The 448762-nt window shown below is 70.1% G+C and carries 438 protein-coding genes, 2 tRNA genes and 1 pseudogene (2 of these 441 running past the window's edge); 235 read left to right on the top strand and 206 right to left on the bottom strand.

Translation table 11 applies throughout. From position 1 onward, the window contains the following. The 5 genes from ACQ860_RS18260 to ACQ860_RS18240 all read left to right on the top strand — a co-directional run. On the top strand, window positions 1-169 hold the 3' end of the coding sequence (locus tag ACQ860_RS18260) for a glycosyl hydrolase family 28-related protein (RefSeq protein WP_431304762.1). It extends 2240 nt beyond the left edge of the window; only the last 169 of its 2409 coding nucleotides appear in the window; the start codon falls outside the window, past its left edge; it ends in the stop codon at window positions 167-169. 15 nt (window positions 170-184) lie between these two features. Beyond that, window positions 185-484 (top strand): hypothetical protein, encoded by a 300-nt coding sequence (locus tag ACQ860_RS18255; protein ID WP_431304761.1) that lies wholly within the window; start codon window positions 185-187, stop codon window positions 482-484. Between the two features lie 24 nt (window positions 485-508). Further along, window positions 509-883, top strand: a complete 375-nt coding sequence (locus ACQ860_RS18250; protein WP_431304760.1) for a phage tail fiber protein — start codon at window positions 509-511, stop codon at window positions 881-883. Window positions 884-974: 91 nt separating this feature from the next. Next, window positions 975-1721 carry a Crp/Fnr family transcriptional regulator gene (locus ACQ860_RS18245; RefSeq protein ID WP_431304759.1) on the top strand — a complete coding sequence of 249 codons (747 nt, stop codon included), beginning with the start codon at window positions 975-977 and terminating at the stop codon, window positions 1719-1721. Between the two features lie 75 nt (window positions 1722-1796). Beyond that, entirely contained in the window at window positions 1797-2774 is a 978-nt protein-coding gene (locus ACQ860_RS18240) for a Bug family tripartite tricarboxylate transporter substrate binding protein (RefSeq protein ID WP_431304758.1), read from the top strand. Window positions 2775-2917: 143 nt separating this feature from the next. Here the strand turns inward: ACQ860_RS18240 and ACQ860_RS18235 are convergent, their stop codons facing one another. Next, window positions 2918-3112, bottom strand: a complete 195-nt coding sequence (locus tag ACQ860_RS18235; RefSeq protein ID WP_431304757.1) for a DUF2842 domain-containing protein — start codon at window positions 3110-3112, stop codon at window positions 2918-2920. 168 nt (window positions 3113-3280) lie between these two features. On the opposite strand from ACQ860_RS18235, the gene ACQ860_RS18230 reads away from it, so the two are divergent. Next, window positions 3281-3805 carry an adenine phosphoribosyltransferase gene (locus ACQ860_RS18230; protein WP_431304756.1) on the top strand — a complete coding sequence of 175 codons (525 nt, stop codon included), beginning with the start codon at window positions 3281-3283 and terminating at the stop codon, window positions 3803-3805. Further along, window positions 3795-5840: an ATP-binding protein gene (locus ACQ860_RS18225; protein WP_431304755.1), complete on the top strand. Its 2046-nt coding sequence runs from the start codon at window positions 3795-3797 to the stop codon at window positions 5838-5840. Before ACQ860_RS18230 ends, ACQ860_RS18225 begins: the two co-directional genes overlap by 11 nt. Window positions 5841-5843: 3 nt before the next feature. Here ACQ860_RS18225 and ACQ860_RS18220 read toward each other — a convergent pair whose 3' ends face one another. Beyond that, window positions 5844-6218, bottom strand: a complete 375-nt coding sequence (locus ACQ860_RS18220; RefSeq protein WP_431304754.1) for a MerR family transcriptional regulator — start codon at window positions 6216-6218, stop codon at window positions 5844-5846. Beyond that, window positions 6215-6526 carry an integration host factor subunit alpha gene (locus tag ACQ860_RS18215; RefSeq protein ID WP_431304753.1) on the bottom strand — a complete coding sequence of 104 codons (312 nt, stop codon included), beginning with the start codon at window positions 6524-6526 and terminating at the stop codon, window positions 6215-6217. Before ACQ860_RS18215 ends, ACQ860_RS18220 begins: the two co-directional genes overlap by 4 nt. 190 nt (window positions 6527-6716) lie before the next feature. On the opposite strand from ACQ860_RS18215, the gene ACQ860_RS18210 reads away from it, so the two are divergent. Further along, complete coding sequence (locus tag ACQ860_RS18210; RefSeq protein ID WP_431304752.1) at window positions 6717-7334, top strand: hypothetical protein; 618 nt, start codon at window positions 6717-6719, stop codon at window positions 7332-7334. Between the two features lie 30 nt (window positions 7335-7364). On the opposite strand, the gene ACQ860_RS18205 is transcribed toward ACQ860_RS18210, so the two are convergent. The 3 genes from ACQ860_RS18205 to ACQ860_RS18195 are packed head-to-tail and all read right to left on the bottom strand — an operon-like array spanning window position 7365 to window position 10372. Then, on the bottom strand, window positions 7365-7667 hold the full coding sequence (locus tag ACQ860_RS18205; RefSeq protein ID WP_431304751.1) for a hypothetical protein: 303 nt from the start codon (window positions 7665-7667) through the stop codon (window positions 7365-7367). Window positions 7668-7678: 11 nt separating this feature from the next. Next, window positions 7679-9067, bottom strand: coding sequence for an MBOAT family O-acyltransferase (locus ACQ860_RS18200; RefSeq protein ID WP_431304750.1), 1389 nt, complete (start codon window positions 9065-9067; stop codon window positions 7679-7681). Next, a complete protein-coding gene (locus ACQ860_RS18195) occupies window positions 9068-10372 on the bottom strand; it encodes a GDSL-type esterase/lipase family protein (protein ID WP_431304749.1) in 1305 nt (434 codons plus the stop codon). A 136-nt stretch (window positions 10373-10508) separates the two neighbouring features. On the opposite strand from ACQ860_RS18195, the gene ACQ860_RS18190 reads away from it, so the two are divergent. After that, entirely contained in the window at window positions 10509-11249 is a 741-nt protein-coding gene (locus tag ACQ860_RS18190; RefSeq protein WP_431304748.1) for a GDSL-type esterase/lipase family protein, read from the top strand. A gap of 120 nt (window positions 11250-11369) precedes the next feature. Here the strand turns inward: ACQ860_RS18190 and ACQ860_RS18185 are convergent, their stop codons facing one another. Genes ACQ860_RS18185 through ACQ860_RS18170 form a run of 4 tightly spaced genes read right to left on the bottom strand, consistent with a single transcriptional unit; the run spans window position 11370 to window position 15768 of the window. After that, window positions 11370-12341 (bottom strand): Bug family tripartite tricarboxylate transporter substrate binding protein, encoded by a 972-nt coding sequence (locus tag ACQ860_RS18185; RefSeq protein ID WP_431304747.1) that lies wholly within the window; start codon window positions 12339-12341, stop codon window positions 11370-11372. Further along, window positions 12338-12988, bottom strand: a complete 651-nt coding sequence (locus tag ACQ860_RS18180) for a polysaccharide deacetylase family protein (protein ID WP_431304746.1) — start codon at window positions 12986-12988, stop codon at window positions 12338-12340. Before ACQ860_RS18180 ends, ACQ860_RS18185 begins: the two co-directional genes overlap by 4 nt. A 3-nt stretch (window positions 12989-12991) precedes the next feature. After that, window positions 12992-14728: a gamma-glutamyltransferase family protein gene (locus tag ACQ860_RS18175; protein ID WP_431304745.1), complete on the bottom strand. Its 1737-nt coding sequence runs from the start codon at window positions 14726-14728 to the stop codon at window positions 12992-12994. 59 nt (window positions 14729-14787) lie between these two features. After that, entirely contained in the window at window positions 14788-15768 is a 981-nt protein-coding gene (locus tag ACQ860_RS18170) for an NAD-dependent epimerase/dehydratase family protein (protein ID WP_431304744.1), read from the bottom strand. Between the two features lie 531 nt (window positions 15769-16299). Between ACQ860_RS18170 and ACQ860_RS18165 the strand changes: the two genes are divergently transcribed. Further along, entirely contained in the window at window positions 16300-17271 is a 972-nt protein-coding gene (locus ACQ860_RS18165) for an FkbM family methyltransferase (RefSeq protein WP_431304743.1), read from the top strand. A 31-nt stretch (window positions 17272-17302) separates the two neighbouring features. Here ACQ860_RS18165 and ACQ860_RS18160 read toward each other — a convergent pair whose 3' ends face one another. Together ACQ860_RS18160 and ACQ860_RS18155 are read right to left on the bottom strand one after the other, a co-directional pair. After that, a complete protein-coding gene (locus tag ACQ860_RS18160; protein WP_431304742.1) occupies window positions 17303-19354 on the bottom strand; it encodes a glycosyltransferase family 2 protein in 2052 nt (683 codons plus the stop codon). Between the two features lie 2 nt (window positions 19355-19356). Further along, a complete protein-coding gene (locus ACQ860_RS18155; RefSeq protein ID WP_431304741.1) occupies window positions 19357-20304 on the bottom strand; it encodes a DUF6492 family protein in 948 nt (315 codons plus the stop codon). Window positions 20305-20989: 685 nt separating this feature from the next. Here ACQ860_RS18155 and ACQ860_RS18150 point away from each other — a divergent pair. From ACQ860_RS18150 to ACQ860_RS18130, 5 genes are all read left to right on the top strand, one after another. Continuing rightward, window positions 20990-22087, top strand: a complete 1098-nt coding sequence (locus ACQ860_RS18150) for a GSCFA domain-containing protein (RefSeq protein ID WP_431304740.1) — start codon at window positions 20990-20992, stop codon at window positions 22085-22087. Then, entirely contained in the window at window positions 22084-22638 is a 555-nt protein-coding gene (locus tag ACQ860_RS18145) for a hypothetical protein (RefSeq protein WP_431304739.1), read from the top strand. Before ACQ860_RS18150 ends, ACQ860_RS18145 begins: the two co-directional genes overlap by 4 nt. Before the next feature lie 735 nt (window positions 22639-23373). Then, window positions 23374-24081 (top strand): O-methyltransferase, encoded by a 708-nt coding sequence (locus ACQ860_RS18140; RefSeq protein WP_431304738.1) that lies wholly within the window; start codon window positions 23374-23376, stop codon window positions 24079-24081. Window positions 24082-24117: 36 nt separating this feature from the next. Further along, on the top strand, window positions 24118-25329 hold the full coding sequence (locus ACQ860_RS18135) for a polysaccharide pyruvyl transferase family protein (RefSeq protein WP_431304737.1): 1212 nt from the start codon (window positions 24118-24120) through the stop codon (window positions 25327-25329). A gap of 19 nt (window positions 25330-25348) precedes the next feature. Next, the gene (locus tag ACQ860_RS18130; protein WP_431304736.1) at window positions 25349-26119 is read left to right on the top strand and encodes a hypothetical protein; all 771 of its coding nucleotides are present in this window, start codon (window positions 25349-25351) and stop codon (window positions 26117-26119) included. Window positions 26120-26202: 83 nt separating this feature from the next. Here ACQ860_RS18130 and ACQ860_RS18125 read toward each other — a convergent pair whose 3' ends face one another. The 4 genes from ACQ860_RS18125 to ACQ860_RS18110 all read right to left on the bottom strand — a co-directional run bounded on the left by ACQ860_RS18125 (window position 26203) and on the right by ACQ860_RS18110 (window position 29991). After that, entirely contained in the window at window positions 26203-27039 is an 837-nt protein-coding gene (locus ACQ860_RS18125; protein WP_431304735.1) for an SDR family NAD(P)-dependent oxidoreductase, read from the bottom strand. Beyond that, a complete protein-coding gene (locus tag ACQ860_RS18120; protein WP_431304734.1) occupies window positions 27036-27986 on the bottom strand; it encodes a tripartite tricarboxylate transporter substrate binding protein in 951 nt (316 codons plus the stop codon). The genes ACQ860_RS18125 and ACQ860_RS18120 overlap by 4 nt, the downstream gene beginning before the upstream one ends. After that, the gene (locus ACQ860_RS18115; protein ID WP_431304733.1) at window positions 27986-28987 is read right to left on the bottom strand and encodes an NAD-dependent epimerase/dehydratase family protein; all 1002 of its coding nucleotides are present in this window, start codon (window positions 28985-28987) and stop codon (window positions 27986-27988) included. The genes ACQ860_RS18120 and ACQ860_RS18115 overlap by 1 nt, the downstream gene beginning before the upstream one ends. Window positions 28988-29052: 65 nt before the next feature. Next, window positions 29053-29991, bottom strand: a complete 939-nt coding sequence (locus tag ACQ860_RS18110) for a DUF2125 domain-containing protein (RefSeq protein ID WP_431304732.1) — start codon at window positions 29989-29991, stop codon at window positions 29053-29055. Window positions 29992-30039: 48 nt separating this feature from the next. Here ACQ860_RS18110 and ACQ860_RS18105 point away from each other — a divergent pair, with 48 nt between their 5' ends. The 4 genes from ACQ860_RS18105 (at window position 30040) to ACQ860_RS18090 (ending at window position 33649) form a co-directional block, all read left to right on the top strand. Further along, the gene (locus ACQ860_RS18105; RefSeq protein WP_431304731.1) at window positions 30040-30594 is read left to right on the top strand and encodes a gamma-glutamylcyclotransferase; all 555 of its coding nucleotides are present in this window, start codon (window positions 30040-30042) and stop codon (window positions 30592-30594) included. A 39-nt stretch (window positions 30595-30633) separates the two neighbouring features. Then, window positions 30634-31002, top strand: coding sequence for a hypothetical protein (locus ACQ860_RS18100; RefSeq protein WP_431304730.1), 369 nt, complete (start codon window positions 30634-30636; stop codon window positions 31000-31002). 61 nt (window positions 31003-31063) lie between these two features. Further along, window positions 31064-32683 carry a benzoylformate decarboxylase gene (mdlC, locus tag ACQ860_RS18095; RefSeq protein ID WP_431304729.1) on the top strand — a complete coding sequence of 540 codons (1620 nt, stop codon included), beginning with the start codon at window positions 31064-31066 and terminating at the stop codon, window positions 32681-32683. Beyond that, window positions 32684-33649, top strand: a complete 966-nt coding sequence (locus ACQ860_RS18090; RefSeq protein ID WP_431304728.1) for a Bug family tripartite tricarboxylate transporter substrate binding protein — start codon at window positions 32684-32686, stop codon at window positions 33647-33649. Between the two features lie 225 nt (window positions 33650-33874). Here ACQ860_RS18090 and lpdA read toward each other — a convergent pair whose 3' ends face one another. Further along, the gene (lpdA, locus tag ACQ860_RS18085; RefSeq protein WP_431304727.1) at window positions 33875-35266 is read right to left on the bottom strand and encodes a dihydrolipoyl dehydrogenase; all 1392 of its coding nucleotides are present in this window, start codon (window positions 35264-35266) and stop codon (window positions 33875-33877) included. 121 nt (window positions 35267-35387) lie between these two features. Here lpdA and ACQ860_RS18080 point away from each other — a divergent pair, with 121 nt between their 5' ends. The 5 genes from ACQ860_RS18080 (at window position 35388) to ACQ860_RS18060 (ending at window position 39827) form a co-directional block, all read left to right on the top strand. Further along, window positions 35388-35729 (top strand): hypothetical protein, encoded by a 342-nt coding sequence (locus ACQ860_RS18080; RefSeq protein WP_431304726.1) that lies wholly within the window; start codon window positions 35388-35390, stop codon window positions 35727-35729. 53 nt (window positions 35730-35782) lie between these two features. Further along, window positions 35783-36142: a hypothetical protein gene (locus ACQ860_RS18075; protein ID WP_431304725.1), complete on the top strand. Its 360-nt coding sequence runs from the start codon at window positions 35783-35785 to the stop codon at window positions 36140-36142. A 138-nt stretch (window positions 36143-36280) separates the two neighbouring features. Further along, a complete protein-coding gene (locus ACQ860_RS18070; protein WP_431304724.1) occupies window positions 36281-37258 on the top strand; it encodes a Bug family tripartite tricarboxylate transporter substrate binding protein in 978 nt (325 codons plus the stop codon). A gap of 33 nt (window positions 37259-37291) precedes the next feature. Then, window positions 37292-38260 carry a Bug family tripartite tricarboxylate transporter substrate binding protein gene (locus tag ACQ860_RS18065; protein WP_431304723.1) on the top strand — a complete coding sequence of 323 codons (969 nt, stop codon included), beginning with the start codon at window positions 37292-37294 and terminating at the stop codon, window positions 38258-38260. Window positions 38261-38288: 28 nt separating this feature from the next. Next, window positions 38289-39827, top strand: coding sequence for a D-aminopeptidase (locus ACQ860_RS18060; protein ID WP_431304722.1), 1539 nt, complete (start codon window positions 38289-38291; stop codon window positions 39825-39827). 6 nt (window positions 39828-39833) lie between these two features. Here ACQ860_RS18060 and argF read toward each other — a convergent pair whose 3' ends face one another. The 3 genes from argF to ACQ860_RS18045 all read right to left on the bottom strand — a co-directional run bounded on the left by argF (window position 39834) and on the right by ACQ860_RS18045 (window position 42638). After that, window positions 39834-40784, bottom strand: a complete 951-nt coding sequence (gene argF, locus ACQ860_RS18055; protein WP_431304721.1) for an ornithine carbamoyltransferase — start codon at window positions 40782-40784, stop codon at window positions 39834-39836. Continuing rightward, window positions 40781-41983, bottom strand: coding sequence for an aspartate aminotransferase family protein (locus ACQ860_RS18050; protein WP_431304720.1), 1203 nt, complete (start codon window positions 41981-41983; stop codon window positions 40781-40783). The genes argF and ACQ860_RS18050 overlap by 4 nt, the downstream gene beginning before the upstream one ends. Window positions 41984-42086: 103 nt before the next feature. Beyond that, window positions 42087-42638 carry an outer membrane protein assembly factor BamE gene (locus tag ACQ860_RS18045; protein ID WP_431304719.1) on the bottom strand — a complete coding sequence of 184 codons (552 nt, stop codon included), beginning with the start codon at window positions 42636-42638 and terminating at the stop codon, window positions 42087-42089. A gap of 89 nt (window positions 42639-42727) precedes the next feature. Here ACQ860_RS18045 and ACQ860_RS18040 point away from each other — a divergent pair, with 89 nt between their 5' ends. The 5 genes from ACQ860_RS18040 (at window position 42728) to ACQ860_RS18020 (ending at window position 46191) form a co-directional block, all read left to right on the top strand. Beyond that, window positions 42728-43258 carry a ubiquinol-cytochrome C chaperone family protein gene (locus tag ACQ860_RS18040; RefSeq protein ID WP_431304718.1) on the top strand — a complete coding sequence of 177 codons (531 nt, stop codon included), beginning with the start codon at window positions 42728-42730 and terminating at the stop codon, window positions 43256-43258. Then, window positions 43255-43749: a YceD family protein gene (locus ACQ860_RS18035; RefSeq protein WP_431304717.1), complete on the top strand. Its 495-nt coding sequence runs from the start codon at window positions 43255-43257 to the stop codon at window positions 43747-43749. The genes ACQ860_RS18040 and ACQ860_RS18035 overlap by 4 nt, the downstream gene beginning before the upstream one ends. Before the next feature lie 156 nt (window positions 43750-43905). Continuing rightward, entirely contained in the window at window positions 43906-44106 is a 201-nt protein-coding gene (gene rpmF / locus ACQ860_RS18030) for a 50S ribosomal protein L32 (protein ID WP_318648728.1), read from the top strand. Between the two features lie 33 nt (window positions 44107-44139). Further along, complete coding sequence (gene plsX, locus ACQ860_RS18025) at window positions 44140-45237, top strand: phosphate acyltransferase PlsX (RefSeq protein WP_431304716.1); 1098 nt, start codon at window positions 44140-44142, stop codon at window positions 45235-45237. A 12-nt stretch (window positions 45238-45249) separates the two neighbouring features. Then, the gene (locus ACQ860_RS18020; protein ID WP_431305778.1) at window positions 45250-46191 is read left to right on the top strand and encodes a beta-ketoacyl-ACP synthase III; all 942 of its coding nucleotides are present in this window, start codon (window positions 45250-45252) and stop codon (window positions 46189-46191) included. Window positions 46192-46623: 432 nt separating this feature from the next. Here ACQ860_RS18020 and ACQ860_RS18015 read toward each other — a convergent pair whose 3' ends face one another. The 3 genes from ACQ860_RS18015 to tcuA are packed head-to-tail and all read right to left on the bottom strand — an operon-like array spanning window position 46624 to window position 50097. Beyond that, window positions 46624-47577: a Bug family tripartite tricarboxylate transporter substrate binding protein gene (locus ACQ860_RS18015; RefSeq protein WP_431304715.1), complete on the bottom strand. Its 954-nt coding sequence runs from the start codon at window positions 47575-47577 to the stop codon at window positions 46624-46626. Beyond that, complete coding sequence (gene tcuB, locus ACQ860_RS18010; RefSeq protein ID WP_431304714.1) at window positions 47574-48713, bottom strand: tricarballylate utilization 4Fe-4S protein TcuB; 1140 nt, start codon at window positions 48711-48713, stop codon at window positions 47574-47576. Before tcuB ends, ACQ860_RS18015 begins: the two co-directional genes overlap by 4 nt. Beyond that, on the bottom strand, window positions 48700-50097 hold the full coding sequence (gene tcuA, locus ACQ860_RS18005; RefSeq protein WP_431304713.1) for an FAD-dependent tricarballylate dehydrogenase TcuA: 1398 nt from the start codon (window positions 50095-50097) through the stop codon (window positions 48700-48702). Before tcuA ends, tcuB begins: the two co-directional genes overlap by 14 nt. 159 nt (window positions 50098-50256) lie before the next feature. Between tcuA and ACQ860_RS18000 the strand changes: the two genes are divergently transcribed. The 4 genes from ACQ860_RS18000 (at window position 50257) to ACQ860_RS17985 (ending at window position 55324) form a co-directional block, all read left to right on the top strand. Further along, window positions 50257-51858 (top strand): sensor domain-containing phosphodiesterase, encoded by a 1602-nt coding sequence (locus ACQ860_RS18000; protein ID WP_431304712.1) that lies wholly within the window; start codon window positions 50257-50259, stop codon window positions 51856-51858. Window positions 51859-51900: 42 nt separating this feature from the next. Beyond that, window positions 51901-53097 (top strand): FAD-dependent oxidoreductase, encoded by a 1197-nt coding sequence (locus tag ACQ860_RS17995; RefSeq protein ID WP_431304711.1) that lies wholly within the window; start codon window positions 51901-51903, stop codon window positions 53095-53097. Next, on the top strand, window positions 53094-53711 hold the full coding sequence (locus tag ACQ860_RS17990; RefSeq protein WP_431304710.1) for an isochorismatase family protein: 618 nt from the start codon (window positions 53094-53096) through the stop codon (window positions 53709-53711). The genes ACQ860_RS17995 and ACQ860_RS17990 overlap by 4 nt, the downstream gene beginning before the upstream one ends. 188 nt (window positions 53712-53899) lie before the next feature. Beyond that, on the top strand, window positions 53900-55324 hold the full coding sequence (locus tag ACQ860_RS17985; protein WP_431304709.1) for a mannose-1-phosphate guanylyltransferase/mannose-6-phosphate isomerase: 1425 nt from the start codon (window positions 53900-53902) through the stop codon (window positions 55322-55324). Between the two features lie 92 nt (window positions 55325-55416). On the opposite strand, the gene ACQ860_RS17980 is transcribed toward ACQ860_RS17985, so the two are convergent. Together ACQ860_RS17980 and ACQ860_RS17975 are read right to left on the bottom strand one after the other, a co-directional pair. Next, entirely contained in the window at window positions 55417-55632 is a 216-nt protein-coding gene (locus ACQ860_RS17980; protein ID WP_431304708.1) for a hypothetical protein, read from the bottom strand. Window positions 55633-55655: 23 nt separating this feature from the next. After that, window positions 55656-56969, bottom strand: a complete 1314-nt coding sequence (locus tag ACQ860_RS17975; protein ID WP_431304707.1) for an NAD(P)/FAD-dependent oxidoreductase — start codon at window positions 56967-56969, stop codon at window positions 55656-55658. Between the two features lie 142 nt (window positions 56970-57111). On the opposite strand from ACQ860_RS17975, the gene ACQ860_RS17970 reads away from it, so the two are divergent. Genes ACQ860_RS17970 through ACQ860_RS17960 form a run of 3 tightly spaced genes read left to right on the top strand, consistent with a single transcriptional unit; the run spans window position 57112 to window position 58083 of the window. Continuing rightward, complete coding sequence (locus ACQ860_RS17970) at window positions 57112-57276, top strand: DUF3309 family protein (RefSeq protein ID WP_431304706.1); 165 nt, start codon at window positions 57112-57114, stop codon at window positions 57274-57276. Window positions 57277-57287: 11 nt separating this feature from the next. Further along, on the top strand, window positions 57288-57608 hold the full coding sequence (locus ACQ860_RS17965) for a DUF167 domain-containing protein (RefSeq protein WP_431304705.1): 321 nt from the start codon (window positions 57288-57290) through the stop codon (window positions 57606-57608). 49 nt (window positions 57609-57657) lie between these two features. Continuing rightward, on the top strand, window positions 57658-58083 hold the full coding sequence (locus ACQ860_RS17960; protein WP_431304704.1) for a DUF3830 family protein: 426 nt from the start codon (window positions 57658-57660) through the stop codon (window positions 58081-58083). Here the strand turns inward: ACQ860_RS17960 and ACQ860_RS17955 are convergent. The 3 genes from ACQ860_RS17955 to ACQ860_RS17945 are packed head-to-tail and all read right to left on the bottom strand — an operon-like array spanning window position 58070 to window position 61792. Then, window positions 58070-59386, bottom strand: a complete 1317-nt coding sequence (locus ACQ860_RS17955) for a hypothetical protein (protein ID WP_431304703.1) — start codon at window positions 59384-59386, stop codon at window positions 58070-58072. The two genes, ACQ860_RS17960 and ACQ860_RS17955, sit on opposite strands and share 14 nt — an antisense overlap. After that, window positions 59379-61043: a M3 family oligoendopeptidase gene (locus ACQ860_RS17950; RefSeq protein WP_431304702.1), complete on the bottom strand. Its 1665-nt coding sequence runs from the start codon at window positions 61041-61043 to the stop codon at window positions 59379-59381. The genes ACQ860_RS17955 and ACQ860_RS17950 overlap by 8 nt, the downstream gene beginning before the upstream one ends. A gap of 2 nt (window positions 61044-61045) precedes the next feature. Further along, window positions 61046-61792 (bottom strand): maleate cis-trans isomerase family protein, encoded by a 747-nt coding sequence (locus ACQ860_RS17945; protein WP_431304701.1) that lies wholly within the window; start codon window positions 61790-61792, stop codon window positions 61046-61048. Between the two features lie 118 nt (window positions 61793-61910). On the opposite strand from ACQ860_RS17945, the gene ACQ860_RS17940 reads away from it, so the two are divergent. Both ACQ860_RS17940 and ACQ860_RS17935 read left to right on the top strand, forming a co-directional pair. After that, complete coding sequence (locus ACQ860_RS17940; RefSeq protein ID WP_431304700.1) at window positions 61911-62879, top strand: Bug family tripartite tricarboxylate transporter substrate binding protein; 969 nt, start codon at window positions 61911-61913, stop codon at window positions 62877-62879. 52 nt (window positions 62880-62931) lie between these two features. Beyond that, window positions 62932-63474: a carboxymuconolactone decarboxylase family protein gene (locus tag ACQ860_RS17935; RefSeq protein ID WP_431304699.1), complete on the top strand. Its 543-nt coding sequence runs from the start codon at window positions 62932-62934 to the stop codon at window positions 63472-63474. On the opposite strand, the gene ACQ860_RS17930 is transcribed toward ACQ860_RS17935, so the two are convergent. Then, window positions 63475-64341: a substrate-binding domain-containing protein gene (locus ACQ860_RS17930; RefSeq protein ID WP_431304698.1), complete on the bottom strand. Its 867-nt coding sequence runs from the start codon at window positions 64339-64341 to the stop codon at window positions 63475-63477. It lies immediately after the preceding gene. Between the two features lie 82 nt (window positions 64342-64423). Here ACQ860_RS17930 and ACQ860_RS17925 point away from each other — a divergent pair, with 82 nt between their 5' ends. The 7 genes from ACQ860_RS17925 to ACQ860_RS17895 are packed head-to-tail and all read left to right on the top strand — an operon-like array spanning window position 64424 to window position 70170. Then, window positions 64424-65128 carry an ABC transporter permease gene (locus ACQ860_RS17925; RefSeq protein WP_431304697.1) on the top strand — a complete coding sequence of 235 codons (705 nt, stop codon included), beginning with the start codon at window positions 64424-64426 and terminating at the stop codon, window positions 65126-65128. Window positions 65129-65136: 8 nt separating this feature from the next. Beyond that, window positions 65137-65811: an ATP-binding cassette domain-containing protein gene (locus ACQ860_RS17920; RefSeq protein ID WP_431304696.1), complete on the top strand. Its 675-nt coding sequence runs from the start codon at window positions 65137-65139 to the stop codon at window positions 65809-65811. Next, window positions 65811-66620 carry a substrate-binding domain-containing protein gene (locus ACQ860_RS17915; RefSeq protein ID WP_431304695.1) on the top strand — a complete coding sequence of 270 codons (810 nt, stop codon included), beginning with the start codon at window positions 65811-65813 and terminating at the stop codon, window positions 66618-66620. The genes ACQ860_RS17920 and ACQ860_RS17915 overlap by 1 nt, the downstream gene beginning before the upstream one ends. Beyond that, window positions 66617-67411: a molybdate ABC transporter substrate-binding protein gene (locus ACQ860_RS17910; RefSeq protein WP_431304694.1), complete on the top strand. Its 795-nt coding sequence runs from the start codon at window positions 66617-66619 to the stop codon at window positions 67409-67411. Before ACQ860_RS17915 ends, ACQ860_RS17910 begins: the two co-directional genes overlap by 4 nt. Continuing rightward, window positions 67408-68430 (top strand): ABC transporter substrate-binding protein, encoded by a 1023-nt coding sequence (locus tag ACQ860_RS17905; RefSeq protein WP_431304693.1) that lies wholly within the window; start codon window positions 67408-67410, stop codon window positions 68428-68430. Before ACQ860_RS17910 ends, ACQ860_RS17905 begins: the two co-directional genes overlap by 4 nt. Beyond that, on the top strand, window positions 68430-69413 hold the full coding sequence (locus tag ACQ860_RS17900) for a FecCD family ABC transporter permease (RefSeq protein WP_431304692.1): 984 nt from the start codon (window positions 68430-68432) through the stop codon (window positions 69411-69413). Before ACQ860_RS17905 ends, ACQ860_RS17900 begins: the two co-directional genes overlap by 1 nt. Beyond that, window positions 69406-70170, top strand: a complete 765-nt coding sequence (locus ACQ860_RS17895; RefSeq protein WP_431304691.1) for an ABC transporter ATP-binding protein — start codon at window positions 69406-69408, stop codon at window positions 70168-70170. The genes ACQ860_RS17900 and ACQ860_RS17895 overlap by 8 nt, the downstream gene beginning before the upstream one ends. A gap of 50 nt (window positions 70171-70220) precedes the next feature. On the opposite strand, the gene ACQ860_RS17890 is transcribed toward ACQ860_RS17895, so the two are convergent. Then, window positions 70221-71801: an ABC transporter substrate-binding protein gene (locus ACQ860_RS17890; protein WP_431304690.1), complete on the bottom strand. Its 1581-nt coding sequence runs from the start codon at window positions 71799-71801 to the stop codon at window positions 70221-70223. A 123-nt stretch (window positions 71802-71924) separates the two neighbouring features. On the opposite strand from ACQ860_RS17890, the gene ACQ860_RS17885 reads away from it, so the two are divergent. The 3 genes from ACQ860_RS17885 to ACQ860_RS17875 all read left to right on the top strand — a co-directional run bounded on the left by ACQ860_RS17885 (window position 71925) and on the right by ACQ860_RS17875 (window position 73130). After that, window positions 71925-72404 carry a hypothetical protein gene (locus ACQ860_RS17885; RefSeq protein WP_431304689.1) on the top strand — a complete coding sequence of 160 codons (480 nt, stop codon included), beginning with the start codon at window positions 71925-71927 and terminating at the stop codon, window positions 72402-72404. A 192-nt stretch (window positions 72405-72596) separates the two neighbouring features. Next, on the top strand, window positions 72597-72887 hold the full coding sequence (locus ACQ860_RS17880) for a hypothetical protein (protein WP_431304688.1): 291 nt from the start codon (window positions 72597-72599) through the stop codon (window positions 72885-72887). A 69-nt stretch (window positions 72888-72956) separates the two neighbouring features. Beyond that, complete coding sequence (locus ACQ860_RS17875; RefSeq protein ID WP_431304687.1) at window positions 72957-73130, top strand: hypothetical protein; 174 nt, start codon at window positions 72957-72959, stop codon at window positions 73128-73130. Window positions 73131-73132: 2 nt separating this feature from the next. On the opposite strand, the gene ACQ860_RS17870 is transcribed toward ACQ860_RS17875, so the two are convergent. Then, entirely contained in the window at window positions 73133-74338 is a 1206-nt protein-coding gene (locus tag ACQ860_RS17870) for a CaiB/BaiF CoA transferase family protein (RefSeq protein WP_431304686.1), read from the bottom strand. 83 nt (window positions 74339-74421) lie between these two features. Here ACQ860_RS17870 and ACQ860_RS17865 point away from each other — a divergent pair, with 83 nt between their 5' ends. Continuing rightward, window positions 74422-75468, top strand: coding sequence for an NAD(P)-dependent oxidoreductase (locus tag ACQ860_RS17865; protein WP_431304685.1), 1047 nt, complete (start codon window positions 74422-74424; stop codon window positions 75466-75468). On the opposite strand, the gene ACQ860_RS17860 is transcribed toward ACQ860_RS17865, so the two are convergent. The 4 genes from ACQ860_RS17860 to ACQ860_RS17845 form a co-directional block, all read right to left on the bottom strand. Continuing rightward, window positions 75469-76542 carry a mandelate racemase/muconate lactonizing enzyme family protein gene (locus ACQ860_RS17860; protein ID WP_431304684.1) on the bottom strand — a complete coding sequence of 358 codons (1074 nt, stop codon included), beginning with the start codon at window positions 76540-76542 and terminating at the stop codon, window positions 75469-75471. 61 nt (window positions 76543-76603) lie between these two features. Further along, window positions 76604-78106: a tripartite tricarboxylate transporter permease gene (locus ACQ860_RS17855; protein WP_431304683.1), complete on the bottom strand. Its 1503-nt coding sequence runs from the start codon at window positions 78104-78106 to the stop codon at window positions 76604-76606. A 205-nt stretch (window positions 78107-78311) separates the two neighbouring features. After that, the gene (locus ACQ860_RS17850) at window positions 78312-78842 is read right to left on the bottom strand and encodes a tripartite tricarboxylate transporter TctB family protein (RefSeq protein ID WP_431304682.1); all 531 of its coding nucleotides are present in this window, start codon (window positions 78840-78842) and stop codon (window positions 78312-78314) included. A gap of 4 nt (window positions 78843-78846) precedes the next feature. Further along, on the bottom strand, window positions 78847-79851 hold the full coding sequence (locus tag ACQ860_RS17845; RefSeq protein WP_431304681.1) for a Bug family tripartite tricarboxylate transporter substrate binding protein: 1005 nt from the start codon (window positions 79849-79851) through the stop codon (window positions 78847-78849). A gap of 191 nt (window positions 79852-80042) precedes the next feature. Between ACQ860_RS17845 and ACQ860_RS17840 the strand changes: the two genes are divergently transcribed. Beyond that, window positions 80043-81557 carry an acyl--CoA ligase gene (locus ACQ860_RS17840; RefSeq protein ID WP_431304680.1) on the top strand — a complete coding sequence of 505 codons (1515 nt, stop codon included), beginning with the start codon at window positions 80043-80045 and terminating at the stop codon, window positions 81555-81557. After that, window positions 81557-82531, top strand: coding sequence for a 2-dehydropantoate 2-reductase (locus ACQ860_RS17835; protein WP_431304679.1), 975 nt, complete (start codon window positions 81557-81559; stop codon window positions 82529-82531). The genes ACQ860_RS17840 and ACQ860_RS17835 overlap by 1 nt, the downstream gene beginning before the upstream one ends. 60 nt (window positions 82532-82591) lie before the next feature. On the opposite strand, the gene dnaJ is transcribed toward ACQ860_RS17835, so the two are convergent. Together dnaJ and dnaK are read right to left on the bottom strand one after the other, a co-directional pair. Continuing rightward, a complete protein-coding gene (gene dnaJ, locus ACQ860_RS17830; RefSeq protein WP_431304678.1) occupies window positions 82592-83725 on the bottom strand; it encodes a molecular chaperone DnaJ in 1134 nt (377 codons plus the stop codon). Window positions 83726-83805: 80 nt separating this feature from the next. Then, entirely contained in the window at window positions 83806-85713 is a 1908-nt protein-coding gene (dnaK, locus tag ACQ860_RS17825; RefSeq protein WP_431304677.1) for a molecular chaperone DnaK, read from the bottom strand. A 259-nt stretch (window positions 85714-85972) separates the two neighbouring features. On the opposite strand from dnaK, the gene ACQ860_RS17820 reads away from it, so the two are divergent. Genes ACQ860_RS17820 through ACQ860_RS17810 form a run of 3 tightly spaced genes read left to right on the top strand, consistent with a single transcriptional unit; the run spans window position 85973 to window position 88293 of the window. After that, window positions 85973-86446, top strand: coding sequence for an Lrp/AsnC family transcriptional regulator (locus ACQ860_RS17820; protein ID WP_431304676.1), 474 nt, complete (start codon window positions 85973-85975; stop codon window positions 86444-86446). Beyond that, window positions 86443-87381 carry a TAXI family TRAP transporter solute-binding subunit gene (locus tag ACQ860_RS17815; protein ID WP_431304675.1) on the top strand — a complete coding sequence of 313 codons (939 nt, stop codon included), beginning with the start codon at window positions 86443-86445 and terminating at the stop codon, window positions 87379-87381. The genes ACQ860_RS17820 and ACQ860_RS17815 overlap by 4 nt, the downstream gene beginning before the upstream one ends. A gap of 27 nt (window positions 87382-87408) precedes the next feature. After that, window positions 87409-88293, top strand: coding sequence for an amidohydrolase family protein (locus tag ACQ860_RS17810; protein ID WP_431304674.1), 885 nt, complete (start codon window positions 87409-87411; stop codon window positions 88291-88293). Window positions 88294-88305: 12 nt separating this feature from the next. Here the strand turns inward: ACQ860_RS17810 and ACQ860_RS17805 are convergent, their stop codons facing one another. Next, window positions 88306-88659 (bottom strand): hypothetical protein, encoded by a 354-nt coding sequence (locus ACQ860_RS17805; RefSeq protein WP_431304673.1) that lies wholly within the window; start codon window positions 88657-88659, stop codon window positions 88306-88308. 183 nt (window positions 88660-88842) lie between these two features. On the opposite strand from ACQ860_RS17805, the gene ACQ860_RS17800 reads away from it, so the two are divergent. Continuing rightward, entirely contained in the window at window positions 88843-89817 is a 975-nt protein-coding gene (locus ACQ860_RS17800) for a Bug family tripartite tricarboxylate transporter substrate binding protein (protein ID WP_431304672.1), read from the top strand. A 4-nt stretch (window positions 89818-89821) separates the two neighbouring features. Further along, window positions 89822-90850: an amidohydrolase family protein gene (locus tag ACQ860_RS17795; protein ID WP_431304671.1), complete on the top strand. Its 1029-nt coding sequence runs from the start codon at window positions 89822-89824 to the stop codon at window positions 90848-90850. Between the two features lie 42 nt (window positions 90851-90892). Here the strand turns inward: ACQ860_RS17795 and ACQ860_RS17790 are convergent, their stop codons facing one another. Continuing rightward, window positions 90893-91585: a DJ-1/PfpI family protein gene (locus tag ACQ860_RS17790; RefSeq protein ID WP_431304670.1), complete on the bottom strand. Its 693-nt coding sequence runs from the start codon at window positions 91583-91585 to the stop codon at window positions 90893-90895. A gap of 179 nt (window positions 91586-91764) precedes the next feature. Here ACQ860_RS17790 and ACQ860_RS17785 point away from each other — a divergent pair, with 179 nt between their 5' ends. Together ACQ860_RS17785 and ACQ860_RS17780 are read left to right on the top strand one after the other, a co-directional pair. Then, on the top strand, window positions 91765-92724 hold the full coding sequence (locus ACQ860_RS17785; RefSeq protein ID WP_431304669.1) for a Bug family tripartite tricarboxylate transporter substrate binding protein: 960 nt from the start codon (window positions 91765-91767) through the stop codon (window positions 92722-92724). Window positions 92725-92739: 15 nt separating this feature from the next. Continuing rightward, a complete protein-coding gene (locus tag ACQ860_RS17780) occupies window positions 92740-94188 on the top strand; it encodes an amidohydrolase family protein (RefSeq protein WP_431304668.1) in 1449 nt (482 codons plus the stop codon). Between the two features lie 13 nt (window positions 94189-94201). Here ACQ860_RS17780 and ACQ860_RS17775 read toward each other — a convergent pair whose 3' ends face one another. Continuing rightward, window positions 94202-97507 (bottom strand): autotransporter outer membrane beta-barrel domain-containing protein, encoded by a 3306-nt coding sequence (locus tag ACQ860_RS17775; RefSeq protein WP_431304667.1) that lies wholly within the window; start codon window positions 97505-97507, stop codon window positions 94202-94204. A 266-nt stretch (window positions 97508-97773) separates the two neighbouring features. Between ACQ860_RS17775 and ACQ860_RS17770 the strand changes: the two genes are divergently transcribed. Together ACQ860_RS17770 and acs are read left to right on the top strand one after the other, a co-directional pair. Further along, window positions 97774-98082, top strand: coding sequence for a hypothetical protein (locus tag ACQ860_RS17770; RefSeq protein ID WP_431304666.1), 309 nt, complete (start codon window positions 97774-97776; stop codon window positions 98080-98082). 186 nt (window positions 98083-98268) lie between these two features. Beyond that, complete coding sequence (gene acs / locus ACQ860_RS17765; RefSeq protein ID WP_431304665.1) at window positions 98269-100206, top strand: acetate--CoA ligase; 1938 nt, start codon at window positions 98269-98271, stop codon at window positions 100204-100206. Between the two features lie 63 nt (window positions 100207-100269). Here acs and ACQ860_RS17760 read toward each other — a convergent pair whose 3' ends face one another. Next, entirely contained in the window at window positions 100270-101031 is a 762-nt protein-coding gene (locus tag ACQ860_RS17760) for a hypothetical protein (protein ID WP_431304664.1), read from the bottom strand. A 136-nt stretch (window positions 101032-101167) separates the two neighbouring features. Between ACQ860_RS17760 and ACQ860_RS17755 the strand changes: the two genes are divergently transcribed. Both ACQ860_RS17755 and ACQ860_RS17750 read left to right on the top strand, forming a co-directional pair. Then, the gene (locus tag ACQ860_RS17755; RefSeq protein WP_431304663.1) at window positions 101168-102325 is read left to right on the top strand and encodes an MFS transporter; all 1158 of its coding nucleotides are present in this window, start codon (window positions 101168-101170) and stop codon (window positions 102323-102325) included. 334 nt (window positions 102326-102659) lie between these two features. Continuing rightward, window positions 102660-103622, top strand: coding sequence for a Bug family tripartite tricarboxylate transporter substrate binding protein (locus tag ACQ860_RS17750; RefSeq protein WP_431304662.1), 963 nt, complete (start codon window positions 102660-102662; stop codon window positions 103620-103622). Here the strand turns inward: ACQ860_RS17750 and ACQ860_RS17745 are convergent, their stop codons facing one another. Then, window positions 103623-104516, bottom strand: coding sequence for a LysR family transcriptional regulator (locus ACQ860_RS17745; protein ID WP_431304661.1), 894 nt, complete (start codon window positions 104514-104516; stop codon window positions 103623-103625). 123 nt (window positions 104517-104639) lie between these two features. Here ACQ860_RS17745 and ACQ860_RS17740 point away from each other — a divergent pair, with 123 nt between their 5' ends. The 7 genes from ACQ860_RS17740 to ACQ860_RS17710 all read left to right on the top strand — a co-directional run bounded on the left by ACQ860_RS17740 (window position 104640) and on the right by ACQ860_RS17710 (window position 109719). Beyond that, complete coding sequence (locus ACQ860_RS17740; RefSeq protein ID WP_431304660.1) at window positions 104640-105191, top strand: carboxymuconolactone decarboxylase family protein; 552 nt, start codon at window positions 104640-104642, stop codon at window positions 105189-105191. A gap of 51 nt (window positions 105192-105242) precedes the next feature. Beyond that, a complete protein-coding gene (locus tag ACQ860_RS17735) occupies window positions 105243-105707 on the top strand; it encodes a DUF1348 family protein (RefSeq protein WP_431304659.1) in 465 nt (154 codons plus the stop codon). Then, complete coding sequence (locus tag ACQ860_RS17730; protein ID WP_431304658.1) at window positions 105704-106276, top strand: pyridoxamine 5'-phosphate oxidase family protein; 573 nt, start codon at window positions 105704-105706, stop codon at window positions 106274-106276. Before ACQ860_RS17735 ends, ACQ860_RS17730 begins: the two co-directional genes overlap by 4 nt. A 38-nt stretch (window positions 106277-106314) precedes the next feature. Then, the gene (locus ACQ860_RS17725) at window positions 106315-106596 is read left to right on the top strand and encodes a hypothetical protein (protein ID WP_431304657.1); all 282 of its coding nucleotides are present in this window, start codon (window positions 106315-106317) and stop codon (window positions 106594-106596) included. Window positions 106597-106786: 190 nt separating this feature from the next. Beyond that, window positions 106787-107902: a Re/Si-specific NAD(P)(+) transhydrogenase subunit alpha gene (locus tag ACQ860_RS17720; RefSeq protein WP_431304656.1), complete on the top strand. Its 1116-nt coding sequence runs from the start codon at window positions 106787-106789 to the stop codon at window positions 107900-107902. A 13-nt stretch (window positions 107903-107915) separates the two neighbouring features. After that, window positions 107916-108314 (top strand): proton-translocating transhydrogenase family protein, encoded by a 399-nt coding sequence (locus ACQ860_RS17715; RefSeq protein ID WP_318648783.1) that lies wholly within the window; start codon window positions 107916-107918, stop codon window positions 108312-108314. 4 nt (window positions 108315-108318) lie between these two features. Further along, entirely contained in the window at window positions 108319-109719 is a 1401-nt protein-coding gene (locus ACQ860_RS17710) for an NAD(P)(+) transhydrogenase (Re/Si-specific) subunit beta (RefSeq protein WP_431304655.1), read from the top strand. Window positions 109720-109937: 218 nt separating this feature from the next. On the opposite strand, the gene rpsU is transcribed toward ACQ860_RS17710, so the two are convergent. After that, window positions 109938-110141, bottom strand: coding sequence for a 30S ribosomal protein S21 (rpsU, locus tag ACQ860_RS17705; protein WP_027286066.1), 204 nt, complete (start codon window positions 110139-110141; stop codon window positions 109938-109940). Window positions 110142-110296: 155 nt separating this feature from the next. Between rpsU and def the strand changes: the two genes are divergently transcribed. The 3 genes from def to ACQ860_RS17690 all read left to right on the top strand — a co-directional run bounded on the left by def (window position 110297) and on the right by ACQ860_RS17690 (window position 112124). Then, a complete protein-coding gene (def, locus tag ACQ860_RS17700) occupies window positions 110297-110797 on the top strand; it encodes a peptide deformylase (protein WP_431304654.1) in 501 nt (166 codons plus the stop codon). Further along, on the top strand, window positions 110794-111351 hold the full coding sequence (locus tag ACQ860_RS17695; RefSeq protein ID WP_431304653.1) for a COQ9 family protein: 558 nt from the start codon (window positions 110794-110796) through the stop codon (window positions 111349-111351). Before def ends, ACQ860_RS17695 begins: the two co-directional genes overlap by 4 nt. A 404-nt stretch (window positions 111352-111755) precedes the next feature. Continuing rightward, a complete protein-coding gene (locus ACQ860_RS17690; RefSeq protein WP_431304652.1) occupies window positions 111756-112124 on the top strand; it encodes a hypothetical protein in 369 nt (122 codons plus the stop codon). A gap of 144 nt (window positions 112125-112268) precedes the next feature. Here ACQ860_RS17690 and ACQ860_RS17685 read toward each other — a convergent pair whose 3' ends face one another. From ACQ860_RS17685 to ACQ860_RS17665, 5 genes are all read right to left on the bottom strand, one after another. Continuing rightward, complete coding sequence (locus tag ACQ860_RS17685; protein WP_431304651.1) at window positions 112269-113348, bottom strand: OmpA family protein; 1080 nt, start codon at window positions 113346-113348, stop codon at window positions 112269-112271. Window positions 113349-113579: 231 nt separating this feature from the next. After that, entirely contained in the window at window positions 113580-114686 is a 1107-nt protein-coding gene (locus ACQ860_RS17680; RefSeq protein ID WP_431304650.1) for an OmpA family protein, read from the bottom strand. Window positions 114687-114868: 182 nt separating this feature from the next. After that, window positions 114869-115999, bottom strand: a complete 1131-nt coding sequence (locus tag ACQ860_RS17675) for a 5-(carboxyamino)imidazole ribonucleotide synthase (RefSeq protein WP_431304649.1) — start codon at window positions 115997-115999, stop codon at window positions 114869-114871. Next, on the bottom strand, window positions 115986-116474 hold the full coding sequence (gene purE, locus ACQ860_RS17670) for a 5-(carboxyamino)imidazole ribonucleotide mutase (protein WP_431304648.1): 489 nt from the start codon (window positions 116472-116474) through the stop codon (window positions 115986-115988). The genes ACQ860_RS17675 and purE overlap by 14 nt, the downstream gene beginning before the upstream one ends. 15 nt (window positions 116475-116489) lie before the next feature. After that, window positions 116490-116690, bottom strand: a complete 201-nt coding sequence (locus tag ACQ860_RS17665; protein ID WP_213610501.1) for a YdcH family protein — start codon at window positions 116688-116690, stop codon at window positions 116490-116492. Window positions 116691-116874: 184 nt separating this feature from the next. On the opposite strand from ACQ860_RS17665, the gene ACQ860_RS17660 reads away from it, so the two are divergent. Beyond that, entirely contained in the window at window positions 116875-117045 is a 171-nt protein-coding gene (locus ACQ860_RS17660; protein ID WP_213610503.1) for a YdcH family protein, read from the top strand. 47 nt (window positions 117046-117092) lie between these two features. On the opposite strand, the gene ACQ860_RS17655 is transcribed toward ACQ860_RS17660, so the two are convergent. Then, window positions 117093-117665 carry a DUF1013 domain-containing protein gene (locus ACQ860_RS17655; RefSeq protein ID WP_431304647.1) on the bottom strand — a complete coding sequence of 191 codons (573 nt, stop codon included), beginning with the start codon at window positions 117663-117665 and terminating at the stop codon, window positions 117093-117095. A 151-nt stretch (window positions 117666-117816) separates the two neighbouring features. On the opposite strand from ACQ860_RS17655, the gene ACQ860_RS17650 reads away from it, so the two are divergent. Then, window positions 117817-118014, top strand: a complete 198-nt coding sequence (locus tag ACQ860_RS17650; RefSeq protein ID WP_431304646.1) for a DUF1192 family protein — start codon at window positions 117817-117819, stop codon at window positions 118012-118014. Window positions 118015-118082: 68 nt separating this feature from the next. Here the strand turns inward: ACQ860_RS17650 and ACQ860_RS17645 are convergent, their stop codons facing one another. Continuing rightward, window positions 118083-118565, bottom strand: coding sequence for an Hsp20 family protein (locus ACQ860_RS17645; protein ID WP_431304645.1), 483 nt, complete (start codon window positions 118563-118565; stop codon window positions 118083-118085). 219 nt (window positions 118566-118784) lie between these two features. Beyond that, a complete protein-coding gene (gene rpmE, locus ACQ860_RS17640; protein ID WP_213610511.1) occupies window positions 118785-119012 on the bottom strand; it encodes a 50S ribosomal protein L31 in 228 nt (75 codons plus the stop codon). Window positions 119013-119173: 161 nt separating this feature from the next. Between rpmE and ACQ860_RS17635 the strand changes: the two genes are divergently transcribed. Both ACQ860_RS17635 and ACQ860_RS17630 read left to right on the top strand, forming a co-directional pair. Continuing rightward, on the top strand, window positions 119174-119758 hold the full coding sequence (locus tag ACQ860_RS17635) for a LemA family protein (protein WP_431304644.1): 585 nt from the start codon (window positions 119174-119176) through the stop codon (window positions 119756-119758). A gap of 62 nt (window positions 119759-119820) precedes the next feature. After that, a complete protein-coding gene (locus tag ACQ860_RS17630; protein WP_431304643.1) occupies window positions 119821-120822 on the top strand; it encodes a hypothetical protein in 1002 nt (333 codons plus the stop codon). Between the two features lie 6 nt (window positions 120823-120828). Here the strand turns inward: ACQ860_RS17630 and ACQ860_RS17625 are convergent, their stop codons facing one another. Next, complete coding sequence (locus tag ACQ860_RS17625) at window positions 120829-121515, bottom strand: SDR family NAD(P)-dependent oxidoreductase (protein WP_431304642.1); 687 nt, start codon at window positions 121513-121515, stop codon at window positions 120829-120831. Window positions 121516-121591: 76 nt separating this feature from the next. Here ACQ860_RS17625 and ACQ860_RS17620 point away from each other — a divergent pair, with 76 nt between their 5' ends. After that, window positions 121592-122440 (top strand): oxygenase MpaB family protein, encoded by an 849-nt coding sequence (locus ACQ860_RS17620; RefSeq protein ID WP_431304641.1) that lies wholly within the window; start codon window positions 121592-121594, stop codon window positions 122438-122440. 10 nt (window positions 122441-122450) lie between these two features. On the opposite strand, the gene ACQ860_RS17615 is transcribed toward ACQ860_RS17620, so the two are convergent. Beyond that, window positions 122451-123458 carry a hypothetical protein gene (locus ACQ860_RS17615; RefSeq protein ID WP_431304640.1) on the bottom strand — a complete coding sequence of 336 codons (1008 nt, stop codon included), beginning with the start codon at window positions 123456-123458 and terminating at the stop codon, window positions 122451-122453. A gap of 94 nt (window positions 123459-123552) precedes the next feature. After that, a tRNA-Val gene (locus tag ACQ860_RS17610) sits at window positions 123553-123627 on the bottom strand. A gap of 82 nt (window positions 123628-123709) precedes the next feature. Between ACQ860_RS17610 and ACQ860_RS17605 the strand changes: the two genes are divergently transcribed. Continuing rightward, complete coding sequence (locus tag ACQ860_RS17605; protein WP_431304639.1) at window positions 123710-124477, top strand: DUF3108 domain-containing protein; 768 nt, start codon at window positions 123710-123712, stop codon at window positions 124475-124477. On the opposite strand, the gene ACQ860_RS17600 is transcribed toward ACQ860_RS17605, so the two are convergent. Then, entirely contained in the window at window positions 124451-125077 is a 627-nt protein-coding gene (locus ACQ860_RS17600; RefSeq protein WP_431304638.1) for an HAD-IA family hydrolase, read from the bottom strand. The genes ACQ860_RS17605 and ACQ860_RS17600 overlap by 27 nt on opposite strands. 121 nt (window positions 125078-125198) lie before the next feature. Here ACQ860_RS17600 and glmU point away from each other — a divergent pair, with 121 nt between their 5' ends. Together glmU and glmS are read left to right on the top strand one after the other, a co-directional pair. Next, the gene (glmU, locus tag ACQ860_RS17595) at window positions 125199-126494 is read left to right on the top strand and encodes a bifunctional UDP-N-acetylglucosamine diphosphorylase/glucosamine-1-phosphate N-acetyltransferase GlmU (RefSeq protein ID WP_431304637.1); all 1296 of its coding nucleotides are present in this window, start codon (window positions 125199-125201) and stop codon (window positions 126492-126494) included. 25 nt (window positions 126495-126519) lie between these two features. After that, window positions 126520-128343 (top strand): glutamine--fructose-6-phosphate transaminase (isomerizing), encoded by a 1824-nt coding sequence (gene glmS / locus ACQ860_RS17590; RefSeq protein ID WP_431304636.1) that lies wholly within the window; start codon window positions 126520-126522, stop codon window positions 128341-128343. Between the two features lie 18 nt (window positions 128344-128361). Here the strand turns inward: glmS and ACQ860_RS17585 are convergent, their stop codons facing one another. The 5 genes from ACQ860_RS17585 to ACQ860_RS17565 all read right to left on the bottom strand — a co-directional run bounded on the left by ACQ860_RS17585 (window position 128362) and on the right by ACQ860_RS17565 (window position 131704). Continuing rightward, complete coding sequence (locus tag ACQ860_RS17585; RefSeq protein ID WP_431304635.1) at window positions 128362-128676, bottom strand: cupin domain-containing protein; 315 nt, start codon at window positions 128674-128676, stop codon at window positions 128362-128364. A 5-nt stretch (window positions 128677-128681) separates the two neighbouring features. Further along, on the bottom strand, window positions 128682-129623 hold the full coding sequence (locus ACQ860_RS17580) for a dihydrodipicolinate synthase family protein (protein ID WP_431304634.1): 942 nt from the start codon (window positions 129621-129623) through the stop codon (window positions 128682-128684). Further along, on the bottom strand, window positions 129620-130120 hold the full coding sequence (locus ACQ860_RS17575) for a YcgN family cysteine cluster protein (RefSeq protein ID WP_431304633.1): 501 nt from the start codon (window positions 130118-130120) through the stop codon (window positions 129620-129622). Before ACQ860_RS17575 ends, ACQ860_RS17580 begins: the two co-directional genes overlap by 4 nt. 56 nt (window positions 130121-130176) lie before the next feature. Next, entirely contained in the window at window positions 130177-130971 is a 795-nt protein-coding gene (locus ACQ860_RS17570) for a lipid-binding SYLF domain-containing protein (RefSeq protein ID WP_431304632.1), read from the bottom strand. Between the two features lie 91 nt (window positions 130972-131062). Next, window positions 131063-131704 carry a histidine phosphatase family protein gene (locus ACQ860_RS17565; protein WP_431304631.1) on the bottom strand — a complete coding sequence of 214 codons (642 nt, stop codon included), beginning with the start codon at window positions 131702-131704 and terminating at the stop codon, window positions 131063-131065. An 85-nt stretch (window positions 131705-131789) separates the two neighbouring features. On the opposite strand from ACQ860_RS17565, the gene ACQ860_RS17560 reads away from it, so the two are divergent. The 4 genes from ACQ860_RS17560 (at window position 131790) to ACQ860_RS17545 (ending at window position 134680) form a co-directional block, all read left to right on the top strand. Beyond that, on the top strand, window positions 131790-133061 hold the full coding sequence (locus ACQ860_RS17560) for an AmpG family muropeptide MFS transporter (protein WP_431304630.1): 1272 nt from the start codon (window positions 131790-131792) through the stop codon (window positions 133059-133061). Then, window positions 133058-133408, top strand: a complete 351-nt coding sequence (locus tag ACQ860_RS17555) for a DMT family protein (protein WP_431304629.1) — start codon at window positions 133058-133060, stop codon at window positions 133406-133408. Before ACQ860_RS17560 ends, ACQ860_RS17555 begins: the two co-directional genes overlap by 4 nt. Before the next feature lie 232 nt (window positions 133409-133640). Then, window positions 133641-134147: a YbjN domain-containing protein gene (locus ACQ860_RS17550; RefSeq protein ID WP_431304628.1), complete on the top strand. Its 507-nt coding sequence runs from the start codon at window positions 133641-133643 to the stop codon at window positions 134145-134147. 14 nt (window positions 134148-134161) lie between these two features. Beyond that, complete coding sequence (locus ACQ860_RS17545) at window positions 134162-134680, top strand: DinB family protein (RefSeq protein WP_431304627.1); 519 nt, start codon at window positions 134162-134164, stop codon at window positions 134678-134680. 52 nt (window positions 134681-134732) lie between these two features. Here ACQ860_RS17545 and ACQ860_RS17540 read toward each other — a convergent pair whose 3' ends face one another. Further along, entirely contained in the window at window positions 134733-135257 is a 525-nt protein-coding gene (locus ACQ860_RS17540) for a hypothetical protein (RefSeq protein ID WP_431304626.1), read from the bottom strand. A 78-nt stretch (window positions 135258-135335) separates the two neighbouring features. Between ACQ860_RS17540 and ACQ860_RS17535 the strand changes: the two genes are divergently transcribed. The 11 genes from ACQ860_RS17535 (at window position 135336) to ACQ860_RS17485 (ending at window position 146865) form a co-directional block, all read left to right on the top strand. Continuing rightward, window positions 135336-136493: an ATP phosphoribosyltransferase regulatory subunit gene (locus ACQ860_RS17535; protein WP_431304625.1), complete on the top strand. Its 1158-nt coding sequence runs from the start codon at window positions 135336-135338 to the stop codon at window positions 136491-136493. 5 nt (window positions 136494-136498) lie between these two features. After that, a complete protein-coding gene (locus ACQ860_RS17530) occupies window positions 136499-137788 on the top strand; it encodes an adenylosuccinate synthase (protein WP_431304624.1) in 1290 nt (429 codons plus the stop codon). A gap of 59 nt (window positions 137789-137847) precedes the next feature. Beyond that, window positions 137848-139530 (top strand): AMP-binding protein, encoded by a 1683-nt coding sequence (locus tag ACQ860_RS17525; RefSeq protein WP_431304623.1) that lies wholly within the window; start codon window positions 137848-137850, stop codon window positions 139528-139530. Further along, window positions 139530-140825, top strand: a complete 1296-nt coding sequence (locus tag ACQ860_RS17520) for a hypothetical protein (RefSeq protein WP_431304622.1) — start codon at window positions 139530-139532, stop codon at window positions 140823-140825. The genes ACQ860_RS17525 and ACQ860_RS17520 overlap by 1 nt, the downstream gene beginning before the upstream one ends. Before the next feature lie 107 nt (window positions 140826-140932). Continuing rightward, a complete protein-coding gene (locus ACQ860_RS17515) occupies window positions 140933-141361 on the top strand; it encodes a hypothetical protein (RefSeq protein WP_431304621.1) in 429 nt (142 codons plus the stop codon). Window positions 141362-141377: 16 nt separating this feature from the next. Beyond that, entirely contained in the window at window positions 141378-141785 is a 408-nt protein-coding gene (locus ACQ860_RS17510; RefSeq protein ID WP_431304620.1) for a hypothetical protein, read from the top strand. Between the two features lie 34 nt (window positions 141786-141819). Continuing rightward, window positions 141820-143214 (top strand): amidase, encoded by a 1395-nt coding sequence (locus tag ACQ860_RS17505; RefSeq protein ID WP_431304619.1) that lies wholly within the window; start codon window positions 141820-141822, stop codon window positions 143212-143214. 54 nt (window positions 143215-143268) lie between these two features. Next, window positions 143269-144126: a fumarylacetoacetate hydrolase family protein gene (locus ACQ860_RS17500; RefSeq protein WP_431304618.1), complete on the top strand. Its 858-nt coding sequence runs from the start codon at window positions 143269-143271 to the stop codon at window positions 144124-144126. 73 nt (window positions 144127-144199) lie between these two features. Further along, window positions 144200-144352 (top strand): hypothetical protein, encoded by a 153-nt coding sequence (locus ACQ860_RS17495; protein ID WP_431304617.1) that lies wholly within the window; start codon window positions 144200-144202, stop codon window positions 144350-144352. After that, the gene (locus ACQ860_RS17490; RefSeq protein ID WP_431304616.1) at window positions 144349-145314 is read left to right on the top strand and encodes a tripartite tricarboxylate transporter substrate binding protein; all 966 of its coding nucleotides are present in this window, start codon (window positions 144349-144351) and stop codon (window positions 145312-145314) included. The genes ACQ860_RS17495 and ACQ860_RS17490 overlap by 4 nt, the downstream gene beginning before the upstream one ends. Window positions 145315-145410: 96 nt before the next feature. After that, the gene (locus ACQ860_RS17485; RefSeq protein WP_431304615.1) at window positions 145411-146865 is read left to right on the top strand and encodes a methyl-accepting chemotaxis protein; all 1455 of its coding nucleotides are present in this window, start codon (window positions 145411-145413) and stop codon (window positions 146863-146865) included. Window positions 146866-146867: 2 nt separating this feature from the next. On the opposite strand, the gene ACQ860_RS17480 is transcribed toward ACQ860_RS17485, so the two are convergent. The 4 genes from ACQ860_RS17480 to ACQ860_RS17465 form a co-directional block, all read right to left on the bottom strand. Continuing rightward, the gene (locus ACQ860_RS17480) at window positions 146868-148193 is read right to left on the bottom strand and encodes an LLM class flavin-dependent oxidoreductase (RefSeq protein ID WP_431304614.1); all 1326 of its coding nucleotides are present in this window, start codon (window positions 148191-148193) and stop codon (window positions 146868-146870) included. An 83-nt stretch (window positions 148194-148276) separates the two neighbouring features. Beyond that, window positions 148277-149653, bottom strand: a complete 1377-nt coding sequence (locus ACQ860_RS17475; protein WP_431304613.1) for an ATP-binding protein — start codon at window positions 149651-149653, stop codon at window positions 148277-148279. A gap of 11 nt (window positions 149654-149664) precedes the next feature. Continuing rightward, window positions 149665-150369, bottom strand: coding sequence for a response regulator (locus ACQ860_RS17470; protein ID WP_431304612.1), 705 nt, complete (start codon window positions 150367-150369; stop codon window positions 149665-149667). A 3-nt stretch (window positions 150370-150372) separates the two neighbouring features. After that, window positions 150373-151017, bottom strand: a complete 645-nt coding sequence (locus ACQ860_RS17465) for a MarR family winged helix-turn-helix transcriptional regulator (protein ID WP_431304611.1) — start codon at window positions 151015-151017, stop codon at window positions 150373-150375. Between the two features lie 112 nt (window positions 151018-151129). Here ACQ860_RS17465 and ACQ860_RS17460 point away from each other — a divergent pair, with 112 nt between their 5' ends. The 3 genes from ACQ860_RS17460 (at window position 151130) to ACQ860_RS17450 (ending at window position 157841) form a co-directional block, all read left to right on the top strand. Further along, window positions 151130-152008 (top strand): branched-chain amino acid aminotransferase, encoded by an 879-nt coding sequence (locus tag ACQ860_RS17460; protein ID WP_431304610.1) that lies wholly within the window; start codon window positions 151130-151132, stop codon window positions 152006-152008. A 65-nt stretch (window positions 152009-152073) separates the two neighbouring features. Then, the gene (locus ACQ860_RS17455) at window positions 152074-154992 is read left to right on the top strand and encodes a glycosyltransferase (protein ID WP_431304609.1); all 2919 of its coding nucleotides are present in this window, start codon (window positions 152074-152076) and stop codon (window positions 154990-154992) included. Then, window positions 154992-157841, top strand: a complete 2850-nt coding sequence (locus tag ACQ860_RS17450; protein ID WP_431304608.1) for a glycosyltransferase — start codon at window positions 154992-154994, stop codon at window positions 157839-157841. Before ACQ860_RS17455 ends, ACQ860_RS17450 begins: the two co-directional genes overlap by 1 nt. A 15-nt stretch (window positions 157842-157856) precedes the next feature. Here ACQ860_RS17450 and ACQ860_RS17445 read toward each other — a convergent pair whose 3' ends face one another. After that, window positions 157857-162917, bottom strand: a complete 5061-nt coding sequence (locus ACQ860_RS17445; RefSeq protein ID WP_431304607.1) for an alpha-2-macroglobulin family protein — start codon at window positions 162915-162917, stop codon at window positions 157857-157859. Window positions 162918-163109: 192 nt separating this feature from the next. Here ACQ860_RS17445 and ACQ860_RS17440 point away from each other — a divergent pair, with 192 nt between their 5' ends. The 3 genes from ACQ860_RS17440 (at window position 163110) to ACQ860_RS17430 (ending at window position 167749) form a co-directional block, all read left to right on the top strand. Beyond that, a complete protein-coding gene (locus ACQ860_RS17440; RefSeq protein ID WP_431304606.1) occupies window positions 163110-164222 on the top strand; it encodes an efflux RND transporter periplasmic adaptor subunit in 1113 nt (370 codons plus the stop codon). A 12-nt stretch (window positions 164223-164234) separates the two neighbouring features. Further along, window positions 164235-167333 (top strand): efflux RND transporter permease subunit, encoded by a 3099-nt coding sequence (locus tag ACQ860_RS17435; RefSeq protein ID WP_431304605.1) that lies wholly within the window; start codon window positions 164235-164237, stop codon window positions 167331-167333. Window positions 167334-167395: 62 nt separating this feature from the next. Then, on the top strand, window positions 167396-167749 hold the full coding sequence (locus ACQ860_RS17430) for a hypothetical protein (protein WP_431304604.1): 354 nt from the start codon (window positions 167396-167398) through the stop codon (window positions 167747-167749). 6 nt (window positions 167750-167755) lie between these two features. On the opposite strand, the gene ACQ860_RS17425 is transcribed toward ACQ860_RS17430, so the two are convergent. After that, window positions 167756-169138 carry an MDR family MFS transporter gene (locus ACQ860_RS17425; protein WP_431304603.1) on the bottom strand — a complete coding sequence of 461 codons (1383 nt, stop codon included), beginning with the start codon at window positions 169136-169138 and terminating at the stop codon, window positions 167756-167758. A gap of 102 nt (window positions 169139-169240) precedes the next feature. On the opposite strand from ACQ860_RS17425, the gene ACQ860_RS17420 reads away from it, so the two are divergent. From ACQ860_RS17420 to ACQ860_RS17405, 4 genes are read left to right on the top strand one after another with little or no spacing between them, the layout of a single operon-like run. Further along, window positions 169241-170344, top strand: a complete 1104-nt coding sequence (locus tag ACQ860_RS17420; protein WP_431304602.1) for a 2-aminoethylphosphonate--pyruvate transaminase — start codon at window positions 169241-169243, stop codon at window positions 170342-170344. A gap of 47 nt (window positions 170345-170391) precedes the next feature. Then, window positions 170392-171096: an ATP12 family chaperone protein gene (locus ACQ860_RS17415; RefSeq protein WP_431304601.1), complete on the top strand. Its 705-nt coding sequence runs from the start codon at window positions 170392-170394 to the stop codon at window positions 171094-171096. After that, a complete protein-coding gene (locus ACQ860_RS17410) occupies window positions 171093-171368 on the top strand; it encodes an acylphosphatase (protein WP_431304600.1) in 276 nt (91 codons plus the stop codon). Before ACQ860_RS17415 ends, ACQ860_RS17410 begins: the two co-directional genes overlap by 4 nt. Before the next feature lie 58 nt (window positions 171369-171426). Further along, window positions 171427-172176 carry a DUF4410 domain-containing protein gene (locus tag ACQ860_RS17405; RefSeq protein ID WP_431304599.1) on the top strand — a complete coding sequence of 250 codons (750 nt, stop codon included), beginning with the start codon at window positions 171427-171429 and terminating at the stop codon, window positions 172174-172176. A gap of 6 nt (window positions 172177-172182) precedes the next feature. On the opposite strand, the gene ACQ860_RS17400 is transcribed toward ACQ860_RS17405, so the two are convergent. Together ACQ860_RS17400 and ACQ860_RS17395 are read right to left on the bottom strand one after the other, a co-directional pair. Further along, window positions 172183-172551 (bottom strand): DUF3597 domain-containing protein, encoded by a 369-nt coding sequence (locus ACQ860_RS17400; protein ID WP_431304598.1) that lies wholly within the window; start codon window positions 172549-172551, stop codon window positions 172183-172185. A gap of 59 nt (window positions 172552-172610) precedes the next feature. Next, window positions 172611-172793 carry a CsbD family protein gene (locus tag ACQ860_RS17395; protein ID WP_431304597.1) on the bottom strand — a complete coding sequence of 61 codons (183 nt, stop codon included), beginning with the start codon at window positions 172791-172793 and terminating at the stop codon, window positions 172611-172613. Window positions 172794-173036: 243 nt separating this feature from the next. On the opposite strand from ACQ860_RS17395, the gene ACQ860_RS17390 reads away from it, so the two are divergent. From ACQ860_RS17390 to ACQ860_RS17375, 4 genes are all read left to right on the top strand, one after another. Further along, window positions 173037-174080, top strand: coding sequence for a TRAP transporter substrate-binding protein (locus ACQ860_RS17390; protein ID WP_431304596.1), 1044 nt, complete (start codon window positions 173037-173039; stop codon window positions 174078-174080). After that, window positions 174077-174625, top strand: a complete 549-nt coding sequence (locus ACQ860_RS17385) for a TRAP transporter small permease (protein WP_431304595.1) — start codon at window positions 174077-174079, stop codon at window positions 174623-174625. The genes ACQ860_RS17390 and ACQ860_RS17385 overlap by 4 nt, the downstream gene beginning before the upstream one ends. Continuing rightward, window positions 174622-175938, top strand: coding sequence for a TRAP transporter large permease (locus ACQ860_RS17380; protein ID WP_431304594.1), 1317 nt, complete (start codon window positions 174622-174624; stop codon window positions 175936-175938). The genes ACQ860_RS17385 and ACQ860_RS17380 overlap by 4 nt, the downstream gene beginning before the upstream one ends. A 263-nt stretch (window positions 175939-176201) precedes the next feature. Further along, window positions 176202-177593 (top strand): DEAD/DEAH box helicase, encoded by a 1392-nt coding sequence (locus ACQ860_RS17375; RefSeq protein ID WP_431304593.1) that lies wholly within the window; start codon window positions 176202-176204, stop codon window positions 177591-177593. Between the two features lie 66 nt (window positions 177594-177659). Here ACQ860_RS17375 and ACQ860_RS17370 read toward each other — a convergent pair whose 3' ends face one another. From ACQ860_RS17370 to lipB, 4 genes are all read right to left on the bottom strand, one after another. After that, window positions 177660-179054, bottom strand: coding sequence for a PucC family protein (locus tag ACQ860_RS17370; protein ID WP_431304592.1), 1395 nt, complete (start codon window positions 179052-179054; stop codon window positions 177660-177662). 101 nt (window positions 179055-179155) lie between these two features. Then, complete coding sequence (locus tag ACQ860_RS17365) at window positions 179156-179398, bottom strand: light-harvesting protein (protein WP_431304591.1); 243 nt, start codon at window positions 179396-179398, stop codon at window positions 179156-179158. Between the two features lie 12 nt (window positions 179399-179410). Further along, window positions 179411-179563, bottom strand: coding sequence for a light-harvesting antenna LH1, beta subunit (gene pufB / locus ACQ860_RS17360; protein WP_431304590.1), 153 nt, complete (start codon window positions 179561-179563; stop codon window positions 179411-179413). Between the two features lie 333 nt (window positions 179564-179896). After that, window positions 179897-180580: a lipoyl(octanoyl) transferase LipB gene (gene lipB, locus ACQ860_RS17355; RefSeq protein WP_431304589.1), complete on the bottom strand. Its 684-nt coding sequence runs from the start codon at window positions 180578-180580 to the stop codon at window positions 179897-179899. A 20-nt stretch (window positions 180581-180600) separates the two neighbouring features. Between lipB and ACQ860_RS17350 the strand changes: the two genes are divergently transcribed. Both ACQ860_RS17350 and ACQ860_RS17345 read left to right on the top strand, forming a co-directional pair. After that, window positions 180601-180686: transfer RNA gene (locus ACQ860_RS17350), tRNA-Leu, on the top strand. Between the two features lie 228 nt (window positions 180687-180914). Next, entirely contained in the window at window positions 180915-183182 is a 2268-nt protein-coding gene (locus ACQ860_RS17345) for an NADP-dependent malic enzyme (protein WP_431304588.1), read from the top strand. 111 nt (window positions 183183-183293) lie between these two features. Here the strand turns inward: ACQ860_RS17345 and ACQ860_RS17340 are convergent, their stop codons facing one another. The 10 genes from ACQ860_RS17340 to ACQ860_RS17295 form a co-directional block, all read right to left on the bottom strand. After that, window positions 183294-184706 carry a DUF1254 domain-containing protein gene (locus ACQ860_RS17340; RefSeq protein WP_431304587.1) on the bottom strand — a complete coding sequence of 471 codons (1413 nt, stop codon included), beginning with the start codon at window positions 184704-184706 and terminating at the stop codon, window positions 183294-183296. Between the two features lie 153 nt (window positions 184707-184859). Next, on the bottom strand, window positions 184860-185681 hold the full coding sequence (locus tag ACQ860_RS17335; protein WP_431304586.1) for a hypothetical protein: 822 nt from the start codon (window positions 185679-185681) through the stop codon (window positions 184860-184862). Window positions 185682-185771: 90 nt separating this feature from the next. Continuing rightward, window positions 185772-186596, bottom strand: coding sequence for a hypothetical protein (locus tag ACQ860_RS17330; RefSeq protein WP_431304585.1), 825 nt, complete (start codon window positions 186594-186596; stop codon window positions 185772-185774). An 8-nt stretch (window positions 186597-186604) separates the two neighbouring features. Beyond that, a complete protein-coding gene (locus ACQ860_RS17325) occupies window positions 186605-188164 on the bottom strand; it encodes a hydantoinase B/oxoprolinase family protein (protein WP_431304584.1) in 1560 nt (519 codons plus the stop codon). Beyond that, complete coding sequence (locus tag ACQ860_RS17320; RefSeq protein WP_431304583.1) at window positions 188161-190200, bottom strand: hydantoinase/oxoprolinase family protein; 2040 nt, start codon at window positions 190198-190200, stop codon at window positions 188161-188163. The genes ACQ860_RS17325 and ACQ860_RS17320 overlap by 4 nt, the downstream gene beginning before the upstream one ends. A 2-nt stretch (window positions 190201-190202) precedes the next feature. Continuing rightward, window positions 190203-191156 carry a Bug family tripartite tricarboxylate transporter substrate binding protein gene (locus ACQ860_RS17315; protein ID WP_431304582.1) on the bottom strand — a complete coding sequence of 318 codons (954 nt, stop codon included), beginning with the start codon at window positions 191154-191156 and terminating at the stop codon, window positions 190203-190205. Between the two features lie 3 nt (window positions 191157-191159). After that, entirely contained in the window at window positions 191160-191804 is a 645-nt protein-coding gene (locus tag ACQ860_RS17310; protein WP_431304581.1) for a hypothetical protein, read from the bottom strand. An 88-nt stretch (window positions 191805-191892) separates the two neighbouring features. Then, on the bottom strand, window positions 191893-192663 hold the full coding sequence (locus ACQ860_RS17305; RefSeq protein WP_431304580.1) for a TorF family putative porin: 771 nt from the start codon (window positions 192661-192663) through the stop codon (window positions 191893-191895). Between the two features lie 156 nt (window positions 192664-192819). Continuing rightward, window positions 192820-193041, bottom strand: coding sequence for a hypothetical protein (locus tag ACQ860_RS17300; RefSeq protein WP_431304579.1), 222 nt, complete (start codon window positions 193039-193041; stop codon window positions 192820-192822). Between the two features lie 152 nt (window positions 193042-193193). After that, entirely contained in the window at window positions 193194-194186 is a 993-nt protein-coding gene (locus ACQ860_RS17295) for a Bug family tripartite tricarboxylate transporter substrate binding protein (RefSeq protein WP_431304578.1), read from the bottom strand. Between the two features lie 113 nt (window positions 194187-194299). Between ACQ860_RS17295 and ACQ860_RS17290 the strand changes: the two genes are divergently transcribed. Genes ACQ860_RS17290 through ACQ860_RS17280 form a run of 3 tightly spaced genes read left to right on the top strand, consistent with a single transcriptional unit; the run spans window position 194300 to window position 196534 of the window. Then, window positions 194300-194926, top strand: a complete 627-nt coding sequence (locus ACQ860_RS17290; RefSeq protein ID WP_431304577.1) for a ribonuclease HII — start codon at window positions 194300-194302, stop codon at window positions 194924-194926. Window positions 194927-194984: 58 nt separating this feature from the next. Then, window positions 194985-196064, top strand: a complete 1080-nt coding sequence (locus ACQ860_RS17285) for a site-specific DNA-methyltransferase (protein ID WP_431304576.1) — start codon at window positions 194985-194987, stop codon at window positions 196062-196064. Beyond that, a complete protein-coding gene (locus ACQ860_RS17280) occupies window positions 196061-196534 on the top strand; it encodes a GNAT family N-acetyltransferase (protein WP_431304575.1) in 474 nt (157 codons plus the stop codon). The genes ACQ860_RS17285 and ACQ860_RS17280 overlap by 4 nt, the downstream gene beginning before the upstream one ends. A gap of 3 nt (window positions 196535-196537) precedes the next feature. On the opposite strand, the gene dnaN is transcribed toward ACQ860_RS17280, so the two are convergent. The 5 genes from dnaN to mutM form a co-directional block, all read right to left on the bottom strand. After that, window positions 196538-197665, bottom strand: coding sequence for a DNA polymerase III subunit beta (dnaN, locus tag ACQ860_RS17275; RefSeq protein ID WP_431304574.1), 1128 nt, complete (start codon window positions 197663-197665; stop codon window positions 196538-196540). Between the two features lie 134 nt (window positions 197666-197799). Next, on the bottom strand, window positions 197800-199209 hold the full coding sequence (gene dnaA / locus ACQ860_RS17270) for a chromosomal replication initiator protein DnaA (RefSeq protein ID WP_431304573.1): 1410 nt from the start codon (window positions 199207-199209) through the stop codon (window positions 197800-197802). 338 nt (window positions 199210-199547) lie between these two features. Then, on the bottom strand, window positions 199548-199823 hold the full coding sequence (gene rpsT / locus ACQ860_RS17265; protein WP_431304572.1) for a 30S ribosomal protein S20: 276 nt from the start codon (window positions 199821-199823) through the stop codon (window positions 199548-199550). Window positions 199824-199942: 119 nt separating this feature from the next. Next, window positions 199943-200719 (bottom strand): enoyl-CoA hydratase, encoded by a 777-nt coding sequence (locus ACQ860_RS17260; RefSeq protein ID WP_431304571.1) that lies wholly within the window; start codon window positions 200717-200719, stop codon window positions 199943-199945. Window positions 200720-200793: 74 nt separating this feature from the next. Continuing rightward, window positions 200794-201690, bottom strand: coding sequence for a bifunctional DNA-formamidopyrimidine glycosylase/DNA-(apurinic or apyrimidinic site) lyase (mutM, locus tag ACQ860_RS17255; protein ID WP_431305777.1), 897 nt, complete (start codon window positions 201688-201690; stop codon window positions 200794-200796). A 65-nt stretch (window positions 201691-201755) separates the two neighbouring features. Between mutM and ACQ860_RS17250 the strand changes: the two genes are divergently transcribed. The 5 genes from ACQ860_RS17250 to dnaQ are packed head-to-tail and all read left to right on the top strand — an operon-like array spanning window position 201756 to window position 205042. Beyond that, window positions 201756-202505: a class I SAM-dependent methyltransferase gene (locus ACQ860_RS17250; RefSeq protein WP_431304570.1), complete on the top strand. Its 750-nt coding sequence runs from the start codon at window positions 201756-201758 to the stop codon at window positions 202503-202505. A gap of 30 nt (window positions 202506-202535) precedes the next feature. After that, complete coding sequence (locus ACQ860_RS17245; protein WP_431304569.1) at window positions 202536-202970, top strand: PaaI family thioesterase; 435 nt, start codon at window positions 202536-202538, stop codon at window positions 202968-202970. Then, the gene (locus tag ACQ860_RS17240; protein ID WP_431304568.1) at window positions 202970-203791 is read left to right on the top strand and encodes a shikimate dehydrogenase; all 822 of its coding nucleotides are present in this window, start codon (window positions 202970-202972) and stop codon (window positions 203789-203791) included. Before ACQ860_RS17245 ends, ACQ860_RS17240 begins: the two co-directional genes overlap by 1 nt. After that, window positions 203788-204381, top strand: coding sequence for a dephospho-CoA kinase (coaE, locus tag ACQ860_RS17235; protein WP_431304567.1), 594 nt, complete (start codon window positions 203788-203790; stop codon window positions 204379-204381). Before ACQ860_RS17240 ends, coaE begins: the two co-directional genes overlap by 4 nt. Further along, a complete protein-coding gene (gene dnaQ, locus ACQ860_RS17230) occupies window positions 204374-205042 on the top strand; it encodes a DNA polymerase III subunit epsilon (protein ID WP_431304566.1) in 669 nt (222 codons plus the stop codon). Before coaE ends, dnaQ begins: the two co-directional genes overlap by 8 nt. Here the strand turns inward: dnaQ and ACQ860_RS17225 are convergent. From ACQ860_RS17225 to ACQ860_RS17210, 4 genes are all read right to left on the bottom strand, one after another. Then, window positions 205008-205628, bottom strand: coding sequence for a sugar transferase (locus tag ACQ860_RS17225; protein ID WP_431304565.1), 621 nt, complete (start codon window positions 205626-205628; stop codon window positions 205008-205010). The genes dnaQ and ACQ860_RS17225 overlap by 35 nt on opposite strands. After that, the gene (locus tag ACQ860_RS17220) at window positions 205621-206826 is read right to left on the bottom strand and encodes an O-antigen ligase family protein (protein WP_431304564.1); all 1206 of its coding nucleotides are present in this window, start codon (window positions 206824-206826) and stop codon (window positions 205621-205623) included. Before ACQ860_RS17220 ends, ACQ860_RS17225 begins: the two co-directional genes overlap by 8 nt. Next, the gene (locus ACQ860_RS17215) at window positions 206823-207707 is read right to left on the bottom strand and encodes a hypothetical protein (RefSeq protein ID WP_431304563.1); all 885 of its coding nucleotides are present in this window, start codon (window positions 207705-207707) and stop codon (window positions 206823-206825) included. Before ACQ860_RS17215 ends, ACQ860_RS17220 begins: the two co-directional genes overlap by 4 nt. A 103-nt stretch (window positions 207708-207810) precedes the next feature. Continuing rightward, window positions 207811-209313, bottom strand: a complete 1503-nt coding sequence (locus tag ACQ860_RS17210; protein WP_431304562.1) for a heparinase II/III domain-containing protein — start codon at window positions 209311-209313, stop codon at window positions 207811-207813. A gap of 157 nt (window positions 209314-209470) precedes the next feature. On the opposite strand from ACQ860_RS17210, the gene ACQ860_RS17205 reads away from it, so the two are divergent. Next, a complete protein-coding gene (locus ACQ860_RS17205) occupies window positions 209471-212344 on the top strand; it encodes an SLBB domain-containing protein (RefSeq protein ID WP_431304561.1) in 2874 nt (957 codons plus the stop codon). 91 nt (window positions 212345-212435) lie between these two features. Further along, window positions 212436-214730: a YjbH domain-containing protein gene (locus ACQ860_RS17200; RefSeq protein WP_431304560.1), complete on the top strand. Its 2295-nt coding sequence runs from the start codon at window positions 212436-212438 to the stop codon at window positions 214728-214730. Here the strand turns inward: ACQ860_RS17200 and ACQ860_RS17195 are convergent. Next, window positions 214727-215515, bottom strand: a complete 789-nt coding sequence (locus ACQ860_RS17195; protein WP_431304559.1) for a cyclase family protein — start codon at window positions 215513-215515, stop codon at window positions 214727-214729. The genes ACQ860_RS17200 and ACQ860_RS17195 overlap by 4 nt on opposite strands. A gap of 100 nt (window positions 215516-215615) precedes the next feature. Between ACQ860_RS17195 and ACQ860_RS17190 the strand changes: the two genes are divergently transcribed. From ACQ860_RS17190 to ACQ860_RS17135, 12 genes are all read left to right on the top strand, one after another. Beyond that, entirely contained in the window at window positions 215616-216449 is an 834-nt protein-coding gene (locus tag ACQ860_RS17190; protein WP_431304558.1) for a MaoC/PaaZ C-terminal domain-containing protein, read from the top strand. 46 nt (window positions 216450-216495) lie between these two features. Next, window positions 216496-217875, top strand: a complete 1380-nt coding sequence (gene gorA, locus ACQ860_RS17185) for a glutathione-disulfide reductase (RefSeq protein ID WP_431304557.1) — start codon at window positions 216496-216498, stop codon at window positions 217873-217875. A gap of 107 nt (window positions 217876-217982) precedes the next feature. Continuing rightward, complete coding sequence (locus tag ACQ860_RS17180) at window positions 217983-219329, top strand: class II 3-deoxy-7-phosphoheptulonate synthase (protein ID WP_431304556.1); 1347 nt, start codon at window positions 217983-217985, stop codon at window positions 219327-219329. Further along, the gene (locus tag ACQ860_RS17175) at window positions 219326-220480 is read left to right on the top strand and encodes a nicotinate phosphoribosyltransferase (RefSeq protein WP_431304555.1); all 1155 of its coding nucleotides are present in this window, start codon (window positions 219326-219328) and stop codon (window positions 220478-220480) included. Before ACQ860_RS17180 ends, ACQ860_RS17175 begins: the two co-directional genes overlap by 4 nt. Next, complete coding sequence (locus tag ACQ860_RS17170) at window positions 220477-221373, top strand: DMT family transporter (protein WP_431304554.1); 897 nt, start codon at window positions 220477-220479, stop codon at window positions 221371-221373. The genes ACQ860_RS17175 and ACQ860_RS17170 overlap by 4 nt, the downstream gene beginning before the upstream one ends. After that, the gene (locus tag ACQ860_RS17165; RefSeq protein ID WP_431304553.1) at window positions 221370-223034 is read left to right on the top strand and encodes an NAD+ synthase; all 1665 of its coding nucleotides are present in this window, start codon (window positions 221370-221372) and stop codon (window positions 223032-223034) included. The genes ACQ860_RS17170 and ACQ860_RS17165 overlap by 4 nt, the downstream gene beginning before the upstream one ends. After that, on the top strand, window positions 223031-223429 hold the full coding sequence (locus ACQ860_RS17160; protein ID WP_431304552.1) for a hypothetical protein: 399 nt from the start codon (window positions 223031-223033) through the stop codon (window positions 223427-223429). The genes ACQ860_RS17165 and ACQ860_RS17160 overlap by 4 nt, the downstream gene beginning before the upstream one ends. Window positions 223430-223602: 173 nt before the next feature. Beyond that, window positions 223603-224931 carry a glutamate--tRNA ligase gene (gene gltX / locus ACQ860_RS17155; RefSeq protein WP_431304551.1) on the top strand — a complete coding sequence of 443 codons (1329 nt, stop codon included), beginning with the start codon at window positions 223603-223605 and terminating at the stop codon, window positions 224929-224931. A gap of 413 nt (window positions 224932-225344) precedes the next feature. Further along, window positions 225345-226766, top strand: coding sequence for a cysteine--tRNA ligase (gene cysS, locus ACQ860_RS17150; protein WP_431304550.1), 1422 nt, complete (start codon window positions 225345-225347; stop codon window positions 226764-226766). A 52-nt stretch (window positions 226767-226818) separates the two neighbouring features. Beyond that, a complete protein-coding gene (gene copM, locus ACQ860_RS17145; RefSeq protein ID WP_431304549.1) occupies window positions 226819-227187 on the top strand; it encodes a CopM family metallochaperone in 369 nt (122 codons plus the stop codon). Continuing rightward, entirely contained in the window at window positions 227184-228020 is an 837-nt protein-coding gene (locus tag ACQ860_RS17140) for an RNA methyltransferase (protein WP_431304548.1), read from the top strand. The genes copM and ACQ860_RS17140 overlap by 4 nt, the downstream gene beginning before the upstream one ends. A gap of 182 nt (window positions 228021-228202) precedes the next feature. Next, entirely contained in the window at window positions 228203-233035 is a 4833-nt protein-coding gene (locus ACQ860_RS17135; RefSeq protein WP_431304547.1) for a Calx-beta domain-containing protein, read from the top strand. A gap of 28 nt (window positions 233036-233063) precedes the next feature. Here ACQ860_RS17135 and ACQ860_RS17130 read toward each other — a convergent pair whose 3' ends face one another. After that, window positions 233064-234017 (bottom strand): Bug family tripartite tricarboxylate transporter substrate binding protein, encoded by a 954-nt coding sequence (locus tag ACQ860_RS17130; protein WP_431304546.1) that lies wholly within the window; start codon window positions 234015-234017, stop codon window positions 233064-233066. Then, window positions 234017-234766, bottom strand: coding sequence for an SDR family oxidoreductase (locus ACQ860_RS17125; protein ID WP_431304545.1), 750 nt, complete (start codon window positions 234764-234766; stop codon window positions 234017-234019). Before ACQ860_RS17125 ends, ACQ860_RS17130 begins: the two co-directional genes overlap by 1 nt. A 100-nt stretch (window positions 234767-234866) precedes the next feature. On the opposite strand from ACQ860_RS17125, the gene ACQ860_RS17120 reads away from it, so the two are divergent. Next, entirely contained in the window at window positions 234867-235781 is a 915-nt protein-coding gene (locus ACQ860_RS17120) for an alpha/beta fold hydrolase (protein WP_431304544.1), read from the top strand. Window positions 235782-235831: 50 nt separating this feature from the next. Next, window positions 235832-237274: a lipase/acyltransferase domain-containing protein gene (locus tag ACQ860_RS17115; RefSeq protein WP_431304543.1), complete on the top strand. Its 1443-nt coding sequence runs from the start codon at window positions 235832-235834 to the stop codon at window positions 237272-237274. Between the two features lie 91 nt (window positions 237275-237365). Here the strand turns inward: ACQ860_RS17115 and ACQ860_RS17110 are convergent, their stop codons facing one another. After that, entirely contained in the window at window positions 237366-238211 is an 846-nt protein-coding gene (locus ACQ860_RS17110) for a universal stress protein (protein WP_431304542.1), read from the bottom strand. 159 nt (window positions 238212-238370) lie between these two features. Here ACQ860_RS17110 and ACQ860_RS17105 point away from each other — a divergent pair, with 159 nt between their 5' ends. Next, complete coding sequence (locus tag ACQ860_RS17105; protein WP_431304541.1) at window positions 238371-239624, top strand: MFS transporter; 1254 nt, start codon at window positions 238371-238373, stop codon at window positions 239622-239624. A 116-nt stretch (window positions 239625-239740) separates the two neighbouring features. Continuing rightward, a complete protein-coding gene (locus tag ACQ860_RS17100; RefSeq protein WP_431304540.1) occupies window positions 239741-240400 on the top strand; it encodes an MORN repeat-containing protein in 660 nt (219 codons plus the stop codon). A gap of 133 nt (window positions 240401-240533) precedes the next feature. On the opposite strand, the gene ACQ860_RS17095 is transcribed toward ACQ860_RS17100, so the two are convergent. The 5 genes from ACQ860_RS17095 to ACQ860_RS17075 are packed head-to-tail and all read right to left on the bottom strand — an operon-like array spanning window position 240534 to window position 244981. After that, on the bottom strand, window positions 240534-242201 hold the full coding sequence (locus ACQ860_RS17095) for a stimulus-sensing domain-containing protein (protein ID WP_431304539.1): 1668 nt from the start codon (window positions 242199-242201) through the stop codon (window positions 240534-240536). A 2-nt stretch (window positions 242202-242203) separates the two neighbouring features. Then, a complete protein-coding gene (locus tag ACQ860_RS17090; protein ID WP_431304538.1) occupies window positions 242204-242503 on the bottom strand; it encodes a CcdB family protein in 300 nt (99 codons plus the stop codon). Between the two features lies 1 nt (window position 242504). Then, on the bottom strand, window positions 242505-242918 hold the full coding sequence (locus ACQ860_RS17085; protein WP_431304537.1) for a type II toxin-antitoxin system CcdA family antitoxin: 414 nt from the start codon (window positions 242916-242918) through the stop codon (window positions 242505-242507). 54 nt (window positions 242919-242972) lie between these two features. Beyond that, window positions 242973-244472, bottom strand: a complete 1500-nt coding sequence (locus ACQ860_RS17080) for a tripartite tricarboxylate transporter permease (RefSeq protein WP_431304536.1) — start codon at window positions 244470-244472, stop codon at window positions 242973-242975. Next, window positions 244472-244981, bottom strand: coding sequence for a tripartite tricarboxylate transporter TctB family protein (locus ACQ860_RS17075; protein WP_431304535.1), 510 nt, complete (start codon window positions 244979-244981; stop codon window positions 244472-244474). The genes ACQ860_RS17080 and ACQ860_RS17075 overlap by 1 nt, the downstream gene beginning before the upstream one ends. A gap of 126 nt (window positions 244982-245107) precedes the next feature. On the opposite strand from ACQ860_RS17075, the gene ACQ860_RS17070 reads away from it, so the two are divergent. Next, window positions 245108-245728, top strand: coding sequence for a class I SAM-dependent DNA methyltransferase (locus ACQ860_RS17070; RefSeq protein ID WP_431304534.1), 621 nt, complete (start codon window positions 245108-245110; stop codon window positions 245726-245728). Here the strand turns inward: ACQ860_RS17070 and ACQ860_RS17065 are convergent. The 3 genes from ACQ860_RS17065 to ACQ860_RS17055 form a co-directional block, all read right to left on the bottom strand. Further along, entirely contained in the window at window positions 245707-246756 is a 1050-nt protein-coding gene (locus ACQ860_RS17065) for an alkene reductase (RefSeq protein WP_431304533.1), read from the bottom strand. The genes ACQ860_RS17070 and ACQ860_RS17065 overlap by 22 nt on opposite strands. A 118-nt stretch (window positions 246757-246874) precedes the next feature. Next, the gene (locus ACQ860_RS17060; protein WP_431304532.1) at window positions 246875-247834 is read right to left on the bottom strand and encodes a Bug family tripartite tricarboxylate transporter substrate binding protein; all 960 of its coding nucleotides are present in this window, start codon (window positions 247832-247834) and stop codon (window positions 246875-246877) included. Between the two features lie 4 nt (window positions 247835-247838). Continuing rightward, window positions 247839-248555 (bottom strand): SapC family protein, encoded by a 717-nt coding sequence (locus ACQ860_RS17055; protein ID WP_431304531.1) that lies wholly within the window; start codon window positions 248553-248555, stop codon window positions 247839-247841. A 175-nt stretch (window positions 248556-248730) separates the two neighbouring features. On the opposite strand from ACQ860_RS17055, the gene ACQ860_RS17050 reads away from it, so the two are divergent. The 3 genes from ACQ860_RS17050 (at window position 248731) to ACQ860_RS17040 (ending at window position 250839) form a co-directional block, all read left to right on the top strand. Continuing rightward, window positions 248731-249078 carry a hypothetical protein gene (locus ACQ860_RS17050; RefSeq protein WP_431304530.1) on the top strand — a complete coding sequence of 116 codons (348 nt, stop codon included), beginning with the start codon at window positions 248731-248733 and terminating at the stop codon, window positions 249076-249078. Window positions 249079-249190: 112 nt separating this feature from the next. Beyond that, on the top strand, window positions 249191-249673 hold the full coding sequence (locus tag ACQ860_RS17045) for a hypothetical protein (protein ID WP_431304529.1): 483 nt from the start codon (window positions 249191-249193) through the stop codon (window positions 249671-249673). Between the two features lie 26 nt (window positions 249674-249699). Continuing rightward, complete coding sequence (locus ACQ860_RS17040) at window positions 249700-250839, top strand: cupin domain-containing protein (RefSeq protein ID WP_431304528.1); 1140 nt, start codon at window positions 249700-249702, stop codon at window positions 250837-250839. Between the two features lie 15 nt (window positions 250840-250854). On the opposite strand, the gene ACQ860_RS17035 is transcribed toward ACQ860_RS17040, so the two are convergent. The 8 genes from ACQ860_RS17035 to ACQ860_RS17000 all read right to left on the bottom strand — a co-directional run bounded on the left by ACQ860_RS17035 (window position 250855) and on the right by ACQ860_RS17000 (window position 265926). After that, window positions 250855-251607, bottom strand: coding sequence for a GDSL-type esterase/lipase family protein (locus ACQ860_RS17035; protein WP_431304527.1), 753 nt, complete (start codon window positions 251605-251607; stop codon window positions 250855-250857). 1 nt (window position 251608) lies between these two features. After that, entirely contained in the window at window positions 251609-255691 is a 4083-nt protein-coding gene (locus ACQ860_RS17030) for a cellulose synthase subunit BcsC-related outer membrane protein (protein ID WP_431304526.1), read from the bottom strand. Window positions 255692-255716: 25 nt separating this feature from the next. Further along, window positions 255717-256403, bottom strand: coding sequence for an ABC transporter permease (locus tag ACQ860_RS17025; protein WP_431304525.1), 687 nt, complete (start codon window positions 256401-256403; stop codon window positions 255717-255719). After that, window positions 256400-257392: an alginate O-acetyltransferase AlgX-related protein gene (locus tag ACQ860_RS17020; protein WP_431304524.1), complete on the bottom strand. Its 993-nt coding sequence runs from the start codon at window positions 257390-257392 to the stop codon at window positions 256400-256402. Before ACQ860_RS17020 ends, ACQ860_RS17025 begins: the two co-directional genes overlap by 4 nt. A 42-nt stretch (window positions 257393-257434) precedes the next feature. Then, window positions 257435-262066 (bottom strand): UDP-forming cellulose synthase catalytic subunit, encoded by a 4632-nt coding sequence (gene bcsA / locus ACQ860_RS17015; protein WP_431304523.1) that lies wholly within the window; start codon window positions 262064-262066, stop codon window positions 257435-257437. Next, complete coding sequence (locus tag ACQ860_RS17010; RefSeq protein WP_431304522.1) at window positions 262063-262863, bottom strand: cellulose synthase operon protein YhjQ/BcsQ; 801 nt, start codon at window positions 262861-262863, stop codon at window positions 262063-262065. Before ACQ860_RS17010 ends, bcsA begins: the two co-directional genes overlap by 4 nt. A 15-nt stretch (window positions 262864-262878) precedes the next feature. Then, window positions 262879-264657, bottom strand: coding sequence for a hypothetical protein (locus ACQ860_RS17005; RefSeq protein ID WP_431304521.1), 1779 nt, complete (start codon window positions 264655-264657; stop codon window positions 262879-262881). Window positions 264658-264816: 159 nt separating this feature from the next. Then, the gene (locus ACQ860_RS17000; protein ID WP_431304520.1) at window positions 264817-265926 is read right to left on the bottom strand and encodes a glycosyl hydrolase family 8; all 1110 of its coding nucleotides are present in this window, start codon (window positions 265924-265926) and stop codon (window positions 264817-264819) included. A gap of 266 nt (window positions 265927-266192) precedes the next feature. On the opposite strand from ACQ860_RS17000, the gene ACQ860_RS16995 reads away from it, so the two are divergent. Both ACQ860_RS16995 and ACQ860_RS16990 read left to right on the top strand, forming a co-directional pair. Next, window positions 266193-267083 (top strand): fumarylacetoacetate hydrolase family protein, encoded by an 891-nt coding sequence (locus tag ACQ860_RS16995; protein ID WP_431304519.1) that lies wholly within the window; start codon window positions 266193-266195, stop codon window positions 267081-267083. After that, window positions 267083-268120 (top strand): 5-methyltetrahydropteroyltriglutamate--homocysteine methyltransferase, encoded by a 1038-nt coding sequence (locus tag ACQ860_RS16990; protein ID WP_431304518.1) that lies wholly within the window; start codon window positions 267083-267085, stop codon window positions 268118-268120. Before ACQ860_RS16995 ends, ACQ860_RS16990 begins: the two co-directional genes overlap by 1 nt. A gap of 171 nt (window positions 268121-268291) precedes the next feature. On the opposite strand, the gene ACQ860_RS16985 is transcribed toward ACQ860_RS16990, so the two are convergent. Then, window positions 268292-269074, bottom strand: coding sequence for an N-acyl homoserine lactonase family protein (locus ACQ860_RS16985; protein ID WP_431304517.1), 783 nt, complete (start codon window positions 269072-269074; stop codon window positions 268292-268294). A gap of 77 nt (window positions 269075-269151) precedes the next feature. Here ACQ860_RS16985 and ACQ860_RS16980 point away from each other — a divergent pair, with 77 nt between their 5' ends. Next, window positions 269152-270285, top strand: coding sequence for a zinc-dependent alcohol dehydrogenase family protein (locus ACQ860_RS16980; RefSeq protein WP_431304516.1), 1134 nt, complete (start codon window positions 269152-269154; stop codon window positions 270283-270285). Window positions 270286-270398: 113 nt separating this feature from the next. Here the strand turns inward: ACQ860_RS16980 and ACQ860_RS16975 are convergent, their stop codons facing one another. Next, window positions 270399-271586, bottom strand: coding sequence for a vWA domain-containing protein (locus ACQ860_RS16975; RefSeq protein ID WP_431304515.1), 1188 nt, complete (start codon window positions 271584-271586; stop codon window positions 270399-270401). Window positions 271587-271684: 98 nt separating this feature from the next. Further along, window positions 271685-272563, bottom strand: a complete 879-nt coding sequence (locus tag ACQ860_RS16970) for an AAA family ATPase (RefSeq protein ID WP_431304514.1) — start codon at window positions 272561-272563, stop codon at window positions 271685-271687. Between the two features lie 53 nt (window positions 272564-272616). On the opposite strand from ACQ860_RS16970, the gene ACQ860_RS16965 reads away from it, so the two are divergent. Beyond that, window positions 272617-272949 carry a hypothetical protein gene (locus tag ACQ860_RS16965; protein WP_431304513.1) on the top strand — a complete coding sequence of 111 codons (333 nt, stop codon included), beginning with the start codon at window positions 272617-272619 and terminating at the stop codon, window positions 272947-272949. Between the two features lie 9 nt (window positions 272950-272958). Then, entirely contained in the window at window positions 272959-273501 is a 543-nt protein-coding gene (locus ACQ860_RS16960) for a Spy/CpxP family protein refolding chaperone (protein WP_431304512.1), read from the top strand. Window positions 273502-273504: 3 nt separating this feature from the next. On the opposite strand, the gene ACQ860_RS16955 is transcribed toward ACQ860_RS16960, so the two are convergent. The 4 genes from ACQ860_RS16955 to ACQ860_RS16940 form a co-directional block, all read right to left on the bottom strand. Continuing rightward, window positions 273505-273984: an RNA pyrophosphohydrolase gene (locus tag ACQ860_RS16955; RefSeq protein WP_431304511.1), complete on the bottom strand. Its 480-nt coding sequence runs from the start codon at window positions 273982-273984 to the stop codon at window positions 273505-273507. Beyond that, on the bottom strand, window positions 273981-274997 hold the full coding sequence (locus tag ACQ860_RS16950; RefSeq protein WP_431304510.1) for a divergent polysaccharide deacetylase family protein: 1017 nt from the start codon (window positions 274995-274997) through the stop codon (window positions 273981-273983). The genes ACQ860_RS16955 and ACQ860_RS16950 overlap by 4 nt, the downstream gene beginning before the upstream one ends. A 19-nt stretch (window positions 274998-275016) precedes the next feature. Next, entirely contained in the window at window positions 275017-276411 is a 1395-nt protein-coding gene (locus ACQ860_RS16945) for a S41 family peptidase (RefSeq protein ID WP_431304509.1), read from the bottom strand. Window positions 276412-276648: 237 nt separating this feature from the next. Beyond that, window positions 276649-277251, bottom strand: a complete 603-nt coding sequence (locus ACQ860_RS16940; RefSeq protein ID WP_431304508.1) for a NeuD/PglB/VioB family sugar acetyltransferase — start codon at window positions 277249-277251, stop codon at window positions 276649-276651. Between the two features lie 54 nt (window positions 277252-277305). On the opposite strand from ACQ860_RS16940, the gene ACQ860_RS16935 reads away from it, so the two are divergent. Further along, window positions 277306-278853, top strand: a complete 1548-nt coding sequence (locus ACQ860_RS16935; protein WP_431304507.1) for a serine hydrolase domain-containing protein — start codon at window positions 277306-277308, stop codon at window positions 278851-278853. A gap of 4 nt (window positions 278854-278857) precedes the next feature. Here the strand turns inward: ACQ860_RS16935 and ACQ860_RS16930 are convergent, their stop codons facing one another. After that, complete coding sequence (locus ACQ860_RS16930) at window positions 278858-279094, bottom strand: DUF2171 domain-containing protein (protein WP_431304506.1); 237 nt, start codon at window positions 279092-279094, stop codon at window positions 278858-278860. A gap of 247 nt (window positions 279095-279341) precedes the next feature. Between ACQ860_RS16930 and ACQ860_RS16925 the strand changes: the two genes are divergently transcribed. Genes ACQ860_RS16925 through ACQ860_RS16910 form a run of 4 tightly spaced genes read left to right on the top strand, consistent with a single transcriptional unit; the run spans window position 279342 to window position 283446 of the window. Beyond that, window positions 279342-280847: a replicative DNA helicase gene (locus tag ACQ860_RS16925; RefSeq protein ID WP_431304505.1), complete on the top strand. Its 1506-nt coding sequence runs from the start codon at window positions 279342-279344 to the stop codon at window positions 280845-280847. Next, entirely contained in the window at window positions 280848-281888 is a 1041-nt protein-coding gene (gene alr / locus ACQ860_RS16920; RefSeq protein WP_431304504.1) for an alanine racemase, read from the top strand. After that, window positions 281885-282670, top strand: a complete 786-nt coding sequence (locus tag ACQ860_RS16915) for an MlaE family ABC transporter permease (RefSeq protein WP_431304503.1) — start codon at window positions 281885-281887, stop codon at window positions 282668-282670. The genes alr and ACQ860_RS16915 overlap by 4 nt, the downstream gene beginning before the upstream one ends. Beyond that, the gene (locus tag ACQ860_RS16910; protein ID WP_431304502.1) at window positions 282667-283446 is read left to right on the top strand and encodes an ABC transporter ATP-binding protein; all 780 of its coding nucleotides are present in this window, start codon (window positions 282667-282669) and stop codon (window positions 283444-283446) included. The genes ACQ860_RS16915 and ACQ860_RS16910 overlap by 4 nt, the downstream gene beginning before the upstream one ends. Before the next feature lie 56 nt (window positions 283447-283502). On the opposite strand, the gene ACQ860_RS16905 is transcribed toward ACQ860_RS16910, so the two are convergent. From ACQ860_RS16905 to ACQ860_RS16895, 3 genes are all read right to left on the bottom strand, one after another. Next, window positions 283503-283739 carry a hypothetical protein gene (locus ACQ860_RS16905; RefSeq protein WP_431304501.1) on the bottom strand — a complete coding sequence of 79 codons (237 nt, stop codon included), beginning with the start codon at window positions 283737-283739 and terminating at the stop codon, window positions 283503-283505. A gap of 2 nt (window positions 283740-283741) precedes the next feature. Beyond that, window positions 283742-283945 carry a hypothetical protein gene (locus ACQ860_RS16900; RefSeq protein WP_431304500.1) on the bottom strand — a complete coding sequence of 68 codons (204 nt, stop codon included), beginning with the start codon at window positions 283943-283945 and terminating at the stop codon, window positions 283742-283744. Between the two features lie 64 nt (window positions 283946-284009). Beyond that, window positions 284010-285899: a transglycosylase domain-containing protein gene (locus ACQ860_RS16895; protein WP_431304499.1), complete on the bottom strand. Its 1890-nt coding sequence runs from the start codon at window positions 285897-285899 to the stop codon at window positions 284010-284012. A 229-nt stretch (window positions 285900-286128) separates the two neighbouring features. Between ACQ860_RS16895 and accD the strand changes: the two genes are divergently transcribed. Further along, complete coding sequence (accD, locus tag ACQ860_RS16890; RefSeq protein ID WP_318648946.1) at window positions 286129-286998, top strand: acetyl-CoA carboxylase, carboxyltransferase subunit beta; 870 nt, start codon at window positions 286129-286131, stop codon at window positions 286996-286998. After that, on the top strand, window positions 286995-288269 hold the full coding sequence (locus tag ACQ860_RS16885) for a bifunctional folylpolyglutamate synthase/dihydrofolate synthase (protein ID WP_431304498.1): 1275 nt from the start codon (window positions 286995-286997) through the stop codon (window positions 288267-288269). Before accD ends, ACQ860_RS16885 begins: the two co-directional genes overlap by 4 nt. Window positions 288270-288273: 4 nt before the next feature. On the opposite strand, the gene ACQ860_RS16880 is transcribed toward ACQ860_RS16885, so the two are convergent. The 11 genes from ACQ860_RS16880 to ACQ860_RS16830 all read right to left on the bottom strand — a co-directional run bounded on the left by ACQ860_RS16880 (window position 288274) and on the right by ACQ860_RS16830 (window position 299188). After that, on the bottom strand, window positions 288274-290553 hold the full coding sequence (locus tag ACQ860_RS16880; RefSeq protein ID WP_431304497.1) for a DUF2235 domain-containing protein: 2280 nt from the start codon (window positions 290551-290553) through the stop codon (window positions 288274-288276). A 105-nt stretch (window positions 290554-290658) separates the two neighbouring features. Continuing rightward, window positions 290659-291078 (bottom strand): SH3 domain-containing protein, encoded by a 420-nt coding sequence (locus tag ACQ860_RS16875; RefSeq protein ID WP_431304496.1) that lies wholly within the window; start codon window positions 291076-291078, stop codon window positions 290659-290661. Continuing rightward, window positions 291047-291517, bottom strand: coding sequence for a hypothetical protein (locus ACQ860_RS16870; RefSeq protein WP_431304495.1), 471 nt, complete (start codon window positions 291515-291517; stop codon window positions 291047-291049). The genes ACQ860_RS16875 and ACQ860_RS16870 overlap by 32 nt, the downstream gene beginning before the upstream one ends. Window positions 291518-291558: 41 nt before the next feature. Continuing rightward, window positions 291559-291930: a DsrE/DsrF/DrsH-like family protein gene (locus ACQ860_RS16865; RefSeq protein WP_431304494.1), complete on the bottom strand. Its 372-nt coding sequence runs from the start codon at window positions 291928-291930 to the stop codon at window positions 291559-291561. Then, window positions 291927-292727, bottom strand: a complete 801-nt coding sequence (locus tag ACQ860_RS16860) for a HesA/MoeB/ThiF family protein (protein ID WP_431304493.1) — start codon at window positions 292725-292727, stop codon at window positions 291927-291929. Before ACQ860_RS16860 ends, ACQ860_RS16865 begins: the two co-directional genes overlap by 4 nt. Before the next feature lie 70 nt (window positions 292728-292797). Then, window positions 292798-293448, bottom strand: coding sequence for a class I SAM-dependent methyltransferase (locus ACQ860_RS16855; protein ID WP_431304492.1), 651 nt, complete (start codon window positions 293446-293448; stop codon window positions 292798-292800). Window positions 293449-293458: 10 nt separating this feature from the next. Then, window positions 293459-293935: a glutathione peroxidase gene (locus tag ACQ860_RS16850; RefSeq protein WP_431304491.1), complete on the bottom strand. Its 477-nt coding sequence runs from the start codon at window positions 293933-293935 to the stop codon at window positions 293459-293461. A gap of 16 nt (window positions 293936-293951) precedes the next feature. Continuing rightward, window positions 293952-295127, bottom strand: a complete 1176-nt coding sequence (locus ACQ860_RS16845) for a M20 aminoacylase family protein (RefSeq protein ID WP_431304490.1) — start codon at window positions 295125-295127, stop codon at window positions 293952-293954. A gap of 12 nt (window positions 295128-295139) precedes the next feature. Then, window positions 295140-295994: a MaoC/PaaZ C-terminal domain-containing protein gene (locus tag ACQ860_RS16840; protein ID WP_431304489.1), complete on the bottom strand. Its 855-nt coding sequence runs from the start codon at window positions 295992-295994 to the stop codon at window positions 295140-295142. Then, on the bottom strand, window positions 295991-298081 hold the full coding sequence (locus tag ACQ860_RS16835; protein WP_431304488.1) for an acetate--CoA ligase family protein: 2091 nt from the start codon (window positions 298079-298081) through the stop codon (window positions 295991-295993). Before ACQ860_RS16835 ends, ACQ860_RS16840 begins: the two co-directional genes overlap by 4 nt. Before the next feature lie 27 nt (window positions 298082-298108). Further along, entirely contained in the window at window positions 298109-299188 is a 1080-nt protein-coding gene (locus ACQ860_RS16830) for a M20/M25/M40 family metallo-hydrolase (protein ID WP_431304487.1), read from the bottom strand. Between the two features lie 48 nt (window positions 299189-299236). Here ACQ860_RS16830 and ACQ860_RS16825 point away from each other — a divergent pair, with 48 nt between their 5' ends. The 5 genes from ACQ860_RS16825 (at window position 299237) to ACQ860_RS16805 (ending at window position 304386) form a co-directional block, all read left to right on the top strand. Next, the gene (locus ACQ860_RS16825; protein WP_431304486.1) at window positions 299237-300355 is read left to right on the top strand and encodes a threonine synthase; all 1119 of its coding nucleotides are present in this window, start codon (window positions 299237-299239) and stop codon (window positions 300353-300355) included. 230 nt (window positions 300356-300585) lie between these two features. Then, entirely contained in the window at window positions 300586-302082 is a 1497-nt protein-coding gene (locus ACQ860_RS16820; protein WP_431304485.1) for a M81 family metallopeptidase, read from the top strand. Next, entirely contained in the window at window positions 302079-303164 is a 1086-nt protein-coding gene (locus ACQ860_RS16815) for an alanine racemase (RefSeq protein ID WP_431304484.1), read from the top strand. Before ACQ860_RS16820 ends, ACQ860_RS16815 begins: the two co-directional genes overlap by 4 nt. Then, entirely contained in the window at window positions 303158-303565 is a 408-nt protein-coding gene (locus ACQ860_RS16810; RefSeq protein ID WP_431304483.1) for a 4Fe-4S dicluster domain-containing protein, read from the top strand. The genes ACQ860_RS16815 and ACQ860_RS16810 overlap by 7 nt, the downstream gene beginning before the upstream one ends. Beyond that, on the top strand, window positions 303556-304386 hold the full coding sequence (locus ACQ860_RS16805) for a heterodisulfide reductase-related iron-sulfur binding cluster (protein WP_431304482.1): 831 nt from the start codon (window positions 303556-303558) through the stop codon (window positions 304384-304386). Before ACQ860_RS16810 ends, ACQ860_RS16805 begins: the two co-directional genes overlap by 10 nt. 56 nt (window positions 304387-304442) lie before the next feature. On the opposite strand, the gene ACQ860_RS16800 is transcribed toward ACQ860_RS16805, so the two are convergent. Next, entirely contained in the window at window positions 304443-304895 is a 453-nt protein-coding gene (locus ACQ860_RS16800; RefSeq protein WP_431304481.1) for a GatB/YqeY domain-containing protein, read from the bottom strand. 94 nt (window positions 304896-304989) lie between these two features. Here ACQ860_RS16800 and carA point away from each other — a divergent pair, with 94 nt between their 5' ends. The 10 genes from carA to ACQ860_RS16750 all read left to right on the top strand — a co-directional run bounded on the left by carA (window position 304990) and on the right by ACQ860_RS16750 (window position 314031). Then, window positions 304990-306348, top strand: a complete 1359-nt coding sequence (gene carA, locus ACQ860_RS16795) for a glutamine-hydrolyzing carbamoyl-phosphate synthase small subunit (protein WP_431304480.1) — start codon at window positions 304990-304992, stop codon at window positions 306346-306348. Between the two features lie 19 nt (window positions 306349-306367). Beyond that, window positions 306368-307126, top strand: a complete 759-nt coding sequence (locus ACQ860_RS16790) for an SDR family NAD(P)-dependent oxidoreductase (RefSeq protein ID WP_431304479.1) — start codon at window positions 306368-306370, stop codon at window positions 307124-307126. A gap of 4 nt (window positions 307127-307130) precedes the next feature. Next, entirely contained in the window at window positions 307131-307505 is a 375-nt protein-coding gene (locus ACQ860_RS16785; protein ID WP_431304478.1) for a hypothetical protein, read from the top strand. Beyond that, complete coding sequence (locus tag ACQ860_RS16780) at window positions 307506-308159, top strand: LysE family translocator (RefSeq protein ID WP_431304477.1); 654 nt, start codon at window positions 307506-307508, stop codon at window positions 308157-308159. Then, window positions 308152-308415: a hypothetical protein gene (locus tag ACQ860_RS16775; RefSeq protein WP_431304476.1), complete on the top strand. Its 264-nt coding sequence runs from the start codon at window positions 308152-308154 to the stop codon at window positions 308413-308415. The genes ACQ860_RS16780 and ACQ860_RS16775 overlap by 8 nt, the downstream gene beginning before the upstream one ends. Beyond that, window positions 308412-308681: a hypothetical protein gene (locus tag ACQ860_RS16770; protein ID WP_431304475.1), complete on the top strand. Its 270-nt coding sequence runs from the start codon at window positions 308412-308414 to the stop codon at window positions 308679-308681. Before ACQ860_RS16775 ends, ACQ860_RS16770 begins: the two co-directional genes overlap by 4 nt. Further along, on the top strand, window positions 308681-308938 hold the full coding sequence (locus ACQ860_RS16765) for a hypothetical protein (RefSeq protein WP_431304474.1): 258 nt from the start codon (window positions 308681-308683) through the stop codon (window positions 308936-308938). Before ACQ860_RS16770 ends, ACQ860_RS16765 begins: the two co-directional genes overlap by 1 nt. A gap of 51 nt (window positions 308939-308989) precedes the next feature. Further along, a complete protein-coding gene (carB, locus tag ACQ860_RS16760; protein ID WP_431304473.1) occupies window positions 308990-312235 on the top strand; it encodes a carbamoyl-phosphate synthase large subunit in 3246 nt (1081 codons plus the stop codon). Window positions 312236-312350: 115 nt separating this feature from the next. Further along, window positions 312351-312824 (top strand): transcription elongation factor GreA, encoded by a 474-nt coding sequence (gene greA / locus ACQ860_RS16755; protein ID WP_431304472.1) that lies wholly within the window; start codon window positions 312351-312353, stop codon window positions 312822-312824. 4 nt (window positions 312825-312828) lie between these two features. Beyond that, the gene (locus ACQ860_RS16750; protein ID WP_431304471.1) at window positions 312829-314031 is read left to right on the top strand and encodes a threonine ammonia-lyase; all 1203 of its coding nucleotides are present in this window, start codon (window positions 312829-312831) and stop codon (window positions 314029-314031) included. A gap of 57 nt (window positions 314032-314088) precedes the next feature. Here the strand turns inward: ACQ860_RS16750 and ACQ860_RS16745 are convergent, their stop codons facing one another. The 4 genes from ACQ860_RS16745 to ACQ860_RS16730 form a co-directional block, all read right to left on the bottom strand. Then, entirely contained in the window at window positions 314089-315408 is a 1320-nt protein-coding gene (locus tag ACQ860_RS16745; RefSeq protein WP_431304470.1) for a TRAP transporter large permease, read from the bottom strand. Continuing rightward, the gene (locus ACQ860_RS16740) at window positions 315408-315911 is read right to left on the bottom strand and encodes a TRAP transporter small permease (RefSeq protein WP_431304469.1); all 504 of its coding nucleotides are present in this window, start codon (window positions 315909-315911) and stop codon (window positions 315408-315410) included. The genes ACQ860_RS16745 and ACQ860_RS16740 overlap by 1 nt, the downstream gene beginning before the upstream one ends. 4 nt (window positions 315912-315915) lie before the next feature. Next, a complete protein-coding gene (locus ACQ860_RS16735) occupies window positions 315916-316908 on the bottom strand; it encodes a TRAP transporter substrate-binding protein (RefSeq protein ID WP_431304468.1) in 993 nt (330 codons plus the stop codon). A gap of 109 nt (window positions 316909-317017) precedes the next feature. Next, window positions 317018-317512: an Lrp/AsnC family transcriptional regulator gene (locus ACQ860_RS16730; RefSeq protein WP_431304467.1), complete on the bottom strand. Its 495-nt coding sequence runs from the start codon at window positions 317510-317512 to the stop codon at window positions 317018-317020. A 107-nt stretch (window positions 317513-317619) separates the two neighbouring features. Here ACQ860_RS16730 and trxB point away from each other — a divergent pair, with 107 nt between their 5' ends. Both trxB and ACQ860_RS16720 read left to right on the top strand, forming a co-directional pair. Continuing rightward, a complete protein-coding gene (gene trxB / locus ACQ860_RS16725) occupies window positions 317620-318591 on the top strand; it encodes a thioredoxin-disulfide reductase (protein WP_431304466.1) in 972 nt (323 codons plus the stop codon). Further along, window positions 318591-319484 (top strand): LysR family transcriptional regulator, encoded by an 894-nt coding sequence (locus ACQ860_RS16720; protein WP_431304465.1) that lies wholly within the window; start codon window positions 318591-318593, stop codon window positions 319482-319484. Before trxB ends, ACQ860_RS16720 begins: the two co-directional genes overlap by 1 nt. A gap of 26 nt (window positions 319485-319510) precedes the next feature. Here the strand turns inward: ACQ860_RS16720 and ACQ860_RS16715 are convergent, their stop codons facing one another. Next, window positions 319511-320029, bottom strand: a complete 519-nt coding sequence (locus ACQ860_RS16715) for a transposase (RefSeq protein ID WP_431304464.1) — start codon at window positions 320027-320029, stop codon at window positions 319511-319513. 452 nt (window positions 320030-320481) lie between these two features. On the opposite strand from ACQ860_RS16715, the gene ACQ860_RS16710 reads away from it, so the two are divergent. Beyond that, window positions 320482-321477, top strand: a complete 996-nt coding sequence (locus ACQ860_RS16710; RefSeq protein ID WP_431304463.1) for a RelA/SpoT domain-containing protein — start codon at window positions 320482-320484, stop codon at window positions 321475-321477. Window positions 321478-321610: 133 nt separating this feature from the next. On the opposite strand, the gene ACQ860_RS16705 is transcribed toward ACQ860_RS16710, so the two are convergent. Beyond that, window positions 321611-322606 (bottom strand): aspartate-semialdehyde dehydrogenase, encoded by a 996-nt coding sequence (locus ACQ860_RS16705; protein WP_431305776.1) that lies wholly within the window; start codon window positions 322604-322606, stop codon window positions 321611-321613. Window positions 322607-322775: 169 nt separating this feature from the next. On the opposite strand from ACQ860_RS16705, the gene ACQ860_RS16700 reads away from it, so the two are divergent. Further along, window positions 322776-323006 (top strand): hypothetical protein, encoded by a 231-nt coding sequence (locus ACQ860_RS16700; RefSeq protein ID WP_431304462.1) that lies wholly within the window; start codon window positions 322776-322778, stop codon window positions 323004-323006. Here ACQ860_RS16700 and ACQ860_RS16695 read toward each other — a convergent pair. Continuing rightward, complete coding sequence (locus ACQ860_RS16695) at window positions 323003-323449, bottom strand: hypothetical protein (protein WP_431304461.1); 447 nt, start codon at window positions 323447-323449, stop codon at window positions 323003-323005. The genes ACQ860_RS16700 and ACQ860_RS16695 overlap by 4 nt on opposite strands. After that, complete coding sequence (locus ACQ860_RS16690) at window positions 323427-323840, bottom strand: hypothetical protein (RefSeq protein ID WP_431304460.1); 414 nt, start codon at window positions 323838-323840, stop codon at window positions 323427-323429. The genes ACQ860_RS16695 and ACQ860_RS16690 overlap by 23 nt, the downstream gene beginning before the upstream one ends. 49 nt (window positions 323841-323889) lie before the next feature. On the opposite strand from ACQ860_RS16690, the gene ACQ860_RS16685 reads away from it, so the two are divergent. From ACQ860_RS16685 to ureG, 7 genes are all read left to right on the top strand, one after another. After that, on the top strand, window positions 323890-324681 hold the full coding sequence (locus ACQ860_RS16685; RefSeq protein WP_431304459.1) for an urease accessory protein UreD: 792 nt from the start codon (window positions 323890-323892) through the stop codon (window positions 324679-324681). Window positions 324682-324705: 24 nt separating this feature from the next. Beyond that, complete coding sequence (locus ACQ860_RS16680) at window positions 324706-325008, top strand: urease subunit gamma (protein WP_431304458.1); 303 nt, start codon at window positions 324706-324708, stop codon at window positions 325006-325008. A gap of 64 nt (window positions 325009-325072) precedes the next feature. Continuing rightward, on the top strand, window positions 325073-325378 hold the full coding sequence (locus ACQ860_RS16675) for an urease subunit beta (protein WP_431304457.1): 306 nt from the start codon (window positions 325073-325075) through the stop codon (window positions 325376-325378). A gap of 55 nt (window positions 325379-325433) precedes the next feature. After that, window positions 325434-327143 (top strand): urease subunit alpha, encoded by a 1710-nt coding sequence (ureC, locus tag ACQ860_RS16670; RefSeq protein ID WP_431304456.1) that lies wholly within the window; start codon window positions 325434-325436, stop codon window positions 327141-327143. Between the two features lie 11 nt (window positions 327144-327154). Continuing rightward, entirely contained in the window at window positions 327155-327715 is a 561-nt protein-coding gene (locus ACQ860_RS16665; protein ID WP_431304455.1) for an urease accessory protein UreE, read from the top strand. Further along, window positions 327678-328430, top strand: coding sequence for an urease accessory protein UreF (locus ACQ860_RS16660; protein WP_431305775.1), 753 nt, complete (start codon window positions 327678-327680; stop codon window positions 328428-328430). The genes ACQ860_RS16665 and ACQ860_RS16660 overlap by 38 nt, the downstream gene beginning before the upstream one ends. Further along, entirely contained in the window at window positions 328427-329131 is a 705-nt protein-coding gene (ureG, locus tag ACQ860_RS16655; protein ID WP_431304454.1) for an urease accessory protein UreG, read from the top strand. The genes ACQ860_RS16660 and ureG overlap by 4 nt, the downstream gene beginning before the upstream one ends. A 29-nt stretch (window positions 329132-329160) precedes the next feature. Here the strand turns inward: ureG and ACQ860_RS16650 are convergent, their stop codons facing one another. Genes ACQ860_RS16650 through ACQ860_RS16635 form a run of 4 tightly spaced genes read right to left on the bottom strand, consistent with a single transcriptional unit; the run spans window position 329161 to window position 331692 of the window. Further along, window positions 329161-330483: an MFS transporter gene (locus ACQ860_RS16650; protein ID WP_431304453.1), complete on the bottom strand. Its 1323-nt coding sequence runs from the start codon at window positions 330481-330483 to the stop codon at window positions 329161-329163. After that, window positions 330480-331088 carry a nitrile hydratase subunit alpha gene (locus ACQ860_RS16645; protein WP_431304452.1) on the bottom strand — a complete coding sequence of 203 codons (609 nt, stop codon included), beginning with the start codon at window positions 331086-331088 and terminating at the stop codon, window positions 330480-330482. The genes ACQ860_RS16650 and ACQ860_RS16645 overlap by 4 nt, the downstream gene beginning before the upstream one ends. Then, entirely contained in the window at window positions 331088-331387 is a 300-nt protein-coding gene (locus ACQ860_RS16640; RefSeq protein ID WP_431304451.1) for an SH3-like domain-containing protein, read from the bottom strand. The genes ACQ860_RS16645 and ACQ860_RS16640 overlap by 1 nt, the downstream gene beginning before the upstream one ends. 8 nt (window positions 331388-331395) lie before the next feature. Further along, window positions 331396-331692: a nitrile hydratase gene (locus ACQ860_RS16635; RefSeq protein WP_431304450.1), complete on the bottom strand. Its 297-nt coding sequence runs from the start codon at window positions 331690-331692 to the stop codon at window positions 331396-331398. A 91-nt stretch (window positions 331693-331783) separates the two neighbouring features. Here ACQ860_RS16635 and ACQ860_RS16630 point away from each other — a divergent pair, with 91 nt between their 5' ends. The 7 genes from ACQ860_RS16630 to phoB all read left to right on the top strand — a co-directional run bounded on the left by ACQ860_RS16630 (window position 331784) and on the right by phoB (window position 337831). Continuing rightward, the gene (locus tag ACQ860_RS16630; protein WP_431304449.1) at window positions 331784-332434 is read left to right on the top strand and encodes a DUF2336 domain-containing protein; all 651 of its coding nucleotides are present in this window, start codon (window positions 331784-331786) and stop codon (window positions 332432-332434) included. A gap of 86 nt (window positions 332435-332520) precedes the next feature. Continuing rightward, complete coding sequence (gene pstS / locus ACQ860_RS16625) at window positions 332521-333564, top strand: phosphate ABC transporter substrate-binding protein PstS (protein ID WP_431304448.1); 1044 nt, start codon at window positions 332521-332523, stop codon at window positions 333562-333564. A 60-nt stretch (window positions 333565-333624) separates the two neighbouring features. Beyond that, window positions 333625-334590, top strand: a complete 966-nt coding sequence (gene pstC / locus ACQ860_RS16620; RefSeq protein WP_431304447.1) for a phosphate ABC transporter permease subunit PstC — start codon at window positions 333625-333627, stop codon at window positions 334588-334590. A 10-nt stretch (window positions 334591-334600) separates the two neighbouring features. Beyond that, window positions 334601-335509, top strand: a complete 909-nt coding sequence (gene pstA / locus ACQ860_RS16615; protein ID WP_431304446.1) for a phosphate ABC transporter permease PstA — start codon at window positions 334601-334603, stop codon at window positions 335507-335509. Window positions 335510-335575: 66 nt separating this feature from the next. Continuing rightward, window positions 335576-336367 carry a phosphate ABC transporter ATP-binding protein PstB gene (gene pstB / locus ACQ860_RS16610; protein ID WP_431305774.1) on the top strand — a complete coding sequence of 264 codons (792 nt, stop codon included), beginning with the start codon at window positions 335576-335578 and terminating at the stop codon, window positions 336365-336367. Window positions 336368-336378: 11 nt separating this feature from the next. After that, complete coding sequence (gene phoU, locus ACQ860_RS16605; protein WP_431304445.1) at window positions 336379-337101, top strand: phosphate signaling complex protein PhoU; 723 nt, start codon at window positions 336379-336381, stop codon at window positions 337099-337101. 13 nt (window positions 337102-337114) lie between these two features. Then, window positions 337115-337831 carry a phosphate regulon transcriptional regulator PhoB gene (gene phoB / locus ACQ860_RS16600; RefSeq protein ID WP_431304444.1) on the top strand — a complete coding sequence of 239 codons (717 nt, stop codon included), beginning with the start codon at window positions 337115-337117 and terminating at the stop codon, window positions 337829-337831. Between the two features lie 102 nt (window positions 337832-337933). Here phoB and ACQ860_RS16595 read toward each other — a convergent pair whose 3' ends face one another. The 5 genes from ACQ860_RS16595 to ACQ860_RS16575 all read right to left on the bottom strand — a co-directional run bounded on the left by ACQ860_RS16595 (window position 337934) and on the right by ACQ860_RS16575 (window position 343103). Further along, the gene (locus tag ACQ860_RS16595) at window positions 337934-338836 is read right to left on the bottom strand and encodes a hydroxymethylglutaryl-CoA lyase (protein ID WP_431304443.1); all 903 of its coding nucleotides are present in this window, start codon (window positions 338834-338836) and stop codon (window positions 337934-337936) included. Continuing rightward, window positions 338836-340059: a CaiB/BaiF CoA transferase family protein gene (locus ACQ860_RS16590; protein ID WP_431304442.1), complete on the bottom strand. Its 1224-nt coding sequence runs from the start codon at window positions 340057-340059 to the stop codon at window positions 338836-338838. Before ACQ860_RS16590 ends, ACQ860_RS16595 begins: the two co-directional genes overlap by 1 nt. Further along, on the bottom strand, window positions 340052-340432 hold the full coding sequence (locus tag ACQ860_RS16585) for a VOC family protein (protein WP_431304441.1): 381 nt from the start codon (window positions 340430-340432) through the stop codon (window positions 340052-340054). The genes ACQ860_RS16590 and ACQ860_RS16585 overlap by 8 nt, the downstream gene beginning before the upstream one ends. Before the next feature lie 198 nt (window positions 340433-340630). Then, entirely contained in the window at window positions 340631-341542 is a 912-nt protein-coding gene (locus ACQ860_RS16580; RefSeq protein WP_431304440.1) for a LysR family transcriptional regulator, read from the bottom strand. A gap of 19 nt (window positions 341543-341561) precedes the next feature. After that, complete coding sequence (locus ACQ860_RS16575; RefSeq protein ID WP_431304439.1) at window positions 341562-343103, bottom strand: acetolactate synthase large subunit; 1542 nt, start codon at window positions 343101-343103, stop codon at window positions 341562-341564. 74 nt (window positions 343104-343177) lie between these two features. On the opposite strand from ACQ860_RS16575, the gene ACQ860_RS16570 reads away from it, so the two are divergent. The 6 genes from ACQ860_RS16570 to ACQ860_RS16545 all read left to right on the top strand — a co-directional run bounded on the left by ACQ860_RS16570 (window position 343178) and on the right by ACQ860_RS16545 (window position 347822). Continuing rightward, on the top strand, window positions 343178-343645 hold the full coding sequence (locus ACQ860_RS16570) for a hypothetical protein (RefSeq protein ID WP_431304438.1): 468 nt from the start codon (window positions 343178-343180) through the stop codon (window positions 343643-343645). A 17-nt stretch (window positions 343646-343662) separates the two neighbouring features. Further along, window positions 343663-344544: a formate dehydrogenase accessory sulfurtransferase FdhD gene (fdhD, locus tag ACQ860_RS16565; protein WP_431304437.1), complete on the top strand. Its 882-nt coding sequence runs from the start codon at window positions 343663-343665 to the stop codon at window positions 344542-344544. 100 nt (window positions 344545-344644) lie between these two features. Further along, entirely contained in the window at window positions 344645-345985 is a 1341-nt protein-coding gene (locus ACQ860_RS16560) for an LLM class flavin-dependent oxidoreductase (RefSeq protein WP_431304436.1), read from the top strand. Next, window positions 345982-346962, top strand: a complete 981-nt coding sequence (locus tag ACQ860_RS16555; RefSeq protein WP_431304435.1) for a Bug family tripartite tricarboxylate transporter substrate binding protein — start codon at window positions 345982-345984, stop codon at window positions 346960-346962. Before ACQ860_RS16560 ends, ACQ860_RS16555 begins: the two co-directional genes overlap by 4 nt. Window positions 346963-347058: 96 nt before the next feature. Continuing rightward, window positions 347059-347664 (top strand): molybdenum cofactor guanylyltransferase MobA, encoded by a 606-nt coding sequence (gene mobA, locus ACQ860_RS16550; protein ID WP_431304434.1) that lies wholly within the window; start codon window positions 347059-347061, stop codon window positions 347662-347664. 32 nt (window positions 347665-347696) lie between these two features. Then, a complete protein-coding gene (locus ACQ860_RS16545) occupies window positions 347697-347822 on the top strand; it encodes a hypothetical protein (RefSeq protein WP_431304433.1) in 126 nt (41 codons plus the stop codon). 140 nt (window positions 347823-347962) lie between these two features. On the opposite strand, the gene ACQ860_RS16540 is transcribed toward ACQ860_RS16545, so the two are convergent. Together ACQ860_RS16540 and ACQ860_RS16535 are read right to left on the bottom strand one after the other, a co-directional pair. Then, window positions 347963-348943 (bottom strand): NADPH:quinone oxidoreductase family protein, encoded by a 981-nt coding sequence (locus ACQ860_RS16540; protein ID WP_431305773.1) that lies wholly within the window; start codon window positions 348941-348943, stop codon window positions 347963-347965. A gap of 1 nt (window position 348944) precedes the next feature. Next, window positions 348945-349883, bottom strand: coding sequence for a Bug family tripartite tricarboxylate transporter substrate binding protein (locus ACQ860_RS16535; protein ID WP_431304432.1), 939 nt, complete (start codon window positions 349881-349883; stop codon window positions 348945-348947). A 60-nt stretch (window positions 349884-349943) separates the two neighbouring features. Between ACQ860_RS16535 and ACQ860_RS16530 the strand changes: the two genes are divergently transcribed. The 9 genes from ACQ860_RS16530 (at window position 349944) to ACQ860_RS16490 (ending at window position 362127) form a co-directional block, all read left to right on the top strand. After that, window positions 349944-351071: a CaiB/BaiF CoA transferase family protein gene (locus ACQ860_RS16530; protein WP_431304431.1), complete on the top strand. Its 1128-nt coding sequence runs from the start codon at window positions 349944-349946 to the stop codon at window positions 351069-351071. Between the two features lie 3 nt (window positions 351072-351074). Then, a complete protein-coding gene (locus tag ACQ860_RS16525) occupies window positions 351075-352421 on the top strand; it encodes a tetratricopeptide repeat protein (RefSeq protein ID WP_431304430.1) in 1347 nt (448 codons plus the stop codon). A gap of 244 nt (window positions 352422-352665) precedes the next feature. Then, on the top strand, window positions 352666-353004 hold the full coding sequence (locus ACQ860_RS16520) for a hypothetical protein (protein WP_431304429.1): 339 nt from the start codon (window positions 352666-352668) through the stop codon (window positions 353002-353004). A gap of 7 nt (window positions 353005-353011) precedes the next feature. Further along, window positions 353012-353815 carry an ABC transporter permease gene (locus ACQ860_RS16515; RefSeq protein ID WP_431304428.1) on the top strand — a complete coding sequence of 268 codons (804 nt, stop codon included), beginning with the start codon at window positions 353012-353014 and terminating at the stop codon, window positions 353813-353815. Between the two features lie 7 nt (window positions 353816-353822). Beyond that, on the top strand, window positions 353823-354470 hold the full coding sequence (locus tag ACQ860_RS16510) for an ABC transporter ATP-binding protein (protein ID WP_431304427.1): 648 nt from the start codon (window positions 353823-353825) through the stop codon (window positions 354468-354470). Further along, window positions 354427-355806: a capsule biosynthesis protein gene (locus ACQ860_RS16505; RefSeq protein WP_431304426.1), complete on the top strand. Its 1380-nt coding sequence runs from the start codon at window positions 354427-354429 to the stop codon at window positions 355804-355806. The genes ACQ860_RS16510 and ACQ860_RS16505 overlap by 44 nt, the downstream gene beginning before the upstream one ends. After that, on the top strand, window positions 355796-357583 hold the full coding sequence (locus ACQ860_RS16500; RefSeq protein ID WP_431304425.1) for a polysaccharide biosynthesis/export family protein: 1788 nt from the start codon (window positions 355796-355798) through the stop codon (window positions 357581-357583). Before ACQ860_RS16505 ends, ACQ860_RS16500 begins: the two co-directional genes overlap by 11 nt. A gap of 221 nt (window positions 357584-357804) precedes the next feature. Then, on the top strand, window positions 357805-358977 hold the full coding sequence (locus ACQ860_RS16495) for an efflux RND transporter periplasmic adaptor subunit (RefSeq protein ID WP_431304424.1): 1173 nt from the start codon (window positions 357805-357807) through the stop codon (window positions 358975-358977). Between the two features lie 6 nt (window positions 358978-358983). Then, complete coding sequence (locus tag ACQ860_RS16490) at window positions 358984-362127, top strand: efflux RND transporter permease subunit (protein WP_431304423.1); 3144 nt, start codon at window positions 358984-358986, stop codon at window positions 362125-362127. A gap of 150 nt (window positions 362128-362277) precedes the next feature. On the opposite strand, the gene ACQ860_RS16485 is transcribed toward ACQ860_RS16490, so the two are convergent. Further along, the gene (locus ACQ860_RS16485; RefSeq protein ID WP_431304422.1) at window positions 362278-362871 is read right to left on the bottom strand and encodes a DUF2889 domain-containing protein; all 594 of its coding nucleotides are present in this window, start codon (window positions 362869-362871) and stop codon (window positions 362278-362280) included. Between the two features lie 108 nt (window positions 362872-362979). On the opposite strand from ACQ860_RS16485, the gene secB reads away from it, so the two are divergent. The 4 genes from secB to ACQ860_RS16465 all read left to right on the top strand — a co-directional run bounded on the left by secB (window position 362980) and on the right by ACQ860_RS16465 (window position 367224). Further along, window positions 362980-363474 (top strand): protein-export chaperone SecB, encoded by a 495-nt coding sequence (secB, locus tag ACQ860_RS16480; protein ID WP_431304421.1) that lies wholly within the window; start codon window positions 362980-362982, stop codon window positions 363472-363474. Between the two features lie 260 nt (window positions 363475-363734). Beyond that, window positions 363735-364856: a DegT/DnrJ/EryC1/StrS family aminotransferase gene (locus tag ACQ860_RS16475; protein ID WP_431304420.1), complete on the top strand. Its 1122-nt coding sequence runs from the start codon at window positions 363735-363737 to the stop codon at window positions 364854-364856. 9 nt (window positions 364857-364865) lie between these two features. Further along, window positions 364866-366095, top strand: coding sequence for a glycosyltransferase family 4 protein (locus ACQ860_RS16470; protein ID WP_431304419.1), 1230 nt, complete (start codon window positions 364866-364868; stop codon window positions 366093-366095). A gap of 22 nt (window positions 366096-366117) precedes the next feature. Continuing rightward, on the top strand, window positions 366118-367224 hold the full coding sequence (locus ACQ860_RS16465; RefSeq protein ID WP_431304418.1) for a glycosyltransferase: 1107 nt from the start codon (window positions 366118-366120) through the stop codon (window positions 367222-367224). 50 nt (window positions 367225-367274) lie between these two features. On the opposite strand, the gene ACQ860_RS16460 is transcribed toward ACQ860_RS16465, so the two are convergent. Both ACQ860_RS16460 and ACQ860_RS16455 read right to left on the bottom strand, forming a co-directional pair. Then, on the bottom strand, window positions 367275-367772 hold the full coding sequence (locus ACQ860_RS16460; protein ID WP_431304417.1) for a thioesterase family protein: 498 nt from the start codon (window positions 367770-367772) through the stop codon (window positions 367275-367277). A 231-nt stretch (window positions 367773-368003) separates the two neighbouring features. Continuing rightward, complete coding sequence (locus ACQ860_RS16455) at window positions 368004-368708, bottom strand: RraA family protein (protein WP_431304416.1); 705 nt, start codon at window positions 368706-368708, stop codon at window positions 368004-368006. A gap of 116 nt (window positions 368709-368824) precedes the next feature. Between ACQ860_RS16455 and ACQ860_RS16450 the strand changes: the two genes are divergently transcribed. Genes ACQ860_RS16450 through ACQ860_RS16440 form a run of 3 tightly spaced genes read left to right on the top strand, consistent with a single transcriptional unit; the run spans window position 368825 to window position 371956 of the window. Then, window positions 368825-370198, top strand: coding sequence for a carbohydrate porin (locus tag ACQ860_RS16450; protein ID WP_431304415.1), 1374 nt, complete (start codon window positions 368825-368827; stop codon window positions 370196-370198). A 10-nt stretch (window positions 370199-370208) separates the two neighbouring features. Next, window positions 370209-370808, top strand: a complete 600-nt coding sequence (locus ACQ860_RS16445; RefSeq protein ID WP_431304414.1) for a DNA-3-methyladenine glycosylase family protein — start codon at window positions 370209-370211, stop codon at window positions 370806-370808. Beyond that, window positions 370808-371956 (top strand): aminotransferase, encoded by a 1149-nt coding sequence (locus ACQ860_RS16440; RefSeq protein ID WP_431304413.1) that lies wholly within the window; start codon window positions 370808-370810, stop codon window positions 371954-371956. Before ACQ860_RS16445 ends, ACQ860_RS16440 begins: the two co-directional genes overlap by 1 nt. Window positions 371957-371963: 7 nt before the next feature. Here ACQ860_RS16440 and hydA read toward each other — a convergent pair whose 3' ends face one another. Then, a complete protein-coding gene (gene hydA / locus ACQ860_RS16435; RefSeq protein WP_431304412.1) occupies window positions 371964-373409 on the bottom strand; it encodes a dihydropyrimidinase in 1446 nt (481 codons plus the stop codon). A gap of 90 nt (window positions 373410-373499) precedes the next feature. On the opposite strand from hydA, the gene hemN reads away from it, so the two are divergent. Then, the gene (gene hemN, locus ACQ860_RS16430) at window positions 373500-374840 is read left to right on the top strand and encodes an oxygen-independent coproporphyrinogen III oxidase (protein ID WP_431304411.1); all 1341 of its coding nucleotides are present in this window, start codon (window positions 373500-373502) and stop codon (window positions 374838-374840) included. Here the strand turns inward: hemN and ACQ860_RS16425 are convergent. From ACQ860_RS16425 to ACQ860_RS16395, 7 genes are all read right to left on the bottom strand, one after another. Next, window positions 374837-375475 (bottom strand): MBL fold metallo-hydrolase, encoded by a 639-nt coding sequence (locus ACQ860_RS16425; protein ID WP_431304410.1) that lies wholly within the window; start codon window positions 375473-375475, stop codon window positions 374837-374839. The genes hemN and ACQ860_RS16425 overlap by 4 nt on opposite strands. Window positions 375476-375504: 29 nt before the next feature. Continuing rightward, a complete protein-coding gene (locus ACQ860_RS16420; RefSeq protein WP_431304409.1) occupies window positions 375505-376929 on the bottom strand; it encodes an ATP-binding protein in 1425 nt (474 codons plus the stop codon). Next, window positions 376926-377678, bottom strand: coding sequence for a response regulator (locus ACQ860_RS16415; RefSeq protein ID WP_431304408.1), 753 nt, complete (start codon window positions 377676-377678; stop codon window positions 376926-376928). The genes ACQ860_RS16420 and ACQ860_RS16415 overlap by 4 nt, the downstream gene beginning before the upstream one ends. 139 nt (window positions 377679-377817) lie before the next feature. Further along, on the bottom strand, window positions 377818-378570 hold the full coding sequence (locus ACQ860_RS16410) for an SDR family NAD(P)-dependent oxidoreductase (RefSeq protein WP_431304407.1): 753 nt from the start codon (window positions 378568-378570) through the stop codon (window positions 377818-377820). Window positions 378571-378641: 71 nt separating this feature from the next. Continuing rightward, a complete protein-coding gene (locus tag ACQ860_RS16405) occupies window positions 378642-380144 on the bottom strand; it encodes a tripartite tricarboxylate transporter permease (RefSeq protein ID WP_431304406.1) in 1503 nt (500 codons plus the stop codon). A 23-nt stretch (window positions 380145-380167) separates the two neighbouring features. Continuing rightward, window positions 380168-380764, bottom strand: a complete 597-nt coding sequence (locus ACQ860_RS16400; RefSeq protein ID WP_431304405.1) for a hypothetical protein — start codon at window positions 380762-380764, stop codon at window positions 380168-380170. A 95-nt stretch (window positions 380765-380859) separates the two neighbouring features. Further along, a complete protein-coding gene (locus tag ACQ860_RS16395; protein WP_431304404.1) occupies window positions 380860-381795 on the bottom strand; it encodes a Bug family tripartite tricarboxylate transporter substrate binding protein in 936 nt (311 codons plus the stop codon). Between the two features lie 146 nt (window positions 381796-381941). Between ACQ860_RS16395 and ACQ860_RS16390 the strand changes: the two genes are divergently transcribed. The 3 genes from ACQ860_RS16390 to ACQ860_RS16380 are packed head-to-tail and all read left to right on the top strand — an operon-like array spanning window position 381942 to window position 384846. Further along, window positions 381942-383144, top strand: coding sequence for a M20 metallopeptidase family protein (locus ACQ860_RS16390; RefSeq protein ID WP_431304403.1), 1203 nt, complete (start codon window positions 381942-381944; stop codon window positions 383142-383144). Next, window positions 383141-383908, top strand: a complete 768-nt coding sequence (locus ACQ860_RS16385; RefSeq protein WP_431304402.1) for a creatininase family protein — start codon at window positions 383141-383143, stop codon at window positions 383906-383908. Before ACQ860_RS16390 ends, ACQ860_RS16385 begins: the two co-directional genes overlap by 4 nt. Continuing rightward, window positions 383905-384846, top strand: a complete 942-nt coding sequence (locus ACQ860_RS16380; protein WP_431304401.1) for a ketopantoate reductase family protein — start codon at window positions 383905-383907, stop codon at window positions 384844-384846. Before ACQ860_RS16385 ends, ACQ860_RS16380 begins: the two co-directional genes overlap by 4 nt. A 58-nt stretch (window positions 384847-384904) precedes the next feature. On the opposite strand, the gene ACQ860_RS16375 is transcribed toward ACQ860_RS16380, so the two are convergent. From ACQ860_RS16375 to ACQ860_RS16365, 3 genes are read right to left on the bottom strand one after another with little or no spacing between them, the layout of a single operon-like run. Further along, on the bottom strand, window positions 384905-385372 hold the full coding sequence (locus ACQ860_RS16375; protein ID WP_431304400.1) for a YybH family protein: 468 nt from the start codon (window positions 385370-385372) through the stop codon (window positions 384905-384907). After that, window positions 385369-385860: a hypothetical protein gene (locus ACQ860_RS16370; protein ID WP_431304399.1), complete on the bottom strand. Its 492-nt coding sequence runs from the start codon at window positions 385858-385860 to the stop codon at window positions 385369-385371. Before ACQ860_RS16370 ends, ACQ860_RS16375 begins: the two co-directional genes overlap by 4 nt. Before the next feature lie 11 nt (window positions 385861-385871). After that, window positions 385872-386849, bottom strand: a complete 978-nt coding sequence (locus ACQ860_RS16365) for an adenosine kinase (protein WP_431304398.1) — start codon at window positions 386847-386849, stop codon at window positions 385872-385874. 155 nt (window positions 386850-387004) lie between these two features. Between ACQ860_RS16365 and ACQ860_RS16360 the strand changes: the two genes are divergently transcribed. From ACQ860_RS16360 to ACQ860_RS16340, 5 genes are all read left to right on the top strand, one after another. Continuing rightward, on the top strand, window positions 387005-387562 hold the full coding sequence (locus tag ACQ860_RS16360) for a bactofilin family protein (protein WP_431304397.1): 558 nt from the start codon (window positions 387005-387007) through the stop codon (window positions 387560-387562). 69 nt (window positions 387563-387631) lie between these two features. Continuing rightward, a complete protein-coding gene (locus tag ACQ860_RS16355; protein ID WP_431304396.1) occupies window positions 387632-388132 on the top strand; it encodes a hypothetical protein in 501 nt (166 codons plus the stop codon). A gap of 15 nt (window positions 388133-388147) precedes the next feature. Then, window positions 388148-389074: an AEC family transporter gene (locus tag ACQ860_RS16350; RefSeq protein WP_431304395.1), complete on the top strand. Its 927-nt coding sequence runs from the start codon at window positions 388148-388150 to the stop codon at window positions 389072-389074. 75 nt (window positions 389075-389149) lie between these two features. After that, the gene (locus ACQ860_RS16345) at window positions 389150-390220 is read left to right on the top strand and encodes a GGDEF domain-containing protein (RefSeq protein WP_431304394.1); all 1071 of its coding nucleotides are present in this window, start codon (window positions 389150-389152) and stop codon (window positions 390218-390220) included. A 74-nt stretch (window positions 390221-390294) separates the two neighbouring features. Continuing rightward, entirely contained in the window at window positions 390295-391266 is a 972-nt protein-coding gene (locus ACQ860_RS16340) for a Bug family tripartite tricarboxylate transporter substrate binding protein (protein ID WP_431304393.1), read from the top strand. 96 nt (window positions 391267-391362) lie between these two features. Here ACQ860_RS16340 and phbB read toward each other — a convergent pair whose 3' ends face one another. The 4 genes from phbB to metX form a co-directional block, all read right to left on the bottom strand. Further along, on the bottom strand, window positions 391363-392085 hold the full coding sequence (gene phbB, locus ACQ860_RS16335) for an acetoacetyl-CoA reductase (protein WP_431304392.1): 723 nt from the start codon (window positions 392083-392085) through the stop codon (window positions 391363-391365). Window positions 392086-392199: 114 nt separating this feature from the next. Further along, entirely contained in the window at window positions 392200-392799 is a 600-nt protein-coding gene (gene metW / locus ACQ860_RS16330; protein WP_431305772.1) for a methionine biosynthesis protein MetW, read from the bottom strand. A 35-nt stretch (window positions 392800-392834) separates the two neighbouring features. Further along, complete coding sequence (locus tag ACQ860_RS16325; RefSeq protein ID WP_431304391.1) at window positions 392835-393389, bottom strand: DinB family protein; 555 nt, start codon at window positions 393387-393389, stop codon at window positions 392835-392837. 13 nt (window positions 393390-393402) lie between these two features. Continuing rightward, complete coding sequence (gene metX / locus ACQ860_RS16320) at window positions 393403-394551, bottom strand: homoserine O-acetyltransferase MetX (RefSeq protein ID WP_431304390.1); 1149 nt, start codon at window positions 394549-394551, stop codon at window positions 393403-393405. Window positions 394552-394629: 78 nt separating this feature from the next. Between metX and ACQ860_RS16315 the strand changes: the two genes are divergently transcribed. The 3 genes from ACQ860_RS16315 (at window position 394630) to ACQ860_RS16305 (ending at window position 397513) form a co-directional block, all read left to right on the top strand. Continuing rightward, on the top strand, window positions 394630-395409 hold the full coding sequence (locus tag ACQ860_RS16315; RefSeq protein WP_431304389.1) for a chorismate mutase: 780 nt from the start codon (window positions 394630-394632) through the stop codon (window positions 395407-395409). Between the two features lie 4 nt (window positions 395410-395413). Further along, window positions 395414-396502, top strand: coding sequence for a histidinol-phosphate transaminase (gene hisC, locus ACQ860_RS16310; RefSeq protein ID WP_431304388.1), 1089 nt, complete (start codon window positions 395414-395416; stop codon window positions 396500-396502). 123 nt (window positions 396503-396625) lie between these two features. Continuing rightward, window positions 396626-397513, top strand: a complete 888-nt coding sequence (locus ACQ860_RS16305; protein ID WP_431304387.1) for a prephenate/arogenate dehydrogenase family protein — start codon at window positions 396626-396628, stop codon at window positions 397511-397513. Window positions 397514-397662: 149 nt separating this feature from the next. Here ACQ860_RS16305 and ACQ860_RS16300 read toward each other — a convergent pair whose 3' ends face one another. The 5 genes from ACQ860_RS16300 to groES all read right to left on the bottom strand — a co-directional run bounded on the left by ACQ860_RS16300 (window position 397663) and on the right by groES (window position 403309). After that, window positions 397663-399837: a putative bifunctional diguanylate cyclase/phosphodiesterase gene (locus tag ACQ860_RS16300; RefSeq protein ID WP_431304386.1), complete on the bottom strand. Its 2175-nt coding sequence runs from the start codon at window positions 399835-399837 to the stop codon at window positions 397663-397665. A 73-nt stretch (window positions 399838-399910) separates the two neighbouring features. Further along, the gene (locus tag ACQ860_RS16295) at window positions 399911-400645 is read right to left on the bottom strand and encodes a VIT1/CCC1 transporter family protein (RefSeq protein ID WP_431304385.1); all 735 of its coding nucleotides are present in this window, start codon (window positions 400643-400645) and stop codon (window positions 399911-399913) included. A 129-nt stretch (window positions 400646-400774) separates the two neighbouring features. Then, window positions 400775-400978 (bottom strand): cold-shock protein, encoded by a 204-nt coding sequence (locus ACQ860_RS16290; RefSeq protein ID WP_213612872.1) that lies wholly within the window; start codon window positions 400976-400978, stop codon window positions 400775-400777. Between the two features lie 348 nt (window positions 400979-401326). Continuing rightward, window positions 401327-402973: a chaperonin GroEL gene (gene groL / locus ACQ860_RS16285; protein WP_431304384.1), complete on the bottom strand. Its 1647-nt coding sequence runs from the start codon at window positions 402971-402973 to the stop codon at window positions 401327-401329. A 45-nt stretch (window positions 402974-403018) separates the two neighbouring features. After that, window positions 403019-403309 carry a co-chaperone GroES gene (gene groES / locus ACQ860_RS16280; RefSeq protein WP_318649063.1) on the bottom strand — a complete coding sequence of 97 codons (291 nt, stop codon included), beginning with the start codon at window positions 403307-403309 and terminating at the stop codon, window positions 403019-403021. Between the two features lie 291 nt (window positions 403310-403600). On the opposite strand from groES, the gene ACQ860_RS16275 reads away from it, so the two are divergent. The 4 genes and pseudogenes from ACQ860_RS16275 to ACQ860_RS16260 all read left to right on the top strand — a co-directional run bounded on the left by ACQ860_RS16275 (window position 403601) and on the right by ACQ860_RS16260 (window position 405797). After that, complete coding sequence (locus tag ACQ860_RS16275; RefSeq protein WP_431304383.1) at window positions 403601-403873, top strand: usg protein; 273 nt, start codon at window positions 403601-403603, stop codon at window positions 403871-403873. A gap of 75 nt (window positions 403874-403948) precedes the next feature. Next, window positions 403949-404119: pseudogene (locus ACQ860_RS16270) on the top strand (transposase); the annotation flags it as partial. After that, window positions 404098-404700, top strand: a complete 603-nt coding sequence (locus tag ACQ860_RS16265; RefSeq protein WP_431303342.1) for an IS5 family transposase — start codon at window positions 404098-404100, stop codon at window positions 404698-404700. The pseudogene ACQ860_RS16270 and the gene ACQ860_RS16265, both read left to right, overlap by 22 nt. Before the next feature lie 314 nt (window positions 404701-405014). Then, window positions 405015-405797, top strand: coding sequence for a DUF4239 domain-containing protein (locus tag ACQ860_RS16260; protein ID WP_431304382.1), 783 nt, complete (start codon window positions 405015-405017; stop codon window positions 405795-405797). A gap of 36 nt (window positions 405798-405833) precedes the next feature. Here the strand turns inward: ACQ860_RS16260 and ACQ860_RS16255 are convergent, their stop codons facing one another. From ACQ860_RS16255 to hemC, 4 genes are read right to left on the bottom strand one after another with little or no spacing between them, the layout of a single operon-like run. Next, on the bottom strand, window positions 405834-407084 hold the full coding sequence (locus tag ACQ860_RS16255; protein ID WP_431304381.1) for a heme biosynthesis HemY N-terminal domain-containing protein: 1251 nt from the start codon (window positions 407082-407084) through the stop codon (window positions 405834-405836). Then, the gene (locus ACQ860_RS16250; protein ID WP_431304380.1) at window positions 407084-408217 is read right to left on the bottom strand and encodes a hypothetical protein; all 1134 of its coding nucleotides are present in this window, start codon (window positions 408215-408217) and stop codon (window positions 407084-407086) included. Before ACQ860_RS16250 ends, ACQ860_RS16255 begins: the two co-directional genes overlap by 1 nt. Then, on the bottom strand, window positions 408214-408903 hold the full coding sequence (locus ACQ860_RS16245; RefSeq protein WP_431304379.1) for a uroporphyrinogen-III synthase: 690 nt from the start codon (window positions 408901-408903) through the stop codon (window positions 408214-408216). The genes ACQ860_RS16250 and ACQ860_RS16245 overlap by 4 nt, the downstream gene beginning before the upstream one ends. Window position 408904: 1 nt before the next feature. Continuing rightward, window positions 408905-409912: a hydroxymethylbilane synthase gene (hemC, locus tag ACQ860_RS16240; RefSeq protein ID WP_431304378.1), complete on the bottom strand. Its 1008-nt coding sequence runs from the start codon at window positions 409910-409912 to the stop codon at window positions 408905-408907. Between the two features lie 25 nt (window positions 409913-409937). Here hemC and tsaD point away from each other — a divergent pair, with 25 nt between their 5' ends. The 4 genes from tsaD to ACQ860_RS16220 all read left to right on the top strand — a co-directional run bounded on the left by tsaD (window position 409938) and on the right by ACQ860_RS16220 (window position 413931). After that, the gene (gene tsaD, locus ACQ860_RS16235) at window positions 409938-410984 is read left to right on the top strand and encodes a tRNA (adenosine(37)-N6)-threonylcarbamoyltransferase complex transferase subunit TsaD (protein WP_431304377.1); all 1047 of its coding nucleotides are present in this window, start codon (window positions 409938-409940) and stop codon (window positions 410982-410984) included. 63 nt (window positions 410985-411047) lie between these two features. Further along, window positions 411048-412265: an MFS transporter gene (locus ACQ860_RS16230; protein WP_431304376.1), complete on the top strand. Its 1218-nt coding sequence runs from the start codon at window positions 411048-411050 to the stop codon at window positions 412263-412265. Then, window positions 412265-412915, top strand: coding sequence for a trimeric intracellular cation channel family protein (locus ACQ860_RS16225; RefSeq protein WP_431304375.1), 651 nt, complete (start codon window positions 412265-412267; stop codon window positions 412913-412915). The genes ACQ860_RS16230 and ACQ860_RS16225 overlap by 1 nt, the downstream gene beginning before the upstream one ends. Window positions 412916-412926: 11 nt before the next feature. Further along, window positions 412927-413931: an aldo/keto reductase gene (locus tag ACQ860_RS16220; protein WP_431304374.1), complete on the top strand. Its 1005-nt coding sequence runs from the start codon at window positions 412927-412929 to the stop codon at window positions 413929-413931. Window positions 413932-413950: 19 nt separating this feature from the next. Here ACQ860_RS16220 and ACQ860_RS16215 read toward each other — a convergent pair whose 3' ends face one another. From ACQ860_RS16215 to ACQ860_RS16155, 13 genes are all read right to left on the bottom strand, one after another. Further along, window positions 413951-414478 (bottom strand): carboxymuconolactone decarboxylase family protein, encoded by a 528-nt coding sequence (locus tag ACQ860_RS16215; protein WP_431304373.1) that lies wholly within the window; start codon window positions 414476-414478, stop codon window positions 413951-413953. 144 nt (window positions 414479-414622) lie between these two features. Then, window positions 414623-415198, bottom strand: a complete 576-nt coding sequence (locus ACQ860_RS16210; RefSeq protein ID WP_431304372.1) for a peroxiredoxin — start codon at window positions 415196-415198, stop codon at window positions 414623-414625. A 121-nt stretch (window positions 415199-415319) separates the two neighbouring features. Continuing rightward, window positions 415320-419594: a DUF4011 domain-containing protein gene (locus tag ACQ860_RS16205; RefSeq protein WP_431304371.1), complete on the bottom strand. Its 4275-nt coding sequence runs from the start codon at window positions 419592-419594 to the stop codon at window positions 415320-415322. Continuing rightward, window positions 419591-421159: a Na+/H+ antiporter gene (locus ACQ860_RS16200; protein ID WP_431304370.1), complete on the bottom strand. Its 1569-nt coding sequence runs from the start codon at window positions 421157-421159 to the stop codon at window positions 419591-419593. The genes ACQ860_RS16205 and ACQ860_RS16200 overlap by 4 nt, the downstream gene beginning before the upstream one ends. Next, the gene (locus tag ACQ860_RS16195) at window positions 421159-421317 is read right to left on the bottom strand and encodes a hypothetical protein (RefSeq protein ID WP_431304369.1); all 159 of its coding nucleotides are present in this window, start codon (window positions 421315-421317) and stop codon (window positions 421159-421161) included. The genes ACQ860_RS16200 and ACQ860_RS16195 overlap by 1 nt, the downstream gene beginning before the upstream one ends. Before the next feature lie 55 nt (window positions 421318-421372). Beyond that, window positions 421373-421897 (bottom strand): GlcG/HbpS family heme-binding protein, encoded by a 525-nt coding sequence (locus ACQ860_RS16190; protein ID WP_431304368.1) that lies wholly within the window; start codon window positions 421895-421897, stop codon window positions 421373-421375. A 19-nt stretch (window positions 421898-421916) separates the two neighbouring features. Next, window positions 421917-422870 (bottom strand): Bug family tripartite tricarboxylate transporter substrate binding protein, encoded by a 954-nt coding sequence (locus tag ACQ860_RS16185; protein WP_431304367.1) that lies wholly within the window; start codon window positions 422868-422870, stop codon window positions 421917-421919. A 76-nt stretch (window positions 422871-422946) separates the two neighbouring features. Next, window positions 422947-423207: a hypothetical protein gene (locus tag ACQ860_RS16180; RefSeq protein ID WP_431304366.1), complete on the bottom strand. Its 261-nt coding sequence runs from the start codon at window positions 423205-423207 to the stop codon at window positions 422947-422949. A 141-nt stretch (window positions 423208-423348) separates the two neighbouring features. Further along, a complete protein-coding gene (gene hemW, locus ACQ860_RS16175; protein ID WP_431304365.1) occupies window positions 423349-424503 on the bottom strand; it encodes a radical SAM family heme chaperone HemW in 1155 nt (384 codons plus the stop codon). 16 nt (window positions 424504-424519) lie between these two features. Then, entirely contained in the window at window positions 424520-425095 is a 576-nt protein-coding gene (locus ACQ860_RS16170) for a glycine zipper family protein (RefSeq protein WP_431304364.1), read from the bottom strand. A gap of 90 nt (window positions 425096-425185) precedes the next feature. Next, complete coding sequence (hpxZ, locus tag ACQ860_RS16165; protein WP_431304363.1) at window positions 425186-425575, bottom strand: oxalurate catabolism protein HpxZ; 390 nt, start codon at window positions 425573-425575, stop codon at window positions 425186-425188. A gap of 2 nt (window positions 425576-425577) precedes the next feature. Beyond that, the gene (locus ACQ860_RS16160) at window positions 425578-426969 is read right to left on the bottom strand and encodes an AtzE family amidohydrolase (RefSeq protein ID WP_431304362.1); all 1392 of its coding nucleotides are present in this window, start codon (window positions 426967-426969) and stop codon (window positions 425578-425580) included. After that, entirely contained in the window at window positions 426966-427160 is a 195-nt protein-coding gene (locus ACQ860_RS16155) for a DUF4089 domain-containing protein (RefSeq protein ID WP_431304361.1), read from the bottom strand. The genes ACQ860_RS16160 and ACQ860_RS16155 overlap by 4 nt, the downstream gene beginning before the upstream one ends. Before the next feature lie 171 nt (window positions 427161-427331). Here ACQ860_RS16155 and ACQ860_RS16150 point away from each other — a divergent pair, with 171 nt between their 5' ends. Then, window positions 427332-428954 carry a lysine--tRNA ligase gene (locus ACQ860_RS16150; protein ID WP_431304360.1) on the top strand — a complete coding sequence of 541 codons (1623 nt, stop codon included), beginning with the start codon at window positions 427332-427334 and terminating at the stop codon, window positions 428952-428954. Beyond that, window positions 428951-430867: a phosphatidylglycerol lysyltransferase domain-containing protein gene (locus tag ACQ860_RS16145; protein WP_431304359.1), complete on the top strand. Its 1917-nt coding sequence runs from the start codon at window positions 428951-428953 to the stop codon at window positions 430865-430867. The genes ACQ860_RS16150 and ACQ860_RS16145 overlap by 4 nt, the downstream gene beginning before the upstream one ends. Before the next feature lie 162 nt (window positions 430868-431029). On the opposite strand, the gene ACQ860_RS16140 is transcribed toward ACQ860_RS16145, so the two are convergent. After that, entirely contained in the window at window positions 431030-431551 is a 522-nt protein-coding gene (locus ACQ860_RS16140) for a cytochrome b (protein ID WP_431304358.1), read from the bottom strand. A 39-nt stretch (window positions 431552-431590) separates the two neighbouring features. Here ACQ860_RS16140 and ACQ860_RS16135 point away from each other — a divergent pair, with 39 nt between their 5' ends. Next, entirely contained in the window at window positions 431591-432532 is a 942-nt protein-coding gene (locus ACQ860_RS16135) for a hypothetical protein (protein ID WP_431304357.1), read from the top strand. On the opposite strand, the gene ACQ860_RS16130 is transcribed toward ACQ860_RS16135, so the two are convergent. Continuing rightward, window positions 432522-432863, bottom strand: coding sequence for a hypothetical protein (locus ACQ860_RS16130; RefSeq protein WP_431304356.1), 342 nt, complete (start codon window positions 432861-432863; stop codon window positions 432522-432524). The two genes, ACQ860_RS16135 and ACQ860_RS16130, sit on opposite strands and share 11 nt — an antisense overlap. Window positions 432864-433100: 237 nt before the next feature. On the opposite strand from ACQ860_RS16130, the gene typA reads away from it, so the two are divergent. Further along, window positions 433101-434945, top strand: a complete 1845-nt coding sequence (gene typA, locus ACQ860_RS16125) for a translational GTPase TypA (protein WP_431304355.1) — start codon at window positions 433101-433103, stop codon at window positions 434943-434945. 45 nt (window positions 434946-434990) lie between these two features. On the opposite strand, the gene ACQ860_RS16120 is transcribed toward typA, so the two are convergent. The 9 genes from ACQ860_RS16120 to ACQ860_RS16080 form a co-directional block, all read right to left on the bottom strand. Next, window positions 434991-435449, bottom strand: coding sequence for a hypothetical protein (locus ACQ860_RS16120; protein WP_431304354.1), 459 nt, complete (start codon window positions 435447-435449; stop codon window positions 434991-434993). 220 nt (window positions 435450-435669) lie between these two features. Beyond that, the gene (locus ACQ860_RS16115) at window positions 435670-436623 is read right to left on the bottom strand and encodes an acetamidase/formamidase family protein (protein WP_431304353.1); all 954 of its coding nucleotides are present in this window, start codon (window positions 436621-436623) and stop codon (window positions 435670-435672) included. A gap of 119 nt (window positions 436624-436742) precedes the next feature. Continuing rightward, the gene (locus ACQ860_RS16110) at window positions 436743-438710 is read right to left on the bottom strand and encodes a glycosyltransferase (protein ID WP_431304352.1); all 1968 of its coding nucleotides are present in this window, start codon (window positions 438708-438710) and stop codon (window positions 436743-436745) included. Between the two features lie 2 nt (window positions 438711-438712). Further along, window positions 438713-439915, bottom strand: coding sequence for an HlyD family secretion protein (locus ACQ860_RS16105; protein WP_431304351.1), 1203 nt, complete (start codon window positions 439913-439915; stop codon window positions 438713-438715). Window positions 439916-440047: 132 nt separating this feature from the next. Then, entirely contained in the window at window positions 440048-441028 is a 981-nt protein-coding gene (locus ACQ860_RS16100; RefSeq protein ID WP_431304350.1) for a magnesium transporter CorA family protein, read from the bottom strand. A 58-nt stretch (window positions 441029-441086) separates the two neighbouring features. Then, window positions 441087-441749, bottom strand: a complete 663-nt coding sequence (gene mtnC, locus ACQ860_RS16095; protein ID WP_431304349.1) for an acireductone synthase — start codon at window positions 441747-441749, stop codon at window positions 441087-441089. Between the two features lie 169 nt (window positions 441750-441918). Then, the gene (locus tag ACQ860_RS16090) at window positions 441919-442458 is read right to left on the bottom strand and encodes a 1,2-dihydroxy-3-keto-5-methylthiopentene dioxygenase (RefSeq protein WP_431304348.1); all 540 of its coding nucleotides are present in this window, start codon (window positions 442456-442458) and stop codon (window positions 441919-441921) included. Continuing rightward, a complete protein-coding gene (locus ACQ860_RS16085) occupies window positions 442455-443066 on the bottom strand; it encodes a methylthioribulose 1-phosphate dehydratase (protein ID WP_431304347.1) in 612 nt (203 codons plus the stop codon). The genes ACQ860_RS16090 and ACQ860_RS16085 overlap by 4 nt, the downstream gene beginning before the upstream one ends. Window positions 443067-443100: 34 nt before the next feature. Further along, entirely contained in the window at window positions 443101-443382 is a 282-nt protein-coding gene (locus ACQ860_RS16080) for a twin-arginine translocase TatA/TatE family subunit (protein WP_431304346.1), read from the bottom strand. Between the two features lie 300 nt (window positions 443383-443682). Here ACQ860_RS16080 and ACQ860_RS16075 point away from each other — a divergent pair, with 300 nt between their 5' ends. Continuing rightward, window positions 443683-444687 carry a TerC family protein gene (locus ACQ860_RS16075; RefSeq protein ID WP_431304345.1) on the top strand — a complete coding sequence of 335 codons (1005 nt, stop codon included), beginning with the start codon at window positions 443683-443685 and terminating at the stop codon, window positions 444685-444687. A gap of 271 nt (window positions 444688-444958) precedes the next feature. Here ACQ860_RS16075 and ACQ860_RS16070 read toward each other — a convergent pair whose 3' ends face one another. Continuing rightward, complete coding sequence (locus ACQ860_RS16070; RefSeq protein WP_431304344.1) at window positions 444959-445924, bottom strand: Bug family tripartite tricarboxylate transporter substrate binding protein; 966 nt, start codon at window positions 445922-445924, stop codon at window positions 444959-444961. A 106-nt stretch (window positions 445925-446030) separates the two neighbouring features. Here ACQ860_RS16070 and ACQ860_RS16065 point away from each other — a divergent pair, with 106 nt between their 5' ends. Both ACQ860_RS16065 and ACQ860_RS16060 read left to right on the top strand, forming a co-directional pair. Beyond that, on the top strand, window positions 446031-446987 hold the full coding sequence (locus ACQ860_RS16065) for a Bug family tripartite tricarboxylate transporter substrate binding protein (protein WP_431304343.1): 957 nt from the start codon (window positions 446031-446033) through the stop codon (window positions 446985-446987). A gap of 5 nt (window positions 446988-446992) precedes the next feature. After that, a protein-coding gene (locus ACQ860_RS16060) for a hydantoinase/oxoprolinase family protein (RefSeq protein WP_431304342.1) crosses the window boundary here: on the top strand, window positions 446993-448762 show its 5' portion. Its footprint extends 156 nt past the window's final position; the window shows 1770 of its 1926 coding nt (coding positions 1-1770); the start codon lies at window positions 446993-446995; the stop codon falls past the right edge of the window.

Raw genomic sequence — 448762 nt, 5'->3', positions numbered from 1 at the left:
CACTGCCATCCTCCCCACGGCCAGCAGCGGCACCGGGAGCGCCTGGCGCCTCGACGTCGCGGCGGACACGACCAACGGCGCCATCGCCGTCAACGTCACCGGCGCCGCCGCCTCCACCATCAACCACTCGGCCCGCTTCGCGAATGTCGAAGCGGTGACCGCGAGCTGAGCCCAGGAGAATCCCATGGCCTTCCTCATTCCCATCGAGATCAACGACACGGGCGCCTTCGCCGACTACTGGCGCCTGACCCATGTGCAGGTGGACCGCGTGGCCGGAATCGTCGAAGCGCAGCTGCACGGCTACCGCGACGAGGCGGCGCGGCGGACCGGCAAGGCGCCGCTGCAGCGCCTGAGCTTCTGCTTCGACCAGGCCGCCATGGATGACCCCTACACCCTCGCGGTCGAGGACCTCTACCGCGCCATCCGCGAGCAGCCCGAGCCGGGCGGCGCACCCTCGCGCTTCGCCACCGCCACCGACATCTGACCCCGAGCCGGAAGGAACGATCCCATGAGCTCCCTCACCGATTACGCCAAGAACGTCCTCACGCGCGCGCTGTGCGGCCGCTCGCCCGTGCTGCCCACCGCCGTCTTCCTTGGCCTGGGCACCGGCGGCAGCGACCCCGTGGGCATCAGCGGCGAGGCCGTGGGCAATGGCTATGCCCGGCAGCGGGTGGTCTTCACCGGCACCGGCGTTCAGCAGAACGCGGAGGCGGTGCGCTTCACCTTCACCGCGGCCGCCGGCAGCTTCTCGCATGTCGGGCTGTTCGATGCGGCGAGCGGCGGCAACGCGCTCACCTGGTCGCCGCTCACCTCGCCCGTCGCCATCGCGGGGCCGGGCACCGTCACGATCAATCCAGGCGCCTTCACCATGACCGGGGACTGACAAGATCGGTTGACATCAATGGTGTCACCAAGCTTGCAACTCGGAGAATGTCAGGCTTATTCTCTGCCTCTGTTGAGGGAGAGAATAAGCCGTGAACCCGCTCGACGCCACCCACACCCTGGTCCGCGATGCGCAGCCGGCGGAGCCCTGCTCGACCTGCGGCAGCCGGGTGGCCGGCCTGTGCCACAAGCTCGACGCCGCGGCGCTGGACGACATCTCGGCCGATTCGCAGCGCTTCCAGCTGGCGGCGAAGAGCGTCCTTTTCCGCGAGGGCGATCCGGCGCAGCGCGCCTATTCCATCGTGGAGGGTGTGGTGAAGCTCTCCCGCCTGCTGCCCGACGGGAAGCAGCAGGTGGTGGGCTTCCGCTTCGCCGGCGACATCCTGGGCTACGGTGCCGGCCAGACCTATCCCTTCGATGCCGAGACCCTGACGGGCGGGCATTTCTGCCGCATCGAGCGCTCGCGCCTGGATTCGCTGCTGCGCCTCTACCCCCAGATGGAGCGCCGCATGCTCGACCTCTGCCTGCGGGAATTGTCCAACACGCAGGACCAGCTCGTATCGGTCGGCCGCCGTTCGGCCGAGGCGCGGGTGGCGAGCTTCCTGCTGGGCCTGGTCGAGGCCTATCGCCAGCGCGGGCCGCTCCCGGCCGACCTGCCCATGCCGATGACGCGCAGCGACATCGGCGACTTCCTGGGTCTCACTCTGGAAACGGTGAGCCGCAGCTTTGCCTCCTTCAAGCGCCAGAAGCTGATCACCGAACCAGGCCACCAGACGGTGCGCATCCTCAACATGGACGCGCTCCTGCGGCTGACCGAGGGCGAGACGACCGGGATGTGAGGCGAAGGCGTCGGGCGCTTGCCCTGGGCACACGGTTTGCATTGAGATGGGCGTATCTTTGCAAGGAACTTGCCCGTGAATGTGCTGAACCGCCGCCAATTGCTCGCCGCCGCCCCGCTCCTGGCCGCCCCCGCCGTCGTGCAGGCGCAGCCGGCCTGGCCCAACCGCTCTGTGCGGGTCATCATCCCCTTCACGCCCGGCGGCGCCTCGGACCTGATGATGCGGCCCGTGGCCGAGCGGCTGGAGCGGATGCTCGGCCAGTCCTTCGTCATCGACAACCGCCCAGGCGGCGGCGGCGCGGTGGGCGTGGGCGCGGCGGCCAATGAGCGGCCGGATGGCTATACCCTGCTGATGTCCACCGCCGGGCCGCTCGTGCTGCTGCCTTCGATGATGGCAAACCTGCCTTACAACCCGGCACGCAGCTTCACCTACATCTCGCTGATGGGCGGCGCGCCCATCGTCTGCGCGGTGAAAGGCGACAGCCCGATCCGCACGCTGGCCGACTACGCCACGGCCGCGAAGCGTTCCCCGGATGCGGTCAGCTTCGGCTCCTCGGGCATCGGCTCCATGGGGCACCTGACCGGCGTGCTCTTCGGCATGGAGGCCGGCGCGCAGCTGCTGCACGCCCCCTTCCGCGGCGCGCCCGAGGCGCAGACGGCCGTGCTGGGCGGCACCACCACCTCGCTCTGGGACACGGCGGCGGCCAATGTGCAGGCCATCCGCAGCGGCACCATGCGCGGCCTCTGCGTCTCCTCCGCCCAGCGCGCCGCCATCCTGCCGGACGTGCCGACCGCGCGGGAGGCGGGCTTCGGCAATGTGGTGAGCCTCAACTGGTTCATGCTCTGCGCGCCGGCCGGCCTGCCGCCCGCCATCGCCGAGCGCCTCAGCGCCGCCGTGCGCGAGATCCTGGCCGAGCCCGCGATCCGGGAGCGGATGGATTCCATCGCCTTCGTGCCCGGCGAGAATGTCCCGCAGGCCGGCCTGGCCGCCTGGGTCCAGGGCGAGCAGCAGCGCTGGGCGCCGGTCGTGCAGGCCTCGGGCGCCAGCATGTGAGGCACGGCGGTGGCCGGGCAAGACCCGGCCATCGCCCCCGCGGCGTACTCACAAGGTATTGAACCGGGCCGTCCCCAGGCCGGACGCGCGGCCGCGCAAGCATCCGCCACTAATGGTGGCCAAGAACGGCGGGGCGGGGGCCTTCAGGGCGGCGCTTTCGCGCTCCATTCGATCAGACGTTTCGCCGGGATCACCCAGATTATCCCGCAGGTGACATAATACACCAACTGTATTGCCCAATGACGATGGACAACAAAATCCCCTAACGCGACCACAACGGCGATATAAACGATAAATCCGACCACGCCGATCAGGAACGCAACCTTACCTCGTGACATAGGAACGACATGGCCTCCTCTGGCGATCTCGCCCGATGAGCGGGAGAGAAGCTTGCTAAATATTGGCCAAAGGGACTAGGCTTCAAGCTGTTCGAGCGGAGTCCGGCTCCAACCCAGGCACCCCTCCACCCGAATCATCCCATCGGCCAGATCGCAGCAAAGAAACCCGTGACGCAAAACGACCTCAAGCGCCACATCCGTGGCATTCCCGATTTTCCGAAGCCGGGGATCCTCTTCTACGACATCTCGACCCTGCTCCGGCACGGGCCGGCCTGGAAGGCCGCCATGGCGGAGATGGCCGCGCGTGTCACGCCCTACCAGCCCCAGCTCCTCGCCGGCATCGAGAGCCGCGGCTTCCTGCTCGCTGCCCCCCTGGCGCTGGAGCTCGGCCTCGGCTTCATCATGCTGCGCAAGCCGCGCAAGCTGCCCGGCGCCACCGTCGGCCTCGACTACGCGCTCGAATACGGCACCGACCGCATCGAGATGCAGGCCGACGCGGTCGAGCCCGGCCAGCGCGTCATCCTGCTCGACGACCTGCTCGCCACCGGCGGCACCATGAAGGCGGGCCTCGACCTGCTGCGCCAGGCAGGCGCCGTGGTGCCGGCCGTGGCCACGATGATCGAGCTCACATTCCTCGGCGGAAGGAAACGCCTCGATGTCCCCGTCGAAACTCTCCTCACCTATGACGAGTAGGGCTCCGCCCGTCGAAAAGGCCCGCATCATTCGGGATGCGGGCGGCAATGCCTATCTGGAAGGCGGGGATGGCGCGGTCTCCGCCGCCGGTCTGAATGGCGTGCTGGCGCTTGCCATCGCCTCGGCCCCCACCGGCATCACCGTGGCCGATCCCGCCCTGCCCGACTGCCCGCTCGTCTTCATCAACCCGGCCTTCACGCAGCTCACCGGCTACCCGCCGGAGGAAGTGCTCGGCCGCAATTGCCGCTTCCTGCAAGGCCGCGGCACCGAGAAGGAATCCGTCCGCGCGCTGCGCCTCGCCATCGCCGCCGGCAAGCCCATCACCCTCGAATTCACCAACCATCGCCGCGACGGCCGCCGCTTCGTGAACGAGCTGCGCATGGCCCCGGTGCTGGACGAGAAGGGGCAGCTCGTCGCCTATATCGGCATCCAGCATGACGTCACGGCGCGCAAGCGCGCGGAGCGCGAGGCTCTCAAGGCCCGCCGCGCGGCCGAGCGCGCCAACAAGGAAAAGAGCGACTTCCTCGCCTTCATGTCGCATGAGGTGCGCACGCCGCTGCACGGCGTCATGGGCACGCTGGCCCTGCTGCTCGACACGGCGCTCGACGCCGAGCAGCGCGCCTATGCCGAGACCGCGCAGCGCTGCGGAGCGACCTTGCTGCACACCGTGAACGAGCTGCTGGATCTCAGCCGCATCGAGGCCGGCAAGCTCGATGTCCATTCCGATCCCTTCTCCCTCGCCGACATCGTGAAGGACGTGCTGGACCTGCTGGCGCCGGCCGCGGCCGAGAAGGGCATCGAGCTCTCCGCCAGTCTCGACCACCTGCTGCCCGGCCAGCTGGTGGGCGATCCGAGCCGCATCCGGCAGGTGCTGATCAACCTGACCGACAATGCGGTGAAGTTCACCCATCGCGGCAGCGTGGAGCTGCGCATTGCCGCCCTGCCCGACGGGCATGTGGGCTTCGCCGTGACCGACACCGGCATCGGCATCCCCCCCAAGCTGCGGCAGAGCCTGTTCACCCGCTTCGCCCAGGCCGACCAGTCGGGCGAGCCGGTCGGCTCCGGCCTCGGGCTCGCCATCTGCAAGCGCCTCGTGGCGCTCATGGGCGGGCAGATCGCGGTGGACAGCACGCCAGGGCGCGGCAGCACCTTCTTCTTCGACCTGCCCCTGGCGCATGTGCCCGAATCCGGCACGCCGCCGCCGCGCATCGCGCCGCAGCCCGTGATGGTGCAACCGCTGGCCGGGGCGCATGGCCGCATCCTGCTGGCCGAGGACGGCAAGGCGAACCAGCTCGTCGCCGCCGCGATCCTGCGCAAGGCCGGCTACACGGTCGAGCTGGCGCGGGACGGTGCCGAGGCCGCCGCCGCCGCCGAATCCTCCGACTACGACCTCATCCTGATGGATGTCCGCATGCCGCTGATGGATGGCTACGCCGCCACACGCGCCATCCGCGCCGTGCCCGGCCCGCGCGGCCGGGTGCCCATCATCGCGATGACAGCGAGCGTCATGCCCGGCGACACCGAGCGCTGCACCGCCGCCGGCATGGACGGGCACCTGCCCAAACCCCTCGGCAAGACGGAGCTCCTCGCCGCCGTCCAGCGCGTGCTCGATGCCCGCCCGCGCCGCCCGCGCGTGCCCATCCCCGAAGCCGAGCCGGGGGCCACCGTCCCCCTGCTCGACCGCGAGACGCTGGAGGAACTCCGCGCCGCCGTCGGCCCAGGCCGCCTGCCACGGCTGATCAGCGTCTTCACCGCCGAGACGAAGGAGCGCGTGCGCCGGATGCACGCGATGACCGATCCGGTCCGCATCGAGGACGAGGCGCACAGCCTGAAGGCCGCCGCCGCCACCTTCGGCGCGATCGCGTTGCGTGACGCCGCCCGTGCGCTGGAAGATGCGTGTCAGAGTGGCCAGCCGGAGGAGTGGCGGCGCATCCTGGACCTGCTGCCCGGCCTCGCCGATCGTAGCATCGCCGCCTTTCCGCTGGCCCGTGCCGAGGCACGCGCGAAGCAGGATCGCGAGCAGAAGGGCCGCTGAGGGTCAGAGCCGCCGCAACGCCACCGCGATTGCGTCAAGTTCCGCCAGGATCTGCGCCAGCGCGCTCTCCTCCGGCGCGGGCTCGCCCAACGGCAATTCGGGCTCGCCCTCGTCCAGCAGGCGCTGCACGCCCTTGATCGTGTAGCCCTGCGTGTAGAGCAGGTCGGAGATGCGCTTGAGCAGCGCGAGGTCCTCCGGCCGGTAGTAGCGGCGGCCACCGGCGCGCTTCAAAGGCTTGAGCTGCGGGAATTTCGTCTCCCAGAAGCGGAGCACGTGCTGCGGCACGTTCAACTGCTCCGCCGCCTCGCTGATGGTCCGGAAAGCCTGGGCGGATTTGCGCAGCCGCGGGCGTTCCTCTAGATCGGCCTGCTCACTCACTCCTTGCCGCCCTTGGCCAGGGGGATGCCATTGATCCGTGCCTTCAGCACTTGGCTCGGCCGGAAGGTCAGCACGCGGCGCGGCAGGATCGGAACTTCAACGCCCGTCTTGGGATTGCGCCCGATGCGCTGCCCCTTCTGACGAATGAGAAAGGTGCCAAAGCCAGAAATCTTCACGGATTCCCCGGTCTCCAGCACGCTGGAGACGCATTCGAGCACAGCCTCCAGAAGGGCGGCTGATTCGTTGCGGGAGAGCCCGACCTCCGCATAGATGGCCTCCGCGAGGCCGGACCGCGTCAGCGTATCCATCGTCGACTCTCCGTCATGGCCAGCCCCGCATTTCATGCGCGGCCCGCAAGTCTCTGAACCGGCAGGAAAGCCGGGAAGAGCAGGCCACGTCAACCATGTTTCGCAGCGCTCCCCCCAAAACCGCGTTTACCGCGCTTTCACCCCGGGTCTGGCACCTCGCGCGCCGACCCCAGGACGGAGTCCCTTGCCCATGCCGCTTCGCCGCTGGCCTTTCCTGGCCCTTCTGGCCGCCCTCGCCCTGCCCTTCGCCCCGGCGCGCGCCGAGACCACCTGCCCCGACATCCTGCTGGGCGACAGCCTGGCCATGGGCATGGCCCCGCATGCGCGCGCGCTGGGCTTCACCGTCATCGCGCAATCAGGCGCCGGCATCGCCTGGCTCCGCCAGCAGGAGCCGCGCTGCGCCCGGCGCCTGATCCTCGTCTTCGGCACGAATGACCTGCGCGGCATGACGGCGGCCGAGGCCGAGGCCTATCCGCTGCGCATCGCCGCCGTGATGGAAGGGTGGGAGGCGCAACAGGCCATCTGGGCCACGCCCGGCTGCTTCCAGGATGCGGCGCTGGAGCGCGGCAGCGCGGCGCTGGATGCCGCCCTCACCCGCCACCTGCGCCGCGCCAGCGACCGCCTGCGCGACCTGCCGGCGATCCATAGCGGGCGCGCGGCCCGCTGCGTCTATCCCTCGCATGATGGCATCCATCCGACCGGCCTCGGCTATCAGGCCTGGTGGGCGGGGCTCTCGCAATGGATGGAGCGCGCGGCCGTTGCTGGGGTGCAGCCGGCCAGCACGCAGCGCCAGGGCGTGATCCGCTGAGGCCGGGTGGGCCGAAGCGGCAGGCCGCCGTCAGGCACGGCCCCAGGAGAGGATCGCGCGCAGCCCCTGCGTGAGTGCCGGGATGCCCAGCGCCTCCATCGCCGCGTGCCAGGCCTCGGCAAGCGCGATGAGTTCCTCCGTGCCCGGCAGGAGGGGCAGGCCATAGGCGGCGTCCAGGATGGCGCCCGAGCGGCCCATCAGCAGCAGCAGCCAGGCCACCGCCAGCACCACGAGCGCACGACCGGCCGGCATCACCGCCGTGGCGCGCGAGAAATCATCGGGCACGCCGCGGGGTGGCGGCGGGGCATCGGGCATCCAGGGTTGCTGCCGCATTGCGCGCTTCCTCAGAACTGGAAGTAGATGAAGGGGGCCACGCCCTCGGGCCCGGCCAGCAGGATCAGCAGCAGCGCCACGCCGCCAAGCACGCCCAGGACGACCGGCGGAACCCGGCGCAGCGCTCCCTCGATCCGCTCGCGCAGATCGGCTGGCCAGAAATGGAAGGAGAGGCCGAGCAGCGTCAGCGCCAGCAGCCGCCAGGTCACGCTCTCATTCGGCAGGTCGAACTGCACGAGGCCCGCCAGCATCGCCCAGAACCCCGCCATGTCATGCGCGCGGAAGAGCACGAAGGCGAAGACGACGATGTGGAAGGTGATGAACCAGCGCAGCACGCGCCCGCCCGTCGTCACCGGCACGGCCTTGCCGCCCAGCGCGCGCTCGACGCCCAGGGCCGCGCCATGGATCACGCCCCAGAGGACGAAGGTCCAGGCCGCGCCGTGCCAGATGCCGCCCAGCACCATCGTCGCCATCAGCGCCACGCCGACATGCCGGCGATTGCCGCCGAAGCAGCGGATATAGACGTAGTCGCGCAGCCAGGTGGAGAGCGAGATGTGCCAGCGCCGCCAGAACTCCGAGAGGGTGACGGCGCGGAAGGGCTGGTCGAAATTCTTCGGGAAGTGATAGCCGAGCAGGGCCGCGAAGCCGATCGCCATGTCCGAATAGGCGGAGAAGTCGCAGAAGATCTGGATGGTGTAGCCGTAGCTCGCGAGCCAGATGTCCAGCGCGCCATGCGCGGACGGATCGCGGAACACAGGGTCCACGATGCCGGTCGCGAGTTCGCTCGCGATCACCACCTTCTTGAATAGCCCGCCCAGGATGAGGATGCAGGCCATCACGACTGGAATGCGAAAGCGATCGGGCGGTGTGTGGAGCTGCGGCAGGAAATGCGCGGCGCGCACGATGGGCCCGGCCGCGAGATGCGGGAAGAAGGTCAGATAGGCCAGAACATTGAGCGGCGAGGGCTCCGGCTCGGCGGCGCCTTCATAGGCATCCACCATGTAGGAGATGGCCTGGAAGACGTAGAAGGAGATGCCGACCGGCAGCACGATTTCGAGCAGCGGCATGGCGCCCACGCCCAGCCAGTCCAGCCGCGCCACCACCTCCTGCAAGAAGAAGTTCGTGTACTTGAAGTAGAAGAGCCAACCCAACGTGCCGGCGATGCCGAGCCAGAGCCAGGCGCGCGAGCGCCCGCGCCCGGCCAGCAGCCCGATGCCCCAGGTCCAGAAGCCGACGAGCAGGAGGGCCGCGCAGAACTCCACGCTCCAGAAGGCGTAGAAGGCGAGATTGGCGGCCAGCAGGAAGGGCTTGTGCCAGGCGGGACGGAAGCGGACGAGCGTCCAGTGGCCCAGGAAGACCACCGCGAAGAAGATCGCGAAGATGCCCGTGGGAAAGAGCATTCAGGTGGCGGTGGTGCGCGCGGAGAGACCCATGCCGCGCAGCAGGTGCGCCTGCAGCCGCTCCGCCGTCAGGCGATAGCCGTCGGGCGTGAAATGCACGAGGTCGGGCCGCATGAGCGGCGCATCGCCGCGCGCGAGCTCAGGCAGGCGGCAGGGGCTGCGCGTCACCTCGGCGCTCCAGTCGAAGAAGGCGACGCGCTGCGCCTGCGCCACGCTGCGCTGCGCCGCGCGCACCCGCAGCAGCGCCGGCAGGGGCGCGACGGCGGCGCAGCCCTGCGGCGGCCGGCCGCGGCGGGTGGCGCGCACCGGACGGCCGGCATCGGGCACGCCCATGATCATGATCCCGCTGCGCGGCAGCGCTTGGCGCAGGCGCTGGATCTGCCGCGTGAGCTGGGCGGCGTAGGCCGCCTCGTCGAAGTCGGAATCCACCGCCTCATTTGTCCCGAAGGCCAGGATGACGAGCGCGGGCGGCTGGTTGGCCAATTCGCGCGTGAAGATCGCCGGATCGCGGTTGTCGAGCGAGGCCAGCGTCGCGCCATTGATGCCGAAGCCCTCGACCAGCACGCCGCGCCCGGCGCGGTCCATGCCCCAGCCCAGCAGTTCCACCGGACCATCCCCCACCACCTCGATGGCGAGTTCCCGGCTGCGGGCGGGCGCATCCAGCGTGAAGGGGCGGAATTCCGGGCTGGCGCCGCGCAGAGTGACCGGCTCCACCGCCAGCTCATCCACGCGCAGGCGGAAGCTGCCCGCATCCGGGCCGGCCATCATGCTGAGATGCACGCGATCGAAGCCCAGGGCCTCGGTGGAGCGCAGCGTGATGACATCGCCCGCGCGGCTTCCGGTCAGGCGGAAGCCCGTGAGGCCGAAGGGGCCGGGATTGCTGGCGCGCAGCGCGCTGCGCACGGTCCATTCGCCGCTTTGCGAGGCCTCCACGATCTGGTTCGCGTTGATCGGGCGCTGTGCGCGGCCAGGCGGCAGGCGGCCCGGCCCGAGGGCGCCGAAGCGCGCTTGCATCAACTCGCGCAGATGGCCCACCATGACGGGGCCGGCCGTGTGGCTGTCGCCCAGGACGAGAATGAGCGCGCGCGAGGCCTGGCCCCGGCCGCCGCCGCGCAGCGCGGCGGCCAGCGGTTCATACGGATTGTCGCCGGCGCGTGCGGGCAGGACGGATTCGAGGCCGGAATCGGGCCGCGCCTGGGCCAGCACGAGCGGCCCGCCGGCTTCGCCGGTGAGCGGCTCCGGCCGCGCGCCACAGCCGCCGAAGAGGGCGGCGGAGCCCAGGAAAAAGGCGCGGCGGTTCAGCATTTCGTGCAGGCCGGGGACTTCATTGTTACAAAGTGCATGATATAAATCCTCACACACCCGCTGTCTCGGAGAAAACCGCGTGGCGTTCCGCGCCCAACCCGCATCTCCCTCGCGGCGACGCCTTCTCTATGGCGCAATGGCGCTGCTTTCGTCGGGCGGGATCGCGCTGGCCCAGCCCGCCATCCTGCCCACCCCCCTGCCCGAACGCCCCGCGCCGGAACGCGTCAATCTGCTCTTCTGCGGGGATTCGCTGGCGCAGGGCATGTTCCTGGCACTGAACGGCCAGCTCCGCCGGCGGGACACGGTGCGCGTGACCAACGGCACCCTGCACGCCACGGGCGTGACCCGCAGCGACGAACATGACTGGCCCACCGTCTCGCGCGATCTGGTCGCGAGGCACCGGCCCAACCTGACCCTCTTCTGGGTGGGCGCCAATGATTTCCGCCCGCTGGTGGTGCGCGAGACGCGCTCGCGCTTCGCCTTCGGGACGCAGGCCTTCGCGGATGGCTATGGCCGCCGCGTGGGCGAGATGGTGTCCGCCGCGGTGCAGTCAGGCTCCCGCGCCGTCTGGTTCGGCCTGCCCAATGTGCGGGACGCGCAATTCGCCAATGCCGTGCGCCAGTTGAACGAGATCCAGCAGAATGCGGCGCTGGCCGCCGGCGCGGTCTGGATCCCCACCTGGGAGGCGACGAGCGACCCGCAGGGCCGATTCAAGTCCAGCGTCGCCCTCGAGCGAGGCCCGCGCGGCTTCCGCGCGGAGGACGGCGTCCACTTCACCGAATGGGGCTACCGGCGGATCGCGGCGCTCTTCTTCGACGAGGTGGAGAACATCTTCCCCGAACTCGCCGAAGGGCTGGGGCGTCTCAACGATACTTGATGCGCGAGGGCTTCGCCCTCGCACCCTCGGACAATGGCGCGCCGCATTCGCGGCGCTCGGCTTCGCCGCACTGGCGGGGGCGCATATTCTGTCGCCCGGCCCTCCGGAGCGCGCGTCGCGTCAGGAATCCGCAGTGATGTTCGCCCGCCGGATCACCTCGCGCCAGCGGTCCAGCTCGGCGCGCTGGAAATTCGCCAGATCCTCCGGGCTGCCGCCCATGCCCTCCACGCCGTTGCGCGCGAAGGCGGTGCGGGTCTCCGGCTCGACCAGGGCGGCGTTGAAGATGGCGTTCAGCCGCTGCGTCAGGGCCGCGGGCAGGCGGGGCGGTGCGTAGATCGCCCACCAGGCCTCGATGTTGATGACCGGCAGCCCGCCCTCGGCGAAGGTAGGCACGCCGGGCAGCACGTCGCTGCGCGTGTTCCCCGTGATGCCGAGCCCCAGCATCGTGCCGGACTCGATATGCGAGCGGACGAATTGCGTGTGGTAGAACATGGAATCGATCTGCCCGCTCAGCAGGTCCGTCACGGCGCGGGCGCCGTCACGGTAGGGCACATGCGTGGTGGTGATGCCGGTCGCCTCGCCCAGCAGCGCCTGGGCCAGGTGCCCCGTGGTGCCTGTGCCGGAAGACGCGACCGAAAGCGGCCGGGTGCGGGCCAGGGCCACGAATTCCGCCATGCTCCGTACGCCGAGCTGCGGCCGCACCACCAGGAGGATCTTGGTCTTGGAATGCGCGATGATCGGCGTGAAGTCGCGCATCGGATCATAGGGCAGGTTCGGCATCAGGTGGGGGTTCACCGAATGCGTGCCGATCGTGCCGAGCAGCAGCGTCAGCCCGTCCGGCGCCGCCTGGGCCACGTATTGCGAGCCGATGGTGCCGCCGGCGCCCGCGCGATTGTCCACAATCACCGTCGCGCCATTCAGCCCGCGCGAGACTTGCTGCGCCGCGATGCGGCCCAGGATGTCCGTGCTCGACCCGCCCGGGAAGGGCACGACGAGGCGAATCGGCCGGTCGGGCCAGGCCTGGGCCTGAGCGCGGCTGGGGGCGATGGCCGGGGCTGCGAGCCCCAGGGCCAGCAATGGGCGACGCTTCATGGCGCGATGTCCTCCCGTGAGATGCGCTGCATGTCGCACATCGGGCGGCCCTCCTGCAATGCGAGGCAGGGCTCGGGAAACGCGGCGCTGAACCGCGCCCCCTCCCCTGCGAGCCGCTCCAGGAAGGCGTCGATATGGCGCATGGCGCCATTGGGCAGGTCATGCAGCACGAGCAACACAGGGCCGGCGGCGGCGCGGCACTGCGCGAGCGCCGTGGTGGGCCAGCCCTCCGGATCGCGGAAATCTCCAGGGACGGCGTTCCACAGCACCACCGTGTAGCCCCCGGCGCGCAGATGCCGGAGCGCGCTGGCATTGAGCAGGTGGTCCCCCAGCGCGCCGCCGCCGCCATTGGGGCGGAACAGGCGATGCGCGTTGAGCGGCCCGAGCAGCGCCTCGGCCTCCGTGATCTCGGCCACCGCCTCGGCGCCGCCGCGCAGGCCAAGGGGCAGGCCATGGGTCAGCGTGTGGTTGCCGATGCGGTGGCCATCGGCCAGGGCGCGCTCGGCCAGCGCCCGCCGCGCCGGGTCGCGCAGCTTCTGCGCGATGGGGAAGAAGGTCGCCGTCAGGCCGTGCCGCGCCAAGGCGGCCAGCACCAGGGGCGTGGCCTCCGGCTCAGGGCCGTTGTCGAAGGTGAGGCAGACCTCCAAGCCTCACCACCCCACGGCATAGCTGGCGCGGCGCGGATCGGCGCCGGCGGTCAGGATGCCGCTGCGCTGATCCGCCTGGACCAGGCAGACCGCGCCGGCGCGCCAGATGCGGTCGGGCCACCAGCTCACCTGATGGCCGCGCGCCGCCAGCGCCTCGCCCGTCGCGCGATCGATGCGGCCCTCCAGGCAGAGGCGGCCGGGATAGGTGACATGCGGCTCGAAGCTGTCGGGGAAGCTGTAGGTGGCCGCACGCGGGTGCTCCACCGCATCCTGCGGATCCATCCCGAAGAGGAGCATGTTCAGCATCACCTGGAGCATCGCCTGGGACTGCACGTCGCCGCCCGGCGTGCCGAGCGGCATGACGAATTCGCCGGGCCGCTCGATCATGATGGGGTTGGGCGTGAGCCGCGGCCGCTTGCACGGCGCCACGCGGCTCGGGTGCCCTGGCGCGGTGAAGGATTGCGAGCCCCGAGAGGAGGGACACAGGCCCGTGCCCGGAATGACGGGCGTGTCGCTCGAGACATCGCTCGGCGTGGCGGAGACCGCATTGCCCCAGCGATCCACGACCGAGATGTAGGAGGTGTCGCGCGGTGGGCCGGAGGGTGCGCCCGGCATGGGCAAGGGCGCGCCTGGCGAAGCAGCGGCGGTGCCAAGCGGATCGCCGGGGGGCGGCATGTCGGGCAAGGCGCGGGCGGGGTCGATCATCGCGGCGCGGGCGGCGGCATAGGCGGGATCGAGCAGTGCTTCGAGCGGCACGTCCACGAACTCCGGATCACCATAGAAGCCCTCGCGGTCGGCGAAGGCGAGCTTCAGCGCCTCGATGATCGCGTGCAGGTAGTCGGGGCTGTTATGCCCGGCGGCCCGCAGGGCCTCGGGGTCGAGCAGGGCGAGCGCCTGGTGCAGCACCGGCCCCTGGCACCAGGCGCCGCAGGTATGGACATCCACGCCCGCGAAGCGCCGTGTGATCGCGCGCTCGACCGGCGAGCGGTATGCGGCGAGGTCCTCGGCGGCGAGCCAGCCACCTTCCTCGCGGTGATAGCGCAGGATGGCTTGCGCGATGTCCCCCACGTAGAAGGCGGCCCGCGCCGCCTCGAGCCCGGCCGCGCGGTCCCCGCCGCGGGCGAGCGCCGCACGTTCCTCATCGGCCATGTAGCGGAGCGAGCGTGCGAGGTCGGCCTGGACGAAGAGTTCGCCGACGCGGGGCGGGCGGCCGCCGGGGAGGAAGATCGCGGCATTGGACGGCCAGCGCGCGTATTTCTCGGCATAGCCCGCGATGGTGTCCGCCATCAGGGGATGCACGGGGAAGCCCTCGGCGAAGCGGATCGCGGCCTGCACCACCTCCGAGAAGCGCATGGTGCCGAAGCGGGCGAGCGCGGTGATCCAGGCATCGGGCGCGGCCGGCACCACGGTGCGCAGCAGGCCCTCGGGGATGGTACCGCCGCAGGCGCTGAGGAAATGCTCGGGGTCCGCCGCGCGCGGCCAGGGGCCGAGGCCCGCGATGGTCCAGACCGCGCCATCGGCCATGCGGATCATGATGGGGGCGACACCCGCGACATTCACGATGTCCGGCTGCACGACGCCGAGCGCGATGCCGCCCGCCACCGCCGCATCCACCGCATTGCCGCCCGCTTCCAATACGGCGAAGGCAGCATGGGCCGCGCCGTAATGCCCGGCGGAGACCATGTGCCGCGTGCCGCGCAGGGCGGGGCGCTGTGCGTAGGGCTCGGCGGGGTCGGGCATGGGCACTCTCCAGCGGTCAGGGCGGCGGGCATGGTGATCCCGCGAAAGCGCGCCGCGGTCTAGCCGTGATAGCTGCGCCACCATTCCACGAAGCGCGTCAGCCCCGTGCGGAGGTCGGTCGTGGGCTTCCAGCCGAAATCGCGCTCCATGGCGGAGACATCGGCGAAGGTCGTCGGCACGTCGCCGGGCTGCATCGGCTTCAGCTCGCGGATCGCCTTCACGCCCAGCAGTTCCTCGAGCAACGCCACCAGGCCGAGCAGCGGCTCGGGCTTGCTGTTGCCGATGTTGTAGAGCCGGTGCCCGCCATCCGTCGGCGGATGGTCCAGCGCGGCGATGATGCCCTCGACGATGTCGTCCACGAAGGTGAAGTCGCGCATCATGCGGCCTTCGTTGAACAGCGCGATCGGCCGGCCCTTCAGCATGGCGTCGGTGAAGAGCCAATAGGCCATGTCGGGCCGGCCCCAAGGGCCATAGACGGTGAAGAACCGCAGCCCCGTGAGAGGCAGCCCGTAGAGGCTGCTATAGGCCGCGCTCATCGCCTCGCCCGCCACCTTGGTCGCGGCGTAGAGCGAGGCCGGATGGTCCACCCTGTCGGTCTCCCGGAAGGCGCCGGCGGTGCGCGAGCCATAGACCGAACTGGTCGAGGCATAGACCGTATGGCGGATGCGCCCCTCCGACCGGCGGACCGCCTCCAGCACCGAAAGATGGCCGGTGACATTCGCGGAGGTATAGGCGAAGGGCGCCTCGAGCGACCAGCGAACGCCCGCCTGCGCGCCCAGATGGACGATCCGGTCGATCCCGGGGTGGGCCTGCACCAGCGCCAGCACCGCCTCATGCTGGACGAGGTCCAGCTTCTCAAACCGGAACTGCCCCGCCGTACCTCCGCCCGTCAGTGCGGCGAGGCGCGCGCGCTTGAGCGCCGGATCATAATAGCCATTGAGGTTGTCGAGGCCGATGACACGCTCGCCACGCGCCAGCAGCGCCTGGCAGAGATGCGCGCCGATGAAGCCGGCCGCGCCGGTGACGAGGATGCTAGACATCGAAGCGCCGCATCATGACCCGGTGTGGCCCGAGCCGCCGCCGTTCACGAGCGACCACGGCCTGTGGGGCAATCCGAAACAGCTTGCGCCACGGCATCCTCCCCTCCCGAATTCGGCCGGGAGAAGTCCGGAACCGACCTTGCCTTGGCTTACGATCATGAAAAGGCGACGCCCATCCCCAGGAGCGGCTCCGCCCCTTGTCCAGCGGCATGAGATATTTGCATGCGATGCGCAAGTGTCATTTCGGGTCTGGTTCTCCTGGCATGCGAAAACCGCATGGGGTGCGACGGTTGCCGTTCCGCTCCGAGGATTTTTCAATCGAAGCACATGTGTTCGCATGTCTCCGAGCTCGACCGGCGGCACCAGGCCTGCCGCGCCTCAGCCACCCGGGCGAGGAGCGTGCCGCACGGCCGCGGTTCGTGATGTCTTTGGGCCGGCATCCCGGCAAGGACCGCGTCGCTTCGGCGGCGCCGAACATTGCGCCCTCCAGGCGTTGCCGCTATTCTAAAGTGCCATCAGCGGGAGATTGCGATGCCTTCGGATCTGGAAGCCGCCGAAGCCAAGAAGGACATCAAGTCGCTCGAGGCCGACGAAAAGATCCTGAAGCATTTCGGCACGATCAACCCGCCCTACGCCTTCATTTCCGGCGGCAACCGGCGGATCAGCGTGGATCCGCTCGACAAGCGCGCGCGCATGCAGCTTCTGCGGCACGGCGAGAAGTACTACTCCAAGATGCAGACTGTGGTGTACGCGCTGCATGCCTATCTGAAGCCGGATTTCTTCCTCGACATCGGCGTGAATTACGGCGAGTGCCTGTTCACCGCGCCGGAAGGTGCGGCCACGCGCATCATCGGCTTCGAGGCCAACCCCAATCTCACCGCCTTCCTGGATCGCAGCCTGGCCGAGAACCCGGATCTCGATATCCGGATCATCCAGAGCGCCGTCTCCGACCGGCCGGAAGGCAGCCTCGCCTTCTTCATCAACAAGGCATGGTCCGGCAAATCCACGGCTGTCGCGCCCAGCGATGCGGAGGCGGCGCATATCGAGCGGATCGAGGTGCCGACCACCACCATTGACCACGAACTCCGCGAGCTCATTCCCGATGGCAGCGTCGTCGTCGCGAAGGTGGATGTGGAAGGACTGGAACCGAAGGTGCTCGCCGGGGCGCAGGATTTGATCCAGCGTTGCCGGACGATCGTCTTCTGCATCGAGTTCGACAGCAAGTTCCTCTCGGGTTCCGGTGCCGCGGAGGCCTTCTTCGAGGAACTGACCCGTAGCTTCCGCGTCTACACGATCCGGCGCGAGGGCATCGAGGTCGTGCGCGACTACAAGACGCTCGTCGAGCAGGCAGGCGCCAAGCGCCACGTGCATTGCGATCTGATGCTGTACAGGACCCGTGACATGGACGGGCTGAACGCGTTCGAGAGTCAGTTCTGCACCAAGGCGGTGGTGCGCATGGCGCATGATTTCTGGCCGGTGCTGGCCACGCGCCGCGGCTCCTGAACCGAGACCGGGCTGCCGCGCCGGGCGGTGGTCAGACCTTGATTGCCGCCGGCACCTCGAAGGGCCGCTCGTGCTCGGCGCGCAGCTCGATCGACTTGCCCGCTTCCATGCGGGTGAGATGCCAGTCCACCCAGGATTCGGTGTAGGCGAGACGGACCGGCGAATACCGGTTCTCATCGAAGGCCGTGGCCCCGGACTGGGTGAGTGAGCCCTCGTGATGCAGCCCGAGCGCCAGGCAATCCGGCAGGCCGCTCACCGCGGCCCAGCCGTAGCGCAGCCGGATCCGCGTGAGATATTCGGCGTCGGCACCTGTCCGGACGTAGTCGAAGGGCCCGATCTCGTGGATCACTTCCCGACGGAAGAGGGTCGATGCCGGGTTCAGGTGGGTGTAGCCGCCGCCGCGCCGCTGCACCACGCGTCCGTCATCGCGCATGCGCAGCCATTGCGAGGTGGTGCAGACGAACCCCTTCATCAGCTCATGAATCTGCCGGTTCACCTTGAGCGGATGCATCCAGTCATCCGAATCATGGAAGCCCAGGATTTCGCCCTTCGCGACCGTCATCCCGTAATTCTTCGATGCGTAGGTACCCATGTTCGCGATGTTGAAGATGGGCGTGACCCGCCGGTCGGCCGCGGCGAGGGCGCCGATGATCTCGCGCGAGTTGTCCGAACTCACATCGTCCACGATCACCAGCTCGATATTCGCGCCCACCTGTCCCAGCACGCTGCGCACGGCGCGCTCTATCGTCGCGGAGCTGTTGAACGATGTCATGACGATCGAGACCAGCTCGTCGCGCGGCTCCACGCCCGCGGCATTGCCGGTCAGTGCGAAGCTGCGCATGGGCTCCGCCGTGTCGAAGGAGACGAGCGGCATGCCCCCCGTCTCGCCGAAGCGGTGGACGCAGTCGTACCAGAGCTGATGATCCTCCTGCGCCAGGGCGATGTTCGCCAGCGTCAGGACATGCTCCCGCCGCTCCGCCGCCTTCTTCTCGGCGCGCTGGACGAAGCTCAGCGCCTCGGCGAGGGAATTGCGCTGGAGAAAGAATTCCGCCAGCGCGAGGCAGCCGAAATAATCCACATCAACATGGTTGAAGAGCGCGGCGCGCGCGGTGGCCTCGGCCTCGCGCTCATCCGTGGCGAAGATCGCATTGAAGTGCTCGATCAAGGCGCCGGCGTTGGTGAGGTTCTGGAAGAACAGGTTGCGGTAGAGCCGCTTCGCCTCGGGCATGCGGCCGCTGCGCATGCAGGCGCGCGCGTGCAGCCCAAGGAAGCGAGCGACCTCGCGCGGGGGGAGGCCATCGGCCGCGCCACCCGGGGCGCAGTATTCCGCGACCAGCTGGCTCGATGCGCGGTGGGCCGATTCATTGGCGTTGAAGGCCGTGTAGACTCGCACGACCTCAGCCAGGAAATAGGGGCGGAGGGCCTCCGCCACCCGCACTTCGCCACGTTGCCACGCCCGATAGTGCAGAAGCAGGCGGAAGCGATGCTCGGAGGAGGCGGTGGCGCGCAGCGAGGCGACAAGCGGATTGATGTCCGTCGTCTCGCCCGCCAGATTCTCGAGCAAGGCATCCACCGAGAGGGCGGGCACGGGCGGGCGGGCGCCCGGTTGGGGCCGGGATGCAGCGATGCGTGGCGCGGCCTGGCCTGCCGGGCTGCCGCCGCCCGCGGCGAGGACGGGGGAGGCAAAGCGGGGACGGTCCACCCTGACGATCGGCTGGCGCGCCGCCTCGCCGAGATCGGCCGCCAGTGAAATGAGCCGCTGCGCCGCATCCGGCGCCCCGGACGCGGCGGCATAGGCCCGAAGTTCATTCTTGAACAGCTTGTCGCCGATCAGCAGCTTAAGGACCGGGAAGGCTTCCCGCAAAGCGGCAATCCGCTGCGCCGCGCCCGGCGTGATGGGAAGCGCCTCGCCCACCATCGCCACCACGCGGCCGGGCAGCGGGACATTGGCAGCAAAGGGGGGGAGCCCGCCGCTGCTCGCCTGCAGGCAGCAGGCGAGGAACTCAGCCCGGAAATCCTCACGGGAAGGCCCAGCCTCTTCCCCGGCCCGTGTGGTCGCGAGGAATTCGATCAGCGGCTGCATGGTCAACTGACCTTGGATCTGGCCTCTTGCGTGAGCTCGGAGAGGAACTGCTTCGCCGCGCCGGCATCATCAAAGAGTTCGGCCTTCAGCCAGACCGGGATGATCTTGTCCCACTCGGCCTCGCTGAGCGTGGCGACGCGCGAGCGATGGATGCCAAAGGTCATGACAGGATTGGCTTCCAGCCCTTCGATGAATTCGTTGAAGGCATCCCCTTCGGCGGGCGCCCTGCGGGCGATCAGGGCGGCGTTGCGCGAAGCGAAGCGGTAGAGTTCAGCCGGCCCCGTCTCCTTCGTCAGCAGGTAGGCGAAGTAGAGGGAGTATTCGGTGAAACCCCAACCGCGATCGAGCATGAAATCATCGAAATGCGCGCCCTCGCGCGTCTCGATCTCATCGATCATCTGCCGCACGCTGGCGGCATGGAAGGTGAACGGGGCGGTGGAGGGAAGCTCGAAATCGGTCGGCGTCGCCTGGAAATACTCAAGCGCCTCCATGAGCGTCTTGTCGGGGGCGCGGTTGCGGCGGTTCTTGTGGGTGCGGGCCTTCTTGCTCTTGAGATCCACGACGCTTTCGAGAGCGGACGGCTGGATGAGGTGGTTCTTGGCGTCTAGCGCCGTGTAGAACCGAGAACCGACCAGACGGCTCGCCAGCAGCTTCAGCGCCTGCTGCGACTTGAGGCCGGAAATCCGGACATGCGGACGCATCATCCGCGTCATGGGGATGATCTCGACCTTGGAGATCAGCCTGCCGTATTCCGGAAGAACGTGCCTCTGCAACAGACTATAGCAATACTCGGGCGCAAGTTCGTTGACGATGATGAAGATACGACCAATGTCATCGCCACGGAAGTTGCGGGCGACCGACCTCGCCTGCAGCTTCATCGAGAAGATATCGTGCTCATACACGACCGTGACGAAGTCGATCGTCTCGATCGCGCCGTTGGTTTCGCTCATCTCGCTACCTCAGATCCTTTGGCTTGCCGCCGCCGTCCCTACCCGCTTCACTTCTTCTTTTCAGACGGCACCCGCCCGTCGATCGAGGGCGGCGACGCATCATGCGTCTTGCCACGTGATGAATTCCGCCGGCGGGACGCACAGGACCGACGCCGAATGACAAACGGCAGCATGTGAGAGCCGCGCGCCATTACTGCGGTTTTATCACTTTTGGTCTTCAAATATAATTTTAACATGCCCTGCCTCTTCACGGCCTGCAAGAGGGGCGCGCCATCATCCGCTTGAATTTAACCAAAGCGTCAGCGGCGCCTCGATCGAGCGGCGACCCCGCCAGATCGCCCGGAGACTGGCCGAGGCCCCGGGGCGTGGCCACACATGCGGCCCGCACCCTGCAAGGCGCACACCTCACGCAAATCTCTGACCAGCCGGTGAGACCGATGGGCACCCGAGAGTCTGAATCCACAAAATGATCTGACTTATATTCAATATTTGCTATAAAATTTACTATAAACGTTTTTGCAGATCGTCCGCCCCCCCCTCTCGTAAAGTGTCCAAAACTCATCTTCTGCGTGATTTCTTGGAGCAAAATCCAGCAAGATCGGGGCATTGAATCCTTCTGTCGATTGACATTCCTTGCATCATCGCGTGATGTCGGCACATCACAAGCGGTTCAGGGAATGACGGCATGAGCTCCTCGCCGACCGACATGGCTTCCCCTTATGCCGGATTGGAATCCCGCGCTTACTGGCGCACCGGCGTGGCGACGCAGGACCCCAGGACGATCACGGGCCTCTATCGTCGCAAATTCCCCATCGCCCGCACGGACAACATCGTCACCGCCGGGAGTTGCTTCGCACAGCATGTGTCGCGGCAGCTGAAGCAGCGCGGTTGCGCCATTCTCGACGCCGAGCCGCCACCAGCCGGGCTTTCGGGCGAAGCGGCGCACCGCTTCGGCTATGACCTCTATTCCGGGCGCTACGGCAACGTCTATACGGTCCGGCAGCTGCTGCAGCTGCTGCGCGAGGTGCGCGGCCGCTTCCAGCCGGAAGGCTGGATCTGGGAACGGGACGGGCGCTTCTATGACGCGCTGCGACCGTCGGTGGAGCCCGACGGCCTCGCCTCGCGCGAGGAGGTGATGGCGCACCGGGCCTCGCATCTCGCCCGTTTGCGCTGGTTGTTCGGCCGGGGCGACCTTCTGGTCTTCACCATGGGGCTGACGGAAGCCTGGCAGCATCGCGCGTCGGGCACGATCTTCCCGACCGCCCCCGGAACCATCGCGGGCTCCTTCGACCCGGCCGAGTACGAGTTCGTGAACTTCTCCTACCAGGAGGTCTATGCGGACTTCCTGCTGGTACGGAAAATCCTGAAGGCACGGCGGAAGGAGATGCGCTTCCTGCTCACCGTCTCCCCCGTGCCGCTGACCGCGACCGCGAGCGGCGACCACGTGCTCGCGGCGACGCTCTACTCCAAGTCTGTCCTCCGCGCGGTGGCCGGACGCTTGGCGCAAGAGCTGGAGGATGTGGACTACTTCCCCTCCTATGACCTGATCGGCTCGCACTTCTCGAAGGGGGCCTTCTACGACCGCAACCTCCGCTCGGTGACGAATGAGGGCGTTCAATCCGCGATGCGCATGTTCTTCTCGGAACACGTCTTCGAGGACGCTCCGGCCGTTCCGGCAGCCGCGCCCGCTGTCGCGGCCCCCGTCTCCGCCGCGCTGGACGCTGATGAGGAGGCCGACGACGTGGTCTGCGAGGAGATGCTGCTGGAGGCTTTTGCGCGATGAACATCATTCTCATCGGCAACTCCCACGTGGTTGCCTTGAAAGAGGCGGCGGCATTCCCCGGATGCGTTTCGTATTTTTATGCGCCTGGCGGAAACCTGCGCGAAGTGGTTGTCGAGGACGGGCGATTAATGGGTGCCAATGAAAGGGTTCAAGCCCTTCTGAGTGCACGAAGCGCCATTCCTGGTCGTGAAGTTCAGGATCATGTTGTGCTGGCCGATTACGACGCGTTTGTAGTTGTCGGTCTGGGGCTCTCGGCGAAAGTCGTGGCCGATGCATATGCGACTGTCAGGCTATGGCCTCACATCGAGCGAGGCAAAACGTTGGTGTCCGAACCCTGCCTTGAGGAAATTCTTATAGGAAGAATCAGGAGAACAGGCGCATTTCAATTGGCCAAATCATTACGACTTAATGTAGAGAAGCCAATATTTGTAGTACCTCAACCATCGCCCCTGGAAGGATTTAAGACCATTATACCAAAAGGTGGCCTCCAAAGGTCAGCTGTCAAATTATGGCGCCCATGTCAAATTATGGCGCCCACTCATCGACAATGAATTGGCTGATATGCTCATACCTCTATACAATAATGCACTTAAGAAAGCAGCTAAGCTGGAAAGCATATGTACCGTCTCACAACCGCTCGAAACGATGGTTGGCGCTTTTACACAGGGTCAGTATCGTCGAACTGATACAGATTATCGCCATGGCAATTCGTCGTATGGAGCGATAATAACCCATCACATCACCGCGGCCATGAATCAACTTATGCATTAAAATTACATTTCCTTTGAAAGTGCCAACAGTTCTTCTACGTTGATTTTGTTTTTAGAGTTATATTTCTAAAATGCTTATATTTGAATAAGAAAATTCACGGCATCAATGATTCACAGAATATATATGAAGATGAGATTGAATTTCTGGAAATTATTTATATTATTTCATAGACAGCAATGATGCGTCAGATGATCGAATACAGGCAGTTGATCAAATGGCCCGTCTACGAGGCAGTGTGTTACGTGCCCATCCTAAGTGAGGAAGTGCCAAGGTTATGGTCAGTAGTGTCGGGTCATTCTGGATTGACGCCCCCGAACATGAGATGCCACCCCAAAGATGCCACGCTTGCTAGACTGGATTAAGAGCAGACCCTGCTGCCCCCCTAACTGGAACGTGATGGTCGGCGGGTTTCACCCTGGCCAACGAGCGAACTGTCTGCTATTCTCAACAAGAATCCAGGCGCGATCTGCCGTAGGCGGCAGATCGCGCCCGTTAGATGGCGGGAGAGCTACGCAGTGCGAAAAAAGATCACCTTCATTCGCCAACAGCCAGGCTGGCTCGCCGCCAATCTCGACAGGGCTGAATTCGACCCGGATAGCTTGGACGATATACAGCTAATCGAACAACGGGCCACGATAACCGCGGAAACCGGCAAACACCCACTTTGGCAAGGCTACGCACAGCTGGAGGAGTATGCGCGCGACAAAGCTGGAATGCGGAGCGCCAATCAAGTACGGACATCCACACCAGTTGGCGTATTTTATAGCTGGCTTGTGCGGCAAAGAAATTCTAGGAATGTCCTCGAATTTGGAACCGCATTTGGCCAGTCGGGAATGTTTTGGCTCTCAGGGCTGAAGAAAACACAAGGACACCTTTATACTTTTGAACCAAACGAGGGATGGGCCGCTTTGGCTCGCGCAAATCTGGAAGCTGTTGCCACCCAGTTCACACTAACAGTCGGAACATTTGAAGAAAATGCCGCGAATGTGATTGGAAACGATAAAATAGATATTGCGCTGATTGACGCGATTCACACAAAAGAGTTCGTCGATGCGCAATTTTCTATCGTAATGAAGTATATGAGACCTGGCGGCATCGTCATATTTGATGACATCAATTTTTCGGGTGGCATGAAAGACTGCTGGAGGCGGATCGCCAATAGTGCCGACGTGTTATCATCTGCTTCAATTGGCGGGCGGTGCGGAATTGTTGAACTGTATTAAAGTTGAGGAGGCATCGACGAGGTTGAAATAGCCATCATGATAGCAAAGTATCGATATTGGCAAAAAATACGCAACTGCGGGGACGCGATCACCTCTTTTATTCTTCGTGACGTAGTTGGCGTAACACCGAAAGTCTCTACCAGTGACGAAGTTCACTTACTCGCCACAGGCAGCATTTTCTTTATGGCGACTGAGCGCTCATTTATTTGGGGTTCTGGTATTTTGGACCCTAACGTGGAACTCAGGCCTATTCCTTCGCCGCATATTCGAGCAGTCCGCGGCAAGCTCTCGTGGGGAGCCTTGAAGCAACGACTTCCCGATTTGCCAGTCTTGCCACTTGGCGATCCTGGCAGCCTCGTCGGGTATCTACTACAGGACCACGAATTTTCTACACTTCCAATCACACATAAAATTGGATTGATTCCTCACCATAAGTCGTTTGATAAAATTTCTAATTTTTATAGAAATTCAGACGCTCATTTTATAGACATGCGAGATGCAGGACTTGGTCCGATCCGCGCCATCCAGCAGTCGGAGATTATAGTATCACAAAGTCTCCACGGCTTAATTTTCGCATCTGCGCTTGGCAAGCCTCATGTATGGTTGTCAGAGAAGGATGATCCGCGCTGGAATTTCAAGTTTAATGACTGGTTTTCAACAACCGATAATGGGCAAACTTCGCCGATTTTGGTCGGAAAGTCTTTACAGGACATTTCTGCAGCGGCAGACCTGCGACCTAGTCTTGTCAATCAGGAAGCTCTTCTTGGTGCGTTTCCGTACGATGATGTCTGCACAAAAGAGAATGGAGCTCTATTGGATTTTGAAACATGCCGCACGCAACCAGTTGCTGTCTTACGGACAAATTGGATCGATGATCTGACGCACCTTGCCACAGCAGATGGTCTAGAGAAAGAGCGAACAAGATTTTGCAAATTACTACGCAACAACTTACGTGATTTTTTTGCGTCATGGTCGGAGACACCTTACGTGCTTATCGTTCCACCAACTGCTCGAGGACCCATTCCTGATCTAGAATCTCTTGCCAGTATTATGGATCGATACGCATCAATTGACTCCATGCTCGTCTCCCTAAACTCGAGTGCGGCGTTTGCAGGCCGCGCACCGAAAATGGTTGATTGCAACCTTCGGATTGACGAAGCAGAATACTCGTCTGAAGCGTGTTTATTATTGCGTCCAACTGTCCCATTCAATTTTAAATCACGAATTTGTTCGCTCAGTCGTGCATAGAGCGAGCTAGGAGCACTTCATGTCTGCCGATCTTGTGACTTTTTGTATCCCTCTTTTGCCCAAGGCTGTTGCTAAGGATTGGATTACTGTAGTTTCTCTACTCAACGATACATTGAGCTCGCTCCGAAACCAGCGCGACTCAAGGTTTAGGATTTTTTTGGCGGGCCACGAAATGCCTGAACTGAATGTATCATCGGACTTGGATATTAACTTCCTCAAAGCGGGCTGGGATCCCAAGTCTGACTTATCTCACAAACTTCGTGATAAGCGCTTAAAGCGCAAGCTGCTGTATCGCGCGCTCCGCGAACACGGGGGTGGCTATGCAATGTTTTTAGACGCCGACGATTTGGTTAGCAATCGAGTTGTCGAATATGTATTAAAGACACGTCATCCACACGGTTATTTGATTTCCAAGGGCTATGGATTTGACCGAATTAATAAAAAACTTGCTCCCATTCCGGGCGTTTGGACTGGAAACTTTGACGCCGTTTGTGGAAGCTGTATGATTTTTAACTTCCATGAGAATGATCTACCAAAAGGCAATGATTCAGATCCGGCTATTTTTTCCAATCGGTTACGCCGGCATTCGGACTGGAAGAGTATTGCTGCTGAAGCTGGCCGTTCGCTTATGGACTTGCCGTTTCCAGGAGCCGTATATGTCTTGAATCATTCTCAAAATATGCACTCAGAGATCGCAACCGATCGCGAGGAGCAGGTACCAAGGCGCATCGCAGCAAAAGCAATTCCAATAACAAAAGAACTGATCGCTGAGTTTTCTCTCCCAGTATAGATTAGGAACGAAGCCGCTTGTCCCTATCACGCGTCCGGGTTTCCATTATGTCCATCGTCTGTTTTTGATCGTGCGGCGACCACTTACGGCGTCTTCAGTGTCAGTCCGCCATCCACCACGATCTCGGCGCCCGTCACGTATTTCGCTTCGTCCGAGGCGAGGTAGAGCGCCGCATAGGCCACGTCCCACGCATCGCCCATGCGGCCCATCGGCGGCTGCGCGTTGCGCCGGGCCACGATCGCGGCGACATCCCCGCCGCTGCGCTGGCCCGCGAGGCGCGCTTCCACCAGCGGCGTGTGCATCAGTCCGGGGATGACCACATTGCAGCGGATGCCGGCGGGAGCGTAGCGCACCGCGATCATCCGCGAGAGCGCCATCACGCCCGATTTGGACGCCGCATAGGCCATCAGGTCGGGTCCGATGTTGCGCAGCGCGGCCACGGAGGAGAGGTTCACGATCGCGCCCCCGCCCTGCTTCGCCATGATCGGCAGCACGGCGCGCGTGCTGAGATGCACATAGTGCAGGTTGTGGTGGAACTGCTTGTGCCAGACCTCCGACGACATCTCCTCCGGCCCGCCGGGCACGCTGCCGCCCACATTGTTCACCAGGATGTCGATGCGGCCGAAGGCTGCCATCGTCGCGGCCACGATGCGCGCGATCTCGCTCTCCTGCGTCACATCCGCGCTGAGCGCCAGGGCCTGGCCGCCCTCGGCCGCGATCATCGCGGTGGTTTCCTCGGCCGCGGCCTGATGGAGGTCAACGCAGGCCACCTGCGCGCCCTCGCGGGCGAAGAGGATGGCCATGGCGCGGCCATTGCCGATCCCCTCGCCGACCGAGCCCGCGCCCAGCAACAGCACGCGCTTGCCGGCCAGGCGCGGCGCGCCCCGCGGCGGCAGCGCCGCAAGCGAGGCGACGCTCATCGCTGCGCCCAGGGCGTGGTCTGCCACAGCGTGCGGTAGCGGCGCTCATCCTGCCGGAGGCGCGCGAACCAGGCTTCGCCCGATTCGTGCCGCACGAGCAGCGAGCGCGCCTCGATGGCGCGGATGAACTCCGGGTCCTTCGCGATGTCGTCCGTGGCTTCGCGGAAGCGCGAGACGATGTGCGCGGGCGTGCCGACGGGCATGACCAGGCCGCGCTCGGAGGCCATGGTCACGTCAATGCCCTTCTCCTTCAGCGTCGGCAGCTCGGGCGCGAAGCGACTGCGCTCGTTGGCGGCCAAGGCCAGCAGGCGCATGCCCTCGTTGTTGGTCAGCACATAGCCGAGGTTCAGGCCCGTGGAGACGATCTGCTTGCCGAGGATGGCGGTGCGGATCTGCGGGTCGCCCTGGAAGGCCACGTGGTTGAAGCGCAGCCCCGTCGCCTGCTGGAGCAGCACCATCAGCAGGTGGTCATCCGTCCCGATGCCGGGCGAGCCGAAGGTGATGCCGCCCGGGTCGCGCCGCGCGGCGGCGAACAGATCCTCGATGCTGCGATAGGGGCTGTCGGCCGCGACCGAGATGGCCGAGGGGTCGCCCACCAGATTGCCGATGGGCGCGAAGTCGTCGAGCTTGAATTGCGCCGTCCGCTCGATGGGGATGGTCAGCAGGCCGGGCATGTTGGTGGTGCCGATCACGGTACCATCGGTGCGGCCGCGTGCGATGGCGGCCAGCGCCACCTCGCCGCCCGCGCCGGGGCGGTTCACGACGACGACATTGCCGCCGATGCGCGGCTCGAGGAAGCGCGCATAGAGCCGCGCATCCACATCCGTGGCGCCGCCGGCGACGAAGCCCACGATGATTTCGATCGGCCGGTCCGGCCGCCAGCCCTGCGCGAGGGCGGGGGCGGCGAGCAGCGCCGGGGCGGCGCCGAGAAGCGTGCGACGAAGCATCACGAATTTCCTTCCTTGAGCCACTTGATGAGGCGCGAGAGGCCCTCGCGCATCTCCACCTCCGGCTTCCAGCCGATGGCGTCGAAAGCCTTCTCATGCGCGATGCGGAAGGCGCCGCCGGAGGTGAGACGCACCTTGCCCGCGGTCTCGCCCACGAAGGTGGGCGCCGGGCCGCCACCGGCCAGTTCCGTCACCAGCTTCACCAGCTCCAGCGTGGTGATCGGCGCGGGGCCGGAGGTGTTCACGGCCACGTTGCTCGCCGCACTCTCGAAGGCCATGCGGTTGGCGCGCGCGAGGTCTCCCACATAGACGAAATGCTTCGTCTCGCTGCCATCGCCGAAGATCTCGGGCGGCTCGCCGCGCGCGAGCTTCTCGAGCGTCTCGATGATGTAGAGTGCGTTGGCCGCGCGGTGGTGCTGCCGCTCGCCATAGACGGTGGAATAGCGCAGCACGACATGCGGCAGGCCGCGCTTGGCCGTGTAGGTGCGGCAGAGCTGCTCGCCGATGATCTTGGTCGCGCCATAGATGATGGCAGCCGGCGGCGCGCCCTCACTGTAGAAGGGCGTGCCCTCCACCAGGTCGCCCTTGATGCCGGGGCCATAGCCATAGACCGCGTTGGAGGAGGCGAAGACCACCTTCTTCACGCCACGCGCGACGCTCGCTTCCAGTGCGTTCTGCACGCCGCGGATGTTCACATCCAGGCCGCCCCAGGCGTCGCGGTCCATGTTCAGCGTCATGTAGGCGGCGAGCAGCAGCGCGCCATCGGCGCCCTCCAGCGCGGCCAGCAGGTCGCTCATGCGCATCACGTCGCCGCGGATGATCTTCAGGCGCGGATGGTCCTTCAGATGCGCGACCGCGCTTTCCGCGCCCATCGAGAAATTATCGAAGAGGCGGACCTCGGCCGCGCCCGCATCGAGCAATTCGCCCGCCGTCGCGGAGCCGACGAGGCTGCCGCCGCCGATGATGACAAAACGCGACCCGGCGATGGGGACGGACGCCATGCTGTTCCTCCAAGGTGATTTCTTGGCGGGCAGCATGCGGCCGTGTTCGGCTCAGGACAACCCGGTCAGCGGCGCGGTGCGCCTGGCCATTCGATGGGCGGAAGTGTCGTGAGCGGAATGCGCGCCATGGTCAGGCGGCGGTTGCGCAGATCCAGCGGCAATTCGACGCGCGGCGGCCCGCCCTCCGGCGGCACGCGCGCGCTGAGCAGCAGGCCCGCACGCAAGGCGCCCACCATGTTCGGCGCGACCAGCCCGGCCGCCACCACGGCGTTCAGCCCCTCCTGCACGCCCACCAGCGTCAGCGTGCCGCGCCCCTCGGGTTGGAGCTGGGCGTCGAGGGTGATGGTGGCGCGGAGCTGCATCACCGCCTCGCCCGCGCGGGCCTCGGCAAGGCCGATGCTGAGCGCGCCGCCCGCCGCGCGCCAGGCGGAGGGGCTGATGCCGGGCGGGATGTTGAGCTTGCCGGAGATCTGGACGCTGTCGAGCCGCGGCAGCCGCGCCGGCGCCAGCCCCGCCGCGCGGATGTCGAAATCCGTGCCGAACAGGTTCACGGCGAGGCTCTGCACCGCAAGCTCCTCGCCCAGGCGCAGGCCATCGCCCTCCAGCGTGCCGCCCTGGCCGTCGAGCCGTAGCCGCGCGACCAGCGAGCGGCTCTGCACCGGCAGCACGCCGCCGGGCAGCAGGAGGAGCTGCGCGCCGGTCAGTTCCAGCCGCAACTGCCGGTGGTCCTGCGGGAAGAGGCCGAGCGTCGCCTCCGCCGATTGCCAGCCCACGCCATTGGGCGCCCGCATCGAGAGGCCCGAGAGGTTCAGCACGGCGCCGAGCGGAAAGCCCGCGCGCACCGGCGGCGCATGGGCCAGTTGCCAGCCCTCGGCCCGGCGGGCCTCGCTCCAGCGGGCCAGTTCCACCTCCAGGCGGCGCGTCGCCTCCTGCCAGGTCCAGTACAGGCCGCCGCCGGCCAGGATCAGGGCGAGGAGGAGGAACGCCCACCATTTTCTTGCCATGTGGGCAGGGTTAAACATCCCCACCGGTTTCGCAAAGGCTCGCGCGGCGTGCAGGAACTCCCTCTCGATGCCGATGGGCATCTCTATGTCTTCGCCTATGGCTCGCTCATCTGGCGGCCGGGCTTTCCGCATCTGGGGCATCAGCCGGCGCTGTTGCGCGGCTATCACCGGCGCTTCTGCCTCTGGTCCCGGCATTATCGCGGCACGCCGGAGCGGCCGGGCCTGGTGCTGGGGCTGGATCGCGGGGGCGCCTGCCGTGGCGTGGCCTTCCGCGTGGCGCGGGATGAGGCGCCCGCCGTGCTCGACTACCTGGAATCACGCGAGAACCCGAATGGCGAGAACGTCTATCACCGCCGCCTGCTGAAGCTCAGCCTCGCCTCCGGCCATGGGGTGCGCGGCATCGCCTATGTGGCGGACCGCAGCCACCCCGCCTATTGCCGCCCCTGCGAGCAGAGCACAGCCGCCACCATCGCGCGCGGCGCCGGCAAGACCGGCACCAATCGGGAATACCTGGAGAACACGGCGCGGCAGCTCGCCTCCCTTGGCCTGGCCGATCCACGGCTGGAGCGGCTGGTCCGGCTGGTGATGGCAAGCTCCGGTTAACCTCTCGGCGTGATCCTCCTCCCGGCAGGAGGAATCATCATGACGGCCGACATGCAGGAGGAGATCCGGGAGGCACGCATCCGCTGCGCGCGGCATCTCGCCGATCTGCATCGGTTGCACCTGGCGCTCCTCGCCGAAGGGCGCGGCCTGAAGCGCTTCACCGCCAATGGCCGCCCAAGCGCCGAGATCGAAGTCACCGCCGAATTGCTGGAGCAGTATCTCTCCGCCACCGACGCCTTCCTGGAGAACATGCGCGGCCGGATGGAGGCCCGCCTCGGCCTGCTGCGGCGGGGGGAGCCGCAGGTGAATGGCAGGCCGGAGGACGCGCCCGGCCATGGCGGCTTCTGGCTCGGCTTTTCCCGGCTTTGCGCCGTGCTCCGGCGTGTCTCCCGCCGGGCGGAGATGTAGCGCTTGCGGCCCAGGCCCGGGACGCCGTAACCCTGGCGCAAAGCGCGTGGGGGAAATGGACATGCCGCATGGCCCGATGGAAGCCGGCCTCGTCACGGTGCGCGAGGCGACCTACGCGCTGATGCGCCAGCTCGGCATGACGACCGTCTTCGGCAATCCGGGCTCGACGGAGCTGCCCTTCCTCGACCGCTGGCCGGAGGATTTCACCTATGTGCTGGGGCTGCAGGAATCGGTCGTGGTCGGCATGGCGGACGGCTATGCGCGCGCCACGGGCCGCGCCGCCTTCTGCAACCTGCATTCGGCGGTCGGCGTGGGGCATGCGGCGGGCAACATCTTCACCGCCTTCCGCAACCAGGCGCCGCTGGTGATCACGGTCGGCCAGCAGGCGCGCTCACTGCTGCCGGGCAACCCCTTCCTGGGCGCCACCGAGGCCGCGAACTTCCCGCGCCCCTATGTGAAATGGAGCATCGAACCAGCGCGGGCCGAGGATGTGCCGGCGGCCATCGCCCATGCCCACCGCATCGCCATGCAGCGCCCCTGGGGGCCGACGCTGGTGAGCATCCCGATGGATGACTGGGGCGCGCCGACCCGCCCCCTGCCCGCCCGCACCGTCAGCGTGGACATGGCGCCCGACCCGGCCCTGCTGGATCGCCTGGCCCAGGCGCTGGCACGCGCCGAGCGCCCGGTCTTCGTCGTCGGCCCCGAGGTGGACCAGGAGGCCGCCGGCCCGGCCCTGCTGGCGCTGGCCGAGCACGCCCGCGCGCCGATCCTGACCAGCCCCTTCGCCAGCCGCGTCGCCTGCCTGGAGGACCATCCGCTCTTCCAGGGCTTTCTTGCCGCCGCGCCCAATGCGGTGGCGGCGGGGCTGGCGGGCTACGACCTCATCGTCGTCATCGGCGCGCCGGCCTTCACCTTCCATGTGGCGGGCGAATGCGCGGTGTTCCATGACGGGACGCCGATCTTCCAGCTCACCTCGGATGGCGAGGCCGCGGCCGCAGCCGCCTCGGGCACGGCCATCCTGGGCAGCATGCGGCTTGCCTTGCCCGCGCTGCTGGAGCGGCTCGCGCCCACGTCGCGCGCCGCTCCAGCGCCGCGCGCCCCCGCGCCGGAGCCCGCGGCGGCCATCCCGCTCCCGGCCGAATACCTCTTCGCCGCGCTGCGCGCCGCCATGCCGAAGGACGCAATCCTGGTGGAGGAAGCGCCCTCGCACCGGCCGGCGCTGCAACGCCACCTGCCCGTCACGCGCTGGGGCGGCTTCTACACCATGGCCTCGGGCGGCCTCGGCTATTCGCTGCCTGCCGCCGTGGGTGTGGCGATGGCCCACCCCGGCACGCGGGTGGTGGCCGTCATCGGGGACGGCTCGATGATGTATTCCATCCAGGCGATCTGGAACGCGGTGCAGGCGCGGCTGCCGCTCACCATCATCGTCGTGAACAACGCCGGCTATGGCGCGATGCGCAGCTTCTCGCGCGTGCTGGGCGTGGAGGGCGCGCCGGGGATCGAGCTGCCGGGCCTGGATTTCGTGAGCCTCGCGGCCGGCCAGGGGTGCCCGGGTCGACGCGTCGAGACGGCCGAGGCGCTGCATGCGGGACTGTCGGAGGCCTTCGCCGGCGATGGGCCCATGCTGCTCGACGTCGTCGTGGACCACGCCATTCCCCACCTCTACCACAAGGCCAAGTAGATGATGGATCGCCGCTCGCTCCTCGCCGCCGCCACGCTGCTGCCGGCGGCCGCTTCAGCGCAAGGCGCATGGCCCAGCCGGCCGATGCGAATCATCGTCCCCTTCCCGCCCGGCGGTCTGGCCGACCTGCTGGCGCGCCCGCTCGCCGCCCGGCTGCAGGTCACGCTGGGCCAGCCGGTGGTGGTGGAGAACCGGCCGGGCGCGGGCGGGAATATCGGCGCCGACCTCGTCGCGAAGGCGGCGCCCGATGGGTACACCTGGCTACTCGGCTCGATCGGACCGCTGGCGGCCAACCAGTTCCTGTTTGCCTCGATGCCCTATGACACGCGCACGGCCTTCGCCCCCACGGCGCTGCTGGTGAACACGCCCAAGGTCATCGTCGTCGCGCGCAACCGGCCCTGGCAGAACCTGCAGCAGATGCTGGAGGCGGCGCGGGCCCGGCCCGATGCGGTGCGCGCGGGCTCGGCCGGCAATGGCTCCTCACTGCACATCGCCCTCGAATTGCTGAAGCAACAGGGCGGCGCGCAGATCCTGCACATCCCCTATCGCGGCGCGGCGCCGGCGGTGACGGACCTCGTCTCCGGGCAGATCGACCTGATGGTGGACAACCTCCCCAACATCCTGCCGCAGATCCGCGAGGGCACGGTGCGCGCGCTGGCGGTGGCGACACCGCAGCGCCTGCCACAACTGCCTGACGTGCCGACCACGGCGGAGGCGGGGCTGCCCACCTTCGTCTTCGGCACCTGGTTCGGCCTGGCCGCCCCGGCCCGCACCCCGCCCGAGATCGTTGGCCGCATGGCGGCAGCGGTGGATGCCGCGCTACGCGAGCCCGAGATCGGCGGCCGCCTGGCGGAACAAGGCGCCGTGCTGGGCGGCGGCACGCCCGAGGCCTTCGCAAGCTTCATCGCCGCGCAGACCGCGGCGCTGGAGGCCGTGATCCGGACGGCCAACATCCGGGCGGAATAGCGAGCGCAAACAGCGGCCCGCCCGCAAGCCCATCACCACCCTCCGAGAATCCGGGCCGAATCGGCCCGGCGGCATGCTTCAGCATCCCGAAGCCAAGGCCGCGGATGCGGCCGCCCGGCGTCGAGGGCACAACAAAAGCGAATCCGGCCGCACGTGCGGCCGGCGGACCGCTTCAGCGGTCCGAAGCCAAGGCGGCGGAGCCGCCGCCCGGCGTCTGAGGGCGGTTTAGATATGCAAAGCCCGGCCGTCCACGGCCAGCGCGGCTTCCTTCACCGCCTCGCTCAGCGTGGGATGGGCGTGGCAGGTGCGGGCCACGTCCTCGGCGCTCGCGCCGAACTCGATCGCCATGGCGATCTCGGCGATCAGCGTGCCGGCGTCGGGGCCCATGATGTGGGCGCCCAGCACGGCGTCGGTCTTGGCATCGGCGAGAATCTTCACGAAGCCGTCCATGTCGCCCATCGCGCGCGCGCGGCCATTGGCCGTGAAGGGGAACTTGCCCACCTTGTAGGCCTGCCCCCGCGCCTTGAGCTGCTCCTCCGTCTCGCCGACGGACGCGAGCTCGGGCCATGTATAGACCACGCTCGGAATGGCGTTGTAGTTGATGTGCGGCTTCTGCCCGGCGAGCTGCTCGGCGAGCGCGACGCCCTCATCCTCGGCCTTGTGCGCCAGCATCGCACCCGCGATGGCGTCGCCGATGGCATAGATGCCGGGCACGTTGGTGGCGTAATGCGCGTCGGTCTTCACGCGGCCGCGCTCATCCAGCGCCACACCGACCTCGGCGAGGCCGAGGCCCTCCAGATGCGGGCGGCGGCCGATGGCGAGCAGCACGACATCGGCGCGGATCTTCTCCGCCTCGCCCCCCGCGGCCGGCTCGATCGTCACATCCACGCCCGTGGCATCCGCGACGGCGGCGGTCACCTTGCTCTTCAGCTTGAACTTGAAGCCCTGCTTGGTCAGCACGCGCTCGAAGGCCTTGGAGAGCTCATTGTCCATGCCGGGCGTGATACGGTCGAGATATTCGATCACCGTCACCTTGGCGCCGAGGCGCCCCCAGACGCTGCCGAGTTCCAGCCCGATCACGCCGCCGCCGATCACCACCAGGTGTTCCGGCACCTGCGTCAGCTCCAGCGCGCCGGTGGAGGTGACGATGCGCGTCTCGTCCACCTCGATGCCCTTGAGCGGGATGCTCTCGCTGCCCGTCGCGATCACGATGTTCTTCGTGGTGTAGGCTTGGCCCGCGACCTCGACCGTGGTCGGGTTCACGATGCGCCCGGCGCCCTTCAGCCAGGTCACCTTGTTCTTCTTGAAGAGGAACTCCACGCCCTTGGTGTTGGCGCCCACCACCTCTGCCTTGCGGGCCTGCATGCGGGCGAGGTCGAAGGAGACGCCGGTGACGTTCACGCCATGGTCGGCCAGCTTGTGCTTCGCCTCCTCGAAATGCTCGGAGGATTGCAGCAGCGCCTTGGAAGGGATGCAGCCGACATTGAGGCAGGTGCCGCCCAGCGTCGCGCGCTTCTCCACGCAGGCGACCTTCATGCCGAGCTGGGCCGCGCGGATGGCGCAGACATAGCCGCCGGGGCCGGCGCCGATGACGATGACGTCGAAGCTTTCAGACATGGGTGATCCTCAACCGTATTTGGCCGCAAACTGGCGCGGGCAGGGGCGCGGCGCAAGGGCGTGGCCCTCGCCAAGGGGACGGGGGCATGGCAGTGCTGCGCCCGGGTCGCGGGAGGCGGGGATGCGGGGATGGATCGGGCTGGCAGGGGCGGTGGTGGCGGTGGCGCCGGCCTGGGCGCAGCCGGCCCCCACGCCCGGGGATTGCGCAGGCCAGGTGATCATCCTGGGCGCCGGCAGCCAGGCGGAGGGCACCGGCTTCGCCTATTGGGCCACGCTCTCGAACCCGGGGATGCGCGCGGTGCAGGTGGAGCCGCGCTGGGGCGAGGCCGCCCTGCCGCCCCTCCGGATCGAGGCGGGGCGCATGCAGCGGCTGCGGCTCGGCACGGGCGCGGTACGTCTCCCGACCGAGGAGGTCGAGGCGGCGACGCGCCTGCGCTGCCAGCCGATCCCGCGCCAACCGTGATGGACGCCGCCCCACGGAGCATCGCATTCTCTGGCAACCGCATCGAGGTTCCCATGATCCGCACTTGCTTCCTCGCCCTGCCACTGCTGCTGGGCCTGACCCCGGCCGCGCTGGCGCAACCGCCGGGCACAGAGCGCGACTGTGCCGCGCTGGGGCTGGCGGCGCCCCGCTTCGCGAGCATTCCGCTGGGGGATGGCAGCTTCATCTACCGCCTGGACCTCGCCAATCCTGGCCGGGAGGGGGTGCGCTACAGCTACGGCTTCACCCTCCCAGGCGGCGCCCGGCCGGCCGAGGCGCTGAACGGCTATCTGCCGCCCGGCGGCCGGATCGAGCACGCGCTCGGCACCAGCGACCGCAACCTCGACGCAAGGGCGCTGCAGGCCGCCACCACGCTGCGCTGCTTCGCCCCTTAGATCAGGCTCAGAAGCGCCCCGGCCTCGGCGCCCGCTGCTCCCGCCCTGGCAAGAAGGGGCTTGGCAAGCCGCCCCCTTCCATGTCCCAATCCTGCATGACGGTGCCGTAAGATGCACCGAATCCTTTGGGAGAACGCCATGGCCCTCGCCCTTTCACGCCGGCATGCCCTTGTGGCCGGCGGCGCCGTGCTCGCCGCACCTCGCGTCGCCAGCGGCCAGGGGCGTTACCCGGAGCGGCCGATCCGGCTCATCATTCCCTGGGCGCCGGGCGGCAGCGCGGATGCGCAGCTCCGCAGCCTGGGCGAGCAGGCCGGGCGCCTGCTGGGCCAGCCTGTCGTGGCCGAGAACCGTGGTGGCGCGGGCGGCACGCTGCACGCCGTGCATCTCGCGCGCGAGGCGCGGCCGGATGGCTATACGCTGGGCCAGATGCATCTCTCGGTGATCCGCCGCCCCTTCCTGGTGCGCAACCCGCAATGGGACGCGACGACGGACTTCACCAACTTCATCGGCCTGAGCGGCTGGCTCTTCGGCGTGGCGGTGGCCGCCAACAGCCGCTTCCAGACCTGGCAGGACATGATCACCTATGCCCGCGCCAATCCGGGGCGGTTGAGCTTCGCGACCTCGGGCATCGCCACGACGAACCATCTGACCATGGAAGACATCATGGCGCGCGAGCGAATCGAGATGACGCATGTCACCTTCCGCGGCGCCTCCGAGGCGGTGCCCCAGGTGCTGGGCGGCCAGATCGACATGATCGCCGACAGCAGCGTCTGGGCCGGACCGGTCGAGGCCGGGCAGATGCGCCTCCTCTGCGTCTGGACGGCCGAGCGCGTGCCGCGCTTTCCGAACGCGCCCACGCTGCGCGAGCTGGGCTATGATCTGGTGGTGACTTCCAACTACGGCCTCTGCGCCCCGCCGCGGATGGACCCGGGCATCGTGAAGCTGCTGCACGACGCCTTCCACACCGCCTTGATGGGCCCGGAGAACACCCGGGTGCGGAACCAGTTCGACATGCCGCTCGTGTACTACAACACCCCGGACTACCAGCAATTCGTCGTCCAGCGCGCCGCCTATGAGCGCGAGATGGTCACAAGGCTCGGCATCCGCATGGAATAGCGTCGCTTCGCGTTCAGGGAGGAAAGGAAAACGATGACCATCCAACGCCGCGCGCTGCTCGGCGCGCTCGCCGCGACACCGCTGGCCACACCGGCCTTCGCACAGGCGCGCTATCCCAATCGTACCATCCGCTTCCTCATCCCCTGGCCGCCCGGCGGCAGCCTGGACGCGCTGCACCGGCAGATGTTCGAGATCTTCCAGCGCGACACCGGGCAGAGCATCGTCATCGAGAACATGCCCGGCGCGCGCGGCACCCGCGCCGCCTTCTTCCTGACGCAGCAGGCACGGCCGGATGGCTACACGCTGGCGCATCATCACCTCTCGATCCTGCGCCACCCCTTCCTGACGCGGCAGCCGACCTGGGATCCGATCACGGATTTCAGCTACATCATGCAGATCACCGGCTTCGTCTTCGGCACCGCCGTGCGCGCCGACCGTGGGTGGAACACCTTCGACGACATGATCGCCGAGGCGCGCCGCCGCCCGGGGCAGCTGACCTATTCCACCTCCGGCATCGCCACCACCAACCACCTGGCGATGGAGGACATCCTCGCCAAGCGCGGCGTGCGGATGGAGCACATCCCGACGCGCGGCGCCCAGGAGGGGGTGACCATGCTGCTCGGCCGGCAGATCGACATCGTGGCCGACGCGCAATCCTGGCGGCCGCAGGTCGAGAGCGGCGAGTTCAAGCTGCTGAGCGCCTGGACGCCAACGCGCCTCGCCTCCGCGCCCAATGCGCCGACGCTGACCGAATTGGGCCTCGGTTCCAGCGTGACGTCGCCCTATGGCGTCGTCGGGCCCAAGGGGCTGGACCCCGAGATCGTGGACATCGTCCATCGCAGCCTGAAGAAGGCCTTCGAGGATGACGCGTCCCAGGCGATCATGCGGCGCTGGGAGAATCCCAACGAGTATCTCGGCCCGCAGGCCTATCTCGAATTCGCGCGCGAGCGCGTGGCCTATGAGCGGGACACGGTGCGCAGGCTGAACCTGAGCATCGACTGAAGCCGGCATCGGGGCGAGACTGCGCCCCATGACCGATCGCCTCGACTCCCTGCTCGCAACGCTGCCCCGGGCCTATCCCGGCCCGGGTGGCGCCATCGCCGTGCTGCGCGCGGGCGAGGTGCTGGCCCGCCACGCCTGGGGCTATGCGAATGCCGAGCGGCGCATCCCCTTCACGCCGGCCAGCCTGTTCCGGATGTGCTCCATCACCAAGCAGTTCACCTGCGGGGCGATGCTGGCCTCGGGCCGGGCGCTGGATGCGGCGGTCAGGGCGCGGCTGCCGCGACTGGAAGGCGCAGTACCCGGTGCGCTGCACCTCGCGCACAACCAGTCCGGCCTGCGCGACTACTGGGCCGTCGCCATGCTGCTCGGCTCGCCGGTCGAGGCGGCCTTCGGCGATGCGGAGGCCACGCGGCTGATCGGCGCCACACGCAGCCTCCAATTCGCGCCGGGCACGCGCTTCTCCTACTGCAACCAGAATTTCCGCCTTCTCTCCGATGCGCTGGAGGCGGAGACCGGCCGTTCCTTCGCGGAACTCCTCGCGCGCCACCTGTTCCAGCCAGCCGGCATGGCGACGGCCTTCCTGGCCGCCGATACACGCGCCATGCCCGATGGCACTGAGGGCTATGAGGGCAACCCCGCCACCGGCTTCCGCGCGGCGGAGAACCGCATCCTCTGGACCGGCGATGCCGGGCTCGGCGCCAGCCTGGACGACATGATCGCCTGGGAGCGCCATGTGGACGCGACCCGGAACGATCCCGATGCGCTCTACCACCGCCTCTCGGCGCCTGTGATCTTCGCCGATGGCGCGCCCGCCCCCTACGGCTTCGGCCTGGCGCGCGGGCGGGAATTCGGCCGCGACGTCACCGGCCATGGCGGTGCCCTGCGCGGCTGGCGAAGCCATCGCCTGCATGTGGCGGCGGAGCGGATTTCGGTCGTCGTCCTCTTCAACCACATGGGCGATGCCGCCGGCGCCGCGCTCGATGCCCTGGCCGCCGTGCTGGAAGAGGAGCGGCCCCAGCCCGACGCCTCCCTGCCCGAGCCGCCTTGGCTGGGCAGCTATCGCGAGCCGGAGACAGGGCTTTCCGCGCGCCTGGACGTCTTCGCACCGGGGCAGTTGCGCCTGCGCTTCGGCCATTCGGCGGAGGTCCTGAACCTGCAGCCCGACGGCTCGGCCGGCAGCACGCGCACCAGGCTGCATGCCGGCCCCGACGGGCTCCGGATGGAGCGCCCGCAGGACAACCACCGCGCGCGGCTGGTCCCATGCGAGGGCAAGGCCAGCCTCGACATCGAAGGCCGCTACCACTGCGCGGAACTGGGCGCAGCGCTGCACGTCACCACCGCGGGCGGCGTCGCCTATGGCGGATTCTCAGGCCCGCTCGGCCAGGGGCGGATGGAGATGCTGGAGCCGATCGGGCCCGACCTCTGGGCCCTGCCCTGCCCGCGCGCGCTGGATCACGCGCCGCCGGGCGACTGGACGCTGGCCTTCCGCCGCGAGGACGGTGCGATCACCGGGGTACAGGTGGGGTGCTGGCTGGCGCGGGGGCTCGATTACGCCCGCCGCGCCTGACCGGCTTCAATCCAGGCCCATGGCCCAGAGCAGCACGCCCTTCTGCGCGTGCAGCCGGTTCTCCGCCTCGTCGAAGACGACGCTTTGCGGGCCGTCCATCACCTCGTCGGTGATCTCCTCGCCCCGATGCGCGGGCAGGCAATGCATGACGATGGCGTCCGGCGCGGCCTGCTTCAGCAGCGCGCCGTTGAGCTGATACGGCGCGAGGAGGTTGTGGCGGCTCAGCGTCTCGCCATCCTTCTCGTCGCTCATCGAGACCCAGCAATCGGTGACGACGCAGCGGGCTCCCTGCACGGCAGCGACCGGGTCGGTCGTCAGCTCGATCTGCGCGCCCTCGCGCCGCGCCCAGGCGATCAGCTCCGCCGGCGGCGCCAGCTCGGGCGGCGTCGCGATCCGCAGCGTGAAGCCGAAGCGCGCGGCGGCCTGGATGAAGCTCTGCGCCACGTTGTTGCCATCGCCCGTCCAGGCGACGACCTGGCCGGCGATCGCGCCGCGATGCTCCTCGAAGGTCATCACATCGGCCATGAGCTGGCAGGGATGGCTGATGTTGGTCAGCCCGTTGATGACCGGGATGGTCGCATGCGCGGCGAGCTCACGGATGTTCGAGACATCCGCGGTGCGCAGCATGATCGCATCCACATAGCGCGAGAGCACGCGGGCCGTGTCCTTCACGCTCTCGCCGCGGTTGAGCTGGATCTCACGCGCCGTCAGCACCAGCGGCGTGCCGCCGAGCTGGCGGATGCCCACCTCGAAGCTCACGCGCGTGCGGGTCGAGGGCAGCTCGAAGATCAGCGCCACCGTCTTGCCGGCGAGCGGCTGGCCCTGCACCTCGCCGCGCTTCGCCTTCTTGCCCAGCTCCAGCATGTGCCGGAGGGTGGGCGCGTCCAGATCCATCAATTCCAGGAAATGCCGGGGGCCATCGCCGCCCCCGGCCGTCGGCTTCAGAAGCGCACTCACTTGGCGGGCGCCAGCGCTTCGGCAGGCGTGAGCGCGGCGCAGGCGCGGTCGAGCATGGCCAGCGCCTCATCCACCTCGGCCTCGGTGATGATGAGCGGCGGCGCCACGCGCAGCACGTTCATCCCCGCCGCGACCGTGAGCAGGCCTTCCTCCACGCATTGGGCCTGCATGGCGCCGTTGCTCACATCGGGCGCGAGGCGCAGGCCGAGCAGCAGCCCCGCGCCCTGCACGCCCAGGACCACGCGCGGATGGCGCTCGGCCAGCGCGAGCATGCCGTGCCACAGATGGCGCGCCACGCGGTCGACCTGATCCAGGAAGCCGGGCGCCAGCACCACGTCCAGCACCGCATTGCCGGCGGCGCAGGCGAGCGGCCCGCCGCCATAGGTGGTGCCATGCGTGCCGGGCTTCAGGTGCTTGGCCACCGCTTCCTTGGCCATGACGGCGCCGAGCGGGAAGCCGCCGCCGATCCCCTTGGCCGAGGACATCACGTCAGGCTCGATGCCGGCCCATTGATGCGCCCAGAGCTTGCCTGAACGGCCCATGCCGGTCTGGACTTCGTCGAGCGCGAGCAGCAGGCCGAATTCGTCACAGACGGCGCGCAGCTCGCGCAGGAAGCGCAGGTCGGCGGGGCGGACGCCGCCCTCGCCCTGCACCGGCTCGATCATGATGCCGGCGGTGGCGGGCGTGATGGCATCCCGCACGGCGTTCATGTTGCCGAAGGGCACGTGGTCGAAGCCCTCGACCGCCGGGCCGAAGCCCGCCAGGTACTTCTCATTGCCGGTGGCGCTGAGCATGGCCAGCGTGCGGCCGTGGAAGGCGCCCTCGAAGCAGATCATCCGGAACTTCTCCGGGTGCCCGTTCTCGGCGTGGTACTTCCGCACCGCCTTGACCATGCCCTCATTGGCTTCCGCGCCCGAATTGCAGAAGAACACGCTGTCGGCGAAGGAGGCCGCGACGTGGCGCGCGGCCAGCTTCTCGGCCTGGGGCACGCGGTAGAGGTTGCTGACATGCATCACCCGCGCCGCCTGCTCGGCGATGGCCTTGACCAGATGCGGGTGGCCGTGGCCGAGCGAGGAGGTGGCGATGCCGGAGCCGAAATCCAGGAATCGTCGCCCCGAATCCGTCCACACATAGGCGCCTTCGCCCCGCTCGAAAGCGAGGTCGGCACGGTTGTAGGTCGGCATCAGGGCGGGGATCACGCTTCAGCGCTCCTCTGGAATGTTCCACCCACGCCATGCGGGCGGAAACCGCCAGTGTGACGGAAAACCGCCGGGAATCAAGCCTTGGCTGGCGAAAGCGGCCTCAGCGGCCGCCGCCGGGCGTGGGTCCGCCACTGGGCAGGATGCCCGCATTGCCGGCTGGGTTGGGGCCGATCCGGCCCACATTGCCGAACAGCGCCTGCATCAGCGTGCGCTCATTGCCCGGGCTCGGCGTCTCACGCTCGACGAAGTTCACGCGCGGCATGTCGCCCTGCGTGTAGTCGAGCTGACGGATCTCGGCGACGGTGCCGGCCGGGCTGAAATCAATGGCGACGACGCGCTGCGAACGCAGCGCCATGCTGCGGGCGGGGCGCATCTGCGTGACGCCGCTGATGTAGTACCAGCTGTTGTCCGAGAAGGTGCTCGTCTGGCTCGGGCTGCCCAGCAGGGCCTGGACATCGGCGCGGGTGGAGACGCCGGTCGTGATCTGCGCGATCTGGTCGTCCGTCACCGGATGGCCGCGGTTGACGATAGGCGTGGTGAACACGTCGCGCGGGCGTTCGGGCAATGGCGGCAGATAGGAGCAGCCGGCCAGCGCCGGCAGCGCCAGCAGCGCCAGGATTCGGATGTTGACCAAGGCGGGGTGACGGGCCATGTCCCGGGCTTAACGCCACCCTGCCCCCGTGGTCAATGCGCCTCGACGGCGCGCCCCGCCCGGGGGCTCTTGTCAGGATTTTCCGCATCATGGGCCTTTTCGGCCTGTTCCGGCGCCGCCCGCATGAGCGGACCGGCTTCGAACTCTACACGGCCGCCGTCGGCGCCGCCCGGACGCCCCGCTTCTACGCCGAGCTCGGCGTGCCCGACACTACCGCCGGCCGCTTCGAGCTGGTCTGCCTGCATGTGGGCCTGCTCATCCGCCGCCTGCGCGCCGCCACCGACAAGACGGCCGATGCGCTGGGCCAGGCCGTGTTCGACGCGATGTTCGCCGACATGGACGTGAACCTGCGCGAAATGGGCATCGGCGACCTCAGCGTCGGCAAGCGGGTGAAGATGCTGTGGGAGGGCTTCCATGGCCGGGCCACCGCCTATTCCGAGGCGCTGGACCAGGGCGACACCGAGGCCCTGGCCGCGGCGCTCGCGCGCAACATCTGGGTGAAGGAGCCCGCCCCCGAAGGCGCCGGTCTTGAACTGGCCCGCCATGCCGAGCGGCTTTCCGCCCTGCTGGCCGGGCAAGAGCTGGAGGCCTTGCTGCGGGGCCAGGTGCACTTCGCATGAACCCCGAGTTCAGCCACCGCCTGCCGCTGGCCCATGTGCCCGCCGCCGGCCAGCGCCTGCGCCTTGAGGCCGGCCCTGCCGAACGCGAGGCGCTGGCCCGCCGCTTCGACCTGTTGAGCCTGGGCAGCCTGGTGGCCGATCTGCAGCTCACCCCGGCGGAGGAAGGCGCCGTGCTCGTGACGGGCGAACTGACCGCCGAGCTGGAACAGGCCTGCGGCATCACCCTCGTCCCCATCCGGCAATCCGTGCGCGAGCCCATCGCCTGGCGCCTGCTGCCCGAGGGCCTGGACCCTTCCGACGGCGAGGACGACCCCGACGACATCGAGACCGAACAGGGCGCCGCGGATCTGGGCGAAGCGTTGGCGCAGCAGCTCTCCCTGGCGCTCGACCCCTATCCGCGCGCCCTGGGCGCGACCATGCCCGAGGAGGCGGGCGATGACGCCGCGCATAGCCCCTTTGCAAAGCTGTCGCGTCTGAAGCCTCAGGGGTAGGTTGCGCGAGGGGAAGAATGGGTGCTAATCGCCCACCCTCCCTGCTGCCGCTTGCCCGCAGCGGCCGTTTTCCCGTGGGCGCACCCCGCCCCATCTCCTGCCAGGGCTGACCGGCACTTGTCCGGGCGGCCCCCTACCCGTTGAAAGGCTGGCTCCATGGCCGTCCCGAAGAAGAAAGTCTCCCCCTCCCGGCGCGGCATGCGCCGCAGCCATCTCGCGCTGGCGAAGGAAGGGCATGTGGAGTGCTCCAACTGCGGCGAGCTGAAGCGCCCGCACCATGTCTGCTCCTCCTGCGGCCACTACGACGGCCGTGAGGTCGCGGCGGCCGACGCGCTGAAGGGCGTGGTTCGCGGCTAAGCCGATGACGGGTGGGGCGATCCGCGCGTGAACATGGCGGTACCCTCCGAGGGGGCGTTGCGGCGATTTTCCCTCGCCGTGGACGCCATGGGCGGTGACCACGCCCCCGACAGCGTCCTGGACGGCCTGGATCTCGCGGCGGAACGGCACCCGAAGGCGCAGTTCCTGCTCGTGGGCGATGAGGCGCGGCTGCGCGAGGGGCTGAAAACCCGCCCGCGCGCGGCGAAGCTCTGCGTCATCCGCCACGCGCCCGACGCCATCCCGGGCGACATGAAGCCGACCATGGCGCTGCGCCAGGGCCGCAACTCCTCCATGCGCCTCGCCATTGACGCGGTGGCCAAGGGCGAGGCGGCGGGCGTTGTCTCCGCCGGCAACACCGGCGCGCTCATGGCGCTCGCCAAGATCGTCATCAAGACGATGCCCGAGATCGGCCGCCCGGCGCTGGCCGCCATCACGCCTTCGGCCCGCGGCGACGTGGTCATGCTCGACCTCGGCGCCAACATCCAGTGCGATGCGCGCAACCTCGTCGAATTCGCCATCATGGGCGATGCCTTCGCGCGCGCCGTGCTCGGCCTGCCCAACCCCACCATCGGCCTGCTCAATGTCGGCTCCGAGGAGCTGAAGGGGGATGACCGCGTGCGCCAGGCGGCCGAGGTGCTGCGCGAGGGGCATGCGGGCATCAACTTCCACGGCTTCGTCGAGGGGCATGACATCGCCGCCGGCACGGTGGACGTGGTCGTGACCGACGGCTTCACCGGCAATGTCGCGCTCAAGACCGGCGAGGGCGCGCTGAAGCTGATGCGCGACCTGCTGCGCCAGGTCTTCACCTCCTCCATCCCGGCCCGCGCCGGCTACCTGCTGGCGCGCCCCGCGCTGGAGCGGCTGCGCGAATGGATGGACCCGCGCCGCTACAACGGCGCCATCCTGCTTGGCCTGAACGGCGTCGTCGTCAAGTCGCATGGCGGGACGGACGCGACCGGCTTCGCCCATGCCATGGATGTGGCGATGGACATGGTGACGCACGGCTTCACCCAAAACATCCGCGAGGGTCTCTCACGCCTTGCGACCCATGCGCCCCCGATGACCGATTCCGACGTCGCCCCGCCGACGGTCATCGCCCAGCAGGACTGATCCGCCTTGACGATTCGTTCCGTGATCGCCGGCTGCGGCGGCCATCTGCCCCCGACCGTGCTCGACAACGAGGCGCTGGCGGCGCGCTACGGCCTCGACACCAGCGATGAATGGATACGCGAGCGCAGCGGCATCACCCAGCGCCATCTGGCCGGCCCGGACGAGACCTGCGCCTCGCTCGGCGCGGCCGCGGCCCGCCAGGCGCTGGCCCATGCCGGAGCCGATGTGGCGGAGGTGGACGGCATCATCGTCGCAACCGCTACGCCCGACCACGCCTTCCCCTCGACCGCCGTGCGCATCCAGGCGCTGCTGGGCATGACGCGCGGCTTCGGCTTCGACGTCTCGGCCGCCTGCACCGGCTTCGTCTATGCCCTCTCCATCGCCGATGCGATGATCCGCGCGGGTCAGGCGAAATCCCTGCTGGTCATCGGCAGCGAGGTCTATTCCCGCATCCTCGACTGGACGGATCGCGGCACCTGCGTGCTGTTCGGAGACGGCGCGGGCGCCGTGCTTCTGCGGGCTGAAGAGGGCGAGCGCGGCGTGCTCTCGACCCACCTGCACGCCGATGGCCGGCATGGCGACATCCTGCTCGTCGAGGGCACGGCCGGCCCGCTCCGCATGGCGGGGCGCGAGGTGTTCAAGCACGCGGTGAACAAGCTCTCGAGCGTGGTGGATGAGGCGCTGGCCGCGAATTCAATTACCCGCGAGGATGTACAGTGGCTGGTGCCGCACCAGGCCAACATCCGCATCATCGAGGCGATGGGCAAGAAGCTCGGCCTGCCGCGCGAGCGCGTGGTGGTGACGGTGGACCGCCACGCCAACACCTCCGCCGCCTCCGTACCGCTCGCGCTCGCCGAGGCGGTGCATGATGGGCGTATCCAGCGCGGCGACCTGGTGCTGCTGGAGGCCATCGGCGGCGGCCTCACCTGGGGCGGGGCCTTGATTCGCTTCTAGCGGATCATTTTTACGCCCTCAGACGCCGGGCGGCGGCTCCACCGCCTTGGCTTCGGATCGCTGAAGCGTTCCGGCTCGGCTATTCGCCTCGCATCCGTCGTTGTTCCGCCCTCAAGCGCCGGGCGGCCGCATCCGCCGCCTTGGCTTCGGATCGCTGAAGCGTTCCGCCGCGCCGATTTGGCGCGGATGAGTCTTTGCTGCGCCCTCAAGCGCCGCGCGGCCGCGTCCGCGGCCTTGGCTTCGGAACGCTGAAGCGTTCCGCCGCGCCTATTTGGCACGGATGAGTCTTTGCTGCGCCCTCAAGCGCCGGGCGGCCGCGTCCGCGGCCTTGGCTTCGGAACGCTGAAGCGTTCCGCCGCGCCTATTTGGCGCGGATACTCTGAGGGCGGTCGCAGTTCTCCTGGGCAGTTCTTCGGCTGGCCCGTCCGCCCGCTACTCCGCGCGCAGGTTCGCCTGCTGCACGATCACGGCCCAACGCTCGCGCTCGGCCGTCAGGAATCGACCGAAATCGGCGGGCGTCGGGCTCGTCTCCAGTTCCACGCCGTTCTCGATCAGGCGTGAGCGCACCGCCGGGTCGGCCAGCGTCGCGTTCATCGCAGCATGCAGGCGCGCCGTCGCCTCGGCCGGCGTGCCGGCCGGCGCCACCAGCCCATACCAGGTCGCGCTGTCGATCTGCGGGAAGCCCTGCTCGAAGGAAGTACTGAGCTCCGGCAGGATGGAGGCGCGCTGGCGACCGGCGATGGCAATCGCCCGCAGCGTGCCGGCCGAGAGGAAGGGCAGGAAGGGCGCCGCCGCATTGGTGATCATCTGCACCCGGCCCGCCACCACGTCGGTCAGGGCGGGCGCCGTGCCACGGTAATGAATCGCATCGAGCTCGAAGCCCAGCGTCAGCGCGATCATCGCCCCCAGCGCATGCGCCGTCGTGCCCGCGCCGGGCGTACCGAAGGTCAGCGGTGGGTTCTTGCCGCGCGCATAGGCGCCGAGTTCCGTGAGGTTGCGGGCCGGAACGGAGGGATGCACCGCAATCACATTGGGCGCGGCACCCAGCAGGCCGATCGGCGCGAAGCCGTTCGCCACGTCATAGGGCACGCGCGGATGAACCAGGCTCGAAATCACGAAGGAGCCGCTGCCGGCGAGCAGGATGGTCAGCCCGTCCGGTGCCGCCTTGGCGACGATGTCATTGCCCAGGATGCCGCCCGCGCCGCCCCGGTTCTCGATCACGATGGGCTGGCCCAGCCGGGCCGACATGCCCTCCGCCAGGATACGGCCCACGATGTCATTGCTGCCGCCGGCGGTGAAGGGAATGATCAACCGGATGGGCCGCGATTGAGCCTGTGCCACCGCCGGCAGCGCCAGCAGGCCAAGCGCGGCGCGGCGCGCGATCATTTCCGCTTCTCCTGCGCGTTCCGCAGCAAAGCGAGGCCGCGATACACGCCATGCACCATCTTCGAGTAGGGCATCACCAGGAAGAAGGCGAGGACCAGACCAAGATGGATGGCCAGCATCACGCCCATCGCGCCGGTGTGGCGGATCGCCAGCAGCAGCAGGCCCGTGGCCGAAATCAGGAAGAGCAGCGCCAGCATGGCGTATTCGCCGCCCAGCAGGCGCTTCGCCACCGGCCCCGGGTCCGTCACCGTCTTCACCCAGAGCAGGCCGGCCGTGCCGATGCAAAGCAGCACGCCGCCCCAGGTGCCGAGCTGGACCGGCAGGCTCAGGAAGGCATGCGGCGACTTCCACCCCATGAAGTGGTGATAGAAGGCGCCGACGGTGGTCGCCGCGAAGCACATCATGAAGCCATAGAACATGGCGTGATGCAGGTGGCGCCGCGCCTGGGCGAAGCTGTCATCCAGGTCATTGCAGCCATGCCCGCCGCCGCCCAGGTTGCGCAGGGTCAGGATGTCCACCGCGGCCTCGGCCACCGGGGCGAGCGTCACGGGCTTCTGGCCCGCCCCGGGCGCCGTGCCGCGCCAGTAGCGCACCGCCCCCATCCCCATGGCGAAGAGCGCATAGCCGAAGCTGAGCGAGGCCATGCCCACCATCAGCCAATAGGGAATCACGCGAAAGAAGGCGCCGGTGCCGGTCTGCGCCGTGTAGAGGATGGCGGGGTCCTGCAATGCCATGGTCAGCAGCAGCACCAGCGTCACCGAGAAGAAGGCGGCCAGCGAGACCAGCGTGCCGTTGCGCTCGAAGGCGCGGCCCATGCCCTGCGGCCAGGCGTATTCAGCGTAAGATTCGGCGCGGATCGTCGCGAAGGTTTCGGGCACGTTGATGCCGAAGGGGTGCGGCGGCGCATACTGGCAGGCGTGGTAGCAGCCCTTGCAGGAATGGCAGAGGTTCGCGAGATGCGTGAGGTCGCCCGTCGTGAACTCGCGGCGCAGCGTCATGGCGGGGAAGACGGCGCAATAGCCCTCGCAGTAGCGGCAGGCATTGCAGATCTCCATCTGCCGCCGCGCTTCGATGGTGGCGTCGCTCTCCGTGCCCGTCGCGCTGCCCGGCGTGGGCGGGCGGTTAATTCCTTCCAATTTTCGCGGCCTCCTCGCCTGCGATGCGGCCAAACACGGTGCCGATGGTCATGCCGAAGCCGGCCAGGTAGCCCTGGCCCAGGATATTGCCGGCCATGATTTCGCCACTGGCGAAGATGTTTCCGGAGGGCTTGCCGTCGGCCATCATCACCCGCGCCCGGTCATTCACCTTCACGCCCAGGAAGGTGAAGGTGATGCCCGGCGCCAGCGGGTGCCCGTAGAAGGGCGGCTGGTCGATCCGCCGCGCCCAGTGGCTTTTCGGGATCGCCAGGCCCTCGGTGCGGCAGTCATCCAGCTTGTTGCCGTGGAAGGTGCCGGGCCGCACCGCCGCGTTGTACTCCGCCACCACGCGTTCGAGCTTCGCGGGGTCGAGGTTGAGCATGACCGCGAGCTCGGCGATGCTGTCCGCCTTCATCGGCGGGAAGACGCTGGGCAGGTAGTTGTGCAGCGCCTGGCTGTCGGTGATGGCAAACGCCCGCTGGTCGCGCTGCTGGGCGATCAGCCGGCCCCAGATGGCGTAGCGCTTGGGCCAGACATCCTCGCCCTCGTCATAGAAGCGCTCGACGTCCTTGTTCACGACGATGGAGAAGGGCACGCAGTCGAGTCGCATGGCGAGGCCGCCATCGGCCATCGGCGCGCGCGCATCATTCGCAACGGCGTGGAACTGCGTGGGGTCGCCCACCTCCTGCACGCCGCTCGCCAGCATGTCGCGCAACACGCGGCCCTGGGCATAGGGCGTACCGCGGATCTGGAAATTGTCCGCCGCATCGCCCCAGTACTCACGCAGCCATTCGCGATTGGCCTGGAAACCGCCGGCGGAGGCGATGACGGCCTTGGCGCGGATGCGCTCCGGGAAGCCCCGCCAGGAGACGATGGCCTCCCGCGCGAAGCCTTCCTCGATCGCGATGTGCTGCACCTCGGTGTCGTAGAGGATGGTGATGCCGAGCTTCTCCGCCGTGCGATACAGCGCATTCACCAAAGCCTTGCCGCCGCCCAGGAAGAAGGCATTGGTGCGGGAGAGACTGAGCGTGCCCGAGAGGCTCGGCTGGAAGACCACGCCGCAATCGCGCAGGAAGCCCGGCGCATGCTCGCTCGCGCGGATGCACATGCGGGCCAGCGCCTCATCGGTGCGGCCGCCGGTCACGCGCAGCAGGTCATCCCAGTATTCCTCCTCGAGGTAGCTCTCGGTGAGCACGTCGGTCGGCTTGGGATGCAGGGCGCGCAGGTTGCGTGTGTGGCGGGAATTGCCGCCGCGCATGGCCTTTGGCGCGTGCTCGGCCACGATGACGCTGGCGCCCGCCCGGGCAGCGGTGATGGCGGCCGAGAGCGCGGCATTGCCGCCGCCCACCACCAGAACATCCCAGAGGCGTGTGAAATCAACCATATGACTGCATATGCGCGGCGGGCCGCGCCTGTCCAGACGGGGGCCGGCTCGCCTTAAGCGTGGATTCACCCCGCGCCCGCATACATCTGGTCGCGGCCGGCGGAGCCGCGAGGCGCAACAGGGGAATGACATCGTGCCGGACCACAGGGAAACCAGCGCATGAACATCGCCGCCAGCCGCCCCCTGGGCGATCGCGAGCGCTTCGTCGCCTTCGCCTTCGCAGGGGCGGACATGCTGGTCGAGACCAATCTGGAGGGCCAGATCGCCTTTACGGCGGGCGCCTTCCGCCACCGCTTCGGCGCGGCGCCCGAGAGCTTCATGGGCCAGGACCTGGCCGCCCTCATCGCCCCTCCGGATCGCGGCCCTTTCGCAGCCGCACTGGCCCTGATGCCGGAGCGCGGCCGGCTTTCCCCCACCGTGGTCCGCCTCGCCAATGCCGAGCAGACACCCTTTGTCGTCTCCGGACTGCACCTGGCCCTGCCCGGCGAGCCGGCGCGGCTTTGCCTCTCCATGGGCCCCGTGCCCATTCCGCTTGACCCGACGGCCGATGCCAAACCCACCGCCGTGACCCTCCTGCGCGAGGCGGAGACGCGGCTGCGCCGGCCTGGTGCAGGGGGTGGCGAGCTCAGCCTGATCGAAGTCTCGGGCCCGATGACGGAAGAGATGCGCGCCGCCTTGACGGGCCAGGCGGGCAACATGGCGGCCGAGCTGGCGCCCGGGCGCTACGGGCTACTGTCCACCGCCGGCGCCAGCGCAACCGAGATGGCCGCCGTGACCGAGCGGCTGGAAGCCTTGCTGCGGCAGAAAGGGAAGGGCGGTAGCGTGAGCGGCGGCATGCTGCAACTGGAGGCGGGCGCGCTCTCGCCGCTCCAGGCGGTGCGGGCGCTGCGGCATGCCCTGACCACCTTCACGCGCGCCGGCGCCGAGGGTCTGCGCGAGGAGGGCTTCTGCAACGGGCTCTCGGGCTTCGTCGAGCAGATCACGGCGCGTGCCGGCACCATCCGCCGTGCCATCGCCCAACGGCGCTTCCACCTGGACTATCAGCCCATCATCGGCCTCGGTGATCGCGGCCTGCATCACTACGAGGCCTTGCTCCGCCCCGAACGCGGTCTGCTGGGGGCGGAGGCCGGCCCTCAGGACTTCGTGACCCTGGCCGAGACGGTCGGCCTGACCGAGGAACTCGACCTCGCCGTGACCGAGGTCGCGCTGCAGGCGGCCAATGCATTGAGCGGGGGGCAACGCATCGCGGTGAACATCTCCGGCCTCTCGCTGCAGAGCGCGGCCTTCCGCAAGCATCTGGATGCGCTGCTCGGCGCGCATCCGGCCGGCGGCCAGCGCCTGATGGTAGAGTTGACCGAGAGCGCCGAGATCGACGAGGAGGCAGCCGCGGCGGCCACGCTGGAAAGCCTGCGGGGGCGGGGTATTCCGGTCTGCCTCGATGATTTCGGCGCGGGGGCGGCGGCCTTCCGCTACCTCAAGGCCTTCCCCGTGGACTACGTGAAGGTGGATGGCAGCTTCGTCGAAGCCGCGATGCGCGGCGAAAGGGACCGCAGCTTCGTGGCCTCCATGGTGGACCTCTCGGTCGCCGTCGGGGCCCGCGTGGTGGCAGAGCGGATCGAAACCGAGGAGATGGCGTTGATGATGCGCGGCCTGGGCGTGCATTTCGGCCAGGGCTGGCATTTCGGCAGGCCCGGCCCGCTGCCCAAGCCCCAGCCGGCCGCGGTGGCGCGGCGCAACGGCGCGCAGGAAAGCTGGGGCTGACGGGCTTCCCAGTCTCCGGGCCCCCGCCCTAGGCTCGGCCGCATGAATCGTGATCGAGTTCTCATCGTGGGCGCGGGGCCGGTCGGCCTGGTGGCCGCCGCCGCCCTTGCCGCCGAGGGCATTCCCGTCGCCGTCATCGAGGCCGAGCGCGACCTGCCGGACGGCATGCGCGCCAGCACCTTCCATCCGCCCACGCTCGACATGCTGGAGCGCTTCGGGGTGGTGGAGAGCCTGATCGCGGATGGGCTGATCTGCCCCACCTGGCAGTTCCGCGACCGCTCGGCCGGCCCCATCGCCACCTTCGACCACGCGATGATCGCGGGCGACACGCGCCACCCCTACCGCCTGCAATGCGAGCAATGGCGGCTGACGCGCCTGCTGCGCGAGAGGCTGGCCGGCAATGCCGCGGTGGAGTTCGTGTATGACGCGCGCGCGCTGGGCGTGGGCCAGGACGACGCGGGCGTTCGCCTGACCGTCGAACGTCCGGACGGCCACCGGGAGGAGATCCACGGGCGCCACCTGATCGGCGCCGATGGCGCGCGCAGCGCCATCCGGAAAAGCCTCGGCATCGGTTTCGAGGGGCAGACCATCCCCGAGATCTACCTGACGCTTTCCACGCCCTTCGCCTATCATGAGGCGATCGAGGACCTCACCGACATCGCCTATATCAGCGACCCGGACGAGTGGTTCGTGCTTCTGCGCAACCGCAACCTCTGGCGCCTGCTGCTGCCCACCGACCCGAACGAACCGGAGGAGGTGATGCTCTCCGATGCGCGGATCCAAAGCCGCATGCAGGAGGTGCTGCCCCAGGGCAGCCCCTACGAGATCACCCACCGCACCGCCTATCGCGTGCATGAGCGCGTGGCGGAGCGCTACGTCGAGGGCCGTGTCTTCCTGGCGGGCGACGCCGCGCATGTGAACAACCCGCTGGGCGGCATGGGCATGAATGGCGGCATCCATGACGCATTGAACCTGGCCGAGAAGCTCGCGGCCGTATGGCGGGGCGCGCCACCCGCGACGATGGGGCGTTACGAGCGGCAGCGCCGCAAGGTGGCGCTGGACGTCGTGCAGCAGCAGGCATTGCGCAACCGCAGCATCCTGAACCAGCGGGACCCGGCGGTCCGGCAGGCCTTCCTGGATGACTTGCGCGCGACGGTGGCCGACCCCGCACGGCATCGCGCCCATCTGCTGCGCACCAGCATGATTCAAAGCCTGCGAGACCTGGAGAGCGTGCAATGACGGAAACGGATGAGGAAATCTACGCGCGCCAGGGGCTGGGCCGCCGCGCCGGCTTCGGCGTGGCGCCGGCGCTGGTCATCGTGGACTACGTCGTGGGCTTCGCCGACCCGTCGCAATTCGGCGGCGGCAATATCGGCCCGGCCATCGAGCAGACCGTCCATCTGCTGGCCCATGCGCGGCGCAAAGGATGGCCCGTCGCGCATACCCGCGTCGTCTATGCCGAGGATGGCTCGGATGCGGGCGTCTTCACGCTGAAGGCCCCCTCGCTGCTGAAGCTGACCGAGACCTCGCCGCTCTCGCAGATCATCCCCGAACTCACGCCTGTCCCGGGCGAACTCGTGGTGCGCAAGCGCGGGGCGTCCGCCTTCTTCGACACGAACCTCGCGGGTTTCCTGACCATGCGGCGTGTGGACACGCTGGTCGTGACGGGCTGCACCACCTCCGGCTGCGTGCGGGCGACCGTGGTGGACGCGTTGCAGCATGATTTCCGCAGCATCGTCGCGACGGATTGCGTGGGCGACCGCGCCATCGCGCCGCATGAGGCGAACCTCTTCGACATGGGCCAGAAATACGCGGACCTGATGACGCGTGCCGAGATCGAGGCGCTGGGCTGAGGAGCAGGGCGCGGGCGCCGTAGAGCGGCGCTGCCGCCGCGATGCGACGACTTGCCCGTGGCCGCAGGCCGGGCGACCAGCCGGTCGCCTTTCGCGGCTTGTCGGGACAAGGGTGATTGGGCCTTGGTGTGCCATGAAATCACCGGGATTGTGAGGGAAAGCGTTGGGGAGGTTCTGAGAGGTCGGTGATGAGCGTTCCTGACATTGTTCCCGTGATCCTTTCCGGCGGCACGGGCAGCCGCTTGTGGCCGCTGTCGCGCGAGTCCAACCCCAAGCAGTTCTGGCCGCTGCTCTCCGATCAGAGCATGGTGCAGGAGACGGCGCGCCGCGCGGCCGGCCCGGGCTTCGCGCCGCCGGTGGTGGTGGTGGGCGAGGCACATCGCTTCCTGGTGGCGGAGCAGCTGCGCGACGCGGGCATCGCCAACCCGCAGATCGTGCTGGAGCCCGAGGGGCGCAACAGCGCGCCCGCCATCGCGGTCGCCGCGCTGCTGGTGGCCGAGGCGCAGCCTGACGCGGTGCTCTGGATCATGGCGGCCGATGCCGCGATCGGCGATGTGGCGGCGCTGCATGCGGCGTTGGAGCGCGCGGCCGTGGCGGCGCGCGGCGGGCGCATCGTCACCTTCGGCATGCGCCCGACCGAGGCGCATACCGGCTTCGGCTACATCGAGCTGGGCGAGGCGCTGGCCGAGGTGCCGGGCGTGCAGGCGGTGCAGAGCTTCACCGAGAAGCCCGAGCGCGCGACGGCCGAGCGGCTGGTGGCGGGCGGGCGGCATGTCTGGAACAGCGGCATGTTCGTGGCGACGGCGGGCACCCTGATCGCCGAGCTGCGCGAGCATGCGCCGGCCGTGCTGGCGGCGGCGCGCGCGGCGCTGGACGGCGCGATGCGGGACCTGGACTTCATCCGGCTGGGCGCGGAGGCGTTCCGCGAGGCGCCGGCGATCTCGATCGACTATGCGGTGATGGAGCGCACGCGGCACGCCGCGGTGGTTCCGGCGGATCTGGGCTGGAGCGATGTGGGCAGCTGGGACGCGCTGTGGGAGGCGACGGCGAAGGATGCGGCGGGCAATGCGGCCAAGGGCCCGGTGGAGCTGCTGGACGCGGAGGGCTGCTACGTGCGCTCGGAGGGCATCCTGACGGCGGTGCTGGGCTTGAAGGATGTGGTGGTTGTCACGACAGACGACGCGGTGCTGGCCTTGCCGCGTTCGCGCGCGCAGGATGTGAAGCGGATGGTGGAGCGCCTGAAGGCGCGCGGCCTGAAGCAGGCGAGCGAGCACCGGCGGATGTACCGCCCCTGGGGCCATTACGAGGGGCTGATCATGGGCGACCGCTTCCAGGTGAAGCAGATCGTGGTGCGCCCGGGCGGGCGGCTTTCGCTGCAGAAGCACCATCACCGGGCCGAGCACTGGGTGGTGGTGAAGGGCACGGCGCGGGTGCATCGGGATGCGGAGAGCCTGCTGCTGTCGGAGAACCAGTCGGTCTACCTGCCGCTGGGCTGCGTGCACCGGCTGGAGAACCCGGGGATGATCCCGCTGGCGCTCATCGAGGTGCAGGTCGGGTCCTATCTCGGCGAGGACGATATCGTCCGGCTCGAAGACAATTACGGGCGAAGCTGACGCGCGTCGGCGGGTCCTGCGACGGCAAACGCATGCGCGGCCTGCGCAGGACTGCCCGTGGCGCTTGCCGCGCCGGGACGGGCGCCGCCTGTTCAGTCCTGACGCGCCTTGCGCTTGCCCAGCACCATGCTGAGCACGAAGACGCCCATGCCGCCCAGCAGCGCCATCAGGATGAAGCCCCATTTCAGCCCGGCGGTGCGGGCCTTGGGGTCATCCATCACCTGCATCAGCAGCACGCCGAAGATGATGACGCCAACGCTCCCGATGGCCGTGCCCCAGATGCCGAACAGGCGCATCCTGCGATCCATGCTCTTCCTCCCCTGCTGATGGTTCAGTGGAGTTTGACACCAGGCTCCGCCCTTTGCGAGACGAGGCTCGCGAGGCTGCGCCAGGCGGTGGGCGCGCCGCCATGCAACGCCGTCTGGTGCATCTTGTAGAGCGAGCGGTACATCAACCGCGCGAAGTAGCCCTCGATGAACATGGACTTGCCGACCAGGAAGCCCATCAGGCTGCCCACGGTGCTGTACTTGCCGAGCGAGACGAGCGAGCCGAAGTCGCGATAGACGAAAGGCTCGAGCGGCTTGCCGTCCAGGATGCGCTCGATCTGGGTGTACATGTGGCTCGCCTGCTGATGCGCCGCCTGCGCGCGGGGCGGGATGGGCTGCTCCGACCCCTCCCGCGGGCAGGAGGCGCAGTCGCCCAGCGCGAAGATGCTCTCGTCCCGCGTGGTCTGCAGCGTGGGCAGCACCTTGAGCTGGTTGATGCGGTTGGTCTCGAGGCCGCCGATCTCCTTCAGGAAATCCGCGCCCTTCACGCCGGCGGCCCAGACCGTCAGCTCGGCCGGCAGGAAGCCGCCATCGGCCAGCACGACGCCATCGGCCCGCACCTCCGCCACGCGCGTGCCGGCATGCACTTCCACGCCCATCTTCGCCAGCAATTCGCTGGTCGCGGCCGAGATGCGCTCCGGCAGCGCGGGCAGGATGCGCGGGGCCGCCTCCACCAGCATGATCCGGATGTCGCGCTCGGGCTCGATGCGGTCCAGCCCGTAGGCCACCACGGCACGCACCGTGCGGTGCAGTTCGGCCGCGAGTTCGGTGCCTGTCGCACCCGCGCCGATGATCGCCACGTGCAACTGCCCCGGCCGCACCGGCTCGGGCTGGGCATTGGCGCGCAGGCAGGCATTGACGAGGCGGCGGTTGAAGCGGCTTGCCTGGTCCAGCGTCTCGAGCGGGATGGCGTGCTGTGCCGCGCCCGGCGTGCCGAAATCATTGGTGACGGAGCCCACCGAAATGATCAGCGTGTCGTAGCCAAGGCGGCTCGCCGGCGTGATCTCGCGCCCCTCCTCGTCCAGCATGGCGCCGAGCAGGACCTCCTTCGCGTCACGGTCGAGGCCCACCATCTCGCCATAGCGGTAGGTGAAGTGGTGCCAATGCGCCTGGGCCAGGTAGTTCAGCTCATGCTGCGCGCGATCGAGGCTGCCGGCCGCCACCGCATGCAGCAGCGGCTTCCAGAGATGGGTGCGGCTGCGCTCGACCAGCGTCACCTGCGCGCGCTTCCCCTTGCCGTAGCGGTTGCCGAGGCGGGTGGCGAGCTCCAGGCCCCCGGCGCCCCCTCCGACGATGACGATGCGATGCGGATCAGCCATGCCAAATCCCCTTCTGCCCCGATGAGCCTAACGCCCGGCATCGTTGCACGCAAAAAACATACCGCGGGCAACGGCATCCTGTGGGAAGGCGTTTGCGGGAGGCGCTCGGTTTCTCGCGCGCCAAACCCGGGAGACCGCCCCCATGCCGCTCGGCACCATCCTCATCATCCTGCTCATCCTCGCGCTGCTGGGCGGGTTCAGCGGCCGCCTCGGCGGCTATGGCTACGGCTACGGCCATGGCAGCATCGGCGTGTTGGGCGTGGCCCTGATCATCGTCATCGTCCTGATGGCGACGGGGCGGCTCTGACGGAGGATTGATTGGCGGAGCCTTACCAGGTCACGCCCCAGGGGCTGCGCCTCATGGTCCGCCTGACGCCGCGGGCGGGGCGTGACGAGCTGGACGGTGTCGCCACCACGCCCGATGCGGGCACGCATCTGCGCCTGCGGCTCTCGGCGCCCCCAGTGGAGGGGGCCGCCAATGCCGCCCTCATCGCCTTCCTGGCCCGGGCGCTGGGCCTTCGCAAATCCGACATCCATCTGCTGGCGGGCGAGCGCTCCCGCGTGAAGCGCCTGCTGCTGGCGGGCGATGGCCCGGCGCTCGCCCGGCGCGTGGCCGACTGGATCACCCCCTCGACCTGAGGCGCGGGCCGTGCTTTTTCCGCCCGCAACTCCAGCAAAGGGCAGGATCGTGAGCGACATCACCATCAATATCGGCGGCGAGATCTTCCAGGCGCGCTTCGAGACCGAGGCGGCACCGCAGACCGTGGGCCGCTTCCGCCACCTGCTGCCCTACAAGGACCGCATCATCCATGTCCGCTGGAGCGGCGAGGCCTGCTGGATCCCGATGGGCGAGCGCGACCTCTCCATCGGCTATGAGAACGCCACCAGCTATCCCGCGCCGGGGCAGATCATCGTCTATCCGGGCGGCATGCCGACCTCGGTGAGCGAGACGGAGATCCTGGTGGCCTATGGCCCCTGCTGCTTCGCCAGCAAGGCCGGGCAGCTGGCCGGCAACCATTTCCTGACCATCACGGCCGATCTCGACCGGCTGGCGAAGGTCTGCCGCTCCGTGCTCTGGGACGGCGCCAAGGACATCACCTTCAGCGCCGCCTGAGGGGCAGGAAGGCCAGGCCGACCGCCGCCGGCAGCAGCCAGATGATCCGCGCCTCGTAGCGGTTCAGCGGCTTGGAAAGCGCGCCCGTCGCCGCGGCATTGCCGCCGATGGCGACGAGCGCGAAGAGGATGAGGGCGGCGCAGGGCAGGTTCCGCGCCTTGGCCGCCCGCCAGAGCAGCCAGGGCGCCAGCAGCAGCGCCGCCAACACCACCGGCAGATGTGGCAGCAGGAAGGGCGCGGCGGCGGCCGGCAGCAGCCCGCGCGCCTGCAGCCCTGCATCGAAGCGTGCCAGCTCCTCGGCCGGGAAGCCGTGCTCGATCACTTCGCGCGTGCTGAAGAGCGAGGTGGGCACCAGCGTGTCGCCCACGCGGAAGAGGGTAAGCTGCCGCAGCGCATTGCCGGTCATCGCCAGCGCCACCTCGCGCGGATAGGCGGCGAGCGTCTCGGCCACGATCTCCCGCGCCTCGGGCACCGCGCGCAGGCCGCCCAGCTTGCGGAGGCTGCCATCGGCCTCGCTGTTGATCGGGCTGATGCCCCAGAGGAAATCCTCCGCATCCATCGGCAGCCGGTCGAGGAAGGCGCAGAGCCGCCAGCCGGGCTCCTCCGGGCAGCGCGCCTGCATGAGGCGCAGCGCCGGCCCGTCATCCTGCAGGCGCGCCAGCAGGAAGATCGCGCCATGCGGCGAAGGGGTGAAGCGGCCGAAGGCGGCGGCGTTGGCGCTGGCCAGCACCAGAAGCGCGAGCAGCGGGGGTGCAGCGACCCGCAGCACGGGCGCGAGGCGTCGCGTGAGGAGCGCGGTCAGCGCCACCAGCGCGAGCGCGGCCGGCAGATGCGCCATGTGGCCCGAGATGGCAAGCGCCCCGAAGACGCCCACGGCCAAGGCCTCGACGCGCGACAGCCGGCCGAATCCCAGCAGGAAGAGGCAGAGCGGGCCCAACGCCGTCAGCGCATCCGGCATCACGGTGGCGAGGAACCAGGGGGCCGAGGTCAGCGCCGCCAGCCCGGCGCAGACCAGCAGATGCGCGCCAGCCGTCGGCGCCTCCCGGAGCGCCCGCTGCGTGAGCCAGAGCAGCCAGGAGGCGAGCAGCCCCTGCGCCACCGGCACCGGCCAGAGAGACCAGGCGAGATGCAACGCATGGATCGCCGCCCCGTAGGTGAGCGACTTGTCCCAGGGCGGCACGCCCATCGTCGTCTGGCGGATATAGGTGAAGCTATCCACGAAGACGAGCGGATAGAGATTCAGCGCGGCGGGCCAGACCAGCAGCAGCCCGCCGCCCAGGATGGCGAGAAATGCCCTAGCCAAGCGCCGCTTCCGCCTCCCGCACCACCTCCGCCAGCGCGCCCGCGGCGAAAGGCGAAACCAGCCCCGCACCATGCGCAAGTTCCTGGAAGGGCGCCGAGCCGCCGCGCGCGCAGAGCGCCACATAGTCATCCAGCGCGGCCTTCGCATCGTGCCGCGACTTCACCCAGAACTGCATCGCGCAGCACAGGGCGAGCGTGTAGTCGATGTAGTAGAAGGGGCTGTTGTAGATGTGCTGCTTCGCCTGCCAGCGCCCGCCTTTGGCGGGGTAGGCCAGGTCCCCGTAGTCGGTCCAGGGCATGTAGAGCCGCTCCAGCCGCTGCCAGATCGCGTGGCGTTCGGCCGGCGTGGCGTTGGGGTTCGCGTGCACCTCATGCTGGAAGTGGTCCACGCAGACGCCATAGGGCAGGAAGGCGAGCGAGGAGATCAGGTGCATCCGGCGGAAGCGGTCGGCGGCCTCCTCTCCTACCAGCAGCCCCATCTCGGGATGCGTCAGGAATTCGAGGCCCATGGAGTGGATCTCCGCCGCCTCCATGGTGGGCCAGAGCTGATCGATGCCCGGCAGGTTGCGGCTTTCCCAGCACTGGAAAGCGTGCCCCATCTCGTGCGTGAAGACGCCGATATCATGATGCGTGCCGTTGAAGTTGGCGAAGATGAAGGGCACGCCGACCGTGGGGAAGGAGGTACAGAAGCCGCCCCCCGCCTTGCCCGGACGGTTCTTCAGGTCAAGGAAGCCGCCGGCCTGCATCAGGTGATAGAATTCGGCGAGCCGCGGGTCCATCCGGTCGAACATGGTCTGGGCCGCGGTCACCAGCGTGTCGTGATCGCCGATCGGCGCGGGGTTGCCGGCGGGGTCGATCAGCGCCTCGTCCCAGTGGCGCAGGCGGTCCCAGCCGAAATGCGCGCGCCGCGCTTCCAGCAGCTTCGCCACCAGTGGCACGACATGGCGCAACACCTCCTCGCGATAGCGCGCGACGTCCGCCGCGTCGTAATCCACGCGCCGCATGCGGCGATAGGCGAGCGGGATGAAATTCGTATCGCCCAGCTTCACCGCCATGCCGTGGCGCAGCTTCACCAGCGCGTCATAGATCTCGTCCAGCTCAGCCCCGTTCTTGGCAAAGAACTCCCAGCGTGCCGCCTCGGCCGCATGGCGCATGGCGCGGTCGGCGTGCTCGGCGTAGGGGGCAAGGCCGGAGAGGTTCAGAACCTTGCCGTCCAGCTCGATCTTCGCGGAGGCCAACAGCGCTGTGTAGCGCGCGGAGAGCTTCGCCTCCTCCTCCAGGTCCGCCGCGATGACGGGATCGAAGGTGGTGATGTCCGTCTCCCAGAGGCGCAGCACATGGGGGCCCACCAGCGCCTCGATGGTCGCAGGGTCGGGGTCGGCCAGCAGGCGGCGCTTGATCGCCACCTCATGCCCGGTGGCGACGGGCGAGAGCTTGTCGGCGTATTCGCGCGCCGCCTTGGCTTCCTCGTTCGCCGTGTCCTGCGCGAAGCGCAGATGCACGAGCGCGGACCATGTGTCGTAGCTGCGGCGCGCAGCATCCCATTGCTTGATCGCCGCGGCGCGGTCCCCCGCATCCAGGAGCGCGTCGATGGCGGCGGCCTCGGCCGCCAGGCTTTCTTCGGTCGGCGTGGGCGCCGTGATCTCGTCGAAACGCATGCTCAGAACTCCGCCATGAGACGGCCGAAGCCGTCCATCCTGTCGGTGATGCCATTGGCGCGCAGCGCATGCCACCAGGTGGCGGTGTTGATGGCGATGACGGGTTTCCCCAGCCACATCTCGGCCGCGGCGGCGAGGCGCACCATGGAGAGGTTGGTGCCGACCTGTACGATCGCGTCCACATCATCGCCATCCAGCTCGCGCAGTACGGGAACGAGCTCGGCCGGCGTCACCTCGGCGATGGCGGTCCAGCGGGGGCATTGCAGGGCGCGGTCGCGCACCGTGGTGTAGCCCATGTCGCCGAAATAGCGGATCACCTCGGCATTCATGCTGGGCCAATAGGGCGAGAGGATGGCCAGCCGCCTCACCCCGCCATAGGCCTGGAGTGCGGCGTGGCAGGAATGCGAGCCGACGCTGACCTTGAGGCCGCTCACCTCCTCCACGCTCGCGACGAAACGGTCCGCCCCCTTCACGCCATCGAAGAAGGTGACGGCGCTCATCCCCATCACCAGGTAGTCCGGCTCGCAGGTCATCACGCTGCGCACGGCGTCCAGCGTGTTCTTGCCGATCAGCTCGGCGCCGGCACGGAAGGTCTCGTTGCTGACCGCATGCGCGTTGGGCGTGAAGATGCGGCTGTAATGCGATGTGACACCGGGCGGGCGCATCATGTCGAAATCCGGCTGCACCACCGTGTTGGTGGAAGGCCCCATCACCCCGAACTTCTTCCGCCAGCCCAGCACATCCCGCATCGGATCATCCCCTTGCCTGTCGGCCGCGAGTCTCGCCCCGCCCGCGCGCGCGCACAAGCGGCGCTTGCGGGCGCGGGGGGCGCCGCCTATTGCCGGGGCGGAATCGGAGTTGCCTGCCATGCCCCTCTCGCGCCGCCTCCTCCTGGCCACCCCGCTGCTGCCCCTCGCCGCCCAGGCGCAGGACGCCTGGCCCATGCGCGGGCCGATCCGCTTCATCGTGCCGGGCCCCGCGGGCGGCGCGGGCGACGTGACCGCGAGGCTGGTGATGGAGCGCGTCTCTGGCCGGATCGGCCAGCAGATCGTGATCGAGAACCGGCCTGGCGCGGGCACCAATATCGGCATGACGGTCGTGGCGCGCGCCGCGCCGGATGGCTATGTGCTGGGCCTCGCCAGCATCGCCAGCAACGCGGTGAACCGCACCCTGTACCGCAGCCTGCCCTTCGATCCGGTGGCGGACTTCGCGCCGGTCAGCCTGATGGCGGTGGTGCCCAACCTCATGGTCATCCCGCCCGCCTTGCCGGTGACGAATCTGGCGGAGTTCGTGGCCTATGCGCGGGCACGGCCGGGGCAGATCAATTTCGGCTCGGTCGGCGCCGGCTCCTCGCAGCATCTGGCCGGCGCGCAATTCGCCCAGGCCACGGGGATCGAGCTGACTCACATCCCATACAACGCGGGTGGGCAGATGAACACGGACCTGATCGAAAACCGCATCCAGGTGCTGTTCCAGTCGGTCAGCGCGGTGGCGGAACTGGCGCGCTCGGGCCGGGTGCGCGCCATCGCCGCCACGGGCACCGAGCGCATCCCCGCCTTCCCTGATGTGCCGACGCTGCGCGAGGGCGGCGTGGACATCGTCTCCACCGGCTGGTTCGGCGTGGTGGCGCCGGCGCAGACGCCCGAGCCCATCCTGGAGCGCCTGCATCGCGAAACCGTCGCTGCCCTGGCCGAGCCGGATCTGCAGGCCCGGCTCTCGGCCGGCGGCAGCCTGCCCCGCCCCTCGCCGAGCCGCGCCGACTTCGCGCGCTTCATGGCGGAGGAAACGGCGCGCTGGGCGCCGGTGGTCCGCGCATCGGGCGCGAGTGTGGATTGAACACCGCACCGGAGCGGTCCAGGCTCCCTGCACCCCCGACAGGAGCAGAGCCATGGCCCGCGTGCGTTCCATCCCCTCCCACGAATTGCCCCCCGACCTCGCGGCGATCTATGAGGATTTCGCGGGGCAATATGGCCCCTTCCGCAACCAGGTGGCGGTCTTTGCGCATGTGCCGGCGGCGCTGCGCCACCTCATGCCGATGCTGATGGAGCTGCGCGCGGCGGCGACGCTGCCCAAGCGCTACCTCGAGATCGCCATCGTCGTCGTCTCCCGCCTCAACGAGTGCCATTACTGCGTGGCGCACCACAAGCCCTTCCTGGTGGTGGCCGGCGTCTCGCCCGAGGCGGTGGACAGCATCATGGATGCGGACCTTCCCGCGGAATTCGACGCTGTGGACCGGCTGGTGATCCGCTACGCCAAGGTCGCCTGGGAGACGCCGAACCGCGTCACGCCGAAGCTGCATGCCGAGTTGCTGGAGCACTTCACCGAGGCGCAGATCGTGGAGCTGACCCTGCGGATCACGCTCTGTGGCTTCTTCAACCGCTTCAACGACGCGCTGCAGATCGAGGAGGAAGAGGAAGTCCTCCACGCGTAGTCAGAGGTTGAACGCGACGCGCCCCGCCTCCGTCACGTCGTAGCCGCCCATCCGCGTGGCGCGCTCTGCGAAGAGCGGTGTGCGCGCGAAAGCCAGCAGCGCCTGCATCGGCGCCTCGAAGGCGTCGCGCCGGTGCAGCACCAGGTCGAAACGCTCGCGCAGCAAGGGGACGAAGCCGAGGCCGGCGCGGGCCGCTTCGGCCCGGATTCCGAACCCCACATCGGCCGCTCCACGCAGCACGGCGGCGGCCACCTCATCCTCGGCCAAAGCGGGTTCGGGCAGGAAGGCCACGTCGCGCAACGGCACGCCGGCATCACTCAGCAATCCCACCAGCGCCACATGGCTGCCGGCGCGCGGCTGGCGGCCGATCACGCGCAATCCAGGCCGCGCGAGGTCGGCGATGGCGGCCAGCCCGGCCGGGTTGCCGGGCGGCGTGATGAGCCCCTGCTCGCGCCAGGCCCAGGTGAGGCCCACCAGCGGCGCACCCGGCAGGGCGGCCCGCACCGCGGCCTCGTTGAAGCCGCCCTCCTCGTCTCGCAGATGGAGGGCGGCCGCAACCGCGCTGCCCGCCACCAGCGCGTCCAGCCCCTCCAGGCTGCCGCCCGCGCGCAGCGCCAGACCGCAGCCTGATTGCCGCACCGCCCAATCCAGCAGTGGGTCATGGCTGCCGGCCAGGATGGGCGGCGGGGCGGCGCGGCCCCCCGCCTCGGCCTGGTCCACGAGCCAGCGACGCAGCGCCTCGGCCGGGAAGACCCATTTGCCACCGATCAGCGCCGCCGGCAGGCGGCGGGCGCGGGCCAGATCGTAGAGCGCACGTTCAGAGAGGCGGAGGAAGCCCGCCGCCTCCTTCAGGGTCCAAATCTCCATCCGGCAGATATCGGCAATATTCGGCAAATCATCAACACGCATGGCCGTGGACGCCACCGGGCGCCGGCCTTACAGCCGCGTCATGCAAGACCTCGGGGCCGCATTCCAGCAGGCGCTCGGCCTCGTCGCCGCGGGCGATGCGGGGCTCTGGGCGATCATCGCCCTCAGCCTGCGCGTCTCGCTGACCGCCACGCTGATCGCGGCCTGCATCGGCCTGCCGCTGGGCGCGCTGCTGGCGGTGGCGCGCTTCCCCGGGCGGCAGGGCCTGCTGGTGCTGCTGAACGCGCTGATGGGCCTGCCGCCGGTCGTCGCCGGGCTTGTCATCTACATCCTGCTCTCGCGCTCCGGTCCGCTCGGCGGCTTTGGCCTGCTCTTCACGCCGACGGCCATGGTCATCGCCCAGGCGGTGCTCATCACCCCCATCCTCGCCGCCCTCACGCGGCAGGTGCTGGAGGGCATGTGGGAGGAATATGCCGAGCAGTTGCGCTCGCTCGGCTCAGGCCCCGGCCGCGCCGTCCGCACCCTGCTGTGGGATGGCCGCTTCGCCCTGCTCACGGTGCTGCTGGCGGGCTTCGGCCGCGCCTCGGCCGAGGTCGGCGCCGTCATGGTGGTGGGCGGCAATATCGAGGGCTTCACACGGGTGATGACCACCGCCATCGCGCTGGAGACCAGCAAGGGTGACCTGCCGCTGGCGCTGGGCCTCGGGATCGTGCTGATGGCGATCGTGCTCGGCGTGAACGCCGCGGCGCAGCTGCTGCGCGAGGCCTCCGCCCGGTGGTCGGGATGAGCGGGCCCGTGCTGCGCGCCGAAGGGCTCGGCTATAGCGTGGGCGGCCTGCCCCTGCTGGAGGACCTCGACTTCACCATCGGACCGGGCGCGCCCAGCCTCCTGATCGGCCCAAATGGCGCGGGCAAGTCCACGCTGCTGCGCCTGCTGCACAGGCTGCTGCCACCCAGCGCGGGCATGGTGGTGAGCAAGGGCATCGGCCGCCAGGCCATGCTCTTCCAGAAGCCCGTGCTGCTCCGCCGCAGCGTGGCGCAGAACATCGCGCACGCGCTGTCGCTCGCCGGCATCGACGACGCTCGCCGCATCCCCGTGGCACTTGAGGAGGTGGGCCTGCCGCACTTGGCCCATCGCCCCGCCCGCCTGCTCTCGGGCGGCGAGCAGCAGCGCGTGGCGCTGGCCCGCGCGCTGGCGCTGGAGCCCGACATCCTCTTCCTCGACGAACCGACCGCGAGCCTGGACCCCGCCGCCACGCGCGCGGTGGAAGGGATCCTCGCCCGCGCCGCCGCGCGCGGCGTGAAGGTCGTGATGACGACGCATGACCTGCATCAGGCCCGCCGCCTGGCCGGCGAGATCCTGCTGCTGCATCGCGGCCGCCTGGTCGAGCAGGCGCCCGCCGAGACCTTCTTTTCGCAACCCCAGAGCGCGGAGGCCCGGGCCTTCCTGCGCGGAGACATCCTGGAATGATGCGCCGAACCCTTCTTGCCCTCCTGCTGCTCGCCACCCCCGCCGTGGCGCAGGAGCGCCTGATCACCATCAGCAGCACCACCAGCACCGAGCAATCGGGCCTCTTCGGCCATATCCTGCCGCTCTTCCGCGAGCAGACCGGCATCACCGCGCGCGTCGTGGCGCTGGGCACCGGCCAGGCGCTGGATGTGGGCCGGCGCGGCGACGCGGATGTGGTGTTCGTGCATGACCGCGCGGCGGAGGAGCGCTTCGTGGCCGAGGGCTTCGCCACGCGCCGCCAGCACGTGATGTTCAACGATTTCGTCATCATCGGCCCGGCCAGCGACCCCGCGCGCATCGCCGGCTCGCGCGATGCGGTGGCCGCCCTGCGCCGCATCGCCGAGGCGCGCGCGCCCTTCGTCAGCCGCGGAGACCGCAGCGGCACCCATGCGGCGGAGCTGCGCCTCTGGCAGCAGGCGGGCGTGGAGCCGTCCGGCAGCTGGTATCGCGCCGTGGGCCAGGGCATGGGCCCGGCGCTGAACACGGCGGCCGCACAGAACGCCTATATCCTGGCGGACCGCGGCACCTGGCTCTCCTTCCGCAACCGGCAGGATCTGCGCGTGCTGACCGAGGGCGACCCGCGCCTGTTCAACCAGTACGGCGTGATGCTGGTGAACCCGGCGCGCCACCCCCATGTGAAGGCGGCGGACGGCCAGGCCTTCGTGGATTGGATCGTCTCGCCCGCCGGCCAGGCCGCGATCGCCGGCTACAAGATCAGTGGCGAGCAGCTCTTCTTCCCGAACGCCGCGCAGCCCGAGCCCACCTCGTGAAGCGCCTGGTCCTCGCCGCTTTGCTGATGGCCGCCCCCGTCCAGGCCGAGCCGCTGCGCCTCGCCGCGGCCGGCAGCCTGCGGGCGGCGCTCTCCGAGGTCGCCACCGCCTTCGCCGCCAGCCCGGGCGGCGTGCCGGTGACGGAGACCTACGCGCCCTCCGGCCTGCTGCGGCAACGCATCGCGAGCGGCGAGGGCTTCGACCTCTTCGCCAGCGCGAACATGGCGCATCCCCAGGCGCTGGCCGAGACGCGGCGCATGCCGGTGGTGCTCTTCGCCCGCAACCGGCTCTGCGCCCTGGCACGGCCGGAGCTGGAGGTGACGCCACAGACGCTGCTGGCCCGCATGCTTGATCCGGCGATCCGCCTGGGCACCTCCACGCCGCGCGCCGACCCGGCGGGCGACTACGCCTTCGCCCTCTTCGCCCGGGCCGAGGCGGTGCGGCCCGGCGCGCGCGCGGCCCTGGAAGCCAAGGCGCTGACGCTGACCGGTGGCCCTGACTCCGCCCGCCCACCGGCGGGGCGTGACCTCTACGCCTGGCAGTTCGAGCGCGGGGCCGCCGACCTCTTCCTCACCTATTGCACGAATGCGGTGCTGGCGCTGCGGGCCGATCCACGGCTGCAGCGTGTCGAGGTGCCCGAGGCGCTCGCCGTCTTCGCCGATTACGGCATGCTGCTGCTGGAGCCCCGCGCGGAGGCGGCGCGGCTGGCCCTGTTCATTCTCTCGCCCCAGGGCCAGATGATCCTTGACCGGCACGGCTTCGACGCGCCGGGCCTGCCCAAGGAAAGATGATGTTCCGCCGCGCGCTGCTCGCGACACCCCTCGCTTCGCCCGCTTTGGCACGGGATGTCAGGGATTCGGTGGGGCGCGCGGCGCGGTTGCCGGAGAAGGTGAGCCGTGTCCTGGCCGCCGGCCCGCCTGCCGCCATCCTGCTCTACACGCTGGCGCCCGAGCTGCTCGCCGGCTGGCCCGCCCGCCCGCCAAGCCGGCTGGAAGCGAGCTTCCTCACCGAGGCAGCGGCCGCCCTGCCTGAGACCGGGCGCCTCACTGGCCGCGACAACACCGCCAATATCGAGGCCGTGCTGCGCCATCGCCCCGACCTCGTGCTCGACTATGGCAGCGTGGGGCCGAGCTTCGTCAGCCTCGCGAACCGCGTGCAGGAGCAGACCGGCATCCCGACGCTGCTGCTGGACGGCGCGCTGGCGCGCATTCCCGAAACCTATCGCCAACTGGGCGACATTCTGGGCCGCCGCAAGGACGCCGATCTGCGCGCCGAGGCGGCCCAGCGCATCCTGACCGAGGCGGAGGCGCATGCCGCGCGCCTCGGCCAGCGCGGGCGGCCGCGCGTGCTCTATGTGCGAGGGCCGCGCGGGCTGGAGACGGGCCTTGCGGGTTCCATCAACACCGAGATCATCGAATTCGCCGGCGCGCTGAACGTGGCGGGCCGCGCGCTGGGGCCGGGCGGGCTGACGCAGATCAGCCTGGAGCAGGTGCTGGCCTGGAACCCCGACTGTATCATCGCCATCCATCCCGATTTTCCGGCCCATGCGCGGCAGGACCCGCTCTGGCGCGCGCTGCCGGCGGTGCGGGCGAACAGGCTGGTGCTGGCGCCCGGCCTGCCCTTCGGCTGGGTGGACTTCCCGCCCGCTGTGAACCGGCTGCTGGGGCTGATCTGGATGCCGGTGCTCTTCGGCTTGGCACCGACGGAAACGCTGGCCGAGCGCGTCGCGGAGTTCCACACGCTCTTCTACCATCGCCGGCCCGAGCCCTCGCAGATCGCGGCGCTGCTGCGGCCGGCCCTGCCGGGCTGATGCACGGCGCGTTTGCCTGGGGCCTGGCGCTGGCCGCGCTGGCCGGCGCCGTGCTGCTGGCGCTGGCCTTCGGGCGCTTCCCGATCCCGCCCGGCCAATTGCTGGACATCCTGCTGGGGCGGGAGGAGGGGCCGGCGGCCATCGTCTTCTGGAACATCCGCGCGCCGCGCGTGGCAGCCGCCATCCTCGTCGGCGCGGCGCTGGCCGGAGCGGGTGCCGCCTTCCAGGGGATGTTCCGCAACCCGCTGGCCTCGCCCGACCTGCTGGGCGTCTCGGCCGGCGCCTCGCTGGGGGCGGTGCTGGGCATCTTCCTCGGGTTGCCGGTGGCGGCGATCCAGGGCCTGGCCTTCGCGGGCGGCGTGGCCGCGGTGGCGGGGGTGGCCGGCCTCGCCGCCCTGGTGCGTGGGCGAGGCGATCCGACGCTGTTGCTGATTCTCGCCGGCATCGCGCTGGGCGCCCTGATGGGGGCCGCCATCAGCCTGCTGAAGATCCTGGCCGACCCCTATAACCAGTTGCCCGCCATCACCTTCTGGCTGCTCGGCTCGCTGAACGCGGTGACGCGCGGCGACGTGCTGGCGGCGGCGATCCCGGCCGCCCTCGGCCTCGCGGTGCTCGTGCTCCTCCGCTGGCGGCTGAACCTGCTGACGCTGGGCGAGGACGAGGCCCGGGCGCTCGGCGCCAACACCACGCTGTTGCGGGGCGCGGCCGTGGCGGGGGCGACGCTGGCCACCGCCGCCGTCACCGCGCTGGCCGGCGCGGTGGGCTGGATCGGCCTCGTCGTGCCCCATATGGCGCGGATGCTGGGAGGGCCGGATCTCAGGCGGCTCATCCCGCTCTCCATGCTGCTGGGGGCGGCCTTCCTGCTGGCGGTGGACACGGCCGCGCGCAATCTGGGCCGCACCGAACTGCCGCTGGGCGTGCTGACGGCGCTGCTCGGCACGCCGCTGTTTCTCTGGCTGCTGGCGCGGGGGCGGCATGCTTGAGGCGCGCGCCCTTGCCGTGGGCCATGGCCGCAGATCGGTGCTTGCCGGGCTGAACCTGACGCTGCGCGCGGGCCAGGTGCTCTGCCTCCTCGGCCCCAATGGCGGCGGCAAGACGACGCTGCTGCGCACGCTGCTGGGCCTGCTGCCGGCGCTGGCCGGCGATGTGACGCTGGAGGGGCGGCCGCTGGCGAAGCTCTCGCGGCGCGAGGTTGCGCAGCGCCTCGCCTATGTGCCTCAGGCGGCGCAGGGCGGCTTCGCCTATTCGGCACGCGCGGTGGTGGCGATGGGCCGGGCGGCGCGGCTCGGCCTGTTTGCCGCGCCGGGTGCGGCCGACCATGCGGCGGCCGAGGCGGCGCTCGATCGCCTTTCCATCGCGCATCTGGCCGATCGCCCGGTGACGGAGCTCTCCGGCGGCGAGCGGCAACTGGTGCTGATCGCCCGTGCGCTGGCCCAGGGCGGCTCCGCGATCATCCTGGACGAGCCCACCGCGAGCCTCGACTTCGGCAACCAGGCGCTGGTCCTGCGCGAGGTGCGCGCGCTCGCGCAACGCGACGGCCTCGCCGTGCTGATGACGACGCACCAGCCCGACCACGCCCTGCTGCTGGCCGATGCGGTGATGCTGGTGAGCGCGGGCGGCGCGCAGGGGCCGGCCGCGCCCGACGCGCTCATCACGCCCGAGACGCTGCGCTCCGCCTATGGCGTGGAGGCCGCGATCGGCATGCTCGGTGCGCGGCGTGTCGTGGCGCCGCTGATCTGAGCAGGATCCGCCTCGGTGCATGCATCGAAGCGGTGAAGCGTCCTCACAGCTCAGCTCTTCCGGACATTCCAGAACAACGGCGCGCCCTGCACGATCCCCGAGACGTTGCGGCGATGCGCGGTGGCCAGGAAATACTGGCCGAGCGGGATCATCGGCACATCCTGCATGGCCTGCGCCTGGATGCGCCGCGCGATGGCCTGCTGCGCCGCGAGGTCGGGCGCGTCGAACCAGGCGTTGCGGAGGTTCTCCAGCTCCGGGCTGTCGGGCCAGCCGATCCAGCCATTCGTGCCATTGCCGCGCAGGCCCAGATGCCCGGCCGGCGAGGCGAAATCCTGCCCGCCACCGAAGGTGAAGAAGGCGGACCAGCCGCCGCGCTCCACCGGCTCGCGCGAGGTGCGGCGGGAGAGCACCGTGCCCCAGTCCAGCGCCTGGTAGTCGAGGTTGATGCCGATGCGGCGGAACAGGTCGCCACCCACCTCGGACATTGCTCTTAGGAAGGGTAAGTCCGTGGGCACGATCAGCACCATGCGCTGCCCGCTATAGCCCGCCGCCGTCAATTCGCGCCGCACGCGGTCGAGATCGCGCGGCGAGGTGAGTGCCGCCATCGCCTCGTCATTGGCCAGCGGCGTGCCCGGCGTGAAGACGCCGACATTGCCGCGCCAGAGATCGGGGTTGTTGCCGACGATGGCCTGCATGAAGTCCGGCTGGTTGATGGCGCCCAGGATGGCGCGGCGGATGGCCGGATTGTTGAAGGGCGGCTGCAGATGGTTGAAGCGCAGGAAGCCCACCCAGCCCGAGGTTTCGAGCGTGGAGATCTCGATGTTGCGATTGCGGCGCAGCGTGGGCAGCAGGTCCGTCACCGCCTGTTCCCACCAATCCACCTCGCCCGCCTGGAGCGCGGCGGAAGCCGTCGCTGCATCTGGCATCACCACCCATTCGACGCGATCCAAGTTCGGCACCTTGCCGCCGGCGGTGAAGCTCGGCGCGCCCTCGCGGGGCACATAGTTCTCGAAGCGCGCATAGACGGTGCGCGCGCCGGCCACGCGTTCGCCGGGGACGAAGCGATAGGGGCCCGAGCCTACGATCTCGCTCACCTGCGTGCCGGGATCTGTGCGGGCCAGGCGCTCGGGCATGATGAAGGGGACGGTGACCGTCGTTTTGCCGAGCGCCGCGGGCAATAGAGGAAAGGGCTTCTTCAGGCGGAAGCGCAGGCGGCGGTCATCGAGGGCGGTGAGTTCGTCCGTCGCGGCGAAGAGCGCCTGGCCGAAGGCGTCGCGCGCGCCCCAGCGGCGCAGGCTCGCCACCGCATCCGCCGCGCGCCCCGGCTCGCCATCATGGAAGCGCAGGCCGGGGCGCAGCGTGATGGTCCAGGTGCGGCCGTCATCCTCGACGACATGGCCCTCGGCCATCTGCGGCTGGGGCGCGAAATTGGCGTCGGTGCCGTAGAGCGTGTCGTAGACCAGGTAGGCGTGGTTGCGGCTGACGAAGGCGGTGGACCAGAGCGGATCCAGCACCGTCACATCGGATTGCGGCACGAAGCGTAGCGTGCGGGCACCCTGGGCCGCGACCATGGAAGGGGCGGCGAGAGCCATGGGGGCGGCGAGCAGGCTGCGGCGGGGAAGTATCGTCATGCGGCGGGCTCCGGTGGGCAGTCTCACATCCTGGGTAAGCCGCGTGGCGGGAGCAAGAAATCCTTGAGGGGCGGATCATCGCGCACGCGGCAGGATTCTGCGCGAGAGCGACTTTTCCTTGACATGGCATATATGTTCTTCTTGTGTTCCACTCATCCAGGGAGACATGCGTCGTTTGGTCCCGCGTCGGCCTCTCGTCTGCTCCTCGTTGCTGGTCTGCTCTGCGCGGGGCTGCTCGGCCTTCGCGAAGCGCTCCGCCCGCCGACGCGATGGAGCGGGCAAGATGCGGAGTTTCGGCTCCGGCTTGATGCCCTCGAACTGCAAGGAGCTCGGGTTATCGCGATCACGCTCAACGGCGAGGAGTTCTCGCCAGAAGCACTGAAGGCCAGGCTCGGGCGGAACAAAACGTTGCGCTTCAGCTACCGCGGCCAGACCTTCATGGTCATGGCCCTCCGACTTCGTCTTGAGGCCGGCGATACCTTCGAGGCGGAGCGAATGATCACGCCATTCCTGGACCATGTCTGCGATCTGGACGTCCGGCTTGATGGCCGCGTGCTGACCCTCTCCGCTTGCCGACTCGCCAGCGATTCCGAATGGGATTGAGCATCAGGCAACTCCTGCTCCCCGTTTCCAGTCCCCCTCCACAACGAACAAGGAGACTTGCGTCATGTCATCCACGGCAGGACGAGCGAATGCTGAGCAGTTGATCCGTGAGGTCTACGATTTCGCCCGTGCCGCAACGGTGGCATCGGGATACCGGGACGCGATTCCGGACCTGCCGACGCATTTCGGCACATGGTCGGTGCCGGTGAATTGGCGCGTCGTGTCGGCGCGCTGCCAGCCTATGCGGCCGTCGAGGGCAATGAGACGATCAGTTGGTTCATGGAGCGCTACAATGCGCTTCTCGGGCGTGAGCCGGGCCCAGGGCGCAACGAAGAAGACCGTGCGATGGATCGGATCAATAACGCGATTGGCATCCGCATCGGCCTTCGGGCGAGCAATCCCGCGGAAGTGCTCAAGGCCGCTCGTTTCGAGATCGAGCGTGCCTATGAGCGCGGCCCCGGGGTCGGGGGCGGCGCGGCCTGACTCCGTACACGACGCTGGGCGGAGTCCATCCGTTCAGACAGCAACTGGCCACCACGCAACTGGCCCGACATGGAGGCAGACCCGCAGCTGCGCGACTATCCCGGCCACGCCATCCCCTCGATCTACCGCCGCCCCACCTTGCAACCCTTGGGCGCGATGGGCGGCGGCCCCGTTCAGGTCCGCCCCCACAGCCGGGATGGCCACCCGGTGCAGGGATATTCCCGCGCCGGCCCGACGCGCTGATCTCACCCCGGCAGAATCAGCGCCCGCGCTTGCACCAGCGCCGCGATGGCGGCCTCATCCAGCCCCGCCTCGCGCAGCACCTCCCGCCCATGTTCGCCGAGGCGCGGCGTCGGCAGGCGCGGGATTTCGCCATGCGCGGAGAAGCGCACGGGTGCGGCCATGCGCGTCAGCGCGCCCTCGCTCGGGTGCTGCTCGGCCTGGAAGAAGCCGCGCGCGTTGAGATGCGGATCGGCGCGCAGGCTCGGCAGGTCATGCACCGGCGCGCAGGGCAGGTCGGCCGCTTCCAGCAGCGCCAGCCACTCCGCCGTGCCGCGCGTGGCGAAGATGGCGGCAAGTTCGGCATAGAGTTCGTCAATGTGGCGCAGGCGGGTGGTGTGGTTCAGCAGGCGCGGGTCCGTCGTCATCCGCTCCGGCGTGCCGATGGCGGCGAAGAAGCGCTCCCATTGCGCCTGGTTGTAGATCATCACGCCGATGAAGCCGTCCCGCGTCGCATAGGGCTTGCGGTCGGGGCTGATGAGGCGGGCATAGCCGCCCTGGTCGGTCGGCGGTTCGAAGCCGAGGCCGCCCATATGGTCGCCCAGCACCATGCTGGCCATCACCTCGAACATCGGCACCTCCACCTCCTGGCCGAGGCCGGTGCGGCTGCGCTCCAGGAGTGCCGCGAGGATACCGGAGAGCGCATGCATGCCGCCCACGCGGTCGGCCAGCGCGAAGGGGGCGTAGCGCGGGGCGGTGGCACCCTGCGCCAGCGCCAGATGCGCGAGGCCGCCAATGCCCTGGATCAGGTCGTCATAGGCGGGTTTTTCCGCGTAAGGCCCGTCCTGCCCGAAGCCGACCAGCGCGCAGAAGACGAGGCGCGGATCGGCCGCGCGCAGCGTGGCCGAATCGAGACCGAGGCGCTTCAGCGCGCGCGGGCGGACATTGCTGATCACCACGTCGCAGGTCTTGGCCACCGCCAGTGCCGCATCGCGCGCGGCGGGCTGCTTCAGGTCCAGGCAGAGGCCACGCTTGCCGCGGTTGAGCGTGAGGAAGATGGCGCCCATGCCGGGGTTGCGCGCGGGCTCGGTGTGGCGCGTCACATCGCCCTCGGGCGCTTCCAGCTTGATGACCTCGGCCCCCATCTCGGCCAGGAGTTGGGTGGCATAGGGGCCGAAGAGCACGGTCGTCATGTCGAGCACGCGGATGCCCGCGAGTGGTCCGGCGCCCATCTGGTTCCCTCCCTGTGAATGGGGGGCAGGCTAGCCAAGCCGCGCGGCTTGCGCGAGCCTGCCGGCCAAATGGGAGACCCAAGTTGCAAAGATTCCGCATCGGCTATGTCGGCTTCGTGCCGCACCCCAATTTCCTCGCGACCGCGGCGCAGGACCCGGCGCTGGAGATCGTCCATATCCCGCTGGAGGCCAGCACCGGCGAGCAGATCCAAGCGCTCTCCTCCTGCCATGGCTACTACGTCATGGCGGCGCGCGATGAGCTGCCGCAGCCGCTGCACGTCCATGCCGAGCTGCTGGGCAAGCTGCCGAACCTGCTGATGGCGGCGAGCTACGGCGCGGGCTACGACCCCTGCAACCCCGAGGCCTGCACCGATGCGGGCGTGCTGCTGGTGAACCAGGCCGGCGGCAATGCAGAAGGTGTCGCGGAGCACGCCGTCGGCATGATGCTGGCCTGCCTGAAGCGCATGCCGGAGGCCCAGGCCTCGATGATCGCGGGCACGGCGCGCAACCGCGCCACGCTGCTAGGGCGCGAGCTGCGGGGCAAGGTGGTGGGCCTGGTCGGCTTCGGCCATGTGGGACGGCGCGTCGCCGAGATCGTGAAGGCCGCCTTCGGCAACCGCGTCCTGGTCTGCGATCCCTATCTGGACGCCGCCACCATCGCCGCCCATGGCGGCGAGAAGGTGGATTTCGCGACGCTGCTGCGCGAGTCCGACGTGGTCAGCATCCATTGCCCGCTGACGCCCGAGACGCGCGGCATGATCAACGCCGCCGCCTATGCCGCGATGAAGAAGGGCGTGATCTTCGTCACCACCGCGCGCGGCTCCATCCATGACGAGGCCGCGCTGTTCGAGGCGCTGGAATCCGGCCAGGTGGCGAGTGCCGGCCTCGATGTCTGGGAGGTGGAGCCGCCGCCGACCGACCACCCGTTGCTGCACCACCGCGCCGTGATCGCGAGCCAGCACACGGCGGGCGTGACCGAGGAAAGCCGGGCGAACATCACGAAGATCGCGGCGCTGGCCTTCTCCGAACTGGCCGCGGGCCGAATGCCGCCGCGCATCGTGAACCCGGAGGTGAAGCCGCGCTTCGTGGAGCGCTACACCGCTGCCTTCGGCAAGCCGCCGATTGGTTGATCAGAAGGCGGGCGTGAGGCCGAGGCCGGGCCCTTCGGGCACGGTCAGGAAACCCTCGCACACCGCCAGCGCCTGGCCATAGGGGGGCGTTGCGAGGTCGGCGTAATAGACCTCGATCGGTGCCTCCTGCTCCTGCGCGGCCAGCACATGCAGCGTCGCCAGCAGGCCTGGGCCGAAATAGGGCGAGTGCGGCACCAGCGCCACGCCCGCCGCCCGCGCCAGCCGCGCCACCTCCATGAGCCCGGTGACGCCGCCGATCTTGGTGACGCTGGGCTGCGCCACATCCAGCGCGCCAGCCGCAAACAGAGCCGCGAAATCCGTGGGGCTGCCGGCATTCTCGCCGCCCGCGATGGCCACGCCCGCCGCGGCGCGCACGCGGGCGATGACGGGCGCATCCTCGGGCGGCCAGATCGGCTCCTCCACCCAGCGCACATTCATCCCCCGGACGGCCTGGCAGAAGGCGATGGCCTCGGCCTCGGTCGTCCAGGCGCAGTTGATGTCGAGCATGAGCGGGATCTCGGCCGGCGCCGCGTCGCGCGCCGCGCGGATGCAGGCGAGCTCCACCTCATGCAGCTTGATCTGGCGATAGCCCTCCGCCACCGCGGCCGCCGTGTTGCGGGCGACATCCTCGGGCACGCCATAGCGCAACAGGCTGGCATAGGCGGGCACGCGCGCACGTCCCGCGCTGCCCAGCAGCGCATGTAAAGGCTGGCCGGCCCGCTGCGCCGCCAGGTCCCAAAGCGCGATGTCGAGACCCGAGATGGCGAAGGTCACAGGCCCATTGCGCCCGAAATTGTGGAAGCGCCGCGCCAGCATGCGCGTCAGCCCCGCAATGTCCGTCGCGTCCTGGCCCAGGCAGGCGGGGGCGAGCAGGCGGTCCAGCGCGTCCTTCGTGGTCTCGACCAGGTTGAAGCCGAAGCCCTCGCCCCAGCCCACACGGCCATCCTCCGTCTCCACGCGGAGGATCAGCGTGTCCATGTCCTTGAGATGCAGATTGCCGCCCACCCCCGCGCGGCCCGCGCCATAGGTGAAGCTGCTGCGCTGGATGCGGCTTTCGATGCCGGTGATCTTCATGGCGTGTCCCCTCCCCCCGCGCCAATGCTGACACCGGCGCGGGCGGGGGGCTACCCCACCATCAGGCGGGCTTCGGACTGCGGAAGCTGCCCATCAGCTTGCTGATGGCGGGGTAGAACATCAGCGTCAGACCCGCCACCATGATGGTGCCGACCAGCCAGTTGGAGAAGAAGACGGCGAGCGAACCCTCGCTGATCAGCAGAGCCTGGCGGAAGCTCTCCTCCGTGCGGTCGCCCAGCACGAGGGCGAGCACGAGCGGCGCCAGCGGGTAGTCGAGCTTCTTCATCACATAGCCGATGACGCCGAAGATCAGCATCAGCACCACATCGAACTCGGCGCTGTTCACGGTGTAGGCGCCGATGGCGCAGACCATCAGGATGATGGCGGCGATGATCGAGAAGGGCACGCGCAGGATCATCGCGAACCAGGGCACGGCGGCCAGCACGATGATGAGGCCCACGATATTGCCGAGATACATCGAGGCGATCAGGCCCCAGACGAAATCCTTCTGCTCGACGAAGAGCATGGGCCCGGGCTGCAGCCCCCACATGATCAGGCCGCCCAGCAGCACCGCCGCCGTGGGCGAGCCGGGGACACCGAGCGAGAGCATGGGCAGCAGGGCCGAGGTGCCGGCCGCATGCGCCGCTGTCTCGGGCGCGATCACGCCCTCCACGCGGCCCTTGCCGAAGCTGTCCTTGTCGGCCGCCATGCGGCGGGCGACGCCATAGCTCATGAAGCTGGCGGGCGTGGCACCGGCGGGGGTGACACCCATCCAGCAGCCGATGACGGAGGAGCGGATGAAGAGCCACCAATGGCGCGGCAGCTCGGCCCAGGTCTTCAACATGGTGCGGAGCGTGATCTTCGCAGACTGACCCTTGAAGCGCAGCCCTTCCTCGATGGACTGGAAGATCTCGGAGAGGCCGAAGAGGCCGATGACGACGACGAGGAAATCAATGCCGCGCATCAGCTCCATGGAGCCGAAGGTCATGCGGAGCTGGCCCGTCACGCCATCCAGGCCGACGCCGGCCAGGAGGAAGCCGAACATCATCGCGGCCAGCGCCTTGAAGGGCGAACCCTTGGAGAGGCCGATGAAGCAGGCGAAGGAGAGGAACATCACCGCGAAGAATTCGGGCGGGCCGAATTGCAGCGCGAATTGCGCGACGAGCGGTGCGACGAAGGTGATCATCAGCACGGCGATGAAGGCGCCGACGAAGCTCGAGGTGAAGGCCGCCACCAGCGCCTCGCCCGCGCGGCCCTGCTGCGCCATGGGATAACCGTCGAAGGTGGTGGCGACAGACCAGGGCTCGCCCGGGATGTTGAAGAGGATGGAGGTGATGGCGCCGCCAAACAGCGCGCCCCAGTAGATGCAGGAGAGCAGGATGATGGCGCTGACCGGCGGCAGAGCGAAGGTGAGCGGCAGCAGAATGGCGATACCGTTCGCACCCCCCAGCCCCGGCAGCACCCCGATGAGCACGCCGAGCACGATGCCCGCCACCATGAGGATGATGTTCTCCGGCTGCAGGGCGATCGAGAAGCCCTGCATCAGGAGGCCGATTTCTTCCATGGCAGCAATCCTTCAGCGCCACCGGGCGCGCACGTGGAGTCTCAAGCGCCACCGCAACGGCGCGCCCGGGGATGCCCCGATGCGGCTTTGCCGCATCGGGATGAGTTAAGTTTCGGAGAAGCAGGCCAGCGGGGCCCTCACGAAGGTTTCGCTGGCGGACATGCCGCAACGCGGCATTCCGGCTGCGAAAACTTCGTGGGGAACGTCAGTAGCCCAGGTAAGTTTCGAGCGGGCCCTTGGGCAGCGCGACGAGGAACCACAGCTCGAAGATCGCGAAGGCGACACCCGCCGCCAGCGCGCCCGAGGGGAAGGAGACGACGGAGCGGAACTCACCGAAGCGGATCATGAAGAAGGCGATCAGCAAGGCGGAGCTGACATAGATCCCGGCGAAGGGGATCACGGCGACGTAGATCGCGGTCGGGATCAGCACGGAGGCGACCATGCGCAGCTGCGGCCAGGTGGCGAAGAGCGCGCCCTCGGACTTGGCATTGGGCTTCAGCGCCATGGCGAGGTTCACCAGGCTGGCGCCGACCAGGATGAGGCCGAGCCAGAAGGGGAAATAGCCAGACTGCGGCCCATCGCTGCCCCAGCCTGCGCCGATGCGCAGGCTGTCCATGATGGCGATGCCGCCCATCGCCATCAGGACGACGGCGGTGCCGATCTCCATCCCCTTCATGCTGGGGCCGCGCTCGGCGCCCGCTTCGACCAGGGTGTCGTTTCCAGTGGTGACGCTCATGGGTTCAGCCTCCAGCGGCCAGGAATCCGGCCTCCTGCATCAGGGAACGGTGACGCGCCTCCTCGCGCGTCAGCCACTCGACGAAGGGCGCGCCCGTCATCGTCGTGGTGTTGAAGGCGCCGTTGGCCATCAGCTCGCGCCATTCGGGCGTCTGCGTCACGCGGTTCAGCAGATCGGTGTAGAAGGCGATCTGCGGCGCGGTGATGCCGGGGGCGGCGAAGACGCCGCGCAGCATCAGGTATTCGACGTCGAGGCCCGCTTCCTTGCAGGTCGGGATGTCCTGCCAGCCCATCGTGTCGGTCACGCGGCCCTCGCCCGGAAGGCGGCGCGTGTCGAAGACGCAGAGCGGGCGCAGCGTACCGGCGCGCCAATGCGTCACCGCCTCGATCGGGTTGTTCACCGTGGCCTGGATGTGGCCGCCGACGAGCTGCGTCGCCACCTCGCCGCCGCCGCGGAAGGGGACGTAGATGAACTCCGTACCCATGGCGCGCTGCATGGCGACGGTGATGATCTGGTCTTCCTGCTTGGAACCGGTGCCGCCGATGCGAATGCGCCCGGCGCGCGCCGCCTCCACGAATTGCGGCAGCGTCTGCCAGGGCGAGGAGGCGTTGACCCAGAGCACGAACTCATCCAGCGCCATCATCTTCACCGGCGTCAGGTCGCGCCAGGAGAAGGGGATGCCGGTGGACATCGGCGTGGTGAAGAGGTTGGAGAGGCTGATGATCAGCACATGCGGATTGCCGCGCGCGTTGCGGGCCTCAAGGAAGCCCTCCGCACCGGCGCCGCCCGCCTTGTTCACCACCATCATCGGCTGACGCATCAGGCTGTGCTTGGTGATGATGCCCTGGATGATCCGGGCCATCTGATCCGCGCCGCCGCCGGTGCCGGCGGGGACGATGAACTGCACGGGGCGCTGCGGCTCCCAGGCGCGCTGGGCCTGGGCCTGCGTGCTGCCGGCGACGGCAAGACCGGCCCCGATCATCGGCAATTGACGACGACTGAGCATCATGGACGGCGGCCTCCTGTGGCGTGAACCGGGCTTGTAAATGCCCTTTACAAACGCGCTTGGAACCCCTCTCGTTCCGTAAAGGAGTCAATCGGATGTGAAGCGATGAAAAGCTTGCAAAGCCGCTTGGCAGCCTTCCCCATCCGCGCGATGCCGCGGTTCATCGGGTCCGTGTTCCAGGAGAAGTGCGTTTCATGAGTGCGATCAGCAACCTCAGTGAATTGTTGCAACGCGGTGCCGCAACGGCGCCGGCGCTCCGCGCGCCCGGCCGCCCGGCGCTGACGCATAAGGGGCTGCGCCAGCTCGCCGCCAGCACCGTCGCCACGCTGAACGCGAAGGGAATCGGCCGGGGCGACCGCGTCGCCATCGTGCTGCCGAACGGTCCCGAGATGGCGGCGGCCTTCCTCTGCGTCGCGGCCGGCGCTTCCACCGCGCCGCTCAACCCCTCCTACAAGGGCGATGAGTTCACCTTCTACCTCGATGACCTGAAGCCCAAGGCGATCATCGTGCAGCAGGGCGATGCGACGCCCGCGCGCGCCTCGGCCGAGGCGCTCGGCATTCCCGTGCTGGAGCTAATTCCCGGAGAAGCCGCCGGCAGCTTCACGCTTGCCGGCGGCGCGCCAGGCGCGGCAAAGACGCCCGGCATGGCGCAGGCGGATGACGAGGCGCTGGTGCTGCACACCTCCGGCACCACGGCGCGGCCCAAGATCGTGCCGCTCAGCCAGCGCAACATCACCGCCTCCGCGCAGCATATCGGCACGGCGCTGGAGCTCTCGGCGGGCGATTGCTGCCTGAACATCATGCCGCTGTTCCACATCCATGGGCTGATCGCGGCGGTGCTGTCCTCTGTCGCGGCCGGTGGTGCCGTCTGCTGCACGGGCGGCTTCGACGCGCTGAAATTCTTCCGCCTGCTCGATGAGGAACGCCCCACCTGGTACACGGCGGTGCCGACGATGCACCAGACGATCCTGAGCCGCGCGGATCGCAATGCCGAGATCATCCAGCGCGCGAAGCTGCGGCTGATCCGCTCCTCCTCCGCCTCGTTGCCCGGGCCGGTGATGGAGGCGATGGAAGCGACCTTCGGCTGCCCGCTGGTCGAGAGCTACGGCATGACGGAAGCCGCGCACCAGATGGCGTCCAACCCGCTGCGCGGCAAGCGCAAGCCCGGCGCCGTGGGCCTGCCCGCCGGCCCCGAGGTGCGCATCATGTCCGACGAAGGCGAGTTCCTGCCGCAGGGCGAGGTGGGCGAGGTGGTGATCCGCGGCCCGAATGTCACGGCCGGCTACGAGGCGAATCCGGAAGCCAATGCCAAGGCCTTCACGAATGGCTGGTTCCGCACGGGCGACCAGGGGATGCTGGATGTCGATGGCTACCTCCAGCTCACCGGCCGCCTGAAGGAACTCATCAACCGCGGCGGCGAAAAGGTGAGCCCGCTGGAGGTGGATGGCGTGCTCTCGGCCCATGCCGCCGTCGCGCAGGCGCTGACCTTCGCCATCCCGCACAGCAAGCTGGGCGAGGAAGTCGGTGCCGCCGTCGTCCTGCGCGAAGGGGCCGAGCTTTCCGAGCGCGAGCTGCGTGACTTCGCGGCGAAGTACCTGGCCGACTTCAAGGTGCCGCGGAAGGTCGTCTTCCTGCCGGAGATTCCGAAGGGTGCGACAGGCAAGCTGATGCGCATCGGGCTGGCCGAGAAGCTGGGGATTTCGCTCTGATGAAGATCTGCGTTTTTGGTGCCGGCGCCATCGGCGGGCTGATGGCGGCGAAGATGGCGGCGGCGCAGTCGGCCGAGGTCACGATCATCGCGCGCGGGCCGCATCTGGCGGCGATGCAGAAGAACGGCCTGAAGCTGATCAGCGATGGGCAGGAGACCATCGTGCATCCGCGCTGCGTCGCCACCGCCGAGGAAGCGGGCGTGCAGGATGCCGTGATCGTCACGCTGAAGGCCCATTCGCTGGCGGAGGCTGCCAAGCAGATGCAGCCACTGCTGGGGCCGGAGACCTCCATCGTCTCGGCGGTGAACGGCATTCCCTGGTGGTACTTCCACAAGATCGGCGGCCCCTACGAAGGCCGGCGCGTGGAGAGCGTGGATGCGGGGGGCGAGGTGTCGGCCTTGCTGGCGCCGGAGCGGGCCATCGGCTGCATCGTCTATCCGGCGGCGGATGTGCCGGAGCCTGGCGTGATCGAGCACACCTATGGCGATCGCTTCACGCTCGGCGAACCGAGCGGCGAGCGCACGCCGCGCGTGGAGGCGGTGGCCAAGGCGCTGGTGGCGGCGGGGTTCAAGGCGCCGGTGCGGCCCAAGATCCGCGATGAGATCTGGGTGAAGCTCTGGGGCAATCTCGCCTTCAACCCGATCTCGGCGCTGACGGTGAACACGCTGGATCAGCTGACGGGCGATCCGGGCCAGCGCGAGGTGGCGCGGAACATGATGCTGGAGGCGCAGGCCATCGGCGAGGCGCTGGGCGTGCGCTTCGCGATCGATGTGGACAAGCGCATCGCGGGCGCGGCGGAGGTCGGCGCGCATCGCACGTCCATGCTGCAGGATCTGGAGCGTGGCCGCCCGATGGAGATCGAGGCGTTGCTCGGCGTGGTCGTGGAGTTCGCGGAGTTGACCGGGTTGCCGGCCCCCACCTGCCGCACCGTCCTGGCCCTGGTCCGCGCGCGCGCGCGAGCCGCGGGACTCTGATTCTTGGGGTCCGGGGCCTTTCGGCCCCGGCGGGTCCAGGGCAGCGCCCTGGACTTTCCTTTACCGCCCCAGCCCGTCCCAGAACTCCTTCACCTTCGCGAAGAAGCCCTCGCTTTCCGGGCTGCTCTTGCCGCCCTGCACCGCCTCGGCCTCGAAGGCCTCCAGCAGCTCGCGCTGCTTGGGTGTCAGGTTCTGCGGCGTCTCGACGACGACCTGCACGTACATGTCGCCGCGCGCGGGGTTGCGCAGCACCGAGAAGCCCTTGCCGCGCAGGCGGAAATTGTCGCCCGTCTGGGTGCCGGCCGGGATCTTCACGGCGGAGCGGCCGCCATCGATGGAGGGCACCTCCACACTGGCGCCGAGGGCCGCCTGCGTCATGCGCAGCGGCACGCGCACCATGATGTTGGGCCCCTCGCGCTGGAAGATCGGGTGGGGCTTCACGCCGATATCCACATAGAGGTCGCCCGCGGGCGCGCCGCGCAGCCCGGCCTCGCCCTCGCCGGTGAGGCGGATGCGGGTGCCGTCCTCGACGCCGGCCGGGATGGTCACGTTCAGCGTGCGGTCGCGCTGGACGCGGCCGGAGCCGGTGCAGACCTTGCAGGGGTTCTTGATGATCTTGCCCGAGCCCGAGCAGGTCGGGCAGGTGCGCTCGATCAGGAAGAAGCCCTGCTGCGCGCGCACCTTGCCCGAACCGCGGCAGGTGCCGCAGGTGGTGGCCGAGGCCGTGCCGCCCTCGGCGCCGGAGCCGCTGCACGCCTCGCAGGAGACGCTGCTGGGCACGCGGATGGTCTTCTTGGTGCCGGCGAAGGCCTCCTCGAGCGTGATCTGCACCTCCTGGCGGAGGTCGGCGCCGCGGCCGGTGGCCTGGCGACCGCCGCGGCCACCGAAGCGGCCGAACATCTCCTCGAAGATGTCCTCGAAGCCACCGCCGCCGAAGGGGTTGCCGCCGCCGCCACCACCGCCGCCGCCTTCGAAGGCGGCATGGCCGAAGCGGTCATAGGCGGCGCGCTTGTCGCCGTCCTTGAGCACTTCATAGGCCTCATTGACCTCCTTGAAGCGCCCCTCCGCCTTCGCATCCCCCTGGTTTCGGTCGGGATGGAACTGCATCGCGAGCTTGCGATAGGCCTTCTTGAGCTCGTCCTCGGAGGCGTCCCGGCTGACGCCGAGCACTTCATAATAATCGCGCTTGGCCATGGTCACTCCTGGGCGGAATTACAGAGACGCCCGGATCATTGCTGATCCGGGCGCTGGAAGCCGTCAGACTGAGCGGGCGCTCAGCCCTTCTTCTTCTTCGGGTCCACTTCCTCGAACTCGGCGTCGACCACCTTGTCATTCGGCTTGGCGGCCTCCGGGCCGGCCTCGCCCTGCGGCGCCGCCTGCTCGGCCTTGTACATCGCCTCGCCGATCTTCATCGCGGCCTGGCTGAGCTTCTCGGCCGCCGCGTTGATGGCGTCGGCGTCGCCGCTCTCCATGGCCCCGCGGGCCTCGGTGATCAGCGCCTCGGCGGCGGCACGCTCATCGGCCGGCACCTTGTCGCCATTCTCGCGGATGGTCTTCTCGGTGGAGTGCACCAGCGTGTCGAGCTGGTTGCGCGCCTCGACCGCCTCGCGGCGCTTCTTGTCCGCTTCGGCATTGGCCTCGGCGTCGCGCACCATCTTCTCGATGTCGGCGTCGGAGAGGCCCGACTTCGCCTGAATCTTGATCTGGGTCTCCTTGCCCGTGGCCTTGTCCTTCGCCGAGACGCTGACGATGCCGTTCGCGTCGATGTCGAAGGTCACTTCCACCTGAGGCACGCCGCGCGGTGCCGGGGGGATGCCCTGCAGGTCGAAATTGCCGAGCAGCTTGTTGTCCGCCGCCATCTCGCGCTCGCCCTGGAAGACCTTGATGGTGACAGCCGTCTGGTTGTCATCCGCGGTCGAGAAGGTCTGCGACTTCTTGGTGGGGATCGTCGTGTTGCGGTCGATCAGGCGCGTGAACACGCCGCCCAGCGTCTCGATGCCGAGCGAGAGCGGCGTCACGTCCAGCAGCAGCACATCCTTCACGTCGCCCTTCAGGACGCCGCCCTGGATGGCGGCGCCGATGGCGACGACCTCATCCGGGTTCACGTTGCGCGCCGGCTCCTTGCCGAACTTCTGCTTCACCGCCTCGATGACCTTGGGCATGCGGGTCATGCCGCCGACCAGGATCACCTCGTCGATCTCACCGGCGGAGAGGCCGGCATCCTTCAGCGCCTGGTCCACCGGGGCCATGGTTCGGGCAACGAGGTCCTCCACCAGCGACTCCAGCTTGGCGCGGGTCAGCTGCATGACAAGGTGCTTCGGGCCGCTCGCATCGGCGGTGATGAAGGGCAGGTTGATCTCGGTCTGCTTCGAGCTGGAGAGCTCGATCTTGGCCTTCTCGCCGGCTTCCTTCAGGCGCTGCAGCGCGAGCTTGTCGCCGCGCAGGTCGATGCCGTTCTCCTTCTTGAACTCATCGGCGAGGTAGTCGATCACGCGCTGGTCGAAATCCTCGCCGCCCAGGAAGGTGTCGCCGTTCGTGGACTTCACCTCGAAGACGCCGTCGCCGATCTCGAGGATCGAGACGTCGAAGGTGCCGCCGCCGAGGTCATAGACCGCGATGGTGCCGGCGGTCTTCTTGTCCATGCCGTAGGCGAGGGCGGCCGCCGTCGGCTCGTTGATGATGCGCAGCACCTCGAGGCCCGCGATCGCGCCGGCTTCCTTCGTCGCCTGGCGCTGGGCGTCGTTGAAATAGGCGGGCACGGTGATGACGGCCTGCGTCACCTTCTCGCCGAGATAGGCCTCGGCCGTGTCCTTCATCTTGGTCAGGACGTTCGCGCTGATCTGCTGCGGAGCGTATTTCTTGCCTTCGACCTCGACCCAGGCGTCGCCATTGTCGGCCTTCACGATGCTGAAGGGGGCGAGGCCCTTCTCCTTCTGCACCATGGCGTCGTCGAACTTGCGGCCGATCAGGCGCTTGACGGCGTAGAGGGTGTTGTTCGGGTTGGTCACGGCCTGGCGCTTGGCGCTCTGGCCCACCAGACGCTCGCCATTCTTGGCAAACGCGACCATGGAGGGGGTGGTGCGCGCGCCCTCCGCGTTCTCCAGCACCTTCACCTCGCCGCCTTCCATGATGGCAACGCAGGAATTGGTGGTCCCGAGGTCAATACCGATGACTTTGCTCATCCGAGCATGCTCCTGTGCGGCGGCTCCCGTCCGGCCCCTGTCAGGCACCGGGCTGAGCCCCTGTTGCTGCCGCGTGGTCACGCGGCTTCCGCGCCCCATGCGCGGCTCCTGATGCCCATGTATTGAGCAGCGGGCGCGCGGACAAGAGGCCGCGGCCAAGTCTTTGCCGGGCATTTTCCTATGCCGCAAAGCCTTGCCTTTACGGCCGGAACGCCGCATTTTCGTTTACAAATCCCGATTATCCGAATAGCCTCCCGCCATGGACGAAATTGACCGGAAAATTGTCATCGCGGTGCAGCAGGACGGCGCCGCGGGCCTGGCCGACCTCGCCAAGGTTTCCGGCCTGTCGGTCTCGGCCACCGCCGAGCGGCTGAAGCGGCTGGAGGAGCGGGGCGTGGTCCGCGGCTGGCATGCCGAGCTGGACCCCGCAGAGGTGGGCTGCCCGCTGCTGGCCTTCCTGCGCGTCGCCATCCGCCCGGGCAAGGAGGACATCGCCTTCCGCAAGCTGGTCCGCAAGCTGGAGACGGTGCTGGAGTGCCACCAGCTCACCGGCGAATGGTCCTACCTCGTGAAGCTGCGCCTGCCCGACATCGCCGCGCTGGAAACCCTGATGGCCGAGGAGATCCGCCCGCTCGCCGGGATGGAGCGCGTCTCGGTCGAGATCGCCATGGCGACGGTGAAGGAGACGGCGCTGCTGCCGGTGATCCGGGCGCCCGAGGAAGAGGAGGCGTGATCGCCCGGCGCCCGCTTCTGGGCGCGCCTGCCATGGTCCTGGCCGGGGGCGCGCGGGCCCAGGCGCCGGTCACGCTCTCGCTCGCCACCGCGACCCCGGGTGGCGGCTTCCCGGCCTATGGCGCGGCCTTCGCCGCCGCCGTGCATGCGGCTGACCCGGGCCTGACCATCGAACCGCGCAACACGGCAGGCAGCCTGGAGAATGTGAACCTGCTGGCAGAGGGCCGGGTGGATCTCGGCCTCGTCGCCGGCGAGACCGCGACGGCCGCACTCGCCGCCGGGCGGGGCGTGACGCTGCTCTTCGCCATGTATGCCCAGCCAGGCCTGTTCGGCCTGAGGGGCGACAGCCCGGTCCGTTCCATCGCCGAGTTGCGCGGCCAGCGCATCGCCTGGGGGGCGCGGGGCTCGGGCTTCGTGGTGCTGGCCCGGCAGGTGACGACGGCGCTCGGCCTGGACATGGAGCGTGATTTCCAGGGCGTCCTGCTCGATCGCGCCGGCGATGGGCCGACCATGGTGATGGAGGGGCGTGTGGCCGCCCTCTGGGGCGGGGGCGCCGGCTGGCCGGGCTTCGTGACGCTGGCGCGCGGGCCACAGGGGCTGCGCTTCGTGGCGCCGGACGCGGTGGAGCGCGCGCGCATCCTGGCGGCCGACCCGACGCTCAGGCCCATGTCGCTGCCCGCCGGCAGCTACCAGGGCCAGACGGAGGCGGTGGATTCCGTCGGCACCTGGAGCCTCATCCTCGCCCGGCCCGGGCTGGAGGAGGAGGTTGGCTACCGCCTCGCCGCCGCGCTGCACAAGGCGCGCGGTGACCTGGGCCAGCGCCTGGCCCAGGCGAGCGAGACGACAGCCGAGAACACGGTCAGCGCCGTGACCGACCCGGCGCTGATCCAGCCCGGCGTGCGGCGCTTCCTGCGCGGGCTCGGCCTGCTGGGCTGAGGCGCCTCACGGCCCTAAGCTCGCCCCATGACCGAGATTCGCGACTGCCCCGGCCCGGACCCTGATCCCCGCCCCCCCGCCATGGCGATGCCGCCCTTGGCCTGCGACACGCATTTCCATGTCTTCGACGCCGCGCGTTACCCGTATCAGGCCGTGCGCGGCTACACGCCCCCGGACAATGACGTGAACCGGCTGCTTGCGTTCCATGACGCGCTCGGCATCGCGCGCGGCGTGGTGGTGCAGGCCAGCGTGCACGGCACCGACAACCGCGCCGTGCTGGACGCCGCCAGCGCCCATCCGGACCGCCTGCGCGCGATCGTCGCCGTGAGCGAGGGCGTGACCGAGGCCGAGATCGCCGCGATGCACGCCAGGGGCGCGCGCGGCATCCGCGTGAACCTGGTGGACAAGGGCGGCATGCCCTTCCGCTCGCTCGACGCGCTGGCGGATGTGGCGGAGGTGATCCGCCCCTTCGGCTGGCATGTGGAGCTGCTCGTGCATGTGGAGGAGAAGCCAGCGCAGCTCCGCACGCTCGCCGAGGCGATGCGGCTGCCCGTCTCGGTCGGCCATATCGGCTACACCAAGGTGGCGCGCGGCGGCATCGCTCATCCCGGTTACCAGGACTTCCTTGCCATGCTTCGCGACGGGCTGTTCTGGGTGAAGCTGACCGGCCTCTACCGCATCTCGGCCGAGGCGGCCTTTCCCTATTCGGACACGGCGAGCTTCGCCCGCGCGGTGATCGCCGCGGCACCCGAGCGCGTGATCTGGGGCAGCGACTGGCCGCATGTGGCACATTTCGACAAGCCCATGCCCAATGACGGCGACATGCTGGGGCTGCTCGCCGATTGGGAGCCGGATGCGGCGATGCGGGCCATGATCCTGTGCTCGAACCCGGCGCGGCTCTATGGGTTCTGAGGCCAGCGCCCCTCAGAAGCACGAGAGGCGGAGATAGCTTCGGATGACGTCATCCGGGAGGGTGTTGCCTCCGACGTCCATGGTCGCCACCCACTGCGTGCGCTGCTGCCGCGCACTCAACTGGGCCGGCGCGTTGTTCGCCGCATAGCGGGCCGGGCCGGTGTAGTAGACGCTGAAGTTCTGCGTCGTGGACTGGGTGTTCTGCAGCAGGACATTGATCGAGACGGCGCCACCCTGGCTGACCTGCTGCCGCTGCACGGAGAGCAGACTGATGCGTCCGCTGGCCAGGCAGTCCACCCCCTGGGCGGAGGCAGAAGCGGAAAAGATCCCTGCGACAAGGCCGGCGACCAGGGCTGCGCGAAGCATGTACGATCCCTCCTGGAGTTGACGGAAGTCTCGCCAAGCGGATGCTTTCCGACCAATCCGCATCGGCGATGAAGGCCATGGGAAGCGCCGATCTTCCGCTCCGGATGGCCAAGGCACCATCTCAGGATCAAGATGCCGCAAGGGCAGGACTGCCCGCTTCACAGGCTTTGAGGAAACGCCGCAATGACCCATTCCCGCCTGGGGCGCCGCGCGCTGCTGGCCGCCCCCCTTGCGCTCGCCACACCTGCCCTGGCGCAGGCGCCCTGGCCCAATCGCCCGGTGCGGATGATCGTGCCCTGGCCGGCGGGTGGCGCGGCGGACCTGGTCGGCCGGCTCTATGCGCAGGCGCTCGCCGCGCGCACCGGCCAGACCTTCGTCGTGGAGAATCGCGGCGGCGCCACAGGCACCATCGGCGAGCAGGCGATGATCCAGGCGGCCCCTGATGGCTACACCATCATGAACCAGGCGACGCCGATCTCGGTGACGCCCGCCCTCTTCGCCGGGCAGCGGCACAATCCGGAGCGCGAATTCATCCCGGTCTTCCAGACCATGGCGGTGCCGCAGCTCGTCCTCGTCGAACGCAACTCGCCGATCAATTCCGTGCCGGAGCTGATCGCGGCGATGCGGCGCGCCAATGGTGATTTCGCGGCCGGTTCCTCCGGCATCGGCTCGCAGCAGCATCTGGTGCTGGAGCTCTTCCTGCGCGATGCGGGCGTGAAGGCGAACCACATCCCCTATCGCGGTGGCGCACCGGCGCTGATGGACCTGGTCGGCGGGCAGATCCGCCTGTTCTTCGGCAATGTGAACAGCGCCATCCAGCAGGTGCGGGAGGGCCAGGTGAAGGCGCTGGCGCACACGTCTTCGCGGCCGCGCATCAACGCGCTGCCCAACCTGCCCGCACTCTCGGAGACGCTGCCCGGCTTCGCGACCGTCGAATGGAACGGGATCTTCCTGCGCACCGGCACGCCGCAGCCCGTGGTGGACCGCCTCTCGGCGCTGCTCAACGAGATCGTGGTGGACCCCGCCTTCCAGCAAACCTTGCAGGCGAGCGACCTGACCGCCGAGCCCAATACCCCCGCGCAATTCGCCGCCTTCTTCCGCGCCGAGAGCGCCAAGTGGCAGGGCTTCGTGCGCGAAGCCGGCATCCGGCTGGAGTAGCGCCATGATCCCGCCCGCCAGCATGACCGCCTCGCGCCACATCGCCATCCGCGAGGCCTGGCTCGATCAGGTCCGGGAACCGATCCTCGACCCTGTGCTGCCGATCATCGATCCGCACCACCACATCTGGGACCAGGCGGACCAGCGCTACCTGCTGCCAGAATTGTTCGCCGATACGGGCACGGGACATGACATCCGTGCCACCGTCTTCATCCAGTGTTCCTCGCAATACGACATGACCGAGCCTCCGGAGCGCCGGCCGCTCGGCGAGACGCGCTTCATGACGCGCATCGCCGAGGCGGCGGAGGGCGGGAAGACGCGCGCCTGCGCGGGCATCGTCGGCATCGTGGACCTGACGCTGGGCGACCGCGTGACGCCGCTGCTGGAGGAGCATGTCGCGATCGCGGGCGGGCGTTTCCGCGGCGTGCGCAACCGCACGGCGTGGGATGCCTCGCCGCTCGTGCGCAGTAACCTGGAATCACCGCCGCCGGGGCCGCTGCCGCTGCCGGCCTTCCGCGAGGGGGCGAAGCGGCTGGCGGCGATGGGCCTCACGCTCGACGTCTGGGCCTATCACCCGCAATTGCCGCAGGTGCTGGAAGTGGCGCGCGCGGTGCCCGAGCTCACCATCATCGTGGATCATTGCGGCGGGCCGATCGGCGTCGGGCCTTACAAGGACGCGGAGGTCCGGGCGCCTTGGCATGCGGCGATCAAGGCGCTGGCCGCCTGCCCCAACGTGATGATGAAGCTGGGCGGGCTCGCCATGGAGGTGGGCGGCTACACCTTCCATGAGCAACCGCTGCCGCCAAGTTCCGAGACGTTGGCGAAGGCTTGGCGCCCCACCATCGAGGCCTGCATCGAGGCCTTCGGCGCGGAGCGCTGCATGTTCGAGAGCAACTTCCCCGTGGACAAGGGCATGTGCAGCTACCCGGTGCTGTGGAATGCCTTCAAGCGCCTCGCCGCTGGTGCGAGCGCGAGCGAGCGGACGGCGCTGTTCTCCGGCACCGCCGCGCGCGTCTATCGGCTCACGGTCTGAGTCGGATCGCCTTTGGTGGCATCGCCGAAGGCGTGAACAGCCTCAAGGCCTGAGGCGAGCGGCCGCCGTCTCCACCGCAGCCGCGCGGATCGCGCGGCGCTGGGCGCCGGCGGTGCGCGCGCGCTCGACGATATCGGGCGGCGCCATGAAGGGCGTGCCGGCGCGGAAGGGCGGCTCGGGGTCGTACTCGATCTGCAGTTGGATCCCCATGGCCACATCCTCGCCCGCCAGATCCGCCACCACCTGCAGCGCCATGTCGATGCCGGAGGTCACACCGCCCGCCGTGTAGATCTTGCCGTCCTTCGTCATGCGCGCATCGCTCACCTCGGCGCCGAAATGCGTGAGCAGATCGCGCGCCGCCCAATGGCCGCCGGCGCGCTTGCCCTTAAGCAGTCCGGCGGCGCCGAGCAGCAGGCTGCCAGTGCAGATGCCGAAGACATGCCGCGCGCCCTCGCCCTGGCGGCGGACGAATTCCACGGTCTCGGCATCGAGGATCGCGTCATCCGTGCCGGGGCCGCCGGGGACCACCAGCAGGTCGAATTGCGGGGCCTCGGCGAAGGCGATGGAGGGCGTGATGACGAGGCCGCGATCGGTCTTCACCGGCGCGGTGGTCCTAGCGACGATCTCGGTGCGCCAGCCGGGCAGGCGCGCCAGCACCTCATAGGGGCCGGTGAGATCGAGCTGCGTGAGCCCGGGAAAGAGCAGCAGGCCGGCGACGGGCTGGGGGGTGGACATGTTCTTCTCCCTGCGGGTGTTGCGGCCGAGCATGCACCGCATCGCGAGCATACCAAAGGGGCCCCGCCCAAGGCTTGGGCAGTCGCGCGGGCGATGCCCCGCAAGGTCATGGAATTTCCCGCTTCCCCCTGCCCTCGCGACGCGCGAGGCTGCTCCGTCCGTTGTGGAGAATGTCCCCAATGCTCGCCACCCGCCGCGCCCTGCTGCTCTCCCCGCTCGCCACGCCCGCGCTCGCACAGGCCCTCTTCCCCGACAGGCCGATCCGCCTGGTCATCGGCTATCCGGCGGGCGGCGGTGTGGACACGGTGGGGCGGCCCATCATGCAGAAGCTCTCCGAACGCCTGGGCCAGCCGGTCGTGGTGGAAAATCGCGGCGGTGCCAATGGCAACATCGCCATGGAATTCATGGCCCGCGTGGAGCCCGACGGCTATACGCTCTTCATGGGCGATGCCGGCAATCTCGGCATCACGCACGCGCTCTATCCGAACCTGCCCTTCGACACGCAGCGTGATTTCGTGGGGGTCGCGCAGCTCACCGCCGGGCCCTCGGTGCTGGTCATCTCCTCCGCCGTGCCGGCACGGACGATGCAGGAATTCGTGGCCCTTCTGAAGGCGCGGCCCGATGCGCTGCATTTCGGCTCGGCCGGCATCGGCTCGGGGCCGCATCTCTTCTATGAATCCTGGCGCCGCGCGGCGGGCGTCTCGATGACGCATGTGCCCTATCGCGGCACCGGCCCCGCGCTGCAGGGCCTGCTTGCGGGCGATGTGCAGCTCATGGTCGGCAATTACGGCGTCTTCCGCGGCGCCCATGAGGGCGGGCGCGTGCGCGTGCTGGCCATCTCCTCGCCCGAGCGGCATCCGGCGCTGCCCGATGTGCCCACGGTGCGCGAGACGGGCACGGATTGGACGCTGATGGGCTTCAACGGCGTCATCGCCCCCGCGCGCATCCCGCCCGCGCGGCGGCAATTGCTGGAGGATGGCTTCCGCGCCGTGATGCAGCAGCCGGAGATGGTGGCGCAGATGATCAGCCTCGGTTCCGTCGCCGCCTTCACGCCAGGTGCCGCGCTAGACGCCCATATGCGCGAGCAGCGCGCCTTCTGGACGCGGCTGGTGCGCGAGGCCAACATCCAGGCGGAATAGGGAAGGACGCGGCCAATGATGCTGATCACCAACGCCACCATCGTGACCGGCGACGAGGCCGGGACCATCCACCACAACGGCGCCATCGCCATCGAGGGCAACCGCATCGCGGCCATCGGCCCCAGCGCCGAAATCGCGGCGAAATACCCCGGCGCCGAGGTGGTGGATGCCACGGGCCGCGCGATCTTCCCGGGCTTCGCCAATATCCACACGCATCTGGTGATGACGCTGGCGCGCGGCGTCTTCGAGGATCTCTCGCCGCCGCATGAGCCGCCCTTCACGGGCGGCCTCTCGCCCATTCCGCTGCCACCGCTCACCCCCGACGAGCAGCGCGTGATGTGCGAACTTGGCGCGCTGGAAGCGCTGCGCTCCGGCACCACCGCCGTGCTGGAGGATGCGACGCAGATCGAGAACTACGCCGCCGCGATGGAAGCAACCGGCCTGCGCATGCTGCTGGCCGAGCGCAGCTGGGACCGTGTGGGCACCTCGATCGGCGACCCCGCCGAGTTCAAGCGCGACGCGAAGCTGGGCGAGGCCGGCATCGCCCGCATCCGCGCGCTGCACGCGAAGTGGAATGGCGCGGCCGGCGGGCGCATCCGCGTCGGCGTCTCCGCCTGGGCGCCGGACATGTGCTCGCCCGAATTGCTCAAGAACCTGCGCGAATTGCAGCAGGAGCTGGACACGATCTGCACCATCCATCTCAACCAGATTTGGGGCGAAGTCGCGGCGGTGCAGGCGCATCACAACATGCTGCCGACCGAGTTCCTGGATTCCATCGGCTTCATCCATGACCGGATGATCGGCGCGCATTGCCGCTGCATGGCGCCGCTGGAGGAAAAGATCCTGGGCAAGCGCGGCGCGCATGTCGCCTTCAACTCCGCCATCGCCGCGCGGCGTGGCCTGTCCCCCCGCGTCTGCGAGATGGCGGAGGCCGGCTGCAATATCGCCATGGGCAGCGACAACATGGCGGAGGACATGGTGGAGGTGATGCGCACCGGCCTCTTCATGGAGCGCGTGCGCCGCAAGGACGGCCGCAACCCGACGCCGGAGGAGGCGCTGCGCTGGGCGACGCGCAACGGCTACAAGGCGATGGGCGTGCCCGATGGCGGCTGGCTGGCGCCGGGGAACCTCGCCGACCTGATCATGCTGCGCACCGACCGCGCGCATCTCGTGCCCTTCCTGCGCCCCGTCTCGGTCTTCGTGCACCAGGGCCAGGCGCGCGACGTGGACGACGTGATGGTGGACGGCCGCTGGCTGATGCGCGACGGCGCGATCCTGACGATGGACGAGGCGCGCATCCTGCGCGAGGCGGATGAGGTCTCGAACCGCGCCTGGGCGCGACTCTTCGCCGAGCGGCCCGACATCGAGGTGCCAGAGGGCTTCCGCCCGCTGCCCGCCCTGACGGCGCCGGGGGCCAAGCCCGTGGCGATGCAGCCCGTGGGGCCGCAGCGCATCGAGGGATGAACACGCGCGCGCGTCAGAACAGGTAGCGCAGCCGCGCCATGCCCGCGAGCTGAACGAGGTGGGAGGAGAACTCGCCATCCAGCCGCGCGCCCAGCGTCAGCCTCGGTGCCACCGGCACCTCCAGCCCGGCCGAGAGGAGGGCCGCATTCGCATCCTGCCGCGCGCCCTGCAGGATGAAGCCGGAATTGGGCAGGCCGGCGAAACCCACCGACATCGCGGCATCCCGCCACGCATCATGCGCCCAGGCGGCGCGCAGCTGCACCTGCGCCGCGCGCCCGCCGATCGGCACGACGCCCTCGATCTGCGCCCCCGCCTCGACCCGCAGGCTGGACTGACTCTGCGCGCCCACGGCGACGCCCAGCAGGCGGCCGGTCAGCGGGCTGCTCTCGGCATAGGCCTGGTTGTTCATCTGCTGCCATTGCAGCGCCACCAGCGGCTGAAGGCGGAAGCCGCCCAGCGCTAAGCCATCCTGCCGCACTTCGCCCCGCAGCGCCTGGGCGCGCACGCCGAAATCCGCGCTTTGGGGATCCCCGCCGAAAATGGCCAGGCTGCGCCGGCTTTCCACCTGGAGCCAGGTGAGGGCGGCGGCGCCCGACAACGTGAAGCTGCCCAGCCGCGTCATGCCATAGGCGCCGATCTGGCCGAAATTGGCCTGGGAGTTGCCCAGGCCCCCGGCCAGCGATGTGCGGCTCTCGCCCACCGAAAGGGCGAGGCCCGCCATGCTCCGCGGGCTGATATTGTAATCCAGCCCGATGGCGAATCCCGCCATTCGCGCCGTTCGCGCGGCCACGCCCTCCGCCGCGTCGCCGCCCGCGCGGCCATAGGCCCCCATCGCCATGCCCCAGGCGGCGAAGGCGGGGCGCGCCGGGCCCTCGCCCTGGTCATCGCCGTCGCCGCCCAGCCAGAGCCGGCCGCCCATTCCCTCCCGCCCCTGTCCCTGGGGGTCGAGCATGGTGGCCAGGAATTGCGTGCCGGAGGTGAAGCCCATGGCCGCCGTGCCCGTGGCGACCTCGCCCGAGAGCTGGTTCACCGCCGCGCCGATGCTGCCGGCCGGCTGGTTGTAGACGTTGAAGAAGGGGCTGAGGTCGGCGCCCGCCCGGTTCGCGCGATCCAGCGCGGCCGCGGCGGCGCGCAGATTGGTGGGCAGGGGACCCGGCAGGCCCAGTCCGGGCGAGACGACGACCCGCGGCGCTTCGGGGGTCGGGGGCGCGGCCTCGGGCGGCAGGGGGGAGGGGGCCGCGGCGGGCTCCTCCGCGGCGGGCGGCGCCACCAGGATGGCCGGCGTGAGCACCATCTGCATCGTCGTGGCGCCGAGGTTGAGCGCGACGGTGATGCCGGCGCCGAAACCGCCCTGCGTCACCAGGCTCGGGCTGCCGGTCACGCGGGCCGCCTGCAGCAGCGTGTAGGGGGCGTTGAAGCGGTAGGCGCCACCCAGCGGCACCAGCCGCACATCGCCCGCAAGCTGCGCCGCGCCCGTGACATTCACGCGGTCGGCCGCCTCGCCCCGCACCTCCAGGACCATCGTCGAGCCCGGCTGCATCGTGAGGTCGCCCCGCACGATGAGCGTGCCGATGGAATTGCCCGGCGAAAGCCGCCCCTGCGCGCCGAAACTGGCCCCCGGCAGGGTGCCGGTGCCGCCCACCGTGCCCGAGGCCACCTCCAGCGCGCGTGAACTCGCGATCGAGCCATTCACCCGCAGCGTCGCGTCCTGCTCCACACGCGTCACGCCGGTGTAGCTGTTGACGCCCGAGAGCTCGACCGTGGCGCCCTGGGTGACGGCCAGTTCCGCGCCGCCGGAGATCACGCCGGAGAAGGTGCCGCTGCCGCCCAGCGAAAGGCGCCGCGCCGTGGCCGCCGTCACGAGGCTGCCCGCGCCGGTCAGCGCGCCCATCGCCAGCGCGCCACTCCCCGCCACGCCGCTGAGATCGAGCGTGGCACCCGCCGCCACGTGAAACGGCGCGGCGCCGGAGGTGAGAAGGTCGGCCTGGGTCAGGGCCAGGGTTCCGCCCTCGACCCGCGTCTCGCCCGTATAGGTCAGCGCACCCTGGAGGGTCAGCCGCCCGGGGCCCGACTGCACCAGCGCCCCGGTGCCCGAGATCGCGTTGGCGAGGGCGATGTCGTCGCTGCGGTGGAAGGCCAGGGTCGCGTTGTTGGCGATGGCACCGGCCAGGCTGCCGGTTGCCCCGCCATTACCGACCCGCAGCGTGCCCGCGCTGATGGTGGTGCCGCCCGTATGGGTGCTGGCGCCGGTCAGCGTCAGCGTGCCCTGGCCGGCCTTGATCAGCGTGCCATCGCCGATCAGCGGCGCGCTCAGCGTCGAGCCGCCCGCCTCGGGCGTGATGGCGAGCGTGCTGGCATTGCGGAGGTTGATGTTGCCGGTGATGACCGAGCCCGCCATCAGGGTCAGGCTGTTCGCCCCGCCCTCGAAGCGCAGCGCGTCCGTGCCTGTGATGGTGCCCGCATTGCTGACGTGCATGCCGCTACCGACGATGCCGTGGCCCCGCGCGACACGGACCGACCCGGTCACGAAGCCGCCCAGCCCGCCCGTGACCGAGACGCCGGTCTCGATGACGAGCGTCATGCCGGAGGTACTAACAAGGGCGTCGCCGCCCACGGTGGGGTGGCGGGCCCCGCCCTCCCCGCCGGTGATGTTCGCGCCGAGGGTCAGGCTGGGTGCCACCCCGGACAGGTACAGCCCGACACCGGCGGAGCCTGCGGCACCATTGTCGGCCTCGGTGCCGAGGTTGGCGAGGCCCCCGGCGCCGCCCCCGCCGCCGCGGATGCGGAAGCTCAATCTTCCAAGCGCGCCATCGCCGGTGACCACCGCGCCGAAGCCACCCGCGCCGCCCCCGCCGCCGCGGACGGTGGAGCCGCTTCCCCCCGACCCGCCGCCTCCGCCATTCGCCACGGCGGTGGGCAGGCCCGCGCCGACAAAGCCATGCGCCCCGCCACCCCCGCCGCCGCTGCCCGCGATGTTCCGGATGCCGCTTCCTCCCGACGCGCCTGCGGTCGTGCCCCCCGCGCCGCCAGCGCCGCCGCCGACCACGGAGCCGCCCGTGCCGCCGCGCACGCCCGCGCCACCGCCGCTGCCGCCGGTGGACGAAGCAGAACTGCCGGCGGCCCCGGCACCGCCGAAGCCCTCCAGGGAATTCGCGCCGCCCGACCCGGCGGCGGCACCGCCGCCCACGCCGCCGGTAGGCCGGGCCTCGCCAGGGAAAAGGGCGGCCAGCGCCACCAGCGCCGAGCCGAGAAGCTTCCCCCTCCGGCCCATGATGGCGGGGAGGCAGGCGCGCGGGGCGCCGGAGGGGGCTGTTCGCATCAATTCTTGACTTCGCTCGGGCCAGCCGCCGGGCGGTTTTTGCCCAGGGAGAACGAGCTTGGCAGGCGATGATGAACATTCCCTTGCAAGGAACAGGGGCGGCCGGCGGGCGATCATGGCAGCCCGCCGCAATCGCCCTCAATCCGCCGCGCCTGCCCTCAACTTACCTTGGCGCCGCCCAAGGCCCGGCACAGGCGGCGCGCAAATTCCTCCTCACACGAAAGCCCCACCCCGGGGATCGTGGTTCCCCAAGGAGGAACATTCAGATGGTCAAGACTTTCCGCCCCGCCTTCCTGACCCTCGCGCTGCTGATCGGCGCGGCCCCCGCCTTCGCCCAGGGGACCAGCACGGGCACGCCGGCCCCCGCCGCGGGCAGCACGCAGCGCCCCGTGGCTGCCGCCCCCGCCTCGCCGACCAACCCCGGCGGCCAGGTGACGGCCCGCCCGGCGACGCCGGCCCAAGGGACGGTCCAGGGCAGCGCGGTGCAGGGCACGGCGCAGGCGCCCGCGCGGCCGGCCCAGCCCTCCGGCACCGCGGCCACCACGCCGGCGCCGACCGCGCCGCGCACCAACTGAGGCCCTGACCACCCCGGCCGACACATCCGGGTCGGCCGGGTCCATCCCTCCCAGACCCCGACTGAACCCTCCCCGGCCCCGCCTGGGAGGGTCTTTTCTTTCCGGACGGATCGAGCGATTGACGCGGCGCAAGGCGGCATGCGGTTATCTTTCGCAAAGACGCCCGGTTCGAGGAAGGAAACGCCCATGTCGGATGACGCGCTCATCGCCATCAAGCCCAGCATCGCCAGCACGGCGAAGGTCAATGCAGAGACGCGCGCCGCCATGGTCGCCCGGGCCAAGTCCGACCCGGACGGCTTCTGGCGTGAGGAAGCCAGGCGCATCGCCTGGATGAAGCAGCCCACGAAGATCAAGAACACCAGCTTCACGGGCGACGTCTCGATCAAGTGGTTCGAGGATGGCGAGCTGAACGCCTCCGTCTCCTGCCTGGACCGCCACCTCGAAGCCGGGCGCGGCGACCAGGTCGCGATCATCTGGGAGGGGGACGACCCGAACAGCGACAGCAAGGTCACCTATGCCGAGCTGCACGAGCAGGTCTGCCGCATCGCCAACGCGATGCGCGCACTCGGCGTGAAGAAGGGCGACCGCGTCTGCATCTATTTGCCGATGATCGTGGAAGCGGCCGTCGCCATGCTGGCCTGCGCGCGCATCGGCGCGGTGCATTCCATCGTCTTCGGCGGCTTCAGCCCGGACAGCCTCTCCTCGCGCATCCAGGATTCCGAGTGCAAGATCCTGCTGACCGCCGATGAAGGCCGGCGCGGCGGGCGCAAGGTGCCGCTGAAGGTCAATGCCGATGAGGCGCTGAAGGTCTGCCCCTCGATCGAGCATGTGCTGGTGGTCCGCAACACGGGCGCCGACGTCGCCATGCAGGCCGGCCGCGACATCTGGTGGCACGAGGCCGCGGCCGCGCAGCCGGCAACCTGCGAACCCGAGCGGATGAACGCGGAAGACCCGCTCTTCATCCTCTACACCTCCGGCTCCACCGGGAAGCCCAAGGGCGTGCTGCACACGACCGGCGGCTACATGGTCTGGGCCAGCTTCACCCATGAGCTGGTCTTCGACTATCGCCCGGGCGAGATCTACTGGTGCACCGCGGATGTGGGCTGGGTGACGGGCCACACCTACATCGTCTACGGCCCGCTCGCGAACGGGGCCACCACGCTGATGTTCGAGGGCGTGCCGAACTACCCCGATTTCGGCCGCATGTGGCAGGTGGTGGACAAGCACCAGGTCAACATCTTCTACACCGCGCCGACCGCCATCCGCGCCCTGATGCGTGAGGGCGAGGCGCCGGTGAAGAAGCATTCCCGCAAGTCCCTGCGCGTGATGGGCAGCGTGGGTGAGCCGATCAATCCGGAAGCCTGGCTCTGGTACTACCGCGTGGTGGGCGAGGAGCGCTGCCCGATCGTGGACACCTGGTGGCAGACCGAGACTGGCGGCATCCTGATCTCGCCCCTGCCCGGCGCCGTGGCCCAGAAGCCCGGCTCCGCCACGCTCCCGCTGCCCGGCGTGCAGCCGGCGCTGGTGGATGGCGAAGGCAAGTTCCTGGAGGGCGCGACGGAGGGCAACCTCGTCATCACCGACAGCTGGCCCGGCCAGATGCGCACCGTCTATGGCGACCATCCGCGCTTCATCCAGACCTATTTCTCCACCTTCCCCGGCCTCTACTTCACGGGCGACGGCGCGCGGCGGGACGCGGATGGCTACTACTGGATCACCGGCCGCGTGGATGACGTGATCAACGTCGCCGGCCACCGCATGGGCACGGCCGAGGTGGAGAGCGCGCTGGTCGCGCACCCCAAGGTGGCCGAGGCCGCCGTGGTGGGCATGCCGCATGACCTGAAGGGCCAGGGCATCTACTGCTACGTGACGCTGAACGCCGGCGAGGAGCCCTCGGAGGCGCTCAAGAAGGAGCTGGTGGCCTGGGTCCGCAAGGAGATCGGCCCCATCGCGACGCCGGACGCCATCCAATGGGCCCCCGGCCTGCCCAAGACGCGCTCGGGCAAGATCATGCGCCGCATCCTGCGCAAGATCGCCGCGAACGAGACGGACCAGCTGGGCGACACGTCGACGCTCGCCGACCCGGCGGTGGTGACGGACCTGGTGGAGAACCGGGTGCAGTAGGCCCCGCATCGCGCCGGTGGAGTCGCTCAGTCGGCGATTTCACCGGGCGGCGAGGCCAGGCCATCACTCGTAGGTATGGGCCACGCGCGGGTCGTCGAAGCGACGCAGGAAGTCCAGGAACCAGCGATAGCGTCCGGTCAGGATGCGGATGGTCTCGGGCTGCAGCTCGTGGCGGTGGCGGCCCGGGGCGATGTCCGTCCCGGCCCATTTCTGGCCGATCCAGGCCGGGTTTTCCGCGAGGTTCTCCACCCGCTCCCGGGCGATGTGCCGGCGCTGCTTGCGCGTCCAGGCCTCGGGCGGCACGCCCATGAACTCGGAGACCCGGCCGACGATCTCGTCGAAATGCAGGCAGTACATCGCGTAGCCGACGAAGATCCGGTCGGGCGGCGCGATGCGGCGGACGGCGTCGAACCAGCCCTTGATGTAGAGGTTGTTGTCCACGCGCAGCGCATAGGCATCAATCCCCTCGCGCGCCACGCGCGCGCGCCGGGCGGCGGTCTGCTCGGGCGTCTCCAGCGGGGCCTCGTGCACCAGCTCCCAGTGATACTGGTTGCAGATGGTGTCACGCGGGTCGCGCGCGTTCAGGATGTAGCGGTAGTCGAGCAGGCGCATGCCGTGGTTGAAGTGCTGCGGCACGTTGTAGAGGATCAGGCTGTCCTCGGGCGGCGGGGCTTCCCGCTCGGCGTCCTGGATGCGCCGCGCGTCATAGAAGGCTTCGATCCATCGCACCGGCTCGTACCGGCCGGTCGCGATCGTCCGGATGACGCGGTACATGGAACCCGTGGCACTGGTGGGCGTCGTCAGGAAGATGATGCTGCGTGCCATGCCGTTCGTTCGAAGCTTCCGCCCAACTACCCCATGGCGCCCAGGCCGGGCAATCGGACGGGCGGTGGCCTGACGTGACACAAACGTCACCAAACCCGCCTTGCCGCCCGGCCAGACTGTGCCAGTTCTGGAAGCCATGCCCCGGTCCCCGCACAGCGCCCTGATCCTCACCTTCGCGCTCGCGGGCTTCGCCTCCGCCTTCGCGACCCGCCTGACCGACCCGCTGGTGGCGGTGATCTCGCTCGACTTCGCGGCCGATCCGGCGCGGGTCGCGCTGCTCGCCACCTGCTTCGCCCTGCCCTATGCGCTGGTCCAACCGGTGCTGGGGCCGGTCGCGGATGCGCTGGGCAAGCGGCGCATCATCACCTTCGCCCTGGCCTTCCAGGCGCTGTTCCTGATGGCCTCGGCCCTGGCCCCCACGCTGCTCCTGCTGATGGTGCTGCGGGTGCTGACCGGGGCGGCGGGCGGCGGCATCTTCCCGACCACGCTGGCCCTCTTCGGCGACCGCGTGCCGCTGGCCGAGCGCCAGGTGGCGATCAGCCGCTTCCTCGCCTGCGCCATCGTGGGCCAGATGGCGGGCGGCGCGGTGGCGGGTCTGCTGGAGCCGGTGCTGGGCTGGCGCGGCCTGATGCTGCTTTGCGGCGCGCTGACGCTGGCGGCCATGCTCACCATCCTGCGCGACCGCACGCCCGAGCCGACCGGGCGGCTCGATTTCGGACAGGCCATTGCGCGTTACCGCTTCCTGCTGACCCACAAGCCCGCCCTGGTGCTGTTCTGGGCGGTGGGGATCGAGGGGCTCCTGGTCTTCGGCGGCTTTCCCTACTTCGCCAATCATCTGGCCGAAGCGGGCCTCGGCGGCACGCGGGAGGCGGGGCTGACGGTCGCGGCCTTCGGCGCCGGGGGCCTCGGCTATGCCGCGCTCGCGCCGCTGCTGGTGGCGCGCCTCGGGTCGCGGCGGATGATGCGGCTGGGCGGCGGCCTCGCCGGCGCGGGGGTGGCGGGCCTCGCCCTGGCACCCGCGGCCGGGGTGTTCATGGCGGCGGGAGGGCTTCTCGGACTCGGCTTCTTCATGCTGCACAATTCCCTGCAGACGCGCGTGACGGAGGTGGCGCCGCAATCCCGCGCCTCGGCCGTCGCGATGCACGCCTTCCACTTCTTCCTGGGCCAGGCGGCCGGGCCGGTGGTGATGGGGCTGGCGCGGGAGGGGGTTGGCTTCACGCCGGCGATGCTGGTCGCCGCCCTCGGATTGGTGGGGCTGGGCGTCGTGATGGGTCACGAAAAGAACAAGACCTGAACATTTTCCATTTCGTGAGAGCAAAATCCTTTTAAATCAAGGGTGAATTCCGATTCGCGCGAACGAATCGGGATCGCCCGATTCGCAGGGTCCCACCACAACCCCTGGTGGGCGCACCGTGCGCTGGACCACCACCGCGTTCCCTCTTTGTGCAAAATCCGGCCCGCGTTTCGCGCCGCACCTTGCTGACAGGCAGACATCATCAATCGTCCGGAGGGACGATGGGGCAGGCTGTGGGCCAGTCCCCAAGGTGGCCCGCAGGAGGGGGCGGTGGGCTTTCGCGGCGCCGCGCGCTTCGCGTAGCCTCGGCGGAAACGAGATTTGAGGAACCGCCATGATCCCCCGCCGCCCGCTGCTGCTCGGTGCGCTCGCGCTGCCGAGCCTCGCGCATGCCCAGGCCTACCCCACGCGCAGCATCAACTTCCTCATCCCCTTCGCGCCGGGCGGCGGCACCGACATCATCGCCCGCGCGCTGCAGCCCACCCTGCAGGAGGAGCTGGGCCAGGCGCTGGCCATGGAGAACCGCCCTGGCGCCTCGGGCACGCTGGCCGTGGGTCAGCTCGCCCGCGCCCGGCCGGATGGCTACACCATGCTGATGACGACGGTGAGCGCCTCGGCCGTCGTGCCGCCCTTGCTCAACCCGCCGCCCTTCGACATCCATCGTGACCAGACGCCCGTCGTGCTGGCGGGCACGGTGCCACTGGTGGGCGTGGTGCCGGCCTCCTCGCCCGTGCGGGATTTCGAGGGATTCTTGGCGCATGCGCGGGCCAATCCCGGGGTGCTGAACTATTCTTCCTCGGGTGTCGCCACGCAGCAGCATCTGGCGGCGGAACTCCTTTCGGCCCAGGCGGGGCTGCGCATGACCCATGTGCCCTTCCGCGGCACGGGGCAGGCGGTGACGGAGATCCTGGCCGGGCGCATTGATATCGCCTTCGACACCCTGCCCACCTACCTGCCGCATATCCGTGCGGGCCGCGTGCGCGCCATCGCCGTGACCATGCCGCAGCGGGTGGAATGGCTGCCCGATGTGCCCACCGTGGCGGAGAAGGGCTTCCCCGGCTTTGATGCCAATGTCTGGTACATGGTGATGGGCCCGCCCGGGCTGCCGGAGGCCATCGCGGCCCGCTGGGTGGCGGGCGTGAATCGCGGGCTGAACGACCGCGGCGTGCGCGCGCGCATCAGCGAGGCGGGCTTCATCCCCGGCGGCGGCACCCAGGCCGATGCGGCGGCGCTGCTGCGGCGCGATGCCGACCGCTACGCCCAGGTGATCCGGCAGGCGGCGATCAAACTCGACTGATCAGGCGAAGCGCCAGTCGCCGCTTTCCGCCGCCAGGGCGATGAAGGCATGGAGCTTGGCGGGCGCCAGCCGCGCCGCGGGCCAGGCGAGCTGGATGGGCATGGGCGGCGGCTCAAAGGCGCGGAGCACCCGCGTCAGGCGCCCGGCCGCGATCGCCTCCCGCGCCTGGTAGGCCAGCACCATGGTCAGGCCGCCGCCGCGCTCAGCGGCGCAGAGGGCGGCGTCGGCGCTGTTGGTGACGAGGCGGGGCGCGATGGGCACGCGCTCTTCCACGCCGTCCCGGTAGAGACGCCATTCCTCGGCGTCCTCGAAGGCGGAGAAGCGGATGATGCGGTGCTTCGTCACCTGACGCGGGTCGTCCGGCGTGCCATGCGCGGCGAGATAGAGGGGCGCGGCCACGATGATCCGCCGCGTCTCTCCCACGCGGCGCGCGACCAGGCCGGAATCCGGCATGTGGCCGATCCGGATGGCGCAATCCACCCCCTCCTCCACCATGTCCACCCAGCGGTCGGAGAGGCGCAGATCCGCCTGCACGCCCTCATGCCGGGCGAGGAATTCCGCCAGCAAGGGCGCCACATGCAGCCGCCCGAAGACGGCGGGGGCGGTGACGACAAGGCGACCCACCGGCGTGAGGCGCTCCGACTGCGCGAATTCCTCGGCCTCGGCCAGCTCGGCCATGATGCGGCGCGCGCGTTCCAGGTAATGGGCGCCCGCCTCGGTCAGCGTGACCGAGCGCGTGGTGCGTGCCAGGAGCCGCACGCCCAGATGCGCCTCCAAGGCGGCCACATGCCGCGTCACGGCGGAGGGGACGAGCCCCAGATGGCGCGCGGCGGGCGCGAAGCCATGCCGGTCCACCACGGCGATGAAGGCGGAGATGGCGGCGAAGCGGTCCATGCATCATTGCATCACAGGCAATGATGAAGTGCCAAGAACGGAAATTATCGCCATACGGGCAATGGCGCATGGTTCCTCCCATCGCGGCGGGATCCTCCCGGCCGCCCGGCAAGGACCGAAATGATGCCCCGTCTCGTCACCCATGCCTCGATCGACGCCGCCCCGGAGGCCTCCCGCCCCTTCCTCAGCGCCGTGCAGAAGCAGTTGGGCTCCGTGCCCAACCTGTTCCGCACCGTGGCCAGCAGCCCGGCCGCGCTGGAGGGCTATCTCAGCCTTAGCGGCGCCCTGGCCAAGGGCAGCCTGCCGGCGGCCACGCGCGAGCGGATCGCGCTGGCGGTGGCCGAGATCAATGGCTGCGGCTACTGCCTGGCCGCGCACAGCTATCTGGGCGCCCATCGCGCCAGGCTGGACGCCGCCGAGATCGCCGCCAGCCGCGGCGGCTTCTCCAACGACCCGAAAGCCGATGCCGCGGTGCGCTTCGCGGCCCAGGTCGCGCGCCAGCGGGGCCATGTCGAGGATGACGCGCTGCGTCTGGTGAAGCTGGCCGGTTATGGGGACGCGGAGATCGTGGAGATCATCCTGCATGTCGCGCTCAACACCTGGACCAACTACCTGAACGAGGTGGCGGGCACCGAGGTGGATTTTCCGGCCGTGACGCCGGCTCGCGCCGCGTGAAAGATGCCGGCGGGGGTGCGCCCTCCCCCGCCGCCCGCAGGAGATCCGCCCATGTCCCGCCCGCCCTTCCCGCCCTTCACCGCCGAGACCGCCGCCCAGAAGGCCCGCATGGCCGAGGATGCCTGGAACGGGCGCGACCCGGCGCGCGTGGCGCTCGCCTATACCGAGGACAGCCACTGGCGGAATCGCGCCGAATTCCTTGAGGGCCGCGCCGCCATCGAGGCCTTCCTCACGCGCAAATGGGCGCGGGAGCTGGATTACCGCCTGATCAAGGAGGTCTGGGCCTGGCAGGCCGACCGCATCGCCGTGCGCTTCGCCTATGAATGGCGCGATGACAGCGGCCATTGGTTCCGCAGCTACGGCAATGAGAACTGGGAATTCGACCAGCACGGCCTGATGCGCACCCGCTTCACCTCGATCAACGACCTGCCGATCCGGGCGGATCAGCGCCTGTTTCACTGGCCGCTGGGCCGTCGGCCGGATGACCACCCGGGTCTCTCGGAGCTGGGATTGTGAACCAGCTCCCCTTCACCCCCAGCATCCGCGCCGTGCAGGACCGCAAGACAGCGCGGCCCCGCCATGCCGAGATGGCGTTCCGCGGCCGCATCACGCCCGAGCTCGCGACCTTCATCGCGGCGCAGACCAGCGTCTTCCTGGCGACGGCCAGCGCCGAAGGGCAGCCCTATATCCAGCACCGGGGCGGGCCGGCCGGGTTCCTGCATGTGCTCTCGCCCACGCAGATCGGCTTCGCCGACTTCAAGGGCAACCGCCAATACATCAGCCTCGGCAACCTGGCGGAAAACCCGCGCGCCTTCCTCTTCCTGATGGATTACGCGAACCGCCGCCGCATCAAGCTCTGGGGCCGGGCGCGGGTGGTGGAGGATGACCCGGCGCTGCTGCAAGCGCTGCGGCCCGAGGGTTATGCCGGCGTGCCCGAGCAGGCGATCCTCTTCGACCTCGAGGCATGGGACGCGAATTGCCCGCAGCACATCCCGCAGCGCTTCGAGGCGGCGGATGTGGCGGCGGCACTCGCCAGGCGGGATGCGCGCATCGCCGAGCTGGAGGCGGAATTGGCGCGGCGCTGAGCCTGGCCTAGCGTGAGGCCAACCTCAGGAGAGAGTTGATGAAAGCCTGGACCCTTGCCGCCGCCCTGATGCTTGCCGCCGGCCCCGCGCTCGCCGATCGCGCGGGGGCCGAGCGCTGCGCGGCGGGGCTGCAGCCGCTCGGCCAGCAATTGTTCACCCGCGCCCTGCCGGGCGTGCTGGGCGGCGCCGCCATCCCCGACGCGCTGCGCAATGCCGCCATATCCATGGTCATGTCGGGCGCGGTCAGCCGCGACGCGGCGCGGCAGGCGGCGGAATCCGCCGGGCCCTGCCTCGCCATGGCGCGCACCCCGGCCGGCTGAGGAGCCCCCCCCGACCGGTTGTCCGCACCCTTCGCCGATCCCGGCCTGCCACGCGGTTGGGCAGGCGATGCGGGGATTCCGGGCTGTCCGGATCATTTCCGAATATTCCACTCGGGAAATCACCCGCCCCCGCTTGCACTTCCCGGCCCGGCGTGACTATGGAGCGCGGATTATCCTTCTGGAGCACGGTATGCGCCTCGCGGTTCTCAAGGAAAGGCGGGCCGGCGAAAGCCGCGTCGCCGCCACGCCGGAAACGGTGAAGAAGCTGAAGGCCATGGGCCTCGGCGTTGCGGTGGAGGCGGGCGCCGGCCTGGCCTCCGGCATTCCCGACGCGGAATACGTGGCCGCCGGCGCCGAGATGGCCGCCGATGCCGCCGCCGCGCTCGCCGGGGCGAACATCGTCTTCGCCGTGCGCGCGCCGGAAGCCGCCCTGCCATCCGGCACGCTGCTGATCGGCACGCTGGGCGCGGATGCCGCCGCTGCCAGCGCCTTCGCGGCGGCCGGCATCGAGGCCTGCTCGATGGAGCTGCTGCCCCGCATCACCCGCGCGCAGAGCATGGACGTGCTCTCCAGCCAAGCGAACCTCGCGGGCTATCGTGCCGTGATCGAGGCCGCGGAGGCCTTCGACCGCGGCTTCCCCATGCTGATGACGGCCGCCGGCACCATCCCCGCCGCCAATGCCTTCATCATGGGCGCGGGCGTGGCCGGCCTCCAGGCCATCGCGACCGCCCGCCGCCTCGGCGGCCGCGTCTCCGCGACCGACGTCCGCCCGGCCGCCAAGGAGGAGATCAAGTCCCTCGGCGCCAGCTTCGTCGGCTACGAGGATGAGGAGAGCAAGGCGGCCCAGACGGCTGGCGGCTATGCCAAGCAGCTCTCGGCCGAGTTCTACGCGAAGCAGGCCGAGGTGGTGGCCGCGCACATCGCCAAGCAGGACATCGTGATCTGCACGGCGCTGGTGCAGGGCCGCAAGGCGCCGACGCTGGTGACGGCCGAGATGGTGGCCAGCATGAAGCCGGGCTCGGTCATCGTGGACATCGCGGCCGATGCCGGCGGCAACTGCGCCGCGACCGTGCCGGGCGAGATGATCGTGACGCCGAACGGCGTGAAGGTGCTGGGCTTCACCAACTGGCCGGGTCGCATCCCCGCCGCCGCCAGCGCGCTCTATGCCCGCAACCTGCTGACCTTCCTGACCACCTTCTGGGACAAGGAAGCGAAGGCGCCCAAGCTGCCGCCCGAGGACGACATCGTGGCCGGCGTCACGCTCACGCGCGGCGGTGCCGTCGTGCACAAGAACTTCGCGGCCTGAGGAGAAAGCCCAGATGAGCACCCAGTCCGAACTGGCCGAAAAGGCCGCCGAACTCGCGGCCCGCGCGACGGAGCTGGCGGAATTCGCCCGCCGCGCCGCCGAGGCCGCCGCCCCCGTGGCGCAGGTGGTCGAGCCCTTCCTGCTGATGCTGACCATCTTCCTGATGGCCTGCTTCGTCGGCTACTACGTCGTGTGGAACGTGACGCCGGCGCTGCATTCGCCGCTGATGGGCGTCACCAACGCGATCTCCTCCGTCATCATCGTGGGCGCCATCCTGGCGGCGGCCGCCGCGCAGAGCGATGCCGCGCGCCTCTTCGGCTTCCTGGCCGTGACGCTCGCCGCCGTGAACATCTTCGGCGGCTTCATGGTGACGCGCCGGATGCTCGCCATGTTCCAGAAGAAGAAGGGCTGAACCCATGGCGACGATCTCGACCCTCGCCTACCTGGCGGCCTCTGTCCTCTTCATCCTCGCGCTGCGCGGCCTGTCTCACCCCGAGACATCCCGCCAGGGCAACCAGTACGGCATGATCGGCATGGCGGTGGCGATCGTCGCCACCATCCTGAACTCCGGCATGGATTTCGGCGGCTTCGTGCTGATCATCTCGGGCCTCGCCATCGGCGGCTCGATCGGCGCCGTGCTGGCCAACCGCATCCAGATGACCTCGCTGCCGCAGCTGGTCGCGGCCTTCCACTCGCTGGTCGGCCTCGCCGCCGTCTTCGTGGCGGGTGCGGCCTTCTACAGCCCCGAGAGCTTCGGCATCGGCACCGTCGGCAACATCAAGACGGCCTCGCTGCTCGAGATGTCGCTTGGCCTCGCCATCGGCGCCATCACCTTCTCGGGCTCGGTCATCGCCTTCCTGAAGCTGGACGGCCGCATGTCCGGCGCGCCCATCACCTTCGCGGGCCAGCACAAGCTGAACGCGATCCTGGGCGGCGTGCTGGTCCTGCTGATCTTCCTGTTCATGCTGACCGGCTCGCCCTTCCTCTTCTGGGTGATCGCGATCCTCTCCTTCGCGCTGGGCTTCCTGCTGATCATCCCGATCGGCGGCGCCGACATGCCGGTGGTTGTCTCCATGCTGAACAGCTACTCGGGCTGGGCGGCGGCGGGCATCGGCTTCACCATCGGCAACCTGCTGCTGATCGTGACCGGCGCGCTGGTGGGCGCCTCGGGCGCCATCCTCTCCTACATCATGTGCAAGGGGATGAACCGCTCGATCATCAACGTGCTGCTGGGCGGCTTCGGCTCCGAGAGCGGCGCAGCCGCGGCCGGTGGCGGTGGTGAGCGCGCTCCGGTGAAGGCCGGTTCGCCGGAAGACGCCGCCTTCATCATGAAGAACGCGCAGAAGATCATCGTGGTGCCCGGCTACGGCATGGCGGTGGCCCAGGCGCAGCAGGTGGTGCGCGAGATGGCGGACCTGCTGAAGAAGGAAGGCGTGGAGATCTCCTACGCCATCCACCCCGTCGCGGGCCGCATGCCCGGCCACATGAACGTGCTGCTGGCCGAGGCGAACGTCCCCTACGAGGAAGTCCACGAGCTTGAGGAGATCAACCCCGAGTTCGCCGAGGCCGACGTGGCCTACGTCATCGGGGCGAACGACGTGACGAACCCGGCCGCCAAGACGGACAAGAGCTCGGCCATCTACGGCATGCCGATCCTCGACGTGGAGAAGGCCAAGACGGTGTTCTTCGTGAAGCGCGGCATGGCGAGTGGCTATGCCGGCGTGGAGAACGAGCTGTTCTTCCGCCCGAACACCATGATGCTCTTCGGCGACGCCAAGAAGGTGACGCAGGAGATCGTGCAGGCCCTGCAGCGCTAAGCCGCAGGCCTCACCCAGGGAAAAGGCGCCGCAGCGATGCGGCGCCTTTTTTGTTGGGCTGACGCCAGGCGCCTCGCCGCCCGGGCTGGGTCGTGCCCTCTCCGCCGGTGCGGGGCTGGATCAGCAGCGGCCACAACGCAGAAAGCCGCGGCAGGGATCCTGCCACGGCGACGCCATCTCGATCCGGAAGAACCGGCGCCGAAGCGCCGGGGCCAGGCTCAGAAGCCTTCGCGCTCGATGCGCTTGCGCTCAACCTTGCGGGCGCGGCGAACGGCCTCGGCGGCCTCGCGCGCACGGCGCTCGGAGGGCTTCTCGTAATGCCGGCGAAGCTTCATCTCGCGGAACACGCCCTCGCGCTGCAGCTTCTTCTTGAGCGCCTTCAGCGCTTGGTCAACATTGTTATCCCGAACGACGACTTGCACGCGGGCGAATCTCCTGATGGCCGACAACGACGTTTCGCCCCGGGGCGAAGCGCTCCGTGGCCGTGCGGAGCGCATAACACATCCGCCCCTCTGGCGGGAAGCCCTCGCATGCGGGAAAAATAGCCCCACATCAGCCGGGACAGCGAGAAAGTGGCATGGCCATCCTGAAGATCGCCCGCATGGGCCACCCGGTGCTGCTGGGGCGCGCGGCGGAGGTGGAAGACCCCACCTCGCCCGCGATCCGGCAGCTTATCCTCGACATGGCCGAGACGCTGGCCGATGCGGGAGGAATGGGCCTCGCCGCGCCACAAGTGCACCAGGCGCTCCGCCTGTTCCTCTGGCGCGACGGACAGGATCTGCGCGTGCTGATGAACCCCGAGATCACGCCCCTCGGCGAGGACCGTGCCCGTGCCTGGGAGGGCTGCCTCTCCATCCCCGGCTTGCGCGGCGAGGTGGAGCGCCCCGCCCGCGTCGCCTGGCGCGGCCTGGACCATGAGGGCCGGCCGGTGGCGGGCAAGGCCGAGGGCATGGCCGCGCGCGTGCTGCAGCACGAGAATGACCACCTGGACGGCCTCTTCTATCTCAGCCGCATGACCGATCTCGGCCGCCTCGGCTTCGTCGAGGAACTGGCCCGCTTTCCGGAGGAAGCCGCATGACCGAACCCGCCTGGATCGAAGCCGCCGTCCATCGCGCCAACCGGGAGGGCTGGGGTCGCGAGACCCTGCGCCGGGCGCTGGCCGATTGCGGCGAGCCGCCCGAGCTCCTTTCCAGCGCCTTCCCCCGCGGCGTGACGGGGGCGGTGGACGCCTGGCTCGCGCTGGTGGACGCGCGCATGGATGCCGCCGCTGCCACGGAGGACCTGGCCAGCCTGCGCACGCCGCAGCGCATCCGCCGCGTGGTGGAGCTGCGCCTCCGCCTGCTGCAGCCGGACCGGGAGGCCTTGCGCGCGGCCCTGAGGCTGCTTGCCCTGCCCTGGAACGCGCCGCTCGCCATCCGCCTGCTGGCGCGCACCGCCTCGGCCATCTGGCACGCGGCCGGGGACCGCTCTGCCGACTTCTCCTGGTACACGCGCCGCGCCACCCTGGCAGCCGTCTATTCGGCCACACTGGCCTTCTGGCTGCGCCCGGTCGAGCCGGAAATGGACGAGGTTTTGTCGTTTCTTGACAGGCGCTTGCAAGAATTGCCTCAACCGGCGCGGAAAGCCGCCTAAACAGGCTTCGCGCCCTGCGCGGGAGCGTGTAAAGGGCGATGCTGTTCTGGCCAGTCGGGCCGTTTCGCTTGGATTCGCCGAGCGCGGACCGCTGGCCCACCGATTCGGGAGATTGGGCGGAATGACGCCTTCAAAGAGCCCTCTGGCACGGCGCCTTCTCACGGGCGTCGCGGCCCTTTCGGCGCTGGCTGCCTGCGCCCAGGATCCGGCCCCCACGGCGACAGCCGCGCGGCCGGCGCCGGCCCCGGCGGTGACCGCCGCTGTGCCGGCCCCGGCTGCCGCAACCACGGGCGCCCAGCGCACCCCGGCACCCGGCGCATCCCGCCGCCACCAGCCGGCAGGCCTGCCTGCAGCCGGCGGAGAAGACCGCCTTCGACATCCGCGCCCTGCAAAGCCAACTGCTGGTGGCTGCCCTCGCCTGCGGCCAGCATGACAACTACAACGCCTTCGTCCGCAAGAACCAGGCGGAGCTGGGCACGGCCTTCCGCACACTGGGGACCTATTTCCGCCGGACGGAGGGCGCCCAGGGTCAACGTCAGCTCGACCAGTACATCACCGAGCTCGCCAACAGCCAGTCGCGCATCAGCATTGATCGCGGTAGCTTCTTCTGCAACGAGCAGGGACCGCTCTTCCAGGCGGCGATGGCGGCGAATGGCCCCAACGAGCTCGCTCAGGTGTCGGTGACGCGCCAGGTGCACCAGGCCCTGTCTGCGCCCGTCTGCCCGGCACCGGCACCCCGCCAGGCCCCGCAGCGGTCGACGCCCGCGCGCTGAGCCACCAGCCTGGTCGGAGCGGAGAAGGCGGCCCGTTCGGGCCGCCTTTTTTGTGTCTGCCGGCCGACGGACGGGGCGGCAGGGCAACAAAAAAGGGGTGGCCGAGGCCACCCCTTCTGAAGTCTCGCGGAGGAGACGCCCGGCTTAGCGCAGGACGATCTCGACGCGGCGGTTCTGCGGCTCGCGCACGCCCATCGCCGTCGGAACCAGCGGACGATCAAAGCCGAAGCCCTGGATCGTCATCTCGTTGCGGGCGATGCCACGGCGAACCAGCTCGGCGGCCACCGCTTCGGCGCGGCGGACGGACAGGCGCTGGTTGTACGCCGCAGAGCCGGTCTTGTCGGCGTGGCCGGACACCTCGATGCGCGTCGAACGGACCGTACGGGCGTTCGTCGCAGCCTCGGCGATGATCTGGCGGGCGCGGTCGGTCAGGTCAGCGCGATCCCAGTCGAAGAACACCAGGAAGGTGCGCGCCGGAGCCGGGGCCGGGGCCGGGGCCGCAACCGGGGCCGGACGCGGCGTATTGAACGCATAGCGGAAGCCAGCGAGGACCGCCTGGTTCTGGTTCGGGGCCGAACCGGAGACGCGGCTGATGCCGGAAGTGCTGGTGTTGCGGTTGCTGCCGCTAAAGTCCGCGTCAAGGGTCGCGTAGTAGCGATACTCGACGGTGAGCGAGAGGCCGGGGACGAACTGGCCGAGGCCGAAAGCGACGCCGCCGATGGCCTGATACGCGAAGTTCCAGCCCGAACCATTGTCGATGGTGAAAGAGCCGCCGTCCGGGTAGCTGGCGCGAATGCCGCTGCCCTGCAGCCAGCCTGCACCGATACCACCGCCGAGGTAGGGGTTGATGCCCACGCCAGCCACGCGCCAGCCGGTCGGGATGTCATACAGGACATTGGCCATCAGGCCGACCTGGCGGTTGACACCACCCACGCCGGTCGAGAGCTGGCCGGCACGCGTGAGCGTGTCGAACTCGTTCTCGCGGTAGCTAACCTCACCCTCGACGCGCAGGCCATTGCCGAAGCCCCAGCCGAGGCTGGCGACGCCGGTCCACCCCACATTCCAGTCCGTATTGTTCGTGCCGGAGGAGACCGATTCCTTCCAGCTCGCCCCAACGCCGCCGGCGATGTAGAGGCCCGAGACCGGCTGGGCGGACGAGATCGCCGGAGCAACAAGGCCCGCAGCCAGAATACCGAGTGCAAGGCTCGATCGATGGAGCATCATGGTCGTCCCTTCAAAATGCAAAATATGAGCGCCGCTCAATGACTTTGTACTTTTGTGTACCAAGCGTTACACGAGTCAAGGGCAAATGCACGCATTCAGCAGGGATCCGGCGGCCGAAACAGCAACATTGGGGCCACATGGTGCAAATAAGTCACATTTGATCGTCAACCTCAACAAAAAAGGGGTGGCCGAGGCCACCCCTTCTGAAGTCTCGCGGAGGAGACGCCCGGCTTAGCGCAGGACGATCTCGACGCGGCGGTTCTGCGGCTCGCGCACGCCCATCGCCGTCGGAACCAGCGGACGATCAAAGCCGAAGCCCTGGATCGTCATCTCGTTGCGGGCGATGCCACGGCGAACCAGCTCGGCGGCCACCGCTTCGGCGCGGCGGACGGACAGGCGCTGGTTGTACGCCGCAGAGCCGGTCTTGTCGGCGTGGCCGGACACCTCGATGCGCGTCGAACGGACCGTACGGGCGTTCGTCGCAGCCTCGGCGATGATCTGGCGGGCGCGGTCGGTCAGGTCAGCGCGATCCCAGTCGAAGAACACCAGGAAGGTGCGCGCCGGAGCCGGGGCCGGGGCCGGAGCCGCAACCGGGGCCGGACGCGGCGTGTTGAAAGCGTACCGGATACCAGCCAGGACAGACTGGTTCAGGTTGTCGCCGTCATAGCGGCCCTGCAGGACGCGGCCGTTGTTCGGGCCGCCCACGGCCTGGCCACGGATGCCCATGTCCGGCTGGGTGGAACCGAAGAAGCGGTACTCAAGGGTCAGCGAGAGCGCCGGCGTGATGCCGAAGGCCACGCCACCGATCGCCTGATAGGCGAAGTTATTGGAGGTGTCGTCGATGGTGATCATGCCACCATTGCCGCTGCCGCGAACCGAGCGCCAGTTGCTCTGCACGACACCGATACCACCACCGATATACGGGGTGATGCCAATGCCGCCCGGACGCCAGCCGGTCTGGATGTCGTAGAAGACATTACCCATCAGGCCGTACTGATAGATCTGGCCACCCGTGGCGGTCGCGTTGCGCGTGCCGGTCGGCGTGGCGATCGTGCCGGAGCTCACGGAGTTCTGGCGGATGTTCGCCTCGAGCTCAGTGCGCAGGCCGTTGCCGAAACCCCAGCCGACGCTGGCCACACCGGCCCAGCCCCAGTCGGTGTCGATCCCGACCTGGCCGGTCAGGATGCCCGACGGCGACAGGCGCGGGTTGACCGAGTTGTTCTCACGGTAGTTCGCACCAACGCCCGCGCCCAGATACAGGCCCGAGATCGGCTGCGCCTGGGCGGCCACGGGCAGCGACAGAACCGTCGCGGCCATAAGGGCCTTCTTGAGGCTCATCCTCGTTCTCCTTAGATCAAAAACGTTTGTTCGGTCGCTGCGCGGCACACCCTCTGGATGAGAATCCTCGCTGCGTGGGGGCACCTTAACACCAGTATTCAGGCAAATGCACCACCCTGCCCTGCATTTCCCCGTATCTGTGGCTCAAAGGCAACATCGCGCTTTGGCTTTTCGGCCACAGGTCACAATCCGTCACAGGCGGCCCCGTCATCGAGGCCCGCCAGCGCCCCCAAAGGCAGCAAACGGTTGGCGTGGCCGAGCTTCCGCCCGGGCTTCGCCTCCGTCTTGCCGTACCAATGGGCCACGACATCGCCACGACCGACCAGCCGCGGCCAGGACGCCAGACCTTCCGGCCCGACCAAGTTGCGCATGACCGCGTCGGAATGGCGCGCGACCGGCCCCAGCGGCAAGCCGGCGACGGCCCGGATATGCTGCTCGAACTGACCGCAGGCGCAGGCGTCCATCGTCCAGTGCCCGGAATTATGCGGCCTGGGTGCGATCTCATTCCCGAGCAGGGACCCATCGGGCAGCAGGAACATCTCCAGCGCCACCAGCCCGACCAGTTCGAGTGCAGCCGCCACCTTGGCGACATTCTCCCGCGCGGCCTGGGCCGCCTCGGCGGGCAGCCGCGCCGGGGCGAAGGACAGGTCGAGGATGTGATGATGGTGCCGATTCTCGACCGCGTCGTAGGTGACGACCCTGCCATCCAGCCCGCGGGCCGCAATCCCCGAGATTTCGGCCGCGAAGGGAACAAAGGTCTCCAGGATCAGCGGCTTGGGCGAGAGCCGCTCAAAGGCCGGCGCGACATCCTCGGGGCGCCGCAGAACGGCCTGGCCGCGCCCGTCATAGCCGAGGCGCGTCGTCTTGAGCACGGCGGGCAGGCCGATCTCGGTCAGCGCCGCCTGCAGTTCGGCCAGGCTCGCCACAGGCCGCCAAGGGGCGACGGGCACGCCGGCCTCCGCCAGGAAGCTCTTCTCCAGGATGCGATCCTGGCAGATCGCCAGCGCACGCGGGCCAGGCCTGCACGGAACGCGTCCCTCCAGCGCGGCCAGCGTCGCGGCCGGCACGTTCTCGAACTCGTAGGTGACGACATCCACCGCGGCGGCGAAGCGATGGAGCGCCGCCACATCCTCATAGGGCGCCACCGTGGCGGCGGCCGAGACCTGCATGGCGGGGGCCTCGGCCTCGGGCGCGAAGATGTGGCAGCGGTAACCAAGGCGGGCAGCGGCCATCGCGCTCATCCGCCCCAATTGCCCGCCGCCCAGGATGCCAATGGTCGCACCCAGCGGGAGTGCCGCGTCAGGCCGGGTCATGCGGCACGCCCTCCGTCTGGCGCGCCCGCCAGGCATCCAGCCGCTCGGCCAGCGCCGGGTCGGCCAGGGCCAGGATGGAAGCGGCCAGCAGTGCCGCGTTGATGGCGCCCGCCTTGCCGATCGCCAGCGTGCCGACCGGCACGCCGCCCGGCATCTGCACGATGGAAAGCAGGGAATCCATGCCCTTGAGGGCATGCGACTCCACCGGCACGCCCAGCACCGGCAAGGGCGTCATGCTCGCCGCCATGCCCGGCAGATGGGCCGCGCCGCCGGCGCCGGCGATGATGACCTGGATCCCCCGGCCGCGCGCCGTGCTGGCATAGTCGAAGAGCCGCCCTGGCGTCCGATGCGCGGAGACCACCCGGCACTCATGCGCGATGCCGAGCGCCGTCAGGGTCTCGTCGGCATGGCGCATCGTCTCCCAGTCGGAACGGCTGCCCATGATGACGCCCACACGGGGCGCGCTCTCCGCCATGATTCTGATCCTGTGTCAGGCGATGATGTCGGGGACGAGCTGGCTCTCGAGCCAGGCGATCTCGTCCTTGAGTTTCAGCTTGCGCTTCTTCAGCCGCTGCATCTGCAACTGGTCGCCCAGGCCGGTCTCCAGCCGGGCGATGACGGTGTCGAGGTCCCGGTGCTCGCTGCGCAGTTCGTGCAGGCGGCGGAGCAGGGCTTCGCGGTCTTCAAGCATCCGTATGTGCCGCCATCCTGATCGCGAGGGCTCGAAATTCGGCCGGGGCGGGAAACGAAATCTTTTCCCTCGGCCCAGAGAATGGGGATAGCATGGCTTGGCGCGCTGGCAACAGAGCGCGCGCGAAGGTGATGCCCCGGGTGGGCGTTCCCGCCCGGGCGAAATCGAAAGAGGATGCCCACGCATGATGCATGCCCCCAGGATTCGCGCCTTGGAAACCCGCCACGCCGAAATCGAGACCCGCATTGCCCATGAGGGCGCGCGTCCCCGCCCCGATGACGCGGCCATCGCCAAGATGAAACTGGAGAAGCTGCATCTGAAGGAAGAGATGGAGCGGTTGCGCCGATCGCACTGAGCACAACCGCGCGGCGCCCGGCCTGACCGGGCGCTGGCTTCCCGGCCCTATTCCGGGTCGGCGGGGACAGGCAGCGGGATGGCGATACCCTCGGCGCGCAGGCGCTCCTGCGCGGCCGTGACGGCGGCGTTCAGTGCGCCCTGGGTGCAGAGGCCGAGGATCACCGGGTCGCGCGGCTTGATGTTCGCGCTGTTCCAGTGCGTGCGGTCGCGCACCTTCTGGATGGTCTCCTTGGTGGTGCCGAGGAGCTTGCCGATCTGCACATCCGGCAGTTCCGGATGGTTGCGCAGCAGCCAGGCGATGCCGTCGGGCCGGTCATTGCGCTTGGCAACCGGCGTGTAGCGGCCGCCCTTGCCGCGGCCCTTGGCCACCGGCACCGCGGGCGCGGCGAGGACGAGGCGCGCCGTCGCGTCCGCCTCGCAGCGGGCGATGTCCTCGCGCGTCACCTGCATATTGGCCACCGGATCGTAGCCGATGATCCCCTGCGCCACCTCGCCATCCGCGATGGCCTGGACCTCAAGCGGGTGCATCTGCACGAAATCGGCGATCTGCTCGAAGGAGAGGGAGGTCTTCTCGATCAGCCACACGGCGGTTGCCTTGGGCATCAGGGGCTGGGCCATGTCAGTGTTTCCGGGAGAAGAAGGTCTGTTCCGTGGATGGAGAGGGGCGGCCCGGGGGCCCACACCCGATCTGTGCATGCCCTATACTGGTCACCCACCGCCACTGTCACCCCCCGAGACGGGCCAGCCCTGCCCGGAGAGGAGAAATCACATGATCTTCGAGGATGATCCCCGCCCCAAGGCCCGCGAAGGATTGCAGCCGGCCCGGCTGGAGGGTTGGTCGGAAGCCGACCTGCGCGCCTACATCGCCGAATTGCGGGAGGAGATCGCTCGGGCGGAGGCGGCGATCCTTACCCTGGGCAGCCATCGCGCGGCGGCCGAGGCCTTCTTCCGCAAGCCGACCGAATGAGAAGACGCGCATGAGAAAGGGGGGCTCGCGCCCCCCTTCCCCGGTCTTCCAGGCCTCAGGCCGGGAGGTTACGCGGCCTGGGGCGCCTGCTCGATCGCCACGGGCCGGCTCGGCGCTGGGGCGGCGCTGCCGGTGGCGATCGGGATGCGGCGGGGCTTCAGCACCTCGGGCACCACGCGCTGCAGCGCCACGTGCAGCAGGCCGTTCTCGATGCGCGCACCCTGCACGACCAGGTGGTCGGCCAGCACGAAGCGGCGCTCGAAGGCGCGGCCGGCGATGCCGCGATGGACGTAGCGGCGCGTCTCGCCCTCCGCCTGCGGGGCCTTGCCCGAGATGAAAAGGGTGTCCTCGCGCACGACGAGCTCCAGATCATCCGGCCCGAAGCCGGCGACGGCCATGGTCAGCACATAGCTGTCCTCGCCGGTCACCTCGATGTTGTAGGGCGGATAGGCCGGCGCTTCGGACTGGACGCGCGCGCCGTCGAGCAGACGGGCGAAGCGGTCGAAGCCGATGGCGGTGCGGAGAAGCGGGGAAAAATCAACGGCGTTCATCATGAACCTCCTGCGGTAGCAAGGTCCGGGTTGAGTGTTCCGCCTCGCGCATCCCCAGGGTGGGCGATGCCTTGGCCGGATCCACGCCGAGGCCCTGACGGCGCCTCGACAGCAGCGATCTGGAACGCCGCCAGCCGCGTTTCAAGAGGGGGCCCCAACAGCGAAAGCCGCCCTGGCCATCGGCCAGGGCGGCACCCGAAGCAGGAGGTGGCGCGGGCTTCAGCCCTTGCGCATGCCGATCCCGGCGAACTTCTTGTTGAACTTGGCGACCTGGCCGCCCGTGTCGAGGATGCGCTGCACGCCCGTCCAGGCCGGATGGCTCTTCGGATCGATGTCGAGACGCAGCGTGTCGCCCGGCTTGCCGCCCGCCGTGCGGGTCTTGAAGGTGGTGCCGTCGGTCATGATGACGGTCATCTCGTGGTAGGCGGGGTGCGTGTCGGGCTTCATGTCGGGCTTTCCGGGATGCGGCAGGCGGCGATGGCTGCCCAGCCGTTGAAGCGCGGGGATTAGGTCATCCGGACCGGGGATGCAAGAGCGAGGCACCCCTCCCCCAGCGGCGCCGATCCGCTTTAGCATCGCAACAAAGAACCTGAGGAAGGCGGATAGCGATGGAATGGGTCGTCCCGGCGGTGCTGGTGATCCTCCTGACATGGGCCGGATGGATCCGCGCGCGGCTGCTACGTCTGCGGAGGACGACGGTCGAGGCATGGCCGCCCCTGGCCGCGCAACTGCAGCGCCGGCATGGGCTGGTCACGCCCCTGGCCCAGGCGCTCCAGAATTTGCCCCGCAAGGCGCAGAAGCCGGTCCAGGCCCTGCTCGCGGCGCGCAATGCCGCGGTGGTGGCCGACCTCTCTCCCATGGCAGCCGGCGTCGCGGAGCAGGCGCTGGAGAGCGCCATCATCAACGCCGTCGCGCAGGGCGAGACCTTGCCGGACCAGGTGGACGGAGCGCGCCTCGCGCAAATCGCCGCGGCCTTCGAACAGGTGGCGAGCGACATCACCGCCGCGGCCGAGGCGTTCAACCAGGCCGCCTTCGCCTACAACACAACCAGCATGGGCGCGCCGGCCATCCTCATCGCCCGATGGCTGAACTACGCGACGTTCGAGTATTTCGGCCTGGAGCAGGCGGAGCGCGACGCCCTGAGGGACATGGAGCGCGGGTACACGCCAGCCCCCGGCGCGCCGATGGCTTAACCAAACCCTCACCCCGCTGTGCCAATCCCGGCGAAAGCCCTGTCCTTCCGCCGGAGAACACCTTGTCCACCACGCGGGCCAGCCATTCGGTGCAGGAATTGCGCCAATTGATCGCCATGCTCGAGCGCAGCGGCATCGCCGAGCACCGCCCCGAGGCACAGGTGCTGCTGCTGCGCTCGCGCGCCCTGCTGCGCGAACGCCAGCGGGGCAAGCGCCGCCTCGCCGGCAAGCTCGTCACCCTGGTCACCCTCGCCATGGACGCCGCCATGCTGGGCGCGGCGACGATGGCGGTCCTGTCGGCCCTCTCCGCCCCGCCCTCCCCCGCATTGCTCGCCCTCGCGGCAGCGCCCCTCGCCTGGCTCGGCCTGCGCCTGCGACAACAGGCGCATTGGCTGGCCGAGGCGACGCGCTGGGTCATCTATCACCTCGCCTGGGTCTATGACTGGTTCGCGGAGGCCCTGAGCCTCACGGCGATGGAACGGCTGGAGGCGCGGATCACGGCGCGCGAGGTGATGTCAGGCTGGCGGCAGCACCGCCGCGCCCTGCCACACCGCCCGAGGCTCGAGGATGTCGCCGCCTTTCTGGAGGCCAGCTACGGCGCCCAGGCGGGCCAGGCCTTCCGCCGCGAGGCCGAGGCGCTGAGCCATCCCATGGCCGGGCCGGCACGGGAGCGGGCGGCGCGGCGCCTCGCCGCGCTGCGGTGGTCCGCCCTGATCACCCTCTTCGGTCGCCTCGCACGCGACGGCGCCCTCTGGCCCGAGACCCTGGTGGCGGAGGCCGCCCTGGGCGGCGCGGACTGGCCCGGCCCCGGCGGCAGGGCCGGCGGGCCTGCCATGACCACCCCCCCGCCACCCCCGCCGGCCGAGCCCACCGACACGCCGGAACGCGCAGCGCGGCGGGCGGATCTGCGGGAACTCATCCGCCGCAAGCGGCAGGACATCACCACCGCCTTCGGCTGGCACCTGAAGACCGAGGCGGAGATGGCCCAGCGCGACAATTTCCTGGCCCAGACCCGGGCCGAGATCGCCGAACTGGAACGCGAGCTGGCGCTGCTGGGGGGCTGAGTCCGCTCAGAAGGGAATGGGCCGGCCGTGATGGTCGAAGAAGCCCCCGCTGTCGGCCGGCGTCAGCCCCGCCACCACATCCAGCAGGCGTGCGGCGGCCAGCGCGGGCGGCTGCACCTCCAGCCCCGCCTTGGCGAAGGGGGCGGAAAGCCCCGTCTCCACCGTGCCCGGATGCAGGCTGACGCAGATGGACTGCGGCCGCGTCCGCGCCAGCTCGATGGCCGTGGTCCGCATGATCTGGTTCAGCGCCGCCTTGGCCGCGCGATAGCTGGTCCAGCCGCCCAGCCGGTTGTCGGCGATGCTGCCGACCCGGGCCGAGAGCGTGGCGAAGACCGCCCGGCCGTCGCGCGCCAGCAGGGGCAGGAAATGCTTCATCAGCAGGGCGGGGCCGGTCGCGTTCAGGGCGAAGCTCTGCGCCATGTGCGCGGGGTCGAATTGGCGAAAGCTCTTCTCGGGCTGGAAACGCGCGTCATGCAGGAAGCCGGTCGCGTCGAGCACCAGGCGCAGGCCGGGGCCGGTCTCGGCCGCCGCCCGGGCGATGCTCGCCTCGTCCAACAGGTCGAGCATGGGTGTCGTCCGGCGGCCGAGTCGGCGGACGGGCTGGCCGCGCCGCTCCAGCTCGGCCGCCAGCGCCGCGCCGATGCCGCCGCTGGCGCCGATGATCACGGCGGGGATGGGATTGTCCGGGTGCATGCCCTTGGGATGGGGGCACAAGGCGATGGCCGCAAGCGGGGCTCCCCATCATCGCTCCCTGCCCCATATCTGCAGCATGACGCGCGACAAGCCGCATCCCGCCCAGCCGATCAAGGATGCCATCGCGTCCCGCGTGGTGGCGCTGTTCAACGACCGCTCCCGGGGCGAGGCGCCCGTGCCGCGCCGGCCGGATGGCCTGTTCGGCCCCCGCTCCGTCGCCTGGCGGGTGCATGGCGACGTGACCTCGATGATGGTGGGGGGCATCTCCTCGCTGCTGCTGCAGATGCTGCACCCCGCGGTGCTGGCCGGCGTCTGGGACCATTCCAACTTCCGGACCGACCTGCATGGCAGGCTGCGCCGCACCGCGCGCTTCATCGCGCTCACCACCTATGGCGGGCGGGAGGAGGCGCTGGCCGTGATCGAACGCGTGCGCGCCATCCATGACCGGGTGGGCGGCAAACTGCCCGACGGCACGCCCTACCAGGCCAATGACCCGGCGCTGCTCGCCTGGGTGCATGTGACGGAGACGACGAGCTTCCTCGCCGCCTGGCGCCGCTACGCCGAGCCGGGCATCAGCCGCGCCGACCGGGACCGCTACTTCGCCGAGATGACGGAGGTGGGTGCACGGCTCGGCGCCGACCCGGTGCCGCGCGACGCGGCGGCGGCGGCACGCCTGATCGAGGATGGCCGCGCCGCGCTCCGCAGCGATGCCCGCACGCGGGAGGTGCGGCGCTTCCTCATGCAGCCGGCCAGCCGCGCGCCGCTCGCCGGCCCCTTGCAGGCACTGGGCAACCAGGCGGCGATCGACCTGCAGCCCGGATGGGCCCGGCGCATGCACGGCCTCTCCAACCCCGCGCTGGGCCGGCCGGTGCTGCGGGCCGGCACCCTGGGGCTGGCGCAGACTCTGCGCTGGGCGTTTCGCTGACCCGCGCGGATCAGCCCATCCAGACCTCGTCGGTGCGGCCCTCGGCATAGCCGAAGGTGATGAAATGCGCCGCCGCCGCATCCGTATCCAGGCCGAAGGCGGCGCGCAGATCCGCATAATTGGCGAGGTAGCGTGCGCCGTCGAAGCTGTCCGTCACCCGGCCCTCGGCCGCGCCGTTGGTGATGTAGTGGCGCGCCCCCGCATCGGCATTGGCGCCGAAAGCGGCGATCAGATCCGCATGGCTCGCGATGTAGTCGAGGCCTTGGAAGCTGGCGCTCCGCCCCTCGGCCAGCCCGTTGGCGAGGAGATGGCTGCGCCCGGCCGCGGCATCGGTGCCGAAGGCCGCCCGCAGGTCGCTGTAGGAGGCGATGTATTCGAGCGGCGTCGCGGATTGCAGATTGCCCACCCACACGTCCCGGTCGGTGAAGCGCAGCGTCTCGAACCCGTCCAGCCGGTCCACATCGCCGCGCTGGTCGTCCCGCAGGTAGACCGTGCCACCCTCGCGGAAGAAGTCGTGCGCCGTGCCGGGGCCGTCATACCGCGCGACATCCAGCCCCTCGCCGCCCGTGAGATGGTCGCTGCCGCGGCCGCCGAACACCTCGTCATCGCCGCGCCCGGCGTCGATCCGGTCATTGCCGTTGCCGAGGGCGATCTGGTCATTCCCCGCCAGCGCACCGGCGAGGAGCGACTGGGTCAGCGAGCCGCCATCCAGCACATCGCGCCAGACATCGCGCAGCGAGATCGAGAGATTCGCCAGGGTGAAGCTTTCGGTGCCGTTCTGCGCGTAGGTGAAGCCGGTCACCATGCCGCCGGTCGGGATGGCGGAGGAGGCAGGCAGGCCGATGGCGCGCAGGTCACTCTGGGCGAAGGTGAAGTCACGCCCGGTGAAGGTCACGTCGTCGCCACGCGTGTCCACCCGGTAGAGGTTGGATTCCGTGGCGAAGGCGACATCGCCACCCAGCGAGACCTGCGGGTCGTTGAAGGTGTAGTTCGGGTTGTTGAGGTAGAGGATGATCATGGAAGGAGCCTCCATTCGGAGCCTTCCTAACCGGGGCGATGCGGGATGGTTGCCGAGGTGCCGGCACCGCTACGCGGAGATTGGGGGAGAAGGATGGTGGGCGCGACAGGGATTGAACCTGTGGCCCCTGCCGTGTGAAGGCAGTGCTCTACCGCTGAGCTACGCGCCCATCCGATGGCGCTCCCTTTGCGGCGGGACGCCGTTCCTGTCAAGCCGGTTGCGCGGGGCCGCGGGAAGCCTACATCTGCGGAATGATCGGGCGCGCCATCCTTGCCATGATGCTGCTCGCGGCCCCGGCCTCGGCCGAGCGCTGGCGCGCGACCTATGCGATCACCGCCGCCGGCATCACGGTCGCCGATGCCGAAGTGCGCTTCACCCTGGGCCCCGCCGGCACGCCCTACAGCATCGAAACGCGCTCCCGCACGCGGGGCGTCGCCGCCTGGCTCGTCCGCTCCGACACGCGGGCGCAGAGCGAGGGCCTGCTGCGGCCGGGCGCCGCCCAGCCCCGCCGCTACCAGACCGAGGGCACCTGGCGCGGCATGCTGCGGCGCACACTGCTGGAATACGCCCCCGACGGCACCGCGCGAGTCGCAACCCTGGAGCCCGCGCAGGACATGGAGCGGACGCCCGTGCCGGATGACGCGCGGCGCGGCCACATAGACCCGCTCTCGGCCATCGTCCTGCTGACCGCCCATGTGCGGGAGACGGCGCGCTGCGATGTGCGCGCCCAGACCTTCGACGGCCGGCGGGTGACGCAGTTCGAGGTGACGACGCATCCGGTCGTGCTGGCCTCGGATCGGGGCCTGCTGCGCTGCGACGTGGAGAGCCGGCCCATCGCCGGCATTCCGTTGGACCGGCCGATCGAGGAAACCCGCCGGCCGACGCGCAGCACCCTGATCTTCGGCGTGACGCAGCCGGGCGCGCCGGCCATTCCCGTGCAGGTCGAGATCGCCAGCCGCTGGTGGGGCACCATCCAGGCGAGCCTGGTGGAGCTAACCGAGGAGCGTGGGCAGCGCTGAGGGCGCGTCGGCGCTGAGATCGGCGCCCGTGCCATCGCCATAGCCCCAGGCGGCGAAGACGCTGCGAACCCCCGCGCCGCGCGCCGCGCGGATGTCGTTCTGGTGGTCGCCGATCATCACGGCGTCCGCGGGCGCCACGCCCAGCCCCTCCAGCACGCCGCGGACATGGCCGGGGTCGGGCTTCTTCACCGGCAGGCTGTCGCCGCCCAGAACGAGCGCGAAATGCCGCACGAGGCCGAGCTCGGCCAGCAGCGCGCGCGTGGCGGCGATCGGCTTGTTGGTGCAGACCGCATGCCGCCAGCCCCGGGCCGCCAGATCCTCCAGCGCAGCCACCATGCCGGGATAGGGGCGCGTGAGCACGGCGGAATTGGCCTCGAGGTCATCGAGGAAGCCGGGCAGCAGGGCCTCGTCGAAGGGCCGGTTGCGCGCGGCGAAGGCCTTGACCAGCAGGGCGCGCGCGCCATCGCCGATCATCGCCGCCACCTCGGGCAGCGGGAAGGGGTCGAGCCGCTGCACCACCATGAGGCGGTTCAGGGCGGCGCGGAGATCGGGCGCGCTGTCCACCAGCGTTCCGTCGAGGTCGAAAATGGCGAGCTGCATGCAGGTCTGGTAAACCCCGCGGAAATCGGCGGCAAGCAAGCCCCGGGCGATACGCGGTGCAAGAAAGCGTCATCCGCTGGCGGGGTTGCGGCGCAGGGGCCGGGGCGGCTACGCCTGGACCATGCGCGCAGCCATCATCCTCGCGGCCGGCCAAGGCACCCGCATGAAATCCGCCATGCCCAAGGTGATGCACCGCATCGCCGGCAGGCCGATGATCAACCACCTCATCGCCGCCTGCGAGACGGTGTTCGACCGGATCATCGTCGTCGCCGGGCCGGGCATGCCGGAGTTGGAAAAGGCGGTCCTGCCGCATGCCAGCGTGGTTCAGGCGGAGCGCCTGGGCACCGGCCATGCGGCCCGCATGGCGGCCCCCCTGCTGGAGGGCTTCACCGGCGATGTCGCGGTGCTCTACGGCGACAATCCGCTCGTGTCCCCCGCCACGCTGGCGCGCCTGGTCGCGGCCCGCGCGGAAGCCGACCTCGTGCTCCTGGCCATGCGCCCGGCCGACCCGGCGAAATATGGCCGCGTGGTGCAGGATGCGGCGGGCGCGGTGGAGCGCATCGTCGAATGGGCGGATGCCAACGAGGCTGAGCGCGCCATCGGCCTGTGCAATGCCGGCGTGGTCTGCGCCGCCTGGCCCGACCTCGCGCGCTGGCTCGGCGGACTCACGAACGACAACCGCCAGGGCGAATTCTATCTGACCGACGTGGTGGAGGCCGCCCGCGCCGAGGGCCGGCGCAACCGCGCCGTGGAGGCGCCCGAGGCCGAGCTGCGCGGCATCAACAGCCGCATCGAGCTGGCCGCCGCCGAGGCGGAGGTGCAGGCCCGCCTGCGCGAGGCCGCCATGCTGGGCGGTGCCACGCTGACGCTCCCCGAATCCGTCTTCCTGGCCTGGGACACGCAGTTGGGCCGCGACGTGGTGGTGGAGCCGCATGTCGTCTTCGCGCCCGGCGTCACGGTGGAGGAAGGCGTCACGATCCGCGGCTTCTCCCATCTGGAGCAATGCGTCGTCCGCAGCGGCGCCATCATCGGCCCCTATGCGCGGCTGCGCCCGGGCACCGAAGTGGGCGAGGGCGCGCATGTCGGCAATTTCGTCGAGCTGAAGGCCGCGACGCTTGGCCGCGGAGCCAAGGCCAATCACCTGACCTATCTGGGCGACGTGACGGTCGGCGCCGGCTCCAACATCGGCGCGGGCACCATCACCTGCAATTATGACGGTGTGAACAAGCACCGCACCGTGATCGGCGCGGGTGCCTTCATCGGCAGCGACACGGCGCTGGTGGCACCCGTTCGCGTGGGCGACCGCGCGCTGGTGGCCGCCGGCAGCGTGGTGACGGAGGATGTGCCGGATGACGCGCTGGCGGTGGCGCGCGGCCGGCAGGTGAACAAGCCGGGCCGCGGCTTCAAGGGCAGATAGGCTCCAACCGGGAGATTTCGATCGCATGTGTGGAATCGTCGGCGTCGTCGGCCGTGAAGCGGCGTCCCCCCGCCTGCTGGATGCGCTGCGGCGCCTGGAATATCGCGGCTATGACAGCGCGGGCATCGCCACACTGGTGGAAGGCCAGGTGCAGCGCCGCCGTGCCGAGGGCAAGCTCAACAACCTGGCGCAGGTGCTGGAGCAATCGCCGCTGAGCGGCACCACCGGCATCGGCCATACGCGCTGGGCCACGCATGGCGCGCCGGTGGAGCGCAACGCGCATCCGCATGCGACCGCGCGCGTCGCCGTGGTGCATAACGGCATCTTCGAGAACTACGCCGAGCTGCGCGCCGACCTCGAGGCCAAGGGCTATGCCTTCGAGACCGAGACCGACACCGAGACCTTCTGCAAGCTGGTGGACTGGCACCTCGCCCAGGGCCTGCCACCGCGCGAGGCCGCGGCCACGGCGCTCTCCCGCGTGCATGGCGCCTTCGCGGTCGCCATCATGTTCGCCGGCCATGCCGAGATGCTGGTGGTGGCCCGGCACGGCGCGCCCCTGGCGGTGGGTTTTGGCGAGGGCGAGATGTTCGTGGGCTCCGACGCGCTGGCGCTGGCCCCCCTCACCCGCCGCATCGCCTATCTGGACGAGGGGGATCACGCCGTCCTCACCCCTGGCGGGGCGGAGTTCCATGATGCCACGGGCGCCGCCGTGCAGCGCGAGATCCGCGTCAGCGCCGTCTCGGGCGCGGCCATGGGCAAGGGCAATTATCGCCACTTCATGGAGAAGGAGCTGCATGAGCACCCGGCCGTGCTGGGCGACACGCTGCGGCAGTATCTGGACCCCGCCACGCTGGGCGTGAACCTGCCCAACCTGCCCTTCGACATCCGCCAGGTCTCGCGCCTGACCATCACCGCCTGCGGCAGCGCCTTCCTCGCGGGCCTCGTCGGCCGCTACTGGATCGAGCAGCTGGCCCGCATCCCGGTGGATGCCGATGTGGCGAGCGAACTCCGCTACCGCGACCCGCCTTTGCCGGCGGACGGCGCCGCGCTGCTGATCAGCCAGAGCGGCGAGACGGCCGACAACCTCGCCGCAATGAAAATGCTGCGCGAGCGCGGGCAGAAGATCCTCTCCATCGTGAACGTGCCCGAGAGCAGCATGGCCCGCGAAAGCGACGCGACGGTGCTGACGGTGGCAGGCCCCGAGATCTCGGTCGCCTCCACCAAGGCCATCACGGCGCAGCTGGCGGTGCTGGCCTGCCTCGCCATCGGCTTCGGGCGGGCGCGCGGCGCGCTCTCGGCCGAGGAGGCGGCGCGCCTCTCCGGCGCGCTGCTGGAAGTGCCCGAGCACGCCGCCGCCATCCTCGCCCAGGATGCCGAGATCAAGGCGCTGGCGGCCGAGGTGGCGCGCGCGCGCGACGTGCTCTTCATCGGCAGGGGCGCGCTCTATCCCATCGCGCTCGAGGGCGCGCTGAAGCTGAAGGAGATCAGCTACATCCACGCCGAGGGCTACGCGGCGGGGGAGATGAAGCACGGGCCCATCGCGCTGATCGACAACTCCGTGCCGGTCATCGCGCTCTGCCCGAGCGGGCCGCTCTATGAGAAGACGCTTTCCAACCTGCAGGAGGCGGCGGCGCGCGGCGGGCGCATCATGGCCTTCACCGATGCGGCGGGCGCGCCCGCGCTGCGCCGCTTCGCCGAGCGCGTGGTGGTCCTGCCGGATGCGGACCCCTTCAGCCAGCCCATCCTGCACGCCATCCCGGTGCAGCTCCTGGCCTATCACGTGGCGGTGATGAAGGGCACGGATGTGGACCAGCCGCGCAACCTGGCGAAATCCGTCACGGTGGAGTGAGGGAAACGCGTTTCCGGGTCAGCCCGGAAACGCCTTCACTTCCGTCTCCACGAAGGAGAGCGGGCCCGGACCGTTGTTGATCACATTGTGCTCGGCGCCGGCGACGCGGTGATAGGCCTCGCCCTTCTTGAGGATGGAGGTGCTGGTCGCCCCGTCCGGGTATTCGATCAGCAGCTCGCCATCCATCATCGGGACCACGACATAGAGCCAGCCGTGGCGGTGCCAGCCGGTCTCGGCGCCGGGGCCGAAATCCCAGCGGATGACGCGCACCTTGTCGTCATCGATCTGCAGGACGGGAACCGCAGGCTCCCGGCAGCGCAGCGGCTCGGCCATCCGGCTTACTCCGCCGCCTGCTTCAGGGCCGGCATGCCCGGCAGCGGCAGCGCGCCCGTCGCCTGCCAGGTGGCCCAGGCCTTGTCGCCATCTTCCTTGGAGAGCGGCAGATGCGGCGGGCGGATCACGCGCCAGCCATCATCGCCCGTGCTGCGCGCGATGATCTCGCGCAGGCCGGGGATCAGCGGCACGGCGGTGGCGGCGCGGCGGGTGGCCGTCAGCATGGCCTGGGCCGCATCGGCCTCGGGGCCGGTGCGCTTGGCATAGACGATGCCGCCCCAATGGCTGTTGCAGTTGGACGCCGCCGTGATGCAGCCCGCCCCGCCCTCGGCCAGGATCTTCTGCACGAACTCGTCCGAGCCCGAATAGACCTCGAAGCCGCGCGACGCGAAGGCGTCGATCATCGCCTTCATGTTCGCGTAGTCGCCCGAGCTGTCCTTCACGCCCTTGAAGACGCCAGGATGCGCGTCGAGCAGGCGGCCGATCAGGGAGAGGCTGAAGGGCACGGCCGATTGCTGCGGGAAGTGGTAGAGATAGAGGGCGATGCCGCCGCCGACGCGCTTCGCGACCTCATCGAAATAGGCGAAGAGGCCGTCATCCGACGGGCCCTTGTAGTAGAAGGGCGGCAGCAGCAGCACGCCGCGGCAGCCCTGCTCGCGCGCATGGATGGTCAGCTCCACCGTATCGGCGAGCGAGGCGCAGCCGGTGCCGGGCATCATCACGCCGGCCGGCACGCCGCGGGCGATCAGGCCCTCCAGGATCTGCTTGCGCTCATGCAGGCCGAAGCTGTTCGCCTCGCCCGTCGTGCCCATGATGCCGAGGCCGTTGCAGCCATTGGCCAGCAGCCACTTGGCGTGCTTCGCCATGCGGTCGAGATCGGGCGTGAAATCCGGCGTCATCGCGGTGAGCACGGCGGCGTTGATGCCGCCGAACAGGGCGTCCTTCATGGGGCAGTTCCTTCCAGGGATCCAATGGCGGGCTTCACGCCCGCGCGTTTCGGCCAGTTGCCCGGCCAGGTGGCGATATGGTCTTCGGTGGCGCCCGCCGCGCGCTCGGGGATGACGCGGCCGCGCACGGAGACGCCGGCACGCACCACGCTCTCCGGGTCACCGGAGCGGAGCGGGTGCCATTCGGGCAGGTCCCGCCGCTCGGCCACCAGGCGATAGGCGCAGGTGGGCGGCAGCCAGTCGATCTTCTGCAGGCGGGCGGGGGTGAGGCGGATGCAGTCGGGCACGCGGCGCTTGCGGTTGGCGTAGTCGGTGCAGCGGGCGGTGGCCGTGTCGAGCAGCCGGCAGGCGATCTCGGTGTGGTGCAGCCGGCCCGTGTCATCCTCGCGCAGCTTGTGCAGGCAGCAGCGCCCGCAGCCGTCGCAGAGGCTTTCCCACTCGGCGCGCGTCATGGCGTCGAGCGTCTTGGTCTTCCAGAAGGGCGGCAGGTCGGACACGCGAATGGTTTAGATCAATCCCGCCCGCCGCGAAACGGCGCGGCCGGCAACCCTGGTCAGCGCGCGGGCGGGGGCGGCGGCAGGGGCGTGCGGCCCACGCTGCCGCGCGGGGCGCTGGCGGCCGGGCTCGCCACGGGCTGGGGCGCGGCGGCGGGCGGCGTGGCGGCGGGCGTGGCCTGGGCGCCGAAGCGCATCAGCGCCGCGCGCAGCGGGTCGGCGCCCGGATTATGCGTGGACATGGTGATGACGATCTCGCGCGCGCCCACCTCCCGGCCGTAATAGGCGGCGTTCCAGTCGGGCATGGGGTTCAGCACCGAACCCTCCAGCGCCAGCCCGGCAAACAGACCGCGCGAGCGCGAGAAGGAGAGGATGTCGGCGCCCAGCGCCGTGGTGGTCGCGCCCTCGACCGAGCCGCCGAGATGGGCGATGGCGAGCGAGGCGTCGGCGCCGAACTTGAACTGGCGATCGATGACGGCGTTCAGCGCGCGGTCATTCATCAGCAGCAGCAGCGTCTGGCTGTCCTGGATGCCGGCCTGGAAGCCGAGGCTGCCCGAGCCCACCGCATAAAAGGCGGGCGAGGACCAGGAACCGGCGGCGTCACGCCCCAGCAGCACGCAATTGCCGCCCGAGCCACCGGCGAAGAAGGCGGCGCGGAAGCTTTGCGGGCAGACCACCGCGCCGCGCGCGCGGCGCAGGACGCTGGCGGCGTCGAGCCGGTCATTCTCGCCGGAGAGGATGTCCTGCACGGTGAGCGCGGAGCGGTCCACCAGGGATTGCGGGGCATTGCCTCCGGGCGAGCCGGCGCAGGCCGCAAGCAGCGCCGCCGCGGCGGCCAGAATGACAAGGCGCATGAGCTTCCCCCGATAACCCTTCGCAGCGTCACGATTCTAACGAGCCGAGGGCCGCGCCGGAAGTGCTTTCAACAGGGCATCTGTGGCGAGGTCAGGGCGGCGTCGGGTTCTCGATCAGCCAGGGTTCCTCATTCACCGAGACCACGCGCCAATCGGCGCCGTGCTTCTCGATCCGCGTGAGCGAGAGGTTCTTCACCGAGAAGGTCAGCGCCTGGTGCCCGTCCAGCTTCAGCGCGTGCGAAAGCGCGGCGCGGATCGTGCCGCCATGCGCCACCATCACGATGTCCTGCCCGGGCAGGCTCTCGGCCAGGCCCTCCAGCACCGGGCCCACGCGCTCGCGCACATCATCCACGCTTTCGCCGCCGGGCGGGCGCTCGGCCGCCGCATGGGGCCAGAAGGGATGGGGCGGCTGGCGCAGGCGCTCGGTCAGCGCCTCATGCGTGATGCCCTGCCATTCGCCGAGCGACTGCTCGGCCATGTCGGGCTCCACCACCAGGGGCTGCTCGGGGTAGCCGGCGGCGAAGATGGCCGCCGCGGTCGCGCTGGTGCGGCTGAGCGGCGTGACCACCCAGCGCGCCGGGCGCGGCAGGCGCATGGCGAGCCAGCGATACAGGGCCGCCTCCTCCCGCAGCGCCGCGTCGCACAGCGCCACATCCATGTTGCCGTAGAGCATGGCCCGCGCCGAGGGCTCGACCAGGGCGTGGCGGATCAGGAAGAAGCGGGTGATGGGCATGGGCCCGGCTTTAGCCTGGATGCACGCCCTGCGGAAACCACGCCCGGAACTGGCGGCGCGCGCGGGGGATCGGTAGCCTCGCCGCATGCTGATCCTGTTCCGTGACCGCCGCTTCCTGATCATGCTGGCGCTGGGCTTCGCCGCCGGCGTGCCGCTGCCGCTCACCGGCTTCGTGCTGCGGCAATGGTTTTCCGAATCCAACATCTCGCTCGCCGCCATCGGCTTCACGGCGCTGATCGGCACGGCCTATTCGCTGAAATTCCTCTGGTCGCCCGTCATGGACCATGCGGCGCCGCCCTTCTTCCGCGCGATGGGGCGCAGGCGGGGCTGGCTCGCCTCCATCCAGCCGCCGCTCATGGTGGCGATCCTGGCATTGGGCTTCACCGACCCGGCGAGTGCGGCCTGGCTGACGGCGGCGGTCGCCGTGCTGGTCGCCTTCCTGTCGGCCAGCCAGGACATCGTGATCGACGCCTACCGCATCGAGATCCTGGAGGAGGAGGAACAGGGCTACGGCTTCGCCTGCTATGTCTGGGGCTATCGCTTCGCGCTGCTGGCGGCCAATGCGGGCGCGCTCGGCATGGTGGGGCTGGTGGGCTGGTCGGGCGCCTTCGCCTATTGCGCGGGGCTGGTGGCGATCGGCTTCCTCGCCGTGCTGTTTGCACCGGAACCGGCGGCGCCGCCGCGCGAGGCGATGTCCTGGGCCCGGCGCATCAAGCTCGCCGTGGTGGACCCCTTCGTGGATTTCACGCGGCGGCGGTACTGGCTCGCCATCCTGCTCTTCGTGGTGCTGTTCAAGCTGGGCGAGGCGCTGGCCGGCATCATGACGCCGCCCTTCTACCGCGCCATCGGCTTCTCCCGCACGGATGTCGCGCAGGTGGCTGTGGTCTTCGGCCTGGTCATGTCGCTCGCGGGCGTGCTGGCGGGCGGCTTCTTCGTGGCGCGGATCGGCGTGGGGCGCGCCTTGGTGATCACCGGCCTGCTGCAGATGCTCTCCAACCTCATGTATGTGGCGCTCTACTGGGCGGGGCGGGACATGGGGATGCTCTATGCCCAGGTGGGGGTGGAGAACTTCACCGACGGCCTCGCGGACGCCGCCTTCGTCGCCTACCTGACCGGCCTGACGAACCGGGCCTTCAGCGCCACGCAATATGCGCTGCTCTCCTCGCTCGCCGCCGTGCCGCTGCGCTTCCTGGGGGCGTGGTCGGGCCAATGGGCCGAGGCGCTGGGCTGGACCAACTTCTTCCTGATGACGACGGCGGCCGCCCTGCCCGCGCTCCTCATCATGGTCTGGCTGCTGAAACGCCTGCCGCCGGCGCCGAAGGCGGCGCAACCCCTGGGAGCGATGCCCGATCCATGAACGCCTATTGGCTGACGCCCCTTCTCCTCATCGGCAGCAATATCCTGATGACCTTCGCCTGGTACGGGCATCTCAAGGCCCCAGCCTGGCCGCTCTATGTGGCGGTGCTGGTCTCCTGGGGCATCGCCTTCTTCGAATATTGCCTGGCAGTCCCGGCCAATCGCATCGGCTACGCCTCGGGCGCCTTCACCGGGCAGCAGTTGAAGGTGATGCAGGAGGTGATCACGCTGGGCGTCTTCGCCGTCTTCAGCGTCACCTTCCTGGGCGAGCAACTGCGCTGGACCTATTTCGCCGCCATGGCCTGCCTCGTCGCGGCGGTGATCTTCATCTTCCTGCCGGTGGATTGAGACGAGTTATTCACAGCTTCTTCTCACGGGAAGGACTTGCGGCACGGATTCAGGGTGCCATACCCTATCTGTGGTGGTGAGTCAGGCGCCGCACCCCAATCCCTAGGCCAAGGGGGACCATCAGGGGGGAGTGCCCTGCCTGCACCCGGACCGTCACGGTCCCGCCACCCACGCGCCAAGGCCCGCCCGGGGCCCGGCGGGTGCTTGCAACGGGGTGCCTGGGGAGTGCCACATGTCCGGAATGCTGGCCGAGGTTGGGGAAGATCGCGCCACCAACCCGCTCGACGTGCTCGAACAGATCGTCATCGCCAATGACTGGACCTTCGACCGCCGGTCGGATGGCGAAATGGCGGCGGAAGCCCCGGGGAAATGGTGCAACTACACGCTGTTCTTCTCCTGGTCGCCCGAGATCAGCGCCATGCATTTCTCCTGCGCCTTCGATGTGAAGGTGCCCGACACGAAGCGCGGCCCGCTCTTCGAGTTGCTGGCCCTGGCCAATGAGCGCCTCTGGATCGGCCATTTCGGCCTGGAAAGCGAGGAAGGCATGCCGGTCTTCCGCCATGCCGTGCTGCTGCGCGGCGCCCCCGGCGCCTCGGCCGAATCCCTGGAGGACATGGTGGACATCGCGCTGACCGAGTGCGAGCGCTTCTTCCCGGCCTTCCAGTTCGTCCTCTGGGGCGGCAAGGCCCCGGCCGAAGCGCTGGACGCCGCCATGCTGGATTGCGTGGGCGAGGCCTGACGCCGCACGCCCTCATGATCACCCCCGCCTGGGTCCGCGCCATGGCGGCCTACAACACCGAGATGAACCGCCGCCTCTACCGCGCGGCGGAGGGGTTGGATGACGCCGCCCGCCAGGCCGATCGCGGCGCCTTCTTCCGCAGCATCCAGGGCACGCTCTGCCACCTCGTCTGGGGCGATACGGTCTGGATGCACCGCTTCGCCGGCTGGGAGCGCCCGGCCCCCGGCATTCCCGGCAGCCCGGGCTGGATCACGGATTGGGAGGCGCTGAAGGCCCGCCGCGCCGAGGCCGATGCCGGCATCGCCGCCTGGGCCGCGCGCCTCACGCCTGCCGACCTGGAGGGCGATCTCAGCTGGTTCAGCGGCGCGACGGGGCAGGAGATGAAGCGGCCGCGCTGGCTGCTCGTCACGCATATGTTCAACCACCAGACGCATCATCGCGGCCAGACGCATGCGCTGCTGACCGCCGCCGGGGCGCGGGTGGAGGACACGGACCTGCCCTGGGTCATCGCGCCCGAGGACTGGGGAGGCTAGGCCGTTGCGAGGCTGATAACGCCCGGGGCGATCCCGCCCAGGACGATCAGGCTCAACTCCGCCGCCCCGGGCTGATCGCGTTCGCCGCCATGCCGGCGGCCGAGGACACGTTCGGCAGGCGCGGCAGATCACCCAGGCGGCGCAGCACCTCCTCGGGCCGCACGGTGAAGTTGGGGCCGGTGAGTGCGGCCAGCGCCTGGGCCTGGCTGCCCTCGCGCAGGGCCACGCTGGCCCGCCGCAGCAGGATCTCCACATCCGCGTTGCGCGCGGCGGGCGCGATGCCGAGGGCCGCGCGCATCTCGGCCACCGCGGATTGCAGGGTCTGGCTCACCGCGACGTTGTTCACGTTGTAGATCGGGTTGTCGCGGAAGCTGCGGGCGAGGAATTCCAGCTGCGCCGCCGCCATGGCCGCCCCCGCCGGGTCGCCTTGCCAGCGTGAGGTGTCGCCCAGGTTGCGTGGCGCGAACAGCGCCGCGCCGCGCACCGGGTCACCGAAGCCGCCCAGATAGTCGGTCACCGGGTCGATGTCGCAGGCGGCGAGGATCAGTGGCAGGGCAAGAATGGCACGACGTTTCATGGAAACTCCTCCGGGGGTCACCCATGCCATGCCGGCATCTTGCCGGTCAGCATCCCCCCTGTCACAGATGGTAACCGCATGAACGACGGAACCTCCCTGACCACCCCGCCCGGGCTGCTGCCGGCTGGGCTGATGGACCTGCTCCCGCCCCAGGCGGAGCGGGAGGCCGCGCTCATCGAGGCGCTGATGGAGGGCTTCGCCCGCTACGGCTATGAGCGCGTGAAGCCGCCGCTGCTGGAATTCGAGGAAGGGCTGCTGGGCGGCTCCGGCGCCGCGGTGGCCGAGCAGACCTTCCGCCTGATGGATCCGGTCAGCCAGCGCATGATGGGCCTGCGCGCCGATACCACGCCGCAGGTGGCCCGGATCGCGGCCACGCGCCTCGGCCTCCAGGCCCGACCGCTGCGGCTGTGCTATGCCGGCCAGGTGCTGCGGGTGCGCGGCAGCGAACTCGCCCCCTCCCGCCAATTGGCCCAGGCCGGCGTGGAACTGATCGGCGGCGCCGCGCCGGAGGCCGATGCCGAGGTGGCGCTGGTCGCCGCCGAAGCGCTGGCCCGCGTCGGCGTCACCGGCATCACGCTGGATGTGACGCTGCCCCGCATGGCCCAGGCGCTGCTGGATGCCGCCGGCATCGAGGATGCGCTGGCCCAGCGCCTGATCCGCGCACTGGACCGCAAGGACGCCGCGGCCGTGGCCGCGCTCGCCGAGGGCGCGGGCCCCGTCGCCCTGCTGCTGCCGCGCCTGCTCGCCGCCGCCGGCCCGGCCGGCCCCGCGCTGGCCGTGCTGCGCGAGGCCGAGTTGCCGGAAGCTGCCCGGGCCATCGCCGAGAACGCCGCCCGCATCATCGAGGCCATCGCGGCGCGCGCGCCGCATCTGCGCATCACGCTCGACCCGGTCGAGTTCCGCGGCTTCCGCTATCATGTGGGCGTCGCCTTCACGATCTTCGGCCCCGGCCAGTCGGGCGAACTGGCGAAGGGCGGGCGGTATCTCTCGGCCAATGACGAGCCGGCGACGGGCATGACCCTCTATCCCGATGCCGTGTTGCGCGCCGCCCCCGCCACGCCGCCCCGCCCGCGCTGCTTCCTGCCGCTCGGCACGCCGGCCGCCGTGGGTGCGGCGCTGCGCGAGCAGGGCTTCGCCACCGTCGCCGCGCTGGCCGCCGAGGATGCGGCCCTGGCCCTCCGTTGCACCCATGTCTGGGATGGCGCAAACCCCGTCCCGCTGGTTCAGAAAGGTTAAGCGTTATGGCCAATGTCGCCGTGATCGGTGCCCAGTGGGGCGACGAGGGCAAGGGCAAGGTGGTGGATTGGCTGGCAAGCCGCGCCGAGATCGTGGTGCGCTTCCAGGGTGGCCATAATGCCGGCCACACGCTGGTGGTGGACGGCACCACCTACAAGCTCTCGCTCCTGCCCTCGGGTGTGGTGCGCGGCAAGCTCGGCATCATCGGCAATGGCGTGGTCCTGGACCCGGACGCGCTGCTGGGCGAGATCGCCAAGGTGCGCGCCCAGGGCCTCGATGTCGGCCCGCACAACCTGCGCATCGCCGACAATGTGCCCCTCATCCTGCCGCTGCACCCGGCACTGGACCGTGCGCGCGAGGCGGCGCGCGGAGAGGACAAGATCGGCACCACCGGCCGTGGCATCGGCCCGGCCTATGAGGACAAGGTGGGCCGCCGCGCCATCCGCCTCTGCGACCTGGCCGAGCCCGAGACGCTCTCTGCCAAGCTCGACGAGCTGCTGCTGCACCACAATTCGCTGCTGCGCGGCCTGGGTGCGACGCCCTTCGAGAAGCAGCCGCTGCTTGATGCGCTGCTGGCCCTCGCCCCGCAGCTCCTGCCCTATTCCGAGCCGGTGTGGGAGCGGCTGAACGCCGCCCGCGCCCAAGGGAAGCGCGTGCTCTTCGAGGGCGCGCAGGCCGTCATGCTCGACGTGGACCACGGCACCTACCCCTACGTCACCAGCAGCAACACCGTCGCCGGCAATGCGGCCGCGGGTGCCGGCGTGGGCCCGGATTCCATCGGCCTCGTGCTCGGCATCGCCAAGGCCTATGCGACGCGCGTGGGCTCCGGCCCCTTCCCCTCCGAGCTGCATGACGAGATCGGCCGCCGCCTGGGCGAGCGCGGGCGCGAATTCGGTACCGTCACCGGCCGCCCGCGCCGCTGCGGCTGGTTCGACGCGGCCATGGTGCGTCAGGCGGTGAAGATCGGCGGTGTGAACGGCCTGGTGCTCACGAAGCTCGACGTGCTGGACGGGTTGCCGGAGCTGAAGATCTGCACGGGCTACCGCGTGGATGGCGTCGAGATGCGCCACCTGCCGGCGGCCATGCGCGCCCAGGCCAAGGCCGAGCCGATCTTCGAGACGATGGAAGGCTGGTCCGGCTCAACCATGGGGGCGCGCAGCTACGCGCAGCTGCCGGCCCAGGCGGTGAAGTATATCCGCCGCATCGAGGAGCTGGTGGAGGCGCCGGTGATGATGCTCAGCACCTCGCCCGACCGCGACGACACGATCGCGCTGCGCGATCCTTTCGCGGGCTAGCGCCCGGCCCGCCGCACCGCCTAACCTCCCCGCACAAGAACAGGGCGGGGAGGCCCCGGATGAGCGGCGAGTCCTTCAAACAGGCGCGAGACCTTCTTTTCGCCCATCGCGGCGACTATGCGGCGGCGCATCGCGACTTCCGCTGGCCCGCGATGGAGCGCTTCAATTACGCGCTGGACTGGTTCGACGCCGAATTGGCGCGCGGGCCGCTCGGGAACAGCGAGGCGCTGCGCATCCTGGGCGAGGGTGCCACCACCCGCAGCTTCGCCCAGCTCTCCGCCGATTCCAGCCGCCTCGCCAATGGGCTGCGCGGCATGGGGGTGAAGCGGGGCGACCGCATCCTCATGATGCTGGGCAATGTCGCTCCCCTCTGGGAGACGATGCTGGCGGCGCAGAAGCTCGGCGCCGTCGTCATCCCCGCCACCACGCTGCTGACGCCTGCCGACCTGAAGGACCGTTTCGAACGCGGCCGCGTCCAGCATGTGGTGGCCAATGGCGCGGATGCGCGGAAGTTCGACGGGCTTGATGCGAAGGTCTCGCGCATCGCGGTCGGCGGCGCGCAAGGCTGGGCGGATTACGACGCGCTGCTCGACAACAGCGCGGATTTCACGCCGGAGGGGGCGACGCAGGCGCGCGATCCGCTGCTTCTCTACTTCACCTCCGGCACCACGGCCAAACCCAAGCTGGTGCTGCATGACCAATGCTCCTACCCGGTCGGCCATCTGATCACGATGTACTGGCTCGGGCTGCAGCCGGGGGATGTGCATTTCAACATCTCCTCGCCCGGCTGGGCCAAGCATGCCTGGAGCAATGTCTTCGCGCCCTGGAATGCGGGGGCCGCCATCCTCATCAACAACCAGCCGCGCTTCGACGCGCGCTCCACGCTGGAGATGATGGCCGCCCAGGGTGTCACCACCTTCTGCGCGCCGCCCACCGTCTGGCGCATGATGGTGCAGCAGGACATGGCGCCGTATCGTGGGAGCCTGCGCGAGCTCTGCTCGGCCGGCGAGCCGCTGAACCCCGAGGTGATCGAGCATGTCCAGAAGATCTGGGGCATGACCATCCGCGAGGGCTATGGGCAGACGGAAACCACGCTGCAGATCGCGAGCTTCCCCGGCCAGAAGGTGAAGCCCGGCAGCATGGGCCAGGAATCGCCTGGCTATCGCGTCCGCCTCCTCGACCCGGATGACAACGAGGTGGAGGAGGGCGAGGTCTCCCTGCTGCTCGATCCGCCGCCCATGGGGCTCATGCAGGGCTACCAGAATGATGATGGCAGCTTCCAGCCGCTCGGTTCGATCGCCTATCGCACGGGCGATGTCGCGACGCGCGATGCGGAGGGCTACTTCACTTACGTCGGCCGCGCGGATGACGTGTTCAAGGCGTCGGACTACCGCATCTCGCCCTTCGAGCTGGAAAGCGCGCTGATCGAGCATGAGGCGGTGGTGGAGGCGGCGGTGGTGCCAGCCCCCGATGCGGTCCGGCTCGCCGTGCCCAAGGCCTATCTCGTCCTGGCCCAGGGCGTGGAGGCGGATCGCGAGACGATGCTCAGCATCTTCCGGCACCTGCGCGAGCGCCTCTCCCCCTTCAAGCGCCTGCGGCGCCTTGAGGTCTATGACCTGCCCAAGACGATTTCGGGAAAGATCCGCCGCGTGGAGCTGCGCCAGCTGGAGGAGAAGCGCTTCGCCGCCGGCACGCGGGGCGAGGCCGAGTTCCGCGAGGAGGATTTCCCGGAGTTGCGCTGATGCTGACCGACCCCTACGGCCTGCCGCTTTCCACCCGCTGCACCGCCGCGCGGGACGCGCATGCGCTGGGGCTGGACCGGCTCCTCACGCAATATGACGGCATCGTCGAGGCCTTCGAGGACGCCATCACCGCAGATCCAGGCTTCGCGCTGGCGCATGTTGGCCGCGCGCAGGGCCTGCTGCTGCGCGGCGAGACACCGGCGGCGGCCGAAGCGCTTGCGACGGCGGAAAGCCTGGCCGGCGGCGTCACACCGCGCGAGGCGAGCCAGATCGCCTTCTACCGCACGCTGATGACGCGCCCCATCGAAGCCGCGATCACCGCCCTTGAGGCGCATGTCGAGGCCTGGCCGCGCGATGCGATGGTGCTGAACACCAATGCCAATCCGAACGGGCTGCTGGGTTCCTCCGGCCAGCTCGGGCAGAAGGCGCGGCTCGCGGCGCTAATGGATCGCCTGGCCCCGCACTACGCGGGCGATTGGTGGTTCGCCTCCGCGCACGCCATGGCGCTGAACGAGACCGGCCGGCACGCGGCGGCGCGTGACCGCATCGAGGCATCCTTTGCGCAGCGGCCGGACAGCGCCTGGGTCGCGCATTCCCGCGCGCATCTCTGCTACGAGCAGGGCGAAGGCGACGCCGCCCGCGCCTTCCTGCGCGAATGGCTGAAGGCCTATCCGCGCGGCGGCGTGCTGCACGGGCATCTGCATTGGCATCTAGCGCTGGGCGAGCTGGAGGCGGGCGAGACGGAAGCGGCGCTGGCGCTCTATCGCGCTGCCTTCTCGCTCGAGGGCGGCAGCGGCACGGCGCGGCAGAAGCTGCAGGATGCGTCCTCCTTCCTCTGGCGCTGGGAGCTGGCCGGGCATGCGCGCGACGAGGCGGCCTGGGCCGCGATGCGCGATTTCGCCCGCGCGCATTTCCCGAAGCCCGGCATCGCCTTCGCCGACATGCATGTGATGCTGGCCGAGGCCGTGGCCGGCGACTCCGACGAACTGGAAGCCCGCATCGCGCAGATGGCCGCGCTGGCCGCGGCCGGGCGCTACCCCTCGGGCGGCGTGGTCCCGGCCATCTCCCGCGCCTTCCTCGCCTATCGGCGCCGCGACTTCACGGCCGTGATCGCAACGTTGGACCCGCTGCTGGCCGAAAGCGAGCGCGTGGGCGGCAGCCGCGCCCAGACGGACCTGGTGGAATTCACCCTGTTGCGCGCCTGTGCCGAGGCCGGGCGGGAGGGGGATTTGCGACGCATCCTCAGGCGGCGGCGGGCCGGGCCCGGGCCGGTGCCGGTCGCGGCGGTGCATTGAGCGGGCGGCGATAGGCGCGGGCGCAGCCCGCGATTGTCAGGCCCGATTGGCCAGACCACACGAGCCACGGCAATCTCCGCCCGCGCCCATCACGAGAAGAGCCCACCATGTTCAAACTGCCCGTTCTCACGCTGCTTGGCGGTCTCGCGCTTGCCTCCGCCCTCCCCCTGCCCGCCCAGGCGCAATTCGCCATCCCCGCCTCCGCGATCACGCTGAACTACAGCAACAACAATGGCTGTTCGCTCGCGCCGCTGCAGATCTACTCGATCGGGACGGACCAGCTGGTCGTCAGCCTGAACAACACGGGGAGCAACTGGATCTCCTTCAGCGTCCAGGTCGTCCTCAACGGCACCAGCTTCACCCGCACCATCCAGAGTGCCGCGACCGGCGCGCTGGGCCCCGGCTCGCTGGTCGTTCCCATCCGCGGCCTGACGCCCGCCCTGCCCGCCAGCATCGCCAATGCCAGCGCGACCGTGACCGTGCAGACCTGCTCCACCGCCCCCACCCCAGGTGGCCCGCCGCGCAACTGGCGCTGAAGCGCCCCCCACGCTGATGCCGATCTGCCGCCTTCTGCCGGGCCTTCTCGTGGCCGGGCTTGCCCTGGGCCAGGCCGCGCCCGCCCAGGCACAGTTCATCATCCCCGCCTCGGCGGTCACGTTGCACATGGTCCGGAATGAGGGCTGCTCGCTCGCCCCGGAGCAGATGTTCGCGGGCAGCCCGGATGTCCTGAACGTCACCCTGCGCAACACGGGGAACAACTTCGTGTCGTCCTTCTGGATGGTGATCACCCTCCAGGGCACGAACTTCCGGGGTTTCATCCATGCCGGCACGGACCGCCTGTACGGACCGGGCCTGATGATGATCCCGATCCGGACCGGTTCGGTGACCCTGCCGGCCAGCCTCGCCAATGGCAGCGCGACCATCATCGTTGAGAACTGCACCGTCGAGCGCCGCCCCTGATGACGCGGCGGGCGCGCGGGGGCATCCTGCGGGCATGACCCAGACCGACCCCGCCCTGATGGAAGCCGAAGAGCTTCTCGCCCTCTATGCCCGCCGCGCGCTCTCGCCGGTCGAGGCGCTGAAGGCCGTCACCGAGCGCATCGCGCGGATGAACCCTTGGGTGAACGCCTTCGCGGCACTCAACCCGCGCGCCCTGCAACAGGCGGGCGAGAGCGAGGCGCGCTGGGCGGCGGGCCGCCCGCAGGGCCCGCTGGATGGCGTGCCGGTGACGGTGAAGGATTTGCTGCATGTGGCGGGCTTTCCGACGCGCCGCGGCAGCCGCACGACGGAGGCCACGCCGATGGCCGAGGACTCGCCCTCGGTGCTCGGCCTCAAGCTCGCCGGCGCCGTCATCATCGGCAAGACGACCACCACGGAATTCGGCTGGAAGTCGCCGGGCGACTGCCCGCTGCACGGCATCACCCGCAACCCCTGGAACCGCGAGCGCACGCCGGGCGGCTCCTCCTCCGGCGCCGGCGCGGCCGCGGCGGCCTGCTTCGGGCCGCTGCATATCGGGACCGATGCGGGTGGCTCCATCCGCATCCCGGCCGCCTTCTGCGGCGTGGTGGGCGTGAAGCCGAGCTTCGGGCGCATTCCGCAATGGCCGCTCGGCGCCTTCGCCAATGTCGCCGTCGCGGGTCCCATGGCACGGTCCGTGCGCGACGCGGCGCTGATGATGAACGCCATGGCGCGCCATGATGTGCGCGACCCCTTCTGCCTGCCGGATGACAAGCGCGACTGGCGTGACGGCATCGAGGAGGGTGCGGCCGGGATGCGCGTGGCCCTGGTCCGTCGCATGGGCTTCGACGCGCCGCTGGATGCCGAGGGCGAGACCGCCCTGATGGCCGCCGCCCGCGCGCTGGAAGCCGCCGGCGCCATCGTGGAGGAGGCGGACCCGCAATTGCCCGACACACGCGCCATTTTCGGCCGCGTCTGGGGGGTGGCCCTCTCCCGCCTCGTCGCTTCCGTGCCAGAGGAGAAGCGCGCGCTGCTCGATGCCGGCATCACCGAGGTGGCCGAGGCCGAGGGACGGATGAGCGCGGTGGATTTCCTCGGCGCCGATGCGCTGCGGATCGAGGCGGCGCACGCCATGGCGCGCTTCCACCAGCGCTATGACCTGATGCTGACGCCCTGCACGCCCACGGCCGCCTTCGCCGCCGACCAGCCGACGATCGACCCGCGCATGGCGCTCTGGCGCGACTGGGCGCCCTGGACCTTCTCGCACAACCTGACGCGCCAGCCGGCCATCTCCGTGCCGGTCGGCCTGGATGCCGAGGGCATGCCGCGGGCCGTGCAGGTGGCCGCCGCCCTCTATCGCGACGACCTGGCCTTCCGGGCCGCCAGAGCCCTGGAAATTGCGCTCCAGTCACCCGCCGCTCCCGTCTTGTAACGTCCGCGAAAAGATGCTTCACCCCCGCCACTCAATGTGACGGGGGCATGACACGTGCGGCTTGTGACGTTCACCGATGGCATGGGCGCCCGCGTCGGCGCCCTGGATTCCTCGGGCGCCGTGCGCGACATCACCGCCGTCGACGCCTCCCTGCCGCGCGACATGCTGGGGCTGATCGCCTCGGGGCGCATGCCTTCCATCGGCGCCGCGCCGGTGGTGCCGGAGGCGCGGCTGCTGGCGCCGATCCCGCGCACGCCGAAGAACGTCTTCTGCGTCGGCAAGAACTATCATGAGCACGCCAAGGAATTCGCGGGCTCCGGCTTCGACGGCGGCGCCAAGGATGTGGTGCCCCCCTTCCCCGTCGTATTCAGCAAGCCGCACACCAGCATCATCGCGACCGGCGAGCCCATCCTTGGCCATCTCGATCCGACCGGCGGCCTCGACTACGAGGGCGAGCTCGGCGTCGTCATCGGCAAGGGTGGCCGCGGCATCGCCAAGGCGGATTCGCTGAAGCACGTCTTCGGCTACACCATCATCAACGACGTCACCGCGCGGCACCTGCAGAAGCGCCACAGCCAATGGGTGCTGGGCAAGGGGCTGGACAGCTTCTGCCCCATGGGCCCCGCCATCCTCACCGCCGACGAAGTGCCCGACCCCGCGAAGCTCACGCTCACCACCTGGGTGAATGGCGAGCAGCGGCAGCACGCCTCGGTCAGCGACCTCATCTTCGACATTCCGACCCTGATCGAGGCCATCAGTGCCGGCATCACGCTGGAGCCGGGCGACGTGATCGCCACCGGCACGCCGGTCGGTGTCGGCATCGGCTTCTCGCCGCCGCGCTTCCTCGCCTCGGGCGATGTGGTGCGGATCGAGGTTCCAGGAATTGGAATCCTTGAGAATCGAGTGGCCTGAAACCGTTTTTGCGACTATTGCGTGACAACCTTCGGTGGGAGGAAAGATTTTGCGCGGACCCAGCACCCTGCCCATGCTGCGGCGTCGTCCCTTGACGGCCACGCAGATCTGCACGCTGCCCGAGCGGGCCGAACGCGCCGCCGCCTTCTATGAGCCGCCGCGGGACCAAGCCCCGCAGCAGCCCACCCGCCTCACCGACGATCGCGACACCGCCGCCGCCGCATGAGGCTGGATCGTCGCGGCCTGTTGGCCCTGCTGCCGGGCGCCGCCGCAGCGCAGCCAGCCGAATTTCCGACCCGCCCCGTCACCATGGTGGTCGGCTTCCCGCCCGGGGGCCAGGCCGACCTCGCCGCACGCCCGGTGGCCGCCGCCATGGAGCGCAACCTGCGCCAACCCGTGGTGGTGCAGAACCGCCCGGGCGGCGCGGGGGCCATCGGCTCGGGCTTCGTCGCGCGCGCGGCGCCGGATGGCCAGACGCTGCTCATGGCGCTCTCGTCGCTGGCCGTGATCCCGGAGGCCGAGCGCCTCTTCGGCCGCGCGCCGCCCTACACGGTGGACCAGTTCGCGCCCATCGGCCTGGTCAATGCCGACCCGACCGTGCTCGCCGTGCCGGCGGGCGCTCCCTGGCGTGACCTCGCGGAATTCGTCGCCGCCGCGCGCGCCCGGCCGAGCGACATCCCCTACGGCTCCTCCGGCGCCTATGGCACGCTGCATGTGGCGATGGAGATGTTCGCCTCCGCCGCGCAGATCCGGCTGCTGCACGTGCCCTTCCAGGGCGCCGGGCCGGCCATCACCGCCCTGCTTTCGGGCAATATCCAGGCGCTGGCGACGGCGCCGGGCACGGTCACGCAGCATGTCCAGTCCGGCCGGCTGCGCGTGCTGGCCTGCTGGGGGCGCGAGCGCGCACCTGCCTTCCCCGAGGTGTCGACCTTCATGGAAGCCGGCTTCCCGGAGGTGGAGTTCTACATCTGGGCCGGGCTCTTCGCGCCCGTGGCGACGCCCGCCGCCATCCAACTCCGCCTGCGCGAGAGCCTGCGCGCCGCCATGCAGGATGCGGAGCTGCTGCGCGCCTTCGAGACCGCGGGCTCGCCGCCGCGCTATCTCGACGCGCCGGAGTTCGCGCGCTTCTTCGCCGAGGATTCGGCGCGTCTCGTGCGCGCGGTGCAGCGCATCGGCCGCGTCGAATAGCGGGCGCGCTTAACCCAGCCTTCACCGGCCCGCCCTAGTTGCGGCGAGAAACCTGCCCTGGGCGGCAGGCTCCTCGCAACAGGGCCAGCATTGATGGTGAAGGCGCTTCTTCGTCTGTTTTCCGCACGGCCCGCCGCCGAGCTGGCCGCCATCAGGGCCGGGCATCTGACCCTGACCCTGGCGCCAGACGGGCGCATCCTCTCTGCCAATGCCGCTCTCCTCGAGCGCCTGGGCGTCACGGAGGAGGCTCTGCGCGGCCGCCCCCATGGCGAGGTGCTGCATCCGCTCCCGCCCGCGCCCTCGCAGCCGATGATGACGGGCGAGCGCGAATTCCGCTGCATCGGCGCGGGCGGACGGGAGCTGCGCCTGCACGGCGTCTATTGCCCGGTGGGCGGGCCGCGGGGGCGCGTCATCCTGCTCGCGACCGACATGACGGGGCACGCCCTACAGGCCGCGGAGGATGCCCGGCTGCTGGCGGCCATCAGCCGCACCCAGGCGGTGATCAGCTTCACGCTGGACGGCCATATCCTCGACGCCAACGCGAATTTCCTGGCCGCGACCGGCTACGACATCGCCGAGGTGCGCGGCCGCCACCACCGCCTCTTCATGGACCCGGCGGAGGCGGCCCTGCCCGCCTATGCCGAGCTCTGGGCGAGCCTGGCGCGCGGGGAGGCGCGCCAGGGCCAGTTCCGCCGCCTGGCCAAGGGCGGCCGCGAGATCTGGATCGAGGCCACCTACACCCCGATCCCCGACATCACCGGGAAGCCCGTGAAGGTGGTGAAATTCGCCACCGACATCACCGCCCAGATGCAGGATCGCGAGCGCCGCAACATCCTGGGCCGGCAGGTGGATGCCGAGTTGCAGGGCGTCGGCGGCAGCGTCTCCTTCGCCCGGACCAATGCCGAGGCCGCCGCCGGCCGCTCGCGCGAGACGGCGGCCAGTGTGCGGGCCGTGGCCACCGGGGCGGAGCAGCTCGCCGCCTCCGTCATGGAGATCAGCCGCCGCATCGGCGACGCCTCCCGCTCCAGCGCCGCCGCGACCGGCGAGGCGGAGCGCGCGCGGCAGATGGTGGGGGACCTCGTCACCGCGGCCGGGCGCATCAGCCAGGTGGTCGGGCTGATCACCGAGATCGCGGGCCAGACCAACCTGCTCGCGCTCAACGCGACGATCGAGGCGGCACGCGCGGGCGAGGCCGGCAAGGGCTTCGCCGTGGTCGCCTCCGAGGTGAAGGGCCTCGCCGCCCAGACCGCCCGCGCGACGGAGGAGATCGGCGCCCAGGTGGGCCAGGTGCAGGGCGCGGTGGATGGCGCGGTGGGCGCCATCGCCTCCATCACCGAGGCCATCGCGCGGATCGACGCCATCACCGCCGGCATCGCCTCGGCGGTGGAGGAACAGAGCGACGTGACGCGCGACATGTCGGCCAACATGCAGGCCGCGGCCGGGGCGGTGGCCGCGGTCAACCAGAGCCTGGAGGAGATCGCCTCCGCCACGGCCGGCGTCGCCGACAAGACCGCCCAGGTGCAGGAGACGGCGCGCCGACTCGCGGGCTGAGGTCAGTCCGGGAAGAAGCGGTTCGCGGGGCGCGGGAGGCCGAGATGCTCGCGCAGGGTCGTGCCCGCATATTCCGTGCGGAACAGGCCGCGCCGCTGCAATTCCGGCACCACCTGTTCGGTGAATTCCATCAGGCCGCCGGGTACGAAGGGGAACATGACGTTGAAGCCGTCGCAGGCTTCCGTCTCCAGCCATTCCTGCATCTCGTCGGCGATGCTGGCCGGCGTGCCGACGATGGCCGCGCCGCCATAGCCGCCCAGGCGCTGCGCCAGTTGCCGCACGGTCAGGTTGTCGCGCCGCGCCATGGCGATGGCGCGCTCGCGGCCCGACTTGCCGCCCTCCGTCTCCGGGATCTCGGGCAGCGGGCCATCCGGGTCGAAGCCGCGCGCATCCAAGCCGAGCGCGATGGACAGCGCGCCGAGCGCGCTTTCGTAATGCACGAGCCGGTCGAGCCGCGCGCGCTTCTCCCGCGCTTCCTCCAGCGTCGCCCCCACCACGACCAGCGCGCCGGGCAGGATCTTCAGGTGATCCGGGTTGCGGCCCAGCGCCACGGCACGGCGCTTCACATCGGCGTAGAAGGCGCGCGCTTCGGCGATGGGCCCGCCTGCGGCGAAGACCATCTCCGCCGTCTCGGCCGCAATCTGCCGCCCTGCCTCCGAGGCGCCGGCCTGCACGATGACGGGCCAGCCCTGCACCGGCCGCGCCACGTTCAGCGGCCCGCGCACGGAAAGCTCCGCGCCCTTGTGGTTCAGCACATGCATGCGCGCGGGGTCCCAGAAGATCCCGCTCTCCGCGTCTCGGATGAAGGCGTCATCGGCGAAGCTGTCCCACAGGCCAGTGACCACGTCGTAGAACTCGCGGGCGCGCTTGTAGCGCTCGCCATGCGCCATGTGCGCGTCATGGCCGAAATTCTGTGCGGCGTCCGGGTTCGCGGTGGTGACGAGGTTCCAGCCCGCGCGCCCGTTGGAGATGTGGTCGAGCGAGGCGAATTTGCGCGCCACGTGATAGGGGTCGTTGTAGGTGGTGCTGGCGGTGGCGATGAGGCCGATGCGCTCGGTCACGGCGGCGAGTGCGGGCAGCAGCGTCAGCGGGTCGAAGCTCGTCACCGTGTGGCTCCGGCGCAGCGCCTCGATGGGCATGTTCAGCAGAGCCAGGTGGTCGGCCATGAAGAAGGCGTCGAACTTCGCGGCCTCCAGCGCCTGGATCAGTGCCTTCAGCTTGGGGAAGCTGAAATTGGCGTCCGGCCAGGCGCCCGGATAGCGCCAGCCGCCGGTGTGGATGACGACGGGCCGCATGAAGGCCCCGAGGTGAAGCTGCTTTTGCGCCATGCGCCAAACCCTCCGGATATGTCAGTGACTTGGCTCTGCGCCTCGCATGGTTGCAGGGTGCCGGGCGCAGCCCAGCCATGCGGTCACATCGGCAGCCGCATGCGTGCGCGCAGCCCGCCCATCGGGCTCTCTTCCAGCAGGATCTCGCCGCCATGGGCGCGCACGATGTCGCGCGCGATGGCCAGCCCCAGCCCCGTGCCGGTGGCCGAGCCGGAGCTGAAGGGGCGGAAGGCCTCGGCGCGGTCGGCCGCGGGGATGCCCGGGCCGTCATCATCCACGGTGAGTTCCGCCCAGTGGCGGCCGGCCTCCTGCACCTCGGCCACGCCGATCGCGATGCGCTTCGCGTGCCGCCGCGCATTGTCGAGCAGGTTGCCCAGCGCGCGCTTCAGCGCATCGGCGCGCAGCGGCAGCATCAGCACCTCCGGCAGCGTCGTGCTCACATCGGCGCCGCTGCGGCGGGACTTGGCCGCCATCTCCTCGACGAGTTCCACGAGGTCGGACGGGCGCGGCGCCTCGATGCTCTCGCCGCGCGCGAAAGCGAGATAGGTCTCGACCATCCGCTCCATCTCCTCGAGGTCCTGGTTCAGTGCCTCCAGATCCTCCGCCGTCTCGGGCGAACGCGGCAGCATGACGATGGCGAGCCGCATGCGGGTCAGTGGCGTGCGGAGGTCATGGCTGATGCCGGCCAGCATCTCGGTGCGCTGGCTGACGAAGCGCAGGATGCGCCCCTGCATGGCGTTGAAGGCGAGTGCCGCCTGACGCACCTCGCGCGCGCCCTCGGGCTTGATGGGGGCGGTATCGCGGCCGAGACCGAAGGATTCAGCGGCTTCGGCCAGCCTGCGGATGGCGCGCACCTGGTTCTTCATGAACATGATGGCGATGCCCGCCAGCAGCAGCGCGGAACCCACCAGCCACAGCACGAAGACGTAGAGCGTGGTGCTGAACAGCCGCTTGCGCGGCGCCTCCACCGAGAGCAGGCCCGTGCCCGTCTGCACGCGGATGACGATGGCCTGCGGGTCGCTGTGCCAATCGGCGTCGAAGGCGAAGCTCATGCGCTCGCGCAGCGCGTGGTCGAGATCCTCCTCCAGCGGCAGGAAGGGCATCCAGGCGGCGCGCGCAGGCGGTGTGCCGAGCAGCTGCCCCGGCTCGAAGCCGAGCGAGAGGCCGAGGCGCCAATTGGCCTCGCGCAGGATCTGCCCGCGCATGGCCTCGGGCGCCTGGTCCACCAGATTCGCCACGAAAGCGACATCGCCCGCAAGGCCGGCGGAGAGGCGGCGGGAGATGACGTCGAGATGCCCGCCGTAGAAGAGCTGCAGCGCCACACCCTGCAGCACCACCAGCGGCAACAGCATGATCAGCAGCGTGCGCGCCAGCAGGCCGCGCGGCAGAAACCCGCCCAGGCCACGCAGCAGCGACTTGTCGGGCCGCTTCGCCGCGGGCTTCAGGACGCCCTCACTCACGGCCCCCTCTCTCAAGGACCGGGCCTCAGCACATAGCCCTTGTGCCGGATGGTGTGCAGGAAGCGCGGCTCCCGCGGGTCCGCCTCGATCTTGCGGCGCAGGCGCGTGACCTGCACGTCCACGCTGCGCTCACCCGCATCGGGCGTGCCGAGGGCCACCGCGATCTCCTCGCGCGAGAGCACCTCGCCCGCGCGGCGGGCGAGCGCCGTCAGCAGCGCGGCCTCACCCCCCGTCAGGCGCTGCGTGCCGTCCGGGCCGCGCAGCTCGCAGCGCTCGGCGTCGAACCAGCGTTGGCCCAGCTGCATGGGCCCCTCGGGCAGGGCGGCGGGGGCGGCGCGCGGCGCGGCGCGGCGCAGGATGGTGCGGATGCGCAAGGCGAGTTCGCGCGGGTCGAAGGGCTTGGCCAGGTAGTCGTCCGCGCCGTGTTCGAAGCCGGCCACACGGTCATCGGGCGCGCCGCGGGCGGTGAGCATGAGGATGGGCGTCTCATGCCCCTCGCGGCGCAGATGTTCGGCCAGTTGCAGGCCGGTCTCGCCGGGCATCATCACGTCGAGCACCAGGAGGTCGAAGGCCATGGCCTCGATGGCCGCGCGCGCCTCCGTCGCATCGCCGGCCACGGCGACGCGGTGGCCCTGCTCGGTCAGGAAGCGCTGCAGCAGCGCGCGCAGGCGGGCATCGTCATCCACCACCAGGATGTCGGCGCTGGTCTCGGCCATGGGTCAGCCTCCTCGGCTCGCGATTCCGGAATTGGGGGAGAAGGTGGGCGTGGTGCGGCCTGGGGCGGCGCTGCGCTCCAGCGCCTCGAACTGGGCGCGCGCCTCGGGGCCCATCAGGCCGCGCATCACCTGGCGGAAGCCTTCCACAGCCTGGGGCCCGGCCTCGCGATAGGCGCGCAGCACCCATTCGCGCTGGGCATCGAAGAGGCGCCGCTCCAGCGCCGCGCCCTGCTCGGTCAGGCTGAGCAGGCGCTGGCGCTTGTCGGTGACGCCCGGCGCCTGATGGACATAGCCCTGCTCGATCATCGGCTGCAGCACGCGGCCCAGCGACTGCTTGGTGATGTCGAGGATGGCGAGCAGCTCGCCCACCTTGATGCCCGGCGCGCGGCCGACGAAGTGCAGCACGCGGTGATGCGCGCGGCCCATGCCGAGGGTGGCGAGGATGCGGTCCGCCCCCGCGGTGAAATCGCGATAGCCGAAATAGAGGAGGTCCTGCGCGAGGCGCAGCTCCTCCTCGCGCAGGAAGAGCAGGCTGCGCGTGCCGCCCGGCGGGCGGGAAGGCTCCGGGCGGGCGGGTTCGGGACGGGAGAGTTCGGACTTCAGTGTTTCCGGCATGGCAGCCATGATTCCGTTTTCGGTCAGCTTCATTGACACATTCTTTGCGGTCATTCTACATTGAGACTGCAAAACGACAGGATGATGCGCCTATCCACCCCCCGGCATTCCGTTCGGGTCTCTCTTGGCGCCAAGGAGGACACACATGGCCCTGGTTCCCTTCGATGATCGCGACGGCGTGATCTGGTGGAATGGCGAATTCCGCCCCTGGCGCGATTCGAAGCTGCACGTCCTGTCCCATGGCCTCCATTATGCCTCCGCCGTCTTCGAGGGCGAGCGTTGCTATGCCGGCGAGATCTTCAAGCTGCGCGAGCACACCGAGCGCCTGCTGCAGTCCGGCCGGATCCTCGGCTTCGAGATCCCCTATACCGCGCAGCAGATCGATGATGCCTGCAACGAGACGATTCGTCGCAACGGGCTGACCAACGCCTATGTCCGCCCCATCGCCTGGCGCGGCGCGGAGGAGATGGGCGTGGCCGCGAAGGCGACCACCGTGCAGGTGGCCATCGCCGTCTGGGAATGGGGCGCCTATTTCGGCGTGGAGCAGCGCATGAAGGGCGTGAACCTCGCCATGGCCAAGTGGCGCCGCCCGCACCCCGAGACGGCGCCCACCGCCTCCAAGGCGGCCGGCCTCTACATGATCGGCACCATGAGCAAGGAGGCCGCCATGGATGAGGGCGCCGACGACGCCATGATGCTCGACTGGAAGGGCGACCTGGCCGAGGCAACCGGCGCCAACGCCTTCTTCGTGATGGATGGCGAGGTGCATACGCCGAAGCCCACCTGCTTCCTGGACGGCATCACCCGCCGCACCGTGATGGACCTGGCCCGCAAGCGCCAGATGAAGGTGGTGGAGCGCGTGATCCATCCCGATGAGCTGCCCAAGGCGAGCGAGGTCTTCCTCGCCGGCACCGCGGCCGAGGTGACGCCGGTGCGCCGCATCGGCAGCCACGACTTCACGCCCGGCGCCATCACCGAGACGCTGATGAAGGACTATGACGCGCTGGTGAACCGGCGCGGCTGAGCCGCGCGCGCTTGACGAGGCGCACCGCTCCGGGGGATTGAGGGTCCATCCCCCGGAGCATCGGCTTGAACCCATTCGCCTTTCTCTCCCGCCTTCTGGCCGCGCGTGCCGCCGAACGGGAGCGGACGAGGCGCCGCATGGCCGCGCTGGCGGCGCGCCGGGCGGGCGATGCGGCGCGCGACCGGCGGGACTGGTCCGAGGCCGCGCTCCAGTACGAACGCTACCTCGCCCTCCAGCCGGAAGACGCGCCCCTCTGGGTGCAGCTGGGCCATGCCCGCAAGGAAGCGGGGGACCTGCCAGCGGCCGAGCAGGCCTATCGCACCGCGCAGGAGCGCCAGCCGCGCGACCATGACATCGCGCTCCAGCTCGGCCACGCGCTGAAGCTCCAGGGCCGGCTGGAAGAGGCCGCCGCGGCCTATGCCCTCTCCGACCAGCTCGCCCCCATCAACCACGCGGCGGAGGAACTCGCGGCACTCGGCGGCATCGAGGTCCGCCCGCGCCCGGCCGGCGTCGCGGCGCGCCAGATTTCCGAGCGTGAGCGCCTCGCCCTCGAGCGCCTGCGCGAGGCGGAGATGGATGTCGCGCGCGCGCCGGAAAATCCCGCGACGCATCGCGCCCTGGCCGAGGCGATGCTCCAGGCGGGCCGGCGGAACGCCGCCATCGCCGCCGCGCGCGAGGCCTTCCGGCTCGCGCCCGAGCGGCGGAACTGGCAGACCATCCGCCGCGTCGGCGGCGCGCCCCCCGAGGAGGGCACGCCCGGCGGCCCCCAGCTGCACGACGTGACGGACCTGCTGACCATGGTGCGCGACACGGGCCGCGCCACCGGCATCCAGCGCGTCCAGCTCGGCCTCGCCGAGGGCATCCTGGCCGACCCCGCGGCGGCGGAGCAGGCGCGCTTCGTCTTCCTGGCCGAGCGCTTCGGCCCGCTCTGGACGCTCGCGCGCGAGGACATCGCCGCCATCATCGCCTATTGCCTGCATGAGCCGCATGACGCGCTGCGCGCCGAGGCGCTGGTCCATGGCGCCATGGACCGCGCCCAGCCGACGCACCTCGCCTCCGCGCGGGTCTTCTTCATCATGGGCGCCTTCTGGTTCTGGGCGGGCGTGCCCTCGGCGTTGGCGCGGCTGCGCGCGGCGGGGCTGCGCATCGGCGTGCTGGTCTATGACCTCATCCCCCTCACCCATCCCGAGCACACCAGCGAGGGCACCGTCGCCGCCTTCCGCCAGGGGCTGGAGGAGGGCGCCGGGCTCTGGGACTTCGCGCTCACCATCTCGGAATTCACCGCCCGCGAGCTGGGCCGCCAGCTCACCGCCATCGAGGCGCCCCCCATCCCGATCCGCCCGGTGCCGCTCGCGCACCGCATCAGCCCGCCGGACAAGCCGGATGCGGAGGCCTTCCCCGAGGCGGTGCGGGACCTGAAGGGCCTGGACTACGTCCTCTGCGTCGGCACCTTCGAATCCCGGAAGAACCATCTGGCGCTGTTCCAGGCCTGGCAGATCCTGCTGCGCGAAGGGATGGCCCCGCCGGCGCTGGTGCTGGTGGGCCGCCCCGGCTGGCGCGTGACCGACCTGATGGAACAGCTGGAGGCGACGCGCTACCTCGGCGGCCGCGTGCGCCTGGTGCATGGCGTCTCCGACCCCGAGCTGGAGGGGCTCTATCGCGGCTGCCTCTTCACCATCTTCCCCTCCTTCACCGAGGGCTGGGGCCTGCCGGTGGGCGAATCCCTGGCGCTGGGCAAGCTCTGCCTCGCGGCCCTCGAAGGTGCGACGCCCGAAGCGGCGGGCGGCTTCGCCGAAGCCATTGACGCCTACAGCCCGCGCAGCATCGCGGAGCGCGTGCGGTATTTCGTGACGGACCGGGCAGCGCTGGCCGCCGCCGAGGCGCGGCTGCGCGCGGGCTTCACGCCCCGCGGCTGGCCCGATGTGACGCGCCACTTCCTCGACGAACTCGCGCGCTGCATGGCCGCGCCGCCGCCGCAGCGCGCGGCGCCCGAGGCCCGGCGCCTTGCCCCAGGCCAGAGCCTCGTCTTCGCGCCAGGTGGGGCGCTGGGCGATCTGCTAGTGCTGGGCGCGGGCTTCGAGCCGCCGGAGCCACCGGGCTCCTGGCTCATCGGCACCTCGGGCACGCTGCAACTGGATTGCGCGGCGCCGCTGCGCCTCTGGTTCCGGCTGCGCGCCGCACCCTGGGCGATGGAGAACCGCGCCGGCATCGGGCTGGGCGACGGCCCGCTGCAATGGGCCGAGATCGAACCGGGGCAGGAGACGATGCTGGCGCTGGACGTGCCCGCTGGCCCCGCCACGCTGCGCCTCGTCGTGGACGGGCCGACCCACCCGCCGCCGGACGGCGAGCACCGGCCCATCCGCGTGGCGCTGAGCGAGATCGCCGCCGCCGCGCATGAGACGCCGCGCCTCGCCCCCGGCCGCGCCGTGATCTTCGGCCCCGCCGCCGCGACGCAGGATTGGCTCGCCCTGCTCGCCGAGGGCTGGAGCCAGACGGCGCATGGCCAGGGCGTCGCCGCGCTGGCGCCCGATGCGGTGCTGCGCCTGGCGCTGCCGCCCGAGGCGGCGGGCGAGATCCGCGTGCTGCTGCACCTGCATGTCCGCACCGGCCCGCATCCGCGGCTGCGCCACCCGGGCGGCCTGACCGAACTGCCCGAGGGCGGCGGCGCGCTGCTGCTGCCGCTGGCCCTCACGACGGACGCCGAGGGCCATGCCCGCATCGCGCTGGAGATGGAGGATCGGAGCGTGCCGCCGATCCGCCTCGCCGCGCTGCAATGGGCGGCCGAGGGCGACATGGCCGCGCGGCTGGCCATGATCGAATCCGTGATGCTGCCTGAAGGCGGGGCCGCGCATGCTCTCTCCGCCACGCGCCTCACGATGCTGGAGGCGAGGCTGCGCGCCGAGAGCGCCGAGCCCGCGACGCCGCTGCCGGGCGGCGAGGCGGGGCGGGCGGCGCTGCGCCTCGTCACCTCGCGCAAGGTCTGATGCGCCTCCTGCTCGACCTCCAGGGCGTGCAGGGCGCGGCGCGGCATGCCGGGCTCGGCCGCTACAGCCTGGAACTGGCGCGCGCTCTGGTGCGCGGACGCGGGCCGCATGAGGTGCAGATCCTGCTGAACATGCGCCTCGCCGATTCGGCAGCGCGGCTGGCGGCGGAATTCGCGCCGCTGCTGGGGGCACAGGGCATCCTGCGCTGGACCGCGCCCGAGGGCTGCGCCGCCGGGCTGCACCCCCAGGCGCCGCTGCGCCGCCTCACCGAGAATCTGCGCGCCGAGGTGATCAGCGCCGCAGCACCCGACCTGCTGCATCTCGGCTCGGTCTTCGAGGGGTTCCGGCATGATGTCGTCACCACCTGGCCGGCGGAGCTGGAGCGCCCACGCATCGCGGCGACGGTGCATGACCTGATCCCGATGACGCTGCGCGAGACCTATCTCGACGGGCATTGGCGCGAGGCGGGGCTGGTTCCCTGGTATGCGCGCTGCCTGGACGAACTCGCCGCCTGCGCGCCGCTGCTGGCCAATTCGGAGGCGACACGCAGCGAGGTGCTGCGCCACCTGGCGCTGCCGCCCGAGCGCGTGGTGGTGGTGGGCGGCGGCGCCTCGCCCGGCTTCGCGCCACCGCCACCCGATCCGGCCGCGCGGGAGGCGTTGCTGAAGCGCCATGGGTTGAGCGAGGGCTACCTGCTCTATCTCGGCGCCGGCGATTTCCGGAAGAACGAGGGCGTGCTGCTGCGCGCCTATGCCGGCTTGCCCGAGGGGCTGCGCGCGCGGCATCGCCTGGCCATCGGCCATGTGAACCCCGCGCATCTGCGCGAGATGGCGCGCGGCGCGGGTGTCGCCGAGCATGAACTCACCTGCCTGCCCTTCATCCCCGATGCCGACCTGCCCGGCCTCTATGCCGCGGCCGGCCTCTTCGTCATGCCATCCCTGGCGGAGGGCTTCGGCCTGCCGCTGCTGGAGGCCATGGCCTGCGGCGCGCCCTGCATCGCCAGCAACCGCTCCGCCCTGCCCGAGGTGCTCTCCCGCAGCGACGCGCTGTTCGATCCGGAGGATGCGGCGGGGCTGACCCACCTGATCCAGCGCCTGCTGGAAGCGCCCGAGCTGCGCGCCGACCTCGCCGCCTATGGCCCGCGCCGCGCGCGCGACTTCAGCTGGGATCGCGTGGCGGCGGAGGCCTGGGCGGCCTTCGAGGGCGCGCGGCCCGTAGCGCCCAAGGGACGGATCGCACGGCGGAAGAGCCTCGCCATCGTCTCGCCCCTGCCGCCGACGCCGAGCGGCATCGCCGACTACACCGCCGAACTCGCTCCCGCGCTCGCCGCGCATTACGCCGTCACGCTGGTCAGCGCCGCGCCGCCCGACGGCGCGCTGGCCGGGCGCCTGCCCTGGATGAGCGAGGAGGATTTCGCCGAGCAGGGCGGCCGCTTCGATCGCGTGCTCTATCACGTCGGCAACAACCCGATGCACACGCGCATCCTGCAGGAGCTGCTGCCGCGCATCCCGGGCGTGGTGACGCTGCACGAGGCCGCTATCACCGACCTCCGCAACTGGCTCGACCGCCGCGGCGACGCGCCGGAGCCGCGCACCACGCGCGTGGCGCGGGAGGAGGGCTACCCCGCCCTCTTCGCGAATTTCGAGCTGGCCGGCAGCGCGGGCCCCATGGCCGAGGCGCTGGGGCTCGTCCTGCATTCCGGCCATGCGCGCTGGCTGCTGGAGGTGCAGTACGGCAATGCCGCGCTCGCCCACGCCCATGTCCTGCCGCTGATGCGCCAGCCCGTGGCGCTGCCGCCGCGCGAGGCGGCGCGGGCCACGCTCGGCCTCGCGGAGGAGGAGCTGGTCGTCGCCTCCTTCGGCATCGTGACACCGCAGAAACTGCCCGAACGCGTGCTGGCCGGCTTCGCCGGCCTGGCGCGGGCGCTGCCCGCCGCGCGCCTGGTCTTCGTGGGCGAGGCGCAGGATGGCAGCGCGCCGCTTCTCGCCGCGGCGGAGCGCCAGGGCCTCGCCGGGCGCGTCAGCGTGACGGGGCGGGTGCCGCCCGGCGCCTACCAGACCTGGCTCGCCGCCTGCGACATCGCGGTGCAGCTCCGGCGTGGCAGCCGGGGCGAGACCTCGGCCGCTGCCAAGGATGTGCTGATGGCGGGCCGGCCCCTCATCTCCAACCGCCATGGGTCCATGGCCGAGATGGAGCGCTCGGGCTGCCGCCTCATCGGCGAGCCGGCGGAGACGGCCGAACTCGCCGCCGCCCTGCTCGAAATCGGCCGTGACGGGGCGCTGCGCGCCGAGATGGGGGCGGCCGCGCGCGGCTGGGCGCTGCGGGAGCTGAATCCGGACCGCGTGGCCGCCGCCTATGCCGCCGTGCTGGAGCATTCCTACATCCATGGTCCCCAGGCGGGACTGGCGCAGATGCTGGCGGCGAGCCGGGAGCTGCCGCTCTCGGCGCGGGATGCAGCGGCGGCGGGGCTGGCGCTGGCCGCGACCTTCCCCGGCGCCCGCCAGCCACGCCTCTGGCTGGACACCGGCCTCACAGGGCTGGAGCCGGGCCTGATGGCGCTGCTGCGCGAAGGCCTCGGCCAGATGCGGCCCGAACCTTGCGCGCAGGCGGGTGAGGGCTGGATCACCGCGCATGGCTGGGCCTGGGAAAAGCTGGATCTGCCCGACCAGCCGCCGCCGGAAGGCCCTGCCATCATGGCGCCGGGCGATGCCCTGGTGGCGCCGCCGGGCCTCCCGCGGGACCTCGCCGCCGCGCGGGGCGTGCGCGTGCTGGACGGGATGCACCCCGGCCTGCAGCGCGGCGAGGGGCCGGCGCAGCGCGCGCTCGTGGAGCGGCTGCTGAACGCCTGATCAGGCCTGGCCGGGTCAGGGCTGTATGGTGATCCGCCCCGCCGCCTGCCGCGCGAAGAAGGCCGGGCGGTACATGTCCGACACCTCCGCCCCCGGCAGCTCGAAGCGCCCCGGCGTCACGGCGCGCAACCGCACGGCGAGGCGGAATTCCCGCTGCTCGGGCGAGAAGGTGAAGGCCGCCGCCACCCGGTCATCCCACGCGGGCTGCGCATCGGCCTCAGGCAGCTCGCCCAGGCCGGGCAGGCCCGGCACCGGGCCGGGGCCGAGGCGCGCCTCCACCTCCCAACCCGCCGGCAGGCCCTGGCTGATCATGGCCAGATGGTTCTGGCTGGATTCCGCCCGCCCCTCGATCACCATGATGAAGGAAGTGCCGGAACGCAGCTGGTCCAGGTTCAGCGCCATTCCGTCGAGGTTCAGGAAGCGGCGGCGGATCTGCATGGCGTTGCGGCCGGCGGGCAGCGCCTCCGTGGGAATGCCGGTGACGGTCAGGCTGACCGGCAGGGGCGCATCGCCGAGGTTGCGCAGCGTGCCGCCCGCCGTGGCATCCACTACGCGGCCCGTGAGCGCCGTGCCGTCGAGGGTGGCGCGCACCGGCCGGCCGTCGCGGCCGAGCGTGGCGGCGGCCAGCACGGCCCAGGCCTGCTCCTGCGTGGAGGCCAGGGCGGGCGTGAGTTCCGGCCCGGGCAGGCGGCCCAGCGCCGTGGCGAGCATCGCGGCCGGCATGCGGCTTTCCTGCACGAGGACGAGGATCGCCATCGCATCCCGTGCGCCGCTGCCATAGTCGTAGATCCAGTCGCGCCGGGCGGGTGCCGCGAGCGCCGCGGTGAAGGCGCGCGTGGCGCGCTCGGCATCGCCCGCGCGGGCGAAGGCGGCGCCCAGCTGCGCGCGGGCCAGCGGCGTGGGCAGGCGGTCCAGGCTTTCCATGAGCCGGCGCGCGGCGCCCAGCCGGTGCCGCCCGGCCATGGAGAGCGCGCTGAGCCGAGCGGCCTGGGCCGCGTATTCGGCGGGCTCGGTCGGGTTGGTCTCCTCCAGCCGTTCGGAGAGGTTGACCAGCGCCGCCTCCAGCGCCGCATCGGGCACGGCGGCGCCGGCCGCCTTGGCGCGCAGCAGCGCCTCGACCGCAAAGCCGGAGGTCCAGTATTCCGGCTCGCCCTGGGCGGACCAGAGACCGAAGCTGCCGTCGAAGCGCTGCCGCGCCAGCACGCCATCGACCACGCGCTGCAGCCGGGCCGCCTGGGCGGGCATGCTCGCCTCGGTGGTGGCGGCGGCGAGGCCGATCGCCTGGGAGGAGAGCTGCTCCAGGCAGGCCAGCGGGAAGGCCTCCAGCGCGCGCAGCATGCCCTCGGCATCGTAGCGGACGGGCGTGCCGAGCCGCGCGGTGGCGCGCCAGCCGGGCAGGAGGCGCGCGGCATCGGCCACGAGCCGCGCCTCGGCCCCCGGCGCGATCTCGATCACGCTCGCCATCGAGAGCGGCGCACGGGAGGAGCGCACCTCGATCCGCGCCTCGCGCGTCGCGGTGAAGCCGTCCGGGCCGGCGATGGCCAGGCGCAGGACGCCTTCGCCCGGGCCATTGGCGCGCAGCGTGGCCGTGGGCTGCGCGCGGGCGCCGGTGGCGAGCCGCGCGGCGAGGCGGTTGGGACCAGAAAGCGCGATGGCGCCCTCGGCGGTGAGCGTGGCGCTCACTTCGCCAGCCGGGAGCTCGAGATTGTGCAGCAGGACGGAAATGCTCGCCTCGTCACCGGGGGCGAGGAAGCGCGGCAGGATCGCCTCGGCCAGCACGGCGTCACGCACCACCAGCGCGCGGGCGGCGGAGCCGACGCGCGCGCCATCCCAGGCGACGGCCATCAGGCGCAATTCGCCCGCGAAATCGGGGATTTCGAGCGGAATCTCGACGCGGCCCTGGGCATCGGTCGTCACCACACCGCTGAACAGCACGACATTGCGCTGCGGGATGCGCAGCCCGGCGAGGTCGCCCAGCTCGTCGCCGCCCTGGCGCAGTACGGCGAGCGTGCCATCGCCGGGGCGGATCAGCCGCCCGTAATCGTCGCGGATATCGGTGCCCAGCGTCCGGCGGCCGGCGTAATGCGCCAGCGGATCAGGCGTGGCGAAGCGCGTCAGGCGCAGGATGCCCTCATCCACCGCGGCCAGGGTCAGAAGCACCGCGCCTTGGCCGCCCGTGACGCTGACCGGGATGGTCACGCGGCGCTGCGGGCGCACGCGCTCCTCTCCGCCGATCGCGACCTCGAGCCGCCGCGCGGCGGGGTCGATCTGCAGCCAGGTCAGGCCGAGCGCGCGGCCCGGGGCCTCGCTGGCCTGACCCTGGCGGAAGACGGTGACGGCGGCATAGGCGCCGGCGCCCCAGGCCGGGTCGGCCTCCAGCGTGACCTCGGCGCCCGCGGCCGGCACCTCGATCTCGCGCAGCGCCAACAGGCGGTCGGTCAGGATGGCGAGGCTGGCGCGGCCGGCGAAGGGCGGCGTGATGCGCAGCGTGACGGGCTGGCCGGGCGCATAGCTGCGGCGGTCTGCCGCGACATCCACCTTGTCCGGCACCTCGGCCGCTTCCGAGCCGGCCCAGCCGGAGCGGAACCGAACCGAGGCCAACGCCATGCCGCCCGCCTCCTGCGCTTCCAGCCGGTAGCGGCCGAAGGGAAGGCTGCGGGTGAAGCGGCCCGGCGCATCGGCCGTGACGGCGAGGCCCGCCGTGTCCACAGGCTCATCGGTCCAGACCGTCTCGTAGCGCGCCTGGCCGGAGCGCATGACGATGCGCCAGTCGGGCCGCTCGCGCACCAGGCGCAGGTTGAGCTGGCCGGCCTGGGACTGGCCAGCGGGGTTCACGATGACGAATTCGAAACCCGCCTCGGCATTGGCATCCACCGATTGCGGGCCACGGATGCCGATCAGGCGCGGCGCGCCGGCGACGGCCAGCGGCAATTGCGCGCTGGTCGCCCGGCCGCCCGGCTCCTCCACCTGGAGCGTCAGTTCGGCGCGCAGCGGGCGCGTCGTGTCCGGCGCGCGCTCCAGGCTGAGCGAGAGGGTGGCGCGGCCCTGCGCATCGGTCTCGGGCAGCTCGGCCGAGAGCATGTCGGGCGCGAAGACCTCGTCCTCCAGGCCGAAGAGGAAGCCTTGGAAGGCCGTGAAAGGGCTGCGCTCGGTGATCAGGCGGTATTGCGCGTTGCCGGTGAGGCCGGAGCCCGGCGCACCATAGAGGAAGCGCGCGGTAACCGGAATTTCGAGGGGGCGGCCGGGGGTGAGCGGGCCGGGCGCGGGCCCGACCTCGACGGCGAGGCGCTCGGGCACGAAGGCCTCCACGCGCAGCGTCACCTCGCCCACCGGGGGGGCGTTGGGGTCGGCCAGCGCCTCGATCTTCCAGGCGCCGGCGGGGGCGGCGCCGGGCAGGGTGACGGGCCAATGGCCGCCATCGCGCAGCACCGTCTCGGCCGCCACCTGCCCGTTCGGGCGGCGCAGGCGCAGGCGCACCGGCAGGTTGGCCGGTTGCCCCGCCACATCGCGCAGCAACATCATGGCCTGCACCGTCTCGCCCGGGCGGTAGATGCCGCGATCCAGCCAGAGGAAGGCGTCGAGCGGGCCGGGATGCGGGCGCCCGGCGACGCCCCGATCCGAGAGGTCGAAGGCCGCGGCTTCGAGGTCGAGCGCCACCAGGTCATCCGCCGTGCTGGCATGCAGGGCGACGGGCGCCATCGGCCCCTCGCCGCGCAGCAGGGCGGCGGCGAAGCGGGCCAGCCCGTCCGGGCCGGTCTCGGCCTCGGCCAGGATCTCATTGTTGCGGGCCATGAGCGCCACGCGGGCGCCGCCGGCGGGCCGCGCATCGCCCAGGTGCCGCGCCTGAACCGCGAGGCCGCCCGCACCGCGCCAGGCCGTGAGGCCGAGGTCCGTCACGATCAGCGGCTGCGCGGTGGCGAGGCCGGGCGCGTTGCGCGTGCCGTCATTGGGCTGCGCCACCATCACATAGAGGCCGGGCCCGGCGGTGCGGACCGCATCCGGCACCGGGACGGCGATGCGCTGCAGGCTGTTGGTCGGGTGGCGCGGCACCTCGACCGCTCCCTCCCAGACCACGCGGCCCCAGCTCTCCTGGAGGTCCTGGGCCGTCCAGGAATCCATCTGCTCGCCCAGCCGCCAGTCGCGCGTCAGTGGCACGAGGTTGCGCTCCGCCACGCGGATGATGCGCAGTTGCACGCCCGAGATGTTCATCAGCGCGAGCGGAACGCGCGCCTGCTGGCCACGCGCGAGCAGGAAGGCGCGGCTGTCGAAGGCCATGCGGGGCGCGCGGTCCGGCATCGCGATGTTGAGCGCCGTGTCGCGGTTCAGGCGCAGCCCGTCCTCGCCGGGCAGGCCGGCGCGCAGGATGAGGCGCGTGGTGCGGCCATGCGGCAGGCCGACGGCGCAGAGCGAATCGCCGTCGCGCGTGATCGCGAGGCCGGAGATGGCGGGCTCGGCGCGGATCCAGTCCTGCGGCTGCCAGTCCTGGCGGCGGGCGGGCGGCAGGGTGAAACTCAGGCAGGCGCGCGGGGGCTCGGCCTCGCTCTCGGTGTTCACGCGGGTGACGAGCAGGCCGGCGGCGCGGCGCGCCTGGGCCAGCGCCTCGGTGTAGCGCGCATCATTGGGGGCGCGCTGCAGCACGGCCTCGAGCGCTGCGATCTGCTGCGCCGGGCGGTCCATGCGGCCCAGTGCCTCGGCGATGACGAGCAGCGAGGGGATTTCGGGCGGGCCGGCGGGCACCATCATGAAGTTCTGCCAGGCGGCCTGGATGGCGCGGGCGGGCTCGGGCGGGGTGCGGCGGAGTTGCGCGCGGGCCAGCGCCAGCCACTGCGCGGGCGTCATCTCGCCCTGGCCCGCGCGCTCTTCCCAGGCCTGGGCGGCATTCTGCCAGTTGTTGGCGCGTTCGGCCGCGGCGGCGCGCTGCTCGGCGCCCTGGCGCTGCTGGGCCGTGCCGCCGGCGGGGAAGCGGCGCTCCAACTGCTCGCGATACTGGCCGGAATCGCGCGAGAGGCCTGGAAGGTCGAAGGCCTGGGCCGGAAGTGTGAAGAACAGGGCAAGCACAACCAGCCAGCGAACCATGCGACGCCTTCCTTTCCTCAACCAGAACATCATGCACGTTTTGTCCTGAAGTCACAGAAGAACCCGGGGTGACGAAGGGTAACCTTGCCGCGTTGTCACTCGGCTTTTCGGGAGGATGCGCTTCAATCGCTCGCATCCTGCGGCCCGCGGCGCGGGCTCGCTGCGTCCTGCCTGATCGGAGCCGGTCACCCCATGTTTTCGCGCCTTGTTCCCCTCATCCTCGTGCTGTTGCTGCCGTTGGTTGCGGCCGCCCAGCCGGGCATTCCGGTCACCACGGAACCGGCACGCGTGGGCGCCATGCCGATCGAGATCCTGGCGAATGGCACCGTGGTGTCCGAGAGCGTCGTCACCATCCGCACGCGGGTGGATGGGCAGATCACGCAGGTGCACGTGACCGAGGGGCAGCTGGTGCGGCGCGGCCAGGTGCTCTTCACGCTGGACTCCCGGCTGAACCAGGCGCTGCTCGCGCAGCAGGAGGCGCAACTCGCCGCCAACCGAGCGCAGATCGTCCGCTTCCAGGCCGATGCGGTGCGCTACCAGTCGCTGCGCGGCGAGGGCTTCGCGGCGCAGCAGCGCTTCGAGCAGGCGACGGCCGAGGCGGCGGCCGCCGTCGCCAATGCGCGCGCCACCGAGGCGCTGATCCAGCAGACGAAACTCAACATCGAATTCGCCACCATCATCGCCGAGGTGGACGGCAAGCTCGGCGTGCTGCCGCTGCGCGCCGGCAATTTCGTCCGCCAGGCCGAGAATGTGGCGATGGGGACGATCACGCAGATGAACCCCATCCTGGTGCAGTTCAACGTGCCCGAGCGCTGGCTGCCGCAGATCCGCGCGGCGCTGAACGCGGGCGAGGTGCCGGTGCAGGCGCTGGGCGATGGCGAGACGGGACCGCCCGCGCAGGGCACACTGGTCTTCGTGGACAGCACGGTGGATGTGGCGACCGGCACGATCCAGCTGCGCGCGCGCTTCGACAATCCCGAAGGCGCGCTCTGGCCGGGCCAATATGTGCGCGTGACCGTGGTGCCGACCATCGAGCAGGATGCGATTTCCATCCCCTCCGCCGCGGTGCAGACGGGCCAGCAGGGGCGCTACATCTTCGTCCTCGCCCCCGATGGCACGGCGCGGCGGCGGCCGGTGCAGCTGGTGCGCAATGTAGGGGACCGCGCCGTGGTGCGCGGCGAGATCACGGCGGGGGACAAGATCATCGTGGACGGTGCGCAGCGCGTGACCGAGGGTGCCCGCGCGGCGGAGCGCAACGCCCCGCCCTCCGCGCCGGCGCCGCAGCGGCTTTCCGCCGCGAACTGAGGGGCGCGCGCCATGCACATCTCGGAGCTCTGCATCCGCCGCCCGGTGATGACGCTGCTGCTGACCATCGCGGCCGTGGTGGCCGGCGCCATCGCCTATACGCGCCTGCCGGTGGCCGCCGTGCCGCGCGTGGACTTCCCGGTCATCTCGGTCTTCGCCAATTTCCCTGGCGCCAGCCCCGAGACGATGGCGACCTCGGTGGCGCTTCCCCTGGAGCGCGAGTTCAGCACCATCGCGGGGCTGGAGAGCATGAGCTCCACCTCGGGGCAGGATACGCTGAACCTCACGCTGCAGTTCCAGCTCGGCCGCAACATCGACAGCGCGGCGCAGGACGTGCAGGCCGCGCTCACCCGCGCGCAGCGGCGACTGCCGATCGAGATGACGGTGCCGCCCAGCTACCGCAAGGTGAACCCCGCCGATGCGCCGGTGCTGCTGCTGACGCTCTCGGGCGGCGACGTGCCGCTCTACCGGCTGAACGACGTGGCCAGCACCATCATCGCTCCCGCCCTCTCGCGCGTGCAGGGTGTCGCGCAGGTGGTGACCTATGGCGAGCAGCTGTTCTCCGTACGCGTGCAGCTCGACCCCGACCGCATCGCCGCCATGGGCCTCGCCTTCGACACGGTGCAGCAATCCATCCAGCAGGCCAATTCCAACGCGCCGGTCGGCCTGCTCAGCGGCGCCCGGCAGCAACTGACGCTGCGCGCCACCGATCAGCCGCAGAATGCCGAACAGTTCAGCAACCTCGTCGTCGCTGGCCGCGCCAATGCGCCGATCCGCCTTTCCGAGATCGCCGAAGTGGCGGATGGCGTGCAGAACCAGCGCGTGGCGAGCTGGCGGGACGGTCAGCGCGCCCTGGTGCTCGCCGTCCAGCGCCAGCCCGACGCCAACACGGTGGATGTGGTAGATGGCGTGCTGCGCAGCGTCGAGGCGCTGCAATCCGCGCTGCCGCCGGGTGCCCGCCTCGGCGTCATGCTCGACCGCAGCCGCTCGATCCGCGACGCCGTGCATGACGTGCAGGAATCGCTCCTGATCGCGATCGGCCTCGTCGTGCTGGTCTGCTTCCTCTTCCTGCGGCGGCTGACGGCGACGCTGATCCCGAGCATCGCCGTGCCGATCAGCCTCTGCATCACCTTCGGCTTCATGTACGCGCTGGGCTACGGCATCGACAATGTGACACTGCTGGGCCTCACCATCGCCGTCGGCCTCGTCGTGGATGACGCGATCGTGGTGCTGGAGGCCATCGTCCGTCACATCGAGGAGGGGATGCATCCCGTCGCCGCCGCGATCCGGGGTGCGAAGGAGGTGGGCTTCACCGTCCTCTCCATCACGCTCTCGCTCATCGCGGTCTTCCTGCCCATCCTGCTGATGGGCGGCGTGGTGGGCCGCGTGTTCAACGCCTTCGCGGCGACCGTCAGCCTCGCCGTCATCGCCTCGCTCATCGTCTCGCTGACGCTGACGCCGCTGATGGCAAGCCGCATGAAGGGGCAGCACAAGGCGCCCGGCCTGCTCGACCGCACGCTGGAGCGCGGCTTCGTGCTGATCGAGCGGAGCTACGCCTTCCTGCTCGACCTCGCCTTGCGCTTCCGGCTGGTGATCTGGGCGCTCTTCCTCGCCTCGCTGGTGGGCGCGGGCTGGATGGCGGTGAAGCTGCCCAAGGGCTTCTTCCCCGTCGAGGATACCGGCCTCGTCATCGTGAACACCGAGGGGCCGCGCGGCGCCTCCATCGAGGCGATGGCCGAGAAGCAGCAGCGCATCGCGCAGATCTTCTCCGCCTCGCCCCATGTGAACAGCGTGGTCGCAACCGTGGGGGCAGTGGGCGGCTCGGCCTCGATCAACCAGGGCCGGCTCTTCGTGGAGCTGAAGCCGCGCGGCCAGCGGCCGGACATCACGACCATCCTGCAGGAACTGCGGCGCCAGGCCTCGGGCGTGCCGGGCATGCGCGTCTTCCTCCAGCCCATCCAGAACATCAATTTCGGGGCGCGGCAGACGCGCACGCTCTACATCTACACGATGCAGGGGCTGCGGCTGGACGAGCTATATGACTGGGCGCCACGCCTGGAAGCGCGCCTCGCGCAGCTGCCGCAATTGCAGGATGTGAACACCGACCTCCAGCTCGATAGCCCCGTGGTGATGGTGAATGTGGACCGCGATCGTGCCACCGCGCTCGGCGTCTCGGTCGAGCAGGTGCGCCAGGCGCTCTATTCCGCCTTCGGCTCGCGCCAGATCAGCACGATCTACGGGCAGGCCAATGCATACCCCGTGATCCTGGAGGCGTTGCCCGAGGACCAGCGGGATGAGACGGGCCTCGCCAAGCTCTATCTGCGCTCCATCACGGGCCGGTTGGTGCCGCTCTCGGCCGTGGCCAGCATCGAGCGGCGGTCGGGCCCGCTGACCGTGGGCCACCAGGGGCAGTTGCCGGCCGTCACCATCGGCTTCAACACGGCGCCCGGCGTGGCGCTGGGCGATGCGGTGAATGCGATCCGCGCGGTGGAGCGCGAGATGGGCCTGCCGCCCACCATCGTTTCGGGTTTCTCCGGCTCGGCGCAGGTGTTCCAGCAGGCGCTGGCGGGCCAGGGCGCGCTCGTGCTCGCCGCCGTGCTGATCATGTATGTGGTGCTGGGCGTGCTCTATGAGAGCTTCATCCACCCGCTGACCATCCTCTCCGGCCTGCCGGCGGCCGCACTTGGCGCCTTCGCCACTCTGTGGCTCTTCGGCCTCGATCTCTCGGTGATCGCGGTGATCGGCGTCCTGCTGCTGATCGGCCTCGTGAAGAAGAACGCCATCATGGTGGTGGATGTCGCGCTTCAACGGCAGCGCGCGGGCGAGGCGCCGCGCGATGCGGTGCGGCATGCCTGCATCCTGCGCTTCCGGCCCATCCTGATGACGACGCTGGCCGCCGCTGCCGGCGCGGTGCCCATCGCGGCGGGATGGGGGGCCGCGGCCGAGCTGCGGCAGCCGCTGGGCCTTGCCGTCATCGGCGGGCTTGCGGTCAGCCAGGCACTCACGCTCTTCGTCACCCCGGTGCTGTATTTGGGCTTCGACGGGCTGGCGCGGCGCTTCAGCCGCGGGCGCGGCAAGGTGGAGGGGCCGAGCCCGGCGCCGGCCGAGTGAGCCCCCTGTGATTGTCATGGGATGTTGGTAGGCTCAGGGCAGCATCTTCGTCGGAGACCCGCATGAACACCGTCACGCGCCCGCGGGCGTCGCTTCTCCTGCTGCTCGGGCTCGCGCTTCTGGCGGTTCCTGCCCAGGCACAGCAGAACCAGGGCCAGGCGGTGGACCAGATCTACCGCGAGCTGATGGGCCAGAGCCCCAATGCGCCCGGCACGCTGCCGCCGCCCGCGCTGAACGCGACGCCCGGCCAGGATGCGCGGCGCGAGGCGGAGATCTTCCGCGAGGAGACGGGCCGCAGCCAGAGCGCGCCGAGCCGTGCGACGCCGCCGCCCGCCGCCGGCACCGTCGGCCAGGATGCGCGGCGCGAGGAGCAGATCCTGCGCGAATTGACCAACCCCGCGCTGGTGCCGCGCTGACCGGCGTCAGCGCTTCCCGCTGACCTCCGCCCCCGCATCGCGTGGCAGGCGGGCAAAGAGCGGGCTCGCGGAGGAGACCACCAGACCCGCGATCAGGAAGGCGGCGGTGAAGTCGCTCGGCAGCAGCGCCTCATGGCCCGCCATGTTGCGGCTCACCTCCAGCGAGGTGGTGGCCAGCACCACGCCGAGCGCCGGCGGCAATTGCTGGGCGGTGCCGTAGAAGCTGGTGCCCGCGCTGAGTTTCTCGCGCGGCAGGTCGGCGAAGGCGAGCGTGTTCAGCGCGGTGAATTGCAGCGAGCGGAAGAGGCCGCCCAGGGCCAGCACCACGAACATGGCCGCAATGGGCCAGGCGGGGGTGAAGGCGGCGCCGATCGCGACGCCGGCGGCGGCCAGCAGGCCATTGCCGATCAGCACGTTGCGGAAGCCGAACCGCCGCAGGATGGGGCGCGTCAGCGGCTTCATGGCGAAGGCGCCGATGGCGGTGGCGAAGGCGACGAAGCCGGCCTCGGTCGCGCCCCAGCCGAAGCCCACCTGCAGCAGCATGGGCACGAGAAATGGCACGCCCCCCGCCCCCATGCGGAACAGGCTGCCGGAGAGCGCGGCGTGGCGGAAGCTCGCATGGCGCAGCAGCGTGAGGTCGAGCGCGGGCTTCTCCACCCGCCGGCAATGCCGGATGGCGAGCCAGCCCAGCACGCCGCCCAGCGCCAGCAGCGCGCCGGGCCAGTGGTCGGGCAGCACGCCGCGCCCCACCGTCTCGATGCCGGCCATGGCGGCGGCCAGCGCGCCGCCCACCAGAGCGAGGCCGCGCAGGTCCGGCGGGCCGGGATTGGCCGGCGGCAGCGGCGTGATCTTCCAGGCCACCATCACCAGGCCGAAAGCCGCCACCGGGAGGTTGATCCAGAAGACGCTGCGCCAGCCGAAAAGGTCCGTCAGGATGCCGCCGAGCGGCGGACCGAGGATAGGCCCCAGCATGGCCGGCATGGTGAGCCAGGTCATCGCCGTCAGCATCTCATCCTTGCGGATGCCGCTGAGCAGGAGCAGGCGCCCGACCGGGACCATCATCGCACCCGCCATGCCTTGGAGCACGCGTGCCGCCACCAGTTCGCCCAGGCTGTTCGACAGGCCACAGGCAGCGGAGGAGAGGCCAAAGAGCGCGATGGCGATGAGGAAGACGCGCTTCGCCCCGAAGCGATCCGCCACATAGCCCGAGACGGGGATGAAGACCGTGAGCGCCACCAGATAGGAGGTGATGGCTACACCCAGCCGCGCCGGGTCCTCGTTCAGCTCCCGCGCCATCGAGGGCAGGGCGGTCACCACCGCCGCGCTGTCCAGGTTCTGCATGAACAGCGCGGAGGCGACGATCACGGCGGTCACGCGCGCATCGGCCATTCCCACAGGGTAGAGGTTTATGCGCCCAAGTCACCCGCCGCGGGGTTCCCCCGGCGATGAATTCGCGGCAAGAGCCGCAGCTCAGACCCTGGAAGACCCGCGATGCTGCTCCTCACCCCCGGCCCCGTGCAGACCCACCCCTCGGTGCGCGCCGCCATGGCCGAGGACATCGCCCCCTGGGACGCCGCCTTCCGCCCCTTCTACACCCGCCTGCGCGAGCGCATCCGCGTGATCGCGGGCGGCGTGGAGGGCGAGCATGTGACGCTCCCGCTGCAGGGCGCGGGCCACATGATCCTGGAGGCCGCGATCCGCACCTATGTGGCGCCGGGCGGCTCCATCCTGATCCCGATGAACGGCGAATATGCGGTCCGCATGGCGCGGCTGGCGCGCGAGGCGGGGCGCGAGGTGGTCGAGCTGCACGCACCCGACACGTGCGGCATCACGGCCGCCGAGGTCGAGGCCGCGCTGGCCGCGCATCCGGAATGCGGCCATCTCGGCATGGTGCAGAGCGAGACCGGCAGCGGCATCGTGAACGACCCGGCGGCCATCGGCGCCGTGGTGCGCGCGGCCGGACGGCGGATGATCCTGGACGCCGTCTCGGCCTTCGGCGCGCTGCCGCTCGACCTCGCGGCCCAGCCGGAGATGGACGCGGTGGTCTTCACCTCAAACAAGTGCCTGGAGGGGCTGCCCGGGTTCGGCTTCGCGGTGGCGCGGGTGGACCGCACGGAGCAATGCGCGGGCAATGCGCGCTCCTGGAGCCTCGATCTCTCGGACGTGCTGGTGAACAGCCGGGTGAATGGCATGGGCAGCCTGCGCTTCACCGGCCCCGTGCAGACGCTGCGCGCCCTCGACGTGGCGCTTGATCGCTTCGATGCCGAGGGCGGGCGCGCCGTGCGCCTCGCGCGGTATGAAGCCAATGCGGCTGCGCTGCATCGCGGCCTCAAGGCGCTCGGGCTCAAGCCCTATCTGGAGGAGGCGCACCAGGGACCGATCGTGGTCACGGTGCATCAACCAGCGGGGCTCGTGCTGGCCGATTTCGTGGCCGCGCTGAAGCGGAACGGCGTGACGATCAGCAGCTACTTCACGACGGAGACGCCCAGCTTCCGCATCGGTGCCATCGGCGACATCGGCCTGCCGGAAGTGGCGCAGGTGCTGCGCGCGGTCGAGGCGGCGCTGGCGGAACTCGGGCTCAGCCAGGCCGCCTGATTCCCTGATTCCACCGGGCGGACGGATGCTCTAAGAACGCCCCCGTCATGAAACGCTTCTGGAATCAGGCCACCTGTGTGGCAGAGGGCGACGGCTTCGCCATCCATCTCGACGGGCGGCCCGTGAAGCTGCCGACCGGCGCCTCGCTGCGCGTCGCCACCCGCGAACTGGGCGAGGCGCTCGCCGCCGAATGGCAAGCGGCGGGCGGCGAGCGCGGCGGCGAAATGTCCTGGGAGGACGTGCCCCTCACCCGCCTCACCGGCACGGCGGCGGAGCGCATCGCGCCCGACCCGGCGGCCACCATCGCGGCCATCGCGAAATACGCGGAGACGGACCTGCTCTGCTACCGCGCCGAGGATGAGGCGCTGGCCACCCGGCAGGACGCGGCCTGGCAGCCCTGGCTCGACTGGGCGCAGGCGAGCTTCGGCGCGGAGCTGCGCGTCACGCGCGGCATCATGCCGGTCGCGCAGAAGCCTGAGGCTTTGGCCGCGCTGCACGCGGCGGTGGCGGGGCTCTCGCCTGTCGGCCTCTCGGCGCTGGGCGTGCTGGTGCCGGCGCTGGGCAGCTGCGTGCTGGGCCTGGCCGTCGTCCATGGCGCGCTGGAGCCGGCCGCCGCGCATCGCCTGGCCGTGCTGGATGAGCTCTTTCAGGAGGAGCGCTGGGGCCTCGATTGGGAGGCCGAGGAACGCCGCGAGAAGGTGGCGGCCGACCTCGCGCTGGCCGCGCGGCTCGCGTCGCTGAGCCAGGGATGAAGGCCCGCCTCCTTCGCATCGCCGGGCGCGTGCAGGGGGTGGGCTACCGCGACTGGCTGGTGCGCGAGGCGCGGCGCCACGGCATCGCCGGCTGGGTGCGAAACCGCGCCGACGGCACGGTGGAAGCGCTGCTGGCCGGCGAGGAGGATGGGCTGAACGCCGTGCTCACCGCCTGCCGCCGCGGCCCGCCGCTCGCGCAGGTGACGCGCATCGAGGAACAATTCGCCGAACCGCCGGAGGAGCCCGGCTTCACCAGGCGACCAAGCCTTTAGCTTCCCAGTGCGGACAAGCTCCCGCTAGGCTCGCCCGTCCATGCCTGACGGAGGCCTCATGTCCCACGCATCGCAGCCCGGCCGCCGTGCCGTCCTCGCCCTCGCGCCCGGTTTCACCCTGGCCGCCTGCACGGCGCCGCAGGTGGAGCAGATCGCCGGCTATTCCGGGCGCCGCCTGCCCCGGCCCGAGCGGATCTACGTGGTGGACCCGGGCGTTGCGGCGAATGACGTGAAGCTCGATGACGGCGTGCGCCAGCGCCTGACGCAGATGACGAGCGATCAGAGCCTCAGCCAGCAGCGCCTCGCCGCCGGGCGCCAGGCGGCGAGCGGTGTGGCCGCCGAGGTCACGGCGAAGCTGCAGGGCTTCGGCCTCCCGGCGGAGCGCGTCGGCCGCGCGCCCACGCCCAGCGGCGCGCGGGTGGTGATCGTGGAGGGGCACCTGCTCTCGGTGGACCAGGGCAACCAGACGCAGCGCAACCTGATCGGCTTTGGCCGCGGGCGCAGCAGCGTCGCCGTGGAGGTGCAGGTCTATTACCGCGACGGCCATGCCGCGCCCCGGCTGATCAGCAGCTTCGAGGCCACGGCGCAAAGCCCGATGACGCCGGGGGCCGTGGGCACGATGGGCGCGGGCGCCGCTGTCGGGCGCATCGCGACGATGGCCGCCTCCAACGCCATCCTCTCCAGCGTGAGCGAGGCGCGCTCGGCCGATGTGGGCTCGGAGGGTCGGCGCATCGGCGATGCGCTCGGCCTGCGCCTGGGCCGCATCTTCGCCGAGCAGGGCTGGATTCCGGAATCCGCGGTGCAATAGGCGCGCTCAGCCCCTCAGGCTCTCCGGCACCTGCCCGCCATGCGCGGCAAGCGCGCGCCAGACGGCGCGGGAGAGCACCATGTTCTGCTCGGGCGAGCCATCGGCGCCGGCATGGACCTGCAATTCCTGGGCGAGTTGATGGCGCGCGGCGAGACTGGAATCCAGTTCGAGCAGCTTCAGCAGGTCCACGATGGAACTGCGCCAGTTCCCGCCCCCGCCCTTTGCTGCGGCGAGATCGCTCAGCACGGCCTCCACATTCACAGGGGCAGGGGCGGGTGGCGGGGCGATCTGCGTTCGCGCCGGGGCCGCCGGGTCAGGCAGCGCCGCCGATGCCCCGCCGAAGACGCGGTGCATGATGGAGGAGAACAGGCTCATGGAGGCCTCCATGCTGTCGGCGGCGCAGGGGGATGAGAAAAGGGGCGGCATGCCCCTGGCTACCCGCCGGTCGCCTTGCGGGCCGCGTCCTTCAAGCCACCGGCTACGTTCTGCACCTTGCCGGCGGCCTTGTCGGCCTTGCCCTCGGCCTGGAGCTTCGCATCGCCGGTGAGCTTGCCGGCCGCATCCTTGACCGCGCCCTTGGCCTGCTTGGCCGCGCCGGCCACCCGATCCTTGTCCATGGCTTTCATTCCTTCCTGGCTTCGTCACACCGCGCGACAACCGCGCCGCTTCCCTGCAAACCAACGCGGACGCATCGCGTTGCCGGGCCCGCGCGATTTGGCGGCGCGCGAAGCGGTGAGGAAACGGGCAGCCCCTGCCCTTCCCGCGGGCGCATGCGGGTCGGGTGCATCAATTCCCGCGAGACGCGCCTTGCCACGCTGCACGAAAGCTTGCGACGCTCCCTGAAACGAAGGAGAGCAAGCATGCAACGACGTGATGCCCTGGCCACCGGCCTGGCCTTGGGCGGCTTGGCCGCCCCCCTCGTGGCCCGCGCGCAGCAGGTCTTCACGCTCCGGCTCCACAGCTTCTCTTCGCCGACCGCGCTGGACCACACCATCCACCTCGATCGCTGGGCCGAGCGGGTGAACCAGCAATCGCAGGGACGCATCGTCATCCAGAGCTTCCCGGCCATGCAGCTGGGCGGCCAGCCGCGCGACCTGCCGCAGCAGCTGGAAGACGGCGTGGTCGACATCATCTGGACCGTGCCGGGCTTCACCCCCGGCCGCTTCATGGGGACGGAAGGGCTGGAGATGCCCTTCATGAACACCGGCCGCAGCGCCACCATGTCGCAGGCCGCCTACGAATATGTCTCGCAGAACCTGGCGGACACCGAATATCGCGGCATCAAGATCATCTCGATCCACTCGACCGACCGCGCGCTGATCCACACCTCGCGCCGTCCGGTGCGCACGCTGGAGGATTTCCGCGGGCTGCGGCTGCGCGTGGCCGGCCGCTTCATCGGCGAGGCGGTGACGGCGATGGGCGCCACGCCTGTCGGCATTCCGCTGGGCGGCGTCTATGAGGCGGCGTCGCGCAACCAGGTGGATGGCTTCCTGATCAACTGGGCCATCACCCAGCCCTTCCGCCTCTTCGAGGTCTCGAAATACCACAGCGAGCCGCCAGGCGTCGGCCTCTTCCAGGGCATGCTGCTGACGCTGATGAACCAGCGCAGCTACATGCGCCTGCCGCCCGAACTGCGCGCGGTGATTGACGCCAACTCCGGCGCCGCGCTGTCGAAGCAGCTGGGCGAGGCCTGGGACACGCAGACCCAGCCCGCCATCGATGCCGCGCGCAACGCAGGCAACGAGATCATCGAGATCAGCCCGGCCGAGATGACGCGCTGGCGCACGGCGGTCGCACCGGCCTATGAGGCCTGGATGGGCGAGATGACGCGGCGCAACCGCAATGGCCGCCAGCTCTTCGAGACGATCCAGACCATCACCGCGCGCTACGGCCGGCCCACTTGAGCGCACCGGAGGTCACGGAACACGGCGTCCTCGCGACGCCGGCCTTCGTCCCGTTTCCGAAGCTGCGCGCGGCGCTGGAGGGCATCGCCACCTGGGCCGCGCTCTTCGGGGGCCTGCTGCTCATCGCCGCCGTCGCGGTCACCACCGGCTCGGTGCTGCAGGGGGCGGTGATCAACAAGCCGATCCTGGGCGATTCCGAGATTGTCGAGATGCTGCTGGGTGTCGCCGTCGCCTTTTGCCTGCCGCTCGCCGAGATGCGCGGCGCGCATGTGATGGTGGATTTCTTCACGCAGAAGCTGCCGGCGCGCGGCCTGGCCGGGCTCGATGCGCTGATGCGCAGCGTGGCGGCGGCCGTCGTCTTCGTCCTCGCCTGGCGGCTCGCCATCGGCGGCTACAACAATTGGGACCGCGAGCGGGAGACCATGTTCCTGGAGATCCCCTTCTGGTGGGGCTATGCGGGGGCGGCTATCGGCATGGCGATCTGGATGGTCTGCTCGGCCTTCGTGGCGCTGGAAAGCGCGGCCCGCGTGCGGAAGACGGCATGAGCGATTTCGACATCGGGCTGGCGATGTTCGCCGCCGCCCTCGTGCTCATCGCGCTGCGCATGCCGGTGGGGGTAGCGATGCTGCTGGTGGGGGGCGCCGGCTTCGCCACCATCGGCGGTTGGGATCGGTTGTTTGCCACGCTGAACTCGATGACCTTCAGCCGCTTCTCCTCCTACACGCTCTCGGTCATCCCGCTGTTCCTGCTGATGGGCGATTTCGCGACCAAGGGCGGCATGAACCGCGCGCTGTTCCGATGCGCGCGGGCCTGGATGGGGCATTGGCGTGGCGGCCTCGCGGTCGCCACCATCGGGGGCTGCGCGGCCTTCGGCGCCATCTGCGGTTCCTCGCTGGCCACCGCCGCCACGATGAGCCAGGTGGCGGGGCCGGAGATGCGGCGCCATGGCTATTCGCCGGCCCTGGCCACCGGCACGCTGGCCGCCGGCGGCACGCTCGGCATCCTGATCCCGCCCAGCGTCATCCTCGTGATCTATGCGATCTATACGGAGATGAGCATCGGCACGCTCTTCGTGGCGGCCGTCATTCCCGGGCTGATCGCGACCGCCGGCTATATGCTGGTGGTGAACATCTACGCGCGGCTTAACCCTGGCGCGGCGCCGCCGGCCGAGCGGCTGGACTTCCGTGAAAAGCTGCGCGCGACGGGCGAGGTCTGGCCCGTGGCCATGGTCTTCATCCTCGTCGTCACCGGCATCTATGGCGGCTGGTTTTCCGCCACCGAGGGCGCCGCTATCGGCGCCGCGGCCACTTTCCTGCTGGCCGTCACCCTGGGCGGCATGCGCTGGGAAGGGCTGAAGGAGAGCCTGCTCTCCACCACCGTCACCACAGGCCTCATCTTCGTGGTGCTGCTGGGGGCGGAGCTGTTCAGCGCCGCGCTGGCCCTCTCCCGCCTACCGGCGGAGCTCTCGGCCGTGGTCGCCACCTTCGACGTGGCGCCCATCGTCATCCTGCTGATGATCCTGCTGATCTACTTCATCCTGGGCTGCTTCATGGAGAGCCTGGCGATGGTGCTGCTGACGCTGCCCATCTTCATACCCCTCATGCTCAGCCTCGATTTCGGCCTGGGGCGGGAGCAGGTACTGGTCTGGTTCGGCATCCTGGTGCTCATGTCGGTCGAAGTGGGGATGATCTCACCGCCCTTCGGCCTGAACCTCTTCGTCATCAACGCGATGGCGAAGGATGTGCCGATGGGCGAGACCTATCGCGGCGTGATGGGCTTCGTGGCGTCCGACTTCATCCGCATCATCGTGCTGGCCTTCCTGCCGGTGCTCTCGCTCTGGCTGCCGGGCCTGTGGTGAGCCCGCGCATGCCCGACATGCGCGGTGCGGATTTGCCTTGCGCTTTGTTTTGCGATGCACCATATGGCAGCCATCACGCGGGCAAGCATGCCCGCCAGGACCCGGCCGCGTGAGCGGCGCCGCGCTTCAGTCCGACTGAGACGCCATACGGCAGCCGAACTGCCGGGTCCTTCGATGCTTCTCCCGGATCAGCCCAGCCACGCGGGGTGTCCAACCCTGAACTTCCGCGGCCGCGAATCGCGCGCCGCGCAGCTGGATTTGTCATGACCTCCTTTCAAGAACTCGGCCTCAACCCCCTCCTCCTGAGCGCACTGGAACAGGCCGGCTACACCACCCCCACGCCCATCCAGGCGCAGGCGATTCCCGCCGCGCTGCAGGGGCGGGACATCCTCGGCATCGCGCAGACCGGCACCGGCAAGACCGCCGCCTTCGCGCTGCCCATCCTGCATCGCCTCGCTGAAATGGGCGGCCATCCGCCGCGCGGCGGCTGCCGCGTGCTGGTGCTGAGCCCGACGCGCGAGCTGGCCTCCCAGATCGCCGAGAGCTTCAAGACCTATGGCCGCCACATGGGCTATTCCGTCGCCACCGTCTTCGGCGGCGTCGGCCATGTGCCGCAGCAGCGGGCGCTCGCCCGCGGCGTGGACGTGCTGGTCGCCACCCCCGGCCGCCTGATGGACCATATGGGCACCAAGCATGCCCGGCTGGACCACACGCAGATTCTGGTCCTCGACGAGGCCGACCAGATGCTCGACCAGGGCTTCTTCCCGGCCATCCGCAAGATCGTGGCGCAGGTGCCGACGCAGCGCCGCACGCTGTTCTTCAGCGCGACCATGCCGCCCGATATCGCGCGCCTGGCCGCCGACATGCTGACCGATCCGGTCCGCGTGGAAGTCACCCCCGTCTCGACCACGGCCGAGCGCGTGAACCAGAAGGTCATCTTCCTGGATGGCGCGGGCAAGCGCGCCGCACTCACCGGCATCCTGCGCGGCGAGGGCGTGGGCCGCGTTCTCATCTTCTCGCGCACCAAGCATGGCGCGGACAAGATCGTGAAGTCGCTGGAGCAGGACGGGATCGCCGCCAATGCCATCCACGGCAACAAGGGCCAGTCGCAGCGCGAGCGGGCGCTGGCCGAGTTCAAGTCCGGCCGCGCGCCGGTGCTGGTGGCGACCGACATCGCGGCCCGCGGCATCGACGTGCCGGAGGTGACGCACGTCATCCAGCATGAACTGCCGGAAGTGCCGGAGACCTACGTCCATCGCATCGGCCGCACCGCGCGCGCCGGCGCCTCGGGCGTGGCTATCGCGCTGGTGGCGCCGGACGAGGTCGGCCTGCTGCGCGCCATCGAGAAGGTGACGCGCCAGAAGATCGACAGCGAGGATCGGCGTTCCAACCCGACGGTGCCGCTGAATGATCGCGCCACGCCCGTGCGCCCGCAGCGCGGCCGCGGCGGCGCCCCGCAGCAGAACCAGCGCACGCCGAAGCGCGAGCATGGCGGCCGGGATCATGACCGGCGCGACCATCACCGCGACGAGCCGCGCGCGCCCAACCGCCCGGCCGCGCCGGAACGCGCCTGGGTGAAGCCGCTGGGCGATGCGGGGCGGAAGCGGCCGGCGGCGCCGGCGCAGCAGCGCGGGTTCCTGGCGCGCGGGCGTTAAGGACGATCCGGGGGCGCTGCCCCCGGAACCCCCGCCGGGGTGACAGTGTCACCCCGGACCCCGCCTTCAGATCGGCTGCGCCGTGACGCCCCTGCGGCGCAGCAGGGGCAGCATCACCACGAGCGCGGCCAGCAGCAGCGCGATCTCGATCACATAGACGCTGGCATAGCCCAACATGGCGCCCGTGCCCTTCGGGCCGGCCCAGCCCGTCACCACGTCGCGGATCACGCCGCCCAGCGCCATCGCCACGCCCGCCGCCGTGGCCTGCACCGCGCCCCAGGCGCCCAACGCGAGGCCCACCTGATCCCGCGGGGCGAGGTTCATGGTCGCCGTCAGCGTGCCATGGCTGAACAAGCCTCCGCCGAAGCCAATCAGCAGCACGCCCAGGCCGAACAGCAGCGGCAACTGCAAGGGCGCGGCCAGGATCACCAGCGCGAAGCCCGGCATGCCGAACACCACGCCGAAGCTCGCCATCCGGAAGGGGTCCACCCCGCGGCTGAGCACGCGGGACGCGTAGCTGAAGCCGATCAACCCGCCGAGTGCCAGGCTCGCCGTCAGCGTGGTGGTGGCGGAGACGGTGAGGCCCAGGATCTGCCCGCCATAGGGCTCGAGCAGTACATCCTGCATCGAGAAGGCCGCGGTGCCGAGACCGAGCGCCATGAGGCGCCGCAGCGCCTGGTCACCCTCGATGAAGCTGCCCCAGGATTCGCGGAAGCTCGGCTCGGGCAGATGGAAGGCGGTGCGCGCGGGGTTTCGCGCCTCCTGCTTCCACAGCGCCACCACGTTCAGCACGAGCGTGATCACGGCCGAGGCCTGGATCACCTGGATCAGCTTGCCCGGCGTGAAATCCGACAGCAGCGCGCCGAACACGACAGCGCTGCCGATCATGCCGACCAGCAGCATGACATACATGAGGCCCACGATCTTCGGCTGCGCCTCGGGCGGCGCGAGGTCCGTCGCCAAGGCGAGGCCCACGGTCTGGGTGGTGTGCAGCCCGGCGCCGACCATGAGGAAGGCGAGGCCGGCGCCGGCGAGGCCGATCCAGCGCGGCGCGTCCAGCGCCTCGCCCTCGCCGGCCAGCACCAGCAGCGCGAAGGGCATGATGGCCAGCCCACCGAACTGGATCAGCGTGCCCTGCCAGATGAAGGGGACCCGCCGCCAGCCGAGGAAGGAGCGATGCGTGTCGGAGCGGAAGCCGATCAGCGCGCGGAAGGGCGCGAAGACCAGCGGAAGCGAGAGCATGATGGCGACGAGCGAGGCCGGCACCGCCAGCTCCACGATCATCACGCGGTTGAGCGTGCCGATCAGCAGCACCATCGCCATGCCGACCGAAACCTGGAAGAGCGAGAGGCGCAGGAGGCGCGAGAGCGGCATCTCCGGCGTCGCGGCGTCGGCGAAGGGCAGGAATTTCGGGCCCAGGCTGGCCCAACCATGGATGATCTTGCTGGTCAGTGGATTCATGCGCGGCTTCTCCCGTCCCGGCGAGAGGCTCGAAGGGGCGAATGAGGGGTCGGCCCAACCAAGGGTCGGCCCCCCGTCACACCGTTGAGAAGCGGTCCTGGCTATTTCACCAGCAGGGACGCGTGCTCACTGGGTGTTCCCGGCTTCATGAGCGCCACGGCCGGGGCGCTCCCGTCCGACAGGCTGGCCGCGGCGCGCGGCTTGCCCTGCAGGAAGGCCGGGAACCAGGTGGTGTTCACCAGGATCGCCGTGTGGATGGACAGCGCGGAGACGACGACGCCACCCAGCATCAGCGGGATGCCGACGGTGGGCTTCACCACCAGCCACATCTTGCCATTGATCATGGGGTGGTCCTCCTACTTCAGCCAGGGCGTGAGCGTATAGGCGAGGAAATGCGCGCAGGCGGCGATGAAGCCGAAGGTGCGCGTCCCGCTGATGAGGTAGCGGTGCAGCTCCTCCGCCTCCCCGACGGTCAAGCCGGTCGGCCAGACCTTGCTTTCGTTCGACATGTTCAGTCCCTCCTTTAGAGACCTGTGGACGTTGCGTGATGAACCCAGGAGCGGGTTCCTCGGGGCTTCGGCGCCGCGGCATCGCGCGGGGGGACCGCGCGCCAGGGACGGAAGCAGTGGCGGCTTGGGTGCGGCAGGGCGCAGGACAGGGCGGCAGCGCTGGGCCGCGCGATCTCCGCCTGTGGGTCGTGTCCCATTGCGATCTTGACCTTACCCAGAATGTCAATCTAAATTGACGCATCATATGTCAATTTGATTGGACATTCCTCAAGGTCGGATTGTCAAGCGTTCTGGCACCCCAACGGGGCCGCGCCACCGCCACTGTGGCGCGAATCAGACACCCGCGCCGGCGCCGAACACCTCGTCCCAAGCCGACATCAGTGCCGAATCAGCTTCTTCCATCGTCGCCAGGACGCCCAGGTCGTGCAGGCTGGTCACGCCATGCTCGGCGATGCCGCAGGGCACGATCCCGCCGAAATGCGAGAGATCAGGCTCCACATTGAGCGCGATGCCATGCCAGGAGACCCACCGCGTCACCCGCACGCCGATGGCGCCGATCTTGAACTCGGCACCGCCTGGCTTCACCACCCAGATGCCGACGCGCCCTTCTCGCCGCTCGCCGCGGATGTTGAACCGATCGAGCGCGCGGATCATCCATTCCTCAAGACCATGCACATAGGCGCGCACGTCCCGCGGGGGCACGGTTCCATGCGCGCGCGTCAGGTCGAGCATGACATAGGCGGTCCGCTGGCCCGGCCCGTGATAGGTCCATTGTCCGCCGCGCCCGGCCGCGTAATGCGGGAAGCGCCGCTCGATCAGTTCCTCCGCCCGCGCGCTGGTGCCGGCGGTGTAGCTGGGGGGATGCTCGACGAGCCAAACCGCCTCGCTCTCCGTGCCGGCGCGGATGGCGGCCACGCGCGCCTCCATGGCCGCCAGCGCCTCGGGATAGGGGGTGAGGCCCTCGGTGATCCGCCATTGCGGTTTTTCGCCTGGGTCGGTTGAACAGCTCGGGATCATGCGCTAGGACGCTCTCGTCTGCGGTCGTGGTGGAATGGTAGACACGCCAGCTTGAGGTGCTGGTGGGGGAAACCCCTTGGAAGTTCGAATCTTCTCGACCGCACCATTTCCTTTGCCCTCAAACGCCGGACGCCCACTCCGTGGGCTTGGCTTCGCCGCGCGGCAGGCATCCTCGACATCACCGGCGATTGGGCGGCGCCGGCCGCGTTGCGGCCGGATGGGCGCGCCAGGCCAGCTCCACGCCCGCCCTCACAGGCAGCGTGCCGACGCATCTTCCGCGGTTGCTTCCAGGCCGGGCAGGCCGCATCTTCGCTCCGGTTCAAGGGGTTCTGACATGGACGATGATTTCCGCCGCGCCGCGCTCGACTACCACCGCTTCCCGCGGCCAGGAAAGCTCGCCATCGAACCCACCAAGCGCATGGCCTCCCAGCGCGACCTCGCACTCGCCTATTCCCCCGGCGTCGCCGCCGCCTGCGAGGAGATCGCGGCCGATCCCGACAAGGCCTGGGACTACACCACGCGCGGCAACATGGTCGCCGTCATCACCAATGGCACGGCGGTGCTGGGCCTGGGCAATATCGGCCCGCTGGCCTCCAAGCCGGTGATGGAGGGCAAGGCCGTCCTCTTCAAGCGCTTCGCCGGCATCGATTCCATCGATGTCGAGGTGCAGGCGACCGAAATCGACCATTTCGTCGAGGTGGTTGCCGCGCTCGAACCCAGCTTCGGCGCCATCAACCTGGAGGACATCAAGGCGCCCGAATGCTTCGAGATCGAGGCCCGGCTGCGCGCGCGGATGAATATCCCGGTCTTTCATGATGACCAGCACGGCACCGCCATCATCGTCGCCGCCGCCGTGCGTAACGGGCTGCTGCTGCAGGGCAAGAAGCTCGAGGATGTGAAGCTGGTGAACACGGGCGGCGGCGCCGCGGCGCTCGCCTGCCTCGACCTGCTGCTCACCATGGGCCTGAAGCGCGAGAACGTGACGGTCTGCGACATCGAGGGCGTGGTCTACAAGGACCGCCCGGGGCTCGATTCCACCAAGGCGCGCTACGCGCAGGAGACCAACGCCCGCACCCTGCCCGAGGTGCTGGACGGCGCCGATGTCTTCCTCGGTCTCTCCGCGCCGCGCGTGCTGAAGGGCGAATGGCTGCACAAGCTGGCGCCCAAGCCGCTGGTGCTGGCGCTGGCCAACCCCGACCCCGAGATCCTGCCCGAGGCGGTGCGTGCCGCGCGGCCGGATGCGATCGTGGCGACCGGCCGCACGGACTACCCGAACCAGGTCAATAACGTCCTCTGCTTCCCCTTCATCTTCCGCGGCGCGCTGGATGCGGGGGCGACGACGATCAACGAGGCGATGAAGGTCGCCGCCGTCGAGGCCATCGCCGCGCTCGCGCGCGTCGAGGCAAGCGAGGTGGTGGCCGCCGCCTATGGCGGCACGGCGCCTGTCTTCGGCCCGGAATACATCATCCCCAAGCCCTTTGACCCGCGACTGATCCTGGAAATCGCGCCCGCCGTCGCCCGGGCCGCGATGGACAGCGGCGTGGCGCGCCGCCCCATCGCGGATTTCGACACCTATCGCGCCGATCTCAGCCGCTTCGTCTTCCGCTCGGGCAACCTCATGCGCCCGGTGCAGGAATCGGCGCGCCGCAAGCCCGCGCGAATCGTCTTCGCCGAGGGTGAGGATGAGCGCACGCTGCGCGCCGTGCAGACCGTGCTGGACGAAGGCACGGCGGAGCCCATCCTGGTCGGCCGCACGCCGGTGATCGAGGCGAAGCTGAAGGCGCTCGGCCTGCGGATGGCGCTCGGCCAATCCGTGCGCGTGATGCATCCGGAGGAGCAGCCGGAGCTGTTTGCCCCGCTGGTCGAGCTTTACGAGTCCAAGGTCTGCCGGCGCGGCATCACGCCCGCCGCCGCCAGGCGCCGCGTCGTCTCGCGCCCCACCGTGGCGGCCGGGCTGCTGCTGGAGGCGGGGCATGCCGATGCCGCCATCGTCGGCGGCCATGGCGACTGGATGAGCGAGTGGGAGCATGCGCTGGGCATCATCGGCGCCCGCGCCGAGGTGAGCCGCGCCTATGCGCTGACCGCCGTCATCACGCAGAACGGCACGCTTTTCTTCGTGGACACGCATCTGCTGGTGGAACCGACGGCAGCGCAGATCTCCGAAATGACGCTGCTGGCGGCCGAGCAGGTGAAGAGCTTCGGCTTGACGCCCAAGGTGGCGCTGCTGAGCCACTCCTCCTTCGGTGCCTCGGGCGCGCCCTCGGCGCGGAAGATGCGCGCCGCCCTCAAGCTGATCCATGCCGCGGCGCCTGACCTCGAGGTGGATGGCGAGATGCATGCCGATGCCGCGCTGGTGCCGCTGATCCGGGCGCGGGCGGTGCCGGATTCGCCGCTGGAGGGCACGGCGAACCTGCTGGTCTTCCCGAACATCGACGCCGCCAACATCGCCTTCAACCTGGTGAAGGCGGTGGCAGACGGCCTGCAGGTGGGCCCCATGCTGCTCGGCATGAACAAGCCCATCCATGTACTGACGCCGAGTGTGACGGCGCGCGGCATCGCGAATCTGGCCGCCGTCGCCGGCAGTCAGGTCGCGCGGGGGTAGAGCATGATCCGCTGAGGTGGAATCACCGAAGCGGTAAATCATCCTCTCGGCAAGGCTGGATCGCCTTTTGGTGGCTTCACCAAAGGCGTGAATCAGTCTCTCAGCAAAGCCTCAGACCTTGGTGACGGCCGGGATGGTCCAGCTGCCATCCAGGATCGAGGGGTCGTGCTCGCGCGGCCAGTAGAGGCGCATCATCAGCACGAACTTGCCCGCCGGCGCCGGTAGCCAGTTGGACTCGCGATCCGGCCCGGGCGAGGCGTGCTGGATCAGCAGATCCACCGAGCCGTCCGGGTTGCGCTTCAGATCCTGCCGCGCGCTGATCGAGTAGCGGTTGATCGGGTTCGCCACGAAGAAATAGTCGGCGTCGTACATCGTCAGGGACCAGAAGCCGTCCGCGGGCGGCAACTGTCCCGGGGCGAAGCGCATGACGTAACGGTTGGCGCCGCTGTAGTCATGCCCATGCGCATCCTTCTGCGACGTCGGATAGACCGCGTCCTGCGGGCGGTTGGCGCCGAGGCCGATCGCCGTGATCAGCGCGCGCATGAGATAGTCGGTGCCATAGATGCCGGTGCGGGTGGTGAAGGCCCAGCCGTTCTTGTTGTTCACGGCCGGATTGATCCGGAACTGGATCATGATGCGGTCGAAGGAGACGGACGGGATGCGGCTCACGAAATCGGCGCGCAGCTTGCTCGCGTCGAAATCCTGGCCGGGCACCAGGCCGATGCGGGCGAAGCGCGCGACGTGCTCCGCATCGCCCGGGTTGGGCGGGTTCTGCTTCATGAGCTGCGCCAGCAGCGTGAAGTATTCCACCGCGGACATGCGGTTCACCTGGTCACGCACCGCAGTGCGCATGTCGATCGCGGGGTCCACGCGGCCCGGCGGCGGCGTGTAGGGCCGGCCATAGGCGCTGAGCGGCACCAGCGAGACCTGGTCCTGCAGGGCGTGCACCTCGCGGTAATCCTCGGGCGTGCCGGTGCAGTAGATGCGGCCCAGCAGCCAGACGATGTTGGTGCGCGACTTGTATTCGGTGACGCCGGGCGGCAGCGTACCGCGCCAGCCCGGGCCGGTGATGGCATAGACCTGCGGGCCCGTGCCGGTGGTGCGCTTGCCCGGCACCTGGAACACCGTGGTCCAGCCGTCCAGCAGCGGGAACAGCGCGTAGCGCCCCTTCATGTCCGGCAGGGAAAGTACCATCGGCTCCTGCCCCACATCGAAGAAGGAGGTGGTGTAGAGCGTGTCGGCGTTCGGCGCCGTGACGTCACGGAAGCTGGCATTGGGATATTCGCGCAGCTTGATGATGTGGCCCATCGGGCCGCGCGTGCCCTGCACCGCCGGCACGTTGGTGATGATCCGGCGCGTCATCTCCATGGTGACGAGCGGGTAGCCGTAGATATAGGCCTCGCTGGCCAGCCAGAAATCTTCCATCCCCTCGAAGAGGCGAAGGCCTTCGGCGAGCGCGCCCGTGTTGGGCGCCATGCCCATGAGCCCCATGCCGGCAAGGGCCGAGCGGCGGGAGATCGTCATGTGTCTGTCCTTCCTGGTCCTGGCTGGCGCGGCGGGTGCGCACTTACTCCGGGCGGCTTTGCTTGCCATCTCATCCAAACCGAGGATGCAAAACTTGGACAAGCGATACCAATGAAAGCCGCATGGCTTTTTCGCCATTTGGCGACGCGTGGCTCAGCGCGGAAAGAGGAAGGAGACCTGCGCGCGGATCTGCCAGGACGCCACGTTGTCCGGCCGGATCGCGTTGTAATAGGCGCCCAGCTGCGCGTTCACCGCCTGGCCGTGGACGCGGAACACCTGGCCCAGCGCCAGGCCCACCGGCACCGTCCATTGCTGCCCGCTGCGCGCCATCCAATCCGCGGTGATGATGGGCGAGCTGGACAGGTAGGTGCCCGGCGAATGGGGGAAGTTGTAGTTGATGAAGGGCTGCGTGGTGAACATGTTGTACGAATTGGTGCGGTTCCCGCCGAAGGACCAGACGTTGTTCACCAGGGCGCCGATCACCCAGGGCCCGCGCATGGTGAGCGCCACGGCCGAGGGCCCCGCCCCCCAGATATTGCTGCCCAGCGCCTGATCCGTCGTGGTCGGGATCTGCACGATCGGCCCCGCGCCCCAGATCAGGCCATCCATCGGACGCGCGGGGGAGAGGAAGGCGGTGAATTGCGTGGCGCCCAGGCCGAAGGTGGTGCCCTGCCCCGGCATCATCCCCGGCTGCGACATCACCGGCAGGATGGTGCGGGTGATCACGTTCCAGTCGTTGTTGAGCGCGAAGGGCACGACCGGCTGGATGTTGAGGATGTTCTGCGTGTGCTTGCGTGGCCCGGCCTCCAGGTTCGTGTTGTTCTGGAAGGGCAGGCTCGACATGTTGGCGACGGGGTTCTGCACCGCCCGCGCCAGCGCCGCCGCGTCGTTCGGATCATGCGCTGGCTGCGCCAGGGCGGGGAATGCCGCGGCGCACAGCATCGCTGCTGCAGCCCGAAGGAGGGGAACGGCCATCATGCTACACCTCGATGCCAATGCGTCGCGTGCCGCATGTTGCAATGCCAGCATGAACCCGCGCCTTGCGGTGGCGCAAGCCACCCCGCCTCAGCGCGGAAACAGGAAGACGAGCTGGAAGCGGAGCTGCCAGGACGGCGCGTTGTCCGGCCGGATGACGTTGTAGTAGGCGCCGAGATTGGCGTTCATCGCCTGGCCGGAGACACGGAACACCTGCCCCAGCGCCAGGCCCACCGGCACCGTCCAGCGCTGCCCCGGGGGTGCGAGCCAATCCGCCGTGATGAGGGGCTGGGTCGAGAGATAGGTGCCCGGCGATCGCGCAAAATTGTAGTTGATGAGCGGCTGGAAGGTGAATGTGTTGTAGGCGTCCTGCGGCCCGCCGCCGAAGGACCAGACATTGTTCAGCAGCGTGCCCACCACCCAGGGCCCGCGCATGGCGAGCGCGATGCCCGAGGGCCCGGCGCCCCAGACACGGCTGCCCAGCGCGGGCTGCGTCACGCTCGGTGCCTGCACCAGCACGCCCGCCCCCCAGCCGATGCCATCCGTCTGCCGCACCGGCGAGAGGAAGAAGGAGCCTTGCGTGGCGCCCAGGCCGAAGCTGCCGCCCTGCCCCGGAGAGAGGCCGGGCTGGGAGGTGACGGGGAAGACGGTGCGGGTGATCAGGTTCCAGTCGTCATTGATCCCGAAGGGCAGCACCGGCTGGATGTTGAGGATGTTCCCGGCCTGCTTGCGCGGCCCCTCGCCGAAGTTGGTGTTGTTCTGGAAGGGCACGCTATAGACCTTGGCGAGCGGATTCTGCGCGATGCGCGCCAGCGCCCCCAGGCTCTGCGGGTCCGGCGGGGCCTCACGCGCGGCGACGGGCAGGCCCGAGACCGCGAGGAAGGCCGCGAGGACCAGGCTGCGCCATTGCGGCAAGCGCGGCCTCACTCCGTCTCGGGCGGATGCATGCCGCCGCCGCCCGGCATCTCGACGATCAGCCGATCCCCCGCCGGGATGACCTGGAAGCCCTTGGCCTTCAGCGTGGCCCCCGATGCCAGGCGCACCACGCCGCGCGCACCATCCTGGCCGCCATGGCGGCCACGCGCGGGATGGTGCACGCGCTCGAAGGTCGCGAAGATGCCGAAGGCCTCGCCATGGCGATGCGCCACTTCCATGATCTGCCCGTCGCCACCGCGGTAGCGGCCCGCTCCGCCTGAGCCGTCGCGCAGATCCTTCCGCCAGACGACGATGGGCGCCACCGTCTCCGTCACCTCCACCGGCACATTCTTCACGCCCGACGGGTAGGGCGTGGCCGAGAGCCCATCCTGCGCGGGGCGCGCGCCGGCGCCGCCGGAGTGGAACATCGTCACCATGAAGGGGCGCGGCGTCGCGCCCGTCAGCCCCTGGCCGGCACCGAGCTTGAGGTTCCAGAGGTTCGATGTGCCCTCTGCCGGCACGCGGCCGGGCAGCGCCTGGTCGAGCGCGCCGAAGACCACGTCGGGCAGCATGTGGCCCATGGTGCTGCGCGCATTCACCGCCGCGGGCGAGAGCGCGTTGAGGATGCTGCCCTCCGGCGCCGTCACGCGGATCAGGTCGAGCGTGCCGGCGTTGTTCGGGATCTCGGGGCCGATGATGCAGCGGATGCCGAAGGCGGTATAGGCATCGGTGTAGCAGAGCGGGCAGTTGATCCCGTAGCCGCTCTGCGCCGAGGTGCCGGCATAGTCCACGGCGATGTGGTCATCCGCGATGGTGAGCGTGGCGTGGAGATCGATGGGCGCCTCCATGCCGTCGATGCGCATGTGGCTTTTCCAGCTGCCCTTGGGCAGCTTCGCGATCTCGGCCCGCATCGCGGCTTCGGAGCGCGCGATGATGTGCGCGCCCAGCACTTCGAGGTCATCCAGCCCGTTCTCGGCCAGCATGGCGGAGAGGCGGCGCTCGCCCGTCTCGTTGCAGGCCATCAGCGCGTAGAGATCACCCTCCACCTGCACCGGTTCGCGCACATTCACGCGGATGAGGTTGACCAGCCAGGGGTCCACCACGCCCTGGCGCGCCAGCGGCATGATGGGAATGCGCAGCCCCTCGTGGAACACCTGGCGGCCATCGGGCGAAAGGCCGATGCCGCCGATATCCACCACATGCACCGTGCAGGAAAACAGCCCGACTAGCTTGCCCCTGTGGAAGGCGGGCGAGGTGACGACGACGTCGTAGAGATGGCCTGTGCCGAGCCAGGGATCATTGGTGATGTAGTGGTCACCCTCGCGCATGCTCTCGGCGGGAATGGCAGCCAGAAAATGCTTCACGCTGCGCGCCATGGAATTCACATGGCCCGGCGTGCCGGTGACGGCCTGGGCCAGCATGCGCCCCTCGACATCGAAGACGCCGGCGGAGATGTCGCCCGCCTCGCGCGCGCTGGTGGAGAAGGCGGTGCGGACCAGGGTGCGCGCCTGCTCCTCCACCACGGAGAGCAGGCGGTTCCACATCACCTGGAGACGGATGTCGTTCATGGTGCGAACTCCAGCACGATCTGCTCGGCCGCGTTGATGCTGGCGGACCAGCCGGCGGGGACCACGGTGGTGGTCTCATCCTCGATGATGAGGGCGGGACCCGGCACGCGGGCGCCGGGCTTCAGCGCATCGCGCGGCTGGATGGCGGCGGGCGCGGTCAGGCCCGTGGCCGGATCCACCAGGGCGCGGTGTTGCGCGGCGGGCGGCGCATCCTGCGGCGCTACTTCGCTCAGGCGCTGCGGCGGCGCCAGCGGGCTGGAGAGCGCCAGCGCCCAGGTCATCACCTCGGGCTGGAGGCCCGGGATGGCGCGGCCGAAGATGCCGCGATAGGCGGCGGTGAAGGCCTCATGCAGCGCGGCGGCGCCGATGCCCGCCGTGATGGGCACGGCGATCTCATGCCCCTGGCCGCGATAGCGCATGAAGGCGGTGCGGGCCTCGACCAGGCCCTCGCGGGGCGCGGCCTGGAGGACGACCTCCTCCGCCTCGCGCCGCATCTCGGCGAACATCGCCTCCAGCGCCGCCTCCTCCAGCGCATCGAGCCGCGTGTAGCGCGTGCGCACCACCTCGAAGCCGATGGGCGCCTGGAGGAAGCCATGCGCGGAGCCCACGCCCGCGCCACGCGGCACCAGCACCCGCGTGATGCCGAGCTTCTGCGCGAGGCGCGCGGCATGCAGCGGCGCCGCGCCACCGAAGGCGATCATGGTGCGGCCGGCCGTGTCCTCGCCATTCTCGACCGCGTGCACGCGGGCCGCGCTGGCCATGGTTTCGTCCACGATCTCGGCCACACCCACCGGCGCATCGGCGCCGAGCGGCGCGAAGGCGGTGCGCGCCGCGCCCTCATCCAGCGGGATGGTGCCCCCCGCGAACATCTTCGGGTCCAACCGGCCCAGCAGCAGATCGGCGTCGGTGACGGTGGGCGCCACGCCGCCGAGCCCGTAGCAGGCCGGGCCGGGCGCGCTGCCGGCGGAATCGGGGCCGACCTGAATGCGGCCCAGCCCGTCACGCCGCGCGATGGAACCACCGCCCGCGCCGATCTCCACCAGCTCGATCACCGGGATGCGGATGGGCAGCCCACTGCCCTGCACGAAGCGATAGGCGCGCGCCACCTCGAAGCTGCGCGCCATGTGGAAGCTGCCATCGTCAATGAGCGTGAGCTTCGCCGTGGTGCCGCCCATGTCGAAGGCCAGCACGCGGTTCAGGCCGTTCTGCGCCGCGACATGGCGCGCCAGGATGGCGCCACCCGCCGGGCCGCTCTCGACGAGGCGCACCGGAAAGCGCCGCGCGGCGGCGACGGTGCAGAGCCCGCCGGAGGACATCATCATCAGCACGGGGGCCGCGATGCCCTGCGCGCGCAACCCGTCTTCCAGCCGCGCGAGATAGCCATCCATCAGCGGCCGCACATAGGCGTTGGCCAGCGTTGTGCTGGCGCGGTCATATTCACGCACCTCGGGGCAGACCTCGCAGGAGAGCGAGAGCGAGACCCCGGGAAGCAGCGCGCCCAGGATCTCCGCCGCGCGGCGCTCATGCGCGTCATTCGTGAAGCTGTGCAGGAAGCAGATGGCGAGTGCGGTCACGCCATCCGCGCGCGCCTGCAGCGCCACCTGATGAAGCGCAGCCTCGTCCAGCGGCAGCAGCACGCCGCCATCGGCCGCGATTCGCTCGGGCACGGTGTAGCGCAGCGCGCGGGGCGCCAGCGGCGGCGGGCGCTCCATCGTCAGATCGTATTGGGCGAAGCGATGCTCGTAGGCGATCTCGACGCTGTCGCGGAAACCCTGCGTGGTGAGCAGCGCGGTGCGCGCGCCCTTGCGCTCGATCAGCGCATTGGTGGCCAGCGTCGTGCCGTGCAGCACCAGCGAAAGCGCGGAAGCTTCGACGCCGGCAGAAGCCAGCAGGAGCCGGGCGCCCTCCAGGACCGCGCGCTCCGGCGCGTCGGGCGTGGTCAGCAGCTTGTGCGAATGCGTGCGGTGCGGGGTTTCCAGGACGAGGTCGGTGAAGGTCCCGCCGATATCCACGGCGAGGCGGTGGGCTGACGGCACGCTCAATCCCCGATCCTGATGTTCCCGGTCCGCACCACCCGCGCCCAGGTCTCGCTGTCGGCGCGCAGGAAGGCCAGGTAGTCGGCGCGCGACAGGGTGGCGGGATGCAGCCCGGCCTCGTCGAAGCGGCGCTTCGTGTCAGGCTCGGCCATCACGCGCAGCACCTGGGCGTTGATCGCATCCAGCAGCGCATCGGGCGTGCCGGCGGGTGCGGCCAGGCCATACCAGTTCTCGGCGACATAGCCGGGCACCGCCTCGATCGCGGCGGGCGTATTGGGCAGGAGCGGCCAGCGCTCGGGCGAGGTCACGGCCATGGCGCGCGCCTGGCCGCCCTGGATGAGGCCGAGCGTGGCCGGGTCGCCGTAATAGGCATCCACCACGCGGGCGGCGAGGTCATTCAGCGCGGGGCCCGTGCCGCGATAGGGCACGTGCTCGATGGAGACGCCGGCGAGCTGGTTGAACAGCTCCCCCGCCAGGTGCTGGCTGGTGCCCGGGCCGCCGCTCGCGTAGCGCAGGCCGCCGCGGCGGGCGAGGGCGAGGAATTCGGCGAGGTTCGCGGCCGGCAGGTCGGTCCGGACCGCCAGGATGAACGGCATCCGCACCAGCCGCGTGACGTGCCCAAGCCCGAGGGCGTCATAGGGCAGGCGGCGCAGATGCGGCCCGGCGGTGATGGTGCCGGCACCGGTCAGCGAGAGGGTGTAGCCATCGGGTGTGGCGCGCGACATGGCTTCCACGCCGATCACGCCGCCCGCGCCGCCGCGGTTCTCCACGACCATGGTCTGGCCCGTGGCCCGGCCCAGGGGCTCGGCCAGCAGGCGGGCGGTCAGATCCACACCGCCGCCCGGCGGGAAGGGCGCGATGAGGCGCACGGGGCGGTTGGGCCAGGGGGCCGGTTGCGCGCGGGCGATGGCCGGCGTGGCGAGAAGGGCGGCGAGGCCGCGGCGGGAGAGGTTCATGGCTCAGCGTCCCGGCATGTTGAGGCCGGGCGGCGGGATGGCCGTGCCGCGCGGCATGCCCCCCGCGCCGATCTGCGCGGGCGGCGGGAGTTGCAGGTTCTGGTAGCCCGAGGGGCGCTGGAAGCGTGATGCCTCCTGCGGGCCGAAGCTCACCTGGGTGGCTTCCAGCAGGCCCGGCACCGGGCCCGTGGCACTGCGCGAGAGGGTCTCGCTGCGCAGCATCACGCCATCGGCGGTGAGGCAGATGCGCGCCGCCTGGCCGTCATCCTCGACGCGCCAGTTCACGCAATTCGTGTCGGCGATGCGGGCCGGGCCTTCGCGGGTGAAGCGGGCCTCGGCGCGGGGTGCCATGCGGGCGGCAATCTGGCTGGCCGGCATGTCCAGGATCATGCGCTGCGCCGCCATCGCCATGAAGGCGGTACCCGCGCCCATGTCGAGCACGATGAAGCCCTGCCCGCCCGGCATGTCCATCCGCATCAGGCGGCGGGCGGCGAGCCAGGACATTCGCATCTCGCCTGGCGGCGCGCCCTCGGCGGCAACGCGATAGGTGACGGCGACGTCACGCGTGGAGGTGAGGGTGGGGCGATCCTGCGCCGCGGCGGGACCGCCGATGGCGATCAGGAGGAAAAGGAGTGACGCGGGTTTCATGAACCAGCCTTCCAGAGAGGAAGGGGAAGCCTCCGCCCGCGTCACGGTCGGGTCAACACCCGGCACGAGGGCCGGGTGCTCGCCACGCTCAGAACCGGAAGGCGATGGAGCCCAGGGCGCGCGCGCTGCAGATGTTCTGCGCCGTGCCGTAGATGCAGTCCTGCTTGCTGATCGAGGTGTCGTAGTAGCCGACGCTCGCCACGATGGTGCCGATGTTCTCGATCGCGAACTCGCGGGTAAGGACGACGGACCACCAGGCATAGTCGGGCGTGCCGAAGACCTGGTTGCGCTGGATCCACTGATAGCCGAGGCGGCCGCCGAGCGTCAGGTCCCAGACGCCGGTCTTCCAGTCGGCACCGCCCTCGACATAGAAGCCGTCGCCCGAGCGGCCGAAGAAGTTGGGCGAATAGTTGAACGCGCCCAGCAGGTTCACCGGGCCGATCTCATAGGTCGCCTTGGCGTAGATTTCGGCATAATCCAGGACAGGGGAGACGCCCCCTGGCGGGCGGGTATAGCCCGGGTAAAGGTAGCCGATGCCGCCGAAATCCAGGTTCACGCCGCCCAGCGTGATGCGATAGCCACCATAGACGTCCACCTCCTGCCGGGCGTCCAGGCCCTGGAAGCTGACATTGGAGATGAAGCCGCCAACATAGACGCCGCTGGTGTGCACCGCCTCGGATGCCGCCTGATAGGCCATGCGCGAGCGCGTCTGGCTGATGCCGCGGAACAGGTAGTCGCTGGCATAGGTGCCGGTGGTGGTGAGCGTGAGACCGCTCTCGCCCAGCGTGATCTGGGCCTGGGCCGGCGGCGTGAGGGAAAGCCCCGCGATGGTCGCCGCAGCAAGGAGAAGGATGCGCATGCTCGGATGCCCCCGAATGTGAATTGCGATGATGCACCGCAATATGGGGGCAAGATTTCACGAATTCGAACACATCAGAAGAACATGAATTGGGCATACGGCATGAAATCGTCGCAATCTTGCTGATATTGCCCACTAATCAGGCGAATGCCTGGATCAGACGCGCATATCGAGCAGCGATCCGCGCGGCAGGGGCTTGCTGGGCGCGGGGGGCACGGCCTCCAGACGACGCTGGGCGATGGGCTCGGCCTGCATCGCCGCCCCCTCGCCCGGCATCTGGCGACGGATGGCGCTGGCCTCGGCCACGGGGCGTTCGGGCAGGCGGTTCTGGGGCGCGACCTCCTTGGCGAAGGCGGCGAGGGAATTGGTGGTGATCATGCGCACCACCTGCCACCGCAAGGATGAAGGCTTCGTAAACCGCGACGCGGATTTCGATCCGGCGCCGGCGATGAGGCGGTTGCTGATCATGCCCGGGACCATGGGGCCCCGGGCCGTTAACACTCCAGCAACCTATGGATGTATTCTGAAGATCACTCGACGCGGATGTTCTTCTCGTTCACCAGTTGCGCCCACTGCACGCGCTCCCGCGCGGCGAAGGCGGCCAGTTCCTCCGGCGTCGAGGGCTCGGCCGCGCCCGCCTGCTGGCGAAAGACGGCCAGCGTCTGCTCGTTGCGCATGCCCTCGCGCACGGCGGCGTTGAGGCGCGCGATGATCGGCGCCGGCGTCCGCGCCGGCGCGTAGAGCGCAAGCCAGAGGCCGGTCGCCAGCGGCACGCCGAGTTCGCTCAGCGTCGGCACATTGGGGGTGAGCTCGATGCGCGTCGGATGGGCCAGCGCCAGGATGCGGGCGCGGTTGTCCAGCGCCAGGCTGTTGGCGCCGCCCACCGGCAGCATCATGGAATCGACCTGCCCCGAAGCGACGGCCTGCATGCCGGGCGCCTGCGCGGCAAAGGGCACATGCAGCTTCTCGAAGCGCTCAGCGCGGGCCACGAATTCGAACGCCAGGTGCGAGGAGGAGCCGACACCCCAGGAGGCATGGCTGAGGCGCCCGGCCTCGCGCCGCGCCTCCCGGATGAAGCTCGCGTAATCCGTGATCTCGCGGCGATGCGCGCCCACCATCAGCGCGAAGGGCACGCGCGTCACCATCGAGATGGGCATGAAGTCGTTCTCGTCGCTATAGGGCAGCGAGCGGAAGGTGGAGCGGTTGATGGCGAAGGTGTCGGTGATCCCCATGGTGATGGTGGTGCCATCGGCCGGGGCGCGGGCGGCGACCAGCGTACCCACCGTGCCATTGGCCCCCGGGCGGTTCTCGACCACCACGGGCTGGCCCAGCGCGCCCTGGAGGCCGACCGCCATGCCGCGGCTGATGACATCCGTGATGCCGCCCGCCGCATAGGGAACGATGATGCGAATGGGACGGTCCGGCCAGTTGGCCGGCAGCGCCGGTTGAGCCAGGGCGGATTTGCCGGCAAGCAAGCCGGTGGCGCTGGCGGCCAACAGGCCGCGGCGGGAAGTCGGAAGCATGGATGTCTCCAGGATGGATTATTAGTTAACGAAAAGTCATGTAGAAATGTTCATATTCCTTCGCAATAGGATTTCGGCTTCGTCACAATTCGTGATCGCGGCAAGGTGGCTCCATGCCTGACTTCAGCCTTGAGGAGGCAGCGGGCGGGCTCGTCGCCGGGCTGGACGAGGCGGGGCGCGGCCCCCTCGCCGGCCCCGTGATCGCCGCCGCGGTCGTCTTTCTCCGCCCCTGCCCCCCCGCGCTCGCCGCCCTGCTGGATGACAGCAAGCGCCTGAAGGAGGCCGCACGCCGTGGCGCCGCGCTTGCCCTGCGCGCGGCCGAACGCGAGGGCATCCTGGCACTGGCGATGGGCGGCGCATCGGCGGCGGAAATCGGGCGGATCAACATCCTTGCCGCCTCGCTCCTGGCCATGCGGCGCGCACTCCTGCGCTTGCCCGTGACACCCGACCTCGCCCTGGTGGACGGTAACCGCCCGCCCGCCCTGCCCTGCCCGGTTCGCTGCGTGGTGGGCGGCGACGGGCTCAGCCTCTCCATCGCCGCCGCCTCCATCCTGGCGAAGACGCTGCGCGATGCGGGGATGGCGCGGCTCGATGCGCGCTGGCCGGCCTATGGCTTCGCGCGGCACCAGGGCTATCCCACCGCGCAGCATCGCCAGGCCCTGCTGGAGCACGGCCCCAGCCCGCATCACCGGCGCGGCTTCGGCCCCGTGGAAGAGGCCTGGGCACGGCGCCGCTGTTGACGGCGCGACTCCGCGTCACGCATGTTCAGGCCTTCGATTCGCAAGGGAATGCTTCGACTTGGGCGCTGGCCTCGAGATACCGCTCGACAGGATTCTCCTGGGCGACTGCATCGAGACGCTGCGCGCGCTGCCGCCCGCCTCGGTCCATGCCGTCTTCGCCGACCCGCCCTACAACCTCCAGCTCCGCGGCACGCTGCACCGGCCCGATCACAGCCTGGTGGATGCGGTGGATGACGCCTGGGACCAGTTCACCGATTTCGCGGCCTATGACGCCTTCACCCGCGAATGGCTCACCGAATGCCGCCGCGTGCTGCGCAAGGACGGCACACTCTGGCTCATCGGCAGCTACCACAACATCTTCCGCCTCGGTACCGCGCTGCAGGATCTCGGCTTCTGGATCCTGAACGACGTCATCTGGCGCAAGGCGAACCCGATGCCGAATTTCCGCGGCCGGCGCTTCACCAACGCGCATGAGACGCTGATCTGGGCCGCCCGCAGCGAGGACGCGAAATACCGCTTCAACTACGCGGCGATGAAGGCGCTGAACGATGACCTGCAGATGCGCAGCGACTGGTACATCCCGCTCTGCACCGGCCATGAACGCCTGCGCGACGAGGCCGGCAACAAGCTGCACCCGACGCAGAAGCCCGAGGCGCTGCTGCACCGCGTGATCCTCTCCTGCACGCAGAAGGGCGATGTGATCCTCGATCCCTTCAGCGGTTCGGGCACCACGGGCGCGGTGGCCAAGCGGCTCGGCCGGCGCTTCATCGGCATCGAGCGCGACCCCACCTATGCCGCCGCCGCCGAGCGCCGCATCGCCGCGATCCAGCCGCTCGGCGATGTCGAGACGGCGCCCACGCCGACCCGCAAGGAGCAGCCGCGCATCGCCTTCGGCAGCCTGGTGGAGCGCGGCCTGGTGCAGCCCGGCGCCACCCTGACCGACCGGCATCGCCGCTGGGCGGCGCAGGTCTTCGCCGATGGCACCATCGCCTGCGGCACGGCGCGCGGCTCCATCCATGGCGTGGGGGCCGCGGTGCAGGAGGCGCCCTCCTGCAATGGCTGGACCTTCTGGCACCTGGTGCAGGGCGACGGCTCGCTGAAGCTGCTCGACCTCTTCCGCACCGAGCTGGCCGGGTGAAGATCCACACGGGCTGGTTCCCTGGCGTGGTGGGCGACATCGCCGCGCTGCATGCCCGCCACTATGCCGCGAGCCACGGCTTCGGCGCCGTCTTCGAAGCCAAGGTGGCCCGCGAGTTGGGCGCATTCCTCACCAAGCCGAAGACGCCGGGCGATTTCTTCCGCGGCGTGGAGCGGGATGGCCGGGCGCTCGGCTCCGTGGCGGTGGAGGATGAGGGCGACGGCCTCGGCCATCTGCGCTGGTTCATCCTCGATGCGTCGCTCCGCGGCGGCGGTCTCGGCCGGCGGCTGCTGGGCGAGGCGCTGGACCACGCGCGGGCGCGAAGCTTCACGCGCATCTATCTCTGGACGCTGGACGGACTGCCGGCGGCCGCCCGCCTCTATGCCGAGGCGGGCTTCATGGAGGTGGAGCGGCTGACCGCCACCCAATGGGGCAAGGCCGTCACCGAACTCCGGTTGGAATGGTCCTGAGCGTCAGACCCGCATCGGCATCAGGACGTAGAGCGCGTCGTCATCCGCCGCGTCCTGCACCACGGTGGGCGCGCTGCCGTCGGAGAATTTGAAGCGCAGCGTCTCACCCACCTGCTCGGTGATGTCATTCAGGTAGCGCGCCTGGAAGCCGATCTCGATGGGCGAGGCGGCATAGGTGACCAGCCCCTCGTCCAGCTCCTCCCGCGCTTCGCCCTGCTCGGCGCTGGAGGCGGTGAGCAGCAGGTTGTCGCTGGAGATGCTGAGCTTCACCGGGCGCGAACGCTCGCTGGAGATGGCGGCGACGCGACCCACGGCCTGCGCGAAGGCCTGGGTCCCGACTTCCATCACCTTGTCGTTGTTGCGCGGGATCACGCGCTCATAATCGGGGAAGGTGCCGTCGATCAGCTTGCTGGTCAGGGTGACGGTGCCGACGCGGAAGCTGATCTTGGTGTCCGAGAGGCGGAACTCGACCTCGTCGCGCGTTTCTTCCGCGAGCTTGTTCAGCTCGTTCACGGTCTTGCGCGGGATGATGACGCCGGGCATGGTCGAGGCGCCGTCCGGCAGGTCGGTCTCGACGCGGGCGAGGCGGTGGCCGTCGGTGGCGGCGGCGCGCAGCTTGCGGCCCGAGGCGTCCTCGGCGACGTGCAGGTAGATGCCGTTCAGGTAGTAGCGGGTTTCCTCGGTGCTGATCGCGAAGCGCGTGCGGGCGATCATGCCGCGCAGCTTGGCCGCTTCCAGCTTGAACTGGTGGGGCAGCGCGCCCTCGGTCATCGAGGGGAAGTCTTCCACGGGCAGCACCGGCAGGCTGGTGCTGAAACGCCCGGCGCGCAGCGTCAGCGGCGCGTCGCCGCCCTTGTGGTCGAGCTCGACGGTGGCGCCATCCGGCAGCTTGCGGACGATTTCATAGAGGGTCGCCGCCGGCGCTGTGGTGCGGCCGGGGCGTGCCACCTGCACGCCGGGGACTTCCTCGACGATGGCGATTTCCATGTCGGTCGCGGTGAGGCGGAGCGCGCCATCCTTCGCATCGAGCAGGATATTGGCCAGGATGGGGATGGTGTTCCGGCGCTCGACCACGGATTGCGTGTGCCCGAGGGCCTTGAGCAGGATGGCGCGCTCGACGCTGAACTTCATCTCTCCCGGTCCCTTGCTGTCCGATGGCGCGAATCGCCGCGCAATACGGGGATTTCTGTAGCATCCCGGCAGGAACGGTCAAAGCGAGGGTGCAGGGAACGAGTTCCCTGCCGGGGTCTGAGGGGCGGCGCCCCTCACATCTCCAGCATCTTCCGGAGCAAGGTCACGTCCTCCGCGAATGCGGGATCCTCGGCCATCAGCTCCGTGATCTTGTTGACGGCGTGCAACACCGTCGTGTGGTCCCGGTTGCCGAAGCGCCGGCCGATCTCGGGCAGCGAGCGGGAGGTGAGCTGCTTGGCCAGATACATCGCCACCTGCCGCGGGCGCGCCACGGCGCGGGAGCGGCGGGCCGAGGCCATCTCCGTCAGGCGGATATTGTAGTGCTCGGCCACCTTGCGCTGGATGTCGTCGATCGAGAGACGCTTGTCATGCGCGCGCAGGATGTCCGAAAGGACTTCCGGCACGGATTCCAGCGTGACGGGCCGCCCGAAGAGCTTGGCATGGGCGACGACGCGGTTCAGCGCGCCCTCGAGGTCGCGGACGTTGGAGGCGATCTTTCGGGCCAGCAACTCCTGCACGCGGGGCGGGACTTCCACGCCGGCGAGGCTGGCCTTGGACTGGAGGATGGAGAGCCGGAGTTCGTAGGTGGTCGCGTGCAGGTCGGCCACGATGCCGCCGGAGAGGCGGGTGCGCAGGCGGTCCTCGATGCCGGAGAGGTCGTTCGGCGCCTTGTCGGCCGAGATGATGATCTGCTTGCCGGCGTCGATCAGCGCATTGAAGGTGTGGAAGAACTCCTCCTGCGTGTTGTCCTTGCCGATCAGGAACTGCAGGTCATCCACCATCAGCACATGGACCGAGCGCAGCTGGGTCTTGAACTCCATGGTGTTGTGGCTGCGGAGCGCCGCGATGAAGCGATACATGAACTTCTCGGCCGACATGTAGGCGACGGAGAGGTTCGGATCGCGCTCCCTGAGCGACCACGCGATGGCATGCATCAGGTGCGTCTTGCCCAGGCCCACGCCGCCATAGAGGAAGAGCGGGTTGAAGCCGGCCTGGGCGGGCTTTTCCGCCACGCGGCGGGCGCAGGCATGGGCGAATTCATTGGGCTTGCCGACGACGAAGCTGTCGAAGGTGAAGCGCGGGTCGAGCGGCACCAGCCAGTCGTTGCGGACGGGCTCGGCCGCTGCGGCGGGGACGCTGGGGGCAAGGCTCTCGGCGAGCGGCGAGGCCTCAGCCACTTCCTGCTCGAGCGCGGGCTTCTCGGCGCGGGCGGCGGCCTGCACGCGCAGCTCCACCAGGCGGACGCCGGGCATCTCGGCCTGGCAGAGCAGGCGCAGGCGGTCCCCGTAGTGGTCGCGCACCCAGTCCCGCAGGAAGCGGGTGGGAAGATGGATGAGGACGGTATCCCCCTCGACCCCGGCCAGGCTCATCTGCCGCAGCCAGTTCCGGTACTCGACGTCACCAACCTCCTGGCGGAGGCGTGTGCGGACGCGGGCCCAGCAGGCGGCGATTTTTCCGGCATTGGGCGGGGGGGTCTCGCCCATTTCCTGATCCATCCCTGTCCTCAGTCTCTCAACGCGTTCCTCGGGGGAGGCCGCATATTGGTTGCTCGTTTTGAGGGCGGGGCCGCCCGGTATTCGACACTGGCAAACTCAACACCGACCTTGCCGCCCCGCTGCGTGAGCGTCACGGCAACCTGGAAACGTTACCGCGAGTTTCAGCCGAGCTTGAAGCCGTTCAGGCGCCATTTATGAAAAACACGCCCAGTGTGACAAACAAGTCGCTATGCGATGACGTTCAACCACAAGAAAAAGCTCCGCCATGGGAAGAATTGCCTCCCCTCGGCAGAGCCGTTTCAATTGTCAGTAAAGTAACGGTGCGCTCAGGCCGAGGCGGTGTTCAGCGCCTTGATGCGGGCCGAGAGGCGCGACATCTTGCGGGCCACGGTGTTGCGATGGAGCACACCCTTGGTCACGGCCGTCTGCATTTCCGGCTGGGCGGACTGGAAGGCCGCGGCCGCCTGGGCCTTGTCACCACCGGCGATCGCCAGCTCGACCTTGCGCAGGAAGGTGCGCACGCGCGAACGGCGCATGCGGTTGCGCTCGGTGCGCTTCTCGGTCTGGCGGATGCGCTTGCGCGCGGAAGCATTGTTGGCCATGGGCGGTGTGATGCGATCGCTGCTGGAGTGAATGACAGGGGCGGGCAGAACCGCCCGAGGAGGGGAGGGTCTAAGCCCCCGCCCCCCTCATCGTCAAGCCGGGATGTATGAATCCCGCTTCACCGGTTGCGGAAGGCCGGCTTGCGCTTCTCGGCGAAGGCCGACATGCCCTCCTTCTGATCCTCGGTCGCGAAGAGCGAATAGAAGATCTTGCGCTCGAAGCGCACGCCCTCGGCCAGCGTCGTCTCAAAGGCGACGTTCACGGCTTCCTTGGCGATGGCGACGGCGGGGCCGGAGAGGCTCGCGATCTTCTCGCCAACCTTCATGGCTTCCGCCATGAGCTGATCCAGCGGCACCACGCGGGCGACAAGCCCCGAACGCTCGGCCTCGGCCGCGTCCATCATCCGGGCGGTGAGCACCAGGTCCATCGCCTTGGCCTTGCCGATGGCGCGCGTCAGGCGCTGGGTGCCGCCCGCACCGGGGATGATGCCGAGGTTGATCTCGGGCTGGCCGAATTTCGCGTTGTCGGCCGCGATGATCATGTCGCACATCATCGCCAGCTCGCAGCCGCCGCCCAGCGCGAAGCCCGCCACCGCCGCGATGACCGGCTTCTTGATCTTCGTCACGGCCTCCCAGCGGGCGGTGATGAAATCCTCGAAATAGACGGCGGGATACGTCCGGTCCTTCATCTCCTTGATGTCGGCGCCGGCGGCAAAGGCCTTTTCCGATCCGGTCAGGATGATGGCGGCGATGGCGGGGTCGGCGTCGAAGCCGCGCAGCGCCTCGCCCAGCTCGCCCATCAGCTGGTCACAGAGCGCGTTCAGCGCCTGCGGCCGGTTCAGCCGGATCACGGCGACGGCGCCTTGCGTCTCGGTCAGGATCATCTCGTAGGCCATGATCGGCAGTCCCTCATGTTTTGCGCGGCCGATTCAGACCTGCGGGCCATGTGGCCCTCCGGTCATCGGACGCATCAGCGTTGATGTTTCGGGCAGTAGAAGGTGGATCGGCCCGACTGCACAAGCCGGGTGATCCCCGGGCAGCCGGGCGGGCCCGGGCAGCGGGCGCAGGGCTGGCCCGCGCGGTCATAGACGTCGAAGCGCTCCTGGAAGACGCCGAGTTCCCCATCCGCCCGCACATAGTCGCGCAGGCTCGATCCGCCGGCCGCGATGGCCTCGGTCAGGACCGAGGTGATGGCGGGCACCAGCCGCTCCGCCCGGGCGCCGGGGATGGTGGCCGCCAGCCGGCGGGGCGAGATGCCGGCGCGGTAGAGCGCCTCGCTCACATAGATGTTGCCGAGGCCGGCCACCACCTTCTGGTCGAGCAGTGCGGCCTTGATGGGGGTGATCTTGCCGCTCAGCGCCGCCTCCAGCGCGGCCACGGTGAAGCCGGGCTCCAGCGGCTCCGGCCCCAGGCCGGCCAGCAGCTTGTGGCTCTCCTCCGCCCCGCGGGGCACCAGGTCCACGCAGCCGAAGCGGCGCGGGTCCACGAAGCCGACGCGCCAGCCGCCTTCCGTCTCCATCACCAGGTGCTCATGCGCCTCGGGCGGCTGGTTGTGGCCGCGGGCATCGCTGGCCAGGCCCTGCGGAGCCAGGCGGGGCACGAGGGCGGCGTCCCGGTGCCGCGCCACCATCCGGCCGGACATGCCGAGATGGATCAGCACGCTGTCCCGCCCTTCCAGGCGCATCAGCATGTATTTCCCGCGCCGCCGGAAGCCCGCCACGCGCGCCCCGGTCAGGCTGGCCGTGAGCCCGGCAGGGAAGGGCCAGCGCAGCCCGGCGCGGCGCGTCTCGGCATGGCGGATCACCTGGCCGTCCAGCACGGAAGCGAGGCCGCGCATCACGGTCTCGACCTCGGGCAATTCGGGGATGGCGGCCTCCTCTTTCTGGCCTCCCCCGCATGGCAGATTCGCCCTGTTGCCGCTATACCCGCCCGATGACCGAGAACCCCGAGACCACCGCCGATTTCGGCTTCCGCACCGTCGCCGCCGAGGAGAAGGCGGGGCTGGTGCGCGAGGTCTTCGACAGTGTCGCCCCCCGCTACGACGTGATGAACGACCTGATGTCGCTCGGCCTGCACCGGGCCTGGAAGCGCATCTTCGTCAACGCCATCCAGCCCCGGCCGGGCGAGACGCTGCTCGACCTCGCGGGCGGCACGGGGGACATCTCCTTCCTGGCGCTGGAGCGCGGCGCGGGGCGCGTCATCTGCTCGGACATCAATGCCGAGATGCTCGCGGTCGGCCAGTCGCGCGCCCTCAAGAAGGGGCTCGCGCGCGGCCTTTCCTTCCTCTGCGCCGATGCGGAGCACATCCCCCTGCCGGATGCGAGCGTCGAGAAGGTCAGCATGGCCTTCGGCCTGCGCAACTGCACCGACAAGGACGCGGTGCTGCGCGAGGTGCGGCGCGTGCTGCGCCCGGGCGGCCGCTTCCATTGCCTGGAATTCTCGCGCCTGGAGGTGGCGGCGCTGGCGCCGCTCTATGACGCCTGGTCCTTCAAGGCACTGCCCGCGCTGGGCGGCCGCATCGCGCAGGATGCGGAGAGCTACCGCTACCTCGCCGAGAGCATCCGCATGTTCCCCGACCAGGCGACGCTGACCGGCATGATGACGGCGGCCGGCCTCGAGCGCGTGCAGCACCGCAATCTCTCGGGCGGCATCGTCGCCATCCATACGGGCTGGCGCCTCTGACGCGCGCGCCCCCCCCAGAAAGACCGGACCATGAGCATGCCCCATCGTGACCTCCAGGCCCGCATCGAGGCGAGCTTCGCCCAGCAGGGGCTGATGCGCGTGATCGAGGCGCGCATCGCCTCCGTCTCGCCGGGCCGCTGCGTGATCGAGGCGCCCTTCCGCAAGACCATGACGCAGCAGCAGGGCTTCCTGCATGCCGGCGTGCTGACCACGCTGGCCGACAATGCCTGCGGCTACGCCACCCTCTCCCTGCTGCCGCCGGGGCAGGAGGTGCTGACGGCGGAGCTGAAGGTCAACTTCCTGCGCCCCGCGCGCGGCGTGCTCGCCATCGCCCGCGCCGAGGTGCTGAAGCTCGGCCGCACGCTCACCGTGGCCCGCGCCGAGGTCTGGATGCGCGCCGAGGATGGCTCCGAGAGCCTCTGCGCCGCCATGCAGGCGACGCTGGTTCCCTCGTTGACCGGCTGATGCTCACCGGGAAGGCCATGCTGGCGGGCGTGACGGGCTGGCCCGTCTCCCATTCGCGCTCGCCGCTGCTGCATGGCACCTGGATTGCGCGGCACGCGCTGGATGCGGCCTATGTGCCGCTGCCCATCGCGCCGGAGAATTTCGCCACCGCCGTGCGCGGGCTGATGGCGGCCGGCTTCCGCGGCATGAACGTCACCATCCCGCACAAGGAGGCCGCCTTCGCGGTCTGCGACGAGGTGCTGCCGCGCGCGCATCGCGCCGGCGCGGTGAACACGCTGGTCTTCCGCGAGGGGCGGATCATCGGCGATTGCACGGATGGCTTCGGCTTCCTTGCCTCCCTGCCCGATTACGACCCGCGGCGCGGCCCGGCGGTCATCCTGGGCGCAGGCGGTGCTGCGCGGGCCATCGCCGCCGCGCTGCTCGATGCGGGCTGCCCGCATCTGACGCTGGTGAACCGCACGCCCGAGCGCGCCGAGGCGCTGGCGCAGGCGCTGGGCGGGCCGTTGCATGTCAGCGCCGCGCCACCGCTGGAAGGGGCCGCGCTGCTGGTGAACAGCACGAGCCTCGGCATGGCGGGCCAGCCGCCGCTGGAGCTGGATCTCTCGCCCCTGCCCGATCACGCGCTGGTGGCCGACATCGTCTATGTCCCGCTGGAGACCAGGCTTCTCGCCGCCGCGCGCGCGCGCGGACTGACCGGCGTGGATGGGTTGGGGATGCTGCTGCACCAGGCGCGGCCGGGCTTCGAGGCGTGGTTCGGCGTGGCGCCCGTGGTGGATGAGGAACTGCGCCGCATCGTCGCCGCGGATATCCCCGCGCGATGAAAATCTGGGGCCTCACCGGCAGCATCGGCATGGGCAAGTCCACCGCGGCTGGCACCTTTCAGCGCCTGCGCGTGCCCGTCTTCGACGCCGATGCCGCGGTGCATGCGCTGCAGGCCAAGGGCGGCCGCGCCGTGCGGCCCATCGCCCGCGCCTTCCCGGGCAGCGAGCGCGAGGGTGCGACGGATCGCGAGGCGCTGCGCCGCGCCGTGCTCGGCCAGCCCGAGGCGCTGAAGCGGCTGGAGCGCATCATCCACCCGCTGGTGCGGGACGAGCAGGCGCGCTTCCTCAAGCGCTGGCGCGGGCGCGGCGCGCGCCTCGTCGTGCTCGACATCCCGCTGCTCTACGAGACGCGGCGAGACCTGCGCGAATTCGACAAGATCCTCGTCGTCTCCGCACCCGCCGCCGTGCAGCGCCGCCGCGTGCTGCTGCGCCCGGGCATGACCGAGGCGCGGCTCGACGCCATCCTCGCGCGGCAGATGCCCGATGCCGAGAAGCGCCGCCGCGCCGATGTGGTGATCCCGACCGGCCTCTCGCGCCGCCACGCCCAGGCCCGCGTGCGGCGCCTGGTCCAGGCTCAGCGCGATGCGTGAGGTCGTCCTCGACACCGAGACCACGGGCTTCGAGCCGCTGGAGGGCCATCGCGTCATCGAGGTCGCGGCGATCGAGATCGTGAACCTCATGCCCACGGGCAAGGTCTTCCACACGCTGGTGGACCCGGAGCGTGACGTGCCGCCGGAAGCGACCCGCGTGCATGGCTTCACCCGCGCCGACCTGGAAGGCAAGCCGCGCTTCGCCGACATCGCCGATGCGATGCTGGAATTCCTGGGCGACAGCCCCATCGTCGCGCACAATGCGCCCTTCGACTTCAAGCACCTGGATGCGGAGCTGTTCCGCTGCAAGCGGCCAACGCTCGACCCCGCGCGGATGGTGGACAGCCTCGCGCTGGCGCGCATCGCCTTCCCCGGCGCGCAGAACAGCCTCGATGCGCTCTGCCGCCGCTACAACATCGATCTCTCGCAGCGCACGACGCACAATGCGCTGCTCGACGTGAAGCTGCTGGCCGAGGTCTATCTCGAGCTGAAGGGCGGGCGGCAGCCGGGGCTGGTGCTCGGCGCGGCACCCGTGGTGCAGACCATCCTGCGCGAGGCCGGCGCGCCGCGCACGCCGCGCCCCATGCAGCCCACGCCCGAGCAGGAGGAGGCCTTCCAGGCCTTCCTCACGAAGCTGAAGGACCCCCTCTGGCTGAAGTGAGCGGCGCCATGGTCGCCTCGCCCGGCGCATGCGCGCCGCGGCCGGTGAGCAGCAGCCAGGCGCAGCGCGCCAGGATGACAAGGTCGCCGCGGAGCGTGACGCGCTCCACATAGCGCGCATCCCATTCGAGCCGCGCGGGCCAGGGCACGGCATTGCGCCCTTCCGCCTGCGCGAGGCCGCACAGGCCGGGGCGCACCGAGAGCCGCAGCGCCTCCCGCGCGGTGTAGAGCGGCACATAGTCCAGCGGCAGCGGACGCGGGCCGACCAGCGACATCTCGCCGCGCAGCACCTGCCAAAGCTGGGGCAGCTCATCCAGCGCGAGCGCCCGGATGGCACGCCCGAAGCGCGAGAGGCGCAGCAGGTCGCTGCCCGGGCCGCGCGCCATGCTGCGGAACTTCACGATGCGGAAAGCTGCGCCACCCCGCCCCGCGCGCCATTCGTGGAAGAGCACAGGCGAGCCCAGCATGAGCCGCACCGCGAGCGCCGTGGCGAGGAGCAGCGGCAGCACAGCCAGCAGCAGCAGCGCCGCGCCCGCGATGTCGAAGACCCGCTTGCCCCAGCGCGCATAGGCGCCGCGCTCAGCCATCCCGCGCCTCCACACCGAGCGAAAGCACGAGGCCGAGCGCGAACCACACCATGCGGTTGCCAAGGTCGGTCGAGACCATCGCCGTCATCGCGATGGGCAGGGTGAGCGCCAGGATCAGCGCCGCGCGCTCCGGCGCCACGCGCGGCAGCCGGGCCAGCGCCAGCAGGACCGCGCCCCCGAAGGCCGCGAGCCAGAGCAGCAGGCCGACCGCGCCGCCCTCCACCAGCGCCTCGATCGCGTGGTTGTGCGGGTGCAGTCCGCGATCCTGGCCGACGCCGATGGCTGGCGGAAAACCACCCGGGCCCAGGCCCGCCACGCCGGCGAGGCGCCAGGCCTCGCCCCAGAGGATGTCGCGCGCGGAATCCTGGCCGCCATCGGGGCGGAAGAAGCGTTCCAGCGTGGCGAGATCCTCGGCCCGCCCGGGGTCGAGCAGAAGCAGACCGAGCCCCGCCGCGCCGCCCCCCGCGACCAGGATGATCCAGCCCAGCGCCGGCGCCACGCGGCCGCGCAGCAGCCAGCGCAGGGCGGGGGCCAGGGCCACCACGGCGCAGAGCTCCACCAGGGCCGCGCGCCCGCCCGGCAGCAGAACGCCGACCGTCAGCGCCACCAGCAGCGCGAGCCAGAACATCGCCCGCCAGCCGCGCGCCGCCGTGGCCCGCAGCGCGACCAGCCCTGCGGCACAGGCGATGGCGAGGCCCGCCACCTGGTATTGCACCCGGACACGCGAGGGGTCCGCCCCCACCTGCCCGCCCAGCACCACGGCATCCGTCGCGAGACCCCAGGCGATGGAGGCCGCGACGAAGGCGCCGAGCGCGATCACCGCCGCCGCGAAGACCCGCCGCGCCGCGGGATCGGCGCCGATCAGCAGGCCCAGCAGCAGCATCAGCGGCCCGGCCAGCACCACCTCCGGCAGGCGGTCCGACACGCCCTCGCCCCAGGGGCTCCAGGCGGCGGCCAGCACCCACCAGGCCCAGAGCAGCCCGCAGGCGGCGAGCGGGGGGCCGAGCGCGCGCGACAGCAGCCAGGCGCGGCCGAGCAGCAGCAGCGGCAGCAGCCCCAGCAGGGCCAGCAGCGCCAGCAGCGTGATGTCAAAGGGCAGCGCCGCCACCGCCTGGGTGGATTTCAGCGCGCCGGCGAAATGCAGCACCGCGCCGGCCAGCCCCGCCAGCGCGGCGAAGAGCGGCGCCGTCCGGATCATGCGCCGTCGCCGCCGGGCAGGCGCGTCAGCATCGGCTCCTTGCGGGGCGCCGCGGGCTCGGCGGGCGGGCGCCAGGTGGGGGCCAGGCCGGCCGGCAAGGGCGGCCGCAGCAGGATGCGGCAGGTGACCGCAAGCAGCACGGCACCGGGGATGACGATCGCCAGCAGCACCAGCAGCAGCGGCCGGTTGGGCACCGAGGGCCGGATCTCCACCATCGGCACGGAGACGAGGCGCGCCGCCGCCGCCTCATCCGCCGCCACCACCAGCGCCGCGCGCTGCTGCTGCGCCAACAGGTCATAGAGGCTGTTGCGGAGGAAGAGATCGGGCTCGATCCGCAACCGCGCCTCGAGCGCGGCGATGCGGCGCCCGGCCAGTTCGGCCAGCGTCTCGCGCACCCGGCTCTCGGCCTGGGCATGCAGGCGCTGCAGCAGGTCGAGCGCGGAATCCCGGTCCCGGTGGACCAGTTCCAGCGTCCATGTGACGGAGGTGAGCGAGGGGGTGGCGGCGAAATTGCGCTCCAGGAAGCTCAGCGCGTCATCCGAGTCGGCCACGAGGCGCAGGCCGAGCAGGCGGCGGACCGGCCCGAGCGGGAGCGCGGCCCGGCGCGCCTCGATCTGCGCCAGCAGCGGCGTGTCGCGCGCCAGGACAGCCGCCGCTTCGGGCGCGCGCAAGGCCGCCAGATAGACCGCGAAATTGCCGCCCGGCCGCTGGTCGAGCAGGGAGGGCTGCAGGAAGGGTGAAGGCGTGAGCAGCGAGGAGGTGGCGATCCCCGTCGTCTCGGAGGGCGCCACGATGGCGGTGGCGACATAGCTGCGCGGCCAGTTCCAGACCAGCGTGGCTGCCAGGGCATAGACCAGGGCACAACACAGCAGGACGCCCATGCGCTGGCGCCAAACCTCCCTGAGCAATGCCTCCAGCGCCATCCTGGCCTCGTCTTGTACGGGCAGGATGGCGGTGGAATCACGAAAAATGCAACTTATGGCTTCATGAATAATGGATACGTGTCGTGATGCGGGAATTTGTTCCGGACAGGTGCGCTTCCAGCACCGGCAGCGGCGTGGCCGCGCCATAGGCGAGGCTTTCCAGGCCCTGGACCAGCCGCAGAGCCAGCGGCCCATCCGCCGCAATGGCCAGGCGAAGGCCCGCCCCGGTCACGCCCTCCGCCGTCAGCGTCCAGGCGCCCGGCATCAGGCGCCAGCGCAGCACCGCCGCCTGGAAGGGGCCGGAGACCTCATCCTCCACACGAAACCCGCCGGGTTCGGCGCGCACCACCCGCGCGTGGCGGCGGCCGCGATGGTCGCGCCACCAGCCGCCCTCCGGCAGGGCGCCGGTCTCGGGCCAGTGATGAAACAGGAAGGGGCCGAGGCGCGGCATCTGGTCCTCGCCGTCGAAGGCGATGGTGTTGTGCGCCGCCGCGCCCTGGAAACAGGGCAGCCAGGCGGGGTCTTCCGGGTTGTAGGCGCCGGTGCCGCCATCGCGCAGCAGGTTTTCCCCCTCGCGCCAGAGATCGAGATGCAGCAGGTCGGCATGGGCCGGGCGAAAGCGCAGCGGGCCCAGGCGGAGGATGGCGCGCAAGGGGCCGAAGCGGCGGCCGAGCAGCCCGCCCGCCTGCCAATCCGGCTCCGCCGCGAGAACGGATCGCGGCACCGCAAGGCCAAGGGCGGCGCAGCCGGGATCGGCGGGCCAGCCGGCCGACGCGCCGCAGAAGATCCGCGCCGCGCGCTCCAGGCTGGCGCGCGCATCTTCCGGCCCCGCGCCGGAGAGATCGGCCACATGCGAACCATCCTGGTGGCCGATCCGCGGCAGACGCCCCGTGATGGGGCAGGCCAGGCGGTGCAGCCAGCGCGTCGCCGCCGCCATGCGCGCCATCGTGAGCGGGGCGGCGGCGGGCCCGCCGGCCCGGCGGCGCAGCCATTCCGTGCAGGCCACCACGTCCAGCAGCATGCGATGATAGGCCGGGCTGAGTTGCGCGAAGCCGCCATCCTCGGCCACCAGCCGGGCGATCGCCGCATCCAGCCGTCGCGCGCCCCGCCGGGCGAGGCGCGCATCATGGAGCGCCAGACCGCAGGCCAGCAGGCCGCAGGCTTCGCTGACCGGGTGGTTGTTGTCCTGCGCCCAGGCATAGGCAGGGTTGGCGCCGATGCGCCGGGCCAGCGCCCGCAGTGCGGCTTCCGGCGGCGGCAGGCCCGCCAGCGCCACGGCCAGCGCCAGATGCAGCGCGCGCAAGGCGGCCTCCTGACCGCAGGCCCAGATCGCGCCCCGGTAGGGCGGGTGGGCGGCGAACCAGGCCGAGACCCAGCCAGGGATCGCCGCCCCCTCCCCGGCCAGGGCCATGCGCGGCAATTCGGCCCAGCGATTCGCCTCCCAGAGCGGCCGCACATCCGGCCCCGCCATGAGGTCCGCGCCTTCGGGCCGCAATCCGTCGCGCAGCCACCAGCGAACCCAGCCCCTGGCCCAGGGGCCGCGGCCGAGGAGCGCCCAGGCCACAGGTGCCGCCCCCAAACGGCGAGCGGCATCCCATTTCGCAATCCAGAGGCTTGACGAGGAGGGGAGGCTTCGCCGCATGGTTGCAAATAATGCACTTTATTGCTGCATAACTTAATCGCCGAGTGACATCCTTGCGCCAAAATGGGGAAACCGTTCGTTGAAGCATGCCCGCGTCCTGGCCCTCTGGACCTTGGCGCTGGCCTGGCCCGCCGCCGCGCAGAACGCGCCCTCCTCGCTGCTTGGCCCGCCCGCCCTGCCTTCCACCCTGCCCGGTGGCGCGCCGCTCCAGGCGTTGCCGCCCAGCGCGCAGCAGGACATCCTCCAGCGCCTGCTCGATGCCGGGGCGGGGCGGCCGCTGGGCAGCCAGAGCCCCACCGCGCCGCAGCCGGCCCCCTTCTCCAGCCTGGGCTTGCCGCCCCCCGCGCCGCCCGCGACGGAGGAGCCGCTCTCGCCCATCGAGCAGTTCTTCGAGAATCGGCGCCCGCAGCCCGCACCCCAGGCCGCGGCCAATCCGGCGGCGCGCATCCCCACGCCGCCCCAGCCGCTGCGGCAATTCGGCTATGACAGTTTCCGCACCAACCCGCCCGGCGTGCTGGCCGGCCAGGCCTTCGGCCAGCAGCTGAACCAGGCCTCCGGCGCCATCCCCGAGGATTACGTCATCGGCCGCGATGATGAGCTGGTGATCAGCTTCCGCGGCCGCGCCAGCCAGGACCTGACGCTGCGCGTCTCGCGCGAGGGGATGCTGCTGCTGCCCAACCTGCCCCCCATGCAGGCCGCCGACCGCACCCTGCGGGACCTGCGTGAGGAGCTGGGGCGCCGGGCCCAGCGCGAGCTGGCCGGCGCCGAGGTCTTCATCTCCGTCCGTCAGATGCGCCAGGTGACCATCTTCGTGGGCGGCGAGGTGCAGCGGCCGGGTGTCGTCGCCCTCTCGCCGCTCGCCAATGTGTTCGACGCGCTGGTGGCGGCGCAGGGCGTGCGCAAATCCGGCACGCTGCGCGCCATCCGCGTCGAGGGCCCGCGCGGCCGCCGCGTGCTCGACCTCTACCCCGTGCTGGCCGGCGAGGGCGAGCCGCCCGACCTGACCCTGCGCGAGGGCGAGCGCATCCTGGTGCCGCCCATCGGCGGCGTGGTGGCGCTGGGCGGCGAGGTCTCGCGCCCCGCCATCTACGAGTTGCCGCCGGGCAGCGGATCGGCGTCGCTCGGCACCATGCTGCGGCTCGCCGGCGATGCACTGCGCCCCTCGGGCAACCGTTTCCTGCTGGAAACCACCGATGGCGAGGGCCGCCGCGCCTTCCGCGAGATCGGGTTGCAATCGCCGCTCCGGCGCGGCGATCTGCTGCTGGTGGAGCCGGGGACGGATGTGCAGGCGCAGAATATCCGCCTGACGGGCCATGTGGCGCAGCCGCTGACGCGCGCTCTCGGCGGGCGCGGCGCCAGCCTGCGCGGGCTGCTCGGCGATGGCCGGATCGTCCGGCCCGACCCCTATGCGCGCATGGCCGTCATCCTGCGCACCGATGCGCGGACGCGCGGCCGCCGCTTCCAGCCCTTCGACCTCTCGGCGGTGCTGGCCGGGCGCGGCGATGTGCATCTGGCCGAGGGCGACGAGGTCATCATCCTCTCGCTGGCCGATGTGCTCTGGCTCTCCAGCCCCACCGTGCAATGGGCGCTGCTGGACGAGACGGAGCGCGGCCGGCTGAACGCGGCGCAGGCGCGCATCGCGCCCCAGGCCTCGCCGCCGCCGCAAGCCGCGAGCCTTCTGGCGGGGCTGCCGAGCATGGTGCCGGCCCCGGCCACCGGCATGCCGACGCCGCCCAATGCGGCGCCGGACCCTGCGCGCGGCCTGGATTGCCCGGCGCTGACTCAGCTCGAGATCGCGGCCCGCTCCTCGCCGCAGCGCTTCGCCCATGCGCGCATCGGCGGCTTCCGCCGGCTGGGCGAGACGCCCTGCCCGCAGGCCTTCCTCGACTATCCCGCGCTGCTCACCTTCCTGCTCGACAACGCGATGACGCTGACGGGCGAGGCGCGGCTGCCCGGCCTCTACCCCATCACCAACGGCACCGGGCTGGACCAGGTTCTGGCGGTGGCGGGCGGCCTGACCGACACGGCGGACCTCTCCTCCGTGGAGCTCACGCGCGAGCCCTCGGACCAGACCAGCGCCATCCCGCTGACGCGCACCCTGCTCGACCTGCGCAGCCGCAATTTCGCGGCCGTGCGCCTCTCGCCGCGCGACGGGGTGCGCATCCCGCGCGGCTTCGGCGATCGCGACAATGGCCCCGTCACGCTGATGGGCGAGTTCCTGCGGCCCGGCGTCTATGACATCCGGCGCGGCGAGCGCCTCTCGGAGGTCATCGCGCGCGCGGGCGGCCTCACGCCCCAGGCCTATCCCTATGGCGCGGTCTTCACGCGCGAGGCCGCGCGCTCCCGCCAGCAGGAGGGCTTCAACCGCACGGCGCGCGAGCTGGAAATGGGGCTGATGCAGGTGGCCGCCGGCACCGCCGTGGTGGGCAGCAGCGGGCGGGGCACCGATGTCTCGGGCGCCGTCGCGGCCGGGCAGCAGCTCGCCAACAGCCTGCGCACCATTCCCGCGGCCGGGCGCATGGTGGTGGAGGCCAATCCCGTGGTGCTGGCCGGGCGGCCGGAGCTGGATGTGCTGCTGGAACCGGGCGACCTGATCGTCATGCCCAAGCGGCCCAATGACGTGACGGTGGTGGGCGCGGTGCAGAACCCGGGCAGCCTGCAATTCCTCACCGGCTGGCGCGCCAGCGACTATGTGCGCGCGGCCGGCGGCACGCAGCGCTTCGCCGACCCCGCGCGCGCCTTCCTGGTGCTGCCCAACGGCACCTCGGTCCCTGCCGGGCTGGGCGCCTGGCAGCAGGGCGGGCCGCCGGTGCCGCCGGGCAGCCTGGTGATCGTTCCCAATGACCCCTCGCCCTTCGAATCCTGGGGATTTCTGCGGGACATGACGCAGATCGCGGGGCAGCTCGCCATCTCGGCGGCGGCCTTGGCCGTAATCTACCGCGGAGGGAATTAGTTGATGCCCTCAGGCGCGTCACGCCGCAGGCGTGCTGTCCGCACGACGCGCCGCAAGCGTGCTGTCCGCACGACGCGCGCGCTCAGCCCGCTTGGCTTCGCGCCGCCGCTGGCGCATTGACGTGACGGGCGGTCTGGGCGCGCCGGCCGCTCTGCGGCCGGATCTTGTGGGGGCAGCGGTCGTTCTGCTGGGGGTGCTGCTTGCCGGACCCGCCCGCGCCCTCGACGAGGTCCCCGCCACGGGCTCCAATTTCGGCCGCGTCGGCCTGCTGGAAATGCCCAATGCGCGCTTCCGCCCGGATGGCGTGATCGAGGGCGGCGGCGCCTGGCGGCGGCAGCGGGAATTCTATTTCGTCAACTTCCAGGCGCTCCCCTTCCTCGAGACCACCTTCCGCCTGAGCGAAAGGCTGAACGGCACGCTCGGCCGCGGCACGACGACCGACCGCGCCTTCGATCTCAAGCTGCGCGTCTGGGACGAAAATGCCTGGCGCCCCGCGCTCGCCATCGGCCTGCAGGATGTGATCGGCACCGGCATCTACCAGGGCGAATACATCGTCGCCTCCAAGCGCTTCTGGTCGCTCGACGCCACCATCGGCATGGGCTGGGGGCGCCTCTCCTCCGGGCAGGATGTGACGAACCCGCTGACCTATGGCCCGGCCGGCTTCGGCACGCGGCCGCGCAGCGTGGGCCAGGGCGGCACCGTCGCCTGGAACAGCCTGTTCCGCGGCCCCCATTCCGGCATCTTCGCGGGCCTGGAATATTCCGTCCCGCCGATCCCGACACCCTGGGGGCCGATCGAGGGGCTGCGCGCCAAGATCGAGTATTCGGCCGATGCGCTGCGCGACGAGCGCGGCGGCTATCCGGCTCGCACCACCAATCTGCGCGGCGAGGCGGCAAGCCGCGTCAATGTCGGGTTCAACTGGCAGCCCAACCCCTATCTCGATATCGGCGCATCCTTCCTCTACGGCACGGATTTCCTGATCCGCGCCTCGCTGCGCCTCGACCCCAATGCGCCGCCCGACCTGCCGCGCGAGCCGCCGCCGCCCATGCTGCCGCGCCCCGTGGAAGGCGCGCCCCTGCCCCCGCCCGAACCGCTGCGGGGCTGGCGCGAACGTCTGCTCGCCGCCTCGGCGGGCTTTGAGGGGCGCCTCCAGATGGGCCGCGACGACCGCGAGGGTGAGGCGACGGAGAACGCCGTCCTCGCGCGCCGACTCTTCCCCGCGCTCAGGGCGCAGAGCTTCCTGCCCATCTCGCTCGACCTGCGCGGCGAAGAGGCGCATATCGCGGTCTCGGGGGGGCAGTATCGCACGCTGGCGCAGGTCGCTTCCCGCGTGGTGCGTGCGGCGCAGCCCATCCTGCCCGCGCATATCGAGCGCATCCGCGTGATCTGGGAGCGCGACGGCGTGGTGATCGCGCGCCTGGTCACGCTGCGCGGCGCCTTCGAGGCGCAGGGCAGCGCCATGGGCAGCGCGGAGGAGATCCTCGCCACCTCGCAGCTCCTGCCCGCCTATGATGAGACCAGCGCCACCGCCGCCACGGCCGCGCCGCCGCGCCTCACCTGGGGCCTGGCACCCGCGCTCAACATCATGGTGGGCGACCCGGAGACGGCGGTGCGCTGGCAATTGGGCGCGACCGCCGGTGCCAGGCTCGACATCGGCTGGAACACCGCGATCGTGGGCGCGGTGCAGCAGGCCTTCGCGGGCAACCTCTCCGATGGCCTGCCGAGCGACAGCGTCCTGCCACATGTCCGCAGCGACTTCGCGCGCTATGCCCGCGCCGCCACCACCACCATTCCCGCCCTCTATGCCGAGCGCATCTGGACGCCGGCGCGGGACGTCTTCGCGCGCGTGACGGCCGGCATGCTGGAGCCGATGTTCGGCGGCGTCTCGGCCGAGGTGCTGTGGCGCCCGCGGGACCGATCCTTCGCCATCGGCCTCGACGTGAACTGGGTGGCGCAGCGGCAATACACGCAGAACATCGGCACGCTGGGCTATTCGGTGGTGACAGGCCAGGCCTCGCTCTACCTCGATCTGCCGGTGTGGAACCTCTACACCGTGCTGCGCGGCGGGCGGTATCTCGCGGGCGACTGGGGCGGCACGATCGAGATGGGGCGGCGCTTCGACAGCGGCATCGAGGTGGGCGGCTTCGCCACCTTCACCAATGTCAGCTATTCCCGCTTCGGCGAGGGCAGCTTCGACAAGGGCATCTATGTGCGCGTGCCCTTCGACTTCTTCGGCCTCACCACGCGCAACCGCGCCGCGCTGAACCTGCGCCCGGTGCAGCGCGACGGCGGACAGCGCCTCGCGGTGGACAGCCCGCTCTGGGAGGTGACGCGCGACGGGCGCGCCGATGCGCTGCGGCGCGGCTTCGTCGGCTTCGCGCGTTAATCGTCGAGAATAGCCACCGCCCGCGTCCAGCCCGCGCTGCCGCGATGCACCTTCACCGGGAAGCAGGCCACCATGAAGCCATGCGGCGGAAGCTGGTCGAGATTGGCGAGCTTCTCCAGGTGGCTGTAGCCGATCTCGCGCCCCGCGCGGTGGCCCTCCCAGATCAGCGAGGCATCGCCGGTCTCGGCCACACGGCGGCGGGTGTGGCTGAAGGGCGCATCCCAGGACCAGGCATCGGTTCCCACGACGCGCACGCCCTGCTCCAGCATCCAGAGCGTGGCGGCCTTGCCCATGCCGCAGCCGGTGTCGATGTAGTCGGCCTCGCCATAGCGCGCGGCGGCGGCGGTGTTCACCAGCACGATGTCGAGCGGCTTCAGCGTGTAGGCGATGCGATCCAGCTCGCGCTTCACGTCGTCCGGCGTGCAGACATGGCCATCGGGCTTGTCGCGGAAATCGAGCTTGACGCCCTGCGAGAAGCACCATTCGAGCGGCACCTCGTCAATCCGCCAGGAGGGTTCGCCGCCCGGCACCGTGCGCTCGTTCATGCGGGAGAAGTAATGGTAGGGCGCGTCCAGATGCGTGCCGTTATGCGTGCTGATCCGCACCTTCTCCATCGCGGCGTATTCGCCCTCCGGCAGGGCCGAGATGGGAACGCCCATGGTCTCCGCCATGGTGGGCGCGGTCATGTGGTGGTCCATGTAGTCGATCTCGGGCAGCATGTAGGGCGGGTCGCTCGCGATGCCGGCCTTGAGCGCGACGGAGAGGTCGATGAAGCGACGGGCCATGGGTGTTTCCTCCTGAGTTGCGGCGCAGGCTAGGGGCGGCGCGCCAAGGCTGACAACCGGGCGGGGGCCTGGCTAAGCTCATCCAGCCAGGGAGCCCCGCATGACCCGCCTCGCCCGCATCATCCGCCATGTGCCCGACGCGCGGGCCAGTGCCGATTTCTACGCCCGCGCCTTCGGCCTCACCGAGAAGCTGGCGCTCGGCGAGGACTACATCGCCATGGAGACGGGCGAGACGGTGCTGGGCTTCGCCCGCCAGGGCTTTTTCGAGCGCGAGACCGGGCTGCACCTGCCCTCCTCGCATGGCGAGAGCGCGCAGGAGATCGCCTTCGAGGTGCCGGATGTGGCCGCCGCGCATGCCCGCGCGATGAGGGAGGGTTGCGCGGAGGTGCTGGCGCCGGTGGACAAGCCCTGGGGCCAGACACTTTCCTACGTGCGGGACCTGGACGGCGCACTGGTGCAACTCGGCTCGCCCATCGGCGCGCTGGCCGCGCCGCTCTACCTGGACGATCTGGCACCCGGGCAGGTCTTCCGCGCGGGGCCGGTGACGGTGACGGCGCCGGAGATCATGGATTACGCCGCGCGGTACGACCCGCAGCCCTTCCACACCGACCCGGTGGCGGCGGCCGAGCATCCGCTGTTCCGGGGCCTGGCCGCCAGCGGCTGGCACACGGCGGCACTCACCATGCGGATGGTGGTGCGCGCCATCGGGCACCTGGCGGGCGGGATCGTGGGCGCCGGCGGTGAGCTGCAATGGCCCCGGCCGGTACGCCCGGGCGATGAGCTGCGCGTGGAGATCGAGATGCTGGAGGTGACGCCCTCCCGCTCGCGGCCGGATCGCGGCTCGGCGGTGGTGCGGATCACCACGCTGAACCAGGCGGGCGAGGCGGTGCAGGTCTTCACGCCACGCATGGTGGTGCCCCGCCGCCCTTCCTGAGCGCGCGGCGAGCGCCTATGTGACGGCCAGCTTGAAAGGGTGTTCCATGGCGTATGATTTCGATCTCTTCGTGATCGGCGGCGGTTCGGGCGGCGTGCGGATGGCCCGCATCTCGGCCGGGCATGGCGCGCGCGTGGGGGTGGCGGAAGAGCGCTTCTGGGGCGGCACCTGCGTCAATGTCGGCTGCGTGCCGAAGAAGATCATGGTCAACGCCGCCGAATACGGCCTCTGGGCCGAGGACGCCGCCGCCTTCGGCTGGAACATCGAGAATCACGGCCATGACTGGGCGAAGCTCGCCGCCGCGCGCGACTCCGAGGTGACGCGGCTCTCCTCCATCTACGGCAAGCTGCTGGCCGGCGCGGGCGTCACCACCTTCGACGCGCGGGCCACCTTCCTGGACGCGCATACGCTCGATGTGGGCGGAAAGCGCGTCACCGCCGAGCGCATCGTGGTGGCGACGGGCGGGCGGATCACAAAACTCGACATTCCGGGCGCGGAGCTGGGTCTCGTCTCGGATGATCTCTTCACGCTGAAGGCGCTGCCGAAGCGCGTGGCGGTGATCGGCGGCGGCTATATCGGGCTGGAATTCGCGGGGCTGCTGCGTGGCCTGGGGGCGGAGGTGGAGGTATTCTACCGCGCCGAACTGCCGCTGCGCGGCTTCGATGGCGACCTGCGGACCGCGGTGGTGGAGGCGATGGAGGCGCAGGGCATCGCCATGAGTGCCGGCGTGCTGCCGACCCGCATCGCAAAGCTGGAGGACCACCTGCTCGTCTCGCTCACCAACAACGGCATGCGCGAGGTGGATGCGGTCTTCTTCTGCACCGGCCGCGCCCCCAACACGCCGGGCCTGGGGCTGGAGCACGCGGGCGTCATCACCGGCGCGGATGGCGTGATCCCGGTGGACGCCGACCACGCGACCAACATCCCGCACATCTACGCGATCGGCGACGTGACGGACCGCGTGAACCTGACGCCGATGGCGACCGCCGTCGGCCATGCGCTGGCCGACACGCTCTTCGGCAACAAGCCGCGCCGGGCGAGCTACGAGAACGTGCCGAGCGCGGTCTTCACCTCGCCGCCCATCGGCACGGTGGGCCTCTCGGAGGAGCAGGCGGCGCAGCACGGGCCGGTGGACATCTACCTCACGCGCTTCACGCCGATGCGCCACACCATCAGCGGGCGGCCGGGCCGCAAGACCCTGATGAAGCTGGTGGTGGACCAGAAGACGCAGCGCATCCTGGGCGCCCATATGCTGGGCGAGGATGCGGCGGAGATCATGCAGGGCATCGGCATCGCCGTCGTGATGGGCGCGACGAAGCAGGATTTCGACCGCACCATCGGCATCCATCCGACGGCGGCGGAGGAGTTCGTGACGCTGCGGACCCGCACGCGGGAGGCCGGTGTGGCGGCCGCCGCGGCCGAATAGCGGCGCCGGTAGCCTTTCTCGGCCGGCTGATTTAGGCTGGCCCGAACACGATTTTTTGGGAGTTCGCAGCCATGGCGCGTGACTGGCGCCCCTCTTCCTGGCGGCAAATGCCGATCCGGCAGGTGCCGGAATATCTCGATCCCGCGGCGCTGGCCGCGATGGAAGCCAAGGTCGCGAGCTTTCCCCCGCTGGTTTTTGCAGGCGAGTGCGAGCGACTGAAGTCGGCACTCGCCGAAGCCGCCGAAGGCCGGGCCTTTGTCCTCCAGGGGGGCGATTGCGCCGAAAGCTTCGCGGATTTCAACGCGAACACCATCCGCGACACCTTCAAGGTGCTGCTGCAGATGGCCGTGGTGCTGACCTTCGGCGCCGGCATGCCGGTGGTGAAGCTGGGCCGCATGGCGGGCCAGTTCGCCAAGCCGCGCAGCAGCGATGTGGAGAAGCTGGGCGACGTCACGCTCCCCTCCTATCGCGGGGACATCATCAATGGCGCGGAATTCACCTCCGAGGCGCGGGTGCCCGATCCGAAGCGGATGGAATTCGCCTATCTGCAATCGGCCGCCACGCTGAACCTGCTGCGCGCCTTCGCCACCGGCGGCTTCGCCGACCTGCACCAGGTGCATCGCTGGAACCTCGATTTCGTGGCGCGCAGCCCGCTCGCCGCGCAATATGAGGGCCTGGCCACCCGCATTGATGAGACGCTGCGCTTCATGGCCGCCTGCGGCATGAACAGCGACAATGCGCCGCAGATCCGCGAGACGGCCTTCTACACCAGCCATGAATCGCTGCTGCTGCCCTATGAGGAGGCGCTGACGCGCGAGAGCAGCACGCATCTGCGCACCTATGCCTGCTCGGCCCATTTCCTCTGGATCGGCGACCGCACACGGCAGCCGGATGGCGCGCATGTGGAGTTCCTGCGCGGCGTGGCCAACCCGATCGGCATGAAGGTCGGCCCCAGCATGGAGGCGGGCGAGCTTCTGCGCCTGACCGAGATCCTGAACCCCGCCAACGAGGCAGGGCGCCTCACGCTCATCGCCCGCATGGGGGCCGACAAGGTGGAGGCGAAGCTGGCGCCCCTGGTGCGGGCCGTGACCGAGGCAGGGCGCAAGGTGGTCTGGCTGAGCGACCCGATGCACGGCAACACCACGACCCAGGGCGGCTACAAGACCCGCAACTTCGACGCCATCCTCAACGAGGTGAAGGGCTTTTTCGACGTGATGTCGGCCGAGGGCGCACTCGCCGGCGGCGTGCATGTCGAGATGACGGGCCGCAATGTCACGGAATGCACGGGCGGCGCGCGCAAGCTGACGGCGGCCGACCTCGCGGAGAACTACGCCACCTTCTGCGACCCGCGGCTGAATGCCGAGCAGTCGCTGGAACTGGCCTTCCTCATCGCGGAGGAGCTGAAGGCGCATCGCGCGCGTCCGGAACGCGAGCTGGTCCGCGCCGCGCAATGAGCGAGAGATCCCCGCTGGACCGTGAGATCACGGCCCGGACGGACAGCTACTTCAACCGCACGCGCCGCATCGTCGAGACCTTCGGCGATGTGCACGTGACCTATGCGGTCTTCCTCCGCCGCCCCGTCATCTCCGCCCCGCGGCTGGCCGTGCAATGGCTGGAGCGCGTGGCGCGGGAGCGCGGCACGCCCTTCGAGATCGAGGTGAAATACCCGGAAGGGGCCTGGGTCGGCGCGGGCGATCCGCTGCTTTATCTCAGCGGCTCCTTCGCGGCGCTCGCTGATCTCGAGACGCTCTACCTGCAGCGACTGGGGCCGGCCTGTGTGGCCGCGCACAACGCCTACCAGATGAGCCTGGAGATGCCGAAGGCGGCCTTCCTGGCCATGGAGGCGCGGCACTGCGCCGGCTTCGAGATGCAGGAGATGATGGCCTATGCGGCCTCGGTCGGCAGCGCGGCGGCGCGCCTCGAAGGCGCCACGGGCTTCGTCGGCACCGCGACCGACGCCACCGCCCATTGGTTCGGCGAGGCGGCGGGGCGCGGCACCATGCCGCATGCGCTGATCGGCTATGCCGGCTCCACGCTGCGCGCCGCCGAGATGTTCCACGAGACCTATCCGAATGACGGGCTGACCGTGCTCGTGGATTATTTCGGCCAGGAGGTGACGGATGCGCTGACCGTCTGCCACCGCTTCGCCGATCTCGCCGCCGCCGGACGCATGGCCGTGCGCCTCGACACGCATGGCGGCCGCTTCCTGGAAGGGCTGGACCCGGCCGAGAGCTACGCCGTGCTGGAGCGCCACGCGCCGCAGGCGATCCGCCGTTATCGCAGCGATTCCGAGCTGCGCCACCTGGTCGGCACCGGGGTTTCCGCCGCCGCCATCTGGCGCGTGCGCGAGGCGCTGGACGCGGCGGGTTTCGACAAGGTGCGCATCGTCGCCTCCTCCGGCTTCAGCGTGGGCAAGTGCCGCGTGATGAACGAGGCGCATGCGCCGGTGGATGTTGTGGGCACGGGCAGCTTCATCCCCGACATCTGGAGCGAGACCTACGCGACCGCCGACATCGTCGAATATGACGGCACGCCGCGGGTGAAGCTCGGGCGCGAATTCCTGCTGCGGCAGGAGGGGCGGCGGCGGAACGGGCAGCAGGGTTGAGCGAGCGCCGCATCGGGCTGCTCTGCGCCTTCGGCGTCCTCTTCATCTGGACCGGCTTTCAGCTGATGTCCCGCTTCCTGGCGACGCAATCCGTCACCGCCTGGGACATCGCGGCGCTGCGCTATGCCGGCGCCTTCCTCACCGCCCTGCCCTTCCTGCTCTGGCGCGGGCCGCCGCGCATCCCGCTGGCCCAGGCGCTGGCGCTGACGGCGACGGCGGGCTTCGGCTTCTCGCTCGGCGCCTATGGCGGCTTCCAGTTCGCGCCCGCGGCGCATGGCGGGGTGATCATGGCCGGGCTGCTGCCTTTCCTGATCGCAGCCGCCTGGTGGATCACCTTCGGCGAGGCCTGGGGGCTTCGGCGCGTGATCTCGCTCCTGCTGGTCGCGCTCGGCATCCTGCTGCTGGGGCGGGACACTTTCGGCGGGCATCCGGGCGCCTGGCGGGGGGATCTGCTCTTCGTCTTCGCCGTGCTGTGCTGGGCGGCCTATACTTGGCTGATCCGGAAATGGCGGATCGGCGCGCTGGACGCGACGCTGGCGGTCGCCCTCTACGCCGCGCCGTTCTTCCTCCCCGTCTGGTGGTTCTGGCTGCCCTCGCGGCTCGAGGCTGTGTCGCTCGGCATGGAAATCTTCCAGATGGCCTGGCATGGGGCGCTCTCCGTCATGCTGGCGGGCTTCCTCTTCACCCGGGCCGTGGTGCTGCTGGGCGGGCCGCAGACCTCGGCCATCACGGCGGCGGTGCCGGCGATGGTGGCGCTCGGCGGCTGGCTCTTCCTGGGCGAGACGCTGGGCCTGGCCGGCTGGGCGGGGGTGCTGCTGGTGACGGGCGGCATGGTGGCCAGCGTCCTGCCCGCGTTGACCCTGCGTCCCCGCGCGCCTACTTCCACGGGATGACGAACCGCCTCCGCATCGCCCTCGCGCAGATGAACCCGCATGAGGGGGAGTTGCGCGCCAATGCCGCGAAAATCCGGGCGCTCCGCGCCGAGGCGGCCGCCCTGGGCGCTGACCTGCTGGTGACGCCCGAATTCAGCATCGCCGGCTACCCGCCCGAGGATTTGGTGCTGAAGCCCGCCTTCCAGGCGATGTGCGATGCCGAAATCGCGGCCCTGGCCGCCGAGACCGCCGATGGCGGGCCGGGCCTGATCGTGGGTGGGCCCTGGCTGGAGGGCGGCAAGCTCTACAACGCGGCCTTCCTGCTGGATGGCGGGAAGATCGTGGCCCGGCGCGCCAAGCATGAGCTGCCGAACTACGGCGTCTTTGACGACAAGCGTGTTTTCGATGCGGGGCCCGCCCCCGGGCCGGTGGTGTTCCGGGGCCTGCGCCTGGGGCTGATGATCTGCGAGGATTGGTGGTTCCCCGCCGTCTCCGAGACGCTGAGCGAGAGCGGCGCCGAGATCCTGCTCTCCATCAACGGCTCGCCCTTCGAGGTGGAAAAGGCCGAGGCGCGCATTGATCTCGCCGTGGCCCGCGTGGTGGAGACGGGGCTGCCCTTCGTCTTCCTCAACCAGAATTGCGGGCAGGATGAGCTGGTCTTCGACGGCGCCAGCTTCGTGCTGAACGCCGACCGCAAGCTCGCGGTGCGCGCGCCATCCTTCGCCGAGACGCTGATCCTCACCGAATGGGAAAAGCCCGGCGATGTCTGGGTCTGCGCGCAGCAGGAACTGGCGAAGCCGCTGAGCCGCTCGTCGCAGATCTATCACGCGATGATGCTGGGCCTGCGCGACTATGTGGAGAAGAACCGCTTCCCGGGCATCGTGCTGGGGCTTTCGGGTGGCATCGACTCCGCCATCTCGGCCGCCGTCGCCGCCGATGCGCTGGGGCCCGAGCGCGTGCGCGCCGTGATGATGCCCTCGCCCTATACCAGCCAGGAGAGCCTGGAGGATGCCGCCGAATGCGCGCGGCTGCTGGGCATCCACTACGACACCATCCCGATCGGCCCGGCCATGGCGGCCTATGAGGCGATGCTGGCGCCGGCCTTCGGCAATCGCGTGCCGGACATCACGGAGGAGAACCTGCAGTCGCGCATCCGTGGCGTCACGCTGATGGCGCTGTCGAACAAGTTCGGCAACATGCTGCTGACCACCGGCAACAAGAGCGAGATGAGCACCGGCTACGCCACCATCTATGGCGACATGTGCGGCGGCTATTCCGTGCTGAAGGATGTCTACAAGACCGACGTCTTCGAGGTCTGCCGCTGGCGCAACGCGAATACGCCGCTGGGCGCGCTCGGCCCCGATGGGGCGGTGATGCCCGAGCGCGTGATCACCAAGCCGCCTTCGGCCGAGCTGAAGCCAGACCAGAAGGACCAGGACACGCTGCCGCCCTATGAGGTGCTGGACGCAATCCTGAACGGGCTGGTTGAGCGCGAGTTGAGCGTGGATGATCTGGTCGCGCAGGGCTTCGAGCGCGCCTTGATCCTGCGGGTGTGGCGCATGCTGGACCGCGCGGAATACAAGCGCCGCCAGGCGCCGCCGGGCGTAAAGATCGGCCAGCGCGCCTTCGGGCGGGACCGCCGCTATCCCATCACCAACGGCTTCACCGGGCTGGTCTCGTGACCGAGAACCCGCTGGCCGCCCCCGAGGGGCTGGAGGTTCGCATCCGCGACCTCTCCGACCCGGAGGGGGAGGATTCGGTGGAGGTGGTGCGCGGCTTTATCTCGCTGGCCCACGCCAATGAATTCGCCAAGCGCTATGTGCGGGACAGCGTGGAGCGCTGCCGCGTGCCGCGCGCGACGGCGGCGGAGGTGACGGCCGCCTGGTTCGCCTTCGGCGAGGATGCCGGGGTGTCGGGCCTGGGCGAGGACCACCAGGGCGAGGTGTGGCAAAGCGCCAATGACCTGCCCGCCTTCGCCGCGGCACCGCCGCGCGACCGCGAGGCGCTGAACTGGCGCATGCTCGACCCGCGGCGGATGGAAGAGGATGAGGATGACGGGGAGGGTGAGGAGGAGTGATGCGCGCCCCTCGGGCCCGGGCCCTCTCCCACGGCCCTGACCTCCCCGATCTTTCCCGCGCCTTGAGAATCCGGCCGCACGGCGGCCGGCGCGCCCAGACCGACCTTTTCACCCGCGCGCCCCTGGCGGCGCGAAGCCAAGCGCGCGAAGCGCGCGCCTGAGGGCCTAGAATCATGTCCATCAAGCTTCGTTTTGCGCCCTCCCCCACCGGGCATCTTCATGTCGGCAATGCGCGCATCGCGCTCGCCAATTGGCTCTTCGCCCGCAAGATGGGCGGCGAGCTGGTGCTGCGCCTGGATGACACGGATACCGGCCGCAGCAAGCCGGAGTTCGTGACCGCCATCGAGGAAGATCTGCGCTGGCTCGGCCTGGAATGGGACAGCATGTTCCGCCAGACCGACCGGCTGGACGCCTATGCCGCCGCCGCCGAGCGGCTGAAGAAGAGCGGCCATCTCTACCCCTGCTTCGAGAGCGAGGAGGAGCTGGCCTATAAGCGCGAGCAGCGGCTGCGCCAGGGCCGCCCGCCGCTCTATGACCGCGCCGCGCTGAAGATGACCGAGGAGCAGTACGCCCGGGCGCTGGAGAACGGGAAGAAGCCCTATTGGCGCTTCAAGCTTTCGGGCGCGAACATCACCTGGGTGGATGGCGTGCTGGGCCCCCGCGCGGTGAAGCTCTCCGCCATCAGCGACCCCGTGCTGGTGCGCGCCGATGGCTCGCCGCTCTACACCTTCACCTCCGTGGTGGATGACCTCGAGACGGGTGTGACGCATGTCATCCGTGGCGAGGACCACGTGACCAACACGGGCGTGCAGCTCGACATCTGGCTGGCGCTGGGCGGGCGGAGCGATGCCCTGCATTTCGCGCATCTGCCGCTGCTGACCGATGCGGATGGCGGGCCGCTCTCCAAGCGCATCGGCTCGCTCTCGCTGCGGCAGCTGCGGCGGGATGGCGTGGAGGCGGCCTCGATCACGGGGTATCTGGCGGCGCTGGGCACCTCGCAGGACCCGGTGCCGGGCATGCCGGCGCAATTGCTCCCCAGCTTTGATCTGATGAGTGTCTCCCATTCCTCGCCGCGCTTCGATCCGCGGCAGATGCTGGCGCTGAACCGCAAGCTGCTGCACGGCATGTCCTTCGAGCAGGCACGGCCGCGCCTGCCCGAGGGCGCCGATGCCGGCTTCTGGGAAGCGGTGCGCGAGAACCTGGACCGCCTGCCCGAGGTGAAGCACTGGTGGGACGTGGTCCACGGCCACATCGCGCCCGTCGAGCAGCCGGCCGAGGCTGAGTTCCTCGCCACGGCACTCAGCCTCCTGCCGCCCGAGCCTTATGACGCCGCCACCTGGCCCGCCTGGACCGAGGCGATCAAGGCCGCGACCGGCCGCAAGGGCAAGGCGCTCTTCATGCCGCTGCGCCTCGCCCTGACCGGCGAGGATCACGGGCCGGACCTCAAGGCCCTGCTGCCCCTGATCGGACGCGAGCGGGCCTTGCAGCGCCTGCGCGCCTGACAGGCGGCATCGGGCCGGACGGGGCGGCAGACGGGCACCTGCGCCCGGCACAACGGGTTCTCCCGGCGCACCAACGGAACCGGCGTCTATCGCCTCTACGGCGTGGGCGTGGTGGCCGGTGTGGGCACCGAAATCCGCCATGTGGTGACTGAGCAGCAGATGGCGTCCTTCAGCGGTTTCCGGCAGGTCCGGGTGGTCGCCCCCACATCGGATTTCGGGCGCGGCCGCGGCCCGGTTTCCCCCTGCAACACAAGGGCCGGCTGAGCCGCCGAACCGCTTTGGGCTTGATGCTTCGCCCCGGCTGGCGCATAGCTGCGGCATGGTCCTGACCCGCCCCTGCTGCAACGGCTGACGCCCCGCGCACCGCGCGGAGGTCGTGCCTGCTGCCGTTTTGCCTTATGGACCCGCTCCCGATGACACAGCTCCGTTTCCACAACAGCCTCACGCGCCGCGAGGAGGAATTCCGCCCGCTCGATCCCGCGCATGTGAAGCTCTATGTCTGCGGCCCCACGGTCTATGACCTGGCGCATCTCGGCAATGCGCGGCCGGTGGTGGTGTTCGACGTGCTGGCGCGGCTGCTGCGGCGGGTGTTTCCGCGCGTGACCTATGCGCGGAACATCACGGACGTGGATGACAAGATCAACGCGCGCGCCCGTGAATCGGGCGAGCCGATCAGCGCCATCACCGCCCGCACCACCGCCGATTTCCACCGGGACATGGCCGCCCTCGGCGCCCTGCCGCCCGATGTGGAGCCGACCGCGACGGGCCACATCGCCGAGATGATCGCACTGACCGAGAAGCTGATCGCGAACGGCCACGCCTATGCGGCGGAAGGCCATGTGCTGTTCAGCGTCGGCAGCTTCGCCGATTACGGCAAGCTCTCCGGCCGCAACCAGGAGGAGCTTCTGGCGGGCGCCCGCATCGATGTCGCGCCCTACAAGCGCGACGCCGGCGATTTCGTGCTGTGGAAGCCCTCGGATGACGAGACGCCGGGCTGGGATTCGCCCTGGGGCCGCGGGCGGCCGGGCTGGCATATCGAGTGCTCGGCCATGTCCTGGCGGCATCTGGGCCAGCAATTCGACATCCATGGCGGCGGGGCGGATCTGTTGTTTCCGCATCACGAGAACGAGGTGGCGCAAAGCCGCGCCGCTTTCGGCACACCCTTCATGGCGCACACCTGGCTGCACAACGGCATGCTGCTCGTGAATGGCGAGAAGATGTCGAAGAGCCTCGGCAATTTCCTCACCGTGCAGGACATCCTGGCGCAGGGCCCCTGGGCCGGCGAGGCCTTCCGCCTGCTGCTGCTGCGGACGCATTACCGCGCCGCGCTGGACTACACGGAAGCCGGGCTGATGGAGGCGAAGGCGGAGCTGGATGACAGCTACGCGATGCTCGGCCGCGCGCCGGGGGTCAGCGACGCCGCGCTCATCACCGAGATGGCGGAATGGGCGCTGGAGCCGCTGGCGGATGACCTGAACACGCCGCTCGCCATCACCCGCCTGCGCGACCTGCGCACGCTGGAGAACAGCGCGACGGTGGGTGGCTCGGCGGCGGCGGTGCTCTCGCGCATCGGCAAGCACTGGGCGCCCGTGCCGGGCCAGGCGGCGGCGGCCTTCCGCGAGGCGGCCGCGGTGCTCGGCCTCGCGCAGGGCGATCCGCGCGGCTGGCTGCAGGGGGGCGATGATGCGAGCGCCATTGAAGCGGCCATCGCCGCGCGCCTCGCCGCGCGGGCCGCGAAGAACTGGGCCGAGGCGGACCGCATCCGGGCGGAGCTGCTGGCGCAGGGCGTGGTGCTGGAGGATGGCCCGGGCGGGACGACGTGGAAGCGCGCTTGACCCTGACCTTGTGGCAAGCAGGAGCTTGGCCGTGTTTCAACGGAGACACGCCATGAATCGTCGCACCGCCCTCGTCGCCGCCGCTGCTTCCGCCTCGCTGGCCGGGGCCGCCCAGGCGCAGTCCTCGCATGCCGGCCACGGCGCACCGACGCGGGGCAACGAGCCCGCCAGCACGCGCGAGTTCCGCGCGGCGAACAACGCCATGCACCGCGCCATGGAGATCCGCTACAGCGGCAATGCCGACCGCGACTTCGTGGCCGGCATGATCCCGCACCATGAGGGCGCGATCGAGATGGCGCGCATCGTCCTGCGCCATGGCTCGGACCCCGAGGTGAAGCGCCTCGCGGAGGAGATCATCCGCACCCAGCAGGCCGAGATCGCGCAGATGCGCGCCATCCTCGCCAGGTTGCCAGCCCGGTGAGGGAAGAGGGCGCCGCACCGCTGGTGGCACCACCGGGCGAGACGCCCATCGTGGTGCTCGTGCGCCCGCAACTCGCCGAGAACATCGGCACCACGGCCCGCGCCATGGCCAATGGCGGGCTGTTCCATCTGCGCCTGGTCGCCCCGCGCGACACCTGGCCGCATCCGCGCGCCTGGGCCGCGGCCTCGGGCGCCGATCGCATCCTGGATGCGGCGCAGGTCTTCGGGACGGTGGAGGAGGCGATCGCCGATTGCCACCGCGTGCTCGCCACCTGCCCGCGCCCGCGCCATGTGGTGATCCCGGTGATGACGGCGGGCGCCGGCGCGGCCGAACTGCGCGACATCAACGCGCGCGGCATGCGGGTCGCGGTGCTGTTCGGGCCCGAGCGGGCGGGGCTGGAGGCGGAGGATCTGGCGCGGGCGGATACGCTGATCCGCTATCCGCTCAATCCGGAATTCAGCTCGCTCAACCTCGCCCAGGCGGTGATGGTGCTGGCCTATGAATGGTGGGTGGCGGCGGACGCCACACCGCCGAGACGGCTACAGACGCACAAGACCGAGGTGGCCACCAAGGGCAGCCTCGACAATTTCATGGGCCACCTGATCGCCGAACTCGATGCTTGCGGCTTCCTGCGCAATGCGCCGAAGCGCGAGGGCATGGTCCGCAACCTGCGCCACTGGTTCGCGCGCGGCGAGATCACCGAGCAGGAGGTCCGCACGCTGCACGGCGTGGTGGCCGAGCTTTCGCGCGGGCGCATGCGGCATGGGCGGCCCGAGATGAAGGCCGAGCCGGAAGTCCCGGCGAAGCCCGGGTCGGGCGGCGCAAAGGCCTGAGCCCTCGGCATCCCTGGCCTTGCGCGCCAAAAGGGCGATGATAATGATAACGGAATATTTATTTTTTATCTCATAATATTTGACATTTATTAACGTAAATTTATCTTCCGGCGCGTCAGCGCAGCCCCGGAAGGTGATCCCGAAGCCGGCCGCTGCGCCTCCCTCATTTGAGGCAGGCCTGCATGTCCAGCACGATCTCCTTCGCAAGCACCGGCACCACCCCCCTGATCACGGAGGGCGGTTCGGGGGCCACGCGGGCGGTCTTCACGGTCCTGCGCGGCGGTGACACCTCGGGCACGGCGGAGGCGCGCTGGGCGGTTGTGGCAAGCCAGACGAACGCGGCGGATTTCGTGGGCGGCGTCCTGCCCTCGGGCACCGTCACCTTCGCCGCCGGCGAATCCAGCAAGACGATCGAGATCGACATCGCCGGCGACACGCTGGTCGAGAACAACGAGAACTTCACCGTCACGCTCTCGGCGCCGGTGGGCACCGTCTTCCTGACCCAGACCCAGCCGACGGCCACCGCCACCATCGTGAATGATGACGGCGCCATCCTCTCCGTCTCCCCCACCCCGGCGCGGGGCTATGAGGGGAACGCCACGAATGGTGTCGTGGAATTCACCGTCACGCGCGGCGGCGACACCAGCATCGCGGCCAGCGCAAACTGGGCGGTCTCCAGCGGCTTCAACCCCATGGGCGGCAGCGCCACGGCCGCCGATTTCGTGGGCGGGGTGCTGCCGGGCGGCACGGTGAATTTCGCCGCCGGCGAGACCAGCCGGGTAATCCGCGTCGAGACCCTGGCGGATACCACGGCCGAGTCCAGCGAGACCTTCACCCTGACGCTGAGCAACCCCTCGACCGGGGCGGTGCTGCTGACGGCCAGCGCCAGCGGCACCATCGTGAATGACGACGGCCCCACGACGCTCGGTTTCAGCGGAACCCCCGGGACGATCACGGAGGGCCAGTCAGGCGTCACCGACGTCACCTTCACCGTGATCCGCACCGGCGACCCGACGCAGGCCGTCAGCGTCAACTGGACCGTGACCAGCATGGGGATCGGCGGCTGGGTCAATGGCGCGGACTTCGTGGGCGGCGCCCTGCCTTCGGGCAGTGTCAGCTTCGCCGCGGGCGAGATGGCCCGGACCATCACCGTGAGCATCAGCGGCGACACCGAGATCGAACCCGCCGAGCAGTTCACGCTGACGCTGACCTCGCCGGACAACAGCGTGGCGTTGGTGAACCAGTCGGGCACCTTCACCATCGGCAATGATGACGGCGCCTTCCTGGCGCTGGCGCCCAGCCGCGCCCACCAGACCACCACCTTCGCGAGCCTGGGCACGGTCAATGAGGGCAACGCCGGCAGCACGCCGGCGAGCTTCATGGTGACCCGCAGCGGGGATCTGAGCGGCACCGTCTCCGCCACCTGGAGCATCCTTCCCGCCCCCGTGATGTCGTTCCAGCCCAGCGCCAATGGCGCGGATTTCGTGGGCGGCGAGATGTCGAGCGGCGTCGTGAGCTTCGGGCCGGGCGAGACGTCCAAGATCATCACGCTGCAGATCCGGGGCGACACGCAGCTGGAGGCGGAGGAGTATTTCACGGTCCAGCTTTCCGCGCCGAGCGCCGGCGCCATCTTGCCGGGCACGTTCACCAACAGCTTCGCGATCCGCAATGACGACGCGGCCACCGTCCTCAGCCTCGGCGCGGGTGCGGTCTCCCAGGCGGAGGGCAATGCCGGCAGCACGGCCTTCACCTTCACCGTGACCCGCGAGGGCGTGACGACGACGGCGGCGAGCGCGAACTGGGCGGTCACCTCGGCCAGCGCCAATGGCGCGGATTTCACGGGCGGCGTGCTGCCCAGCGGAACCGTGAGCTTCGCGGCCGGCGAAACGAGCAGGACCATCACCATCCAGGTGGCGGGCGACGCCAACGTGGAGCCGGACGAGAGCTTCACCCTCACCCTTGCCTCGCCCACGGGCGCCAGCCTGGGCGTGGCGAGCGCCACGGGCATCATCGAGAACGACGATGCGGGGCCGCCCGCGACCCTGATCTCCATCGCGGCCCTCTCGGCCGACCGGACCGAGGGGCGCAGCGGCAGCACGCCCTTCACCTTCATCGTCACCCGGACGGGCGAACTGGGCGAGGCCTCCAGCGTCCAATGGGCGGTCACCGGGCGCGGCGGCAGTCCCGCGACGGGTGGCGACTTCGTGGGCTCGGTGCTGCCCTCGGGCACCGTCTCCTTCGCGGCGGGCGAGGTGAGCCGGATCATCACGGTCGGCGTGCTGGGCGACGGCGTCATCGAGGGCGACGAGGGCTTCACCGTGACCCTCTCGGCGCCGGTCAATGGCGCGCTGGGGGAGGCCTCGGCCCAGGGCACCATCCGCAACGACGATGCGGCGGTCAGCCTGCGCCCCGCGCTGGAACGCAGCACCAGCTTCGTCGCCACCGGCACGGAAGACACGCTGCTGAACCTCGACGTGGCGGAGACGCGCGATGGCGGCTTCATCGCGGTCTGGGAATTCCAGGACCGCGCCGCAGCCGGCGGGCCGGTCCTCGCGCAGACCAGCCTGGCCCAGCGCTTCGACGCGACAGGCCAGGCGCTGGCCCCCGCGCAGCTTCTCACGAGCGTGGCGGCCGCGAGCTTCGGTCTCGGCATCGCCAGCAGCCCGAGCGTCAGCGTGGGCACGCATGGCGGCACCGTCCTCGCCTGGAGCCCCATGGGCACCGTCCCGAGTTTCAACGGCCCCAACACCGCCTCCACCGGCGTGATCGCGGTGCAGCGCAATGACGCGGCCGGCAACCTGATCGGCACCACGCTGGTGACGGCGGGCGGAGCGGAGGACCGCGTGCTGAACCTCGATGTGGCGGCCGGGGCGGATGGTGGCTTCCTCCTCGCCTGGGAGATCCAGGATCTTCAGCCGGGCGAGCCCGGGGCGCGCTCGCAGACCGCGTACGTCCAGCGCTTCGGCGCGGATGGCGTGGCGCTGGCGCCCGCGCAGGTGGCCTTCACCGTGAGCGCCAGCGGCTATGGCGTGACGCATACCAGCAGCCCCAGCGTCAGCTTCGGGGCGGATGGCGGCTCGCTCCTCGCCTGGAACCCGCTCGGCCTCGTTGCCAGCTCCCCCGGACCGATCACCGCCCCCAGCAACCAGATCCTGGTGGAACGGCGGGATGGGTCGGGCGAGCTGCGCGGCGTCACCGCCATCACGGCGGGCGGCGTCGAGGACACGGTGCTGGGCCTGGATGTCGCCGGCGGGCCCGATGGCGGTTTCACCCTGAGCTGGGAGATCCAGGACCGCGCCACCCCGGGCGGGCTCATCCTGGCCCAGAGCGGCTACACGCAGCGCTTCGACGCGGCGGGCCAGGCGCTGGCGCCGGCACAGTTGCTGACGAGCACCGCCGCGGCCTCGTTCCAGGTGACCTTGGAGATCAGCCCCAGCGCCAGCATGGGCGCGGAAGGCGGCACGACGCTGGCCTGGCATCCGCTGACGACCGTCCTCGGCTCCTTCGGCGTGCAGACCAATTCCTCGGGCGTGATCCAGGTGAGCGCGGTGAAGCCCGCCGGCACGCCCTCGGTGATCGAGGGCCAGGAGGGCACCACCCCCTTCAGCTTCCTGGTGACGCGCGAGGGCAATATCGGCCTCGCCGCCTCGGTGAGCTGGGCGGTGCAGGGCTCCGGCGCCAACCCGGTGGATGGGGCGGATTTCGTCGGCGGCGTGCTGCCGAGCGGCGTGCTGAACTTCGCAGCGGGCGAGGCCAGCCGGCTGATCACCCTCCAGGTGCAGGGCGACAGGCTCGCCGAGATGAATGAAGGCTTCGTCATCGCCCTGTCCGCCGCCTCGAGCGGCCTGCGCATCTCGGGCGGCACGCTCGCCGGCATCATCGCCAATGACGACGCGATCGCCGGCACGGACGCGGCCGACCGGCTGACGGGCGGGAGCTTCGCCGATCTCATCCGCGGGCAGGAGGGGCATGACAGGATCCGGGGCGAGGCCGGGAACGACACGCTGGAAGGCGGCGCGGGCGACGACACACTGGCGGGCGGCCTGGGCGCCGACCGCCTGCTGGGAGGCACCGGGGACGACACCTATTACGTGGACAATCCCGGCGACGTCGTCGTGGAGTTGGCCGATGCGGGGCAGGACCGCGTCTTCACCTCGGTCAGCCATACCCTCGCGGCGCATGTGGAGCGGCTCAGCCTGTCCGGCACGGCCGGCATCAACGGCACCGGCAACGGCCTCGCCAACCGGATGGACGGCAATGCCGGGGCCAACCGACTGGATGGCGGGCTGGGCGATGACAGCCTCGCCGGCGGCGCCGGGCGGGACAGCCTGATCGGCGGCGAGGGGAATGACCGTCTCGACGGCGGTCTCGACGCGGACGAGATGGCGGGCGGGCGCGGCGACGACATCTACATCGTGGACCATGCGGACGACGTCGTCGTGGAGCTGGCCGATGAGGGCCAGGACCATGTCCTCGCCTCGCTCAGCCACACCCTCGCGGCGCATGTGGAGCGGCTGACCCTCTCCGGCACGGCCGGCATCAACGGCACCGGCAACGGCCTCGTCAACCGGATGGACGGCAATGACGGCGCAAACCTCCTCAGCGGCCTGGACGGCGACGACAGCCTGACGGGGGGCGCGGGGAATGACACCCTCATCGGCGGCGCGGGCCGCGATGTGCTGCGGGGTGGGCTCGGCGCGGACCGGCTGGAAGGTGGGCTGGAGGCGGATCGCTTCGTCTTCGGCTCCGCGCTCGAGGCGGACGGCGATCTGGTGGTGGATTTCAGCGGCGCGCAGCAGGACCGCATCGAGCTGCGCGCCATGGACGCGAACAGCCTGGTGGACGGCAACCAGAGCTTCACCTGGCTGGGCAGCGCCGCCTTCACCGGGGCGGCGGGCCAGCTTCGCTTCGCCGACAGCATCCTCGCGGGCGATGTGAACGGCGATGGCGTGGCGGATTTCCAGATCACGCTGAGCGGCGTCACCTCGCTCGCCACCAGCAATATCTGGCTGTGAGCCCCGGGGCGCGCCCGGGGCCGGCGGCTCAATCCGCCTTCACGCCGATGCGCCGGATCAGCTCGCCCAGCCGCGCATGCTGCGCCACGTTGCGCGCCTGGTATTCCTCCGGGGTACCGGGCAGCGCGGCGGCGCCGAGCTCGGACAGGCGCGCCACCACCTCGGGCTTCACAAGCCCCGCGCGCAGCGCCACATTGGCACGCTGGATCACCTCGGGCGGCGTACCGCGCGGCGCGACGAGGCCGAACCAGGCCGTCACCTCATAGCCCGGCAGCGTCTCGGCGATGGCCTGGATCTCGGGCGCCGTCGGCCAGCGCCGCGCGGAGGTGACGCCGATGCCGACCAGCGCGCCGGAGCGCACGTGGTTGATGATGGTCGGCATGTTGTCCACGCCGTAGTCGATGCGGCCGGGCAGCAGGTCCACCATCATCGGCGCGCTGCCGCGATAGGGGACGTGCGTGGCCTCGATCCCGGCCATCAGGCGGAACATCTCGGCCGAGAGATGCGTGGAGCCGCCGATGCTGGTCTCGCCATAGGACAGCCGGCGCTGCTTCGCGAGCGCGATCAGCCCCGGCACATCCCGCACGCCGAGCGAGGGATGCGCGGCCAGCAGGTTCGGCACCTCCGCGATCTGGCTGATCGGCAGGAAGTCGGTCAGCGGGTCGTAGCCCGCATTGCTGTAGAGATGCGCGTTGATGGCGTTGGTGCCGGGCGAGCCCAGCAGCAGCGTATAGCCATCGGCCGGGCTGCGGAGCACGGCCTGGGCCGCGATGTTGGAGCCGGCGCCGGGGCGGTTCTCGATCACCACGGGCTGGCCGAGCTCCTCCGTCAGGATCTGCCCGGCGAGGCGGCCCAGGAGGTCCGTCGTCCCGCCGGCGGGGAATCCCACCAGGATGCGGATGGGCCGGTTGGGCCAAGGCGACTGCGCGAGAGCGGGCGTGGCGAGCAGGGGTGCGGCGAAAAGCGCGCGGCGGGTGATCATCACAGCGTCCATCCTCCATCAATCACGATCGCCTGGCCGGTGACGAAGGCGCTTTCGTCACTCGCCAGGTAGACGACCAGCGCCGCCATCTCCTCCGCCGTGGCGAGCCGCCCCATGGCCTGGCGCGCGATGAAGGCGGCGCGCGAGGCTTCCACGCTGCCGGCGGCCGCCGCATTGGCCGCAATGCGGTTCTGCAGGCTGGGTGTGTCCACCGTGCCGGGGGCAAGGCAGTTCACGCGCACGCCCTGCGTGACGCAATCGGCGGCGACGGCGCGCGTCATGCCGATCACGGCGGCCTTGCTGGTGCCGTAGAGGAAGCGGTTGGGCGCGCCTTTGATGTTGGATGCGGCCGAGGCCATGTTGATGATGCTGCCGCTCCTCGCTTCCAGCATCGCCGGCAGCGCCGCCTTGATGGTGCGCCACATGCTGCGGACATTGAGGGCGAAGGCGAAGTCCCATTCCTCGTCGGTGCAGGTCAGCGCCGTGTTCTGGTGCACGAAACCCGCGCAGTTGAAGAGGATGTCGAGCCGCCCGGCCGCGCCGATGCTGGCCGCGACCGCCGCGTCATCCAGCACGTCCAGCGCGTGGCTCGCGATGCCATGCGCGTCGAGGCCGGCGAGCAAGCCAGCATCACGGTCGGTCGCGATGACCGTCGCACCTTCCTGCGCCATGGCGATGGCGGTGGCGCGGCCAATGCCCTGGCCGGCGGCCGTCACGAATGCGCGTTTGCCTGCGAGCCTTCCGGCCATGGCTGCCCCCCCTTCTCTCGTTGGGCCTATTCCGGGCTTTTGGCGGGGCGGCGTCAATCCCGGAGTTTCACCCTACAGCGCCCTGCGGCAGGATGCGCCGATGGAGCCGCTGCACCTCGCCGAAATGGGTCATTTCTTCGTGGGCGGGCGTCGCGCGCGCGTCGAAGGGCGGCCGGTCGCGGAGATGCACCTCGTCCCCGGCAGCCCGCCCTATCGCGCCGACATGAACGGCGAATACCTGGTGGCGAGCCTCTATGTGGAGCATGCGCGGCCGGAGCCGGTGACGCAGCCCTTCCCCCTGCTCTTCTGGCATGGGGGCGGCCTCACCGGCGCCTGCTGGGACACGACGCCCGATGGGCGCGAGGGCTGGAAGCTCTGGTTCCTCCGGCGCGGCTGGCATGTGCATGTGAGCGATGCGGTGGAGCGCGGCCGCAGCGGCTATGCGCCCTTCCCCGAGATTTTTCCGGGCGCGCCGCTGCACCGCCGCATCAACGACCCGTGGGAGCAGTTCCGCATCGGGCCGAGCCATGCCGAACGCCGCGCGCATCCGGGGCACCAGTTCCCGCTGGAGCGCTACGAGGATTTCGTCCGGCAGGGCGTGCCGCGCTTCGTCGGCACGGATGCCGATATCCTGGCGGGCTATCTCGCGCTGCTGGAACGCACCGGCCCCGCGGTGATCATCGCGCATAGCCAGGGCGGACATTTCGCCTGCGCGGCGGCGCAGGCCGCGCCGCATCTGGTGCGCGCGCTGGTGCTGCTGGAGCCGTCGGGCTTCGGCGGCGGCGCGATGCCCGACATCCCCATCCTGCTCCTCTATGGCGACCACATCGCACGCGATCCGCGCTGGGTGACGCTCAGGGAGGCGGGCGGCGCCTTCGCCGCGCGCACCCCGCGGGTGACGCTGCGCGATCTGCCGGCGGAGGGCCTCAGCGGCAACGGCCATATGCTGATGCTGGAGCGCAACAGCGATGCCATCGCGGCGCGGGTGCAGGCCTGGCTCGAATCCAGTCTTTGACATCCGGGGCGGGCACCGCCCAGTCTCGGCCCCGTGATCAGGGTTTCGACATGAGCCGCACCTGGCGTTGGACGCGCCGCGGCTTCGCGCTGGGCGGCGTGGCAGGGGCGGCGGCCTATGCCGCGCTGAAGACGCGCCCGCCCGAGACGGAGGCCGATCTCCATCTGCTCTACACGCCGGCGGCCATGCATCACGGGCTGGACCGCAACCCGATCATCGTCATCCCCGGTCTGCTCGGCAGCCGCCTGCGTGATCCGGCCTCGGGCCGCATCGTCTGGGGCGCCTTCGACGGTGTCGCGGCCGATCCCGGCACGCCGGATGGCGCCCGGCTGGTGGCGCTGCCCTTCACGGAGGGCATGCAAAGCCCGGGCGCGCAGGTGGCGCCCGATGGCGTGCTGGACCGCGTCCAACTGCGCGTGGTTGGCATTCCGCTGGCCCTGCGCGCCTATGCCGAGATCCTCAGCACGCTCGGCCTCGGCGGCTATCGCGACGAGGCGCTGGGGCTCGCGGGCCGCGTGGATTACGGGCGGGACCACTTCACCTGCTTCCAGTTCGCCTATGACTGGCGGCAGGACAATGTGGCCAATGCACGGCGGCTGATGGCGTTCATGGCCGACCGCCGCGCCTATGTGCAGGCGGAATACGCGCGCCGCTTCGGCATGCGGAACCATCCGGTGAAGTTCGACGTGGTGGCGCATTCCATGGGCGGGCTGGTCGCGCGCTATGCCATGCTGTTCGGCGCGGCCGACCTGCCGGCGGATGGCAGCCTGCCCATGCCGAGCTTCGCGGGCGCCGAATACATCGCGCGGCTGATCCAGATCGGGACACCCAATGGCGGCTCGCTCGATGCGCTGCGCGTGCTGGTGGAGGGGCGGGATTTCGGCCAGCCCATCGTGCCGCGCTACAGCCCGGCCATCCTCGGCACCTTCGCCTCGGTCTACCAGCTGCTGCCGCGCGCCCGCAGCCACCCGCTGGTGGTGGGCGATGCGACGCCCGATCCGCATGACCCCGCGCTGTGGCAGCGCCTCGGCTGGGGCCTCGCCGCGAGCGGGCTGGAGGGGGATCTCGCCACGCTGATGCCCGATGTGGCGGATGCGGCGGAACGCCGGCGGCTGGCCCTCGCCTTGCAGACACGGCTGCTGCGCCGCGCCCGCGCCTTCGCCGCCGCGATGGACCAGCCCGTGCGCCTGCCGCCGGGCACCGAACTCATGCTGGTGGCGGGCGATTCCATGCCGACGGCGCTGCGCATCGCGGCCAGCGCCGAGGGGCGCCTCTCCGTGCGGGAAAACGGCCCGGGCGATGGCGTGGTGCTGCGTGATTCCGTCCTGCTGGACCATCGCCAGGGGCAGAACCCGCGGCCGCCGCGTGTGGAAAGCCCGATGGGCTTCGAACGCGCGCTGTTCCTGCCGCGCGAACACCTGGAGATCACGCGCGACGCGACGTTCCGCGACAACATCCTGTTCTGGCTGCTGGAAGAGCAGCGGCGGGCATAGGGCATGATGCGTTGAGGCGGAATCGCCGAAACGCTGAACCATCCTCTCAGCAACGGCTGGACCGCGCGGCGTGGTCCAGCGGCGCCTTCGGTCAGCCGTGGATGAACACCGCGCAGGGCGAGGCGCGCAGCAGCCGCGCCGTGGCGCTGCCGAAGATCAGCCGCGTGATGCCACTCTCCTCATCCGCGCCGAGCACGAGCAGCGAGGCGGGCAGGCTCTGCGCCTCGGCCAGCACGATGTCATGCACATCGCCCTGCACCGCATAGGCCTCGGCGCGCATCTCGTGCTGGGTCAGGTAGCGCTGCAAAGCCTCGGGGCTGGTCTCCGTCGCGAAGTCGAGCAGCTTCACGGCCTGGTTCCGCCCGAGGCCGAGCAGCGCGAAGACGTGCAGCGTCCGCATGGTGGCGAGCGAGCCGTCATGCGCGATGAGGATGGGCCGCTTCAGCGCCTCGCCGGCGGCGATCCCGGCGGCGGCCGCCTCCATGCCCGGTGGCACCACGAGCAGCGGGCGCGCGCCGTCGCGCAGCAGCGCCTCGATGGTGGGCGAAAGCCCGTCATCACAGGCCTCGCGGCCGAGCGTGCTGTCACGGCCGATCACGATCAGGTCATGCGCGCAGCCCTCGGCCAGGAGGGCCTCCTCCGGCGCCTCTTCGCGGCGGACCACGGCGAAGTCGAGCCCGGCGGCGGCGATGCGGGCCTCGGCCAGCACGCGTTCGGCCTCGGCCTCCACCGCCTGGGCCAGCTTCTCGTTGCGGCGTGCGGCGAAGGCGCCGGCGCCGAGCGGCACCGCCTCATGCGCGCCGCTGGTGTGCGGGCGATCGAGCACGATCAGCGCGGTGACGGCGGCCCCGGTGCGGCGGGCGAGCGCGAAGGCGATGTCCCGCGCCGCGCAGGCGCCGGGCGTGTCGTCGAGGGCGAGCAGGATGGAGCGGATCATGGCGGCAAACTGGCCTTGCCATGCGTGGCTGGCAAGTCAGGGTTGGTTTGACTTCGCCCATCCGGCCCCCCATCCTCCGGCCATGTCCAGGCTCGCCTCCCTTCAGCGCAGCGGGTCCGCCGCCTGGCGTGCCTGGGTGGTCCTGCTGGACCCCGATCCATGCGGCCCGAAACGCGGCTGACGCCGCCTTCGCCTGACCCGCACTCCAAGATCGAGGGGGCGCGCCACAGCGCCCGCAATTTCATGTCCGTGACCCACGCCGCCGCGCCGCTTCCGGCGCCGGCCCATTTTCCTGTGTTTGTCGCCGCCGCCACCTGCGGCTTTGCCGGCGTCTGGATGTCCGTGCCGCTGGCGGCCGTCATCCTGAGCGAGGCTGGCGTCTCGCCCGCGCTGGTGGGGCTTTATGCGGCCTCCGTCTGGGTGGCCGCGCTGCTCACCGCCCCCGCCTCGCCCTGGCTCGCGGGCTGGGTGGGGGGCGCGCTGCGGCTGCACCAGCTCGCGGGCGTGACCTCGGCCGTGGCGCTGCTGGGGCTCGCCACCAATCCGGTGCTGCCGCTCTGGTTCGTCTTCGGCGGGCTGCTCGGCATCGCCTCCTGCCTCACCTGGACGACGGCGGATGCCATCGCGGGGGCCATGGCGCCCGCGGGGCGCGAGGGGCGGTTCCTGGGCATCTACCAGACATTCATTTCGGCCGCGATCGGCGGCGGGCCGGCTGTGCTCTGGCTCTCCGGCGTGCAGTCCGGGGCGTTTGCCGCCTCGGCCGGGCTGATGATGCTGGGCGTGGCGCTGACCCTTCTGCTGCGCGAGGTGCCGGGCGCGGTGCCGAGCCGCATGCGGCTCTCCTTCGCGCGGCTGCGGCCGGTGGCGCTGATGATGGCCGCACCGGCAGGGGCCGCCATGCTCTGCGGCGCGCTGGAAGGCACGGCCGGCGCCGTGTTTCCGGTGCAGGGGCTGGCGCTGGGGCTTGCGGCGGGCGCGGCCGCCACCATCGTTGTCGCGACCGGCTTCGGCAACATGCTGGCGCAATACCCGGTGGGGATGCTGGCCGACCGCTTCGGCACGCATCGCGCGCTGCTGGGTTGCGCCGTGGTTGTGGCGCTCGGCTCGCTGCTCTGGCCCTGGCTGGCACCGGGCTGGGGGATCTGGCCGGTGCTGGCCATCTGGGGCGGCGCGGCAGGGGCGATCTATACGCTCGGCATGGTGCGGGCCGTGCAACGCTTCGCGGGGCCGGCGCGGGCGCTGGGCATGGCGGGGCTGAACACGGCCTATCTGCTGGGCGGCGCGCTGGGTGCCCCGCTCGGTGGACTGCTGCTGGAGGCGGTGCCCGGCTGGGGCCTGCCGGTGGCCGTGGCGGTGGTTGCGTTGGGCGGCGGTCTGGCGCTGAGTGTCGCCGCCTTGCGGCGCGGAGGGTGATGGCGCCTTGCGGCACGGAGGTTGATGCCGCGCTGCGGCACGGAGGTTGATGCCGCGCTGCGGCGGGGCGGCTCGGTTCGCCATGCGGCGCGGCGGGCGTTGATGGAGGATGCGTGATGCGTTGGATGTTCCTGTTCCTGGCTCTCTCCGGCCCCGCCCTGTGCGGCCCCGCCCTCGCCCAGGCCCCGGCGCCCGAGCCCGCGCATCCCCGGCCCGCGCCGCCGCCCGCCGATTCCATCGCCGCCGTCGGCCGCCCCGGCTGGACGGTGGATGAGCGCAATGGCTGCTGGGTCTGGAACCCCAACCCCCAGCAGGAAGAGACGGTGCTCTGGACCGGCCCCTGCGAGAATGGCCCGGCCCAGGGCGAGGGGCTGATGGAATGGCGCTACACCGAGGGCGGGGAGCCGCGCGGCGAGCGCTACGTGGGCAGCCTGGCGCGCGGCAAGATGCACGGCATCGGCACCTTCCTGGATTCCAACGGCATCGTGTACCAGGGCGAGTGGCAGGATGGGCGCGAGCAGGGCCGCGGCCTGCGCGTCTGGGCCACCGCACGCTATGATGGCGAATGGCGCGATGGAAAGCGCCACGGCCGGGGCATCATGTTCTGGATCAACGGCAACCTCTACCGGGGCGAGTTCCGTGACGACCGCCCCGAGGGGCTGGGCGAGTATTTCAGCGTGGAAGGCGGCTGGTTCCGAGGCACCTGGCTGGCCGGCTGCTTCCGCGAGGGCGAACGCCAGGCCGCGATCGGCCGGCCGCTGGAAGAGTGCCCGTAGGCTCTCTGCGGGGCTGATTCACGCCTTCGGCGATCAGACCCTCGACGCGCCTCTTCGACGCCTCCGGCAGCCGCACGAATTCCCTGGCGCGCGGCTACGCCTTCGGCAGCCGCACGAATTCCCTGGCGCGCGGCTACGCCTTCGGCAGCCGCACGACAAACCGCGCGCCCAGCACCTTCCCCGCCGCGTCACGCCGGTTCTCGGCGCTGATGCGGCCGCGCAGCCCCTCGATGATCTGCTTCGAGATGGAGAGGCCGAGCCCGGAATGCTGGCCGAAGCGCTCGCCGCGCGGGCGCTCGGAGTAGAAGCGGTCGAAGATGCCCTCAAGCTTCGCATCGGGGATGCCAGGGCCTTCGTCCTCGACGGTGATCTCCACCTCCACCCCCGCCTCGCGCGCGCGCAGCCAGACATGGCCATGATCCGGGCTGAAGGAGACGGCGTTGCCCAGCAGGTTGCGCAAGACCTGCACGAGGCGATCCTCCACACCCATCGCGACCAGCTTGTCCGGCGCCTCCAGCTCCATCAGCGGGTCGCGCGGCGTGCGCGTGGTGTTGTGCAGCTCCACCAGCACGGCGAGGATCGGGCCGATATCCACCGGCTCGGCCACGGTGCGCGAGAGTTCGGCATCCACGCGTGAGGAATCGGCGATGTCGCCGATCAGCCGGTCCATCCGCACCGCGTCATTGGCGATGATGCCAAGCAGACGCTTCTGCTGCGCCGGGTCCTCCACGCGGCGCAGCGTCTCGATCGCGCTGCGCACGCTGGTCAGCGGGTTCTTCAGCTCATGCGCCACATCGGCGGCGAAGCGCTCATTGGCGTCGATGCGCGCCCAGAGCGCGCGGGCGGCGGCCTGAAGGTCGCGCGAGAGGATGCCGATCTCGTCCTGCCGGTCGAGCAGGCGCTCCGGAACGCTGCCGCTGCGGCCCTTGCCCTGGCGCATTTCGGCCGCGGCGCCGGCGAGTTGCAGGATCGGGCTGGCCAGCGTGCGGGCCAGATAGAGCGAGACGGCGACGGTGAGGATCAGCGCCAGCACGAAGAGGCCCAGCACGCTGGCGCGAATCTCGAACAGGCGCGCATCCACCTCCCGCGCCTCGCGCGTCAGCAGCACGATGCCGACGGCCTGGGCACCGCGCCGCGCCGGCTCGGCCACGCTGACCAGCAGCCGGCCATCGGGCGTGCGGCGGATATAGGGGGTGACGCCGCCCTCCAGCGCCAGGCGCAGCTCGGCCTGGCGCTCGGGGCCGAGATCGGGCTGCCAGTCGAAGCTTTGCGCATCGGGCGTGGTGTCGAGCACCACGGGGTTCAGCGCCTGGCGCGGCAGCAGGCCCAGCACGCGCTCATAGAGGCCGGAGACGGTGTCGGAGAGGGCGCCGCGCGGGGCCGGCGCGGGCAAGGGCTCGGTGACGACGGCGCCGCCCGAGGCCTCGCGCACGCGGCTGTCGGCGACGACGAGACCGGCCGTGTCGAAGAGCCGCGCCTGGGTGTTGGGCGAGGGCTCGACCAGCCGGCGCAGCAGCGGGCGCGCGACCTCGGGCACCAGCACGGCGCGGTCATCCTGGATGCGGACGGCGGCTTCCGCGATGCCGCCGGCATAGATGCGCGCCTGGGTCCGCATGGCCTCGACCTCGGCGGCGAGCAGGCCGTTCTGGTACTGGTCGAGATAGAGCAGGGCCGCCGCGAGCAGCGCAGGCGGCAGCGCGTTCACCAGCAGGATGCGCCGCAACAGCGGCGAGACCCAGCGCCGGCGGCGGTCGGGCTCCGCCACGCCATCCTCGGGTTTGAGCAGGGGGGCTTCGGGCATGGTCAGAAACCCGTCATCAGCATGTCGAGCGCGCGGGTGATCTCATCCTGCTGGGCGGCGAGCGAGCCGATGGCGGGGCCCAGTTCGCGCTTGGGGATGGCGGTGAGGTAGTGCGTCATCATGGCCACCTCCTCCTCGCCGATGCGGAAGACCGGGGTCAGGTCCCGGATCACCGGCAGGGCCGGCGTGGGTGGCAGGAGAGGCACGATCACGCGCGATGGCAAGTGCTCCAGCCAGCCCGACTGGATGTCGAGGAGATAGCCGGGGCCACGCTTCGGCCGGTACAGGTCGAAACGCGCCACCTCAGAACATGCGGTATTCGGCGAGAGGAAGGCCGTGTTCCTCGACCCAGCGGTTGTGGGCTTCGATGGCCTCGCTGTTTTCGGCGAGCCAGCGGCGGGCCTTCTCAGCGCGGATCGCCTCCTGCACGGCGCGGGCGGCGATGGCGGCGGCGTCGAGGCCGAGCGCCTCCGCCTCGGCGGCGAAGGGGGCCTGGGTTTCGGCGAGGCCCGCCGGGGCAGGCGCGGCCTCCGGGAAGAAATCGGCGGCGGTGACGGCGCCCTGGGTGGCGCGGGCCAGGGCCTCCATCCGGGCGCGGCCGCGAGGGACCGCCTGCCCGGTGGCCCAGCGCAGCACCGTGGTGTGGGAGACGCCCAGGCGCTCACCGAGGGCCTGCAGCGTCGTGTCGGTGCGTTCGAGATAGTCAGCGAGCTTCATGGGCGGAAAATGCACAAACGCGATGTGCGAATCAAGCACAGTCGGCCCACCGCCTCAGGCCGCCCGCCGCCGCGCCCACATCCCATAAATCCTCGGCCCCAGCAGCGCCGCCACCGCCACCAGCAGGATCACCAGGCTGCCCGGCCGTGTCACGAAGACCATCCAGTTGCCCTCGCTGATGGTCAGCGCCTGGCGCAGCGCCTGTTCGGCCATGGGCCCAAGGATCATGCCGATCACCACCGGCGCCACCGGGAAGTCGAAGCGGCGCATGAACATGCCGATGATCCCGATGGCGTAGAGCAGGATCAGGTCCACGATGGAGTTGGAAATCCCGTAGGTGCCGATGGTGGCGAAGACCAGGATGCCGGCATAGAGCTGCGGCGTCGGGATCTTCAGGATCTTCACCCAGAGGCCCACCAGCGGCAGGTTCAGCACCACCAGCATCACATTCGCCACGAAGAGGGACGCGATCAGCGTCCAGACCAAGTCCGGCTGGCTCTCGAAGAGCAAGGGGCCGGGCTGGATGCCGTAGCTCTGGAAGGCGCTCAGCATGATGGCCGCCGTGGCCGAAGTGGGCAGGCCCAGCGTCAGCATCGGCACCAGGATGCCGGCGGCGGCGGCGTTGTTCGCGGCCTCGGGGCCGGCCACGCCCTCGATGGCGCCGGTCGTGCCGAATTCATGGGCGTGCTCGGGCGCGACCAGCTTCCGCTCGGCGTAGTAGCTCAGCATGGTCGGCATCTCGGTCCCGCCGGCCGGCAGCACGCCGAAGGGAAAGCCGAGGCCCGCGCCGCGCATCCAGGGCCAGAAGCTGCGCCTGAGGTCGGAGCGCGAAAGCATGAGGTGGCCCACCGGCAGCACCTGCGCTTCGCCGCCGTGATGGCGCCAGGCCATGTGCAGCGCCTCGGCCACCGCGAAGAGGGCGACGGCGACGAGCACGACGTTCACGCCATCGAACAATTCCGGCAGGCCGAAGGTCATGCGCGGCTGGCCGGTCTGCAGATCAATGCCGACCAGGCCCAGCGTGAGCCCGAAGAAGAGGCTGACAAGCCCGCGCAGCGCCGAACCACCCAACACGGCGGAGACGGTGACGAAGCACAGCACCATCAGGCAGAAATACTCGGCAGGGCCCAGCACCAGCGCGAAATCCACGATGACGGGGCCGAGGAAGGCGATGCCCAGCGTGCCCACCACGCCGGCCACGAAGCTGCCGATGGCCGCCGTCGCCAGCGCGGGCCCCGCGCGGCCATTGCGCGCCATCTTCGCCCCTTCGAGGGCGGTGATGATGGACCCGCTCTCGCCCGGCGCGTTCAACAGGATGGAGGTGGTGCTGCCGCCATACATCGCGCCGTAGAAGACGCCGCAGAAGAGGATGAAGGCGCCCGTGGCACTCACCTGGAAGGTGATGGGCAGCAGCAGCGCGATGGTCAGCGCGGGGCCGATGCCGGGCAGCACGCCCACCGCCGTGCCGAGGAAGCAGCCGAGCAGCGCCCAGGCGAGGTTGGTCAGCGTCAGCGCGTGCGAGAAGCCGAGGGCAAGGCCGTTGATCGCCTCCATCACGGCACCTCCTGCCCGAGCGCGCGCAGGACCAGCCCTTCGAGCAGCCCCGCGCCGATATTCACGCCCAGCCCCTGCACGAAGAGGAACCAGACGAGCAGCGTGAGCGGCAGCGCGATCAGCATGTCGCGCGCCATGGACCGGCTGCCGAAGGCGGCGGCCACCAGCACGAATTGCGCGGAGGCGGCGATGGAGAAGCCGGCCGGGCCGATCAGCACCAGGTTCGCGAGCAGCCCCGCACCGAGCAGGCCGAGCGCGCGCAGGTTGGGCGGCCCGGCCTCCGCCACCTCCGCCACCTGGGCGGACCAGCCGCCGCGCAGCGCCGAGAACACCAGCAGCGCGCCCAGCAGCGTCATGCCGCTCGCCACCACATAGGGCACGGCCTTGGGGCCGACCTGGGCATAGAGCGGCGAGACCGGGATGGCGCCCGCCTGCCAGAAGCCGACCAGGCCGAAGGCCAGCACGAACAGGCCCGCCAAAAGGTCGGGCCAGGGGATTCGGTGCGTCATGCGGCCTCGCGTTTCCTCACCCGTCAGTCTTGGCGGATTCATGCCATCCGTCACCTGTCTGGCGCGTGGCAAGCTTGTCATGCGGGGAAGCTTTCGCCCCCTCCCCTGCCCCGCCATGCTGGCGCGATGAGCGCGGAAGACATCATCGGCCTGTATGAACGCCACGCGGCGGCCTTCGACGCGCAGCGCGGGCGGGGTCTGATGGAGCGCGCCTGGCTGGCCCGCTTCACCGCGCTGATCCCACCCGGCGGGGCGGTGCTGGACCTCGGCTGCGGCATGGGCGAGCCGATCGCGGCGCATCTCATCGGCTTGGGGTTTCGCGTGACCGGCGTGGACAGCGCGCCGAGCCTGCTGGCCCTCTGCCGCACGCGGTTTCCAGGGCAGGAGTGGGTGCTGGCCGATATGCGCGGCCTCGATCTCGGCCGGCGCTACGATGGCATCCTGGCCTGGGACAGCTTCTTCCACCTGGATCACGCGGACCAACGCGCGATCTTCGCCGTCTTCGCCCGCCACGCGGCGCCGGGGGCCGCGCTGATGTTCACGAGCGGCCCGTCAGAGGGCGTGGCGCTGGGCTGCTTCGAGGGCGAGACGCTGCATCACGCCAGCCTCTCGCCCGCGGAGTACCGCGCCCTGCTCGCAGGGCACGGCTTCGCCGTGCTGGATCACCGCGCGGAGGATCCGGAATGCGGCGGGCACACCATCTGGCTGGCCCGCCGCGACGGCGCTCAGGCGACGAGCGCCGGGTAGTCCGTGTAGCCCTTGGCCCCGCCGCCATAGAAGGTCGCCTGATCCGGCGTGTTCAGCGCGGCTCCTTGGGCCAGGCGCGCCGCGAGGTCCGGGTTGGCCAGGTAGGGCACGCCGAAGGCGATGAGGTCGGCGAGGCCGGAGGCGATGTCCGCCTCGGCCCGCGCGCGGTCATAGCCGCCGTTCAGGATCAGCGTGCCCTTGTAATGGGCGCGGATCAGCGCCGGCACGTCGAAGCCCGGATGGGTGTTGTAGACGTGCAGGTAGGCGAGGTTCCGCTTCGCCAGCTCGGCCGCGACGTAAGCGTAGGTGGCCGGCGCGTCCGGGTCCTGGATGTCGTTGAAGGTGCCGCCGGGCGAGAGGCGCACGCCCACGCGATCGGCGCCGATCGCCGCCACCGCCGCATCCACCGCGCCCAACATGAAGCGCGCGCGGTTCTCGACGGAGCCGCCCCATTCATCGGTGCGCTGGTTGGTGTTGGGGGCAAGGAACTGGCCCGGCAGGTAGCCATTCGCGCCATGCACCTCGACGCCATCCAGCCCGGCCTCGCGCGCCAGCCTGGCCGCACGGCCATAGGTGGCGATGAGCGCCGGGATCTCGGCGGCCTCGAGCGCGCGGGGCGTGCCGTGCGGCTTCATGCCCTCATGCGTGTAGATCTGGCCTGGGGCCTGGATCGCGGAAGGGGCGACGGGGGCCGCACCGTCCAGGAAATCCGGGTGGGAGATGCGGCCGGTGTGCATCAGCTGCACGAAGATATGGCCGCCCTTGGCGTGCACCGCCTGCGCCACCTGACGCCAGCCTCCCACCTGCGTGGCGTCGTAGAGGCCGGGGATGTCGATATAGCCGCGGCCCGAGGCATCGGGCATCGTGCCCTCGGTCACGATCAGGCCGGCGCCGGCGCGCTGGGCGTAGTATTCGGCGTTCAGCGCATTGGGCACCTGGCCGGGCGAGCGGTTGCGCGTCATCGGCGCCATCACCACGCGGCTCTTCAGCTCCAGCGCGCCGAGGCGGATGGGGGAGAACAGGGACATCTTCGGGCAACTCCTTGGCTCGGGGCGGGGCATGCCGCCCCCTTGCCAGGGAAGATGGGGGGCCCCGCCCCGCCGGCGAAATCACGCCCGGTGATGACGCCCATTCACGCCGGGCGCTTTACCCGGCGAGGCCCAGTTCCTTCAGCACCACCTCGGTCGCCGCGATATCGGCCGCCAGGAAGCGGTCGAACTCCGCACCCGGCAGGAAGGCGTTGTCCCAGCCGCGCGTGGCCAGCAGCTCGCGCCAGGCGGGGAGCGCGTTCAGCTCCGTCATCAGGTTCACCAGCGCGGCGCGCTGGGTCGGGTTGATGCCGGGCGCGCCGAAGACGCCGCGCCAATTGGCCGTGACGACATCCACGCCCGCTTCCTTCAGCGTCGGGATGGCGGGGTCGCTGCGCGTCTCGCCGGTGGTGGCCAGCGCGCGCATCCGGCCGGCGCGGATCTGCTCGGCGAACTCGGAGTAGCCGGAGATGCCGGCCTTCACCTGCGCGCCCAGGATCGCGGCCTGGGCCGGCCCACCGCCCGCGAAGGCGACGTAGCTGCCCTCGCGCGCATTGCGGCCCAGCGCCTTCAGGATCAGGCCGAGCGTGATGTGGTCCGTGCCGCCCGCGCTGCCGCCGCCCACCGAGGTGCCGCCCGGATTGGCGCGGAAGGCCGCAAGCAGGCCCGCGATGTCGCGGATCTCGGAAGATGCGGGGACGACGACGACCCCCACCTCCTGCGTCATGCGCGCGATGGGCGTGACATTGGCGAGACCCATGGGTGAGCGGTTGGTAAGCACCGCACCCACCATCACCGAGCCCGCGACCATCAGCGCATCCGGCCGACCGCGCCGCTGCGAGATGAAGCGCGGCAGGCCGACGATGCCACCCGCGCCGCCCACATTCTCGAACTGGAAATTGCCGACGAGGCCGGCCGGGCGCGCCACCTGCTCGATGGCGCGGCCCAGGCCGTCCCACCCGCCGCCGGGGCCGGCGGGGATGAACATGCTGATATTGGCGAAGCGCTGCTGCGCCCGCGCCTCATGCGCGAGGGCCGGCAGCAGCGCCGCGGCGGTGAGAAGGCTTCTGCGCTGCATCGTCTCAGCTCTGAATCTGCTTCAGTTCGGGAATGCCTCCCAGGGAAAGCAGGTGGGCGTAGATGGCGTCCAGCCAGCCCTTGTCGCGCAGTGTCGCCAGCTGCTCGCCGGTCAGCGTGGCCAGGCGCTCGCGGTCCACGGCGTGGAAGCCATCCACGCGGAAGGGCTTGCCCTCCCATTCGAACTGGGTCGCGGCCGGCTGCAGCAGGCCCATGAGCGAGAGGCCCTCGGCGAATTCCTGCGTCTTGCGGAAGGCGGCCTCGACCGAACGGGTGAAGTCCAGCGCCTTGCTGGCCAGCGGGGCGGGCTTGCGCTCGGCGTCGAAGAGCGGCTCGCCGCCCGAGGCCGCGAATTGCGGCGCCTGGGGGTCGATGCAGAGGACGAGCTGGTCGGAATCGGCCGCGGCGCGGACCAGGAGGAAGGGATAGCGGCGCAGATAGGCCGGCACATAGGTGCCCCGGCGCCAGGCGCCCTTCTCATCCACGAAGAGGTTGCGGTCAGGCGCCAGGCCGGTCAGCGCCACCGGCATGTGCGGCGCCGTCGCCGCGAAGACCACCGGCATGTGGCGTCCGGCCAGCGCGAATTCCTCGACCGCGAGCGGGATGGAGGAGAGGTGCGCCGCGAAGCCGTGCCCCACGTCGCGCAGTTGGAGCGCACCATGGCGCTCGCGATCGAGGGGTTCGAGCGCCGTGTAGAGCACGGGCAGGGTTGGGGCGTTCATGGCGTTTCTCCGGGGCGTCGTCGCAAGGCGGGCGTGGCGCGACGTCCCATTAACTCCTGGGAAGAAACGTCATTTTCGCGACACGCGCCTTGTTTTCCAAAGACAGCATAGCCCAACATCCCATGTCCAAGGAAGGTCCGGGCCCAGGACAGACAACAGCAACACCGAGGAAGCCATGTCCGACCCCAGCGATCCGCGGCTGAGCCGCCGCCTCATCGTCGCGCGCGCGGGGGGTGGCGCCGGGCTCATCGCCGCCGCCGTGCTCCCCGGCGAGGCTGCGGCACAGCGCAACGTGACCGATGCCGATCCGCGCGACGCGGCCGGGCGGGGCCGTGGCTCGGGCGATGGGCAATACCGCACCAACGCGACCGATTCCGACCCGCGCGACGCCGCCGGGCGCGGCCGCGGCGCCGGCTCCTCCACCGGCTACACGGACCGCGACCCGACCGATGGGCCGGGGCGTGGCCGCTCCGGCCGCACCGACAGCGATCCCTCGGACGGCGCCGGGCGCGGCCGCCGCTGAGGGCGGCCCCACGGGCGGGGTGCGCCACGACGGAGATTGTGTTCCCCGCCCCGGCTGTGCACTCTTCCGCTTGCGGATCGTCCGCCAACGAGACAGGACACGAGGAACCCCGATGGAAAGCCGCCTCTCCCGCCGCCTCCTGGTCCTGCGGGTCGCCGCCCTCGGCGGCACCGGCACGGCACTGGCCGCCTGCGTGCCCAACGCGCCCGGCCCCGTCGTCTCGCGCGGGACCGGCATCACCGATCGGGACCCGAGCGACGGGCCAGGCAATGGCCGTGGTGGCTATCGCGGCACCGGCATCACCGACCGCGACCCCAGCGACGGCCCGGGCAATGGCCGCGGCGGTTACCGCGGCACGGGCCGCACCGATTCCGACCCGCGCGACGCGGCCGGCCAGGGCCGGGGCGGCTACCGCACCACCGGCATCACCGACCGCGATCCGAGCGACGGCCCGGGCAATGGCCGCGGCGGCTCGCGCGGCACCGGCGTGACCGACCGCGACCCGAGCGACGGCGCGGGCCGCGGGCGGGGCGGCTATCGCACCGGCCGCACCGATTCCGACCCGCGCGACGCGCCCGGCCAGGGCCGCTGGTAGCCGCCGCCCCACACAGAGCCGGACAGATGCAACAGGGATTGACCGAGGCGGCCTTCGCGCTGGCCTTCGAGGGCATGAGCGTGGATGAGGCGCTGGCGCTCCGCGAGGGGCTCGAATGGCGCCATTTCAAAGGCTCCCGCCCGGACCGCTTCGCGCCATTGCTCAGCATCGCCGACCTCGACGCGCATCTGCGCACCGATGGCGCGCGCACGCCGCGCATCGCCATGGCGGATGAGGCGCGCAACGGCAGCGCCGGCGTGCCGGAGGAGGAATTCGCCCTGCCCGATGGCCGCGTGGACCTGCCCCGGCTGCTCGAGCGCTTCGATGCCGGCGCCTCGCTCGTCGTCTCGCAATTCCATGAGACGCACCCGCCGCTCGGGAAGTTCTGCCGGGGGCTGGAGCGGCTCTTCCTGCACGCCGTCCAGTCCAACATCTACCTGACGCCGCCGGCCGCCCAGGGCTTCCGCACGCATTTCGACACGCATGACGTGCTGGTGCTGCAGGTGGAGGGCCGCAAGCGCTGGCGCATCTGGGATGGCGAGCGGGTGGAGCGCCCCACGCGCCGCACACCCTGGCCCGGCAACATGCCCCCCATCGGCGAGCCGCATGTGCTGGTGCTGGAGCCGGGCGACGCGCTCTACATCCCGCGCGGCATCATGCATGACGCGGCAACCGAGGCGGGCGAGCGCTCGCTCCATGCCACCATCGGCTTCATGGAGGCCTCCTGGGCGCAGGCCATCCGCGCGCTGCTGGACGAGGCCGAGCTGGCCGACCCCGCGCTGCGCGAAAGCATCCCCACCTGGCGCATCGGCGAGGCCGACCTGCTGCCCGCCCTGGCGGAGAAGCTCACCGGCCTCGCCACCCCCGCCCATGCCGAGCGCCTCGCCAACCTGATGCTGGAGCAATTGGCGCGGGACCGGCAGCCCTTGCCCGCGCGGGGCCTCTTCGCCCCCATGCCCGAGGGCGCGCTGCGCCTGACCGAGGGCATGCATTCCCACCTGGTGCAGGCGGAGGATGGCACGGCGACGCTGTTCTGGACCGGCGGCGCCCTGCCGCTCGCGCCGCAGCAGGTGGCCGAATTGTCGGCACTGGCCGAGGGCGCGGCGCCGGGCGATTCCGCATTCGCGCGGAAGCTGTGGGCCATGGGGCTGCTGGAGCCCGCCTGACGGCGAGGGCTGGCCCTACCGCTGCAACGCCAGCCTGAGATGCCCCTCGATGGCGGTGGAGAGGATGGCATAGCCGGTCAGCGTCAGGTGCAGCCAGTCGAAAGCCACCCAGTCGTAGAGCACGCCCTGCCCGTCCACCATGAGCTGGCCGGGCTCGCTGTAGATGACGCGCTGGTTGTCGGCGCAGGCGGCCAGCATCTGGTTCAGCCGCGCGATCGGCGCGCGCATCGGGTCATTCGCGTAGATGCCGCGCGGCAGCACGCCGAGCAGCAGGATCTTCGCCTGGGGGGCGAGGCGCTGCAGCTTCTCGATCACCGCGCCGACGCCCTGCGCCACATCCTCCGGCCGGTTGCCATGGCCGATATTGTTCGTGCCGATCAGCAGCACGATGGCCTGGGGCTGGAGGGCGGCCGGCCAATGCCCGTTGTCCAGGCGCCAGAGCAGGCTTTGCGTCGTGTCCCCGCCGATGCCGAGGTTCAGCCCGCCGCGATGGCCGTAGAACATCCGGAAGAGGTTGGGCTGCCAGCCCTCGGTGATGGAATCGCCCACGAAGGCGATGCGCGCCTGGGCGAGGTCCGTCCCGCGCAGCCGTCCGGTGAGGCCGTTCACGGCGTTGCGCCATTCGGCCCAGGGGCCGGGCGCGGGCATCACCGTCACCGGGCGCGGGCCGGGGGGCGGCGCCGGGCAGGCGGCGATCGCGGGCAGGCCCGCCGCCAGCAGCAGGCCCGCCGCCAGGGCGATGCGGCGCAACGGGGCGGTGGCGCTCACGTCACCAGGTCGGCCGGGCGGCGCCGGAGGGCAGGCCGACCCATTCGGGCCTGCCCGAGGCGAAGCTCGACTGCATCGGGTCGTTCACATTGGGCGTCGGCGCCGCGCCGCCGGCGAGGAGGGGCAGCAGATCCTCGCGCGGACGGTCCAGGCGCCAGCGCAGGTAGAAGAGGCCCACCGTGTCCTGGTAGTCGCCCACCTTCTCGAAGCGGCCGGCGAGGCCGAGGCGGACATTGGGCGTGACGGCGTATTCCAGATTGCCGAAGACCGAGCCGGTGATGCCGCTGCTGCGGGTGGCGGCGCTGGTGACCGGCGTGGTGTTGTCGAAGAAGGAGGCGTTGACGACCTGCTGCTGCAAGGCCGGGTTGGTCGGGAAGGTCGGCGAGGCCGCCGTGCGGAAGTTCTGGTAGCCCACCGCGCCGATGGTCCGCAGCGACCAGTCGCCCCAACGGGCGATGTATTCCGCCTGGAGCGAGGCGATGATGTTCTGCTGCGGGCTGAAATAGCCGCCCTGACCGAAGGTGAAGCCGCCCAGGTTCTTGTCGAAGCCGAAATACCGCAGGTCCACGCCCATGGTGAGCTGCTGGTTCTGCTGGCGCAGCACGGAGTAATAGGCGCCGATCCCGGCATCCACGCGGGCGTTGTTCTGGACGTTGTCGCCCCGGTATATGCTGTAGCCGGCACCCGCATAAGTGCCGAAGCGCTGCGAGGGCGCCCATTCGAATTGCAGGCGGGCGCCCGTGCGGATCACGCCGCCCCAGGGCGCGCCCACCACCGAATTGGGCATGCCGGCATAGGAGAGCATGCTGTCCGTCACGGCGCGCCGATCGAAGGAGAGCCGCATGCGCAGCTGCTCGTTGATGCGCGGCACCACCTCCGCCCCGCCCACGATGTTGGTGCGGGCGAAGCCGAGCGGCGTCGAGCCGATATCGGCGCGGAAGTTGCGGCCGAGATAGGCGGCGCGCAGCGCCGCACCTTCCTGCGTCTCGGGCCCGGCGCGATAGGTGCCGAAGGGCTGCACCGCGTTCTCGGCGAAGAGGCGCGCATTGAGCGAGCCGGTGTTGAGGTTGCCCGCGTTGAGCACCACCGTATCCACGCCCACCACGACGCGGCCGGGCAGGTTGCCCGGCATGGGCGTCGTGACCTCGACCGGCACGGTCAGCGTCGTCAGGCGGGAGGTGCCGGCGTCGCCGCCGCGATAGCCGAGCATGGCGCCGGCCTGGACCCAGGTCGCCGCCTCGTCACGCGCGCGGATCAGCTCCTGCGCGATCTGCGCGGTCAGCGGGTCGTGCAGCTGGGTCGGGCCGGGGCCGCCGCGCTGCGGGTTGAGCGCGAGCTGCGTGAGCCGCGCCTCGGCCAGCTGGCCGCTGTTGCGCAGATGCTCGAGCCGCCGCGTGCCGGCGCTTTCCAGCAGGCGCAGGCTGCGGCCGAGTTCGCCGCGCGCGCGGGCGACGCGGGCCTCGGCCATCGTCACCTGGAGCTCGCCCGGATGGAGGAAGGCGGTCTCGGCGATCAGGGCATCGGCCTCGCGCAGGCGCCCTTCGGCGATGGCGAGGTCCACCTTGGCGAGGCGCGCGGTGAGGTTGCGCGGGTCGCGCTCCAGCACGGCATCCACCAGGATGCGCGCCTCCTCGGTGCGGTTCTGCGCGACATAAAGGCGGACGAGGGCCATGTTCAGCGGCACGCTGGCGGGCGAGGCGGCGAGTGCGGGGGCCAGCGCCTGATAGGCCTGGCCCGGCTCGTTCCGCAGGCCCAGCGCATCGGCCTGCTGCACCGCGCCCGATTCCATCACGGCGGCCAGTTCGCGCCGGGTTTCAGCGGGCAGGTTGCGGTCGGCCAGCAAGGGCTGGGCGAGCGCGCTCGCATCCTCCAGCCGGTTGGCCTCGATCAGCGCGGAGGCGAGCGCGATGCGGTCGGCGGCGCTGGTGTTGGGATTGGCGGCCAGCGCCGCGCGCGCGGCCATGCCGGCGCGGACCGGGTCGTTCAGCCGGGCGAAGGCGCGCACCGTGGCGGGGCCGACGGTGAAGGCAGGGTCCCGCCGGCCGGCGCCGGCCAGCAGCTGGTCCAGCGCGCCGGGGCGCCCCTCGCGCACCTGGAGTTCGAGCTGCCGGATCTCGAATTCGCGGCGGCTTTGCGTCAGCAGCCGGTTCATGTCGGCGTTGCGGACGCGCACCGGGACGCGCTCCAGCAGGGCGACGACGGCGCCGAAGCGCTCCTCATCCAGCGCGGCGAGGGCCGCGGCGGTGGAGGCATCGGCCGTCGTGTCGCGCTCCAGCCGGGCCGAGATCTCCGCCGCTTCCGCATTCTGGCCGAGGGCGCGCAGCTTGCGGATCGCGTCGAGCATGATCCAGGGGTTGTTCGGCGCCATGGAGAGCGCCTGGCGCAGCAGGGCGAGCGACTGCTCGGGATTGTCGGTCAGCGCCGCGCGGTCGCGCAGGCTGAAGGCGCGGGCGGCCATCACATCCTGGTTCGGCGGCAGGCCCATCTCGCGCTGGAAGGCCTCGGCCTCGGCGATGCGGTCCTGGCCGATGAGGGCGAGGTAGAGGCCGCCCATCGCGTCACGCTGGCGCGGGCGCAGCGTCAGCGCGTTGCGGAAGCGCGTCTCGGCGGCCACGAAATCGCGCCGCAGGATCGCGATCTGGCCGAGGATCAGCTCACTGTCGAGGCGTTGCTGGCCGCGCGCGGTGAGGCCGCGCCGGGCGAGCTGATCCGCGCGGTCGAGGTCGCCGCGCTCCAGCGCGCGCCAGGCGAGGCCACTGGGGCCGAGAAAATTCCCGCCGCCGCCGCCGCCGCCGCGGCCGGCGGTGTTCCAGGGCGTGAGGTCGCCCACCGCGCGGGTGAATTCCTCCGCCCGGTCGGGCGAGAGGGCGATGGCGCGGTCCAGCAGGTTCCGTGCCTCGGTCATCCGGTTCTGGATCTTGCGCAGCACGGCGAGGCCGAGGATGGCCTCCGTATCGTTCGGATCGATCGCCAGCGCCGCGTTGAACTGCTGCTCGGCCTCCGCGTTGCGTCCGGCATCCACCGCGCCCCAACCGAAGATGCGCGCCGAGGCACCAGGGGCGATCACCACCTCGGAGGCGCGGATCTTCTCCTCCAGCTCGCGATCGCCCGGGTTCAGCGCGAGATAGGCGCGGATGCGCGCGGCGGTTTCCGGCTCGTCGCCCAGCCAGAGGAGCGCCTGCCGCCAGGCGGCGCGGGCCGCCTCGCGCGCGCCGCGCTGGTTGTAGAGCTGCGCCAGCCGGTCCACGCCGTCCGAGCGCGTCTCCTCGCGATAGGTGAGGAGCTGGGCGTAGGTCAGCGCGAGCTGGGAGTCATTCGGCGCGGCGGCGGCCATCTGGCCGAGTTCCTGGATCGCCTGGCGGTAGCCCGCCTCGGAGGCGCCGGCCAGCACCTGGAAATATTCGGAGGCGAGCGCGGGCGGAATGCGGCCGTTGCGGAACAATTGCCGGTAGCGCGCCACCGCTTCCTCGGCGCGGCCGGCGCGCGAGAGTTGGCGGGCCGCGGCCAGCGCCTCGGAATCCTCGCCGGTGACGCGGAGCAGCTCCTCGCCCCGCGTCAGGCGCGGGTCATTCGGCGCCAGGCGTCGCAGGCGCAGCAGATAGCGGCGCGCGGCCTCGGGCTGGCTGCTGAGCGAGGCGAGTTCGACGGCGCTCGCCAGCGCCTCGATGTTGTTGGGCTCCACGGTGAGCAGGCGGTCGAGCGTCTGCAGCGCGCGCTCGGTCTGGCCCTGCTGCTGCCAGAAGGCGGCCTGCTCCAGCAGGTTGGTGGAGGCGGCGCCGCCCGACATGCGCGTGTCGCTTCCCATCGGCGCGGCGGCGCGCGGCGCGGCGGCGGGCGTCGCATCCGCAGGCGGGGAGAGCGTGGGCGGGGCCGGCGAGAGCAATGGCGGGGGCGAGAGGCTGGGCGCCTGGGTCAGGGGCGGCGGCGAGAGCACGGGCGGCGCCGACAGGACCGGCGGCGGGGGCGAGAGCACGGGCGGTTGCTGCGCGGCCGCGGGCAGCCCGGCCAGGACGAGCCCGGCGGCCATCCCGGCGGCATCACGCCCCCAGGCGCGCCGCATGAGGCGGCGTCGCTTCCGATCCATGCGGCTCAGCATCCCCGGCGCTCCGTCACGGCCGCCAGACCGCCGTGGTGTCGCGGGTCATGAAGGCCTGGGGCTGGGCGCCGCTGATCATCCAGATGCTGTACATGCCGCCCGCCTCCAGCCCCTCCAGCGCGAAGGGCGCGCTGGCGCGGTCGCCGCAGGTGGCGCGGATCTCGGCCGCCACCGGGTTCACGCTGCGCGCGCGGGTGGCGAGGCTCGGCACGCCTTCGAAGACCGCGGGGCCCGAGGGCTGGATCGCGAGGCCCGCCGCCGGGCAGTCCGGCATGGCGTTGTAGAAGGCGAGGCGCGCACGGGCGCGGTTGAAATCGGCCGCGTCCACGATCGCCGTGGCGGCCAGCCCGCCGCCGGGGGCGGCGTGCAGCAGCACGGTGACGAAGCTCCCCGGCTCGACCCGCAGGGTCGCCTGGCCGCGGCGCTGGCCTTCCTGGAATTCCAGGCGGAGCTGGCGGTTGGCCACATTCTCGACCGTGGTGAAGGCCATGACGCGCTGGGCCGGGGCGGTGCCCAGGCGCTGCTGCGGCAGGAAGTCGGGCCGCGCCTGGACCTCGCCCGGCAAGACGTTGACCAGGCGCACATAGGCCGAGCCGCGCGGGGGCACCGGGTCATAGACCTGGCCCTGGGCGCGCGCCTGGCCCACCGAACCGAATCCGATGGCGAGGCCGGCCGCGAGGGCGAGAAGCGCCTGCCTCATGCCACGGCCCGCCGGACCTGGTTGAGGAACTCGGCGGGCGCGATGGCCGCCTGCCCCCAGGAGGAATTGTTCGTGGTGTTCACCATGTCCTGCTCCAGGTGGTTCCAGACCAGGGCGCGCGGGCGCTGCTGCTTGAAGGCGTCGCTGCGGAGGTAGTCGAGCAGGGTGGCGTAGGTGCCCACATTGTTGGGCTTCCAGGAGAGCCCGACCGGGCGGACCAGCTGGTTGGACAGCACGGGCTGGAAGCCGAAGCGTGGCTGCACATTGCTGGTGCCGACGATGACCGTGTCGTAGCTGTCATCCTCGATCAGCGCGGCCGCGCCCTCAGGCGGCAGGATCTGGCGGATGAGCGAGGTCTCTGGCCCATAGGCGGCACGCTGCGCGGGCGGCACATGCTGCGTCAGATCGCCGGCGGCGAGCTGCATGGGGCGCAGGTCGCCCAGCCGGGTGCCGGGGCGCGGGCTGGCCGGCAGCTGCAGACGTTCGCGCATCTGGCGCGCCATTTCGACGGCGGCGAGCTCGGCGCCCATCGGCGTCCAGTGCGTGTCGGTCTTGAAGAAGAGAGGGTGGGACGCGTCGCGCTGCATCTGGTTGCGGAACAACGCGTCCAGGTCGGGCACCAGGGCGCCGGCGCGGGTCAGTTCCGTGACGCTCAGGCTGTAGCGCTGCGCCGCCTCGGGCGAGACCTGGGAGCCGGCGGGCAGGAATTGCCGCATCAGGCGCTTGCGCGACGGGATGAGGAGGATCGCCACCTGGATACGCGCGGCGCGCAGGATGCCGATGGTCTCGCCCACGGTCTGCAGCGCGTTGCGCAGCGCCGCCATGTCCACCCGCGCCAGCCGGTCCCAGACGGGGAAGAGCCAGCCATTGGTGCCGATCTCGACCAGGCTCGCCTGCTGGGCGCGGGCGTCGCGCAGCGCGAGCGGCGCGGCCAAGGCGCCGGCCAGGCCGGCGCGGCGCGTGATGGTCCGGTTGCTTGTGTCAGGCATTGTTTTCGCCCTCGTGCTTCTTCAACGTCTTGTCGCGCATCATCAGACCGAGCGTTCGCGCAGGCGCTGCGCGGCGCGGCGGCGCAGCACCCAGTAGATCGGGCCCGGGATCAGCAGCAGCACCAGCAGGAAGACCCCCAGCAGCACATAGGGGTTGTCCTTCATGAAGTATTCCGGCCAGAGCCAGGGCGGCAGGCTGCCATGCGTGTAGGTCGAGCCGACGCGGAAGGCCTGGATGCGCCCGCCGCTGAGGATCGCCGTGTCGCCCTGCACGCGGGTCACCTGCTCGGGGTCGCGCAGCGCCGTCACCATCGCTTCCAGCCCGGCCGCGGTGGAGCCGGTGAGCGCCACCACCGAACGGCCCGATTGCAGCGGGCTCTCGAAGCCGAGCAGCGCGCCCAGCGCCTCGCCCGGATTGGCCAGCAGCGCCGAGACGCGCTCCAGCTCGCCGCGGCGCTCGCCGCCGAAGAGGTTGCGGAAATCGCCGAAGGCGTCGTTCAGCCGGACGGTCAGGCGGTTGCCCTCGAGCTGGAGCGGCCCGTCCCGCAGCAGCGCCTGCAGCGCCGGCTGGCGGCCCAGCGTGCCGATCACCAGCAGGTCCTTGCCGGCGACGGAGGGCAGCGCATCCGGCCGCACCACCTGCAGGTTCACCGGCGGGTAGCCCACCAGGGCCGCGATGCGGCCCAGCATGGTCAGGAAGGATTCCAGCTCCGCCTGGGAGGGGCGCTCGGGCAGGACCACGGCGGTCTGCGAGAGGTCCGCGTATTTCGTGAAGGGGAAGCCCGAGGAGGTGAAGAACGCCAGGTTGGGCAGCGTCGTGAAGCGATGCGCGCCGCTGAGGTCGATCGTGCTGTCGGGGTCCACCGAGGCGCGGATGTCGCCCGGCACGGCGATGCAGTCGCCGCGGTGCAGCGGGCGCATGTCGAAGCGCAGCTGCAGCTCGTTCTGGCCGAACAGCATGTAGCTCGGCAGGCCGATCTGCACCTCATCCGTCTCGGCCTGGGTGACCTGGCGCTGGATCCAGTTGAAGGGCCAGGTCGCCTCCGCCGAGCGGAGCGGCGCGGAGCGCAGATAGATGTCGTTCAGCGCGACGTCGAGGCGCGAGACGGCGACGTCCATGATCGGGCCCGGCGGCGCGCGGAAACGGATCTGCGCGGAGAGGGCGCGGTCGCGCGCCGTGTAGAGATCGGGCGCGGTGCGGAAGGGCACGGCGATGGGGCCGGGCACGTAGCCGAAGGCCTGCAGCTCCGACGGGTCCATGATCTCGCCGAAGCGCAGCGGGCGGTCCACCCGCACCCAGCGCGGCGCGTCATAGGGCTGGCGCGGCGGGATGTCCTGCGCCTGGATGGTGGCGAGTTCGCCGCTCAGCGCCTCGCGCCCCACGCCGAGCGCGGTCGCCGCGGCCACCGCCTCCTGGCCGTTGCGGCCGGCGATGACGAGCAGCAGGCCGAGCGGATCATTCGGGTTGGGGATGATGGCGAGGGTGGGCCCCTCCAGCCGGGGCATGATCAGGCCCGGGATCGAGTCGAGACTGGCCGAGACCACCACCGCATTGCCGCGCGGGGGGATCACATTGCCGACCGGGAAGCTCGATCCGCGATAATCCGCCTGCACGGCGAACCAGGAGGAGACGATGGCCGCCGCCCGCAGCGCATCGTTGCTCGCGACGTCGGGGAGGATGAAGGGCAGCACCAGCGGCTCGCGCAGCTGGCGCGGGTCGAAGAAGGGCTCGGGCAGGCGGGCGAGGTCGCGCGTGATGGGCAGGCGCTCCAGCCTGAGCGAGATGGTCGAATTGTCGGAGATGGTGCTCCAGAGCAGGCCGGAGAGCGGGTCGTTGCACTCGATGGCGTAGCGGCCGGTGAAGCGGAAGTTCAGCCGGTTCACATCGGCGAAGAAGAAGGGATTGATCGGGAATTCCAGCGGGCCGAAGGCGGGCCGCGCGCGGTCGGGCTGGATGGTGCCGATGAACTGCTCGTTCAGCGTGAAGGCGATCTGGCTCAGCTCAGGGATGAGCGCGGGCGAGGTGGCGCCCTGCAGCGTCAGCCGGGCAGAGGTGACGACCTCATCGCCGCGCACGCCGAAGAGCAGGCCCTGCAGGTCGGAGACGCCGCGCATCTGCATCGGGCCGCGCAGGCCGAGTTGGCGCAGGGTGCGCGTCTCGGTGCGGGTGCCGGGCGCGTCCTGCCCCGGGGCGGCCATCAGCGGGTTGGCCGCGAGCCCGCCCGAGGGGTCGGCCGGCGCGGCGAAGCTCGGCAGGCCGCCGGGCGGGCCGCCCACCGCCGATGGCAGGGCGGGCGGCGGCGCGAGGCCGGGCGGGGGCGACAGCGCGGGAGGGGCCGAGAGCGGCGGCGGCGACAGGGTCGGCGGCTGGGGGCCGCGCGTCTGTGCCGAGGCGGCGCCGGCGGCCAGGAGCAATCCGAACGCGATCGCGGCGGGCACCGAGGGGCGGGCCAGGCCCGCGCGCTTCACCGCGGCCTGCGCCGTCGTCTCCTCGGCCTTGGCCTGGGCCAGGTCCGGCATGGTGTCAGGCACCTGGATCGAACGCCCGGCCGGAGTCCGCTTGCGGAAGCTGAACTGCGAACCACCGGCGAAGAGACCACCAATCGACACAAGCACTTCCTTCAACGAGCGGAGGGGGCGATCCTCACGGATGCTGTCCCAGTCCACCCAGGCATCGGCGCGGCAGAGGGTCGCTATCACAATACTGCCCTCGTCCTGCATGTCCTGGGGCAGGAAGCGCAAATTGAGACGATCGTCCTGCCAGCGCAAGACCTCGGCCGGCACGGTCACGCGCTGAGAGCCGGCATCGAGCTCGACCATGACGAGGTTGTCATCGCCCCAGTTGTCGGGGGCGGGCATGCGCAGCGCGGCGCCGCCCAGCGAAAGATCCTCCGACATGCCCTCCACGCGCCGGCCATCGGCCAGCAGCACCGCGGCCTCCACCTCGGCCGAGACGCGGGCGCGCGAACGCACCTGGCGCCGCTCGCGGCCCACGGCGAGGCCCGCCAGCACCGCGATGAGGCAGAAGGTCGCCCAGATGACATTGAGCGCGAAGGCCTGGAATTCCAGCGTCTGCGGGGCGTTGGCGGCGAGGCCGTAGATGCCGAGCAAGAGGCCGATCAGCAGGGCCGCGGCAAGGAACATGTTGGGGCCCACGGCGCGCAGGTCGAAATAGCCCTCCTCCAGCGTGCCGCCCTTGTCGGTCACGTTGAAGCGGCCGCGCTTGGGGTCGAGCAGCGTGGAGAGCGTCACCGGCAGCAGGTAGACGGTGAGCACCGTCTCATAGATCTCGGACCAGAAGGAGTGGCGGACGGTCTTCTGGATGCGCGAATTGGTCGTCACCGAAAGGACGATGTGCGGCCCCGCATAGGCCACGATGGCGAGCGGCGAGGCCGCGATGATGCTCTCGCCGAAGATGAGGAAGGCCAGCGGCGCCGTCAGGAACACGAAGCGCGGCAGCGGAAACAGGAAGTGGAACATCGCGTTGAAGTAACAAAGCCGCTGCGCCAGATTCAGGCCGCGCGCAAAAAGTGGATTCTCCACGCGCAAAATCTGGATCATGCCGCGGCCCCAGCGCATGCGCTGGCCGATGTGGAGCATCAGACGCTCGGTGGCGAGGCCGGCGGCGAGCGGGATGCGGAGATAGGCGGTGCGCCAGCCCTTCTTCTGCATCCTGAGCGAGCAGTGGCAATCCTCGGTCACGGTCTCGGTCGGCACGCCGCCCACCGATTCCAGCGCCGTGCGCCGGATGACGGCGCAGGAGCCGCAGAAGAAGGTGGCGCCCCAGAAATCGTTGCCCTGCTGGATCAGCCCGTAGAAGAGCAGGCCCTCATTGGGCACGCGCTGGCCGGCGGCGAGGTTCCGCTCGAAGGGATCGGGCGAGTAGAAGTAGTGCGGCGTCTGGACCATGGCGAGGCCCTGGTCGCGCAGCATCCAGCCCAGGCTGAGCTGGAGGAAGCCGCGCGTCGCCACGTGGTCGCAGTCAAAAATAACGATGTATTCCGACGTGGTCTGCGCCAGCGCGTGGTTGATGTTGCCCGCCTTGGCGCCCTTGTTGTCGGGGCGGATGATGTAGTTGCAGCCCACCTCCTCGGCGAAGCGGCGGAAATCCTCGCGCCGCCCGTCATCGAGCAGGTAGACGTTCAGCTTGTCCGACGGCCAGTCGAGGGCGAGCGCGGCGAAGACGGTGGGGCGCACCACGTCCAGCGGCTCGTTGTAGCTCGGGATGAAGACATCCACCGAGGGCCAGTCATCCGGATTGGCGGGCAGCGGCGCGGGCTTGCGGTCGAGCGGCCAGAGCGTCTGGAAATAGGCGAGGACGAGCGCGATGATGGCGTAGACCTCGGCCAGCAGCAGGCCGACGCCGAGGAAGCTCTGCAGGAAGGTGCTGAAGTCCAGCGTCTCGGTCAGGCGCCAGAAGATGTAGCGCAGCGAGACCAGCAGCGAGAGCACGATCAGCATCAGCGTGATCGTGCGGCCCTGGATCCGGTTGAAGACCAGGAAGAGCGTGAGGCAGCCGAGCGCGAAGACCACCTGCTGCTCGGCCGACATCGGCACGGTGATGATGGTGAGCGAGAGGATCGCGCCCAGCGTGGTGATGAGCCAGCCGAAGACCCTGTTCCGCATGAGCGGAAGCCGGGCCAGCCACTCCTTCCGGGCGGCGACCTCGCTCATCGCGCGCCCCAGCCGGTGGCGAAGGGCTCCGGCACCGGCGGCAGCGCCGCCTCGATGCCGCGCGCGATCTCGCGCAGGTCTTCCGCCGCCTGGCTGTTGGGCGCGAGGTCCAGCACCAGGCGCTGCGCGGCCAGCGCCTCGGCCACGATCTCCTCGCGGCAGATGGCGCCGAGCAGGCGCGGGCCGAGGTGGCGGGCCACCGTCTCGGCGGCCGCGCGGGAGAGGCGGGTGTTGGGGTCCACCCCGTTCAACACCACGCGCAGCCGGCCCGCGAAGAGCGCGGCCATGGTGCCCGCGCCCAGGAAGCGGCCGCTGTCGATGTCGGGCACCAGGGCGGCGCTGGTCGCGTCCGCCAGCAGCACGGCGCAGACCATTGAGGCCATCGGTGCCAGGATGCTGAGCGCGTGCGAAGCGCCGGGCGGCGTGTCGGCGATCACCAGCAGGTTCGGGTCGGCCAGGATGGCGCGCAGCGGCGCGGCCAGAAGCTCGGGGTCGCGCTCCAGCGCATGGGCAAGGCCCAGCGCGCCGCGGATGTCGATCGAACCATGCGGCAGCAGCATCACGCCCGAGGCGGTCTGGCGTACCATCTCGCGCCAGTCCGGCCGCTTGGGGAGCTCGGTCATGAAGCCGGCGATGTCACTGAGCGGGACGCCGAAATGCAGGCGCAGCGTGTTCTGCGGGTCGAAATCCATCACCAGGACGCGGCGGCCCTGGCGCCGCATGGCATCGGCGACATTGGCGGCGAGAGTGGTCTTTCCGACACCGCCCTTGGGGGATGCAAAGCAAATGAGGGGCATGGAGCCTCCGGCGGCCTAGAAGCTTGACGGCGCCCGCAGGGCGGCGCCGAACGTGTCAAAGGGGGATGCAGCAGGCGGGCGGCCCGACGCGACGAGACGCATGACCTCCCCCAGGGGAACCATCACCGCCGCGGCCGGAATGGCGCTGGCACCAGGCCGGTGCGGCGGGTCATTTGCGGCACGGCCGGAGACGGGTTCCGGCAGGACGGAGGTGGCCGGATGCGTGACGACCTGCTTCAGCCGGCTGAGCGTGCTGCCGGCCGGCGCGGGGGGCGCGGGTGGCGCGGCCTCACGCGGGGCGGGGAGGCCGTTGAAGATCGCGAACTCGACCATGGTGGCGCCCGCCGGGGCCGGCGGCGGCAGCGGCAGCGCCGGCATCGGCAGAGGCATCGGCATGGCGGGCGGGGGTGGCGCCAGGACGGGCGCCAAGGCCGGCGGCGGGCTGGCGGGCGGCGGGGCGGGATTGAAGGGCGCAGGCGGTGGCGGGGCCGCCGCCGCCTGCGCAAAGAGGGAGAGCGCGGCATCCGTCAGCGACGCGGGGATCGGCAAGGGCGCGAGGCGCGCGGGCTCCGGCGCCGCCTGGGGCGCACCGGAGGGTGCCGGACTGGTTGCAACCACGGGCGGGACGGCCGTGATGGGTTGCGGAGCGGGCGCGGCCGCAGCGGGCTGCACGGGGGGCAGTGACGGCGCCGGGGGTTGCGGAGCGGGCGCGACAGCAGCGGGCTGAACAGGGGCTGGCGGCGGCAGCGCGGGCGCGGCCACCACGGGCTGCGCGGGGGCCGGGCGGGGCGCCTCTGCCACCGGGCGCGGGGCGGCCCGGCTGAGGACGGACCAGTCAATGCCCTCAAGCACGGCCGCCGCGGTTCGGTCCAAGCTGGCCGGGGATGTGGCGGCGGGGCCCGGGCGCGCCGCCACATCCGCGACGGCAGGGGACGGCGCGGCAGGTGGCACCATGGGCGGCGGCACCGGGGAGGGCGACGCGGCCGGTGCCGGGGCGATCGCCTGCGGCGGGGCGGGCGGCGGGGCGGCGGGCAGCGCCGCGAGCGGCGGCGGCGGGGCCACCACCATGATCGGCGCGCTGCGGACCACGGGCGCGGGCGGCGGCGCCACGGCCATCACCGGCGCGGTCATCACGACGGGGCGCGCGGGGGCGACCGGTGGCGGGACCGGCGCGCGCATCGCCTCGGGGGGCGGGGCCGTGACCACCGGCATCGGGGCCGCGGCCAGCTTCGGCGGCGGCGGTGGCGGCGGTGGCGGCGGCGGCGCGGCGGCGATGACCGGCGGCGGCGCGCTCATGGCCATGGCGGGCGGCGGCGGAGGCGGCGCCGCGGGGGCGACGGGAAGCGGCGGCGGGATGGGCGCGCTGGCCAGGGGGGCCTTCGCCTCGGGCTCCGCCGCACCGGCGACGACAAGCCGGGGCGCGGCCAGGGAGGGCGCGGCGGCGACAGGCTCCCGCAGGCGAGGCGGCGGGGCGAAGGCCGGGGCCGTGAGCGGCGCGGAGGCTCCAACGGCGGGAGCGGGCGGGCGCGAGGCGGGGGAGTCGGCCGGGCCGGGGGCGGCGGGGCGCAGGCGGGGCGCAGGCGGCAGGCGGGGCGGCGCGTCGTCGAGCGGGGGCACCGCCATGATGGACGCCATGGCGGAGGGGGGTTCCGGCGCCGGGGCGGCGTCCTCGACGCGCAGCGCCGCCGAGACGGAGCGCAGTTCCCGGAGCACCTCCTGCGGGCCGATCGGCGCGCCATCGCCCCTTGCCGGCTCGGTCCGAACCGGCAGGTTTCCAAAGCTACGGTACTTCAAGCCTGGCGTGTTCATGGCGGCGGCCACCCGCGCCACGTCTGGCTCCTGGCCCATCGAGAAAGAAAATCCCTGCTGCTGAGGTGCGCCTAGGATGCCTTCAAATGCGATTTAACGAAACCCTGAACGGTGAATTTTGGATTCATTGTATATCAATGTGGCTCAAATCAGATCAGAATCGCGTGCCGCGAGCGTCGAGAGCAGGCTCAACGCGCCAGAGTAGTAGTCAGGCATGGGTGGCACCGCCGTTCCCGGCATGGCCAGGCGGGCATGGCGGGGGGCCGCCGGCGCGGCGCGCCGGGCGCTGGCCAGCGCCGCGACGCCCCCGATGCCCGGGGAGGCCGCATAGGGCGAGATGATGTTCGTGGTCAGGTCCACCCAGGCCGGGAGGTGCCGGTGGCGCGGATCATTCCAGAAATCGGCGGAGCCCGTCAGGCTCGGCTCCTGCGCCAGGCCGACCCAGGCCATGTAGAGCGGCACGCGCAGCGCGTCATAGGAGAAGCGCGGCGCCCAGTCGCCAGGCAGGGAGAGCAGGCCGTCCACCCGGCGTACCGCGAGCCAGTCGGGCGGCAGGCCCCAGCGGCCGAAGCGCCCGTTGCGCAGCAGCGCCACGCCATCGGCGGCGACGCGCAGCCAGGCGGGGTCTGGCACGGCCTGGGCCAGCGCTCGGATCGCCGGGAAGGCGTAGTAGGAAGGATTCACGATGGTGTGGTCGGCGCGCTCGAAGCCGCGGGCGCCGGGCAGCAGAACCCAATAGGTGCCGGCCCGGCGGACCAGCAGGCGCAGGATGTCCCGCGCCATGGCGGTGCCCTGCGCCGTATGGTCGCGGTTGCCCCAGCGCTGCCCGGCCTCGAGCAGGGCCCAGGCGATGAAGAGATCGCCATCCGTCGCGTTGTTGGGGTCGTCCACCGGGTTGCTGGAATTGGGACGGAAGCGCCAGGAGAACAGCTCATCCTGCGGGCGGCGCAGCGTGGTGACTGTCCAGGCCAGGATGCGGTCGAAGGTTTCGCGGTCATCGGCGCGGACGGCCGACATCAACGCCCAGCCCTGCCCCTCGGAATGGGAGATGTTCTGGTTGCCCGTGTCCACGATCCGCCCTTCCGGCGCCAGGAAACGGTCCCGAAAGGCGGCCCATTCGGCGCGCTGGATGTCACTGGGCGCGCGCGCCGGGGAGGCGGCGGCCAGTCTGGGGGCAAAGGCGGGAAGCGCCGCGGCGGAGAGCCCGAGCAGGGCGCCGCGGCGCGACAATCCAGGGGGGGCAACCAGGGTCAAGCGTCGGTCCTCGGCCAGGGGGATTACCAGAGGGATTATCAGGGAAGTTCGCCAGGAATGGTCCACCACACGGACCGCCAGCACCGGAATGCCAGGGGTGTCGCGGGTTTGGTTGGGCGGAACTTACGGCGATGATCGCAAAGGTTGCAATCGAAATGTTGCATAAAAAACGGTATGTCTCGCAATTTAAGACATTCCGACCGGGGGCTTGCCAAAGCGGGCGGCTCGGCTTCCCCTGCGCTCCCGTCCCAGAAAGAGACCATGTCATGGCCCTTCGCCTCGTCACCTTCTCCCATGCCAACACCACCCGCCCCGGCGCCATGCTGGGTGATGCCGAGGTGCTGGACCTGGCCGCCGCCGGCCTGCCGCAGGCCGACATGGCCGCCATCATCGCCGCCGGCGCGCCCGCGCTGGCCGCCATCCGGGCCCTGGTGGCCAATCCGCCCGCCGCCGCGCGGGTGCCGCTGGGCTCCGTGAAACTGCTGGCCCCACTGCCCCGCCCGGCCCGCAACATCTTCTGCGTCGGCCGCAACTACATGGACCATGTGGCCGAGGGCGACCGCACCCGCGGCATCACCAATTCCGAGCTGCCCAAGTTCCCGCAATTCTTCACCAAGGCGCCGGAGACGGTGATCGCGAATGGAGACACCATTCCGGACCATGGCGCGACCGGCGTGACCCAATGGCTCGATTACGAGGCCGAACTGACGCTGATCATCGGCAAGCCGGGTGCCAACATCGCGAAGGAGGATGCGCTCAGCCACGTCTTCGGCTGGACCATCGCCAATGACGTGACGGGCCGCGACCTGCAGCGCCGCTACGGCCAGTGGTTCAAGGGCAAGTCGCTGGACGGCTCCTGCCCGCTCGGCCCCTGGATCGTCCCGGCGGATGAACTGGATGCGAGCGACCTCGCCATTCAGCTCTGGATCAATGGCGAGCAGCGGCAGTCCAGCCGCACCAGCAAGATGATCTTCGACGTGAAGGAGATCCTGCATCACCTCTCCAAGGGCTTCACGCTCCTGCCCGGCGACGTGGTGATGACGGGCACGCCCGAGGGCGTGGGCTATGCCATGCAGCCGCCGCAGGTGCTCAAGACCGGTGACGTGGTGAAGATCCGCGTCGAGGGCATCGGCGAACTGACCAATCCGGTCGGCTGATGCGCCCCTTGCCCCTGCTGCCCACCACCGTGGTGGGCAGCTATCCCCAGCCCGCCTGGCTGCTGGACCAGGAGGCGCTGCGCTCGCGCCTCGTGCCGCGCGTGCGCGCCCCCGAGATGTGGCGCGTGGCGCCCGAGTTCCTGGCCCAGGCGCAGGATGACGCGACCGTGCTCGCCATGCGCGACATGGAGCGCGCGGGCATCGACATCATCACCGATGGCGAGATCCGCCGCGAAAGCTATTCCAACCACTTCTCTTCGGCGCTGGACGGCATTGATCCATCCGGCCCCGGCGAGGTCGTGGGCCGCACGGGGGCCAAGACTCTGGTGCCCCGCGTGATCGGGCGCATCCGCCGCAAGCACGCCGTGGAGGTGCGCGACGTGGCCTTCGCGCGCGCCAATACCGACCGCGCGGTCAAGATCACCCTGCCCGGCCCCTTCACCATGAGCCGGCAGTGCCAGAACCTGTTCTACAAGGACGAGGCGGAGCTCGCGATGGACTACGCCATCGCGCTCAACGCCGAGATCCGCGAGCTGAAGGCGGCCGGCGCGGATGTGATCCAGCTGGACGAGCCCTGGATGCAGGCCTTCCCGGACATGGCGCGCGCCTTCGCCGTGCCCGCCATCAACCGCGCGCTGGAAGGGATCGAGGGCACGACCGTCGTGCATCTGTGCTTCGGCTATGCGGCCATGGTGAACCAGAAGCCCTCCGGCTACTCCTTCCTGCCGGAGCTGAGCGATTGCGCGGCGGGGCAGATCTCCATCGAGGCGGCGCAGCCGAAGCTCGACCTCGCCATCCTCAAGGAGCTGCCGGGCAAGACCATCATGCTCGGCGTGCTCGACCTCGGCTCCAAGGAGGTCGAGACGGCGGAGGTGGTGGCGGATCGCATCCGCGCGGGCCTCAAGGTGCTGCCCGCGGAGAAGATCGTGCCGGCACCCGATTGCGGGATGAAGTACCTCCCGCGCGAGCGCGCCTTCGGGAAGCTGAAGGCGCTGGCGGAGGGGGCCGCGATCGTGCGGCGCGAACTCGGGGCTTAGGGGCGTCGGCGAGAGGGCTTTGCCCTCTCGCGCTCACCCGACAGGAAACTCAGTTTCCTGGAGCTTCGAATCTAGAGCGTCCTGCGTTCACATGCGTTCACTTCGCTCGCTCTAGGTTTTGCTGAGAGGATGATTCAGCGTTTCGGCGATTCCGCCTCAACGCATCATGCGCTAAGCCGGCGCTACGTCCAGGCGGATCACATCCGGTGCAACGGCCGGATACATCGCCATCACCTTCGGGTCGTGGCCGGGAATCACATGCTGCCGGCTCTCGCCCAGGCTCGGCAGCATCGCCTGGGCGGCGAGGTAGTCCTCCACATTCACCACCACCGGGAAGGGCACGCCCGTCTCGACATTGGCGAAGAAATGCATGGCGTCGGAGGCCAGCACGACCCAGCCGCGCTTCGTGTGCACGCGCACCACCTGCAAGCCCGGCGCATGGCCGCCCACATGGCGCACGGTGATGCCGGGGGCGACCTCGCTCTCGCCCTCGTGAAACGTCACGCGCTCGCCATGCACCAGGCGCACGAAGCTCACCACCTGCTCCACGTCATAGGCGCGGCGGAGGAAGGGGCGGCACATGCAGGGGCCGACCGCGTGCTGGATCTCGCAGGCCTGGGCGTGGAAGCGGGCGCGGGGGAATTTCTCGAAATTGCCAGCGTGGTCCCAGTGCAGATGCGTGCTGATGATGCCGGTCACGTTCTCCGGCTTCACGCCCAGCGCGGCGAGGCCTTCCGTCGGGCAGCGCAGGAAGTCATGGCCGCGCTTCGTGCAGGTCTCCCGGTCGGCGCCGCTGTCGATGAGGATGGCATGGCCGTCGCGCACCGCCGCCCAGACGAAGAAATCCATGGGCATGGGGCCGTCATGGATGTCGCCCGGCGCCACCATGAAATTGTCCCGTACCTGCCGGCGCGGATTGGTGGCGTAGCGGATGGCGTAGAGCTCGTAGGTCATGTCGTTTCTCCCTTTCGGTGATGCTGGACAGGCCGGCGAGCGGCGTCCAGCCTGGGCGCGAAACGAGGAGACGCGCCATGCGCATGAAAGCCGCCGTATTGCAGGCCCAGGGCCTGCCGCGCCCCTATGCCGAGACACGGCCGATGAGCATCGAGGAGGTGGAGCTGGCACCGCCCGGCCCGGGCGAGGTGCTGATCGAGATCGCGGCCGCCGGCCTCTGCCATTCCGATCTTTCCACCATCGAGAATCAGCGCCCACGCCCGCTGCCCATCATCATCGGCCATGAGGGCGCGGGCATCGTCCGCGCGCTGGGCGAAGGTGTCACGGGGCTGAAGGAGGGCGACCATGTCGTGGCGCTCTTCGTCACGAGCTGCGGCGAGTGCCGCTATTGCGTGCGCGGCCGGCCGAACATCTGCGGCGCCTCCTTCGACACGCGCGCCAAGGGCACGCTGATGTCGGGCGCCAGGCGGCTGAAGCGGCTGAATGGCGAGGTGGTGAACCACAATTCCGGCCTCTCGCTCTTCGCGCAATTCGCGGTGGTGATGCGCGACAGCCTGGTGAAGATCGAGAAGGACATCCCGCTGGAGGATGCGGCGCTCTTCGGCTGCGCGGTGATGACGGGCGCGGGTGCCGTCATCAACACGGCGCGGCTGAGGCCCGGCGAGGAGGTGGCGGTGGTGGGCCTCGGCGGGGTCGGCATGAATGCGCTGCTGGGCGCGGTGGCGGCGGGCGCCTCACGCATCATCGCGGTGGATACGAGCCAGGCGAAGCTCGACCTCGCGCGCGAATGGGGGGCGACGGACACCTTCCTCGCGGGCAATGCGGATTGCGCGGCGGCGGTGCGGGACGCGACAGCGGGCGGCCTGGATACCGTGATCGAGACCGCCGGCACCATCCCGGCCTTCGAGCTGGCCTATGCGATCACCGCGCGTGGCGGCAGCACGATCAGCGCCGGATTGCCGAATGTGGCCGCGAAATTCTCCTACCTGCACGCGGCGCTGGTGAGCGAGGAGCGCAGCATCCGCGGCAGCTACATGGGCAGCTGCGTGCCCAACCGCGACATTCCGCTGCTGCTCAGCCTCTACCGGCGCGGCAAGCTGCCGGTCCAGAAGCTGCGCAGCGGCTTCGTCAGCCTGGAGGAGATCAATGAGGGCTTCGACCGGCTGGCGGAGGGGACAGTACTGCGGCAGATCCTCAGACCGAATGGGTAGAGCATGATCCGCGGAGGCGAGACGCCGAAGCGGTGAATCATCCTCTCAGCGAAGATCGCATGATCCGCGGAGGCGAGACGCCGAAGCGGTGCGTCGTGCTCTCAGCAAGGCGCTCAGCGCAGCGCCTTCGCCATGTCGTCCAGGCCTTCCAGCGTCATCGGGAACATACGCCCCTCCATCGCGTCCTGGATGAGGCCGATGGAGGTGGTGTAGCCCCAATGCTTCACCGGCGTGGGGTTCAGCCAGGCGACGCGGCGGAAATGCGCCGTGATGCGCTTCAGCCAGACCTTGCCCGCCTCCTCGTTCCAATGCTCCACGCTGCCGCCGGGTTCCACGATCTCGTAGGGCGACATGGAGGCGTCGCCGACGAAGACCACGCGCCAGTCGGGGCCATAGGTGCGCAGGATTTCCCAGGTGGGCGTCTGCTGCTCGGCCCGCCTGCGGTTGGACTTCCAGAAGCGCTCATAGGGGCAGTTGTGGAAGTAGAGATGGACGAGGTGCTTGAACTCGGACTTGGCCGCGCTGAACAGCTCCTCCGAGGCGCGGATGTGGTCATCCATGCTGCCGCCGATGTCGAGCAGCAGCAGCACCTTGACCGCGTTGCGCCGCTCGGGCCGCATCTTGAGGTCGAGCGTGCCGGCGTTGCGCGCGGTGGCGCCGATCGTGCCGTCGATGTCCAGCTCATCCGCCGCACCCTGGCGCGCGAAGCGGCGCAGGCGGCGGAGTGCGAGCTTCATGGCGCGGCTGCTGAGACCCGCGTCATCGGCGAGGTCGCGGAATTCGCGCTTGTCCCAGACCTTCACGGCGCGGCGGTGGCGTGAACCTTCCTGGCCGATCCGCACGCCTTCCGGGTTGAAGCCCTCGGCGCCGAAGGGCGAGGTGCCGTTGGTGCCGATCATGCGGTTGCCGCCCTGGTGGCGCTTCTTCTGCTCGGCGAGGCGTTCCTTCAGCGTCTCCATCAGCTTCTCGAAGCCGCCCAGCGCCTCGATCTTCTTCATCTCCTCGGGGGAGAAGAAGCGCTCGGCGAGCTTTTTCAGCCATTCCTCCGGCAGTTCGCGCGGGATGAGCTCCCCCGTGACGGTGGTGGCGGGTTCCAACCCCTTGAAGACCTGGCCGAAGACCACGTCGAAGCGGTCGAGGTGGCGCTCATCCTTCACCAGCGTGGCGCGGGCCAGGTGGTAGAAATCCTCAAGGTCGTAATCGGCCACGCCGGCCTTCATCGCGCCCATCAGCATGAGCCATTCGGTGAGCGAGGCGGGCAGGCCGGCCTTGCGCAACTCGAGGATGAAGGGGGCGAACATGGCCTAGGTCCGATCGCCCATGGCCGGCTTCGGCCATGGCGTGAATCGGCCCGCCAAAGACGTGGCGATGAGGGGGTGCGGACGCATGTCGAACTCCCTCATCGCCGCGCCCGGCTCAGGAAGGCCAGCCGCTCGAACAGATGCACATCCTGCTCGTTCTTCAAGAGCGCGCCATAGAGCGGCGGGATCGCCACCTTCGCATCGCTGGACCTCAGGGCCTCCGGCGGCATGTCCTCGATCATCAAGAGCTTCAGCCAGTCCAGCAGCTCGCTGGTGGCGGGCTTCTTCTTCAGCTCATTCACCTCGCGGATCTGGAAGAAGACGTTCAGCGCCTCGCGCGCCAGGTCGGCGCGCAGGTCGGGGTAGTGGGCCTGGAGGATGCGCTCCATCGTCTCGCGGTCGGGGAAGCGGATGAAGTGGAAGAAGCAGCGGCGCAGGAAGGCGTCCGGCAGCTCCTTCTCGTTGTTCGAGGTGATGATGACGATGGGGCGATTGCGCGCCACGATCGTCTCCTTCGTCTCGTAGACGTGGAACTGCATGCGGTCGAGCTCGAGCAGCAGGTCGTTCGGGAATTCGATGTCGGCCTTGTCCACCTCATCAATGAGCAGCACCACCGGCGTCTCGCTCGCGAAGGCCTCCCAGAGCTTGCCGCGGATGATGTAGTTCGACACGTCCCGCACGCGCTCATCGCCGAGCTGCCCGTCGCGCAGGCGGCTCACCGCGTCATATTCGTAGAGGCCCTGCTGTGCCTTGGTGGTGGATTTGATGTGCCACTCGATCAGCGGGTAGCCCATGCTGCGGGCGATTTCCTGCGCCAGCACGGTCTTGCCGGTGCCGGGCTCGCCCTTGACCAGGAGGGGGCGTTGCAGGGCGATGGCGGCATTGACCGCCACCTCCAGCTCGCGCGGCGCGATGTAGCGTTCGGTGCTGGCGAATTTCTTCACGGTTCGCGGGGCCTCATGGTTCGGTTGCGGCATCTTCGCGCTTTCCTGTCTTGCGGCAAAGGGCGCGGCGTGTTTTCCCCCGGGCCATGGACATCTACTTCGTCGCCCTGGTGGCGCTGGCCATCGCCGGAATGATCGAATCGCGCAGCTCCACCCCGGGGTTGCGTCCCGAATATGAACCGGCGGACCGCGCCTTCCGCTGGCTCGGCCGCTCCGCCTTCGCCATGTGGCTGGCGCTGCTCGCCTTCGGCTTCTGGCAGTATCCCTGGTGGCAGCCGCTCGCGGGGCTGGTGGGCTCGCTCGCGGCCAATGCGCTGGTGCTGCAATATGGCGCGCGGCCCTATTGGCCCGGGGTGGCCATGGGGCTTGCGCTGCTGGGGCTCGGCCTCGCCAGCAAGGTCTTCTTCGACGCCTTCTGAAAGACCCGCATGATCCGCCGCCTCGCCCTCGCCGCCATCCTCCTCGCCACCCCCGCCCTGGCCCAGCACGGCCATGACGCCGGCATGCAGCAGCGGGAGATCCGCGCCCTTTCGGCCCAGCAGGTCGAGGAGCTGCTGGCCGGGCGGGGCATGATGCTGGCGCTCGCCGCCGAGCTGAATGGCTGGCCCGGGCCCATGCATGTGCTGGAGCTGGCCGAGCCGCTGCACCTGACGCCCGCGCAGCGAGGCGAGACGGAGGCGCTGATGGCCACGCATCGCGCCGAGGCGCGGCGGATCGGCGCCGAGATCGTCGAAGCGGAGCGCGGGCTGGACGCGGCCTTTCGCGAACGGCGCATCACCACGGCCGAGATCACGGCAGAGACCAGCCGGATCGGCGCCTTGCAGGCGGCGCTGCGGGCGGAGCACCTGCGGACGCACATCGCACAGACCGCGCTGCTCACCCCCGCGCAGGTCACGCGCTATGGGGAGCTGCGGGGCTATGCGGGCGGGCAGCCGCCGGCCGCGGCGCCGGGGCACCGCCACCGGCACTGAGGCTCAGGCGGCAAACCGCGCGAAATCCGCAGCCAGCCGCTCATAGATCGCGCGCTTGAAGGGCACCGCCATCCCCGGCAGTTCCGCCAGCCGCGCCCAGCGCCAGGCGTCGAATTCCGGATGGGGGTCGAGGTCGAGGCGGATGTCGGAATCCGCGCCCAGGAAGCGCAGCGCGAACCATTTCTGCGTCTGGCCGCGATACCTGCCACCCAGCGCCTTGCCGATCAGCTCGGGCGGGAGGTCGTAGTTCAGCCAGTCCGGGTGCTCGGCCAGGATCTCGGCCTTCGCCGTGCCGATCTCCTCTTCCAATTCCCGGAAGACGGCGACGGCCGGGTCCTCGCCCTCATCCATGCCGCCCTGGGGCAATTGCCAGCCGCCGGGCGAGCCCTCGGCATTGGGCATGTCGGCGCGGCGGGCGACGAGGATCAGCCCCGCCGCGTTGAACAGGACGGCGCCCACATTGGGGCGATAGGGCAGCATCATCGGGTGGCGATCTCCGGGCGGCGGACCAGGGCGGTGACGGGAGCGAGCGCCACGCCGCGGGCATCGAGCCCGGCGGTCCAGGCGGCAAGGCGTTCGAGGGCCACGGGCGTCACCTCGCCCAGATAGCCCAGCGCGCCGCCACGCTCACGCGCTAGGCGCTCCAGCAGGGCGAGGCGCTGCTCGATCTCGCCGCGGGTGTGCGGCTCATCCACCACCACATCCACCGTATAGCCCCAGGCGCGCTGCGGGTGGGGCGCACCGGGGCGGACGTCGAAATAGAGCAGGCCGCGCGCGCTCAGCGCCAGTTGCATCTGCGCGAAGGGCTCGGCCATGGCCGCGAAGCGCTCGCCGCGCATGGAGGTGAGCGCGCCCACGGCGCCGACATGGCCGGGGTAGCGCGCCAGCAGCCATTCCAGCCGCTGCGCGTTCTCGCCGGCGGGCAGGCCCGTCAGCAGGGCGCGGTGGCCCGGGTCGTTCATCGGGAAGCCCGTCGGCTCCATGGGCAGGGCAAGCAATGTCTCGAAATCGCGCTCCTTCGCCTCCTCGATCAGGGGCGCGGGGTTGGGCGCATAGGGGGTGAAGGCGAGGGCGATGTTGCGGGGCAGGGTGCGGATCGCCTGCTCCGAGAGGCTCGCGCGCAGGCCGATGCCGCCGAGGATGAGCGCCACGCGCGGCCGGGGGTCCTGCCGGTCGAAGGGGCGGGCATAGACACGCATGGGCATGCTGCCATCCGGCCCGATGCGCGGCAGGGCGCCCATGGCGGTGAATTCGACCAGGGCCGGGTCCACATGGCGCGCCAGTGCCTCGGGCACGCCGCGCGGCGGCGCGGGCGTGGGCGGCGGCATCTCGGCCGGGGCCAGGGCGAGTTCAGGGGTCTCGGCGGCGGGGGGCGGGCCGAGCAGCGCCAGCGTGACGCCGCCGCCCCCGAAGCCGAGCAGCACCACCACCCAGAAGACGCCGAGCCAGATCCAGCCGCGCCGCCCGCCTTGCGTGTTCAGGCTCTCCTCAGGCACGGCGGGCGGGATGGGTCATTCAGCGCTGCGCGCGGCGCTGCGGGTTGGCGGCCATGGCGCGCACCAGCGAGAGGCCCTGCTGCAGCTGGAAATCCGTCTCGGGCTTGGTGATGTCGAGCGCGGGCCAGCCCTCGGGCGGCTGGCTCTGCACGCGCTCGGTGATGGAGGCGGGCAGGTTGAGCGGCGGCAGCGTGACCGTGGGCGGCGCGGGCGTATTGGCGCCCTCGGCACGGAGCGAGCGGCGGAGGTCCTGCTCGCGGTCGCGCGTGGGCGCGGCGGCGGCGGTCTGGGCATCCTGCCGCGTCGCGCGCACCTCGAAATCGGGCTCGATGCCGGTCGCCTGGATGGAGCGGCCGGAGGGGGTGTAGTAGCGCGCCGTGGTCAGGCGGATCGCGCCATTGTTGCCGCCGAGCGGCATGACGGTCTGCACCGAGCCCTTGCCGAAGCTGCGCGTGCCGAGCACCACCGCGCGGCGGTGATCCTGCAGCGCGCCCGCCACGATCTCGGAGGCGGAGGCGGAGCCGCCATTGATCAGCACCACCATGGGCAGGCCCTGGGTGATGTCGCCGGCGCGGGCGTTCCAGCGCTGCGCATCCTCGGGCCGGCGGGCGCGGGTGGAGACGATCTCGCCCTGTTCCAGCAGGTCATCCGTCACCTGGACCGCCTGGTCGAGCAGGCCGCCCGGGTTGTTCCGCAGGTCGAGCACGACGCCGCGCAGATTGCCGCCGGCCTGCTGGCGCAGCGTGGTCATGGCGCGGCGCAAATTCACCTCGGTCTGCTCGTTGAAGGAGGTGATGCGGATATAGGCGATGTCATTGCCTTCCAGGCGGAAACGCACCACCTGCGGGCGGATCACGTCGCGCGTGATGGAGATTTCGAGCGGGCGCTGCTCGCCCTCGCGCCGGACGGTGAGGCGGATCGCGGTGCCGCGCTCGCCGCGCATCTGGTCCACCGCCTCCTGCAGCGTCATCCCCTGCGTGGAATTGCCGTTGAGGTGGGTGATGAAGTCGCCGGGGCGGATGCCGGCGCGGGCGGCGGGCGTCTCGTCGATCGGCGAGATGACGCGGATATAGCCGCCCTCCTGCGTCACCTCGATGCCGAGGCCGCCGAATTCGCCGCGCGTCTGCACCTGCATGTCGCGGAAGTTGCGCGGGTTGAGATAGGCGCTGTGCGGGTCGAGGCCGGTGAGCATGCCGTTCACGGCGTTCTCCACCAGGTCCCGGTCCTGCACGGGTTCCACATATTCGGCGCGCACGCGGGCGAAGACGTCGCCGAAGAGCTGGAGCAGGCGGTAGGTCTCGGCGCGGCCGCCATCGCCCGCCCCCTGCGCCCAGGCCGCGACGAGCGGGCCGACGATGATGCCCGCCGCGAAGGCGCCCGCCACGGCAGCGGTGGTCCCGACCTTGAGCTTCATCCAGCGAGCCTCATTCCCAGTGGTTCCGGGCGCCCATGCCTGATGCGCCCGAATGTTTCACGTCTACGCTCCGCTGATGGCACGCGGCGCCGCCCGGGGCAAAACCGGGCCTCGCCAAGCAATACTCCATCATCACGCCCAGGAAAGCTTAAAGCTTCCGGAACGCCGCGCAATAAATCCCGACATGCGCTTCGGGGGTTGGAATGCAACCCCGTGTCACGCTTTGTCTCAGACGTCTCAGGAGGGGGGATGACCCGCCGCGCCGGTCAGCACGGTGCCGGGCGGCACATCGGCCAGGACGGCCGTACCCGCCCCCACCACCGCATCGGCCCCGATGGTGAGGTTGGGCGCCACCACGACGCCGGCGCCGACCATGGCGCGCGCCCCCACCCGCACACCGCCGCAAAGCACGGCGCCGGGGCCCACATGCGCCCCCTCCTCCAGCACCACGTCATGCTCGATGATGGCGCCGGTATTGACCAGGGCGAGGCGACCGATGCGCGCCAGGGCGCCCAGCACCACGCGCGGCATCACCACGGCGCCCTCCGCGATCTCGGCGCTGCGGGAGCGGGTCACGGAGGGGTGCAGCAGCACCGGCAACGGGCAGGCCAGCCGCGCCGCCGCCTCCAGCCTGAGGCGGTTGCCGCCGAGCGCGATCAGCAGCGGCCCGCCATCATGCGCCAACTCGTCACCCAGGACGGGCAGGCCCAGCAGGGGCGGCAGGGGCGCGCGGGCGTCCAGGAAGCCCAGCGGCGCGAAGCCGGTATCCCAGGCGGCCTCGCAGACGGCGCGCCCATGGCCGCCGGCGCCCAGAATCACCACCCGCACGGGAATAACCATGTGGTGGAGTCGGAAATTTCGTGTAGGAGGTTCACGCCAGGGAGTTTTCGGGACATGCGGGATTTGGATTTGCTGCGGCTGGAACGCCGGGTCGGCCTCATGCTCGCCCCGCTCGCGGAGCAGCCGGGGGCGACGATCGGCGTGACGCGGGACGGCGTGCTGCTGCTGCGGCGTTCGGTCGGCCTCGCCTCGCTCGACCTGCATGCGCCGCTCGGCGTCACCAGTTGCTTCCGCATCGCCTCCGTCTCCAAGCAATTCACCTGCGCCGCCATCCTGCTGCTGGAGCGTGACGGGCTGCTCAGCCCCGGCGATCCGGTGCGCCGGCATCTGCCGGAGCTGCCCGAATCGCTCGGCAGCATCACGCTCGATCACCTGATGCGCAACTCTTCCGGCCTGCGCGACATGCTGGAATTGCTGCGCCTGGGCGGGGCGGACCTCGCGACACCCGTCACGCCCGCCGATCTGAACGCCGCCATCGCGCGCCAAACCACGCTGAACTTCGCGCCCGGCTCGCGCTTTCTCTACTCCAACAGCGGGTTCTGGCTGCTGGGGCGCGTCATCGAGCGCGTCTCCGGCCTGAGCCTCGCGGAATTCCTGGAGAGCCGCATCTTCCTGCCGCTCGGCATGACGCGCACGCGCCACACGCCGGACCTGGCGCGGCCGGTGCGCGGCCTCGCCACCGGCTACCTGCCCGACGGCGCGGGCGGCTTCACCACCGCGCGCCATGGCTTCCCGCTGGGCGGCGAGGGCGGCCTGGTTTCCTGCGTGGAGGATCTGGCGCTCTGGGCGCGCAGCCTCTCGGTGGGGGGCCTGGGCGGCGAGATCGAGACGCGGCTCGAGGCCACCGCCCCGTTCACCGGCGGCGCGATGAACCGCTACGCGCTGGGCCTCGATGTGGAGCATTGGCGCGGGCTGCGGCTGGTGAGCCATGGCGGGCTCTGGCCCGGCTACAAGACGGCCTTCCTGCGCGTCCCCGACAAGCGACTGACCGTGATCGCGCTCACGAACAACGCCGCGCTCGATCCGCACCACATGGCGCTGCAGGTGCTGGAGGCGGCGCTGGGGAATGACCCGACGCTGCAGCCGGAGCCGCCGGCGCTGGACCACAGCGCCATGACGGGCAGCTGGGTCAGCGAGTCGGACGGGCTGTCCCTGGACATCACGGCGGAGGGCACGGCGCGCATGCATGGCGTGCCCTTCGCGCTGACCCCCACCGCCGATGGCCGCATGAAGGCGCGGCGCGGCGCCTTTCCCTTCCTGGCCAGCTTGCCCGTGGGCGATGCGATGGAGGTGGAGTTGGATGCCGGCCACCGCGCCCTCTTCCGCCGCGCCGTGCCTCTGCCGCCGCCCGCGCTGGAGGGCACCTGGCATTGCGCGGAGCTGGCCGCCGTCTGGCGCATCGCGGATGGCGTGATGCAGGCGGAAGGCCCGGTGCGGCGCGGGCCTGCTTCGGCCATCACCGCGCTGGGGCCGCGCCACCTGCGCGTCGCCATGCCCTCCTCGCTCTTCGAGGGCTGGGCGGATGCGGTGCTGGCCGAGGATGGGCGCAGCATGGTGGTGAACGCCAGCCGGGCGCGGGGGCTGGTCTTCACCCGCGCCTGAGGCGTTACATCGTGCGTGCCCGCAGCGCTTCCTCGTGATTCATGGTGAGGACCACGCGACCGCCCTCGACGCGGGCGATGGCGGTGAGCGGCAGGTAGTGGTGATGCCCGCCGCCATCGGGATCATCGCCCTTGGTCAGCTTGATCCGATCGCCCTCCATATGATCCACCGTGCCGACATGCATGCCGCAGCTGCCGACGACCTCCATATGCTCCTCGATCTGCTCCCGCATGCCGCTCATGGCGCTCTCCTTTCCTGGTGTGAGGCGGTTCAACGCCTTGCGCGGGCCCGCGTTGCGGCGACACGCGGGCCCGCGTTGCGGCGACACGCGGGCCCGCGTTGCGGCGACACGCGGGCCCGCGTTGCGGTGATGCGGGGGGCCGCGTTGCGGTGATGCGCGGGCCCGCGTGGGGGAATGGGAGTTAGCCCCGTTATCCACAGGCGATGACCATGGCTTCGGGCGGGGCGCGGGAGTATGGAAGGGGCAGATGAACAGCATCCCCCCACCTCCCGATGATCGCGGGCTTTTCGGCCTCGGCTCCCGCCTGCCGCCCGCGAGCCTGGAGGCGGAGCAGGCGCTGCTGGGCGCGCTGCTCGCCAACAACAAGGCCTATGAGCGCGTCAGCGAATTCCTGGAGGCCGAGCATTTCGCCGACGCCATCCATGGCCGCATCTATGCCGCGATCCGCCGCCGGGTGGAGAATGGCCAGCTGGCCGATGCCGTCACCCTGCGCCACGAATTCGAGCACACGGGCGAATTGGCCGAGGTGGGCGGCCCCGCCTATCTGGCGCAGCTGCTGGGCGCCATGGTCGGCATCGTCAATGCGGGCGAATACGGCAAGCTGATCCATGACTGCTACATCCGCCGCCAGCTGATCGACCTGGGCGAGCAGGTGGTGAACCGGGCCTTTGGTTCGGAGCCCGAGCTGGAGGGCAAGCACCAGATCGAGGCGGCGGAACAGCAGCTCTTCGACCTCGCGACCGAGAAGGCGAGCGAGGGCGGCGCCATCAGCTTCGAGCGCGCGCTGATCCGCGCCGTCGAAGTGGCCGCCAAGGCGAAGGAGAGCGGCGGCGGCGTCTCGGGCCTCTCGACCGGGCTGCGCGACCTCGACGCCAAGATGGGCGGGCTGCATGACAGCGATTTGATGATCCTGGCCGGGCGCCCCGGCATGGGGAAGACCGCGCTCGCCACCAAGATCGCCTTCGGCGCGGCGCGCGCCCTGCTGCGCGAGGCGGAGGAGACGGGCGGCAAGCCCGGGCAGGTCGCCATCTTCTCGCTGGAAATGAGCGCGGACCAGCTGGCCAACCGCCTGCTCTCGGAAGCCAGCCGCATCCAGGGCGACCGCATCCGCCGCGGCGAGATCAGCCAGCGGGAATTCGACCATTTCGTCGGCGTCAGCCGCGAGCTGGCGCAGCTGCCCATCCTGATCGACGACACGCCGGCCATCACGCTCTCGGCGCTGCGCACGCGCTGCCGGCGCATCCAGCGCACCAAGGGGCTGCGCTTCCTGGTGGTGGACTATCTCCAGCTCATGCGGCCCGCCGCCGGCACGCGGCCGGAATCGCGCGTGCTGGAAATCAGCATGATCACCCAGGGGCTGAAGGCGATCGCGAAGGAGCTCTCCATCCCGGTGATGGCGCTCTCCCAGCTCTCGCGCGCCGTCGAGCAGCGCGAGGACAAGCGGCCCCAGCTGAGCGACCTGCGTGAATCCGGCTCGATCGAGCAGGACGCCGACAGCGTTTCGTTCATCTACCGCGACGAATACTATTTGAAACAAAAAGAACCGAAGATCACCAACTACCCCGACGACGCCAAGTTCCAGGACGCCATGACCCGCTGGCAGCAGGACATGGAACGCGCCCACAGCAAGGCGGACCTCATCATCGCCAAGCAACGCCATGGTCCCACCGGGACCATCCCGCTCTTCTTCGAGGCCGAGTTCACCCGATTCGGCGATCTCGACACCACGCATGAGCAAAGCTATGGCGATTGAATGCCCCATGGCCTTTTGACCATTGATTGCGGCGCGGTGGTGCGGAACTGGCGCCGCCTCGGCGAGATCCACGCGGGCGGCGCCGTCGCCGCCGTGCTGAAGGCCGATGCCTATGGGCTGGGCGCCGCCCCCATCGCGCGCGCGCTGCGCGAGGCCGGCTGCCGGCATTTCTTCGTCGCCACCGTCGAGGAGGGCGAGGCGCTGCGCGCCATGCTGGGCGAGGGGCCGATGGTGGCGGTGCTGGGCGGCTTCGCGCCCGGAAAGCATGCGGGCCTGACGCCCGTGCTGAACAGCCTGGACGACATCGCGGCCCATTCCGGCCCGGCCATCCTGCATGTGGACAGCGGGATGTCGCGCCTTGGCCTCTCGGCCGACGAGCTGGAGCGGCTGGCGGAGGAACCAGCCCTGCTCGATGGCGTCGAGCTGCTCTACGTGATGACGCATCTCGCCGCCGCCGAGGATCCGCATCACCCGCTGAACCTCGCGCAGCTCAATCGCTTCAACGAGGCCTGCCTGCGCCTGCCGCGCGCGCGGCGCAGCATCGCCAATTCCTCGGGCATCTTCCTCGGCCCCCGCTTCGGCAGCGAGCTGGCGCGGCCGGGGGCGGCGCTCTACGGCCTGAACCCGACGCCGGGGCGGCCCAACCCGATGGAGCCGGTCTTCACGCTGAGCGGGCAGGTTCTGCAATTGCGCGACATCCCGGCGGGGCAGACGGTGGGCTATGGCGGCACCTGGCTCGCCACGCGGCCGAGCCGCATCGCCACCATCGGCATCGGCTATGCGGACGGCCTGCCGCGCGCGGTAGAGGGACGCCTCAAGGGCCGCTATCGCGGGCAGGATTTTCCGCTGGTGGGCCGCGTCTCGATGGACCTGACCACCTTCGACGTGACCGGCATCACGGACCTGAAGCCGGGCCGCTGGATCGAGCTCATCGGCCCGCACCAGGATGCCGACAGCGTGGCGGCCATGGCGGGCACCATCGGCTATGAGCTCCTGACCTCGCTCGGGCGGCGCTTCAAGCGGGACTACCTCCCGGCATGAACAGGCTCCTCGACGCGCTCGCGCTGGTCGGCCGTGGCCTGATCGGCGCCTGCCGCACCCTCGGCGATGTCGCGATCTTTGCGGCGGTGGGGCTTTCGCACCTCGTGCGGCCGCCCTTCCATTTCCGGCAGTTCTGGCGGCATTTCGTGGAGATCGCCTATTTCTCCCTGCCCGTGGTGGCGCTGACCGCGCTCTTCACCGGCATGGTGCTGGCGCTGCAGAGCTTCACCGGCTTCTCCCGCTTCAATGCCGAGAGCGCGATCGCGAGCGTGGTGGTGCTCTCCGTCACGCGCGAATTGGGGCCGGTGCTGGCGGCGCTCATGGTGGCCGGCCGCATCGGCGCGGCCATGGCGGCCGAGATCGGCACCATGCGCGTGACCGACCAGGTGGATGCGCTGACCACGCTCTCGACCGACCCGATGAAGTATCTCGTCACGCCGCGGCTGGTGGCGGCAACGCTGGCCATGCCGCTGCTGGTGATCGTGGCGAACATCCTGGGCGTGCTGGGCGGCTTCCTGATCGGCACGGTGAAGCTCGGCTTCGTGGCGCAGACCTATCTCGACAACACCTGGGACGTGCTGGAGGTGATGGACGTGGTCAGCGGCCTGGTGAAGGCCGCGGTCTTCGGCTTCGTCATCGCGCTGATGGGCAGCTGGTGCGGCTACAACAGCCGGGGCGGCGCGCAGGGCGTGGGCCAGGCGACGACGGCGGCGGTGGTGGCCTCCTCCATTCTCATCCTCGCGCTGGACTATGTGATCACCGAGGCGTTTTTCAGCCGATGAGCGCGTCCGCCACTCCAAAGATCAGGCTGCGGGGCCTCACGAAATCCTTCGGGCCGAAGCGCGTGCTGGATGGCGTGGACCTGGATGTGCGGGCCGGACATTCCATGGTGCTGCTGGGCGGCTCGGGCTCCGGCAAGTCGGTCACCATCAAGTGCATCCTGGGCCTCATCACGCCGGATGAGGGGCTGATCGAGGTGGATGGGCAGGATATCTCGAAGCTCTCGCGGCGGGACCGCACGGCGCTGCGCGACCGCATCGGCATGCTGTTCCAGAACGGCGCGCTCTTCGACAGCCTGCCGGTCTGGGAGAATGTCTGCTTCAAGCTGCTGGCGCAGAAGCGCATCACCCGCGCCGCCGCGCGCGACAAGGCGGCCGAGGTGCTGGCGCAGGTGGGCCTCGCCGCGAGCGTGGGCGATCTCTCGCCGGCCGAGCTTTCGGGCGGCATGCAGAAGCGCGTGGCGCTGGCCCGCGCGGTGGCCGCGCAGCCCGACATCATCTTCTTCGACGAACCGACGACAGGCCTCGACCCGATCATGGGGGCGGTGATTGACGGCCTCATCGTGGATTGCGTGGAGCGGCTCGGCGCCACCGCCTTTTCGATCACGCATGACATGGCGAGTGCCAGGCGCATCGGCGATGACGCCGCGATGATCCACAAGGGCCGCATCGTCTGGACCGGCAGCGCCGAGCATCTCGGCGAAACGGGCAACGCCATGGTGGACCAGTTCGCGCGCGGCGAGCGCGAGGGGCCGATCCAGATGGAGCTTCGGAAGTAGGCGTTGCCGAGAGGCTGATTCACGCCTTTGGTGACGCCACCAAAGACGATCAGACTCTATCCCCGCTTCGAGGCGCTGTGCTTCGAGCTCTTCACCGCCGGGTCATGCGAATGCGCCCTGTCGCGCTCGCCCCCGCCGCCCGAGACGCGGGAGGGGCCGGTGCTGGTGGGCGGGCCGGGCTCCGCCGCGTCCTCCTCGCGTGTCGCGTGCCCGTGCGCGCCGCCCTGGTGGCTGCTGCCGGGGCCGCCGCCATGCGGATCGTTGTTCTTCTGGGTGCTGCGGGGCTTGCTCATCGTCAGCGGTCCTGCTGCCGGCCCTGGTTGTTGCTGTTCTGCGCGATGTTCCCCTGGCGGCCCTGCTGCGCGAGGTTGCGGTCGCGGTTCCGCGCCGTCTCGCGGGCCTGCTCGGCGGGAATGTCGGCGGTGGTATCGCTGCGCGCGGCGCCGCCCTTGGGCGAGCGGTTCGCCGGGGGCACGGGGGGCAGATGGGCTTTGGACATGGGGCCTGTCTCCTGAAGGGCGATGCCTTCAGAACAGGCCCGGAGGCGGCGGGTTGCGCCAAGCTCAGGGCGCGCGCGCGGCCTCGATGATCTCGCGGAAGAGGCGGGCCGGCAGGGTACCGCCACGCACATCATCCATGCCCGTGTTGTCGTCATTGCCGAGCCAGACGCCGATGACGAGCGGGCCGGAGGGCATCTGCACGAAGCCCGTGAACCAGGCGTCGCGGTAATCCTGCGTCGTGCCGGTCTTGCCGCCGGTGACGAGACCCGGGATGGCGGCGGCGCGGCCGGTGCCGTTGCGGACCACGCTCACCATCATGTTGCGCATGCGCTCGGCCGCCTCGGAGCTGATCACCTGGGCGGGCACGGTGCGCGGGACGGGGAGCGTGCGGCCCTCAGCCTCCACGCGCTGCATGCCGTAGGGCGTCACGCGCCGGCCGCCATTGACCATCGCGGCATAGCCGGCGGCGAGGTCGATCAGCTTCACCTCGCCCGTGCCCAGTGCGATGGAGGCGTCGCGCGGGAAGCGGCCCTGGACGCCGAGGCGCATCGCCACATCGGCGACGCCGCGCGGGCCGCCGCCCATCTGCATCACCCGGACTGCGGCGGTGTTCACCGAATGGGCGAAGGCCTCATCCAGCGTGATGGAGCCCCGCGTGCGCCAATGCCCGTTGGAGGGCGACCAGCGGCCCATGCTGAGCGGCCCGTCGGCCACCTGGTCGAAGGGCGAGGCGCCGTGTTCGAGCGCGGCCAGATAGACCATCGCCTTGAAGGTGGAGCCGGGCTGGCGGCGCGCATCGGTGGCACGGTTGAAGGGGCTGCGGCGGAAGTCGCGCCCGCCCGCCATGGCGCGCACGGCCCCCGTATTGGCATCGAGCACGACCACGGCGCCCTGCCCCACCCTGGCCTCGCGCCCGGCCTGGTCGAGCAGGGCGGCGAGGCGGGTTTCGACGGCGTTCTGCCAGCGCGGATCGAGCGTGGTGCGGATCACGAGGTCGGCACTGCCGGGGAAGGCGGCGGGAATGTCCTCGAAGATCCAGTCGGCGAACCAGCCGCCATTGCGCGAGGGGCGCGGCGGGATCGCCATCTCCTGCACGGCGCGCTCCATCTGATCCGGGGTGATGGCGCCGGTGGCGACCATCGCGGCCAGCACGTCCCGCGCGCGGGCCATGGCGCCGTCCGGGTTGGCGCGCGGGCTGTAGCGCGAGGGGGCCTGAGGGAGGCCGGCCAGGATGGCGGCCTGGGGCAGCGTCAGCCGCCGCGCCGAGACGCCGAAATAGAGGCGCGCCGCCGCATCCACGCCATAGGCGCCGCCGCCCAGATAGACGCGGTTCAGGTAGATTTCGAGCAGCTGGTCCTTGGTGAAGCGGCGCTCGAGCCAGAGCGCCATGATCGCCTCCTGCACCTTGCGCCGCGTGCTGCGGGCCGGGCTGAGGAAGAGGTTCTTCGCCAATTGCTGCGTGAGGGTGGAGCCGCCCTGCACCACGTCACCCGCGTTCCAGTTGGCATAGGCGGCGCGGGCCAGGCCGATCACGTCCAGGCCGAAATGCTGGTGGAAGCGGCGATCCTCGATGGCGAGAAGCGCGGCGGGGAGATGGGCCGGCAGGTCGCGCAGGCGCAGCGTCTCGCCATAGAGATCGCCCTGGTTGGCGAGCGGGCCGCCCTCCGCCGTCTGCAGGGTGACGCTGGGGCGGCGCTGGTGGGTGAGGGCCGAATCCACGCGCGGCATGTCATGCGTGAACCAGATCAGCAGCGCGCCAAAGGCGAGCAGGCCCCAGATGAGCAGGATGATGGCGAGCCGCAGCAGCAGCCCGCCCAGGCTGCGGCGGCGCTTCGGCGCGGCGGGGCGCGCGCTGGATTTTGGCCCGCTCGGGGGGGACCGTGGTTCGACCCGGGGGGAGGGCCGGCTGGCAGGGGCCGGGGTTCGCAGCCTGGCGGCTGCCACTCTCGGCATGCCGAGGCTTTAGCATGGCGGGCGCGGCCGCGCATCAGGGAGTTTGGGGCGGCGTCCTTCCCGCTTGACCCCAGGCCCCCGCCCCGCCATCTCCCTCCTGTCGCAGCGCTCCGAGGATCCGGCCGCACCGCGGCCGGCGGCCACGCGATGAGCGTCGGACCGGCGCACCATGTCTGAGGGCCGAAAGCCAAGCCGGCGGAGCTGGCGCCCGGCGTTTGAGGGCACGAATATGAACTGGATTTCCGAGTGGGCGCTGCCCAAGATCAAGACGCTCTTCGGCACCTCGCGCGAGATGCCGGACAATCTCTGGCACCAATGCCCGAGCTGCCAGAAGATGATCTTCCAGACGGATCTGGAGAAGAACCTCCGCGTCTGCACGCATTGCGGCCACCATATGCGTCTCTCGGCGAAGCAGCGGCTCGACGCCACGCTGGATGAGGGCTGGCAGAAGATCGAGTTGCCCAAGGCGCCGGCCGATCCGCTGCGCTTCCGCGATCAGCGCCGCTATTCCGAGCGGCTTCGCGACGCCCAGACCAAATCCGGCATGGATGACGCGGTGGTGGTCGGTCATGGGCAGATCGAGGGGCAGCGCGCCGTCGTCGCGGTGTTCGAATTCGCCTTCATGGGCGGCTCCATGGGCGCGGGCGTGGGCGAGGCGATCGTGACCGCCGCGCGTCTCGCCGTCCTGCAGGACGCGCCGCTGATCGTCTTCGCCAGCTCGGGCGGCGCGCGCATGCAGGAGGGCGCGGTGAGCCTGATGCAGATGCCGCGCACCGTCATCGCGACGCAGATGGTGAAGGATGCGGGCCTGCCCTTCATCGTGGTGCTGTGTGATCCGACGACGGGCGGTGTCACCGCCAGCTTCGCCATGCTGGGCGACATCCAGATCGCCGAGCCGGGCGCGCTGATCGGCTTCGCGGGTGCGCGGGTGATCGAGCAGACGGTGCGCGAGAAGCTGCCCGAAGGCTTCCAGCGCGCGGAATACCTGCTGGAGCACGGCATCCTCGACATGGTGGTGAAGCGCGCCGAAATGCGGGAGACTCTGGCGCGGGTGATCCGCCTGCTGCGCGCCGCCGAGGAAGCGCCGGCCGCGGCATGAGCGGCGCCACATCGGGCCGCTCCGAGGCCATCATCGAGCGGATGCACGCGCTGCATCCGAAACTCATCGACCTGAGCCTGGGGCGGCTGGAGGCGCTGCTCGGCAAGCTCGGCCACCCGGAGCGCATGTTGCCGCCCGTGGTGCATGTCGCCGGCACCAACGGCAAGGGCAGCACCTGCGCCTTCCTGCGCGCCATCGGCGAGGCGGCGGGGCGGCGTGTGCATGTCTATACCTCGCCCCACCTCGTCCGCTTCCATGAGCGCATCCGGCTGGCGGGCCAACTCGTCGGCGAGGACGCGCTGAGCGACGCGCTGGAAGAGGTGGAGCGGGTGAATGGCGACACGCCCATCACCGTCTTCGAGATCACCACCGCCGTCGCCCTGCTGCTCTTCAGCCGCGTCCCGGCGGATTTGCTGGTGCTGGAGGTCGGCCTCGGCGGCCGCTTCGACGCGACCAATGTCGTGGCTTCCCCGGCGGCGACGGCGATCGCCAGCATCTCCATGGACCACATGGAATTCCTGGGCGACACGATCGGCAAGATCGCCTTCGAGAAGGCCGGGATCATCAAGCCGGGCGTGCCCTGCGCCACCGGGCGGCAGCAGCCCGAGGCGCTCTCCGTCATCGCCGCGCGCGCGGCGGAGCTGGGGGCGCCGCTGCTGGCCCGCGATGCGGCCTGGCGGATGGAGCGTGCGGGCACGGCGCATCGCTACACCGATGCGGCGGGCGAGATCACCATCCCGGAACTCGGCCTGCGCGGCGCGCACCAGCCGGACAATGCCGGCATCGCCATCGCGGCCCTGCGCGCCTGGAACCCGGCCTGGCTGAACGAGGACGCCATCATCCGGGGCGCGGCGGCCGCCGAATGGCCGGCGCGCATGCAGCGGCTGCGCGGGCGGCTCGCCCCCCCTGCCCCCTGGGAACTCTGGCTGGATGGCGGGCACAATGCGGGCGCCGGCCAGGCGCTGGCGGCCACGCTGGAGGAGTTCCGCGACCGGCCTTTGCACCTCGTCATCGGCATGAAGCAGGGCAAGACGGCCGCGGGCTTCATGGCCCCCATCCTGCCGCTCGCCACCAGCGTGAGGGCGGTCTCCGAGCCCGGGCAGCACCTCGCGATGCCGGTGGAGGACATCATCGCCGCCAGCGGCGGCGTGGCGAAGCCGGGGCCGGATGTGCGGGCGGCGCTCCGGCGCATCCAGGCGGAGGAGGCGCCGGGCCGGGTGCTGATCTGCGGCAGCCTCTACCTCGCGGGCGAGGTGCTGAAGCTGGATTGAGGCGCTACGGCCCGGGCGGATGCGCGCGGGAGAGCAGATCCAGGGTGACCCGCGCCGAGCCCTCGTTGTTCCCGTAGAAATACCAGGTCAGGCCCCAGGGGACGGCGTCGTTCACGTAGAGGAAGAGCGGGCCGCCGCGCGGAGCCGTCAGCTCGGCGCGGTAGCGCAGCTCGGGCCCTTCGGAGACCAGGCGCCAATCGGGGGCCAGGCTCGCCGCCCCGCCCTCGCCGATGCGCGCCATCAGCTTGAACCAGGGCTCGCCCCAGTGGCGGCGCCAGGGCGCGGCCAGCGCCATGACGAGGCCGCCCGGCCGGGTCAGCCCGTTCGGCGAGGCGGGGATCGTGTCATCCAGCCAGGGCTGACCCGCGGGGATCGTCACCGTGACCGCATAGCGCGCGCCGGCCTCCAGCACCTCACCCGTGTCGTGGCAGATGCTGGATGGCAGGGGGGGCGGCGGCTCGGCCGGGCGCTCTGTGGTGCAGACATGCCCCCAGGATTGCGCAACGGACATCCCGCCCACGCTGACCAGCGCATCGGCGAGGCAAAGCGTGACCAGCCCGGCCGCGGCCGGCAGGACGCTGCGCCGCGCGACATTCCAGAAGGCGATGTAGCTCCCATGGGTCCGCAGCTTCTCGACCCAGGTGTTGATCGGGCCCACGGCAGCCGGCGGGGGCAGGTCGGGGGCGAGCGGCGGCAGGCCGGAATGGCTGGACCAGACCAGGCGCATCTGCTCCCGGATGCGCCGGTCGAGCCGGCTGCCGGCGAGATTCACGCCGAACAGCAGCAGGCCCGCGACCAGCAGCGTCGCCGGATTGGCCGCCGCCGTCGCCACCCAGCCGGAGAGCATGCCGGGCAGGAGGCCGCCCGCCGCCTGGATCAGGGGGGACAAGGCACAGGCGAAATCCGCGCAGCCTTGCGCCCCGAGCCAGAGGGGGAAGGCGGCGATGGCGAGGGTGATGGCGAGCGCGAGGAAGTAGGTGATGCGGCGCCACCAGACGAAGTTGAACACGCCCCGCCGGCCCTGCCGAAAAGCCTCGGGCTCGGGCCGCTTGCCCAGCCGCGGATAATCCGCGAGCGGCTGGTAGCCGCCACCCACGAGGGCGACCTTGAAGTCCAGCCTCGCGCTGATCGGCGCATAGCCGTCATGGCCGGTCTGGATGCGGCGCAGCACGCTCTCATGCAGCAGCGGCGTCTCGATCCACACCCGGAAGGGCGCGCCCTTGTGGCCGGGCTGGTCGCGCAGGATCTCGATGTCGCGCGGGCGGTAGCGGAAATAGCTGGCAAGGCCGCGCCGCGAATCATGGATGGGCGCGTTCTCGTCGGCGCGGGCGCGGATCGCCTGCCGGGCCTCGGGCCGGACGCGCACGCCATCCGGCCCCGGCATGGCCCGCTCGACCTCGGTGAGCATCCAGTCGAGCGTGACATGCGCCAGCCCGTCATCCGGATAGCCGCCGCCGACATCGGCATGCATGCCGGCGAACCAGACCTGGCGGATGCGGTCCTCACCCTCCCCCTCCTCGTTCCAGAGGCGGGGGTGGAAGGTCTGGCGCTGGTCATCGAGGGCGAGGGCCTGGCGCGCGCGGCGCACCTTCGGGTTCAGATTGGCGTCGGCCATGTTGAGCGGCAGGATGAAGCGATCGATCGCGCGGACCAGTTCCTCGATCGGCAGGCCATAGGCGTCCACCGTGTCCCAGACGCCCAGGAAGGCGATGCCATCGGGCATGACATTGTCAGACTTGTCATAGACCTTCACGTGCTTGCCGAGCGTGAGGCCATGCCAGCCCTGGAGGATGCGGTCCCGCAAGGGGCGCAGCCGGACGAAGAGCTGGCCCCGGTTGTGCCGTGCGCGCCGGTATTCGCGATAGGCGGCGCGCACGGCACGGTCGAAGGCCGCCTCGTCGCCCTGATGGCGCACGAGGCCCTGGCTCATGACGAGCCCGATGACGATGCGGATGGTGAAGGCGCCCCGGCTGAAGCCGAAGGCGTGGATGCGGTCCCCGTCCTGATAGGTGCGGCAGAGGAAGGAATAGATCTCGCGCACGTTGCGTGCGAGGCCGTAGCCGAAGGCGCCGCCGGCCAGCGCCAGGGGCCGGAAGCCGGAAACCCCGACGCCGTCGTCATAGAAGGCGAATTGGCGGGGCTCCAGCGGATCGGCCGGATCGGCGAGGTCGAGCGCCTCGTAGAGCCGGCGCACATTGGTCTTGAACAGGCTGGAGGCGCCGTTCCCCGTGCCATCCGAGAGGAGGATGATGTTGCGGGGCCGTTGTGGCGGGGATTCGGGCATCGGCAGCCTTCGGGACGGGCGAGGCTGTTACAGTCCCAGGCAAATGCGGCCCACGGCAACCCATTTCGCGGGAGGCCGGTGGCGCGGCCCCTACTTGATCTCCCCCTACTTGATCTCCTCGTCGGGCAGGACGCCGAAGATCTCGCCGCGCCTGATGAAGCCCCGGCGGTCCTGCACCTGCACCTCGCACCAGTCGCTGCCGGCCTCGCAGCCCCGGATGCGACCGATCACGCCCGGCTTGAGGCGCGCGACGGGGGCGGCTCCATCCTCGGCGCGGCGGCGCAGCGCGATCTCGGCGCTGGGCTCGCCGCGCACGATGAAGGTGCGGCGCCCCGGCTGGAGGTTGGAGGCGGCGAGCCAGCCTTCCGCGCCATCGGGGTCGCGGATGCGGCGCCACTGGTCATGCTCGCGGATGATCTGCACCGGCAGGTCAGCGCGCTGGTAGCGCCATTCGACCGGGAAGCGACGATCGGGGCCGACGCGCAGGTTCACGTCATTGGAGCGGAGTGCGGCGAAGCGCGGCATGGGCAGGCCGGTGACGCTGCCGATGGGCGGGATGGGCTCGGGCGGCGGCGGGGTGGCCGGCTGCGGGGGGGCGGCTGCGGCGCTGGCGGCGGCCTGCGGCTGCGGCGGCTGCGGCCGCAGCGGCGGCGCGGCGTTGCTGGGCCTGCTGGCGCTGCTGGGCGGCGGTGGGCGGCTGGCGCTGCGCGGTGTTGGGACGCGCGGCCTGGCCCTGCTGCGGGCGGGCGGCCTGACCTTGCGGCGGGCGCTGGGCCTGCCCCTGGGGCGGGCGGGCGGCGGGGCGCGGCGTGGTACCGGCGGCGGGGGCGGCGCCCGACGCGGCGGGCGGCGTGGTGGCGCGCGGCGGCGGCACGCTGCCCTGCCCGCCCAGGCTCGATTGCGCGGCCGCCCCGCCCGCGAGGGCGAGGACACAAAGCGTGGCAAGGGTGAGGCGGGCCGGCATCACCCCTCTGGATGCCAAGCCCGCCCGCGCCGGGTCAAGCGTCACAGCGAAATCACCTGCCCCCCGCCAACGGCGCCGAGGAAGGTGACGATGCCGGCCAGTTCGGTGCCGGGGGCCAGTTCCTCGCCATCGAGACCCTCGGCCTTCAGCCCGGCCTCGCAGGCGATGCAGCGCACATCGAGGGCGCGCGCGGCCTCCATCAGGGTGGTGATGGTGGCCACCCCGGCGCGGGCTAGGTCGGCCTCGCGCGGGTCATGCTCCAGGGGGGCGGATTTCAGCAGGAGGCGGCAGCCGGCATTGGTGGCGAAGAGCGTCACGGGCCGGCCGAGGGAGGCCGCTGCGGCGGCCAGCATCAGCGCGTAATGCGCCCGCTCATGCCCGCCGGAGATGAGCAGCAGGCCCAGCGCGTTCATGGCCCATGCGCCGAGAGGTCATGGATGGTGGCGTGCTCGCCGCAGAGGGCGCAGGCCGGGTCGCGCTTCAGCTTCACGGTGCGGAAGCGGGCATCCAGCGCGTCCCAGAGCAGGAGGCGGCCGGACATGTCTTCCCCGATACCCAGGATGAGCTTGAGGACTTCCGTGGCCTGCAAGGTGCCCATCACGCCGACCACCGCCCCCAGCACGCCCGCCTGGGAGCAGGTGGGGACCAGCCCTTCCGGCGGCATCTCGGGGTTGAGGCAGCGGTGGCAGGGATGCGGCGCGCCCTCATGCGCGCGGAACACCGAGAGCTGGCCCTCGAAGCGCAGCACGGCCGCGCTGACCAGCGGCTTGCCGAGCAGGTGGCAGGCATCGCCCAGCAGGAAGCGCGTGGGGAAATTGTCGGTGCCGTCGCAGATCACGTCGTAGCGGGGGATCAGCTCCTCCGCCGCCGCGCGGTCCATGCGGCGGGTGTGCAGCTCGAGCCGCACCTCCGGGTTCAGGCCGCGCAAGGCTTCGGCGGCGCTGTCGGTCTTGTGCTGGCCGAGGCGCGCGGTGCTGTGCGCGACCTGGCGCTGGAGGTTCGACAGCTCCAGCTGGTCATGATCCACCAGGCCGATGGTGCCCACGCCGGCGGCGGCGAGGTACAGCGCGAGCGGCGAGCCGAGCCCGCCCGCGCCCACCACCAGCACGCGCGCCTGGCGCAGCCGCGCCTGGCCGACCGCGCCCACCTCCTTCAGCAGGATGTGGCGCGAATAGCGATGCAGCTCGTCTTCGGTGAAATCGAGGTCCATGGCCGTCATATGGGGTGTTTCACGGAGCGGCGCGAGGGTGGCGAAAGGCCTGCCGGACGGCGATGCCCGCCTATTTGACGAAATCCACCACGAGCGAGACCGGCTTGCCACCGGCGCGCCGGTCATGCGGCGCGGCGCGCTTCACCCACATGTCGTATTCCGGGATGTCCAGCACCAGGGCGGTCGTCCGGTCCTGGAAGCCCTGCCACCACTGGATCTGCCGGCAATGGCGCAGCGTGGAGCGCTGGATCAGGGCATAGAGGGAGGGGTAGGTCGGGAACCAGAGATGGGCATTGCCCCCTTCGGCGAATTCGACGAGGCGCCCCCTGCCCTTGCGGTCGAAGCGGACGCTGCCGCCCATCCTGAGGTCGCAGAGGATGCGCCCCTCCTCATCGAAGACGCAGCGGCTGAGCAGGAAGGGCGAGTTGTAGTCGGGCAGGCTCAGGCGGAAGCGCCCGCCGGGGACGAGGACGCGCATGATCTCGTCCAGGATGGGCGGCAGCGCGTCATAGGGGATGTGCTCGAAGACATCCTGCGACTGGATGCGCTCGACGGAATTGTCAGGGACCGGCAGCGGATCGCGCGCGTCATGACGGATCTCGCGCTCATGCAGCGGCTCGAGCGCGAGGCCGATGAAGAGGCCGGAGGCATATTGCCGCTCATCCTTCGGCAGGTTGCCGAAATAGAGGTATTTGCCCGCCAGGATCGCCGCTGCGTCCATGTGCGGGGGCCTAGAGCAACGCCTCGATCTCGCGCTTCAGCGCCTCGGGCTTGGTGGTGGGCGCGTGGCGCGAGACGACCTGCCCCTGCTTGTCCACCAGGAACTTGGTGAAGTTCCACTTGATGCCGTCGCCCAGGATGCCGCCCTTCTGCTTCTTGAGGAAGGTGTAGAGCGGGTGGGCGTCGGCGCCGTTCACCGCGATCTTGGAGAAAATCGGAAAGGTGGTGCGGTAGCTGGTGTCGCAGAAGGCCGCGATCTCGGCATCGGTGCCGGGTTCCTGCGCGCCGAACTGGTTGCAGGGGAAGGCCAGCACCTCGAAGCCGCGGGGGCCGTATTGCTCCTGCAGGGCCTGGAGGCCCTTGTATTGCGGGGTGAAGCCGCATTTCGAGGCGACGTTGACGATGAGCAAAGCCTTGCCGGCATAGGCGGACAGGCTCTGCTCCGTGCCGTTGCCGAGCTTGGCGGTGAAGTCATGGACCGTCGTCACTTGGGTCTCCCTCAGGTCAGCCGTGGCCCAGCTGCTGCTCCACCAGGCGGGCGAAGCAGCTGGCGCCGATCGGCAGCAGCGCGTCGTTGAAGTCATAGCGGCCGTGATGCACCGGCACATTGCCATGCTCCGGCGTCATCTGGCCCAGAAGCATGAAGGCGCCAGGGGCCTTCTCCAGATAATAGGCGAAATCCTCGCCGGCCGTGAGGGAGGGCAGGTTGGTCATGATCAGCTCGTCGCCCACCACCTCCCGCGCCGCGGCCTCGAAGGCCGAGGCTTCCTCCACCGTGTTGATGGTGGGCGGGTAGGAACGGCGGTAGTCGAGGCTCACCTCCACGCCATGGGCGGCGGCGATGCCCTGGACGGTCTGATGGAAAAGCTCATCCATGGCGCGGCGGGTGGTGGGCTTGAGCGTGCGGATGGTGCCGCGCATCAGCACCGTCTCGGGGATGACGATCTGCGAGGTGCCGGCCTGGAACTGGCCGATGGAGAGCACCACCGTCTCATGCGGGTCCATGCGGCGGCTGACAAGGTTCTGGAGCGCCGTGTAGATCTGCACGGCGCAGGGCAACGGATCGAGCCCGCGATGCGGTTGCGCGGCGTGGCAGCTGCGGCCGGTCAGGGTCAGGTCGAAATAATCCACGGCAGCCAGCACCGTGCCGGGGCGGATGGCGGCGGTGCCGAGCGGCAGGTCATAGGCGTTGTGGATGCCATAGACCTGGTCGCAGGGGTATTTCTCGAAGAGCCCGTCGCGCAGCATTTCGGCGGCACCCGTGAGCCCTTCCTCGGCCGGCTGGAAGATGAGGTGGACGGTGCCGGAGAAGTTGCGCGTCTCGGCGAGATACCGGGCCGCACCCAGCAGCATGGTGGTGTGGCCGTCATGCCCGCAGGCATGCATGCGGTTGGGGATGGTGCTGCGATGGGCGAATTCGTTCAGCTCCGGCATGGGCAGCGCGTCCATGTCCGCGCGCAGGCCGATGGTGCGGTTGCCCGGCCGCCTGCCGCGAATGACGCCGACCACGCCGGTGCGGCCCAGGCCACGCTCCACCTCGATGCCCCAGGATTCCAGCTTCTCCGCCACGATCCCGCTGGTGCGGACCTCCTCGAAGCCGATCTCCGGGTGGGCGTGGAAGTCGCGGCGCCATTCCGTCATCTCGGCGTGGAATTCGGCGATGCGGGGGATGGGCTGCATGCGTGAGGTTCCTCAGGCGAAGCGGAAGAGGCCGTTGCTGACCACGACCACGTCGCGCTCCACGACGCGGGCGCGGAAGGCGGCCCCGCCGGGACGATGCCAGATTTCCGTGCGGATCGTCTCGCCTGGATACACCGGCGACGAGAAACGCAGATCCATGGTGCCGAAGCGCGTGGTGTCATAGTCGCACAGGGCCCGCATCAGCGCGTGGCAGACCACGCCGAAGGTGCAGAGCCCGTGCAGGATGGGGCGCGGGAAGCCGGCCTTGGTGGCGACCTCGGGGTCGATGTGCAGCGGGTTGAAGTCGCCGTTCAGGCGGTAATACGCGGCCTGTTCGGGGCGGGTGGGCAGGTCGAGCACCAGGTCGGGCGTGCCCTCGGCCTCCGGGTGCGGGGCCTTCACCGGGCCCGCGGGGCCGCCGAAGCCGCCATCGCCGCGGGCGAAGGTGGTCATCGCGACGGTCGCGAGCTTTTCGCCGCTCGCGGCGTCGCGGATCACGCGCTCGGAATAGATCAGCGCGCCCTTGCCGGGGCCGCGATCCACCAGGCCCGTGACGCGCGAGGTGCCGATGATCTCGCCGCTCACCGGCAGCGGGCGGTGCAGGGTGAGCGACTGCTCGCCATGCACGACGCGCACCCAGTCCACGCCAGTATCCGGCGCCTTGATCCAGAAGCCGGGATAGCCGAGCACCACCGCCATGGAGGGCATGGCGGTGAGGCCGGGTTCATAGGTGAAGGGAAGCTGGCGCAGATCCATCGGGTCCTGACCCAGGCCGATGGAGAGGTTGTAGAGCGCCACATCCTGCCAGCGCAGCGTCTGGCGGATTTCCGGGATGGGGTAGGCGAGGAGCTTCTCGGCGATGATCATTCCCCGATCTCCAGCACGGCATCGGCGGCGAAGGCGCCCTCGCCTTCCGGCAGGACCAGCAGCGGGTTGATGTCCACGGAAAGCAGGCGCGGCCCGGCGGCGACGGCGAAGGTGGAGAGATTGGCCAACGCGGTGGCCAAGGCTTGGACGTCCGCCTTCCTGCGGCCACGCACGCCGTCCAATAGAGGAAAACCCTTGAGGGAGCGGATCATCGCCTCGGCCTCATCCACGCCGAAGGGGCACCGGCGGAAACTCACATCCTTCAGCACCTCGATGAAGATGCCGCCCAAGCCCACCATGGCGACGGGGCCGAAGACCGGATCACGCACCAGGCCCAACGCCATCTCGACCGCACCCTTGATCTGCTTCGCCACCAGCACGCCCTCGATGCGCGCACCGGGCGCGCGCTCGGCGGCGCGGGCGAGGAGCGTGGCGAAGCCTTCGCGCACCGCGGCCTCGCTGGCGATGTCGAGCAGCACGCCGCCGATCTCGCTCTTGTGCAGGATGTCAGGGCTCAGGATCTTCAGCACCACGGGGAAGCCGAATTCCCGCGCGGCGGCGACCGCCGCTTCGACATCGGCGCAGGCGCGTTCCGGCACGGCGGGAATGCCGGCGGCGGCCAGGATGCGCTTGCCCTCGGCCTCGGTCGGCGTGGTGGAGGGCAGGCTGACCTGCGGCAGGGCGGGTGTGGCAGGCGTCGCGCGGGCGAAGGCCTCGCCGAAGCGGCCCATGGCGTGGAGTGCCACGACGGCGCGCGTCGGGTCCTCGAAGATGAGGAAGCCGTCCTTCTCATATTCGCGGATCATGTCCCGCGGCGCGATGATGGAGAGCGCCCAGAGACGGTCCTGGTGCTGGTCCGCCACCGCCTTCATCTGCGCGCGCAGCTTGGGGGCGACGGATTTGGACGCGCCCACCTGCGTGAAGAAGCCAAGGCAGGAGGTGTAGCCGCCATCCACCACCATCGCGGTCGCGAATTCGCCGATGAGCTCGGTCTGGTTGATCGCCTGGGCGGTGCAGTCCACCGGGTTGCGCGGCGCGCAGAAGGGCACGAAGCCGCGCAGCCGATCCTGCGCCGGCTGCGGCATCTCGGGCATCTCGAAGCCGATGGATTCGGCGACGTCCGAGATCAGCACGCCCGCGCCGCCCGAGACCGTCACCACGCCCAGCGTGTTGCGGACGGGGTAGATGCGCTTGGTCGCCGCATAGGCGATGTCCAGCAGCTCCTCCGTATTCCGCGCACGAACCACGCCGAATTCCTGCAGCACCGCATCCGTCACCGCGTCATCACCCGCGATGCTGGCGGTGTGGGATTGGGCGGCGGCCTGGCCCAGCGCGCTGCGGCCCACCTTCATCATCACGATGGGCTTGCGGTTGCGGCGCGCGAGGTCCAGCGCGGCCAGGAAATTCTTGCCCTCACGGATGCCTTCCGCATAGGCGCAGATCACGTCCACATCGGGGCTTTGCGCCATCCAGCCCAGCACGTCGCTCAGCGTCACCTCGGCCTCATTGCCCGTGGTGATGCAGATCTGCGTGCCGATCTCGCGGTCGCGCGCGATGGAGTAGAGATGCGTGCCATAGGCGCCGGATTGCGAGGCGATGCCGATGCGCCCGGGCAAGGGCCAGCCGCTCTCGAAGCTGGCGGAGAAGGTCGCGTAGAAATTGATCGCGGAGTTGAACAGGCCGAGGCAGTTCGGGCCCATCAGCCGCATGCCGTGCTTGCGGGCGCTGGCCACCATCACATCCTGCGCGGCGGCACCGCCCGCATCCATCTCGGCGAAGCCCGCGGTGAAGACGATGGCGCCCTTGCAGCCGCGCGCGCCCAGATCCTCCACGGCCTGGAGCGCCGCCTCGCTCGGCACCGCGACGATGGCGACATCCGGCGTCTCGGGCAGGCTGTTCACATCGGCGTAGCTCTTCAGCCCCTGCACCGTCGGGCGCTTGGGGTTCACCGGGTAGATGGCGCCCTGGAAGCCGCGCTGGAGCATGTAGGAGATGGGGCGACCGCCGATGCGCACGGGCTCGTCCGACGCCCCGATGATGGCGATGGAGCGCGGATTCACCACGGGGTCGAGCGAAGAGAAATCCATGTTGTTCGTTTCCTCGGGAGTCGGTTTTCAGCCGGCCAGAAGGCTCTGGAAGATGGGGACGGCGCGGTTGAGCTGATCCAGCGCCACGCATTCATGCGGGGTATGCGCCGTCTCGATGGGGCCGGGGCCGAGGACCACGCAGGGCGCGATGGCCTGGAGCTCGGAGGCATCGGTGCCATAGGGCGCGGTGCGGGCGGCCTCACCCGTGATGGCACGGGCACGACGCACCAGCGGATGGTCCAGCGGCAGTTCGGGCGGGTGGCCCTCATGCGCCTCCTCCAGCGTCAGGCCGTTGGCGCGGGCGGCCTCGCGCATCGCCAACAGCACGGGGCTGGGGTCGATCTTGTGGCTGTAGCGGAACTTGATGCGGGCCGTGGCCTTGGCGACGGTCACGTTCACCGCGGTGCCGTGGTTGTCCACCACCAGGTTGAAGTCGCTGAAGACGGGGTCATAGGCCGTGTCCTGCAGCGACGGATCGTTCCGCAGCCGCTCGAACATCGCCTTCACCTCGACCAGGAAGGGGATCAGCGCCCAATTGGCATTCAGGCCCTTGCCGGTGGAGGAATGGGCCTGCACGCCCTCGGCCGTCGCGGTGAAGGCGATATGGGCACGGTGGCCGCGCACCGGGGTCAGGCTGGTCGGCTCGGCCACGATGATGCCGGCCAGGCCCGCCTTCTGCGCCAGCTTCGACTGCCCGGCGATGATGCGCGCCCCCTGCTTCGTCGTCTCCTCATCGGTCGTGATCAGCAGTGTGGCGCGGGGGGCGGATCTGGCGGCGATGATGCAGGCGGCGACGGCGCCTTTCATGTCCACAGAGCCCAGGCCATGCAGCACGCCATCGCGGATCGCGCCGCTCCAGGGGTCGTCCGTCCAGCCGGTGGCGGGGACCGTGTCCATGTGGCCGGAGAGCGCCAGCCCGCCGGGGCCGCCGCGATGGGCGACGAGCGCGCGCTTGGCCATGCCGGCACCGTCCACGTAATCGAGCCGTTCGATCTCGAAACCGGGGAGTTCGGCCTCGATGCGCTCGGCGACAGGGAGGTTGGAGAGGTGGCTGCGGCTGTCCATCCGCACCAGGTCGGCCGCGAGGCGGGCGAGTTCATGTTCCATGGGGGGCGAGGCTTGCCCGAAGCGGGCTTGCGCGCAACCCTGGGCGGCATGACCTCCTATCTCGATCCGCGCTCGGGCCGCACCTATCCGCTCGAAACCCCGCGCTGGTGCGGCGATGACCGCACCCCCCTGCTGCTGACGGACCTGCCGGGAATCGGCCGGGATGACATTGCGACCGGCGTGCGCAGCATCTGGCGCTATGCCGCCGCGCTGCCCTTCCTGCCGCAGAAGCCGATTTCCATGGGCGAGGGCTGCACGCCGCTGATGGAAATGACCCTGGGCGAGAGCACCGCATTGCTGAAATGCGAATGGTTCATGCCGACCGGCAGCTTCAAGGATCGTGGCGCCTCGGTGATGCTCTCGCTCCTGCGGGAGCAGGGGGTGACTTCGGTGCTGGAGGACAGCTCGGGCAATGGCGGCGCCGCGGTTTCCGCCTATGCGGCGGCGGGCGGGATGCAGGCCACCATCTTCGTGCCGGCCAGCACCAGCCCGGCCAAGACGGTGCAGAGCCGCGCGGCGGGGGCCCACATCACGCTGGTACCGGGCTCGCGCCAGGATTGCGCGGATGCGGCGGAGCGCGAGGCGGAGCGCATCTTCTACGCCAGCCACAACTGGCAGCCTTTCTTCCTGCAGGGCACCAAGAGCCTGGCCTATGAGCTCTGGGAGGATTTCAACTTCCAGGCGCCGGACAATGTGATCGTGCCCTGTGGCGCGGGATCCAATGTGCTGGGCTGCTTCATCGGCTTTTCCGAGCTGCTGCGGGCCGGGCAGATCAGAAAGCTGCCGCGCATCTTCGCGGCGCAGCCGGCGAATTGCGCGCCGATCGCGCGGGCCGCGCTGGGGCTGGACCCCGTGGCCGCGCAGCCGACCATCGCGGAGGGCACGGCCATCGCCCAGCCGCTGCGCACGGCTGAATGCCTGCGCGCGATGCGCGAGAGCGGCGGCGGCGCCGTGATGCTGGCGGAGGATGAGATCGCCGAGGCTTCGCTGATGCTGGCCAGGCGCGGCGTCTATGTGGAGCCGACCTGCGCGCAGGCGGCGGCCGCCTTCGGCAAGCTTCTGGCCTCGGGCAAGATTGCGGCCCGCGAGAGCACCGTGGTGGTCCTCACCGGCACCGGCCTGAAGTCCACTCCCCGTTATGCGGAGCTTCTGGGGGTGGAGGTCTGAGTTGCCGCAGGGGTCCGGGGAGCCCGTGGCTCCCCGGGTTTTCTTGACTTTTCAGAGGTTTCGGTATATTTTCCTAGCATGAATCCCGTCCTCAATCCCCGCACATCTGTTCTTCGCGTCGCCCCGCCGGAAACCCAGGCGGGCAGGGCCTTGGTCCGGATTTCGCGGGCAATTGATTTGTCCAAAAGCGGGGTTCGGCGCCCCGACACGATCTTGAAGGTGAAACGCCCATGAGTCCGCGCATCGCCCTTCTGGGCTTTTCCATCGAGTGCAACCGCTTCGCGCCCATCGCGACCGAGGCGGATTTCGCCTATCGCTGCCTGCTGCGGGGCGAGGCCATCGTGACCGATGCGCGCAGCGCGAGCCCCCAGGCGCTGGGCGAGATGCCCGGCTTCGTCACCGGCATGGACGCGACCGGCCCCTGGCAGCCGCGCCCCCTCACGCTGGCCATGGCCGAGCCCAATGGCCCGGTGGACCACGCCTTTTTCGAGAGCCTGATGGAGGAGTGGCGCGCGGGCCTGCGGGCCTTGCGCGGGCAGGTGGAGGGCGCCTTCTGCGTCATGCATGGCGCGGGGCTGACGACCGTGCTGGATGACCCGGAGGGCGCGGTGCAGGCGCTGGTGCGGGCGGAGCTGGGGGAGATCCCCTTCATCTGCACCTATGACCTGCATGCGAATGTGTCGGATGCCAATGTCGCGCTGAACGACGCCTATGTGGGCTATCTGACGAACCCGCATATGGACATGCGCGCGCGGGGCGAGGAGAGCGCGGGCCTGATGCGCCGGCTGCTGAAGGGCGAGCGTTTCGTCCGCGCGCATCGGCGTTTGCCGATCGTGGCCCCCACCGTCTCGCTGCTGACGGCGCAGGGGCCCTATGCCGAGGTGATCAATCTGGGGCAGGAGCGGCGGGCGGCCGATCCGCGCATCGTGAATGTCTCGGTGATGGCGGGCTTCGCCTATGGCGACACGCCCTTCAACGGGATGTGCGCCATCGTCACCGCGACGCATCAGGGCGCGGCGGATGCGCTGGCCGATGAGCTGGCCGAGGCCGCCTGGGCGCGGCGGGACCGCTTCGTAGCGCGGCTGACGCCGCTGGAGGAAGCGACGGAACGCGCGCTGACCAGCACGACTCCGCTGGCCTTCGCCGATGTGGCGGACAACCCGGGCGGCGGCGGGCGTGGCAACACCATGTGGCTGCTGGAATCCTTCCATCGCGCGGGCGTGCAGGGTGCCGTCTTCGGCGTGATCCATGATCCGGCGCTGGTGGCGGAGGCCAAGGCGCTCGGTGTGGGTGCGCGCTTCGAGGCGCGCTTCAACCGCGCGGCCGAGCAGGACCCCTTCAGCCGCCCCTTCGCGGCGGAGGCCGAGGTGAAGGCGCTCTCCAACGGGCAGGTGACGGGCCGGCGCGGCATTTTCGCGGGCACGGCGATGCAGCTGGGCGACACGGCCTGGCTGCGCCTGGGCGGCATTGACGTGGTGGTGATCAGCCAGCGCACGCAATGCGCGGACCCGGCCTTCCTGGAGCATCTGGGCATTGATGTGGGTGCCGCGCGCTGCGTCGTGGTGAAGTCACGCGGGCATTTCCGCGGCGGCTTCGACGAATTCTTCCAGCACGAGCAGATCGTGGAGGTGGATGCGCCGGGCCTCACCTCGCCCATCCTCTCCCGCTTCGACTGGACGAAATTGCCGCGGCCCGTGCTGCCGCTGGATCAGGATGCCTCGCGATGAACCTCGATGAATTGACCACGCCGGCCCTGGTGCTGGATCTGGGCGTGCTGAAGCGCAACCTGGCGATGATGGAGCGCGCGATCGCGCGCCATCCGGGCGTGGTGCTGCGGCCGCATCTCAAGACCGCCAAGTCGCGCGACGTGGCGATGCTGGCGGCCCCGAATTTCGGGCCGGTCACGGTCAGCACGCTGGCCGAGGCGCGGTATTTCGCGGAAGGCGGCTGGCGCGACCAGATCTATGCGGTGGGGATCACGCCGCAGAAGCTGGATGCCGTGGCGGCGCTGAACGCGCAGGGCGCGGATGTGAAGGTCATCACCGATGATGTGGAGGCGGCCGCGGCCATCGCCGCGCATCCGGGAAAGATCCGCGCGCTGGTCGAGGTGGATGTGGGCGAGGGCCGCGGCGGCGTGCCGCCGGATGAGGCGCGCGCCATCGCGGCCGCACTCGGCGCGAAGCTTGCCGGCGTCTTCACCCATGCGGGCCATTCCTATGGCGGGCGCAGCATCCCGGAGATGGCCGCGATCGCGGAGCTGGAGCGCGCGGGCGTGGTGCGCGCCGCTGACGCGCTGCGCGAGGCGGGGTTCAAGCTGGAGATCGTGAGCCTCGGCTCCTCCCCCACCGCGCTGCATGCGGAGAAGCTGGACGGCATCACGGAGATCCGCGCGGGCGTCTATATGTTCGGGGATCTCTTCCAGGCGCAGCTCGGCACGCATCCGGAAGGCGACATCGCGGTGACGGTGCTGGCCAGCGTGATCGGCCGCAAGCCGGCGCGGGGCGCGCTGCTGCTGGATTCCGGCGCGCTGGCGATGAGCAAGGACCGCAGCACCGAGAAGGCGCCGCGTGACTACGGCTTCGGCCTGGTGCTCGACATGGATGGCGGGAATACGCTGGGCGAGCCGATCCTGACGCGGGTGCACCAGGAGCATGGCGAGGCGACCCCCGCCCCCATGCTGCCCATCGGCACGAAATTGCGCGTGGCCCCCAATCATACCTGCCTGACAGCGGCCGCCTTCGACCGCTATCATGTGGTGGATGGATCGCGCGAGGTGATCGCCGTGTGGGACCGCGTCAACGGATGGTAGCGCATGAGGACTGGTCCGCGCTGCGGGCGGCGGAGACCGCGGGCATGCTGGCCGCCTGCACGCGATGCGGCGCCTGCTTCGAGGCCTGCCCGATGATCCCCTATGCCACCGAGGCGCGCGGCACGGATGCGAAGGCCGCCGTGATCGGCGTGCTGGACGTGCTGACCGGCGGTGCCGGGGATGCCGCCGCGCGCAACTGGATCAGCGTCTGCACCCGCTCGGGCTCCTGCAACGAGGCCTGCCCGGAGGCGGTGAACCCCATGCTCATGCTGCGGCTGGCCAAGTGGCAGGCGCAGGAGGGTGGCGTGATCCCCAAGCGGGATGCGGCCGAGACCATGTCCCGCGTGAAGGTCTTCGCGCGGCTGTCCATGACCGAAGAGGAGCAGGCGAAATGGCTGTGAGCACCTTCTGGTATGGCTGCAACATGACGCGCCATGGCGAGATCATCCGCCTCAGCCAGCGCATCCTGGAAGCCGTGGGCGTGGAGGCCGCGCCGGTGGGTGGCCCCGGCGCCTGCTGCGGCAGCCCGAAGGAGAGCACGCCGCGCATCGCCGAGGGCATGGCCGACCGGACGATGGAGAAATTCGCCGCCAGCGGCACGCCGCGCGTCATCACCTGGTGTCCCTCCTGCCACGCGAATCTCGACGATTTCATGGGGCAGACCAAGGAGCAGGGCTTCGACAGCCAGCACCTCTGCGAGGCGATCCATGAGCAGCGCGCCGCGCTCGCGCCGCTGCTGACGCAGCGCGTGGCGGCCAGGGTCTTCGTGGACCGGCATGTGGGCTTCCAGGGGCGGGTGCCGGTGAATGACATCATCCCGGAGCTGCTGGGGATGATCCCGGGCGTCTCCGTGGCGGACCACCCCTATCGCGCGCCGAGCTACATGTGCTTCGGCCTCGCCAGCGTGCCGGGGGCGCTCGCCGATGTGCAGCGGACGACGCTGGCCGCGATGCGGGAGACGGGGGCGGATACGCTCGTCACCATCTTCCATTCCTGCCACCGCGAGATGATCGGTCTGGAGCGCGATCATGGCATCCGCGTGGTGAACTGGGTGCATCTGCTGGCCGAGGGCATGGGCCTGCCCTACGAGGATGAGTACAAGGCCTGGCGCAACGCGCCGGACCCGATCGCCGCGATCGGCCCCGAGCGCGTGGCCGCGGCCGGCGAGGTGGCGGTCCGGAAACTGGTGGAGCCGGAGCTCACCCGCCCGAGGCTCGTCTGATGGGGTCCGGGGCCTTTCGGCCCCGGCGGGTCCAGGGCGGAGCCCTGGGGTTTTCCTTATCCTCCCAAAGCGGCCTTCACCGCCGGCCCCGCCTTGGCCATGTCGAGGCTCGCCGCGTGCTTCGCCTTCAGCACGGCCATGACCTTGCCCATCTCCTTGATGCTGGTCGCACCCGTCTCGGCCACCGCGGCGGCGACGGCGGCGGCGAGTGCGGCGTCATCCATCTGGGTGGGGAGGAAGCTCTCGATCACCTTGATCTCGGCCTCTTCCTTCGCGGCCAGTTCCTCGCGGCCGCCCTGGCGATAGAGCTCGACCGATTCGCGGCGGGACTTCGCCATGCCGCGCAGCATGGCGATGATGGCGGGCTCCTCCAGCGGCGGGCCGGGGCGGGCGGCGATGTCCATGTCCTTCAGCTTGGCCGTGATCATGCGCAGCGTGCCGGTGGTGGCAGCGTCCTTGGCGAGCATGGCGGTTTTCAATTCGGTGGTGAAACGGCTACGGAGGTCCATGGATCCAATCCTTACGCGGGAAGTCGGGAGTGTTTTTCCCAGAGACCGGGCTCGCGCCTTGCCCTGGGAAGTGATTTCCCACATAGTGTAGCCCATGCGCTCCGTGGAAGACATCCTTGCCCTGATGGGGGGCGCCGAGGCCGCCGCCGCCCAATGCCAGGTCGGCACCGAGGCCATTCGCAAATGGCGCCAGGCCAAGTCCATCCCGGCCAAGCACTGGCCGGCGGTGCTGGCGGCCACCGGCCTCTCCCTCTCCGACCTCACCAGTTCGGCCCCCACGCCCCAGGAAACGACCATGCCCGACCAAGCTCCCGAAGGTGCCACCGCCGTCCTCGTGCTGGATGATGGCAGCGTGCATTGGGGCCGCGGCTTCGGCGCGCATGGCACCCAGGTCGCCGAGATCTGCTTCAACACCGGCCTGACAGGCTATCAGGAGACGCTGACCGACCCCTCCTATGCCGGGCAGATCATCAACTTCACCTTCCCGCATATCGGCATCGTCGGCACGAATGCCGAGGACATGGAGGCGGCGACGCCCGTGGCCCGCGGCCTGATCGTGAAGCAGGACGTGACGGAGCCCGCCAATTACCGCGCCACGCTGCACCTGCAGGAATGGCTGAAGCGGCACGGCGTGCCGGGCATCAGCGGGCTCGACACGCGGGCGCTGACGGCGCGCATCCGCGATGGCGGCGCACCCAATGGCGTGATCAGCCACCCCGCCGACGGGCGCTTCGACATTCCGGCCCTGCTGGCCCAGGCCAAGGCCTGGCCGGGGCTGGAAGGGATGGACCTCGCCAAGGAGGTGACGGCCCGGCAGGCCTATCACTGGGACGAGACGCGCTGGTCCTGGGGCAAGGGCTTCGGCAAGCAGACGGCGCCCACGCATCGCGTGGTGGCGCTGGATTTCGGCGCCAAGCGCAACATCCTGCGCTGCCTGGCCGATGCCGGCTGCGACGTGACGGTGCTGCCCGCGACGGCGACGGCCGAGGACATCCTGCGCGAGAAGCCGGATGGCGTCTTCCTCTCCAACGGCCCGGGCGACCCGGCGGCGACCGGCGCCTATGCCGTGCCCGCCATCCAGGGCGTGCTGGCGGCGAAGGTGCCGGTCTTCGGCATCTGCCTCGGCCATCAGCTGCTGGCCCTCGCCCTGGGGGCGAAGACCTACAAGCTCGATCGCGGGCATCGCGGCGCGAACCAGCCGGTGCAGGATCTCTCCACCGGCAAGGTCGAGATCACCAGCCAGAATCACGGCTTCGCGGTGGACCCCAAGACCCTGCCCGAGGGCGTGGTGGTCACGCATGTCAGCCTCTTCGACGGTACGAATGAAGGCATCGCGGCTCCCGCCAAGCGCGCCTTCTCGGTGCAGTATCACCCCGAGGCCTCGCCCGGCCCGTCGGACAGCCACTACCTGTTCCATCGCTTTGTGGAGATGATGAGCCAGGCCAAGGCCTGAACACAGGGAGAAGCGGGATATGTTCGATCTCACGGGGCGCGTGGCGCTCGTCACCGGTGGCAATGGCGGGATCGGGCTGGGATTCGCCCGCGGCCTGGCCAAAGCCGGCGCCAGCGTGATGCTGGCCGGGCGCGACGCCACGAAGAGCGAGGCGGCGCTGGCCGAACTGCGCGCGCTGGGTGCGAAGGCCGAGGCGGTGAGCGCCGACGTGACGGACCCTGAGTCGATCAAGGCCATGGTGGCGAAGACCGTGGAGACGTTCGGCCGGCTCGACATCCTGGTGAACAATGCCGGCACCAATATCCGCTCGCGCCCCGAGGAGACCTCGCTGGCCGATTGGCACACGGTGCTGAACACCAACCTGACCAGCACCATGTTCGCGGCCCAGGCGGCCTATCCGCATCTCAAGGCGGGTGGCGTGGGGCGCGTGATCAACAACGGCTCCATGCTCTCCATCTTCGGGATGCCGCTGCATGCGGCCTATTCGTCCTCGAAGGGCGCCGTGGTGCAGCTCACCAAGACGCTGGCCACCGCCTGGGCGAAGGATGGCATCACGGTGAATTGCGTGCTGCCGGGCTGGATCGATACCGCGCTGACCCGCGGCGCGCGGCGGGACATGCCCGCGCTGGATCAGAATGTCCGCACCCGCGCGCCCGCCGGCCGCTGGGGCACGCCGGAGGATTTCGAAGGCATCGCGGCCTTCTATGCGAGTGACGCGGCGGCCTACATCACCGGAACCTCCATCGCCGTGGATGGCGGCTACTCCATTCAGGGATGATGGCGTGGCGCTGCCGGAATTCATGCAGATCGAGGCGCCCCTCTACGCGCCGCGTCGCACCCTCTCCCTGCTGGAGACGGAGCAATTCCTGCTGCTCGCCGCGTACCATCTCTGGCGCGACGATGTCTGGCCGATTGATGGCGAGGCGCTGGACAAGCTGCGCGGCGCCCTTTCGCCGCATCCGGTGCGGGACCAGAACAAGCAGTTCGGCATGAACGTGCTGGAGATGGCGCTGGAGCGGCTGAGCACGGCCGGTCTGATCGAGATCCGCAAGCGCGGGATCGTGCCGACGACGCGCGCCATCGAGGAGCTGGAGCGGGCCATCGCGGAGACGAAGAAGAGCGCGGACGACATGCTGCGCAAGCTGCTGGAGGACTAGATGCCCTCCCTCGAAACCCTGCTGGTCTTCGCCGCCCTCTCGCTCGGCCTGGTGCTCACGCCCGGGCCGAACATGCTCTACCTCATCAGCCGCTCGCTGGCGCAGGGGACGCGGGCGGGCATGGTCTCGCTGGCCGGCTGCCAGACGGGCTCGCTGGTCATCATGCTCTGCGCGGCGGCGGGCATCACGGCGGCGCTGTTTGCCATTCCCTATGCCTGGGATGCGCTGCGCATCGGCGGCGCGATCTACCTCGCCTGGCTCGCCTGGCAATGCGTGCGGCCCGGCGCCACGCCGCTCTTCGCGCCGCGCGTCCTACCGCCCGAGCCCGATGCGCGGCTCTTCGCGGTGGGCTTCGCCACCGCCGCGCTGAACCCGAAAGTGGCGCTGTTCTACGTGGCCGTGGTGCCGCCCTTCCTCGACCCGACGCTGGGCAATCTCTTCATCCAGGGCATCATCCTCGGCGCGGTGCAGATCGTGATCGCCATAGTCTTCGACGGCATCCTGGTCTGGGGGGCGGCGGGCACGGCGCGCTTCCTCGGCACGCGACCCGTCTGGCTGGCCGTGCAGCGCTATGTGCTGGGCGCAGCGCTCGCGCTGATCGCGGCCAAGCTCGCCTTTGGCGAGGGCTTTTCCGGGAGTGCGGCGCGTGGCTGAGACGCTCGTCACTCTCCTCGTCTTGCTGATGCTGCTGGCCGGCTGCACGCTGGTCGCCATCATCGCCACCACCGCCTTCGGCCGCATGCTGCCACGGCTGGAGCAGGCGCTCGGCCTCTCCATGCTGCTGATGGGCGTGCTGCTCTACCTCGTCTTTCCCGGCACGGGCGCGCTCCATGTGGTTGGCCTCGTGGCGCTCTCGCACGCCATCGCCGGCGGGCTGATCTGGTATCGCAGGAAGGTGTTCGGGCGATGAACGGCTTCGTCTTCGCGCTCTTCGCGCTGGGCTATTCCGGCGGCGTGCTCTTCTGGCTGGCGCATGCGCTGAAGAAGATGTTCCCGCCGATGCGCGCGGCGCTGACGGCCTTCGCCATCTCGGCCACGGTGCATGGCGTGACGATGTTCTTTCTGGAGCCCGAGCACGTCGTCACCGCGCTGGCCTTCTGGGGCGTGCCGCATCTGATCCTGCTGCCGGCGCTCCTCTATTCCGCGTGGCGTGAATCCAAGGGGGCGCAAGGCTGATGGAACAGATCCTCATCATCGTGCAGGGGCTGGTCTATTCGGGCCTGGTCGTCACGCTGCTGGCCAACCGCCTTTCCAAGGGCCGCCCCGGCGTGATCCCGATCCTGGCTGCCGCCGGCTCGCTCATCCTGCTGCACGGGCTGCTCACCTTCCTGATCCCCTCGGCCTGGCACACCACCTGGTACGTCTTCTGGGTGCCGGGCCACATCATCACCCCCCTGATCCTGATCTGGCGCCGCCGCGGCGCCACCGACTGAACACAGCCGGCGGCCCCGCGCCCTGGCCCTTCCTTTCCTCTGAGGTCCCCCATGCCCAAGCGCACAGACATCTCCTCGATCCTCATCATCGGCGCCGGCCCCATCGTGATCGGCCAGGCCTGCGAGTTCGACTATTCCGGCGCGCAGGCCTGCAAGGCGCTGCGGGCGGAGGGCTATCGCGTCATCCTGGTGAACTCCAACCCGGCCACGATCATGACCGATCCGGGCCTGGCGGACGCGACCTATATCGAACCCATCACGCCCGAGATCGTCGAGAAGATCATCGCGAAGGAGCGCCCGGATGCGCTGCTGCCCACCATGGGCGGCCAGACCGCGCTGAACACGGCGCTCAAGCTCGATGCGGCCGGCGTGCTGAAGAAATACGGCTGCGAGCTGATCGGCGCGAAGGCCGATGTCATCGACAAGGCGGAGGACCGCCAGAAGTTCCGCGATGCCATGAGCAAGATCGGCATCGAGAGCCCGAAGAGCGCCATCGCCCACACGATGGACGAGGCCTGGGCCGGCCTTGCCGAAGTGGGCCTGCCCTGCGTGATCCGCCCCAGCTTCACGCTGGGCGGCACGGGCGGCGGCATCGCCTATAACCGCGAGGAGTTCGAGCAGATCGTCTCCGCCGGCCTCGCCGCCTCGATGACGAGCGAAGTGCTGGTCGAGGAGAGCGTGCTGGGCTGGAAGGAATACGAGATGGAAGTCGTCCGCGACCGCGCGGACAACTGCATCATCGTCTGCTCCATCGAGAACCTGGACGCGATGGGCGTGCACACGGGCGACAGCGTCACCATCGCCCCCGCGCTGACGCTGACCGACAAGGAATACCAGCGCATGCGCGATGCCAGCATCGCCTGCCTGCGCGAGATCGGGGTGGATACCGGCGGCTCCAACGTGCAGTTCGGCATCAACCCGAAGGATGGCCGCATGGTGGTCATCGAGATGAACCCGCGCGTGTCGCGTTCCTCCGCGCTGGCCTCGAAGGCGACGGGTTTCCCCATCGCGAAGATCGCGGCCAAGCTCGCCGTCGGCTACACGCTCGATGAGCTGAAGAACGACATCACCATGGTGACGCCGGCCAGCTTCGAGCCGACCATCGACTATGTGGTGGTGAAGATCCCGCGCTTCACCTTCGAGAAATTCCCCGGCACGCCCGCCACGCTGACCACCAGCATGAAGTCGGTGGGCGAGGCGATGGCGATCGGCCGCAGCTTTGCCGAAGCCCTGCAGAAGGGTCTGCGCAGCCTGGAGACGGGCCTCTCCGGCCTCGATGAGCAGGCACCGCCCGGCGATGGCTCGCGCGAGGCCTTCCATGCCTCGCTCGCCATTCCCCGCCCGGATCGCGTGCTGACCGTGGCCCAGGCGCTGCGCGCCGGCGTGCCGGTGGAGGAAATCCACGCCGCCTGCAAGTTCGACCCGTGGTTCATCCGCGAGATCCAGCGCATCGTCGACGCCGAAGCCGAGGTGAAGGCCAAGGGCCTGCCCACCACGGCGCAGGGCATGCGCAACCTCAAGGCGCTCGGCTTCTCCGACAAGCAGCTGGCCAAGCTCACCGGCCAGCCGGAGACGAGCGTGACGGCCGCGCGCGAGAAGCTCGGCGTCACGCCGGTCTACAAGCGCATCGACACCTGCGCCGCCGAATTCGCGGCCGACACGCCCTATATGTACTCCACCTATGAGGGCGGCTTCGGTACGCCCGTCTGCGAATCCCGCCCCACCGCGCGCAACAAGGTGGTGATCCTGGGCGGCGGGCCGAACCGCATCGGCCAGGGCATCGAGTTCGACTATTGCTGCGTCCATGCCTGCTACGCGCTGAAGGAAGCGGGCATCGAGACCATCATGGTCAACTGCAACCCCGAGACCGTCTCGACCGACCCCGAAACGGCCGACCGCCTCTATTTCGAGCCGCTGACGCCCGAGGATGTGATCGCGCTGATCCGCCGCGAGCAGGAGGGCGGCAAGCTGCTCGGCTGCATCGTGCAATATGGCGGGCAGACGCCGCTGAAGCTCAGCCAGGCGCTCGACAAGGCCGGCATCCCCATCCTCGGCACCAGTGCCGAAGCCATCGACATCGCCGAGGATCGCGAACGCTTCCAGCTCATGCTGAAGGGCCTCGGCCTCCAGCAGCCGCAGAACGGCATCGCCCGCAACCTGGAGGAGGCCGAGGTGGAGGCCGGGCGCATCGGCTATCCCGTCGTCGTCCGCCCCTCCTATGTGCTGGGCGGGCGCGCGATGGAGATCGCCTACAATGCCGAGCAGCTCCGCCGCTTCGGCGCGGAGGCGGTGCGCGTCTCGGGCGAGAACCCCATCCTGATCGACCAGTATCTGGCGGATGCCATCGAGGTGGATGTGGACTGCATCGCCGATGCCGACGGCGTCGTCTATGTCGCCGGCGTGATGGAGCACATCGAGGAGGCCGGCATCCATTCGGGCGACAGCGCCTGCTCGCTCCCGCCCTATTCGTTGCCGCCCGCCATCATCACGGAACTCAAGGCGCAGACCCAGGCGATGGCGCGCGCGCTGAAGGTGCGCGGGCTGATGAACGTGCAATACGCGGTGAAGGATGGCGAGATCTACGTGCTGGAGGTGAACCCGCGCGCCAGCCGGACCGTGCCCTTCGTCGCCAAGGCCACCGGTGTGGCGGTCGCCAAGATCGGGGCGCGCGTCATGGCGGGCGCCAAGCTCGCCGAGTTCAATCTGGATGACGACGCGGTGGCCAAGCATGTGGCGGTGAAGGAGGCGGTCTTCCCCTTCAACCGCTTCCCCGGCGTGGACGTGCTGCTCGGCCCCGAGATGAAATCCACCGGCGAGGTGATGGGCCTCGACACCAGCTTCGAGCGCGCCTTCCTGAAGTCGCAGATGGGGGCCGGCGTGAAGCTGCCCGAGAGCGGCACCGCCTTCATCTCGGTGCGCGAGGGCGACAAGGCGGCGGCCGTCGGCATCGCGCGGCGCCTCGCCGAGATGGGCTTCCGCGTCATGGCAACCCGGGGCACGGCGGCACGTTTGCGCGAGGCCGGGATCGAGGTGACGCTGGTGAACAAGGTGCTGGAAGGCCGCCCGCATTGCGTGGATGCGATCAAGTCCGGGGAGATCCAGCTGGTGATCAACACCTCGGGCGGCGGGCGCAGCGTGTCCGACAGCTTCGACATCCGCCGTTCGGCGCTGACGCAGGGCGTTCCGCACTACACGACCATCGCCGGCGCCCGGGCCGCGGCGGGCGCCATCGCCGCGCTGCGCGCGGGAACCCTTGATGTAGCGCCGCTGCAATCCTACTCTATCACGTCGTTCTGAAGTCCGACTCATGGAGGGTGGGGGCACTCCCGCCCCCTTCCCTCCCCTCTCACCCTGGCGTGCCACGCAAGAGCCGGCCAGGGAGAGGGGTATCGCCGCGAAGGAAGATACCGCCGTGCAGAAGTTCCCGATGACCGCCGAGGGGCTGGCCAAGCTGGAAGAGGAACTGAAGCAACTGAAATCCGTCGAACGCCCCGCGATCATCGTGGCGATCGCGGAGGCGCGCGCGCATGGCGACCTCTCGGAAAACGCCGAGTATCACGCGGCGCGCGAGCGGCAATCCTTCATCGAAGGGCGGCTCGCCGAGTTGGAAGCGATCATCCCCTCGGTCGAGGTGATCGACGTCAGCAAGATGACGGGCAGCCAGGTGCGCTTCGGCGCGCGGGTCACCATCATCGACGAGGAGACCGAGAAGGAGACGACCTATCGCATCGTCGGCCAGTATGAGGCCGACATGAAGACGGGCTCGATCTCGCTCTCCTCGCCGCTCGCCAAGGCGCTGATGGGCAAGAAGGTCGGCGACAGCGTGGAGGTGCCCGCCCCCGGCGGCGCGCGCGCCGTCGAGATCACCGCGGTCGCCTTCAGCTGATCCCGTGACGCTTTCCATTGCCGACATCCGCGCCGCGGCCGAGCGCGTCCGCGGGCGTATCCTGCGCACGCCCAGCATCGAGAACCCCGCCGTCTCGCAAGCCTGCGGCACCCGGGTCACCCTCAAGCTGGACAACCTCCAGGCCACCGGCGCTTTCAAGGAGCGCGGAGCGGCCAATCGCCTTTCGCTGCTGAGCGCCCGCGAACGCGAGGCCGGCGTCATCGCGATGTCGGCCGGGAACCACGCGCAGGCCGTGGCACGCCACGCGACGCTGCTGGGTATCGCATCCACCATCGTCATGCCGCGCTTCACGCCCTCCACGAAGGTCGCCCGCACCGAGGGCTTCGGCGCGCGGGTGGTGCTGCACGGCGAAACCCTGGCCGAGGCCGCCGCCCATGCGCATCACCTCGCGCGGACGGAGGGCCTCACCTTCATCCATCCCTATGATGATCCGGCCGTCATCGCCGGCCAGGGCACCCTGGCGCTCGAGATGCTGGAGGATGCGCCCGAGCTGGACGCGCTGATCTTCCCCACCGGCGGCGGCGGCATGGTGACCGGCTGTGCCGTCGCGGCGCGCGCGCTGCGGCCGGGGATGCCGGTCTTCGGCGTGGAGGTCGAGGGCTACCAGGCCATGCGCCAGCGCCTGGCCGGGCAGCCGGTGCAGGTGGGCGGCCCGACGGTCGCCGAGGGCATCGCGGTGCGTGATGTCGGCAGCCTGCCGCTGGAGATGCTGCGGCGCCTCGGCGTGGAGATCCTCGTCGTCCCCGAACATGCGGTGGAGCAGGCGATCGCGCTGCTGGCCGAGGGGGCCAAGGTGGTGGCGGAGGGTGCCGGTGCGGCGGGTGTCGCGGCGCTGCTGACCCATCCCGATCGCTTCGCGGGGCTGCATGTCGGCACCGTCGTCTGCGGTGGGAACATCGACTCCCGCGCGCTGTCGAACGTCTTGCTGCGACAGTTGCTGCGCGACGGGCGCATCCTGCGTCTCACCTTCGACATTCCCGATCGCCCCGGCATGCTGGCGCAGATCGCCGCGCGGATTTCCGAGATCGGCGGCAATGTGATCGAGGTGCAGCACCAGCAATTGTTCGGCGCCCCCACGGTGCAGAGCACGGAGCTGCACCTGATGATCGAGGTGCGGGACCGCGCCCAGGGCGAAGCCCTGATCGCCGCGCTCGAAGCCGGCGATTTCGGCGTCCGCCGCACCTGACGTTTTCGAGAGGCCTTTCGGCCTCTGGTGGGGTTCAAGGGACAAAGCCCCTTGCTCTCACTTCAGGAAATCCGGCTCGATCAGCCGCGGCAGCAGCAGCGCCATGTCGGGCCAGAGGATCAGCAGCGCCAGCACGCCCAGCATGGGCAGCAGCATCAGGCACACATCCTTCAGCGCATCAATGACGCGCATCTCCGCCACCGCGCAGGTGATGAGCAGGCAGAGCCCATAGGGCGGCGTCACCAGCCCGAAGGCCAGCGAGACGATGCCGATCATCGCGAAATGCACCGGGTGCAGCCCGGCCGCCTCCGCGATCGGCTGCAGGATCGCGCCCACGATGATGATGGCCGGGATCGCATCCAGGAAGCAGCCCACCACCAGGAAGACGCCCGCGATGAAGAAGCCCGTCAGCACCGGCCCCATCTGCCAGGCGCCCACACCCGCCATCAGCGCCTCGGGGATCTTGTAGAAGGCGAGCAGCCAGCCGAAGGCGCTCGCCGTGCCCACGCAGAAGAGCGCGATGGCCGAGAGCTTCCCCGTCTCGCTGAAGGCGTTCCACAAGCCGCGCATGTCCATCTCGCGATAGACGATGATCGAGAGGAAGCCCGCATAGAGCACCGCGATGCAGGCGCTCTCCGTCGCGGTGAACCAGCCGAAGATCTTGCCGCCGATGATGATGAAGGGCGTCAGCAGCGCCGGAATGGAAACGAGGAAGGAGGCGAAGATCTCGTTCATCGTCGAGCGCGGATAGGTGGGATAGCCGCGGATCTTCGCATAGGCATGCACGGTCCCCATCTGCGCCAGGCCGATCAGCAGGCCCGGCAGCACGCCCGCCAGGAACAGCGCGCCGATGGAGACCGTCAGCACGCCGCCCCAGACGATCATCAGGATCGAGGGCGGGATGATGACCGCCAGCACGGCCGAGACGGCGGTGATGGCGACGGAGAAGCTGTCGTCATAGCCCTCCTTCCGCTGCGCCTCGATGAAGAGCTTGGCCTGGCTCGCCGCATCGGCCGTGCTGCTGCCCGAGATGCCCGCGAAGAAGATGGAGAGCACCACGTTCACCTGCGCAAGGCCGCCCGGAAAATGCCCCACCAACGCGCGGGAGAAGCGCACCAGGCGGTCCGTGATGCCACCGATGTTCATCAAATTCGCCGTGAGCAGGAAGAAGGGCACGGCGAGCAGGATGAAGCTGTTATAGGCGTTGAAGGTCTCCTGCAGGAGCAGCATGGGCCAGAGCCGGTCCTCGATGAGCAGGATGGGCAGGCAGGCGAGGCCGATGGCGACGGCCACCGGAACCCGCAGCGCCAGCATGCCGAAGAAGCCGCCGAAGAGGATCCAGGCCGCCTGCGCGGAGGAGAGCGTGCTGGCCCCCATCAGCCGCGCCCCCGCAGCACCTGGATGCTGTCCCACATGCGCTCGCCGGTGAAGAGCAGCCAGGAGAAGCCCGCGATGGGCCAGGCGATGTGGATGGTCCAGAGCGGCAGTTCCGCCAGCTCGCTGATGCGGAACCACGCGAAGTCGGTGAACTCGATGCCCCACCAGAGGAAGACGGCGCCGAAGATCAGCATGAAGACGTTGGCGGTCAGGTCGAGCACCGCCTTGAACCTGCCCGTGGCCGAGGGGAAGAGGTCCACGATGAAGTGGCTTCCTTCCCGCACGCCGATCATCGCGCCGATCATCACCATCCAGACGAGGAGGAAGCGCGCCGCCTCCTCCGTCCAGATGAAGCGCGGGATCCACTCGGTGAAGCGCGCGAAGATCTGCAACGTCACCGGGATGATCAGGATGAAGACGGTGAGCACCACCAGCACATCGAGGAAGCGGCTGTAGAGGAAGGTGGCGCGGCGGAAGGCGCCGCGCGGCTGGTGGTGCGCCATCGGCTCAGCTGCTCAGCGCGCTGATGCGGGAGAAGATGTTCTCCGCCTCGATCTCGCGCGCATAGGCGGCCATCACCGGGGCCACGGCGGCGAGCATCGCCGCGCGGTCAGTGAAGGGAATGCGGCGCAGCCTTCCCTCGCCCTCCAGGCGCGCCAGCGTCTGCCCATCCTCCGTGCTTTCCGCCTGGCGGCCGAAGACGCCGGCCTCGCGGCCCGCGCGGCGCACCGCCTCCTGCACCTCACGCGGCAGGCGCGCGAAGGTCTGGGCCGAGAAGCAGATCGGCCGCACCGTGATCGCGTGCTCGGTGATGGCGAGCTGCGGCGCCACCTCGAAGAAGCGCATTGCCAGCACGCCCGCCGCCTCGTTCTCGCCCGCTTCCAGCACGTTGTTCTGGATGGCGTTGTAGATCTCGTTATAGGCGATGACCTGCGGCGCCATGCCGGCCGCCGCGAAGGTGCGGTTCCAGATGGGGGCACCCTGCACGCGCACGCGCAGGCCCCGCATCTCCGCCATGTTCGAGACCGGCTTGTTCGCGAAGATGTTGCGGATGCCGCCGCCGGCATAGCCGATCAGCATGACACGCGCGCGCCGCTCCACCTCCTGCGCGACAGGCGACAGCAGGTCCTGGTCCATCACCTGGTTCCAATGCGCCAGGTTACGGAACAGGAAGGGCGCGTCAATGAAGGGCGCGGCCCGGCTGAAGGTGGACATGTGGGCCGGCGAGACAATGCCGTAATCCACCGCGCGCCCGGCCGACATGTACTCGAAATACTGCTTCTCGAGGCCCAAGCTGCTGTTGCGGTGCAGGACGAAGTTCACCGGCCGTCCGGCATATTGCTTCACCAGTTCTTCGAAGCGCAGCAGCGTTCGGTTGAAGACGTGGTCGTCGTTGAACTGCACGGCGCCGTTCAGCGTGATGGGCGCCTGCGCGCGCACGACAGTGGGCGCGGCGAGCAAGCCGGCGGCAGTGCCGCCCAGAAGCGTTCTGCGGTCCATATGCGGATCCTCCCTGTGGTTCCGTCTCACGGCGGATTTCCCGCTCGCGAAGGGAAGCCTATGCTTGGGGAAGGTCCGTTGGGAAGGGCTCGATTCCGGCCGCCCTGACCTAGAAGGGCACGCCCACCGCGTTCTTCGCGGTGCGGATCGTCTGCAGCGTCTGCACGCGCAGCACGTTCTGCGCGCTGGTCAGCCGCGCCGTCAGCGCGTTCTCGTGCGCCGTGTCTCGCGCCACGAGTCGCAGCAGGAAGTCGCCGCCGCCGCGGATCATGTGGCATTCGCGCACCTCCGGCCAGGCGATGACCTCGGCCTCGAAGGCGTCCAGCACCACCTGCTTCTGGCTCTCCAGCCCGACGATGGCGAAGAAGGTGACCTCGAATCCGAGCGCCGAGGGCTCCACATCGGCGTGGTAGCCGCGCAGCACCCCCGCCTCCTCCAGCCGGCGCACGCGGCGCAGGCAGGGCGGTGCCGAAAGCCCCACCCGGCTCGCCAACTCCACATTCGTGATCCGCCCATCCGATTGCAGCTCCGCGAGAATCCGGAGGTCAATCGCGTCCAGCTCGGCTGCGCCGTTGGGCGTTGTTTCGTTGCTACGGGGTGCCATGGCGCGCAATATCCTTGCGGATGCGGCGAAGTGCAACCCACTCTCTTGTTCCGCATGCGAAGATGGGCAGATATGCGTGCCACACACGCCAGTCTCCGGAATCGCCCGTGACCGCCACCATCCCCACCCGCCTCCTGATCATCGGCGCCGGCCCGGCCGGCTACACCGCCGCGATCTATGCGGCCCGCGCCGGCCTGAAGCCCATTCTCGTCGCCGGCATGCAGCCGGGCGGCCAGCTCACCATCACCACCGAGGTCGAGAACTATCCGGGCTTCGCCGAGGCCGTGCAGGGCCCGTGGCTGATGGAGCAGATGCGCGCCCAGGCCGAACATGTCGGCACCGAACTCAAATACGACCTCGTCACGAGCGTGGACCTCTCCCGCCGCCCCTTCCGCGCCGAATGCGACAGCGGCGATGTCTACATGGCGGATTCCATCATCATCGCCACGGGCGCCCAGGCACGCTGGCTCGGCATCCCCGGCGAGCAGGCGCTCTCGGGCTTCGGCGTCTCCGCCTGCGCGACCTGCGACGGCTTCTTCTTCCGCGGCAAGGACGTCGCCGTCATCGGCGGCGGCAATTCGGCCGTCGAGGAGGCGCTCTACCTCGCCAACCTCGCGCGCCACGTCACGCTCATCCACCGCCGCGACAGCCTGCGCGCCGAGCGCATCCTGCAGGAGCGCCTCTTCGCCAAGGAAAACGTCACCATTCTCTGGGACATGGTGACCGAGGAGATGCTGGGCACGGACGCGCCCCGCCCCGTCGCCCGCGGACTGGCGCTGCGCCACGCCCGCACCGGCGAGCGGCGCGAACTCCCGGTGGACGGCATTTTCGTGGCGATCGGCCATGATCCGGCGACGAGCCTCTTCCGCGGCCAGCTCGCCATGGATGAAGGAGGCTATCTGATGGTGACACCAGGCGGCACCCGCACCAGCGTGGAGGGCGTCTTCGCGGCGGGCGACGTGGCGGACAAGGTCTATCGCCAGGCGGTGACCGCCGCCGGCACGGGCTGCATGGCGGCGCTGGACGCCGAGAAGTTCCTCGCCGCTCACGAAACCGAATCCAGCAAGGCGGCCGCGTGATGCCGCTCGACTGGGACAAGCTGCGCGTCTTCCACGCCGTCGCCGAGGCCGGCTCCTTCACCCATGCGGGCGAGACCCTCGCCCTCTCGCAATCCGCCGTCTCCCGCCAGATCCAGGCGCTGGAGGATGCGCTCTCCGTGCCGCTCTTCCACCGCCATGCGCGCGGCCTGATCCTCACGGAATCGGGGGAGACGCTGAACCGCACCGTGCGCGAGGTCTTCGCCAAGCTCGCCATGACCGAGGCGCTGCTGACCGAGGGCCGCGAACGCCCGGCCGGGCGGCTGAAGATCACCACCACCACGGGCTTCGGCGGCTCCTGGCTCGCCCCGCGCCTGCACCGCTTCCTGGAAATGTACCCGGAGATCAACGTCTCCGTGATCCTGGACGATGCCGACCTCGACCTCGCCATGCGCGAGGCGGATGTCGCCATCCGCATGCACCCGCCCCGCCAGCCGGACCTGATCCAGCGCCATGTGGCGAGCTTCGGCTGGCGCATCGTGGGCCACCCGGACTACCTGAAGCGCCACGGCATCCCGCAGCGCCCGGAAGAGCTGGACGCGCACAAGCTCATCGTCTGGGGCGACTACCGCCCGCCGGTCGAGGACATCAACTGGCTCGCCGAGATCGGCCGCAAGCCCGGCCAGGCGCGGCGCGGCACGCTGGAGGTGAACAGCCTGACCGGCATGCTGCGCGCCGTGCAATCGGGCATGGGCCTGGCCGCCATGCCGGACTACATGGGGCCGGAGCTGGAAGGCCTGCTGACCGTGCTGCCGGAGCTCAAGGCGCCCAAGATCAACGCCTATTTCGTCTATCCGGAAGAGATGCGGGCGTCCAAGCGCGTCTCCGTCTTCCGCGATTTCCTCGTGGCGGAGTTGGCGGGCACCAGCAGCTGAGCTGATGCGGGGGTGGCGGGCCGTCTTCATCGGGTCCGCCACTGCCGCATGTCACCGCCGGCCATTTTCAGCAGCCCGCCACAGGCCTTGAGCAGGCCGCGCGGGATGCTCCGCAGGTCTTCCAGCGCCTTCGCCACCAGCTTTTCGATGCTTTCGGACAAAGCCAGGTCCGGGAGGAAGCAGGGGGCGCAGGGCAGGGCTGAGCGCAGGTCCAATTCCTTCACCACCAGAAGCTGATGCAGGGTGGCCCGCCGCGCCACCCGGCGCCAGGCGCGGCAAAGCCGTTCCCTCAGGCTGTCGAATTCCGGGTTGGTCGCGGCGAAGAGCCAGCGGTCCAGCACGCCGGCTTGCATCCAGCGCACGAGCTGGCGGCGCACCGTGTCCGGCTTGCCGAACCGCGCCGGCATCTCCGCCCAGATGCAGCGGGACATCACCACATGGAAAATGCCGTCCAGCGTGCGGCGCCGATCCTCCGACGGACGACCGCCGCCGGGGATGAGGGGGAGAAGGAGGGCATATTCGGCATCGGTGAGGTGGGTGCGCATTGGGGGGGGAGGTATAGAACAAAACAAGAACAAAAAGCGAGAGAAAAGGCCTCCGGCGGCCGAGGGGCTGGCCCCTCGGAACCCGACACATCAGGTCGCGCATGGCTTGGCCAGCATGGGCACGCCTTGCAGTCGGATCGGCGCCAGAAACTGGTGCAGTCAACGGACTGGGAAAGCTAATCTCAATTCATGCCCTGCGATTCGGTTTACCGCGACTGTCACGGCTGACGAGGATCCAGGCTAACCGGGGGGGGCACCTCGAAGTGTCGCGTTTCCCAGACTTCGTTTACAGCAAAGGTGAAGTTGCACGTGCCGGCAAGGTTATCGCCAGCGGCTTGCCGTGGTCAGATGAGACCGAAGAACAGATTCGGCACGCTTTCCGGGTCGCCCATAGTTGGCGCGATTCCCACGCCTTTCCGATGCGAAGTATCCGACGCTCCATCCTTCATCACATGAAGGATGCCGGCCTTCACGGCCTTACTGGCGCGCGCCTAAAGCGAATGCCGGCTATCCGCGGCAAATTATTACGGAAGAAACTTACACTATCCCAAATTCAGGATCTTGGCGGCTGTCGCGCCATCATGCCTGATATTCGCAGCGTTCACGAACTCACCGCCGCATTAAGATCAAATCTTCGCCATGACATATGGCGAGAGGATAACTATATCTTGGAACCAAAGATTGACGGGTACCGAAGCCACCACCTGATTCTGAGTTTTAATTCAAAGAACTCAATTGAACAAAAATTTAAGGGACGGCGCATCGAACTTCAGATTAGGACTAAGCTACAACACGCCTGGGCTACCACTGTAGAAGCCGTTGGCCTATTCCGCGGTGAAGGCCTGAAGAACCATGAAGGAAGCCGAGAATGGCTGCGTTTGTTTGCCCTGATCTCGTCCGAATTCGCTGAAGCTGAAGGCTGCCCGCTCCCGGCCTCCTCGCTCGATAAGCAAGAACGACTGGCCGAAATCAGACACCTAGAGGCCGAACTGAGAGCCATTGAACTACTCGACCACATCAGAATCGGGATGCATGGCACGGACAACGCGCTGGCTCCGGGCTTCAGGCCAACTCACTTCTTGCTTCGATTCGATCATATTAATCAGAAAGTAGCCGTTGATCCGTACGACATTCCAAGAAAAGCTGCTACATCTTACGATAGTGCTGAAGTATTGGAAAATCGAAATGGCAGAAATAATCAGACAGTCGTGTTAGTAGAAGTTGATAAAGTCGAAAATTTGAAAGCAGCTTACCCAAATTATTTTGGAGATGTTGAAGAATTTCGTCGTCAGTTAATTCAAATTACTCGGAATGGCGAAGCAACAGAATATGCGATTTCTTCTCGTAAACGAACGAAGACACCTCTAAAACCGTTCGGCGATCTATCGTGGCTACGAGGGAGCGGATTCGGTCGCACGCCGGGAGGGAGTTCAGGCCGAAAGCGATAAGGGGCAAACTGGGGCGCCCATTAGTCGCGCTGCACATAACCGGAGCAGGCTGAGCGCCCCCGTCCGACCTGGGCCAAACACCCGGGGTCCGGGGCCTCTCGGCCCCGGCGGGTCCAGGGCAGAGCCCTGGAACTTATTTGCGAAGCCGTTCCGCGATCTGCACCGCGTTCAGCGCCGCCCCCTTCAGCAGCTGGTCGCCGCAGAGGAAGAAGTCCAGCCCGCGATCCCCGAAGACCGGGTTCGCGCGGATGCGGCCGGCCTCCACATCGTCCTGTCCCGTCGCGGTGATCGGCATGGGGTAGCGCTGGGCCGAGGGCTCATCCACCACCCGCACGCCCGCCGCGCGCGAGAGCACCTCGCGCGCGGCTTCGGGCGTGATGGGGCGTTCGGTCTCGATCGTCACGGCTTCCGCATGCACGCGATAGGTCGGGATGCGGACGGCGGTGCAGGAGATCAGAAGATCGGGCATGCCCATGATCTTCCGGCTTTCCCAGGCCACCTTCATCTCCTCGCGCGTGTAGCCATTGGGCTGGAAGCTGTCGATCTGCGGGATGACGTTGAAGGCCAGCGGGTGGGCGAACACCTCATGCTGCGCGGGCTGGCCGTCCACCAGCACGCGGCGGGTTTCGCGCTCCAGCTCGGCCATGCCTTCGGCGCCAGCGCCCGAGGCCGCCTGGTAGGTCGAGACGATGACGCGCTTCAGGCCGAAGGCCTGCCGCAGCGGCTCCAGCGCGACCACGAGGATGGCCGTGGTGCAGTTCGGGTTGGCGATCAGGCGATGCGAGCCGATGGCGCCCTCATTCACCTCGGGCACCACCAGCGGCACGTCATCCTCCAGGCGCAGCGCGGAGGAATTGTCCACCACGGCGACACCTTCGGCCGCCAGCGCGCGCGCATGCGCCTTGGCGAAATCGCCCGAGACGGCGAGCAGCGCGAGGTCGAGGTTGCGGGCGCCGTCCGGGCTATAGGCCTCGATCGCGACGTCGCCCCAGGGCGTGGTCTGTTTGGTGCCGGCGCTGCGAGTGGAGGCGAAAAGGCGCAGCTCGCTCACGGGGAATTTCCGCTTGGCGAGCACCGCCACCAATTCCTTGCCGACCGCGCCCGTGGCACCGATCACGCCCACACGCATCACACAATTCTCCTGAACATAAACGGGGCAGGTCTAACCCGCGCTGCGATGCAAGAAAACCGCCCACGGCGCAGGGCAGATGAGCGCGGCGCAACCAGCGGCGCGCCAGGGGGTTCTCCATGGCCCGCCTGCCTCATCCCGAAGCGGCCCGGGGCCAGGATGAGGCGCCATGATCCTCCAGCAACTGAACCCGCCGCTGCCCATGACGACGCCGCACGGCCCCGGTCTCGCCCATTTCCTCATGGATTACGGGCCGGAATCACACCTCATGTGGGTGGTCTTCCTGGATGAGGACGGCGCCTGCTGGACCGTGCCGAACCCCGAGGTGCGCCTCGCCCCCAACTGGTCCCTCGGCCGCCGCCCCCGCAAGCCGTCGGCCGGGCTGGCCGCCGTGCGTTAGACCGGGGCCAGCCGCGTCAGCCGCGAGGGGTTGATCTCCGCCAGCAGCACGCTGCCATCCGGGTGCAGCGCGATGCCATGCGCCCCGTTCAGCACCGCCCGCGCGCGTCCCACCAGCGCGCCGTCGCGCGAGAAGACGGAAAGGCGCGGCACCTGGTCCGTCACCCACCAGTTCCCGTCGGAATCCGAGCCGATATCCATGGGCTTATGGACGTCCGTGATCTCGCGCAGGAACTCGCCCGCTGCCGTGAAGATCTGCACCCGGCTGTTGTCGCGGTCCGCCACCGCGATCTCGCCGAAGGCGTTCATCCAGACCGCATGCGGCGTGCAGAACTGGCCGGGGCCCCGGCCGGGTTCGCCCCAGCCGCCATCGGGCGTGCCGTCCGGCCGGAAGCGATGAATGCGCGAGGTCGCATAGCCATCAGCCCACGAAGGCCGTGCCATCGGGGGCGAAGCAGATGTCGCAGGGGCTGTTGAAGGGCTCGCCCGGCCCGTGCCGCACCCCCAGCGCGCCCAGCCGTTCCCCTTCCGGATCGAAGCGGATGATCTCATGCGCGTCGCGGTCCACCACATGCACGCAGCCATCGGGCGCGACGCAGAGCATGTGCCCATCCGCCACGCGCTCGCCCCACGAATCGAGCCGCCGCCCGTCGGCATCCAGCACGATGACGGTCGCGATGGCCGGGTCCACATAGGGGTCGGCGCGCAGCAGCACGTAGATCAGCCCCTGCGCGTCCACCGCGACGTCGCTCACCTTGCCCGCGCCATCCGGCACGGCGCCCCAGGGACGTTGGATCCGATAGCGCCGCGCGCCGAGCTTCACGAAGAGTTCCATGCGGCGAAGCTTGCCATGCGCGCGGCTTGGCGGCCAAGCTTCGCCGCGCATGATCAGACATCAACGCGCGATCGGCGCCGCATCGCTGGAGGTGGCGGCGCATGGCCTGGTCCGCCTGGCCCAGGCCTCCCCGCTGCGCATCCTCTTCCCGACGCCCGAGCCGGGCGCCGCGCTGGAAGCGGCCTTCGTGAACGTGGCGGGCGGGCTGGCGGGCGGCGATTCCATCACCTCCGGCATCACGCTGCACCCCGGCGCGCGCGCGCAGATCACGACGCCGGCGGCCGAGAAGATCTATCGCAGCCTGGGCGACGCCTCGCGCATCGAAACGCGGATCGAGGTCGCGGAAGGCGCGGTCCTGGAATTCCTCCCGCAGGAGGCGATCCTCTTCGACGGCGCGGTGCTGGCGCGCGCCATGGACGCGCGCGTCGCCCCCGGCGGCACGCTGCTGGCGGCCGAGGCCGTGGTGCTCGGCCGCATCGCCCGCGGCGAGACCTGGCAGAGCGGCGCCCTGCATGACCGCTGGCGCCTCTCTCAGGGCGGGCGCCTGGTCTGGGCCGACGCCATGCGCCTGGACGCCGCCCAGCGCGACGCCCCTTTCGGTCTGGATGGCGCGGATTCGCTCGGCATGATCCTGCTGCTGACCGAGGACGCCGCCCGCCACCGCGAGCTGGCGCGGGAGCTGACCGGCGGCGCCGCCTCCCTCATCCGCCCCGGCCTCTTGCTGCTGCGCTTCCTCGGCTCGGCCGGCGCGGTGCGCGGCGCCATGGCCGCCGCCCTCCCGGCACTGCGCGAAGCCGCGCTCGGCCTGCCGCCCGTCCTTCCAAGGTTGTGGACGTGCTGAGGCAACCCGTTCCATGATGCTGCAATGCACCTGACACCCCGCGAAAAAGACAAGCTGCTCATCGCCATGGCCGCCCAGGTGGCGCGCCGGCGGCTGGAGCGCGGCGTGAAGCTGAACCACCCCGAGGCCATCGCGCTCATCACCGACTTCGTCGTGGAAGGCGCGCGCGACGGCCGTTCCGTGGCCGAGCTCATGGCCGCGGGCGGCGAGGTCATCACCCGCGCCCAGGTGATGGAGGGTGTGGCCGAGATGATCCACGACATCCAGGTGGAAGCCACCTTCCCCGACGGCACCAAGCTCGTCACCGTCCACAACCCCATTCGTTGATGCTGGGCCGACTCACCCTCCGCGCCGAAGTGGCGCTCCGGGATCGGACCAGGGAGGCCCCCCCATGATCCCAGGAGAAGTGATCTGCGCGCCCGGCGAGATCGAGCTGAACGCCGGCCAGGACGTGACCGAGCTGGAGGTGGCGAATACGGGTGACCGCCCCATCCAGGTCGGCAGCCACTACCACTTCTTCGAGACGAACCCGGCCCTGACCTTCGACCGCGCCGCCGCGCGCGGCAAGCGCCTCGACATCGCCGCCGGCACGGCGGTGCGCTTCGAGCCCGGCCAGTCCCGCACCATACGCCTCGTGCCGCTGCGCGGCGGCCGCGTGGTGCATGGCTTCCGCGGCGATGTGGAAGGGAAATTGTGATGCGCGACCTGCTCATCGCCTTCGGGCTTCGCCCTCAGTCGGCAGGACGCGGCTGATGGCCCGCCTCTCCCGCAATGCCTATGCCGGCATGTATGGCCCGACGGTGGGCGACCGCGTGCGCCTGGCCGATACCGAGCTCTTCATCGAAGTCGAGCGCGACCTCACCACCTATGGCGAGGAGGTGAAGTTCGGCGGCGGCAAGGTGATCCGCGACGGCATGGGACAATCCCAGGTGACGCGCGAACAGGGCGCCGCCGACACCGTCATCACCAATGCGTTGATCCTCGACCATTGGGGCGTGGTGAAGGCCGATGTGGCGCTGCGCGACGGCCGCATCGCCGCCATCGGCAAGGCCGGCAACCCCGACACGCAGCCCGGCGTGGACATCGTGATCGGCCCGGGCACCGAGATCATCGCGGGTGAGGGCAAGATCCTCACCGCCGGCGGCATCGACGCGCATATCCACTTCATCTGCCCGCAGCAGATCGAAGAAGCCTTGGCCAGCGGCGTCACCACCATGTTCGGCGGCGGCACCGGCCCCGCGCATGGGACGCTCGCCACAACCTGCACGCCGGGCCCCTGGCATCTCGCGCGCATGATCCAGGCGGCTGAGGGCTTCCCGATGAATCTCGGCTTCCTCGGCAAGGGCAATGCCGCCCGCCCCGAAGGCCTGGAGGAGATGATCCGCGCCGGTGCGGCGGGCATGAAGCTGCATGAGGATTGGGGCACCACGCCGGCCGCCATCCGCAACTGCCTCGCGGTGGCCGACAGATACGACGTGCAGGTGGCGATCCACACCGACACGCTGAACGAGAGCGGCTTCGTCGCCGACACCATCGCCGCCTTCGAGGGCCGCACCATCCACGCCTTCCACGTGGAAGGCGCGGGCGGCGGCCATGCGCCGGACATCCTGAAGCTGCTGGGCGAGACGAACGTGCTGCCCAGCAGCACCAACCCCACCATGCCCTACACGGTAAACACGGTGGACGAGCATCTCGACATGCTCATGGTCTGCCATCACCTCGACCCGCGCATCGCCGAGGACGTGGCCTTCGCGGAATCCCGCATCCGGCGCGAGACCATCGCGGCCGAGGACATCCTGCACGACCTCGGCGCCATCTCCATGATGTCGAGCGACAGCCAGGCCATGGGCCGCGTGGGCGAGGTGATCATCCGCACCTGGCAGACCGCCCACAAGATGAAGGTGCAGCGCGGCCGCCTGCCCGGCGAGACGGGCGAGAACGACAATCTCCGCGCCCGCCGCTACATCGCGAAATACACCATCAATCCCGCCATCGCGCAGGGCATCTCGGCCCATGTCGGCAGCGTCGAGGTCGGCAAGCTCGCGGATCTCGTGCTCTGGAACCCGGCCTTTTTCGGCGTGAAGCCGGAGATGGTGCTGAAATGCGGCACCATCGCCATGGCGCCGATGGGCGACCCCAACGCCTCCATCCCCACGCCGCAGCCCGTGCATTACCGGCCCATGTTCGGGGCCTATGGCCGCGCCTCGCTCTTCACCAGCGTGACCTTCACCTCGCAGGCCGCGATGGATGCGGACCTCGCGAAATCCCTTGGCCTCACGCGCCCGCTGCTGCCGGTGACGAACACGCGCGGCGGCATCTCGAAGAAGAGCATGGTGCTGAACGACGCCACCCCCGTGATGGAGGTGGATGCCGAAACCTATGAGGTGCGCGCCGATGGCGAATTGCTGATCTGCGAGCCCGCGAAGGTGCTGCCCATGGCGCAGCGCTATTTCCTGTTCTGAGAGCCCACCCGATGCACGACATCCTCCCCCGCGCCACGCGCGTCGCCCCCCCCGGAAGCTTCACCGCCGATGCCGAGGTGCGCCTCGACTTCGACGACCGCTACCGCCGCCGCAAGCGCTATGAGACGGCCGGCGGCATCCCCTTCGTGCTGGACCTCGCGGAAGCCCAGGTGCTGCGGGAGGGCGATGGCCTGATCCTTGACGACGGCCGCGTCGTCCTGGTCCGTGCCGCCGAGGAGCCGCTGGTGGAAATCCGCGCGCATAACGCGGCGGAGATGATCCGCCTGGCCTGGCACCTGGGCAACCGGCACCTTCCCGCCGAACTCCAGGAACACCGCATCCTGATCCGAGAGGATCACGTGATCGAGCAGATGCTGCGCGGCCTGGGCGCGCATCTGCAGAAGGTGCGCGCGCCCTTCAACCCCGAGGGCGGCGCCTATGGCGAGCACAACCGCTCCGCCCATCAGCACCACCACGGCCACGAACACGGGCATCATCACCACCACCACGGCGACGGCCACCATCATCACCACCATGATGACAACGGGCACCACCACCATCCCGGTGACTGACGCCGACCTCTTCCGCCTGATGGCCTGGACCTCGCCCGCCTATCCGGTGGGCGGCTTCAGCTACAGCCACGGCATCGAGATGGCGGTGGAGGAAGGCCGTCTGAAGCGCCAGGCCGAGCTCGTGGCCTATATCGCGAGCGTGCTGCGCCAGGGCGCGGGGCGGGTGGATGCGGTGCTCTTCGCGCAGGCCCATCGGGCTGCTGGCCGCGATCGCCCTGAGCCTCTTGGCGAAGGGCGTGAATCGCCGGCCCAGAGTGACGAAGCCTTGGACGAGATCGCCGAACTCGCCTTCGCCTGGCGCGGCACGGCCGAAACCGCGCTGGAATCCACCCAGCAGGGCGGCAGCTTCGCCAGCGTCACCGCCACCTGCTGGCCCGATGCGCGCTTCGCGGCCTTCGCAGCGCGGCATCGCGGCCGGCTCTCCCACGCCGTCGCCTTCGGCGCTGCCGCCGGCATGGCCGGCATGCCGCTCCGCCCTGCCCTCTTCGCCTTCCTGCAGGGCTTCTGCGCCAATCTCGTCTCGGCCGGCGTGCGCCTCATCCCGCTCGGCCAGACCGACGGGCAGATCGCCACCGCCGCCCTGCTCCCCATCATCACCGAATGCGCCGATGCGGCGCTGACCACCCCGCTGGACGAACTCGGCACGGCGTCACCGCTGCTCGACATGCTCTCCATGCGCCACGAAACCCAATACACGAGGCTTTTCCGCTCATGAGTGATGTTTCCGCCCGGCCGACTCAGACCTCCGGGCAAGGGCCCTCCGGTCATCGGACGGGGCATGGTCCCTTCCGCGTCGGCGTCGGCGGCCCTGTCGGTTCGGGCAAGACGGCGCTGGTCGAGCGCCTCTGCCGCCTGCTGCGCCAGACGCACGACATCGCCGCCATCACCAACGACATCTACACCAAGGAAGACGCCGAATTCCTGACACGCGCGGGCGCGCTGGACGCGGACCGCATCATGGGCGTGGAAACCGGCGGCTGCCCGCACACCGCGATCCGCGAGGATGCCTCGATCAACCTGGCCGCGGTGGATGACATGTCCGCGCGCTTTCCGAATCTCGAGGTGCTCTTCATCGAGAGCGGCGGCGACAATCTGGCCGCCACCTTCAGCCCCGAACTGGCCGACCTCACCATCTACGTGATCGACGTGAGCGCGGGCGACAAGATCCCCCGCAAGGGCGGCCCGGGCATCACGCGTTCGGACCTTCTGGTGATCAACAAGATCGACCTGGCCCCGCTCGTCGGCGCCGATCTCTCCGTGATGGACCGCGATGCGCGCCGCATGCGCGGCCAGCGGCCCTTCATCTTCAGCAACCTGAAGATCGACAAGGGCGTGGCCGAGATCGCCGACTTCATCCTGGAGCAGGGCGGGCTCGCCACGCGCGAATCCCGCCAATTGGTGGGGTCTGGGGCCTGAGGCCCCAGCCGCCGGAGGCCCTTTTTGCCTTATCTCCGCGCGAGGCTCAGCACGCCCGCCGCCACCGCCAGCACCGCCCCGCAATAGAACCCGGCCCATGGCCCCGCCAGGGTGAAGCAGGCGGCGGCCGTCGTCGCCCCCAGGCTTTGCCCCAGCACGCGCGCCGTCGCCTGCATGCCGCCGGCGCTGCCGGCGCGGTGGCGCGGCGCGCTGGAGAGGATCGCGCGGTTGTTCGGCGCCTGGAAGCAACCGAAGCCGATGCCCGCCAGCAGGAGCGCGCCGCAGACCCAGAGGCTGGCCGGGATGCTGCCAAGCAGCAGCAGCGCCAGCGCCAGCACGCCACCGCCGGCCGCGACGGGCAGCGCCGAGGCCGTGCGGTCCGCGAAGCGCCCGGCGATGGGGGCGAGCAGGCCGACCGCGATCGGATAGGGCGTGATGATCAGCCCGATCTGCACCGGCGTGAATCCCGCCGCCGAGAGGTGGAAGGGCATGGAGATGACCGTCACCATATGGGCCGCGAACATGCAGATGGAGGCGGCGATGGCGAGCCGCACCGTGCGGATGCGCAAGAGGTCCAAAGGCAGCAAAGGCACCGAGCGCGCCATCTCGCGCCGGATCAGCAGCGCGCCCGTGAAGATGCCGAGCACCAACGCGACGAAGCCCGGCACCGGCCAATGCAGGATGAGGTCCAGCCCCAGGAACACCAGCCCGAAGGCGGCCACGTTCATGGCCGCCGCGCCCAGGTCGAAGGCGCGTGCCTGCGGCGGCACGTCGGGGAGCACCCGAGCGCCGAAGATCAGCGCGGCGAGGCCCACGGGCAGATGCACCAGGAACACCGCCGGCCAATCCGCCACCGCCAGCACCGCCGCCCCCAGCGAGGGCCCGGTCGCCGAGCACAGCGCCACCACCATGGCGTTGAAGCCGATGGCGCGGCCCAGCTGCGCGATCGGGTAGGTGTGCCGCACCAGCCCGGACATCAGGCTCATCACCGCCGCCCCGCCCAGCCCCTGCGCGATGCGCGCCGCCAGCAGCGCCTCGAAATTCGGCGCCAGCGCGGAACACAGCGCGGACAGGAGAAACAGCGCGAGTCCCGCATTCCAGACGCGCTTGAAGCCCGCGATCTCGCCCAGCGCCGCGAAGGGAATGAGCGTGCCGACGACGGTGATCTGGTAGGCATTCACCACCCAGACCGAATCCGCCGGCGTCAGCCCCAGGTCCCGCGCCGCCGAGGGCAGCGCGATATTGACCATCGCGGCATCGAGCACGGTGAGCGCGATCCCGGCCGCGATGCAGGCGGCGGAGCGGGTGCGCCGGGGTTCCGGGAGGCCGTCCGCCTCCGCCTGTGGGCTCACGCCGCGTGCGAAACCTTCCGCGTGGCCTGCGGGAGGGAGACGCCGACCAGGTGGTCGCGCGAGACGATCGCGGTCAGCTCATCCTCGCTCCAGCCCTCGGTGCCGGGCGGGCGGAGCGGCAGCACCATCCAGCGGAAATCCGCCGTGCTGTCCACCACGCGCACCTGGATGCCGGCGGGCAGCACCGTGCCGAATTCGGCCAGCACCGCGCGCGGCTCACGGACGGCGCGCGAGCGATAGGCGGCCGATTTGTACCAATGCGGCGGATAGCCGATCACGGCGCGCGGATAGCAGGAGCACAGCGTGCAGACGACCAGATGATGCACGCTCTCCGTGTCTTCCAGCACGCCGAGCGGCGGGTTGCCCTTCATCGAGACGCCCATGGCCTCGGCCGCCGCCGTGCCGTCGCGCAGCAGGAATTCGCGCCATTCGGGATCCACCCAGGCGCGGGCAACCATGCGGGCGCCGGTCTCGGGATTCGCGCGCTCGGCGATGGTCCGGCGCAGCGCGATCTCCTCCTCGGTCACGATGCCGCGCGACTTCAGCGCGGCGACCAGCTTTTCCAGGAGGGCGACGCTCTCGGGGCGCGCTTCGTAGCCAGCCATCACGCTTCCTCCAGCCAGTGTTCGAACAACTCGATCAGCAAGGTGTCGCCTGCCTCGCCCTCGTTCCAGACGGGCGGCTGGTCGAACAGCACATGATAGAGCACGCGCGGCTCGGCCGGGCGGTTGAAGGCGATGTCCTCGGGGTTGGGGAAGGTGCCCAGCGCCCGCGTCACCGTGCCCATGCGGCCACGCACGTAATGCGGCGTGCGCAAATGGAGCCGCGCGATGCGCTCGGGCCGCGCATCCTTCACCCGCACGCGCTGGCCGGCCTTGAAGCGGGCCGCGGAGATCTCACCCACGCCGGTGCTCACTGCAATTCCTCCCAGCTCACCGCGCCCTTGGCGAGCATGACCGCGGCGATGGCGCGCAGCCATTTCTCGTAATAGGTCAGGCCGAAATACTCGGCCTCGGGCAGGCTTTCGATGTTCAGGCGCTGCTCATCGGTGGTCAGCAGGCCCTTCTCGCGCAGCACCACGCGCAGCGCGTCCACGCGCTTGCCGAAATCATCGGGCGGGCCATCGGCATCGGGCTCGACGGGGGTGCAGCGGAAGCGGGGATTGCCGCCCAGGTCGTGCTGGGCCGGCGCGGGTTGGGGCGTGTCCATGGCGAGAGCCTACGCCCGCGCGCCCCGCCCTCGCAACCGTCCGGCGCGCCATCTTCACAGCTTCGCAAGCTTGCCCCGGCATCCTCCCGCCATGCTCCACCGTTTCCCCTCGGCCGGCGCTCTGCCCGAGCGCCTGGCGCTGGCCACCCGCCCCGATGCCCCCCTGCTGCTGCTGGCCGCCGATGAGGCGCTGCCGGTGCGCCTCGCCGTCGCCGCCAACCCGCATGCGCCGCGCCTGGCCGATGCCCTGCTGGCGCGTGACCCGGTGGCGGAGATCCGCGCCAGCCTGGCCCGCAAGCTCGCGCTCCACGCGACGGAACTGGCCGAGCTCGGTTGGGCCCGGCTCCGCCGCCTCGCCCGGGACGAATCGCCCCAGGTCCGCCACGCCGTCGCCGACACCCTGACCGACCTGCCCGACGCCCCGCATGACCTGGTCCTCACCCTGGCGCGGGATCCGGAGCCCGGCGTGAGCGAGCCGCTGATCCGCCTCTCCCGCGTGCTGACCGAGCCGGACCTGCTGGAACTGGTCCGCGAGCCCCAGGCCCGCCCCTCCGTTGCACGCAGGCTGAACCTGACGGAGCCCGTGGCCCGCGCCATCCTGCTCAGTGGCGATGCGGCGGCCATGGCGGCGCTGCGCCGCAACCCCACGGCCCGCCTGCCGGCCGAGGCCGATGACAAGGCCATGACGGCGCATGGACAACTCGCCCCAAAGGTCGGTGTCATCGAAGCTTCACAAATCTGAAACACCAGCGTCTCCCCGCGCGCCTACCCCTCCGCCCGCCGAGCGCGGAGGGGACTCCGCGCGACCGATCCAAATGGAGACCATGTGTGAACCGACGCTCCCTCCTGGCCCTGCCCGCCCTCCTGCCCCTGCTGCCCCGGACGGGCCTGGCGCAGCAGGCCACCATCACCGGCGCCGGCGCCACCTTCCCCCGCCCGGTCTATGAGCGCTGGGGCCAGGCCGCGCGCGAGGGCGCGGGCATCATCCTGAACTACCAGTCCATCGGCTCCGGCGGCGGGATCAACCAGATCACCAACCGCACCGTGGATTTCGGCGCGACCGACGCCCCCCTCTCCGAGGCGCAGCTGCGCGAGCGCAACCTGATCCAGTTCCCGACCGTCATGGGCTCGGTCGTGCTCATCGTGAACCTGCCGGGTGTCGCCGACAACGCGCTGAAGCTGACGCCGGAAGTCATCACCGACATCTTCCTGGGCCGCATCACCCGCTGGAACGACGCCCGCCTGGTCGAGCTGAACCGCGACCTGCGCATGCCCAACCTGCCCGTCTCGCCCGCCTATCGCGCCGATGCCTCGGGCACCACCTTCGTCTTCACCACCTACCTCTCCCGCGTTTCCGAGGCCTGGAAGAACGGCCCCGGCGCCGCGACCAGCGTGCAATGGCCGGTCGGCAACGGCGCGCGTGGCAATGAGGGTGTGTCCAACGCCGTCCGCAACACGCCGGGCGCCATCGGCTACACCGAGAACGCCTACGCGACCGTGAACCGCCTGATCACGACGCAGATCCGCAACAAGGCCGGCAACTTCATCACCCCCGTGATGGCGAGCTTCCAGGCCGCGGCCGCCGCCGCCGACTGGACCCGCCCCGGCTTCGCAGCCGACATGGTGGACCTGCCGGGCGCCGATGTGTGGCCGATCGTCTCGCCCACCTTCATCCTGCTGCCGACCAACCCGGTGGCGGACCGTGTGGCGGGCAGCCGCAACACCATGCGCTTCTTCGACTGGGCCTTCCGCAACGGCGCCGACGCCGCACGCCGCCTGGAATACATCGCCCTGCCCGAGGCGGTGCACACCGCGATCCGCACAAGCTGGAGCCAGGTGCGCGATCCGGCCGGTGCGGCTATCTGGAGCTGACGTCTCAAGGGGGCGGGCAACCGCCCCCTTCCTGTTTCCGCTGAAGGACGAGGTTCCGGCGTGTCGCAATCCATCACCCCCCTCGCGAAGCCACGCGGCTCCAGCGGGGCCTTCGGGGACAAGCTCTTCGAATGGCTCTGCCGGGGCGCCGGCCTGCTGGTGCTGGCCCTGCTGGGCGCCATCATCCTGACGCTCTTCGTGGGTGGCCTGCCGGCCTTCCGCGAGTTCGGCCTGCAATTCCTCTGGTCCACCGCGTGGCAGCCGGTCGAGGGGCGCGAGAATTACGGCGCGCTGGTGCCGGTGCTGGGCACCATCGTCACCTCCATCCTCGCCATCCTCATCGCCGTGCCCGCCGCCTTCGGCATCGCCTTCTACCTGACCGAACTGGCGCCGCCCTGGCTGCGCCAGCCCGTCGGCACCGCGATCGAGCTGCTGGCCGCCATCCCCTCCATCATCTTCGGCATGTGGGGCCTCTTCGTCCTGGTGCCGATCATCCAGAACTACATCCAGCTCCCCTTCGGCGAGACGCTGAGCGGGCTGCCGCTGGTGGGCGCCATCTTCGACAGCAACAACTTCGCCGGCACCTCGGTCTTCGCCGCCTCGATCGTGCTGGCCATCATGATCCTGCCCTTCATCGCGGCCACGATGCGCGACGTGTTTCTCCAGGTGCCGCCGGTCTACAAGGAAAGCGCCTATGGCCTGGGCGCCACGCGCTGGGAGGTGATGCGCGGCGTGGTGATCCCCTACACGCGCGTCTCCGTCGTCGGCGGCATCATGCTGGGCCTGGGCCGCGCACTGGGCGAGACCATGGCCGTCACCTTCGTCATCGGCAACGCGAACCGCATCTTCACCTCGATCTTCGACCCTTCCACCACCATCGCCTCGGTGGTCGCGATGGAATTCCCGGAGAGCCTGATGGGCAGCCTCAAGCAGTCCTCGCTGCTGGCGCTGGGTTTCCTCCTCTTCGTCATCTCCTTCATCGTGCTGGCCACCTCGCGCTGGCTGCTGCGCTCGCGGCTGAAGTGAGGAGCACGCCATGAGCACCACGACCTTCAACCCCGCCGCCGCGCCGGCCAAGAACATGGCGGTCGCCCGCGCGCTCGGCCGCCGCCGCCGCCTGGTGGACAAGACCATCCAGTACGCCTGCGTCGCCGCGACGGTGATCGGGCTGATCTTCCTCGCCTCCATCCTGGTCACGCTTTTCCTCCGCGGCTTTGCGGCCCTCGACTGGACCGTGCTGACCAAGCCCTTCGAGCCCACGACCTATGGCGATGACACGGCGCCGCGCGGCGGCCTCTCGCACGCCATCGTCGGCACGCTGATCCAGACTGCGCTGGCAACCGCGATCGGCACGCCCATCGGCCTTCTGGTCGGCACCTACCTCGCCGAATATGCGCGCGGCTCGAAGCTGGGCGAGGCGGTGCGCTTCGTCTCGGACGTGCTGCTCTCGGCACCCTCGATCCTGATCGGCCTCTTCATCTACCAGCTCGTGGTGCTGCCCATGGGCGGCTTCTCCGGCCTCGCCGGCACGCTGGCGCTCGCCGTCATCGTCATCCCCGTCGTCGTCCGCACGACGGAGGACATGCTCCAGCTCATCCCCAACACGCTGCGCGAGGCGGTGGTGGCGCTGGGGGCCCCCAAGTGGAAGATGGTGGTGCTGGTCTGCTGGCGCGCGGCGGTCTCGGGCATCGTCACCGGCGTGCTGCTTGCCTTCGCGCGCATCGCGGGCGAGACGGCGCCGCTGCTGCTGACGAGCTTCGGCAACAATGTGATGAGCACGGACCTCGGCACCGCCATGGCGTCCCTTCCCATCGCCATCTACCAGCAGGCCAATTCCGGCTTCCCCGACCTGATCAGCATCGCCTGGGCAGGCGCGCTGCTCGTCACCCTCGGCGTTCTCGCCGTCAACATCATCGCGCGGGTTCTGCTCCGCAAGCGCAAGTAGAGTGAGGGCATGGCCATGAACTCCGACACCCAGACCAACATCGAAGCGCCCTCCGGCTTCGGCGGCATGCAGGCGCGCTCGGATGCGGTGCTGAACACCGACAACCGCATCAGCATCCGCAACCTCGATTTCTACTACGGCCCGACGCTGCCCAAGGCGCTGAAGGGCATCAACCTGAACTTCCCCAACCGCCAGGTGACCGGGATGATCGGCCCGTCGGGCTGCGGCAAGTCCACCCTGCTGCGCGTGATGAACCGCATGTACAGCCTCTACCCCGGCCAGCGCGCCGAGGGCGAGGTGATGATGGACGGCCAGAACCTCATTGACCCGTCGGTGGACATCAACGAGCTGCGCTCCAAGGTCGGCATGGTCTTCCAGAAGCCGACCCCCTTCCCGATGACCATCTACGAGAACATCGCCTTCGGCGTGCGCCTGCACGAGAAGCTCTCCAAGGCCGAGATGGACCAGCGCGTCGAATGGGCGCTGACCCGCGCCGCCATCTGGGGCGAGGTGAAGGACCGCCTCCAGGCCAATGCCATGGGCCTCTCGGGCGGCCAGCAGCAGCGCCTCTGCATCGCGCGCACCATCGCCGTCCGCCCCGAGGTCATCCTCTTCGACGAACCGACCAGCGCGCTCGACCCGATCAGCACGCTGAAGATCGAGGAGCTCATCGACGAGCTGAAGCGCGACTTCACCATCGCCATCGTCACGCACAACATGCAGCAGGCGGCGCGCTGCGCGGACCAGGTGGCCTTCTTCTACCTGGGCGAGCTGATCGAGGTCGCACCCGCGGCCGAGATGTTCACCGCCCCCAAGCAGCGCAAGACGCAGGAATACATCACCGGCCGGTTCGGCTGAGGAGCACGCCCATGCCCAACGGTTCCCCCTCGCACATCGTCAAATCCTACGAGGAAGACCTCAAGCGCCTGCGCGAGATGATCGCCCGCATGGGCGGCCTCGCCGAGCGCCAGGTGGCCGATGCCGCCGACGCCCTGATCCGCCGCGACAACAAGCTCGCCGCCGAGGTGGTGGCGCGCGACAAGCTGCTGGACGACATGGAGCGCGAGGTGGAGCAGTTCTGCGTCCGCCTCCTCGCCCTGCGCCAGCCCATGGCGCAGGACCTCCGCCTCATCATCGCCTGCATGAAGATCAGCCAGGACCTGGAGCGCATCGGCGACTATGCGCGCAACGGCGCGAAGCGGGCCATCGTCGTCTCCCAGCAGCCGCTTCTCGGCAGCCTCAACGGCTTCGAGCGCATGGCCGAGCTGGTGCAGGAGAACCTCAAGGGCGCCATCGACGCCCTGGTCGAGGAGGACCACGCCCAGGCCGACGCCGTCTGGGCGAATGACGAGCCCATCGACGGCATCTACAACGGCATCTTCCGCGAGATGCTGACCTTCATGATGGAAGATCCGCGGAACATCACCGCCGCCACGCACCTGCTCTTCATCGCGAAGAACATGGAGCGCATCGGCGACCACGCCACCAACATCGCCGAGCGCGTGCATTTCGCCGTGCTCGGCACGCCGCTGACCGAGGACCGGCCCAAGGCCGACATCTCCGCCTCGGCCGTGGTCAACCCGCCCAGCTAGAGGAATGCGCGCCATGCCCGAAGGCTTCCATGGCGGGGCCAAGCCCACCATCCTCGTCGTCGAGGATGAGGCGGCCCTGCTCGCTCTGCTCCGCTACAACCTGGAGCGTCAGGGCTTCCACGTCGAAGAAGCGACGGATGGGCAGGAGGCGCTGATCCGCATCGCCGAAGCCAAGCCGGACCTGGTGCTCCTCGACTGGATGCTGCCCGCGATGTCGGGCATCGAGGTCTGCCGGCAAATCCGGCGCCGGCCCGCCACGCGCGACCTGCCCGTCATCATGGTCACCGCCCGCACCGAGGACCAGGACGCGGTCCGCGCGCTGGACACCGGCGCCGATGACTACATCGCCAAGCCCTTCGCGGTGGAGGCGCTGCTGGCCCGCATCCGCGCCTTGCTGCGCCGCTCGGCCAGCGTGCCGGCCAAGGGCAGCATCACCTATGCAGACCTCGCCATGGACCAGGACGCGCATCGCGTCACGCGCAATGGCCGCGCGCTGCATCTGGGCCCGACCGAATACCGGCTGCTGGAATTCTTCCTCTCCCACCCGCGCCGCGTCTTCACGCGCGAACAGTTGCTCGACGCCGTCTGGGGCCGGGACATCCATGTGGAGCTGCGCACGGTGGACGTGCATATCCGCCGCCTGCGCAAGGCCATCAACAATGAGGGCGAGGTGGACCTGATCCGCACCGTGCGCTCGGCGGGCTACGCGCTGGACGCGGACGGGGGCTGACCCGCCCGGGCGGATGATCCGCCGCTTCGCCGTGCCGCCTCAGCGGATCATGCGCCCAGGCTGAGCGAATGATTCACCGCTTCGCCGTGCCGCCTCAGCGGATCATGCGCTGCATCCAAGCAACGCCGCCCGCGCGCGCCCACCCGCCGCGGCGCCAGGCAGCGCCGCCGCATCCCGCGCCACCGGCAGCAGCGCGTCGAGCGCCACGCCCGTCGCGATCCCCATGCGCTCGAACATCCAGACCACATCCTCGGTCGCGACATTGCCCGTCGCCCCCGGCGCGAAGGGGCAGCCGCCCAGACCGCCCGCCGCCGCGTCGAAGATGCGGATGCCCTCGCGATAGGCCGCATGGGTCGTGGCCAGGCCCATCCCATAGGTGTCATGCGCGTGATAGGCCCAGGCCGCGACGCCGGGTGCCGCGGCCATCGCCGCCGCGAAGAGTTCCGCCACATGATCCGGAGTCGCCCGCCCCGTCGTGTCGCAGAGGCAGATCTCCACATCCGGCCGCAGCGCGGCCAGGCGCGTGATCAGCGCCAGCACGGGCTCCACCGCGATGCGCCCGTCGAAGGGGCAGTCGAAGGCGGTGGCGAGGTTGATCCGCAGTTCCATATCCGCCGGCAGCGCGTCCAGCATACGGGCGTAATCCTCCACGGATTGCGCGACGGAGCGGCGTAGATTGCTCTGGTTGTGCGCCTCGGAGGCGGAGAGCACATAGACCAGGAAGCGCGCGCCAGCCGCCACCGCCTCCTCCGCGCGGCGCGCCGTCGGCACCAGCACCTGCGGCCGGAGACCGGGCAGCGCGGCCGCCGCCTCCACCAGCGCCGCCGTGTCCCGCAACTGCGGGATGGCCGAGGCGCTGACGAAGGAGCCGATCTCGATGCGGCGCAGGCCCGTGGCCGCCAGCCGGCGCAGGAAATCCACCTTCACCTCCGTCGGGATCCAGGGCCCGATGGGCTGGAACCCATCGCGCGGCGTCACCTCGACGATCTCGATAACCCTGGACATCAGCACACTCCTTCCCGGCGCAGGGCCGCGATCTCGGCCGCGGAAAGCCCGAGCAGCCCCGCGAAGACCTCCTCGGTATGGGCACCCACCGGCGGCCCGGCCCAGCGGATCGCGCCGGGCTCCTCGGTCACCATCGGCACGATGCCTGGATGCAGCATGGGGCCGAGCTGCGCGTCCTCGACCTCGCGCACCATGCCGCGATGGCGGAACTGCGGGTCGGCCGCGCAATCCGCGACGGTGTAGGCGCGCGTCGCCGGCACATCCGCCGCCTCCAGCAGCCGCTCCAGCTCCGAGGCATCGTAGCGCGCCGTCCAGGCGCCGATCTCCGCATCCAGCGCCGCGCTGTGCGCGACGCGCGCCTGGTTGCCGGTGAAACGCGCATCCTCCAGCAGCTCCGGCCGGCCCATCAGCGCGGCGAGCTTCCGGAAGAGCGGATCGGAATTGGCCGCGATCAGCACCCAGGCGCCGTCCCTCGCGCGATAGGCATTGGTCGGCGCCGCCGTGGCGATGGCCCCACCCGTAGGCTGCCGCACCGTGCCCAGCGCGCCATATTCCGGCAGCGCGCCCTCCAGCAGGCTGAAGATGGATTCCGTGAGCGCGACATCGAGGCTGCGCCCCCGCCCATCGCCATCCCGCGCCGCATCCCGCCGCCACAGCGCGGCCATGATGCCGAAGGCGGCGTAGATGCCGGCCACGCTGTCGCCGATGCTGACGCCGACGCGCACGGGCGGCAGATCGGTCGTGCCGGGCGCGTGGTTGGTCAGGTGCCGCAACCCGCCCACCGCCTCGCCGATCACGCCGAAGGCCGCCCGGTCCCGCTGCGGCCCGTCCTGCCCGTAGCCCGAGATGCGCCCGATCACGAGGTCGGGCCGCGCCGCGCGCAGCGCCGCCTCCGAAAGGCCCAGACGGTCGAGCTGACCTGGGCGGAAATTCTCCACCAGCACGTCGCATTGCGCGACGAGGCCGAGCACGATCTCCCGCGCGCGCGGCGTCTTGAGGTCGAGCGTGATGCAGCGCTTGTTGCGGCCATGCACGGACCACCAGGCCGATTGGCCCTTCACCCGCGCGCCCCATTGCCGCACCGGATCGCCCGCGCCGGGCGGCTCCACCTTGATGACATCCGCACCCAGATCCCCCAGCAGCCGCGTGCAGAAGGGGGCGGCCACGAAATGCCCGAGCTCGAGCACGCGCAGCCCGGCCAGCGGGCCCGAAGCCTCAGCCATAGCTGGACACCTCCACCAGGTTCCCATCCGGGTCGCGCAGATAGAGCGAGGTGATCGGCCCCGTGGCCCCGGTGCGCGGCACGGGGCCGAGTTCGATCACGAAGCCCTCGCGTCGGAGATGCGCCTCCACCTCCGCCAGCGGCAGGGCGGCGATGAGGCAGATGTCGGCGCTGCCCGGCACGGGCCGCGCTGCGCGCGGCAGGATGGGCGCGGCATCCGCGACATGGATGTTGATCTTCTGCCGCCCGAAGACGAGCGCGAGGCGCCCCTCGCCGAAGCGCTCCTCGCGCATGCCGAGGCCGCGGACGTAGAAATCGAGTGTCGCCGCGGCATCGGCCACGGTCAGCACGAAATGGTCGAGGCGATCGATCATCGCTCGCAAGGCTCCTTCACGGCACCACCGCACCATGACGAGCACCACCACGCCGCTCCAGTCGTCATTCGGCACGGCAGGCGTCGCGGATCGGCAAGGGCTGCCCCCTGGACCGCGCCGCGTTCACTCCGGGCCGTCCAATCTCTTGCGGAGAGGACGATTCAGCGCCTCGGCGATGCCGGCTCAACGCATCATGCTCTATGGCGCCAGGAGATGCTCCAGCAGCAGCCGCGCCGCGGCGGAAAGCCCCTCGGGCTGGCGCAGGCAGAGCGCCAGCGGGCGCAGCGCCCAGGGCTCGTCCAGCGGCCGCGTCACCAGGCCCTCGCCCCCGGCCATCGCCGCCGCCGGCAGGATGGAAAGCCCGAGCCCCGCCCCCACCAGCCGCCGCACGCCGTCGAAGCTCGCGACCAGCACGCGCTCATGCAGCCGCCCGCCGAGCCGCTCCGCCTCGAAGCGATAGAGGCGCTGCAGCGCGCTCGGCTCCTGCAGGCCCACGAAGGGTTCCCCGATCAGCTCGGCGAGGCGCAGGCTTGCGCGCGTGGCGAGCGGGTGGCCCGCGGGCAGCAGCACGACCAGCGGCTCCTCCCGCCAGGGCAGCACCGTCAGCCCCTCGGGGGCGGGGATGGTGCCGGAGAAGATGCCGAGCTCCGCCACCCCGGTCTGCACCGCGTGCAGGATCTCCACGCTGGTGCGTTCCTCCAGCGAGATGCGCAGGCCGGGATGCGCCCGCAGGAAGGCCGAGAGCACATCGGGCAGCGGCCCACTGATGGCGGAGATATTGGCATGCAGCACCACGCTGCCGCGCGCCCCGCCCGCATGCGCCTCCAGCTCCGCCGCCATCCGCTCCAGCAGGCCGAAGAGGTCCCCCAGGCGCTCCAGCAGCATCCGGCCCGCATCGGTCGGCTCCACGCCGCGGTCATGGCGGCGCAGCAGCGGCACGCCCACCCGCGCCTCCAGCTCCGTGATGCGGCGGCTGACGGCGGAGGGCGCGAGATGCTCGCGCTCCGCCGCGCGGGCCAGGCTGCGCTCCTCCACCGCCGCGGCGAAGACCCGCAGCGTGACGAGATCGAGCCCGAGGCTGGCCCAGTTCGGGCGATGGCGCAGCGTCACGGCATCGCCCGACGCGCGGTCAGATGACCAGTTCGATCAGGAACGGCCCGGGGCGCGACATGCTCTGCGCCATCAGGTCCGCCACCTGGTCCAGCGTGGTCGCCTGCGCGGCCTCCACCCCCATGGATTCCGCCAGCTTCACCCAGCCGATGTCGGGGTTGCCCAGGTCCAGCATGTTCATCGCCGTCGGGCCCGGGTTCGCGCCCACATTGTGATACTCGCCGATCAGGATCTGGTACTTGCGGTTCGAGAGGATGATCGTGGTCACCGGCAGCTTCTCGCGCGCCTGGGTCCAGAGGCCCTGCACGGTGTACATGGCCGACCCATCCGCCTGCAGCGCGATCACGCGCCGCCCGCCACCGCCGATGGCAGCCCCGGTCGCCAGCGGCACGCCGCAGCCGATGGCGCCGCCCGTGATCTGCAGCCAGTCATGCTTGGGCGCGGCATGGGTGTGCGGAAAGAAGCCGCGGCCATAGCTCACCGCCTCATCCACGATGATGGCGCCTTCCGGCATCAGCGCGGCGACGGTGCGCGCCAGGCCCTCGGGCGTCGGCGCGCCGCGCACCGCCTCGGGGCGGGGGCCGGGATCGGGCATCGCCACCTGGGGGGCACTCAGCTCATCGGCCAGCGCGCGCAGCGCCGTCACGGCATCCTGCTCGGGCCGCGTCAGCACGGTGATGGCGGCATGCTCCGGATGGTGCTTCGAGGGCATGTTCGGATAGGCGAAGAAGCCGATCGGCGCCTTGGAACCCACCAGGATGATCTGCTCATAATCCTTCAGCCGCGCGATCGCCTGGTCCGCCGGATAGGGCACGCGCTCCAGTTGCAGCCGGCCGCGGCCGCGCTGGAACTTGGCGTTCGACGTCTCTGCCAGAAGATGCGCGCCGGTCGCCTGCGCGATGCGGTTGGCCTCCACCTGCGCCGCCTCGCTCGTGCCCATGGTGCCGCCCAGCAGCACCAGCACGTTCTTCTTCTCCCGCAGCACGCGCGCGGCGTTGCGGATGGCATGCATCTCGGCCTGGGGCACGGCCGGCACCGGGAGGGCATCCGCCACCACGCCGCCCTCATCCCAGCAGGTGTCGGAGGGCAGAATCATGGTGGCGATCTGCCCGGGCGACGTGCGGGCGGCCTGCACCGCCGTCGCCGCATCGGCGCCCACATCCTGCGCCCGCGTGCTGGTGCGCACCCATTGCGAGACGCCGCGCGCGAAGCCCTCGGTATCGGCCGTGAGCGGCGCGTCATAGGGGCGGTGATAGGTCGCCTGGTCGCCCACGCAGTTCACGATGCCCGAGCGCGCGCGCCGGGCGTTGTGCAGGTTGGAGAGGCCATTCGCCAGGCCCGGCCCGCAATGCAGCAGCGTCACCGCCGGCTTGCCCGTCATGCGCCAATAGCCATCGGCCGCGCCGGTCACCACATTCTCCTGCAGGCCCAGGACGCAGCGCATGCCGGGGATGCGGTCCAGCGCCGCCACGAAATGCATCTCGCTCGTGCCGGGGTTGGAGAAGCAGACCTCCACGCCGCTCTTCAGCAGGCTATGCACAAGGCTTTCGGCACCGTTCACGCAAATTCTCCCAAAGGCTGGACGTATCCGGCAGCCTGGGCCAGAGATGGATTCCGGGCAAGACGGGGGGCGTGATGTCGAAGTCCACGGGCAGCAAGATCTGGTTCATCGGCTTCATCGTGGGCGCGCTGGCCATGATGGCCTTCCACCAGGCCTTCCTGCATGTGCTGCACCACCACGCCCACAAGCTGCCCATGCTGACCGATGCGGTCGGCCGCTTCCCGATGGCCTTCGATTTCCGGCCCGTCCCGCCCTATGGCCTCCCCATGCTCGCCCTGCTGGGCCTCTGGGGCGGCGTCTGGGGCGTCATCATCGCCGTGCTGGTCCGCATCACGCGCGTCGGCAATTTCGACCTGCCGCTCGGACTGCTCTTCGGCGGCATCGCCATCACGGCGGCCGAGACCACCGCCCTGCCCGGCCTGATCGGCCTGCCCGTGCTGAACAGCGCCAATGAACCCGCGCTGATCCGCGCCGTCATCCTCAATGCCAGCTTCGGCTTCGGCACGGTCTTCTTGCTGCGCCCCTTCGCGGTGCGCGGCTGAACCGCCATATGGCGGGCATGGACACGCCCGACCTCCAGGTCCGCCCGGACCCCGCCGACCCCCGCCTGACCCGCCGCGTCACCGGCCTCGACCACACCGGCGCCGAGGTGGAGACGAGCGTCACCATGGAACGCCCCCTCACGCTCTACCTGAACGGGCAGGAGATCGTGACGATGATGACCATCCTCGACCGGCCGGAGGATCTCGCCGTCGGCTACCTGCTGAACCAGGGCATGCTCCGCGCCGAGGATAAGCTGACCGGCGTGGATTATGATGACGACCTCGGCGTCGTCGTCGTCCGCACCGAGGCACGCACCAACTTCGAGGAGAAGCTGAAGAAGAAGACGCTCACCTCCGGCTGCGCCCAGGGCACCGCCTTCGGCGACCTGATGGAGGGTTTCGCCAGCGTCCGGCTCTCCCCCGAGGTGAAGCTGCGCACCAGCGACCTCTACCGCCTGCTGCACCGGATCAATACGATCCCTTCGCTCTATCTCGAGGCGGGCGCCATCCATGGCTGCGCGCTGGCGCTGGCCGACCAGCCGCTCTGCTACATGGAGGATGTCGGCCGCCACAATGCGGTGGACAAGATCGCGGGCTGGATGTTCCGCAATGGCGTCTCCGGCGCCGACAAGATCTTCTACACCACGGGCCGCCTGACCTCGGAGATGGTGATCAAGACGGTGCGGATGGGCATTCCCATCCTGCTCTCGCGCTCCGGCTTCACCGCCTGGGGCGTCGAACTGGCGCGCGAGGCGAACCTCACCCTGATCGGCCGCTGCAAGGGCAGGCGCTTCACCGTGCTGGCCGGCGAGACCCGCATGGTCTTCGACGCCGACCTTCGCTACGTCGAGGAGGAGAGCGCGAAACACTGGCGCAAGAACGCCGCGGAAGCAGAATAAGCTTCGATCCGCCCAACAAACCGGCAATTCGTCCGGTCAAAAAATGTTCATCCGATTCAAAGGCCCTTTTCATCGGAGGTGAGCGGCGCATCATCCTCCGATGACCGCGCCTCGCCAGATCGCCCTCGCCACCCTGGTCCAGCCCAATGGCAACCACCTCGCCGCCTGGCTCGCCCCCGGCGCGCAGCCCGATGCCGGCACCGATATCGCCTGGTGGCAGCGCATCGCGCAGATCGCGGAACAGGGGAAGTTCGACCTCTTCTTCATCGCCGACACGCCCACCGTGCGCACCGACAACATGCGCATCTGGAGCCACGCCCCCACCTTCATGAATCAGCTGGAGCCGCTGACGATGCTGGCCGCCGTCGCCGGCGCCACCAGCCGCATCGGCCTCGGCGCCACCGTCTCCACCAGCTTCAGCGAGCCCTACAACGTGGCGCGGTTCTTCGCCTCGCTCGACCACATCTCGCAGGGACGCGCGGCCTGGAACGTCGTCACCTCCGCCAATGACTACGCCGCGCGCAATTTCGGCCACGCGAAGCTCGCCCCGCATGGCGAGCGCTATGAGCGCGCGGCGGAATTCGTGGAGGTGGTGAAGAAGCTCTGGAACAGCTGGGAGCCGGATGCCTTCCTCTACGACACGACCGAGAAGCTCACCTTCGACCCCGCGAAATTCCACCTCGTCCAGCATGAGGGCAAGCATTTCCGCGTGCATGGCGGGCTGAACATCGCCCCCGCCCCGCAGGGCCATCCCGTCATCATCCAGGCCGGCGCCTCGGACACAGGCAAGGAACTCGCCGCCGCCACGGCCGAGGTGGTCTTCGGCACCTCCGCCACCATCCAGGGCGGCGTGGCCTTCTATCAGGACCTCAAGGGCCGCATGGCGAAATACGGCCGCGCGCCGGACACGCTGAAGATCCTGGGCGGCATCACCGTCATCGTCGGCGACACGGCCGAGGAGGCCGAGGCCCTGAACCGCGAATACCAGGAGCTGCTGCACCCCGCCGTCGGCGTGATGCGCCTCGGCCAGGACCTGGAGACCGACCTCAGCGACCTGCCGCTGGACGAGCCCGTGCCCAAGCACCGCATCCCCGCCGCCAGCAACCACCACCAGGCCTATTTCGCCGAGATCGCCGGCCTGATCCGCGAGGGTCTCACCCTCCGCCAGGTCGCCGCCCGCTACAACCGCAGCAAGGCCACGCTCTGCGGCTCCCCCACGCAGATCGCCGACCTCATGCAGGAATGGATGGAGGCCGGCGCCTGCGACGGCTTCATGGTCACCTTCCCCGTCATGCCGCGCGGCCTGCAGGATTTCGTGGACAAGGTGGTGCCCGAGCTCCAGCGCCGCGGCCTGTTCCGCCAGGACTACACGGGCACCACGCTCCGCGAGCATCTCGGCCTGCCGCGCCCCCGCCACCCCGCTGAGGAGACCCAAGCATGACGTTCCCCCGCCGTTCGCTGCTCGCCGCCCCGCTGGCGCTCCCTGCCCTCGCCTCGGCGCAGACCGTGGATGGCTGGCCCAACCGCCCCGTGCGCCTCGTCATCGCCTTCGCGGCCGGCGGCGCGCTGGACGCCATCGCCCGCTCCATGGGCCGCCACATGGAGCGCGAATACGGCCAGCCCTTCGTGGTGGATGCGCGCAGCGGCGCCGGCGGGCGCATCGGCACCGCGCATGTCGGCCGCTCGCCGGGCGATGGCTACACGCTGCTCGTCACCAGCAGCGCGGCGCATGGCGTGGCCCCGGGCCTCTACCCGGACCTGCCCTATCACCCGATGAACGACTTCACCCATATCGGCCTGGTCGGCACCGCGCCCATGGTGCTGCTGGCCAGCGGCAACGCGCCCTACCGCGACCTCGCCGGCCTCGTCGCCTCCGCCCGGGCGCGCGGCACGCCGGTGAACTTCGGCTCCCCCGGCATCGGCAGCCTGGGCCATCTGACCGGTGAACTCGCCGGCCGGACGCTCGGCATCCCCGTGCAGCATGTCTCCTATCGCGGCTCGGCCCCCGCGCAGCTCGACATGCTGGCCGGGCAGCTGGAGCTGGTCTCGGACAACCCCTCCTCGCATAGCGGGCCGATGCTGGCCGGGCGCATCCGCTGCCTCGCCGTCGCCGCCCCGAGCCGCATGCCGGCCTTCCCCGACGCGCCGACCTGGGCCGAACAAGGCTATCCGCAGATGGTCGCCAGCGCCTGGTACGGCTTCTCCGGCCCTGCCGGCATGCCGCCTGCGCTGGTGGCGCGCCTCAATGCCAGCCTTGCCGCCTGGCTCGCGACACCCGAGGCGCAGGAGCTGCTGCGCGGCATGGCGATGCAGCCGGAGGGGCGCATGTCCTCGGCGCAGTACACGGCCTTCGTGGCCTCCGAGGTCGCGCGCTGGGCTCAGGTCGCGCGGGAGGCGAACGTCAGGGTGGAAAGTTGAAAGGGGCCTCCGGCGGCTGGGGCCCCCTTGGTCTGAAACGGGCGGCCCCAGACGCCGACGATTGACGGGCGCGCCCAAGGCCAACACAAGCGGCTGATGCACGATACCTATGGCGTCATCCTGGCGGGGGGACTCGCGCGCAGAATGGGCGGGGGGGACAAGCCGCTCCGCCTCCTCGCCGGGCGGCCGATGCTCGAGCACGTCATCGCCCGCCTCAGGCCCCAATGCGCGGCGCTCGCGCTGAACGCCAATGGCGACCCCACGCGCTTCGCCGCCCATGGCCTGCCCGTGCTGCCCGACACCCTGCCCGACCACCCGGGGCCGCTGGCCGGCATCCTCGCCGCCATGGAGGCCTCGCCCCTGCCCTGGATCGTCACCGTCCCGGGCGATTCCCCCTTCCTGCCGGAAGACCTCGTCGCCCGGCTGCACGCGGCGCGCGAGGCGGCCGGCACGCCCATGGCCTGCGCCGCCTCGGGCGGCTACGCCCACCCGCCCATCGCCCTCTGGCCGCGCGACCTCGCACCCGCCCTGCGCCAGGCCGTGGCGGAAGGCGAGCGCAAGATCGACCGCTGGACCGCGCGCCACGGCGTCGCTGAGGCCGAATGGCCGACGGAGCCCTTCGACCCCTTCTTCAACGCCAATACCCCCGAGGAACTGGCCGAGGCCGAGAAGCTCTTGCTCAACCGGGGCATTTCGCCGTAACGGATGGTCCGCCTTATCCGGGAGACAAGAACATGAAGGCCGTCATCACGGGCATCCTCGCCGCCACCATCCTCTCCGTCGCCGCGGCCTTCGTGCTCGACACGCGCGTGCAGGAAACGACGGAGCAGCGCTTCGCCACCACGGGCGTGCGCCTCTGATGTGACGGCACGAAGGCGGAGCCTTCGTGCGGCTCAGACGCCGGCAGGCCGCCTGCGCGGCCCTTGGCTTCGCCCCGCAAGCGGCGCGGCGCATTCGCGCCCTCGCCCCCGCGGGCCGGCACTTCTCGTGACGCGCCCCCTCAGGGCCGCAGCACCACCCGCCCCACGGCCCGCCGCCCGCGCACCTCGGCCATCGCCTCGCGGAACTGCGCGAGCGGGAAACCCGCATGCACTTCCGGCCGCAGCTTCCCCTCGGCCCACCACGCCATGAGCTGATCCCACAGCGCCCGCACCCGGGCCGCATGGCCCTCGCGCCCATCCCCCGGCGACCAGCCGAGATAGGTGCCCCAGTTCAGGCCCGCGACCGCGATGTTCTTCAGCAGCAGGATATTGGCCGGCACCGTCGGAATGCGCCCCGCCGCATAGCCCACCGTCACCAGCGTGCCGCCATCGGCCAGGCAGCGCAGCGATTCGTCGAAGACATCGCCGCCCAGCGTGTCCAGCACGCAAGCGACGCCCGCGCCCCCCGTGATCTCCCGCACCGCGTCCCGGAAGGGCGCATCACTGTCCAGCACCGCATCGGCGCCGCGCGCATGCAGCATCGCCTGCTTCGCGGCACCCGCCCGCGCGATGACGCGCGCGCCCAGCGCCTTCAGGATCTCGACGCCCGCCAGCCCCACGCCGCCCGCCGCGCCATGCACCAGCACCCAGTCGCCCGCCTGCACCCGCCCGCGCCACATCAGCGCCGAGGCCGCCGTCGGGTAGCTGATCGGAAAGGCCACGGCGGGTTCCAGCGGCAGCCCGTCGGGAATGGGGACCACATGGATGGCGTCCACCACCGCCTCCTCCGCGAAACCGCCCCAGTCCAGCGCGGCAAACACCCGCGTGCCCACCGGCAGCGGCCCTTCCAGCACTGTGCCGACCACTTCCGTCCCTGGCGCGAAGGGCAGCGGCGGCTTGCGCTGATACTTGCCGGCCACGACGAGCTGCACCGCGAAGGACACCCCCACCGCCGCCACCTTGATCCGCACCGCCCCGGGCCGCATCGGCGGGCGGGGCACGTCCTTCAGCTCCAGCGCGTCGAAGTCGCGCCAGGATTCGCAGATCAGCGCCCGCATCATCTCACTCACCCTTGATGTCCGCCTCGCGGATCAGCCGCCCGAAGCGGTCGAACTCCGCCCGCACGAAGGCCGCGAAGGCGGCCGGCGTGCTTGCCACCGGCTCCGCCCCCATCGAGGCGAAGCGCGCCTGCGCCTCGGGTGTCGCCGCCATCCGCGCCACGCCCTCCTGGATGCGATTGGCGAGCGCCGGCGCCATGCGCGGCGGCCCCCACATCCCGTACCAGGTCGTCATCTCATAGTCCGGCACCGTCTCCGCCACCGTCGGCAGATCCGGATGCGTGGGCAGCCGGGCCGAGGTCGTCACGGCCAAGGCACGCAGCCGCCCCGCCCGCACATGCCCGGCCGAGGACGCCAGGCTGTCGAACATCACCTGCACCGTGCCACCCAGCAGGTCCTGCAGGGCCGGGCCGGAGCCGCGATAGGGCACATGCACCATGTCCGTCCGCGTCATCAGCTTGAACAGCTCGCCCGCCAGATGCGGCGCGCCGCCGATGGACGACGAGGCATAGGAAAGCCGCCCCGGCTGCGCCCGCGCCAGCGCGATCAGCTCCGCCACGTTCCGCGCCGGCACAGCCTCGTTCACCACCAGCACCAGCGGCACCTTCACGATCTCGCTGATCGGCGTGAAATCCATCAGCGCGTCATAGGGCATGTTGCGCTGGAGATGCGGCACGATGACATGCGCCGAGGCATTCACCAGGAGCAATGTCCCGTCCGGCGCCGCGCGCGACACCTCGCCCGCGCCGATGGCACCCCCCGCCCCCGGCCGGTTCTCCACCAGCGAGGGCTGCATGCCCGCCGACGCCACGCGCCCCACCAGGTCGGTCGGCCCGCCTGGCGGATAGGGCACGATGAAGCGCATGGGCCGCTCCTGCGCCTGTGCGCCCCCCGCGAGACCCAGCATCGGCACGGCCAGCATGGCCCGTCTCGTCGCGTTCATCCGCCCTCCCTTTCCAGCCTTGGATTTTGGAGGATGATAGGCGCAACCACGAGGAACGCCATGTCCCAACCCTTGAAGCCCTACGAAGGCCTGGTCGTGCTGGACGCCGCGCAAGGCATCGCCGGCCCCTATTGCGGCATGCTGCTGGCCCAGGCCGGCGCCACCGTCATCAAGCTGGAGCCGCCCAAGGGCGACTGGTCGCGCGGGCTCACCTCCCGCGCCGGCAGCCACAGCGTCATGCACACCGCCTTCAACCGCGGCAAGCGCAGCCTGGTGCTGGACCTCGCCACGCCCGAAGGGCAGGCCCGCGTGGCGAAACTCGCGGCACGCGCGGACATCCTGATCGAGGCCTTCCGCCCCGGCGTCGCCGCCCGCATCGGCCTCGCGCCCGAGGCCGCGAAGGAAGACGCCGTCTGCGTCTCCGTCTCGGGCTTCGGCCAATCGGGCCCCTATCGCGAGCGCCCCTGCACCGATGGCATCGCCCAGGCCTTCTCCGGCCTCGTCGCCGTCAACACGGGCGCCGATGGCGTGCCGCACAAGGCGGGCACGCTGGTGGTGGATGTCGTCACCGGCATCTCCGCCTTCGCCGCCTGCCAGGCGGCGCTCGCCGAACGCGCGCAGGATGCCGCGGCCGGCCGCGCGCCCCGCCGCCGTCACCTCGATGTCTCGCTGATGCAGACCGCGGCCTCGCTCATGGTGCTGCCCATCTCGGAATCCGGCCTGCTCGGCCGCCTGCCGGGCGAGCTGAACACGCCCGCCGGCAGCTACCCCACCAAGGACGGCGCCTGGATCATGTTCGCCCTGGTGCGGGAGGAGGAATGGGTGAACCTCTGCCGCACCATCGGCCGCGCGGATCTGCTGGAGGATCCGCGCTTCACCGATTTCAGGACGCGCTTCGCCAACAAGCCCGCCCTCATCTCCATCCTGCGCGACGAGTTCCTGACGCGCGACGCCGCCGAATGGGTCACGCTGCTGCAGGGCGCCCGCCTGCTCTGTGACCGCGTGAACACGCCGCTGGAATTCCTGGCCGACCCGCATGTCCAGGCCGTGGGCGCCGCCCCCGTGCTGCAACAGCCGGAGCTCGGCGCCCTGCCCTTCCCGGCCATCCCGGGCTTCGGCGCCTGGGAGCAGACCGCCCCCGCGCTGGGCGAGGATACCGAGGCGCTGCTCGCCGAATGGGGGATCTGAACCATGGCCCATGACGCCCAGGGCAACCGCGCAACCTTCGCCTCCGCCGAGGCCGCGTGTGCCTTCGACCACATGGTGGATGGCTTTCTCAAATATCGCCTGGACACGCCGCTTCGCCTGAAATCCGTCCTGCAACTGGACCCCGAGGCGCCGCTGCCCGTCATGATGAAGGCGGGCTTCGCCATGCTGGCCTACAAGGCCGCCCATGTGCCGGCCGCCAAGGTCGCGCTCGACCAGGCCCGCAAGCTCGGCGGCAATGCGCGCGAGCAGATGCACCTGGCCGCGCTGGACGCCTGGGCCGAGGGCGGGCAGGACCGCGCGATCGCCATCTGGGAGCGCATCATCGCCGAGCACCCGCGCGACATCCTGGCCTTCCGCTTCCACCATTTCGCCGCCTTCTGGATGGGCAAGGCGCCGGCCATGTGGAACGCGGTGGAGGGCATCCTGCCGCATTGGGAGGGCGACGTGCCGGGCTATGGCTCCGTCCTCGCCTGCCGCGCCTTCGCCAATGAGGAGGCGGGGAACCTGCTCATCGCCGAGCATGCGGGGCGCGAGGCCATCCGGCGCGACCCGGCCGATCTCTGGGCCGCGCATGCCGTGGCCCATGTGCTGGAGATGCAGGGCCGCCGGGCCGAGGGCATCGCCTGGATCACCGGCCTCAGCCCGCATTTCGAGGGCGGCAACAACCTGATGCACCACATCTTCTGGCACCAGGCCATGTTCCACCTGGAGCGCGGCGAGCATGCCGAGGTGCTGCGCCTCTACGACACCGGCTTCCGCAACCTGGAGAGCCCGGTGACGCAGATGCAGCCCGACCTCTACATCGACTGCCAGAACGCTGCCTCCATGCTGTTCCGGCTGGAGCGGCAGGGCGTGGATGTGGGGAACCGCTGGGAGGAGCTGGCCGAGAAGGCCGAGGCCCGCATCGGCGACTGCCTCTCCGCCTTCACCCTGCCGCATTGGATGATGGCGCTCTGCGCCACCGGCCGCTTCGAGGCGGCGGACCGCATGCTGGCCGCCATGCGGGACTATGCGATGAGCAACACGGGCGAGAATCCCCGCGTGGTGCGCGAAGCGGCAATCCCCTGCTGCGAGGCGCTGCTGCTGCGGGCGCGCGGGATGCACGCCGCCGCCGTCGCCGTGATGCGCCCCGCGCTGGGGGGCATGCATGAGCTGGGCGGCAGCCACGCCCAGCAGGATGTGCTGGAGCAGCTCTTCCTCGACTGCGCCGTGGCCGCCGGGCTCCAGGCCGATGCCGCGCTTCTGCTGGAGCGCGTCACCGGCCGCTGGCCCACGCCGCCCGAGCGCCGGGTGGGCTACCGCTCGGCCGCCATCGGCTGGCGCGGCTGAGCCTCGCCCCCCTTTGGCCCCGACCCCTGGGCCAACTCCTTGTCCTGATTCGATGATCTGACAGAAAAATCTTTTTGCGGTGTCAAACGTAGACATGCCGAGTATAAAGCGGCCCGGATCCACGGAGTGAGCCGTGCGGGCTGGTCAGATCGTCACAGATCGTCGAAAACCGACCTTTCGAGGGATGAAGGCCGCACCCCTCACCATGACGAAAGGTTTGTTGCCTTTGCAGCACACGAAATGGATGTTCGGCGTTCTCGCCCTCGCCCTCCTGCCCGGCTGCGGCATGCAATGGCCCGATTTCACGCCGGTCGCCTCCAGCATGCCGCCGCCGCCCGTCAACGCGGTGCCACGCGGGCCGGACCCGCTGGGCGATTTCGCTGCGACCGCGACGCCGGGCAGCGTGGGCTTCGTGAACGGCGAACGCGCGCGCCTCGTGCGCTCCTACAACGCGGCCAGCGGGCGCGAATGCCGGGAGATCATCCTGGGCTCGGGCACCGGCGAGCGCGCGGCGGTCGCCTGCAGCAACGGCGCCGGCCAGTTCGTCTCCTCCACGCCCCTGCTGCGCGGCAGCTTCCGGTAGCCGCTGCATGGACCTCGCGGGCAAGGACCCCGGGCTGATCCAGGTCATCCGCATGCGCGGTCGGGTGATGGTCGCGCTCATGATCCGCGAGTTGCACACGCGCTTCGGCCGCGAGAATCTGGGCTATGTCTGGCTTTTCATGGAACCCGCGATGCTGGGCGTGGGCGTGGGCCTCTGGCAGTTGGCATCACGCGGCAGCGCCGCAATGCCGGGGGACCTGAACAAGTTCAGCTTCTTCCTGATCGGCTACATCCTCTTCTACCTGTTCCGCACCCTGGTCGGCCGCTCGACGCATGGCGTCGCCGCCAACCAGCAGCTGCTCTACCATTCCCGCGTCACCATCGAGGCGGTGATGTGGTCGCGCAGCGTGCTGGACGGCGCGGCCGTCGCCATCTGCATCGCGATTTTCCTGCTGATGATCGGCATGGCGCTGGGCGACTGGCCGTCCGACCCGCTGCAGATGATGTGGGGGGCCGTCATGATGATGCTGCTCGCGCACGGCACGGGGCTGATCTTCCTGGCGGGCACGGGCATCAACGCGCAGCTGGTGGACCGCATCGTTCATCCCTTCACTTATCTCTCCATCCCGTTCTCGGGGATGTTCTACATGGTCTGGTGGCTGCCCGGCCCGATGCAGGAAGTCCTGCTCTGGTCGCCCCTCATCCACATCATGGAGTTCACGCGGGAGGGACAATTCGGCCGTCGCGTCCCCTACAGCTATGACCTCACCTACATCATCGGCTGGATCATCGTGGTGAACTTCATCGGGCTTTGCGCGCTGCGGGCGGCGAAGCCCCACATGGAGCATTGAGGCCGCCATGCTGCAACTGGAAGGCGTCTGCAAGAGCTACACGAAGAACGGCGTGACGCGCGAGGTGCTATCGGGCATCGATGCCACCTTCCTGCCGGGCGACGCGGTCGGCATCCTGGGCCGCAACGGCGCGGGCAAGAGCACGCTGATGAAGATCATGGCCGGCGTCGAGCACCCGACGCGGGGCCGCGTGCGCCGGCGGATGAGCGTCTCCTGGCCGATGGGCTATGACGCGGCGGTGCATGGCGCCTTGACGGGCGCGGACAATGCCCGCTTCATCGCGCGGCTCTATGATCGCCCGACCGACTGGGTCGAGAGCTTCGTGCAGGAATTCTCCGAGATCGGCGAGGAGTTCCGCAAGCCGGTCAAGACCTACTCCGACGGCATGAAGGCGCGGCTGATCTTCGCGCTCTCCATGGCCGTGGATTTCGACTGCTACCTGATCGACGAGGTGATCGCGGCCGGTGACGCGCGCTTCGCCGAGCGATGCCGCCAGGCGCTCCTCGCCCGGCGCGGACGCAGCGCCTTGATCCTTGTTTCACACCAGACGAATACGGTTCGCCAGCTCTGTTCCCACGCCGCGATCCTCCACGAAGGGAGGCTGACTTTCCATGAAGATCTGGACCAGGCTTTCGCCGAATACGAGCAGCTTTAGCCCCGCCACGGGCCTGACGCGCGCGCCGGCGGCGGCGCCCGCGGCGGTGACGTCCCAGGTCAGGCCGGCCGGGGGCGATGGCGCGGGGCGTACGGCCACGGCCCGCACCGGCGCGCGCGACAAGGCGCTGCGCGCGACACCCGCGCGCACCCCCGCGCTGCGGGCCGGCGCGAGCATGACGGACCGGCTCTCGGGCCGGACGCTGCCGCCGGTCGGCAGCATGGGCGGACGGCGGAACTGGCGCGACTGGATGCGTGAGCACCCCTTCACCATGTGGGTGGTGCTGCCGAGCCTGATCGCGGCCTTCTACCTCTTCTTCATCGCCGCGCCCCAGTATGTGAGCGAATCCCGCTTCACGGTGCGCGCGCAGATGCCGCGCGTGGCCGCGATGACCGGCGCGGGCGGCGAGATCCTGGGCTCGGCCGGCTTCATCCCCTCGCCCGAGAATGTCGCGGCCGTGCGGGACTTCCTTCTCTCGCACGACGCCGTCCGCAAGACGCGCGAGACGCTCGACCTCGTCGAGATCTTCCGCCGCCCGGAGGCCGACCCCCTCTTCCGCCTCTGGTGGCCCCACCCGACGGCGGAGCGCCTGCGCTGGTTCTACCGCTGGCAGGTGACCGTGACGGTGGACCCCACCACCGGCATCTCCGACCTGCGCGTCTGGACCTTCCGCCCCTCGGACAGCCTGGCCCTGTCGAACCGCCTCCTCGAACTCAGCGAGGATCTGGTCAACGACATGAACACCAAGATCCGCGAGGAGGCGATGCGCGTCGCCCGCACGGAGCTGCGCCGCGCCGAGAGCCGGCTGACCGATGCGCGCGTGGCGCTCACCATGTTCCGCCAGCAGGAGCGCGAGGTGGACCCCTCGGCCACCGCCTCGGCCGCGGTCGCCACGATCAACGCCCTGCAGTCCGATATCGCCCGCGCGCGCAGCGACCTGCAGACCCTGCAGGCCTTCGCCCGCCCCGGCAGCCCGCAGATCGTGAACCTCGAAAACCGCATCCGCGGCCTGGAGGCCCAGGTGGCGGAGGAGCGCGCGCGCATCGCCACCGCCTCCACGGGCGTGACCGAGCAGATGGAGACCTTCGCGCGGCTCACCGCCGAGGTGCAGCTGGCGCAGGCCCAGCTCGAAGCCAATGTGATCGTGCTCGACCGCGCCAATTCCGACTCGGCGCGCCAGGCCGTCTTCCTCTCGCGCGTGGTGGACCCCAACCTCGCCGAGCGATCGCTCTTCCCCCTGCCCTATTGGGCGAGCCTCTATGTCTTCCTCAGCCTCACCGTCCTCTATGGCATGGCCTGGCTGATCCTGACCGGAATGAGAGAACATGCGCGCTGACTTTCTTCGCCCCCTCGTCGTCGCGGCTGGTCTCGCCGGGCTGATCCCGGCCGGGGTCCAGGCCCAGAACCTGTTCGGCGGCGGGGTGCCTCCCAACCTGGCCGCGGCCGCGGCGAGCTTCGCCAACCAAGCTGGCGCGGCGCCCGCCGGCGGGGCTCCGGGTGGCGCGGCCGGCGCCCTTGCCGCCCCCCCGGGGGACCCCGGCACCAACCGCCTCGGCAGCACGACGGAGGCCGAGGCCGGCGCCATGGCCGCCCTGCCGCTGGGCGAGATGAACCGCGCCGCCGGCCGGCCGACCGCGGTCTTCGGCGCTTCCCTCTTCACCCAATCGGCCGCCGCCTCCTCCGATGCGGTGAATCCGAACTACGTCCTCACCCCGGGGGACCGCGTCGCGGTCCGCGTCTGGGGCGCCGTGGATGCCGAGCAGAGCGGCGTGATCGACCCCTCGGGCAATTTCTTCCTGCCCAATGTCGGTCCCATCCCGCTCGCCGGCACCCGCTCGGGTGACATCCAGGCCCGCGTGGAGCAGGAGGTCCGCCGCCTCTACACGCAGCAGGTCCAGGTCTATGCGACGACTCTCTCGGCGCAGCGCATCGGCGTCTTCGTCACCGGCTTCGTCCGCACGCCCGGCCGCTTCGCCGGCAGCGCGGCGGATTCCGTGATCGACTTCCTGGTCCGTGCCGGCGGCGTGGACCCCTCGCGCGGCAGCTTCCGCGAGATCTCCATCCTGCGCGGCGGCCGCCAGGCGGCCAGCGTGGACCTCTACCGCTTCCTGCTCGACGGCCGCCTGCCGCCGCTGCGCCTGCAGGAAGGCGACACCATCGTCGTCGGCCGGCAGCGCGCCCTGGTGGGTGCGACGGGCGGCGTGCGCAACAACTTCCTCTTCGAGGTGCCCGGCCAGATCATGACGGGGCGCGAGCTGATCGAATACGCCCGCCCCCTGCCCAGCGCCACCAACGCCATCATCCAGGGCACGCGGGATGGCCGGCCCTTCTCGCGCTACAGCACGCTCGGCGAATTCGCCTCCCAGCGCCTTTCCGACCAGGACGTGGTGACCTTCATCACCGACCGCCCGATGCAGACCGTCCGCGTCACCGTCGAGGGCAGCCGCATCGGCCCCTCGGTGCTGGTGATGAACCGCGATGCCCAGCTCTGCAACGTGCTGGACTACATCGAGGTGGACCCGACGCTGGCCGACACCAGCAGCATCTACATCCTGCGCGCCAGCGTCGCCGCGCAGCAGACCCGCGCGCTCGCCGAGGCGGCGGACCGGCTGGAACGCGCGCTCTTCCTCGCCGTCTCGCCCACCCAGGGTGTCGCCGCCATCCGCTCCTCCGAGGCGCAGATGATCTCCTCCTACCTGCAGCGCGCGCGGCGCGTGGTGCCGGAGGGCCGCATCGTCGTCTTCAGCGGCGGGCGCTGCAACAGCATCCGCCTGGATGACAACGACATCATCGTCATCCCCGAGCGGCGCGAGACGGTCCTCGTCACCGGCGAGGTGGGGGCGACGCGCGCAATCCTCTGGCGCCCGGGCATCACCGTGCCGGAGCTGATCCGCGAGGCGGGCGGCCTGACGGCACGCGGCAACATGAACAGCATCATGATCCGCCGCGCCTCGGGCGAGGTCATCCTCGACCCGCGTGAGCCGCCCCGCGCGGGCGACGAGGTGATCGCCCTGCCCCGCATTGATCCGCGCAACCTCCAGGTCGCGCAGGACATCATGCAGGTGCTCTTCCAGGCGGCGCTGGCGGCCCGCGTCTTCGTCCCCGTGAATTAGAGTAACAGGGCGCGGGCCAGCGGGGCGGACGGAACGTGGCGCCCCGCCCGCGCGGGAGCCCGGAAAACCTGGCGATCGGCCGCGATCCGCGTCGGCTCGCGGTCCCGGCCGGCATTGCGGCGTTGCACAATTTTGGGTTGACCTGCCCCGCCGCTTGGGTTGCAGATGAGGGAAGCTTCGCGATGGGCCCTCCCGGCCCGTCGCCAAAAGGGTCTCTCTGCATGCGGTTTTTCGTTGCGTCGGTGTTCCTGACGGCGGCCTCGGTGATCCAGCCCGCCCAGGCGCAGATGGGCCCCGGCGGCCCGCCGCCGGCCGTCGGCGTGGTCGAGGCGCAGCGCCAACCGGTCACCGAAAGCACCGAGTTCATCGGCCGCATCGAGGCGATCAATCGCGTCGAGCTGCGCGCCCGCATCACCGGCTTCCTGGAGGAGCGCCTCTTCCGCGAGGGCACCGAGGTGGAGGAGGGCAAGCTCCTCTTCCGCATCGAGCGCGCGCCCTTCGAGGCGCAGGTGGAACAGGCGCAGGCCAATGTCGCCTCGGCCGAGGCGCAGCTCACCAATGCCCGCACCTCGCTGGCCCGCGCGCGGGAGCTGCGGACGACCGGCACCGGCACCCAGGTGGCGCTGGACAATGCCCAGGCGCAGGAGCGCACCTCCGCCGCCGCGCTGCTCGGCGCCCAGGCGGCGGTCCGCGTCGCCGAGATCAACCTGGCCTACACCAACATCACGGCACCCTTCGCCGGCGCCATCGGCCGCTCCACCTATACGCCCGGCAACGTCGTCTCCCCCTCCAGCGAGCCGCTCGCCACCATCGTCAGCCAGGATCCGATGCGGGTGGCCTTCACCATCGCCCAGCGCACCGCGCTCGAGCTGCTGGAGCGCTATGAGGGCCGCGGCGGTGCGTCCGCCGTGGTGGTGCGCATCCGCCAGTCGGACGGCACCATCTACCCGCTGCCGGGGCGGATCGACTTCATCGACACGCAGATCAGCCGCGACACGGATTCGATCCTGGTCCGCGCCAGCATCCCCAACCCGATCCGGGCGGGGATGCAGCAGAACGACATCGGCGCGCGTCAGCTGGTGGACGGGCAGTTCGTCACCGTCCTGCTGGAAGGCGCGCAGCCCGTCATGGCCGTCACCATCCCGCGTTCGGCCATCGCGCAGGACCAGGCGGGCTTCTTCGTCTTCATCGTGGATGGCGAGGGCCGCGCGCAGCGCCGCAACGTGACGCTCGGCCGCAGCACGGCCGACACGGCGGTGATCGAAAGCGGCGTGGAGGCCGGGAGCCGCGTCATCACCGAGGGCATCCAGCGCGTCCGCCCCGGCCAGCCGGTGAACGCCGCCCCCGCCGGCGTCAGGCCCGGCGCCCCGCCCCCCGCGGGCCGGCCGGGCTGACGCCGCATGTTCTCCGCCATCTTCGTCCGCCGCCCGCGCTTCGCCATCGTCATCTCCATCGTGATGACGCTGGCCGGCGCGCTCTCCATGTTCAACATCCCGGTCGCGCAATTCCCGGACATCGTGCCCCCCGTGGTGCAGGTCACGGCCCGCTACCCCGGCGCCTCGGCCGGCGTGGTGGAGGCGACGGTCGCCCAGCCCATCGAGAGCGCGGTGAACGGCGCGGACCGCATGCTCTACATGCGCTCCAACTCCGGCAGCGACGGCAGCTACACGCTGGCCGTCACCTTCGCGCTCGGCACGAACCCCGACATCAACACGGTGAACGTGAACAACCGCGTGCAGGGCATCCTGGCGCGGCTGCCGCAGGAGGTGCAGCGCGCGGGTGTGACCGTGCGCAAGCAATCCTCGGCCGTGCTGCAGTTCATCGGCGTCTCGTCCACCAATCCCGAGCATCCGCCGCTCTTCCTCTCGAACTACGTCACCATCAACATGCTGGACACGCTGCGTCGCCTGCCCGGCGTGGGCGATGTGCAGATGTTCGGCGCGCAGGACTACTCCATGCGCGTCTGGTTCGAGGTGGACCGGCTGAACAACCTCAACGTCTCGCCGTCGGAGGTCATCGCGGCCATCCAGGCGCAGAACATCCAGGCCGCGGCGGGCCGCATCGGCGCGCGGCCGATCGGCGAGGACCAGCAGTTCCAGTTCAACATCCAGACCCAGGGCCGCCTGATCACGCCCGAGGAATTCGGCGCCATCATCATCCGCGCCAACCCCGACGGCTCGGTGCTGCGCGTGCGCGACCTCGCGCGCGTCGAGCTGGGGGCCGCGAACATGGATGTGGAGGCCCGGCTGAACGGGCAATCCACCGTCACCATGGGCGTCTATCTCTCGCCCGGCGCCAATGCCGTGCAGGTGGCGCAGCTCGTCAGCCGCACGCTCGCCACCATGGGCCAGCGCTTCCCCGAGGGGATGCGCAGCACCGTGATCTACGACACCTCCACCTTCGTGACCGACACGATGTACGAGGTGATCAAGACGCTGATCGAGGCCTTCATCCTCGTCGTCATCGTGGTCTACCTGTTCCTGGGCTCGATGCGCGCCACCATCATTCCGACCATCGCGGTGCCGGTCAGCCTCATCGGCACCTTCGCGGTGCTCTTCGCGCTGGGCTATTCGGCCAACACCATCTCGCTGCTCGCCATGGTGCTCGCCATCGGCATCGTGGTGGATGACGCGATCGTCGTGGTCGAGAATGTCGAGCGCGTGATGGAGGAAGAGCCCGACCTCACCCCGGCCGAGGCCACCAACAAGGCGATGGCCGAGATCACGGCGCCCATCATCGCCATCACCCTCGTGCTGCTCTCGGTCTTCGTGCCGATCGGCCTGATCTCCGGCGTCTCGGGCGTCCTGTTCAAGCAGTTCGCGGTGACGATCAGCGTGGCCATGATCATCTCGGCGATCAATGCGCTGACGCTCTCGCCCGCGCTCTGCGCCATCGTGCTGCGGCATGAGGGGCAGAAGCGCGGCCCGATCAAGTATGTGCTGCGCGCCATCGATAAGGTGCGCGACGGCTATGCCTGGATCGTGGGCCGCCTGGTGCGCGTCGCCTTCCTCTCGATCCTGCTCACCGGCGTCTTCGCCTGGGGCATCATGTCGCTCAGCACGCGCACACCGCAGGGCTTCCTGCCCAACGAGGATCAGGGCGCCTTCTTCGTGCAGCTCCAGCTGCCGCAGGGCTCCTCGGTTGCGCGCACGCGCGAGGCGACGATCCAGGTGGAGAACTTCCTGCGCCAGAACGAGGCCATCGAGAACATCCTCTCCATCATCGGATTCTCGTTCATCGACGGCGGAGCGCAGTCCAACTCGGCCTTCCTGGTCGCGCGCATGAAGCCCTTCGAGGACCGCAAGACGGTGGAGGCCAGCGTCTTCAACGGCATCCGCTCGGTCTTCGGCTTCGCGGCGGGCTTCCGCGTCGCCAATGTCTTCGCCTTCAACGTGCCGCCCATCCTGGGCCTGGGCACCGGCGGCGGCTTCGAATACCAGCTGATGGACTATGAGGGGCGCGACCCGGTGGAGCTGGGCGGCGCCATGATGGGCATGATGATCGCGGCCAACCAGGACCCGCGTCTGGCCGCCGTCTTCTCCACCTTCTCGCCCACCACGCCCTCGCTCTACCTGGATGTGGACCGCGACAAGGCACAGGCGCTGGGCGTGCGCATCAGCGACATCTTCACCACGCTGCAGGCCTCGCTCGGCGGATTCTACGTGAACGACTTCAACCTGTTCGGCCGCACCTGGCAGGTGAACATCCAGGCGGTGGCGGCGGACCGCGACGACATCCCCGACATCTGGCGCCTGCAGGTGCGCAATTCGCGCGGGCAGATGGTGCCCTTGCGCGCCTTCGCCGATGTGCGCGTCGTGCTCGGGCCGCAGACCATCCAGCGCTACAACAATGTCCGCAGCCTGACGCTGAACGGCCAGGGCCGTCCCGGAATCTCCTCGGGCGATGCCATGATGGCGATGGAGGAGATCTCGGGCCGCGTCCTGCCCTCGGGCTACAGCTTCGACTGGACCGGCACCGCCTTCCAGGAGCGCCAGGCCTCGGGCCAGACGGGCGCGCTGATCGCGCTCGCGCTGCTCTTCGCCTACCTCTTCCTGGTGGCGCTGTATGAGAGCTGGACCATCCCGGTGCCGGTGCTGCTCTCGGTCGCGGTGGGTGGCCTCGGCTCCTTCGGGGCGCTGGTCATCGCGGGGCTGCCGCTCAACGTCTATGCGCAGATCGGGCTTGTCGTGCTCATCGCGCTGGCGGCGAAGAACGGCATCCTGATCATCGAATTCGCGAAGGAACAGCGTGAGAAGGGCCTCTCCATCCGCGAGGCCGCGGTGCTGGGCTCCAAGATGCGGTTCCGGGCGGTGATGATGACGAGCTTCGCCTTCATCCTGGGCCTGGTGCCGCTGATCACCGCCACGGGGGCGGCCGCGCTGTCCCGCCAGGCGGTGGGCCTGCCGGTCTTCGGCGGCATGCTGGCCGCCTCCGTCATCGGCATCTTCATGATCCCGATGCTCTACGTGGTGTTCCAGGCGCTGCGCGAGCGGGTGAAGGGGATGTTCGGCAAGCGCGAGGGCGAACCCGCCAAGGCGCATTGAAGCGGCCGAAAGGTCTCCCCCAACATCAGCAGACGCCCCAAGAATCCGGCCGCAACGCGGCCGGCGCCGCCCAACAGGTTTATTGGCCCGGCGCACCAGCCGCGCGGCGAAGCCAAGCCGCCGGAGGCGGCGCCCGGCGCCTGAGGGCGGCTAAATCTGCGCCTCTTCCCGCTTCTCGGCGAGGTCGCTCCACTCGGGCCACTTCTTGCGCACCACCGGGCTGTCCGGCGCATAGGCGTGGCAGGTACCGAGCAGCGCGGGCCGCTTGCGGGGCGCGCCCGCCGCCTCCGCCTTGCGCTGCGCCGCCTGGCGGCGGTTGCGCAGCGGCCACATGGTCTGGAAGGCCACGGTGCCCATCTGCGCCAGCACCTCGCGCAGATGGGTGCAGCCCAGCACGCCGCCCACGCGCTCATTCACCGCGCGGTTGAAGCCGGGGCCGATGGTCAGCCCGGCGAGCTTGGCGAAGGCGGGCGTGGCGCCGGTGCAGACGGCGAAGGGCGTGTGGTCGGAGGCCGCCTCGCAGGCGATGATCAGCATGTCCTCGTTGATCGTCATCCGGACCCACATGCCATGGATGGGGTCGCCCGGGCCCACCTGGCCGCGATGCTCGGAGGGGAAGCCGTAGGTCTTGGTGTCGGTGAGGTGCGCCTCGATATCCACCAGCCCATCCTCGCGCACATAGCCGCGCAGCTGGATGTCGCGCAGATGTTCGAGCTTGCGGGGGGCGGGGGCTGAGAGCGGCATCCTCAAGAGATAGGCTTTTGGTGCGCCGCCGCAAAGGGCGGGGCACGTCTGGCGGCACCGCGCGCCCCGTGGTAGCGCGCCCCATCCCCATTGATCGAAGGCGCATCCATGTCCGACCAGCCCCAGAATCCCGGCAACGGTAACCCCGCCAATGGCAGCTCCGGCCAGGAGCAGATGCCGATCGTCCTGAACATCCAGTTCACCAAGGACCTCTCCTTCGAGGTGCCCGGGGCGCCCGGCATCTACGCGACGCTGCGCGAGCAGCCGCGCGTGGACCTGGCGCTGGACGTGCAGGCCCGCCCGATTCAGGAAGGGGAGAACGTCTTCGAGGTGTCGCTGATGATCCGCGCCGACGCCAAGGCGAATGACACGCCCTGCTTCATCGCGGAACTCACCTATTGCGGGATCTTCACGCTGAACGTGCCGCAGGAGCATCTGGAGCCGGTGCTGCTGGTGGAATGCCCGCGCCTGCTCTTCCCCTTCGCCCGCAACATCCTGGCCGATGTGACGCGGGAAGGCGGCTTCCCGCCCGTGATGCTGAACCCGATCGATTTCGTGCAGCTCTGGCAGAACCGCCGCGCCCAGCCTGTCGGCACGGCCTGATGGCGCAGGGGCGAGGCGGCATGCCGCCTCGCCCGCCGCCGGCTGGCACGCTGGTCCATGTTGCGGCACGATGCATTTATTCACATTTAATCTGCATTCGAAATTATAAATATCTTCGAGATATACACGCAGGGCTTGCATTTCTTCCCATCTGCTCGCTCTAATTTTGGCCAACGGTTACCAAAGGTTGCCGAATGGTCCCCCTTCGCCTTGCCACGCCTGACACCGCCATCCGGTACTCATCCGGGGCGTCCCAAACGGTGCTTCCCCTCTCACCGCCGCATCTCGCGGGTGGTGAATTGGACAGGCTGCGCCTCTCCCTCGAATCCGGCTGGCTCGCCCCGGCAGGGCCCGAGCTCATGGCCTTCGAGGCCGAGATCGCGGAGGCCGCGCGCCTGCCGCATGCGCTGGCCACCAGCTCCGGCACGGCCGCGCTGCACCTGGGCTACCGGCTGCTCGGCGTCCAGCCGGGCGATGAGGTCTGGGCGCCGAGCCTGACCTTCGTGGCCACGGTGGCGCCGGCGGTGCAGATGGGCGCCATTCCCCGCTTCCTCGACGTGGACGCCACCTCCTGGACGCTCGACCCGCAGCTGCTGCGGGAGGAGCTGGCCGCGGCCGCCCGCCGCGGGCGCCTGCCGCGCTGCGTCGTCCCGGCCGACCTCTACGGCCAGCCGGCCGACATGGCGGCGATCCGCGAGGCCTGTGACGCCTGGGGCGTGCCCGTTCTCTCGGACAGCGCCTGCTCGCTCGGCGCCATGCAGCATGGCCACCCGGCGGGGCATGGGGCACGGCTCGTCGCGCTCAGCTTCAACGGCAACAAGATCGTGACGGCCGGCGGGGGCGGGGCGCTGCTCTCGGCCGATTCGGGGCTCATCGCCCAGGCCCGCGCGCTCGCCACCCAGGCGCGGGAGCCGGCCGCGCATTACCAGCACGAGACGACAGGCTTCAACTACGCGATGAGCTCGCTGCTGGCCGCTGTCGGCCGCGCGCAATTGCCGAGCCTCGCCGAGCGGGTGACGACGCGCCGTGCCATCTTCGCGCGCTACGCCCGCGCGCTGGGCGGCCTGCCCGGGATCAGCTTCATGCCCGAGCCCGCCTGGGCGCAATCCTCCCGCTGGCTCACCGCCATGCTGGTGGAGCCGCGCGCCTTCGGAACGGATCGCGAGGCGCTGCGCCGCGCGCTGGCCGAGGCGGGGATCGAGAGCCGGCCCGTCTGGAAGCCGCTGCACCTGCAGCCCGCCTTCCGCGACGCGCCGGTGGTGGGCGGGCGGGTGGCCGCCGCGCTGTTCGAGGAAGGGCTCTGCCTGCCCTCCGGCAGCGGGATGAACCCGGCCGACCAGGCGCGGGTCATCGGCCTCGTCCAGGCCCAGCATCGCGGGTGACACGGCGCCTTGGCGCGGATCCTCTACCTCCACCAGCATTTCTCCACCCCCGCCGGCGCGACCGCCACGCGGAGCCATGCCTTCGCGCGCGCCCTGGCCCAGGCCGGGCATGCGGTGACGCTGGCCTGCGGCCAGTGGCAGGGCGCGGTGAGTGGGCTCGACGGGGCGTTCCGGCGCGGGGCGCGCCGGGGCCGGGTCGCGGGCTTCGAGGTGGTGGAATGGGCCATCCCCTGCGGCAATGCGATGGGCGAGGCCCCGCGGATCGGCGCCTTCCTGCGCTACGCCGCCCGCGCCACGCGGCTGGCGCTTCGGCCCGGCTGGGACCTCGTCATCGCCAGTTCCACGCCGCTCAGCGTCGCGCTGCCCGCGCTGGTGGCGCGGCGGGCGCGCGGCACGCCCTTCCTGTTCGAAATCCGCGACCCCTGGCCGGAACTCCCCGCCGCCATGGGCCTGCGCCGCCCCCTGCTGCTGCGCGCGATGGAGCATCTGGCCCGCGCCGCCTGCCGGGAGGCCACCGCCCTGGTGGCGCTGACCGAGGGCATGGCCGAAACGGCCCGCGCCCGCGGCACGCCCCCCGCGCGCCTGCACGTCATCGGCCAGGGCTGCGACCTCGATCTGTTCGGCCCGCAGATCCCGCCCTGGCGGCCCGATGCGGCGTGCGGCGGCGAGATGCTGGCCGTCTATGCCGGCGCGCATGGCCGCGCCAACGGGCTGGGGCTGTTGCTCGAGGTGGCGGCGCTGCTGCGGGACGACCGCCGCATCCGCCTGCTGCTGGTGGGCGAGGGCGGCGAGAAACCGGCCCTGATGGCCGAGGCCGCGGCGCGCGGCCTCGGCAATCTCAGCTTCCTCGCCCCCCTGCCCAAGCCCGAGCTGGCGCGGCTGCTGGCCGGCAGCCAGGTCGGCCTGCTCTGCCTCGCCCCCGTGCCTGCCTTCGCCGAATGGACCGCGCCCAACAAGCTGATGGACTACCTGGCCGCCGGCCGCCCCGTTCTCTCCAACGTCCCGGGCGAGGCGGCACGGCTGCTGGCGGCGGGCGGCTGCGGCGAAACCCATGCCGACCCGGCCGCGCTCGCCGCCGCCCTGCGCCGCCTGGCCGACCAGCCCGCGCGGCGCGAGGCGATGGGCCAGGCCGCGCGCCGCCTGGCCGAGCGCACCCATGACCGCCGCCTGCTCACCGCCCGCTTCACCGCCGCCGTGGAGGGCGCGCTCGCCGCCGCCCCCGCGAGGGCCCTCGCATGAAAACACCAGCGAGGGCCCTCGCATGAACACCAGCGACGACCCTCGCATGATCCTGCTGCTCTCCGCCGCCCATCCGAGCGATGACATGCGCGTGGTCCGCAAGGAGGGCGAGAGCCTGGCCGCGGCGGGCTGGGTCGTGACCCACCTCTCGCCCGCGCCGGCGCGCCCCATCGGCCCCGTGGCGGTGGAGGTGGTGCCGCGCGGCCCCCGCTGGCGCCGCTGGCGGGCGCTGCATGCCCGCGCCGTGGCGCTGAAGCCGCGCGTCATCCATGCCTCCGAGCCGGATGCCTGGGTGGTGGCCTGGCTCGCCGCCCGCCGCACCGGCGCGCGCCTCGTGCTCGACGTGCATGAGCACTACCCCTCACGCCTCGATGCGCGGGTCCCCCCCTGGCTGCGCCCGATGGCGCAGGGCGCGATGCGCCGCGTGATGCGGGCGCTGGGCCGTCGCGCGGATGCGGTGGTGCTCGCGAAGGACGGCCTCGCCGAGGATTTTCCGGGCGCGCGCTGCGTCGCCGTGCGCAACCACGCGCTCGTGCCCGCGGGCCTGCCCCGCCGGCGCCACGGGCCGGGCCCGGTCACGCTGCTGCACCTGGGCGCCATCGGCGTGGCGCGCGGCTGGCCGGTGCTGCTGGAGGCCCTGGCGCTCTGCCCGCCCGAGACGCGGCTGCTCGTCATCGGCCGCTTCACCGATGGCAGCGAGGCGGCCTTCCACGCGGCGGCGGAAGCGCGCGGCCTCGCGGGCCGCATCACCTGCACCGGCTGGCTGCCGGCCAGGGCGGCGATGGCCCGCGCGGCGATGGCGGACATCAACCTGATCCTGTTCCAGCCCGGCGAGGAGAATCATCGCCTCGCCCTGCCGCACAAGCTCTTCGACGGGATGGCGCTGGGCCTGCCGGTCATCGCGCCGCGCTTCGCCACGGGCGTCGCGGAAATCGTGGAGGAGAGCGGTTGCGGGCTGCTGGTGGATGTGACGGAGGCCGGCGCGATCGCCGCCGCCGTGACCGATCTCGGCGATGCGGGCCGGCGGGCGGCTTTGGGCGAGGCCGGCTGGCAGGCGGCGCGCGGTGCCTGGGGCTGGCCGGCCGAAGCGGAGAAGCTGGTGGCGCTCTACCGGGAGCTGCTGGCATGAGCTGCCCAGGCTGATTCACGCCTTCGGTGCTCCACCAAAGCGGATCAGGCTCAGGTGCCCCGCCGCCGCAGCGCGAGGCGCCTGGCCGGCTCGCCCGTCGCGCGTTGGGCCAGGATCTCACGCACCTCTTCGGGCCAGGGCGTCACGCGGCGGATATTCAGATCCACGCAGAGATAGAGCACCTCATGCTCCGAGGCGGTCCAGCCCTCGGTGAAGTGGAACATGCGGTGCTTCACCAGCAGGCGCTTGTCGTCGGCGGCGAGCACCATGCTCTCCGCGCCGATCGGCATGGCCTCCGTCATCTCGCGCTGGTAGTCGAGCCAGGCCTCCGCCGCGAAGGTGCCGAGACCGGCCTTCTTCAGGGCGGTGCCGAGCCCCAGATGCGGCCAGAGACGGTCGGTCTGCAGGTCATAGGCAACGAGGTAGTAGCCCATGTTCAGATGGCGATACCCGTCCACCCATTCCCGCTTCACCGCGACCAGCGGCGTGTCCCAGCGGAACCAGCCATCCTCAAGCCGCGGCGCGGGACCATCCTCGACGAAGGGCATGCAGCCTCCCCAGCAGATCAGAAAGCCAAACTCAGAACAGGCCCTCGAGGATCCGAGCCGAAGTGGCGAGGCGGAACGCTTCAGCGTTCCGAAGCCAAGGCCGCGGAGCGGCCGCCCGGCGCTTGAGGGCACAACAAACGAGAATCCGGCCGCACGTGCGGCCGGCGGGATGCTTCAGCATCCCGAAGCCAAGCGCGCGGATACGCGCGCCCGGCGTCCGAGGGCACCAAATCAGTGGATATCGTCGGACTTGGACAGCGCCTCGCGCAGCTTGGCGATGTCGAAATCCGGGCGCTTCGCCATCTCCAGGATCACGGCTTCCTTGCGGCTCAGCAGGTCGATGGCGGCGGGCAGCGCCTTCACCGCATCGGCCGGGATGGTGACGGCGCCGTGGCGGTCGGCATGCACCACCTCGTCATGCACCACCTGCATGCCATGGACGGTGACGGGGCGGCCCCAATCCACCACATGCACATAGGCGTGGCTCGGGTTGATGATGCCGAGCAGCTGGAAGCCCGGCGCCACCATGTCGAGGTCGCGGATCGAGCCGTTGGTGACGCAGCCCAGCGCCTTCAGCCCCTTGTGGACATTGGTGTTCACCTCGCCCCAGAAGGCGCCGGTGCCGGGCACGTCGTCCAGGTCCTGCAGGACGACGACGGTCGGCATGTCGGTGTTGGCGACATATTCGTACCAGCCGATGCGCGAGGCGCGGTCCTGCTCCTTCGTGCGGCCCGAGGGGAATTGCGCGCGGATGGTGCCGACGCGCGCCGGCCCGCAGATCGGCGGCATGGAGGGGTGCGCGCAATCGAAGGTGCGGACGGTGAAACCATGCCCGCGCCGCGCGGGCACCACCAGCTCCAGCGCGTTGCAGATGGTGGGCGTGTCCCAGGCGCAGAGCGCGTCGAGATCGGCTTGGGTATAGGGGCGCGTGACCATGTGTTCCTCCAGATGTGGCCGGGAGTGTCGGGCGAGGCGGCGCGCGCGTCAAACCGGCCCGTGACGAATTCGTGATGCGGTGGACAGGGCGCGAAAGGCGGCTCAAGCATGTCCGCATGCGCGCCCTCTGCCTCCTGCTGCTGCTGCTGCCCGGCCTCGCCGCCGCGCAGACCGGCCGCTTCAACTCGGCCGGCGTCCCGAATCTCGGCCCGCCGGAGGAAGCGATGATCCCGGGCCTCGCCGCGAAGCAGGACCGGCTGGAAGAGCGGGGCTGGATGATCCGCGGCCAGGCCACCTTCATCCTGCAGGGCAATGCGGGCTTCCGCTCACCCTATCAGGGTGCCGGGAGCCTGCTGCCCCAGGCCCAGGCCCGCAACACCTTCTCCTCGGACCTCATCCTCGGCCGGCGACTCTGGCAGGGGGCGGAGGTGATCGTGAACCCGTCCGTCACGCGCGGCTTCGGCCTCTCCAACTCGACGGGTGTGGCGAGCTTCCCCAATGGCGAGGCGTTCCGCCTGGGCAGCACGGAGCCGGTGCTCTCCTTTCCGCGCATCTTCCTGCGGCAGACCATCGCGCTCTCGGAAGACACGGTGCCGCCGGACAACGACCCGCTGCGCTTCACCGAGCCGCTGCCGCGCGAGCGCATCACCATCACGGCCGGCAAGTTCGCCGTCTGGGACATCTTCGACGACAACCGCTACGCGCATGATGCCCGCACGCAGTTCATGTCCTGGGCGCTGGTGGGCGGCGGCGCCTTCGACTATGCGGCCGATGCGCGTGGCTACACGGAGGGCCTGGCCGTCGAGTGGGAGAACGGCACATGGGCGGTGCGCGGCGGCGCCTTCCGCGTGGCGCGCGAGGTGAACGGCCTCTTCCTCGACCCCTCCATCACGCGCGGCTTCCAGCTCCTCGCCTCGCTGGAACGCTTCTGGCAGGTGGGGGAGCGCGAAGGCGCGCTCCGGGTGATCTACGGCTATTCGCGCGCGCGGCAGTCGCGCTGGAACGAGCTGTTCAGCAACGGCTTCCAGACCTTCGACATCAACCCCTACGGCTACCGCGCCAAGAACAACGCGACGCTCTCCTTCGACCAGGAGCTGACGGAGGATTTCGGCATCTTCGCCCGCCTCTCCTGGAATGACGGGCAGACGCAGAACTGGATGTTCACGGAGATGGACCGTGCCATCAGCTTCGGCGGGTCGCTCACCGGCCAACGCTGGGGCAGGCCCGCGGATACGGTGGGGCTTGGCACCAATATCGGCTTCATCAGCGGCGGGCGGCGGCGCTACCTGGAGGATGGCGGCATCGGCTTCATCACCGGTGACGGGCGGCTGAACTACAGCCCGGAATGGCTGACGGAAGCCTACTACGACGCGCGCCTTGCCCCCGGCCTGCACGGGGCGCTCGGCTATGCCCTGGTGGTGAACCCGGCCTACAATGCCGATCGTGGTCCCGTCTCCATCTTCACCGCCCGGCTGCGCGTCGCCTTCTGACCGTGCGGCTTTGTTTGCCGCCGAACCCCGCTTCGCGACCATCGAGGCGCGCGCGGGCGAATTGCCCTGGCGCACGCGCCCGCGCGGCTTCGCGGGGCTGCTGCGGACCATCTGCGGCCAGCAGATCAGCAACCAGGCGGCCGGCGCCATCTGGCGGCGCCTCTCCGCGCTGCCGGGCGCGCTGACGCCCGCGGGCCTGCTCGCGCTGGATGACGCGACGCTCTGCGGCGTGGCCGGCCTGTCGCGCCCCAAGGCCGCGCATGCGCGCAGCCTCGCCACCGCCTGCCTCGACCGCACGCTCGATTTCGAGCGCATGTCCGCGCTGCCCGATGCGGAAGCCGTCGCGATGCTCAGCGCCGTGCGCGGGCTCGGCCCCTGGACGGCGGAGGTGCATCTGCTCTTCGCCGATGGCCGCCCCGACATCTTCCCCTCGGGCGACATCGCGCTGGCCAATTCCGCGCGGCACCTCTTCGCGCTCGACGCCCGCCCCGCGCCGCGCGCGTTGGCCCGCATGGCCGAGGCGTGGTCGCCCGCGCGCTCGCTCGCCGCGCGCCTGCTCTGGCATCATTGGCGGCACGAGACCGGCCGCCCGCTCATCGAGGACCCGTGATGCGCTTCTCCCCCACCATCCTGGCGACGGCCGACCCTGCGATCCCCGCCGCCCGCGCCTGGGCGGCGCGCTACCAGGGCCAGCGCGGCCCGGCGCTGGACCTGACCCAGGCCGTGCCGGGCTATCCGCCGCATCCGGAACTTCTCGCGCGCCTCGGCGAGGCGGCCGCCCAGCGCAGCGCGGCGGGCTACGGCCCCATCGCGGGTGACGAGGCGCTGCGCGCGGCCCTGGCCGAGGATGCGAGCGGCTTCTACGGTGCGGCCATCGGCGCGGAGCATGTGGCCATCACCGCCGGCTGCAACCTGGCCTTCGCCATGACGATGAAGGTGCTGGCCGCACCGGGCGACAACGTCCTCGTCCCCACGCCCTGGTATTTCAACCACGAGATGGCGCTGACCATGGCGGGCGTGGAGGCGCGCCCCCTGCCCTGCCGCGCCGAGGACGGCTTCGTGCCGGATGTGGCGCTGGCCGCGACGCTGCTGGATGACCGCACGCGCGCCATCCTGCTCGTCAGCCCCAACAACCCGACCGGCGCCGTCTATCCGCCCGAAATCATCGCTGCCTTCGCGGAACTCGCGCGCGCGCGCGGCCTCGCGCTGGTGCTGGACGAGACCTATCGCGACTTCCTGCCCAACACGGTGCCGCACCGCCTCTTCAGCGATCCCGAATGGGGCGATGTGCTGGTGCACCTCTACAGCTTCTCCAAGGCGTACTGCATTCCGGGCCATCGCCTGGGTGCGGTCATCGCCGGCACGGCGTTCCAGCGGCAATTGGCGAAGGCGCTCGATACCTTGCAGATCTGCCCGGCACGCCCCGCCCAGCAGGTGCTGGCCTGGGCCATCCCGGCGCTGCGCGACTGGCGCTCGGACAACCGCAAGATCATGCAGGCCCGCGCTTCCGCCTGCCGCGCCGCGCTGAACAGCGACTGGATTGACGCGATGGGGAGCTACTTCGCCTATCTGCGCCTGCCGGGGGCCGCGCCCGATGCCATGGCCGCGGCAGAATGGCTGGCCGCCGAGCAGGGCCTGATGACGCTGCCCGGCCCCTTCTTCGGCCCCGGCCAGGAACGCCATCTGCGCCTGGCCTTCGCCAATGCCGAAGCCGAACGGCTGGCCGAGCTGCCGGCGCGCCTGGCGGGCCTCGGTTAGCCGCTGGTCACAGCGGCGGCGCCGCGTCGAAGCCGTTGGCCAGCACGCCGCGCGGCTTCACCATGTCATAGGGCGCGCGCGGCAGGTATTGCGCCGTCCCCGGCTCGGCCTGCACCACGCCGTCGCGCATCACGACTTCGCCCCGGCGGATGGTCATCACCGGCCAGCCCGTCACCTCCAGCCCCTCATAGGGCGTGTAGTCGATGGCGTGCTGCATCAGCGCGTTCGTGATGGTCCGCTTCGCCTTCGGATCCCACAGCGCGAGGTCCGCATCCGCGCCGATGGCGATGCTGCCCTTGCGGGGTGCCAGGCCCATCAGCCGCGCCGGATTGGTCGCCGTGACGCGCACGAATTCATCCAGGCTGATCCGCCCTTTCGAGACACCCTCGCTGAACAGGATGGGCAGCCGCGCGGCGAGGCCCGGGATGCCGTTCGGAATGTCGCGGAAGCTCGCATCCCGCCCGTTCTGCGCCTTGCCCTTGTCGCCCTCGAAGCTGAAGGCGCAATGGTCGGAGGAGACGACGTCGAGCACGCCGCGGCGGATCAGGTCCCAGATGCGCGCATGCTCATCCTTGTCGCGCGGCGCAGGGCTGCACATGAATTTCGAGCCCTCGAAGCCGGGCTGGTCCATCTGGTCGGCGGTGAGGGTGACGTATTGCGGGCAGGTCTCGCCCCAGACCTTCACGCCGCGCCGCTGCGCGCGCGCGATCTCCTCCGCCGCTTCCGCGCAGCTGACGTGAAACACCTGGATCGGCTGGTCCACCAGTTCGGCCAGCGCGATGGCGCGGTGCGTCGCCTCCCTCTCCACCACCGGCGGGCGCGCCCAGGCGTGATACTTGGGCGCCGTCATCCCGGCGGCCAGCAGCGCCTCGGTGCGCCAGTTGATCGCGGCGTAGTTCTCGCAGTGCACGGTGACGAGGCAGCCATGCTTGCGCGCGGTGACCAGCACCTTGAGGTAATCGGTATCGCTCACATGCAGCGGCTCGTAGGTGAGGAACACCTTCAGGCTGCGCACGCCCTGCGCCACGAGCTGCGGGATCTCGCGCTCCAGCACCTCCTCCGTCGCGTCGCTGATGATCTGGTGGAAGGCGTAGTCCACCATGCCGCGCGCGGCGCGTGCGGAGCTGTCCGCGAAGCGCTCCAGCACGCCATGGCCCTTCCATTGCGGCACGAAGCAGACGACCGATGTGGTGCCGCCCGCAAAGGCCGCACGGCTGGCACTCTGGAAGCTCTCCTCATTCACGCCAGAGGGGCTGGGCTCCTCGATGTGGCAATGGCTGTCCACGCCGCCCGGCAGCACCAGCAGGCCCGTCGCATCCACGCTGGCCCCGCCCAGGGGCAGTTGTTCCGCCAGCGCCACGATGCGCCCACCCTTCACGCCGATGTCGCAACGAACCGTGCCAAAGCCCGTCGCGACCTCGCCGCCGCGCACCACCAGATCGTAATCCGCCATCAAGCCTGTCTCCCTTTGCGGCAGCAGCATGGCGCGGAGGGTTGATCCGGCGCAAGGACAGCGCCCCATCGCGACGCGCACCTTCCCCGCATGGACACCCTCGCCCGCCCCGCCCCCACCGTCTCGCTCACCGCGAACCTGCCACGCTACACGAGCTATCCGACGGCGCCGCATTTCGGGCCGATGGAGGAGGCGCTCTACCGCGAATGGCTCGCCGCCATGCCGGCGGGCTCGGCGCTCTCGCTCTACGTCCATATCCCCTTCTGCCACGAGCTCTGCTGGTATTGCGGCTGCCACACCTCGGTCACGCGCAACGACGCGCGCATCGCGCGCTACGCGGCGGCGCTGGAGACCGAGGCCGGCACCCTGGCCCGCGCCCTTCCTGCCGATGGCCTGGTGCAGCACCTGCATCTGGGCGGCGGCACGCCCAGCGCGCTGGGTGGCGCGCGGCTGACCAGGCTCATGGGCCGGTTGCGCGCCCTCTTCCCCTTCGCGCGCGATGCCGAGCTCTCCGTCGAGCTCGACCCGCGCACCCTGACGCAGGAGGTGGTGGACGCACTCGCCACCGCCGGCTTCAACCGCGCCTCGCTCGGCCTGCAGGACGCCAATGCCGAGGTGCAGGAGCGCATGGGCCGCGTGCAGCCGGCCGAGATGGTCGCCGCCGCCGTGGCGCGCCTGCGCGGCGCCGGCATCGGCCGCATCAATCTCGACATGATGTACGGCCTGCCCGGCCAGAGCTGCGACCATGTGCGCGCCACCGCGGCACTGGCGGCCGAGCTCGGCGCGGATCGCGTGGCCGTCTTCGGCTATGCCCATGTGCCCTGGATGAAGCCCTCGCAGAAGGCCATCCGCATGGAGGAGCTGCCGGGCGCCGAGGCGCGGCTGGAGCAGGCCGACGTGGCCGCCCAGGCGCTGCGCGCGGCCGGCTTCGTCCCGATCGGCCTCGATCATTTCGCCCGCCCCGGCGATTCCATGGCCCGCGCCAGCCGCGACGGAAGGCTGCGCCGCAACTTCCAGGGCTACACGACGGACCAGGCGGAGTACCTTCTGGGCATCGGCGCCTCCTCCATCGGCGCCACGCCGCGCGGCTATGCGCAGAACATCCCCGATGAGCGCGGCTATGTCGCGGCGGTGGAGGCCGGGCGCCTCTCCATCGCGCGCGGCCTGACCCTCACGGCCGAGGACATCACCCGCCGCGCCGCCATCGAGCGCGTGATGTGCGACCTGGCGCTCGACCTCGACGCGCTGCCGCCCGAGGTGCTCGCCACCGTGCGCCCGGCGCTGGAGACGCTGGAGGCGCAGGGCGTGGTGCGCCTCAGCGGCGCCTGGCTGACGGTGCCCGAGGAATCACGCCCCTTCCTGCGGCATGTGGCGGCCTGCTTCGATGCCTATCTGGGCCAGGGCAAGGGCCGGCACAGCGCCGCCGTCTAACCCTGCAGGAAGGGGTTGCTGCGTCGCTCCGTCCCGAAATCCGAACCGGGCCCATGGCCGCAGACGAAGGCGATGTCATCGCCCAGCGGCAGCAGCTTCGTGGTGATCGCGTTGATCAGCGCCTCATGGTCGCCATAGGGGAAATCGGTCCGCCCGATCGAGCCCTGGAACAGCACATCGCCCACGAAGGCGATCCGCAGATCCTTGTTCACATAGACCAGGCTGCCCGGCGAATGGCCGGGGCAATGCAGCACGTCGAAGGTGACGCCACCGATGGACACTTGCGCGCCCTCGTCCAGCCAGGTGTCCGGCACCAGGTTGCGCGCGCCACGGATGTCATAGGCGCGGCCCTGCTGCTCCAGGTGGTCGAGCAGGATGGCATCCGCGCGATGCGGGCCGGTGACGGGAATGCCCGTCTTCTCGCGCAGCTCATCCGCGCCGCCCGCGTGATCAATATGGCCATGCGTGAGCAGGATCTGCTTCAGCGTGACGCCGCGCGCCGCGATCTCGGCCTCGATGCGCGCCACATCGCCGCCCGGATCGATCACCGTCGCTTCCATGGTCCGGTCGTCCCAGACCAGCACGCAATTCTGCTGGAAGGGTGTGACGGGGATGATGCTGGCCTTGAGCGGCATGGGCGGGCTCCTTGCTGAGCCCCGCTCTATCACCCGGGCAGCCGGGCCACCACCCGCAGCCCACCTTCCTCGCGGTTGGACAGCGTCACCTCGCCGCCATGCGCGCGCAGGATGCTCCGCGCGATGGTGAGGCCGAGGCCGGTGCCGCCCGTCTCGCGGTTGCGGCTGGCCTCGACGCGGCGGAAGGGCTGGAACACCGCCTCCTGCTCCGCCTCCGGGATGCCCGGGCCGTCATCATCCAGCGTCAGCACCGCGCCACGCTGCCGCTGCTCGAGCGTCAGCCGCGCCGCATCGCCGTATTTGAGCGCGTTGCCGACCAGGTTCGCCAGCGCGCGCTTCATCGCCACGGGGCGCAGTTGCAGCACCAGATGCTCCGGCCCCGCATAGGCGATGCGCCCGGCATGGTCCGGGTTGGCGTCCACCGCCTCATCCAGCACCGTGCGCGCGAGGCTGGCGAGGTCCACCGCGCCCGCCGGCTCATTCGCCGCGTCGTCGCGCGCGAAGGTGAGTGTCGCGGCGATCATCGCCTCCATCTCCGCCAGGTCGGCCAGCATCTTCGCGCGCTGATCGTCATCGTCGAGGAACTCCGCGCGCAGGCGCAGCCGCGTGATGGGCGTGCGGAGGTCATGGCTGATGGCGGCCAGCATCTGCGTGCGGTCAGCCACGAAGCGGCGGATGTTGCTGGCCATGGTGTTGAAGGCGGCCGCCGCGGTGGCCACCTCGCGCGGGCCGTTCTCCGGCAAGGGCGGCGCGTTCACGCCGCGCCCCAGCCGCTCGGCCGCGGCGGCGAGGTCCGTCACCGGGCGGGTCAGGCGCCGCACCGCCCACCAGGTCATCAGCGCCGCGGCGAGCGACATGGCGAGGAAGGCCACGAGGAAATTGTCGGAATGCCAGGGGCGCGGCGGCGGCACCCGGATGGTGAGGTTCAGCCAGCCCTGGTCCGGGAAGCGCATGGAGACGGCGAAGCTGCTGCGCCCCAGCGCGCCCGAATGCACCTCGACGGGCCGGAAGCGGCGCGGCGGCGGCGGCAGGCCCCCGCCCTCCAGGCGGAAGCCGGGCGGCGGCGGGCGCGGCCCGGCCTCGCCATCCGGCCGGGGGCGCGGCGGCGGGGGCGGCGGTGCCCCACCACCATCCAGCCGGAACCAGTTGGCGACCGGCAGCGGCACATGGGGCAGGCCGGGCGGCAGGGTGGAATGCGGGTCGTAACTGGCGACCAGCGTGTGCGGCAGCTCCGCCTCGGCCAGGATGGCGGCGCGGCGCTCCGGCGGGGAGGTGACCAGCGCGCGCCACAGGTTGAAGACGCGCAGCGCCGTCTCCCGCGCCTCGGCCGCGCGCTGCAGCTCCACACGGTCGAAGGCATGGATGGTGAGGCCCACGGCCTGCACCACCATCAGCCCCAGGATGAGGACGAGCGCGGTACGGCCGGCCAGGCTCCCCGGCCAGAAGCGCTTCATTCCGCCGCGCGCTCGGCCGGCTTCTCGCCGCGCTCGACGGTGGCGGAAAGCACATAGCCCCCGCCGCGCACCGTCTTGATCACCGAGGGGTTGCGCCCGTCATCCTCCAGCTTGCGGCGCAGGCGCGAGACGGCGACGTCAATGGCGCGGTCGAAGGGGCCGGGCTGGCGGTTGTGCAGCAGGTCCATCAGCATGTCGCGCGTCAGCACGCGGTTGGGGCGCTCCAGCAGCGTGGTCAGCAGCTCGTATTCACCGCCGGTCAGCGGCACCTCGGCCCCCTGCGGGTTGATCAGGCGGCGCCGCGCGGGCTCCAGCAGCCAACCGGCGAAACGGATCTGCGCGCTGGCATCCTCGCTGTTCTGCGCCATCGCCTGGGCGCCCTCGGCGCGGCGCAGCACGGCGCGGATGCGCGCCAGCAATTCGCGCGGGTTGAAGGGCTTGGCCATGTAGTCGTCGGCGCCCAGCTCCAGGCCCACGATGCGGTCCGTCTCCTCGCCCATCGCCGTCAGCATGACGATGGGGATGTTCGACTGCCCGCGCAGCCAGCGCGCGACATCGAGGCCGGATTCGCCGGGCAGCATCAGGTCCAGCACGACGAGGCTGTAGCGGGCGAGCGGCCAGACCTTGCGCAGCTCGCGCGCATCCCGCGCCAGGGTGACGCGCAGGCCCTGCTTCTCGAGGAATTTGCCGAGGAGCTCACGGATCTCACGGTCGTCGTCGAGGACGAGGATATGCGGGGCGGGTTCCATGGCGACAATTGTAACAGCACGCCCCGTATCGGTCCGTCGCCAATTGTAACGGCGGACCAAGCGGCCCGCGGGGCCGAAAGCACGCCGCCGGCGTGACGGCGTCCGAGGGCACGAAAGCGCCGCCTTCGTGCGGCCTGGATCAATGCGGGAAGCGCCGCGTCCCGCCATCCACATGGATCACCTGGCCGGTGATGTAATGCGCGAGCGGCGAGGCGAGGAAGGTCGCCAGCACGGCGAGGTCCCGCGCCTCGCCGATGTAGCCGACCGGCACCTGGCTCTCGGCCCAGGCGCGCCGCGCCTCCTCCGTCGGCAGGATGCGCTGGTCAATCTGCTCGGAGCGGATGCGGCCGGGTGGGATGGAATTCACCGTGATGCCGTCCCGCCCCAGCGTGCGGCTCAGCGCCTTGGCCCAGATATGCACGGCGCCGTTGGGCGCGTTCGCGGCGTTGATCATCCAGGCCTCGTCCTGGCCCGTCAGGTTGATGATCCGGCCGAACTTCTGCGCCTGCATCATGGGCACCAGCGCATGGGTGATGCGCCGACCGGCGTGGAAGTTGATCTCCATCGCGTCCATCCAGGCCTCATCCGAACCCAGCCCCTCCTGCGGGCGGGAGGAGCCGGCATTGTTGACCAGGATGTCGCAGCGGCCAAAGCGCGCCTGCATAGCGTCGCGCACGCGCTCGCCCGCATCCTTCGCGGTGAAGTCCTGCTCGATGATGAGCGGCTCCGCACTCGCCGGCAGTTCGGCGGCGAGCTCTTCCAGCAGCGTGCGCCGGCGGGCGAGGATGGCGAGGCGGCAGCCCTCGGCGGCCAGTTCCTTCGCGATGGCGCGGCCGAGGCCCGCGGAAGCCCCGGTGACCAGCGCCACCTTGCCCTGCAATTGAAGATCCATTGGACACCCCCAAAACGAAAAACGCCGCGGAGGTTGCCCTCCGCGGCGCGTTTCGGGAAGTGCGACCCGCCTTATTCGGCCAGCGCCTTGTCCTTGCCCTTGCGGATGTTCGGCATGAGCATGAGGGCCAGCGCGAAAGCGGCGATGCCCAGCATGGTCGCCGAGATCGGGCGCTGGATGAAGACCGCCCAGTCGCCGCGCGAGAGCAGCATGGCGCGGCGCAGGTGCTCCTCCATCATCGGGCCGAGCACGAAGCCGATCAGCAGGGGCGCGGGCTCCAGCTTCAGCTTGTTGCACATGTAGCCGAAGACGGTGAACAGCACGGTCATGTAGACGTCGAACACGTTGTTGTTCAGCGAGTACACGCCGATGCAGCAGAACACCAGGATCGAGGGATACAGGAAGCGGTAGGGCACCTGCAGCAGCTTCACCCACATGCCGATCATCGGCAGGTTGATGACGAGCAGCATGAGGTTGCCGATCCACATCGAGGCGATCAGGCCCCAGAACAGGTCGGGCTGCGCCTCCACCATGCGGGGGCCGGGCTGGATGCCCTGGATGATCAGCGCGCCCACCATCAGCGCCATCACGGCGTTGGAGGGGATGCCCAGCGTCAGCAGCGGGATGAAGCTGGTCTGCGCCGCGGCGTTGTTCGCCGCTTCCGGACCGGCCACGCCCTCGATCGCGCCCTGGCCGAACATGTGCCGGCCGCGCGACATCTTGCGCTCCATCATGTAGGAGCCGAAGGCCGCGAGGGAGGCGCCACCACCCGGCAGGATGCCGAGGAAGGAGCCGACGACGGTGCCGCGCAGCACGGCGGGCGTCGCGCGCTTGAACTCATCCTTGGTCAGCCAGAGCGAGCCCACCTTGGAGGAGAGCACCGAACGCGATTCCGGGCGCTCCAGGTTCAGCACGATCTCGGCGATGCCGAACATGCCCATGGCGATGGGCACGAAGCCGATGCCGTCGGACAGTTCAGGGATGCCGAAGGTGAAGCGCTGCTGGCCGGTCTGCACGTCGGTGCCGACCAGGCCGAGGGCCACACCCAGCACCACCATGCCGACGGCCTTGATGATCGAGCCCTGCGCGAGCACGCAGGCGATGATCAGGCCCAATAGCATCAGCGAGAAGTAATCCGCCGGGCCGAAGCTCAGCGCCACCTGCGTCAGCAGCGGGCCGGAGGCGGCCACCAGGATCGTCGCGACCGAGCCGGCGAAGAAGGAGCCGAGTGCCGCGGTGGCGAGAGCCGCCCCCGCGCGCCCGTTGCGCGCCATCTTGTAGCCTTCGAGCGTTGTCACCACCGACGACACCTCACCGGGCAGGTTCAGCAGGATGGCGGTGGTCGAACCGCCATACTGCGCGCCGTAGAAGATGCCCGCCAGCATGATGATGGCGGTGGTCGCAGGAAGCCCGAAGGTGATGGGCAGCAGCAGCGAGATGGTCGCCACCGGGCCGATGCCCGGCAGCACGCCGATCGCCGTGCCGATCAGCGCGCCGAGCAGGGCGAAGCTGATGTTCTGGAAGGAAAGCGCAACGCCGAAGCCATGCGCGAGGTTGGTCAAGAGCAGTTCCATGGTCGCTATCCCCTATCCCGCACTCAGCTCTGCGGCCACAGATTCACACGGATGTCGAGTTCGTAGATGAAGACCCAGTAACAGAGCACCAGCAGGAAGACGAGGAGCCCGGCGACGCCCTTCTTGGTGTGGGTGTGTTCGGCCGCGCAGCTCACCAGGATCACCGCGGTCAGCGCGGCGAAGAAGCCACCCTTCTCGAGGATCAGCCCGAAGAGCGCGACGGCGGCGCAGATGATGGCGAGCAGCTTCCACCCGGCCGAGATCGCCAGCACCAGGAAGCCCACGATGATGCCGAGGCCGACCGCATTGTAGGTCTGGCCGAAGAAACCCCAGACCGAGGGCGAGAGCTTCCACGCCAGCGTGCCGGCGGCGATGCCCAGCGCCAGGCTGCCCCAATCCAGCTTCGTCCACTTTTCCAGAGGGTCGGGCCCGCTGAACAGGCTGAAGAAGATCACCAGCGCGCCAAGACCCGCCTGGATATAGAAGACCATCATGGGCATGTAGCCCGGCCCCATGCGGCGCGCGGTGCCCAGGCTGTGATCCTGGTTGAGATAAAGCCCCACGAGCGCGACCAGCACCAGGAAGATTCCTGAGGCGAGGTCCTTGGCGTTGATCTTCAACTGCATAAGCCAGACTCCCAAACGTCGTGCCGGACCTTCCGGCATTTCGCACGAACTGCCAAGCGCCAAGCGCGCCTGGGATCAAATCTTACGAATCAGTCAGGTTGTGCGCCACTTTCGCGAACCAGCGCCGCCCAACTGGAAACCTCGGACGCGACGAAATTCGAATATTCCTCAGGCGAGAATTCACCCGCGGTGCCACCGATTTCAGCAAAGCGTGCGCGGACTTCGGGCGTGGCGAGGATGGCCCGCACCTCGCGCGAGAGGCGCTCAACCACGGGTTGCGGAATCCGCGCCGGCCCCGAAAGTCCGAACCAGGAACTGGTGACAAGATCGTAACCCTGCTCGCGCAGCGTCGGCACATCCGGGAAGGAGGGATGGCGTTCGGCGCTGCTCATCGCGATCGCCCGCACGATGCCCTGGCGGATATGCGAAGCAGCCGAGGGCAGGCTGTCGCTCATCAGCGGTACCTGGCCGCCGATCACGGCCGTCATCGCCGGGCCCGCCCCGCGGAAGGGGATGTGGTTGATCTCGCGCCCCAGGATCTGCCCCATGCGGACGATCAGCAGGTGGTTGGAACTGCCCGCGCCGCTGCTCGCCATGTCGAGCCCGCGCGGGCTCGCGCGGTGCACGCGCGCGAAATCCGCCATGTTGGAAATGCCCGCGCGCGGGTTCGCGACGAAGACCGAGGGGTTCAGCGTCAGCAGCGCGATGTGGCTGAAGTCGCGCACCGCATCGTAGCGGATGTTGCTGTAGAGCGTGGGCGAGATGCCGTGGCTCGCGATGTTGGACAGCACGAGCGTATAGCCGTCGGGCGCAGCCTGCGCCGCCATCAGGCTCCCCACCGTGGCTCCCGCGCCGGGCCGGTTCTCGATGATGATGGGCTGGCCCAGCCGCTCCTGCAACGGTGTGGCCACCAGACGCGCGATGAGGTCGGTCGTGCCGCCGGGCGCGAAGGGGACGATGAGGCGGATGGGCTGCGCGGGCCACGCCTGCGCAAGCGCCGGCACCGGCCCAAGGGCGGCGGCCATCAGCGCATGACGGCGCGTCAGCTTCCCGAACATCCTGCACCCCCGTGATTGTGGCCTGTTTGAGGCCGATCGTTAACGGCGCTATGGCACGCGGCCCCGCCGCTTACAAGCCGCAACCCTGGACAGGCTGTAAGGTCGGCGAGAGGATGCGGCACCGCAGCGAGGCCCTGAACATGCTCACCAATGATCCCGCCACCCGCATCCGCGAACAGGCCGCCGCCCTGGAGCCGCGCCTGATCGAACTGCGCCGCGACATTCACAGCCATCCCGAACTCGCCTTCGAGGAAGTCCGCACCGCCGGCATCGTCGCGGCCGAACTCACGCGCATGGGCATCCAGCACCGCACCGGCGTGGGCCGCACGGGCGTCGTCGGCGTGATCGAGGGCGCGCGCCCCGGCCCCACGCTCGCGCTGCGCGCCGACATGGACGCGCTGCCCATCCATGAGGAAACCGGCCAGCCCTTCGCGAGCAGGTTCGACGGCAAGATGCACGCCTGCGGGCATGACATCCACACCGTTACCCTGCTGGGCGCCGCCGAGATCCTGAACGGCCTGCGCGAGAACCTCGCCGGCCGCGTCGTGCTGATCTTCCAGCCCGCGGAGGAAGTGCTGGAAGGCGCGCCCGCCATGATCGCCGATGGCGCCGCGGAGGGCATCGACATGGCCATCGGCTTCCACAACCACCCGGACAAGCCGGTCGGCACCTTCGGCTTCGTGCGCGGCCCCTCGCTCGCCGCCTCCGACCGCTTCGACATCGTGCTGCGCGGCAAGTCCGGCCATGCCGCGCACCCCTATGCCGCGGTGGACCCGATCGTCGGGGCCGCGCATCTCATCACGCAGTTGCAGACGGTCGTGGCGCGCGAGCAGAAGCCGCTGCACCCCTGCGTCGTCACGGTCGGCATGTTCCAGGCCGGCACGACCTACAACATCATCCCCGAACGCGTGCACCTGAAGGGCACGGTCCGCACCCTGCACGCCGAGGCGCGCGACGTGGCCGAGGCCGCCATCCGCCGCCTGGTGGAGCACACCGCCGCCGCGATGCGCATGGAGGCGAACGTCACCTATCGCCGCATGGTGGCCAGCCTGGTGAATGACGACCGCGTGCTCGAGCCCGCCATCGCCAGCGTGCGCGCGCATTTCGGCGAGGTGGTGCATGAGGGCACGCCCTCGATGGGCGCCGAGGATTTCGCCGCCTTCGCCGAGCGCGCGCCCGCCTTCCACCTCGGCGTCGGCGCCGGCGCGCCGGGCCGCGACGACAAGCTGCACAACGCCAATTACCAGCCGGATGAGCGCTGCATCGCGCTCGGCGTGCAGGCGCTCTCCCGCATCACGCTGGACATGCTCTCGTGAGGATCGCGGAGCTTCCCGCACCCGAGGTCGCGCGCCGCATCGCCGCGGGGCACGCCATCCTGCTGCCGATGGGCAGCACCGAGACACACGGACCAGGCCTGCCGATGGGCGACTACCTGCTGGCCGAGGCCATCGCGCTGCGCATCGCCGAAGCCGCGGGCGATGCCCTGGTGGCGCCTCCCGTCGCCTTCGGCGGCGTGGATTTCTTCCGCGGCGTGCCGGGCGGCGTGGCGCTGAGCACGCCCACGCTGACCGCGCTCCTCACCGAGATCCTGGTGGCGCTGGATGAGGGTGGGGCGCGCCGCATCCTCATCATCAACGGCCATGGCGGGAACATCCCCGCGATCGAGGACGCGCAGCGCGCGCTGCGCCGCAGCCATGGCGTGATCATCCCCGTGCTGCATCTCTGGAAGACCGCAGGGGCGTGGCAGGCGGAACTGGGCGGCGCGCCGGAGGCGCTCGGCCATGGCGGCGATCCCGTGGCCTCGGTCGCGCTGCATCTCCGCCCTGATCTCTGCGACGCCGCGAAGCTCGCGCCGCGCGCCGCGCCGGAGCCCTTCCTGGGCCTGCCGGTCAGCGGCTTCGGCACCCTCCGGGCGGAGGGGGTTGATTTCGGCGTGCCCATCGAATTGCCGGAGATCGCGCCCGGCGGTGTGCAGGCGACGGACCCTTCGGGCGCCAATGCCGAGCTCGGCGCGCGCATCGTGGCGCGGCACGTCGCCGCGGCGGCGGCCATGCTCGCGGCCATGCGGGGCGAGGCATGAAGATCACCATCTTCGGCGCCGGGGCCATCGGCAGCCATGTTGCAGCGCGCCTGGCTTCGCGCGGCCGGTCGGAGGTCAGCGTCATCGCGCGCGGGCCGCAGCTGGAGGCCATCCGCGCCCGCGGCATCACCGTGGAGGCGCCGGACGGCCGCTTCACCGCCCATCCCCGCGCGGAGCAGGACGCCGCCGCCCTTGGCCCGCAGGATGCGGTGATCGTCACCGTGAAGGCGCCCGCCATCACCAGCGTGGCCGAGGCCATCGCGCCACTGCTGGGGCCCGGGACGCCGGTCGTCTTCGTCGTCAACGGCATTCCGTGGTGGTGGGGCGAGAACCTCGCCACGCTCGATCCGGGCGGCGTCGTGCGCGCGAAGGTCGGCCTCGCCCGCACCATCGGCGGCGTCGTCTGGTCCGCCTGCACCGTGACGGAACCGGGCGTGGTCAAGGTGCAGAGCGCCGCCAACCGCGTGATCTTCGGCGAGCTGGACAACCGGATGAGCCCGCGGATTCAGGCCCTGGCCGAGGCGCTGGAAGGCCCAGGCATGGGCGGTGTCGCCACCACCGACATCCGCACCGCGATCTGGACCAAGCTGCTCAACAACCTGACCAATGGCCCGATCTGCCTGCTGACGCGCCAGGACATGAAGACCACCTTCAGCGACCCGGTGGTGCTGGCCGCCGCCAAGGCGGTGATGCATGAGGGTCTCGCCATCGCCGCCGCCCTTGGCCACGCGGTGCCGGGCGACCCGGAGGCGCAGATCCTCCGCTCCGTGGTCATCGCCCACAAGCCATCCATCCTGCAGGACCTGGAGGCGGGGCGGAGCCTGGAATTCGAGGCGCTGCTGAACGTACCGCTGCAATTGGCGCGCGAAGCGGGGGTGGCGGCCCCCACCTTCGAACTGCTGGTCGCCCTCGCGCGCCAGGCGGCGCGCTTCGGATAGGGTCTGATCGCCTTTGGTGGAAACGCCAAAGGCGTGAATCAGCCTTGCGGCAAGGCTGCTACCGCGCCTTCACCGGCCGGTTCGCGTGGCTGTCCGCCGGCACGCCGCGCGCCAGCGACATGTGGCTGTGCACCGCGATCCAGGGCTCCGGCCCATCGCCGGGCACGAGGATCAGCGTGGTCCGCCCCGGCCGGTCGAAGCGCGCGCCGTCCGGCGCATAGCCGGTCGAGGTGAAGGGCGCGATGGCCACCGCCATCTTCCCATCCGGGCTCGCCAGCACGCGCGTCACATCCAGGCGGAAGGTGAAGTCGGTGGTCTTCGGCCAGACCGATTCCCATTGCCGGTCCCGGAACACCTCCAGCCCCTCGACGATGGGCTGCACCGTGCCGAAGGCGATGATGCGCGGGTGCCAGAAGGGATAGGCGCTGCGGTAATCCACCTCCCGCACCGTGGCGGAGAAGCGGGTCAGCCAGTCCAGGATGGCGTCACGGATGGCGGGCGGCGCCTCCGGCAGCGCAGGCGTCACTGGCGGGAGCGCCGCGCGGGGGCCGGCCGGTTCAGCGCGGTCAGCGCCGCCTCGATCTCTGCCTGGGCCTTGGCGCGGTCATTGGCGAAGAGCGCGGCGCGGGCGGCGGCGATGTGGCCCACGGGCCCGCCGCGCACCGGCTCGCCTGCCTGGGCCGGGACGGTGCTGCGGGTCAGCAGGCGGGATTCGGCGCGCTCCAGGAATTCATTGGCCTGGCCGGCGCGGCCGGCGCGCAGCGCGGTGGCCGCGGCCCGCACCTGGGAGGCCGCGTCATCCAGGCTCGCCGCATCGGCATCCGCCGCGTCCCGCCGCTGCGCCTGCACGCCCGGCGGCACATCCGGGTTGCGGCGCTGGCGCTGCAATTCCTGGATCGAATCCCCCGTATTGGCCTGGGCCATCAGGTTCGGCGCCGGGTGGCGCTCCCCATGATGGGCGAAAGCGGGGCCGGCCAGCAGCAGCGCGGCGGCGGCGAGGGTGAGGTGACGCATGGGCGAAGTTCCTATCCGACAAGCGCCTTGAGATCGGCCTGCGGGCGGGCCCCGTAATGGCTGATCACTTCGGCGGCCGCGATGCTGCCCCAACGCCCGGCCTCGGCCAAGGGCTTGCCCATTGTCCAGGCGGCCAGGAAGCCGGCGGCATAGGCATCGCCCGCGCCGGTCGTGTCCACCACCGTGGTCGGCTGCGCCGCCACCAGATGGCGCTGCCCGCCCGAGAGGATGACCGAGCCGTGCTCGCTGCGCGTCAGCGCCGCGATCTCGACATCCTGAGCCACCCGCGCCGCCGCGACCTCGAAATCGTCCGTCTCGTAGAGCGCCAGGATCTCCGCCTCGTTCGCGAAGAGGATGTCGCATTCCTCGGCCACGAAGGCGCGGAAGGCCTCGCGGTGGCGGCCGACGCAGAAGGGGTCGGAGAGGGTCAGCGCCACTTTGCGTCCGGCGGCATGCGCGGCCTTCGCGGCGGCGCGGAAGGCGGCCTGGGCGGCAGGCGGGTCAAACAGGTAGCCCTCCAGATAGACCACCTTGGCGCGCGCCACCTCGGCCGCGTCCACATCCTCCGGCCCGAAGGTGACGCAGGCGCCGAGGAAGGTGTTCATGGTGCGCTGGCCATCCGGCGTCACCAGGATCAGGCAGCGGGCGGTCGGCGCGCCGGAAGCCAGCGGCGCGGTCGGGAAATGCACGCCGGCCGCCTTGATGTCATGCGCGAAGACCTGGCCGAGCTGGTCGGCCGCGACCTTGCCGAGGAAGCCCACCTTCGCACCCAGGGCCGCGGCCACGGCGCAGGTGTTGGCGGCCGAACCGCCCGAACTTTCGACGCCCGCCGGCATGGCGGCATACAAGGCCTCGGCCTGGGCCGTATCGATCAGCTGCATGCCCCCCTTGGGCAGGCCGCGCCCGGCCAGGAAGGCGTCATCCGTAGGCGCGAGCACGTCCACGATGGCGTTGCCGATGCCGAGGATGTCGAGGGAGGTGAGGCTCATGCGGGGCGGTCTTCCAAGTGGGGGCGAGGCCCCCGGGTAGCCTCCCGCGCCGGGAAATGCAAAGCGGAGAGGGAATCTTCACAGTCGGGCGTTGCCCGGCCACGGTCGCGCGTTATACACCGGCCACTTCGCTCGGATCTTGAAGGAACGCCTGCATGTCGATCTTTGGTCGCAAAAAGGATGAGAACCCCGAATCCAACCAGGAGGGGACAAACGGCCCGGCGCCGCGCGATGCCGAGCTGACCATGCCGAGCTACCGCGCGCCCGCCGCCAACAGCGCGCCCATGGGCCTGCCGCCCAAGCCCAGCAACGCCCCGGTCCGCCCGGGCGTGCCCGCCCCGGCCGCGATGCCGGCCCGCGGCGGCCCCGTCACCCCGAACGCCAATGAGCGCCGCACCCTCATCGTGGGCCGCGGCATCAGCCTGCAGGGCACGGTCGCCGACGCCGAACGCCTGGTGGTCGAGGGCACGGTCGAGAGCCAGATGATCCAGGCGGCCGAGCTGTCCGTGGCGCAGACCGGCGTCTTCCGCGGCGAAGTGCAGGTCGAGGACGCCGAGATCGCCGGCCTCTTCGACGGCACGGTCACCGCGCGCGGCAACCTGATCGTCCGCTCGACCGGCAAGATCAAGGGCATGGCGCGCTACAAGAAGCTCTCGGTCGAAGAGGGTGGGCAGATCGTCGGCAGCATGGAAATGCTGCAGGGCGAGGGCTGAGCCAACCCGCATCCCGCCGCCCAGCGGCGGGATTCCTTGATCTCAGCCTCCGTTCAGGACCCCCCGGGCATGGCGCGCCGCCTGATCCTTCTCCTGCTCGCGCTCACCGCCTGCACCGGCGGGCCGGAGCGTGAGCGGGAGGCCGCCGAGGCCATCCTGGACTCCCACCGCGCCACCCTCCAGGCGCTGGGCGCGCCCGCGCCCGCGCCCCGCCCCCGCGCGGCGGCGCCGAACCCGGGCTATCCGCACCACGCCGCCTCCCTGCTGGGCGCGACACCCGAGGCGGTGCGCGCGGCCCTGGGCGAGCCCACGCTGCGCCGCTCCGAGGGCCCGGCCCAGGTCTGGCTCTATTCGGGCGGCGGATGCCAGCTCGACATCGTGCTCTATGCCGGGGCCTCCGGACCGCGCGTGGCGCATGTCCAGGCGCGCGCCGGCGGCCTCGCGCAGCGCAGCGAGGCCTCCTGCCTGCGGGACATCTCGGCCCAGGCGGCCCATCCGCCCCCCGTGGCCCCGCCGGAGCCGCTCCCCGTGCCCGCCCCCTTGGCCGAGGAGGCCGGGTCGGACGCCTGACCCGGGGGCCCGGCGATGATCGCCTATCTCGACGCCTTCGTCCCCGCCTTCGGCCTGCTGGCGCTCGGCGCGCTGCTCAAGCGCCGCCTGCTGCGCGACGATGCGATCTGGGCGGGGATCGAGCGCCTGATCTTCTGGGTGCTGCTGCCGGCCCTGCTGGTGGCGGCCATCGGCTCGGTGAAGCTGGGCGAGGTGCCGGTCTTCGGCATGATGGCCGCGATCTGGACGGCGCTCGGCCTCGGCACCGTCGCCTCGCTCCTCATCGCCCGCGCCTTTCGCCAGCCGCATGCCTCGATGACCAGCGTCCTGATGGGCGGCATCCGCTTCAACAACCTGATCGGATTCGCGGTGGCCGGCGCGCTCTTCGGTGCGCCCGGCATCGCGCTCGGCGCCGTCGCCACCGGGCTGATCGTCCCCTTCGTGCAGTTCGTGACCAACACGGCCTTCGCCACGGGGGGCGGGCGGCGCTTCCAGCCCTGGCCGGTGCTGCGGCAGATCCTGATGAACCCGCTCATGCTGGCCTGCGTCGTCGGCTTCGCGGTGGCCTGGGCCGGCGGGCTGCCGCCGGGGATCAAGCCGCTCCTCGAATCGCTGGGCCGCGCCTCGGTGGCGCTCGGCCTGCTCGCGGTCGGCGCCGCGCTCTCGCTCGGCGCCATGGCGGACCGGCTGCCGCTGCAGCTTGTCACCTCCTTCCTGAAGCTGGTGATCATGCCGGGGCTGACGCTCGCCTTCTGCCTCTGGCTGGGGCTGGAGCCGCTTTCCATCGCCATGGCGGTCCTCTTCATGGCGCTGCCGACCGCCGCCACCTCCTACGTCATGGCCCGCGCCATGGGAGGGGACGCGCCGCTGATGGCCGCCATCACCTCGACCGAGCATGCGCTGGCCATCATCAGCCTGCCGCTCTGGCTGCTGCTGGTGAAGCACCTGACGGGGCTCGGCTGAGGGGCGTCCGGGCAACGTAATGTTCATCCCTCCGGCGGTAGCAAGGTGCCGGAGAAGAGGACCCCGCCGCCGCCCATGCCCAGCACCGCCCCGCACCCTGCCGCAACCCGCCCCCTCCCGGCCCCGCGCAAGGACCCCACCCTGCTCCATGCGCATGCCGCCATGGCCTCCATGCTGGAGCACGGCCTCTCCCCCACGCCGGCCAACTACCTGGTCTGGTTCAGCTTTCACGGCGATTCCGCCCCCGGCCTGCGCGCCGAGCTGGAGCGGCGGCTCGCGGGCCAGCCCCGCATGACGCAAGGCATGATGGAGGAGCTGCACCTGCAATTCTTCACCGCCGACCACGAGGCGGTCTCCCTGCGGGAGGTGGCGGCGCGGCTGGAGGTGGCGGTGCATGAGGCCATCGGCCTGGTGCAGGACACGCGCGAGGATGCGCTGCGCTATGGCGGCACGCTGGCCCAGGCCACAGACCGCCTGGGCGCGGAGCCCGAATCGCTCAACACCCTGCTGCGCCGCCTGGCGGCAGAGACGCTCGAGGTCTCCCGCCGGAGCGAGGCGGCGGCCCGCAACCTGGCCGAGACCGCGCGCAAGACGCAGGAGCTGCGCGATGAACTGGCCGAGGCGCGGCGCCTGGCCGGCACGGACCCCCTCACCGGCCTCGCCAATCGCCGGCATTTCGACAAGGCGCTGCGCGAGCAGCTGGCCGGGCAGCGGCCCACCGCGCTGGTGATGGTGGACCTCGACCACTTCAAGGCGGTGAACGACACGCATGGCCACCCCGCGGGCGACCAGGTGCTGTGCTGGCTGGCGGACATCCTGGCCGAGGCGGCGCCGGGCGACGCGGTGGCGGCACGCTTCGGCGGCGAGGAATTCAGCCTCATGCTGCCCTGCGGCCAGCTCCGTGACGCGATGGCCATGGCCGAGCAGATCCGCGGCCGGATCGCGCAGGCCACGGTGGAGCTGGCGGGGGACGGGGCGCACATCAGCGTCACCGCCTCCTTCGGCGTCGCGATGGCCCAGCCTGGCGAGCGGCCGGCGCAACTCATCGCCCGCGCCGATGCCGCGCTCTATGAGGCGAAGCGCGGCGGGCGCAACCGCGTCTGCGCCGATCAGCCCCTGCCCAAGGCGGAAAGCGTCTGGAACTGAGGGAAACACCCTTGGAAGGGCGCGGCGCGGGCCGCATGATGGTGGGCGCAGTCCATCGCCTGAGAGACCCCGCCATGCCCTTCACCCGACGCAGCCTCACCCAAGCCGGTCTGGCGCTTGCCGCCATCCCCGCCGCCGCGCGGGCGCAGAGCTTCCCGGACCGGCCGCTGCGCTGGGTGGTGGGCTATCCGCCGGGCGGCGCGTCCGACACCTTCGCGCGGCTGATCGGCGCGCAGATGGCCGCGCGCCTGGGCCAGAGCGTGGTGGTGGAGAACCGCCCCGGCGGCGGCGCCCTGCTGGCGAGCGAGATGGTCGCGCGCTCCCCCGCCGACGGATACACCTGGATGCACGTGGACAACGGCATCCTGACCTATAATCCGGCGCTCTTCTCGCGCATGCCGTTGAACCCGGACACGGATTTCACCGGCATCGGCTTCATCGGCCGCTTCCCGCTCTACATCGTGGTGCGGCCCGAGGGCTCGCCCCGCAGCTTCGCCGATTTCCTGGCCGCCGCGCGCACCCGGGCGCCGACCTACGGCACGCCCGCCGTCGCCTCCCCGCATCACCTGGCGATGGAGCTGGTGCGCCGCCGCACCGGGCTCGACGCCACGCATGTCCCCTATCGCGGCGGGCCCGCCGCCATGCAGGACCTGTTGGCGGGCAATGTGGATTCGGTGGTGATCGACACCGCCACCGGCCTGCCCTTCATCCGCGACGGGCGCGTGCGCGCGCTGGCCGTGCTGAGCGATGCGCGCAGCCCCCAGGCGCCCGAGGTGCCGACCATGGCGGAGCTCGGCCACGCCAACACGGTCGCCTATGGCTGGCAGGGCATGTCGGTGCCGGCGGGCACGCCGGCCGCCATCATCCAGCGCCTCTCGACGGAGATGATCACCGCCATCCAGTCGCCCGAGATCCAGGCGCGCATGACCACGCTCGGCATCGAGTATCAGCCCTGGACGCCCGCGCAGTTCAACGCCTTCGTCCAGGCCGAGAACGCGCTCTGGCGCCCGCTGATCCGCGAGCTGGGCATCCGGCTCGACGGGTGACCCGAGCCCGATCGTTTTTGGCGGCATCGCCAAAAACGTGAATCGGCCTCGCAGCCAGGCAGGCTTGGGCCCCGCTTCATGCGGGGCCCCGCCGCCTCAGTACATGTGTTGGCCGCCGTTGATGGACAGCGTCGAGCCGGTGATGAAATCCGCCTCGTCCGCCGTCAGGAACACCACGCCGCGCGCGATGTCCTGCGCGGTGCCGAGCCGCCCGCGGGGAATGCGCGCGATGATCTTCTCCAGCACATCCGCCGGCACGGCGCGCACCATCTCGGTGTCCACATAGCCGGGGGCGATGGCGTTCACCGTGATCTGGTTGCGCGCCCCTTCCTGGGCGAGCGCCTTGGTGAAGCCATGGATGCCGGACTTGGCGGCGGCATAGTTCACCTGGCCCAGCTGCCCCGCCTGGCCGTTCACCGAGCCGATGTTCACGATGCGGCCGAACTTGGCCGCGCTCATGCCGTCCCACACGGCCTTGCACATGTTGTAGCAGGAGCCGAGGTTGGTATCGATCACGTCGTCCCACATCTGGCGGGTGAGCTTGCGCATCATCGCATCGCGCGTGATGCCGGCATTGTTCACCAGGATCTCGATCGGGCCGTGTTCCTCCTGCACCTTCGCCACGGCGGCGATGCAGGCGTCGAAATCGCCGACATCGAACTTGATGCAGGGAATGCCGGTGCGCTCGGTGAAGGCGGCGGCGGCGGCGTCATTGCCGGCATAGCTGGCGACGACCTTGCGGCCCGCGGCCTGGAGGCCCTCGCTGATCGCGGCGCCGATGCCACGTTGACCACCCGTCACCAATGCAACTCGCGCCATGTGCAACCCTCCCTGGGATCTGCTTTTCCTGTGACGGTGGATTGGGCCGTCCGTCCTGATCTGTAACAAGCGCGGGGGGCGCGCGCCACAGAAACCGGCGAGACCAGGCGGGCCCTATTTCCGCCGCAGCTGGAACAGCGCCTGTTGTCCGAACAGGTTGGCAAGGCGCACGGAGCGCTTCCATGGCGCCTTGAGTCCACGCTCATCCACGGCGAGCCAGCGTTCGATCACATAGCCCTCCATCTCCGCCAGCGCGAAGAAGTCGAGGATGGTGCAGGGATGGATGTTGGGCGTCTCGTACCAGGGGCGGGACCAGGTCTCGGTGTCCGGCATGCGGCCACCCAGCAGCAGCTTGAGCCGCACCTCCCAATGGCCGAAATTCGGGAAGCTCACGATCGCGTGCTGGCCGATGCGCAGCATCTGGCGCAGCACCTCGCGCGGGCGTTCCACCGCCTGCAGGGTGCGGCTGAGCACCACATAGTCAAAGGCGCCGTCCGGATAGAAGGCGAGGTCGTTGTCGGCATCGCCATGGATGACGGCGAGGCCCTGCGCCACCGCCTCCGTCGCCTCCCGCATGTCGATCTCGATGCCGCGCGCATCCACGTTCTTCTCATTCGCCAGATGCGCCATCAGCGCGCCATCGCCGCAGCCGATGTCGAGCACGCGGGCACCTTCCGGGATCATCTCCGCGATGAGCCGCAGGTCGAGCCGCATGTTCTTCGCGACATATTGGATCGTGCCGTCGCGCATCAGCGTCGCTCCGCCCAGAGATCATCCTCGGTCCAGCCGAGGGCCGCGAATTCGGGCGTGCGCAGATGCGCCTCGCCCCAGCAATAGAATTCATCCAGCCGCGGCGCCGCGCGCCCCAGCATGCCATGCGCCTGGCCGCGATGGTGGATCTGGTGCTGGAAGAGGTGAAGCAGCAGCCGGTCCGCCCGCTCGCGCTGCACGCGATGGCCGCGCTGCACCTCGATGATCCGGCCGAGATCCTCATCCCGCAGCGCCTCGCACCAGGCGATCAGTCGCCGGTCCACCGCGGATTGCGCGGCCTGGAGCGAAGCCACGTCGCGGCAGGGCTCGCGCTCGGCCCAGGCGGCGGGGCCGAGCGTGCCGCCCTCCAGCGCGTCCACATAGAAGTGATCAATGATGAGGATGTGGTTCAGCGTGGCGCGCAACGAGGGGAAGAAGCCCACGCGCTCCGCCTCGAACTCCGCCTGCGACAATCCGGCGCAGAAGGTCAGCAGCCGGTGGTTGGCCCAGGCATTGTTGCGCGCATGCGCGCGCATCAGCAGCGCGCCGCTCATGCGCCCCCCTTCCTCATACCCCAAGCGCGGCGGCCGCGCCCGCGAGGAAGCCGCCAAGCGCCCGATGGAATTCCGGCTCGTCCAGCAGGAAGGCGTCATGCCCCTTGTCGGTCGTGATCTCGACGAAGCTGACCCGCGCCGCCGCCGCGTTCAGCGCGCGCACGAGCGCACGGCTCTCGCTGGTGGGGAACAGCCAGTCCGACGAGAAGCTCGCCACGAAGAAGCGCGTCGGCGTGCCGCGGAAGGCGTTGGCCACGCTGCCATGCTCGTTCGCCAGGTCGAAATAATCCATGGCGCGCGTGATGGTCAGATAGGAATTGGCGTCGAAGCGCCGCACGAAGGTGCTGCCCTGGTGGCGCAGGTAGCTCTCCACCTGGAACACGTCCTCCAGGAAGGTCAGCGCGCTCGCCCCCTGCAGGCGGCGGCCGAATTTCCGCGTCAGCGCCGCTTCGGAGAGGTAGGTGATATGCGCCACCATGCGCGCGACCGAGAGGCCCTGCGCCGGGATGCGCCCATCCTCCCAATAGCGCCCGCCCTTCCAGTCCGGATCGGAATGGATGGCCGCACGCCCCACCTCATGGAAGGCGATGTTCTGCGCCGAGTGATGCGTGGCGCAGGCGATGGGCGCGGCCGCGAAGACGCTCTCCGGATAGGTCGCGGCCCATTCCAGCACCTGCATCCCGCCCATCGAGCCGCCGATCACCGCCAGCAGGCGCTGGATGCCCAGATGCTCCACCAGCTTCTTCTGCGCGCGTACCATGTCGCGGATGGTGACGGTGGGGAAATCCGTCCCCCAGGGGCGGCCCAGCGGCACGCCGTGCTCATCCGTCATCTCCTCGCGCGGCCCGGTCGAGCCCATGCAGCCGCCCAGCACATTGGCGCAGATGACGAAGAAGCGGTCCGTATCCACCGGCTTGCCAGGGCCGATGATCGCCTCCCACCAGCCGCCCTTGCCGGTGACGGGCTGGCGCTCGGCCACATACTGGTCGCCCGTCAGCGCGTGACAGACGAGGATCGCGTTGCTGGCGGCCGCATTCAGCGTGCCATAGGTGCGATAGGCGACGGCGAGCGGCCGGATCACGGCGCCGCAATCCAGCGTCAGTCCCTCGGGCAGGACCGCGCGCTGGTGCTGGACCTCCGGGAAGGGGGCGATTTCGTTCATGGAAGCGCAGAGATAGGGCCTGCCTTGCCCCGGGGCAACTTGGCGCGAAGCGCGGGCGCCGCTATGCCTTCCGCACCCATGTCCGAACCAAAACCCGACCCTGACACGCTGGAGGCGCTGCGCGCCGAGATCAACAGCCTCGACGACGCGATGCATGACCTGCTGATGCGCCGGGCCGAGGTGGTGCACCGTCTCGGCGCCAGCCAGGCCAAGCCCGCCGGCACCGTGCTGCGCCCGGGGCGCGAGGCGGCCATCCTGCGCCGCCTGCTGGCGCGGCATTCGGGGCCCCTGCCCCGCCCCGCCCTGGTGCGCCTCTGGCGCGAGCTCTTTGCCAGCTCGGTCGCCCAGCAGGGCAATTTCAGCGTGGCGCTGCCGGCCGACCCGGCGCTGGCGCGCCTCGCCGCCGAGCATTTCGGCGTCACCACGCCGCAGCGCCAGCACCCCTCGCTGGGCGCGGCACTGGCCGCCCTCGGCCACCGCGAAGCCAGCATCGCCGTCCTCCCCTGGCCGCGCGAGAGCGACAACGCGGCCGAGGAATGGTGGACGCGCTTCGATGCCGCGCACCTCTCCGTCATCGCCCGCCTGCCCTTCGTCTCGGATCGCGAGCCGCCGCTGGAGGCCGCCGTCATCGGCCTGCACCCGGCCGACCCCTCGGGCCGGGACGCCACGCTGCTGCGCGTGGAAATGGACGGCGAGCCCAGCCGGTCAGCCCTTGCCGCCCATTGCGGTTCGGGCCGCGTGCTCATCATGCGCCGCGGCCCGGGCTTCACCCGCGCTTTGGTCGAGACGCTCGACGCGCCGCCCGCCGGCGCCACCATCCTCGGCCGCTATGCCATTCCCGAACGAGGGACCAAGTAACGCCATGAACGCCCTCCTGCCCCGCCCCTCCATCCTGACGATCGAGCCCTATGTCGGCGGCGAGTCGAAGATCCCGGGCGTGAACCGGATCATCAAGCTCTCCTCCAACGAGGGCGCCTTCGGCCCGCCGCCCATGGCGCAGGAAGCGATCATCGCCTCCGCGCGCGAGGCGCATCGCTACCCGGATGGCGGCGCCACGAAGATCCGCGAGGCGATCGGCGCGAAATTCGGGCTCGACCCCGCGCGCATCGTCTGCGGCAATGGCTCGGATGAGCTGATCGCCTATCTCATCCTCGCCTATGGCGGCGAGGGCACCGAGCTGATCATGCCCGCGCATGGCTTCGTCATGTATGACCTGACCGGCCGCTATGCCGGCTGCCGCGTCATCAAGGTGCCGGAGAAGAATCTGCTCGCCGATGTGGACGCGATGCTGGCCGCCGTCGGCCCCCGCACCAAGCTCGTCTGCCTGGTGAACCCCAACAACCCGACCGGCGCCCTGCTGCCGCAGAGCGAGGTGAAGCGCCTGCGCGCAGGCCTGCGCGACGATATCCTGCTGATCCTCGATTCCGCCTATGCCGAATACGTGACGGACCCCGATTACGATCCCGGCCAGGCGCTGGTGGATGCCTCGGGCAACACCGTCATGACGCGCACCTTCAGCAAGATCTTCGGCCTGGGCGGGCTGCGCCTCGGCTGGGCCTATATGCCGCCGCAGGTGGCCGATGTGCTGGCGCGCATCCGCGGCCCCTTCAATGTGAACGCGACGGCCATGGCCGCCGGCATCGCGGCCCTGGCCGAGCCCGACTGGATCGAGCGCAGCGTGGCGCACAACACGGAATGGCGCGCCAAGACCGTGGCTGGCCTCCAGGCTGCGGGCATCAAGGTCTGGCCCAGCGCCTGCAACTTCATCCTCGCCGATTTCGAGGATGTGGCGCGCGCGAAAGCCGCCGATGCGGCGCTGCGCGCGCGCGGCATCATCGTGCGTGGCGTGGGTGGGTACAGCCTGCCCACCTGCCTGCGCATCACCATCGGCACGGCGGAAGAGTGTGGCATGGTCATCGACGCGCTCACGCATTTCATGCGTGATGTTTGACGCCCTCAAACGCCGGGCGCGCGCTCCGCGCGCTTGGCTTGGGAATGCTGAAGCATTCCGCCGTGCCTATCCAGCGGGGATTCTCGTGGCGCGGCGCCTCGCTTGGCTTGGCGGTTCCCGACCGTGACCGAACCGCTCTTCGACCGCCTCTGCCTGATCGGCGCGGGCCTGATCGGCGGCTCCATCGCGCGGCGCAACCGCGAGGGCCATGCCCTCGCGCGTGAGGTCATCGTCACCGCCCACAGCCAGGCCACGCGCGACCGCGTGCGTGAACTGGGCTTCGCCGACCGCGTGGAGGATGACATCGGCCGCGCGGTGGAGGGGGCCGATTGCGTCATCCTCTGCGTCCCCGTCGGCGTCTACGCCCAGGTGATGGCGAAGATCGCGCCGCATCTGAAGCCCGGCGCGATCCTCACCGATGTCGGCTCCACCAAGGGCTCCGTCATCCGCGACCTCACACCCCTGCTGCCCCCCGGCGTACATCTCGTGCCCGCGCACCCGATGGCCGGCACCGAGTATTCCGGCCCGGATTCCGGCTTCTCCACGCTCTTCGAGGGCCGCTACGTCATCGTCACGCCGACCGAGGGCACCGACCCCGCGGCGGTGGAACAGGTGCGCGAACTCTGGCGCCGCTGCGGCTCCATGATCGAGAGCATGGACCCCGTCACGCATGACAAGGTGGTGGCCATCGTCTCCCACCTGCCGCACCTCATCGCCTTCACCATCTGCGGCACGGCGGACGACCTGAGCGAGGAAACCCGCGAGAGCGTGCTGAAATTCGCCGCCTCCGGCTTCCGCGACTTCACGCGCATCGCGGGCAGCGACGTGAACATGTGGCGCGACGTCTTCCTCAACAACCGCGAGGCGGTGCTGGAAATGCTCGCCCGCTTCACCGAGGACGCCCAGGCCTTCGGCCGCGCCATCCGCTGGGGCGAGGCGGGCTTCATCGAGGACCGCATCAAGCGCGGCCGCAAGATCCGCCACAGCCTGATCGAGCGGAAGCAGGCTTAGTTATTGCCCTCAGATGCCGGGCGCGGCCTTCGGCCGCTTGGCTTCGCCGCGTCGCTGTTGCGTTGGGGCAACAGCTCAGTCGGGCGGCGCCGGCCGCCCTGCGGCCGGATGAGCTTGGCAGAACAATCAAGCGCCAGGCGCGTTTGCCCTCACGCCCGCGCAAGCAGCTTCGGCACTGGCGGCACCAGTTCCTCCGGCCGCATCGGGCGGCCCACAAGCCAGCCCTGGATGATCTGGCAGCCCGCGCGGCGCAGCGCGAAGGCCTGCGCCTCGGTCTCCACCCCCTCGCCGATCACCTCGATCCCCATGCCGCGCGCCAGCGCCATGGTGGCGCGCAGCACCGCGTAGGATTTCGGATCATCCGGCAGGCCGGCCGTGATCGAGCGATCCAGCTTCAACCGCTGCACGGGCAGACGCACCACATGCGGCAGGCCGGAATGCCCGCCGCCGAAATCATCGAGCGAGAGCGGCACGCCCACTTCGCGGAGCGCGGCCAAGGTGCGCGCCACGCCCGGCAGGTCGCGAATGGCGAGGTCCTCCGGGATCTCGATCTCCAGGCGCGCGGGCTCGACGCCGGCCGCCGCCAGCGCCTCGGCCACCTCGGTCGCGAAGGCGGGGTCACGCAAGGCCGTGATGGAGATGTTGATGCCAAGATGCAGCGGCGCCTCCGGCCGCGTGCCCCAGGCGGCCAGGAGTTTCACCGCGCGCGCCAGCACGAAGCGGTCAAGCTGGAGCATCAGCCCCGATTCCGCGGCCGCCGCCAGAAGCTCCGCCGGCGGCACGGTGCGCCCCAGCCGCCCACTGTCCCAGCGGATCAGCGCCTCGGCGCCGATCACACGTCCGCTCTCGAGGTCGAGCTGGGGCTGCACATGCAATTCGAGCTCGCCCGCAGCCAGCGCCACGCCAAAGGCGTCACGCAACTCGGCCCGCTGTTCCGCCCGCGCGCGCAAGGCGGGCTCGAACAGGGCCACGGCGTCGCCCGATGCGGCGCGCGCCTGGAAGAGGGCGAGGTCGGCGGCGCGCAGAAGCTGGTCCACCTCACGCCCATGCTCCGGCGCGCAGGCGATGCCGAAGCTGCCCGAAAGCGGCAGCTCCACACCGCCCATCCCGAAGGGCCGGCGCAGCGCCTGGCGCAGCCGCTCGGCCAGCGCCGCCGCGCTCTCCGCCCCCGCGCCCAGGGCGAGGATGGCGAATTCATCCCCACCCAGGCGGCTGACCACATCCCCCGGGCGCATCGCCTCGCGCAGGCGCCGCCCGGCCTCGACCAGCAGCGCATCGCCCAGCGCCTGGCCGTGCCGGTCATTGGCCGCCTTGAAGTGGTCGAGGTCCGCCAGGACCAGCACGCCGCGCTGATCGGCAGCCAGCATCTCCCGCAGCGCCGCGCGGAAGGTGGCGCGGTTGATGAGGCCGGTCAGCGGGTCGCGCTCGACCAGTTGCTCGATGCGCTCCTGCGCGGCCTTGAGCGGCGTGACGTCCAGCACGGAGAGGATGCAGCCGCGCATGCCCTGGGCCGAGAGCCACGGCGAGGCGGTGATGCGCAGCCGGCGCTCTGCCTCACCCGGCAGAGTGAGCTGCGCCTCGTTCTCCGCCTGGGTGCTGAAGCCGAAAGGCCCCTCCGGATCCGCCGCCGAAGTGAGGACGAGGCCGGATTCCGTGAGCGCCGGCGGGGCCTCGGCGCCGAACAGCGCGGCCAGGCGCCGATTGGCGAAGATCGTCCGCCCCTCGCCGTCCAATTGCCAGATGCCGACCGGCGCCATCTCCAGCAGCGCGCGCAGCCGCCCCTCGGATTCCGCCAGTGCCAGTTCGCCGCGCTTCACGGCGGAGATGTCCACCGCGAAGACCGCGACATCGCCGCCCGGCAGGCGCGTCTGGCGCACGCGCTCCCAGCTGCCTTCGGAGGTCAGCACCTCGAAGGGCTCACCGCGGGCGCGGACATGCTTTTCCAGCCGGCGCGCCATCTCGGCGGCGCGCTCGCGCGGCGGGAGGTGGGCCAGCAGCGCCTGCATCACCTCGGCCAGATGGGGATGCAGGCCGAGGGGTGCCACCTGGCGCGTCCATCCCTGGCCGGGTCGGCCGTTGTGCCAGGCAAGGCGCTGATCGGCCCCGTAGATCGACACCCGATAGGGCGTGGCCGCCATGACCTGCCGCCAGAGCGACACCTCGCGGCGCAGCCGGCAGACCCACCAGCCGAGCAGCGCGAGCGGCGGGACCATCAGGAGAAGCCAGGCCGGAGCTTGCAGCCAGGCGAGGCCGAGCATCAGCGCCCCGACCAGGACGGCGCCCAGGCGAAGCAGCGGCAGGTTCAGGCGCGGCGGATGGGGCATGGCACTCTCTTCCAGGGGAAGAAAGCGCCGGGTCCGGTTAAGCCTTCCTTGCGGCCCCGCCGGAAAAACCGATTCAGATCAGTGCGGTGAGCGCCAGCGCGGCCAGCACGCCGCCGCTGCCCAGGAGCACGGCGCGCATCGCCCCACCGGCCACGACCTGCCCCTCCGCCCGCGCCAGCAGCCAGCCCGCGGGCGCGACGCCCAGCAGCGTCACCAGCAGCGAAGGCCAGGCGCCCGGCGCTTCGAGCAGCATGAACGGCAGCAGCGGCAAGAGCCCGCCCAGCGCCTGGCCGACGGCCAGCGCCGCCGCCTCCTGCGCCGCGCGGGCGGGCTGCGGCTCGATCAGGTCGAGCTCGAAGCGCATCATGAAATCAACCCAGCGGCGCTTGTCGGCCGCGATCGCCTCGACCGCGCGCGCCAGCGTGTCGCCGCGCAACCCGTAGCGGTGCAGCACGGCCGCCACCTCCCAGCGCTCGCGCTCGGGGTATTCCTCGGTCTCGGCCTCCTCGCGGCGGCGTTCGGCGGCGTAGCGCTCGGTCGCGCCCAGGACGGCGAAATAGCGCGCCAGCGCGGCGACCACGGCGCCCGCCCCCAGCGCGGCCAGGCCACCGGCCAGCAGGGCGGGCCCGGTCACGCCCAGGGCCAGCAGGCCGATCACGACGGCGAGCGGCAGCACCGGCCCCTGCGCCAGGCCCGTCAGGAACGGCACCTCGGCGCGGCTCAGCAGAGCATGCTGCTCACCCTCCGGCGGCCCCGGCGGCGCGGGCGGCAATCCGTCGCGATAGGGGTGGGGGGCGGGCTGGTCCATGGATTGTTTCTATCCCATCCGCGCCGCACGGTGAAACCTCCCGATGCGACAACGAAAAGCGCAACAACGAAAAAGGGCGCCCGTTGCGGGGCGCCCTTCGTATTCCTCGATCCCGCAGGACCGCCGAATTCAGCCGGCCTTGAGGTTGACCGCGGAGGTCTTGCCGCGCTCTTCCGCCAGCTCATAGGAAATCTGCTGGCCGTCCTTCAGGCCCTGCAGGCCGGCGGCCTGGACCGCCGTGATGTGCACGAACACATCGGAGCCACCACCGGCCGGCGAGATGAAGCCATAACCCTTGGTCGCGTTGAACCACTTCACGGTGCCAGAAGCCATCCGCTTATTCTCCAAAAGCATGCGCGCGGGAATCTCCGGCGCATATCACCCACTCCAGCCGGACTTCGCTGAACACGCGCTTTTCGCCCGCACCTTTCCCGGCAGGGGCACGCGATGTCCGGCGGGTACACATCCAGCGGGTCTGAAGAGAGCTTCTGGGGTCGGCACGGCAAGACGAAGGTGAAGGGCACAAGCGCAGATCACCCCCGCGAAGTCAAACAAAACCGGCTGGCCTGCTGCCATGCGCGCCACGCGTGGCATGCAATGCAACCCGATGCGATGCGGCAAAAATAAAGGGCGGCCCTCGCGGACCGCCCTCCCTGATTTCGCCAGGAGCGAGTGGACTTCTTAGAAGTCCATGTCGCCCATGCCGCCCATGCCGCCACCGGGGCCACCGGCGGGCGCCGCGGCCTTCGCCGGACGCTCGGCCACCATGGCTTCCGTGGTGATCAGCAGCGAGGCGACCGAGGCCGCATCCTGCAGCGCCGTGCGCACGACCTTGGTCGGGTCGATGATGCCGGCCTCGACCAGGTTCTTGTACTCGTCGAGCTGGGCGTCGTAGCCGAAGGTCCACTCGTTGGAGCGGAGCACCTCACCCGCGATCACCGCGCCGTCCTTGCCGGCGTTCGCAGCGATCTGCTTCACCGGCGCCTGGATCGCCTTGCGGACGATCTCGATGCCGACCTGCTCGTCGGGGTTCAGGCCCTTCAGGCTGCCCAGGTTGGTCGAGGCGCGCAGCAGCGCGGTGCCGCCACCCGGCACGATGCCTTCCTGAACGGCGGCGCGCGTCGCGTGCAGCGCGTCGTCCACGCGGTCCTTGCGCTCCTTCACTTCCACTTCGGTGCTGCCACCGACGCGGATGACGGCCACGCCACCGGCGAGCTTCGCCAGGCGCTCCTGCAGCTTCTCGCGGTCGTAGTCCGAGGTGGTCTCCTCGATCTGCGCCTTGATCTGCTCGCAACGGCCGTTGATCTCGTCCTTCGAGCCGGCACCATCCACGATCGTGGTGTTCTCCTTCTCGATGCGGATGGTCTTGGCCTTGCCCAGCATCGCCAGCGTGACGGTCTCGAGCTTGATGCCGAGATCTTCGCTGATCAGCTGGCCACCGGTCAGGATCGCGATGTCTTCCAGCATCGCCTTGCGGCGATCACCGAAGCCCGGCGCCTTCACGGCGGCGATCTTCAGGCCGCCACGCAGCTTGTTGACCACGAGCGTGGCCAGCGCCTCGCCTTCCACGTCCTCGGCGATGATGACGAGCGGACGGCCGCTCTGCACCACGGCCTCGAGCAGCGGCAGCATCGGCTGGAGCTGGGAGAGCTTCTTCTCGAAGATCAGGATGTAGGGCTGATCCATCTCAGCGATCATCTTCTCCGCATTCGTGATGAAATACGGGGAGACATAGCCGCGGTCGAACTGCATGCCCTCGACGACGTCGAGCTCGGTCTGGATGCTCTTCGCTTCCTCGACCGTGATCACGCCCTCATTGCCGACGCGCTCCATGGCGGAGGCGATCATCTCGCCGATTTCCTTCTCGCCATTGGCGGAAAGCGTGCCGACCTGGGCGACCTCGGCGGAGGTGGTGATCTTCTTGGTCTTGGTCTCGAGCTCGGTGACGACCTGGGCCACGGCCTTGTCGATGCCGCGCTTGAGGTCCATCGGGTTCATGCCGGCGGCGACCGCCTTCGCACCCTCGCGAATGATGGCCTGGGCCAGCACGGTCGCGGTGGTGGTGCCGTCACCGGCGATGTCGTTGGTCTTCGAGGCCACTTCGCGCACCATCTGGGCGCCCATGTTCTCGAACTTGTCGGAGAGCTCGATCTCCTTCGCGACGGTCACGCCGTCCTTCGTGATGCGGGGCGCACCGAAGGACTTGTCGATCACGACATTGCGGCCCTTGGGGCCCAGCGTCACCTTCACGGCATCGGCCAGGATGTCCACGCCACGGATCATCTTCTCACGCGCGGAAGCGCCGAACTTCACGTCTTTGGCAGCCATTTGATCACCTCATATGGGGTTGAAAGCGATGGTCGTGCGGGCCGATCAGGCCTCGACGATGCCCATCACGTCGGATTCCTTCATGATCAGCAGCTCTTCGCCGTTGACCTTCACCTCGGTGCCGGACCACTTGCCGAACAGGATGCGGTCGCCCGCCTTCACGTCGAGCGGGCGGACCTTGCCCTCTTCATTCACGGTGCCGGCGCCGACGGCCAGGACTTCGCCTTCCTGCGGCTTCTCCTTGGCGGTGTCGGGGATGATGATGCCGCCCGCGGTCTTTTCCTCGGCCGTGATACGGCGAACGAGAACGCGGTCGTGCAAGGGGCGGAACTTCATGTCGGTTCTTTCCTCCTGATGGGTCAGGCTATGGGAACCTCCCCGCGCGCGGCGCCTGTTGGCACTCACTGGCGAGGAGTGCCAGGGAGTTAGGCTTGGCCTCGGCCAGAGTCAAGGCGGATGGCAGCACTCTCTGAGTGCGAGTGCTAATCGCCTGATTCGACGAAAGATTTTTCTGGAAAAGCCGCTTCCGATCATGTCAGCCTCATGACGTGACCAGCCCGAAGCACGGGCCGGCCGGAGGATCAGCCGGTCCCGCGGGTTGGAGACGACCCTGACGGAGGCTGCCTGATGCTGGATGTTCTCTCCCCCATGGTCCGCCAAAAGGACTGGCGCCTGACCACGGCGGAAATCCTCTACCATATGCCCGACCACCCGGGCGTTCTTCAGACCTTCATCTGGCAGAAGCACGACCTCGCCCCGAGCTTTCCGGAACTGACCCGCTTCCTCGACTACTGGAAGCGCGAGATCGAGGGGCCCTTGCACTCCGTCCGTGTGGCGAGTGCCGCGCTGATCCGCTCGGCGGACCTGAAATACGCGAATGGGGTGTTTTTATTGCATTAGGCTCCAAACCCAATCAGGTCTGGCTTCGACACGTTGCGATGTGATTCGCTGCCTTCGTTCAGGGGGGCGACGCGGATGGCGCATGGGTTTTGGCTGACGGATCGGCAGTGGGAAGCGATCGCGCCGCTCCTGCCGCAGAACCAGCCCGGGGCACGTCGGGTGGACGACCGGCGTGTGCTCAGCGGGATCGTGCACATGCTCAAGCATGGCGGCCGCTGGCAGGATTGCCCTCGGATCTATGGCCCGCCCACCACGATCTACAATCGCTATCACCGCTGGTCGCAGCGCGGCATCTGGACGCAGATGTTGACCGCGCTGGTACAGGCGACGCCAGGTGGTCTGCAGTTGATCGACAGCACGACAGCCAAGGCACAGCGCGCGGCGGCGGGCGGAAAAGGGGGGCCGAGTTCCAGGCCATTGGCCGCTCCCGCGGCGGTCGCGGGACCAAGATCCACCTCGTAACCGATGGCACGGGCCGCGTTCTCACCTTCGTCGTGACGCCCGGCCAGATGGGCGACATGCGCCCCGCTCACGACCTACTCGCCCGCCTGCCCCCGTCAGCCAAGCTCCTGGCCGACGCGGCCTATGACAGCAACGGCCTGCGTGCGTTTCTCGCCGAGCGGGGCACCCTGCCGGTCATCCCGAACAACCCCACCCGCAGGCGGTTCCATCCCTTCGACAAGACTGCCTACCGAGCGCGAAACGCCATCGAGCGAACCTTTAGCCGGCTGAAGGACTGGCGCCGCATCCACACCAGATACGACAAGCTCGCCAACAACTGCGCCTCGGCCGTCGCCATCGCAGCCGCAATCATCTGCTGGTGCTGAATGAGTCTCGAGCCTAGAGCGTGCTGCGTTCACTTCGCTCGCTCTAGGTTTTGCTGAGAGAATGTTTCAGCGTTTCAGCGTTTCGGCGATTCCGCCTCAACGCATCATGCTCTAATCGCCCTCAAACGCCGCGCGCGGCCTCCGGCCGTTTGGCTTCGCCGCGCCACGGGCGCTCTGGGCCAGGAGGTCAGCCGGGCGGCGCCGGCCGCCTTGCGGCCGGATGGGCTTGGAAGGTCTCTCCGCCCTCAGGCGCCGGGGTGGGCTTGAAAGCGGGCCCCACCTGCCCGAGCCTGCGCCCCGCATCGGAGACGCCCGTGAACTTCCTGAACCAGAACCCGACCCTGGGCTTCCTCCTGGTCGTCCTGGCGCCCACCGCGATCGTCTTCGCCGCCTCCTGCCTCGTCCGTCGCACCGCGCCGCCCGAATGGCTGCGTCGGAACAACGAGGTGGGCGGCATGAAGTACCAGGCCGTGAGCGCCATCTACGCCGTGCTGATCGGCTTCGTCGTCGTCGCCGTCTGGGAGCGCTTCCACGAGGCCGAAGGCCATGTCACCACCGAAGCGACGGCCTGGACCACCCTGAACCGGCTGAGCGTCGGCCTCCCGGCAGAGGCGGCCGGCAGCGTGCGGGAGGCGATCCTCGCCTATCTGGACCTCACGATTCAGCAGGAATGGCCGGCCATGGCGCGGCGCGAGGCCCCGCCAGAAGTGGGCACCGCCCTGACCGAGGTGACGCGCCGTTACCTCGCCATCGCCGATAACAGCCACCGCACCCAGACCGTCATCTCGAAATCCATCGACCTCCTGGCCGAGATCAGCCAGGCGCGCCGCGCGCGGCTCGGCGCCATGGCCGGCAGCGTGCCCCGGATCCTCTGGTTCTCGCTGCTCGCAGGCTCCGTGATCATGGTGACCTTTTCCTTCTTCCTGGGCTCCGAGAATCGCATCGGCCAGGCGGTGATGACGGCGATGGTCGCCTTCACCGTCACCTCCCTGCTCTTCGTGGCGGTGCTGCTCGACCAGCCCTTCGCCGGCCCGGCCAGCATCGGCACCCAGCCGCTGGAGCATGCCGCGGCCGTCTTCCGGGCAGGGCGGAGTTGAGAAGGGGCCGGGTCCCCCGACCTCGGGCGCCAACAACTACCTTCCCGTACCGCTCCAGGTGATCGCCCCGGCCGTGCCGCAGGCCCCGCAAAGCGGCTTCCATTCGGAATGCTCGGCCCCGCAATGCCCGCAGCGCCAGACGGGCGCCATCGGTGCCGCCGCCGCCTCGCGCAGCCAGCCGGCCTCGCGCTCCCGCGCTGCATCCGGGCCGTGCTCGGCCCGCTCCACCTCGCCCAGCAGCGCGTAGCAGCGCTGGTCCGCCTGGCCCGTCTCGCGCCAGAGGGTCAGCTCATGCCGGGCACGCCCGGTCAGCCCCGCCTCGAAGGCGATGCGCGCGCGCAGCAGCCGGCTCTCCGGATGGGTGGGCGTGTTGCGCGTCAGCTCTTCCACCATCCGCACCCGGCGGATGCGGTCGGTGTCCAGGCCCAGCAGCAATTCCGCGATGCCGGGATGCGGCGCCGCATCCCAGCCCCGTTGCAACACGCCCCGCGCCCGGCGCGGATGCCCCGTATCCAGCAGCCGCGCCGCATGCGCGATGACGCCGGGCGCGAAGCCGGGCTGGGCCAGGAAGGCCTGGCGCTCCAGCTCGCCCGCGCGCACCGGGTCCTTCTCCTGCAAGGCGGCGGCGAGGCTGAGAGCCGCGCGCGGCGCGTCCGCGCCCGAGAGCGCCAGCGCCTCGCTCCAATCCTGCCGCCGCCGCGCCACCTCGGAGCGTTCCTCGCGCAGCCAGTCCGCCTCGGGCTCGGCCCGCTGCGCCTCGGCCGCGATCTCGCGTGCCGCATCCCAGTCGCCCCGCGCCTCGGCCTGGCGCAGCAGGCCTCGCAGGCCGAGGAACCGCGCCTCAGGCTGCGCCGACAGGGCCTGGAAGGCTTCCGTCGCCGCCGCTTCGTCGCCCTCGGCCCGGGCGGCCTCGGCGGCGAGCAGCAGCAATTGCGGGCTGTCGCCCATCAGGCGCCGGGCGCGCGTCACCTCGATCCGTGCCGCCTCGGCCCGCCCGGCGGCCAGCGCCACCAGCGCGCGGGTCAGCGCCAATTCCCCCTCAACCCGATGCGCACGCTCCAGCCGGAGGCGCCGCCGCGCCGGCCAGTCCAGCAGCCAGGACCAGAGCCGCAGCAGCGCGTGCAGCACGAGAAACCCAAGCGCCAGCAGCAGGATGGCGGCCGCCAGCGGCAGCCCGATCCAGAGGTCGCCATGGCGGATCTCGACGCTGCCGCCGAGTTCCATCAGCCCCATCACGCCGGCGAAGCCCGCCAGCAGCACCACCAGCAGCTTGAGGACCAGCCGCATCAGCCGCCGGCCAGGGCGCGCAGCGCGAAGCGCGCCTGGGCCAGCGCTTGCGCCTCCTCCAGCCAGGCGCGCATCCCCTGGCGCAGCGGCTCCGGCAGGCGGGAGAGGTGGCCGAGCGCGCCCTCGACATCGCCCGCCTCCAGGGCGCGGCGAGCGCGTTCCACATTGGCCTCGGTCGCATCGCCCCAGACCACCTCCTCGCCGCGGCGGATGGTGAGCAGGCTGTTCAGCCGGGGCAGCGTGCCCTCCTGCGCGGCGGCGCGCGCCTGCCGCAGCGCATCCTCGAAGGCGAGGCGCAAGGCGGGCTCCGTCGGCGGCGCGGCCGTGGCGAAGCGGGCGAGAGCCGGTGGCGCGGGCTGGCCCAGCCGCGCCAAAGCGGGCGCCAGCGGTTGCCCGGCATCCAGCAGCACGCGCAGCGCATCGATCGCCGCCAGCCGCTCCGTCCGGGCCTCGGCGGCGGAAAGCCGCTGCAAGGCCTGTTCGACCGGGGCAAGGCGCTGCGCCGCCAGGGCCTCGATCGCCGCGACGCGCTGCGCCAGCAAGGCCTCCAGCGCGGCGAGGCGTTGCAACAGACCGGTTTCCAGATTGGTCACGCGCTGGCCGAGGCTCGCCTCGCCCGCCAGCCGCGCCTGATCGAGCTGCGCCACGCGCGCGCCGAGCGCCTGTTCCGCCGCCTCGCGCCGCGCGGTGATCCCGGCCTCCAGCGCCGTCACGCGCTGGTCCAGCCGCGCGGTGCCAGCCGCCTCGACCGCCGCCATCGCCTCGGCGATGCGCCGCGTCACTGCCGTCTCCAGCGCCGCGATGCGCTCCTGCAAGCCGGCCTCGCCCGCCGCGCGGTTGGCGGCGACCTGCCGCTCGAGGGCGGCGAGCGCCACCGGGTCGCCAGCCGGGCGGTCGCTCAGCAGCCGGATGGTCGCCTCGGCCGTGGCCAGGCGCGTCAGCGCCGCCTCCAGCGCCGCGGGCTCCACCGCCGGGCGTGCCGCGAGTTGCACGATCCGCGCCTCCAGCCCCGCCACGCGCTCATCCGTCCGCGCCGGCGGCGTCCGCCCGCTCAGCAGCCACAGGATCGCCAGCACCAGCAGCAGCCCCGCGCCCAGCAGCGCCACCCAGGCGGGATCGAGCTTGCGGGTCATGGGAGCAACTCCAAGAGGTGGTCCTGGTCCGGCCACGCCGCCACGCGAAGGGCCCGCCAGGACACCCGCTCCAGCGCCGCCGCCACGCGCGGGCTGATCGCCAGCGCCTCGATGCCCTTGAGCGCCGGGGCAAGCCCCGCGCCGCTGAGCAGCGCCACGCTACACGCCGCACTGCGGGGCGAGAAGAACATCGCATGCGACACCCGGCCCGCCGCGATGGCCTCGCGCGCCGCCTCCGGCAGGGCGGTTGCCTCGCGCGCCGCATAGACGACGCGGCGGATCACGCGGAAGCCGCGCGCCCGGAGCAGCGCCGTGAGGTCGAGCGAATAGCTCTCACCCACCGCCAGAAGCAGCGGGCCATCCGCGGGGCGCAGCGTTTCCGCGCAAAGCTCCGCCAGCGCCGCGGCATCGCCGCCAGCCGCGCGCACATCGCTGAATCCCGAAGCACGTGCCGCATCGGCCGTCGCCGTGCCCACGGCCAGCACCGGGATGGCCCAGGGCGTGAGCGCCCGCGCCCCCGCGCGGCTGGTCAGCAGCAGGGCCTGGGCGCGTGCGGGCGGCGCGAGAGGGCGCGGCGTCAGGAGGAGCGCCGGCGCCAGGATCGGCGTGAAACCCAGGACGGTCAGCCGGGCGGCGGTCTCGGCCGCGCCCGGTTCGGGCCGGGTGACGAGAACCCCGCCCTTCACGTCAGCCGAAGATGTCGGCCGGGCTGTCCGCCCGCAATTCCTCGCCCAGCGCGGCGCCGATGCGCGCCGCATCCTCCGCCGCGCCGCGCACCTCGCGCTTCAGCAGGAAGCTGCCATCCTCCCGCGCCACCAGGCCGGTGAGCTGCAGCGTGCCGTCCGTCAGCAGCCGCGCATGCCCGCCGATCGGCGTCCGGCAGGAGCCGTCGAGTGCGGCCAGCAGCGCGCGCTCCGCCTTGGAGACGGCCGCCGCCTCGCGATCCTCGATGCCGGAGAGCAGCTCGTGCAGTTCCACGTCATCCGCGCGCGTCGTGATCCCGACGATGCCCTGGCCCGCGGCCGGGACCATCACCTCGGGCGGCAAGACCACCGCCGCGCGATCCTCCAGCCCCAGCCGGCGCAGGCCGGCCAGCGCCAACAGCGTCGCCGTCACCTCGCCGCGCGCGACGCGATCCAGCCGCGTCTGCACATTGCCGCGCAGCGTCACGACCTTGAGGTCCGGCCGCGCCGCCAGAAGCTGCGACTGCCGCCTGAGCGAGGAGGAGCCGATGACGGCGCCCTCCGGCAGGCAGGCATAGGGATCCGACGGGTCCGGCGCGCCGCAGCCCGGGCCCAGCACCAACGCATCCCGCGCATCCTCGCGCCGGAGCGTGCAGGCGAGGACGATGCCGGGCGGCATCTCGGTCTCCAGGTCCTTCAGGGAATGCACCGCGAAATCCACGCGGCGGTCCAGCAGCGCCTCATGGATTTCCTTGGCGAAGAGCCCCTTGCCGCCGATCTCGGCCAGACGGCGATTCTGCACCAGGTCGCCCGTGGTGGCGATCGCGTGCTCCTCGAAGGCGTTCACGCCGCGCAGCACCGGGCAGAAGCCCGTGATGATCTCCAGGAAGTGGCGCGTCTGCCACAGCGCGAGCGGCGAGGCGCGGGTGCCCACGCGCAGCGGGAGCGCGCGCATGCGGGAATGCTTGGCCGGCTGGTGCGCCGGGGCCGGGGCGGACGTGGCGGAGAACATCGGCGCGTCATATAGGGCGGGAGTGATGAACGAAACCCGCCCCGATGCATTGCCGGTCCTCGGAATCGAGAGCAGCTGCGACGAGACCGCCGCGGCCGTCCTGGATGGGACCGGACAAATCCTCGCCGAGGCGGTCTTCACCCAATCGGCCGAGCATGCGCGCTTCGGCGGCGTGGTGCCCGAGATCGCCGCCCGCGCGCATCTCCAGCGCCTGGAAGGCATGGTGCGCGGCGTGCTGGAAAAGGCGGGCCTCGCCCCGCAAGACCTGGGCGCCGTGGCGGCCACCAGCGGGCCGGGCCTGATCGGCGGCCTCATCGTCGGCGCCAGCCTGGGCAAGGGCCTGGCGATGGGCGCGGGCATCCCCTTCCTCGGCGTGAACCACCTGGAGGCGCATGCGCTGACGGCGCGCATGCCCGGCCTGTTCCCCACGCCGCCCGCCTATCCCTACCTGCTGATCCTCGTCTCCGGCGGGCATTGCCAATGCGTGGCGGTCGAGGGGCTGGGCCGCTACCGCCGCCTCGGCACCACGCTGGACGACGCGGTGGGCGAGGCCTTCGACAAGGCGGCCAAGCTGCTCGGCATGCCCTGGCCCGGCGGCGCGCATCTGGAGCGGCTGGCGGCCCAAGGCGATGCCAGCGCCGTGCCCCTGCCCCGCCCCCTGCTCCGCCGGCCGGGCTGCGACTTCTCCTTCTCCGGCCTCAAGACCGCGGTCGCCCAGGCGGCCGGCAAGGGCTTTCGCCGCGAGGACATCGCGGCGAGCTTCCAGGCCGCCGTCGCCGCCGTGCTGGCGGACCGCGCCCGCAATGCGGCGGCGATGCTGCCGGAGGCGACGGCGCTGGTGGTGGCGGGCGGCGTCGCCGCCAACCAGGCGGTGCGCGCAGCGCTGGCCGAGGCCACGCCGCTGCCGCTTCTGGCCCCACCGCTGCGCCTCTGCGGCGACAATGCCGTCATGGTCGCCTGGGCCGGGCTGGAGCGGCTGCGCGCCGGTCAGCGCGACCCCATGGGCCTCGCCCCCCGCCCGCGCTGGCCCTTGGGCGAGCTTGCACCGCCGGCCCCCGCTGCTTCGGGATGAAATGCCGTTAAGCCCGCGCCCTCCCGCATTGACGCAGCCCCCGGCCGCGCTCAGTTTCCGGCGATGAGCGAAGCCACCCTCTCCGCCCGCCGCGACTATCAGATCTGCGCCCTGATCGGCACGGGCCACTTCCTCAGCCATTTCTACATGCTCTGCCTGCCGCCGATCTTCCTGCTCTGGCGCGCGGAGTTCGACGTCTCCTTCGCCATGCTCGGCGCCTCGCTCGCGCTGATGAGCGGCACGACCGCGCTGCTGCAGACGCCCGTGGGCTTCCTGGTGGACAAGTATGGCGCGCGGCGCTTCCTGGTCGGCGGCACGCTGCTCATGGCGCTCTCCATCAGCGCCATGGCCTTCGTCCATGACTTCCGGCTGATCCTGGTGCTGGCCGTTCTCTCGGGCATCGGCAATTCGGTGATCCATCCCGCCGACTACGCCATCCTCGCCGGCTCCATCCGCAAGGAATTCGTGGGCCGCGCCTTCGCGCTGCACACCTTCACCGGCAATCTCGGCTTCGCGCTCGCCCCGCCCACCATCGCGCTGCTGCTGCTGGTGATGGATTGGCGCGGCGCGCTGATGCTGGTGGGGCTGCTGGGCGTACCCGTCGTCGGCCTCATCCTCTGGCAGTCACGCATCCTGAGCGACCAGCCGAAGGCACGTGGCGCGAAGAAGGAAGGCGGCGTCCGGCTGCTGACCAGCAAGCCGATCCTCGCCTTCTTCGCCTTCTTCCTGCTCTCCGCCATGGCGGGTTCGGGCATGACGGCCTTCCTCATCACCGTGCTCGGCAAGCTCTGGGGCACGCCCATCGCCGTCGCCTCCCTGGCGCTGACCGGCTACATGGCCGGCGCCACAGGCGGCACGCTGGTCGGCGGCTGGTGGGCCGACAAGAAAGGCGGGAACCTGCTGGGCTTCGTCACCGTGCTGACGCTCTGCGCGGCCGGCCTGATCCTCTCGCTTGGCTTCCTGCCCATCGCCGAATGGTTGCTGGCGCCCGTCGCGCTCGTGGCCGGCCTCTGCCTCGGCTCCTCGCGCACGCCGCGCGACGTGATGCTGAAGGAGGCCTGCCCGCCCGGTGAGATCGGCAAGGTCTTCGGCTTCGTCAGCGCCGGCCTGCCGCTGGGTTCCGCGCTCATGCCCGTGCCCATGGGCCTGCTCATCGATTTCGGCCTGACCTGGCTGGTCCTGCCGGTGGTGGCGAGCCTGCTCGTCCTCTCGCTGCTCTGCGCCGGCAGCGCGCGGGCCATGGCGCCCGTGGCGGCCCCGCGCGTGCAGCCGGCCGAATAGTGTTCGGCTTCGACGCCTGGCTCTACTGGATCGACCACGCGGCCATCGCGGTCTTCGCCATCTCCGGCGCGCTGGTCGCCTCGCGCAAGCAGATGGATGCGGTGGGCTTCATCCTCATCGCCGTCGTCACCGGCTTCGGCGGCGGCACCCTGCGGGACCTGCTGCTGGGCCGCACGCCCGTCGCCTGGCTGAAGGCGCCCGAGCTCGTCGCCGTGGCGGTGGCGGCCGCCATCATCGTCTTCTTCGCGGCGCATCTCGTGCAGAACCGCTTCCGCGCGCTGCTCTGGGCGGATGCGGTGGGGCTGTCCATCTATGCCGTGCTGGGCGCCGAGATCGCGCTCCTCGCCGGCGCGCATGCCTGGGCGGCGGTCATCCTCGGCGTCATCACCGCCACCTTCGGCGGGATCGCGCGCGACGTGATCTGCAACGAGATCCCGCTCATCCTCCGCAAGGAAATCTACGTGACCGCCGCCGCCGCGGGGGCCACCGTCTTCATCCTGCTGCGGCTCGAGGGCATCTGGCGGGAGCCCGCCTTCCTGGCCGGCGTGCTGACCTGCTTCCTGATCCGCGCCGCGGCGCTGCGCTATGGCTGGAGCCTGCCGGGGTATCGCGCCCGTCCGGGCCGGGATTATCCTAACCCCGAGAACTGAGGGGAATCGCCATGGAATATCGTGTGCTTGGCCGCAGCGGCCTGCGCGTCAGCCGCCTGTGCCTCGGGACGATGATGTTCGGCGGCCCGACCGACGCCGCCACCAGCGCCCGCATGATCGCGACCGCCAAGGACGCCGGCTTCAACTTCCTCGACACGGCCGATGTCTATTCGCGCGGCGCCTCGGAGGAGGTGGTGGGCCAGGCGCTGGCCGGCACGCGCGACGATTGGGTGCTCGCCACCAAGCTCGGCAATCCGATGGGGCCGGGGCAGAACGAGAAGGGCCTCTCCCGCGCCTGGATGATCCGCGCCGTGGAAGGCAGCCTGAAGCGCCTCGGCACCGACCACATAGACATCCTCTACCTGCACCGCGAAGACCACGACACGCCGCTGGACGTCACGGTGACCGCACTCGGCGATCTGATCCGCGCCGGCAAGATCCGCGCCTTCGGCCTCTCGAATTTCCGCGCCTGGCGCATCGCGGCGCTGTGCGAGGCCTGTGACAGCCTCGGCGTGGATCGGCCCATCGTGAACCAGCCCCTCTATCACGCGCTAAACCGCATGGCCGAAGTGGAGGTGCTGCCCGTCTCCGCGCATTACGGCATGGGCGTCTTCCCCTACAGCCCGCTCGCGCGCGGGGTGCTGACGGCGAAATACGACCCGAGCGCGCCGCCCGCGGCGGAAAGCCGCGCGGGCCGCGGCGACAAGCGCATGATGGAGGCGGAATGGCACCCGGCCTCCATCGCCATGGCGCAGAAGCTGGCCCAGCACGCGGCGGCGCGCGGCGTGGCCTCCGCGCATCTCGCCATCCAATGGGTGCTGCGCAACCCGCTCATCACGGGCGCCATCGTCGGGCCGCGCACCGAGGCGCAGCTCGCGGACTACATCGCGGCGCTGGGTTGTGCCTACACCGATGAGGATGAGGCGGTGATCAGCGGCCTTGTCACGCCGGGCCATGCGGCGACGCCGGGCTATAATGACCCGGCCTATCGGATCGAGGGGCGGCCGGGCGCCTGAACGCCCGGCCCGCGCCCGATCAGGCGGCGGCTTCTTCCGCTTCGATCGTCACCGCCGCCGCATGCACCACGGAGGCGATGCGCACCGCGGCCTGCACCTGCTCGCTGGTGAGGCCGGCATGCTTCACCACCTTCTCATGGCTTTCCATGCACATGCCGCAGCCATTGATGGCCGAGACCGCGAGCGACCAGAGCTCGAAATCCGCCTTCTCCACGCCCGGGCGCGCCATGATGTTCATGCGGAGCTTGGCCGGCATCGAGGGATAGTCGCCGCCCACCAGGTGGGTGAAGCGGTAATAGATGTTGTTCATGCCCATGACCGAGGCCGCGCCCTTCGCCGCCGCCAGCGCTTCCGCGCTCAGTTGCGGGCCGAATTCGGCGAGGATGGCGCGCGTGACCGTCGCGTTGCGGCTGGCCAGCGCGGAGACGATGAAGGTACCGGCGCGCTGCTGCACGGTGAGTGAGGGCTCGGCCGCGAGCGAACCAAGGTTCAGCTTCTGGTCCTTGGCATATTCGGGGAGGGCATTGCGCAGGGCTTCCAGCGACATGGCGCGGGCTCCGAGAGAAAAATCAGGTTGTGGGGAAGGAACGCCCCCGCCGCAAAGCGGCCGGGGGGTCCAAGGGGGGCTGCATGCCCCCTTTTGCTTGCGGCGGTAGGGTTGGTGTGGCGGCTACCGCCGCAAGCGACAGAGTTAGGCGGCCTTGGCGAAGAGCTCTTCCGGCTTCAGGGCTTCTTCGCCCTTCGTCCAGTTGCAGGGGCAGAGCTCGTCCGTCTGCAGCGCGTCGAGGATGCGCAGCGTCTCCTGAGGGTTGCGGCCGACATTCAGGCCGTTCACCGAGACGTGCATGATCGTGCCCTCGGGGTCCACGATGAAGGTCACGCGCAGCGGCACGCCGGCGGCCTTGTCGAGAACGCCCAGCGCCGTGCTCAGCTCGCGCTTCACATCGGCCAGCATCGGGAAGGGCAGGTCCTTGATGTCGGCATTGTGGACGCGCCAGTTCAGGTGCACGAACTCGCTGTCAGTGGAGACGCCGTAGATCACCGCGTCGCGGTCCGCGAACTCGGACTGCAGCTTGCCGAAGGCCGCGATCTCGGTCGGACAGATGAAGGTGAAGTCCTTCGGCCAGAAGAAGACGACCTTCCACTTGCCGGCGTCGCTCTGGTCGGTGACCTGGATGAAGGACTTGCCGGGCCCCTTCAGGCCCTCGGGGCCGCCCTGTACGGCGGTGAGGTCGAAGCTGGGGAACTTGTCGCCGACGGTCAGCATGGGGGTTTCTCCTGCGAGGCTGTGGGATACGCGCCGGTCGTTCCGGCTTCGCCCCGAGATATTGCATCGCAGCATCTCTTTTCCAATGAATAGTTTTTAAATTTTCAATCGAGTGGGCCGATCATGCCCCTGGCTTGGGCAGGAGCTGCCCGGAACCGACCAACATCGCGACACGCGCCGCGAGCGCCGGGGCGGCGGAGGCCTCCAGGCCGAAAAGGCGCACGAGGCCATGGGCGATCTCCTCCTCATTCGCCTGCGGGTCCAGCTCCAGCACCTGGCGCGCGCCGGCCAGGACCTCCTCCGCATGGATCATCGCGGGGCGGCGCAGATGGGCGGCAGCGGCGGATCGGTCCCGCGCCACCACGGCGCCGCGCTCCTCCGGGAACCAGAAGCCTGACGCTTCCGTCAGGCCCTGCAGCAACCGCGCCTCGTTCAGCGCGCCCGTGAACCCCTTGGCATCGGGCGCGGCCGGCCCCAGCAGCAGCCGCAGGCGTTCCTGGATGGCATCGCCATGCACGGGTGCCTCCATGGCCACGATCGCAGCGATCAGACCGGCCAGCTCGGTGCGGTTGGTGGGGGGCTTGTCGAGCGTCGCTTCCACATAGGCCGGCGCCAACCGCGCCACGACCAAGGGCGCGGCCGCGACGGGCGCGGCGAGCCCCAGGGCTGGCCGCAGCTTCGCCGCCGCTGCCTCGGGTTGGTTGAGCCAGTCGAGCGACCAGCTCCGCGCCAGGGACCAGCCCATGCCCTCCAGCGCCATCTGCCGGCCGCGGTCGCGGTCCCGCGCGCAGCGCAGGCCGGACCAATCCGCGCCATCCACCTCCACGCCGAGATCGAAGCCCTGCGCCCCCCGCGCCGCCACATCCAGGAACAATCCCGAGAGCCCCACGCGCGGCACCGCCTCCCGCCCCGACTGCGCGATGAGCCCGCCGATCAGCCCCGCGATGGCCGAACCCTCGCGCGCGGCCACGCGCAGGCTGGCCCCGCCCGCCGCGAAGTCGAGGAAGGTCTTGAGCGCCGCCACGCCCCGCCCCTTGGCGCGCTCCAGATCCACCTCCTCCGCGCCGATGCCGGAGAAGACGATGCAGCGCTTCTTGGCCCGCGTGATCAGCACGTTCAGCCGCCGCTCGCCGCCCTCGTTGGAGAGCGGGCCGAAGCGCATGGCGAGCTTGCCGTCTGGCCCACGCCCATAGCCCACGCTGATCATGATGCTGTCGCGCTCGTCGCCCTGCACGTTCTCCAGGTTCTTCACGAAGAAGGGCTCGGCCGGATGCGCGGTGAAGAAGGCTTCCGTCTCCGGGCTTTCGCGCCGGAGCGCCTCCACGGCGTCCGCGATGGCGTCGCGCTGCGTGACGGAGAAGGCGGCCACACCCAGTGTGTCGCCGGGCGTCTCCCGCGCGTGGCGCAGCACGGCCTCGGCCACCGCGCGCGCCTCCATCGCATTGGCGCTGCCCGTGAAGCGCCCGTCCACGCGCACCAGGGAAAGCCCCAGGCTCGGGCTGCGCGGCCGCGGCGAGGGCAGCACCAGCAGGCGGTTGCCGTAGAACTCCGCATTGCTGGTGGCGATCAGGCTCTCGTGCCGGCTGCGATAGTGCCAGCGCAGCATGGCGTTCGGGATGCCGCGCGCATTGGCGAGGCCGAGGATACTCTCCACATCTCGGGCCGCCAGCGCCGCATCCTCCTCTTCCGCCGCGTCATCCGCGTCTTCGGTCATGCGCTGGAAGAAGCGCGTGGGTGGCATCTGCCTGTCGTCGCCCACCACCACCACCTGGCGCGCGCGCGCGATGGCGCCCAGTGCATCCACCGGCTCGATCTGGCTCGCCTCGTCCATCACCAGCAGGTCGAAGACCGGAAAGCCGGGCTGCGTCACGTGGTGCGGATTGGCGAGGAATTGCGCCACGCTCAGCGGGCTGAGCATGAGGATGGGCTTGGCCTTGCGGATCAGCGGCGCGGCGCGCGAGAGCAGCGTCCGCAGCGCCGCATGCCCGCGCTTGCGCTCGAACTCGCCGCGCAGGAAGGCGAGGCTTGCGGCCTCCTCTCCATGCCGCAGCGCCTCGACGCGCGCCGCATGGATGGCGGCGGCCTCGGCGCGCGCCAGGCGCACGCGCGCTGCATCGGCCGCGCGGAAGTCCATCACCCAGCGATCGGCCTCCGCGCCATCGAAGGCCGCGAGTGCGGGATGCTCGCGCATGGCCACACGCAGCAGGGCTTCCAGGATGGCGAAGTCCAGCGCGCCGTCCGCCGCATCGGGCGGCAGCGCGCCCGAGGCCAGCGCCCCGGCCAGCGGCGCCAGGCTCGGCTCCATGGCCTCCGCCCGCGCCCAGGCCTGCCAGGGCGAGAGCGCCTCCGGCTCGGCCGCCATGGCGGCGAGGCGCTCGGCGGTGGCGACGAAGCTCTCGGCGGCCGCCAGGCCCGTGGCCTCACGGATCGCGCCCCAGGCCGTCAGCGCCGCGCGCTGCGCCTCGGTCGCGGGCGGCGTGGCGAAGGCGGCGGCGTTCCGTGCCATCCAGCCCAGCCGCGCCTCCAGCGTCGCCGCATCCGGCCCCTCGCCAACCCGCACGCGCGCCGCCTGCGTCGCCAGCAGCGCCTCCAGGGCCGCCATATCCTCCGGGTCACGCAGCGCGGCAGCGAGCGTGGCCTTGGCCGCGCGCCGGCCGCCATCGAGGAAGCCCAGCATGCCAGCGGGCTTGGCCAGCACATCCCGCGCCGCCGCCAGCCCCGGGACATCGAGCGCACCCGGCAGGAAGCGCGGATCGGGCGTGGCCAGCAGGCGCAGGTCGGCCAACCGCGCCTCGGCCGCCGGAACTTCCTCCGGCCGCATCGGCGCCTCCGCGCGCAGGCGTTCGGCCGCCAGCGCCGCCTCGGCCTCCGCCAACCCGCCGGACGCGGCCGCGAACGCGCGGATGGCGCGCGGCAGCTCCGCCAGCAGCCGCTGCGCCGCGATGGCATCGAGCGGTGCGGTCACGCCGCGCCACGGGCTCCTCGCGCCCGCCACGCTGGCGGCCAGGCTCCGCGCCGCCTCGCGCAGCGCCCGCAACCGCGGCGCATCCCAGCCCGTGGGGTCCAGCCGGAAGGGCGGCGGCGTGGCGCCCGAGGCGCGCAGCGCGGCCAACCGCCCCGCCACCTCCTGAACGGTCACACCCGTCTCGCCCACCACCGCGCGCATCGCCGCCGCATGGCGATTGAGCCGCCCGCGCAGTTCGCCCAGCCGCTGCACCGCCGCCTCGCGCTGCGGCGGCACTGGCGGCGGCAGGGCGAGTGTGGCGCGCAGATCATCCAGCACGACGCGCTTCGATTGCTTCTCGCTGTGCAGCTCCAGCACGGCGGCCCCCAGGCCGAACTGCTCCAGCCGCCGCTTCACCACCTCCAGCGCCGCGGCCTTCTCCGCCACGAAGATCACGCTGCGCCCATCCATCACCGCCTGGGCCAGGATGTTCACGATGGTCTGGCTCTTGCCCGTCCCGGGCGGTCCCTGGATCACCAGGGAATGGCCGCGCCGCACGGCTTCCGCCGCCAGCGCCTGGCTGCCATCCACCTCCACCACATGATCGAGCTTCTCGACCGGGATGGCCGCATCCACATCCGCGTCGTCGGCGAAGGGCGCAGGCTCGGCCACCGCCTGCGCGCCATCCAGCAGCCGCAGCAGCGGCGCATGCGTCAGCAATCCCGGATGCGCGACGGGATCGAGGTCTCGCCACATCAGGAATTTCGCGAAGGCGAAGATGCCCAGCGCCAGCGCATCCGCCTCGACACGCCAGCCTTCGCGCCCGGCCGTCGCCGCCTGCATGCGCGCCGCCCAATCGGTGGGTGCCTCCCCCGCGAACTCGGGCAGGGTGATGCGGAAATCGGCGGCTAGCTTCTCCCGCAGCGAAAGATTCTCGACCACATCCTCGGGGTTCGCGCGCAGGGAAAATCGGTTGCTGACGCCCGCGCGCTCCAGCGTCGCCGGGATCAGCGCGAGCGGCGCCATGCGCTCGGTGCCCGGCGTGCCCGGGTCGCGCCAGACCAGCGCGCCGACGGCGAGGAACAGGCTTGGCACGCCGCTTTCCTCGCGCGCGCTGCGCGCGTCGGCCATCACGTCGCGCAGGCGGCGCGTCAGCTCCTCGGCGGGCATCGCCACGCGGAGCATCGTGTCGCGCTGCCACTCATCGCGCGTCGCCGTGCTGCTGGCGGTCGCGACCCCCTCCGCGCGCTTGCGCGTCGCACCCGCCACCGCCGCCTCGAAACCGAAGCCTTTGCCGGCCGCCAGTTGCCCCACGACGAAGCCCGCATCCTCGTCGGCGATGCGGATCACACCGCGCGAGCGCCCCTGCGCCGGCAGGCTCAGCAGGCGGTTACGGGTGGAGAGGTCGATCAGCGCGCGGCGCGCTTCCTCCAGCTGCTGCGCGATGCTCATCCCAGCGCGGTCCTCAGGCGGTTCTCCTCGAAATCCAGCTCCTGGCTGAGCCGGGTCAGCAGCTCCTCGCTCAGCTTGTCCGCCCGCTGCAAGGCCAGGATCTCAGCGCGCGCGGCCTCGATCGCCTCTAGCCGCACGGCACGTCGCGCGGCGCGCTCAGCGGCCGCCGGGCCGCCGCCCTTCACCACGCGCTTCAGATGCGCCGCGCGATCCTGGTGCTCGGCCAGCAGGTCGCTCGCGATGGGGCCGTAGAGCACATCCGCCGCGCGCTTGCGGATGGCGCCCAGCATGGCCTCGGCCGCCACATGCCGCGCGTGCGCCTCCTCCGGATTGATGCCGTGGGGATGCGGCGGCTGCACCAGGCCCAGCCGCTTGATCAGCCATTCGAGGGTCGTGCCCTGCACCACCAGCGTGGCGAGGATGGCGCAGAAGGCGAGGAAGACGATCAGGTCCCGCTCGGGGAAATCCAGCGGCAGGGCGATGGCCGCCGCCAGCGAGACCACGCCTCGCATTCCCGCCCAGGACATGATGATGAGCGTGGACACCAGCGGCATCGGATCCCGCCGCCGCAGGCCCGGAATCAGACGCGGCAGGGCGGCGGCCGGAAACACCCAGAGAAAGCGCGAGACGATGAGCGCCAGCGAGACGGCGAGTGCCAGGCCCATCAGTTCCAGCACGCCGCGGTCGCCCAGCCGGCCCAGGATGTCGTTCAGCTGCAGCCCGATCACGATGAAGATGATCGAGGTCAGCACGAACTCCACGAATTCCCATACCGCCCGCGCCTCGATGCGCGTGCGGGCGGAAAACACCCGGTGCTGTGCCCGGCCGAGCAGGATGCCCGTCGTCACCACCGCCATCACGCCCGAGAGATGCAGCGCCTCCGCCGCCAGATAGGCCGCGTAGCAGGCGAGGAAGGAGAGCGCCGTTTCCAGCAGCGTGTCGTGCAGCCGCCCGATGGCCCAGAGCGTGGCCCAGCCCACCGCCCACCCCATGGCGATGCCGCCCAGGCCCAGCAGGAAGAAGCTGCCCACCGCCTCATGCGGCACAAAGGTCCCGGCCGCCATGGCCGCGATGGCGAAGCGGTAGATCACCAGCGCCGAGGCGTCGTTCACCAGGCTCTCGCCCTCCAGCACCGTCACGATGCGGCGTGGCAGGTTGAGGCGTTGCAACACGGCCGCCGCCGCCACCGCATCAGGCGGCGCGAGGATGGCGCCGAGCGCGATGGCGGCCGCCCAGGGCATGTCCGGCACCAGCAGCCGCGCCACCCAGCCGATGAAGAACGCCGTGAAGAAGACGCAGCCGACCGCCAGCAGCAGGATGGGCCGGAGGTTGCGGCGAAAGGCGTTCCAGTCGGTGCGGAAGGCGCTGCCCTGGAGCAGGGGCGGCAGGAAGAAGGCCAGCGCCAGCTCGGGGGCGAGGGTGATGTCGGGCAGGCCGGGGATGAAGGCCATGACCGAGCCCGCCAGGATCAGCACGATGGCGTAGGGCAGCCCCGCGAAGCGCGCCAGCACGGCCAGCACCACGCAGGCGCCCATCAGGACGAGGACCGCCTCGACGAGATGCATCAGCGCCGCTTGATGAGGGCGGCTGCGACGACGCAGACGGCGATGATCGCGACCGTCATCATCCCCTGCACCACGGTGTAGTTGGGCGCATCCGGCGCCACGAACCAGGCGGCGACCACGCCACCCGCCATCATCGCAATCCGCAGCAGCCACGCCATCAGGGCACCTCCGCCCACAGGATGCCACGGCATCGGGGCGGATGCCATGGCGGCGTCAGAGCTTGCGCTTGCCCAGGCCCACCTTCTCGTAGATGGAATTGATGTGGTCCTTCACCGCCTGGGGCGTGTCGTCCTTCGCCGGCGTGTGGCGCCAGCCGAGCTTTTCCCGCGCGTAATTCCCCATCACCTCGTCCTGGTCCGAGGTGCCGCCGCTGATGCCGTAGGCGCCCACCATCTCATTGCCCTTGAAGACCGGCGCGGCCCCGCCCGAGATGAAGATCTTGCCGCCGGTGAAGACCGCGGCGTTGACCGCGAGCTGCGGGTTGCGCTCCCGCAGCCATTGCTGCGTGACCAGGCCATCCTGGAAGCGCGGGCTCATCGAGCGGAAGGCCGCCATGGTGAAGGCCTTGGCGGAGGCCGTTTCGGGCGTGATCCAGCCGGCCTCGTCCATCCGCTCCATCGCGATCAGGTGCCCCTCGGGGCCGACGATCGCGACGGAGACGGGCACCTGCATCTCCTCCGCCTTCTCCATCACCGCACGGATGAAGCGCCGGCATTCGGCGAGCTTCAGCTTGGCCATGTCTCTGTCTTTCCTGGTCTCAGTTGTTCCGCGCACCGGAGGCTTCCACCACCCGCGCCCATTTCGTCGTCTCCTCGGCGATGAGCCGCGCGAGTTGGGCCGGCCCGCCCTCGAGCACGTCGAAGCCCTGCGCCGTCAGTTGCGCGCGCGTCTCGCCGGTGTTCATCGCCACCCGCACCGCCTCGGCGAGGCGCGCGATGATGGGCGCGGGCGTGGCACCGGGCGCCATCAGCCCGAACCACACCGCGCTGACGAAGCCGGCCAGCCCGGCCTCGATCATCGTCGGCAATTCGGGGGCGGCCGCCGTGCGCGTGGCGCCGGTGGAGGCGAGGCCGCGCAGCCGACCCGCGCGCACATGCTGGATCACGGTGGAGGCGGGCGAGAACATCACGCCGACGCGGCCGGCCAGCAGGTCCGTCACCGCCTGGCCGCTGCCGGGATAGGGCACATGCGTCATCCGCACGCCGGTCATCAGGTTGAAGAGCTCGCCCGAGAGATGCGGCGCCGTGCCGATGCCCGAGGAGCCGAAGAAGAGCTGCCCGGCGCGGGCGAGGGCGATCAGCTCCGCCACGTTCTGCGCCGGCACGGAGGGGTGAACCACCAGCAGGTTCGGCACGCTCACCAGGGGTGCGATGGGCGCCAGGTCCCGCGCGAAATCGAAGGGCAGGTCGCGCTGCAGGCTCGCATTGATCGTGTTGGCGACGGAGCCCAGAAACAGCGTGTAGCCATCAGGCGCCGCGCGCACCGCCTGCTCGGTCGCGATGTTGCTGCCCGCCCCCGGCCGGTTCTCCACCACGATGGCCTGGCCGAGCGCGGTGCCCAGTGGCGGCGCGATGACCCGCGCCGCGACATCGGCGGCACTCCCCGGCGGGAAACCCAGCAAGAGGCGCGGCGGCCGGGCGGGATATTCCTGGGCCGAGGCCAGTGCGGGGGCGAGCGCGGTGCCGAAAAGAACGCGGCGCGACAAGGGCATGATGGACACTCCCGGAGGTGGCGCGATTCCCGCGCTCTGGCCCGGGACTACACCAGCGCGGCGCGCGAGCGTCCAGTCACGCGGCGGCGCGCAGCGCCTCGCGCCGCGTCTCGGTCACGCGCATCACACCCACCACCTGGCCGAGATTGCCGGCGACGAGATGCACCATCTCCGCCGGCATGGCGTGCAGGCCGAGTTCCACGCGCAGCATCTCGCCCTCGCGCCGGGCCAGCATGTGGTCGGGCGTCAGGTCGCGCTTGGCGAAGGGTTGCAGCAGGCGGGGCAGCAGGCCGGGTTCGGCGAAGGCGTCCACGGTGAAAAGCACATCAGCGGTCATGGGAGTCGTTCCTGGAATGGGGTGGCGCGAAGACCCGGCGCGGCGACGCGCCACGGGATCGCGGCGCGGATCAGCCGGCCGGGCGCGTAATTCGCGGAAAGGACGCCATCAGGAACATGCCGTCACCATGCACAGGCGCGCTCAGCGAAGCAAGGCCGGAAGCAGGGCATCGAGGCGCACGCGACCCTCGGATGTGGCCACCAGCCGCCCCCCACGCCATTCGAGATACCCCTCCTCCAGGCAGGCGGAGAGCATGGCCGGGTCCACCGTGTCCACGAAGCGCAGGCCGCTGCGCGCCTCGATCCGCGCGGGGTCCACGCCTTCCGCGAGGCGCAGGCCCATGAGCAGCGCCTCCCGCCCGCGGTCGCGCTCGGAGAGCGCCTCCTCCTCCACCGCCGCATGGCCGGATTGCTCCACGCGCAGGGCCCATTCCTCCGGGCCGCGATGCCGGCGCGTCGCCCACATGACGCCTTCGCGCAGCAGCCGCTGATGCGCGCCCGGCCCGATGCCGAGGTAATCACCATAGCGCCAATAAGCGAGGTTGTGCCGGCTCTCGGCCCCCGGCTTCGCGTAGTTGCTGACCTCATACGGGGTCAGGCCGAAGCGTCGCGCCTCCTCCGCCGTCGCCTCGTACATGCGGGCCGCGTCATCCTCATCCGGCAGGGCGAAATCGCCGCGGGCATATTGGGTGGCGAAGCGCGTGCCGGGCTCGATGGTGAGCTGGTAGAGGCTGAGATGATCCGCCGCCAGCGCCAGCGCCTGGCGCAACTCGGCCCGCCAGCTCGCCTCGGCCTGGCCCGGCCGGGCATAGATCAGGTCGAAGGAAAGGCGCGGGAAGATGGCGCGGGCGGCTTCCAGCGCCGCGATCGCCTCGCCCACATCATGCCGCCGGCCCAGGAAGCGCAGCGCCTCCACATCGAGCGACTGCACGCCGAGCGAGGCGCGGTTCACGCCGGCGGCGGCGAATTCGCGCAGCTTGCCGATCTCGACACTGGTCGGGTTGGCCTCCAGCGTGATCTCGGCATCGGGCTCCATGTCGAAATGCGCCCGCGCATCGGCGATGAGGGCGGCGACGGTCTCGGGCTCCATCAGGCTCGGGGTGCCGCCGCCGAAGAAGATGCTGGCCAGCGGCCGCCGGCCGACGCGCTTGGCCTCATGCGCCAGCTCGCGGCGCAGCGCGGCGCGGAAGCGCGCATGATCCACGCCGCCCTCCCGGACATGCGAGTTGAAGTCGCAATAGGGGCACTTCGACGCGCAGAAGGGCCAGTGGATGTAGAGGGCGAGCGGCTCGGTCATGCCGCCTTTCAGCCCATCACCAGCGCCGATAATAGCCCCCGCCATACCAGGGCCGGCCCCAGCCATAGCCCCAGCCGAAGCCCACGCGCGGCCCGACATAGAAGGGGTAGGGCGCCGCATAGACGGGCGGCGCATAGACCGGCACGGGCACATTCACCTGCAGGGGCTGCACGTCATTGCCGTAGCTGGCCATGCATTGCGAATAGATGACGTCGTAGCGCCCCTGCATGCTGAGGTTGGTGTTCTGCGCCGCACCCGCGCCCACCGCGCTGCCGGTTACGAGCCCAGCGCCCGCGCCGATCGCCGCCCCCGCCCCGGCATTGCCGGTGGCCGCGCCGATCAGGCCACCCGCCACGGCGCCCACCGCGGTGCCGATGGCGGCCGAGCCGAGGGCCGATTGCGCCGCCGCCTGCTCGGGCGCCACGCCCAGGCTGTTGAAGGCATTCTGCTGGCAGAAGGCGTCCTCACGCTGGAACTGCGCGAAATCCTTGCCCTTGGGGGGCATGGCGACGACGCTCGGCCCCGTCGGCGGCCCGACGGTGCAGGCGCCGAGGCCGATCGCGGCCAAACCCAGGATCCAGATGCGTGTCATGGCCAACCTCCGGCCGTTGCTTGGGCCGGAGATATGGCGCTTTCAGGGCGGGCTTGGAGGGCCCGAATTGTAACGCCTATTCAACGCCCTTCACTCGACCCCGGGCGGCAGCAGCGAGACATGCGCGGCCACGATCCGCCACCCCTCATCGGTCCGCAGCCAGGTGTGGCTCTGCCGGCCGATGCGGTCGCTCCCGTCGCGGCGGAAGCTGGTATTCGCCACGCCGAAGTCGCGCCCGTAGGTGGTAATGACGGTGCGGATCAGCTCCCGCGCCAGGCCCTGGCTGGGGCGCGCGGCGCGGAAGGCCGCGATCTCGGCATAGGAGAACAGGTTCTCCGTCACGCCGAAGCGCAGCGTGTGCTCATTGTTGTAGAACAGCTCGTCCAGCACCGCGACGTCGTTCGTCACCAGCGCCTTCTCGTAGCGGTAGAAGGCGGCCGAGACCTCGGCATGCACGTCGGGGATGTTGATCTCGTACATGGTCAGGCCTTCACGTCAGGGGCTTTGCAGACGCCCATCTTCTCCAGCATGGCGGCCACACGGAAGAGCTTCGCCTCGGCCCAGGGGGCGGCGATGAGCTGCACGCCGATGGGCATGCCACCCGGCGTGCCGAGCGCCACCGGATCGGCGATCGGGGCCGCGATCACCGGCAGGCCGATGCAGGAGATGGGCTGGGTGAAGACGCCGAGATTGGGCCGCACCGGGATCATGGCGCCCTCCACCTCGATCATCTCCTGCCCGATCTTCGGCGCCACATAGGGGGTGGCTGGGGCGATGATCACATCCACCTCGTCGAAGACGGCGAGCGCCTTGGCGCGATAGGCGGCGCGCACGCGCTGCGCCTGCTGCAGCCAATGCGCCGGCAGCAAGGCGCCGGCCAGGAAGCGGTCGCGCGTCGCGAAGTCGAAATCCTCGGGCCGGGTGCGGAGGTTGGGCAGATGCAGGTTCGCGCCCTCCGCCATGGTGATGAGGAAGGCGGCGGCCCGGCCCAGCGCGGCATCGGGGATGGTCACGCGCCGCGTCGCGCCCAACGCGCGGGCCACGGCCTGCACCGCCGCGAAGCCTTCGGCATGGCCGCCGCGCGCGAAGTGGTCATCGGCCACCGCGATGCGCAGCCCGCCGGTTTCGGGGCTGAGATCCACCGGCGCGGCACCCACCCAATGCTGCGCGGGGTCCTCCGGGTCCTCGCCCTGGAGGGTGTTGTAGGCGAGCGCCAGGTCCGCCAGTTCGCGCGCGAAGGGGCCCAGATGGTCGAAGCTCGCCGCGAACAGGAAGCCACCCGTGCGCGAAAGCCGCCCATAGGTCGGCTTCAACCCCCAGATGCCGCAGAGCGAGGCGGGCACGCGGATCGAGCCATTGGTGTCGCTGCCGAGGGTGATCGGCACCAGCCCGCCCGCCACCGCGGCCGCGCTGCCGCCGGAGGAGCCGCCGGCGATGCGCGTCAGGTCATGCGGGTTGTGGCAGGGGCCGAAATGCGCGTTCTCGGTGGTGAAGCCATAGGCGTATTCATCCATGTTGAGCGCGCCGAGCATCACCGCCCCCGCTGCCTGCATCCGCCGCACCAGGAAGGCATCGCACGCGGCGGGCGGGCTGTCGCGCTCGATCTTGGCGCCGGCCAGGGTGGTGAGGCCTTGGAGGTCGAAGAGGTTCTTCACCGCCACCGGCACGCCGGCCATGGGGCCAGGGTCCTGCCCCGCCGCCACCTTGGCATCCACCGCCGCCGCCTCGGCCCGGGCGCAGGCGGCCGTCACCTCGGTGAAGGCGTTGAAGCGGGGATCGCGGGCGGCGATGTCCGCCAGACGCTCCTCCACCACATCGGCGGCGCGGCGGCGCCCGGCGCGGATCTCGGCCGCGAGGGAGACGGCGCTGCTCATGGCGTCTTCCGTGGCACGTAGACCGGCGCGGCCTCATCGGCCGGCGTGATCTTCATCTGCTCGATCAGCCCCGCCATGCGCTTGGCCAGCGCCAGGTTCATGGTGATGCCCGGCAGATGGGCCGGGTTCAGCGTGAGGCCGATCGCGGCCGCCGCCTGTTTCGCATAGGCTTCAGGATCGAATTCGGGCATGGGGTGGTCCCTCCGCAAGGACAACTGGCGCAGCCCGGCGCGCCGCGCCAGTGGGTTGCGGGCGGTTCATTTCGGCCGGATCACCCGGCCTGCGCGCGCCCCGTGCAATCCTGCCCGGCGCTTGGGCATGTCAAGATTGACCCCGCTGCCCTCCCCTGCCATCCCCTGCCCATGACCGCCGATCCGCAATACCAGAACATCCGCGCCTGGCCCTTCGAGGAGGCGGCCAAGCTCGCCCAACGCATGGCCGCCACGGGCAAAACCGCGGCGCTGTTCGAGACCGGCTATGGCCCCTCGGGCCTGCCGCATATCGGCACCTTCGGCGAGGTGGCGCGCACCTCCTGGGTGCGGCGCGCCTTCACGAAGCTCACCGGCCTGCCGTCCAAGCTCATCGCCTTCAGCGACGACATGGACGGGCTGCGCAAGGTGCCGGACAACATCCCGAACAAGGAGTTGCTGGTCCCCCACCTCGGCAAGCCGCTGACGCGCATCCCGGACCCCTTCGGCACGCATCCCAGCTTCGGCCAGCACAACAACGCGCGGCTGCGCAGCTTCCTCGACGAATTCGGCTTCGAATACGAATTCGCGTCCAGCACCGAATACTACGCCTCCGGCCGCTTCGACGCGGCGCTGCTGCGCATGCTGGCGCTGCATGACGAGGTGCGGGAGGTGATCCTCCCCACCCTCGGGCCTGATCGCCGCGCCACCTATTCCCCCTTCCTGCCGATCCATCCCAGGACCGGCATCGTCATGCAGGTGCCGGTGGAGGCCACGAATCTCGAGGCCGGCACCATCCTCTGGACCGACCCCGACACGGGCGAGCGCTTCGAGACCCCGGTGACGGGCGGCCATTGCAAGGCGCAATGGAAGGCCGATTGGGCATTGCGCTGGCACGCGCTGGGCGTGGATTACGAGATGTCCGGCAAGGACCTGATCGACAGCGTGAAGCTCTCCAGCCGCATCTGCCGCGTGCTGGGCAGCGAGCCGCCCGTCTCCTTCACCTATGAGCTCTTCAACGACGCGCTCGGCCAGAAGATCAGCAAGAGCAAGGGCAATGGGCTGACCATCGAGCAATGGCTGGAATATGGCCCGCCGGAGAGCCTCGCGCTCTTCATGTTCGCCTCCCCCGGCTCGGCCAAGCGCCTCCACAAGGAGGTGATCCCGCGCACGGTGGATGAATGGATCGGCCACCTGGCCAAGCTGCGCGCGCAGAACGACCCGGCCAACCCCGCCTGGCACATCCATGACGGCCAGGTGCCGAATTTCGCACCGCCGCCCGTCTCCTACGCCACGCTGCTGAACCTGGCCGGCATTGCCAACACCGACGACCCGGAGCGCCTCTGGGCCTATCTGCGCAAGTATCACCCCGGCCTGACGCCCGAGGGCGAGCCGGTGCTGGACCGCATGATCCGCAATGCCTGCGCCTATTGGCGCGACTTCATCGCGCCCGAGCGCAAGTTCCGCGCCGCCACGCCCGAGGAAGCCGAGGCGATGCGCGGCCTCGCCGCCATCCTGCTGGAGCGCGCGCCGGAATTCGCGGCCCTGCCCGCCGGGGCCGAGCGCGAGGCGGCGATGCAGAACGCCGTCTATGACGCCGGCCGCCGCCCGCCCTTCGCCGTGCCCAACAAGGACGGCTCCATGGGCGTCGGCCGCGCCTGGTTCCAGGCCCTCTACGAGGTGCTGCTGGGCAAGAGCGAGGGGCCGCGCTTCGGCGGCACCGTCGCCGTCATGGGCGTGCCCGAGACGGTGGCCCTGATCGAGAACGCGCTCACCCGGGAGAATGCCTCCGCGTGAAAGGCGCGCTGGGTCTCCTGAAGCGCCACGGCGCCACAGCCTTCGGGCTGCTGCTGCTGGTCGGCGCCATCTGGGTCGTGCATCGGGAGTTCCGCAACCTCTCGGTCGCGGATGTCGAGCGCGCCATGCAGGCGATCCCGGCCTGGGCGCTGTGGTGGGGTGCGGGGCTGACCGTCCTCGCCTACCTGGTTCTCGCCATCTATGACTGGCTAGGCGCGCGCTATGCGGGCCGGCCGTCCAGCTGGGGGCGCGCGCTGCTCGCCTCCTTCTGCGGCTATTCGCTGGCGCACAACCTGGGCTTCGCCGCCGTCTCGGGTGCGGCGGTGCGCTTCCGCCTCTATTCCGCCTGGGGCTATTCGCCGCTCGAAATCGGCAAGGTGGTGGGCTTCACCTCGCTCACCTTCGGCCTGGGCGGCATGGCGCTGGGCGGCATGGTGCTGCTGGTCGAGCCCGAAGTGCTGCCCTGGGCGGGCGACCACCTGCCGCGCTGGCTGCTGCAGCTCGCCGCCCTGCCGCTCTTCGGCGTCGTCATCGCCTATGTGCTGCTGAGCCGCTTCCGCCGCAGCATCCGCGTCTTCGGCCATGACGTGGAATTGCCCGGCGTGCGGATGGCGATCGCGCAGAGCCTGCTCGCCACCGTGGATGTGGCCGTCACGGCGGCCATCTTCTACGTGCTGCTGCCGCCGGCCGAGGGCCTCACCTTCCTGCGCTTCATCGGCATCTACCTCGCCGCCTATGCGCTCGGCATCACCGCCTCCGTCCCCGGCGGCCTCGGCGTCTTCGACGGCGCCATCATCATCGGGCTCGCCCCCTATATGGGGGCCGCCGAGGTGGTGGGCGCGCTGCTCGTCTTCCGCCTCTACTACTACATCGTGCCGCTGTTCATCTCCGGCGCGCTCTTCGCCGGTTTCGAGATCGGCCAGCGGCGGGATTCGCTGAAGGCGCTGAGCCGCGGCGCCATGCCGCTGGAGGTGCCGATCCTGGCGGGCCTCGTCGCACTCGGCGGCGCGCTGCTGGTCTTCCTGGGCTCGCTGCCTGTCTCCGCCCTCGTGCTGCAGGACTGGGCGGGGTATGAGGCCGCGCTCGCCTCGCAATTCGCCGCCTCCGTCGTGGGCTCGCTGCTGCTGGTCATGGCCTTCGGCCTCGCGCGGCGGCTGCGCCTGGCCTGGGGCATGGCGCTCTTCCTGCTGGTGAACGGCGCGGTCATCGCCTGGCTGCGCGAGGAGCATTGGTGGACCTGGGGCCTCTTCCTGCTGGTGGCCGCCCTGCTCACCACCATGCGCGCCGCCTTCTACCGCGAGAGCCGGCTGCGGCGCGAACCGCTCTCGAACGAGATGCTGCTGCCGCTCGCCGCCGTCGCCATCTGCGGCGTGGCGCTGGCCACGCTCGCCAATGCCAGCCGCCTCCAGCGCGAGACCTGGATGGAGGTGGTGCTTTTCGCCGGCGCCCCCATCCAGCTGCGCTTCACCGTCGGCATCATGGTGCTGCTGCTGCTGGTGGGCATGGTGCGGCTGCTGCGCCCCGCCCGGATCCGGCCCGACCCGCTGGACGAGAGCAACCGCACCCGCCTGGAATCGCTGGGCGCCTGCCTGCCCCAACGCGCCGATGGCGTGATCTGGGGCGAAGCGGGGCGCGCGGGCTTCGCCTTCACCCGCTGCGACGAGGTCTGGATCGCCCATGGCGATCCGGTGGGCGATCCGCGCGATGCCGTCTCCGCCATCTGGCGCTTCCGCGATTATTGCGAGCGCCAGGGCGGCCGCCCGGCCTTCACCGGCGTGGGGCCCGATTTCCTGCGCTACTACGCCGATATCGGCCTGCAGGCCCTGCCCGAGGCGGGCAATCCGGGCCGCTTCATCGCCTGCGACGCCGAGCATGACGCGGCCCGGCTGCTGCGGGCGGCGAATGGCGGGTAAAGCCCCCGTTGCGAGGCTGATTCACGCCTTTGGCGGGGCCACCAAAGGCGATCAGACCTGCCGCGAGGCTGATTCACGCCTTTGGCGGGGCCACCAAAGGCGATCAGACCTGCCGCGAGGCTGATTCACGCCTTTGGCGGGGCCACCAAAGGCGATCAGACTCTAGACCATCCGGATCAGCGTCCCGTCCTTGCGGATCGCCTGGTGGAAGATCACCGCCGCCACATGCGCGGCGACAAGCAGCACGATGGCCCAGCCCAATGTCTGGTGCAGCCAGAGCAGGACATTGGCCCCCCACTCCCAGGCCGGCATGAACTTGGGCAGGTGGATGAAGCCGAGATAGGCCGTGGCCCCCTGCATCGGGAAGCCGAAGGCATTGGTGGCGAAGAAACCGAGGATCGGCTGCAGGATCAGGGCGCCGTAAAGCGCGTGATGCACGCCCGTGGCGGCCAGGCGCATGGGCGCGGGCAGGCTCGTCTCCACCGGGACAGGGTGCTTGATGCGATACCACAGGCGCAGCGAGGCCACGATGAGCAGCGTCAGCCCCGCGCTCTCATGGATCGCGTAGAAGCCCATCTTGCTCGCATCCTTGATGTGGCCGATCACGAAACCGGTCGGTAGCGCGATCAGCATCAGCGCCACCGTGATCCAGTGGAACCACTTCGCCATCGGGGAATAGGCCATGCGCGCCTCCATCCAGGGTCGGACCATCCTTGCATGGGAATGATCGCCGCGCACGCGGATTGGTCGGTGGCGCCCGGCAAGCGCTGGGCGGCGGTGGCGCGGCGCGGGGCGGAGGGCTGGCGGCTGGAGGCCCCCCGCCCGGTGGGTGACCCGGCCAGCTTCGCCGCCGCCCTGCTCGCCGAGGGGCTGCCCGCCGCCCTGGGGCTCGACCTGCCGCTCGGCGTGCCGCGCGCCTATGCGGCGCAAAGGGCGGAGGCCGGCTTCCTCGATTTCCTGCGCGCCCGCGCGGGTGATGCGCGCTTCTTCGCGGTGAACGAGACGCTGGCGACGGCATGCGTCGCCGCGCCCTTCTACCCGCAGCGCGGCGTGAAGGGCATGACCCGCGCCGCCCACGCCGCCGCCCTCGGCCTGCCGGACGCCGAAGCCCTGCACCGCTGGTGCGACCGGGCGACCGCGAACCGGCCTGCCGGCGCGCCGCCCTTCTGGACGCTGGGTGCCAACCAGTCGGGCAAGGCTGCCATCACCGCCTGGCGGGACTGGCTGGCCCCCGCGCTGGCGGCCGGCGCGCCGCTTTCCCTCTGGCCCTTCGAGGGCAGGCTGCACGCGCTCCTCTGCCCGGGCCGCCTGGCCCTGGCCGAGGTCTATCCGGCCGAGGCGCTGCGCCAGCTCGGGCTCCGCCTCGCCGGCAGCAAGCGGGACCGAGCGGCGCGCCTCGCCCTGGCCGGGCCGCTCCGCGCGGCGCTGGACCGGCTGCGCATCGCCCCCTCCCCCACGGCGCTCGCGATGATCCAGGACGGCTTCGGCGCGGATGCGGCGGGCGAGGACCGCCTGGACTGCACCCTCGGCCTCATGGCGCTGGTCGCCGTGCTGGACGGCCTGCGGGAGGATATGGTCCCGGCCGATGACATGGTGCGGCGCTGGGAGGGTTGGGTGCTGGGCCAGAGCGACTGGCCGAAGGGCGTGCCCCGCCTCAGCAGGTGAGGACGACGCCGCCCCCGATGCGGCTGGGGGTGGACTGCTCCCGCCCATTGCCGACGATGATCACCCGGTTGCCGTTGGGCGGCAGGCGGAAGACGGTGCTGAACAGGGCGGGGTTGGTGGTGGTGTTGGTCATCCGGAAATTCACCCGGAAGGTGACCTCGCGCGCGGTCATGTTGGTCACCTGCACGGAATAATCGAAGGTGCCGCCCGCGCCGTGCCGCGCAAAGGCGGCATCCACGCGCAGCAGGTTGCCGGTGATGCAGTTGCCCCCCTGCGCCAGGGCCGGGCCGGCCATCAGGGCCATGCCCGCGGCGATCATCCAACGGACCATCAGACCACGCGCCTCCGCCATCGGCTTCCCAGGGTGGGAGACGCTACACGAAGCCCCGGCCGGACGAAAATCCCCCCGTTCCGCCGCCCCCCACATCTGTGCTGGCAATTTGGCGCGCTTGCGCCTATGTGTGCGCCGCACAGTCATCGCCTGTGCCCGCAACCCAAGCAATTGATTGCCACGCCGCCCGGCCCGCCCACGGTCCCGGGCCTCACACTTGCCCGGAAGTCCTGATCCATGCCCATGCGTAACCTCGCCATCATCGCGCACGTCGACCACGGAAAGACCACCCTGGTGGACCAGCTGCTGAAGCAGGCAGGCACCTTCCGCGAGAACCAGCAGGTCGCGGAGCGCGCGATGGACCGCAACGACCTGGAGCGCGAGCGCGGCATCACCATCCTGGCCAAGTGCACCGCCGTGGAATGGAAGGGCGTGAAGCTCAACATCGTGGACACCCCCGGCCACGCCGATTTCGGCGGCGAGGTGGAGCGCATCCTCTCCATGGTGGATGGCTGCGTGCTGCTGGTGGACGCCGCCGAGGGCGTGCTGCCGCAGACCAAGTTCGTGCTGGGCAAGGCGCTGGCCCGCGGCATCCGTCCCATCGTTCTGGTCAACAAGGTGGACCGCCAGGACGCCCGCCCGCATGAGGTGCATGACGAGATCTTCGATCTCTTCGCCAATCTCGGCGCCAATGACGAGCAGCTGGACTTCCCCATGCTCTTCGCCTCGGGCCGCCAGGGCTGGGCCGATGAGAGCATGGACGGCCCGCGCCGCAACCTGGATGCGATGTTCGACCTGATCGTCCGGCACGTCCCGCCGCCGGCCGTGGAGGAGGACGCGCCCTTCGCGATGAACGCCGCCATCCTCGAATACGACAACTTCCTGGGCCGCATCCTGACCGGCCGCATCGAGCAGGGCGTGGCCCGCGTCAACATGCCGGTGAAGGTGCTGCGCGCCGATGGCACGCAGGTCGAGACCGGGCGCCTCACCAAGCTGCTGACCTTCCGCGGCCTGGAGCGCGTGCCGGTGGACGAGGCGCGCGCGGGCGACATCATCGCCATCGCCGGCCTCTCGGACACCACCATCCCCGACACCATCTGCGCGCCCGAGCAGCCCGCGCCGCTGCCCTCCGTGCCGGTGGACCCGCCGACGCTCGCCATGACCTTCCGCGTGAATGACGGCCCGCTGGGCGGCCGCGAAGGCAAGAAGGTCACCTCCCGCCAGATCCGCGATCGGCTGGAGCGCGAGACGGAGGGCAACGTCGCCATCCGCGTCACCGTCTCGACCGAGACCGACGCCTTCGAGGTGGCCGGCCGCGGCGAGCTTCAGCTTGGCGTGCTGATCGAGACGATGCGCCGCGAGGGTTTCGAGCTCACCATCGGCCGCCCGCGCGTGCTGATGCGCGAGAACCCGGAAACGGGTGAGAAGGAAGAGCCCTTCGAGGAAGTGCTGGTGGATGTGGATGACGCCTATACCGGCGTGGTCGTCGAGAAGCTCTCGCTCCGCAAGGCGCAGATGCAGGACATGCGCCCCTCGGGCGGCGGCAAGACGCGCCTCACCTTCCTCATGCCCTCGCGCGGGCTGATCGGCTACCACAGCGAGTTCCTGACGGATACGCGCGGCACCGGCATCATGAACCGCCTCTTCCACGGCTATGCGCCCTGGGCCGGCACGATCGAGGGCCGCCGCAACGGCTCGCTGATCTCCAACGTGGATGGCGAGACGACGCAGTATGCGCTGTTCGCCCTGCAGGAGCGCGGGACGCTCTTCGTGGACCCGGGTGCCAAGGTCTATGTGGGCCTGATCATCGGCGAGAATTCGCGCGGCGATGACCTCGAGGTGAACCCGGTGAAGGAGAAGAAGCTGACGAACATCCGCGCCGCCGGCAAGGATGACGCACTGCTGCTGATCCCGCCGCGCCGCCTCTCGCTGGAGCAGGCCATCGCCTATATCGAGGATGACGAGCTGGTCGAGGTGACGCCCTCCGTCGTTCGCCTGCGCAAGCGCCACCTGGACCCGCATGAGCGCAAGCGCGCCTCGCGCCGGGCCGAGGGCCTGCCGGTCAAGGGCGAGGCGGCCTGATCCTGAAAAACCCCTCCGCGAGGAGGGGTTTTTTTGTGCCCGGATTTACCACCGCGACATGATGGAAACCACGATCTCGGTCGAGGAGGCGAAGCCGCGGCTGTCCTCGCGGCGCAGGCCCACCACCGCACGCTCCATCGTCCAGGTCTGGTAGGAACCGCGATCATTGCTCGCCACGGCCGAGGCCTGGGCCTGCGGCAGGCAGCGGGCGATCTCGGACTGCAGGCTGCGCATGCGCTGCTCGGCCAGCGTGAAGGCGCGGGGCGAATCATCGCGCAGCATCACGGCGTAATAGACGGCGCGCGGCGGTGCGCCATCGAAGGGCGGCGCCACGCCGCGCCGCTCATTCACCGAGCCGTGCAGATAATGCGTGCCGGCGGGCAACTCCACGAAATCCTGGGCGGCAGCCTGCACGATCTGGCGCAGGCCCTGGCAGAAGGCGTCCTGCGCCTGGGCGGTTCCGAACGGGGCGAGCAGGGCGGCGGCGAGCAGCAGGCGGCGCATGGACGTTCCTTGTAGAAAAAGACACTCCATGAAACGCCATCGGCCCGGGAAATCCAATCCCCGGCGGGGGAGCCGCACAGGCCGCCCCTGAAAGGACGGCAAACCCCTTGGAGTATCCGGCCGCACAGCGGCCGGCGCCGCCCAACCGGGCTGGTGGTCCAGCGGACCGGCCGCGCAGCGAAGCCAAGGCGGCGGAGCCGCCGCCCGGCGCTTGAGCACGTTAAAAAAGAAGGCCTTTTTTCAAGAGGCCATGCACGCCCTTCTCGCCATTCACAGTCTGGGTCACGTGGAAATCCACGGCCAGCGAGCAGAACTGGTAGGCGTCGGCGGCGCTGAGATTGGTGCGGCTGGTGATGAAGCCGATCATCTCCCGCAGCGCCTTCTTCATCGCCTCGTCCAGGTCTTCATGCATGCCCATGGTGATGTAGTGCGTGGCGGTCTCGGCCCGCGGATAGGCCAGGTTGGCGCCCTTCATCAACGTCAGGCGGAAATGGCCGGTCAGGCACATCTCCAGCGCGTTGATGCAGACCTCGCCATCGCCCTGCACGCCATGGCCATCCCCGGCGCAGAAATTGCCGCCCGGCACATGCACCGGCAGGAAGAGCGTGGCCCCCTCGCCGATCTCCTTATTGTCCAGGTTGCCGCCATGGGCGCGCGGCTCCTTGGTGCTGATCGGGCCCCACTCGACCGGCGGGGCCACGCCCATCACGCCGAAGAAGGGGCTGAGCGGCAGGGTGATGCCGCCACCGATCGGCACATGGCCGGTGCGCTTCTCGTGGTCCACGGGGATGTGCAGCATGCGGCGATAGGGGAAATCCTCGGGCAGCGTGCCGCCCAGCGGGCGGAAGCCGCAGAAGCCCCATTCGGCGCCGAGCTCGATCTTCTCGATGTCCACCCGCAGCACGTCGCCCGGCATGGCGCCCTTCACGGCCACGGGGCCGGTGAGGATATGCGGACCAAGCCGCGGCGGGTTGCTCGCGTGGATCGCGGCCAGCGCGGGCGGGATCTTCAGGCCCAGCGCCTCGGCCTCGGCCACCACGTCGGGCGCACCGGAGACGCATTGCAGAATGACGAGGTCGCCGCTCTCGACCTCTGCGACGGGCTTGTAGGCGCCGTCGAAGGTGCCCCAGCGGATGGTCTCTGGCGTGGCGGGAATGCGATGGGTCGCGGGCATGGCGGGCTCCTGAAGGATACGCCACCACATGCCAGCCTGCGGTGATTGGTCAAGCCGCCCCCGGAACGGCATCCCCGCCCCACGCGCCGGCGCCTGCCCAAAGCCTGGGCGGGTTGCCCTCAACCGAAGGCGCGCCGCCAGAGGACGGCCACGAACTGGCTCGGCCGGAGCGCGCTGACCGATTGCCGGTAGGCGCCGGAGAAGATCTTGCGCACCAGGGCCGCGCGCTGCGGTGGCGTGAGGCGGAAGGCCATCTGTCCATAGCCCTCGCCCACCAGGCGCACCTCGGATTCCACGTCACCGACATCGGCGATGGAGATGCGCACCACCTCGCCCACAGCAAGCGGCGGCAGGTCATCCGCGCTCAGCCGGCAGCCCTGCAGCGAGAGGTTGTCGAGATGCGCCGTGACGCGATGGTCGCCGATCCGCGCCTCGACGGCTTCATCCGTCACGAAGCGCTCCTCCTTGCGGAAGCGCGGCGCCTCCACGCACATGAGCGCGGCGACCGCCAGCATGACGATGTTGTAGAGGCTCCAGAACAGCGTCATGGATTCCACGCCCGGCGGCGTGTCGCCGATCGGTCCCGTGATCAGCCGCAGCAGGATGCCGCCCAGCGTGAGGCCGGCGAGGCCCAGGAACAGCCCCGCCAGGCTCCATTGCACAACCGTCCGGTCGCGGGTCGCACCCTTCGCCGTCACCTTGAACTTCTGGTTGCGCGAGCCGAAGAGGCCGATGGCGCTCGCCCTGAGCGATTCCCTGCAGACCAGCAGCGACATGGCATCCGCCAGGATGGGCACGTTCGTGCCACGGCTGACCCAGGCCAGGAAGATCACGCAGCTCAGCCAATAGGGGCCGAGGTTTTCGAGCAGGCCAGCGAGGTCCGCCTGCACGATCACGAAGCCCGTCCACCAGTAGAGGAGGGGCACCAGGATGCAGATGACGCGCAGGATGGGCGTCATCGTCCAGAACAGCACCGTGTCCAGCGTGTGCAGCCGCATCTTGAAGGGCGTCGGCCCCGGCGTCAGCGGCCCCCAGGGCGTGCGGACGATCTGCATGGTGCCGAGGCACCAGCGGCCGCGCTGCGTCAGATATTCCTGCAGTCCCTCGGGGGCGAGACCCGCCGTCACCGGCTCGTTCAAGTAGACAGTGTGGTAGCCAAGGCCGGTGAGCTTGATGGAGAGCAGGATGTCCTCGGTCACGCTTTCCGTCGGAAACCCGCCGATCTCTGCGAGCGCATCAGCCCGCACCATGGAGGAGGTGCCGCAGGAGAAGGCCGTGCCATGCGCGTCCTTGGAGGCCAGGATCACGTCGAAGAAGAAGCGCTGCTCATCCGGGATGCGCGCCGGGTCGCCCAGGTTGAGCTGGATCGGGTCCGGGTTGAAGAAATGCTGCGGCGTCTGCACCAGCGCGGCCTTGGGGTCGTGCAGCAGGGCGGCGCTGCGCCGCAGGAACTGAGGGGTTGCGATGAAATCCGCATCCAGCACGGCGATCACATCCGGCGGGTCGGGCAGCTTCATCAGGTCCCAGAAGGTGGCGTTCATATTGCCCGCCTTGCCGTGGCTATTGTCGCCGCGGATGCGGTAATGCGCGCCCAACTCCTCGCACATCGCGCGCAGCCATTCGCGCTTGCCGTCATCCAGCACCCAGACGCGGAAGCGGGGATAATCCTGCGAGAGCGCGCCCACGATGGTGCGATAGAGGATCTCCGCCTGCTCGTTATAGGTCGGGATCAGCATGTCGATCAGCGGCGGGCCGCCCGGATGGCCTTCCACCGGGTTGTTCGTCGCCTCCTCGCCGCGATCAATCGTGCGGGAGAGGACATGCAGCAGGATCAGCCCCGCCAGGCTGCCCATGATCTCGATGCCGAAGAACAACCAGGAGGCGATGGTCATCGCATCCCATTGGAGCGGCGGCAGCGTGTCCGTCGCGCGCCAGACCAGATAGCGGATGAGCAGGACGGCGGTGAGCATCGCCGCGCACCACCGCACCTGCGGCTGCTCCGGCCGCACGAAGGCCAGGATCAGCGACAGGCTGAGGATGATGAGGCAGGGGATGAAGGCCGGCGCGAGGGGGTCGCTGATCTCCATGTTCAGCGTAGGAAGCGCACTTCGCCCATGCGCCCCGTCTCGCAGGCCTCCGCCTGGGAGGCGATGCGCAGCAGGGCCTGCGGGCGGCCCCGCGCCTCGCCGGGCGTGAGGCTGACGGGGATCACCTGCACCACCTCGCCCGTCAGCACCTCGCGGCTGCCGGCCGGGCGGAACTCCGCCTTCTGGCCCACGCGCACCTGGCGCATGCTGCGCTCATCCAGCTCGGCCGTCAGGATGGGTTCGCCGCAGGCGGCGAGCTTCGCCACCTCCTGCCCGGCGCGCAGCACCTCGCCGTGATGGGCGAGCACGCGGATGATGACGGAGGGCGCGGGCACGCGGATCGGCCCTTCCTGGTTGAGCGTGAGCAGCTGCTCCTCACGGTCGGCCTGGCGTTGCAGGGCGGGCAGGCGGGCGCGGCGTTCGGCCATCATGGCGTTGAGCTCGACCAGCGTCAGGGCCAGCCGGTCGGTCGTCTGCTGCGAGATGGATCGGTCGGTCGCGTTGTCGGTGGCGAAGATGCCGGCCACGGCGCCGGCCTGCTCGAGCAGCAGGGAATCCCGGCGCTCGGCCAGCGCCCGCTGGCTGTCGCGCGCCACATCGAGGTCGCGCCGCAGGACGTCCATCTGTGCCGCGGTGGTGAAACCCTGGCGGACGAGGGACTGGCCGCGCGCGGCGGCGGCGGTGGCTTCCCGGAGGCGGGCATCAGCCACGCGCAGCAGGGATTCCGCCTCGGCCAGGCGGGCGGCGATCTGGTCCACGCGGGTGCGGCGGAAGGCCTCGGCCGTGCCGGCGGCCTCCTGCAGCAGGGCGCTGGTGCCGGCGGCGCGATGGTCGAGCGCCTGGAGCTCCGCCTCCAGCGCGGCGATGTTGGCGCGCAGCTGACTGAGGGCCAGCGTGGCCGCGCGCTCGTTCACCACGGCGGCGAAGAGCGTGCCTTCGGAGAGCTGTTCGCCCGGGAAGCGCAGCGGCATGTCGAGGCGGCCATCAATGGGGGCGCGCAGCGTGATGGTCCGCCCGGCCAGCACGGCGGTCTGCGCACTGACGACGAAGAAGCGATCGTAAATGAACCACACGGTGGTGCAGAGGATGGCGAGTGCGAAGAGGATGCGCCCAGCACGGCCCAGCAAGTCACGGCCCGAGGGCGGCGGCGGCGGCGGCCGCTTCACGGCGGGCGCCGGCTTCTCTTGTCCGGGCGTGACGTCCACGCGCTGAGATCCAATACTTAAAATTTCAATTTTTCACCGCGTTTCCAATGGCTTCACGCGGTGATGAGGACCACCGCACGCTAGTTTTCTTTGGGCGATCAAGGAAGAGAAAAGCGCAGCGAATGAGACGTACTACAGCAGCCCGCGCTTCTTGAAGAACCAGATGGGCAGCACCGCCGTCGCCACCATCAGGCCGAGGGCGAGCGGATAGCCGAAGGTCCATTCCAATTCAGGCATGTGCTGGAAATTCATGCCGTAGATCGAGGCGATCAGCGTGGGCGGCATCAGCGCCACGCTCACCACGGTGAAGGTCTTGATGATGTTCGTCTGCTCGACATTGATGATGCCGAGCACCGCGTCCAGCAGGAAGGTCGCCTTGCTGTTCAGGAAATTCGCGTATTCGACGAGCGAGCGCACATCGCGCACCAGGGTCTTGATCGTGCCCTGGTTCTCCTTGCGCACCGCCATGGCCTTCTCGGCGCTGACGAAGGTGAAGATGCGGTTGAGGCCGAGCAGCGTTTCCGAGGCGCGCGTCGTCACCTCCCCCACCTGGCCCAGCGTCAGCAGCGCCTCCTTCAGGTTGCGGTCGCGCTTGGTGGCGGGGTCTTCCGTGCCGCGCTGGAAGATGTTGTGGCTCGCGCGGTCCATGTCGCTGCTGATGCGCTCGAGGATATCGGCCAGCCGGTCCACGATCTGCTCGAAGAGGTGGAGCATCACCGCATCCGCGCTGCTCACCAGTGCGGGCGTCTTCTGGCAGCGCGCCGTGAAGACAGGAAAGGCCTTGGGCGTGGCGTAGCGTACGGTGATGAGCGCGGTCGGCGTCAGCACGAAGGAGATGGGGGTGGAGCCGAAATTCCCCGTCTCAGCGCCATGCAGGAAGTTCGCGGTAAGGACCAGCGAATCCTCCTCGCGATAGAGGCGGGAGGAGGATTCGACCTCCTGCATCTCCTCGCGCGTCGGCACCTCGATGCCGAGTGCCGCCTGCACCGCGTGCTCCTCCTCCAGCGAGGGTTGCAGCATGTCGATCCAGACCGCGCGGCGCAGACCCTCCGCGTCGCGCACATGGTCGCGGACCGCGAGGTGGCCGTTCTCGACGGTGTAGGTCGTCAGCATGGGCGGATCTCCGCGGGGATGGCGGTCGGGCCGGTTCTAACCGCGCGCCCGCCCGGTGTCACGCCGCGAGAAGCGAGTTCACAGCTTTGAAATCCGCGGCCTCGGGATGCCGGCCTGAGGGCAGCGTTCCATCCTCCGGCCGCACCAGCTGGCAGGTGGCGAGGCCGGCCGCACGTGCCGCATCCAGCTCCTCCGCCACATCGGAGAGGAAGAGGATGGAAGCGGGTGCCGCGCCCCAGGCTTCGGCGATGCGCGTGTAGCTCTGGGCCTCGCGCTTGGCGCCCATGCGCGTGTCGAAGAAGCCCTCGAAGAGCGGTTCCAGGTCGCCCGCCTCGGAATGGCGGAAGAGCAGCCGCTGCGCCTGCTCACTGCCAGAGGAATAGATGGCGAGGTGCAGGCCCCGCGCATGCCAGGCACGCAGTTCGTCCGCCACGTCGGGCCAGAGATGCCCGCGCAGCGCGCCATCGGCGTAGCCCTGCGCCCAGATCAGCCCCTGCAGCGCCTTGAGCGGCGTGACCTTGGCATCCGCCGCCATCCATTCGCGCAGCGTCGTCAGCGGATCGCCCGGCACATCGGCGAGGATCGCGGCGACTTCCGGCTCATCGCCGTGCGCCGCCAGAAACGCTTCCAGCGCCGAAGCGGCGTAGGGAAACAGGCTGCGATGCACGAAGGCTATGGAGGTGGTGGTCCCTTCGATGTCGGAGAGGACATGCGTGATCATCAACAAACCCTCTCAGGACGACGTGGCCCCCTGGTCGGCGCCGCGGCTTTGCCGCGGCAACGGAGCAGGCCCACCAGGAACCACGAAAACGGGGCCCCCGCGAAGATTTCGGCGGCGCGGACGCCGCAACGCGGCGGTTGAGTCGCCGAAAGCTTCGTGGGGAAAAGCGTCAGCCCACCACGACCGGGAAGCGTTCCGCCATGTCGGTGCCGGTGTAGTGCGGCGTCCAGCCCGAGGTGTCGGTGAAGACGCGCAGAACGGTGAAGTCGGGCGCGTCGCCGCTGTCGAACCAATGCTGCGTGTTGGCCGGGACGCTGATCAGGTCGCCCTGGGTGCAATGCGCGTCATAGACGCGGCCGTTCAGGTGCAGGACGAAATTGCCGGCGCCCTCATGGAAGAAACGCACCTCATCCTCGGTGTGGGTGTGCTCCTTGAGGAATTTGTCGCGCAACGCGCCCTTCATGGGATGGTCGGGTGTCAGCTGGATCACATCGGCCGTGCCGGCGGCGGTCTCGGCGAGGAAGGCATCGAGATGCGGCTTGTAGGCGGCCAGCACCTCCTCGGCCGGCGCGCCCTTGGGCAGGGGCGCGACGGGCCAGCGCTCGAAGCGCACGCCCACTTCCTCCAGCGTGGCGGCGATCTTCTCCGCGTCCTCGGTGCGGAGGATCTCCGCCTTGGTCGCGGCGTCCCAGACGGTCAAACGGCTCATCGCGGCAATCTCCGTGCTTCCAGCTCGCATTCGAGCATGAATTCCAGCGCCTCCAGGCGCAGCAGGGCGCCCGGCATGTCCTCGGCCCATACATAGACGCCGTGGCCGCGGATCAAGTAGCCCGGCGGATGGGCGGGATCGGCATCCCAGGCCTCAGTCACCCGAGCCTGCAGCCTTGTAATGTCCTGGTCATTTTCGAGCACGGGCAGGCGGATCGCCGCCTCATGCGTCGGCAGGCCCGGGAAGGCCTTCAACAATTCATATCCCGCAAGGGTGATGTGCGGTCCCGCCAGGCGCGAAAGCACCGTCGCCGGCACGGAATGCCCGTGCAGCGCGGCGCCCGCCTGGGGGAAACGGCGATAGATGCCGCAATGCAGCCCGGTCTCGGCCGAGGGACGGAGGTTGGATTGCTCCGGCCGGCCGTCCAGATCCACGGTCATCACCCCGTCTTCCGGGATGAAGCCCTTGTGAAATCCGGAGCGGGTGATGGCGATGCGGCCATCGGCCAGGCGAAGAGAGATGTTGCCGGCGGTGGCCGGCACCCATCCCCGCGAATCCATCCGGCGCCCGGCCGCGCGAATCGCCTCGGTCGCTTCGGAAGGAATCACGCTCGTCTCCCGCCGGGCCAGGCCCGGCGCGCGCTCAGGCCGCGGGGCGGCCGGTGGCGTTGGTCGTGCCGCTGGCGGGCTCGGCCGTGGCGGCCGTGGCCGTGCCACCCTGCGGGCCGGCAATGGTGCCGGCCGGCGGGGCCGATTCGGCGGCCATGGAAGCGTCGGCGGGCTTCTCGTCCTCCTTGATGTTCGCCTTGAAGGATTTGATGCCCTTCGCGACGTCACCCATCAGGCCGCTGATCTTGCCGCTGCCAAACAGCAGCAGAACGACCAGCAGAACCACCAACCAATGCCAAATGCTGAAAGAACCCATCGTCGCGCCTCGATCCCGTGGTGCTTATGCTGGCGGGAACCTAGTGTGCGCCCGCTCCGAGCGCAAACTCCCCTCCCGACAAGGGCCTTATGTGGGACGCGGGCGCTCCCGCCGCAATGGGAATTTCATTCAGGTCCGGTTCAGCGCAATCTTGCGTCCCCGTAAGAAATCGGCCATATGGCGCGCATCCGGGCCCCTCTGGCGCGGGTGAAGGGAAACTTCACCCACGTGATGTCGGATGTTTTTGCCATCGCGCGGGGCAAAACCATCACGGCCCCGCCCAGAGGAGTAAGAAATCACATGGATTTCCTGTTGCTTGAATGGGTCGGCAAGCCGATCTGGATGTGGGCGGGCTTCCTGACCATCGTCATCGCGCTGCTCGCCTTCGACCTCGGCGTGCTGAACAAGACCGACAAGGAGATGGGCATCCAGGAGAGCCTGGTCCTCTCCGCCTTCTACATCGGCTTCGCCATTCTCTACGGTGCCGCGATCTGGTGGGCCTATTCGGCAGGCTACATCACGACGAGCGACGGCACGCATGCCGGCATCACCTATTTCACGGGCTTCTTCATCGAGAAGGCGCTCTCGATCGACAACGTCTTCGTGATCAGCCTGATCTTCGGCTATTTCGCGATCCCGCGGAAATACCAGTACCGGGCGCTGGTCTGGGGCATCATCGCCGTCATCATCCTGCGCGGCATCATGATCGCGGTGGGCGCGGCCCTGGTGCAGGAGTATTCCTGGATCCTCTTCATCTTCGGCGCCTTCCTGATCGGCACCGGCATCAAGATGCTGATGGTTCCCGAGAGCGACCCGGACATCTCGAAGAACCCCGTGGTGCGCTTCATGAAGAAGCACATGCGCGTCTCGGACAAGCTGCATGACCAGAAGTTCTTCGTTCGCGAGCCCGACCCCAAGACGGGCAAGCTGGCGCTGACCGCCACGCCGCTCTTCCTCGCGCTGGTGGTGATCAACATCGCCGACCTGATCTTCGCGGTGGACAGCGTGCCGGCGATCTTCGCCATCACGACCGACACCTTCATCGTCTACACCGCGAACATCATGGCCATCCTCGGCCTGCGCGCCCTCTACTTCGCGCTGGCCGCCATGGTGCACCGCTTCGAGTACCTGAAGTACGCGCTGGCCATGGTGCTGGTCTTCATCGGCGTGAAGATCTTCTGGAACCAGATCTTCGGGAAGCTGGACCCGGCGTTCTCGCTCGGCGTCACCGGCGCGCTGATCGCCGGCGGCATCATCTTCTCGCTCTACAAGACGCGGGACCAGGCGGCTGGCGGCCACAAGTAGTTGAGGCCCTCAGAGGCCGGGCGCGCGCATCCGCGCGCTTGGCTTCGCCGCACAAGCGGCGGGCCGCTGGTCCGGATCCGGTGAGGACGCAAACACGAAGGACGCTGCCGCAAGGCACCGCCCTTTTCGTTGAAACGGCGCCGCAGAGGCCACTTGGCCGTCCGTGCCACGCCCCCACGGAATGCGAGGCGAATAGCCGAGCCGGATCGCTTCAGCGATCCGAAGCCAAGCGCGCGGAGGCCGCGCCCGGCGCTTGAGGGCGCGATAAAACTCAGCTCTCCGGCCGGATGTTCAGGCGCCGGATGATCGGCCCCCAATGCGCCACCTCCGACTGGATCAGAGCCTGCAGCAGCGCGGGGGGCGTGCCGAGCGGCTCGAAGCCCGCCGCTTCCAGCGTGCGCCCCGTCTCGGGGTTGGAGAGCGCGCGACCCACCTCCTGCGCGATCCGCGCCACGCGATCCGCCGGCATGTTGGTGGGCGCGAAGAGCGCGATCCAGGCATAGATGCCCGCCCCCGGCTCGCCCGCCTCGGTCAGCAGCGGCACGTCGGGCAACTGCGCCATGCGCGCATCGCCCGAGACCGCCAGCGCCCGCACCTGCCCGCCCCGCGCCTGGCCCAGCACCGAACCGGCGGCGGCCGCCATCAGCTCGATCCGCCCGGCGACAATTTCCGTGACGCTCTGCGGCACGGAGCGGAAGGGCACATGCGTCATGTCCAGCCCATGCCGCGCCGCCATCTCGGCCACCAGCATGTGGCCGGTGCTGCCCACACCGACCGAGCCATAGTTCAGCTTGCCCGGATTGGCCTTCGCATAGGCGATCAGCTCCGCCACGCTGCGCACCGGCACATTGGGGTTCACCGCCAGCACGAGGGGCATGCGCGCCAGCAGCGAGACGGGCTGCAGTTCCGTCACCGGGTCATAGGCCAGCGCCGGGTTCAGGATCTTCGCAATGGAGCCGGGCCCGCCGATGGTGACACCCAGCGTATGCCCATCCGTCGCGCGCGCCGCCGCCTCGGCGCCGATCGTCCCGCCACCGCCCGCCCGGTTGTCGATCACGAAGGGCTGGCCGAAGACCTGTTGGAAATGGGTCGCGACGGCACGCGCGGCGATATCGGGCGTGGAACCGCCCGGGAAGCTGACGATAATCCGCACCGGCCGATCGGGCCAGGCGGGCTGCGCCAACGCGGGTGCGGCGAGGACGGGCAGCGCCAAGGCGGCGCGACGTGTGGCTTGCATGAAATCCTCCGGGCTTTGTGCAGGCTTATAGCGGCTTCACGCGCCGCTTGCATGCCGTGACGTGGCTGGCCAGACTTGTCCGAACACATTCGTGAGGTGAAGGCCGATGAACCGACGCTCCCTGCTTCTGGCCACCCCTTTTCTGGCGGTCAGCGCCCAGGCGCAGGAGCTGCCGGCGCGGCCCATCCGCCTCATGGTGCCCTTCACCACCGGGGGGACGACCGATGTGCTGGCCCGCATCCTCTCCGAGCATGGCCAGACGGAATTCGGCCAGCCCATCATCGTGGAATCCCGCCCCGGCGCGGGCGGCGTGACGGGCACGGCGCAGGTGGCGGCGGCCGCGCCCGATGGCACCAGCCTGGTCATGGGCACGCCCGGGCCGATCGCGACGGCGCCCGCGCTCATGTCCAGCCTGCCCTATGACCCGCTGCGGGACCTCGCACCCGTCATGCTGGTGGCGAACGTGCCGAACCTCGTCGTGGTGAACCCCTCAAGCGGCATCACCAACATCACGCAGCTCATCGCCGCCGCCCGCGCGCGCCCGGGCGCCATCCATTTCGGCTCGGCCGGCATCGGCGCCACGACGCATCTGGCAGGCGAGCTTTTCAAGCTGATGACGGGCGTGGACATCGTGCATGTCCCCTATCGCGGCAGCGTACCCGCGCTGACCGACCTGCAGGGCGGCCAGATCCAGCTCATGTTCGAGAACATGCCCGGCGCGATCGAGCTGGTGCGTTCGGGGCGCCTCACCGGCCTCGCCGTCACCTCGCCCAACCGGGCGGTGGCGGCGCCCGATATCCCCACCGTGGCCGAGACGGTGCCGGGCTATTCGGTGCTGTCCTGGTTCGCGCTCTTCACCGGCGGCCAGGTGCCCGCCCCCGTGGTGCAGCGGCTGAACGCCGGTTTCCGTCGCATCATGGCGCGGCCCGCCGTGCGCCAGCGCATCCTGGAACTCGGCGCGGAACCCGCCGATGGCACGCCCGAGGCGCTGGGTCAGCTGGCGCGCGAGGAGACCGAGCGCTGGGGCCGCGTGATCCGCGAAGCACGCATCAGCGTGCAGTAAGGGGCATGCGTTCGGTCGGAATCGAGATCGGCGGCACCTTCACGGATCTGGTGAGCATCGGCCCCGAGGGCGTGCGCGTGGCGAAGGTCCCGAGCACGCCCGCCGCGCCCGATGCCGCGGCCTTCGATGCGCTGGCCGCCGCCGGCATCGCGCCCGATGCGATGGAGGAGTTCGTCCATGGCTCCACCGTCGCCACCAATGCAGTGCTGGAGCGGCGCGGCGCGCGGCTCGCGCTTCTGGTGACGGAGGGCTTCCGCGACGTGCTGCTGCTCGGCCGGCAGGACAAGCTGCAGCTCTTCAACCTCCGCTACCGCAAGCCCGAGCCGCTGGTGGCCCGCGCGGATTCGCTGGAGGTGCCCGAGCGCATGCTGGCCGATGGCACGGCGGAACGCGGTTTCGACGCGGAAGGCTTCGCACCCCGCCTCGCCACCTTCCTCGCCGCGGGCGGCTACGGCGCGCTCGCCATCTGCCTGCTCAACGCCTATGCCAATCCGGCGCATGAGGCGGCGCTGGCCGATCTGGTCCGCCGCCTCGCCCCCGGCCTGCCCGTCACCGCCTCGCATGAGGTCACGCAGGAATTCCGCGAATATGAGCGCGCCAGCACCACGGCGCTCTCCGCCTATGTGCAGCCGGTGCTGGACGCCTATCTGGGCCGGATGGAAGCGCGCCTGACCGAGGGCGGCTTCACCGGCGCCTTCTCGGTCATGCAGTCCAATGGCGGGCGCGTGCCGGCCGCCGCCATGCGGCGCAATGCGGCAAGCGCCCTGCTCTCCGGCCCGGCCGCGGGCGTCATGGGCGCGGTGCGCCAGGCCGGACGCTCCGGCGTGCGGGACATCATCACCCTCGATGTGGGCGGCACCAGCGCGGATGTGGCGCTGATCGCGGATGGCCGGCCGGAACTGGCGCGCGAGGCGCGGGTGGATGGCCTGGTCGTGCAGATGCCCATGCTGGACATCACGACGGTAGGGGCCGGCGGCGGCTCGCTCGCCTGGGTGGATGAGGGCGGCATGCTGCGCGTGGGGCCACGCAGCGCGGGCGCCGTGCCGGGCCCGGCCTGCTACGGGCGTGGCGGCACCCGGCCGACGCTGACGGACGCGCAGGTGATCGCGGGCCGCATCCCCGCCGGGAAGCAACTCGCCGGCGGCCTGGTCATGGATGGCGCGGCGGCGCGCGCGGCCTATGCGCCGCTGGCCGCGCAGCTCGGCCTGTCCATCGAGGCAACGGCGGAGAGCGTGATCCGCATCGCCGTGGCCCATGTGGTGGCCGCGGTGCGCCTCGTCTCCACCGAGCGCGGGCGTGACCCGCGCGACCATGTGCTGGTGCCCTTCGGCGGCGCCGGCCCGCTGCTCGCCGCCGCCGTGGGGGAGGAGCTCGGCATGGCGCGCGTTCTGGTGCCGCCCGGCGCCGGCGTGCTCTCCGCCTATGGCCTGCTTGCCGCCGACCACAGCCTGCTTGCCGCCCGCACGCGCCGTCGCACGGTCGCACCTGGCGCGGCGGCCGAGGCCATGGCGGATATCGCCATCCTTCGCGCCGAGCTCGATGCGCGTTTCGACGCGCATGGCGTGACCGGCGCGCGGCGGCTGGAGGTGAGCCTCGACATGCGCCTGGTGGGCCAGGCCTTCGAGATCAGCGTGCCGATGCCATCGGAGCGCTTCAACGAGGCGGACCTGCTCACCGCCTTCAACGCGGCGCATGAGCGCATCTACCGCATGCCGGTGGATGCGCGCCGCGCGGTCGAGATCGTCTCTTACCGCGTGGGCCTGCATGTGACGCGC

This window comes from Sediminicoccus sp. BL-A-41-H5 (genome assembly GCF_050632405.1).
In the GTDB taxonomy this organism is placed as follows: Bacteria; Pseudomonadota; Alphaproteobacteria; order Acetobacterales; family Acetobacteraceae; genus Roseococcus.
Note: the sequence above shows the minus strand (reverse complement) of the source record. Positions and strands in the feature narration are given on the sequence as shown.

Coding starts and splice junctions, on each gene's coding strand:
- ACQ860_RS18255 (WP_431304761.1), top strand. CDS start 185: ATGGCCTTCCTCATTCCCATCGAGATCAACGACACGGGCGCCTTCGCC.
- ACQ860_RS18250 (WP_431304760.1), top strand. CDS start 509: ATGAGCTCCCTCACCGATTACGCCAAGAACGTCCTCACGCGCGCGCTG.
- ACQ860_RS18235 (WP_431304757.1), bottom strand. CDS start 3,112: ATGTCACGAGGTAAGGTTGCGTTCCTGATCGGCGTGGTCGGATTTATC.
- ACQ860_RS18225 (WP_431304755.1), top strand. CDS start 3,795: ATGACGAGTAGGGCTCCGCCCGTCGAAAAGGCCCGCATCATTCGGGAT.
- ACQ860_RS18215 (WP_431304753.1), bottom strand. CDS start 6,526: ATGGATACGCTGACGCGGTCCGGCCTCGCGGAGGCCATCTATGCGGAG.
- ACQ860_RS18210 (WP_431304752.1), top strand. CDS start 6,717: ATGCCGCTTCGCCGCTGGCCTTTCCTGGCCCTTCTGGCCGCCCTCGCC.
- ACQ860_RS18205 (WP_431304751.1), bottom strand. CDS start 7,667: ATGCGGCAGCAACCCTGGATGCCCGATGCCCCGCCGCCACCCCGCGGC.
- ACQ860_RS18200 (WP_431304750.1), bottom strand. CDS start 9,067: ATGCTCTTTCCCACGGGCATCTTCGCGATCTTCTTCGCGGTGGTCTTC.
- ACQ860_RS18195 (WP_431304749.1), bottom strand. CDS start 10,372: ATGCTGAACCGCCGCGCCTTTTTCCTGGGCTCCGCCGCCCTCTTCGGC.
- ACQ860_RS18190 (WP_431304748.1), top strand. CDS start 10,509: ATGGCGCTGCTTTCGTCGGGCGGGATCGCGCTGGCCCAGCCCGCCATC.
- ACQ860_RS18185 (WP_431304747.1), bottom strand. CDS start 12,341: ATGAAGCGTCGCCCATTGCTGGCCCTGGGGCTCGCAGCCCCGGCCATC.
- ACQ860_RS18175 (WP_431304745.1), bottom strand. CDS start 14,728: ATGCCCGACCCCGCCGAGCCCTACGCACAGCGCCCCGCCCTGCGCGGC.
- ACQ860_RS18170 (WP_431304744.1), bottom strand. CDS start 15,768: ATGTCTAGCATCCTCGTCACCGGCGCGGCCGGCTTCATCGGCGCGCAT.
- ACQ860_RS18165 (WP_431304743.1), top strand. CDS start 16,300: ATGCCTTCGGATCTGGAAGCCGCCGAAGCCAAGAAGGACATCAAGTCG.
- ACQ860_RS18160 (WP_431304742.1), bottom strand. CDS start 19,354: ATGCAGCCGCTGATCGAATTCCTCGCGACCACACGGGCCGGGGAAGAG.
- ACQ860_RS18155 (WP_431304741.1), bottom strand. CDS start 20,304: ATGAGCGAAACCAACGGCGCGATCGAGACGATCGACTTCGTCACGGTC.
- ACQ860_RS18150 (WP_431304740.1), top strand. CDS start 20,990: ATGAGCTCCTCGCCGACCGACATGGCTTCCCCTTATGCCGGATTGGAA.
- ACQ860_RS18145 (WP_431304739.1), top strand. CDS start 22,084: ATGAACATCATTCTCATCGGCAACTCCCACGTGGTTGCCTTGAAAGAG.
- ACQ860_RS18135 (WP_431304737.1), top strand. CDS start 24,118: ATGATAGCAAAGTATCGATATTGGCAAAAAATACGCAACTGCGGGGAC.
- ACQ860_RS18130 (WP_431304736.1), top strand. CDS start 25,349: ATGTCTGCCGATCTTGTGACTTTTTGTATCCCTCTTTTGCCCAAGGCT.
- ACQ860_RS18125 (WP_431304735.1), bottom strand. CDS start 27,039: ATGAGCGTCGCCTCGCTTGCGGCGCTGCCGCCGCGGGGCGCGCCGCGC.
- ACQ860_RS18120 (WP_431304734.1), bottom strand. CDS start 27,986: ATGCTTCGTCGCACGCTTCTCGGCGCCGCCCCGGCGCTGCTCGCCGCC.
- ACQ860_RS18115 (WP_431304733.1), bottom strand. CDS start 28,987: ATGGCGTCCGTCCCCATCGCCGGGTCGCGTTTTGTCATCATCGGCGGC.
- ACQ860_RS18110 (WP_431304732.1), bottom strand. CDS start 29,991: ATGGCAAGAAAATGGTGGGCGTTCCTCCTCCTCGCCCTGATCCTGGCC.
- ACQ860_RS18100 (WP_431304730.1), top strand. CDS start 30,634: ATGACGGCCGACATGCAGGAGGAGATCCGGGAGGCACGCATCCGCTGC.
- mdlC (WP_431304729.1), top strand. CDS start 31,064: ATGCCGCATGGCCCGATGGAAGCCGGCCTCGTCACGGTGCGCGAGGCG.
- ACQ860_RS18090 (WP_431304728.1), top strand. CDS start 32,684: ATGATGGATCGCCGCTCGCTCCTCGCCGCCGCCACGCTGCTGCCGGCG.
- lpdA (WP_431304727.1), bottom strand. CDS start 35,266: ATGTCTGAAAGCTTCGACGTCATCGTCATCGGCGCCGGCCCCGGCGGC.
- ACQ860_RS18080 (WP_431304726.1), top strand. CDS start 35,388: ATGCGGGGATGGATCGGGCTGGCAGGGGCGGTGGTGGCGGTGGCGCCG.
- ACQ860_RS18075 (WP_431304725.1), top strand. CDS start 35,783: ATGATCCGCACTTGCTTCCTCGCCCTGCCACTGCTGCTGGGCCTGACC.
- ACQ860_RS18070 (WP_431304724.1), top strand. CDS start 36,281: ATGGCCCTCGCCCTTTCACGCCGGCATGCCCTTGTGGCCGGCGGCGCC.
- ACQ860_RS18065 (WP_431304723.1), top strand. CDS start 37,292: ATGACCATCCAACGCCGCGCGCTGCTCGGCGCGCTCGCCGCGACACCG.
- ACQ860_RS18060 (WP_431304722.1), top strand. CDS start 38,289: ATGACCGATCGCCTCGACTCCCTGCTCGCAACGCTGCCCCGGGCCTAT.
- ACQ860_RS18045 (WP_431304719.1), bottom strand. CDS start 42,638: ATGGCCCGTCACCCCGCCTTGGTCAACATCCGAATCCTGGCGCTGCTG.
- ACQ860_RS18040 (WP_431304718.1), top strand. CDS start 42,728: ATGGGCCTTTTCGGCCTGTTCCGGCGCCGCCCGCATGAGCGGACCGGC.
- ACQ860_RS18035 (WP_431304717.1), top strand. CDS start 43,255: ATGAACCCCGAGTTCAGCCACCGCCTGCCGCTGGCCCATGTGCCCGCC.
- rpmF (WP_318648728.1), top strand. CDS start 43,906: ATGGCCGTCCCGAAGAAGAAAGTCTCCCCCTCCCGGCGCGGCATGCGC.
- plsX (WP_431304716.1), top strand. CDS start 44,140: ATGGCGGTACCCTCCGAGGGGGCGTTGCGGCGATTTTCCCTCGCCGTG.
- ACQ860_RS18015 (WP_431304715.1), bottom strand. CDS start 47,577: ATGATCGCGCGCCGCGCCGCGCTTGGCCTGCTGGCGCTGCCGGCGGTG.
- tcuA (WP_431304713.1), bottom strand. CDS start 50,097: ATGGTTGATTTCACACGCCTCTGGGATGTTCTGGTGGTGGGCGGCGGC.
- ACQ860_RS18000 (WP_431304712.1), top strand. CDS start 50,257: ATGAACATCGCCGCCAGCCGCCCCCTGGGCGATCGCGAGCGCTTCGTC.
- ACQ860_RS17995 (WP_431304711.1), top strand. CDS start 51,901: ATGAATCGTGATCGAGTTCTCATCGTGGGCGCGGGGCCGGTCGGCCTG.
- ACQ860_RS17990 (WP_431304710.1), top strand. CDS start 53,094: ATGACGGAAACGGATGAGGAAATCTACGCGCGCCAGGGGCTGGGCCGC.
- ACQ860_RS17985 (WP_431304709.1), top strand. CDS start 53,900: ATGAGCGTTCCTGACATTGTTCCCGTGATCCTTTCCGGCGGCACGGGC.
- ACQ860_RS17980 (WP_431304708.1), bottom strand. CDS start 55,632: ATGGATCGCAGGATGCGCCTGTTCGGCATCTGGGGCACGGCCATCGGG.
- ACQ860_RS17975 (WP_431304707.1), bottom strand. CDS start 56,969: ATGGCTGATCCGCATCGCATCGTCATCGTCGGAGGGGGCGCCGGGGGC.
- ACQ860_RS17970 (WP_431304706.1), top strand. CDS start 57,112: ATGCCGCTCGGCACCATCCTCATCATCCTGCTCATCCTCGCGCTGCTG.
- ACQ860_RS17950 (WP_431304702.1), bottom strand. CDS start 61,043: ATGCGTTTCGACGAGATCACGGCGCCCACGCCGACCGAAGAAAGCCTG.
- ACQ860_RS17945 (WP_431304701.1), bottom strand. CDS start 61,792: ATGCGGGATGTGCTGGGCTGGCGGAAGAAGTTCGGGGTGATGGGGCCT.
- ACQ860_RS17940 (WP_431304700.1), top strand. CDS start 61,911: ATGCCCCTCTCGCGCCGCCTCCTCCTGGCCACCCCGCTGCTGCCCCTC.
- ACQ860_RS17935 (WP_431304699.1), top strand. CDS start 62,932: ATGGCCCGCGTGCGTTCCATCCCCTCCCACGAATTGCCCCCCGACCTC.
- ACQ860_RS17930 (WP_431304698.1), bottom strand. CDS start 64,341: ATGGAGATTTGGACCCTGAAGGAGGCGGCGGGCTTCCTCCGCCTCTCT.
- ACQ860_RS17925 (WP_431304697.1), top strand. CDS start 64,424: ATGCAAGACCTCGGGGCCGCATTCCAGCAGGCGCTCGGCCTCGTCGCC.
- ACQ860_RS17915 (WP_431304695.1), top strand. CDS start 65,811: ATGCGCCGAACCCTTCTTGCCCTCCTGCTGCTCGCCACCCCCGCCGTG.
- ACQ860_RS17905 (WP_431304693.1), top strand. CDS start 67,408: ATGATGTTCCGCCGCGCGCTGCTCGCGACACCCCTCGCTTCGCCCGCT.
- ACQ860_RS17900 (WP_431304692.1), top strand. CDS start 68,430: ATGCACGGCGCGTTTGCCTGGGGCCTGGCGCTGGCCGCGCTGGCCGGC.
- ACQ860_RS17895 (WP_431304691.1), top strand. CDS start 69,406: ATGCTTGAGGCGCGCGCCCTTGCCGTGGGCCATGGCCGCAGATCGGTG.
- ACQ860_RS17890 (WP_431304690.1), bottom strand. CDS start 71,801: ATGACGATACTTCCCCGCCGCAGCCTGCTCGCCGCCCCCATGGCTCTC.
- ACQ860_RS17885 (WP_431304689.1), top strand. CDS start 71,925: ATGGCATATATGTTCTTCTTGTGTTCCACTCATCCAGGGAGACATGCG.
- ACQ860_RS17880 (WP_431304688.1), top strand. CDS start 72,597: ATGGTCGGTGCCGGTGAATTGGCGCGTCGTGTCGGCGCGCTGCCAGCC.
- ACQ860_RS17875 (WP_431304687.1), top strand. CDS start 72,957: ATGGAGGCAGACCCGCAGCTGCGCGACTATCCCGGCCACGCCATCCCC.
- ACQ860_RS17870 (WP_431304686.1), bottom strand. CDS start 74,338: ATGGGCGCCGGACCACTCGCGGGCATCCGCGTGCTCGACATGACGACC.
- ACQ860_RS17860 (WP_431304684.1), bottom strand. CDS start 76,542: ATGAAGATCACCGGCATCGAAAGCCGCATCCAGCGCAGCAGCTTCACC.
- ACQ860_RS17855 (WP_431304683.1), bottom strand. CDS start 78,106: ATGGAAGAAATCGGCCTCCTGATGCAGGGCTTCTCGATCGCCCTGCAG.
- ACQ860_RS17850 (WP_431304682.1), bottom strand. CDS start 78,842: ATGAGCGTCACCACTGGAAACGACACCCTGGTCGAAGCGGGCGCCGAG.
- ACQ860_RS17845 (WP_431304681.1), bottom strand. CDS start 79,851: ATGATGCTCAGTCGTCGTCAATTGCCGATGATCGGGGCCGGTCTTGCC.
- ACQ860_RS17840 (WP_431304680.1), top strand. CDS start 80,043: ATGAGTGCGATCAGCAACCTCAGTGAATTGTTGCAACGCGGTGCCGCA.
- ACQ860_RS17835 (WP_431304679.1), top strand. CDS start 81,557: ATGAAGATCTGCGTTTTTGGTGCCGGCGCCATCGGCGGGCTGATGGCG.
- dnaJ (WP_431304678.1), bottom strand. CDS start 83,725: ATGGCCAAGCGCGATTATTATGAAGTGCTCGGCGTCAGCCGGGACGCC.
- dnaK (WP_431304677.1), bottom strand. CDS start 85,713: ATGAGCAAAGTCATCGGTATTGACCTCGGGACCACCAATTCCTGCGTT.
- ACQ860_RS17820 (WP_431304676.1), top strand. CDS start 85,973: ATGGACGAAATTGACCGGAAAATTGTCATCGCGGTGCAGCAGGACGGC.
- ACQ860_RS17810 (WP_431304674.1), top strand. CDS start 87,409: ATGACCGAGATTCGCGACTGCCCCGGCCCGGACCCTGATCCCCGCCCC.
- ACQ860_RS17805 (WP_431304673.1), bottom strand. CDS start 88,659: ATGCTTCGCGCAGCCCTGGTCGCCGGCCTTGTCGCAGGGATCTTTTCC.
- ACQ860_RS17800 (WP_431304672.1), top strand. CDS start 88,843: ATGACCCATTCCCGCCTGGGGCGCCGCGCGCTGCTGGCCGCCCCCCTT.
- ACQ860_RS17795 (WP_431304671.1), top strand. CDS start 89,822: ATGATCCCGCCCGCCAGCATGACCGCCTCGCGCCACATCGCCATCCGC.
- ACQ860_RS17790 (WP_431304670.1), bottom strand. CDS start 91,585: ATGTCCACCCCCCAGCCCGTCGCCGGCCTGCTGCTCTTTCCCGGGCTC.
- ACQ860_RS17785 (WP_431304669.1), top strand. CDS start 91,765: ATGCTCGCCACCCGCCGCGCCCTGCTGCTCTCCCCGCTCGCCACGCCC.
- ACQ860_RS17780 (WP_431304668.1), top strand. CDS start 92,740: ATGATGCTGATCACCAACGCCACCATCGTGACCGGCGACGAGGCCGGG.
- ACQ860_RS17775 (WP_431304667.1), bottom strand. CDS start 97,507: ATGCGAACAGCCCCCTCCGGCGCCCCGCGCGCCTGCCTCCCCGCCATC.
- ACQ860_RS17770 (WP_431304666.1), top strand. CDS start 97,774: ATGGTCAAGACTTTCCGCCCCGCCTTCCTGACCCTCGCGCTGCTGATC.
- acs (WP_431304665.1), top strand. CDS start 98,269: ATGTCGGATGACGCGCTCATCGCCATCAAGCCCAGCATCGCCAGCACG.
- ACQ860_RS17760 (WP_431304664.1), bottom strand. CDS start 101,031: ATGGCACGCAGCATCATCTTCCTGACGACGCCCACCAGTGCCACGGGT.
- ACQ860_RS17755 (WP_431304663.1), top strand. CDS start 101,168: ATGCCCCGGTCCCCGCACAGCGCCCTGATCCTCACCTTCGCGCTCGCG.
- ACQ860_RS17750 (WP_431304662.1), top strand. CDS start 102,660: ATGATCCCCCGCCGCCCGCTGCTGCTCGGTGCGCTCGCGCTGCCGAGC.
- ACQ860_RS17745 (WP_431304661.1), bottom strand. CDS start 104,516: ATGGACCGCTTCGCCGCCATCTCCGCCTTCATCGCCGTGGTGGACCGG.
- ACQ860_RS17740 (WP_431304660.1), top strand. CDS start 104,640: ATGCCCCGTCTCGTCACCCATGCCTCGATCGACGCCGCCCCGGAGGCC.
- ACQ860_RS17735 (WP_431304659.1), top strand. CDS start 105,243: ATGTCCCGCCCGCCCTTCCCGCCCTTCACCGCCGAGACCGCCGCCCAG.
- ACQ860_RS17725 (WP_431304657.1), top strand. CDS start 106,315: ATGAAAGCCTGGACCCTTGCCGCCGCCCTGATGCTTGCCGCCGGCCCC.
- ACQ860_RS17720 (WP_431304656.1), top strand. CDS start 106,787: ATGCGCCTCGCGGTTCTCAAGGAAAGGCGGGCCGGCGAAAGCCGCGTC.
- ACQ860_RS17715 (WP_318648783.1), top strand. CDS start 107,916: ATGAGCACCCAGTCCGAACTGGCCGAAAAGGCCGCCGAACTCGCGGCC.
- ACQ860_RS17710 (WP_431304655.1), top strand. CDS start 108,319: ATGGCGACGATCTCGACCCTCGCCTACCTGGCGGCCTCTGTCCTCTTC.
- def (WP_431304654.1), top strand. CDS start 110,297: ATGGCCATCCTGAAGATCGCCCGCATGGGCCACCCGGTGCTGCTGGGG.
- ACQ860_RS17695 (WP_431304653.1), top strand. CDS start 110,794: ATGACCGAACCCGCCTGGATCGAAGCCGCCGTCCATCGCGCCAACCGG.
- ACQ860_RS17685 (WP_431304651.1), bottom strand. CDS start 113,348: ATGATGCTCCATCGATCGAGCCTTGCACTCGGTATTCTGGCTGCGGGC.
- ACQ860_RS17680 (WP_431304650.1), bottom strand. CDS start 114,686: ATGAGCCTCAAGAAGGCCCTTATGGCCGCGACGGTTCTGTCGCTGCCC.
- ACQ860_RS17675 (WP_431304649.1), bottom strand. CDS start 115,999: ATGACCCGGCCTGACGCGGCACTCCCGCTGGGTGCGACCATTGGCATC.
- purE (WP_431304648.1), bottom strand. CDS start 116,474: ATGGCGGAGAGCGCGCCCCGTGTGGGCGTCATCATGGGCAGCCGTTCC.
- ACQ860_RS17665 (WP_213610501.1), bottom strand. CDS start 116,690: ATGCTTGAAGACCGCGAAGCCCTGCTCCGCCGCCTGCACGAACTGCGC.
- ACQ860_RS17660 (WP_213610503.1), top strand. CDS start 116,875: ATGATGCATGCCCCCAGGATTCGCGCCTTGGAAACCCGCCACGCCGAA.
- ACQ860_RS17655 (WP_431304647.1), bottom strand. CDS start 117,665: ATGGCCCAGCCCCTGATGCCCAAGGCAACCGCCGTGTGGCTGATCGAG.
- ACQ860_RS17650 (WP_431304646.1), top strand. CDS start 117,817: ATGATCTTCGAGGATGATCCCCGCCCCAAGGCCCGCGAAGGATTGCAG.
- ACQ860_RS17645 (WP_431304645.1), bottom strand. CDS start 118,565: ATGAACGCCGTTGATTTTTCCCCGCTTCTCCGCACCGCCATCGGCTTC.
- rpmE (WP_213610511.1), bottom strand. CDS start 119,012: ATGAAGCCCGACACGCACCCCGCCTACCACGAGATGACCGTCATCATG.
- ACQ860_RS17635 (WP_431304644.1), top strand. CDS start 119,174: ATGGAATGGGTCGTCCCGGCGGTGCTGGTGATCCTCCTGACATGGGCC.
- ACQ860_RS17625 (WP_431304642.1), bottom strand. CDS start 121,515: ATGCACCCGGACAATCCCATCCCCGCCGTGATCATCGGCGCCAGCGGC.
- ACQ860_RS17620 (WP_431304641.1), top strand. CDS start 121,592: ATGACGCGCGACAAGCCGCATCCCGCCCAGCCGATCAAGGATGCCATC.
- ACQ860_RS17615 (WP_431304640.1), bottom strand. CDS start 123,458: ATGATCATCCTCTACCTCAACAACCCGAACTACACCTTCAACGACCCG.
- ACQ860_RS17605 (WP_431304639.1), top strand. CDS start 123,710: ATGATCGGGCGCGCCATCCTTGCCATGATGCTGCTCGCGGCCCCGGCC.
- ACQ860_RS17600 (WP_431304638.1), bottom strand. CDS start 125,077: ATGCAGCTCGCCATTTTCGACCTCGACGGAACGCTGGTGGACAGCGCG.
- glmU (WP_431304637.1), top strand. CDS start 125,199: ATGCGCGCAGCCATCATCCTCGCGGCCGGCCAAGGCACCCGCATGAAA.
- glmS (WP_431304636.1), top strand. CDS start 126,520: ATGTGTGGAATCGTCGGCGTCGTCGGCCGTGAAGCGGCGTCCCCCCGC.
- ACQ860_RS17585 (WP_431304635.1), bottom strand. CDS start 128,676: ATGGCCGAGCCGCTGCGCTGCCGGGAGCCTGCGGTTCCCGTCCTGCAG.
- ACQ860_RS17580 (WP_431304634.1), bottom strand. CDS start 129,623: ATGAAGGACGCCCTGTTCGGCGGCATCAACGCCGCCGTGCTCACCGCG.
- ACQ860_RS17570 (WP_431304632.1), bottom strand. CDS start 130,971: ATGCGCCTTGTCATTCTGGCCGCCGCGGCGGCGCTGCTTGCGGCCTGC.
- ACQ860_RS17565 (WP_431304631.1), bottom strand. CDS start 131,704: ATGCCCATCACCCGCTTCTTCCTGATCCGCCACGCCCTGGTCGAGCCC.
- ACQ860_RS17560 (WP_431304630.1), top strand. CDS start 131,790: ATGCTGATCCTGTTCCGTGACCGCCGCTTCCTGATCATGCTGGCGCTG.
- ACQ860_RS17555 (WP_431304629.1), top strand. CDS start 133,058: ATGAACGCCTATTGGCTGACGCCCCTTCTCCTCATCGGCAGCAATATC.
- ACQ860_RS17550 (WP_431304628.1), top strand. CDS start 133,641: ATGTCCGGAATGCTGGCCGAGGTTGGGGAAGATCGCGCCACCAACCCG.
- ACQ860_RS17545 (WP_431304627.1), top strand. CDS start 134,162: ATGATCACCCCCGCCTGGGTCCGCGCCATGGCGGCCTACAACACCGAG.
- ACQ860_RS17540 (WP_431304626.1), bottom strand. CDS start 135,257: ATGAAACGTCGTGCCATTCTTGCCCTGCCACTGATCCTCGCCGCCTGC.
- ACQ860_RS17535 (WP_431304625.1), top strand. CDS start 135,336: ATGAACGACGGAACCTCCCTGACCACCCCGCCCGGGCTGCTGCCGGCT.
- ACQ860_RS17530 (WP_431304624.1), top strand. CDS start 136,499: ATGGCCAATGTCGCCGTGATCGGTGCCCAGTGGGGCGACGAGGGCAAG.
- ACQ860_RS17525 (WP_431304623.1), top strand. CDS start 137,848: ATGAGCGGCGAGTCCTTCAAACAGGCGCGAGACCTTCTTTTCGCCCAT.
- ACQ860_RS17520 (WP_431304622.1), top strand. CDS start 139,530: ATGCTGACCGACCCCTACGGCCTGCCGCTTTCCACCCGCTGCACCGCC.
- ACQ860_RS17515 (WP_431304621.1), top strand. CDS start 140,933: ATGTTCAAACTGCCCGTTCTCACGCTGCTTGGCGGTCTCGCGCTTGCC.
- ACQ860_RS17510 (WP_431304620.1), top strand. CDS start 141,378: ATGCCGATCTGCCGCCTTCTGCCGGGCCTTCTCGTGGCCGGGCTTGCC.
- ACQ860_RS17505 (WP_431304619.1), top strand. CDS start 141,820: ATGACCCAGACCGACCCCGCCCTGATGGAAGCCGAAGAGCTTCTCGCC.
- ACQ860_RS17495 (WP_431304617.1), top strand. CDS start 144,200: ATGCTGCGGCGTCGTCCCTTGACGGCCACGCAGATCTGCACGCTGCCC.
- ACQ860_RS17490 (WP_431304616.1), top strand. CDS start 144,349: ATGAGGCTGGATCGTCGCGGCCTGTTGGCCCTGCTGCCGGGCGCCGCC.
- ACQ860_RS17480 (WP_431304614.1), bottom strand. CDS start 148,193: ATGGCGCAAAAGCAGCTTCACCTCGGGGCCTTCATGCGGCCCGTCGTC.
- ACQ860_RS17470 (WP_431304612.1), bottom strand. CDS start 150,369: ATGGCCGAGACCAGCGCCGACATCCTGGTGGTGGATGACGATGCCCGC.
- ACQ860_RS17465 (WP_431304611.1), bottom strand. CDS start 151,017: ATGAAGCTGACCGAAAACGGAATCATGGCTGCCATGCCGGAAACACTG.
- ACQ860_RS17460 (WP_431304610.1), top strand. CDS start 151,130: ATGGCCCTGGTTCCCTTCGATGATCGCGACGGCGTGATCTGGTGGAAT.
- ACQ860_RS17450 (WP_431304608.1), top strand. CDS start 154,992: ATGCGCCTCCTGCTCGACCTCCAGGGCGTGCAGGGCGCGGCGCGGCAT.
- ACQ860_RS17445 (WP_431304607.1), bottom strand. CDS start 162,917: ATGGTTCGCTGGCTGGTTGTGCTTGCCCTGTTCTTCACACTTCCGGCC.
- ACQ860_RS17440 (WP_431304606.1), top strand. CDS start 163,110: ATGTTTTCGCGCCTTGTTCCCCTCATCCTCGTGCTGTTGCTGCCGTTG.
- ACQ860_RS17435 (WP_431304605.1), top strand. CDS start 164,235: ATGCACATCTCGGAGCTCTGCATCCGCCGCCCGGTGATGACGCTGCTG.
- ACQ860_RS17430 (WP_431304604.1), top strand. CDS start 167,396: ATGAACACCGTCACGCGCCCGCGGGCGTCGCTTCTCCTGCTGCTCGGG.
- ACQ860_RS17425 (WP_431304603.1), bottom strand. CDS start 169,138: ATGGCCGATGCGCGCGTGACCGCCGTGATCGTCGCCTCCGCGCTGTTC.
- ACQ860_RS17420 (WP_431304602.1), top strand. CDS start 169,241: ATGCTGCTCCTCACCCCCGGCCCCGTGCAGACCCACCCCTCGGTGCGC.
- ACQ860_RS17415 (WP_431304601.1), top strand. CDS start 170,392: ATGAAACGCTTCTGGAATCAGGCCACCTGTGTGGCAGAGGGCGACGGC.
- ACQ860_RS17410 (WP_431304600.1), top strand. CDS start 171,093: ATGAAGGCCCGCCTCCTTCGCATCGCCGGGCGCGTGCAGGGGGTGGGC.
- ACQ860_RS17405 (WP_431304599.1), top strand. CDS start 171,427: ATGTCCCACGCATCGCAGCCCGGCCGCCGTGCCGTCCTCGCCCTCGCG.
- ACQ860_RS17400 (WP_431304598.1), bottom strand. CDS start 172,551: ATGAGCCTGTTCTCCTCCATCATGCACCGCGTCTTCGGCGGGGCATCG.
- ACQ860_RS17395 (WP_431304597.1), bottom strand. CDS start 172,793: ATGGACAAGGATCGGGTGGCCGGCGCGGCCAAGCAGGCCAAGGGCGCG.
- ACQ860_RS17390 (WP_431304596.1), top strand. CDS start 173,037: ATGCAACGACGTGATGCCCTGGCCACCGGCCTGGCCTTGGGCGGCTTG.
- ACQ860_RS17380 (WP_431304594.1), top strand. CDS start 174,622: ATGAGCGATTTCGACATCGGGCTGGCGATGTTCGCCGCCGCCCTCGTG.
- ACQ860_RS17375 (WP_431304593.1), top strand. CDS start 176,202: ATGACCTCCTTTCAAGAACTCGGCCTCAACCCCCTCCTCCTGAGCGCA.
- ACQ860_RS17370 (WP_431304592.1), bottom strand. CDS start 179,054: ATGAATCCACTGACCAGCAAGATCATCCATGGTTGGGCCAGCCTGGGC.
- ACQ860_RS17365 (WP_431304591.1), bottom strand. CDS start 179,398: ATGATCAATGGCAAGATGTGGCTGGTGGTGAAGCCCACCGTCGGCATC.
- pufB (WP_431304590.1), bottom strand. CDS start 179,563: ATGTCGAACGAAAGCAAGGTCTGGCCGACCGGCTTGACCGTCGGGGAG.
- lipB (WP_431304589.1), bottom strand. CDS start 180,580: ATGATCCCGAGCTGTTCAACCGACCCAGGCGAAAAACCGCAATGGCGG.
- ACQ860_RS17345 (WP_431304588.1), top strand. CDS start 180,915: ATGGACGATGATTTCCGCCGCGCCGCGCTCGACTACCACCGCTTCCCG.
- ACQ860_RS17340 (WP_431304587.1), bottom strand. CDS start 184,706: ATGACGATCTCCCGCCGCTCGGCCCTTGCCGGCATGGGGCTCATGGGC.
- ACQ860_RS17335 (WP_431304586.1), bottom strand. CDS start 185,681: ATGGCCGTTCCCCTCCTTCGGGCTGCAGCAGCGATGCTGTGCGCCGCG.
- ACQ860_RS17325 (WP_431304584.1), bottom strand. CDS start 188,164: ATGAACGACATCCGTCTCCAGGTGATGTGGAACCGCCTGCTCTCCGTG.
- ACQ860_RS17315 (WP_431304582.1), bottom strand. CDS start 191,156: ATGAACCTCTCCCGCCGCGGCCTCGCCGCCCTTCTCGCCACGCCGGCC.
- ACQ860_RS17310 (WP_431304581.1), bottom strand. CDS start 191,804: ATGAAACCCGCGTCACTCCTTTTCCTCCTGATCGCCATCGGCGGTCCC.
- ACQ860_RS17305 (WP_431304580.1), bottom strand. CDS start 192,663: ATGCGCATCCTTCTCCTTGCTGCGGCGACCATCGCGGGGCTTTCCCTC.
- ACQ860_RS17300 (WP_431304579.1), bottom strand. CDS start 193,041: ATGATCACCACCAATTCCCTCGCCGCCTTCGCCAAGGAGGTCGCGCCC.
- ACQ860_RS17295 (WP_431304578.1), bottom strand. CDS start 194,186: ATGCTTCCGACTTCCCGCCGCGGCCTGTTGGCCGCCAGCGCCACCGGC.
- ACQ860_RS17290 (WP_431304577.1), top strand. CDS start 194,300: ATGCCTGACTTCAGCCTTGAGGAGGCAGCGGGCGGGCTCGTCGCCGGG.
- dnaN (WP_431304574.1), bottom strand. CDS start 197,665: ATGAAGTTCAGCGTCGAGCGCGCCATCCTGCTCAAGGCCCTCGGGCAC.
- dnaA (WP_431304573.1), bottom strand. CDS start 199,209: ATGGGCGAGACCCCCCCGCCCAATGCCGGAAAAATCGCCGCCTGCTGG.
- rpsT (WP_431304572.1), bottom strand. CDS start 199,823: ATGGCCAACAATGCTTCCGCGCGCAAGCGCATCCGCCAGACCGAGAAG.
- ACQ860_RS17260 (WP_431304571.1), bottom strand. CDS start 200,719: ATGGCCTACGAGATGATCCTGACCGAGACGCAAGGCGCCGTCGCCGTG.
- ACQ860_RS17250 (WP_431304570.1), top strand. CDS start 201,756: ATGACCGAGAACCCCGAGACCACCGCCGATTTCGGCTTCCGCACCGTC.
- ACQ860_RS17245 (WP_431304569.1), top strand. CDS start 202,536: ATGAGCATGCCCCATCGTGACCTCCAGGCCCGCATCGAGGCGAGCTTC.
- ACQ860_RS17240 (WP_431304568.1), top strand. CDS start 202,970: ATGCTCACCGGGAAGGCCATGCTGGCGGGCGTGACGGGCTGGCCCGTC.
- coaE (WP_431304567.1), top strand. CDS start 203,788: ATGAAAATCTGGGGCCTCACCGGCAGCATCGGCATGGGCAAGTCCACC.
- dnaQ (WP_431304566.1), top strand. CDS start 204,374: ATGCGTGAGGTCGTCCTCGACACCGAGACCACGGGCTTCGAGCCGCTG.
- ACQ860_RS17225 (WP_431304565.1), bottom strand. CDS start 205,628: ATGGCTGAGCGCGGCGCCTATGCGCGCTGGGGCAAGCGGGTCTTCGAC.
- ACQ860_RS17220 (WP_431304564.1), bottom strand. CDS start 206,826: ATGATCCGGACGGCGCCGCTCTTCGCCGCGCTGGCGGGGCTGGCCGGC.
- ACQ860_RS17215 (WP_431304563.1), bottom strand. CDS start 207,707: ATGGGCGTCCTGCTGTGTTGTGCCCTGGTCTATGCCCTGGCAGCCACG.
- ACQ860_RS17195 (WP_431304559.1), bottom strand. CDS start 215,515: ATGGCCCGTCGCTTCATCGACCTCTCCGTCGCGCTCAAGGCCGGCATC.
- ACQ860_RS17190 (WP_431304558.1), top strand. CDS start 215,616: ATGACCCGCCTCGCCCGCATCATCCGCCATGTGCCCGACGCGCGGGCC.
- gorA (WP_431304557.1), top strand. CDS start 216,496: ATGGCGTATGATTTCGATCTCTTCGTGATCGGCGGCGGTTCGGGCGGC.
- ACQ860_RS17180 (WP_431304556.1), top strand. CDS start 217,983: ATGCCGATCCGGCAGGTGCCGGAATATCTCGATCCCGCGGCGCTGGCC.
- ACQ860_RS17175 (WP_431304555.1), top strand. CDS start 219,326: ATGAGCGAGAGATCCCCGCTGGACCGTGAGATCACGGCCCGGACGGAC.
- ACQ860_RS17165 (WP_431304553.1), top strand. CDS start 221,370: ATGACGAACCGCCTCCGCATCGCCCTCGCGCAGATGAACCCGCATGAG.
- gltX (WP_431304551.1), top strand. CDS start 223,603: ATGTCCATCAAGCTTCGTTTTGCGCCCTCCCCCACCGGGCATCTTCAT.
- cysS (WP_431304550.1), top strand. CDS start 225,345: ATGACACAGCTCCGTTTCCACAACAGCCTCACGCGCCGCGAGGAGGAA.
- copM (WP_431304549.1), top strand. CDS start 226,819: ATGAATCGTCGCACCGCCCTCGTCGCCGCCGCTGCTTCCGCCTCGCTG.
- ACQ860_RS17135 (WP_431304547.1), top strand. CDS start 228,203: ATGTCCAGCACGATCTCCTTCGCAAGCACCGGCACCACCCCCCTGATC.
- ACQ860_RS17130 (WP_431304546.1), bottom strand. CDS start 234,017: ATGATCACCCGCCGCGCGCTTTTCGCCGCACCCCTGCTCGCCACGCCC.
- ACQ860_RS17125 (WP_431304545.1), bottom strand. CDS start 234,766: ATGGCCGGAAGGCTCGCAGGCAAACGCGCATTCGTGACGGCCGCCGGC.
- ACQ860_RS17120 (WP_431304544.1), top strand. CDS start 234,867: ATGGAGCCGCTGCACCTCGCCGAAATGGGTCATTTCTTCGTGGGCGGG.
- ACQ860_RS17115 (WP_431304543.1), top strand. CDS start 235,832: ATGAGCCGCACCTGGCGTTGGACGCGCCGCGGCTTCGCGCTGGGCGGC.
- ACQ860_RS17110 (WP_431304542.1), bottom strand. CDS start 238,211: ATGATCCGCTCCATCCTGCTCGCCCTCGACGACACGCCCGGCGCCTGC.
- ACQ860_RS17105 (WP_431304541.1), top strand. CDS start 238,371: ATGCGGCCCGAAACGCGGCTGACGCCGCCTTCGCCTGACCCGCACTCC.
- ACQ860_RS17100 (WP_431304540.1), top strand. CDS start 239,741: ATGCGTTGGATGTTCCTGTTCCTGGCTCTCTCCGGCCCCGCCCTGTGC.
- ACQ860_RS17095 (WP_431304539.1), bottom strand. CDS start 242,201: ATGCCCGAAGCCCCCCTGCTCAAACCCGAGGATGGCGTGGCGGAGCCC.
- ACQ860_RS17085 (WP_431304537.1), bottom strand. CDS start 242,918: ATGAAGCTCGCTGACTATCTCGAACGCACCGACACGACGCTGCAGGCC.
- ACQ860_RS17080 (WP_431304536.1), bottom strand. CDS start 244,472: ATGGAGGCGATCAACGGCCTTGCCCTCGGCTTCTCGCACGCGCTGACG.
- ACQ860_RS17075 (WP_431304535.1), bottom strand. CDS start 244,981: ATGACGCACCGAATCCCCTGGCCCGACCTTTTGGCGGGCCTGTTCGTG.
- ACQ860_RS17070 (WP_431304534.1), top strand. CDS start 245,108: ATGAGCGCGGAAGACATCATCGGCCTGTATGAACGCCACGCGGCGGCC.
- ACQ860_RS17065 (WP_431304533.1), bottom strand. CDS start 246,756: ATGTCCCTGTTCTCCCCCATCCGCCTCGGCGCGCTGGAGCTGAAGAGC.
- ACQ860_RS17060 (WP_431304532.1), bottom strand. CDS start 247,834: ATGCAGCGCAGAAGCCTTCTCACCGCCGCGGCGCTGCTGCCGGCCCTC.
- ACQ860_RS17055 (WP_431304531.1), bottom strand. CDS start 248,555: ATGAACGCCCCAACCCTGCCCGTGCTCTACACGGCGCTCGAACCCCTC.
- ACQ860_RS17050 (WP_431304530.1), top strand. CDS start 248,731: ATGTCCGACCCCAGCGATCCGCGGCTGAGCCGCCGCCTCATCGTCGCG.
- ACQ860_RS17045 (WP_431304529.1), top strand. CDS start 249,191: ATGGAAAGCCGCCTCTCCCGCCGCCTCCTGGTCCTGCGGGTCGCCGCC.
- ACQ860_RS17040 (WP_431304528.1), top strand. CDS start 249,700: ATGCAACAGGGATTGACCGAGGCGGCCTTCGCGCTGGCCTTCGAGGGC.
- ACQ860_RS17030 (WP_431304526.1), bottom strand. CDS start 255,691: ATGGATCGGAAGCGACGCCGCCTCATGCGGCGCGCCTGGGGGCGTGAT.
- ACQ860_RS17025 (WP_431304525.1), bottom strand. CDS start 256,403: ATGAGGCAGGCGCTTCTCGCCCTCGCGGCCGGCCTCGCCATCGGATTC.
- ACQ860_RS17020 (WP_431304524.1), bottom strand. CDS start 257,392: ATGCCTGACACAAGCAACCGGACCATCACGCGCCGCGCCGGCCTGGCC.
- bcsA (WP_431304523.1), bottom strand. CDS start 262,066: ATGAGCGAGGTCGCCGCCCGGAAGGAGTGGCTGGCCCGGCTTCCGCTC.
- ACQ860_RS17010 (WP_431304522.1), bottom strand. CDS start 262,863: ATGCCCCTCATTTGCTTTGCATCCCCCAAGGGCGGTGTCGGAAAGACC.
- ACQ860_RS16995 (WP_431304519.1), top strand. CDS start 266,193: ATGGCCCTTCGCCTCGTCACCTTCTCCCATGCCAACACCACCCGCCCC.
- ACQ860_RS16990 (WP_431304518.1), top strand. CDS start 267,083: ATGCGCCCCTTGCCCCTGCTGCCCACCACCGTGGTGGGCAGCTATCCC.
- ACQ860_RS16985 (WP_431304517.1), bottom strand. CDS start 269,074: ATGACCTACGAGCTCTACGCCATCCGCTACGCCACCAATCCGCGCCGG.
- ACQ860_RS16980 (WP_431304516.1), top strand. CDS start 269,152: ATGCGCATGAAAGCCGCCGTATTGCAGGCCCAGGGCCTGCCGCGCCCC.
- ACQ860_RS16975 (WP_431304515.1), bottom strand. CDS start 271,586: ATGTTCGCCCCCTTCATCCTCGAGTTGCGCAAGGCCGGCCTGCCCGCC.
- ACQ860_RS16970 (WP_431304514.1), bottom strand. CDS start 272,563: ATGCCGCAACCGAACCATGAGGCCCCGCGAACCGTGAAGAAATTCGCC.
- ACQ860_RS16965 (WP_431304513.1), top strand. CDS start 272,617: ATGGACATCTACTTCGTCGCCCTGGTGGCGCTGGCCATCGCCGGAATG.
- ACQ860_RS16960 (WP_431304512.1), top strand. CDS start 272,959: ATGATCCGCCGCCTCGCCCTCGCCGCCATCCTCCTCGCCACCCCCGCC.
- ACQ860_RS16955 (WP_431304511.1), bottom strand. CDS start 273,984: ATGATGCTGCCCTATCGCCCCAATGTGGGCGCCGTCCTGTTCAACGCG.
- ACQ860_RS16945 (WP_431304509.1), bottom strand. CDS start 276,411: ATGAAGCTCAAGGTCGGGACCACCGCTGCCGTGGCGGGCGCCTTCGCG.
- ACQ860_RS16940 (WP_431304508.1), bottom strand. CDS start 277,251: ATGGTTATTCCCGTGCGGGTGGTGATTCTGGGCGCCGGCGGCCATGGG.
- ACQ860_RS16935 (WP_431304507.1), top strand. CDS start 277,306: ATGCGGGATTTGGATTTGCTGCGGCTGGAACGCCGGGTCGGCCTCATG.
- ACQ860_RS16930 (WP_431304506.1), bottom strand. CDS start 279,094: ATGAGCGGCATGCGGGAGCAGATCGAGGAGCATATGGAGGTCGTCGGC.
- ACQ860_RS16925 (WP_431304505.1), top strand. CDS start 279,342: ATGAACAGCATCCCCCCACCTCCCGATGATCGCGGGCTTTTCGGCCTC.
- alr (WP_431304504.1), top strand. CDS start 280,848: ATGCCCCATGGCCTTTTGACCATTGATTGCGGCGCGGTGGTGCGGAAC.
- ACQ860_RS16915 (WP_431304503.1), top strand. CDS start 281,885: ATGAACAGGCTCCTCGACGCGCTCGCGCTGGTCGGCCGTGGCCTGATC.
- ACQ860_RS16910 (WP_431304502.1), top strand. CDS start 282,667: ATGAGCGCGTCCGCCACTCCAAAGATCAGGCTGCGGGGCCTCACGAAA.
- ACQ860_RS16905 (WP_431304501.1), bottom strand. CDS start 283,739: ATGAGCAAGCCCCGCAGCACCCAGAAGAACAACGATCCGCATGGCGGC.
- ACQ860_RS16900 (WP_431304500.1), bottom strand. CDS start 283,945: ATGTCCAAAGCCCATCTGCCCCCCGTGCCCCCGGCGAACCGCTCGCCC.
- ACQ860_RS16895 (WP_431304499.1), bottom strand. CDS start 285,899: ATGCCGAGAGTGGCAGCCGCCAGGCTGCGAACCCCGGCCCCTGCCAGC.
- accD (WP_318648946.1), top strand. CDS start 286,129: ATGAACTGGATTTCCGAGTGGGCGCTGCCCAAGATCAAGACGCTCTTC.
- ACQ860_RS16885 (WP_431304498.1), top strand. CDS start 286,995: ATGAGCGGCGCCACATCGGGCCGCTCCGAGGCCATCATCGAGCGGATG.
- ACQ860_RS16880 (WP_431304497.1), bottom strand. CDS start 290,553: ATGCCCGAATCCCCGCCACAACGGCCCCGCAACATCATCCTCCTCTCG.
- ACQ860_RS16875 (WP_431304496.1), bottom strand. CDS start 291,078: ATGCCGCGCTTCGCCGCACTCCGCTCCAATGACGTGAACCTGCGCGTC.
- ACQ860_RS16870 (WP_431304495.1), bottom strand. CDS start 291,517: ATGCCGGCCCGCCTCACCCTTGCCACGCTTTGTGTCCTCGCCCTCGCG.
- ACQ860_RS16865 (WP_431304494.1), bottom strand. CDS start 291,930: ATGAACGCGCTGGGCCTGCTGCTCATCTCCGGCGGGCATGAGCGGGCG.
- ACQ860_RS16860 (WP_431304493.1), bottom strand. CDS start 292,727: ATGGACCTCGATTTCACCGAAGACGAGCTGCATCGCTATTCGCGCCAC.
- ACQ860_RS16855 (WP_431304492.1), bottom strand. CDS start 293,448: ATGGACGCAGCGGCGATCCTGGCGGGCAAATACCTCTATTTCGGCAAC.
- ACQ860_RS16845 (WP_431304490.1), bottom strand. CDS start 295,127: ATGCAGCCCATCCCCCGCATCGCCGAATTCCACGCCGAGATGACGGAA.
- ACQ860_RS16840 (WP_431304489.1), bottom strand. CDS start 295,994: ATGATCATCGCCGAGAAGCTCCTCGCCTACCCCATCCCGGAAATCCGC.
- ACQ860_RS16835 (WP_431304488.1), bottom strand. CDS start 298,081: ATGGATTTCTCTTCGCTCGACCCCGTGGTGAATCCGCGCTCCATCGCC.
- ACQ860_RS16830 (WP_431304487.1), bottom strand. CDS start 299,188: ATGGAACATGAACTCGCCCGCCTCGCGGCCGACCTGGTGCGGATGGAC.
- ACQ860_RS16825 (WP_431304486.1), top strand. CDS start 299,237: ATGACCTCCTATCTCGATCCGCGCTCGGGCCGCACCTATCCGCTCGAA.
- ACQ860_RS16820 (WP_431304485.1), top strand. CDS start 300,586: ATGAGTCCGCGCATCGCCCTTCTGGGCTTTTCCATCGAGTGCAACCGC.
- ACQ860_RS16815 (WP_431304484.1), top strand. CDS start 302,079: ATGAACCTCGATGAATTGACCACGCCGGCCCTGGTGCTGGATCTGGGC.
- ACQ860_RS16810 (WP_431304483.1), top strand. CDS start 303,158: ATGGTAGCGCATGAGGACTGGTCCGCGCTGCGGGCGGCGGAGACCGCG.
- ACQ860_RS16805 (WP_431304482.1), top strand. CDS start 303,556: ATGGCTGTGAGCACCTTCTGGTATGGCTGCAACATGACGCGCCATGGC.
- ACQ860_RS16800 (WP_431304481.1), bottom strand. CDS start 304,895: ATGGACCTCCGTAGCCGTTTCACCACCGAATTGAAAACCGCCATGCTC.
- carA (WP_431304480.1), top strand. CDS start 304,990: ATGCGCTCCGTGGAAGACATCCTTGCCCTGATGGGGGGCGCCGAGGCC.
- ACQ860_RS16790 (WP_431304479.1), top strand. CDS start 306,368: ATGTTCGATCTCACGGGGCGCGTGGCGCTCGTCACCGGTGGCAATGGC.
- ACQ860_RS16780 (WP_431304477.1), top strand. CDS start 307,506: ATGCCCTCCCTCGAAACCCTGCTGGTCTTCGCCGCCCTCTCGCTCGGC.
- ACQ860_RS16770 (WP_431304475.1), top strand. CDS start 308,412: ATGAACGGCTTCGTCTTCGCGCTCTTCGCGCTGGGCTATTCCGGCGGC.
- ACQ860_RS16765 (WP_431304474.1), top strand. CDS start 308,681: ATGGAACAGATCCTCATCATCGTGCAGGGGCTGGTCTATTCGGGCCTG.
- carB (WP_431304473.1), top strand. CDS start 308,990: ATGCCCAAGCGCACAGACATCTCCTCGATCCTCATCATCGGCGCCGGC.
- ACQ860_RS16745 (WP_431304470.1), bottom strand. CDS start 315,408: ATGGGGGCCAGCACGCTCTCCTCCGCGCAGGCGGCCTGGATCCTCTTC.
- ACQ860_RS16740 (WP_431304469.1), bottom strand. CDS start 315,911: ATGGCGCACCACCAGCCGCGCGGCGCCTTCCGCCGCGCCACCTTCCTC.
- ACQ860_RS16735 (WP_431304468.1), bottom strand. CDS start 316,908: ATGGACCGCAGAACGCTTCTGGGCGGCACTGCCGCCGGCTTGCTCGCC.
- ACQ860_RS16730 (WP_431304467.1), bottom strand. CDS start 317,512: ATGGCACCCCGTAGCAACGAAACAACGCCCAACGGCGCAGCCGAGCTG.
- ACQ860_RS16720 (WP_431304465.1), top strand. CDS start 318,591: ATGCCGCTCGACTGGGACAAGCTGCGCGTCTTCCACGCCGTCGCCGAG.
- ACQ860_RS16715 (WP_431304464.1), bottom strand. CDS start 320,029: ATGCGCACCCACCTCACCGATGCCGAATATGCCCTCCTTCTCCCCCTC.
- ACQ860_RS16710 (WP_431304463.1), top strand. CDS start 320,482: ATGAAGGATGCCGGCCTTCACGGCCTTACTGGCGCGCGCCTAAAGCGA.
- ACQ860_RS16705 (WP_431305776.1), bottom strand. CDS start 322,606: ATGCGTGTGGGCGTGATCGGTGCCACGGGCGCGGTCGGCAAGGAATTG.
- ACQ860_RS16700 (WP_431304462.1), top strand. CDS start 322,776: ATGATCCTCCAGCAACTGAACCCGCCGCTGCCCATGACGACGCCGCAC.
- ACQ860_RS16695 (WP_431304461.1), bottom strand. CDS start 323,449: ATGGCACGGCCTTCGTGGGCTGATGGCTATGCGACCTCGCGCATTCAT.
- ACQ860_RS16690 (WP_431304460.1), bottom strand. CDS start 323,840: ATGGAACTCTTCGTGAAGCTCGGCGCGCGGCGCTATCGGATCCAACGT.
- ACQ860_RS16685 (WP_431304459.1), top strand. CDS start 323,890: ATGATCAGACATCAACGCGCGATCGGCGCCGCATCGCTGGAGGTGGCG.
- ACQ860_RS16680 (WP_431304458.1), top strand. CDS start 324,706: ATGCACCTGACACCCCGCGAAAAAGACAAGCTGCTCATCGCCATGGCC.
- ACQ860_RS16675 (WP_431304457.1), top strand. CDS start 325,073: ATGATCCCAGGAGAAGTGATCTGCGCGCCCGGCGAGATCGAGCTGAAC.
- ureC (WP_431304456.1), top strand. CDS start 325,434: ATGGCCCGCCTCTCCCGCAATGCCTATGCCGGCATGTATGGCCCGACG.
- ACQ860_RS16665 (WP_431304455.1), top strand. CDS start 327,155: ATGCACGACATCCTCCCCCGCGCCACGCGCGTCGCCCCCCCCGGAAGC.
- ACQ860_RS16660 (WP_431305775.1), top strand. CDS start 327,678: ATGATGACAACGGGCACCACCACCATCCCGGTGACTGACGCCGACCTC.
- ureG (WP_431304454.1), top strand. CDS start 328,427: ATGAGTGATGTTTCCGCCCGGCCGACTCAGACCTCCGGGCAAGGGCCC.
- ACQ860_RS16645 (WP_431304452.1), bottom strand. CDS start 331,088: ATGGCTGGCTACGAAGCGCGCCCCGAGAGCGTCGCCCTCCTGGAAAAG.
- ACQ860_RS16635 (WP_431304450.1), bottom strand. CDS start 331,692: ATGGACACGCCCCAACCCGCGCCGGCCCAGCACGACCTGGGCGGCAAT.
- ACQ860_RS16630 (WP_431304449.1), top strand. CDS start 331,784: ATGCTCCACCGTTTCCCCTCGGCCGGCGCTCTGCCCGAGCGCCTGGCG.
- pstA (WP_431304446.1), top strand. CDS start 334,601: ATGAGCACCACGACCTTCAACCCCGCCGCCGCGCCGGCCAAGAACATG.
- pstB (WP_431305774.1), top strand. CDS start 335,576: ATGCAGGCGCGCTCGGATGCGGTGCTGAACACCGACAACCGCATCAGC.
- phoU (WP_431304445.1), top strand. CDS start 336,379: ATGCCCAACGGTTCCCCCTCGCACATCGTCAAATCCTACGAGGAAGAC.
- phoB (WP_431304444.1), top strand. CDS start 337,115: ATGCCCGAAGGCTTCCATGGCGGGGCCAAGCCCACCATCCTCGTCGTC.
- ACQ860_RS16595 (WP_431304443.1), bottom strand. CDS start 338,836: ATGTCCAGGGTTATCGAGATCGTCGAGGTGACGCCGCGCGATGGGTTC.
- ACQ860_RS16590 (WP_431304442.1), bottom strand. CDS start 340,059: ATGGCTGAGGCTTCGGGCCCGCTGGCCGGGCTGCGCGTGCTCGAGCTC.
- ACQ860_RS16585 (WP_431304441.1), bottom strand. CDS start 340,432: ATGATCGATCGCCTCGACCATTTCGTGCTGACCGTGGCCGATGCCGCG.
- ACQ860_RS16570 (WP_431304438.1), top strand. CDS start 343,178: ATGTCGAAGTCCACGGGCAGCAAGATCTGGTTCATCGGCTTCATCGTG.
- fdhD (WP_431304437.1), top strand. CDS start 343,663: ATGGACACGCCCGACCTCCAGGTCCGCCCGGACCCCGCCGACCCCCGC.
- ACQ860_RS16560 (WP_431304436.1), top strand. CDS start 344,645: ATGACCGCGCCTCGCCAGATCGCCCTCGCCACCCTGGTCCAGCCCAAT.
- ACQ860_RS16555 (WP_431304435.1), top strand. CDS start 345,982: ATGACGTTCCCCCGCCGTTCGCTGCTCGCCGCCCCGCTGGCGCTCCCT.
- mobA (WP_431304434.1), top strand. CDS start 347,059: ATGCACGATACCTATGGCGTCATCCTGGCGGGGGGACTCGCGCGCAGA.
- ACQ860_RS16545 (WP_431304433.1), top strand. CDS start 347,697: ATGAAGGCCGTCATCACGGGCATCCTCGCCGCCACCATCCTCTCCGTC.
- ACQ860_RS16540 (WP_431305773.1), bottom strand. CDS start 348,943: ATGATGCGGGCGCTGATCTGCGAATCCTGGCGCGACTTCGACGCGCTG.
- ACQ860_RS16535 (WP_431304432.1), bottom strand. CDS start 349,883: ATGAACGCGACGAGACGGGCCATGCTGGCCGTGCCGATGCTGGGTCTC.
- ACQ860_RS16530 (WP_431304431.1), top strand. CDS start 349,944: ATGTCCCAACCCTTGAAGCCCTACGAAGGCCTGGTCGTGCTGGACGCC.
- ACQ860_RS16525 (WP_431304430.1), top strand. CDS start 351,075: ATGGCCCATGACGCCCAGGGCAACCGCGCAACCTTCGCCTCCGCCGAG.
- ACQ860_RS16520 (WP_431304429.1), top strand. CDS start 352,666: ATGTTCGGCGTTCTCGCCCTCGCCCTCCTGCCCGGCTGCGGCATGCAA.
- ACQ860_RS16515 (WP_431304428.1), top strand. CDS start 353,012: ATGGACCTCGCGGGCAAGGACCCCGGGCTGATCCAGGTCATCCGCATG.
- ACQ860_RS16510 (WP_431304427.1), top strand. CDS start 353,823: ATGCTGCAACTGGAAGGCGTCTGCAAGAGCTACACGAAGAACGGCGTG.
- ACQ860_RS16505 (WP_431304426.1), top strand. CDS start 354,427: ATGAAGATCTGGACCAGGCTTTCGCCGAATACGAGCAGCTTTAGCCCC.
- ACQ860_RS16500 (WP_431304425.1), top strand. CDS start 355,796: ATGCGCGCTGACTTTCTTCGCCCCCTCGTCGTCGCGGCTGGTCTCGCC.
- ACQ860_RS16495 (WP_431304424.1), top strand. CDS start 357,805: ATGCGGTTTTTCGTTGCGTCGGTGTTCCTGACGGCGGCCTCGGTGATC.
- ACQ860_RS16490 (WP_431304423.1), top strand. CDS start 358,984: ATGTTCTCCGCCATCTTCGTCCGCCGCCCGCGCTTCGCCATCGTCATC.
- ACQ860_RS16485 (WP_431304422.1), bottom strand. CDS start 362,871: ATGCCGCTCTCAGCCCCCGCCCCCCGCAAGCTCGAACATCTGCGCGAC.
- secB (WP_431304421.1), top strand. CDS start 362,980: ATGTCCGACCAGCCCCAGAATCCCGGCAACGGTAACCCCGCCAATGGC.
- ACQ860_RS16465 (WP_431304418.1), top strand. CDS start 366,118: ATGAACACCAGCGACGACCCTCGCATGATCCTGCTGCTCTCCGCCGCC.
- ACQ860_RS16460 (WP_431304417.1), bottom strand. CDS start 367,772: ATGCCCTTCGTCGAGGATGGTCCCGCGCCGCGGCTTGAGGATGGCTGG.
- ACQ860_RS16455 (WP_431304416.1), bottom strand. CDS start 368,708: ATGGTCACGCGCCCCTATACCCAAGCCGATCTCGACGCGCTCTGCGCC.
- ACQ860_RS16450 (WP_431304415.1), top strand. CDS start 368,825: ATGCGCGCCCTCTGCCTCCTGCTGCTGCTGCTGCCCGGCCTCGCCGCC.
- ACQ860_RS16440 (WP_431304413.1), top strand. CDS start 370,808: ATGCGCTTCTCCCCCACCATCCTGGCGACGGCCGACCCTGCGATCCCC.
- hydA (WP_431304412.1), bottom strand. CDS start 373,409: ATGGCGGATTACGATCTGGTGGTGCGCGGCGGCGAGGTCGCGACGGGC.
- hemN (WP_431304411.1), top strand. CDS start 373,500: ATGGACACCCTCGCCCGCCCCGCCCCCACCGTCTCGCTCACCGCGAAC.
- ACQ860_RS16425 (WP_431304410.1), bottom strand. CDS start 375,475: ATGCCGCTCAAGGCCAGCATCATCCCCGTCACACCCTTCCAGCAGAAT.
- ACQ860_RS16420 (WP_431304409.1), bottom strand. CDS start 376,929: ATGAAGCGCTTCTGGCCGGGGAGCCTGGCCGGCCGTACCGCGCTCGTC.
- ACQ860_RS16415 (WP_431304408.1), bottom strand. CDS start 377,678: ATGGAACCCGCCCCGCATATCCTCGTCCTCGACGACGACCGTGAGATC.
- ACQ860_RS16410 (WP_431304407.1), bottom strand. CDS start 378,570: ATGGATCTTCAATTGCAGGGCAAGGTGGCGCTGGTCACCGGGGCTTCC.
- ACQ860_RS16405 (WP_431304406.1), bottom strand. CDS start 380,144: ATGGAACTGCTCTTGACCAACCTCGCGCATGGCTTCGGCGTTGCGCTT.
- ACQ860_RS16395 (WP_431304404.1), bottom strand. CDS start 381,795: ATGGCCGCCGCCCTTGGGCCGGTGCCGGCGCTTGCGCAGGCGTGGCCC.
- ACQ860_RS16390 (WP_431304403.1), top strand. CDS start 381,942: ATGCGGCACCGCAGCGAGGCCCTGAACATGCTCACCAATGATCCCGCC.
- ACQ860_RS16380 (WP_431304401.1), top strand. CDS start 383,905: ATGAAGATCACCATCTTCGGCGCCGGGGCCATCGGCAGCCATGTTGCA.
- ACQ860_RS16370 (WP_431304399.1), bottom strand. CDS start 385,860: ATGCGTCACCTCACCCTCGCCGCCGCCGCGCTGCTGCTGGCCGGCCCC.
- ACQ860_RS16365 (WP_431304398.1), bottom strand. CDS start 386,849: ATGAGCCTCACCTCCCTCGACATCCTCGGCATCGGCAACGCCATCGTG.
- ACQ860_RS16360 (WP_431304397.1), top strand. CDS start 387,005: ATGTCGATCTTTGGTCGCAAAAAGGATGAGAACCCCGAATCCAACCAG.
- ACQ860_RS16355 (WP_431304396.1), top strand. CDS start 387,632: ATGGCGCGCCGCCTGATCCTTCTCCTGCTCGCGCTCACCGCCTGCACC.
- ACQ860_RS16350 (WP_431304395.1), top strand. CDS start 388,148: ATGATCGCCTATCTCGACGCCTTCGTCCCCGCCTTCGGCCTGCTGGCG.
- ACQ860_RS16345 (WP_431304394.1), top strand. CDS start 389,150: ATGCCCAGCACCGCCCCGCACCCTGCCGCAACCCGCCCCCTCCCGGCC.
- ACQ860_RS16340 (WP_431304393.1), top strand. CDS start 390,295: ATGCCCTTCACCCGACGCAGCCTCACCCAAGCCGGTCTGGCGCTTGCC.
- phbB (WP_431304392.1), bottom strand. CDS start 392,085: ATGGCGCGAGTTGCATTGGTGACGGGTGGTCAACGTGGCATCGGCGCC.
- metW (WP_431305772.1), bottom strand. CDS start 392,799: ATGCGGCTCGACCTGCGGCTCATCGCGGAGATGATCCCGGAAGGTGCC.
- ACQ860_RS16325 (WP_431304391.1), bottom strand. CDS start 393,389: ATGAGCGGCGCGCTGCTGATGCGCGCGCATGCGCGCAACAATGCCTGG.
- metX (WP_431304390.1), bottom strand. CDS start 394,551: ATGAACGAAATCGCCCCCTTCCCGGAGGTCCAGCACCAGCGCGCGGTC.
- ACQ860_RS16315 (WP_431304389.1), top strand. CDS start 394,630: ATGTCCGAACCAAAACCCGACCCTGACACGCTGGAGGCGCTGCGCGCC.
- hisC (WP_431304388.1), top strand. CDS start 395,414: ATGAACGCCCTCCTGCCCCGCCCCTCCATCCTGACGATCGAGCCCTAT.
- ACQ860_RS16300 (WP_431304386.1), bottom strand. CDS start 399,837: ATGCCCCATCCGCCGCGCCTGAACCTGCCGCTGCTTCGCCTGGGCGCC.
- ACQ860_RS16295 (WP_431304385.1), bottom strand. CDS start 400,645: ATGGACCAGCCCGCCCCCCACCCCTATCGCGACGGATTGCCGCCCGCG.
- ACQ860_RS16290 (WP_213612872.1), bottom strand. CDS start 400,978: ATGGCTTCTGGCACCGTGAAGTGGTTCAACGCGACCAAGGGTTATGGC.
- groL (WP_431304384.1), bottom strand. CDS start 402,973: ATGGCTGCCAAAGACGTGAAGTTCGGCGCTTCCGCGCGTGAGAAGATG.
- groES (WP_318649063.1), bottom strand. CDS start 403,309: ATGAAGTTCCGCCCCTTGCACGACCGCGTTCTCGTTCGCCGTATCACG.
- ACQ860_RS16275 (WP_431304383.1), top strand. CDS start 403,601: ATGCTGGATGTTCTCTCCCCCATGGTCCGCCAAAAGGACTGGCGCCTG.
- ACQ860_RS16255 (WP_431304381.1), bottom strand. CDS start 407,084: ATGCGGCTGGTCCTCAAGCTGCTGGTGGTGCTGCTGGCGGGCTTCGCC.
- ACQ860_RS16250 (WP_431304380.1), bottom strand. CDS start 408,217: ATGACCCGCAAGCTCGATCCCGCCTGGGTGGCGCTGCTGGGCGCGGGG.
- hemC (WP_431304378.1), bottom strand. CDS start 409,912: ATGTTCTCCGCCACGTCCGCCCCGGCCCCGGCGCACCAGCCGGCCAAG.
- tsaD (WP_431304377.1), top strand. CDS start 409,938: ATGAACGAAACCCGCCCCGATGCATTGCCGGTCCTCGGAATCGAGAGC.
- ACQ860_RS16230 (WP_431304376.1), top strand. CDS start 411,048: ATGAGCGAAGCCACCCTCTCCGCCCGCCGCGACTATCAGATCTGCGCC.
- ACQ860_RS16220 (WP_431304374.1), top strand. CDS start 412,927: ATGGAATATCGTGTGCTTGGCCGCAGCGGCCTGCGCGTCAGCCGCCTG.
- ACQ860_RS16215 (WP_431304373.1), bottom strand. CDS start 414,478: ATGTCGCTGGAAGCCCTGCGCAATGCCCTCCCCGAATATGCCAAGGAC.
- ACQ860_RS16210 (WP_431304372.1), bottom strand. CDS start 415,198: ATGCTGACCGTCGGCGACAAGTTCCCCAGCTTCGACCTCACCGCCGTA.
- ACQ860_RS16205 (WP_431304371.1), bottom strand. CDS start 419,594: ATGAGCATCGCGCAGCAGCTGGAGGAAGCGCGCCGCGCGCTGATCGAC.
- ACQ860_RS16200 (WP_431304370.1), bottom strand. CDS start 421,159: ATGCATCTCGTCGAGGCGGTCCTCGTCCTGATGGGCGCCTGCGTGGTG.
- ACQ860_RS16195 (WP_431304369.1), bottom strand. CDS start 421,317: ATGGCGTGGCTGCTGCGGATTGCGATGATGGCGGGTGGCGTGGTCGCC.
- ACQ860_RS16190 (WP_431304368.1), bottom strand. CDS start 421,897: ATGGCCAAGCTGAAGCTCGCCGAATGCCGGCGCTTCATCCGTGCGGTG.
- ACQ860_RS16185 (WP_431304367.1), bottom strand. CDS start 422,870: ATGCCCTTGTCGCGCCGCGTTCTTTTCGGCACCGCGCTCGCCCCCGCA.
- ACQ860_RS16180 (WP_431304366.1), bottom strand. CDS start 423,207: ATGACCGCTGATGTGCTTTTCACCGTGGACGCCTTCGCCGAACCCGGC.
- hemW (WP_431304365.1), bottom strand. CDS start 424,503: ATGACCGAGCCGCTCGCCCTCTACATCCACTGGCCCTTCTGCGCGTCG.
- ACQ860_RS16170 (WP_431304364.1), bottom strand. CDS start 425,095: ATGACACGCATCTGGATCCTGGGTTTGGCCGCGATCGGCCTCGGCGCC.
- hpxZ (WP_431304363.1), bottom strand. CDS start 425,575: ATGTACGAGATCAACATCCCCGACGTGCATGCCGAGGTCTCGGCCGCC.
- ACQ860_RS16160 (WP_431304362.1), bottom strand. CDS start 426,969: ATGAGCAGCGCCGTCTCCCTCGCGGCCGAGATCCGCGCCGGGCGCCGC.
- ACQ860_RS16155 (WP_431304361.1), bottom strand. CDS start 427,160: ATGCCCGAATTCGATCCTGAAGCCTATGCGAAACAGGCGGCGGCCGCG.
- ACQ860_RS16150 (WP_431304360.1), top strand. CDS start 427,332: ATGACCGCCGATCCGCAATACCAGAACATCCGCGCCTGGCCCTTCGAG.
- ACQ860_RS16140 (WP_431304358.1), bottom strand. CDS start 431,551: ATGGCCTATTCCCCGATGGCGAAGTGGTTCCACTGGATCACGGTGGCG.
- ACQ860_RS16135 (WP_431304357.1), top strand. CDS start 431,591: ATGATCGCCGCGCACGCGGATTGGTCGGTGGCGCCCGGCAAGCGCTGG.
- ACQ860_RS16130 (WP_431304356.1), bottom strand. CDS start 432,863: ATGGTCCGTTGGATGATCGCCGCGGGCATGGCCCTGATGGCCGGCCCG.
- typA (WP_431304355.1), top strand. CDS start 433,101: ATGCCCATGCGTAACCTCGCCATCATCGCGCACGTCGACCACGGAAAG.
- ACQ860_RS16120 (WP_431304354.1), bottom strand. CDS start 435,449: ATGCGCCGCCTGCTGCTCGCCGCCGCCCTGCTCGCCCCGTTCGGAACC.
- ACQ860_RS16115 (WP_431304353.1), bottom strand. CDS start 436,623: ATGCCCGCGACCCATCGCATTCCCGCCACGCCAGAGACCATCCGCTGG.
- ACQ860_RS16110 (WP_431304352.1), bottom strand. CDS start 438,710: ATGGAGATCAGCGACCCCCTCGCGCCGGCCTTCATCCCCTGCCTCATC.
- ACQ860_RS16100 (WP_431304350.1), bottom strand. CDS start 441,028: ATGCTGACGACCTACACCGTCGAGAACGGCCACCTCGCGGTCCGCGAC.
- mtnC (WP_431304349.1), bottom strand. CDS start 441,749: ATGATCACGCATGTCCTCTCCGACATCGAAGGGACCACCACCTCCATA.
- ACQ860_RS16090 (WP_431304348.1), bottom strand. CDS start 442,458: ATGAGCCGTTTGACCGTCTGGGACGCCGCGACCAAGGCGGAGATCCTC.
- ACQ860_RS16080 (WP_431304346.1), bottom strand. CDS start 443,382: ATGGGTTCTTTCAGCATTTGGCATTGGTTGGTGGTTCTGCTGGTCGTT.
- ACQ860_RS16075 (WP_431304345.1), top strand. CDS start 443,683: ATGGATTTCCTGTTGCTTGAATGGGTCGGCAAGCCGATCTGGATGTGG.
- ACQ860_RS16070 (WP_431304344.1), bottom strand. CDS start 445,924: ATGCAAGCCACACGTCGCGCCGCCTTGGCGCTGCCCGTCCTCGCCGCA.
- ACQ860_RS16065 (WP_431304343.1), top strand. CDS start 446,031: ATGAACCGACGCTCCCTGCTTCTGGCCACCCCTTTTCTGGCGGTCAGC.